The 461,373-nt window shown below is 40.2% G+C and carries 398 protein-coding genes, 5 tRNA genes, 1 other RNA gene and 5 pseudogenes (1 of these 409 only partly in view); 204 read left to right on the top strand and 205 right to left on the bottom strand.

The window, feature by feature from the left end; all coding sequences use genetic code 11:
• The 10 genes from AL038_RS18730 to AL038_RS02970 form a co-directional block, all read right to left on the bottom strand.
• Positions 1 to 1,090, bottom strand: partial view of a methyl-accepting chemotaxis protein gene (locus tag AL038_RS18730; RefSeq protein ID WP_062148830.1) — the 5' end (the start) only. The gene continues 1,115 nt to the left of window position 1, outside the view; only the first 1,090 of its 2,205 coding nucleotides appear in the window; it begins with the start codon at positions 1,088 to 1,090; its stop codon lies beyond the left edge, outside the window.
• Between the two features lie 710 nt (positions 1,091 to 1,800).
• Positions 1,801 to 3,402 carry an SUMF1/EgtB/PvdO family nonheme iron enzyme gene (locus AL038_RS03010; protein ID WP_062148827.1) on the bottom strand — a complete coding sequence of 534 codons (1,602 nt, stop codon included), beginning with the start codon at positions 3,400 to 3,402 and terminating at the stop codon, positions 1,801 to 1,803.
• Between the two features lie 30 nt (positions 3,403 to 3,432).
• Entirely contained in the window at positions 3,433 to 3,981 is a 549-nt protein-coding gene (locus AL038_RS03005) for an OmpA family protein (protein ID WP_062148824.1), read from the bottom strand.
• Positions 3,982 to 4,074: 93 nt separating this feature from the next.
• A complete protein-coding gene (locus tag AL038_RS03000) occupies positions 4,075 to 4,773 on the bottom strand; it encodes a DUF4384 domain-containing protein (protein WP_062148821.1) in 699 nt (232 codons plus the stop codon).
• Between the two features lie 16 nt (positions 4,774 to 4,789).
• Complete coding sequence (locus AL038_RS02995) at positions 4,790 to 5,962, bottom strand: DUF4384 domain-containing protein (protein WP_062148818.1); 1,173 nt, start codon at positions 5,960 to 5,962, stop codon at positions 4,790 to 4,792.
• A 20-nt stretch (positions 5,963 to 5,982) separates the two neighbouring features.
• Positions 5,983 to 6,531: a hypothetical protein gene (locus tag AL038_RS02990; RefSeq protein WP_062148815.1), complete on the bottom strand. Its 549-nt coding sequence runs from the start codon at positions 6,529 to 6,531 to the stop codon at positions 5,983 to 5,985.
• Between the two features lie 25 nt (positions 6,532 to 6,556).
• On the bottom strand, positions 6,557 to 7,384 hold the full coding sequence (locus AL038_RS02985; protein WP_062148813.1) for an RNA polymerase sigma factor sigma-70 region 4 domain-containing protein: 828 nt from the start codon (positions 7,382 to 7,384) through the stop codon (positions 6,557 to 6,559).
• Positions 7,385 to 7,474: 90 nt separating this feature from the next.
• Positions 7,475 to 8,269, bottom strand: a complete 795-nt coding sequence (locus AL038_RS02980; RefSeq protein ID WP_062148811.1) for a hypothetical protein — start codon at positions 8,267 to 8,269, stop codon at positions 7,475 to 7,477.
• A gap of 362 nt (positions 8,270 to 8,631) precedes the next feature.
• The gene (locus tag AL038_RS02975) at positions 8,632 to 10,296 is read right to left on the bottom strand and encodes an SUMF1/EgtB/PvdO family nonheme iron enzyme (RefSeq protein ID WP_062148809.1); all 1,665 of its coding nucleotides are present in this window, start codon (positions 10,294 to 10,296) and stop codon (positions 8,632 to 8,634) included.
• A gap of 24 nt (positions 10,297 to 10,320) precedes the next feature.
• Complete coding sequence (locus tag AL038_RS02970; protein WP_062148807.1) at positions 10,321 to 10,830, bottom strand: hypothetical protein; 510 nt, start codon at positions 10,828 to 10,830, stop codon at positions 10,321 to 10,323.
• Positions 10,831 to 11,177: 347 nt separating this feature from the next.
• On the opposite strand from AL038_RS02970, the gene AL038_RS18415 reads away from it, so the two are divergent.
• Positions 11,178 to 11,333, top strand: coding sequence for a transposase (locus AL038_RS18415; RefSeq protein WP_083991406.1), 156 nt, complete (start codon positions 11,178 to 11,180; stop codon positions 11,331 to 11,333).
• An 18-nt stretch (positions 11,334 to 11,351) separates the two neighbouring features.
• The gene (gene moeA, locus AL038_RS02960) at positions 11,352 to 12,602 is read left to right on the top strand and encodes a molybdopterin molybdotransferase MoeA (protein WP_062148805.1); all 1,251 of its coding nucleotides are present in this window, start codon (positions 11,352 to 11,354) and stop codon (positions 12,600 to 12,602) included.
• 314 nt (positions 12,603 to 12,916) lie between these two features.
• Here moeA (AL038_RS02960) and AL038_RS02955 read toward each other — a convergent pair whose 3' ends face one another.
• Together AL038_RS02955 and AL038_RS02950 are read right to left on the bottom strand one after the other, a co-directional pair.
• On the bottom strand, positions 12,917 to 13,456 hold the full coding sequence (locus AL038_RS02955) for an NUDIX hydrolase (protein WP_062148804.1): 540 nt from the start codon (positions 13,454 to 13,456) through the stop codon (positions 12,917 to 12,919).
• Between the two features lie 154 nt (positions 13,457 to 13,610).
• Positions 13,611 to 14,129, bottom strand: coding sequence for a DUF7931 domain-containing protein (locus tag AL038_RS02950; RefSeq protein WP_062148801.1), 519 nt, complete (start codon positions 14,127 to 14,129; stop codon positions 13,611 to 13,613).
• Between the two features lie 186 nt (positions 14,130 to 14,315).
• Here AL038_RS02950 and recC point away from each other — a divergent pair, with 186 nt between their 5' ends.
• The 6 genes from recC to AL038_RS02920 all read left to right on the top strand — a co-directional run bounded on the left by recC (position 14,316) and on the right by AL038_RS02920 (position 24,187).
• The gene (recC, locus tag AL038_RS02945; protein ID WP_062148797.1) at positions 14,316 to 17,642 is read left to right on the top strand and encodes an exodeoxyribonuclease V subunit gamma; all 3,327 of its coding nucleotides are present in this window, start codon (positions 14,316 to 14,318) and stop codon (positions 17,640 to 17,642) included.
• 57 nt (positions 17,643 to 17,699) lie between these two features.
• Positions 17,700 to 18,161, top strand: a complete 462-nt coding sequence (locus tag AL038_RS02940; protein ID WP_062148794.1) for an ankyrin repeat domain-containing protein — start codon at positions 17,700 to 17,702, stop codon at positions 18,159 to 18,161.
• Positions 18,162 to 18,373: 212 nt separating this feature from the next.
• Positions 18,374 to 19,696, top strand: coding sequence for an FMN-binding glutamate synthase family protein (locus tag AL038_RS02935; RefSeq protein WP_062148791.1), 1,323 nt, complete (start codon positions 18,374 to 18,376; stop codon positions 19,694 to 19,696).
• A 287-nt stretch (positions 19,697 to 19,983) separates the two neighbouring features.
• On the top strand, positions 19,984 to 20,685 hold the full coding sequence (zipA, locus tag AL038_RS02930) for a cell division protein ZipA (protein WP_062148787.1): 702 nt from the start codon (positions 19,984 to 19,986) through the stop codon (positions 20,683 to 20,685).
• Positions 20,686 to 20,890: 205 nt separating this feature from the next.
• Entirely contained in the window at positions 20,891 to 21,940 is a 1,050-nt protein-coding gene (locus tag AL038_RS02925; protein ID WP_062148785.1) for an MBL fold metallo-hydrolase, read from the top strand.
• A 141-nt stretch (positions 21,941 to 22,081) separates the two neighbouring features.
• On the top strand, positions 22,082 to 24,187 hold the full coding sequence (locus AL038_RS02920; protein WP_062148782.1) for a protein-disulfide reductase DsbD family protein: 2,106 nt from the start codon (positions 22,082 to 22,084) through the stop codon (positions 24,185 to 24,187).
• Between the two features lie 82 nt (positions 24,188 to 24,269).
• Here the strand turns inward: AL038_RS02920 and glmM are convergent, their stop codons facing one another.
• The 16 genes from glmM to AL038_RS02840 form a co-directional block, all read right to left on the bottom strand.
• Positions 24,270 to 25,613, bottom strand: a complete 1,344-nt coding sequence (glmM, locus tag AL038_RS02915) for a phosphoglucosamine mutase (RefSeq protein ID WP_062148779.1) — start codon at positions 25,611 to 25,613, stop codon at positions 24,270 to 24,272.
• A 70-nt stretch (positions 25,614 to 25,683) separates the two neighbouring features.
• On the bottom strand, positions 25,684 to 26,586 hold the full coding sequence (gene argB / locus AL038_RS02910) for an acetylglutamate kinase (RefSeq protein ID WP_062148776.1): 903 nt from the start codon (positions 26,584 to 26,586) through the stop codon (positions 25,684 to 25,686).
• A 238-nt stretch (positions 26,587 to 26,824) separates the two neighbouring features.
• Positions 26,825 to 27,685 carry a sulfotransferase domain-containing protein gene (locus tag AL038_RS02905; protein WP_062148773.1) on the bottom strand — a complete coding sequence of 287 codons (861 nt, stop codon included), beginning with the start codon at positions 27,683 to 27,685 and terminating at the stop codon, positions 26,825 to 26,827.
• Between the two features lie 71 nt (positions 27,686 to 27,756).
• Positions 27,757 to 29,931: an arylsulfatase gene (locus tag AL038_RS02900; RefSeq protein ID WP_062148770.1), complete on the bottom strand. Its 2,175-nt coding sequence runs from the start codon at positions 29,929 to 29,931 to the stop codon at positions 27,757 to 27,759.
• Positions 29,932 to 30,135: 204 nt separating this feature from the next.
• Positions 30,136 to 32,310, bottom strand: coding sequence for an arylsulfatase (locus AL038_RS02895; RefSeq protein WP_062148767.1), 2,175 nt, complete (start codon positions 32,308 to 32,310; stop codon positions 30,136 to 30,138).
• A 176-nt stretch (positions 32,311 to 32,486) separates the two neighbouring features.
• Positions 32,487 to 35,510, bottom strand: coding sequence for a non-ribosomal peptide synthetase (locus AL038_RS02890; RefSeq protein WP_062148764.1), 3,024 nt, complete (start codon positions 35,508 to 35,510; stop codon positions 32,487 to 32,489).
• 50 nt (positions 35,511 to 35,560) lie between these two features.
• Entirely contained in the window at positions 35,561 to 35,935 is a 375-nt protein-coding gene (locus tag AL038_RS02885) for a threonyl-tRNA synthetase editing domain-containing protein (RefSeq protein WP_145917046.1), read from the bottom strand.
• Between the two features lie 119 nt (positions 35,936 to 36,054).
• Positions 36,055 to 36,672, bottom strand: coding sequence for a class I SAM-dependent DNA methyltransferase (locus AL038_RS02880; protein WP_062148758.1), 618 nt, complete (start codon positions 36,670 to 36,672; stop codon positions 36,055 to 36,057).
• Between the two features lie 10 nt (positions 36,673 to 36,682).
• The gene (locus AL038_RS02875; RefSeq protein ID WP_062148756.1) at positions 36,683 to 38,206 is read right to left on the bottom strand and encodes a condensation domain-containing protein; all 1,524 of its coding nucleotides are present in this window, start codon (positions 38,204 to 38,206) and stop codon (positions 36,683 to 36,685) included.
• Positions 38,207 to 38,285: 79 nt separating this feature from the next.
• Entirely contained in the window at positions 38,286 to 38,870 is a 585-nt protein-coding gene (locus tag AL038_RS02870) for a chorismate--pyruvate lyase family protein (protein WP_062148753.1), read from the bottom strand.
• Between the two features lie 117 nt (positions 38,871 to 38,987).
• Positions 38,988 to 39,929 carry a DUF481 domain-containing protein gene (locus AL038_RS02865; RefSeq protein ID WP_083991404.1) on the bottom strand — a complete coding sequence of 314 codons (942 nt, stop codon included), beginning with the start codon at positions 39,927 to 39,929 and terminating at the stop codon, positions 38,988 to 38,990.
• A 4-nt stretch (positions 39,930 to 39,933) separates the two neighbouring features.
• Positions 39,934 to 40,638, bottom strand: coding sequence for a sulfotransferase family 2 domain-containing protein (locus tag AL038_RS02860; protein ID WP_062148748.1), 705 nt, complete (start codon positions 40,636 to 40,638; stop codon positions 39,934 to 39,936).
• A 75-nt stretch (positions 40,639 to 40,713) separates the two neighbouring features.
• Positions 40,714 to 41,985, bottom strand: coding sequence for a coproporphyrinogen-III oxidase family protein (locus AL038_RS02855; protein ID WP_062148745.1), 1,272 nt, complete (start codon positions 41,983 to 41,985; stop codon positions 40,714 to 40,716).
• 59 nt (positions 41,986 to 42,044) lie between these two features.
• Positions 42,045 to 42,308, bottom strand: a complete 264-nt coding sequence (locus AL038_RS02850) for an acyl carrier protein (protein WP_062148741.1) — start codon at positions 42,306 to 42,308, stop codon at positions 42,045 to 42,047.
• Between the two features lie 10 nt (positions 42,309 to 42,318).
• The gene (locus AL038_RS02845) at positions 42,319 to 43,761 is read right to left on the bottom strand and encodes a class I adenylate-forming enzyme family protein (RefSeq protein WP_062148738.1); all 1,443 of its coding nucleotides are present in this window, start codon (positions 43,759 to 43,761) and stop codon (positions 42,319 to 42,321) included.
• 35 nt (positions 43,762 to 43,796) lie between these two features.
• Complete coding sequence (locus AL038_RS02840) at positions 43,797 to 44,771, bottom strand: prohibitin family protein (protein ID WP_062148735.1); 975 nt, start codon at positions 44,769 to 44,771, stop codon at positions 43,797 to 43,799.
• 976 nt (positions 44,772 to 45,747) lie between these two features.
• On the opposite strand from AL038_RS02840, the gene AL038_RS02835 reads away from it, so the two are divergent.
• From AL038_RS02835 to AL038_RS02825, 3 genes are all read left to right on the top strand, one after another.
• Positions 45,748 to 46,266 carry a YcjF family protein gene (locus AL038_RS02835; protein ID WP_062148732.1) on the top strand — a complete coding sequence of 173 codons (519 nt, stop codon included), beginning with the start codon at positions 45,748 to 45,750 and terminating at the stop codon, positions 46,264 to 46,266.
• Positions 46,267 to 46,492: 226 nt separating this feature from the next.
• Positions 46,493 to 48,472 carry an ABC transporter substrate-binding protein gene (locus AL038_RS02830; RefSeq protein ID WP_062148729.1) on the top strand — a complete coding sequence of 660 codons (1,980 nt, stop codon included), beginning with the start codon at positions 46,493 to 46,495 and terminating at the stop codon, positions 48,470 to 48,472.
• 213 nt (positions 48,473 to 48,685) lie between these two features.
• Entirely contained in the window at positions 48,686 to 50,692 is a 2,007-nt protein-coding gene (locus AL038_RS02825; protein ID WP_062148725.1) for a heavy metal translocating P-type ATPase, read from the top strand.
• Between the two features lie 96 nt (positions 50,693 to 50,788).
• Here the strand turns inward: AL038_RS02825 and AL038_RS02820 are convergent, their stop codons facing one another.
• From AL038_RS02820 to lnt, 6 genes are all read right to left on the bottom strand, one after another.
• Positions 50,789 to 51,388 carry a chemotaxis protein CheB gene (locus tag AL038_RS02820; protein ID WP_062148722.1) on the bottom strand — a complete coding sequence of 200 codons (600 nt, stop codon included), beginning with the start codon at positions 51,386 to 51,388 and terminating at the stop codon, positions 50,789 to 50,791.
• A 3-nt stretch (positions 51,389 to 51,391) separates the two neighbouring features.
• Positions 51,392 to 52,219, bottom strand: coding sequence for a CheR family methyltransferase (locus AL038_RS02815; protein WP_062148719.1), 828 nt, complete (start codon positions 52,217 to 52,219; stop codon positions 51,392 to 51,394).
• 434 nt (positions 52,220 to 52,653) lie between these two features.
• Complete coding sequence (gene mtnA / locus AL038_RS02810; RefSeq protein WP_062148716.1) at positions 52,654 to 53,697, bottom strand: S-methyl-5-thioribose-1-phosphate isomerase; 1,044 nt, start codon at positions 53,695 to 53,697, stop codon at positions 52,654 to 52,656.
• Positions 53,698 to 53,852: 155 nt separating this feature from the next.
• On the bottom strand, positions 53,853 to 54,374 hold the full coding sequence (gene secG, locus AL038_RS02805; protein WP_066246086.1) for a preprotein translocase subunit SecG: 522 nt from the start codon (positions 54,372 to 54,374) through the stop codon (positions 53,853 to 53,855).
• A gap of 12 nt (positions 54,375 to 54,386) precedes the next feature.
• The gene (gene tpiA / locus AL038_RS02800) at positions 54,387 to 55,148 is read right to left on the bottom strand and encodes a triose-phosphate isomerase (protein WP_062148713.1); all 762 of its coding nucleotides are present in this window, start codon (positions 55,146 to 55,148) and stop codon (positions 54,387 to 54,389) included.
• Positions 55,149 to 55,262: 114 nt separating this feature from the next.
• Positions 55,263 to 56,759, bottom strand: coding sequence for an apolipoprotein N-acyltransferase (lnt, locus tag AL038_RS02795; protein WP_062148710.1), 1,497 nt, complete (start codon positions 56,757 to 56,759; stop codon positions 55,263 to 55,265).
• 104 nt (positions 56,760 to 56,863) lie between these two features.
• Between lnt and AL038_RS02790 the strand changes: the two genes are divergently transcribed.
• The gene (locus tag AL038_RS02790; protein ID WP_201800157.1) at positions 56,864 to 57,670 is read left to right on the top strand and encodes a sterol desaturase family protein; all 807 of its coding nucleotides are present in this window, start codon (positions 56,864 to 56,866) and stop codon (positions 57,668 to 57,670) included.
• Positions 57,671 to 57,768: 98 nt separating this feature from the next.
• On the opposite strand, the gene AL038_RS18410 is transcribed toward AL038_RS02790, so the two are convergent.
• Positions 57,769 to 57,921, bottom strand: a complete 153-nt coding sequence (locus AL038_RS18410) for a transposase (protein WP_236839444.1) — start codon at positions 57,919 to 57,921, stop codon at positions 57,769 to 57,771.
• 162 nt (positions 57,922 to 58,083) lie between these two features.
• Here AL038_RS18410 and AL038_RS02780 point away from each other — a divergent pair.
• From AL038_RS02780 to AL038_RS02770, 3 genes and pseudogenes are all read left to right on the top strand, one after another.
• Positions 58,084 to 58,749: pseudogene (locus tag AL038_RS02780) on the top strand (IS1 family transposase).
• Between the two features lie 512 nt (positions 58,750 to 59,261).
• The gene (locus AL038_RS02775) at positions 59,262 to 59,516 is read left to right on the top strand and encodes a DUF4212 domain-containing protein (protein WP_062148701.1); all 255 of its coding nucleotides are present in this window, start codon (positions 59,262 to 59,264) and stop codon (positions 59,514 to 59,516) included.
• 3 nt (positions 59,517 to 59,519) lie between these two features.
• Positions 59,520 to 61,676 (top strand): sodium:solute symporter family protein, encoded by a 2,157-nt coding sequence (locus AL038_RS02770; protein WP_062148698.1) that lies wholly within the window; start codon positions 59,520 to 59,522, stop codon positions 61,674 to 61,676.
• A gap of 58 nt (positions 61,677 to 61,734) precedes the next feature.
• Here AL038_RS02770 and AL038_RS02765 read toward each other — a convergent pair whose 3' ends face one another.
• The gene (locus AL038_RS02765) at positions 61,735 to 62,367 is read right to left on the bottom strand and encodes a DUF7639 domain-containing protein (protein ID WP_145917045.1); all 633 of its coding nucleotides are present in this window, start codon (positions 62,365 to 62,367) and stop codon (positions 61,735 to 61,737) included.
• Positions 62,368 to 62,574: 207 nt separating this feature from the next.
• Here AL038_RS02765 and AL038_RS02760 point away from each other — a divergent pair, with 207 nt between their 5' ends.
• Complete coding sequence (locus tag AL038_RS02760; protein WP_062148691.1) at positions 62,575 to 62,796, top strand: hypothetical protein; 222 nt, start codon at positions 62,575 to 62,577, stop codon at positions 62,794 to 62,796.
• Between the two features lie 246 nt (positions 62,797 to 63,042).
• Here AL038_RS02760 and AL038_RS02755 read toward each other — a convergent pair whose 3' ends face one another.
• Positions 63,043 to 65,076: a sodium-translocating pyrophosphatase gene (locus tag AL038_RS02755; RefSeq protein ID WP_062148678.1), complete on the bottom strand. Its 2,034-nt coding sequence runs from the start codon at positions 65,074 to 65,076 to the stop codon at positions 63,043 to 63,045.
• Positions 65,077 to 65,459: 383 nt separating this feature from the next.
• Positions 65,460 to 67,727: a CHAT domain-containing protein gene (locus AL038_RS02750; protein WP_062148675.1), complete on the bottom strand. Its 2,268-nt coding sequence runs from the start codon at positions 67,725 to 67,727 to the stop codon at positions 65,460 to 65,462.
• Positions 67,728 to 68,046: 319 nt separating this feature from the next.
• On the opposite strand from AL038_RS02750, the gene ureE reads away from it, so the two are divergent.
• Positions 68,047 to 68,478, top strand: a complete 432-nt coding sequence (gene ureE, locus AL038_RS02745) for an urease accessory protein UreE (RefSeq protein ID WP_062155308.1) — start codon at positions 68,047 to 68,049, stop codon at positions 68,476 to 68,478.
• 215 nt (positions 68,479 to 68,693) lie between these two features.
• Here ureE and AL038_RS02740 read toward each other — a convergent pair whose 3' ends face one another.
• The 3 genes from AL038_RS02740 to speD all read right to left on the bottom strand — a co-directional run bounded on the left by AL038_RS02740 (position 68,694) and on the right by speD (position 76,754).
• Positions 68,694 to 74,567 (bottom strand): alpha-2-macroglobulin family protein, encoded by a 5,874-nt coding sequence (locus AL038_RS02740; protein ID WP_062148673.1) that lies wholly within the window; start codon positions 74,565 to 74,567, stop codon positions 68,694 to 68,696.
• A gap of 374 nt (positions 74,568 to 74,941) precedes the next feature.
• Complete coding sequence (gene speE, locus AL038_RS02735; RefSeq protein ID WP_062148670.1) at positions 74,942 to 75,832, bottom strand: polyamine aminopropyltransferase; 891 nt, start codon at positions 75,830 to 75,832, stop codon at positions 74,942 to 74,944.
• 115 nt (positions 75,833 to 75,947) lie between these two features.
• Positions 75,948 to 76,754, bottom strand: coding sequence for an adenosylmethionine decarboxylase (gene speD / locus AL038_RS02730; RefSeq protein ID WP_201800156.1), 807 nt, complete (start codon positions 76,752 to 76,754; stop codon positions 75,948 to 75,950).
• 322 nt (positions 76,755 to 77,076) lie between these two features.
• Here speD and coq7 point away from each other — a divergent pair, with 322 nt between their 5' ends.
• From coq7 to AL038_RS02715, 3 genes are all read left to right on the top strand, one after another.
• Positions 77,077 to 77,718: a 2-polyprenyl-3-methyl-6-methoxy-1,4-benzoquinone monooxygenase gene (coq7, locus tag AL038_RS02725; RefSeq protein ID WP_062148664.1), complete on the top strand. Its 642-nt coding sequence runs from the start codon at positions 77,077 to 77,079 to the stop codon at positions 77,716 to 77,718.
• A gap of 6 nt (positions 77,719 to 77,724) precedes the next feature.
• On the top strand, positions 77,725 to 78,039 hold the full coding sequence (locus tag AL038_RS02720) for a hypothetical protein (RefSeq protein WP_062148661.1): 315 nt from the start codon (positions 77,725 to 77,727) through the stop codon (positions 78,037 to 78,039).
• A gap of 167 nt (positions 78,040 to 78,206) precedes the next feature.
• Positions 78,207 to 79,358: a PQQ-dependent sugar dehydrogenase gene (locus AL038_RS02715; protein ID WP_062148659.1), complete on the top strand. Its 1,152-nt coding sequence runs from the start codon at positions 78,207 to 78,209 to the stop codon at positions 79,356 to 79,358.
• Between the two features lie 302 nt (positions 79,359 to 79,660).
• On the opposite strand, the gene greA is transcribed toward AL038_RS02715, so the two are convergent.
• From greA to carA, 3 genes are all read right to left on the bottom strand, one after another.
• Entirely contained in the window at positions 79,661 to 80,137 is a 477-nt protein-coding gene (gene greA / locus AL038_RS02710) for a transcription elongation factor GreA (RefSeq protein WP_062148655.1), read from the bottom strand.
• The gene (gene carB, locus AL038_RS02705) at positions 80,134 to 83,379 is read right to left on the bottom strand and encodes a carbamoyl-phosphate synthase large subunit (RefSeq protein ID WP_062148652.1); all 3,246 of its coding nucleotides are present in this window, start codon (positions 83,377 to 83,379) and stop codon (positions 80,134 to 80,136) included. The genes greA and carB overlap by 4 nt, the downstream gene beginning before the upstream one ends.
• 147 nt (positions 83,380 to 83,526) lie before the next feature.
• Positions 83,527 to 84,651, bottom strand: coding sequence for a glutamine-hydrolyzing carbamoyl-phosphate synthase small subunit (gene carA, locus AL038_RS02700; protein WP_062148649.1), 1,125 nt, complete (start codon positions 84,649 to 84,651; stop codon positions 83,527 to 83,529).
• A 341-nt stretch (positions 84,652 to 84,992) separates the two neighbouring features.
• Between carA and AL038_RS02695 the strand changes: the two genes are divergently transcribed.
• The 3 genes from AL038_RS02695 (at position 84,993) to AL038_RS02685 (ending at position 87,221) form a co-directional block, all read left to right on the top strand.
• Entirely contained in the window at positions 84,993 to 85,262 is a 270-nt protein-coding gene (locus AL038_RS02695; protein ID WP_062148646.1) for a hypothetical protein, read from the top strand.
• Between the two features lie 113 nt (positions 85,263 to 85,375).
• The gene (argH, locus tag AL038_RS02690) at positions 85,376 to 86,755 is read left to right on the top strand and encodes an argininosuccinate lyase (protein WP_062148643.1); all 1,380 of its coding nucleotides are present in this window, start codon (positions 85,376 to 85,378) and stop codon (positions 86,753 to 86,755) included.
• A 34-nt stretch (positions 86,756 to 86,789) separates the two neighbouring features.
• Positions 86,790 to 87,221: a MaoC family dehydratase gene (locus tag AL038_RS02685; RefSeq protein WP_062148640.1), complete on the top strand. Its 432-nt coding sequence runs from the start codon at positions 86,790 to 86,792 to the stop codon at positions 87,219 to 87,221.
• 320 nt (positions 87,222 to 87,541) lie between these two features.
• On the opposite strand, the gene AL038_RS02680 is transcribed toward AL038_RS02685, so the two are convergent.
• Positions 87,542 to 88,408, bottom strand: coding sequence for a PhnD/SsuA/transferrin family substrate-binding protein (locus AL038_RS02680; RefSeq protein WP_062148636.1), 867 nt, complete (start codon positions 88,406 to 88,408; stop codon positions 87,542 to 87,544).
• 29 nt (positions 88,409 to 88,437) lie between these two features.
• Positions 88,438 to 89,034, bottom strand: coding sequence for an SLATT domain-containing protein (locus AL038_RS02675; protein WP_062148633.1), 597 nt, complete (start codon positions 89,032 to 89,034; stop codon positions 88,438 to 88,440).
• Between the two features lie 230 nt (positions 89,035 to 89,264).
• Here AL038_RS02675 and AL038_RS02670 point away from each other — a divergent pair, with 230 nt between their 5' ends.
• From AL038_RS02670 to csrA, 4 genes are all read left to right on the top strand, one after another.
• Positions 89,265 to 90,041 (top strand): substrate-binding periplasmic protein, encoded by a 777-nt coding sequence (locus AL038_RS02670; RefSeq protein ID WP_161575417.1) that lies wholly within the window; start codon positions 89,265 to 89,267, stop codon positions 90,039 to 90,041.
• Entirely contained in the window at positions 90,038 to 94,117 is a 4,080-nt protein-coding gene (locus AL038_RS02665) for a PAS domain S-box protein (RefSeq protein WP_062148628.1), read from the top strand. The genes AL038_RS02670 and AL038_RS02665 overlap by 4 nt, the downstream gene beginning before the upstream one ends.
• A 291-nt stretch (positions 94,118 to 94,408) precedes the next feature.
• On the top strand, positions 94,409 to 95,641 hold the full coding sequence (locus AL038_RS02660; RefSeq protein ID WP_062148625.1) for an aspartate kinase: 1,233 nt from the start codon (positions 94,409 to 94,411) through the stop codon (positions 95,639 to 95,641).
• Positions 95,642 to 95,889: 248 nt separating this feature from the next.
• Positions 95,890 to 96,078 (top strand): carbon storage regulator CsrA, encoded by a 189-nt coding sequence (csrA, locus tag AL038_RS02655; RefSeq protein ID WP_062148622.1) that lies wholly within the window; start codon positions 95,890 to 95,892, stop codon positions 96,076 to 96,078.
• Between the two features lie 42 nt (positions 96,079 to 96,120).
• On the opposite strand, the gene AL038_RS02650 is transcribed toward csrA, so the two are convergent.
• Positions 96,121 to 96,657 carry a DUF2062 domain-containing protein gene (locus AL038_RS02650; protein ID WP_062148619.1) on the bottom strand — a complete coding sequence of 179 codons (537 nt, stop codon included), beginning with the start codon at positions 96,655 to 96,657 and terminating at the stop codon, positions 96,121 to 96,123.
• A 79-nt stretch (positions 96,658 to 96,736) separates the two neighbouring features.
• Entirely contained in the window at positions 96,737 to 96,988 is a 252-nt protein-coding gene (locus tag AL038_RS02645) for an FmdB family zinc ribbon protein (protein ID WP_062148616.1), read from the bottom strand.
• A gap of 491 nt (positions 96,989 to 97,479) precedes the next feature.
• Here AL038_RS02645 and AL038_RS02640 point away from each other — a divergent pair.
• From AL038_RS02640 to AL038_RS02630, 3 genes are all read left to right on the top strand, one after another.
• Positions 97,480 to 98,228, top strand: a protein-coding gene (locus tag AL038_RS02640; RefSeq protein WP_201800099.1) for an IS5 family transposase whose coding sequence is annotated in 2 segments (ribosomal slippage) — positions 97,480 to 97,894 and positions 97,894 to 98,228 — 750 coding nt in all. Because the reading frame shifts where the segments join, the coding sequence is not laid out codon by codon here.
• A 123-nt stretch (positions 98,229 to 98,351) separates the two neighbouring features.
• A complete protein-coding gene (locus AL038_RS02635; protein WP_062148613.1) occupies positions 98,352 to 98,828 on the top strand; it encodes a hypothetical protein in 477 nt (158 codons plus the stop codon).
• 144 nt (positions 98,829 to 98,972) lie between these two features.
• Positions 98,973 to 100,304, top strand: a complete 1,332-nt coding sequence (locus tag AL038_RS02630; protein WP_062148610.1) for a TRZ/ATZ family hydrolase — start codon at positions 98,973 to 98,975, stop codon at positions 100,302 to 100,304.
• A gap of 72 nt (positions 100,305 to 100,376) precedes the next feature.
• On the opposite strand, the gene AL038_RS02625 is transcribed toward AL038_RS02630, so the two are convergent.
• The 4 genes from AL038_RS02625 to AL038_RS02610 are packed head-to-tail and all read right to left on the bottom strand — an operon-like array spanning position 100,377 to position 102,562.
• A complete protein-coding gene (locus tag AL038_RS02625; protein WP_062148607.1) occupies positions 100,377 to 100,826 on the bottom strand; it encodes a J domain-containing protein in 450 nt (149 codons plus the stop codon).
• A gap of 18 nt (positions 100,827 to 100,844) precedes the next feature.
• A complete protein-coding gene (locus AL038_RS02620) occupies positions 100,845 to 101,396 on the bottom strand; it encodes a hypothetical protein (protein ID WP_062148603.1) in 552 nt (183 codons plus the stop codon).
• A complete protein-coding gene (locus AL038_RS02615; protein ID WP_062148601.1) occupies positions 101,393 to 102,175 on the bottom strand; it encodes a hypothetical protein in 783 nt (260 codons plus the stop codon). The genes AL038_RS02620 and AL038_RS02615 overlap by 4 nt, the downstream gene beginning before the upstream one ends.
• Positions 102,176 to 102,199: 24 nt before the next feature.
• Positions 102,200 to 102,562, bottom strand: a complete 363-nt coding sequence (locus AL038_RS02610) for a hypothetical protein (protein ID WP_062148598.1) — start codon at positions 102,560 to 102,562, stop codon at positions 102,200 to 102,202.
• A 312-nt stretch (positions 102,563 to 102,874) separates the two neighbouring features.
• Here AL038_RS02610 and AL038_RS18405 point away from each other — a divergent pair, with 312 nt between their 5' ends.
• Positions 102,875 to 103,234 (top strand): LysM peptidoglycan-binding domain-containing protein, encoded by a 360-nt coding sequence (locus tag AL038_RS18405; protein WP_062148595.1) that lies wholly within the window; start codon positions 102,875 to 102,877, stop codon positions 103,232 to 103,234.
• A gap of 94 nt (positions 103,235 to 103,328) precedes the next feature.
• On the opposite strand, the gene neuC is transcribed toward AL038_RS18405, so the two are convergent.
• Genes neuC through xseA form a run of 5 tightly spaced genes read right to left on the bottom strand, consistent with a single transcriptional unit; the run spans position 103,329 to position 108,137 of the window.
• Positions 103,329 to 104,519 carry a UDP-N-acetylglucosamine 2-epimerase gene (neuC, locus tag AL038_RS02600; protein ID WP_062148592.1) on the bottom strand — a complete coding sequence of 397 codons (1,191 nt, stop codon included), beginning with the start codon at positions 104,517 to 104,519 and terminating at the stop codon, positions 103,329 to 103,331.
• Positions 104,506 to 105,012, bottom strand: a complete 507-nt coding sequence (locus tag AL038_RS02595) for a DUF302 domain-containing protein (RefSeq protein ID WP_062148589.1) — start codon at positions 105,010 to 105,012, stop codon at positions 104,506 to 104,508. The genes neuC and AL038_RS02595 overlap by 14 nt, the downstream gene beginning before the upstream one ends.
• A 31-nt stretch (positions 105,013 to 105,043) precedes the next feature.
• Positions 105,044 to 105,868, bottom strand: a complete 825-nt coding sequence (gene nudC / locus AL038_RS02590; RefSeq protein ID WP_062148586.1) for an NAD(+) diphosphatase — start codon at positions 105,866 to 105,868, stop codon at positions 105,044 to 105,046.
• A gap of 12 nt (positions 105,869 to 105,880) precedes the next feature.
• Positions 105,881 to 106,651 carry an NUDIX hydrolase gene (locus AL038_RS02585; protein WP_062148583.1) on the bottom strand — a complete coding sequence of 257 codons (771 nt, stop codon included), beginning with the start codon at positions 106,649 to 106,651 and terminating at the stop codon, positions 105,881 to 105,883.
• A 37-nt stretch (positions 106,652 to 106,688) separates the two neighbouring features.
• The gene (gene xseA / locus AL038_RS02580; protein ID WP_062148581.1) at positions 106,689 to 108,137 is read right to left on the bottom strand and encodes an exodeoxyribonuclease VII large subunit; all 1,449 of its coding nucleotides are present in this window, start codon (positions 108,135 to 108,137) and stop codon (positions 106,689 to 106,691) included.
• Positions 108,138 to 108,224: 87 nt separating this feature from the next.
• On the opposite strand from xseA, the gene AL038_RS02575 reads away from it, so the two are divergent.
• From AL038_RS02575 to AL038_RS02565, 3 genes are all read left to right on the top strand, one after another.
• On the top strand, positions 108,225 to 109,430 hold the full coding sequence (locus AL038_RS02575) for a type 1 periplasmic-binding domain-containing protein (RefSeq protein WP_062148578.1): 1,206 nt from the start codon (positions 108,225 to 108,227) through the stop codon (positions 109,428 to 109,430).
• Between the two features lie 201 nt (positions 109,431 to 109,631).
• Entirely contained in the window at positions 109,632 to 110,081 is a 450-nt protein-coding gene (locus AL038_RS02570; protein ID WP_236839442.1) for an Hsp20/alpha crystallin family protein, read from the top strand.
• A gap of 89 nt (positions 110,082 to 110,170) precedes the next feature.
• Positions 110,171 to 111,106 (top strand): DnaJ C-terminal domain-containing protein, encoded by a 936-nt coding sequence (locus tag AL038_RS02565; RefSeq protein ID WP_062148571.1) that lies wholly within the window; start codon positions 110,171 to 110,173, stop codon positions 111,104 to 111,106.
• A gap of 80 nt (positions 111,107 to 111,186) precedes the next feature.
• Here the strand turns inward: AL038_RS02565 and AL038_RS02560 are convergent, their stop codons facing one another.
• Positions 111,187 to 111,642, bottom strand: a complete 456-nt coding sequence (locus tag AL038_RS02560; RefSeq protein ID WP_062148568.1) for a hypothetical protein — start codon at positions 111,640 to 111,642, stop codon at positions 111,187 to 111,189.
• A 255-nt stretch (positions 111,643 to 111,897) separates the two neighbouring features.
• On the opposite strand from AL038_RS02560, the gene AL038_RS02555 reads away from it, so the two are divergent.
• On the top strand, positions 111,898 to 112,512 hold the full coding sequence (locus AL038_RS02555; RefSeq protein ID WP_062148566.1) for a hypothetical protein: 615 nt from the start codon (positions 111,898 to 111,900) through the stop codon (positions 112,510 to 112,512).
• Between the two features lie 360 nt (positions 112,513 to 112,872).
• Positions 112,873 to 113,115, top strand: coding sequence for a bacterioferritin-associated ferredoxin (locus AL038_RS02550; RefSeq protein WP_083991399.1), 243 nt, complete (start codon positions 112,873 to 112,875; stop codon positions 113,113 to 113,115).
• A gap of 42 nt (positions 113,116 to 113,157) precedes the next feature.
• Here AL038_RS02550 and AL038_RS02545 read toward each other — a convergent pair whose 3' ends face one another.
• The 3 genes from AL038_RS02545 to AL038_RS02535 form a co-directional block, all read right to left on the bottom strand.
• Positions 113,158 to 114,327: a hypothetical protein gene (locus AL038_RS02545; protein WP_062148562.1), complete on the bottom strand. Its 1,170-nt coding sequence runs from the start codon at positions 114,325 to 114,327 to the stop codon at positions 113,158 to 113,160.
• 2 nt (positions 114,328 to 114,329) lie between these two features.
• Positions 114,330 to 116,303, bottom strand: coding sequence for a response regulator (locus AL038_RS02540; RefSeq protein ID WP_062148558.1), 1,974 nt, complete (start codon positions 116,301 to 116,303; stop codon positions 114,330 to 114,332).
• Between the two features lie 223 nt (positions 116,304 to 116,526).
• Complete coding sequence (locus tag AL038_RS02535) at positions 116,527 to 117,147, bottom strand: metallophosphatase domain-containing protein (protein ID WP_062148555.1); 621 nt, start codon at positions 117,145 to 117,147, stop codon at positions 116,527 to 116,529.
• Positions 117,148 to 117,315: 168 nt separating this feature from the next.
• Here AL038_RS02535 and AL038_RS02530 point away from each other — a divergent pair, with 168 nt between their 5' ends.
• The 3 genes from AL038_RS02530 (at position 117,316) to AL038_RS02520 (ending at position 121,722) form a co-directional block, all read left to right on the top strand.
• Positions 117,316 to 118,458 carry an SGNH/GDSL hydrolase family protein gene (locus tag AL038_RS02530; protein WP_062148553.1) on the top strand — a complete coding sequence of 381 codons (1,143 nt, stop codon included), beginning with the start codon at positions 117,316 to 117,318 and terminating at the stop codon, positions 118,456 to 118,458.
• Between the two features lie 3 nt (positions 118,459 to 118,461).
• Positions 118,462 to 119,451 (top strand): YhdH/YhfP family quinone oxidoreductase, encoded by a 990-nt coding sequence (locus AL038_RS02525; protein WP_062148550.1) that lies wholly within the window; start codon positions 118,462 to 118,464, stop codon positions 119,449 to 119,451.
• Between the two features lie 204 nt (positions 119,452 to 119,655).
• The gene (locus AL038_RS02520; RefSeq protein WP_062148547.1) at positions 119,656 to 121,722 is read left to right on the top strand and encodes a response regulator; all 2,067 of its coding nucleotides are present in this window, start codon (positions 119,656 to 119,658) and stop codon (positions 121,720 to 121,722) included.
• Between the two features lie 111 nt (positions 121,723 to 121,833).
• Here the strand turns inward: AL038_RS02520 and hisD are convergent, their stop codons facing one another.
• From hisD to AL038_RS02505, 3 genes are all read right to left on the bottom strand, one after another.
• Positions 121,834 to 123,159 carry a histidinol dehydrogenase gene (hisD, locus tag AL038_RS02515; protein ID WP_062148545.1) on the bottom strand — a complete coding sequence of 442 codons (1,326 nt, stop codon included), beginning with the start codon at positions 123,157 to 123,159 and terminating at the stop codon, positions 121,834 to 121,836.
• Between the two features lie 71 nt (positions 123,160 to 123,230).
• Complete coding sequence (locus AL038_RS02510; RefSeq protein ID WP_062148542.1) at positions 123,231 to 124,526, bottom strand: hypothetical protein; 1,296 nt, start codon at positions 124,524 to 124,526, stop codon at positions 123,231 to 123,233.
• A gap of 33 nt (positions 124,527 to 124,559) precedes the next feature.
• On the bottom strand, positions 124,560 to 125,357 hold the full coding sequence (locus AL038_RS02505) for an SDR family oxidoreductase (protein ID WP_062148538.1): 798 nt from the start codon (positions 125,355 to 125,357) through the stop codon (positions 124,560 to 124,562).
• A gap of 327 nt (positions 125,358 to 125,684) precedes the next feature.
• Between AL038_RS02505 and AL038_RS02500 the strand changes: the two genes are divergently transcribed.
• Both AL038_RS02500 and AL038_RS02495 read left to right on the top strand, forming a co-directional pair.
• Positions 125,685 to 126,023 carry a c-type cytochrome gene (locus AL038_RS02500; RefSeq protein ID WP_145917044.1) on the top strand — a complete coding sequence of 113 codons (339 nt, stop codon included), beginning with the start codon at positions 125,685 to 125,687 and terminating at the stop codon, positions 126,021 to 126,023.
• Between the two features lie 9 nt (positions 126,024 to 126,032).
• Positions 126,033 to 127,334: an NAD(P)/FAD-dependent oxidoreductase gene (locus tag AL038_RS02495; protein WP_062148532.1), complete on the top strand. Its 1,302-nt coding sequence runs from the start codon at positions 126,033 to 126,035 to the stop codon at positions 127,332 to 127,334.
• A 6-nt stretch (positions 127,335 to 127,340) separates the two neighbouring features.
• Here AL038_RS02495 and AL038_RS02490 read toward each other — a convergent pair whose 3' ends face one another.
• The 4 genes from AL038_RS02490 to AL038_RS02475 all read right to left on the bottom strand — a co-directional run bounded on the left by AL038_RS02490 (position 127,341) and on the right by AL038_RS02475 (position 132,291).
• Positions 127,341 to 127,973, bottom strand: a complete 633-nt coding sequence (locus tag AL038_RS02490) for a class I SAM-dependent methyltransferase (RefSeq protein ID WP_062148529.1) — start codon at positions 127,971 to 127,973, stop codon at positions 127,341 to 127,343.
• Between the two features lie 11 nt (positions 127,974 to 127,984).
• Positions 127,985 to 128,368: a Co2+/Mg2+ efflux protein ApaG gene (gene apaG / locus AL038_RS02485; protein WP_062148526.1), complete on the bottom strand. Its 384-nt coding sequence runs from the start codon at positions 128,366 to 128,368 to the stop codon at positions 127,985 to 127,987.
• 163 nt (positions 128,369 to 128,531) lie between these two features.
• A complete protein-coding gene (locus tag AL038_RS02480; RefSeq protein WP_062148523.1) occupies positions 128,532 to 129,188 on the bottom strand; it encodes a thiopurine S-methyltransferase in 657 nt (218 codons plus the stop codon).
• Positions 129,189 to 129,243: 55 nt separating this feature from the next.
• The gene (locus AL038_RS02475; RefSeq protein WP_062148520.1) at positions 129,244 to 132,291 is read right to left on the bottom strand and encodes a PAS domain-containing protein; all 3,048 of its coding nucleotides are present in this window, start codon (positions 132,289 to 132,291) and stop codon (positions 129,244 to 129,246) included.
• A gap of 373 nt (positions 132,292 to 132,664) precedes the next feature.
• Between AL038_RS02475 and ribBA the strand changes: the two genes are divergently transcribed.
• The 4 genes from ribBA to AL038_RS02455 all read left to right on the top strand — a co-directional run bounded on the left by ribBA (position 132,665) and on the right by AL038_RS02455 (position 135,798).
• Positions 132,665 to 133,792 carry a bifunctional 3,4-dihydroxy-2-butanone-4-phosphate synthase/GTP cyclohydrolase II gene (ribBA, locus tag AL038_RS02470; RefSeq protein WP_062148514.1) on the top strand — a complete coding sequence of 376 codons (1,128 nt, stop codon included), beginning with the start codon at positions 132,665 to 132,667 and terminating at the stop codon, positions 133,790 to 133,792.
• The gene (gene ribH / locus AL038_RS02465; RefSeq protein WP_062148511.1) at positions 133,789 to 134,259 is read left to right on the top strand and encodes a 6,7-dimethyl-8-ribityllumazine synthase; all 471 of its coding nucleotides are present in this window, start codon (positions 133,789 to 133,791) and stop codon (positions 134,257 to 134,259) included. Before ribBA ends, ribH begins: the two co-directional genes overlap by 4 nt.
• 67 nt (positions 134,260 to 134,326) lie before the next feature.
• Positions 134,327 to 135,394 carry an Rpn family recombination-promoting nuclease/putative transposase gene (locus AL038_RS02460; RefSeq protein WP_062148508.1) on the top strand — a complete coding sequence of 356 codons (1,068 nt, stop codon included), beginning with the start codon at positions 134,327 to 134,329 and terminating at the stop codon, positions 135,392 to 135,394.
• Positions 135,395 to 135,450: 56 nt separating this feature from the next.
• The gene (locus AL038_RS02455; protein ID WP_062148505.1) at positions 135,451 to 135,798 is read left to right on the top strand and encodes a FliH/SctL family protein; all 348 of its coding nucleotides are present in this window, start codon (positions 135,451 to 135,453) and stop codon (positions 135,796 to 135,798) included.
• A gap of 81 nt (positions 135,799 to 135,879) precedes the next feature.
• On the opposite strand, the gene AL038_RS02450 is transcribed toward AL038_RS02455, so the two are convergent.
• The 3 genes from AL038_RS02450 to AL038_RS02440 form a co-directional block, all read right to left on the bottom strand.
• Complete coding sequence (locus tag AL038_RS02450; RefSeq protein ID WP_062148496.1) at positions 135,880 to 136,437, bottom strand: flavoprotein; 558 nt, start codon at positions 136,435 to 136,437, stop codon at positions 135,880 to 135,882.
• The gene (lpxB, locus tag AL038_RS02445; protein ID WP_062148493.1) at positions 136,421 to 137,572 is read right to left on the bottom strand and encodes a lipid-A-disaccharide synthase; all 1,152 of its coding nucleotides are present in this window, start codon (positions 137,570 to 137,572) and stop codon (positions 136,421 to 136,423) included. Before lpxB ends, AL038_RS02450 begins: the two co-directional genes overlap by 17 nt.
• Before the next feature lie 197 nt (positions 137,573 to 137,769).
• Entirely contained in the window at positions 137,770 to 139,125 is a 1,356-nt protein-coding gene (locus AL038_RS02440) for a glycerophosphodiester phosphodiesterase family protein (protein ID WP_062148491.1), read from the bottom strand.
• Positions 139,126 to 139,634: 509 nt separating this feature from the next.
• On the opposite strand from AL038_RS02440, the gene AL038_RS18915 reads away from it, so the two are divergent.
• A complete protein-coding gene (locus AL038_RS18915) occupies positions 139,635 to 139,796 on the top strand; it encodes a hypothetical protein (protein ID WP_414635099.1) in 162 nt (53 codons plus the stop codon).
• A gap of 495 nt (positions 139,797 to 140,291) precedes the next feature.
• On the top strand, positions 140,292 to 140,510 hold the full coding sequence (locus AL038_RS02435; RefSeq protein ID WP_062148489.1) for a hypothetical protein: 219 nt from the start codon (positions 140,292 to 140,294) through the stop codon (positions 140,508 to 140,510).
• 597 nt (positions 140,511 to 141,107) lie between these two features.
• Here the strand turns inward: AL038_RS02435 and AL038_RS02430 are convergent.
• From AL038_RS02430 to AL038_RS02420, 3 genes are read right to left on the bottom strand one after another with little or no spacing between them, the layout of a single operon-like run.
• Positions 141,108 to 141,326: a type II toxin-antitoxin system HicA family toxin gene (locus AL038_RS02430; RefSeq protein WP_062148485.1), complete on the bottom strand. Its 219-nt coding sequence runs from the start codon at positions 141,324 to 141,326 to the stop codon at positions 141,108 to 141,110.
• Positions 141,326 to 141,529, bottom strand: a complete 204-nt coding sequence (locus AL038_RS02425) for a type II toxin-antitoxin system HicB family antitoxin (RefSeq protein ID WP_062148482.1) — start codon at positions 141,527 to 141,529, stop codon at positions 141,326 to 141,328. Before AL038_RS02425 ends, AL038_RS02430 begins: the two co-directional genes overlap by 1 nt.
• Positions 141,530 to 141,563: 34 nt before the next feature.
• Positions 141,564 to 141,923 carry a helix-turn-helix transcriptional regulator gene (locus AL038_RS02420; protein ID WP_062148479.1) on the bottom strand — a complete coding sequence of 120 codons (360 nt, stop codon included), beginning with the start codon at positions 141,921 to 141,923 and terminating at the stop codon, positions 141,564 to 141,566.
• Positions 141,924 to 142,166: 243 nt separating this feature from the next.
• Here AL038_RS02420 and AL038_RS02415 point away from each other — a divergent pair, with 243 nt between their 5' ends.
• The 8 genes from AL038_RS02415 (at position 142,167) to AL038_RS02380 (ending at position 146,694) form a co-directional block, all read left to right on the top strand.
• The gene (locus AL038_RS02415; protein WP_062148476.1) at positions 142,167 to 142,403 is read left to right on the top strand and encodes a hypothetical protein; all 237 of its coding nucleotides are present in this window, start codon (positions 142,167 to 142,169) and stop codon (positions 142,401 to 142,403) included.
• Positions 142,404 to 142,479: 76 nt separating this feature from the next.
• A protein-coding gene (locus AL038_RS02410) for an IS5 family transposase (RefSeq protein WP_201800079.1) occupies positions 142,480 to 143,228 on the top strand; the annotation gives its coding sequence in 2 pieces (ribosomal slippage) (positions 142,480 to 142,894 and positions 142,894 to 143,228; 750 coding nt in all).
• 53 nt (positions 143,229 to 143,281) lie between these two features.
• Positions 143,282 to 143,758, top strand: a complete 477-nt coding sequence (locus AL038_RS02405) for a hypothetical protein (protein WP_062148474.1) — start codon at positions 143,282 to 143,284, stop codon at positions 143,756 to 143,758.
• Positions 143,759 to 143,786: 28 nt separating this feature from the next.
• Complete coding sequence (locus AL038_RS02400; protein WP_062148470.1) at positions 143,787 to 143,972, top strand: hypothetical protein; 186 nt, start codon at positions 143,787 to 143,789, stop codon at positions 143,970 to 143,972.
• 183 nt (positions 143,973 to 144,155) lie between these two features.
• Complete coding sequence (locus AL038_RS02395) at positions 144,156 to 144,638, top strand: hypothetical protein (RefSeq protein ID WP_062148467.1); 483 nt, start codon at positions 144,156 to 144,158, stop codon at positions 144,636 to 144,638.
• Between the two features lie 3 nt (positions 144,639 to 144,641).
• Positions 144,642 to 144,932: a hypothetical protein gene (locus tag AL038_RS02390; RefSeq protein ID WP_062148464.1), complete on the top strand. Its 291-nt coding sequence runs from the start codon at positions 144,642 to 144,644 to the stop codon at positions 144,930 to 144,932.
• Positions 144,932 to 146,164 carry a zonular occludens toxin family protein gene (locus tag AL038_RS02385; protein WP_062148461.1) on the top strand — a complete coding sequence of 411 codons (1,233 nt, stop codon included), beginning with the start codon at positions 144,932 to 144,934 and terminating at the stop codon, positions 146,162 to 146,164. Before AL038_RS02390 ends, AL038_RS02385 begins: the two co-directional genes overlap by 1 nt.
• Positions 146,161 to 146,694, top strand: coding sequence for a zonular occludens toxin domain-containing protein (locus AL038_RS02380; protein WP_062148458.1), 534 nt, complete (start codon positions 146,161 to 146,163; stop codon positions 146,692 to 146,694). The genes AL038_RS02385 and AL038_RS02380 overlap by 4 nt, the downstream gene beginning before the upstream one ends.
• Here AL038_RS02380 and AL038_RS02375 read toward each other — a convergent pair.
• From AL038_RS02375 to AL038_RS02355, 5 genes are all read right to left on the bottom strand, one after another.
• Positions 146,689 to 147,192, bottom strand: a complete 504-nt coding sequence (locus AL038_RS02375; RefSeq protein WP_062148456.1) for a hypothetical protein — start codon at positions 147,190 to 147,192, stop codon at positions 146,689 to 146,691. The genes AL038_RS02380 and AL038_RS02375 overlap by 6 nt on opposite strands.
• A 549-nt stretch (positions 147,193 to 147,741) precedes the next feature.
• Positions 147,742 to 147,945, bottom strand: a complete 204-nt coding sequence (locus AL038_RS02370) for a hypothetical protein (protein WP_062148452.1) — start codon at positions 147,943 to 147,945, stop codon at positions 147,742 to 147,744.
• 88 nt (positions 147,946 to 148,033) lie between these two features.
• On the bottom strand, positions 148,034 to 148,252 hold the full coding sequence (locus AL038_RS02365; RefSeq protein WP_062148450.1) for a type II toxin-antitoxin system HicA family toxin: 219 nt from the start codon (positions 148,250 to 148,252) through the stop codon (positions 148,034 to 148,036).
• A complete protein-coding gene (locus AL038_RS02360; protein ID WP_062148446.1) occupies positions 148,252 to 148,461 on the bottom strand; it encodes a type II toxin-antitoxin system HicB family antitoxin in 210 nt (69 codons plus the stop codon). The genes AL038_RS02365 and AL038_RS02360 overlap by 1 nt, the downstream gene beginning before the upstream one ends.
• 12 nt (positions 148,462 to 148,473) lie before the next feature.
• Entirely contained in the window at positions 148,474 to 148,860 is a 387-nt protein-coding gene (locus tag AL038_RS02355; protein WP_161575416.1) for a helix-turn-helix domain-containing protein, read from the bottom strand.
• 252 nt (positions 148,861 to 149,112) lie between these two features.
• Between AL038_RS02355 and AL038_RS02350 the strand changes: the two genes are divergently transcribed.
• The 6 genes from AL038_RS02350 to AL038_RS02325 all read left to right on the top strand — a co-directional run bounded on the left by AL038_RS02350 (position 149,113) and on the right by AL038_RS02325 (position 153,794).
• Positions 149,113 to 149,349, top strand: a complete 237-nt coding sequence (locus AL038_RS02350; protein WP_062148440.1) for a hypothetical protein — start codon at positions 149,113 to 149,115, stop codon at positions 149,347 to 149,349.
• On the top strand, positions 149,346 to 149,543 hold the full coding sequence (locus AL038_RS02345; RefSeq protein WP_062148437.1) for a hypothetical protein: 198 nt from the start codon (positions 149,346 to 149,348) through the stop codon (positions 149,541 to 149,543). The genes AL038_RS02350 and AL038_RS02345 overlap by 4 nt, the downstream gene beginning before the upstream one ends.
• A 10-nt stretch (positions 149,544 to 149,553) precedes the next feature.
• The gene (locus tag AL038_RS02340) at positions 149,554 to 149,928 is read left to right on the top strand and encodes a hypothetical protein (RefSeq protein ID WP_062148434.1); all 375 of its coding nucleotides are present in this window, start codon (positions 149,554 to 149,556) and stop codon (positions 149,926 to 149,928) included.
• Complete coding sequence (locus AL038_RS02335) at positions 149,928 to 150,083, top strand: hypothetical protein (protein WP_161575415.1); 156 nt, start codon at positions 149,928 to 149,930, stop codon at positions 150,081 to 150,083. Before AL038_RS02340 ends, AL038_RS02335 begins: the two co-directional genes overlap by 1 nt.
• Before the next feature lie 124 nt (positions 150,084 to 150,207).
• A complete protein-coding gene (locus tag AL038_RS02330) occupies positions 150,208 to 152,907 on the top strand; it encodes a phage/plasmid primase, P4 family (RefSeq protein WP_062148431.1) in 2,700 nt (899 codons plus the stop codon).
• A complete protein-coding gene (locus AL038_RS02325) occupies positions 152,904 to 153,794 on the top strand; it encodes a tyrosine-type recombinase/integrase (RefSeq protein ID WP_062148428.1) in 891 nt (296 codons plus the stop codon). Before AL038_RS02330 ends, AL038_RS02325 begins: the two co-directional genes overlap by 4 nt.
• Before the next feature lie 26 nt (positions 153,795 to 153,820).
• Here AL038_RS02325 and AL038_RS02320 read toward each other — a convergent pair.
• A tRNA-Pro gene (locus AL038_RS02320) sits at positions 153,821 to 153,897 on the bottom strand.
• Positions 153,898 to 153,922: 25 nt separating this feature from the next.
• Positions 153,923 to 154,891, bottom strand: coding sequence for an octaprenyl diphosphate synthase (ispB, locus tag AL038_RS02315; protein ID WP_062148426.1), 969 nt, complete (start codon positions 154,889 to 154,891; stop codon positions 153,923 to 153,925).
• A 49-nt stretch (positions 154,892 to 154,940) separates the two neighbouring features.
• On the opposite strand from ispB, the gene AL038_RS02310 reads away from it, so the two are divergent.
• Both AL038_RS02310 and AL038_RS02305 read left to right on the top strand, forming a co-directional pair.
• On the top strand, positions 154,941 to 155,312 hold the full coding sequence (locus tag AL038_RS02310; RefSeq protein WP_062148423.1) for a DUF423 domain-containing protein: 372 nt from the start codon (positions 154,941 to 154,943) through the stop codon (positions 155,310 to 155,312).
• A 123-nt stretch (positions 155,313 to 155,435) separates the two neighbouring features.
• Positions 155,436 to 156,845, top strand: coding sequence for a sigma-54-dependent transcriptional regulator (locus tag AL038_RS02305; protein WP_062148420.1), 1,410 nt, complete (start codon positions 155,436 to 155,438; stop codon positions 156,843 to 156,845).
• Between the two features lie 114 nt (positions 156,846 to 156,959).
• Here the strand turns inward: AL038_RS02305 and AL038_RS02300 are convergent, their stop codons facing one another.
• The 7 genes from AL038_RS02300 to AL038_RS02270 form a co-directional block, all read right to left on the bottom strand.
• Positions 156,960 to 157,196 (bottom strand): tetratricopeptide repeat protein, encoded by a 237-nt coding sequence (locus tag AL038_RS02300; RefSeq protein WP_083991397.1) that lies wholly within the window; start codon positions 157,194 to 157,196, stop codon positions 156,960 to 156,962.
• Between the two features lie 79 nt (positions 157,197 to 157,275).
• On the bottom strand, positions 157,276 to 157,608 hold the full coding sequence (locus AL038_RS02295; protein WP_062148414.1) for a DUF2325 domain-containing protein: 333 nt from the start codon (positions 157,606 to 157,608) through the stop codon (positions 157,276 to 157,278).
• A 130-nt stretch (positions 157,609 to 157,738) separates the two neighbouring features.
• Positions 157,739 to 158,242, bottom strand: coding sequence for a thioesterase family protein (locus tag AL038_RS02290; RefSeq protein ID WP_062148411.1), 504 nt, complete (start codon positions 158,240 to 158,242; stop codon positions 157,739 to 157,741).
• A 97-nt stretch (positions 158,243 to 158,339) separates the two neighbouring features.
• The gene (locus AL038_RS02285) at positions 158,340 to 159,089 is read right to left on the bottom strand and encodes a hypothetical protein (protein ID WP_062148408.1); all 750 of its coding nucleotides are present in this window, start codon (positions 159,087 to 159,089) and stop codon (positions 158,340 to 158,342) included.
• The gene (locus tag AL038_RS02280; RefSeq protein WP_062148405.1) at positions 159,089 to 160,543 is read right to left on the bottom strand and encodes a DUF945 family protein; all 1,455 of its coding nucleotides are present in this window, start codon (positions 160,541 to 160,543) and stop codon (positions 159,089 to 159,091) included. The genes AL038_RS02285 and AL038_RS02280 overlap by 1 nt, the downstream gene beginning before the upstream one ends.
• Before the next feature lie 460 nt (positions 160,544 to 161,003).
• Positions 161,004 to 162,140, bottom strand: a complete 1,137-nt coding sequence (locus AL038_RS02275; RefSeq protein WP_062148402.1) for an acyl-CoA dehydrogenase family protein — start codon at positions 162,138 to 162,140, stop codon at positions 161,004 to 161,006.
• Positions 162,141 to 162,324: 184 nt separating this feature from the next.
• A complete protein-coding gene (locus tag AL038_RS02270; protein WP_062148399.1) occupies positions 162,325 to 164,112 on the bottom strand; it encodes an acyl-CoA dehydrogenase in 1,788 nt (595 codons plus the stop codon).
• A gap of 667 nt (positions 164,113 to 164,779) precedes the next feature.
• On the opposite strand from AL038_RS02270, the pseudogene AL038_RS18400 reads away from it, so the two are divergent.
• The 3 genes and pseudogenes from AL038_RS18400 to trpA all read left to right on the top strand — a co-directional run.
• Positions 164,780 to 165,409: pseudogene (locus AL038_RS18400) on the top strand (phosphoribosylanthranilate isomerase); the annotation flags it as partial.
• A gap of 3 nt (positions 165,410 to 165,412) precedes the next feature.
• Positions 165,413 to 166,645, top strand: coding sequence for a tryptophan synthase subunit beta (gene trpB, locus AL038_RS02265; protein ID WP_062155306.1), 1,233 nt, complete (start codon positions 165,413 to 165,415; stop codon positions 166,643 to 166,645).
• A gap of 2 nt (positions 166,646 to 166,647) precedes the next feature.
• Positions 166,648 to 167,445: a tryptophan synthase subunit alpha gene (gene trpA / locus AL038_RS02260; RefSeq protein ID WP_062148396.1), complete on the top strand. Its 798-nt coding sequence runs from the start codon at positions 166,648 to 166,650 to the stop codon at positions 167,443 to 167,445.
• 199 nt (positions 167,446 to 167,644) lie between these two features.
• Here trpA and AL038_RS02255 read toward each other — a convergent pair whose 3' ends face one another.
• The 3 genes from AL038_RS02255 to AL038_RS02245 all read right to left on the bottom strand — a co-directional run bounded on the left by AL038_RS02255 (position 167,645) and on the right by AL038_RS02245 (position 171,409).
• On the bottom strand, positions 167,645 to 168,511 hold the full coding sequence (locus AL038_RS02255; protein WP_062148393.1) for an OmpA family protein: 867 nt from the start codon (positions 168,509 to 168,511) through the stop codon (positions 167,645 to 167,647).
• 27 nt (positions 168,512 to 168,538) lie between these two features.
• Positions 168,539 to 168,913 (bottom strand): DUF4398 domain-containing protein, encoded by a 375-nt coding sequence (locus AL038_RS02250; protein WP_062148390.1) that lies wholly within the window; start codon positions 168,911 to 168,913, stop codon positions 168,539 to 168,541.
• A gap of 312 nt (positions 168,914 to 169,225) precedes the next feature.
• Positions 169,226 to 171,409: a YgiQ family radical SAM protein gene (locus AL038_RS02245; RefSeq protein ID WP_062148387.1), complete on the bottom strand. Its 2,184-nt coding sequence runs from the start codon at positions 171,407 to 171,409 to the stop codon at positions 169,226 to 169,228.
• Between the two features lie 426 nt (positions 171,410 to 171,835).
• On the opposite strand from AL038_RS02245, the gene AL038_RS02240 reads away from it, so the two are divergent.
• Genes AL038_RS02240 through AL038_RS02230 form a run of 3 tightly spaced genes read left to right on the top strand, consistent with a single transcriptional unit; the run spans position 171,836 to position 173,707 of the window.
• Complete coding sequence (locus AL038_RS02240) at positions 171,836 to 172,288, top strand: outer membrane lipoprotein (protein WP_062148384.1); 453 nt, start codon at positions 171,836 to 171,838, stop codon at positions 172,286 to 172,288.
• Positions 172,288 to 173,049 (top strand): class I SAM-dependent methyltransferase, encoded by a 762-nt coding sequence (locus AL038_RS02235; protein ID WP_062148381.1) that lies wholly within the window; start codon positions 172,288 to 172,290, stop codon positions 173,047 to 173,049. Before AL038_RS02240 ends, AL038_RS02235 begins: the two co-directional genes overlap by 1 nt.
• Before the next feature lie 28 nt (positions 173,050 to 173,077).
• Positions 173,078 to 173,707: a DUF4337 domain-containing protein gene (locus tag AL038_RS02230; RefSeq protein WP_062148377.1), complete on the top strand. Its 630-nt coding sequence runs from the start codon at positions 173,078 to 173,080 to the stop codon at positions 173,705 to 173,707.
• 131 nt (positions 173,708 to 173,838) lie between these two features.
• On the opposite strand, the gene rlmD is transcribed toward AL038_RS02230, so the two are convergent.
• From rlmD to AL038_RS02190, 8 genes are all read right to left on the bottom strand, one after another.
• Positions 173,839 to 175,170, bottom strand: coding sequence for a 23S rRNA (uracil(1939)-C(5))-methyltransferase RlmD (gene rlmD / locus AL038_RS02225; RefSeq protein WP_062148374.1), 1,332 nt, complete (start codon positions 175,168 to 175,170; stop codon positions 173,839 to 173,841).
• Between the two features lie 45 nt (positions 175,171 to 175,215).
• On the bottom strand, positions 175,216 to 177,039 hold the full coding sequence (locus AL038_RS02220) for an ExeA family protein (protein ID WP_062148371.1): 1,824 nt from the start codon (positions 177,037 to 177,039) through the stop codon (positions 175,216 to 175,218).
• Between the two features lie 458 nt (positions 177,040 to 177,497).
• Positions 177,498 to 177,571, bottom strand: a tRNA-Cys gene (locus tag AL038_RS02215).
• 45 nt (positions 177,572 to 177,616) lie between these two features.
• Positions 177,617 to 177,692 (bottom strand) — tRNA-Gly (locus AL038_RS02210).
• Between the two features lie 43 nt (positions 177,693 to 177,735).
• Positions 177,736 to 178,437: a (5-formylfuran-3-yl)methyl phosphate synthase gene (locus AL038_RS02205; RefSeq protein WP_062148367.1), complete on the bottom strand. Its 702-nt coding sequence runs from the start codon at positions 178,435 to 178,437 to the stop codon at positions 177,736 to 177,738.
• Positions 178,434 to 178,997, bottom strand: a complete 564-nt coding sequence (locus tag AL038_RS02200; protein WP_062148364.1) for a DUF447 domain-containing protein — start codon at positions 178,995 to 178,997, stop codon at positions 178,434 to 178,436. Before AL038_RS02200 ends, AL038_RS02205 begins: the two co-directional genes overlap by 4 nt.
• A 90-nt stretch (positions 178,998 to 179,087) precedes the next feature.
• A complete protein-coding gene (locus AL038_RS02195; RefSeq protein WP_062148361.1) occupies positions 179,088 to 179,513 on the bottom strand; it encodes a TOBE domain-containing protein in 426 nt (141 codons plus the stop codon).
• A 44-nt stretch (positions 179,514 to 179,557) separates the two neighbouring features.
• On the bottom strand, positions 179,558 to 180,355 hold the full coding sequence (locus tag AL038_RS02190) for a TOBE domain-containing protein (RefSeq protein ID WP_062148358.1): 798 nt from the start codon (positions 180,353 to 180,355) through the stop codon (positions 179,558 to 179,560).
• Positions 180,356 to 180,892: 537 nt separating this feature from the next.
• Between AL038_RS02190 and AL038_RS02185 the strand changes: the two genes are divergently transcribed.
• The 3 genes from AL038_RS02185 (at position 180,893) to AL038_RS02175 (ending at position 185,865) form a co-directional block, all read left to right on the top strand.
• On the top strand, positions 180,893 to 182,437 hold the full coding sequence (locus AL038_RS02185; protein ID WP_083991394.1) for a cation:proton antiporter: 1,545 nt from the start codon (positions 180,893 to 180,895) through the stop codon (positions 182,435 to 182,437).
• Positions 182,438 to 182,538: 101 nt separating this feature from the next.
• On the top strand, positions 182,539 to 183,753 hold the full coding sequence (locus AL038_RS02180) for a glycosyltransferase family protein (RefSeq protein ID WP_062148352.1): 1,215 nt from the start codon (positions 182,539 to 182,541) through the stop codon (positions 183,751 to 183,753).
• Between the two features lie 114 nt (positions 183,754 to 183,867).
• Positions 183,868 to 185,865, top strand: a complete 1,998-nt coding sequence (locus AL038_RS02175; RefSeq protein WP_145917043.1) for a hypothetical protein — start codon at positions 183,868 to 183,870, stop codon at positions 185,863 to 185,865.
• Positions 185,866 to 185,912: 47 nt separating this feature from the next.
• Here the strand turns inward: AL038_RS02175 and AL038_RS02170 are convergent, their stop codons facing one another.
• The 4 genes from AL038_RS02170 to pyrE all read right to left on the bottom strand — a co-directional run bounded on the left by AL038_RS02170 (position 185,913) and on the right by pyrE (position 190,733).
• Positions 185,913 to 186,998: a S1 family peptidase gene (locus AL038_RS02170; protein ID WP_062148346.1), complete on the bottom strand. Its 1,086-nt coding sequence runs from the start codon at positions 186,996 to 186,998 to the stop codon at positions 185,913 to 185,915.
• A complete protein-coding gene (ubiA, locus tag AL038_RS02165; protein ID WP_062148343.1) occupies positions 186,998 to 187,846 on the bottom strand; it encodes a 4-hydroxybenzoate octaprenyltransferase in 849 nt (282 codons plus the stop codon). Before ubiA ends, AL038_RS02170 begins: the two co-directional genes overlap by 1 nt.
• On the bottom strand, positions 187,843 to 189,861 hold the full coding sequence (locus AL038_RS02160; protein WP_062148340.1) for an ATP-binding response regulator: 2,019 nt from the start codon (positions 189,859 to 189,861) through the stop codon (positions 187,843 to 187,845). Before AL038_RS02160 ends, ubiA begins: the two co-directional genes overlap by 4 nt.
• Before the next feature lie 224 nt (positions 189,862 to 190,085).
• Entirely contained in the window at positions 190,086 to 190,733 is a 648-nt protein-coding gene (pyrE, locus tag AL038_RS02155) for an orotate phosphoribosyltransferase (RefSeq protein WP_101539117.1), read from the bottom strand.
• 343 nt (positions 190,734 to 191,076) lie between these two features.
• Between pyrE and tkt the strand changes: the two genes are divergently transcribed.
• From tkt to AL038_RS02130, 5 genes are all read left to right on the top strand, one after another.
• Positions 191,077 to 193,068, top strand: coding sequence for a transketolase (gene tkt, locus AL038_RS02150; RefSeq protein ID WP_062148337.1), 1,992 nt, complete (start codon positions 191,077 to 191,079; stop codon positions 193,066 to 193,068).
• A gap of 161 nt (positions 193,069 to 193,229) precedes the next feature.
• Positions 193,230 to 193,685, top strand: a complete 456-nt coding sequence (locus AL038_RS02145) for a helix-turn-helix domain-containing protein (RefSeq protein ID WP_101539118.1) — start codon at positions 193,230 to 193,232, stop codon at positions 193,683 to 193,685.
• Entirely contained in the window at positions 193,685 to 194,251 is a 567-nt protein-coding gene (locus AL038_RS02140) for a PIN domain-containing protein (RefSeq protein ID WP_062148331.1), read from the top strand. Before AL038_RS02145 ends, AL038_RS02140 begins: the two co-directional genes overlap by 1 nt.
• 121 nt (positions 194,252 to 194,372) lie before the next feature.
• Positions 194,373 to 195,386 carry a type I glyceraldehyde-3-phosphate dehydrogenase gene (gap, locus tag AL038_RS02135; RefSeq protein WP_062148328.1) on the top strand — a complete coding sequence of 338 codons (1,014 nt, stop codon included), beginning with the start codon at positions 194,373 to 194,375 and terminating at the stop codon, positions 195,384 to 195,386.
• Positions 195,387 to 195,530: 144 nt separating this feature from the next.
• Positions 195,531 to 196,706 (top strand): pyridoxal phosphate-dependent aminotransferase, encoded by a 1,176-nt coding sequence (locus AL038_RS02130; RefSeq protein WP_062148325.1) that lies wholly within the window; start codon positions 195,531 to 195,533, stop codon positions 196,704 to 196,706.
• 80 nt (positions 196,707 to 196,786) lie between these two features.
• Here the strand turns inward: AL038_RS02130 and AL038_RS02125 are convergent, their stop codons facing one another.
• Positions 196,787 to 198,973, bottom strand: a complete 2,187-nt coding sequence (locus AL038_RS02125) for a pilin (RefSeq protein ID WP_062148320.1) — start codon at positions 198,971 to 198,973, stop codon at positions 196,787 to 196,789.
• A 659-nt stretch (positions 198,974 to 199,632) separates the two neighbouring features.
• On the opposite strand from AL038_RS02125, the gene AL038_RS18220 reads away from it, so the two are divergent.
• A complete protein-coding gene (locus AL038_RS18220; RefSeq protein ID WP_201800121.1) occupies positions 199,633 to 200,247 on the top strand; it encodes a putative pterin-binding protein in 615 nt (204 codons plus the stop codon).
• A gap of 37 nt (positions 200,248 to 200,284) precedes the next feature.
• The gene (locus AL038_RS02115; RefSeq protein WP_062148317.1) at positions 200,285 to 202,213 is read left to right on the top strand and encodes an EAL domain-containing protein; all 1,929 of its coding nucleotides are present in this window, start codon (positions 200,285 to 200,287) and stop codon (positions 202,211 to 202,213) included.
• A gap of 6 nt (positions 202,214 to 202,219) precedes the next feature.
• Here AL038_RS02115 and AL038_RS02110 read toward each other — a convergent pair whose 3' ends face one another.
• The 4 genes from AL038_RS02110 to AL038_RS02095 form a co-directional block, all read right to left on the bottom strand.
• Positions 202,220 to 203,125, bottom strand: a complete 906-nt coding sequence (locus tag AL038_RS02110; protein WP_083991393.1) for a WD40 repeat domain-containing protein — start codon at positions 203,123 to 203,125, stop codon at positions 202,220 to 202,222.
• A gap of 82 nt (positions 203,126 to 203,207) precedes the next feature.
• Positions 203,208 to 203,834 carry a cobalt transporter CbiM gene (cbiM, locus tag AL038_RS02105; RefSeq protein ID WP_062148311.1) on the bottom strand — a complete coding sequence of 209 codons (627 nt, stop codon included), beginning with the start codon at positions 203,832 to 203,834 and terminating at the stop codon, positions 203,208 to 203,210.
• A 3-nt stretch (positions 203,835 to 203,837) separates the two neighbouring features.
• Positions 203,838 to 204,401, bottom strand: a complete 564-nt coding sequence (locus AL038_RS02100; RefSeq protein ID WP_062148308.1) for a hypothetical protein — start codon at positions 204,399 to 204,401, stop codon at positions 203,838 to 203,840.
• Entirely contained in the window at positions 204,401 to 205,183 is a 783-nt protein-coding gene (locus tag AL038_RS02095; protein ID WP_062148305.1) for a DUF4198 domain-containing protein, read from the bottom strand. Before AL038_RS02095 ends, AL038_RS02100 begins: the two co-directional genes overlap by 1 nt.
• Before the next feature lie 285 nt (positions 205,184 to 205,468).
• Here AL038_RS02095 and AL038_RS02090 point away from each other — a divergent pair.
• A protein-coding gene (locus AL038_RS02090) for an IS5 family transposase (RefSeq protein WP_101539186.1) occupies positions 205,469 to 206,217 on the top strand; the annotation gives its coding sequence in 2 pieces (ribosomal slippage) (positions 205,469 to 205,883 and positions 205,883 to 206,217; 750 coding nt in all).
• Between the two features lie 81 nt (positions 206,218 to 206,298).
• Here the strand turns inward: AL038_RS02090 and AL038_RS02085 are convergent.
• Positions 206,299 to 207,012: a hypothetical protein gene (locus AL038_RS02085; RefSeq protein ID WP_145917042.1), complete on the bottom strand. Its 714-nt coding sequence runs from the start codon at positions 207,010 to 207,012 to the stop codon at positions 206,299 to 206,301.
• A 208-nt stretch (positions 207,013 to 207,220) separates the two neighbouring features.
• On the opposite strand from AL038_RS02085, the gene AL038_RS02080 reads away from it, so the two are divergent.
• Genes AL038_RS02080 through AL038_RS02070 form a run of 3 tightly spaced genes read left to right on the top strand, consistent with a single transcriptional unit; the run spans position 207,221 to position 210,115 of the window.
• Positions 207,221 to 208,000 (top strand): amino acid ABC transporter ATP-binding protein, encoded by a 780-nt coding sequence (locus AL038_RS02080; protein WP_474117483.1) that lies wholly within the window; start codon positions 207,221 to 207,223, stop codon positions 207,998 to 208,000.
• A 26-nt stretch (positions 208,001 to 208,026) separates the two neighbouring features.
• On the top strand, positions 208,027 to 208,707 hold the full coding sequence (locus tag AL038_RS02075) for a winged helix-turn-helix domain-containing protein (protein ID WP_062155300.1): 681 nt from the start codon (positions 208,027 to 208,029) through the stop codon (positions 208,705 to 208,707).
• Positions 208,691 to 210,115, top strand: a complete 1,425-nt coding sequence (locus AL038_RS02070) for a sensor histidine kinase (protein ID WP_062148299.1) — start codon at positions 208,691 to 208,693, stop codon at positions 210,113 to 210,115. The genes AL038_RS02075 and AL038_RS02070 overlap by 17 nt, the downstream gene beginning before the upstream one ends.
• Before the next feature lie 67 nt (positions 210,116 to 210,182).
• Here AL038_RS02070 and AL038_RS02065 read toward each other — a convergent pair whose 3' ends face one another.
• Together AL038_RS02065 and AL038_RS02060 are read right to left on the bottom strand one after the other, a co-directional pair.
• Positions 210,183 to 210,539: a phasin family protein gene (locus tag AL038_RS02065; protein WP_062148296.1), complete on the bottom strand. Its 357-nt coding sequence runs from the start codon at positions 210,537 to 210,539 to the stop codon at positions 210,183 to 210,185.
• Positions 210,540 to 210,817: 278 nt separating this feature from the next.
• Positions 210,818 to 211,623: pseudogene (locus AL038_RS02060) on the bottom strand (transposase).
• Between the two features lie 211 nt (positions 211,624 to 211,834).
• Here AL038_RS02060 and AL038_RS02055 point away from each other — a divergent pair.
• The 6 genes from AL038_RS02055 to cobT all read left to right on the top strand — a co-directional run bounded on the left by AL038_RS02055 (position 211,835) and on the right by cobT (position 218,150).
• A complete protein-coding gene (locus AL038_RS02055) occupies positions 211,835 to 212,029 on the top strand; it encodes a hypothetical protein (protein ID WP_062148291.1) in 195 nt (64 codons plus the stop codon).
• Positions 212,030 to 212,075: 46 nt separating this feature from the next.
• Positions 212,076 to 214,229 carry a SpoIIE family protein phosphatase gene (locus AL038_RS02050; protein ID WP_062148288.1) on the top strand — a complete coding sequence of 718 codons (2,154 nt, stop codon included), beginning with the start codon at positions 212,076 to 212,078 and terminating at the stop codon, positions 214,227 to 214,229.
• A gap of 89 nt (positions 214,230 to 214,318) precedes the next feature.
• Positions 214,319 to 215,587 (top strand): molybdopterin molybdotransferase MoeA, encoded by a 1,269-nt coding sequence (gene moeA, locus AL038_RS02045; protein ID WP_062148286.1) that lies wholly within the window; start codon positions 214,319 to 214,321, stop codon positions 215,585 to 215,587.
• A 277-nt stretch (positions 215,588 to 215,864) separates the two neighbouring features.
• Positions 215,865 to 216,812, top strand: coding sequence for a histone deacetylase family protein (locus AL038_RS02040; protein ID WP_062148282.1), 948 nt, complete (start codon positions 215,865 to 215,867; stop codon positions 216,810 to 216,812).
• 119 nt (positions 216,813 to 216,931) lie between these two features.
• The gene (locus AL038_RS02035) at positions 216,932 to 217,096 is read left to right on the top strand and encodes a hypothetical protein (protein ID WP_161575414.1); all 165 of its coding nucleotides are present in this window, start codon (positions 216,932 to 216,934) and stop codon (positions 217,094 to 217,096) included.
• 4 nt (positions 217,097 to 217,100) lie between these two features.
• Positions 217,101 to 218,150 (top strand): nicotinate-nucleotide--dimethylbenzimidazole phosphoribosyltransferase, encoded by a 1,050-nt coding sequence (gene cobT / locus AL038_RS02030; RefSeq protein ID WP_062155298.1) that lies wholly within the window; start codon positions 217,101 to 217,103, stop codon positions 218,148 to 218,150.
• Here cobT and AL038_RS02025 read toward each other — a convergent pair.
• A complete protein-coding gene (locus tag AL038_RS02025) occupies positions 218,147 to 218,731 on the bottom strand; it encodes a TMEM165/GDT1 family protein (protein WP_062148266.1) in 585 nt (194 codons plus the stop codon). The two genes, cobT and AL038_RS02025, sit on opposite strands and share 4 nt — an antisense overlap.
• 286 nt (positions 218,732 to 219,017) lie before the next feature.
• Here AL038_RS02025 and AL038_RS02020 point away from each other — a divergent pair, with 286 nt between their 5' ends.
• Both AL038_RS02020 and AL038_RS02015 read left to right on the top strand, forming a co-directional pair.
• Complete coding sequence (locus AL038_RS02020) at positions 219,018 to 220,514, top strand: DegQ family serine endoprotease (RefSeq protein WP_062148263.1); 1,497 nt, start codon at positions 219,018 to 219,020, stop codon at positions 220,512 to 220,514.
• Between the two features lie 64 nt (positions 220,515 to 220,578).
• A complete protein-coding gene (locus AL038_RS02015; RefSeq protein WP_062148260.1) occupies positions 220,579 to 221,559 on the top strand; it encodes a tetratricopeptide repeat protein in 981 nt (326 codons plus the stop codon).
• A 61-nt stretch (positions 221,560 to 221,620) separates the two neighbouring features.
• Here the strand turns inward: AL038_RS02015 and AL038_RS02010 are convergent, their stop codons facing one another.
• The gene (locus AL038_RS02010) at positions 221,621 to 222,166 is read right to left on the bottom strand and encodes a cob(I)yrinic acid a,c-diamide adenosyltransferase (RefSeq protein WP_062148256.1); all 546 of its coding nucleotides are present in this window, start codon (positions 222,164 to 222,166) and stop codon (positions 221,621 to 221,623) included.
• A gap of 82 nt (positions 222,167 to 222,248) precedes the next feature.
• On the opposite strand from AL038_RS02010, the gene AL038_RS02005 reads away from it, so the two are divergent.
• Positions 222,249 to 222,452, top strand: coding sequence for a hypothetical protein (locus tag AL038_RS02005; protein ID WP_062148253.1), 204 nt, complete (start codon positions 222,249 to 222,251; stop codon positions 222,450 to 222,452).
• 90 nt (positions 222,453 to 222,542) lie between these two features.
• Here AL038_RS02005 and AL038_RS02000 read toward each other — a convergent pair whose 3' ends face one another.
• The 4 genes from AL038_RS02000 to ftsE form a co-directional block, all read right to left on the bottom strand.
• Entirely contained in the window at positions 222,543 to 225,176 is a 2,634-nt protein-coding gene (locus AL038_RS02000) for a S8 family serine peptidase (protein ID WP_062148250.1), read from the bottom strand.
• Positions 225,177 to 225,265: 89 nt separating this feature from the next.
• Complete coding sequence (gene cysC / locus AL038_RS01995) at positions 225,266 to 225,880, bottom strand: adenylyl-sulfate kinase (protein WP_062148247.1); 615 nt, start codon at positions 225,878 to 225,880, stop codon at positions 225,266 to 225,268.
• A 354-nt stretch (positions 225,881 to 226,234) separates the two neighbouring features.
• Positions 226,235 to 227,125: a (2E,6E)-farnesyl diphosphate synthase gene (ispA, locus tag AL038_RS01990; protein WP_062148244.1), complete on the bottom strand. Its 891-nt coding sequence runs from the start codon at positions 227,123 to 227,125 to the stop codon at positions 226,235 to 226,237.
• Between the two features lie 186 nt (positions 227,126 to 227,311).
• On the bottom strand, positions 227,312 to 227,995 hold the full coding sequence (ftsE, locus tag AL038_RS01985; RefSeq protein ID WP_062148241.1) for a cell division ATP-binding protein FtsE: 684 nt from the start codon (positions 227,993 to 227,995) through the stop codon (positions 227,312 to 227,314).
• 210 nt (positions 227,996 to 228,205) lie between these two features.
• Here ftsE and AL038_RS01980 point away from each other — a divergent pair, with 210 nt between their 5' ends.
• On the top strand, positions 228,206 to 228,682 hold the full coding sequence (locus tag AL038_RS01980; protein WP_062148239.1) for a DUF2939 domain-containing protein: 477 nt from the start codon (positions 228,206 to 228,208) through the stop codon (positions 228,680 to 228,682).
• 53 nt (positions 228,683 to 228,735) lie between these two features.
• Here the strand turns inward: AL038_RS01980 and mtoX are convergent, their stop codons facing one another.
• Positions 228,736 to 230,118, bottom strand: coding sequence for a methanethiol oxidase (gene mtoX / locus AL038_RS01975; RefSeq protein ID WP_062148236.1), 1,383 nt, complete (start codon positions 230,116 to 230,118; stop codon positions 228,736 to 228,738).
• Between the two features lie 158 nt (positions 230,119 to 230,276).
• Complete coding sequence (locus AL038_RS01970) at positions 230,277 to 232,493, bottom strand: ATP-binding protein (RefSeq protein ID WP_062148233.1); 2,217 nt, start codon at positions 232,491 to 232,493, stop codon at positions 230,277 to 230,279.
• A 579-nt stretch (positions 232,494 to 233,072) separates the two neighbouring features.
• Here AL038_RS01970 and AL038_RS01965 point away from each other — a divergent pair.
• The 6 genes from AL038_RS01965 (at position 233,073) to ettA (ending at position 241,590) form a co-directional block, all read left to right on the top strand.
• The gene (locus tag AL038_RS01965) at positions 233,073 to 233,666 is read left to right on the top strand and encodes a slr1658 family protein (protein WP_062148230.1); all 594 of its coding nucleotides are present in this window, start codon (positions 233,073 to 233,075) and stop codon (positions 233,664 to 233,666) included.
• A gap of 51 nt (positions 233,667 to 233,717) precedes the next feature.
• Positions 233,718 to 234,062, top strand: coding sequence for a slr1659 superfamily regulator (locus AL038_RS01960; RefSeq protein WP_062148227.1), 345 nt, complete (start codon positions 233,718 to 233,720; stop codon positions 234,060 to 234,062).
• 115 nt (positions 234,063 to 234,177) lie between these two features.
• Complete coding sequence (locus AL038_RS01955) at positions 234,178 to 236,253, top strand: putative bifunctional diguanylate cyclase/phosphodiesterase (protein WP_161575413.1); 2,076 nt, start codon at positions 234,178 to 234,180, stop codon at positions 236,251 to 236,253.
• A gap of 274 nt (positions 236,254 to 236,527) precedes the next feature.
• Positions 236,528 to 237,394: a sensor histidine kinase gene (locus tag AL038_RS01950; protein WP_062148218.1), complete on the top strand. Its 867-nt coding sequence runs from the start codon at positions 236,528 to 236,530 to the stop codon at positions 237,392 to 237,394.
• A 254-nt stretch (positions 237,395 to 237,648) separates the two neighbouring features.
• Positions 237,649 to 239,835, top strand: a complete 2,187-nt coding sequence (locus AL038_RS01945; RefSeq protein ID WP_062148216.1) for a response regulator — start codon at positions 237,649 to 237,651, stop codon at positions 239,833 to 239,835.
• Positions 239,836 to 239,916: 81 nt separating this feature from the next.
• Positions 239,917 to 241,590 (top strand): energy-dependent translational throttle protein EttA, encoded by a 1,674-nt coding sequence (gene ettA, locus AL038_RS01940; RefSeq protein ID WP_062148213.1) that lies wholly within the window; start codon positions 239,917 to 239,919, stop codon positions 241,588 to 241,590.
• A gap of 66 nt (positions 241,591 to 241,656) precedes the next feature.
• On the opposite strand, the gene AL038_RS01935 is transcribed toward ettA, so the two are convergent.
• Entirely contained in the window at positions 241,657 to 242,088 is a 432-nt protein-coding gene (locus AL038_RS01935) for a TOBE domain-containing protein (RefSeq protein WP_062148210.1), read from the bottom strand.
• A gap of 71 nt (positions 242,089 to 242,159) precedes the next feature.
• On the bottom strand, positions 242,160 to 243,047 hold the full coding sequence (locus tag AL038_RS01930; RefSeq protein ID WP_145917041.1) for an SGNH/GDSL hydrolase family protein: 888 nt from the start codon (positions 243,045 to 243,047) through the stop codon (positions 242,160 to 242,162).
• A 157-nt stretch (positions 243,048 to 243,204) separates the two neighbouring features.
• Here AL038_RS01930 and AL038_RS01925 point away from each other — a divergent pair, with 157 nt between their 5' ends.
• The 4 genes from AL038_RS01925 (at position 243,205) to AL038_RS01915 (ending at position 246,079) form a co-directional block, all read left to right on the top strand.
• Positions 243,205 to 245,031 (top strand): carbamoyltransferase family protein, encoded by a 1,827-nt coding sequence (locus AL038_RS01925; RefSeq protein WP_062148202.1) that lies wholly within the window; start codon positions 243,205 to 243,207, stop codon positions 245,029 to 245,031.
• Between the two features lie 2 nt (positions 245,032 to 245,033).
• Entirely contained in the window at positions 245,034 to 245,417 is a 384-nt protein-coding gene (locus tag AL038_RS01920; RefSeq protein ID WP_062148199.1) for an SxtJ family membrane protein, read from the top strand.
• Complete coding sequence (locus AL038_RS18180) at positions 245,417 to 245,569, top strand: DUF5989 family protein (RefSeq protein ID WP_170295623.1); 153 nt, start codon at positions 245,417 to 245,419, stop codon at positions 245,567 to 245,569. The genes AL038_RS01920 and AL038_RS18180 overlap by 1 nt, the downstream gene beginning before the upstream one ends.
• A 189-nt stretch (positions 245,570 to 245,758) precedes the next feature.
• On the top strand, positions 245,759 to 246,079 hold the full coding sequence (locus AL038_RS01915; protein WP_083991391.1) for an RNA-binding protein: 321 nt from the start codon (positions 245,759 to 245,761) through the stop codon (positions 246,077 to 246,079).
• Between the two features lie 93 nt (positions 246,080 to 246,172).
• On the opposite strand, the gene AL038_RS01910 is transcribed toward AL038_RS01915, so the two are convergent.
• The 5 genes from AL038_RS01910 to AL038_RS01890 all read right to left on the bottom strand — a co-directional run bounded on the left by AL038_RS01910 (position 246,173) and on the right by AL038_RS01890 (position 250,393).
• Positions 246,173 to 247,678 carry an ABC transporter substrate-binding protein gene (locus tag AL038_RS01910; RefSeq protein ID WP_062148193.1) on the bottom strand — a complete coding sequence of 502 codons (1,506 nt, stop codon included), beginning with the start codon at positions 247,676 to 247,678 and terminating at the stop codon, positions 246,173 to 246,175.
• Positions 247,679 to 247,703: 25 nt separating this feature from the next.
• Complete coding sequence (locus AL038_RS01905; protein ID WP_062148190.1) at positions 247,704 to 248,651, bottom strand: GGDEF domain-containing protein; 948 nt, start codon at positions 248,649 to 248,651, stop codon at positions 247,704 to 247,706.
• Positions 248,652 to 248,753: 102 nt separating this feature from the next.
• Positions 248,754 to 249,212, bottom strand: coding sequence for a tRNA adenosine(34) deaminase TadA (gene tadA, locus AL038_RS01900; protein WP_236839439.1), 459 nt, complete (start codon positions 249,210 to 249,212; stop codon positions 248,754 to 248,756).
• Positions 249,212 to 249,595: a hypothetical protein gene (locus tag AL038_RS01895; RefSeq protein WP_062148188.1), complete on the bottom strand. Its 384-nt coding sequence runs from the start codon at positions 249,593 to 249,595 to the stop codon at positions 249,212 to 249,214. The genes tadA and AL038_RS01895 overlap by 1 nt, the downstream gene beginning before the upstream one ends.
• A 12-nt stretch (positions 249,596 to 249,607) precedes the next feature.
• A complete protein-coding gene (locus AL038_RS01890; RefSeq protein ID WP_101539119.1) occupies positions 249,608 to 250,393 on the bottom strand; it encodes an enoyl-CoA hydratase/isomerase family protein in 786 nt (261 codons plus the stop codon).
• Positions 250,394 to 250,776: 383 nt separating this feature from the next.
• Here AL038_RS01890 and mgtE point away from each other — a divergent pair, with 383 nt between their 5' ends.
• Positions 250,777 to 252,129: a magnesium transporter gene (gene mgtE, locus AL038_RS01885; protein WP_062148186.1), complete on the top strand. Its 1,353-nt coding sequence runs from the start codon at positions 250,777 to 250,779 to the stop codon at positions 252,127 to 252,129.
• Between the two features lie 9 nt (positions 252,130 to 252,138).
• Here the strand turns inward: mgtE and AL038_RS01880 are convergent.
• From AL038_RS01880 to AL038_RS01870, 3 genes are all read right to left on the bottom strand, one after another.
• Positions 252,139 to 252,842 (bottom strand): IS1 family transposase gene (locus AL038_RS01880; protein ID WP_414635098.1). Its coding sequence is split into 2 segments (ribosomal slippage): positions 252,139 to 252,563 and positions 252,563 to 252,842, totalling 705 coding nucleotides; the frame shifts between segments, so codons are not numbered across the junction.
• Between the two features lie 215 nt (positions 252,843 to 253,057).
• Positions 253,058 to 253,468, bottom strand: a complete 411-nt coding sequence (locus AL038_RS01875) for a GxxExxY protein (RefSeq protein ID WP_062148182.1) — start codon at positions 253,466 to 253,468, stop codon at positions 253,058 to 253,060.
• A 596-nt stretch (positions 253,469 to 254,064) separates the two neighbouring features.
• Positions 254,065 to 256,923: an SUMF1/EgtB/PvdO family nonheme iron enzyme gene (locus AL038_RS01870; protein ID WP_161575412.1), complete on the bottom strand. Its 2,859-nt coding sequence runs from the start codon at positions 256,921 to 256,923 to the stop codon at positions 254,065 to 254,067.
• 177 nt (positions 256,924 to 257,100) lie between these two features.
• Between AL038_RS01870 and AL038_RS01865 the strand changes: the two genes are divergently transcribed.
• Positions 257,101 to 257,400, top strand: a complete 300-nt coding sequence (locus AL038_RS01865; protein WP_062148180.1) for a hypothetical protein — start codon at positions 257,101 to 257,103, stop codon at positions 257,398 to 257,400.
• Between the two features lie 145 nt (positions 257,401 to 257,545).
• Here AL038_RS01865 and AL038_RS01860 read toward each other — a convergent pair whose 3' ends face one another.
• Positions 257,546 to 258,706: a glycosyltransferase family 4 protein gene (locus tag AL038_RS01860; RefSeq protein WP_062148178.1), complete on the bottom strand. Its 1,161-nt coding sequence runs from the start codon at positions 258,704 to 258,706 to the stop codon at positions 257,546 to 257,548.
• A gap of 47 nt (positions 258,707 to 258,753) precedes the next feature.
• The gene (gene mlaD, locus AL038_RS01855) at positions 258,754 to 259,236 is read right to left on the bottom strand and encodes an outer membrane lipid asymmetry maintenance protein MlaD (protein ID WP_062148176.1); all 483 of its coding nucleotides are present in this window, start codon (positions 259,234 to 259,236) and stop codon (positions 258,754 to 258,756) included.
• Positions 259,237 to 259,393: 157 nt separating this feature from the next.
• On the opposite strand from mlaD, the gene mutL reads away from it, so the two are divergent.
• Positions 259,394 to 261,193 carry a DNA mismatch repair endonuclease MutL gene (gene mutL, locus AL038_RS01850; RefSeq protein ID WP_062148173.1) on the top strand — a complete coding sequence of 600 codons (1,800 nt, stop codon included), beginning with the start codon at positions 259,394 to 259,396 and terminating at the stop codon, positions 261,191 to 261,193.
• On the opposite strand, the gene AL038_RS01845 is transcribed toward mutL, so the two are convergent.
• The 3 genes from AL038_RS01845 to ssrA all read right to left on the bottom strand — a co-directional run bounded on the left by AL038_RS01845 (position 261,173) and on the right by ssrA (position 262,634).
• Positions 261,173 to 261,748 carry a nucleotidyltransferase family protein gene (locus AL038_RS01845; RefSeq protein WP_062148170.1) on the bottom strand — a complete coding sequence of 192 codons (576 nt, stop codon included), beginning with the start codon at positions 261,746 to 261,748 and terminating at the stop codon, positions 261,173 to 261,175. The genes mutL and AL038_RS01845 overlap by 21 nt on opposite strands.
• Positions 261,749 to 262,040: 292 nt before the next feature.
• Positions 262,041 to 262,187, bottom strand: coding sequence for a hypothetical protein (locus AL038_RS01840; protein ID WP_161575411.1), 147 nt, complete (start codon positions 262,185 to 262,187; stop codon positions 262,041 to 262,043).
• A gap of 98 nt (positions 262,188 to 262,285) precedes the next feature.
• Positions 262,286 to 262,634: a transfer-messenger RNA gene (gene ssrA, locus AL038_RS01835) on the bottom strand.
• A gap of 42 nt (positions 262,635 to 262,676) precedes the next feature.
• Here ssrA and msbA point away from each other — a divergent pair.
• Positions 262,677 to 264,416, top strand: a complete 1,740-nt coding sequence (msbA, locus tag AL038_RS01830) for a lipid A export permease/ATP-binding protein MsbA (protein ID WP_062148167.1) — start codon at positions 262,677 to 262,679, stop codon at positions 264,414 to 264,416.
• Positions 264,417 to 264,452: 36 nt separating this feature from the next.
• Here the strand turns inward: msbA and serS are convergent, their stop codons facing one another.
• Together serS and AL038_RS01820 are read right to left on the bottom strand one after the other, a co-directional pair.
• Positions 264,453 to 265,730 carry a serine--tRNA ligase gene (gene serS, locus AL038_RS01825; RefSeq protein ID WP_062148164.1) on the bottom strand — a complete coding sequence of 426 codons (1,278 nt, stop codon included), beginning with the start codon at positions 265,728 to 265,730 and terminating at the stop codon, positions 264,453 to 264,455.
• A 134-nt stretch (positions 265,731 to 265,864) separates the two neighbouring features.
• Positions 265,865 to 266,443: an SPOR domain-containing protein gene (locus AL038_RS01820; RefSeq protein WP_062148161.1), complete on the bottom strand. Its 579-nt coding sequence runs from the start codon at positions 266,441 to 266,443 to the stop codon at positions 265,865 to 265,867.
• A gap of 356 nt (positions 266,444 to 266,799) precedes the next feature.
• Between AL038_RS01820 and AL038_RS01815 the strand changes: the two genes are divergently transcribed.
• Together AL038_RS01815 and AL038_RS01810 are read left to right on the top strand one after the other, a co-directional pair.
• The gene (locus AL038_RS01815; RefSeq protein WP_062148158.1) at positions 266,800 to 267,672 is read left to right on the top strand and encodes a hypothetical protein; all 873 of its coding nucleotides are present in this window, start codon (positions 266,800 to 266,802) and stop codon (positions 267,670 to 267,672) included.
• A 14-nt stretch (positions 267,673 to 267,686) separates the two neighbouring features.
• The gene (locus tag AL038_RS01810; RefSeq protein ID WP_062148155.1) at positions 267,687 to 268,133 is read left to right on the top strand and encodes a lytic transglycosylase domain-containing protein; all 447 of its coding nucleotides are present in this window, start codon (positions 267,687 to 267,689) and stop codon (positions 268,131 to 268,133) included.
• 25 nt (positions 268,134 to 268,158) lie between these two features.
• Here the strand turns inward: AL038_RS01810 and AL038_RS01805 are convergent, their stop codons facing one another.
• A complete protein-coding gene (locus AL038_RS01805) occupies positions 268,159 to 268,974 on the bottom strand; it encodes a M48 family metallopeptidase (RefSeq protein ID WP_062148152.1) in 816 nt (271 codons plus the stop codon).
• A 182-nt stretch (positions 268,975 to 269,156) separates the two neighbouring features.
• Here AL038_RS01805 and hisN point away from each other — a divergent pair, with 182 nt between their 5' ends.
• On the top strand, positions 269,157 to 269,936 hold the full coding sequence (hisN, locus tag AL038_RS01800; RefSeq protein ID WP_062148148.1) for a histidinol-phosphatase: 780 nt from the start codon (positions 269,157 to 269,159) through the stop codon (positions 269,934 to 269,936).
• A gap of 354 nt (positions 269,937 to 270,290) precedes the next feature.
• On the opposite strand, the gene AL038_RS01795 is transcribed toward hisN, so the two are convergent.
• Complete coding sequence (locus AL038_RS01795) at positions 270,291 to 271,265, bottom strand: lysylphosphatidylglycerol synthase transmembrane domain-containing protein (RefSeq protein WP_062148145.1); 975 nt, start codon at positions 271,263 to 271,265, stop codon at positions 270,291 to 270,293.
• A 266-nt stretch (positions 271,266 to 271,531) separates the two neighbouring features.
• Here AL038_RS01795 and pap point away from each other — a divergent pair, with 266 nt between their 5' ends.
• Positions 271,532 to 273,127 (top strand): polyphosphate:AMP phosphotransferase, encoded by a 1,596-nt coding sequence (gene pap, locus AL038_RS01790; protein WP_062148142.1) that lies wholly within the window; start codon positions 271,532 to 271,534, stop codon positions 273,125 to 273,127.
• Between the two features lie 69 nt (positions 273,128 to 273,196).
• Positions 273,197 to 273,706, top strand: a complete 510-nt coding sequence (locus tag AL038_RS01785; protein WP_062148139.1) for a SixA phosphatase family protein — start codon at positions 273,197 to 273,199, stop codon at positions 273,704 to 273,706.
• A 294-nt stretch (positions 273,707 to 274,000) separates the two neighbouring features.
• On the opposite strand, the gene AL038_RS01780 is transcribed toward AL038_RS01785, so the two are convergent.
• The 3 genes from AL038_RS01780 to AL038_RS01770 all read right to left on the bottom strand — a co-directional run bounded on the left by AL038_RS01780 (position 274,001) and on the right by AL038_RS01770 (position 277,694).
• Positions 274,001 to 274,855, bottom strand: a complete 855-nt coding sequence (locus AL038_RS01780; RefSeq protein ID WP_062148136.1) for a hydrogenase expression/formation protein — start codon at positions 274,853 to 274,855, stop codon at positions 274,001 to 274,003.
• Positions 274,856 to 274,885: 30 nt separating this feature from the next.
• Positions 274,886 to 276,358, bottom strand: a complete 1,473-nt coding sequence (locus tag AL038_RS01775) for a RimK family protein (RefSeq protein ID WP_062148133.1) — start codon at positions 276,356 to 276,358, stop codon at positions 274,886 to 274,888.
• Between the two features lie 229 nt (positions 276,359 to 276,587).
• Positions 276,588 to 277,694: a GNAT family N-acetyltransferase/peptidase C39 family protein gene (locus AL038_RS01770; RefSeq protein WP_062148130.1), complete on the bottom strand. Its 1,107-nt coding sequence runs from the start codon at positions 277,692 to 277,694 to the stop codon at positions 276,588 to 276,590.
• Between the two features lie 429 nt (positions 277,695 to 278,123).
• Here AL038_RS01770 and AL038_RS01765 point away from each other — a divergent pair, with 429 nt between their 5' ends.
• From AL038_RS01765 to era, 8 genes are all read left to right on the top strand, one after another.
• Positions 278,124 to 278,603, top strand: coding sequence for a SoxR reducing system RseC family protein (locus tag AL038_RS01765; RefSeq protein WP_062148127.1), 480 nt, complete (start codon positions 278,124 to 278,126; stop codon positions 278,601 to 278,603).
• Positions 278,604 to 278,644: 41 nt separating this feature from the next.
• Complete coding sequence (locus AL038_RS01760; protein WP_062148124.1) at positions 278,645 to 280,102, top strand: DegQ family serine endoprotease; 1,458 nt, start codon at positions 278,645 to 278,647, stop codon at positions 280,100 to 280,102.
• 107 nt (positions 280,103 to 280,209) lie between these two features.
• Positions 280,210 to 280,458 carry a glutaredoxin family protein gene (locus tag AL038_RS01755; RefSeq protein WP_062148121.1) on the top strand — a complete coding sequence of 83 codons (249 nt, stop codon included), beginning with the start codon at positions 280,210 to 280,212 and terminating at the stop codon, positions 280,456 to 280,458.
• Positions 280,459 to 280,627: 169 nt separating this feature from the next.
• A complete protein-coding gene (lepA, locus tag AL038_RS01750; RefSeq protein ID WP_062148116.1) occupies positions 280,628 to 282,421 on the top strand; it encodes a translation elongation factor 4 in 1,794 nt (597 codons plus the stop codon).
• Positions 282,422 to 283,291 carry a signal peptidase I gene (gene lepB, locus AL038_RS01745; RefSeq protein ID WP_062148114.1) on the top strand — a complete coding sequence of 290 codons (870 nt, stop codon included), beginning with the start codon at positions 282,422 to 282,424 and terminating at the stop codon, positions 283,289 to 283,291.
• Between the two features lie 55 nt (positions 283,292 to 283,346).
• Positions 283,347 to 283,727 carry a DUF4845 domain-containing protein gene (locus tag AL038_RS01740; RefSeq protein ID WP_062148111.1) on the top strand — a complete coding sequence of 127 codons (381 nt, stop codon included), beginning with the start codon at positions 283,347 to 283,349 and terminating at the stop codon, positions 283,725 to 283,727.
• The gene (gene rnc / locus AL038_RS01735) at positions 283,724 to 284,401 is read left to right on the top strand and encodes a ribonuclease III (RefSeq protein ID WP_062148108.1); all 678 of its coding nucleotides are present in this window, start codon (positions 283,724 to 283,726) and stop codon (positions 284,399 to 284,401) included. Before AL038_RS01740 ends, rnc begins: the two co-directional genes overlap by 4 nt.
• Positions 284,391 to 285,290: a GTPase Era gene (gene era, locus AL038_RS01730; protein ID WP_062148105.1), complete on the top strand. Its 900-nt coding sequence runs from the start codon at positions 284,391 to 284,393 to the stop codon at positions 285,288 to 285,290. Before rnc ends, era begins: the two co-directional genes overlap by 11 nt.
• A gap of 46 nt (positions 285,291 to 285,336) precedes the next feature.
• Here era and AL038_RS01725 read toward each other — a convergent pair whose 3' ends face one another.
• From AL038_RS01725 to AL038_RS01715, 3 genes are read right to left on the bottom strand one after another with little or no spacing between them, the layout of a single operon-like run.
• Positions 285,337 to 285,768: an ExbD/TolR family protein gene (locus AL038_RS01725; RefSeq protein ID WP_062148102.1), complete on the bottom strand. Its 432-nt coding sequence runs from the start codon at positions 285,766 to 285,768 to the stop codon at positions 285,337 to 285,339.
• Between the two features lies 1 nt (position 285,769).
• Positions 285,770 to 286,513, bottom strand: coding sequence for a MotA/TolQ/ExbB proton channel family protein (locus AL038_RS01720; RefSeq protein ID WP_062148100.1), 744 nt, complete (start codon positions 286,511 to 286,513; stop codon positions 285,770 to 285,772).
• Positions 286,514 to 286,519: 6 nt separating this feature from the next.
• Complete coding sequence (locus AL038_RS01715; protein WP_062148097.1) at positions 286,520 to 287,296, bottom strand: energy transducer TonB; 777 nt, start codon at positions 287,294 to 287,296, stop codon at positions 286,520 to 286,522.
• A gap of 334 nt (positions 287,297 to 287,630) precedes the next feature.
• Between AL038_RS01715 and AL038_RS01710 the strand changes: the two genes are divergently transcribed.
• Positions 287,631 to 288,379, top strand: a protein-coding gene (locus AL038_RS01710) for an IS5 family transposase (protein ID WP_201800089.1) whose coding sequence is annotated in 2 segments (ribosomal slippage) — positions 287,631 to 288,045 and positions 288,045 to 288,379 — 750 coding nt in all. Because the reading frame shifts where the segments join, the coding sequence is not laid out codon by codon here.
• Between the two features lie 14 nt (positions 288,380 to 288,393).
• Here AL038_RS01710 and AL038_RS01705 read toward each other — a convergent pair.
• A complete protein-coding gene (locus tag AL038_RS01705) occupies positions 288,394 to 290,277 on the bottom strand; it encodes an ATP-binding protein (protein ID WP_062148094.1) in 1,884 nt (627 codons plus the stop codon).
• Between the two features lie 204 nt (positions 290,278 to 290,481).
• Here AL038_RS01705 and def point away from each other — a divergent pair, with 204 nt between their 5' ends.
• From def to AL038_RS01640, 13 genes are all read left to right on the top strand, one after another.
• A complete protein-coding gene (def, locus tag AL038_RS01700; protein WP_062148091.1) occupies positions 290,482 to 290,985 on the top strand; it encodes a peptide deformylase in 504 nt (167 codons plus the stop codon).
• Between the two features lie 22 nt (positions 290,986 to 291,007).
• Positions 291,008 to 291,925: a methionyl-tRNA formyltransferase gene (fmt, locus tag AL038_RS01695; RefSeq protein ID WP_062148088.1), complete on the top strand. Its 918-nt coding sequence runs from the start codon at positions 291,008 to 291,010 to the stop codon at positions 291,923 to 291,925.
• 90 nt (positions 291,926 to 292,015) lie between these two features.
• Positions 292,016 to 295,096, top strand: a complete 3,081-nt coding sequence (locus AL038_RS01690) for a PAS domain S-box protein (protein WP_062148085.1) — start codon at positions 292,016 to 292,018, stop codon at positions 295,094 to 295,096.
• 3 nt (positions 295,097 to 295,099) lie between these two features.
• Positions 295,100 to 296,290: a hybrid sensor histidine kinase/response regulator gene (locus AL038_RS01685; RefSeq protein ID WP_062148082.1), complete on the top strand. Its 1,191-nt coding sequence runs from the start codon at positions 295,100 to 295,102 to the stop codon at positions 296,288 to 296,290.
• A gap of 150 nt (positions 296,291 to 296,440) precedes the next feature.
• Complete coding sequence (locus AL038_RS01680; protein ID WP_062148079.1) at positions 296,441 to 298,189, top strand: PHA/PHB synthase family protein; 1,749 nt, start codon at positions 296,441 to 296,443, stop codon at positions 298,187 to 298,189.
• A gap of 108 nt (positions 298,190 to 298,297) precedes the next feature.
• On the top strand, positions 298,298 to 299,893 hold the full coding sequence (locus tag AL038_RS01675; RefSeq protein WP_062148076.1) for an ABC transporter ATP-binding protein: 1,596 nt from the start codon (positions 298,298 to 298,300) through the stop codon (positions 299,891 to 299,893).
• Positions 299,894 to 299,916: 23 nt separating this feature from the next.
• Complete coding sequence (locus AL038_RS01670) at positions 299,917 to 300,522, top strand: general secretion pathway protein GspB (protein ID WP_062148074.1); 606 nt, start codon at positions 299,917 to 299,919, stop codon at positions 300,520 to 300,522.
• 105 nt (positions 300,523 to 300,627) lie between these two features.
• A complete protein-coding gene (locus AL038_RS01665; protein ID WP_062148070.1) occupies positions 300,628 to 302,391 on the top strand; it encodes an ATP-binding protein in 1,764 nt (587 codons plus the stop codon).
• A gap of 86 nt (positions 302,392 to 302,477) precedes the next feature.
• Positions 302,478 to 302,553: transfer RNA gene (locus AL038_RS01660), tRNA-Ala, on the top strand.
• A gap of 65 nt (positions 302,554 to 302,618) precedes the next feature.
• Positions 302,619 to 302,691: transfer RNA gene (locus tag AL038_RS01655), tRNA-Arg, on the top strand.
• A gap of 115 nt (positions 302,692 to 302,806) precedes the next feature.
• A complete protein-coding gene (locus tag AL038_RS01650) occupies positions 302,807 to 303,811 on the top strand; it encodes an HlyD family secretion protein (RefSeq protein ID WP_062148067.1) in 1,005 nt (334 codons plus the stop codon).
• Positions 303,812 to 303,841: 30 nt separating this feature from the next.
• Positions 303,842 to 304,798, top strand: coding sequence for an ABC transporter ATP-binding protein (locus AL038_RS01645; protein ID WP_062148065.1), 957 nt, complete (start codon positions 303,842 to 303,844; stop codon positions 304,796 to 304,798).
• On the top strand, positions 304,795 to 305,931 hold the full coding sequence (locus AL038_RS01640; protein WP_062148059.1) for an ABC transporter permease: 1,137 nt from the start codon (positions 304,795 to 304,797) through the stop codon (positions 305,929 to 305,931). Before AL038_RS01645 ends, AL038_RS01640 begins: the two co-directional genes overlap by 4 nt.
• Before the next feature lie 11 nt (positions 305,932 to 305,942).
• Here the strand turns inward: AL038_RS01640 and AL038_RS01635 are convergent, their stop codons facing one another.
• From AL038_RS01635 to AL038_RS01620, 4 genes are all read right to left on the bottom strand, one after another.
• Entirely contained in the window at positions 305,943 to 306,488 is a 546-nt protein-coding gene (locus AL038_RS01635; protein ID WP_062148056.1) for a DUF922 domain-containing Zn-dependent protease, read from the bottom strand.
• Positions 306,489 to 306,644: 156 nt separating this feature from the next.
• The gene (gene ygfZ / locus AL038_RS01630) at positions 306,645 to 307,697 is read right to left on the bottom strand and encodes a CAF17-like 4Fe-4S cluster assembly/insertion protein YgfZ (RefSeq protein WP_062148053.1); all 1,053 of its coding nucleotides are present in this window, start codon (positions 307,695 to 307,697) and stop codon (positions 306,645 to 306,647) included.
• A 75-nt stretch (positions 307,698 to 307,772) separates the two neighbouring features.
• Positions 307,773 to 310,448 (bottom strand): methyl-accepting chemotaxis protein, encoded by a 2,676-nt coding sequence (locus tag AL038_RS18395; RefSeq protein WP_062148050.1) that lies wholly within the window; start codon positions 310,446 to 310,448, stop codon positions 307,773 to 307,775.
• Positions 310,449 to 310,502: 54 nt separating this feature from the next.
• Positions 310,503 to 312,029, bottom strand: coding sequence for a metallophosphoesterase family protein (locus tag AL038_RS01620; protein WP_062148047.1), 1,527 nt, complete (start codon positions 312,027 to 312,029; stop codon positions 310,503 to 310,505).
• 142 nt (positions 312,030 to 312,171) lie between these two features.
• On the opposite strand from AL038_RS01620, the gene AL038_RS01615 reads away from it, so the two are divergent.
• Positions 312,172 to 316,461, top strand: coding sequence for a hypothetical protein (locus AL038_RS01615; protein WP_062148044.1), 4,290 nt, complete (start codon positions 312,172 to 312,174; stop codon positions 316,459 to 316,461).
• Positions 316,462 to 316,522: 61 nt separating this feature from the next.
• Here AL038_RS01615 and AL038_RS01610 read toward each other — a convergent pair whose 3' ends face one another.
• The 7 genes from AL038_RS01610 to AL038_RS01580 form a co-directional block, all read right to left on the bottom strand.
• Entirely contained in the window at positions 316,523 to 317,728 is a 1,206-nt protein-coding gene (locus AL038_RS01610) for an O-antigen ligase family protein (RefSeq protein WP_145917040.1), read from the bottom strand.
• Positions 317,729 to 317,866: 138 nt separating this feature from the next.
• Positions 317,867 to 318,763, bottom strand: a complete 897-nt coding sequence (bioC, locus tag AL038_RS01605) for a malonyl-ACP O-methyltransferase BioC (protein WP_062148040.1) — start codon at positions 318,761 to 318,763, stop codon at positions 317,867 to 317,869.
• On the bottom strand, positions 318,750 to 319,532 hold the full coding sequence (bioH, locus tag AL038_RS01600) for a pimeloyl-ACP methyl ester esterase BioH (protein ID WP_062148037.1): 783 nt from the start codon (positions 319,530 to 319,532) through the stop codon (positions 318,750 to 318,752). The genes bioC and bioH overlap by 14 nt, the downstream gene beginning before the upstream one ends.
• Before the next feature lie 273 nt (positions 319,533 to 319,805).
• Positions 319,806 to 322,790 (bottom strand): ATP-binding protein, encoded by a 2,985-nt coding sequence (locus AL038_RS01595; protein WP_062148034.1) that lies wholly within the window; start codon positions 322,788 to 322,790, stop codon positions 319,806 to 319,808.
• A 36-nt stretch (positions 322,791 to 322,826) separates the two neighbouring features.
• Positions 322,827 to 323,801, bottom strand: a complete 975-nt coding sequence (locus AL038_RS01590; RefSeq protein ID WP_062148031.1) for an ABC transporter substrate-binding protein — start codon at positions 323,799 to 323,801, stop codon at positions 322,827 to 322,829.
• A 131-nt stretch (positions 323,802 to 323,932) separates the two neighbouring features.
• Positions 323,933 to 324,898 (bottom strand): ABC transporter substrate-binding protein, encoded by a 966-nt coding sequence (locus AL038_RS01585; protein WP_083991594.1) that lies wholly within the window; start codon positions 324,896 to 324,898, stop codon positions 323,933 to 323,935.
• 80 nt (positions 324,899 to 324,978) lie between these two features.
• The gene (locus AL038_RS01580; protein WP_062148026.1) at positions 324,979 to 325,947 is read right to left on the bottom strand and encodes an ABC transporter substrate-binding protein; all 969 of its coding nucleotides are present in this window, start codon (positions 325,945 to 325,947) and stop codon (positions 324,979 to 324,981) included.
• Between the two features lie 275 nt (positions 325,948 to 326,222).
• Between AL038_RS01580 and pdxH the strand changes: the two genes are divergently transcribed.
• Together pdxH and kdsB are read left to right on the top strand one after the other, a co-directional pair.
• The gene (pdxH, locus tag AL038_RS01575; RefSeq protein WP_062148024.1) at positions 326,223 to 326,837 is read left to right on the top strand and encodes a pyridoxamine 5'-phosphate oxidase; all 615 of its coding nucleotides are present in this window, start codon (positions 326,223 to 326,225) and stop codon (positions 326,835 to 326,837) included.
• A gap of 12 nt (positions 326,838 to 326,849) precedes the next feature.
• Positions 326,850 to 327,611 (top strand): 3-deoxy-manno-octulosonate cytidylyltransferase, encoded by a 762-nt coding sequence (gene kdsB / locus AL038_RS01570; protein ID WP_062148015.1) that lies wholly within the window; start codon positions 326,850 to 326,852, stop codon positions 327,609 to 327,611.
• A gap of 147 nt (positions 327,612 to 327,758) precedes the next feature.
• On the opposite strand, the gene AL038_RS18390 is transcribed toward kdsB, so the two are convergent.
• From AL038_RS18390 to rpe, 5 genes are all read right to left on the bottom strand, one after another.
• Complete coding sequence (locus AL038_RS18390; protein ID WP_062148008.1) at positions 327,759 to 328,256, bottom strand: RpnC/YadD family protein; 498 nt, start codon at positions 328,254 to 328,256, stop codon at positions 327,759 to 327,761.
• A complete protein-coding gene (locus AL038_RS18385) occupies positions 328,219 to 328,782 on the bottom strand; it encodes an Rpn family recombination-promoting nuclease/putative transposase (RefSeq protein WP_062148005.1) in 564 nt (187 codons plus the stop codon). Before AL038_RS18385 ends, AL038_RS18390 begins: the two co-directional genes overlap by 38 nt.
• Positions 328,783 to 328,883: 101 nt before the next feature.
• Positions 328,884 to 333,308, bottom strand: coding sequence for a leucine-rich repeat domain-containing protein (locus tag AL038_RS01560; RefSeq protein WP_062148002.1), 4,425 nt, complete (start codon positions 333,306 to 333,308; stop codon positions 328,884 to 328,886).
• Positions 333,309 to 333,429: 121 nt separating this feature from the next.
• Complete coding sequence (locus AL038_RS01555; RefSeq protein WP_062148000.1) at positions 333,430 to 334,101, bottom strand: phosphoglycolate phosphatase; 672 nt, start codon at positions 334,099 to 334,101, stop codon at positions 333,430 to 333,432.
• Complete coding sequence (gene rpe, locus AL038_RS01550) at positions 334,098 to 334,772, bottom strand: ribulose-phosphate 3-epimerase (protein WP_062147997.1); 675 nt, start codon at positions 334,770 to 334,772, stop codon at positions 334,098 to 334,100. Before rpe ends, AL038_RS01555 begins: the two co-directional genes overlap by 4 nt.
• Positions 334,773 to 334,945: 173 nt before the next feature.
• Here rpe and AL038_RS01545 point away from each other — a divergent pair, with 173 nt between their 5' ends.
• Both AL038_RS01545 and AL038_RS01540 read left to right on the top strand, forming a co-directional pair.
• A complete protein-coding gene (locus AL038_RS01545) occupies positions 334,946 to 337,855 on the top strand; it encodes a tetratricopeptide repeat protein (RefSeq protein WP_083991388.1) in 2,910 nt (969 codons plus the stop codon).
• Between the two features lie 230 nt (positions 337,856 to 338,085).
• Positions 338,086 to 338,775 carry a PocR ligand-binding domain-containing protein gene (locus AL038_RS01540; RefSeq protein ID WP_062147991.1) on the top strand — a complete coding sequence of 230 codons (690 nt, stop codon included), beginning with the start codon at positions 338,086 to 338,088 and terminating at the stop codon, positions 338,773 to 338,775.
• 18 nt (positions 338,776 to 338,793) lie between these two features.
• Here the strand turns inward: AL038_RS01540 and rnhB are convergent, their stop codons facing one another.
• Positions 338,794 to 339,384, bottom strand: a complete 591-nt coding sequence (gene rnhB / locus AL038_RS01535) for a ribonuclease HII (protein ID WP_062147988.1) — start codon at positions 339,382 to 339,384, stop codon at positions 338,794 to 338,796.
• 362 nt (positions 339,385 to 339,746) lie between these two features.
• On the opposite strand from rnhB, the gene fabA reads away from it, so the two are divergent.
• The 5 genes from fabA (at position 339,747) to AL038_RS01510 (ending at position 348,176) form a co-directional block, all read left to right on the top strand.
• Positions 339,747 to 340,262 carry a 3-hydroxyacyl-[acyl-carrier-protein] dehydratase FabA gene (fabA, locus tag AL038_RS01530; protein WP_062147985.1) on the top strand — a complete coding sequence of 172 codons (516 nt, stop codon included), beginning with the start codon at positions 339,747 to 339,749 and terminating at the stop codon, positions 340,260 to 340,262.
• 18 nt (positions 340,263 to 340,280) lie between these two features.
• Positions 340,281 to 341,495 (top strand): beta-ketoacyl-ACP synthase I, encoded by a 1,215-nt coding sequence (gene fabB / locus AL038_RS01525; RefSeq protein ID WP_062147982.1) that lies wholly within the window; start codon positions 340,281 to 340,283, stop codon positions 341,493 to 341,495.
• Between the two features lie 357 nt (positions 341,496 to 341,852).
• Positions 341,853 to 343,733 (top strand): DNA topoisomerase IV subunit B, encoded by a 1,881-nt coding sequence (gene parE / locus AL038_RS01520; RefSeq protein ID WP_062147979.1) that lies wholly within the window; start codon positions 341,853 to 341,855, stop codon positions 343,731 to 343,733.
• Positions 343,734 to 343,861: 128 nt separating this feature from the next.
• On the top strand, positions 343,862 to 346,987 hold the full coding sequence (locus tag AL038_RS01515) for a mechanosensitive ion channel domain-containing protein (RefSeq protein ID WP_062147977.1): 3,126 nt from the start codon (positions 343,862 to 343,864) through the stop codon (positions 346,985 to 346,987).
• A 100-nt stretch (positions 346,988 to 347,087) separates the two neighbouring features.
• Entirely contained in the window at positions 347,088 to 348,176 is a 1,089-nt protein-coding gene (locus AL038_RS01510) for a hypothetical protein (protein WP_062147974.1), read from the top strand.
• A 14-nt stretch (positions 348,177 to 348,190) separates the two neighbouring features.
• Here the strand turns inward: AL038_RS01510 and AL038_RS01505 are convergent.
• Positions 348,191 to 348,939 (bottom strand): IS5 family transposase gene (locus AL038_RS01505; RefSeq protein ID WP_201800087.1). Its coding sequence is split into 2 segments (ribosomal slippage): positions 348,191 to 348,525 and positions 348,525 to 348,939, totalling 750 coding nucleotides; the frame shifts between segments, so codons are not numbered across the junction.
• A 75-nt stretch (positions 348,940 to 349,014) separates the two neighbouring features.
• On the opposite strand from AL038_RS01505, the gene AL038_RS01500 reads away from it, so the two are divergent.
• Positions 349,015 to 350,010 carry a hypothetical protein gene (locus tag AL038_RS01500; protein ID WP_062147971.1) on the top strand — a complete coding sequence of 332 codons (996 nt, stop codon included), beginning with the start codon at positions 349,015 to 349,017 and terminating at the stop codon, positions 350,008 to 350,010.
• A 76-nt stretch (positions 350,011 to 350,086) separates the two neighbouring features.
• Here AL038_RS01500 and AL038_RS01495 read toward each other — a convergent pair whose 3' ends face one another.
• The 5 genes from AL038_RS01495 to pyk form a co-directional block, all read right to left on the bottom strand.
• Positions 350,087 to 350,653, bottom strand: coding sequence for a hypothetical protein (locus AL038_RS01495; RefSeq protein WP_062147968.1), 567 nt, complete (start codon positions 350,651 to 350,653; stop codon positions 350,087 to 350,089).
• Positions 350,654 to 350,810: 157 nt separating this feature from the next.
• A complete protein-coding gene (gene nifE, locus AL038_RS01490; protein WP_201800120.1) occupies positions 350,811 to 352,214 on the bottom strand; it encodes a nitrogenase iron-molybdenum cofactor biosynthesis protein NifE in 1,404 nt (467 codons plus the stop codon).
• Between the two features lie 376 nt (positions 352,215 to 352,590).
• Positions 352,591 to 352,866 carry a hypothetical protein gene (locus tag AL038_RS01485; protein ID WP_062147965.1) on the bottom strand — a complete coding sequence of 92 codons (276 nt, stop codon included), beginning with the start codon at positions 352,864 to 352,866 and terminating at the stop codon, positions 352,591 to 352,593.
• Between the two features lie 453 nt (positions 352,867 to 353,319).
• Positions 353,320 to 354,384 (bottom strand): class II fructose-bisphosphate aldolase, encoded by a 1,065-nt coding sequence (fba, locus tag AL038_RS01480; protein WP_062147962.1) that lies wholly within the window; start codon positions 354,382 to 354,384, stop codon positions 353,320 to 353,322.
• Between the two features lie 184 nt (positions 354,385 to 354,568).
• Entirely contained in the window at positions 354,569 to 356,017 is a 1,449-nt protein-coding gene (gene pyk, locus AL038_RS01475; RefSeq protein ID WP_062147959.1) for a pyruvate kinase, read from the bottom strand.
• A 758-nt stretch (positions 356,018 to 356,775) separates the two neighbouring features.
• Here pyk and AL038_RS01470 point away from each other — a divergent pair.
• The 7 genes from AL038_RS01470 to AL038_RS01440 all read left to right on the top strand — a co-directional run bounded on the left by AL038_RS01470 (position 356,776) and on the right by AL038_RS01440 (position 365,820).
• A complete protein-coding gene (locus AL038_RS01470) occupies positions 356,776 to 357,303 on the top strand; it encodes an RICIN domain-containing protein (protein WP_062147957.1) in 528 nt (175 codons plus the stop codon).
• Between the two features lie 255 nt (positions 357,304 to 357,558).
• Positions 357,559 to 359,976, top strand: a complete 2,418-nt coding sequence (locus tag AL038_RS01465) for a type I restriction-modification system subunit M (RefSeq protein WP_062147954.1) — start codon at positions 357,559 to 357,561, stop codon at positions 359,974 to 359,976.
• Positions 359,967 to 361,277: a restriction endonuclease subunit S gene (locus AL038_RS01460; protein WP_062147951.1), complete on the top strand. Its 1,311-nt coding sequence runs from the start codon at positions 359,967 to 359,969 to the stop codon at positions 361,275 to 361,277. The genes AL038_RS01465 and AL038_RS01460 overlap by 10 nt, the downstream gene beginning before the upstream one ends.
• Positions 361,274 to 364,330 carry a type I restriction endonuclease subunit R gene (locus AL038_RS01455; RefSeq protein WP_062147948.1) on the top strand — a complete coding sequence of 1,019 codons (3,057 nt, stop codon included), beginning with the start codon at positions 361,274 to 361,276 and terminating at the stop codon, positions 364,328 to 364,330. Before AL038_RS01460 ends, AL038_RS01455 begins: the two co-directional genes overlap by 4 nt.
• A 1-nt stretch (position 364,331) precedes the next feature.
• Entirely contained in the window at positions 364,332 to 365,036 is a 705-nt protein-coding gene (locus AL038_RS01450; RefSeq protein ID WP_062147945.1) for a M48 family metallopeptidase, read from the top strand.
• 206 nt (positions 365,037 to 365,242) lie between these two features.
• The gene (locus AL038_RS01445) at positions 365,243 to 365,449 is read left to right on the top strand and encodes an AbrB/MazE/SpoVT family DNA-binding domain-containing protein (RefSeq protein ID WP_062147942.1); all 207 of its coding nucleotides are present in this window, start codon (positions 365,243 to 365,245) and stop codon (positions 365,447 to 365,449) included.
• Complete coding sequence (locus AL038_RS01440) at positions 365,446 to 365,820, top strand: type II toxin-antitoxin system VapC family toxin (protein WP_062147940.1); 375 nt, start codon at positions 365,446 to 365,448, stop codon at positions 365,818 to 365,820. Before AL038_RS01445 ends, AL038_RS01440 begins: the two co-directional genes overlap by 4 nt.
• A 218-nt stretch (positions 365,821 to 366,038) precedes the next feature.
• On the opposite strand, the gene AL038_RS01435 is transcribed toward AL038_RS01440, so the two are convergent.
• The gene (locus tag AL038_RS01435; RefSeq protein ID WP_201800119.1) at positions 366,039 to 366,752 is read right to left on the bottom strand and encodes a phage integrase N-terminal SAM-like domain-containing protein; all 714 of its coding nucleotides are present in this window, start codon (positions 366,750 to 366,752) and stop codon (positions 366,039 to 366,041) included.
• Between the two features lie 749 nt (positions 366,753 to 367,501).
• Here AL038_RS01435 and AL038_RS01430 point away from each other — a divergent pair.
• From AL038_RS01430 to AL038_RS18910, 3 genes are all read left to right on the top strand, one after another.
• Positions 367,502 to 368,452, top strand: coding sequence for a DNA-methyltransferase (locus tag AL038_RS01430; protein WP_062147937.1), 951 nt, complete (start codon positions 367,502 to 367,504; stop codon positions 368,450 to 368,452).
• Positions 368,433 to 369,416, top strand: a complete 984-nt coding sequence (locus tag AL038_RS01425) for an HNH endonuclease (protein ID WP_062147936.1) — start codon at positions 368,433 to 368,435, stop codon at positions 369,414 to 369,416. Before AL038_RS01430 ends, AL038_RS01425 begins: the two co-directional genes overlap by 20 nt.
• A gap of 261 nt (positions 369,417 to 369,677) precedes the next feature.
• Positions 369,678 to 370,040, top strand: coding sequence for a transposase (locus AL038_RS18910; RefSeq protein WP_083991387.1), 363 nt, complete (start codon positions 369,678 to 369,680; stop codon positions 370,038 to 370,040).
• A gap of 110 nt (positions 370,041 to 370,150) precedes the next feature.
• Here AL038_RS18910 and AL038_RS01415 read toward each other — a convergent pair whose 3' ends face one another.
• Both AL038_RS01415 and hemE read right to left on the bottom strand, forming a co-directional pair.
• The gene (locus AL038_RS01415; RefSeq protein ID WP_062147933.1) at positions 370,151 to 371,455 is read right to left on the bottom strand and encodes a peptidylprolyl isomerase; all 1,305 of its coding nucleotides are present in this window, start codon (positions 371,453 to 371,455) and stop codon (positions 370,151 to 370,153) included.
• Between the two features lie 62 nt (positions 371,456 to 371,517).
• Positions 371,518 to 372,588 carry a uroporphyrinogen decarboxylase gene (gene hemE, locus AL038_RS01410; protein ID WP_062147930.1) on the bottom strand — a complete coding sequence of 357 codons (1,071 nt, stop codon included), beginning with the start codon at positions 372,586 to 372,588 and terminating at the stop codon, positions 371,518 to 371,520.
• A 312-nt stretch (positions 372,589 to 372,900) separates the two neighbouring features.
• Between hemE and AL038_RS01405 the strand changes: the two genes are divergently transcribed.
• The 5 genes and pseudogenes from AL038_RS01405 to AL038_RS18715 all read left to right on the top strand — a co-directional run bounded on the left by AL038_RS01405 (position 372,901) and on the right by AL038_RS18715 (position 377,069).
• A complete protein-coding gene (locus tag AL038_RS01405) occupies positions 372,901 to 373,566 on the top strand; it encodes a SanA/YdcF family protein (RefSeq protein WP_062147927.1) in 666 nt (221 codons plus the stop codon).
• Between the two features lie 4 nt (positions 373,567 to 373,570).
• Positions 373,571 to 375,331 carry an adenylate/guanylate cyclase domain-containing protein gene (locus AL038_RS01400; RefSeq protein WP_062147925.1) on the top strand — a complete coding sequence of 587 codons (1,761 nt, stop codon included), beginning with the start codon at positions 373,571 to 373,573 and terminating at the stop codon, positions 375,329 to 375,331.
• A gap of 5 nt (positions 375,332 to 375,336) precedes the next feature.
• Positions 375,337 to 376,110: an ABC transporter ATP-binding protein gene (locus AL038_RS01395; protein WP_062147918.1), complete on the top strand. Its 774-nt coding sequence runs from the start codon at positions 375,337 to 375,339 to the stop codon at positions 376,108 to 376,110.
• A gap of 167 nt (positions 376,111 to 376,277) precedes the next feature.
• Positions 376,278 to 376,415 (top strand): annotated as a pseudogene (locus AL038_RS18720) (winged helix-turn-helix domain-containing protein); the annotation flags it as partial.
• A gap of 171 nt (positions 376,416 to 376,586) precedes the next feature.
• The gene (locus tag AL038_RS18715; protein WP_272898063.1) at positions 376,587 to 377,069 is read left to right on the top strand and encodes a restriction endonuclease; all 483 of its coding nucleotides are present in this window, start codon (positions 376,587 to 376,589) and stop codon (positions 377,067 to 377,069) included.
• 205 nt (positions 377,070 to 377,274) lie between these two features.
• On the opposite strand, the gene AL038_RS01385 is transcribed toward AL038_RS18715, so the two are convergent.
• On the bottom strand, positions 377,275 to 378,060 hold the full coding sequence (locus AL038_RS01385; RefSeq protein WP_062147915.1) for a transporter substrate-binding domain-containing protein: 786 nt from the start codon (positions 378,058 to 378,060) through the stop codon (positions 377,275 to 377,277).
• Between the two features lie 259 nt (positions 378,061 to 378,319).
• Between AL038_RS01385 and AL038_RS01380 the strand changes: the two genes are divergently transcribed.
• A complete protein-coding gene (locus AL038_RS01380) occupies positions 378,320 to 381,223 on the top strand; it encodes a HEAT repeat domain-containing protein (protein WP_062147912.1) in 2,904 nt (967 codons plus the stop codon).
• A gap of 20 nt (positions 381,224 to 381,243) precedes the next feature.
• Here the strand turns inward: AL038_RS01380 and AL038_RS01375 are convergent, their stop codons facing one another.
• The gene (locus AL038_RS01375; RefSeq protein ID WP_062147909.1) at positions 381,244 to 384,537 is read right to left on the bottom strand and encodes an ATP-binding protein; all 3,294 of its coding nucleotides are present in this window, start codon (positions 384,535 to 384,537) and stop codon (positions 381,244 to 381,246) included.
• Between the two features lie 325 nt (positions 384,538 to 384,862).
• Here AL038_RS01375 and AL038_RS18710 point away from each other — a divergent pair, with 325 nt between their 5' ends.
• On the top strand, positions 384,863 to 384,991 hold the full coding sequence (locus AL038_RS18710) for a hypothetical protein (RefSeq protein ID WP_272898034.1): 129 nt from the start codon (positions 384,863 to 384,865) through the stop codon (positions 384,989 to 384,991).
• Between the two features lie 131 nt (positions 384,992 to 385,122).
• On the opposite strand, the gene AL038_RS01370 is transcribed toward AL038_RS18710, so the two are convergent.
• Positions 385,123 to 385,719 (bottom strand): hypothetical protein, encoded by a 597-nt coding sequence (locus tag AL038_RS01370; protein WP_062147905.1) that lies wholly within the window; start codon positions 385,717 to 385,719, stop codon positions 385,123 to 385,125.
• Between the two features lie 355 nt (positions 385,720 to 386,074).
• Here AL038_RS01370 and AL038_RS01365 point away from each other — a divergent pair.
• Positions 386,075 to 386,762 (top strand): annotated as a pseudogene (locus AL038_RS01365) (IS1 family transposase).
• Here the strand turns inward: AL038_RS01365 and AL038_RS01360 are convergent.
• On the bottom strand, positions 386,748 to 387,077 hold the full coding sequence (locus tag AL038_RS01360) for a hypothetical protein (protein ID WP_062147897.1): 330 nt from the start codon (positions 387,075 to 387,077) through the stop codon (positions 386,748 to 386,750). The pseudogene AL038_RS01365 and the gene AL038_RS01360 overlap by 15 nt on opposite strands.
• A gap of 135 nt (positions 387,078 to 387,212) precedes the next feature.
• Positions 387,213 to 388,886, bottom strand: coding sequence for a sigma-54-dependent Fis family transcriptional regulator (locus AL038_RS01355; protein WP_062147894.1), 1,674 nt, complete (start codon positions 388,884 to 388,886; stop codon positions 387,213 to 387,215).
• Between the two features lie 507 nt (positions 388,887 to 389,393).
• Here AL038_RS01355 and AL038_RS01350 point away from each other — a divergent pair.
• From AL038_RS01350 to AL038_RS01280, 15 genes are all read left to right on the top strand, one after another.
• The gene (locus AL038_RS01350) at positions 389,394 to 389,636 is read left to right on the top strand and encodes a phenol hydroxylase subunit (RefSeq protein WP_062147892.1); all 243 of its coding nucleotides are present in this window, start codon (positions 389,394 to 389,396) and stop codon (positions 389,634 to 389,636) included.
• 97 nt (positions 389,637 to 389,733) lie between these two features.
• Positions 389,734 to 391,074: an MmoB/DmpM family protein gene (locus tag AL038_RS01345; protein ID WP_066246084.1), complete on the top strand. Its 1,341-nt coding sequence runs from the start codon at positions 389,734 to 389,736 to the stop codon at positions 391,072 to 391,074.
• Positions 391,075 to 391,141: 67 nt separating this feature from the next.
• Entirely contained in the window at positions 391,142 to 392,662 is a 1,521-nt protein-coding gene (locus tag AL038_RS01340) for an aromatic/alkene/methane monooxygenase hydroxylase/oxygenase subunit alpha (protein ID WP_062147889.1), read from the top strand.
• A 137-nt stretch (positions 392,663 to 392,799) separates the two neighbouring features.
• Positions 392,800 to 393,162 (top strand): phenol hydroxylase subunit P4, encoded by a 363-nt coding sequence (locus tag AL038_RS01335; protein ID WP_062147886.1) that lies wholly within the window; start codon positions 392,800 to 392,802, stop codon positions 393,160 to 393,162.
• A 12-nt stretch (positions 393,163 to 393,174) separates the two neighbouring features.
• Entirely contained in the window at positions 393,175 to 394,236 is a 1,062-nt protein-coding gene (locus AL038_RS01330) for an NADH:ubiquinone reductase (Na(+)-transporting) subunit F (RefSeq protein ID WP_062147883.1), read from the top strand.
• A gap of 9 nt (positions 394,237 to 394,245) precedes the next feature.
• Complete coding sequence (locus AL038_RS01325; RefSeq protein WP_201800117.1) at positions 394,246 to 394,545, top strand: 2Fe-2S iron-sulfur cluster binding domain-containing protein; 300 nt, start codon at positions 394,246 to 394,248, stop codon at positions 394,543 to 394,545.
• A 100-nt stretch (positions 394,546 to 394,645) separates the two neighbouring features.
• Positions 394,646 to 395,566 (top strand): catechol 2,3-dioxygenase, encoded by a 921-nt coding sequence (locus tag AL038_RS01320; RefSeq protein ID WP_062147877.1) that lies wholly within the window; start codon positions 394,646 to 394,648, stop codon positions 395,564 to 395,566.
• A 2-nt stretch (positions 395,567 to 395,568) separates the two neighbouring features.
• Entirely contained in the window at positions 395,569 to 395,991 is a 423-nt protein-coding gene (locus AL038_RS01315) for a GlcG/HbpS family heme-binding protein (RefSeq protein WP_062147874.1), read from the top strand.
• A gap of 14 nt (positions 395,992 to 396,005) precedes the next feature.
• Positions 396,006 to 397,454, top strand: a complete 1,449-nt coding sequence (locus AL038_RS01310; RefSeq protein ID WP_083991384.1) for a 2-hydroxymuconic semialdehyde dehydrogenase — start codon at positions 396,006 to 396,008, stop codon at positions 397,452 to 397,454.
• 15 nt (positions 397,455 to 397,469) lie between these two features.
• On the top strand, positions 397,470 to 398,252 hold the full coding sequence (dmpE, locus tag AL038_RS01305; RefSeq protein ID WP_062147869.1) for a 2-oxopent-4-enoate hydratase: 783 nt from the start codon (positions 397,470 to 397,472) through the stop codon (positions 398,250 to 398,252).
• Positions 398,253 to 398,318: 66 nt separating this feature from the next.
• Entirely contained in the window at positions 398,319 to 399,230 is a 912-nt protein-coding gene (locus AL038_RS01300; RefSeq protein WP_062147867.1) for an acetaldehyde dehydrogenase (acetylating), read from the top strand.
• An 11-nt stretch (positions 399,231 to 399,241) separates the two neighbouring features.
• Positions 399,242 to 400,270 carry a 4-hydroxy-2-oxovalerate aldolase gene (gene dmpG, locus AL038_RS01295; protein WP_062147864.1) on the top strand — a complete coding sequence of 343 codons (1,029 nt, stop codon included), beginning with the start codon at positions 399,242 to 399,244 and terminating at the stop codon, positions 400,268 to 400,270.
• Positions 400,267 to 401,055: a 2-oxo-3-hexenedioate decarboxylase gene (dmpH, locus tag AL038_RS01290; RefSeq protein WP_062147861.1), complete on the top strand. Its 789-nt coding sequence runs from the start codon at positions 400,267 to 400,269 to the stop codon at positions 401,053 to 401,055. The genes dmpG and dmpH overlap by 4 nt, the downstream gene beginning before the upstream one ends.
• A 29-nt stretch (positions 401,056 to 401,084) precedes the next feature.
• On the top strand, positions 401,085 to 401,276 hold the full coding sequence (locus tag AL038_RS01285) for a 4-oxalocrotonate tautomerase (protein WP_062147858.1): 192 nt from the start codon (positions 401,085 to 401,087) through the stop codon (positions 401,274 to 401,276).
• Positions 401,277 to 401,376: 100 nt separating this feature from the next.
• Positions 401,377 to 402,258, top strand: coding sequence for a SphA family protein (locus AL038_RS01280; protein ID WP_062147855.1), 882 nt, complete (start codon positions 401,377 to 401,379; stop codon positions 402,256 to 402,258).
• Between the two features lie 65 nt (positions 402,259 to 402,323).
• Here AL038_RS01280 and gspG read toward each other — a convergent pair whose 3' ends face one another.
• A complete protein-coding gene (gene gspG, locus AL038_RS01275) occupies positions 402,324 to 402,752 on the bottom strand; it encodes a type II secretion system major pseudopilin GspG (protein ID WP_236839436.1) in 429 nt (142 codons plus the stop codon).
• 322 nt (positions 402,753 to 403,074) lie between these two features.
• Here gspG and AL038_RS01270 point away from each other — a divergent pair, with 322 nt between their 5' ends.
• Entirely contained in the window at positions 403,075 to 403,281 is a 207-nt protein-coding gene (locus AL038_RS01270; protein ID WP_062147853.1) for a YgaP family membrane protein, read from the top strand.
• Between the two features lie 123 nt (positions 403,282 to 403,404).
• On the opposite strand, the gene AL038_RS01265 is transcribed toward AL038_RS01270, so the two are convergent.
• Positions 403,405 to 403,644 (bottom strand): hypothetical protein, encoded by a 240-nt coding sequence (locus AL038_RS01265; protein WP_145917039.1) that lies wholly within the window; start codon positions 403,642 to 403,644, stop codon positions 403,405 to 403,407.
• Positions 403,645 to 403,867: 223 nt separating this feature from the next.
• On the opposite strand from AL038_RS01265, the gene AL038_RS01260 reads away from it, so the two are divergent.
• From AL038_RS01260 to AL038_RS01235, 6 genes are all read left to right on the top strand, one after another.
• Positions 403,868 to 404,074, top strand: coding sequence for a type II toxin-antitoxin system VapB family antitoxin (locus AL038_RS01260; RefSeq protein ID WP_066246171.1), 207 nt, complete (start codon positions 403,868 to 403,870; stop codon positions 404,072 to 404,074).
• 565 nt (positions 404,075 to 404,639) lie between these two features.
• Entirely contained in the window at positions 404,640 to 405,143 is a 504-nt protein-coding gene (locus AL038_RS01255; RefSeq protein ID WP_062147845.1) for a hypothetical protein, read from the top strand.
• Entirely contained in the window at positions 405,106 to 405,267 is a 162-nt protein-coding gene (locus AL038_RS01250; RefSeq protein WP_161575410.1) for a hypothetical protein, read from the top strand. Before AL038_RS01255 ends, AL038_RS01250 begins: the two co-directional genes overlap by 38 nt.
• Before the next feature lie 360 nt (positions 405,268 to 405,627).
• Positions 405,628 to 406,011: a hypothetical protein gene (locus AL038_RS01245; RefSeq protein ID WP_062147842.1), complete on the top strand. Its 384-nt coding sequence runs from the start codon at positions 405,628 to 405,630 to the stop codon at positions 406,009 to 406,011.
• A gap of 166 nt (positions 406,012 to 406,177) precedes the next feature.
• Complete coding sequence (gene mnmG, locus AL038_RS01240) at positions 406,178 to 408,052, top strand: tRNA uridine-5-carboxymethylaminomethyl(34) synthesis enzyme MnmG (RefSeq protein WP_062147840.1); 1,875 nt, start codon at positions 406,178 to 406,180, stop codon at positions 408,050 to 408,052.
• 81 nt (positions 408,053 to 408,133) lie between these two features.
• The gene (locus AL038_RS01235; RefSeq protein ID WP_062147837.1) at positions 408,134 to 408,808 is read left to right on the top strand and encodes a Dam family site-specific DNA-(adenine-N6)-methyltransferase; all 675 of its coding nucleotides are present in this window, start codon (positions 408,134 to 408,136) and stop codon (positions 408,806 to 408,808) included.
• Here AL038_RS01235 and AL038_RS01230 read toward each other — a convergent pair.
• Positions 408,794 to 409,497, bottom strand: a protein-coding gene (locus tag AL038_RS01230) for an IS1 family transposase (protein ID WP_414635095.1) whose coding sequence is annotated in 2 segments (ribosomal slippage) — positions 408,794 to 409,218 and positions 409,218 to 409,497 — 705 coding nt in all. Because the reading frame shifts where the segments join, the coding sequence is not laid out codon by codon here. The two genes, AL038_RS01235 and AL038_RS01230, sit on opposite strands and share 15 nt — an antisense overlap.
• 94 nt (positions 409,498 to 409,591) lie before the next feature.
• Between AL038_RS01230 and AL038_RS01225 the strand changes: the two genes are divergently transcribed.
• The 6 genes from AL038_RS01225 (at position 409,592) to AL038_RS01200 (ending at position 413,444) form a co-directional block, all read left to right on the top strand.
• On the top strand, positions 409,592 to 409,837 hold the full coding sequence (locus tag AL038_RS01225; protein ID WP_062147820.1) for a hypothetical protein: 246 nt from the start codon (positions 409,592 to 409,594) through the stop codon (positions 409,835 to 409,837).
• The gene (locus tag AL038_RS01220; RefSeq protein WP_062147817.1) at positions 409,818 to 410,243 is read left to right on the top strand and encodes a hypothetical protein; all 426 of its coding nucleotides are present in this window, start codon (positions 409,818 to 409,820) and stop codon (positions 410,241 to 410,243) included. The genes AL038_RS01225 and AL038_RS01220 overlap by 20 nt, the downstream gene beginning before the upstream one ends.
• 49 nt (positions 410,244 to 410,292) lie before the next feature.
• Complete coding sequence (locus AL038_RS18380; protein ID WP_062147814.1) at positions 410,293 to 410,658, top strand: IS630 transposase-related protein; 366 nt, start codon at positions 410,293 to 410,295, stop codon at positions 410,656 to 410,658.
• Entirely contained in the window at positions 410,645 to 411,115 is a 471-nt protein-coding gene (locus AL038_RS18375) for an IS630 family transposase (protein WP_106405021.1), read from the top strand. Before AL038_RS18380 ends, AL038_RS18375 begins: the two co-directional genes overlap by 14 nt.
• Before the next feature lie 23 nt (positions 411,116 to 411,138).
• Positions 411,139 to 411,336 carry an HNH endonuclease signature motif containing protein gene (locus AL038_RS18905; RefSeq protein WP_414635106.1) on the top strand — a complete coding sequence of 66 codons (198 nt, stop codon included), beginning with the start codon at positions 411,139 to 411,141 and terminating at the stop codon, positions 411,334 to 411,336.
• A gap of 587 nt (positions 411,337 to 411,923) precedes the next feature.
• Positions 411,924 to 413,444, top strand: a complete 1,521-nt coding sequence (locus tag AL038_RS01200; protein WP_272898033.1) for a DegT/DnrJ/EryC1/StrS family aminotransferase — start codon at positions 411,924 to 411,926, stop codon at positions 413,442 to 413,444.
• Between the two features lie 84 nt (positions 413,445 to 413,528).
• Here AL038_RS01200 and AL038_RS01195 read toward each other — a convergent pair.
• A protein-coding gene (locus tag AL038_RS01195) for an IS5 family transposase (RefSeq protein ID WP_101539186.1) occupies positions 413,529 to 414,277 on the bottom strand; the annotation gives its coding sequence in 2 pieces (ribosomal slippage) (positions 413,529 to 413,863 and positions 413,863 to 414,277; 750 coding nt in all).
• A gap of 59 nt (positions 414,278 to 414,336) precedes the next feature.
• Here AL038_RS01195 and AL038_RS01190 point away from each other — a divergent pair.
• Positions 414,337 to 415,068: a HisA/HisF-related TIM barrel protein gene (locus tag AL038_RS01190; protein WP_062147811.1), complete on the top strand. Its 732-nt coding sequence runs from the start codon at positions 414,337 to 414,339 to the stop codon at positions 415,066 to 415,068.
• A 30-nt stretch (positions 415,069 to 415,098) separates the two neighbouring features.
• Positions 415,099 to 417,228: a DNA helicase II gene (gene uvrD / locus AL038_RS01185; protein WP_062147808.1), complete on the top strand. Its 2,130-nt coding sequence runs from the start codon at positions 415,099 to 415,101 to the stop codon at positions 417,226 to 417,228.
• Positions 417,229 to 417,391: 163 nt separating this feature from the next.
• On the opposite strand, the gene AL038_RS01180 is transcribed toward uvrD, so the two are convergent.
• The 11 genes from AL038_RS01180 to wrbA all read right to left on the bottom strand — a co-directional run bounded on the left by AL038_RS01180 (position 417,392) and on the right by wrbA (position 428,350).
• Positions 417,392 to 418,627, bottom strand: coding sequence for an ABC transporter permease (locus AL038_RS01180; RefSeq protein WP_062147805.1), 1,236 nt, complete (start codon positions 418,625 to 418,627; stop codon positions 417,392 to 417,394).
• Complete coding sequence (locus AL038_RS01175; protein ID WP_062147801.1) at positions 418,624 to 419,316, bottom strand: ABC transporter ATP-binding protein; 693 nt, start codon at positions 419,314 to 419,316, stop codon at positions 418,624 to 418,626. Before AL038_RS01175 ends, AL038_RS01180 begins: the two co-directional genes overlap by 4 nt.
• Complete coding sequence (locus AL038_RS01170) at positions 419,317 to 420,783, bottom strand: efflux RND transporter periplasmic adaptor subunit (RefSeq protein ID WP_062147797.1); 1,467 nt, start codon at positions 420,781 to 420,783, stop codon at positions 419,317 to 419,319.
• 408 nt (positions 420,784 to 421,191) lie between these two features.
• A complete protein-coding gene (gene cybH, locus AL038_RS01165) occupies positions 421,192 to 421,896 on the bottom strand; it encodes a Ni/Fe-hydrogenase, b-type cytochrome subunit (protein ID WP_062147794.1) in 705 nt (234 codons plus the stop codon).
• Between the two features lie 11 nt (positions 421,897 to 421,907).
• On the bottom strand, positions 421,908 to 423,698 hold the full coding sequence (locus tag AL038_RS01160; protein ID WP_062147791.1) for a nickel-dependent hydrogenase large subunit: 1,791 nt from the start codon (positions 423,696 to 423,698) through the stop codon (positions 421,908 to 421,910).
• Positions 423,698 to 424,837: a hydrogenase small subunit gene (locus tag AL038_RS01155; RefSeq protein WP_062147788.1), complete on the bottom strand. Its 1,140-nt coding sequence runs from the start codon at positions 424,835 to 424,837 to the stop codon at positions 423,698 to 423,700. Before AL038_RS01155 ends, AL038_RS01160 begins: the two co-directional genes overlap by 1 nt.
• A gap of 457 nt (positions 424,838 to 425,294) precedes the next feature.
• Positions 425,295 to 425,471, bottom strand: a complete 177-nt coding sequence (locus AL038_RS01150) for a hypothetical protein (protein WP_161575409.1) — start codon at positions 425,469 to 425,471, stop codon at positions 425,295 to 425,297.
• A gap of 154 nt (positions 425,472 to 425,625) precedes the next feature.
• A complete protein-coding gene (locus tag AL038_RS01145) occupies positions 425,626 to 426,330 on the bottom strand; it encodes a YiaD family glycine zipper/OmpA-like lipoprotein (protein WP_062147786.1) in 705 nt (234 codons plus the stop codon).
• 127 nt (positions 426,331 to 426,457) lie between these two features.
• A complete protein-coding gene (gene tsaE, locus AL038_RS01140; protein WP_062147783.1) occupies positions 426,458 to 426,916 on the bottom strand; it encodes a tRNA (adenosine(37)-N6)-threonylcarbamoyltransferase complex ATPase subunit type 1 TsaE in 459 nt (152 codons plus the stop codon).
• Between the two features lie 26 nt (positions 426,917 to 426,942).
• A complete protein-coding gene (locus tag AL038_RS01135; RefSeq protein ID WP_062147780.1) occupies positions 426,943 to 427,704 on the bottom strand; it encodes a sulfite exporter TauE/SafE family protein in 762 nt (253 codons plus the stop codon).
• A 49-nt stretch (positions 427,705 to 427,753) separates the two neighbouring features.
• Positions 427,754 to 428,350, bottom strand: a complete 597-nt coding sequence (gene wrbA, locus AL038_RS01130; RefSeq protein WP_062147777.1) for an NAD(P)H:quinone oxidoreductase — start codon at positions 428,348 to 428,350, stop codon at positions 427,754 to 427,756.
• Positions 428,351 to 428,736: 386 nt separating this feature from the next.
• Between wrbA and AL038_RS01125 the strand changes: the two genes are divergently transcribed.
• The 9 genes from AL038_RS01125 to AL038_RS01085 all read left to right on the top strand — a co-directional run bounded on the left by AL038_RS01125 (position 428,737) and on the right by AL038_RS01085 (position 441,598).
• A complete protein-coding gene (locus AL038_RS01125) occupies positions 428,737 to 429,369 on the top strand; it encodes a DUF4398 domain-containing protein (RefSeq protein WP_062147775.1) in 633 nt (210 codons plus the stop codon).
• 246 nt (positions 429,370 to 429,615) lie between these two features.
• Entirely contained in the window at positions 429,616 to 430,176 is a 561-nt protein-coding gene (locus AL038_RS01120; protein WP_062147772.1) for a TOL_0243 family YfiR-like periplasmic protein, read from the top strand.
• A gap of 6 nt (positions 430,177 to 430,182) precedes the next feature.
• Entirely contained in the window at positions 430,183 to 435,048 is a 4,866-nt protein-coding gene (locus tag AL038_RS01115; RefSeq protein WP_062147769.1) for a sensor histidine kinase, YfiR-like protein-associated, read from the top strand.
• Positions 435,049 to 435,056: 8 nt separating this feature from the next.
• Positions 435,057 to 436,955: a response regulator gene (locus AL038_RS01110; protein ID WP_083991381.1), complete on the top strand. Its 1,899-nt coding sequence runs from the start codon at positions 435,057 to 435,059 to the stop codon at positions 436,953 to 436,955.
• A gap of 28 nt (positions 436,956 to 436,983) precedes the next feature.
• On the top strand, positions 436,984 to 437,661 hold the full coding sequence (ccmB, locus tag AL038_RS01105; RefSeq protein WP_062147765.1) for a heme exporter protein CcmB: 678 nt from the start codon (positions 436,984 to 436,986) through the stop codon (positions 437,659 to 437,661).
• 412 nt (positions 437,662 to 438,073) lie between these two features.
• Entirely contained in the window at positions 438,074 to 438,682 is a 609-nt protein-coding gene (locus tag AL038_RS01100; protein WP_145917037.1) for a hypothetical protein, read from the top strand.
• 15 nt (positions 438,683 to 438,697) lie between these two features.
• On the top strand, positions 438,698 to 439,291 hold the full coding sequence (locus tag AL038_RS01095) for a hypothetical protein (protein ID WP_145917036.1): 594 nt from the start codon (positions 438,698 to 438,700) through the stop codon (positions 439,289 to 439,291).
• Positions 439,292 to 439,301: 10 nt separating this feature from the next.
• Positions 439,302 to 439,895 carry a hypothetical protein gene (locus tag AL038_RS01090; protein WP_062147756.1) on the top strand — a complete coding sequence of 198 codons (594 nt, stop codon included), beginning with the start codon at positions 439,302 to 439,304 and terminating at the stop codon, positions 439,893 to 439,895.
• 419 nt (positions 439,896 to 440,314) lie between these two features.
• Positions 440,315 to 441,598 (top strand): dihydroorotase, encoded by a 1,284-nt coding sequence (locus AL038_RS01085; RefSeq protein WP_201800116.1) that lies wholly within the window; start codon positions 440,315 to 440,317, stop codon positions 441,596 to 441,598.
• A gap of 72 nt (positions 441,599 to 441,670) precedes the next feature.
• Here the strand turns inward: AL038_RS01085 and AL038_RS01080 are convergent, their stop codons facing one another.
• From AL038_RS01080 to AL038_RS01020, 14 genes are all read right to left on the bottom strand, one after another.
• Positions 441,671 to 442,033, bottom strand: coding sequence for a dihydrofolate reductase family protein (locus AL038_RS01080; protein ID WP_201800115.1), 363 nt, complete (start codon positions 442,031 to 442,033; stop codon positions 441,671 to 441,673).
• A 38-nt stretch (positions 442,034 to 442,071) separates the two neighbouring features.
• Entirely contained in the window at positions 442,072 to 442,203 is a 132-nt protein-coding gene (locus AL038_RS18705) for a dihydrofolate reductase family protein (protein WP_272898032.1), read from the bottom strand.
• A 42-nt stretch (positions 442,204 to 442,245) separates the two neighbouring features.
• The gene (waaF, locus tag AL038_RS01075; RefSeq protein ID WP_062147753.1) at positions 442,246 to 443,256 is read right to left on the bottom strand and encodes a lipopolysaccharide heptosyltransferase II; all 1,011 of its coding nucleotides are present in this window, start codon (positions 443,254 to 443,256) and stop codon (positions 442,246 to 442,248) included.
• A 3-nt stretch (positions 443,257 to 443,259) separates the two neighbouring features.
• Positions 443,260 to 443,469 (bottom strand): zinc-finger domain-containing protein, encoded by a 210-nt coding sequence (locus AL038_RS01070; RefSeq protein WP_062147750.1) that lies wholly within the window; start codon positions 443,467 to 443,469, stop codon positions 443,260 to 443,262.
• Between the two features lie 32 nt (positions 443,470 to 443,501).
• Positions 443,502 to 444,425, bottom strand: a complete 924-nt coding sequence (locus AL038_RS01065) for a branched-chain amino acid transaminase (protein ID WP_062147746.1) — start codon at positions 444,423 to 444,425, stop codon at positions 443,502 to 443,504.
• A gap of 137 nt (positions 444,426 to 444,562) precedes the next feature.
• Positions 444,563 to 446,389, bottom strand: a complete 1,827-nt coding sequence (locus AL038_RS01060; protein ID WP_062147743.1) for a GAF domain-containing protein — start codon at positions 446,387 to 446,389, stop codon at positions 444,563 to 444,565.
• Positions 446,390 to 446,608: 219 nt separating this feature from the next.
• Positions 446,609 to 447,241, bottom strand: a complete 633-nt coding sequence (gene mepK / locus AL038_RS01055; RefSeq protein WP_062147740.1) for a peptidoglycan L,D-endopeptidase MepK — start codon at positions 447,239 to 447,241, stop codon at positions 446,609 to 446,611.
• Positions 447,242 to 447,651: 410 nt separating this feature from the next.
• Positions 447,652 to 449,406, bottom strand: a complete 1,755-nt coding sequence (locus AL038_RS01050; protein WP_062147737.1) for a L,D-transpeptidase family protein — start codon at positions 449,404 to 449,406, stop codon at positions 447,652 to 447,654.
• 221 nt (positions 449,407 to 449,627) lie between these two features.
• Positions 449,628 to 451,844: a 3-hydroxybutyrate oligomer hydrolase family protein gene (locus AL038_RS01045; protein ID WP_062147734.1), complete on the bottom strand. Its 2,217-nt coding sequence runs from the start codon at positions 451,842 to 451,844 to the stop codon at positions 449,628 to 449,630.
• 258 nt (positions 451,845 to 452,102) lie between these two features.
• On the bottom strand, positions 452,103 to 453,851 hold the full coding sequence (locus tag AL038_RS01040; protein ID WP_062147730.1) for a putative bifunctional diguanylate cyclase/phosphodiesterase: 1,749 nt from the start codon (positions 453,849 to 453,851) through the stop codon (positions 452,103 to 452,105).
• 50 nt (positions 453,852 to 453,901) lie between these two features.
• Complete coding sequence (locus AL038_RS01035) at positions 453,902 to 454,285, bottom strand: response regulator (RefSeq protein ID WP_101539230.1); 384 nt, start codon at positions 454,283 to 454,285, stop codon at positions 453,902 to 453,904.
• A 654-nt stretch (positions 454,286 to 454,939) separates the two neighbouring features.
• A complete protein-coding gene (locus tag AL038_RS01030; protein ID WP_062147725.1) occupies positions 454,940 to 456,298 on the bottom strand; it encodes a TRAP transporter large permease in 1,359 nt (452 codons plus the stop codon).
• 6 nt (positions 456,299 to 456,304) lie between these two features.
• Positions 456,305 to 456,901 carry a TRAP transporter small permease subunit gene (locus AL038_RS01025; RefSeq protein ID WP_062147722.1) on the bottom strand — a complete coding sequence of 199 codons (597 nt, stop codon included), beginning with the start codon at positions 456,899 to 456,901 and terminating at the stop codon, positions 456,305 to 456,307.
• 91 nt (positions 456,902 to 456,992) lie between these two features.
• Complete coding sequence (locus AL038_RS01020; RefSeq protein ID WP_062147719.1) at positions 456,993 to 458,060, bottom strand: TRAP transporter substrate-binding protein; 1,068 nt, start codon at positions 458,058 to 458,060, stop codon at positions 456,993 to 456,995.
• A 412-nt stretch (positions 458,061 to 458,472) separates the two neighbouring features.
• Between AL038_RS01020 and AL038_RS01015 the strand changes: the two genes are divergently transcribed.
• Together AL038_RS01015 and AL038_RS01010 are read left to right on the top strand one after the other, a co-directional pair.
• Complete coding sequence (locus tag AL038_RS01015) at positions 458,473 to 458,979, top strand: DUF4381 domain-containing protein (RefSeq protein WP_066246169.1); 507 nt, start codon at positions 458,473 to 458,475, stop codon at positions 458,977 to 458,979.
• Between the two features lie 301 nt (positions 458,980 to 459,280).
• On the top strand, positions 459,281 to 461,194 hold the full coding sequence (locus tag AL038_RS01010) for an LTA synthase family protein (protein ID WP_062147713.1): 1,914 nt from the start codon (positions 459,281 to 459,283) through the stop codon (positions 461,192 to 461,194).
• Positions 461,195 to 461,373 lie beyond the last annotated feature (179 nt).

Raw genomic sequence — 461,373 nt, 5'->3', positions numbered from 1 at the left:
GCGTAACAATATATTCAATATGCAAAGTTTCTAAATTAAATTTTGCCCGTTGACTAGTTGTCAATACAGTAAATAAATCGCGCTGTTGTTGCGGACTCTTATATAAAACATCAATCGATTGATTTAACAACGTATCAGCCCGCAACTGCACCAATTCTTGATGACAACAGGTTTCCATCTGCTTAAATAAATTATGCGCAGATTTATTGAGATAAATAATTGTAAACTGGCTATCCATGATTAAAACGCTCGTTGTACTACTATCAACGGCTTGCTTAATCCGCAACGCCTCCTCCATGATTAACTTATCTTTTTGTATGCGTTCACGCAGTTGTGTCTGCATAATACTAAAAGCTTGTAATAACTTACCAATTTCATCAAATTGATGAATTTTAATGACATTATCCAATTTACCACGCGTAATAGCTTCTATTGCCTGTACTGCTTGATGTAGTGGAATAGTAATAGAACGAGCAATGCTAAATGCCGTCCAAAACCCTACCAACGTAACACTACACATGACAACTAAAACCCAAATAGATACTTGGTTTGCTTCATGATTAGCATTTTCCAAAAAATTGACTGCTTTATTACTGGCAAAAGTAATAATTTTTTTAACATTTTCTAGCATAACTGAAAAGCTATGTGCGCCATCCCCCTCTCGTATCGCCAATACTCTTTCTGCTGGGGGTAATAAATAGATTTTTTCCCGTAATTTTACCCAATCAATAAATTCTGTCCGTAATGCTGCAATATCAGACTGCTCACCCAAATAACGGTCATCTAAAATATCTAATAATGTTAATACATTACTATCAATAGCGGTATTATCGTCAATTAGCTGTTTTATTTTTTCGGCATCCTCCCCTGCAATAGTAATATCTTTCATATTATTACGAATACGCCAAATTTCGGTATGAATTTCTAAAATGGACTTAGAGACGGTGTAAGGATGGTTATATAGCTTGGTTGTTAAACCAGAAACAACCTGCAATTGAAGAATGGCAGAAATACCTACCATCAACATAAAAAGAATCATCGCACCAAATCCAAACCACAAACGGGTGCTTACCTTAATTGTCGTAAACATGAAAACAATTCCTAGAAGATAAAAGTATGTACAAAAAACATATTTTTTATAAAAAAACGATTTTTCTACAAAAAAGCAAATTCTCTACCTATATTTACCATCTTATGGTTGAGTTATAGCGAGAAATTACCCCGACTATTATAATCTTTCTATCGTTCATTTATGTAGGAAAGAAGGCTGTTTTGAAGTGCTAACCAACAAGAAATAATACAATCATTCATAATCAATGAGTTTTCGTATAATGCGCTTAAAACCACCCACTTGTTTAGCTGATTACGACACTCAGAACCCACTTTAAAAGCCTGTTAGGTCTGGCGGGGAGTTGGGGAAAATTGCCAAATTATTAGGCGAAAAAATGCTAATAACGCGAGTACGGCGAGTTTCTTTTAAAAAGACAATAGCTTGAATGTTGTAGGGTGGAATAGCGAAGCGTATTCCACCTTGAAATTCTGCAAAAACTGAGCAAAAACAGATTATAAATCGTATGGTGGAATACGCTTCGCTATTCCACCCTACATTTTTTTAGTTGAAAAATTCTAAAAGGTTTTCGCCACTCGCCGAACTAGCGTTAATAATTTGTAATTGGGCTGTGTTTATTCGGCAAAAAAACAAAAAATATCGCGATCCCCCGCAAGGGGGACTTAGAAAAAAGATTAACATCCTTAAAGATTAAAAGGGTAAAAGATTAAAAGCATAAAGGGTAAAGAATCCTAGGGGGAAATAACAACAAGACGGAAGCCTACATAGTTGCCCTTAATCGTAGGTGCGTAGTCGGCACGGTTAGCAGAGCGGGCGTTATCGGAATAGTAGCTCCAAGAGCCACCACGCAACGTCTTGTCTTTATTGGAATTTTTAGATAAAACTAGCTCACTCCCATCGTATCCATTACTGGTATAATCCGAGCATGTCCATTCCCATACATTCCCTGCCATATCATATAGTCCGTATTGATTTGAGCGTTTTTGCCCTACTGCATGAGTCTGATTACCCGAATTATCCCCATACCACGCATAGTTTTCAAGTTGACTTTCGTCATCCCCAAAATACCATTTACCCAAACTCCCTCCCCTTGCCGCATATTCCCATTCCGCCTCCGTTGGTAATCTATAGGTTTTTCCCGTTTTCTGACTTAACCACTCTGTATAAGCTACTGCATCATTCCAGCTTACACATGCTACGGGATGATTTTCTTCTTGCTTAAATCCTAGCCATTTCCAATTGTATTCTTTTTTCTTTTCCCAACTACTCCCTGTCCATCCATAACAACCATCTCCTTTTTCCGCTTCCGTTTTATATCCGCTCTCTGCTATAAATGTTCTAAATTCCCCCACCGTTACTTCATATTTCCCCATATAAAATGGCTTATCTATCTTTACTTTATGCACAGGCTTTTCATCAGGACTCCCATCATTAGAACCCATCATAAAACTTCCTGCGGGTATCAGCACTAATTCCATGCCTAAACTGTTTGTGATTGTTTTTGGTAATGGTTGCGGTAATTGCTCAGGTATCGCGGGTGCAGGACTAATCGTTAATGTCTCACAATTGGCTAAACAAAAACGTATCGGCGGTGCTTCTACTACAGGCGTTTGTTTTTCGCCAAACTCCTCTACCATTTGCAACCCTACTTCGTTAAAAAACTCCGTAATATTCTTATTAATTAATGCATTATTCTGTAAGCCACGAATAAAATACTTTGTATAAGCACTATTACGGCTCTTATCATTACCTAATGCAACCTGCAAAGGCTGTGTTGCATAATTAATAACAAACCGTTCATATTTTCCCAAACTTACCAAACCATCATTAAAAAAACCTTTTTGTTCACGGCGAAACCGCTCAGGAATATTACGGCAAGCATCTAATACCACAATATTGATGCCACCACGATTACGCTCTCGTAAACTTCGTATTACAAACTGCACATCAACAGATTTCTCTTGCAATGCTGTTTCTGTTCTAACAGATTCATCAAAACTACCCACTAAAAAATTAGTCATTCGCCTATCGATATTTTCCCCACTAAATCCATGCCCTGAAAAGAAAAATAAAGCCACATCCCCATTTTGTAATGATGAGGCAAAGTTTTGTATCTCTTGGTTTATTTGACGTTTATCAACATCGACTAATTTTGTAACGCGAAACCCCACGTTTTTTAATGCAACACTGACATCTTCCGCATCATTAACAGGGTTAGTTAATTGCCATCCGTCAGAATAATTACCAATCCCAATGACTAAAGCATATTTATCAACTGCTTGTACAATAGGACTTGTTAGTATTAATAGACTCAATAACCCATAACGAATCATACAATTAGCCTCCTATTAACCGAATTAAAATCATTGTTTCACAAATTCTACTCGCCGATTCCAAGCACGTTCTTCATCGGATTGATGTGTTACAGTACCCTTTAAGGGTTGGGATTTACCCAAACCCTGCACCGATAAACGCCGTCTATTAATACCCTGTTTATTAACTAAATATGACAATACCTGATTCGCTCGTTGCTCTGATAGCCACAGATTGTAACTATCTGAACCGATATTATCCGTATGTCCTTGAATAATAAATTTTGAATCAGATAAAACTTGAATAGCTTTCCCAAACTCATCCAACAACGCATAAAAGTCAGGTGATAAATCACTAGAATCAAACTCAAACAATACCGCTACTTTATCGTGAGCAATATGAATACCCTTTGAAACATCGCCAAATCCCTTAGCCTCCCAACCATCATTCGATTCAAAGCCTGCACACACACCTTGTTGTAACAACTGTAAAATTTCCTCTGTTGTTTTAGGAAAACAGACCCCATTTTGCAATTCTGCTGCTTTTACACTGTGTATCATTAAGAAACTGCTGAATAAAATAAATCTAAAAAAATTCATCTGCATATCTCCTTAATGGCTATTAGAAAAAACATAAAAAAAGATGAATAAAAAAAGATTTATTCATCTTCAAAATGGAAAAAAATTAAACACTTAACGGGGTAAGTGATTAATCACAAAAGTATCTCGACAAGCACTGTCTAAGGCTTGACATTGCACGGTATAACCTTCTGCAACAGAGGTTTTTTTCTGAGTAATAACACCATTACCAGCAGCAATATTGTTATCATTACCGATTATAATCCCTTTAGGTACTAACGCATTAATTTTATCGTTTGTAATTGGGCTGTTATCAGAGCCTTGCGTTAAAGACAGCGCAGACGAAGACACAACAGTATTAATCATCTCCTGACCCGTTTTGTCGTCTAAGAAAAAATGTTTATTTTCAGCGGGCAATGTCAATGTTTGACCTGCTTGCAGGTAGTTCTTATAACCAGACATGGATATTAATTCATTAGTCTCACCATGGCTATCCGAATGATACAAATAGACAAAAACGTTCTTGTTAGCCTGTACATAAACTGTAAACTTATCTCCTGACCGTAAGTTGCTCTGATCTCGCAATACAAATTGTTTACCTGTACCGTTTTCATTACTGTACTTATAACCAACAACCACATCATCAGAAGTCATCACCCCGTTACCATTAGCGTTACTATGGACTGTTTGATCAAACTTCATAGAAAGTCTAGCATCCTCTCGGATGTCCAGTCCCTTTCTTTCATCACTTGCCTGTAAGTGAACACTAACCCCTAATAACGCAATATAAACAAGCTTTTTCAGTATTTTCACTGCCTTTCTCCCAACATCAATGATAAAAAGTCAAAATATTGTATTTTTCCAACTTGCTAATAACTTGCTGTTGAAGCAACAATCCGTCTTTGACCCTCCCTTGCTTTACAAATAGTTGCGATTGTTGAAAAAGTGGATAAATATCTATATCCAACTGCTTAGAAAAAATTAAATAAAATTTTTCAGTACCATGTGTATCATCAACAACAAAAGAGTGATTCTCAGCAGGTAAAACGAGATTTTTCCCACTTTCTATTAAATTAAACTGTTCTGACTTCGTAAAAAATTCGGTTAAATTTCCTTTACTATCCAAATAGTATAAATATAAATAACCTTGTTCTAATGAAAAGAAATGCAATTTAATCTCATCACTTTCATTCAAAATTTCCCCTGAATTTAATGTATATTCAGTGGTGTGTTCGTCAGCACTTTTACGATATGTAAAGTTAAAATTGAAAACCCGTGGAATAGGCTTAAATGGAGAATCAGATGGAGGAACAGGTGGAGGAATAGAACAATTAACAAAATAGCATTGCTTATACCAAACCAATAAAGCACTTACTAATAAAAGCACTGAAGTAACGATTAAAGATTGTTTTTGCCAACCTATTGAGCTTGTGGTAGCTTTTTTCTGTTCCCACAAAAATTGAACATCACTTAAGTTAGAAATACCGTGAATTTGCCAACCTTTCTGTTTTAGCGTTGTGAGTGCTTCTTTATCACTGTCAGTAAAATCTTCTTTATTCGCAGTAGGATAAACAAATACAGGATTTCTAGGCTTATTCTTTTGTGCATAATCTGCTAAAAAAGCAAGTTTTTTCGAAAAATCTCCCACCTCTAATACCATTAAATCATGTGAATCTACAGCACCAGTTGCGACAATAAAATATGCTGCTTTAGCGTTTAAACGTACCATTTTATCGGCTATTGCAATGGCTAATTGCCAACTATTGCCTGTAACGACTGTTCTGTTTTCGAACCTTGGAGTAATAGACTGATGTGCTTGTTGCCCACCTTCAACAGCACGCACGCCTATTAACAATTGTCCAATCTCAGATTTTCGATTACACGTGCTCGGATGCGTAGTAAGCCAAATTGAAGCTTCTACTTCATGAGCAGTTATAATTGCCTCAACTAATTCAACTTGTTGCTGTTCAACCATTGGAATCCATACGCTAAATTCTTTCATAATGGTCTATCCCTTTTGTTTTAAAGTGGTTCTAACTTTAATTCAACTTCCTTTAATAACGCTAAAGGTGATTCTTGCCGTTGCCAGAATGTCTCAATAATGCCATTGTTATCAGGATATCCTTTAAGCCAAATATCACCGTGTTGGTCGACTAATTTAACGCCGTATGTTCTTTTCAAACAGTCAGATTTTAGTTCTAACACAATTGACCAACTTGTTCCCGCTATATCGTGTGGAATTAAAGACAAGGTATGTGTGTTCGTTTCTATGTCTTCTCTTTTAACAAGTGCTGTTGTTGCCGCTTTTGTAACAATTAACGCGGGTTGTACTTGATACTGCTCCCATTCCATATAGGCTTTTAAACGCTGTAACTGTTGCAGTTGTATCAAACGATAACGGGTTGCTGGTGAAGTAAATAATACTTTCTGTTCTTCCTTAGTAAACTGTTTTTTACCTGTAATAACAGCAATTAACTGTTCATCCGTAAAACGTGATGTATCCGTTATGTCGGTTTGAGTTGCTAAGAAAGTTTGTAAAAGTTTTTTTAGCTGTTCTGCATTCGGTTTCATTTTAAATATCCGTCATTCGTAGATGTTATAAAGAGCTAAAACAATCAATTAGTTTTGCTTGAGCACGTTTAAAACGTAAACGGCGTGTCTCACGACTAATGTTATACTCTGCGCATAACTCTTGTTCTGTCTTGTTTTCAATCTCTTTCTTCAATTCAATTTCTACTGCAATACGTTCATCATCTGTTAAAGGTTCGGGACATTGAGTGCATTCCAAACAAGTTTGAAAGCTATCCCAGTCGACAAAACTGTTGTATATGTCTGGTGCATATTGCTGTAATAAAAATGCTTCACTGGCAATATCCTCATTAATATCAATATGTGGTTGCATAGCCCAAATGGTTTCTTCTAACAACTGTTCGCTATACCGTTCACCTAATTCTTTAAATAACTCACTGGCGAGCTTTGCAGGGTCTTTCTTTAAGCGTTGAAAATTGTCGCGTTCTCTTTCAAGTCGTTTGACGGCTTTTTCTACAAGCTCACGCCGTTCATTCTGCGTTTGTCCTTCGTTTCTCACATCATAAGCATATTGCGAAAAACATTGACCTAAAATAGCAAGGCACTGATTTTTAACAAACTCATCTTGCCATTGCCATTTAATGCGTAAAGTGGGTAAAGCGTGATACAAGCGACGGCTAAAACTTTTTGTTAAAAACTCTTGGGTAAAAAAGCTGATAGGGTTTTCTTTTTGTGTCAGTTGCGGAAAAATGCACTCTGTTAACCATTTTTGTAGCGTTTCGCTAACTACTGACTGTTCACAATCTGCTTGCAGGCATATTAAACGCTCAATCAGCTCCTCCCCATGTATCGTGATGCACAGCTTTCTTAGTTGAGATGATTCAAAAGGATTCATAGTTTTTCCTTTGCTGGTCAGTGGTATAGTTGTAACTTTCCCCTTTCAGTTTTAAAAGGGGAAAGTCATCCTTCAGGGTAAGTAAACTATTTATTTACCTGATTGTAAAAAGTTTTCAAGCTCAATGCTTACACTTCCAACTGCCCCAATCGTGCTGTGTTGTCCTGCATCCTCGACCAGTTCTTTAGTCGTTCTGATTAAGTTGTAACTGTCAGCAGGTTCTTGAAAGCCATCTAAAGCGATGTTAGTAACTTTCTCAGCTTCGCCAATCAGCTTGCTTAATTCATTGCCCGCAGTTGCCGCTTGAACAATGGCGATTTGTGGCGCGATTTGGTTGATAGCCATTTCAACTTGATGAATTTGCAAACGGGTTGAAATAAGACGTTCTGTTAATTGTTTGTGAGTTGTATCTGCTTTAGCGAGCACAGACTCCTTGCCCATTTTTTCTTGCATCAACACTTCTAGTTGTGTTTTGAAAGAATTGACATCGGGATAAGTGCGACCATAGAACTTGATACCGCTCACAACTTCAGAAGGACCGACGATGGTTGCTTGTTGATAAATGGTTTTGCCTTCATTTAACAATGCAGCGGTTTTTGCGAGTTCTTCACGTGTTTGTTGAATGTATTCCGCGAGGGGTTGCACTGCGGCACGCATTTCTTTAACAACGGTTTGCAATTGTACTTTCTGTTGTTCTAATTTCTCTTGTGAGAAACGTAAATAGCCAACAGGGTCGCTACGTTTAGCTTCATCTGACCACTCGGTAGCAGTATTTTTAACGTAAGTACGTAGTTCTGCGGTCACAGCGGGTGCATATTCATTCGCACTGATGTAGCCAATGATAAGCAAAAACAGCAGAACGGCAGTTGTTTGTAAGAGTTTCATGATAGTATCTCCGAGCCAAAATTGAGAGAATGGATTTAAGAAGGTTTCCTACCCCTTCATTTTATTTATTGGCACCGTGTTATCTGAAATTTGCCAATGTCGTTAAAATGTTTTTTAGAGGTAAGAATCTAACCCGTTTTAAAGACCTGTTAGGTCTCTATGAACTGAGCTACCTTCTTATTTTTATATTGGCGGGGAGTTGGTGAAAATTGCCAAATTATTAGGCGAAAAAATGCTAATAATTTGTAGTTGATGTGTGTTTATTTGGCAAAAAACGAAAAATATCGCGTTCTCCCCTTGTGAGGGAACTATCTTGAAAAAATTAAAGGGTAAAAAACTAAAAGCGTAAAACGTAAGGAATCTTAGGGGAATAGACGAACAACACGAAAACCTAAATCGTTGTTCCTATCTAAAGGTGTGTAATAAAAACGGTTAGCATAATGGGTGAAAGTAGAGTTGAAATACCACGAACCACCACGCAGTGATTTGTTTTCATTTTTATTTTTTGAGCAAGCTAACTCTAACTTATTTTTATCTTCATACTCGCCATAATCCGAGCATGTCCATTCCCATACATTCCCCAACATATCATATAGTCCATATTCATTCGGGCGTTTTTGCCCTACTCCATGGGTTTGTTTACCCGAATTATCTTCATACCACGCATAGTATGTAAGTTGACTTTCATCATTCCCAAAATGCCACTTACCCGAACCCTCTCCTCTCGCTACATATTCCCATTCCGCCTCCGTTGGTAATCTATAAACCTTCTTCGTTTTTTGACTTAACCACTTGGTATAAGCCACCGCATCATTCCAGCTTACACATACCACAGGGTGATTTTCTTCTTGCTTAAATCCCACTTGTTTCCAATTGTATTCTCCTTCCTGTTCCAAATAACTCTTCATCCAACTGTAACAATCATTTTCTGTCTTATATCCTTTCTCTGCTATAAATGCTCTAAATTCTCCTACCGTTACTTCATATTTCCCCATATAAAACGGCTTGTCTATCTTTACTTCATGCATGGGATATTCATCAGCCTTCCCTTCATTAGAACCCATCATAAAGCTCCCTGCGGGTATCAGCACTAATTCCATCCCTAGACTGTTTGTGATTGTTTTTGGTAATCGCTCAGGTATCACAGGTGCAGGAGTGGCAGGTATAGGAACAGGAAAACACTCCCCTAAACAAAATGAACCATTTAATATTCCCTCAACACTCGGCACTTGCCGTTTCTCACTGGGTAATGTTGAATTTGAACTTAAAACACCACTAATAGTCTCGCCAATTATTTTATAAATATCCTGATTACTATTTCTTTTTAATGAAGATAATAAAAATTCGGTAAATCGACTATTCCGCTCTTTCTCATTTTCGAAAGAAGAATAACTATGTAACGTCGCATAAACCACCAATAACCCTAAATTAGGTGTCATCGGACGAAACTCTTCCCCGCCTGAATAACCTTTATTGCCTGATAACTCCAATCTGTCTCGACAAGTATCCAAAATTATTAGGCGATTTTTTAAAGGGGTATTTTCTAACCGTTCTTTCAATAAATGTGCGTTAACTGCATTGTATTTAATAAAAGCAGGATTACTCGCTTGATATTTATTCCCTATTGGTAATAAATAATTAGCACTTTCTGAAGGACGATTAACATCTTTTAGATAAATACCATGCCCCGAGTAATAAAACCATGCCTCTGCATCAGGATTTTTCTGCAAGACAGCGATAAATTTATCAATTGCACCATCCATCTGTTGCTTATTCGCATCAATTAAAGGGCGATTTTGTCCTTTATCATCAACCAATATAAAACCAAACTGCTGTAACAACGCCGCCATATCTGTAGCATCATTTCGTGGATTATTTAATGTCCCTAAATCATTAATGCCTAACTGCTTAGGCGGATAAGCACTGTTACCGATAATTAACGCAAATCGTAATCCCGCAGATGCTAACGACGCATACAATAAAAGCCCACAAATACTGAATAAACGCCATAAATCACGTGATTTCATTGCTACCTCTCTGCCATTAACTCATTAAGCCGACAAGAATTTGTCTTTCAAAGATGACCTTTCTCGAACCATCTCATCTTTTAACTCATCAATCCGTTGATGCCGTTCGCAATATTCAATTAACGCCATAATTAAAGTCGATTTTGATTCATAGCGTCTGTCTAAATCAATCTGTAGAGAAAAACGAATCTTCTGTATTTCCTCCTCGCTAAAAAATTGATAAAGCTGGTCATATAGCATTTTCCGTAAACTACTAGGATTTTTAGCGGGTTGGGATTGAGTTGTTGGGGTTATGGTGGCATTGTGATAATGCACAGTCGTGTTATCACCTGTAGTGATAAGACCAACATGTGAATTTTGCACATTAACCGAGTGATTATTGCTTGGGGTTTGTCTGTCTGCTATCTGGTTTTTTAATTCTTCTATCTGATGTTTTAGGCTAAATTTACGAGCGGGGTCGGTTTCTAAAACATAAGCATGTTCTAACGCGGTTAATTTTTTCTGCATAAGGATTAATACACTATCATTACTCATATTTTTTCCTTTTATGAAAATGTTTAAAATCAGTATTCATCTTAGTTAAACGCAGATGAATCAGAAAAATTAATTTTTCGCTTGCGTGTCATAAAAAAGACAATACTATTAAGCGTCGAGAATAAGAAAATAAGAGACAGTTTCCCGTCTATTTTACCCACCAAAGGCGATAAAATAACAATGCTTACAAAACTTAGCAATTGCAAAGTGTATGACTCCATACAACAAAAAATGAACAAGCAACCCGTTTTGAGATAAGCGAAAGTAGGATTCATAGCGCATTAAAACGTCTTGGGATTAAAAAAACACTGTAACATCCCAAAGCACGGCAAACCTTCCAAGACAAAATAACACTTTATAAACAAGCTAATAAACTAATTATTTTTATTATTATGATGGATAACGCCACTTTCCATAAACGTAGCGATATTCAGCAGGCTATTTTAGCGGCTGAATATCTCTTAAAGTTACCGCCTTATTCTCCTGATTTAAATCCTACATAATCAACGAGTTTTCGTATAATGAGCTTAAAACCACCTACTTGTTTAGATGATTACGATACTGAGGCGATTACCGTTGATGAAGCCTTAATCCGCATTCAACAGACATTACAACCCATTCAGGGAATTGAACAAATACCCATTCGTAATGCACTAGGTCGAGTTTTAGCCGATGCCATTTACTCGCCTATCAATGTTCCCGCTTACCCCAATTCGGCAATGGATGGTTATGCTGTGCGTGGCACAGATTTGCCTGTTGTTGGTGTTTCTCGTTTACAGGTTATTGGTCATGCTTTTGCGGGACACCCGTTTACACAAGCGGTACAGGCTGGACAATGTGTTCGTATTTTCACGGGTGGCGTGTTGCCTGAAGGCACTGATACGGTGATTATGCAGGAGCATGTCAATGTAGATAATGATTATATTCAACTTTATACGGGCGAAAATCGTGCAGGACAGTTTGTCTGTCATGTCGGCGAAGATGTAAAAATCGGACAGCGTATATTCAATAAAGGGCGATTATTAACAGCGGCAGACATTGGTTTACTTGCCTCGCTGGGCGTGCCTGAGGTGCAGGTTATTCGCCGTTTACGAGTTTGTTTTTTTTCTACAGGTGATGAGTTATGCGCATTAGGCGAGCCATTACAAACAGGGCAAATTTATGATAGTAACCGCTACACCTTATATAGTTTATTAACGAAGTTAGGGTTAAATATTATTGATTTAGGAATTATCCGCGACACGCCTGAAGCTATTGAACAAGCCTTTTTACACGCGGTGCAACAAAGCGACGTTATTATTACATCGGGCGGGGTATCCGTTGGCGAGGCTGATTTTATTGTTGAAACCTTACAACGGATTGGAAAAATTAATTTCTGGAAGGTTGCCATGAAACCGGGTCGCCCCTTAACTTTTGGCAAAATTCAGCAGGCGGTATTTTTTGGATTACCGGGTAATCCTGTCTCCGTGATGGTGGGATTTTATGAGTTTATTCAACCTGCGTTATGGCAATTGATGGGAACATCTCCCCCATTGCGTTTGCGTCTCACCGTTCCTTGTATCACGCACTTAAAAAAATTAGCAGGGCGCGCAGAATTTCAACGGGGAATTTTAGAATATGACGCACAAGGGCGGTTGCAAGTGCGTTCTACAGGCAAACAAAACTCAAATATTCTCAGTTCCATGAGTCAGGCGAATTGTTTGATTGTTCTTCCTATGGAATGTACAGAAGTACCTGTGGGTAGTAACGTGGTTGTTGAGCTGCTCGGCTAACATAAACGATTAAAACAATCACTAAGCCGTTTGTAAAAATCGGTTAAGAGAAACGTTGTGTTATCCGCATTCTTCTTGCAAAGAATCTATTATGTTTAAAAAATATTATTTCTTGTTTGTAACTTCTGGGAATGCTAAGAATTTTGATTCAGACACGTTTTAAAAAGGGATAACGCCGCCTGAAGGGGTGCTTCCGTACTATGATTGTCTAAATCAGAATTTATAACCTTGAATGGATAAAAATAACGGCGTTGATAACACCGAAAATGCTGATTCAGACAATCTTGCATAATGATGATTATAAGCGATTAACATCAACTGGTTATCGGTGCAATATCCTCAACATGCACAGAAAAATTACCCGTTTTTCGCTCTTGGAAATAACGCAGTAAAGTCTGACGCACAATTGGAAATGCTAAAACATCCCAAGGAATTTCTGTTTCATCAAACAAACGCACCTCTAAACTCTCCACCCCTGCGGAAAAACTGGGTTCGGCTAAATGCGCCCGAAACATAATATAAACCTGACTAATGTGGGACAAACTAAAGACTGCATACAACGTTGGTGGTGTCACCTTCGCATGTGCTTCTTCCCATGTTTCTCGAATAGCGGCTTGTTCAACGGCTTCTTTATTCTCCATAAAACCTGCGGGTAACGTCCATAATCCATAACGGGGTTCTATTGCGCGTTTGCACAATAAAATTTTATTTTCGTGTTCAACGACGCAACCTGTCACGATTTTTGGATTCTGATAATGGATAGTTTTACACTGATTACACACAAAACGCGGAAAGTTATCACCGTCAGGAATTTTCCATTCAACCGTTGCACCACATTGACTGCAATATTTCATTCTCTCACCTACAAAAAAGTGGTCATGCTTAAAAATATATCCCTATCACATCTTATCTACATGAGGATTCAGCCAGCGTAATGTATGTTAGGTAACTGTTTTTACACCGTAACACACTCATTTAAAGTTCTGGCTGAAAATTCCCCGCAAACACTTACAAAACCAAACGCCGCATATTAGGGTCAATAGTAGCCTCTTCCCAAATGAGATTAAATAAGGGAAGCAAACGATGAATCGTGTTAGCATCATTAAAATTAACAATACTTTTATGACTATCTGCATGAGGACGATGAATAATTCCCACCTCGTCCGCAATTAAAAAATTTTCTGTTAATGTTAAATACTTACCCTCTGGCTTGCGGAACTGTACATAACTTGCTAATTGCTTACCCAATGCAAATACACGGTGTTCTGTTTGAAGAATCTTTGCTGTATCCTGAATTAAAATACGAATTCGGGTATGACGACTTTTTAAAGCTAACCGTTCAAAGGCATCAAAACAGGCATCTGTATCATAAATGGCGGGGTCAAAATAACGGGTGAAAATATCCAACTGCCGCTCTGTTTGCTGAATCATCGCAACCGTCGCCTGTGCATTCTCCTCCTCATTAACACAAACAAAACTTTCACTTGTTTCACCCAGCACACACGTGGTCAACTGTTTCATATCCATTATGCAAGCACCCCCAATAGTCAGCATCGTTTCTTTTAAATATAACAGATTGAATTAAAAAACAAGGCAATCTATTATTGTCTCAATAATTTAGACATACAAACCCCAAAACCATTGCGCAACATCACCTGTTTTACGCACCTAAATAACACAATTCATTAATTTTACGAGAACTAAACCGCACTTATGCTCCACATTTACACCAGCAACCAACTTGAATGCCTTCGGGACGAATTAGTTCATCTACTACAAACGCCGCTAGAAAATCCCCTAGAAAAAGAAACAATTATAGTACAAAGTAAAGGAATGGAACGCTGGTTATCAATGCAACTAGCCGAACAGACAGGCGTATGGGCTAATGCAGATTTCCCCTTTCCTGACAAAATGTTATGGCGTATTTTTCGCCGTGCGATTCGTGAATTGCCTGATGTCTCCAAATTTGAACGTGGGGTTATGACATGGACATTATTAACTATTTTGCCCGATTTACTCACTAAACCAGAATTCAGCGAATTAAACCACTATTTACAAGGGGAAATCCATAGTTTAAAAGCCTATCAACTCGCCAATCGAATTGCAGATACGTTTGACCAATACGTTGTTTTTCGTCCGCTCATGATTGCCGACTGGGAAAATGGCAAATTATCGCCACATTGGACAAAAAACGACCCCACAGAACCGTGGCAAGCCATACTATGGCGGGCTTTAATCGCTAAACATGGTAAACAACACCGTGCTGCTGTACGCGCCAGTTTTTTTCAACAGCTTAATTCACAACTCAGTACCCGCTTGCCTAAACGCCTTGCTATTTTTGGAATTGCTGCCCTTCCGCCTTTTTTTCTGGATGTATTAGTCCAACTCGGGGCGTTTTTAGAGGTGCATATTTTTTTATTAAACCCTTGTCGAGAATATTGGGGGCATATTGTTTCTGATACAGAAATTGCCAGAAAAACCGTGTTATTTCGTGGAAAAGTAGTTGCACCCGAAAGTCTATATTTAGAAAAAGGCAATAGTTTACTGGCTTCTTGGGGACGACTTGGACGAGAGTTTATTGATTCTTTAAATGATTATTACTATGAAAATTATGATAAATTTATTGACCCTGTAGAAAATAACCCATGCCCAACATTATTAGCTTATTTACAATCAGATATTTTAAATTTAGTTGATAGGGGCGAAATTCAACAAATCACACACCAAAAAATTACCCTAGAAAAATTAGATAGTTCACTACAAATTCACGCTTGCCATAGTTTAATGCGAGAAGTAGAAATTTTACATGACCGACTGTTAGCCCTATTTGAAGCAGATAATACGTTACAGGCACGTGATATTCTCGTCATGATGCCCGATATTGAAGCCTATACGCCCTATATTCAAGCTGTTTTTGCCACCGCGCCTACAGAGCGGTATATCCCTTATAGTTTGGCAGATAGACAGCTACGCGGCGAAAGTGCTTTAGTTGACAGCTTTTTAGCAATTCTTGAATTACAGCATAGCCGTTTTAGCAGTAGCGATGTACTACGGTTATTAGAAACGCCTACGATACAAGCACGTTTTAGCCTAGAAGAAAATGATGTAGAACGCATACGCAACTGGATTGAAAAAACAGGGATTCGTTGGGGAATTGATGGCTATAACCGTGCTTCTTTAGAACTACCTGATTTAGCAGAAAATACATGGCGCGCAGGGTTAGACCGTTTATTATTAGGCTATGCGCTACCCAAATTGCCGATGGCAACACTTGATGCACAAGAATGCCTATTTGCAGGTATCTTACCGTATGATGAAGTTGAAGGCAGTGACGCTTTAATTTTAGGAAAACTACTTGATTTTAGTGAAAAATTATTTACGGCTATTGACGGTTTAAAACAAGCTCGGCTAGCAGACGATTGGGTAGTTTTTTTAAATAATGTCTTAGATACTTTTCTGCAAACAAATGATGATAATGAAGCTGAAGCACAAGCTATCCGTAATAGTTTAGAAAAACTGCGCGATAGCACACAATTAGCAGAGTTTAATCAAGTAATTAGCTTTGAAGTTGTTTTTGCATTTTTACATAATTTACTGAATGTTGAGCCACAAGCCACGCATTTTTTAACAGGGCAAGTCACTTTTTGCGCCATGCTACCGATGCGTAGTATTCCTTTTAAAGTTGTGTGTTTATTAGGAATGAATGATAAAGATTTTCCACGCTTGGACAAACCATTAAGTTTTGATTTACTGGTAAAAAATCCTCAACGAGGCGACCGTTCTCGACGTGGTAATGACCGTTATTTATTTTTAGAAGCCTTGCTATCAGCAAGAAGCTGTTTTTACGTCAGTTATATTGGAAAAAGTGCCTACGATAATACAGAAATGCCGCCGTCGGTCTTAGTCAGTGAATTATTGGATTATTTAGATAAAGCCTTTATTCCACCCGTCATAGAACCTGTTTTATCACAACAATTAGTTATTCATCATCCCTTACAAGGATTTAGTCCGCGCTATTTTTCTACGGAAAATCCTTTTTTATTCAGCTATGCACAAGCCTATTGCGACGCAAGCCATGTATTGCAACAAGCACATCAAGAACCAATGGCATTTATTAAGCAATGGTTGCCATCTCCGCCTGATGAATTATTGGATATTAGCCTGCGTGATTTTGTTGAGTTTTTTATCCATCCAACGAAGTTTTTATTACGAAAACGCTTAGGTATCTATTTAGAAACAGGGATTGGTGGATTAGCCGAAGTTGAACCGTTTCAGCTAACAGGTTTAGAGGGATATAGCTTTAATCAATCGTTGATAGAGCGCACCTTAGCAGGGCAAGCCTTAGAGGATTATTTTCCTATCGCAAAAGCGGGTGGACAGTTGCCACATGGTGAAATAGGCGATTGTGTTTATCAGCAATTAACTGATGAAATTAACAATTTTGCGCATAAAGTGAAAGGCTTTACGGAGAAAAATCAACGAATAGCACCTGTTTTTATCGATTTAAAAGTAGGACGATTACGGATTACAGGCAATATTGACCATTTATGGAGTCAACATTTAATTCATTATCGTTATGCAACGTTGAAGGCAAAAGACCATTTGCGCATTTGGATTGCACATCTTTGTTTAAATACGCTAGCAGATAAGAAAACACCAAAAAGTAGCCATTTATTGGGTAAAACAGATATTTATCATTATGCACCATTGAGTAATGCCTTTATTTTACTAGAAGAATTGGCAGAGCTGTATTATCAAGGTTTACAAAACCCCTTACATTTCTTTCCTGAAAGCGCGTTTTCTTTTGTAGAAAAAGGAAGAAAAGTAGAGCCTTTTAACGAAAGTGAGGGGTTTAAAGCGGCTCATGGGAAATGGAAAGGCAGTGATTATTCTAAAGATAATCAACCACAAGGGGAAAAAGAAGACGACTATTATCAATTGTGTTTTCGGGGTAAACAACACAATCCATTAGACAGCGCATTTGCTGATGTTGCTAAACGAATTTATCTCCCTTTAATGCAAATAATGACAAAAGCTTAAGATGATTTAGTACAGCTATTTTATTGTTTTATCTATTATTAATGAGGATTTTTGACGATGGTTTTACAAACAACAACCCTTGAATGGCTCGCACAAAATGCGTATGACGCAAATGATTGGACGACAGTGGACGAACATGGCAATAATGCTTTAGCAAAAGCAATTATGCGTGATGAATCTGCCGTTGCTTATGATTTATTAGCGTTAAATGCCATTGATTTAAACCATAAAAATAATGATGGGAATAATGCCTTATGGTTTGCCTGTTTTCGCAACAATATTTCCATGATAGATGCCTTAGTCAAAGCGGGCGTTGAGATTAATAACCAAAATGCAACAGGGGTGAGCTGTTTGATGTATGCCTCATCCGCCAGCAAAACAGACGTTGTTAAATCTTTGTTGGCACACGGTGCGGATTATCGCTTAAAAAACCAAGATGATTCTACTGCGTTAGATTTTGTAGGCAATGTGGAAATTTTACGGTTGTTAAAACCCTTATTTGCTGTAAATAAGGGATAAAATGCCTGTAAAATACGGATACTACCGCATCAAGCGATATTATCCGTTTAAAGTCTGTCTGAATCAGAATGTTCAGGCTTAACAAATAAGTCTGCTGGTTTGATAACGCATGTTGATTCAGACAATCTTTTGGCGCGCTATCTATCGGCACGCTTCATGATTGTTTTTATCACCCACTAAAATAACTATTTTTCACCAAAGAGATGAGGCTTATGGCTGTTAATCCCCGTTATTTACGCGAATCGGCTACTTTTTCTCAAACCATTTTGGCGGATATTCATCGTGCCGCTGAACAAGGCACTTATAGCATTCGAGGATTAGGGGCAAAACGTCCATTACCCTCTTTTGATGACTTGGTTTTTTTGGGGGCCTCTATGTCCCGTTATCCGTTAGAGGCCTATAGAGAACGTTGTGATACTCACATCACATTAGGTACACGTCATGCGACAAAACCGATTCAGTTAGCCATTCCTATCACCCTTGCAAGCATGAGCTTTGGCGCGTTAGGCGCAAATGCAAAACAAGCCATAGGATTAGCCGCTAGCGCAATGGGAACAAGTACAACAACGGGCGAAGGTGGGATGATTGCAGAAGAACGCGCCGCCTCAACAACGCTGATTTATCAAATTTCGCCCTCGCGTTATGGGATTAATCCTGATGATTTACGGCGTGCTGATGCGATTGAAATCGTTGTCGACCAAGGTTCTAAACCCGGTGGGGGTGGCATTTTATTAGGACAGAAAAATACAGAGCGTGTCGCAACCATGCGGGATTTACCCGTTGGTATTGATCAGCATAGTGCATGTCGACATCCTGATTGGACAGGGTCTGATGATTTAGAAATTAAGATTTTAGAATTGCGCGAAATCACCGATTGGGAAAAGCCAATTTATATCAAAATTGGTGCAACACGGGTGAAATATGATGTTGCTTTAGCGGTTAAAGCGGGTGCAGATGTGATTGTGTTAGACGGAATGCAGGCAGGGACGGGGGCAACACAACAGGTTTTTTTAGAAAACGTTGGTATTCCAACACTACCCGCTGTACGCCAAGCCGTTGAAACATTGCAAGCGTTGGATATGCACCGTAAAGTACAATTAATTATTTCTGGCGGTATTCGTAACGGTGCTGATGTCGCTAAAGCGATTGCCTTAGGTGCAGATGCGGTGTCGATTGGAACAAGTGCGTTAATCGCCCTAGGTTGCAATAAACCTGTATATTTAGAAGATTATCAGGCAATGGGAACAGAAGCAGGCTATTGTCATCATTGCCATACAGGACATTGTCCTGTTGGAATTACAACCCATCGTCCTGAATTAGAAGCCCGCTTAGACCCGCAACGTGGCGCAAAACACTTGCAAAACTATCTCACAACCATGGTGCTAGACATGCAAACCCTCGCACGCGCTTGTGGAAAGACGCATGTATTAAATTTAGAACCTGAAGATATGGTCGCGTTGACACTAGAAGCCGCTGCAATGGCTAAAGTTCCTCTTGCAGGTACAGATTGGATTCCGGGAGTAAGCCCGTTTTAATACGTTTTGCTAAATCAAAATATTATTTATTAACTAATGGATTAGGATTAGAAAGCGGTAGAAACAGAAAACACCACTTTGTTAATTCTGACAGCTCTCTTTTAATCTATCCCAATTAAAAATAATTGTTTGTCCTCATTCCCCAATTTGGCTATTACCCTCATTCTTAGGCAAGTTTTATGCAGTTAGTCAAACCTAAAACAAAATGTGTAAAATAAGAGAATTTTGACTAAATGACCTTGACCCAATATGGGCTTGCCATCGCGTAAAGGTAAACCACAAACATCATGATAAATTATGATATGTTAATGAATAATTGGCTTATTATTGTAGGCATCATTGTTTTTTTGGCAGGACTAATAGGTCTTTTCTTATACCTTCGCCATAAAAATAAATCAGGGTATCATGCAGAAAAAAACATTTTTGCATCCGCCGAATCGGCTTTATTTGATGATTCTGATATAAACACACCGCATTCAACAACCACGCATAATGAAGCTACTGGATTATTTCAGGATGGCTTTGAAACAGAACAGCAGGCAGAAGCCGATTCCGCCACACCAACACAACCATCAGAATTAATTATTGTATTGTTTGTGATTGCGCAACATGAAATCGGTTTTTCAGGCACTGATATTTTTGAAGTGTTGCAGGATTTAGGGCTGGTACACGGTAAAAAACGGATTTTTCATCACTATGGCTTAGGCGAGTCAAAAACACAGCATCCTATTTTTAGCATTGCCAATATTATGGAACCCGGTGTTTTTAATCCAGAAGAAGCTGATACTTTTCATAGTCAAGGACTTGCGCTATTTATGCAATTGCCCGGCCCTTTTGGCGGACGTGTCGCGTTTGAACTGATGATGAATACAGCACAACGAATTGCCGATACCTTAAGTGGTATTGTTGAAAATGACCGACATCAACCTGTAGATGCGTCGGTTATTAATGAATTGCGCCAGAAAATTAATCAGTTTGAACAACGTTAAATACCCATTTGAAAATAGTTGCCATATTGAGTCAACCGCCTTGTTGCAAAGTTATTATTTCCTTTCATGAATCCTGAGTGATATGATTAATAAAGTGTAATGTTATGTTTGTGCGAGCGCGTTGTTAATCATTCCTTTGTGGTGATTTTTCCTTATAAAACAATTTCTTGTTATTTATGTTTAAGCCTAAAATAAATACTAACTCATGAAAATTACAGCCATTGGTGTGAACGCGGCATTCTCAACTGGAGAATACGAACACGGTTTATCCGTTCAGGATGTGCGAGAGTTGATTTTAGAATTAAAAGGAACTCGTACATTACAAACGCTGTCAGATGCTGAGCTGACCGCACACTTGACACAACGTAGTAAATGTTATTACAACCCTAAATGGCACTCAAACTTCCTATTAGAATTTGATATGCCAAGCAAACGTGGTACTGCACCTTATCGTTTATTAATTGATATGGGTGGCGATGCTCGCCATGCGCTAAAAGCTTTAAATATTAGCTCTAATCAAATTGACGGTGTTTATATTTCTCACCCACACAATGACCATATTGGCGGGATGGAATGTATTGCGCTTACAACCTTATTTAATCCAAACTACACCCAGCAAAAGAAAGCATGGCTAGGCGGGATGTTTATCGCAGATAAGCTATTTCATGAACAAACTTTATGGGCAAATCCGCCAGCCAATGCAAAACCCGATTTATTTATTCATAAAAAAGTGCTTGAACCATTAAGACGAGCCGTAGGGCCCGGTTTAGATACCGTGCAGGGCGTGCCGAATGTAAATTTAGAGACTTATTTTGATATTCATCTTGTGGGCAAACAAGAGGATGGCAGAACAGCTACCCATACTTTTCAAGATGGGGAAGACTCATGGGTGATGACACCCGTGTTTGCGATGCACGTTTTTTCCAGCTCAGAAGAAATGCCCAGTTATGGCATTAGCCTACAACATTCTAGCGGCTATAACGTATTGATGCCGACAGATATTCAATTTATGATTCCCCCACAATTAGAAATGCACTATCGCAAAGCCGACCGTATTTATATGGATTGCGAAACAAGTGCATTTCCCTCTGGTGTGCATCCACATATTTCTGATTTAATTAAACATCTTGACCCAGAAATTCAGAAAAAATGCTTATTATATCATTATGATAATTACCCAATAATTCCTGAAAAAATGTTTTTTGGCATCCTTTCAGCGGGGGATTCACATAGCTATCCACCGCCTAAAAAATAAGCCACTCTAAACACCTTTCTGCTGAAGCCCCCTTTTTCTTAAAGGGGGAAAATCACGAATTCCCTTCCCAATCTTCCATTATTGTTTACTCATCATCTATGGCAAAATGCAAACAGTCTTAACCCTGTTTGGATATAACGCATGAAAATTCGCTATTTGCTACTGTTATTATTACTATTTATTACGCCAAATAGTTTTGCTACCCCTATCAGAGGGGAACATATTGAAGTTGAACTGATTGCTGAAGTCACTTCAGGAAAAGCGGGCGATAGTTTTTGGCTGGCTTTACGTTTGCAACCTGATGTTAATTGGCATACTTATTGGCGCAATTCGGGTGATTCAGGGATGCCGCCCAGTGTTAAATGGCAAGTACCTGATGGCGTACAAGTGGGTGAATTCCAATGGGCATATCCACAACGTATTCCTTTTGCACATCTGATGAATTTTGGATACAGCGCGGAAAATTATCTACTTGCACAAGTCACCATTCCCGCACAATACACCGCCACCACATTAGCAATTCAAGCCAAAGCCCGTTGGTTAGTCTGTGAAACTATCTGTGTACCGGGTGATGCAAATTTAACCCTAAGCTTACCTATCAGCACAGCAACACCCACACCCGATGCACGCTGGCAAACTGCTTTTGCTAATACTCGCGCCGCGTTACCCATTCCCGTCGAATGGCAAGCCCGTTTTAATTTTGCTGATAATGCACTTATCATACAAATTCAAACGGATATGTTGAATAATCTACAAACTATCGCCTTTTTTCCCAACGATAAAGATTTGATTCAAAACGCCGCGCCACAAATGCTTATGCAGGAAGCCGATAATTTATTTTTACGCATTCCGCAACACCCTTTTTTTAACACTCCCCCTGCCCAACTCTCAGGCGTTTTAGTCGTTACCCAAGCAGATAAAACACAAAGTTATCAACTCGTAGCAACACCAGCACCTGTCACGCTCCCGCTCACATTTACCCAAGCCCAACGTGCAGGACAAACATACAACACCGCAAAACCAAGCAATGGTGAACAAACCACACTGCTATTAATTCTCTTATTTGCCTTGTTGGGAGGATTAATTCTTAATTTAATGCCCTGTGTTTTTCCTATCCTCGCTTTAAAAGCGGTAAGCCTTGCCGAATCGCATTATTTATCCGTGCGTAAACAACGCTTACACGGCATCATTTACACCAGCGGGGTGATTAGTGCGTTTTTACTGATTGCAGGGATTTTATTAGGGTTACGGGCTGGTGGGGCGCATATTGGCTGGGGATTTCAATTACAATCCCCACTTTTTGTAGCTATATTAGCCTACCTATTTTTTGCGATGGCGTTGAGTTTATCGGGCGTTGTGACTTTTGGCACGCGTTTAATGGGAATTGGTGATTCCCTCGCAACACAACGCGGTTATCGTGGCTCATTTTTTACAGGTGTTTTAGCGGTTGTTGTCGCTAGCCCCTGTTCCGCACCCTTTATGGGAACGGCGGTTGGTTTCGCGCTGTTACAATCCCCAACGACAGCACTGGCTATTTTTTCCGCCTTGGGTTTAGGCATGGCGTTACCGTTTTTATTACTAACTTTTTTACCACAATGGGCGCGATTTTTACCCCGTGCAGGCGCGTGGATGGACACGTTTAAACAGTTTATGGCGTTTCCACTCTATTTAACGGTTGTCTGGTTATTATGGATTTTAGGGCGACAAACCAGCGTCAACGGTATGGCGATTGTATTAATCGGCTTAGTATTGCTTGCATTCGCGCTTTGGGTTTGGGGACACAATCCATACGTAAAACACAACTGGCGCATTTTACATGCTTGTTTGAGCCTATTAGCGGGGGGAATTGCATTAGGTTTATTAAGTAGTGCGTTTTTAAACCCCGTTATGGGCAATCATAACGCGCCAGAAACAACCGCCTCATTGGCGTACAGCGCGGAAAAATTGGCACAATTACGGGCTGAAGGCAAAGCCGTTTTTGTTAATTTAACCGCTGATTGGTGCATTACTTGTTTGGTTAATGAACAAGTTGCCTTAAACACACAAGCGGTACAACAAGCCTTTGTTAATAAGAACATTTATTATTTAAAGGGTGATTGGACAAATGAAAATCCAGAAATCACGGCTTTATTAAACCAGTTTCAACGCAGTGGCGTTCCGCTTTATTTGTATTACGCAGCAAATGCCGCTGAGCCAATTGTTTTACCTCAATTACTTACGCCTTCTATTGTACTCAATGCACTGTAAAGTTTGTCTGAAGCAGAATTTTCAGAACCCTAACTGTAATGATTTTTAATCCTGCTAATTCTGATTCAGACAACCAAGCAACTTATACCTGTGCGCGAATAACATCAGCCAAATCTTCTACAACGGTTTTAACCTGTTGTAAATCTGCACCTTCTACCATAACACGAATTAACGGTTCTGTTCCCGAAGGACGCAATAGAACCCGTCCTTGTTGGGCTAACTGTTGTTCTGCTGACTGTAATGCTTGTTTTACAATAGGCAATTGTAATATTTTTGGACCATTTTGGATGGGGATATTAATCATCAGTTGCGGTAATTTCTGCATTCCCTGCTTTAATTCATGCACGCTTAACCCTGTTTGCCGACTGATTTCCAATACTTGCAACGCGGTAATAATGCCATCGCCCGTTGTTGTGCGGTCTAAACAAATCACATGCCCTGATGATTCCCCACCCAAACAACCGCCAACTTGTTGCAACAGTTCTAAGACATAACGGTCACCAACCGCAGCCCGATGAAAATTAATGCCCTTGTCTAATAAAGCCTTTTCTAAACCAAAATTACTCATCAATGTGCCAACAACCGCACCTTGTAACTGTCCTGCCTGATGACGTGCATTAGCAATAATAAATAATAATTCATCACCATCAACAATTTCGCCACGATGGTCAACCATAATCACGCGGTCGCCATCACCATCTAAGGCGATGCCTAAATCTGCTTGGCGTTCTAATACCATTTCCCGCAATTTTTGAGGCTGGGTTGCACCAACCCCCTCGTTAATATTTAAACCATTGGGTTGCACGCCAATGCTGGTAACACTTGCCCCTAACTCTTCAAAAACCGCTGGTGCAATGTTATAAGTTGCCCCATGTGCGCAATCAACAATTAACTTAACCCCTTTTAAATCCGTATCATATAAAATTGTACGCTTACAAAATTCAATATAACGTCCTCGAGCATCATTAATCCGTTCTGCTTTACCAAACTTATCCGCCGTTGCCATACGCATGGGTTTATCTAATTCAGCTTCTATGGCAAGTTCAACATCATCAGGTAATTTTGTACCACGACTGGAAAAAAATTTTATCCCATTATCTTGAAAAGGATTATGTGAAGCACTGATAACAATACCCGCTTGTGCATGAAAAGTGCGTGTTAAATAAGCAATACCGGGGGTTGGCATCGGTCCTAATAAACCCACATCCATACCCGCTGCCGATAGCCCCGCTTCTAGTGCAGATTCAAACATATAGCCAGAAATTCGGGTGTCTTTACCAATAATGATTTTATTACGCCCTTTACCATTTGCTAACACTCGCCCAACTGCCCAACCCAGTTTTAACACAAAATCAGGGGTGATTGGATACTCTCCTACGGTTCCTCGAATACCATCCGTGCCAAAGTATTTACGTTCTTGTTTCATTATGAATAACCTAGACAAAATAATGTAACGGCGAATTTCTTCGCCGTGTCTCTACGCTTCGGATGTGACTTTAACGCGCCTTACCACGAATGAGTGTTCCTACACCTTCATTGGTAAAAATTTCTAGTAATACAGCATGTTCTACTCGTCCATCAACAATATGTGCAGTCTTAACACCTGCATGTACGGCTTCTAAGGCACAACGGACTTTAGGCAACATACCGCCAGAAATCGTGCCATCTTCAATCAAGCCTTGTACGGTTGCAGAATCTAATCCTGTTAATACGTTACCTGCCTTATCTAACACACCCGCTGTATTGGTTAATAACATCAGGTTTTCAGCCCCTAATACTTCGGCTAATTTACCCGCTACTAAATCGGCATTAATATTATAGGATTGACCATCATCGCCGACTCCAATAGGTGCAATAACAGGGATAAAATCGCCATGAATTAAATGGGTTAAAATACCGGTGTCAAAACTGGCAACTTCCCCCACATGACCAATATCAATGATTTCAGGGGCATTCATTTCAGGATTGGTGCGCGTAAAAGTGAGTTTGCGTGCGTGAATTAATTCTGCATCTTTACCCGTTAAACCAACCGCCTTTCCCCCTTGACGATTGATAAGCGTCACGATGTCTTTATTCACTAATCCACCCAAAACCATTTGGACGACATCCATCGTTTCATTATCAGTAATCCGCATTCCTTGAAAGAATTCGCTTTGTTTTCCCAAGCGTTTTAATAAATCTCCAATTTGTGGACCACCACCATGTACAACAATAGGATTCATCCCAACCCGTTTTAATAACACAATGTCACGCGCAAAACTTTGTTTTAACGTTTCATCCACCATTGCATTACCGCCATATTTCACCACTAAGGTTTTATCTTGATAGCGGTTGATATACGGTAATGCTTCAATCAACACATGGGCAACAGATTTTGCAGTTGTAGTGGTAAGCGACATAAATAGTTTAAATCCAAGTTGAGAGAAAAAATGTGACTTATTCTATCGTGAATAATAAGGGGATGCGTAGCGTTATGACGTGGGGTAAAGACGAATCCGCCATTCACAAAAGTCATACGAATACCACTGTTTTAAGCAATGTTATCCGTTTTAAAGCGTGTTTGAATTATAACTTTTGGAATTATCCGAACTTTCAGAATTTAAAAGCTGAAAAACAGCGACTTTTGCTATCCCAAACTTAGGTGACATATCCAATTGTTTTACATAAAGGTTCACAATATTCTATAACCCGTTGTAAATTTTCAGCGGGTATGGTTTCGCGCCAACTGTCAATTTTACCGATACGAAAAGTACGTGAATTTGCATCATAAATACGATGTAAATTACGTCGGACTTCAGAAGTCAATGGTATTTCTAAATGCTGAGCAATGCGTTCTACAGTTGCCTGCTGTTGACTGGCTTCCCCGCCCCCTTGCTCGCCCACTAAATCTTCAAAACGCACCAATAAACAATTGGGGTCTGTCTGCCAAGCAGTAATAGAATGAAAAACCTGCGTAAAGGGTAGAATCGTTACATTTGCCTGTGGTGCATGTCCCCCTTGTAAGATAAATTCTAATCGTTCTGTAAAGGAGAGCGGTTGAAAATCATCCTCTAAAAAATGCGCGCCCATGTCCGTTTGTCGCGCAGATAGTACAAAGGGTAAAAAAGAAGCCAATACCGCGCGTGGATCACGAATGATGGCAACATGTTTATAACCAACCGATTTTAATAAAGGCGATAAGGCAGGGTGGTAGGGAATATGTCCTTGAATATAATGTTGGTTTGGAATGCTTTTTAACCAATAACAAAGTGTGGGTTGATTGACGGGATACGGCGTAAATACACCAATATCAATATGTACTTGGGTATCTGCGGGTTTTTTTGTGGCATTTTTGGCTTGGCGATAAACCAATAATTTTGGAATGCGAATGCCCAACCATTCCCGCAAGGTGAGACTATAACTTTTATGTAGTGCATACTCTTGATAACCAAGTAGTTGTATCGTTTTTGTGAGTAAATGAGTACCACTTTTAGGGAGAGAGTTGACAAGAATTCGCATAGTAATTGAGGAAACCGTATTAGTGGTAAAAGCTAATACGGTTTGTTGGCATAAGAAATATTAAAGAGGAATTAACTACCTACTGTAATAGTAATCGGTTTTTCACTCTTCACCATTGTTCCATCAGACAATTGATAACCTAAGAGAATATCAACTTTACCAGGTAAAGACAGTACCCCTTGATAAATGGGTACAGGTACCCGTTTGGTTAAAGCACTGACGCTAAAGAAAGGTAAAATAGAGGTATCATCCCATAAAGTGGCTGAGCCATCTTGTTTAAACATCAGTTTTACGGGTGTTCCTTCAGGTGGGGTATAGGTTACTTGGACGAAAATATTAGCAGGTAAACCGATATGTTCTTTTGCAGGTTGAATGCTGGCTTCAACCTCAACTAAATCGGTGGTTTTTGGGGTAGTTTTTTGGTTAAAGTAGAGGTAATTAACCGCTGTTCCCCCCGTAACACGGGCATCACTTAAAATAGTGCTGTTAATAAGACCGCCTAAATCCCCATTGATAATTTTGCCACTGATTTCAATCACACTGTTTTGTTCAGCATATTGCCGATAGACTTTTAACAATTCAGCAAATTTTTCAGGCTCTTTGGTGGAGAGGTTATTACGTTCAAAGGGGTCAATAGTAAGGTTAAATAAATACCAGTTTTCATCCCAACGATTTTGCTCAGGTATCCATTTTTGCGAGAGTTTCCAATTGCCTTTCCGCACACCCTTCGCGCTGTCTAATTCCCATGCTAACCAACGTTCGGGGTCACTAACGACTTGTCCAGAAAATAAACCCGCCATGGATATGCCTTGCATAGGTGTATTGGGACGGTCTTTATAAACATACGGATATTGCGCACCTGCCATGTCCAAAATCGTGGCAGAAATATCCATGACAGAGGTTAAACCGCTGTATTTTACCCCTGAAATCTTGCTTTGAGGGTAATGTACAAAGGCGGCAGTCCGTACACCACCATCAAATGTATCACGTTTATATTGATTTAACGGCGTGTTCATCACCATTCCCCACCCGGGACTTGAACCAATTAGGGACTTGATATTCCCTATATTTTCATAACTATTGTCGAAATTCTTCGCAACATAGGCTTTATAGGCAGGACCACCTGCTGCGGAAAATGCCCCCCCATTATCTGAATGGACGAAAATCACTGTATTGTCATATTCACCAATATCTTTCAGGTGTTGTACAACGCGCCCGATGTTTTGGTCTAATATGTCTAACATTGCCGCATAAATCGCCATCCGCTTGGTTTCATAGCGTTTTTGTTCGTCAGTTAAACTATCCCATGCAGGAACATTCTCAGGGCGGGCGGGAAGTTGTAAATTATCCGTCCAAAAGCCCAGTTGTTTTTGACGGGTAAAGCGTTCTTCACGAATAACATCCCAACCACGTTCATAATAAGCCAGATATTTTGCAGTCACATCTGCGGGCGCTTGGTAGGGGTCATGTGGTGTGATGTAAGATAAATTGAGATAAAACGGTTTACTTTTATCCCGACTATCTAAAATTTCTAGCGTTTTATCGGTGTAATACGTTGTTGCATAGGCATTTGGTGGAAAGTCTTTAAATTCTACCCCATTTTGATTATAGGGGCTTTCTAAGCCTAAATTCGCGTAGTAATTTGCGTCAAATGTGGTAACTAATTTGCCTTGGGCATCGGATAAAAAGTAAGTATCACCACCGGGTAACAACACAAAGGTTTGGTCTATGCCCCGCTTACTGGGGTAATATTCAGGTTCTTCACCTAAATCCCACTTACCGACCATCATATTGTGGTAGCCAGTATTTTGTAAAACTTCAGTAAATGGCAGAACATATTCAGGTAATAAACCCTCATACCCTGCAAGATTGTGCCCTTGTCTATCACGTTGTTCTGGACGCACCCATGTTGGCATATTGCCCACACCAGATTGATGATAGTCCTTCCCTGTAAATAGCATGGCTCTTGATGGTGTGGAAGTCGGTGCTGCGTAGAAATTATTGAGAATAATACCTGTATTTGCCAATTGGTCTAAATTTGGTGTAGGAATTTCACTACCAAATGAACCTAAATCAGAAAACCCCATATCATCTAACACGATAGTGATAAAGTTGGGTTTGCCCGTTGTACTCGCCCGTGGTAAAACATCTGCAATGGCTTGTTGTAAAGGATTAGCACATAACAGCGTTGATACCGTGCAGGCACCAATAACTGCCTTCTTGAAATGAATAGAAAGTCGTCCCATTATGATTAGTTCTTGAATAAGATTATTTAAGGGTTGTGAAACTTATGTACTTACTATTTTTCACATAAGTTTTATATGAGGTTAGTCAAACACGTTTATCTGTGTCTAACTTTTATGTAGTGAGTGCATGTAGCCACATGTCACTCACTTAAAAAATGCGCGCCTAGTCAAAGGGTAAAAAAGAAACCAATACCGAAAGAGGAATTAACTACCTACTGTAATAGTAATCGGTTTTTCACTCTTCACCATTGTTCCATCAGATAATTGATAACCTAAGAGAATATCAACTTTACCAGGTAAAGACAGTATCCCTTGATAAATGGGTACAGGTACCCGTTTGGTTAAAGCACTGACGCTAAAGAAAGGTAAAATAGAGGCATCATCCCATAAAGTGGCTGAGCCGTCTTGTTTAAACATCAGTTTTACGGGTGTTCCTTCAGGTGGGGTATAGGTTACTTGGACGAAAATATTAGCAGGTAAGCCGATATGTTCTTTTGCAGGTTGAATGCTGGCTTCAACCTCAACTAAATCGGTGGTTTTTGGGGTAGTTTTTTGGTTAAAGTAGAGGTAATTAACCGCTGTTCCCCCCGTGATACGGGCATCACTTAAAATAGTGCTGTTAATAAGACCACCTAAATCCCCATTGATAATTTTGCCGCTGATTTCAATTACACTGTTTTGTTCAGCATATTGCCGATAGACTTTTAACAATTCAGCAAATTTTTCAGGCTCTTTGGTGGAGAGGTTATTACGTTCAAAGGGGTCAATAGTAAGGTTAAATAAATACCAGTTTTCATCCCAACGATTTTGCTCAGGTATCCATTTCTGCGAGAGTTTCCAATTGCCTTTCCGCACACCCTTCGCGCTGTCTAATTCCCATGCTAACCAACGTTCGGGGTCACTAACGACTTGTCCAGAAAATAAACCCGCCATGGATATGCCTTGCATAGGTGTATTGGGACGGTCTTTATAAACATACGGATATTGCGCACCTGCCATGTCCAAAATCGTGGCAGAAATATCCATGACAGAGGTTAAACCGCTGTATTTTACCCCTGAAATCTTGCTTTGAGGGTAATGTACAAAGGCAGCAGTCCGTACACCACCATCAAATGTATCACCTTTATATTGATTTAATGGCGTGTTCATCACCATTCCCCACCCAGGGCTTGAACCAATTAGGGACTTGATATTCCCTATATTTTCATAACTATTGTCGAAATTCTTCGCAACATAGGCTTGGTAGGCAGGGCTACCCGCTGCGGAAAATGGTCCCCCATTATCTGAATGGACGAAAATCACGGTATTGTCATATTCACCAATATCTTTCAGGTGTTGTACAACGCGCCCGATGTTTTGGTCTAATATGTCTAACATTGCTGCATAAATCGCCATCCGCTTGGTTTCATAGCGTTTTTGTTCGTCAGTTAAACTATCCCATGCAGGAACATTCTCAGGGCGGGCGGGAAGTTGTAAATTATCCGTCCAAAAGCCCAGTTGTTTTTGACGGGTAAAGCGTTCTTCACGAATAACATCCCAACCACGTTCATAATAAGCCAGATATTTTGCAGTCACATCTGCGGGCGCTTGGTAGGGGTCATGTGGTGTGATGTAAGATAAATTGAGATAAAACGGTTTACTTTTATCCCGACTATCTAAAATTTCTAGCGTTTTATCGGTGTAATACGTTGTTGCATAGGCATTTGGTGGAAAGTCTTTAAATTCTACCCCATTTTGATTATAGGGGCTTTCTAAGCCTAAATTCGCGTAGTAATTTGCGTCAAATGTGGTAACTAATTTGCCTTGGGCATCGGATAAAAAGTAAGTATCACCACCGGGTAACAACACAAAGGTTTGGTCTATGCCCCGCTTACTGGGGTAATATTCAGGTTCTTCACCTAAATCCCACTTACCGACCATCATATTGTGATAGCCAGTATTTTGTAAAACTTCAGTAAATGGCAGAACATATTCAGGTAATAAACCCTCATACCCTGCGAGATTGTGCCCTTGTCTATCACGTTGTTCTGGACGCACCCATGTTGGCATATTGCCCACACCAGATTGATGATGGTCCTTCCCTGTAAATAGCATGGCCCTTGATGGTGTGGAAGTCGGTGCTGCGTAGAAATTATTGAGAATAATACCTGTATTTGCCAATTGGTCTAAATTTGGTGTAGGAATTTCACTACCAAATGAACCTAAATCAGAAAACCCCATATCATCTAACACGATAGTGATAAAGTTGGGTTTGCCCGTTGTACTCGCCCGTGGTAAAACATCTGCAATGGCTTGTTGTAAAGGATTAGCACATAACAGCGTTGATACCGTGCAAGCACCAATAACTGCCTTCTTGAAATGAATAGAAAGTTGTCCCATTATAATTAGCTCTTGAATAAGATTATTTAAGGGTTGTGAAACTTATGTACTTACTATTTTTCACATAAGTTTTATATGAGGTTAGTCAAACACGTTTATCTGTGTCTAACTTTTATGTAGTGAGTGCATGTAGCCGCATGTCACTCACTTTTTACACACTTGGTCATCCAAGTACGTTATATTTCACCCGTTTCCCATGCAGTGTCTTGCACGGTTGTTTGATGAAGGGGTTGTTGAGGAAGATATGCAACGAACTCAGCAATTGTTGGTGCATTAAACAAATCAGCTAAACGAAAATCCTGTTTAAATTGCGTTTGTAGTTTTAAAAACAACAGCATTGCGTTTAGCGAATCTCCCCCCAAAGCAAAAAAATTATCATGAATCCCAACCGATTCTAATCCCAACACATCAGCCCAAGTATCAGCCAACACTTGTTCTACTGCATTACGTGGTCTTGCCGTTTCTGTCAGCGTGACAGGATAGTGTACGGGCAACTTTGCAAGCGATTGTCTATCCACTTTCCCTGTGGGGGTTAATGGGAAATCGGCAAGCATCACAAATGCTGATGGCATCATATAATGGGGCAATTTAGCCCGTAAGAAACGGCGCAAGTCGCCCGCTAACTGACGATGTTGTTTAGCTTGTGCAGGATTATTGGTATAAAGCGACCATAATTTATCCATAACCAGCGGTCGCTCAAAAATGGCTGGCACAGCATTCATTGTTTGGTGCGTAAATACCACATCAAAGTGTCCTTGCACCCCACTATTTAACCAACTAATTTCAACATGATAAGGTATTTTTTTAGTTAAGTGCCATAAGTCAGCGGGATTAATTCCTTGTTGCACTTGCTGACTAACAAAGGTATGTAATTCTGCAACTGTTTGATGAGGTTGCGCATATTCTTGTAACCATTGCCATTGTTGTAATGGGGTATGTAATCGAGCATTCGTAATACCGCGAATACCAAAGAGAGGGGGGGCTTCTTGAGTCAGTAATTTTTCTATTTCAGCAAGACTTAAAGGCTGTTCTTCCCATGTCAACCAGTGCGGAATCGCTCGTGGTAATAATGCTTCTCCAACATGTAACAATACATCATAACGAAATTGGGTTGATTCATTTAAATGTCGCCCATCCCTAGGCATTACTTGAACATGTTGGATTTGTGGGTAGGCATTTTGTAATACAATGAAAAAACTTGGAGAAACAGACAATTCTTTTTTTTGTACTTTACTTTGCTGAATTTTTTGTAATAAGCGTTCTGGTGTTAATTGAGCATCGGCTTGATAGGCTTGTAACGAGGCGTGATAAATTTCTTGTAAGTTATAATTAACCACATCACCAATGATTAACGCCCCACCTGCTCTTAACAGCTTTAATGCACCCGTCACTACCGTTAATAAATAATCAGTATCAGGAAAACTTTGAATAACCGAGTTAATAAGAATAACGTCTTGCGACGCAGGGGCTAAATCGGTGAAATTATCCGCAGAACGGTGTAAAAGTGTGACATTTTCCAAACCACCAATTGTCCGCCTGAGTTTTTCTACATAAGCAATTGCAGTTGCAGAATAATCCGCGCCAATATAAGACTGACAATGGGGAGCAATACGGGTGAGCAACAGCCCCGCACCGCAACCGATTTCTAATACGTGTTGTGGTTTTAATGCCAGTACACGCGCAACAATTTGTTCAATACTTTCCAACATTTCTGCTTCACTAAAGGCTTCTCCTGTATAACTGCTGTTCCAACCTGTCAGCGTCATTTTTTGTACATCAACATCGTTATATTGCTGATAAGTTTGCTCATTCAGTGCTTGCCAAGTGCTTAAATACTCACTGGATTGGATTGTTTGCGGTACAACATAGGCAACCAAGCGTTTATCCATCTCTTGATGCGCATTAACGACAACACTGGCTTGTTGTACCAGCGGGTGTTGCGCTAAAACTGATTCGATTTCATCTAATTCAACCCGAAAACCCCGCACTTTTACCTGATTGTCAATACGACCTAAAAACTCAATATTGCCATCGGCTAAATAACGTCCCATATCACCCGTTTTATACAAGCGTGTATCTGTTTGAGCAAAAGGGTCAGGAATAAAGCGTTCTGCGGTGAGTTCAGGACGATTCAAATAACCACGCGCAACGTTTAAGCCACCCACATACATTTCCCCAATCTCACCCATAGGCACAGGTTGGCATTGTTCATCTAACATATAAACGTGTGTATTAGGAATGGGGCAACCAATGGAAGGCGGGCTATTAGGGTCTGTACACTGCATTAAAGTTGCACAAACAGTGGTTTCTGATAAACCATAGCCATTAAAAAATAAACGATTTTTTCCCCAACGTTCAACCAGTGCTGAGGGACATACTTCCCCAACGACTAATAACATTTTTAAATCAGGAAGTTCAAGTATTGGTAACGTATTTAAAACCGACGGCGTAATTTGTAAATGTGTAATGGCTTGGTCACGTAATCGATAGGCAAAATCAGTTCCTAACATCACTGCTTTTGAAGGAAGTAAATATAAAGTTGCACCATTACATAAGGTTAAAAATAATTCGTAAGTCGCACCATCAGAATTTGCAGAGAAAAATTGTAAAACTCGACTATCCGCATCTAATTGCAAAATAGCAGGTGTAACGGTCACTAAATTACATAAACCACGATGCGTTAATAATACCCCTTTAGGTTTGCCTGTTGAACCCGATGTATAAATAATATAAGACAAATTATCAGGCTGTACGGTAACATCAGGCGGTGTATTGGGTAGTTGACGAATCGCCGAGGCTTCATGGTCTATATAAACTAAAGTGCTTTGATGGACAGGCAATAATGGTGCAACACTTTCATCCGTCAATAATAGCATTGCATTTACATCGACTAACATGAAGGCTAAACGCTCGCTAGGCGTTTCTGGGTCTAATAATAAATAAGCCCCCCCTGCTTTCAACACTGCCAAGACACAAACGACCATTTCTAATGAACGCTCAACGCAAATACCAACGATGGTATCGGCAACAACCCCTTTTTGTTGTAAATAATGTGCGAGTTGGTTTGCTTGTTGGTCTAAGGCAATATAACTTAACTGTTGTTCGGCAAAGACAACGGCAGTTGCATGAGGTCTATAACGCACTTGTTCTGCAAATAATTCATGCACACATAATGCAAGATTTGATGAGTGATTATTCATGAGTGGTTTATATCCTGACAACATTGTTACAAATGGGTTGTTAGTAAACGTTAGAAAGAACGAAACTTAATATTATCGTTACTAATTTTTAAATCAATCATCAAACCCTTTTCCACACCAAACTCAGAAATCACCAAATTATATTGGTGCTGCAATTCTATAGATAATCCTTTCAACACTATTTTTGCCCTATCAGGTTCCATCAATTGATGAGACAAATGGGCAAATGGTGCTAATACCAGATTACGGGTATCAAATTCTTTAGAAATCTTGTGTACAGACTTCAATAAACGTTTAAATTGTTTATCTCCATCAGGAGGTTCAAACGTTACCAGTACAATTAAACAATCAGAAGCATATTCAGTTTCATTCTGAGCTGGCTTTTCAGCTTTATACTCACGTCCATTCATGAATAGGGCTTTCAAACGTTTTTCTCCTAAATCAGTTAAAACAAATTTATAATAATAGTTAAGTTGATTTCTTTTTTCGTAGCGAAATTACTATTTCCTGAATTTCAATATAGCTTACCCCACACACAACGCACTTATTCAACCTGATAAACCCATATTTGAATATAAACAGTTACGTTTTCCGTGCTAACACTGGGAAAAGGGTCAGTTATTTCAACGCGCTTCCATTGGTTCTGTCGTTCTAAATCCGTTATTTTTTCTTTAAAATCACTGCTTTCATAAAATTCTGGGCGCAACGTGAAAAGAATATACCCACCAGAACGTGTGATGCGAATAAATTCGTCTAACGTACGGCTGGGCGCGTGAGAACGAACAAATGTACCAATACAAATAATCGCATCAAAGGTATTATCCGCAAAAGTAAGGGGTTCACCTAAGGTTTGTTGCGATAAGGCTTGATAACACTGTTTTGCTTCTGCTTCCGCTAACATACCCGCTGAAATATCCAACCCTTCTAATCCAATAAATCCTTTCGTATTTAAATATTGTCCGACCAACCCAGTGCCACAACCAGCATCTAAAATACACGCTTGTTTATCCACATACTTCATTAATAAATCAGCGGTTTGTTCACGTCCAACATAATCTTGAGATTGTTGGTCATACGTTTTTGCCAATGCGTCATAACGCGCGGCTAATGTTTGACTATTTTGTTCAATAAATAAAGGGTTTACAGTAGTAGATGTTGTCATGAAAATACGCTCACAGAGAACGGGATTGAAAAGAGGATAAATCACTTAACTTTTTCTGAGGATTACGCATTAAATCCATTAATAACTGTAAAAAATCTTCATGTAGTTGGGCAATAACTGCTGGTTCGAATAAGGCAGTGCGATATTGCCATGACCATTTTAAGTAATTACCAGTCGGTGTTTTTTCTTCCCATGCCACAAGCCCCATTGCCAAACGCATGTGGGTTTCTGCGTGTTCAATAGATTGAATCTGCAAATCGGGTAAGGTAACTTGTTGTTGTAGAGACATCAGTAAAAAACTGACTAATACTTGAAATAACGGCTTTTTTGGGCGTTCTGTGGGGGACAAATGGTAACTGATTTGTTCAAAAGGGACAGATTGATGTTCTAAAGTGTGTAACATTGATTGCTTAGTCGTTTGAATTAACTCTAAAAATGAATCGGATTTTTTGACATCAATGCGTAATGCTAGCATTCCCCCAATTCTTCCAAACAACGGTTCAAATTGTTGTTGTTGACGCATTGCCATAGGCACTGCAAATACAACAGCATCATCATCACTATAACGCTGAAACAATGCCCCTAATGTGGCAATAATCAATGTAAACAAAGTTGTTTCTGTTTGTTGGCAAAGCTTTTTTAACTGTTGAGTGAGTTGTGGTGATAACTCATAAGAATAAATATGCGTTTGATAGTCACTGGCTGAATAGTTTGCAATAACAGGCAGTTTTAGGGTGGGTAGTGAATTTGCTAACCAGTGTTGCCAATATTGTATAGTTAAGGCTAATAACTCAGGCTGGATTAATTGTTGCTGTTGCCATTGGGCATAATCAGCATATTGTGCTGTTAATTTTGGTAAGGTTATTGGTTTATTGCTATGAAAGTGTTGGTAAAAATTGACTATTTCTTGTAAAAGAAGATGGCTAGACCAATCATCAAAAATAATATGATGAATACAAAAAAATAAAATAGCTTCATCATCAGCAAGGATAAACAAGCGCACTCGTAACGGAACAGTATTTGCCAAATCGAAGGGAATATCTAATTCTGCTTTAATGAGCTTTTCAAGGTTTTGCATTGATGAATCAACAGGTTGTAGCTCGATAATCTGCATATCGAGTACGCCCGTTGAATAAATAACCTGTTGTAATTTATTATCTATCTTTTGTAATACGGTGCGGAGCAATTCATGCCGTTGTATGATGGCGTATAAACTTTTCTCTAACGCAATACAATCAATTTTACCGTGTAAACGTAAGGAATAAGACAAGTTATGAAAGGTATCACTCAGATCATTCTGTTGATACGTCCAAAAACGTAATTGAGGAAAAGAAGGGAGCGCGTAGCGTGGTTGTGTAGCTTGCGCACGTAATAATTGAATTAGTTCAGTTTTATGTTCACGGATTTGTTGTAATAATGCAGGCGATAATGCACCTTTAGGAGCATCATAAAGCAACCGCTCGCCTTCTAACCTCAAGGTAATCTGTTGCTGTTGTAAAGTTTGTAGCAGGTCTTGGCTATTATTTGTATTCATTATATTTTTTATAAAACAGTAGCTTATAATTTTTATTGATGGATATAATAGGTTATTTATTGCAAACGACCCAACTGCTTTATAAATAAAATTGCTGTGGGAATTTTTCTGTAATCATCATAATTGCTAGACGTTGAGAGAAAACACGATAAGTACGTGATAACAAAGTGTCCGTTGTTACAACTTTAAAGAAATCGGCCAATTCTCCTGCTGGTTCTGCCGTAAAGGTTAATTTCTCTTTAAATGTTTCCAAGCGATGAGCCAGCCACAACTTACCTATAGGTGTTTTACTGCCAAGTAGTTGTTCCCTAAACGATGCTTCTAAACGGTCTGGCACGATAACCGATTCAGCATATAACCAGTTTTTTCCTGTTTCTTTGCCTTGTAATAAGATGTCGCGCTTGATAATTTTTTGCCCGATATTTATTTCTAATGCAGGAATAGCTTCTGTGCTATCTAACATCGTTTCAGCAAGTTTAATAACAATAATTGGCTCTTGTAAGTAGGCTTCGAGTAATTCGGTTAATGTGCCATCCGTTATCAATAATATCCGTTGAAAAGGGCTTAACTTTGTGAGTGTTAGCGCATCTTGCATGATAGTGACCCGTTCACTATAAGCAGAGGGTAAATAGCGTTCAGGATTATCCCAGTCTTCAGCACACATTCCCAGTGACTCCATTGAGCTATTTGAGTGATAGTTATCTGAAAACCTGCTAGTTTTTGCAACTTAGCAGGTCTATTTCACTATTTTATTAGGATTTCTATTTCTGACAAAAATATATTAAAAACTAAATTTAATGCCTGCCGCCAAAATAGTGTCTGTCGTTTCAATATCACCTGAACTTAACCCTTTTTCTTTACGACTGGTTAAGTAGTTATCTAAATTAGTAATAAACAGGTTTTTCTCGTAATTAACCGTATAGGAGGTTGTAAAGGAGAAATGCTTGCTGAGTTTAAAACTTAGCTCTGATTCTAAATTCCACAGGTAAAACTCTGTATCCTTAAGATACTGTACGTAGCTTGCGGTATTTGAGAAGTTAATAGTATCGGTTATATCCCAATCTAAGTAAGAGAATAAGTTAACGCCATCAGAAGAATAATCAGCTACATCAGGAAAGTCTGAATATTTTTTGATTTTTTGGATGGCACTGTTCATAAATGACATATCAGAGTCATTATAAAACAAAGCAATATTCCATCTAAACGTCGGTTGAGTGAACGCGGAATAACGTAAACCACCATAATATGTTTCGCGTTTATCTAGGTACTTCGTTGTGTTTTTCTCTTGTGCATAGCCGACTGCCGCTTCTAGGTTATCTAACAGTGCATAGCGAAAACCTTGGCGAAAATAGTAATCGTGAGTAAGAATGTTAGTTTCTGTGAGATTGACCGTTGTATCACGCTTATTTAAATCATAGGTTGTTTCTGAGGTAAATAGTTGCTTTCTCAGAATAAAATTTAGTTTTGCCTTATGACTTTCTGCATCAAGATTGCCACCTTGTTTAGAATAGGCGTAAGACAAATCTACATGGTATAACCACGTATCGGGTAAAGACTCTACTTTTAAGGGATTTTTAACCCACCATTTGCCCAGTTTTTCCCCGTTAGATATCCATGCCGTTTCTCCTGCAACAGGGGTTGTCACGTCTTCTGCGGCGTAAACCTGATTTAATAGACTGATAGTACAGAAGGATATACTAAGTAGATATTTTATATTTTTCATAAGGTTATAGGCTAACTATTTCAATTGAGAGTGGTTGAATAGGTGAGCAAATCCCGTCAAATTGATAGCCAAATAAAGCAATGTCTTCTGCAAAGTGGTCTGCAACCAATTGACGTGTATAAGGGGTATAGTAAGTTTTATAATCAATACGATTACTTTGATTTAAATGTGGCAATACGGTATTTGTTAATTGTAATGCTTGGCAAATTTGTTGAAAATCGTGGGTAAGTGTTTCATAACGTCCTATATAATCAACCAGTAAATTGCCTTTTTCATCAGTTAATACTTCTTTTTGCAATTTGGTTGCCCCTTTAGGAAAGGGTTTTTTTGTTTGGATAACCCATTCTAAATAAGTCTCAAAATTGGGAAAAGATTTAACGAGTTCATAACGTGGGTTAGTCGTTTCTTTGAGTAAAAAATGATACATAGACACTTGCCAATCCCACGGATTACGGACAAAAGCAAATTTATAAAATTGTTTAAATTGTACAGGTAAGGCTTTTTTTGCGTCGCAAGCTCTAGCGTGTAGCAACATCGTTTCCCACATGGTGTAAAGCGGATTTACTTGTCCATTAAGGATTTTAGTGGGTCGTTTTATTTTAAAAATGTCAGGCTCTTGCACATACGCTTTAAGTGCTTCTCGAATACTAATTCCTGCTACTTTCGCAACGTGGAAAAAAATAAATTGGTGTGTATTGGAGATTAACATCGTGCTAACTTATTATAGTGTAAGTAATTAGTTGGAGATGATAAAGGGGAAAGGCTTACCATCTCCCTAAGTAAACTAATACATCTCGGCTAATCGTTTACCAAGACTCTTGCCAACATAATCACCGTGTAGAATACCCTTAGGGGTTAATACAATTTCATTTTCAGAAACAGTTATATACCCATCATTTTTTAACGTTTCAATTTCAGCACCACAGAGGCTGTTCAATTTAAAACCATGCTTTTTCTGGAAAGCAGATAAATCTAAATGAATCAATTTAATGCCTAACACAACATCACGAATCATTTGGTCCAAAGCGGTTAAATGATGTCCACGATTAATGGGTAATTCGCCTGCTTCAAGCATTTCAATATATTTATCAGCATCGTTACTGTTCTGATAAACCCAATCACCTAAACGTCCAAACGCAGACGTACCAAAGGAAAAACAGTCGTCACCTCGCCAAATACTAGGCGCGTGTACGTGGGTATAACGTCCTTCTTTAGTGAACGTGAAGAAACTCCATGGACGATACTCCGCCGCCTCAAACTTATCTAAGGCATATTGCATGAATGAGAGTTCTTGTTCATCTGAAGGAAGTTGTAGCGTGTCGTTGCGCACTTCAATAAAGTATTGTGTGTTAGTGTACAGTTCCATCTTATACACCGTGATGCTGTGTACACCCGTTTCTAAAGCACGATTAACGCTGTATTCCCATGTTTCGGGTTTTTCACCCGCTAGACCGCTCATTAAATCGATATTAACAACAGCCCCCGTGCTTTTAGCAAATTCAATGGCACGTAAGACCTTAGCTTCTGTATCTTGACGGTTAGACAGTTTGATGATGTCGTCTGATAGTGATTGCACGCCCAAACTAATACGGTTAACACCTAATTCTTTTAAAATTTCCGCCTTTTTTTCTGTGAGGGTGACAGGTTCACCTTCAACGGTAAATTCAGCATTATCTAAATTAAAATGTTGCCGTAAAGTGTCTGTAATTTGTTTTAAATTGTCACCCGCCAATAAGGTTGGCGTGCCGCCCCCAAAATAAACGGAATTAATGGGACGTTTATTTAAACCAAAACGCTCATTTGCAAGCGTAATTTCACGACATAAAGCATCAACATATCTATCCACTTCAGACTTGCGGCTACCCGTAATTGTCCGATAGTAACAATAAGAACAACGTTGCGCACAAAAAGGGCTATGGACATACAGATTTAGGGGTCTATCACTCTGCATTTCATCAACATCCAACTTTTTCCAATGTAAAAAGTTAGGATAATTGGTAATGAATCCTTTACGAGAAGGTTCCCAATATGGATTCTCTTTTCTGGTGTTAATCATAAAAAACGCCCTTTACATGACAGTTATAACAGGCTTAAAACAATACGGTTTATATTGTTTTAGTGTACAGTTAATTTGTTAGAAACAAATTGAGCGACGGTATCAAGATTTTTAAAATAATCCATGTTCAATTCATCTTCACCAAACTTAATTCCAAAACCGTCTTCAATCAGGCTGATAAACTCCATAATAGCGATTGAATCTAGTCCTAAGCCACCTTCAAACAAGGATATTTGTGCGTCAACTTCTTCCAGACGTAAATTGACATCTAAACGATTTGCAATAATTTCGCGCAGTTGTTCAATAATTTTTTCATTTTCCATAAACTATCACCTATTTATTCATATTAAGGATTGTAGAAAATTGTAGATTTTTTGAGCCTGCTTCTCTGGTCAGGGCTTGCCTATCTACTTTACCACTGGGTAAAGCGGGCATCTCATGTATAACCACAATTTCATCAGGCACCGCATACGGTGGCAATATAGTAAAACAGGCTTCACGGATTTGTGATGAATGCCATGTGTCATCAGTTGTAGTACAGTAAGCACAAATTGCTTGTCCTTGTGTACTTTCCATATCAAGAGGCACAATAACCGCCTTTTCTATACCTGTCAGGGTTTCCATTGCCTTTTCTATTTCTGCAAATACAATCAAGAAACCGCGTCGATTGATACTATGGTCACAACGACCCCAAACGACAAGATAATCTTCTGGTAATAGACTTGCTAAATCACCCGTTTTAAACCATACAGACGCATTTACAGAAAACGCCTGCCCTTTTTCATTAATATAACGGGTAAACCCCTGTAAATATTGCAAACATAACTCACCAATTTCCACTTCTTTTTGTAAGGTCTTATCGGCTAAGAGTACGGCAACCGTTGGCATTAATTGTAAATGACCACTTGCACGTTTATCGAGTGTATCAGTTAAAACTGAGGTTGCAACAGCCCCCATTTCTGTACTGCCATATAAATTAACCAATAAGCCAAATTTTTCGCTAAACTCACTAAATAATGCACTCGGCATCTTATCACCCGCGCTGACAATCAAACGATAATTTCGTGAGGATTGACAACCTTTTAACAAGAGCTTACACAATGTAGGGGTTAAGAAAACCACAGTAGGCTGAAAGCGTTTATCCGTAGCTAAATACCGAAAAATATTTGTTTTATCTTGTAATTCTATGCAAGCTCCTGCTAGCACAGCGGGTAAGAAACCTGCACCTAAACCATACATGTGAAAAATAGGGACGGGGAGAAAAACTTTATCTAAAGCAGTTAGTTGAAATCGTTCAACACAATGACATGCATTTTGGAGTAATGCTGTATGTGTATGTTCGACAATTTTTGCCATTCCCATACTGCCTGATGTACGTAAATACAATCTTCCCTCGGGTAACGATGGCAAGGTAGCATCATAATCAGGATTTATAGTAATAGTAATGAACTGCTCGGGTGAACAAGCAAGACTCTCAGCCGTTGGCTGAATCAACAGGTGATAATGACAGAAGGCGGGCAACACAGAACGTTGTGCCGTTGGTGGAAAAAGAAAAAAGCTATAATTCCTATCCAATAAATACAATAATATCAGCGCACTAACGGTGGAATTGACAAACTCAACGGCGATACCTGTCTGTGGATAAATCTGTTTTTGTTGAAAAAAACCATCGAGATGTGCAAAAAATGCAGGGATTTCATTATATGTACAAGTGACGTTTCCGTCACTGAGCGTATTTTCCAGTATTGGCAGTTTAAAAATGCGCTGAAATCCCATTTAACAATCCTCTTGGTCTTAAAGGTATGATGAGATTACTTCTTAACGTCATCACTAGATTTTGCATCCGTTGCAACCGATGGTGTTTTATCATCCAACCCTAAAATTAAGGGAAGTCCATTATCTCCCTTACCGATAACAACCACTTTAGCATTATCTGACTTGGCTAAGTCCAATGTTGCTTGAATGCCGTGCCACTCTAAAATTTGTTGATTGAGCGTTTCTGAAACAATTTTCTGGAAATCACGCATTCCTGTTGCTTCAATACGTTTCCGTTCTGCCTCTTGCTCTTCACGTTTTAAAATAAAATCGTAAGCAAGATATTGTTGCTCATTGACTAATTTAGCATCAACAGCCGATTTGACTGCTGGCGGCAAGGCAACAGTTCTAATAATAATTTCGTCAATAATGACAAATTTTTGCCCAACTTCTTCAATGGCTTGCGCTATAATCTCATTCAAAACGCCTGCTTTATTGGTATAAACATCTTCAGGGGTTAATTTACCAATGCGTTTACGCAACACAGATTCAATTTGAGGCAGAATAATTTTATTTGGATAATCAGGACCCACTTCTTTGTGTAAAACACCAATTAATTCATAAATAGGACGAAAACGAATAGCAAGGCGTAAAGTAATTGGTAAACCACGATTTGTTAATACTTCAAAATCATGTAAAAGAATCTGTACACGCACATTATAAATAGTCATGGTATTAAAAGGATTAATAACTTGTAACCCTTCAGGATACACATAGTTTGTAACAGTGCCAGACGTAAACAAGCGATATAAAACCCCCGCCTCTCCAGAATGGACAACCACAAAAATACGCGTCCAAACAAGGACGATTAAACCAATTATAACCAAGGGAAAAACTATAAAATATAATATATTATCATATACCCAATCAGCCAATCTCGTTATAAAACGGCGAGAGGGTTTTGGGGACGCAACAATTGTTTGTTCTATCACTGTGGAGTCATTATTGACTGATAAGGTATCAGTTGTCATATTCCATCCTAATCAAAAACGCCATTCGCTCGTTCATATATGAATTCATTGGTTAATATAAAACTTGGATGTGACTTATCCAGTTTGATAGTTACAAACTACGCGTTAATATGTCAGATTTGGACGACTACTTTAAATTAAGAATAAACTATTTCATAGCTGATTTTATTTCAACTGTGGGTAATTCGACCATTTTATAATATTATTATTCAATAAGTCATTCGAAAATTACTAATAAAAGCATAGACACCCAAAAAAGATAGGTTTATTATAAATAATATCTAACCAAGATGCGAAGACTTTAACATTATGCACAGTATTACTCTTATCTATATTTTAGTTTGCATGGTCATTGGAATCATTGGCAGAAGGCGTAAACTGGGTTTCTGGGGTTATTTTTTTGGTAGTATTTTGTTATCCCCCTTATTGGGTGTACTTCTTTTATTTGCCTCTGATAGTAAGAAAGTTGCTTAAACATACTGAATGGTATTTCATACTAAAAAAAATCAATTTTTTTAGTATATTGTGTAGCTGTGTTTATAATGTCATTAAATGTTCGCTTTTATATTTTTGTTGTCTTAAAGTATGCGCACTATAATTTGTAATATACAGATAGTATTGTAAATATTAAGCTGATACAACTGTGTATTTTGTTATGAGATTATTTATCGTATTTTTAATATAAAACGTTTATAGGTAGGGTATTTTTATAAAATATGTCAATGTACAATTTTCTTTATTAAATGAATTTTTCGCTCGTTAATTCTTATTTTTTATGAAACCATAAGCTGTTTTGAGGTTTTCCCCCAACATGCAGAATGAGAAAGCTCTGAAAACAAGGATTTAAATATACTAAGGGATTTATAGCAGTTCTAGCATATAAATAGGCTGTATTATGAACTGGTTAAAAACGTTTATGAGGAGGCGTTCCTCTCCTCTGTCTTATGACATCAACTCAATAAGTGGAGAAAAACAGATGACAAGCACTGCAACACAAGAAGAAGTAATCGTTGCCCCTTCAACAGTTTTAGAAAAAACAGAACAAGCTAACTTATTGGTACGTAATTATGCACTAGGCAGTGCTGTTGTTGGCATTGTACCTTTACCTTTAGTTGATATTGCTGGTATTACGGCCGTTCAGTTAAAGATGTTACATGGTTTAGCGGGTATTTATGAAGTCGAATTTACACAAGAGATTGCCCGCTCAGCAGTAAGCAGCCTGTTAGGTGGTTTAACCTCTGTTTATTTAGCCCCCTCAATTGCCCTCAGTGTTGCTAAATTCATCCCTATAGTCGGTCAAGGATTAGCATACGCCACGTTACCTGTTCTGAGTGGTGCAGCTACTTATGCCATTGGTAAGGTATTTATTCAACATTTTGAAGCAGGTGGCACATTCTTAACTTTTGACCCTGCAAAAGTGCGTGATTACTTTGCCCAACAATTTCAAGAAGGCAAATTAGTAGCCAGTAAACAAAAAAAGCAAGACACCGTGTAAAAATACTGTCGTTTCAGTGATTTCTCTAGTGACATAACGCATTTTTTGATTCCAATTTTGTATATAAGCAACTCAGCAAGTATAGGTATATCAACCTGTTGTTGATATACCGCTCCTTTTCGTCTCGCTTTATTTCCTCTTGACTACTATGCACAAATTTCTCAGTTGTCTGCTGTTATTCTTGTTAATAAGCGCGTGTACCTCTCAAGAGGATGATGGAAATTCAGTGTTAGTTGGCGTTTCATGGTCATCTGGACAAACGGATTTCATAGCGGGCGTTATGCTTGCGGTTAATGAGATTAATGCATCAGGGGGAATTTTAGGCGGTAAAAAACTAAAAATTATTGTTGATGAACGAGAGGTTAGTGCTTCTCCTGCGGAATATTCTGCGTTAGCTCGCACAATTGCAGTTGATTTTGCAAGTAAAGGTGTTATTGCTGTTATAGGACATCGATTTTCTGGTCTAGCAATTCCTGCCTCAAATATTTACGAACAAAATAAAATTATTTTTATAGCCCCCACCGCCAGCAATCTGGCATTAACCCGTTTTGGGTTTAAATATGTTTTCCGTTTATTCCCTAATAATGACCAAATGGGGCAACAACTGGCTTTATATGCACGTAAACGTGGCTATGAGAGAGTTGCCTTACTTTATGATCGACGTGATTATTCTCGTGAGTTCTCGGGTGGCTTTGAACGAGCTGCTGCGAACTATGATATGCGTATTACTTTTCGCCAGTCCTTTTTTGCTAATGTAACAGACAGTGATTTGATTCGTATTATTGTTAATCTAAAGAAAAATAAAGATGTAGATGCTATTTTATTGGTTACAACAGATACATTAGCCGCACGGTTGTACGAAAAAGCACGCCAACAAGGAATTCAACAACCGTTTATTGGTAGCGATTCGATGGATTCTGACGTTTTTTGGAAAGTGGTTAGACGTTGGGAAGGCGATTTAGAATCCAAAGATAAAACGGTTGTACCCAGTATCTATAATCATAATAGTTATTTAACACAACAGTTTATTGAAAAATTTGTTGCAACTTATCAACAAACACCTGATAGATTTGCAGCACTAGGCTATGACAGCATTAAGGTTTTAACCCATGCAATTGGGTCTGTTGAATCTATTGAGCCTGTTGATATTGCAGATGGTTTACGTTACTTAATGTCTCCCTGCCAAGGTGCAACGGGTAAACATGCGTATTTTGAAAATGGTGACTTAGACGGTAAACGCTTGTACATGAAGTTCGTATATAAAGATGACTTTCAATATGTTGCGCCATTTAATATTACCAGTTTTTCTGCTATGCAACATTACATGAATGCACAAGCAGGTGAATGTGCCAATTTGGATAAAGATAGTGATGGTATCCTCGATTATTTAGATGCCTGCCCAAATAACTCCGCATTAGAAATTAGTAAGGGCGTTTATCCTGATGGTGAGAAAAGAGGCTGTCCTCTTGATACTGACGCAGATAAAGTACCTGACTTTGAAGATATGTGTCCACAAGATACACCTGAAACAGTTGCACAAGGTGTTGGTTTAGACGGATGTTTACCCCCACCACCATTGCCTGAAATAACAGAAGAAACCGCTTCACCAACAACAACAACACCAGAAATAACGCTTGAACCCGCAGATGCTGATAAAGATGGTATCAATGATGTTGATGATAAGTGTGTAAATACCTCTTCAGGTTCAGTTGTCAATGCTGAAGGATGTTCTGCCGAACAACAAATTAATCCTGCTGTTGTGCAAACTACGGATACAGATATGGATGGTGTACTCGATGGAACCGACCAATGTGCTGAAACACCTGCGAATATTGTTGTGAATGAGCAGGGATGTCCTGAACAAAAAACTGAGAAGCTAGTATTAGCAGGTAACAAATATCTTAAAACAAGTGTACGACAACCAACGGCTACGGCTTATAAAGAAGCTATCCAGTTTGTACAACAATGGTCACCTGATTTAATTCAACTTATTGAAGTAGTTAGCTATACAGACCCAAAAGGTAATGCACTTACCAATCAACGTCTATCAGAAGAACGTGCAAAACAAGTTGCTGAGAATCTGATTGGGGCAGGATTGCCACCCGAAAAGGTGCGATTTGTTGGCAAGGGACAAGAGAACAGTGCAGATACCACTATCACAACGCGACGTTTAGAAATTACGCTGGAACGGTTTGTTGCTAAGTAGTGGTTTCATCTTTTGTAGAAACCTATTTTGAATGCCCAATACTCAACATCATGATTAACAGTAAAGGACATGGATTAAAGAGAATGCTTCCCGTTATATGGGGGACTTTTTCTTATCCTTACTGCATTAGCACTATCTCACTTTTTCAAACAATTAAATTTTCACGTGAACAAGACAAGATTGGATAACGTTTTTTGTGAGGAGAACCATTAAATGCTACACCTTGCGTTAATAGGGGGTAGTTTGTTATACGCAGGCTACAAATCCTACAAAGAGCGTACCGACAAACGAAAAACCGCCATAACGGTTATTGACCCGACAGATAACACCCCTGAACAATCGTTAGCTACGACAGAATCCGTTTTAGATGAAGAGTTAAAAGATGCGAAGCATTATTTAACCGTCTCAACAGGAGCATTAGGATTATCCGTATTGGGTACAGTTTACCCTGTGTTGAATGCTGTTGTTGTCCCTCTTGTGTTATATACAACGGTTCCCCTGTTTCAAGCAGCACTCAAAGGCCTGTTTGAAGAACATCGGCTACGGGCGAGCGTTGTTGATTCTATCGCCGTGATTGGCACACTAAGTACACGATATTATGTTGCTAGTTCATTGGCAGTTTCTCTATTTTTTTTAGCCCAACGCTTGTTATTGGCAACAGAGGATAATTCTAAAAAACAATTAATTAGCGTTTTTGGACAACAACCGCGCTCCGTCTGGTTATTACGTGAGGCAGTAGAAGTAGAAATTCCCTTCGAGTCTTTGCGAATAGGCGATGTTATTGTTTTAAACGCGGGTGAGATGATTCCTATTGATGGCTACATCACTGAAGGTATTGCCTCTATTGACCAACATGCACTAACAGGCGAAGCCCAACCCGTTGAACGTACTGTAGGGGATGCAGTAATGGCTGCAACACTGGTTGTTGCAGGCAAAATTTGTGTGATGGTGGAAAAAGCGGGACAACAAACAGTAGCTGCACAAATTGGCGAAGTACTAAAACGAACAGCTAATTACCGCACATCACTAGAGTTTAAAAGCACACTCTTAGCTGATCAGATGGCATTACCCACCCTCTTTCTGGGAGGGGTAGCGTTTGCCAGTTTAGGCGTTATCAGTGCAACGGCTACAGTAAGTTGTAACTTCTCAGAAATTATTCGGATTTCATCCCCAATAGGCATGTTAAACTTTCTAAAAATCGCGTCAGAACAAGGTATATTGTTTAAAGACGGACGATCATTAGAATTATTACACCAAATAGATACCGTTGTCTTTGATAAAACAGGGACTTTAACACTAGAACAACCACATGTTGGTTTCGTCCATTGTTGGGGGAATGCAACAGAAAATGAAATTTTGCGCTTAGCAGCGGCGGCAGAACATAAGCAAACACATCCTGTTGCTAAGGCAATTTTACAAGCAGCACATGATAGAGACTTAACCCTCCCCCCCATTGATAATGCGCGTTATGACATAGGCTATGGAATTAAAGTCAATATTGCACATCGTTGCGTGCGAGTTGGCAGCAGTCGGTTTATATCAAATGAAGGACTTATCTTAACAACGGAAATGGAAGCCGCTCAACATCATTGTCATGACAATGGTTATTCATTGGTTTATGTTGCAGTTGACGACTCCGTCATCGGTACAATAGAACTACACGCAACCCTGCGACCAGAAATAAAAACCGTTATTCAAGGGTTAAAGAAACGAGGTTTACAGTTATATATTCTATCGGGTGATCATGAAAAGCCCACGCAAAAACTAGCCCAAGAAGTCGGGATAACCAACTATTTTGCTAATACCCTACCTGAAGGCAAAGCACAGTTAATTGAACATTTACAAGCAACTGGAAAATCAGTATGTTTTATTGGCGATGGGATTAATGACGTAATAGCCTTGAAAAAAGCGACCGTTTCCATTTCTTTAAAAGGGGCAACGAGCATCGCAACCGATACGGCGGGTATTGTGTTGATGAACCAAAATTTAAGCCAATTATGTTATTTATTTGAACTATCTGATGGTTTAAATAAAAACATGCAAAATAGCTTTGCGGCGGCGTTGATTCCCGGGGCGGTTGGGTTAGGCGGTGTATTCTTGTTCCATTTTGGCATTTATAGCACAATTTTATTATATATTAGTAGTATGGCGGCAGGTGGGGCGAATGCTATGCTACCATTGCTAACATATAAAGACAAAGACGCTACGCTTGATGATTGATTATAAAAAATAATGTGCAATAACAATAATTGACGTAAAAATAAATACAACCAGTGGCATTTTTATCAAAGTCTTAAAAAACTTCCTGTTTTTAATCTACGCCTGACTAATTATTTGCAATAAATACGAGCCTATATGCTCTATGGGCAATACCTTGTCCACTTTTGTAGCGGCAATTGCTGCTTGTGGCATGGCTTTAGCCTCAGCCGTTTCAGGTGATTGGACAATAACATACCCCCCCATATTCTTGATTTTTCTCACGCCAAGACTGCCATCACTATTCGCACCCGTCAAAATAATACCAATTAATCTATCCCGATATGCATAAGACGCAGTTTCAAATAAAACATCTACTGACGGACGGGAAAAATTAACAGGTGAATCAATACTTAATGACAAAGTTTTATTTTCTTCTACAAGTAAATGATAATTAGGCGGTGCGATATAAATAACACCACTCATGATAGTTTCTTTTTCATCCGCTTGTTTTACCCGCAACGAGGTGCAATTACTGAGAATATTAACGATATAACTATCTGATTCAGGATGTAAATGCTGGACTATAAGAATAGGAAGAGAAAAATTACTAGGCAACACTCTAAGTACCGCAGAAAGTGCTTTAATCCCACCTGCGGAAGAGCCGATGACAACAGCTTGAAATCGGGGTTTATCTATTTTATGGATGCGATTTATCATTATTTATAAATTATTTTTTAGGTAAATTTTTTCTTCTTTAACAATATCATCAAACGCATTCGTATAAGCGGATAAACGAATCGTTTCTTTTGAACCTAAACATAAAACGCCCCCTGCACATAAACTTTCATGAAAAAGCCGAAAAACTCGATTTTGCAAATCACGGTCAAAATAAATCATTACATTACGACACATAATTAAATTCATTTCACCAAAAACACCATCTGTTGCCAAATTATGGTCTGAAAATAAAATATTTTCTTTTAGGCTCTTATCCATCACAACATGATCATAGTGTGCTGCATAATAATCTGAAAAAGATTCTGTTCCCCCCGCTTTTTGATAATTTGCCGTATATTGCTTTAAACGACTCATGGAAAAGATGCCTTGTTTGGCTTGGCGTAACACAACTTCATTCATATCTGTTGCATAGATTTGGGTACGTTCATATAGACCTTCTTCTTTTAACAGAATCGCCATTGAATAAACTTCTTCTCCCGTTGAACAACCCGCGTGCCAAATTTTAAGAAACGGAAATTTTTGTAAGTGTGGAATAACATTTTTACGAATAGCTTGATAAAAATCAGGATCACGAAACATTTCTGTCACGTTGATTGATAAATCTAGCAGTAAATTACTAAAAAAATCTTCATCGTATAGCAAACGATGTTGCATAGCAGAGATACTGGAAAGTTTATCTTTAAGTAAACGATGTTCGATACGCCGTTTTAAAGAAGCTTTGGCATAATTACGAAAATCATAACCATACTTTAAATAGATAGCTTGTAAAAGTAGTTGTATTTCAATATTTTGAATATCAATATCATCCATTTTTTTATTACCTCACTTTCCTAAAAATTCATTTTACACTTGCATCATGCCATAATTCTTTGGCAAAAAATCTGGATTAACAATATAGTGGTTAATAAATTGTTTGGAAAGACAATATTATCGTTTAAAAAAGATTAGAAAAAATGGCGGGTGATTTTGAGCGAATTATTTTAGTCGAAAATAAATAAAGTTGATTCTTACACAATACGGAAAGCGTTTTAGCAAGGCTAGAATCAACCGTTTTATCATGGTGATTTTTGCACATACAATAAAGGGTAAATCAATTTAGTTGCATCAAATAAGTAAGAACAAATGAAACAGGGGACGTTTTTTCATCCTGTATTTTTCTCACGACAATAACTTAATCAAGTAGTTGATTAATAATTTATTCAGCACCAATCAAATTTACCCTTATTGTTTAGCATCAAGAGGATTTAAGCGATAAATAGCTTTTGCATTTTTTCTGTGGTCGGTTTTTCTACCGCCCCTTTTTCTGTCACAATCACATCAATCAATTCCGCCGGTGTAACATCAAAAACAGGATTCCATGCCTGCGCACCAGTTGCCGCAATAGCTTGTCCATTCATCATTAAAACTTCTGCCTGTGAACGGGATTCAATCACAATTTGGCTACCATCGCTAAGTTGCGCATCTAACGTAGAACTGGGTGCAACTACCATAAATTTTACACCGTGATAACGTGCTAACACAGCTAAACTATACGTTCCAATTTTATTAGCAACATCACCATTAGCAGTAATTCTATCCGCCCCCACAATCACCCAAGATATATTACCTTGACGCATTAATGTAGCCGCAGCTCCTTCAACAATCAGCGTAACAGGAATATTATCTTGTACCAATTCCCAAGCGGTTAGTCGCGCACCTTGTAGCCAAGGACGAGTTTCATCCGCATAAACATGCGTAATTTTTCCACCCGCATAGCCATTACGAATAACACCTAACGCCGTTCCATATCCACCCGTCGCCAATGACCCCGTATTACAATGCGTTAATACACAACTTTTTTCTGGTAAAAAACCTGCCCCCAATTCCCCCATAAAATAGTTTGCGGCAATATCTTCTGCTTGAATTTTCTGCGCAGCCGCCAGTAAAACAGATTCAGGATTACCTGTTATTTGCGAAAATAAGGCTTGCATCCGTTGTAATGCCCAGCACAAATTAACGGCGGTAGGACGCGAATTTGCGAGAATCTCCATGTCTTTTGCAATTGTTACCATCCAATTATCAGGAGATTGCTGATAAGCGGCACGGGCGGCCAATACAACACCATAAGCTGCCGTAATCCCAATAGCAGGCGCACCACGAACAACCATATCATGGATTGCTTTTGCCGTATCTTGTGCATTATCTAGGGAAATTAATTGATGTTCTTGAGGGAGTTTTCGTTGGTCAATTAGATATAACTGGTTGTCCTGCCAAATCACGGCGCGGAGCGTATCGTAATGTTGAGTCATAGCGGTGTGTCGTGTGGTGAGTTGAAGAAAATACACGCTACTTTAGCAAAAACGAGCGTAAATAGAATGACAATGAGAGGGTATTACACAAAACACAAATGACGGGCATTATCGTTCCCAATTCTTTACAAAAATTAAGAACGATAATGAATGATTTATTGATTAGCTGGTGGTGCGGGAGGCGTTGCAGGCTGCGTTGCTTCTACAGGTGGTGTAACCTGAGTCGCAGGTGCTGCTGGGGTTGTGGTCACTTCAACGGCTGGCGCAACGGGTGTGCCTGTAGGCGTGGTTGTTACCTCAATATTTGGGGTTACGGCTGTACTGCCAGCGGGTTGTGGCGGTAAATCACCCCCAACAGGAACAGTAATCGTGTTACTGGTAGGACTAGGCACACCAACAGGCGCAACAGGTTGAATCATCTCCGTCACACTTTGATTTTTTGTCTTGTCATGGCTCACAACATAAACTAAAACCAAACTTAAAACGAAAAAGGCAGTTGCTAACCCAGCGGTTAAGCGGGTTAAAAACGAACCTGAGCCTTGGCTACCAAAAACAGTAGAGGATGCACCGCTCCCAAACGCCGCGCCTGCATCTGCACCCTTACCATGTTGAATTAACACTAAACCAATTAAACCAAGACAAACAAAAACATAGAGAACAATTAATACAGCGTGCATAATCGTGGATACCTAAACTGAGTGAGCCGCTTGGCATATTGCAAGAAAATCATCTGCTTTTAAAGATGCGCCACCAATTAAACCGCCATCAATATCAGGCATGGCAAATAATTCAGTGGCATTGTTTGCTTTAACACTACCGCCATATAAAATTTGGACTGTTTGCGCAACCGCTGTACCTTGTGGTTGTTTAGCAAGATGTTGACGAATGAACGTATGAACGGCTTGTGCTTGTTCAGCACTTGCAGTTTTTCCTGTTCCAATCGCCCACACAGGCTCATAAGCAATCACGGATTTGCTAAACGCACCAACACCCGCAACAGTAAGAACTGCATTCAGTTGACGTTCAACAACTTTTTCTGTATCCCCAGATTCCCGTTCGGTTAAAGATTCACCAACGCATAAAATGGGAATAAGCCCTGCCCGTTGTGCAACCACAAATTTTTCTGCAACACCCTCATCAGTTTCTGCGTATAACGTGCGTCGTTCAGAATGACCAACTAATACATAAGTACACGCTAAATCAACCAACATAGCGGCAGACACTTCGCCCGTAAACGCGCCATCTGATTCGTGAGAGACATTTTGCGCGCCATAACGAATAGCCGTATTTTTTAACAGTTCTTTAACTTGCAAAAGATAAGGAAAGGGTGGACAAACAGCGATTTCTGCTTGAATATGAGTAACACCTTGCTTGAGATTCTCCAACAATTGCTGATTAGCCTGCATTGAACCATTCATTTTCCAGTTACCAGCTACCAGTTTTTGTCGCATTCCCCAAGCCCTCATATTATTGAAGCGGTTTATTGAAGTGAATCGGGAATCGTACCCATTTTTACTAGAAAAAGCAATGTTTCTACCGCGCGCAAAATCGCTGTTTCTTAGCCATTAAACAGACAGTCGTTTGTTTCGCCATTGCAGCCCTAAGCCCAGTAATAAACAACAACTCACAAAGATAACAATCAAACTATCCCCCCAACGGACATAAGGCGTTATCCCCTGATAAGCACGCACTTCTGCACGAAGCACATAGATTTTAAATTGAGGTGCTATTGCCGTTACTTTACCTTGAGGGTCAATAACAGCCGTCATACCTGTATTGGTTGCCCGCAACAAATACCGCCCAGCCTCTAATGCACGCATTCTGGCAATTTCCAAATGTTGATGCGGCGCGATAGAATCCCCAAACCATGCATCATTACTCACATTAACCAATAAAGTCGCTTCAGGTAATCCTGTTCGTACCCGCTCCCCAAACACATCCTCATAACAAATAGATATCCCAATGGATTGTTGTACAGCAGATAAATTCTTTTGATAAGCCTCACCTGCGGAAAACTCAGATAATGGTGCGTTTAAAAAGTCCAAAATTACACCAATAAAACGACTGAGTGGAATATATTCCCCAAAAGGGACAAGATGATGTTTATGATAAAACTGCACAGTAGCAGCACTAACATTCGTCACACTATTAAAATAACGTCCATCTGCTGTGGAATAAGGCACACCAACAATAAAATCTACCTGATGCGCATTGTGCTGCGTTTTCATCCAATCGAATAACGGTTGCATGTGTTCATAAAACCAAGGAATTGCTGTTTCAGGCCAAATGATTAAATTCGCATCCAAATTTTGCTGGCTCAATTCGGCATACCGACGCACACTTTCCTCACGTTTACCCTCTAACCACTTAAACTCCTGAGGAATATTCCCCTGAATTAAAGCAACTTTAATCGGATTATCAATGGCATGTGTCCACGTTTGCTGCGTTAAAAACCACGCACCGACCCACATAACAACCAATACAGTCACCGTAACTAAACGCCAACGCTGAAATAATCCCGTTGCAAGCAACAAACTTGCAGACAACATAACGACGAAACTCACCCCATAAACACCCAATAATGGCGCAAATCCACTTAAGGGCGAATCTATCTGACTATACCCAATACTTAACCAAGGAAAACCAGATAAAAACCAACTTCTTACCCACTCTAAAAAGACCCAACTAGCGGGCAAAATAAATACCCACTTAAAATAACTATCCTGCGGAAAAAATCGCGTGATAAACAAACCTAATCCCGCTGGAAACAACGACAACACAACAACAAAGCCCCCTGTAAGCAATAACGCTGCAAACAAAGGCATCCCACCAAAACTATAAAAACTCACATTAACCCACGAAACACCCACACCAAACAGACCAATACCATATAAAAACCCCCGCCAACCCGCCCGTTTAGGCGATACGGCTTGCCAGACACACAACAAAATAAAAGGCGATAAAATAGCCAATGGATACCATGAAAATGGCGCGAAGGCGAGAGGCAACAAAGCCCCTGCAAATAAAGCGAGAAAATCGCCGAAATAACGTGATGTCAACATAAAGTGAATAATGGGCTATTTAAGAAAGTGTGGTTATTATAAGGGATATTCATGGAATTCTTATTGCGAACTACATAGAGAAAAAGCGTATGAACGTATGGCTCATTCAACATGAAAGCATTTTACGCCTGAGTTGTTTTTTAAGTATTTTCGCCTGCATGACAATATGGGAAAGCCTTGCACCCTATCGTGTTTTATCCGCCTCCAAACCTATTCGTTGGTTAAATAATATCGCCCTAGTCTTACTCAATACGCTATTACTACGCTTACTTTTACCACTTACTGCGGTTAATTTAGCGTTACTAATAGAAACCCAAAAATGGGGGCTACTACAACAACTCACGCTTCCCATAGGACTTATGACGATTATCGCACTCATTTTGTTAGATTTAGCCATTTACTGGCAACACCGCCTATTCCATCAAATCCCCCTCCTTTGGCGATTACACCGTATGCACCATGCAGATATTGATATAGATGTAACAACAGGTACACGTTTTCATCCCGTAGAAATTATCTTGTCCATGCTAATTAAATTTCTCATCATTTTAATTTTCGGCATCCCCGCGATTGCAGTGTTACTGTTTGAAGTTATTTTGAACGGCATGGCAATGTTTAACCACAGCAATATCAAACTTAATAAAACAGGGGACAAACACTTACGCCTGCTATTCGTCACACCCGATATGCACCGCGTACACCACTCAATCAATGAAATAGAAATGAATCGAAATTTTGGATTTAACTTAGCGATATGGGACAGGATTTTTAACAGCTATCAAGCCCAACCAACAGCGGGACATCAAGGAATGACGATAGGATTGGATAAATTTAGAGAGGCGAAGTATTTAACCTTGCCTTATTTGTTGTGGTTGCCGATAGAACCAATAAATCAGAAAACACTTGATTAAGTATAGTAACCGTACTATAAAAAGATTAAATATAATGATATGAAATAAAGCGCATCGATAGAACAATGTTGTCGTTTACGAAGAGCTTTCACCTGAGTTCATTTATGTTCAATGGGATTTAAATCGGGCGAATAAGGGGGTAGCCCAGCCGTATGAATGTCGCTTCGTTTATGAGAAGTCGCATTATCTATCACAATGACAGAATTCTGGGGGAGTTTAGGGAGTAATTCTTGGGTTATCCAAGCAAACATCGGAATTAATCGCCCCAGAAACTAAAGAGACCGTTAATAAACAAAAATTGAGCAAAGCCCCGATGACAGGAGTGCGTTCTTTAGCATTCCAATGATGTGGGTAGTGCTAAACAGGTAAGGTTGTTAGGAAATAAAGAACATCCCTGAAAAAGAGAATGCAAAATGCCAGATTGTCCCGAATGTCAAAGTCATCATGTGATTAAGAATGGAAAAACACATTTTGGCAAACAAAACTACAAATGTCGTGGGTGTGGTCGCCAATTTGTAGAAAATGCCAACCCAAAGCGAATCAGCCAAGAGACTTGGGAACAGGTAGAGCGATTGTTAAAAGAAAAACTCTCCCTTGCAGGCATCTCACGAGTGACAGGCATTTCAGGGACATGGCTACAACGTTATGTGAACCGATTATATGAAAAGCAAAAGCTAGAACCGATGGTTAAAAAAAAGGCGCGTTGCAATTAGAGTGCGATGAGATGTGGTCATTCGTGGGTAAGCGTCGTGAATTAGATAAAGAAACAAGAGAAGTGGTGGGGTTTGCGGTTGGAAAACGAGATAAGAGTGGAGCGTCAGCATTATGGGAATCCCTTCCAGGCGTTTATCGTCAATGTGCAGTGTGAGGCGTATAAAGGGGTATTACCCAGTAAACGTCACCGAGCGGTAGGGAAGGAGACAGGTTTAACTAATCATATAGAACGATTTAATAACACATTGAGACAGCGAGTCAGTCGCTTAGTTCGCAAAACGTTATCCTTCTCTAAGAAATTGCAAAATCACGTGGGAGCTATCATTTTTTTCATTAATCATTACAACTTATCCTTACTTGTTTAGCACTACCAATCTTTTTATAGTACGGTTACTATATTTTTAAAACTTGGGCAATTCTGCAAATTCTGATTTAGACAAATGAATTACAAACGATAAAAATAAATTATGAACAAGCGCAGAATCACTTATTGATATTCCATCCTTATGGTTTTTACCGTATATTAATAGGTCTAAATGATAAGTCCGAAGTGACCAACCACTATTTTATAGTGATAATAAAGAGTTATCATTTATCCGTTACACGGAAGGTAGGCAAAATACACAATTACATTAGCCATAATAAAAAATCGTTGTTTTTAAGTGTCGTCGTTACACCGAAAAACAGCGAAACTACCTAGATTCACAAAGGAGACTCCTCATGCTAACCCTTACACAACACCGCATTATATCTTAAGGTTTTTGTGTATTCCCCCCTTATGTAGCCTCACAAAAATACCTGTATTGCTCTGTAATCTTAGGCAAATCAATTAAAAATGCGTAAACAGGTGTATTTGTGCATTTCTTGGAGAGTGGAGATGAATATTACTGAAAAACAAACTGAATACTGGCACAAAAATCTGCTATGGACAGGCATCTTATTGTTAATATGGTTTATTGCCACGTTTATCGTTATTTTCTTTGCTAAGGATTTAAATAGACTTACCTTTTTTAATTTTCCCGTTGGCTTTTATATGACTGCCCAAGGCTCCCTGTTTCTCTATGTCTTGATAATTTGGTTTTATGCTTGGAAGATGAATAAGCTAGATAATCAATATGATGTGGCGGAGTAACTCATGAAAAATGCGAGCTTTGCGGCACAATTAACACGCTATTACGCCTTTTATACAGGCGGTTTTATCTTATTCGTTATCGCACTTGCAATTGCCGAACGATACGGCATGTCAAACCTCTATATTGGTTACACTTTTATGGGGGCTACGATTCTTTTATATGCGGGCATTGGCATTATGAGCCGCACGGCTAATGTTGCCGAATTTTATGTTGCTGGGCGAAAAGTACCCGCTATTTTTAATGGCATGGCAACCGCTTCAGATTGGATGAGTGCGGCTTCTTTTATTGGGTTAGCAGGAACACTGTACTTAACAGGATTTGATGGAAACGCTTTTTTATTAGGTTGGACAGGGGGTTATGTTCTAGTTGCCTTATTTTTAGCTCCTTATTTGCGTAAATTTGGACAGTTTACAATTCCTGACTTTTTGAGTGCGCGTTATGGTGGCAACATCGCACGTTCTATCGGTGTTTTTGCCGCTATTTTAACGTCTTTTATCTACGTAGTTGCGCAGATTTATGGGGTTGGCTTAATTACCGCCCGATTATTACAAATTACATTTGAAGTTGGTGTTTTTGTGGGCTTAGCGGGTATTCTGGTTTGTTCTTTTCTGGGCGGGATGCGAGCGGTCACTTGGACACAGGTTGCACAATTTATTATTTTGATTCTGGCTTACATGATACCTGTCGTCATTCTTGCCTATCATCATACGGGGATTCCTATCCCCCAAGCTGTTTATGGTACGGTTTTAGAAAAAGTTTCTGTCCGAGAAAAAGAATTAATCATGGATGATAAAGAACAAGAAGCCCGTTCTTTATTTAAGAAACAGCAAGAAGAGGCGGAAGCTAATCTACGGGGTTTTCCCAGCTCATACCTGTCAGCTAAGCAAAAGTTAGAACAAGAATTAGTCCGTTTACAAAATCCACGTGGTACAACAACCGAGATTCAAATTGCAGAAGAACGTATCCGCATTTTACAAAATAAACCCGATACTCCCCCCTCAGTAATTCAATCAGCAGAACAACGCCTTGCAAGTTTACAAGCCGTAGCAGGAACAGAAAAGCAAGTTGAAGAAGTGACAGCAAAACTCGCTAGCTATCCGAAAAGTCCTGAAGAGGCTAAAGCTCTTTGGACACAACAAGCCACAGAAGGCAAGGCAGGCGCAGCTCCTATTCGTCCTCATGCAGAACCTTTTTATGGCACAACGGATAAGGCACGTAATACAGCTAAAATCAATTTTCTCGCACTGGTCTTTTGTTTAATGGTAGGTACAGCGGCGTTACCGCATATTTTGATGCGGTATTACACAACACCAAATGTTCAAGAGGCGCGAAATTCCGTTTTTTGGACATTGTTTTTTATTTTTTTACTTTATGTTACCGCACCTGCTTTAGCTGTCTTGGTAAAGTATGAGATTTATCAAAATGTTATCGGTTCAACGATTGCGGAGTTACCTAACTGGGTTAGTTATTGGAGTAAGGTAGATAACCTTATCCATATTACTGATATTAATAGAGATGGTATATTGCAATTGGCGGAATTTTCTATTGGTGCTGATGTTATTGTATTAGCAACGCCTGAAATTGCGGGTTTGCCCTATGTTATTTCTGGTTTAGTAGCGGCGGGTGGTTTAGCGGCTGCTTTATCAACCGCAGATGGTTTATTGTTGACGATTGCTAACGCGTTGTCTCATGACGTTTATTACAATATGGTCAATCCTAATGCGTCAACCAGTCGCCGTATTTTTGTTTCTAAAGCCTTGTTATTGGTTGTTGCAGGCTTTGCCGCTTATATTGCTTCTTTAAAACCTGCGGGGATTTTATTTATGGTTGCTTGGGCGTTTTCGCTGGCGGCTGCCTCGTTTTTTCCTGCATTAATGCTGGGCATTTTTTGGAAACGGGCGAATAAATATGGGGCTGTTGCGGGTATGTTGGTTGGTTTAGGTCTAACGCTTTATTATTTGATTAGTGTGCGTTTTTATGGAATGCCTTTATGGTATGGCATCAGTGATGCGGCAGCGGGAACGTTTGGTATTCCTGCGGGTATTGTGACGATTATTGTTGTTAGTCTGTTAACGCCAGAACCTGATAAGAAAACTCAAGAATTGGTGGAGCATGTACGTTATCCAAACTTGCGTAATATCGTAACGCAGATTGATTAATAAGAGAAAATGCTAAGAAAAAGGTGCAATAATATTGCACCTTTTGTGCAGTTACTGATTACCATTCAATAGCCGTTTTTAACGTGGAACGGTTTTCTGTTTGAGCAGTTTCATCTGGTTGCGATAATAATAACCGTTTTAATACAGCTTGTTCTTTATTGTTATCCGCTATAAATTTACGGAAATAACTAGGAACACTGATATAAGCCTGTTTTAAACTAACTAAGTTTTCTTGGGATGGGTTCTTGATATAGGCTTGAACAGCCTCTTCACACGTTTCATGCGCAGCTTTCCCCCCGTTTAGTTGACCAATGACATCCACAACTTCAAGCAGAATATCATTGCTTTCCATCACGGCATTTGTTTCTTCATTGAGAGGAAGAAAGCTAATAACTTCATTCTGCCGTAAATACGTTTTTAGCGTACTTACATGATGTGCAACAATCCCTGTTTGCAGTTGTATCCAGATTGTCCCATCACTAAAAACCCATAATGGGGTAGGAATATAATGTTCTTTGTAATTTTGCTTTTCATACACAATGCAGAATGCACCTGTCCGTGCCTGTCCCGTTTCATTTAATACGCCATAAAACCAGTTAAAATTACGTATCCGCTGTATGGGTAGGTCAACACTCTTTTCTTTTCGCCATTCTTGCCATTTCGTTTTTAGCAACTGCAATACTTGCATCATAATGCCCTCTGACTGATGAATCATACCCGTTAGGAAAACGCTAAGAATCTTCCCCAAATATCTTGTGGAATATACGAGATACCTTATCAATATAGCGAATTAATTAAAACAATCAATAAGTAATATACTATATCTTTAATAAGGTTATTATTTTGGGGGATTTATTAGAATTGATATAGTAACCGTGTTTTAAAAAGAGAATAAGGAATGACCTATTCAACAGATTGCCGTAAAAAAGTATTGCTCGTTACCAAGTTTCACTTGGTAATGCCTATTCGCCAAGCTCTGCTTGGCGGGTACTTGAACGCCCCACGCTTAAATCCGCTTGTACTCGGCAAGCGGAGCTTGCAAGGCAGGCATTACCAAGCAGAGCTTGGTAACGAGCAAATTGTTCTATTGATGCGCTCTTTTTACGGATATTCTATTTAATCTTTTTATAGTACTGTTGCTATATTTGTTACTTGCTTTAAATAAACGGTAGTGCCAAACAAATAAGGATTTGTTGTTTTGAATACCCAATCCTAAATAAATAACGGATAGCATTAGTTGACGCGATGGTATCCGTTAATTATTTGAATCTGCTATTTTTCAAAAATTAAATAATAATGAGAGAACACCCAGAAAATGCACTGCTTTAAGGGGCAATTGCTTGCCCCAAGGCATACAAGTAGTCTGTTATAAGAAAGGAACAAGGAGTAAGGCTACAATATTAATGATTTTAATCAATGGATTAATGGCGGGGCCTGCCGTATCTTTGTACGGGTCGCCAACAGTATCGCCCGTTACGGCTGCCTTGTGTGCTTCTGACCCTTTGCCGCCATGATGCCCATCTTCAATGTACTTTTTCGCGTTATCCCATGCACCACCGCCTGTTGTCATAGAAATGGCTACAAATAAGCCTGTTACGATAGTTCCCATTAATAATCCACCTAAGGCTTGCGGTCCTAATAACAGACCTACCAAAATAGGGGCTAAAACGGGTAGTAGGGAGGGAATTATCATTTCTTTAATGGCTGAAGTGGTTAGCATATCCACTGCTTTGGAATAATCAGGTTTTGCCGTTTTTTCCATAATCCCTTTGATGTCGCGGAATTGACGGCGAACTTCGATAACAACGCTACCTGCCGCCCGTCCAACGGCTTCCATAGCCATTGCACCAAACAAGTAAGGAATCATCCCACCAATAAATAAACCGATAATGACTAAAGGATTACTTAAGTCAAAAGTTATATGTTCACCGCCTGCTCCTGCCAATTTATGTTGGAAATCTGCAAACAAGACTAATGAAGCTAAGCCAGCCGAGCCTATGGCGTAACCTTTAGTAACGGCTTTAGTCGTATTGCCAACAGCATCCAATGGGTCGGTAATATTGCGCACTTCTTTGCCCAATTCTGCCATTTCGGCAATTCCACCTGCATTGTCTGTAATAGGTCCATAAGCATCTAGGGCAACAATAATACCTGTCATAGACAGCATGGCCGTTGCGGCAATAGCGATACCAAATAAACCTGCTAACGCATACGCTACAAAAATACTTAAACAAACGGCTAATACGGGAAGTGCTGTAGATTTCATGGAAATCCCCAGTCCCGCAATCATATTGGTTGCATGTCCTGTGGTGGAGGCTTGGGCAATATGTTGCACAGGGGAAAATTCTGTGCCTGTATAATATTCAGTAATCCAGACCATTAAAGCGGTCAGTACTAAACCAACGAGTGACGCAAAATAAAGTTTAATGCCAATATCCCACCCCATAAAAATTAAAGTGATTGGCAAAAAGAGAACCGCAGAAATTCCCGCCGAGGCAATCAATCCGCGATAAAGCGCGTTCATGATTTTCTCGCCGGGACGATTAATCTTAACGAAATAAGTTCCTGCAATAGAAGCCAGAATAGAAATGCCCCCTAAGACTAAAGGGAGAATCATAGACATTAACGCAAGATCAGCAGAGGTACTTGCGTAGGTAATGCCACCAACCAACATCGTTGCTATTAAGGTCACTGCATAGGTTTCAAATAAATCTGCTGCCATGCCTGCGCAATCCCCGACATTATCCCCGACATTATCCGCAATAACGGCTGGATTGCGTGGGTCATCTTCAGGAATGCCCGCTTCAACTTTACCCACTAAATCTGCGCCAACATCTGCGCCTTTTGTAAAAATACCACCGCCTAACCGAGCAAAAATAGAAATCAGTGATGCACCAAATCCTAAGCCTATCAGTGGCGATAAATCTATGGGTTGGTTTGTATCCGTAAGAAAATAGAGGAGGGAAAAATAGAAAACCACGCCTAGCAATCCTAGACCCACTACTAACATGCCTGTAATCGCACCGCCCCGAAACGCCAGTTCTAACGCCGCGTTTAATCCTTCATGAGCCGCTTGTGCTGTACGAACATTTGCCCGCACAGAAACATTCATACCAATATAACCTGTTGCAGCAGATAACAGCGCGCCTAACAAAAAACCAAAGGCGATAAAACCATCTAATAAAACCCATAAAATAAGAAAAATAATTGAACCAACGATGCCTATCGTGGTGTACTGCCGATTTAAATAGGCTTGTGCGCCTTCTTGAATAGCGGTTGCAATTTCTTGCATTCGCTCGTTGCCTGCGGGTTTTGCCAAAATCCACTTGATGGAGACAGCGCCATAAATCAGCGCACCACCCGCGCACAATAGCGCGAATAACAGCCCTAGAATAACCATGCAACACTCTCCTAATTGGTTGGTAAATTTACAAAGAACAACGGCGGCTTGAGAAATAAGTTATTTCGTGTTTATCCTTTAACAAGCCATTTTGGATAAGCTTTATTATTCGTCATTTTGTACAGAAAATAGATAATAACCGCTTTATGATAGGTTAAAAATACACCAAGACTTTTTCAATAAATCTTGTCTGAATCAGAATTTACTGCATTGATAGGTATAAAGGTAACGCTTTTAATAATTCTGAAAATCTGCTTAAGAAGGCGAGAGGGATTTAATCTGTTATCAAGTTCCCTTTTTACTTTACCATTAATAGGCTAAACGCCCAAATGCTGAAAACAATAGCCTATTCTCTCTCGCTTTATTTATCACTATTTTTAACATTACAACCAATTCCCAATTAATAAAAATGCCGCCCAAAATGCAGGATGTTGATAATTTGCTTGTTTTAACATAAATAACTGTGCATTTTGCAAGGCTTTTGCCTTAGAAATATTGTCTTTTTGTAATTGTCGATAAAATTCAGCAATCAATTGTGTTGTTGCTTGGTCATCAATCGACCATAACGTTGCTAATGCACTACGCGCCCCTGCTTTTAGCGCAATACTTGCTAATCCTAATGCAGCTTGGTCATCACCTACGGCGGTTTGACAAGCACTTAAGGTTAATAATTCCATAGGCTCATTACGAATATCGCTTAAACGAATCAGTTTTTCTAACCGATTCATGTCTAATCTACCGTCATAAGTCAGTAAAAATGTTTTTTGCGGGTCGCTGTCAAATTGTCCGTGTGAAGCGATATGTACAACGTTATAAGGTATGTTATTTAACGCGCTGGAAAAATTGGTAACGGTAAAATCACGATTGAGCAAAACACTGGACTGACTACCGTATAAATTTTTTAATATATCAATCTCTTGACGAATATTAGCCAGTGCAGGATAGCCTTGTACCCCCTCAGATAAACCACTCAGTAAGATATTTAATTGTTTTTTATTAATTGGTTTTGAGTCGGTTAATGTTAAACCGGGGCTTGTCACAACGGCATAACGTTCAACAAGAAACTGTTTGCCGTCATGTAAAGCGGCTAGAGGGATTGTGCGTAAAACACCATCGGGAATAATAACCAATGTATCAATTGCTTGCGCTTGTAATTCGGCTTCTAACGGTTGAATCAGCCAATGATACAATTGTTGGGCATAGGGTAGATAATCGCGTGTATTGCGGGTTTCTAGCTCAAAACGAAATTCGTTGACTTCATCTTTTAAGGCGGTATGACTAAATGGTAACGTAAATTGTTGAATACCATTTGGTAAACTTAATAGCATTTCAATTCGGTTATTTAACAAAATGGGATAAATAACCGCCGTGTGTGGAATCCCTACATCTAACAGCCATGGTTTAGATTGAGAACCTGTTACACACTCATCTTGAAAATAATCTTGTAGTTCTGCCGTTTTTAGCTTCTCTATCGTATCACGGGCTTCATCTAACCAAATTTTCTTATCATCTGCGGTTTTAGCTGTTTGGAGTAGTAAATCAGCAAGTTCGAAATACAGCGGGCTGATGGTATCGCGGAAAGATTGCGAAGTATTACGGTAGCCAACGGCAAGCTCTTGCCGTATTGGTTGTAATTGAGCAATAGCATGACGATAAGCAGGGATTGCATCACTGATTAGATTTTGTTTAGCAAAGATACGCCCCAGTTGCCACTGCCAACGATAACGTATTTCAGGCGTATTGGTTTGTTGGGCGAAGAAAATGGCTTGTTGCGTGAGTTGTTGCGCTTCAAGAAACCGTTTTTCATTTTCGTATAAATGCCCTAAATAGCCCTTAGCATAAGAGCGTAAGCGGTTATTTTTGAGTTGTTCTGCTATGGTTAAAGCGGTATTTAAGCTGTTGTAGGCTAAACTTGTGCCATCTGCGGTTTTTTGGTCTTGTAAAACACGTTGGGTTAATTCGCCAATACTAATAAAAGCAAAGGCTTTAGCATATTGGTCTGGTAACTTATAAAGCTGGGTGCTGGCTTGTGTGAGTGAATCAATGGATTCTTTTTCTTGTCCATTTTTCCAGTAGGCATTTGCCCGATTGATAAGAATCCGAATAGATAAAATTGGTTCGTCGGTTTGTTGGGCAAGTTGTAGGCTTTGCGAATAAATATCAGTCGCTTCACTATAATAAGCTTCAACAGTTAAGACATTGGCGTGATTATTTAGCACCGCAGCACGCAGTAAAGCAGGGGCATTACTGGGTAAGTTGAATAAGCTACGGTCGGCATAATCGCGTGCTAACAATTCTTGGCGAGTGGCAAGGGCTAAATCGCTTAAACCAACGTAAAGTGCGGTTAGACGGGCTTTATCATTATTAGCCAAGGTTAATGCGCGTTGCAACGCATCCATTGCTTTTTTGCTCAGTCCCATCGCTTGATAAGCACTGGCTAGTTGGCTTAATAGATTGATTTGTTCGGCAGGCAAGTATTTTTCGCTGTCTAAAAGTGATTGCCATTGCTGCACGGCTTGTTCAAAATTCCCCTGTTGCAGAAATAATTGGGCATTTTGTTCGCGTTGTTGAACTGTCCCTTGTATTTCAGCAGAAATTGCAGAAACGCTATAACACAATAAAAGGACTAAATAATAAGCGTTATATTTCATAAGATGAATAAAATCCGTTACAAAGCGCGGCGATTTCTTAAAAGATGAAGTGATAAAATACTATTTTTTGCTTAGCAAAGTATTAAGCAAATTTGCAAGTTGCAGGGATGAAATCTTTTTAATCTTGAAAAGCTTGAATAAATAGGAACATTATTAAAATAAACCCTCGTGAATTCCTCACATAATAAGGATACTTGCTATATCCCATTGCACGAAAGATTTCTTTTATTTGCAAGGGATTGAAGGAAAATTTTTTAATCCTTATTTAACACCACCCAAATCTGTACTTAACCGTTTTTCGACAGGAAATTTCCGTACCATGTTAAAAGTGTTTGAACGCCTTACCCATCCACAACCTGCAACAGTTACCTTAAGTTTATCATTTGATTCACGGCAAAAAAGTCGTTTTTGCACGCAGTTAGCGGATGGAACGGCTGCTTTATTAGATTTACCGCGTGGTTATATTTTGCGTGGTGGTGATTGTCTTAAAGCAGAAGACGGACGGATTATTCTGGTTCAAGCGGCTTTAGAAACGGTAACACATGTGCAAATTGTTGATCCTTTATTATTAGCGCGCATTTGTTATCACTTGGGCAATCGTCATATTGCGTTACAAATTGATGCTCAATGGGTACGTTATCAACCAGATCATGTGTTAGACGAGATGTTACAACATTTTGGTTTATCTATTAGTACATTAGATGCGCCATTTGAGCCAGAAGGTGGTGCGTATCAACATGTACACGCATAAAAAATACGAGCAACTTGCTAGATATACAATGTTTTAGGATTAATAGACAAGCAGATTTAAACAATTTACGTTTCTTAATTCTTTATCTTTAAATTCAGTTAGCTTTGTGAAAGCTCGATTCAAAGCGTCTTTATTTCAAACATAAAAAAAGCACAGTGCTTAAACCACTGTGCTTTTTTGTTAAACAACGAATATAAGTGCTATCGGGTTAATGTTTATTTTCCTGCATCAGCAGCAGCATCACGCACCACTTTTAATTTTGCAGGCATACTTTTTCCATAAACATCAGGGTCATACATTTCTTCTGAATGTGATGGCATCACCACAAAATCACCCGGTGCAATGGCTTGTGCAACATAGGAAAGGTGATAATTACCCGGTGGTAAATAGTCCGAGTAGAAAATCGCCGCATTATGCCGTAGTTCTTGGTGGTAAAAACTCCAGAAAGAGATGGCATATTCTTGCCAGTCAGTGAAGCGATACCAAAGAGAGCCACCTGCATAAGTGCCTTCTGCTTCGTCTGCGGCAACCGTTGAGGCAGTGGCTAAATCCCGATTGACCGGTTCTAACCCACCCGGTACAGGGTCATCAACCACAACAAAGTGACGCGCAGCAGGTAAGGACAGGTATAAATCAACACGAACTAATTCACCCGTTTTTAATTCCATGGGGCTGGTGAGTAGTGTCCATTTATTATCGCGTTTAACGTGGTATTCACGATTCAGTTCAATACCTGCATTGACCGCTGTGGATTTTTCTTCTTTCGTGGCGTATTGCATCCGCACCGCGTAGTACACTCGCCCATCCCCTTGTTTTTCTATCTTAACTGAGGCTTTCCGTCCGGGGTCTTGTTCCGTAATAGGTCGTTCGAACGTTGCCGGCGGATTTTTTACATCATCAAAGTGAACGTCAGTTGTTGTGGGTGTAGCGGCAAGCGACATAGGTTTGTCATCCATGAATGTCCGTACAATCATTGCAGGTTTATCTTTTTCATAGATACGCGCATAGGCAGTTAAGGCATTCATGCAAAACATATTTTCTTGAGTATTTTCCCAATATCCTGTGTATTTGCGACTTTGTGAAATGTGGCGCACCAGTTTATAAGGAATATCACTGACTAACGCATTGCCTTGCATCACTTCGTCATAGTTGACTAACACGTTAAGAATGGAGCATTCCGTGCGTAAACTAGAACTTAACAGTTGGTTATAGCCATCATCAAGGGTTTCTTGGAAGGTAATTTTTCCACCTGTTTGATTCAGTTGCGAGAGAATCGCATTTACCGCTTCCATCCGAACTTTATTAGTTCCCGGTATGGCTAACGCCGCATCTAGGAATTGGCTTTTACCAAATAAGTCCATTTCTTTAAGGCTGCGTTGATAGCGGTTTATGTCATCACGAACAACTTTTCCTTGTTTGGCGAGTGCCGCAAGCGCGACTGCACGTACGCTGGATGCCATGCCTTGTGAGTAAAAATCGGGCATCACATCTTTACGTAACATCGTTAGCAGATATTCATGCAGTTTATTTTCAACTTGCGCGGGAACGTTATAACCACTTACCCGTAACCAGTTGAATGCTAACGCAGTGTATGCACTGAGATAAGGACTTACATATTTATCTTGGGCGATGTAGTAAGTCATTCCCCCGTTTGGTGCTTGATAGTCTGCGGCAATGTCTAATGTTGCTTGTGGCAGAACATCTGCGTTACTCCATAATAAGTCATTGGGTAAATAGGCTTTTAGATTGGTATAGTGCGCCGCCATTGTCCCTTTGCTGAGTTTTTGTTCCCAGCAAGCGTAGGGATAGTCGCGCATATATTCAAATGCCCCTTTGATGTCACTGATAACGGTTGGGGAAGCAACAACACTGACTTTTCCAACATTGCCATAAATATCCGCAGGGAATAAAAGGGATTCTGTGACACTCGCCTCTGTTGTTGTGCCATAACTTGCTGCTGTGTCAAATGAGCGACGTGGAAAAACGTGCAAGGTTTGTGTAAGTCCGTCTTTATCCGTCGCATCTCCCGCAGACGCGGTAAATTGAATTTCACCCACATCCGTTGTGCTAATGGGTAACCAGACGTTGTAGCGTTTGTAAGGTTCTGTTTTTAGCTTGAGTGTAACGCTTGCTTTGTCTGCACCTGCAGTTTTTTGCACAGGTCCTGTTGCACTTAAAGATATGTCTAACTCACGGGCTTTATCTGTACGATTCATAACCGTGAATCCTGCCTCAAAAGTATCGCCTGCAGTCACTTGGTTTGGTAAAGCAGGACGAACTTCAATGGGTAAATTCACTTTAAAATTTGCATCTCCCAAGCCTAAACGGTCGTTTGGTGTTACGGCTAATGCAAGTATGCGCCAACCCGTGAGATTATCAGGGACGGTAAATTGAACTTGTGCATTACCCTCAGCATCTGTGGGAACAGAAGGATTCCAATAGGTAACAAATTTGAAGAGTGAGCGCAAGTTAGGCCCCATTCCGCCATCGCCACCCGGTGTCGCACCTTTTTTCTCAAACTTTTGCCGTCCGACTAAGCGCATGAGTGAGCTGTAGTTGCTCATGTCTAAATCGCTTAAATCATAAAAGCCTTTGTAAGGGTCAAAGTAGCTTCGTCCGCCTTGAATTAAATCAAAGACTGATTCGTCTAAAACGACAATGGCTAATTCTATCGGTTGGGCTTTTACATCGCTTTGTTTTGCATGTGCATGTAGTTTAACGGTGACTTGTTCGCGGGGTTTATAAACAGGTTTATCCGTTTGAATATCAACGACTAGCTCTTTATAAGGTTCGCTAACCAGCGTTTTGACATATCCCATGCGGAAGGTGGGTTTACCTAAATCAACTTGTTCACCATCTATGGGTTTGTCCACACGCGGTGAGACGACAGTCACGGACACAAAGAAACCCGGTGTGTAATCGGCTTCTACAGGAATACTGATAACTTCTACACTGTTATGTAATGTTACCAGCCAGCTTTTGATGGTTCCTAAGCGTTCCACTGTAACCAATGCCGTTGCATTAGGGAACGGATTTTTAACCAGATATTTTGCTGTTTCGCCAACTTTATAACTTTCTTGTTCAGGGACGATTTCTAAACCATTACCGGGTTCCATTTGCCAAACAACTTCACCCGCGCCCGTTGCCCACTGATTAACGGTGGTTTTGTGTTCACGGTCTTTAGTGTCTTTAATTGTGGCAATGAGACGGTAAACGCCAGCATTTGGTGGGGTAAACCGACAAGCAACAGGTTCTGTTGTTGCGGCTAGTTCGCAACGATTGGTTTCTACCCAAACGGTTTCGTATTGGGTTAAATAGGCATTACCTGCACCTTTTACCCGTGCGGCTTTAGTATCTTGTCGCTCAATAGTCACTAATACAGGCGCGCCCGCGATGGGGTTGCCACGTTCATCAACGACAAGGGTATTAATAATATTTTCTTTACCCGAATTCAGTAGCCATCCTTCGGTTTTTAAACCAACAAATCTATCCCGTCCAACATAAACAGCGGTACTACTGCTTGCAACGTCTTTGCCCCGATCATCACGCACGGCACTTTCAATATGTAATGTGCCATATAACACTTTGGTATCTTTTAGCGGGATTTGGGTTTGTAGTTCCCCTTTTTCATTCACTTTACTTTCTGTTTGGAAAAGTGTTTCATCGTTGACTTCGTCTAAGTAAGTATCAAATTGAAACCCTTTAGCAACGGGGCTTGCAGGTACAAAATAGCCTTGACTTAAAGTGGCAACAACTTGGGTTTGTGCGTCACCATACGCACCGCCTGCGTGTAGCATGGCTTGTGTGTCAACCGTAATCGTATCGCCTAGATGGAATAAATCACCATTCAAATTCGTTTTGACACGAAAAGATGAGGGAGTAAAGTCGCTGACCAGCACCCGCATGGGTGACCATGTATTACCTGTGTAATAATCTGCACTGAGTTCAAAACGATACCAACCCACTGCGCCCGTTTTGGGTACGGTAAGCTCGCCTTGATATGCACCAAAATCGGAGAGTTGAATATCAGATACTTCTTGTACAACTTTACCCGTTGGGTCATAAACTTCTAATTTATAAGTTCCTTTAGGAGCAGGCTCTAGTTTGTTATTGCCTTGATTACGGACATAAAGTTTGTATTGAATCGTATCACCTGCCTTATAAACCCCTTGAGCGGTCATCCCCCATGCACGAATATAGGCATATTGTTGGCGTGGGTAGGAATAAACAGAGTAGTCAGATGATAACTGATACATTTCTACAACATAATTATTGTCTAACGGTAAGACGGCAAAATCTTCTCCTTTTTGAACATGTACAAAAAAGCGTTGTTCTGTAGGGTCATAGACATAATTATGCTTTAATTCAGGGTCTAGTTTTTCACGGCCGTCAAACTGTGCAATACCATCTTCATTCGTTGTTACTGTCGCTAGCGAATCGGGTAATTTATCTTTAGCAACATAATTGTCTAAATATAAACTAACTTGCGCATCTGCAACGGGTTTACCTGTCGCAAAATCAGTTACCCAAACTAACGTATTGTAATGTCCAAGTTTAACTTGGACATGATACGGGGTAACTTGGCTGAAAAACCAGTTGCTCCATTCATTTCCACCCTCATGAGTATCTGGTGTAGTAATGTAATGTCCTTGAACAATGCCCGATTTACCATTGAGCAATTGCCGTACACCCACAGGCATTTTAACGGCAATATTCTTAAGGGCGGGTAAGGGGGTGACTTTTTCTTGAATTGCTGACCAACCTTGTGCTGTCAATACATTATATTTAATGGCAACTTTTTGTAGATTGGTAACATACATCGGTAATTCACTGTCCGTAATACCACTTTCTAAGACAGAATGTTCATACTCGAAAACAAAATTAGGGGCGCGATTGTCCGTCGCAAACTGCGTGTTGACCGCAACAGGTAGCGTGCGACCAAATTCATCTTTAAACGTATTAGGATTAAGAATAGCTACCTTATAAGTTTCATAAGCTTTTAATAATTCGGGTAGCCAAACTCTATAAGTATTCCCTTTTGTGTGACTATCATTTAGCTGACTATGGTCAGAGACTTTATCCCAAGGGTCATAATCAGTACGACCACCTGCTAAATCGGGTGTCAGAAGTAAGTTTTGTTTAACGGTTGCATTACTAACAGGGCTAGAAAAAGTCAGGGCTACTTGGCGTAATGGGTTGCAACGGTTATTTTTATTTAAAGGGTCACCAACGGCAATAAAGACCTCTTCACCATTTAATGCAGGACAAGATACGCCTAAAAAACGGAATTCGGGATACGTATCAAAATTAGTAACAACCTGATTTTCAATTCCCTTCTCAGAACCACCAGTTCCAGAAACCAAGCCTTCTGTTACCCACAGCTCGTGTGTCGTGTCTAAACCCAGTAATTGTTTGGGAACAACAATCCAAGCACGCGCACTGTCAGGAATCGTGCTAGGTTCACCCTTTTCTGCTTCTTGTTCATCATAATCATATTGTTCTTTCCCGATAGGTAAGACATCCAGCGCAACTCGTTGACCATTTGGCTTGCGAATGTGCAGACTGCTTTCTACAGAGGCTTTAGTCACCGCTTGGTTAAAACTGACACGTATTTGCGGCGTACCCGGCCCTTTCCATGTGTTAAAAGAAGCATAAGAAACACGCGGACGCTGCGTAATAAACTCATGTTTAATGGCTTGCGCAATCGTGCGTCCATCTTCTGTTTTAATACCGGGTTCCATCACAACTCGATAACGGGTTGCCGATTTTAAACGGTCTTCATCCCGCAACTGGCAGGCTAAAGCTGATGTATCTACCCATCGCCACTCACATTTTACTTCAGGTTGAATACTAATCGGAATTTCAGCGGCTGTGCGTTCCATTTTACCGATAGGAACAACAGGTTGATTAAATTGGAAAACAATTTGCCGCTCTGCCTCTACATCTTCACCTGTAGGGGTAATACGACTGATGGCTAGGGGATTAGATGACTGGTTGAATTTAGCAGAATCAAACACCGCCCATGAAGGCGAGGCGGTTAATAAACTATTCAAAACAACCAGCAGAATGAATAAACGCTTGCTATTCATATATTATTGCTCTCGTTGTTGGTATGCGTTTTTTAAGAAGCATTATCATACGCTTATCTTAATGACTTTTTACACCATAAAAACTGATTAAAACGTTCCTTAATTCACTTCAACTAATTAAGGAATCTCATGATATTGTACGCTTGAATCGTTGACTTGAGATATAAGGTATATTGCTATAGCACATTTAACGTTTTGTTAAAAAATAATAAATTTCTCTTTAACGCTTGATAGACCGCTTGTAAATTAACACTGTTGAGATGACGATTAGAGGGGGTTACAAAGCATTTAAAAAGATGTCTCCGTAAACCACGAGCGGACAAAACCACCACCGTTTATGGAGACTTAGGAAAAAAACAAGCAATAACAGACTTCTATTCGCTCCAGTTTTTCTGTTCACACCCCGCTGGTAGTGTCGCTAGCGCAAAGTTGGGTAAATAAAATGCGCCATTGTGTAATTTAGTATTGTAATGCTTAGTTTTTAACCCTTTAGCTTGGGCATGTTTTGGGTCAAAATCGTTTAATGGATGATAGCGTTTAGAAGCAAAACCAAATGTCCAATATCCGCCGGGATAAGTTAAACAATAGCCTTGATACATAAACAAATGCTGGAAAACTTTTTGCATTTCACTATAAGTTTTTTCCACAATCATGGGTGACAATAACGGGCTATCTGTTTGATTTGTCATAATACCATCGGGTTTTAGGGCGTTATACACATCGCGGTAAAAATCGGCTTGAAACAAGCCTTCTGCAAAACCTATCGGGTCGGAGGAATCAATCATAATCACATCAAAGTAATTTTGATTATTGCGAATATAAGCAACCCCATCTTCTGCCAATACTTTTACACGTGGATTATCAAACTCACTGCCAATGGTTGGAAAATATTCACGCGCAGTGTTAATGACATCAATATCAATTTCTACCAAAACCGCTTCTTTAACCGTAGGATGTTTCACGATTTCGCGGATTGTACCACCATCGCCACCCCCAATGACTAAAACCCGTTCAGGATTCGGATGTACATTAAGCGGTACATGCGCCATCATCTCATGATAGATAAATTCGTCACGTTCCGTTACCATGATAATATCATCTAATAACAGCAATTTACCAAAAGTTTGTGTTTGATAAACAGTGATTTTTTGGTAAGCCGATTGCTTTTCGAACAGCTTATTTTCTAACGCCAGTCCTAACGCCCAGCCACGGCTGCGTTCTAAGTACCAACCATTATAAAAATCATGAGTAATATCAACGGACATAATATTCCTTTTGGGAGAGCAAGCCCCAGAAAATGAAGGTCGAGTTTTGCAGTGAATAGAGTTTGTTGCTCTATAACACGAAAACTCGACCTATTTGATGACGAAAAGGTGAAAACTAAGCGTGAAAAATATTTTTACCGTAGAAAATTTCTGTCATTTCTTGGTGCAACAGCGTAGTCACACGCCGACGCTCGGTTTCACTCCAGTTTTCGTCTTTCATACCAAAGAGATAGTCACTGAGTTTGACATCTTTTAAGAGCATTTTAGTATGAAAAAGATTTTCTTGATAAACGTTAATATCAACCGTTTGATAACGTTGTAAAATATCTGGCGCAATAAATTCCTGAATGGAATAAATTTTATGGTCGATAAAATGTTTTCTGCCACGAACATCACGGGTAAATCCACGCACGCGATAGTCAACAGATACAACATCAGAATCAAACGCATGTAACAGATAATTCAATGCTTTTAAGGGGGAAATATGCCCACAAGTAGCAATGTCAATATCAACACGAAAGGTGGACACACCCGTTTTAGAACTGCCTTCTGGATAAGTATGTGCGGCCAGATGGCTTTTATCTAAATGTGCGACTAAAAAGGGGTTATTGCTTTTTAGCTTGGTTTGTTCAGGCCGTTTTAACGTTGCGGGACAAGAAACGGGTTCTTCAGCAATCAAAAAAGTTGCACTTGCGCCCATAGGGTCATAATCTTGAGTAGATACGCTGAGAACATGCGCGCCAATAATATTGCAAACATCAGAAAGAATGGTTTCTAACTTTTGCGCGCTACACATTTCGTTTGTGTATGCGAGAAATTCTTCTCGCTCGGCAGGTCGCTGAGTGTAACAAATATCATAAATGTTAAAACTCAGACTTTTGGTCAGGTTATTAAAACCATGCAGTGCAATTTTGTCTTCCATCACGAAATACCTCCCCATCAAAAAAGCAGAAGACAGCCATTATAACGATAAGAACTTATTACAATAATACTCTCTCCATTTTAAGTCAGTCTTGGTAAAGACCTGATGACAGGGGGGATTTATAGAGTCTTGTAATAAATTCCTGAGAAAGGCTAAAAACTTTTTATTATATCGTTATAACTGAAATGTTCAATCGTATATTTTTAATACGCCATAGTTGCCCTCGGTGTAGAATTAAACAGCGGGTAGTCATTGTTTGAAACAGAATTTTCAGACAAAATTTAACCTTTTAATATTTTTTAAATCAAGCGAGTAACCCAGCATGAAACCACAACTTTCTCAACTAGATAAATTGATTAGTAGCTTTGATAGAGGATTACGGACGATTTTTGCTGAACCACAGGGAACAAATCGTAAAAATCCAGCCAAAAATATTGAAGATAATAGTTTGAGTGATGCCGATAAACAGTTATCTATTCGCCTGATGCGGGTTAATCATGCAGGGGAAGTTGCTGCACAAGCCCTGTATCAGGGGCAGGCTTTAACAGCGCATGATTCGCGGGTTCGTGACAGTATGCACCAGTCAGCTATTGAGGAAAATGACCATCTATTGTGGTGTGAAAAGCGGATTCAGGCATTAGGCGGACGGACGAGCGTGTTGAATCCTGTGTGGTACACGGGGTCATTTGCGATGGGTGCGTTAGCGGGTTTTGTGGGGGATAAATGGAGTTTAGGGTTTGTTGCAGAAACGGAAAAACAGGTGATTGCGCATTTAGAAACGCATTTGCAAACACTGCCCATAGAAGATCAAAAAAGTCGGGCTATTTTAGAGCAGATGAAACAGGATGAAGCGCATCACGCAACCATTGCATTAGAGGCAGGCGGCGTTCCATTGCCTATGCCTGTACAGATTGCAATGCAAGCAACGGCAAAAATCATGACGACAACCGCATATTGGATATAAAGGGCAATGTTTAAATTTATCAGTATCGTTTTTTTATTATATTGTCTTAGCGCATGTGGTATTTCGCAGGCGGTTTATGGTGTGCCTGAGAAACAGTGGGAAACGATGAGCGAAACAGAACGCCAAATAACCATTGAACGCTTTAACCGTCAGGAAGCGATTAATGCAGAAACCCGCGTTCAGGCAGAGGCAACACGTAAAGCCGTAGAGAAAGCTCGAGCTGATGCGCAAGCCTTTGAGCAACAATGTCTAGAAACTCATGAGAAAACGGCCGAAGAGTGTCATGTAATAACTCGCACGCGTTTTGAACGGATTTTTTAAGGCTTCTGTGTAAAATAATTATCTGAATCAGGACTTACAGGATTATCTGAGTTATTTAGAATTGAAAGATTTGTCAAATTGCAAAATTTAACCACTGCTTAATGCCCGTCATCAACAAGTAAATGATGGGCTGATTATTTTATCTATATTTACCCCGAGGTTAAAATATGCGTTATTCAGTTTATAGTTTATTCTCCCTCCTCTTTTTTGCCCAAATTAGCCACGCGACTAGTCCAGAATTACTGATTAAACAATTACAAATTCCCGCTGATTTTCAATTATCTATTTATGCAGAAGTGCCTGAAGCCCGTTCTTTAGCCGTTGATGAGAAAACGGGTACAGTTTATGTCGGTTCACGTAGCGGGAATACTATTCACGCCATTTTAGATGTAAATAAAGACTTTAAAAGTGATGTAGTTATTCCCTTACTCACCGATTTAAATTCACCAAACGGCGTTGCAGTGCATCCTCAAACGGGTGATTTATACATTGTTGAACAACACCAAATTAGACAAATTTCCGCAAACCAATTAACAGCCCTCAGTCCTCAATCACATTTAAAATCTAACATTATTTTTAATGCCTTACCCGATAAGCGTTGGCATGGGTGGCGATATGCGAAATTTAGCCCGACAGGTTATCTTTATGTTGCCGTTGGCGCGCCCTGCAATATTTGTGATGTGCAGGGAATAGAAGGCACGATTATTCGTTTAGACGTAAGCACGAGCAATGCGCAAATGGCGGTTTTTGCACGGGGTATCCGTAATTCTGTTGGATTTGATTTTCATCCGATAAGTGGAGAGTTGTATTTTACGGATAATGGCGCAGATAATTTGGGCGATTTGATACCCCCTTGCGAATTAAATCACGCCCCACAAGCGGGTTTACACTTTGGTTATCCTTATGTTTGGGGTGTAAATAACACGCCCTATCCTGATTCAAAAAAACGTCAACCACCCATGCCAAGCACGATGACCGCGCCGATTGTTGCGTTTGATGCACATGCAGCACCATTAGGTATTCACTTTATTCGGGGTAAAAATTACCCAAAAAACTATCAAACCAGTGCATTGGTTGCACAACATGGTTCATGGAATCGTAATCCTGCCGATCCTGCGGGGTATAAAGTTGTGCGGGTGCAATTTGATGAACAAGGCAAGGTTATCAATACACAAGATTTTATAACAGGATGGTTAGACTCAGAGAAAAAAGCATGGGGCAGACCTGTGGACATCGCCCAATTAGCCGATGGTTCGTTATTAATCTCTGATGACCGCGCGGGGTTAATCTATCGTCTGCAATATGTGGGGAAAAATTAGCCTATAGGATAATTTTTTTAAAAATGGATAAATTTCTTTAACGCCCCACGCTTAAGTCCGCTTGTACTCAGCAAGCGGAGCTTGGTAATGAGCAAATTGTTCTATTGATGAGTTCTTTTTATTGATATTCTATTTAATCTTTTTATAGTGCTGTTGCTATATATGCTTGTTTAGACTGTGAATAAATACCAAAACAAAACCCCCATTTACATTAAGCAAATGGGGGTTTTTTATCACCCAAACTATTCAGAGCGCGCAAAGTATTAAGGGCGCGTCAGTTATGCTGAACGCGCCCTTAAGAGCTAAATATATTTTACCGCAACAATTTCATACTCTTTCTTCCCGCTAGGTGCTTGCACAATGGCAACATCACCTTCTATTTTACCAATTAAAGCGCGGGCGATTGGAGAACTGATTGAAATACGGCTGGCTTTAATGTCCGCTTCATCATCACCGACAATTTGGTAACTCACTTCTTCATCCGTTTCAATATTTAACAAATCAACGGTTGACCCAAAAACGATTTTGCCACCCGCATTTAATTTGGTGACATCGATAATTTCTGCATTAGACAATTTTCCCTCTAACTCAGCAATTCGTCCTTCTATGAAACTTTGTTGCTCACGTGCGGCATGATATTCGGCATTTTCTTTTAAATCGCCTAATGCTCGCGCTTCTGCAATGGCTTGTATCACGTTAGGACGTGCGACTGATTTTAGCGCCTGTAATTCATCGCGCAGTTTTTGTGCGCCCTGAACAGTCATGGGTGACTTATTCATATCACTGTACCTTGTTTAAGTTCCTTATGTAAATCTTGTAAACGATTCACTTCTCCTGATTGGTTGACTTTTAACGCCAGCACCATTGCTCTTGCGCCTGCCATTGTCGTCGTGTAGGTGACTTTGTGTTGCAAGGCGGTACGACGAATTGTAAACGAATCGGATATGGCTTGTTTACCCTCTGTTGTGTTGATAATCAGGCTGATTTCTTCGTTTTTAATACTATCCACAATGTGGGGTCGGCCTTCAATTACCTTATTTACAACGGTGCAGGACACGCCAGCATCGCGAAGTGCTTTGGCTGTCCCACGTGTCGCTACAATTTCAAACCCTAATGCTAATAAATCCCGACTGACATCAACCGCAGACTGTTTGTCTGTCTCTCTCACGCTGATAAAAGCTCGTCCTGAACGGGGTAAGTTCAGACCTGCTGCCAATTGGGATTTTGCAAAGGCTTCACCAAAACTGCGCCCAACTCCCATTACTTCGCCTGTTGATTTCATTTCAGGCCCAAGTAATGGGTCAACGCCTGCGAATTTTACAAACGGGAAAACCGCTTCTTTCACAGAGTAATAGGATGGAATACATTCTTGAGTAAAACCTTGATCAGCCAGTTTACGACCTACCATACAACGCGCGGCGATTCTTGCTAATGGTAAACCTGTGGCTTTTGAGACAAACGGTACGGTGCGAGAAGCGCGTGGATTGACTTCTAACACGTATATGGTTTGGTTTTGAATAGCGAACTGCGCGTTGACTAATCCTATCACATTTAGGGCTTTTGCCATACTGATCATTTGGACGCGCAATTGGTCTTGTAGCATGGGTGATAAGCCATAAGGGGGCAAGGAACATGCGGAGTCACCAGAGTGTACACCCGCTTCTTCAATATGTTCCATGATGCCGCCAATCAGTACATGTTCCCCATCACAAACCGCATCAACATCAACTTCTATCGCTTCATCTAAAAAGCGGTCAAGCAATACAGGTGAGTCGTTAGAAACGGAAACGGCTGTTTGCATGTAGCGTTTTAAATCATCAGGATGATAAACGATTTCCATCGCTCGTCCCCCTAATACATAGGAGGGTCGCACAACAAGGGGATAACCAATTTCATCTGCTAGTTTTAACGCAACTTCTGGTGTACGCGCTGTACGGTTGGGCGGTTGGCGGAGGTTGAGTTGATTGACCAGTTGTTGAAAACGTTCACGGTCTTCAGCTAAATCAATGGATTCTGGGGTTGTGCCTACAATGGGCGCGCCTGCCGCTTCTAGGGGTTTCGCCAGTTTTAAGGGGGTTTGTCCGCCGTATTGAACAATGATGCCTTTGGGGTTTTCGACGGCAATAATTTCTAAAACATCTTCTAAGGTCAAGGGTTCAAAATACAAGCGGTCAGAGGTGTCATAGTCCGTAGAAACGGTTTCAGGATTGCAGTTGACCATGATGGTTTCGTAGCCATCGGCTCGTAAGGCAAGTGAGGCTTGCACGCAACAGTAGTCGAATTCAATTCCTTGTCCGATGCGGTTAGGCCCGCCACCAAGTACCATGATTTTTTCCCGCTGGGTCGGATTGCTTTCGCATTCTTCTTCATAGGTTGAATACATGTAGGCGGTGGTCGCGGCAAATTCAGCAGCGCAGGAGTCCACACGTTTGTACACAGGACGAACATTGTTGTTGTGGCGTAATTCGCGTATGTCCCGTTCAGATGTACCCGTTAGAACCGCAAGACGTTTGTCAGAAAAGCCTTTACGTTTGAGTTCGCGCAGGCGTTCTGCGGTTAGGCAATCGAAACCTTCGGCTTTAACTTCTGCCTCTTCTTCAATTAAATCGGCAATTTGAGTTAGAAACCATGGGTCTATAGCGGTAAATTCGTGTACATCTTCTAGTGTCCAGCCTGCACGGAATGCATCGGCGACATACCACAGGCGTTCAGGCCCTGCTTCTTGCAGTTCGTGGCGCAATACGTCTTTGCTGGCGTTAGAATCGGGTTCTAGTTGTGGGTCTAAATGTTCATCTAATCCACACATGCCTGTTTCTAAGCCACGTAAGGCTTTTTGTAGCGATTCTTGGAAAGTCCGTCCAATCGCCATCACTTCGCCCACAGATTTCATCTGGGTTGTGAGCAGGGCTTCAGCTTGGGGGAATTTTTCAAAGGTGAAACGGGGGACTTTGGTGACAACATAGTCGATGGTTGGTTCAAAAGAGGCAGGTGTTGCACCACCTGTGATTTCGTTAGCCAGTTCGTCTAAGGTGTAGCCAACAGCGAGTTTTGCGGCAACACGGGCTATGGGAAAGCCTGTGGCTTTGGATGCTAACGCGGAGGAGCGGGACACGCGCGGATTCATTTCAATAATAATCATGCGTCCATCGGACGGGTTAATGGCGAATTGTACATTAGAACCGCCTGTATCCACGCCAATTTCACGCAACACGGCAAGCGATGCGTCGCGCATGATTTGATATTCTTTATCTGTCAGGGTTTGAATAGGTGCAACGGTGATGGAGTCGCCTGTGTGAATTCCCATGGGGTCTAGGTTTTCTATGGAGCAGACGATAATGCAATTGTCTTTGCTATCGCGCACCACTTCCATTTCGTATTCTTTCCAACCCAGTGCAGATTCTTCAATCAAAAGTTGATGCACAGGGGATAAATCAAAACCCCGTTCACAAATGGTAACGAATTCTTCACGGTTATAAGCAATCCCGCCCCCGCTGCCGCCAAGGGTGAATGAAGGACGAATAACGGTAGGAAAACCAACGGTGATTTGCGCGCTAAAGGCTTCTTCCATCGTATGGGCAACGGTAGAACGCGGGGTGTCTAAGCCAATTTTTTTCATGGCATCACGGAATTTTTCACGGTCTTCCGCTTTGTCGATGGCTTCTTCTTTCGCGCCTATCATTTCGACATTAAATTTTGTTAATACACCTTGTTTAGAGAGGTCTAACGCGCAGTTGAGTGCTGTTTGTCCGCCCATTGTGGGTAAAAGTGCATCAGGACGTTCTTTTTCAATGATTTTAGCAACGGTTTGCCATTCTATGGGTTCAATATACGTTGCGTCCGCCATATCAGGGTCAGTCATAATCGTCGCGGGATTGGAGTTGACCAGAATCACGCGATACCCTTCTTCTCTCAGGGCTTTGCAGGCTTGCGCGCCTGAGTAGTCGAACTCGCAGGCTTGCCCGATGATAATAGGGCCTGCGCCAATAATCAGAATACTGTTTATGTCGGTACGTTTTGGCATAACTTAAGGAATGTGCGTCTGAGTGGAATACGGAGGATGGGTAACGACTGTAGGTGCGAATTGATTCGCACGGGAGCTTAACCCTTTGAGTCGTGCGAATAATTCCATCTTTTCAAGTAGGGTGCGAATCAGTTCGCACCTACAGAATTAGTACGGTTGCTTCATTAATTCTATGAATTGGTCAAACAAGGGGGACACGTCGCGTGGACCGGGACTTGCTTCTGGATGTCCTTGAAAACTAAACGCGGGTAAATCTGTCCGACAAATTCCTTGTAAGCTGCCATCGAATAAGGAGCGGTGTGTCGCTTTAACCGTTGCAGGTAAGCTAGATTCTTCAACGGCAAAACCATGATTTTGGCTGGTAATCATCACCATTTTGCTGTTTAAATCTTGTACAGGATGATTCGCGCCATGATGTCCGAACTTCATTTTAATGGTTTTCGCGCCGCTGGCTAAGCCTAGCAGTTGATGTCCCAAGCAAATACCAAACACAGGGATTTTAGTTTGCAAAATTTCCTGAATGGCTGTGATAGCATAATCACAAGGTTCTGGGTCTCCCGGTCCGTTGGATAAGAACACACCATCAGGATTATAGGCTAAAACCGCTTGTGCTGTTGTTTTTGCAGGGACAACCGTAATACGACAGCCACGCTCTGCTAACATGCGCAGAATGTTGCGTTTTATTCCGTAGTCGTAAGCGACAACATGCCATTGTTTGGCAATAGGAGGGGTGGATTCGCCTAAGTGCCATTCACCTTCTTCCCACGAATAGGTTTGCGTGGTGGTCACTTCTTGGGCTAAATCCATGCCCTTAAGTCCTGCAAACTGACGTGCGGCTTGAATCGCTGTATCGGGATTAATATTATCCCCTGCAACCAAACAGCCGTTTTGCGCCCCTTTTTCACGTAAAATACGGGTTAGGCGACGGGTATCAATGCCTGCAATGGCGACAACTTTGTGGCGATTTAAATAACTATCTAATGTTTCTGTTGCGCGCCAATTGCTCACGGTAAGAGATAAATCACGAATAACCAAGCCTGCAGCAAATACTTTCGTAGATTCTTCATCTTCCGCATTTACCCCAGTATTCCCAATGTGCGGGTAAGTTAAGGTAACAATTTGTTTATAATACGAGGGGTCAGTCAGAATTTCCTGATAACCAGTGATAGCGGTATTAAACACCACTTCACCCACACTTTGCCCTGTGCAACCAATGGATTCACCGTAAAACAGACTGCCGTCTGCCAGTGCTAATAGAGCCGGATGTTTCAAAACACACTCCGCGATACTGATTTAAAGAGGGATTAGTTAAGGAATAACGCATACACTATACAAAAGTTTGGGTATTTTACGGGTATGTAGATAAACCAGCAAGCACGAATCTGTTACAGTTTCACAATCAATGAATTTACAATTCTCTGTTATCACTGCTTTATTAAAAATGGCGTGACCGGTGACTATTTGCGTGGAAAGGCAACTTTTAACCCTCAATCGCTTAAGATACAATCTCTCGGGTATTGCTAAACTTAATGACTATAACCAGTCGTCACAATAACCACTGTAGTGATATAGGTTTTTCTTGGTATCGGTTTATTAAATGAAATGGGGACAATATGAAAAAATTATGGTACAGCATCGGGCTTGCAGGGCTTTTTTTTAGTATCAATGTCATTGCAAACTCACCCACAGATATTAATTTTGCAGCAAAGAAGAAAACAACCTTCGGCACAGAATATGTGGTTTACAATGTCCGCTGTTCAGACGGGACAACACGCCAAATCAGTTCATGGAATAATCGTAAAGAATGGTGCGTTGGGACAAGCAATAATGATTGCTCTAACAGTCAACTCAAAGCAGCACAAATGGCGTGCGAAAGTAAATAATCTTGTATTGGCTAAGTGTGTTCAGACATGCTTAGTCAATCGCAATATTTGCTACCCATCTGACAATCTATTAGTCTATAAAGCCCTTTCCATTCCCGCATTTCAAATACATCATGACAACCATTGAAAAACCTTGGAGTGGACGCTTTACTGCGCCAACCGACGCGTTTGTAGAAGCCTTTACCGCCTCTGTGACGTTTGACCAACGCTTGTATGCCTATGATATTATGGGTTCTATCGCTCATGCAACCATGCTTGCCCGTGTAGGGGTACTCACGCAAACAGAATGTGAGCAAATTATCAGTGGGTTACAAAGTATTCAACAAGAAATAGAAAGTGGACAACTGCAATGGTCAATTGCGCTTGAAGATGTTCACATGAATATAGAAACCCGTTTAACCCAAAAAATCGGCATAGTCGGGAAAAAATTACATACAGGACGTTCACGTAACGACCAAGTTGCAACAGATGTTCGTCTGTACTTACGCCATGAAATCGATACTATTCTGGCAGAACTCAATCGCCTGTTGCATGCCCTCATCAGTGTTGCCGAGCGAGAAGTTGAAACCATTTTACCGGGGTTCACCCATTTACAAAGCGCGCAACCTATTACTTTTGGACACCATTTATTAGCATGGTGTGAAATGTTACTGCGTGACAAAACCCGATTACAAGATTGTCGCAAACGGATGAATACCCTGCCATTAGGAGCGGCTGCCCTTGCGGGAACAAGCTATCCATTAGACCGTCACTACACAGCGGCGTTATTAGGGTTTGAAGCGGTTGCTGAAAATTCACTGGATGCCGTGAGCGACCGTGATTTTGCAATTGAATTCACCAGTGCGGCAACGCTCATTATGATGCACCTCTCGCGTTTTTCCGAAGAATTGGTGCTGTGGTCATCTGCGCAATTTAACTTTATTGAACTCAGCGACGCATTCTGCACGGGTTCATCCATCATGCCGCAAAAGAAAAACCCTGATGTACCCGAATTAGTACGTGGTAAAACAGGGCGTGTGTATGGTGCATTAATCAGCTTACTAACACTCATGAAATCCCAACCATTAGCTTATAACAAAGATAATCAAGAAGATAAAGAACCACTTTTTGATACTGTTGACACGCTAAAAGGGAGTTTAAAAGTCTATGCGGACATGATACCTGCCATGCAAGTAAATCGTGACATCATGCGCAAAGCCGCCTTACAAGGATTTACCACGGCAACAGATTTAGCCGATTACCTAGTCCGCAAAGGTATCCCTTTCCGTGATGCGCATGAAATTGTTGGCAAAGCTGTTCGCTATGGTGTTGAAAATAATATTCACCTAGAAGCGGTTAGCTTAGAAACTTATAAACAATTTTCTGCATTGATAGAACAAGATGTTTACAATGTGCTGAGTTTAGAAGGTTCCGTTGCCGCACGTAATATTTTTGGCGGTACCGCCCCGCAACAAGTCAGAGCCGCGATACAACGCCTTAAAGCCAAGCTATAACCCCCTCAACATCCATCTTACAAGGAACTTATCAATGAGTGATTTACACGGTTACTATATTGAAGACATTGAAGTAGGCATGAAAGCCAGTTACGCCAAAACTGTCACAGAAACTGATGTTGTCTTATTTGCGGGTATTTCAGGCGACAACAATCCTGTGCATATTAACCAAGAATTCGCCGAACAAACACCTTTTAAATCCCGTATTGCACACGGCATGTTAAGTGTTGGCTTTATTTCCATGGTGTTAGGGACAAGACTCCCCGGACCTGGTGCAATTTACATCAGCCAAACTGTAAAATTTAAAGCACCCGTGCATATTGGTGATACGGTACACGCAGAAGTGACCGTGAAAGAAGTGATTAAAGAGAAAAGACGGGTTATTTTAGAAACAATTTGTCGGGTGAAGGAAACCGTTGTTATTGACGGTGAAGCCATGGTAATGGTTGATTCTAAAGCAAGTTAGTTTCGCTACTGAAATTTAAGACCTGACAGACTTTTAAAACCTGTCAGGTCTTATTTTTTGAGAATACCAAGCAAATTACGATAAACTCACTTTTATACGGATACTATAGCTAACGCACTTTAAAATGATTATTGTAGGGTGGAATAGGCGCAAGCCGTATTCCACAACAGTGCAAGCTTTCTGCATAAACTCAGCTATTTTTGGCGTTTTATGGTGGAATACGCTACGCTATTCCACCCTACATTAAGCTGCTTTTTAAGTTGCGTTAGCTATACCACTTTAATCCGTGTTATCCCTTTATATTCTTGCCAATTCCATATTTATTTCAACTGTTTCGCGCTTTCTAAAATTAGTCGTAGTGAATCATAATCACTATCTGTTGCTGGCACAAATCCTGTGATGTTAGCCCCTATAGTACTCAATACTTTTTTCCCTTCAGGCTGTTGATTTAAAGTATATAAAGCCTGTTGCAACTGACTAATTAAAGCAGGTTCTAACGTCCGACGACTAACCAATAAATGTGAAGAAACAGGGGGTGAAACCGCTAAGATTCTAAGTCCTTTTTCCTTATTTTCATCAAATACATCCGCAGGTAATGCCCCCGCATCATATTCGCCCAATAATACGCCATACATCACATTTCTATGATTATCTAAAAAATCATATCCGCCCAAGTTTTCCAACGAAATACCCGCACTTTTTAAAACATAGTAAGGTACTTTTGTACCCAGATTAGAATTTTTCTCGCCAAAAGCCACTTTTTTACCAATTAATTGTTTAAGCGTTTGAATGGGACTATTTTCTACTGTGAATAAAACACTATAAAGTGCAGGTTGATGATTAATCGTGTAACGTGCGAGTAATGGCGCAGTATGTTGATATTTATCAACCATTTCAATGTATAAACTCCCACTCATAAACGCTAAATCTAACTTATCTTCACCAACCAATTGTAAATGCGCTTGATAACTATTAGTTGTGATGGTAATCGGTAAACCTATTGTTTTAGAAAGATAATCAGCAAGTGGTGTGTATTTATTCAACGAATCAGTCGCTGACAGGTAGGACAAGGGAAAACCCAATGTCAGTGCGCTAACGTTCTCTTGTGCATAACTCACCGTACAATAAAATAGACCTAGAATAATCAGACTGTAGCGCGGTAACTGTTTGTAAATAGTAAATAACATTTATCTCACCATAGAAGTTATACTACATTTTAATGAGGAGGAGATTCAGGTTCTTTTTTATTGGCTAATTGCGCAGACAAGGCTTGTAGTGTTTGCCAAGCACTTGGTTCTTTTGTTAATTCTGCTTGCTGTTTACGTAAATAACGTGCAGAATTGCGCTCCCAAATATCTTGTGGGATTTCAGGTGAACTCTCAGCCAATCTGTCCATATTTTCCCGTATTTTATTTAAAAACTTCATTGCTTCATCAGACGAGCAAGAACGGAAAAACAAAAATTGCTCGATTTCCCGTGCAACCGCACCATATTGCGTCCCGCCTAAATGATGTCGTTCCGCGCGTTCTTCAAACCGTAAAAATGTTTGCATACCTGATAAACCAGCGGCTAATACACTAATAACGCCTACGATAAGGCGTAGATAAGTGCTTGTACTGTCTTCGTTTAAAGAAGCAAATACAGATGTTCCCACAATGGTAGAAAAAATGATACTTGGAATCCCTAAGAAATAATGTAACTTCCGCAAATAATTTGCCGTCGCAAAATGGCTGTATTGCGCCATTTGTGCCCGACTTCGCCATTGTTGAAGTAATTCATCAATACTTTTCCAATGCGTTTCTGTCATGTCCATAGATAAATTCCAGACGGTTATGGTCAAAGGTGTTATGTGATTTTAACGCAATCATCAACATGTATTTCTTTAACACAAGCACTAATACAAAAAATAATGTTTAAAAATAATTAGTTATTTGTTTTAGTAATCAAATAGCATGGTATTAAATCTGCATAATAACCGTATATATTTTTAGCTAAATTTATAATAAAGCCTAGTTTTACATGGGATACGGGGATATGTTTTTTATGCGCCTGAACCTTATTACAAAAATTCTCCACAATTATCTGTTATATCTTCTCTTACTCAGTGCTAGTGCTGCTGTGTCTGCCCATGAGTTGACGTTAAAAATGGATGTTATTTACGTAAAACCGTGGGGATATTATTTGGATAATTCATTAGAAACATCAAAGATGATGGGGATTTTAGTAGAAATAAGCGATTTACTGACGCAAGAAACAGGGATTCACTTTAAAAAACGATTAGTACCCTATGCGCGTGTTTGGGACAACTTGGCGCGGGGTGATACGGATATGAGTATTTTAATTTACACCCCCAGTAAAAGCATGACCGTAAATTATGCAGGGCTTTTATTCAATTTTAATTCCATTGTCATTGCAAAAAAAGGGGTTTATTTGCAGACGTATGAAGATTTACGGCATTTACGTATTGGTGTATTGCGTGGTGAACAGTTATCTGCGCGTTTTAATGGGGATAGTCAATTAAATAAAATTGAGGTTCGTAGCTACGAAATAATGATAAATATGTTACGTAATGAGCGATTAGACGCATTAGCTGGTAATAGTGTGTCTTTACTGTATTTAACACGACAGGCAGATGTTGCATCATTACTAGGTAATCAGTTGGTATTACAAACAATACCCATGATGATTCAATTTTCTAAAAAATTTAATAATCCGCTGGTTTTGCAGCAAATAGAAATGACAGCAAAGACATTGTATAAAGATAATGTATTTGAAAATATTGTCGATGGTTGGGGGATATTCGCTTGGAGAATGGAATGAAAAGGATGTTTTCATGGCAAATGCAAAGCCTCGCCTTAAAACAGTCCATTATTACCTTATTGGTTGCAATTTTGGTAGGAATCTTTATCAGTATTAGTTTAATTGTTTGGGATTTTATCAATACCCGTCAAGCAATTTACTCAACAGGAGAACAACTGTTAAAGATTGTCCAAAAATCAGCCACTCAGGCTTGCTATACCCTTGACAGTGTACTTGCTGAAGAGATTTTAGAGGGGTTAATGCAATTTGATGCGGTTCATCATGCTGAATTGCAAACCGAACATGCAGAAAAGCTGGCAGAAAGACAACATTCGGCTGTCCAACATCTCAAGAATAATCCAATATCAGCATTTTTGTTTGGGGATGAAATTCTATTTTCTTTGCCGCTCATTCATCATGACAAGTATTCGCAACAAGATGAAATTGTTGGTTATTTAAAACTAACTTTTAATGGGGGTATCGCAGGCAATGATTTTTTAAACCGTGCTAAAGCGGAAATGCTCATTGGTTGTTTACGCAGTTTACTATTGGTTATTCTTTTATTGTTGGTTTCGCGCCATCTTGTTACTCGTCCATTAACACAGATGGTTTCTGTTTTAAAACAGATTGACCCTCATCAAACAAATGATTTTATACCTTACTTAACCGTTAATCCCCTGCATAAACAGGATGAAATCGGACAATTGACCGCCACGATTAATGTCTTGTTTGCTGAGGTGGCGCATCGTACAAACCAACTACTTGAAAGTGAAGAATATTATCGTTTGACCTTGGTTGCACTCAATGATGGCATTTGGGATTGGAATTTGGTGAGTAATGCGGTTGTGTGGAATGCACGCTGTTATGAGATGTTGGATTATCCTGCAAGTGCTTTTCCTGTGTCATTAGATGTTTGGGTATCGCTTTTACATGCTGATGATTTGCCTCAAACGCTGACTTTCATACAGCAAAAAATTAAAAATGGTGAACCTTTTCATATAGAGTTTCGTTTAAGAAAACGGACGGGTGATTGGCTTTGGGTAGAGGGACGCGGATGTGTTGTGCAATGGAAGCAGGGAAAGGCTATCCGTATGATTGGCACACATACCGATATTTCTGTTCGTAAACAGGCTGAAATGGCATTACGAGACAGTGAGTCTTATAACAAAATCTTATTTGCCGATTCGCGTATCCCGTTAATTGTGTTAGAGGTAGAAACAGAAAAAATTATTGATTGTAATCAAGCAGCCATTGATATTTATGGCTTTACACAACGCGATGAGGTTTTAGGAAAAACCCCTTTAGCGGTTTCCGCGCTGGTTCAAGCGGATGGTGTTTATTCTGCGGATGTCGTGCATACCCATTTGCAACACTGTCTGACGCATGGGTCACATGTTTTTGAGTGGCGACATCAACGCCCAACAGGTGAATTGTGGGATGCAGAAGTCTATTTAATGTTATTTCAACATGATGGAAAAACGCTTGTCCAGTTTAGTTTGCAAGATATTACCCAGCGTAAACAAACCACAGAAGCCTTACGCCTGAGTGAAACCCGTTACCGTTCAATTGCACAAAATTTTCCCAATGGTGCGGTTGTTCTTTTTGATAAAAATTTACGGTATGTCTTAGCTGACGGCATGGGATTAGCTGAGGCGGGATTATGTAAAGTGGAATTAGAGGGTAAAACTCCCCGCGAAATTTTTGCTACACATCTGGCTGATTTATTAGAACCACTTTACAAAAGAGTATTGCAAGGAGAAAGCATTGTTCAAGAAACGCCTTGGAATGAATTTGTTTATATAGCTTCTTATACACCGCTTCGTGATGCAGCGGGACAAGTTATTAATGGCATGGTAGTTACCCAAAATATCACGCAACGCAAAAAAGCCGAGCAATTGTTGGAAGGGGTATTAAACAGTGCGATGAACGGTATTATGGCGTTTAAGAGTGTACGAAATGCCATGGGCAATATCATTGATTTTGAAATTATTCTAGCCAATGACATGGCAGAAAGGATGATTCAGACAAATACCCATTCGTTAATAGGGCAACGATTGCTTAATATCATGCCTCACAGTTTAGTTAATGGTTTATTTGCCAAATATGTTGCCGTTGTGGAAACCGAGTTTTTATTAGACAAAGAGCTGTTTTTTAATTATCTAGGCAATTATCCATCATGGTATCACCTGATTGCTGTTAAGCTAAGCGATGGATTTACAATTACTTTTCAAAACATTAATGCCCGTAAACAAACCGAAGAGACACTGCATAAAACAACACGTCAATTAGAAAGTATTTTGTATTATAGTCCTACCCCGATTAGTATTTTAGATGCACAAGGACGGTACTTATTAATTAATCATGCAATGGAAGCATTATGGGAAAAAACACCTGCCCAACTGGTCAATCGCTCTGTTTTGGGGATGCTTCCGCCCAAGATGTCACAAGATTTTGCTGACAAAATAAATACCGTCATTCAAAGCAAACAATCTTTGTTTGTTGAAGATTGCTTAACCTTCTCGGGAAGAGAACGATATTTTGCGACAACCTTATTTCCAATAGAAACAGATAATGAATCATTGGTTGGTTCTATTTCGTTAGACATCACCGAAAATAAACAGGTAGAAAAAGTCTTAAAACAAGCGAAAGAAGCCGCCGAAAATGCCAATCAAACTAAGAGTGCTTTTTTAGCCAGTATGAGCCATGAATTACGTACTCCCCTTAATGGTGTTTTAGGCTATGCTCAACTGCTTATGCGTGATAATACCTTGACGGAAAACCAAAAACACTTCATCCACATCATGCAAAAAAGCGGGGAATATTTACTAACGCTAGTTAATGATGTGTTGGATTTATCCAAAATTGAAGCGGGTAAATTAGAACTGATACCGACAGATTTTTGTCTTACAGACTTTATTAATGAAATTGTTATGCTATTTTCACAACATTTACAGCAAAAAGGCATTAATTTTGTCTATCAACAAATTCCACCACCAACCTCATTACCCACTGATAAACAAGGAACATATCCCATGCTTGTCCATGCGGATGAAACCCGTTTGCGTCAAGTTTTGCTCAATTTACTCAGCAATGCGACAAAATTCACGTTTGAAGGCTATGTCTCATTTAAAACGATTTATCATGACAATAACATCCGCTTTGAAGTAGAAGACACAGGCATCGGTATTCCAAGAGACAAACTAGAATCCATTTTTATGCCGTTTGAACAAGTTCGTAATGCACAAACGAATAATATAGAAGGAACAGGACTAGGACTATCTATTAGCCGTAAACTGGTTGAAATGATGGGCGGTCAATTACAAGTACAAAGCGTTGTCGGACAGGGCAGTGTATTTTGGTTTGAAATTGCACTGACGGTTAAAGAATATAAACAGATAGACAATACAGTACCCGTCATACAACAAGCTATTGGTTACACAGGTAGAAGACGCAATATACTGATTGTTGATGATACTAACAGCAACCGTGAATTTCTGGTTTGTCTTTTAAACAATTTAGGATTTAATACAGTAGAAGCCAATGACGGGCTTGAAGCCCTAACCAGTGTACAAGCCCACTCGTTTGATATTATGTTGATAGACCTAAAAATGCCTTATTTAGATGGTGAAAGCTGTGTGCGCCAACTACGACGACAAAAAAATAATGCAGGATTAATTATTATCGGTCTTTCCGCAACGGTATTCACAGATACCCGTGAAAACTTTATGGCGGCTGGTTGTAACGACTTTTTAGAAAAACCCATTAACGTGAATAAATTATTAGAAAAAATCCAATTTTACACACAAGTTGACTGGATTTATGACCAAACACATACCGATAAAATTGTTTCGCATTATTACAAAGAAACCGCGACACACTTATTACCACTAGCCGACTTGGATGAATTGTGGCGACTAGCCAGTATTGGAAAAGTAAAAGGTTTTTTAGAGAAAGCCGAACAATTAGCAACAACTTACACAGATGCTAGTGCTTTTCTAACACATTTAACGGCCCTTGCGCGTAACTTTGAACTGGAACAACTTAAGTATTTATTAGAAGAAATACGCAATAAGCACAAAGAAGAGAAAAACGGATAGCACTGCTAAAACGTGAACGCACTCATTCAGTCATCCTCTTTTACACCACCATCAATGCACTCTACATTTTACACAAATTTTATATTGCATTACAAACAGATAGCATCAATTCAAAGGATGCTATCTGTATTACTTTTATAAAGCGTCTATCAACCACTGTTTAGCCAATTTTTTCAAAAACCATTCTCGCACCCTTAAAAAATTTTCTTAATGCCTAACTTTCACTCTCAAATGAAATAGTGTTTAATGACGTTTTACCGTGATGTTTCAGGAGATAATTAAAAACAAATTATGGCTCTCATTGTACAAAAATATGGCGGCACGTCGGTTGGTTCAATTGAACGCATCCAACATGTTGCTGATAAAGTGATTGCAGCCCGTCAACAGGGACATGATATTGTCGTTGTAGTCTCTGCGATGAGTGGCGAAACTAATCGTTTAGTCGCTTTAGCAAAAGGCATCAGCGACCCGCCTAAACCCCGTGAATATGACGCATTATTAGCAACAGGTGAACAAGTCACGATAGGCTTGTTAGCCATTGCACTAGAAGCGAAAGGCTGTCCTGCTCGTTCTTACACAGGCGGACAAGTGCGAATTTTAACCGATAACGCCTTTACCAAAGCCCGCATTTTAGAAATTGACGACCAAACCATGCGCCGCGACTTAGCACAAGGAACTGTTGTTGTAGTTGCTGGGTTTCAAGGAGTAGATGCAGACGGTAATATTACAACGCTAGGACGGGGTGGTTCAGACACAACAGCCGTCGCATTAGCCGCTGCCTTAAAAGCGGATGAATGCCAGATTTATACGGATGTGGATGGGGTTTATACCACCGACCCACGTGTTGTACCCACTGCACGGCGGTTGGATAAAATTAGCTTTGAAGAAATGTTGGAAATGGCAAGTTCAGGCTCGAAAGTGTTACAAATTCGGTCTGTTGAATTTGCAGGTAAATACAACGTTCCGCTTCGAGTCTTATCGTCATTTGAGGAAAACAGTAAAGGTACGTTAATCGCGCCAGAGGATGCTTCAATGGAACAAGTTTTAATTTCAGGTATCGCTTTTAACCGTGATGAAGCCAAACTAACCATTTTAGGCGTGCCAGACAAACCGGGCATTGCTTATCAAGTGTTAGGCGGTATTGCTGAGGCGAACATTGAAGTCGATATGATAGTGCAAAATATTCGCACGGGTAGCGATACAACAGATTTAACGTTTACTGTTCATCGTAATGACTACAAAAAAGCCTTTGGTATTCTGCAAGATATTGCCAAACAACTCCAAGCGCAAGACGTTCAAGGTGATGATAAAATCGCCAAAATCGCACTGGTTGGAATTGGGATGCGTTCTCATGCAGGGGTTGCTAGCCAAATGTTTAAGACGCTTGCCGAAGAGCGGATTAATATTCAACTGATTTCCACCTCAGAAATTAAAATTTCTGTCGTGATTGACGAAAAATATTTAGAATTAGCGGTACGTGTTTTACATCAGGCATTTGATTTAGAAAAAATTCCTACATTGTAGGCATCTCGTGCGTTATTTTTATAAAAGATAACGCACGGTTTGTAATACCCCATTATCATAAAAAGATGGCTATACTAAACATCGATAAGTCACACTCAAAGTGTTACTTAACTATATCTATAAGTAATCACTTGTATAATAATGATAAAGCAATAACAATAATTAGGTAACACGAAGGAAGGAGAGGTTACAGGAATGTAGGATGTAACCTGACACCGTATGGAATAGCTTGGAACAGGAGAAAATCTATGCTGATTTTGACAAGGCGTGTTGGGGAATCACTGATGATAGGGGATAATGTCACAGTGACGGTGTTAGGTGTGAAAGGCAATCAGGTACGCATTGGCGTTAATGCTCCCAAAGAAGTCGCCGTTCACCGCGAGGAGATTTATCAACGCATTCAACAAGAGAAAGCGAACACTGACGATTCGCATTAACGCATCATTAGCGTGATGTGTTGTGTTTTTCCCATCAGCTCATCACGTTATTCTTAATGGTATTGCTAAACGACGTGCTTTGCGCTTTTGCCATGCGCGGACAACATAATAACGCCATAACCCTTGCGTGATGACATATCCTAACAGTGCAAATAGACAGGATAATATCAACGAACCAAGATACAAGGGTATCCAAATATTATCTAGTGCATCAATGAACCAGTCCATTGACATTTCAAACGTTTCATATTCAGTTGCCCCGCCTAACAAATAATTCCCCAAACGATAAGCAAAATAAAAAACAGGTGGCATTGTTAAAGGATTAGTAATCCATACCAGACTAACCGCCAATGGTAAATTAACGCGAAACCAAACGGCGAAGATTGCAGCAGGTAACATCTGTAAAGGCATGGGAATAAAAGCAGCGAATAATCCTACTGCCATACCGCCTGACAAAGAATGGCGGTTTAAATGCCACAAATTTCCATCCTGTAACCATGTTCCCAAAAATTGTAATTTTGGATTTGTTCTCACATGATGCGCTTGTGGTAACCAACGTTTAAAAAGGTGTTTCGCCATTATTATCAGTAAACCATGTGTAAGAAAGCCTATTGCAAGCCCATGTAACTCGCGTTAAGAGCCTGCATTCTGATTAGCACTACTCGCTGCTAGTGCTGGTGGTGGGTTTGCTAGCTGCTGAGGGTGTGTTGCTATCAGTCTTTTTTTTATCCCCTTTAAAGTCTGTTACATACCAACCTGTTCCCTTTAATTGAAAACCAGACGCAGAAATTAATTTAACCAAGGTTTTCTGATGACAAGCAGGACAGACTTCTAAAGGGGATTCACTCATTTTTTGCAAAACTTCTAACTCATGACTGCAACTGTCACAACGATATTCATAAATAGGCATTTTTCTTCTCCGACATCAACAAACAATACAGTGAACGCATTTCATAAATCGTTCTATAAAATAGGTTTGAATATTAAAAATACAAGTTTTATGCCTGATTTTGGCATGTTTAATTAAATTTTACGGATATTTACAGAAATATACAAATTTATACCTTATCATTTGTGTTGCAACGTTTCATCGCATCAAATCAAGAAAGATAAAAATATTGTGGTAGTGCTAAAAAACAAATAAAGGATAAATACAATTTTTGTCTAAATCAGAACTGTTAGCGTTGAGCAGGATAAAAAACAACGGTATTGATAATTCTGTTAATTCTGAGAATTCTGATTCGGACAGCTTCGCATTAAGAAAAAGACTTATCCTTATCGCTTTAACATGGCTGGAACTTTTTCAGTTTACATTTTTTCTTTTGGTTTTAGGGCGTGTCATCAAATAGTAAAAAATGTTATATTATAATCATATACCCAGATATCGCCAAGGATAAAACAATGAGTCGTCGCTATGCCTTAACCGATGAACAATGGTCAAAACTAGAACCGCTACTCCCTGGGCGTAAAGGACATGTCGGGATGACGGCTAAAGATAACCGCTTGTTTATTGATGCTGTTCTATTCCGTTATCGCAGTGGCATTCCTTGGCGCGACCTCCCCGAACGCTTTGGTGATTTCCGTGTCGTCCATACCCGCTTCAGTCGTTGGTCTAAGAAAGGTGTCTGGGAACGTGTTTTCAAGATACTAAGTGCCGATGCCGATAATGAATATGCCATGATAGACAGCACAATAGTTAGAGCGCATCAACATAGTAGTGGTGGTGGCGCAGATGAAGCCATTGGACGTAGCGCAGGGGGTTTAAGTACCAAGATTAACTCCGTTGTTGACGCACTGGGCAATCCGACCCTTTTTTTTTGACTGCGGGACAGGCAAGCGACCTTGAGGGGGCTGATGCTCTTATTCCTCAGATAAAGGCAAACGCTTTATTGGCTGATAAGGCTTATGATGCAGATGAACGGGTTAGAGATGTTTTAAAACAGCAAGGCATAGAACCTGTGATTCCGTTCAGGAAAAATCGTTTAAATCCACCTTATTATGATAAAGTCCTTTATAAGGCACGTTATTTAATCGAGCATTTCTTTGGTAAATTAAAGCAATACCGCGCTATAGCTACACGATATGATAAACGCGCTAGGAATTTCTTAAGTGGGGTTTATTTGGCTTCTACCTTGATTCTTTTAGCTTGAACCTTTAACCCTTCTTATTTGATGACAGGCTCTATTGATAGCGACCAAATTATCCTGTTTTTTAGGATTAAACCATTTTAAAATCAGTAATTCTTATTTGCCCGTTGGTTAGGAGTTTTAGTAATGTATTATCCTATTACTGTTATTTTACTGCTTGTTCCTATTGCATTTTTAACCACTTGTTCACCGCCTAATGGCGATAAGCAAGTTAAGGCTGTCGAGACGAATGCGTCGGTTGTTCAACAGGCAACGTCTCAAACAACCGTTTCACATGTCAATCGGATGCAGAAAAATATCAATATTAAACAACTTGATATTGTGACATTAGACACTTATCCCATGCGAGTTAATGCGATTGCTCAGATTGAATTACCGAACAATTGTTTACTTGTCAGTGATATTACAGAAGAAATACAGAATGATACATTTAACCTAACCTTACTGCCTACCCCGCAAAATGGGGTTAATTGTCAAGAACAACCACAACTCATTGAACAAATTATCTCCCTAAATATACAAGGGCTTAAATCGGGTGTTTATACGGTTAACCTCAATGAAGCTTCAGCGGAATTTATATTAATGGTGGATAGTGTTTTATAAAAAGCTAATCATTTAATGATGTTGAATAAGTATAGCGAGTGCTTTTATGGTAAAGTTCAGTCAATTTTTATCCCTTTAGCATTATCTGCGCTTGAGAATTCTGATTTAGACTATCCTTTCACTTAACTCAAAATAAACTTTATTATGCAATCAGTTGATACTTTAATTTATGCCGGTTGGGTGATTCCCGTTGAGCCTGAAGGCGTGGTCTATGAACAATACGCTATCGCTATTGATGATGGCAAAATTGTGGAAATTTTACCCAATGAAGAAGCAACCAGCCGATATTTGGGGCGCGTCACGCATCGTTTAGCAACGCATGTGGTCATACCGGGCTTGATTAACGCACATACCCATGCAGCAATGACTTTACTGCGTGGATTTGCTGATGATTTACCCTTGCACGAATGGCTAACAACACGAATTTGGCCGGCTGAAAGAGCCTTTATGAGTCCTGAATTTGTTGCTGATGGTACGCGACTTGCGATTGCAGAAATGTTACGCGGTGGGGTGACATGCTTCAACGATATGTATTTTCTGCCAGAAGTAGCAGGCGATGTGGTAAACGAAGCAGGAATAAGGGCAACACTGGGCTTAATTTTATTAGATTTTCCAACCATACAAGCGCAAACACCTGATGAATATTTGCAAAAAGGGCATGAAGTACACGCCATTTATAAAAACCATCACTTGATTCGCACCGCCATTGCTCCGCACGCGCCTTATACCGTCTCAGATACACCCATGCAGCAAGGGGCGGAAATGGCGGATTCATTGAATATTCCTATTCATATCCATGTACATGAAACAAAAGATGAAGTTGACCAAGCCTTTATCAATCATAAAGAGCGTCCATTAGCCCGATTAGCACGTTTAGGCGTGGTTTCTTCACGGCTAGTAGCCGTTCATGCAACACAATTGACTGATGAAGAAATTAATTTGTTAGCAGAGCATCAGGCTACTGTCGTTCATTGTCCCGAGTCAAATATGAAGCTGGCAAGTGGTTTTTGTCCCGTGCAAAAATTATTAAATGCGGGTGTTAATGTTGCCTTAGGCACTGATGGTACAGCGAGTAATGATGATTTGGACATGTTGGGCGAAATGCGGACAGCCGCATTATTAGCAAAAGCGGTTAGCCATGATGCACGTAGTGTTTCAGCAGCCCAAGCCTTAACCATGGCAACCTTGAACGGCGCAAAAGCGTTAGGAATTGAGGAAATAACAGGGTCGTTAGTGGTGGGTAAATCGGCGGATTTGGTTGCTATTAATATGAGCGAACTAGAAACCCAACCTATTTATAATGCCTTGTCTCACTTGGTTTATACCGTTAGTCGGGATAAAGTAACGGATGTGTGGGTTGCAGGTCGGCAATTATTAAAATCGCGTGTGCTAATTTCTTTAAATGTTCATGATATTCAGGTAAAAACGCATGAATGGCATGAAAAAATTGCTTTGTTTGCACAACAAATGGAATAAGTACGCATTTATCGATGATTAATAACGGATAATATCATCAAAAATGGTGGCATCCGTTTTAGATAAATCTATTTATTTGTCATACCCATCCCCGCGAATCCAGACAAATCGTCCAATTGCAACCAGTCCACCAATACAAACCAATAATACTGCGATAAAGGGAATATAGTTTTCTAAAATATCAGCCATTTTTTGCGTTAGGTTAATAGCTGCCCCCGCTTGCGCACTCGTATCGGCAATATGATGGAGAACTTGTAAAGGGACATAATAGATAAACCCTGCCATTAAAAGATAACCAATGAGTGGAAGAAGCGCGTACAGCAGATGATTACGCTGTTTAATCAAGCGAATACGTCGGTCAAACGTATTCAGTTCTGCATCGTGCATATCTCGCTGTTTAGGCTCTTTTAAAATAGCATAGGCTTGCGTGATTTCTGCCGCTTTTGCTTGCGCGGCGCGTTTAATTTGGTCGGGACTCGCATCACGCGGCACACCGAGTATTTGATAGTAGTTTTTTATCATTATGTGAGGGGGGATTTATTAATCAATCAACGTCCTAAGTTTACGGGAAATCATTTTAATCAAAAAGATACGTATATAGCGAACGGTCATTTCACCCAACCATAACATAAACACAATACTTGCAATGAATGAAACAGAAGCGATGCCGAGATTAAAACCAACCCAAAAAGGATGGCTGACGTGTTTGTTGTACAGTAAAAGCCAGACGAGCAAATCATGATAATGTGTCGTAAAAACAGCTAGCCATGTTACACCACCTAATAAATTTCCCAAAATGACCAGTAACCGCTTGCTAGTCGTTTGATAAATATTTAGCTGCTGTAAAAATGCAGCCACTGATTGCGTATGGCGTTCTGCATAATTATCTAATAAGGCTATCCATTCAGGATTTTGCGGATAAGCTTCGGGGGATGGAACAATACACAGTACATCACCATCAAGATGAATGATTGTCCGAAAAGACCCTGAGTAGTTTTGCCCCTGTATTCCTTTTGATATAAAAGGGGTTTCTACCACAACCACACTTTCTTTTATAAACCCGCGCAGTGTATCCAGCAACTGATTTTTCATTTGAGTATTTTACTAACCAAACCGCCCGCAAATTCCCCAACCGTTTTTACGAGATTTGACCAAAATTGAACGGAGGTCAAAATTGACTCGTTATGTAATTTCAAAATCGTTGGATTGGGATGTTGAATCAGATATTCAGAAATACGTGTTGTTATATCCCCTTCAACCTGAATAACTGTTTGTAAAACAATTCGCTCTGTACCAATTTCCCAGATTTTACGAATAAAACTAATTTGTGAAGGTGATAAATCTAAATCTGCCAATGTGTCATCCTGCATCCGCTGACGTTCAATATCATTATTCCAAATATTGGTTTTTTCACGAAAATCGGAGTCTGTCCGTGCCATTTCTTTAATTTTATCTAAATCAATGTTTTCCTCTGCTTTATGCGCGAGACTAATAAACATGGACACTAACTGTTCTGATTGGATTTTAATTCGGTTGAGAATGGTTAAATTCTCTTTTAAGGGTTGTATTTGTTCAACAGGCTGGTTTTTAAGTCGCTCTAATTCTAACTCAACCAGTTGTCCCGCCCGTTTTGCTCGCTCGCGCAATTCTAAAAATGCCATAATGCCTGCGCAACTCCACTCGCTCAGTTCAGGAACGGGAGAATAGCCAAAATCGCGCATTGTACTATTGTAATCATACGCAATTTCCCATAAGGCCTCGCGGCGAGAATTAGGCAACTTACACCCTAACATGTTGGTTTTAACGATAGTATTAATTTCTAATGTTAAAACGTTTTGTGCTAGGGTTTTAAACGAAAATTTTTCTGCCATTACAATGCCTCTCCTGCTGGCAGATTAGCCTACTGCACTTTCTTTATTGTCAGCGTGCAGTGCGGGTGTTTCATCTTGTTGACGAGCAAGGGTTGCGATTAATCCAACTAACTCTTTTAGTGCGCGAATATTGCCCTGAATAATATCCTGTCCTTTTAATTCCCGTTCGCAGTGAAACTGCATTACTTCGTTTAAGGGTGCGATTAAAAAATCATCGTGCATGATGGTTGTAATATCACCTCCTAATAAATCGATTTGTGACACGATGGAACGGGCGTTCTCTTCTGCATGAATCCGTCCATCAACTTCTGTATAAGTGCCAACAACGGTGCGAATTTTTAACGTTACTAAGTTTTCCAAAGCGTCACTGATTGTTTTTAAATCCATTGCTTACTCCTAATATTATTAGTAAAAATGCTATCACAAACAATCTTTGTCTTTTTTTTAAAACACATTGATTCACTGAAAATTCTATTTTATACAAACATCCATTGAATATATAGCTAACGTGCCTCACAATCACAGACTGAGGAAAATATTTTGTTGCATACCTAGCGAGTTGTGGTAAGAAGTTGTATCATTTTCGCACAGTTTATGTTTAAGGCTATCCCGTCTTGTGTTACCTTACCTCATAAAAGAATTGTTTGTTATATTTTTCTTTCCTACCTTGCTACTTGACCTCACATGGGAAAACTCACTATGTTATTAGAAAATCACTTGAAAAGTCTTGCTGTTGTTTGTGGACTTTCATTAGCGTTTTTAGGCGGTTGTTCTTCAACTAAGGAAGCTGATGTTCCTCCAGCACCTGCCAAAACCGAAATTCCTGCGCCCGTTGCTGAAACACCTGCACCCGTTGTTGAACAACCCAGTATGCCACCTGTTGTTGAAGAGCCTGCACCTGTTGAAACTGTGTCTGAAACACACACAGTTGTTAAAGGTGATACCGTTTATAGCATTGCTAAACGTTATGGTCGTACAGTCACTGAAGTAGCGCGTTGGAACGGTATTAAATCTCCGTACACAATTAAGATTGGTCAAACATTGAAAGTTGCGCCCTAGTTTTAACTTAGGGTTATAAATATAAAGGTCGATTTCCTCATAAGGGAGTCGACCTTTACTTTTTTTAGAATATGTTTTGTAAGGCTTCTTTTTCTTAAAAAGCGATGTCGTAAAATCTCTTGATGATAAGCTGTTCTAACCCGATTGTTTTTAAAAGGTGTTTAATACGCATACTCGCATCGCCCATGCCATACAATGAAGAAATTGATGGCAGTTTTTGTTGAAAATCAGGGGAAATGGCTTGCATGATGGCCGTTTGAATTGCCTGTTTATCTGTCGCGCAATCAATAATAGATTCTGCTTTCAGTCGCCCTTGTTGCCGTTCGCCAATATTGACTGTCGCTTTATGTAATGCAGGGGCTTCTATTAAACCACTAGATGAATTACCTATAATCACATCCACTTGTTTCATTGTACTCAAATATTTTAATTGTCCTAATGAGGGACTAAGATAAACCCGTGAATGATTATTTTGTGCATAATTTTCTAATAGTTGGTTAATTTCCCGTCCGCCTTGGTCTGCATTTGCTTTAGTGATAATAATTTTTGCATCAGGAAAACTATCCAATGCCTCTAATAATGCACAAACCGCTGGTGTAGGATTTTGTTGGCTCAGTGTTATCGGATGATAAGTGACTAAAAAATTAAGTGTTCCCAATGCAAAACCCAGTTCTGTTTCTAAAGAAGCTTTATCTAACAAGGATAAGTGTTTGATATTATCAACGGCTAATGCGCCAACATTAAACACTCGTTCAGGTTGCTCGCCCAATTGTATGACACGTTGACGATAAACCTCTGCTGCAACAAAATGCAATTGAGCCATTTTAGTAATACTATGGCGTATCGCCTCATCAATCGCGCCTTCAGTAAGCTCACCACCATGCAAATGTGCTAAGGGAATGTTTAACGTCATTGCCGTTTGGGCTACAGCAAATATTTCAAACCTATCGCCTAGTATGACAATAATATCCGGTCGTAAGCGTTCTAAAACATCGGCTAACCCAATGATACCTAAGCCAATCGCCTTAGCAACCCCTACTTTTGTATCACTGGATAGCAACATCTCTACTTTTGCATCAATGTAAAAGCCATCATTTTCAATCTGTTTGTAGGTGAGTCCAAACTCTGGTGCAAGGTGCATTCCTGTTACAATGATTTGCAAGTTAATATCAGGGTCTGCTTGTAAGGATTTTAACAACCAATATAACAAGCCATATTCCGCACGACTGCCTGTTGCAACGGCAATATTACGTTTGGATATGTGTTGTTTATTATAATTCCCCATTTGCCCCTGCCTGCATGATATTCATTAAGTCATCCCGAACTTTTTGCGCTTTAGTTAATAATTCAGGAGAAAGTTTAGAAAAACTCATTAATAAATCCAAATTCATCATAATTAGCCACGCTTTACCATTATCATCCTCAATCGCAGCAATTCGACAAGGCATGTAAGCGACAAAACCGATGTTAAAGTCGAGCATGTCGTGGGCAACATCAATATTGCAGAATTGAAAAATTTCTACTCGGCGTACTTTTTTATAACCTTGTGCTTCAAATTCTTTCCACATGGGCTGATGAGCAACCAGTTTCATATTGAGTGAATTCGCACGTAATTTCATTGATTCTATAGCTGCATTCATATCTACACCATCAGCCAGTGGCATTTTGACAATGGTTTGTTCCAATGTCATGGCGGGCATGGTTGTAGGTGTTTGTGGTGTTTCTGTTGCAAAAACGCTTTGTGTCAAGATACAGAGAAGAATGAATAAGTAACGCATAAAAAATCCTTTAATTAATATAATGTTATTATCAACGGTGTTCTGCCAAAAAATCTTCAATTAAATGGCGAGCAATACTCATTGGTGAGGGGAGTTTGGGTAATCTTGCGGTTGCTTGAAACCATTGTGCATCTTCTAATTCATCTTGATCAAGGGTGATTTCACCACTGACATAATCAGCCGTAAACGCAATCATCAATGAATGAGGGAACGGCCATGGTTGACTACCAAAATAATGTAAATTATCAACTTGAATACCAACTTCCTCTTGTACTTCTCGAATGACAGTTTCTTCTAAGGTTTCGCCTGCTTCAACAAAGCCTGCTTGCACGCTGTACATGTCGGGCGCGAAGTGAGCAGAGCGGGAAAGTAAGATTTCATCACCCCGTGTAATGCGCATAATCACCGCTGGGGAAATACGCGGATAGCTAACCAGTGCGCAACTCGGACAGCGTTTCGCGCGTTCTGTCGGTAAGGCTTGCATAGCATGTCCACAACGTCCGCAAAATTGATGGTCTCTGTCCCATTGTAAGATTTGAATCGCACGTCCTGCGAGGGTAAATAAATCGTGGCTTAGTTCTAGGGTTAACGCACGTAAACTAATAAAGTTAAATCCAGTGGGCGGATTGCCTTGTTCAACAGTTTCTACGCTATAACAAGGATGTTTTCCCCAAGTACCTAAAAAATGTTGGCGAATCATGGGCAAGCCTGATTCAGAAAAGGTTTGCCAACGTGGAACGCGAATATCTTGATCTTGTTCTAATACCAATAAGCGGTCACGGCGAAAAACAAACCAAAGTGCAACGGTTTGCTGTTCAGGTGGGGTTACACTTGGGGTAAAAAGTTGATTTTTCATAGCCAAATATCCTTAGCGTTTACGTTCTTGCGCCCATGCAATACTACGTGGAAAAAACATGCGGTCATGTTTGTGTTGAATAAATTGATATAACTGCGCAGGACGATTTGAACCTGTCCGCATTCTACCTTTAATCGGTTTGACGATGCCCGCTCTGTCCACCCGCTGACGAAAAGAACTTTTATTTAATTTTTCTTGCATAATAATTTCATAAACCCGTTGCAATTCACTTAAGGTAAATTCTTTGGGCAATAAATGGACAGCAATATCGGTGTAATCCAATTTTGAACGTAAACGGGTTATCGCATCGTGTAAAATATCTTCGTGGTCAAAGGCTAAGGGGATATCTACACGATGTCCAGTGATAGTATGCCATTGTGCCGCCATTGCATCTGTGCCTGCACGTAAACTAACCTCGTTAATGGCAACTAACGCGAAATAAGTAACACTCACCGTCCAACCGCGTGGGTCACGATTACGTCCACCATAGGTATGTAATTGTTCTAAATATTGTCGTTGCGCCCCTAATTGCGGATTAACCCCGGTTTCTTCAGCTAATTCGCGTAATGCCGCCGTTTCTAAACTTTCATCTTGTTCAACACGCAAAGCTCCCCCCGGTAACGCCCAGCAATCTTTATACGGCGCAATCCCTCGTTTTATCAATAATACTTTTAATGTGTTGTCTTCCACTGTAAAAATAGCAATATCTACCATCACAGTTGGTTTTTTATAGCTTTCTAAGGTGTCGTAACTTTCATCAGTATTCACAATAGGATTTTGCATAAGACTCGTTATTAGGTTAAATAAGGCGATAAAAGGGCTATTGTTTAGGTTGCTTAACGATTTGACTGTGTACTGTTCCGTCCTTAAATTCTAGCCAGACATCTGTTGTCTGCTCGGCTTGTGTTTTCTGCGTCACTATCGTTTGTTTTGCATCCCGCACTAATACATAACCACGTTGTAGAATTTTTTTAGGGTCGCCAAGTAAGACTTGTTCCATCCATTGTTTGGTTATAGTGCGTGCTTGTTGTAATTGTTGTTGACTTGCCCGCTTTACATCTTGCCATAAGTAATTTGTTTGTTGATGCTGTCTATTCAACGCATTGAGGGCGTATTCTCTCACCTGTGTGTAGGCTTGTTGATTGCGCAATTGCGCACGATTAAGAATTGCGCGGGATTCTCTGAGTATGGTTTGCCAATCCTGTTGCGCCTGATGCGCATTTTGCGTCATGGTGGTGAGTATCTGTGCAATGGTTAAGCTTGGGGTGTGACACACTTGATTAGCAATCTCATCTAATAAGGTTTTATCCCGTTCGTGTCCAATTCCAATAATAACGGGTAACGGCGCGGTGCAAATGGCTTTTGCAATTGCATACTCGTTTAATTGGAGTAAATCCGCTGTCGCACCGCCACCGCGTAATATCACCAATGCGTCAAACGGTTTTTTTAAATGCGCTTTAGCAACATCAGCAATCGCATCAGGAATTTCTTGCTGTGCATTTTTCCCTTGAAAACTCGCACTATAGTACTGAAACGTGCATAACCCCAATGCGGTTAATTTATCCGCCTGACTGCGAAAATCACCTAAGCCTGCCGCCTGTGGCGGTGCAATGACGGCAATATGAGAAAATTCTGTTGCATGAGCAAGCTGTTTATTTTGATTAAAAATGCCTTCTTGCGTCAATTGCGCCCGAATTCGCTGTAATTTTGCCGCCATTTCACCCACTGTAAATCGCGGGTCTATCTCTATAATATTTAATGATAAACCATAAACAGGATGCAACTCGACCGTTGCTTGTAATAACACGTTAATGCCCGCAGCAAATGCTAATCCTGTTTGTTGTTCAAAGCGGGTTAATAAAATATCTGCTCGCTCACGCCATAAACTTGCGCGGACTTTAGCAATTTCTCGTCCTTCTGCATCATGGTCAGACAACTCCATATAAACGTGTTGGCGACGATGTACCGCGACAACTTCAGCCCGTAACCAATAGGCTTGCGTATGCGTTTGCTCAATTGTTTTACGGAGTTGACACAATAATTCATATAAAGTAACTCCTGTTGCAGGCACAATATCGTTATTTTGTGACAATTCAGCAAATAAATCAGCAACCTGTTCCGCAGGTAACCAACGGCGAAAAGGTTCTATTTCTATTCCAACAGGAATAAACCATTTTTTCAAATCCCCATCAAAACGCGCACCCAATTGTTTGACGGCTTCTTTTTCAGAAAAAGGACAATTTAAATAAATAGGCTGTTCACAACGCATTATTTTCAGTTATTGTAAAAGGGTAGAATGGCGATACAGCTTACACAATAGACACTATCTACTAAACCACAAGGAGATTTTGCAAATATGCCTATGCAACTGCGTTTTTTTTTATTTTTTACTGGGTTACTAACAGCATTAACTGTTTTTGCCGATGATACAGCTAATGTTGCCGCCAACACCGCGCAACTGATGCGAATTGGCTATTTAGAACAAACAACTGATGCGCGTTATAGTACACGCCACACGGAAGAGCAATTACAATTTCAACCATGGGGTCGTCCGTATGCGGGTGCTGTCGTTGCAGTTAAAGACAGTCGTTTTCCCTTACAAGCCATTAATATTCGTCTCGTATTAGAAAAAGCCAGTGGTAGTGATATTGAAGAACTCATGACGGCACTTAATCAACAGTACGATACAGGGATTCGTTTTTTCTTGCTGGACTTGCCTAGTGATACCTTGGCACAACTTGGTCAACGGACAAAAGATAAAAATATTTTACTATTTAATATCAGTGCATTAAACATGAATTTGCGTAACGAAGATTGTCAAGCACATGTATTGCACATAGCCCCCAGTTGGGAAATGTTGACGGATGCGTTAGCACAATATTTAATTTCCCGTAAATGGCGGAATATTTTAGAGTTAAAAGGCACAAATCCTGATGATTTACAATTGCATGATGCCTTTACTCGTTCAGCTAAACGTTTTGGTTTAAAAATTGTAGAAGTCCGTGATTATATGTTAGGACGTGACCCCCGCGACCGTGAACAAAATAATGTCGCGCTACTCACCTCTAATGTTGACTATGATGCCTTATTCATTGCGGATGGCACTGGCGATTTTGCTCGTTCAGTCCCTTATCAGACCCAAACACCGCGTTTAGTTGTTGGGGCAGCGGGTCTAGTCCCTAATTGGTGGCATTGGTCATGGGAACGTAATGGCGCGCCCCAAGTCAATGGTCGTTTTTTAAAAGAAGCGCAACGACATGGCACAGGTTATGACTGGTCAGCATGGATAAGTATTAAAATCATTGCTGAAGCCGTCTTGCGGAAAACGACAACCGATTTTGTCACCCTACGTGATTATATTCGCGGTGATGAAATTATGATTGACAGTGTCAAAGGTGGACGCTCTAGTTTTCGCAAGTGGAACAATCAGCTACGCCAAGCAATCTTTTTAACCGCAGATAACTGGGTTGTTACCACTGCCCCTTTATCTGGATTTATGCACCCAACAAATAATTTAGATATGCTGGGTTTTGACGAAAAAGAAAATCGCTGCCACTTTTAAGCAAATAAGCCCATTTATGAGCTGGTCATGTTGCATGGACTAGAATTGACAGGATTGATTTATTATTACGCCAATATACTGTTAATTATATTAATTTTAGATATTGTGCTTTAGTGCAAATTTTCTCTTGAAATTTTTATAATCACCCTTATCTTTTTAGCAAACAATTCATTAAGTGCTTTTTAACCAAACAGGAGAATCATGATGAAAATTGCACGCTATGAACCTTGGGGTGGTTTAAATCAACTGATGAAAGACCTCGAACAATACTATGGGCGATCTGTTCCTAATAGTGATGAGGATACCACTGTTGCAACAAGTGCATGGGTACCTGCCGTTGATATCAAGGAAGAAGAAAAGGCGTTTGTTATTCACGCAGACATTCCGGGTGTTGACCCACAAAACATCGAAATTACGATGGAAAATGGTGTTTTAACTATTAAGGGTGAGCGTTCCGCAGAAACAACAGATGAACGCAAGTATTACAAGCGGATAGAACGCATACGGGGTACTTTTTATCGGCGATTTGGTTTGCCTGATACGGCAGATGCAGAGAAAATCAGCGCAGTGGGTAAACATGGGGTGTTAGAAATTACCATTCCTAAACGGGAGATTGCCCAACCACGCAAGATTAATGTTAATATCAGTTAAGGCTGTATAAATAACAAAACCCCATGGCGCGTTAAACGTGTTGTGGGGTTTTTGTCATTGGTGCTTGTGATGCTAGAGGTGCATAATTTATGGAATATAAAGATTATTATCAAACATTAGGGGTATCGCGTACTGCCAGTGCAGAAGATATTAAAAAGGCTTATCGTCGTTTGGTACGTAAATATCACCCTGATGTTAGTAAAGAAAAAGATGCTGAACAAAAAATTAAGGAAATTAATGAAGCACATGAAGTATTGCAAGATGCTGACAAACGAGCTGCCTATGACCAGTTAGGTGCGCAATGGAAAGCAGGGCAAGAATTTAATCCACCACCTGATTGGAATTTTACAGGTGGGTTTGGGGGAAATAGTAGTACTGTTGATTTTGGTGATTTTTTTGAAAATATTTTTAATACCCGCAATGCGAAACGCGGCCGTACACAAAGTCATTTTCGTATGCAGGGGGAAGACCAGCACGCGCAATTGTCTATCACCCTAGAAGAAGCTTATCAGGGAACGACACGTTCTGTGCAAATTCAAATACCTGAAATGGATGCACAAGGACATACACAAAATAAAACACGCACTTTAAACGTTAAAGTGCCTGTAGGCATAAGTTCGGGGCAAAAAATTCGTTTAGCAGGACAAGGTTCTGCGGGCATGGGTGGTGGAACAAATGGCGATTTGTATTTAGAAATCAATTTACAACCCCATGCTATTTATCGAGTTGAAGGACATGATATTTATCTTACGTTACCCATCACACCATGGGAAGCGGCTTTAGGGGCAACGGTTGCCGTGCCTACATTGGGGGGGAATGTTGATCTAAAAATCCCGATGGATTCTCAATCAGGGCAAAAATTGCGCTTGCGTGGGAGAGGGTTAGCAGGTAAACCAGCAGGTGACCAATATGTTGTATTACAAATTGTTACACCACGCGCAGAAACGGAGCAAGCACGCCAGTTTTATCAAAAAATGGCAGAAACGTTTCCTTTTGACCCCAGAAAAGACTTATTAGGTGCGTAAATGTAAAATCCAAAGCGCAGGCTTTGGATTTTATTATGTTGTCTTTCAACAAAAAGCTTGTTGAGTTTCAGCAGCCATGGTTAATGTTTGCGTTTGTGGCTGTCGTCCTCTTCGTAATATTCGACTTCAAAATCATCATCGTCATCGTCAAAATCCTCTTCAAGTTCAGGTTCTTCTGCTTCTTGTTCAATCCACGAGGATAATTCATCCATCACATCTATGACGATTTGTTCTATCTCGGGAAATTCGTCTTCATCATCCCAATCAAAACAACCATCAGAAAGTAACCAGAGTAATTGTAATTCGGTGATGGTGAGTGTTTGCACCATTTGGCGGCAAACATCGGTGATTAAGCTACTAAAATGCACCGCATCTTCACGCTGTACTTCTTGAGTAAATGCCTCCCATACATTGTCATAAGCACTGCCAACATCCTGTAACTGTTTGGTTGGAATGGCTTTAAGTACGTCAACGGCTTGTCTGACTAATTCAAGATATTTTTCCTGAATAATTTGTCTGGTTCTGTGTTCAAACATAACTTTCTCCGTTAGGTTGTTAGCCAGTGATGCAATAACGTAGGGGATAGCACAATAAACATATCTTGTCTAACAACTTACACTGTCCTGACTTTGAAAAACGGCAATTATTGCCTATTTACATCTCTATATTCTACGCATATTCCATGCTTTACACACCCATTATAAAGTGAATCTGGAAAACGGGCGCAAAAAATGCTTGACAGATAGTTAAGCGTGTTAGAAAGCCATTTACGTTATAGAGGAGGTTTTATCATGGATACGCTCGTTCTACACCCAACCAGTACTGCACAGTGGCATGCCTTAGTCAATGAGGCAGAATCTATGTGTCATGCACGTCTTGGTGAGGAATTAGAAAGCTATTTAGTTTTTTTATTAATGCGTTATGTGAATGCAGCCGATATCGCAAATAGTGTACTTGCGGTAGAGTATTTGCAAACAGCAGAAATGACTGGGAAATTACGCGCTGACCAACTGCGTGATGTAGGGGATAAATGTTTGCTGTATTCAGGGCTTTTTCCAGGGAGAGCGCAACGGCGACGGGTGAACATTAGCTATTATGTTGATTTAGGTGTTTCCGCCTACGGCGTTTTGGCAGATTCATTAGCTGATATGCGAGCGACACTTTACGAGGCCTTATCTGCACGTTTTGTTGCCTTAATGGATGTTTTACAAGCAACTCGTGAAGTGAATACACATAAACCCTGTTTGCAACCCCTAGATGCAATGGATTTATGGAGTGATACGAACAGCCCTCATGCCCTTGCGACGCTTGCTTTATATAGCAATGGTTTTCCTGTTAAAACAACGCAACCACAACCAGATTCTACACTTTATGCTCGATTTAAAAACAAACCACATACGCACTAATGCTGTATCGCCCACATAGTTTTTACATAATATGTGGGTTTTTTCTTGTCTATCGATTATCTATTTCCCCCATTTTTTCAACATACCCCAGTAGCACACAGCGGTATATAACTTGCACTTCTAAACTAGTCACGCTTTATTCAATAACAGTTATTGTTCAGATAACCAGTTTTAATTTAAATAAACAATAAGTTAAGTTGTATTGTTTTTATTGTGTGTTGTGAGTAATGTTGGATTTGCAACAAAAAACACCCTGTTTCGGGCTTTAATACAAACAAAGTTGACAATGATTCTCATTTAGACCTATACTTGCAAACAGGTAGAATACTCAACTTACATCTTGTAAATAGGTGCTTAATTATGTATGTCTGTTTATGTTATGGTGTTACTGATACTCACATTCGTGAAGCTGTTACAGCGCAGGGTGTTTGCAGTATGCGTCAGCTCCGCCAAACATTGGGCGTAGCAGGACAGTGTGGGCAATGTGGTAAGCACGCGCATTGTATTTTAAAAGAATGTTTACAAGAACTCCCTGATTACAAACATACAGCGCGGGATTTGCCCGTTTTACAACGTGGGTTGATATCAGAAGCTACCTTGTAGTGGAGAAGGGGGAATAATCCCCTTTGAAATGAATTGCCCGTTTTACTGTCTAACCGCCTCTGCTGGAACGAACTTTTGTTCGATTTGCTGAATGCGTTGCGATATGTCTGTTCCTAACATATTGAGTTGTTGCTCAAATACTGTTTGATACGTTGAGACGAGTGCTGTTTTTAGCTCTTCGCGTTGGTTGATAATTGCTTGCCGAATTTCCGCTTCAAATGCTGTTCTGTTGAGTGCTTCATCCAACTGAATAAACGCCTCGTCCACCAACAACCATGTTGCAATACCCGCAACGGCTCCACAAGCCACTGCCACAGGTCCTAACGGGCTACAAATAGCAGCACTGCCAATGGCTGCTGTTCCTGCGCCGCCGCCTTTTACTGCCGCCTTTGCCATCAATTTTGTCAACAATACGCTAGCTGTTTTAAATAAACTCGTTCCCGCCACTTTCGCTACCGTTTTTTTCACAACCAACGCGCCTAAGCCTTTTACAGCAACAACGCCAATGGCTGTTCCTGCTAATCCGCTCACCACTTGTTTACCAATATCAACCGAAGTAATGGCAAGATGTTTGTCTAATACACTGATTAAATTTAGATTATGCTCTGTATCATTAATAATAACGTTGGTGTTTTTCGCTTGTGGTGTCAATTCGTTTTGTGTCAGAAAGTTAGATAACGTTTGTTTTAAGCTCTCGCTGGTTTCTTGTAATTGCTGGGTCAAGTGTTGATCAAATAACTGCTGTTTTGTGTCTAACAAACTGTTTAAATGCGCTGAAGCAAAAATGGTTTCTTGCATTTTGTCCGCAAGATATTCCCCCATATCTCCCGTAACCGCGCTCAAATAACGGGAATATTCACCCGTTAAGGAATAATACCAATCGGTAAATCGTGGAATATTTTGCAATGCGGGTTCAAAGGCGTTGTCGATTTCTTGCTGAATATAAAGTTGTAAAGCGGTATTTTTTTGTTGTCGTTGAGTGTCTATTTCAGACTGTATGACAGGGGATAATTTTCCAATTTTACTAACGGGTAGCGTTTTTCCATTAATGATAGTGGTTAGCAACGGTGGTTTGTCCGCTGTTTTTTGTTCCGCCAATTGTTTACTACCGCGTATGCTCGCAAAAATAGCAAATAACCCGAGTACAATGAGAATACCGAAAAATCCTAGCCAAAAAAAATTTTTCTTTGAGAAAATGGCGGGGTTAGACATTGTTAGCTCACAGGCGGTGGTATGAGTAATATATTTTCTAATCGTTTAATAACTTCCGAATTATCAAGCGGTTTACGTAAAAAATCATCAACCCCCATATTAACCAGTTTATTCAAAATGGTTTCATCTGTCAGGGTACTCATCATGATGAGACTGATATCTTTAGTCACTGGATTTTGCTTTAACCGATTTACATAATCCGTACTATTTAATTCACAGTCGGTTAAATCACAAAAGATAAGATGTGGAACTTCTTGTTCTGCAAGTGTAAATCCCTCTTCTTTATTAGTGCTTTCTAACACCCGAATAGAAAATTGTTGTAGCAAGTTTTTTAACGTAGCCCGTTCATTGTCTATTTGGTCTATGACTAATACAGTTGGTGTAATCAGGGGTAAATTAATAAAAAAAGTAGTTCCCTTACCCAGTTCTGATTCAACCGTTAATCCGCCATTATGTGCCAACATAATATCTTGGCTAAAAGGTAAACCAAAGCCTGTTCCTTTTTCACCTGCAGTGCCTGTGGTTGAAGTTTTTTCTTCGATTTTAAAGAGTTTAGGAAGATTTTCCGCAGGAATACCAATGCCTGTATCTTGCACACCGATAGTTGAAGGACGGTCAGCGGGAACAAAAAATCGTACGATATCGCCCTTTTTACAAAACTTGATGGAGTTAGAAGCCAAGTTTTGCATCACTTCACCTAACAGTGCGATATCTGCAAATAAGCGTACATCGTCAGGCACGTCATTAACCAGTTCTACGCCTTTTTGTTTGGCAAGATAACTTAAATTATTAATGGTTTTTTCAACTTTTTGTCGCGCATTTAAAAACTTGGGTTTTGGCGTTAATTTGCCCGTTTTTAAACGGCTAATATTTAAAACATCTTCAATTAAGTGTATAGCAGATTTACCAATTTCTAATAACCGTCGTACAATATCCTGATGATCTTCATTTAAGGGGGCTTCGTCATCGGTATAAAGATATTCTAAGGCGGAAATAATACCCGCTAGTGGTGAGCGTAAATCATGCGCAACTAACGATACAAATTTATCTTTTAATTCATTTGCTTGTTCGGCTTGCTCTTTGGCTTTACGGAGTTGGGCATTTGCACCTGTTAATTCAACGGTGCGTTTTTCAACCAATTCTTCTAAGTGGTTACGGTATTGAGCTAATTCATTTTCTACTGATTTTCGTTCAGTAATATCTTGCGTTGTCCCATTCATTAAAATAGCAATCCCCTGTTCATTAAACATGATTTCACCTTGTTCATGAACAATACGGACTTTCCCATCAGGCATTAAAATTCGGTGGTCAAAACTCAGGGTATTTCCCGTTTTAACTGCGGCATCTATCTGGCTAGAAAACAAGGCGTGGTCTTCAGGATACACCTGTTTTAATAAGGATTCTATGCTGGGTTTAACGGTCGTTGCATTTTCTGTATGGGTGCTAAGTCCTAAGATGCGATAGATTTCATCTGACCAAAGCATTGTATTTTCAGCAAGATTCCATTCCCAATTACCTAAATGTGCAATGGCTTGCGCATGTGCCAAACTGGCTTGGCTTTTACCCACATTTGCCATTGCTTGGCTTGCCCGTAAGGCATAGCGCACACGATGCCCCAATAGCGGATAGGTGATGGGTTTGGTAATAAAATCGGTTGCCCCTGCCTCGTATGCTTGGTTGATAGATTCCATATCGTCTAAACCTGTGACCATGAGGATAGGAATGTGTTCCCCGCCTGGTATTTTGCGAATTTCTGCACAAGTTCTGTAACCATCCATACCGGGCATCATGACATCAAGCAGGATAATATCAGGCTTTTTTTCTCTAAAAATTTGGAGTGCTGGCAGTCCATCACCTGCTTCTTCAACGTGGAAACCCGCTTTTTTAAGCGTATGTCGCATTAAGAGTCGCATTGTTGCGTCATCGTCAACAATTAATACTAACGGGGTATTTTCTTCAGAAGCAGTAATTATCATGAGTTTATTTCTTTAGCGGTCAAGAAAATGTCATTATATAACAATCGGACATTTGGAATAGGCGATAAATAACCGATAGGCAAAACAGGTTAATTGTGATAATCATGCTGGTATTAACCTGAGTTCAGCGTATTTTTTAAATAATTATCTTATTGTATTTATACAGAAATACTTTTATTTTTCAATGAAGGCGGTTTAATTTACCATAACTAAATTATCGATTTTAGATTTCTATCACAATGGGTAAATTACGGGGGGAATAACGGAGGTTACAACTCGCCGCATTAACATAAGCTGTTTGTTTATCTTGATAATAGCCATAACATTCATGAATATGTCCGAAAACATGTAATTGAAGTTGTAACTGGCGCACTACGGTGCGTAATGCTTCGCAGCCAACATGTTCCCCTGTTGCAACCATATCACCAATTCCATAAGGGGGGGTATGTGTTACAAGAATATTTGTATCCGTTGGAATTAGCTGCCATTTTTCTGCAAGTGCTTGTCCACGACTGAGATTAAATGCCATGTTTAAAAAACGGGGTTGCCATGCTGACCCATAGATTTTTAACCCTTCAATTTCTATGCTTTCATCATGTAGGTAAATACCGTGTTTTATAAGTGCAACCGCTTCTTGAGGGCGTTGGTAAAATGCCCAATCATGATTACCCGCAGTAAATATTTTATAACGATGTGGCAATGTGCTTAAAAAAGCGTCAAATTCACGAATTTCTGCAAACGTACCATGCTCTGAAATATCACCTGCATGAATTAATATATCTCCCTCGGGGAGTTTAATATCATGGTGAAAGCCGTGAGTATCACTAATCAGTACAATTTTCATAAGTTAGGAATAAGGGTTATTTTTTGGTGGCTTGCACGCCTATTTTATGGACAAAATTAGTATGAACGTGCATTTTACCTTCTCTATACTTTAAAACTGAAAAGGTTTAATTCAGTCCTTTTTATGACATAGATTAGGACTGCCAATTTTTAATTATTGAGGATAATTATGCGATATTTTACAAGTTTCTTACTGATTGTTCTTGCGTTACAAACAACCATTAGTCTTGCACAGCCGTATAAAGCAATTTATGTCTTTGGCGATAGTTTGTCAGATACAGGACGGATTTACCAACTAACGGGTGGAAAAATACCTACTTCCCCGCCATACAGTGCAGGACGTTTTTCTAATGGGCAAGTATGGGTTGAATACTTAGCAGAAAAACTGCAATTATCATACAACGCAAGTACTAACTTTGCATGGGGTGGCGCGGAAACAGGCAGTTCAGCCCTGCCACAAGGCTTGCAATTACAAGTGAGTAATTATCTACGCACCTCGCCACAAGCAGATACAACGGGGCTTTATTTTGTTTGGGCGGGCAGTAATGATTTTTTTTCTGTCGGTAGCAACGCTACAGATGATGATATTCAACAGATTGCAACTAATATGCGTACTGCGGTTGAAAAATTACATAATGCAGGCGCACGTTATATTGTTGTTATTAATGTACCCGATTTAGGGCTAACGCCTGCAGGTCAGGCAGAAAATACAACGGGAAAATTTACCGATATTATTGTTCGTTACAATGCAGAACTTTACGCACAACTTGAAGCATTAGGTTATCCTATTGCTTATGTAGATATTTTTACCACATTACGTAATTTAATCACAACGCCTGACAATGCAGGGTTAAGTAATCTCACTACTGAATGCTTACAAGAAGATACGCTACAAGTATGTGATGCACCTGATACTTATCTGTTTTGGGACAGAAAACATCCGACAACAATTGTACATAATATTATTGCAGAACAAGTTGTTAAAAGCATTCAACAATCTAGTTATGCACTAGACACGGGGGTGTTGCATCTTCCCCTTGTTTCTATTAGCAATGATAATGGGGAAATCAGTCGCTTTAACGTTGATTTACAAGCACTCAGCGACCGCCAAGCCTTAACCTTTGCAGTAACACAACTAACACCCATAATCAACAACACAACATTAGCAAGTACATCAACCTATTCAGCGACAACAGGAACAGTCACCATTCCCGCAGTTTACGTCAATGACGCGCTGTGCAATGCTGTTTTAACTGCCGTACCAGACCCGACATTAATCACGTTTACAGTAACAACAGTGAGTTGTGAATAAACCATGCAACCATTTAAAGCCTTTAGAATTTTTAATGAAAATAACGTTATTTCTGCCCGCTTTACCACGTTAGACATAGACGATACCAGTGCAGGCGAGGTTATCATCAAAAGTGCCTACTCTGATATTAATTACAAAGATGCACTTGCTGCCACGGGAAAAGGAAAAATTTTAAAATCTTTTCCTTTAAACGGTGGCATTGATGTTGCGGGCACTGTGGTACAAAGTACCAACACAGCCTTACAGGTTGGCGATGCCGTTCTTGTGACAGGTTGCGGTTTAGGGGAAAATCGAGACGGCGGATATGCTGAATATGTACGTGTCCCTGCGGAATTTGTTGTGCCATTACCTGTTGGGCTGAGTTTACGCACAGCGATGGCGATTGGTACGGCAGGTTTTACAGCAGCACTGGCGATTCAACGTATGCAAGACAACGGGCAAACACCTGATAAAGGGACAATTTTGGTTACAGGCGCAACAGGCGGGGTAGGGAGTTTAGCCATTAGCATGTTGGCAAAATTAGGTTATCACGTCACCGCCTTAACCAGTAAAACGGAACAAGCCGACTATTTACACCAACTAGGCGCGTCAGAAATCCTGTTTAGCCAACAAGTGGACTATGGTACTCGTCCACTAGAAAAAGGCTTATGGGCAGGTGCAATTGACAACCTAGGTGGGCAAACACTCACATGGCTAACCCGTACATTAAAACCGCGCGGCAATATTGCGCTGATTGGGCTTGCTAGCAGTATTGATGTCAATACGACCGTTATGCCGTTTATTCTTCGTGGAATTAATTTATTAGGCATCAATTGTGATGAAATCCCACGCGCACTACGCCTACAACTATGGCAACGATTAGCAACAGACTTACATCCTCAACAGCTAGATAAAATTATCACACATGAAGTTGATTTTACACAACTTCAAACCGTTTTTAATGAATATATTGAAAATCGTATGACAGGCAGAACACTGATAAAAATATATTAAACTCAGTGAGCTATTTTTTAAACGATTCTTTTATTTCCTCGTAACGGAGGGAGAAGGAAGATTTTAAGGGTTTTAAATCCCTTCTCTGTTTAAGCTAACAACAAAATAACAGGCGTTATTTGAAATTGTTAATCCTAATTCAGACCGTCTCATATTAGCACTACTCATTCAATGTTATTTTGCATTTTAATCAAGGATTTATTTATGAATAGCAATAAACCAATTGTTTTAGTGGTGGATGATACGCTAACTAACCTTGCTTTTTTAAACCAAGTTTTACAACAGAATGGTTTTACTGTCTTATTAGCAAAAACAGGTAAATCTGCGTTAACCATTGCCCAAGAAACACCGCCCGATTTAATTTTATTAGATGTCACCATGCCCGAATGGGACGGTTATGAAACCTGTCGTCGTTTAAAAGCTGACGCACGTTTAACAACTATTCCCGTTCTATTTCTCTCCGCGTTGACCCAAGCAGAAAATCGTCTGCAAGCCTTTGAAGTGGGCGGCGTTGATTATGTTAATAAACCTTTTCAAGAACAAGAATTACTGGCGCGTGTCCGCACACATGTTGCGCTACATCGGCTACAAGAAAAATTAGAACAAGAGATTGCTTGTCGTGATACACAATTACTTATTTATGCTAATGATTTAGAAAAAAAAGTCGCGGAACGCACCGATGAATTAAATAAAGCTAAAGAACAGGCAGAAGCGGCAAATTTATCGAAAAGCCAATTTCTTGCCAATATGAGCCATGAATTGCGGACACCCATGAATGCGATTATCGGCTATAGCGAAATTTTACTAGAAGATGCTTTAGACGAAGGATTAGAAAATTTCGCGCCTGATTTACAAAAAATTCGCTCTTCTGCCAAGCACCTACTAGGATTAATCAATGATATTTTAGATTTATCCAAAATTGAATCAGGCAAAATGGAACTTTCTTTAGAACGGTTTACAATTGAAACCTTAGTTAAGGAAGTAGTTGATACTATTAAGCCTTTATTAGAGCAAAATCATAATCGTCTGGAATTAAAAATTGCGGATAAGGTAGATAATATTTATGCCGATATTGTTAAAACACGCCAGATTTTATTTAATTTACTCAGTAATGCAACAAAATTTACTGAAAATGGCGTTATCTCCCTCAAAGTAGAGCGACAAACGGCACAGCCTAGTGATTGGCTTATGTTACAAGTTAGCGATAACGGCATAGGCATGACAGCAGAACAACAACGCAAGTTATTTAAACCCTTTAGCCAAGCGGATGCATCCACCACCCGTCGTTATGGTGGCACAGGGCTTGGGTTAGCAATTACCAAAGAATTTATTGAAATGATGGGCGGTGGCATTCATGTTGAAAGCACCTTTGGTCAGGGCAGTGTTTTTACTACTCATCTCCCTGTAGAAGTACAACTAGATGTACCTTCTATGCCAAAAAAGAATTTAGAAGCAGTTCAACAGCTATTAGCCAATAGTGGCATTATCTTGGTCATTGATGATGATTTATTGGTAAGAGAACTATTACAAAGCTATTTAACCCGCTTAAATTACAGTGTTGCAACGGCTGAAGATGGTGATGAAGGGCTAAAATTAGCCAGAAAATTACGCCCAGATGCAATTTTACTGGATGTGAAAATGCCCGAGCTGGATGGTTGGAATGTACTGTCTGCCCTTAAAAATGACCCCTTATTAGCTGAAATCCCTGTTTTTATGATTTCTATGGAAGATGAACAACCGAAAGGCATTGCATTAGGGGCGACGGACTACTTAATGAAGCCTGTGGGTCGTCAACAACTTTCATCTATTTTACAAAAATATCATATTGGTGCAGGAACGCATTCTGTAATGATTGTAGAAGATGAAATTACCACCCGTGAACGCATGGCAGAAATGTTAAAACAAGAAGGCTGGCGGGTATATAAGGCGGAAAACGGACGGGTTGCATTAGAGCAATTGGCATACAAAAAACCAAATTTAATTTTGTTAGATTTATTAATGCCTGAGATGGATGGATTTGAATTTATTTCTTATTTTCGGGAAAAAATTGAATGGCGTGATATTCCTGTGGTTGTCTTAACCGCAACAAAGTTAAGTGCTGAAGACCAAGCTAATTTAAATGGCTATGTAGAAACGATTATTAAAAAAGAAAGCTATGGCGGTGATGTGTTACTAGACCAAATTCATACCTTATTGAGTAACACCAAATCGCCGCATAAAACCGTCTCTTTTGGTGATAAATTAACCGAAAGACCTTATTTAGTTAGATAAAAAACCAGCTAAATCAGGATTATCAGAATAATTAGACCTGAATAAAAGTAGTACAGATACCACTGCGTTAAGCGGTGGTATCCATGATTCATCTTTACTGTCGCAAAAAAGCTATTTATCCATTCCTTCTAACATACCTTGCAACACTCGATATTCTGCTGAACGAGCATGTGCCGTTAAGCCCTCACCCTGTGCAAGTGTTGTGGCGATTTGCCCTAATTTGTGCGCGCCTTCTTCTGAACAGAAAATAATAGAAGACCGCTTTTGAAAATCATAAACCCCTAAAGGGGAAGAAAAACGCGCCGTGCGCGATGTGGGTAAAACATGATTAGGTCCTGCACAATAATCGCCTAATGCCTCTGCGGTATAGCGACCCATGAAAATCGCGCCTGCATGACGGATTTTTTTCACTAATTCTTGCGGTTCTGCAACAGACAGTTCTAAATGCTCAGGGGCTACAAAATTAGCGACTTCAGCAGCTTCAGCCAAATCTTTGACTTGAATCAATGCGCCGCGATTTTGGATAGACGTGCGAATAATATCGGCGCGTGGCATTTGCGCGAGTAAATTATTCATGCTGTCTTGTACCGCATCTAAAAAAGCGGCATCAGGACTCAGTAAGATAGATTGTGCTTGCTCATCGTGTTCGGCTTGAGAAAATAAATCCATCGCAATCCAATCAGGGTCAGTTTGTCCATCACAAATAATAAGAATTTCTGAAGGGCCTGCAATCATATCAATGCCAACTGTACCAAATACCATGCTTTTTGCCGTTGCAACGTAAATGTTACCAGGGCCTACGATTTTATCTACTTTGGGTATTGTCATTGTGCCATAAGCTAAGGCGGCGACTGCTTGCGCCCCACCAATGCTATATACCCTATCAACCCCTGCAATCGCGGCTGCCGCTAATACCATATTATTCATAATATTATCTGGCGTTGGCACAACCATAATAATTTCTTTTACCCCTGCGACTTTAGCAGGTAGTGCATTCATTAATACAGATGAGGGATAAGCCGCTTTCCCCCCCGGTACATAAATCCCAACCCGTTCTAAAGGCGTGATTTGTTGCCCTAAAACAGTGCCATCGGGTTCGGTATAGTGCCATGAATCTTGGAGTTGACGTTGATGATAAGCACGAATCCGCTCGGCTGCTTTTTCTAGGGCTTTACGCTGGTTTTTTTCTAAGGTTGTGAGGGATTGTTGTAAGCGTATATCGGGTACGCGCAAATCTTCAATATGTTGTATCGCGCGTCGGTCAAACCGATTTGTATATTCAACAAGGGCAACATCTCCACGCAGACGAACATCGTGAATAATATCGCGCACTGTTTGGATAACCACTCCATCAGACACAGTTTCCCACGCTAATAAAGTATTCAGTTGTGACCAAAAAGTGTTATCGGTGGTATTTAAACGGCTAATTGATAGCATAATAGTCCAATTTATAGTTAGTTGTTAATGTTTAGCTGTTTAATAACAACAAAATAGCTGCTATTTATCGACTATGCAGACAGTCCATTTAAACGCCCCCATGCAATCGCATAATCATTAATGTCTTTTACCCATGATTTTAAAGGGGCTTCAGACCAATCTAAGGGGTGCATCGGAACTGTCCCAGTACGTCCTTCAGGATCATCTAGTTCACAGTGGGGGATGTGCATCGGTGCGGCACACCATGCGCGTAAAGGATTACGTACCACAGGATTACCCGCTACTTTTCCCATTCCTGTTGCTTCTACCGTATTGAGATAGCGTGATTTACCGTGGCGAATTTCATTATTAGTTGTTGTCGTTGGGTCTAAAATAAAGGCATCCACCCCGCTTGGGCCGGGAGTTACTATCATGTAGTCGGGATGGGTTTCTGCTGAGGTGCGACAGATAAACCCGCTACGGTGTGGCATTCGTTTTGTAAATCGCGGTTCAACCCACAAGCTAATGCTAACATCTGCTTTTGTCAGGCGAATTTCACCCCCCAAAAATAAAGCACCAATCGGGTCGTCATAACATCGCCAGCCCAATGTTTCAAACGTTTGTAATAGCTTTACCCCACACCAACGTTGATAAAGATAGGGGGTATCCGCAACCTCTACCATTCCATTGAGTAAATTATATAAAAATCCAGGTAAAAACTCGGAAGGATGTAACAGTTGTTGTGCATAACGGCGTAAGTACAACCATGATGCGGAACGCGGATAGGGAGATGGCAAATTTGGCGATGGCATAAAACGAATTTGCACTGTCCGTAAGAGTAATGTCCGCGCACTATTGAGTTTTACTTCTGCGTCAGTCAAGCGAGAGCGCATATTTAATAAGGTAGCGCGGTCGTTTTGTGCGTAGGCGGAATCCCCTTTTTGTGTTAGCAATGAGTTTTCAATATATTTAGTCGTGCGCGTTTCTAAATTTTTTAAAGCAGATTGTTGTAACTCTAATAAATATAATAACCAACGTAATGGACGCATATCCATTTCGGCAATAGATAAGGTTGTTAGCCACCGTGATGGCAATAAACGTTTTTGTGTATCTTGTTGATAGTCACTCGCACGAGGGGAAAACGTCCCATATTTCGGCACAGGGGTATAATGAACAGTTACTTTGCGGGTTGTATCTGTTGTTTGCAACTCACTGACCAGCTTTGGCACTAAACCTGTTAGGAAATCAATAGATTTTAGCAACGCCGCCGTACTAGCAACCGTCCCCAACCCTGCTGAAATTTGTTGTCCTGTGTGTAATCCGGGATCAAGCAACTCCACAGAGAACTCTTTTAAATCATCAACTAATTGTTGAATAAAATGATTCATAATGCCCGTCTAAGAAAATAAATCAGCCGACAGCTAACGTAAACCCGCAATAGCACCACCATCTACTGCAATGGCACTTCCTGTAATATAAGAAGCACAATCAGAACAGAGAAAACCCACTAAGTTGGCTAACTCACGTGGCTGACCGTAACGCCCTGCGGGAATCGCTTCAAAATCGCGTCCCATTTCCTCATTTAAATGCCGATGGTGTTGTTCCGCACGCAGGCGGACTAAGTCCATGATTCTATCTGTATTAATTCTACCGGGCATCACACAATTCACGGTAATATTATCTTTTGCAACTTCAGTGGCTAAACTTTTGGAGTACGCATGAAGCCCGCTGCGAGCAACATTAGACAAGGCTAGATTAGGTAAGGGTTGTACAGCGGCAGAAGACGTAATATAAACAATGCGCCCCCATTTACGGTTTTGCATATTTGGCAATACCAATGCCGATAAACGAATCATGGCTAGTAAATTATTTTCTATCGCTTTTGCGTAGTCGTTGCTATCAAACTCCGTTGCTGTACCGGGAATAGGTCCACCCGAACTGCAAACTAAAATATCTATTTTGCCTAATTTTTCCTGCACATTGGTTAGCAAAATATCCAATTGTTGCGGGCTAGTATAATCAGCAACCATGCCATAAACCTGTTGGTCAGTTGTTGCTTGTGCGGTTAACGTGCTCACGGCTTTATCAACTTTTTCTTGTGTCCGTGAACAAATGGCAACTTTTACACCTTCTTGCAACAAAACTTGAGCCGTTGAAAACCCTAATCCTGTAGAAGAACCAACAACCAGCGCGACTTTATGGCGAATACCAAAATCCATAGCCTCTACTCCTTTGCGTTTTTAAAGTAATGGTGGGGGAGTCTGCATAATTGAAAACAGCATAGCAAGCCATACGCCACAACTCCAGTATAGAAAGTTGCACAAACCTGTTCGTTAGTCGTCAGCATAGGGTGCATTAACATTGCGTAATAGGCTGTTTTTATTCTATAGCTTGACAAAATAAAGACGCATTACCGTATAAAAAAATGCGCTTAATACATCCTGCATTCTCCGCAGTCAATCCCCTCGGTTTTAATCTCCTTCTAATTTATTCTGAATACCAAAATAACCAAATATTCTTGGTAAACACGGCGTTATTTTTATCTAATGAATACTTCAATTATTTGTTTAGGGAGTGTTCTGCAAATGTCTATCGGCAAACAGATGATATTCAGCATGGGTTTATTTTTATTTACCCCTGCATTACTGGCTGTACCCAGTTCTTTAGAAATTCAGGCAAATACTTGTAATGTTTGTCATGGTGAAGAGGGGCTGAGTCAGGGGAGCGTACCAAGTTTAAAGGCTAAACCGATTGCTTATTTAGAGCAGGTTTTACTGGCATTTAAAGCCGATAAACAAGTGGGGACGATTATGAATCGAGTGGCTAAGGGCTTTACTGATGAAGAACTAACCGCCATTGCACATTATTATGCTGAATTAAAATAAGGAACTATCATGAAACCATTGAACAGAAGAGCTTTTTTATCCTTAGCGGGTGGCATAAGTGGTTTAGCTATCGCGGGTTGTGCCAACGCGGATAATAAAGTCGCTCAGGCGAGCGGTAAAAAGGTGGTTGTGGTTGGGGGTGGTTTTGCAGGGGCAACGGTTGCTAAGTATTTACGGAAGTTTGATGCAAGTGTGCAAGTTACACTGATTGATGAAAATCCACAATATATCACTTGTCCTGCAAGTAATTGGGTGATTGGTGGGTTTCGTGAGTTATCTACGCTTACATGGGATAGAGGTGCGTTACACAGTCGTCATGGTGTGACATTGGTACAAGACCTTGTGACGACGATAGACCCCGACGCAAAAAGCGTGACGACGAAAAAAGGGGATAAGTTTGTTTATGACCGTTTAATTGTCGCACCCGGTATTGCGATTAAATGGAATGGGTTAGAAGGGTATGATGAGGCAGCGGCTGAGTTGCTTCCTCATGCGTGGAAAGCAGGTGCGCAAACAACTTTATTGCGTAAGCAGTTAGAAGCGTTACCTGATGGGGGCAAGGTTTTTATGGTATGTCCTGCAAACCCATTTCGTTGCCCTCCCGGTCCTTATGAGCGCGCAAGTTTAATTGCACATTATTTAAAAACGAATAAGCCTAAGTCTAAATTGGTTTTATTTGATGCTAAGGATAATTTTTCTAAACAGGGGTTATTTGAAAAAGCATGGGCGAATTTGTATGGTTATGGTACTGCACAGAGTTTAATTGAATGGGTTCCTGCATCTAAGGATGGCAAAATTGTGCAGGTGGATGTGAAAAATAAGACGCTCATCAGTGAGTTTGGAGAAAAGCATAAGGGGGATGTTATTAATGTAATTCCCCCTCAGCAAGCGGGAATAATTGCTCAAACGGCTGGGTTGAGTAATGAAACGGGTTGGTGTGCTGTTGATGCGCAGACGTGGGAATCAAAGAAATATCCGTTTATTCATTTGATTGGTGATGCAAGTATCGCGGGTGCAATGCCAAAATCGGGTTCGTCTGCAAATTCTCAGGCGAAGTTTTGTGCGGCGGCGGTTATTGCGTTGTTAAATGAGGTTGCTCCGCCTAAACCTACGTGGTTAAACGTGTGTTATAGCCTTGTAAATCCTGAGTATGCTATTTCTGTGACCTCAGTTTATGCGTTAGATGCAGAACAGAAAGTTGCAGAAATTAAGGCTTCTGCTGGCGTGAGTAAACCTGAGTCAAACAAGCAGTTAGAAGCCTTATATACGGAAAATTGGTATCAGAATATTGTTAAAGATTCTTTTCTGTAGTTTGTTTTATTCGTTGGTTGAAATATCGTTATGAACAACTGTTTTTTCTAGGACTATATAGCGAAACCATCCATTTAATAGGGCGGGTTTGTCGCTAAGTAATGTTACTTCTACGGGACGTTGTAAGGATTCGAAAACAACATCGGTACGGGTTGCTATTTTGCTGATGAGGGGATTGATAAGACGGCGAATGGGGGCGTGTTGTCCTGCGCGTAAAAATTTATCAAGGATGATTATTTTGCCCCCTGCTTTGACGACACGCATTGCTTCGTTTAAAGCGCGTTGTGGTTCAGGTACAACGGACAGAATAAGGTGCATGATAATTTGGTCATAACAGGCGTTTGGATAGGGCAGTTGCATAACATCGCCTTGATGTAATTTCGTAGAAAGGCGAGGTGTTAGACGTTGGTGAGCGCGTTTTAACATGGCAGGGGTTAAATCGATACCAACATAATTTGCGCCAAGGGGTAAATGAGGAAAATCTAAGCCACTGCCCACACCACATAATAAAATTGTTTGGGCGGTTACGTCATTCAATTGCGTTAGGCTTTGATGACGTGTCGCCCGCGTTGGAGAGTCCACAATTGCATCGTAAATCGGTGCAAGTAAAGTGTAGCTGTATTTTAGCGTGTGACTCATGGGTATAAGGCTTAGTGTAAGGTGCGAGGTTGTGCCAAACTGAAGGGGTTAATGGGTGCGTCAAACTGTTCGCCACTATCTGCAACCATTTGGTAGCTCCCTTCCATACTACCAACAGGGGTTTCTATCATCGCAGCACTGGTGTAACGAAACCCTTCTCCCGGGCGTAAATAGGGTTGTTCGCCGACAACGCCTTCTCCGCGAACGTCTTGCACTTTACCGTTTGCATCGGTAATAACCCAGTGACGGGTTACTAAACGGGCAGGAACTTTGCCCATATTGCGAATGGTGACGGTGTAAGCAAATACGTAACGGGCAATTTCTGGGTCAGATTGTTCATCAATATAGTGTGTTTCTACATCAATTATGATGTTATGTAATTGCGATGTAAGCATAATATTGTAACTCCCTATGGTGTTTGATAATAATATAGCAGGGGATTTAAGCGATTATCATGTAAGCACTATTGTATTTATGTTGCTTATTTTGGGTTTTTGGTCGTAACAGGAATCTTGGTTTAAACAAGGTTTGTGTTTATTGCTGTTTTATGAGTACTGCCTATTTTTTACGCAATAGATACACGCTTTCTTGCATTTGCGTCACACCCAATTTTTGAAAGCGGGGGTTTTCGTTGAGGATATCGGTGTGGGCAACTTGTTCAATGGTAAAATGTTGTTGATAAAGTTGTGTGACTTCATCGGCATGAACTGCAAAAGGAGGGCCTTGCATTTCTGCTTGGGAATATTCAAACGTGACTAAAAGTATTTGGGTGTTTGTTGGGAACAATGTTGCAAGTTGTTGTGCATAGTCATTACGCATTTCTGGTGGCAGGGCGACGAGAGAAGCGCGGTCATAAATAGCGGTGCATGTTTGTAGTTCTGTGGGGGTGAGGTGAAAAAAATCACCACATAAAATTTCTATTTCATCCATTGCCCAACGATTAAAGGTTTTATAGGTTGTTACCGTGGGGGTGAGATTGTTTTCTGTAAAGAAATCGCGCACGGCAACTTTACTTAATTCTATTCCTAATACTCGATAACCTTGTTCTAATAACCAGAGCATATCCAAACTTTTACCGCATAAGGGTACAAAAACAGATGCCCCTTTAGGCAGATTTAAGGCTTGCCAGTAGGTTTGTAGATGGGTATTAATCTCGGTTTGATGAAAACCAATTTGATTTCTTTCCCAACGTTTGTGCCAAAATTCAGCGTTCATATTTGTTTCCTGTTCGGGTGTTATCGCCTAGTTCTGCTGTTTAAAAAGAGCTGTGCTAACCATCAAGATAATTAACAATCCATAAAATGTGGACTTCTTTTTCTTGCTTCACACGGTGGGCGTTGAGTTTGACTTTAAAAATGTGTCCATCATGATGAAACGCATGGTGCGTTTCTTCATAAAAACTGCCATGTGCGCCTGTGTAAAAGCTGAAGTAGTGTCGTGCCACAAAACTCCCACGGCTATCAGAAGGCATAATCTGTTTAATGCTCATTTTTAAGAGTTCTTCAGTTGTGTAGCCAAATAAGTCACAGAACCCTTGATTGACATAAACGATTTTTTCTAGCGAGTTAGTCGCGCATACGGCACTATCAATACTGTTGAGGGCCGCAATTAATAAGCCGTCATTAATCCCCATACTTTGTTCAATTTTTTTGCGAAAAGTCACATCTTCGCCCGTTATCCATTTTGCCCAGCCTGACATAGGAAACTGATTAGAAACGTCTTTCCATGCAATGGTTTTCAGTTTGCTGTCTTTGCAAGTCATATCGTTTTGCCAATAAGGCGAGATATATTGCAAGGGTTTAGTGCGGTAGCTGCGGTATTCGGGTTGTGGATAGAGCATGGCTAATGCACTTGGGTTGCCGACAATGTCTTCAGCAGGAAATCCTGTTACTTGTTCACATTGGCGATTCCACAAGACAATTTGCCCTTTTTCATCAAATGCCATGAGCATAATGGGGATATTTTCCACTAATGAGCGTAAACGACTTTCATTATCGGCTAGTTGTTTTAAAATCTTTTGCCGTTCAGTAACATCCTCACCTGTTCCCCATACGGGAAATCCCGGAATTTTAATTTTACTGTTGACTGACCAAACAATATTTTTATCGCTACCATCTTTACAGCGCACAACCCATTCACCCCGTCTATAGCCGGGGTCTTCTTTTGCAACTCGTTGTACTGCATCTAGCATTTTTTGTCGATATTGGGGGTCGGGGTAAAGTTTTTCTAAGCCGCGCGCGTTGCCTATCATTTCCTTAGCACTATACCCAGTTACTTGTTCGCATTCTTGATTCCAGAGTAAAAAATTGCCCTTAGTGTCTAGGGCATCAACCATTGTGGGTAGGTGTTCAATCACAAACTTTAAATGTACTTCACTTTGTTTTAGACGTTCTTCGCTGGTTTTAAGAATATGCAGTGCTTCTTCTCGCTCTGAAACATCTTCACCAATGCTCCACACAGCAAAACCGGGAATTTTAATCTTGCTATTGACTGCCCATGAAATGGTTTTTTGTATGCCATCATGACAAACGACTGTCCATTCACTGTAATGTATCCCCGGATTTTGTTCTAAAATAAACTGAAAATGCGCAAGCATTTTTTGCCGATAATCCGCATCAGGGTAAAGCAATGTTAAGGCATCAGGGTTGCCAATGATTTCTGCGGCTGAATAACCTGTAATGCGTTCACATTCTCGATTCCATAACACAAACTGGTTTTCCGCATTCACGGCATTAACCATAATCGGCAGATTTTCAATAACAAATTTTAAATGTGCTTCGCTTTCACGCAAAGATTCTTCGCTGCGTTGTAATTGTTGTAACGCTTTTTCCCGCTCGGTCACGTCTTCGCCAATTCCCCACACGGCGAACCCCGGAATTTTAATTTTACTGTTGATAGACCACGCAATGATTTTCTGAGTCCCATCTTTACAAGTCATCTGCCATTCACGGCGACGATAACCCGGATTGGTGTGTAAAACATTACTCAACGCTTCTACTAGCTTTTGTCGGTCATCTACATTGGGGTAAATTTTTTCTAATGCTTGCGGGTTGTGAAGCATTTCGTTGGCGGTATAGCCTGTAATCCGCTCACATTCTCGATTCCAGAGGACAAAATTATATTTTTCGTCCATTGCATCAACCATAATCGGCAAGTTTTCTACAATCATGCGCAAATGCGCTTCACTGTTTTGTAAACTCCGCACCATTTGTTTACGCTGCGTGATATCGGAAGTAAGGGTAACAACAAACGGTTTATTGTATTGTGTCAGCCGACTAACTGTAATTTCCATATCAAAATGATGCCCGTCTTTGTGCCGCCCTTCCCACTCATCATGTGCTAAAAATTGGCTACCGCTAACTGCATCTTGATAAAGTTTTTGTACTTCTTTGTGCAAGCTGTTTGGAAATACGGCTAATAAAGATTGTCCCAATAACTCATTCGGGTGGTAGCCAAACATCTCACAATAAGCAGGATTGACTCTAACAAACCGTCCATTTTTATCCGTTAAACCAATCCCAATTTCGGCAACCTCAAAAATAGCGGTCAATAAAGACTGGTTTTCTCGCAAGGCTTGCTCGACTTTTAAACGTTCCGTAATATCAACAGCAAACCATACGACACCGTCAATATTGCCGTTCGCATTGCGATAGGGAAACTTATCAATCTGTAATGTTCCATTAAGTGTTTCTTGCAAAATACCGCGCTTTGCTTGCCCTGACACCACAATATCCAAATCATCTGCATGATGATGGTCGACATCCTCAGGCATAAGCGTATCCATTGATATACCACTTAATTTATCTGTTGTGGTTTTCCAAAAACGGGCGGCTTGCTGATTAGCACGGATAATCCGATTTTCTTTATCTTTATGCACAATTAATAAAGGCGCGACATCAAACAACGAAGCATATTGATTATCTATCGTATTTGTTGCTGACATAGGCTGGGCTATTTCTTGGCGGGCAACTTCTTCTGTGGTTTCTATGCCGACCGCGTAAAAAGAAAACTCTTTTAAACAGGCGGTAATATGCCAAAGATAAGCCCGATAATAACCTGATTTTTGCAAAATTCGATTAGTAAAAACGGCAGATTCTGCACCTGTAATTAATTTATCTATATAATTTTTAGTAATACTTTTATCTTCTGGATGAATCAAATCCAGATAAAGAAATTCACTTAGCTCTTTGGTTGAATAATGCAGTTCAGTTTCCCAGGCGAGATTGAACTGTCTCAGTCCACCATCAAATCCAATAACACATAACAAGGTTTTACACGTCGTAAAAAAATTGGCGTGATGAAATTCTTTATTTGGCATCGGCTATATCTCGTTGTAACGACCAGATTAAAACAATCAATAAATATGATAACCTAAAAATAAAAATCATTTTTAGAAAAGATAGAATAAATCATGCGTTACTAACTAATTAATACTTATTTTTGTTTCTTATTTGGAAATAAATGCGAATTTAATCGCCGCATTCAAAACACAGTAAACTTCTTGCAGAAGTATAAAGATAAGTTCTATCCCTATTCTAACGACCACATCATTTATTATTGAGTAACATGCCCCAAACATACTGGGGGAATAAATTCGCACCGACCTAGCATTGTCAATGCTATAATTGCGATTTAAATAAATTTCCCTCCCCTCCTCCTTTAGTAGTCGTTTGACTCCACCTACAGTTAATATGTCCTTAAATACCATAGAAGAACTCATAGACGATATTCGTCAAGGAAAAATGGTCATCCTCATGGATGATGAAGATCGTGAGAATGAAGGCGATCTAATTATGGCGGCTGAAAAAGTTCGTGCTGAAGACATTAATTTTATGGCACGCTATGGACGTGGTCTCATTTGCTTACCACTCACTGAAGAACGCTGTAAGCAACTACAACTCCCCTTAATGGTCAGTGACAACCGCACGCCACACGGTACTAACTTTACCGTTTCTATTGAAGCTGCACACGGTGTGACAACAGGCATTTCTGCGGCAGACCGTGCAGTAACGATTCAAGCGGCTGTTGCACCCCATGCAACCCCTACCGACCTTGTACAACCCGGTCATATATTTCCCCTCATGGCGCAACCGGGAGGCGTATTACGACGCGCAGGACATACCGAAGCAGGTTGCGATTTAGCCCGTTTAGCAGGATTAGAACCCGCTTCCGTACTGGTAGAAATCTTAAATGAAGATGGGTCAATGGCACGTCGTCCAGACCTCGAATTATTTGCAAAACAACATAATCTGAAAATTGGTACAGTTGCTGCCTTAATTCAATTTCGCCTTGCTAACGAAAAAACCGTCGAAAAAGTTGCCCATTGTCGTTTACCCACAGAGTTTGGCGAATTTCAATTAGAAGCCTACCAAGACTCCATTGATGGCACACTCCATTTTGCACTGGTTAAAGGAACACCCAAAGCAGAAGAGCCAACACTCGTGCGGGTACATATCACCAATATCCTCTGCGATTTAACCTTTAGCACCCAAAAAGAATGTGGCTGGCCTTTACGCGACGCGCTTCAACGGATTGCAGCGGAAGAAACAGGTATAGTTGTTATCCTGCAACAAACCACTAATGCAAAAAGTATTATCAAAGCCATTCAAGACAATCACAAACGCGAATTAGGCGAAAACCTACCCGCCCAACCATCAACCGATGATTTACGAACCTATGGTTTAGGCGCGCAAATTCTGGCAGATTTAGGTGTACGAAAAATGCGCGTTCTTAGCGCACCCAAAAAAATGCACGGTATTTCAGGGTTTGGATTACAAATTGTTGACTATATTAATCAAGAAGGAACAAGCCACTCATGACAGCCTACACCTTATTAGAAGGCGATTTCACAGCATGTAATGCCCGCTATGCAATTGCTGTGGGGCGTTTTAACGCATTTATTGTGGACAGTTTACTAGAAGGCGCATTAGATGTTTTAAAACGGCATGGGGTTGACGCAACAAATATCACCGTAGCCAAAGTCCCCGGTGCGTATGAAATTCCACTGATTGTGCAACGTCTAGCGGCAAGTAAAAAATACGATGCCATTATTGCCCTTGGTGCAGTCATTCGCGGGGGTACACCTCATTTTGACTACGTTGCGGGTGAATGTACCAAAGGTATTGCAACCGTTGCATTACAACACGACATTCCCATTGCTTTTGGTGTTTTAACAGTTGATAGTATTGAACAAGCTATTGAACGAGCTGGTACTAAGGCAGGAAACAAAGGTGCAGAAGCCGCCTTGTCCGCATTAGAAATGGTAAGTTTATTAAAACAACTGTAGTGCTACCGTTAAAATCCATCTAAATTCTGCAAACTCCCCCAAAAACGGGGGAGAACCTCTTGACACCATGCCCGACCATGACCCCAGTTACAAACGTTTTTTCTCCCACCCCGAAATGGTTAAAGACCTTTTACAAGGCTTTGTCCATGAAACATGGGTTGCTGAATTAGACTTCACCACACTAGAAAAAGTCAGCGGACAATTTATCAGCGACGATTTACGCAGTCGGGATAATGACGTGATTTGGCGTATTCGTTGGCAAAACAAATGGCTCTACGTTTACATTCTCCTCGAATTCCAATCCAGTGTAGATAACTACATGGCAATTCGTCTGATGGTTTATATTGGCTTACTTTATCAAGACCTTATTAAAGCAGGTCTGACCACAGACAAACTCCCCCCTGTATTACCCATCGTTCTGTACAACGGTAATCGTCGCTGGACTGCGCCAGTCAATGTGCAAGACCTGATAGAACCCTCCCCCTTACAAAACTATCAACCCCAGCTACACTATTTACTAATTGATGAGGGAGCTTATAGCACCACTGAATTATCCCGTTTACACAACCTTGTTGCCGCCTTATTTCGGATAGAAAAAGCACGGAATAAAGAAGAAGTTATAGCGGTATTAGAAGCCTTGTTACAATGGCTTAAAGAACCTGAACAAATGGGGATAAGACAAGCTTTTGCCGTGTGGTTGAATCGGGTCTATTTACCGCATCATTTACCCAATACAGAATTACCGAAGCTAATAGATTTACAGGAGATAAATGTCATGTTAGCGGAACGTGTAGCAATATGGTATGAAGAAGGCGTTCAGAAAGGAATGCAGGCTGGGATGCAAGAAGGTCTTCTAAAGGGAATTCAACAAGGTAGAGAAGAAGGCAGAGAACAAGGCAGAGAAGAAGGCAGAGAACAAGGTAGAGAACAAGGATTGATGGAAGGTCAAGCGACAGGCATTAAAAATGCGATGCTGGCTGTTTTAACCATGCGGTTTGGTAAAGTCTCTCCCGTTTTGCAACAAGCCATTAATGATGTTCATGAAATAACACAGCTAGAAGATTTAATGCGACAAGCTGTTATTATTGATTCCTTAACAACTTTTCAGCAACTTATACACTCGACAAATCACTAAACTACTTACCCAATACAGAATTACCGAAGCTAATAGATTTACAGGAGATAAATGTCATGTTAGCGGAACGTGTAGCAATATGGTATGAAGAAGGCGTTCAGAAAGGAATGCAAGCTGGAATGCAGGCTGGGATGCAAGAAGGTCTTCTAAAGGGAATTCAACAAGGTAGAGAAGAAGGCAGAGAACAAGGTAGAGAACAAGGGTTGATGGAAGGTCAAGCGACAGGCATTAAAAATGCGATGCTGGCTGTTTTAACCATGCGATTTGGTAAAGTCTCTCCCGTTTTGCAACAAGCCATTAATGATATTCATGAAATAACACAGTTAGAAGATTTAATGCGACAAGCTGTTATTATTGATTCCTTAACAACTTTTCAGCAACTTATACACTCGACAAATCATTGACATCTCACCTATTGAGGATAACACCGCTTGAAACTGTGTTATCCCTTATTTATTCTGCTTAAGTTTTTACAAAAAACCGCTTCACAATTCTCCCTCGCGCACCTTAATCACTCGTTCCAAATCTGCCAAACTCTTCACTACCGTTGTTCTTTCAAATTCACACAACCGCTCAGTATTTTCTAAATCAATTTTACGTGGATACACTTTTACAATACGGTCAGGTGCTGGGGTTTCCATCACAGGCTCAGTATCACAAGCAAAAACAATTGAGGGAATCAAGCACTTGCCCGCCTGTGCAAAAATGTTCGTGACTAATGTATCAGAAATACCAACGACACATTTAGCCACCGTGTTCGATGTAGCGGGCGCAATGATTAACGTGTGGTAATCTCCCCGATAAAATAAGCCTACGGGCGGTGCGCTAGCGGCAGTATCGCGGAAAATACGCACGCCCTGCTGTTCCTGCCACGCATGGATATGGTGTTCTAGCTCATAAATGCGAAAGACTTCATACGCCGCTTTACTGAAGAAAAAATCAACATTTTGTAATTGATTTGCAAGGGTTAAACACTCGGTTAAATAATGACCTGAGCCAGTAAAAGCCCAAGCAAAACGTGGTTTTTCAGGTTTCGTTGACATAAAGATTACACAGTAAATTAACAATGGCTTGCGCGGCTTGCTCGCTGGCGTTACAACGCAATTGTTGGTGGATTTGGGTATAACGTTGTTGTAGGGCATACACCTCGGCGGGATGTTCTAACCAACCACTAACCGCCTGTCCTAAATTGGCAGGTGTTACCGCATATTGTAAAAATTCAGGGGCTAAGGCTTCATCAGCCAATAAATTCGCCATTGCAAAATACGGCACTTTTACCAATGGCTTAAATAAAAAATAAGTTAAAAATGCAACTTTATACGCAACAACCATCGGGCGTTTACTTAATAGTGTTTCCAAGGTTGCCGTACCCGATGCGGTTAGCACCACATCCGCCGCTGCCATAGCCTCACGGGCGTTGCCGTCGATTAACGTAATGGATAAATGCGGGGCAGTTTGAGTGATTTGTGTCATGACTAGCTGTTGTAAATGTGCATTAGCTATCGGCAAAATAAAATGTAAATCAGGATAATATTGTTGTAACCACTGCGCCGTTTGCAAGAAGATAGTCCCCAACTTTTGCACTTCCCCCTGACGGCTACCGGGTAATAAAGCAATATAGGCACTTGCTTTAGGCAGTTTTAACCATTCACGCGCTGCTTGTTGATTGACTTTTAAAGGCATTTCATCGGCAAGAGGATGTCCAACAAATTGCACATTAACAGGATAAGGACGATAAAAATCGACTTCAAAAGGGAAAATGGATAAGACTAAATCACAGGATTTAATCACTTTTTTCACCCGATAACGTCGCCATGCCCATACCGTTGGGCTGACATAATGCACAGTGGGAATACGCGCTTGTTTTAAATCATATTCTAAGCGGAGATTAAAATCAGGGGCATCGATACCGATAAAAACATCAGGCGGATTGTTTAACCAAGTTTCACGTAACTGGTTGTAACAGCGTTTAATACTACGATAATGTTTGAGGACTTCCACCAAACCCATTACGGATAAGGTTTCTAGCGGGAAATAACTGTGTAAGCCCGCGCTTATCATCTGTTCTCCGCCTATGCCCTCAAACTGCGCATCGGGATAATGCACTTGTAACGCCCTGATTAATCCCGCGCCAAGAATGTCCCCCGACATTTCCCCCGCGACCATTGCAATACGCATGTTTCTTCCATCATGGCTATTCGTGAGGCTGTGAATTTATCACTTTTGCAGACAAGCGGACAATGGGAGATTATGAAGAATACAGCGCGGAGGAAAAACAAATACCCCCCTTTAGAAAAAGGGAGGCAAGGGGATTTTTGCGGATATTTTAAAATATAATCGTTCTAAAACCCTGCTTTTTCAGAGCAGGGCGATTTCTATAAACCCATACAATTTGCGTAATAAGTGACGGTTGCGGGCCAATCGGAGAAAATACCACGAATACCGACTTGTTTGGCTAAAACATCCAGAAATACCATCATATCACCATCATTATTAATCACATTATTGATAGATTGATAATACCAACCACCGCCCGTTTTTAACGGACCAGAGCGTTCTAATGTCCATGTGATAATGTCTAAACCCAACGCTTTAGCTTTTTTTGCATAGTCAGAGGGAATAATCTGTTGATTACTGTCTGTTGTTACCAACATCCAAGTGGGTGGAGCAACAATTTTTACACCTTGTGCAACTAATTCAGGCAAACGAGCCGTTGAGGCATCTACGCCGTCCATTGTTTCCAACTCGTCCAAAAAGACCGCCTGTTGTCCAAAATCAGGTTCGTTTTTTATCCAATATAAAATATCTGCTAAATTAAAAGATTGCGGAAAAACTTGGCTAGCAGGTACACCCGCTGCCTTATATTCATCAATCAATTGCTGTGCGTATTGAGATTGCGTATAAGTGCCTTCAAACGGCATGGTTACGCTCGCACTTTTTAATTCAGGAGTCATTTTTACCCCTAATTGTTTAAATAATGCAATGCTCTCCGCGTGAGTCATGACAGTGCCACACGTCGCGTATGAATCTGTGCGCCAGTCGGGAGTACCGCCTAAATATTCTGCAACCGTTGTTGCTTTAGGATTGCTCGCATCCATTTTGCCACACAAGGATTTAAACTCTTCTAACGTTATATCGCTGGTACAACATGTTGCGCTGGCAGGCGTGCCATTCGCTACATCCGCAGGGGTGAAAGGAACGGAACATTTAGCCGCCAACGGTGTCGCTAATATATTGGTTGTGGTGTGTAAATCACATTGAGAATGACGACACACTAATTGTTTATCTTTGGTAAATGTCGCATCACACTCGATAATACCTGCACCCATTCGTGCAGCCGCAACGTAGGATTCTTTTGTATGTTCAGGGAACTGCATCGCAGCCCCACGATGACCGATAGAAAACTCAGTTTTCTTTAACGGGGTTTCATTGCATTGTTGCAATTTAATTTTTAACGCGCTGGCCTCCATGTCCTCAATTAAATAGAAGGGACGCACACCCACTTGAATATTACGCGGTGCGGTTTCGCTTAAAAGCGTTGCGTTTGTCACCGTAAAATTCAAATCGGTGAGATTTTGCATATCAATGGAGAATAACGTACCTGATACATCACCAACCACTTGTAATTTAGGGATATGTACAGCCCCTGTTTCTGTGTTATATAACACTTCATTGTCAGCCAATAGCAAATGACTGAATAAACTTAACGCGAATAGTAAAGTTACTCTCATGAATAGTTCCTCGAGATTAAAAAAATTTAAATAAAATCGTTATTGATTTTATAAATTCTTTGTGTCTATTCGGTGACAAGCACGGGTTAATTTTGCTATTGAAATAATTGAAAATTTTTTATAGTCTGAGGTGTTGAGTCGCTATAGCTTTGACGAACGGCTTAACAGAGGGAATAAAAATAAGGTTTTGGATTTTTCTATTTGAAGACCGAAAAAACGATGTTTATTCGCTATAATCGGTGGAAGTGTTGTGTGGATTTTTTCTTGTTCTGTGGGTTTATTAAAAAACTGAATAATCTAACAGGGAATGCTGACACCTAACTTTTAATGAGGAACATTGCAAGGAATCGTGATTTAGAGGAAAAAACCGATTTTTAAAGTACGTTTTGAATTGAACACGACTGAGCAATTTTCCATAAAATGAGAGGAAATCCTTTAAAATCAAGAAGAGAGTTCTACTTTTCGAGGTATCGAAAAAGCGGAGATTTATGAAAAATGGTTGCTTGTAAATGATTGATTTAATACATAAAAAATCTATGCAAAAAGTGTGCAAAAGAGTTCTACTTTTTGAACGAATTTTTAGTGAAAAATATGGCTTGCAACTCAGCGAAAAATATGTGATTATTTTAACCATCGGGGTTGCAGCCTTACTCGCCAATGCAGGCGATTGAAACCGATATACAAAACCCACTACATCAGCATCTTGTTGCAGCCTTACTCGCCAATGCAGGCGATTGAAACATGGTGTTTTGTTCTTCAAGGAATTGTTCCATGTTGCAGCCTTACTCGCCAATGCAGGCGATTGAAACGCCCCCCAAGTCTTCAATCAATGATGGGTAGTTGCAGCCTTACTCGCCAATGCAGGCGATTGAAATGAAAAACCTCAGTACACTTAAAAAGTGCTGAGGTTTTTTTTATGCCTATTGCTTTATTCCCTATTGGCAACTACAGGGAATTTGTCCGCTGTTTCCGTGATTATCAGAAGACATATTAAAAGAATTAAAGCTGCGCAAAAAAGATGAACAACCCAGAAAAATAAGTGTTTCCAATTGGATACACGCTACACGGTTTTTTGAGGAATGAAAACCTGCCGAACAAATCCGCGCGTTCGCGCTGGGCGCAAATCGCGCGGACTTGCTCAGCAGGTTTGAAGAAAAGATTACAATTTGCTTGGTACAATCCGTGATGCCTCATCTTTAGATATTCCCAATATCGTACCCGGTGAATGTTCTCTACTTCCCAAGTTTTCCATTCCTTTAGGTTCTAGCACTTACACCCCAGATTTTTCAGAACAATCGTATTGCGACTTTTTCACCGCATTAGCCAGTTTTTTTATTTTTATGGTGGTTCTCTCGGCTATTTTTATCACCTTAACCAAAGGCTAGAAAATGCAAGAATTGATAGATTTTCTTTATGCTGGACTCGTCGCCATTTTTGCGGGTCTAGGTGATTTGCTTTTATCTATCTATTTTAGTTTGATGTTGTTTTTAATTGATATTTTGTGGGATTCCTAAGTATTCTACAATCATTTCTAACACCTCATCGGCTTTATCTGCTGGGACTGTGCGTAGATATTCATCAAACTACTGAATTGCAACATTGTTTTATAAAACAATGACCTGCTTTTTGCAATTTCCTTTGTGTTGACTTTATCTATCAGCCACAACAGAACCTTGTTTGAAGAAAACTATTTAAACGGGTTTCTAATACAAGTTAGTTTATTAACATAAGCTACTATTTCATCTATGTCTTTTCAGCTTTATCTATAATCGCCTGTTTTTCTGCAACCGTCTTTTACTTCGTTTGATTCAATTAACTCAACGTGTTATTTCATGATGTAAATACCCATGAACATAATGGTCATCATGGCAATAAATAAGACTTTTTCTTTCATGCAGTTTCTCCTGTGTAGTTAAGCGGTTTTCCGTTCACGCTCAATTGCCGTTATTTGCCTTTAGGTTTCCGACAGATTTCAAATACAATCAAGCTTTGATAAATTCATCAACGGTTATATCAGCAACACGAATTAATCCGCGCAATGTTCCTCGTGCAACTTCAGGATGATTAGGAACAACTAATAATGCTGGGTGTCCTTCCTTATTCATCATGATATGGCTACCCGTTTGCCGTCTAATAATCCATCCTAACCGTTGAAATTTTTTAATAACCTCTGAAGCACTTAATGCAGGAACAGGGGGCATTAGGCAACCTCTACTTGGCAAACTTTGCGCTGGCTGTGCATGTTCAATTCTTGTTTGACTTCAAGATACAGCTTAATCGCATCCTTGATATTGTTTAAAGCCTCCTCTTGCGTTTTACCTTGGCTAAAACATCCTAATAACTCAAGACATTCAGCAACCCATATACCATCTTCATCTGGTTCAAAAACAACGGTGTAATACATAAAACTATCCTCTTTTTAAGTATATAAAGTGAATTTAAGCCGTTTTCCGTTCGAGTTGGTCAATTCTTTTTTTCATTTCAGCAAACCGTTTTTCATCTTCAATAACCGCATAAACTTTTTGTTTCTGGCTATCGTCAAGATTTTCTATCATCTCAATTATGGCTTGGGTTTTAGGCTTGTTCACATTTGTGAGTTCTTTTCCCGTCAATAACCAGTCCAAAGATACATTGTCACGTTTAGATATTTCTACACAAATTTTATAAGGTACAGTGTCACGAGTACGCCAATTAGATATGGTGCTTGTACCTATATTAAGTTTTCTAGCTAGTTCAGCATCATTTTTTACATTATGTAGTTGATATAAACGCTCAAGTACTTCAGTTGTATCGCTCATGATAAAAAAACTCACTTTTGTGTTGACAGATTCCCCATGTATGAGCAATCTATACCTGTAAGCGTAATAATTACACTTACACAAGATTATATAGCTAGATTAGTTAATTAGCTAAAAGAAGCTATGTAAGTGTAATGATTACACTTACAGTGCTGATTTAAGTTAAACCAATAGCTTACAAAAAAGCGGGAATGTAAGCGTAACGATTACACTTACACCTAAATTATACGTAGGAAATACCCTATGAACAAAGAATCGATGCTTGAACAACTGCGCGATGAGTTTGGCACGATACAAGAAGCCGCCGAATACTTTCACACATCGCGGGTATTACTCTATCAAAGCATAGACGGAAAGGGAGCGCGCGCGGTTCGGGTAGCCCTAGCAAAATACTTTAATGCTTACCCTTCTGATATATGGCAAGACGGAACAGATACACGGGTACTAGACGACTATCAAATGACGGAGACAAGACAATGATAACTAGAGCGTGTCATCAAATAGTAAAAAGTGTTATATTATAGGTATATACCCAGATATCGCCAAGGATAAAACAATGAGTCGTCGCTATGCCTTAACCGATGAACAATGGTCAAAACTAGAACCGCTACTCCCTGGGCGTAAAGGACATGTCGGGATGACGGCTAAAGATAACCGCTTGTTTATTGATGCTGTTCTATTCCGTTATCGCAGTGGCATTCCTTGGCGCGACCTTCCCGAACGCTTTGGTGATTTCCGTGTTGTCCATACCCGCTTCAGTCGTTGGTCTCAGAAAGGTGTCTGGGAACGTGTTTTCAAGATACTAAGTGCCGATGCTGATAACGAATATGCCATGATAGACAGCACTATAGTTAGAGCGCATCAACATAGTAGTGGTGGTGGCGCGGATGAAGCCATTGGACGTAGCGCAGGGGGTTTAAGTACCAAGATTAACTCCGTTGTTGACGCACTGGGCAATCCGACCCTTTTTTTTTGACTGCGGGACAGGCAAGCGACCTTGAAGGGGCTGATGCTCTTATTCCTCAGATAAAGGCAAACGCTTTATTGGCTGATAAGGCTTATGATGCTGATGAACGGGTTAGAGATGTTTTAAAACAGAAAAGCATAGAACCTGTGATTCCGTACAGGAAAAATCGTTTAAATCCACCTGATTATGATAAAGCTCTTTATAAGGCACGTTATTTAATCGAGCATTTCTTTGGTAAATTAAAGCAATATCGTGCAATAGCTACACGATATGATAAACGCGCTAGGAATTTCTTAAGTGGGGTTTATTTGGCTTCTACCTTGATTCTTTTAGCTTGAACCTTTAACCCTTCTTATTTGATGACAGGCTCTAACCATTAGGAAATTGAAATATGTTTAATCCACAAACAGGTGAAATTGTTGCCGATGGTCAGTATTTATTAGGTGAGTTGCGCAAAGTCATCGCTAAAGAAGATTTTACAGATAGAGAAACAAAAGAAGTTAGACCGGGGGGCTATGAAATTGAAATATTATGCGAAGTTCCCAATGCTAGAGATTTGCTAATTATTGCCAAGTGTCCGAATCCTGAAGACTTTACGCCCTTACTGAAAAGACGAGTTTTAGTATCCGTAAAAGCGTCCGCTTTCCAGTTTGGCGACCGTGACGCACAAGTATCTTATACCGTTCAAGCAAGCGTTAAACCGATAGCCTTAGATACCTTAATCGGTTCATCTATTCATGCACATCAACACGCCACGCCTGCGGTTGTGCCTGAAAAAATCCCGACCGTTACCGAAAAACCAGTTGAAACAACTGAAAAAGTTGATTCTGTTGTACCGAAAAAAACTTTTATGGGTTCGACGGTATAGTAACCGTATTTTAAAAAGAGAATAAGAAATGACCTATTCAACAGATTTCCGTAAAAAAGTATTGCTCGTTACCAAGCTCTGCTTGGTAATGCCTATTCGCCAAGCTCTGCTTGGCGGGTACTTGAACGCCCCCCGCTTAAGTCCGCTTGTACTCGGCAAGCGGAGCTTGCAAGGCAGGCATTACCAAGCAGAGCTTGGTAACGAGCAAATTTGATAAGTTCTTTTTACTGAATTCTATTTAATCTTTTTATAGTACTGTTGCTATAGTTTTACTGATACAACGGGGAAAGTTACTTGTGTAGATAAGGATGGCTCAACAGCGCAAGCGAACCCTTGCCCAACAGGTAATTGGATATCTGACCCAACAGGGAAGCTGGTTTGTTTTGATAAGAATGGCGTGGCAACTGATGCTAATGCTAATACTGCACCTATGACCTACGCACAAGGTGAAGCCATTATCGGAGGTGTTAAGGGCGTTGGTGATGCTGTAAAGGGAGTTAGTGACGGCATTAAAGGGGTTGGTGATGCCATAAAAGGCGTTAGTGACGGCATTAAAGACGTTGGCGATAAACTAGACGGTATAGGTAACAAACTTAGTGCTAATGCGCCCGCTATTAACTTAAAAATTCCAGAAGGCAACCCAAGACAAGAGCTTACAGATTTACTTGGTACAATTCGCAATGCCTCATCTTTAGATATTCCCAATATCGTACCCGGTCAATGTTCTCTACTTCCCAAGTTTTCCATTCCTTTAGGTTCTAGCACTTACACCCTAGATTTTTCAGAACAAACGTATTGCGATTTTTTCACCGTATTAGCCAGTTTTTTTATTTTTATGGTGGTTCTCTCGGCTATTTTTATCACCTTAACCAAAGGCTAGAAAATGCAAGAATTGATAGATTTTCTTTATGCTGGACTCGTCGCCATTTTTGCGGGTATAGGTGATTTGCTTTTATATGTCTATTTTAGTTTGATGTTGTTTTTAGTTGATATTTTTTGGAAAATGGGACAAGACATTATTGCTTTTTACGATGTGATGGGAAAAATTGACACTCTTTTTTCTAATTTAAACCCCGGTCTTGTCAATGCTTTCGCATTCTTCAAGGTTAAAGAGTGCGTTCATTTGCTAGCCACTGCCCGTATAACCCGCTACCTCTTCTCGTTTATTTCTTAATGTCTATTTTACTTTTTCACGGCGTACCGGGTAGCTTTAAAACCACGTGGGCGGTTTATGAGGGCTTAATTCCCGCTTGGAAAGCAGGCAAGCGCATTATTACCAATGTTCGGGGTTTAACCCAAGAACGTTGTATAGCTATGCTGGGGGAAACAGGTGCAGAAGTCATTAACGAAACCTCAGAAACTGAAGAAGGGTTAAAACAATGGCAACGTTTTTTCCATCATGCACCCAAAGAAGTTCTATTTATTATTGATGAAGTGCAAACACTTTACCCGACAACCATCGGCAAACGTGATTGGGCAAAGTTTGACTATACAGGAACAGAAGACTGGAGACCGCGCGGGGTTTTAGAAGCCTTCCAAAAGCATCGGCATCTTAACTGGGATTTTTATTTCACCAGCCAAGATATGCGCCAAATACACTTAGATATCCGTATGATTATCGAGGGCTGTTGGCGACATACCAACCAAGGCACTGTTGGTGTGAGTGGTTACGTACTGAGGGAATACCACACCCCAAGCCATCCGCGCGTAGTTACCCGTAAAGAAATGGTGTCCGCTAAAAGCGTCGGTAAAGTGGCCTGGCCACTATACGACTCCACCGCAACGGGTCAAACATCAGACACAATTGTTAATGCGAGTATTTTCAAGAGTATTAAACTGTGGATTCTTTTTATTCTGATTGCGGGCGGTTTAATTTACGTTGTGAATGGGATTTTAACTTGGTCATCCAGACATGAAAAAAATAATTCTGATTCTGCTGAAAATTCTACTCGTCCCGCTGAAGTTTCTGGCCATGACGCTACTTCGCTTAATAAGTCTGGTGGTTCTTCTGTGGCTTATAGCAAGGCTCGGGTTGTTCTTCCTCTCAGACCCTACGAGGGTTACAACTTCTACGTACTCGGGGGGTATGCCGTACTCGGTGGAACGCTTGAATACATAGACGACAAGGGACTTAAAAAAACCATCGTTAAAAAACAGATAAAAGCGAAGTTTCTTTTATATTCTGATGATTTGCATTCTAATCTAACGATTGATTATGAGGACTTATATAACGTGGGTTATCGCTTTCAAATTGATGGACGCTGTGCCATGCGCTTGTACTTCGGGGGCGTAGAAAAAGAGAATTTTATTCAACACATTGCTTGCTATCAGGAGATAGAACCAGATAAGGCTAAACCGCCTTTAATGAGCAATGTTAATTTTCCTAGTTTTGGTGCAACAAAATGACAGCTATTATTGAAGGTTCTGAACGGGTTAATTATGTCTTTGATGTGTTGTTAAAAGACTTAGCCAAAACACCGCGCCCTGTCTATCTTTTAAACTTTGAATTTCCAACACGACTTTTTGAAACTTACCCTAAAGTTGTTCTTGTCGATGCTGAAACTTTTGAACTTTATCCTCTTTCATATCTTTTGCCGCTTAATGCGGTTTTCATTGTTAATGACGCACAACGGTTTTTCTCACCACAAGACAAGGACTATCCTCAATTCCTAAAATACTTTCGGTTTCACCGTCATTATGGACACGATTTTTATTTTGTAACGCAGTCAGCCCAATTATTAGAGCCGCCTATTCGTCAATATCCTCAATACTGTCATATGAAGCCCAGTATGTCGCTGAAGGGGATTTTTGTATTAGATAGGTTACTGTTTAAATTCCTTGAAATACTAGATTTTTTTGTAAAACCTTTTATGCTGGCTTTTCTCCTTTTCCTGTTGTTTTTGTCAGTTTATGATTACTTTTTTTGTCCACTATAACGCCACATCTTCACCGTCGTATAGTAAAACGCTTTCCAGTTCTGCCAATAACTTCCGTGCATGTTCCCAACGGGGCGAGGTTGGATGTAATTTTGTCTTAAAGGTTGCTAACACGGCGGTTAAACCGTTCAATTTTGCTTCCGCACTCTCCAGTGACCGCTTGCAGGTTTCCAGCTCGCTTTGCAGTTCCCCTGCTTTCGCTTCTACGGTTTCAAGTTCCGCGTCCTTCTCTTTTAACTCGCTTTCCAGCTTCACAAGCTGAACGTTCTCAATAAGGCTTAATTGTCCTGTGGGTTCTACAGGAATAACATCATCATTTTTCACAAGGGTTAATTGCACGGGTTTGCGTTGGCGTGGGATTCCTAAGTGTTTTGCAATCATTTCCATTACCTCATCGGCTTTATCTGCGGGGACTGTGCGTAGATATTCCTCTATTTCAGCAACACGAGAAACAGGGATTCTAAGGGTTTTAGTGGCTTCACGATTGTAGGCTTTCATGTTGGAAACTCCACGCTATTAGTTGATTTCAATAACATTATAGCGTTTTTTAAGCCCTTTTTCAATCGAAAGATTACATTAAACTACTGAATTGCAACATTATTTTATAAAGCGATGGCCTGCTTTTTGCAATTTCCTTTGTGTGTAAAAAAAGGCAATCTGTTCAGTTGTGCGTAGCACTCCTTAAGTCTTAACTAACAACAAACTTCCTCCCTTATTTTATTTTCTCGTCTGCACTTCCTCCGCGTGGTTAAGCTCGTCAAGGCTAGGACTACTTAACGCCTATTAACCAATGAAGTTTTTTATACAAGTCAAATTTTTTTTTGTCAGACTCTCTCGAGCGCGCGCGCTTTTTTACCTACACAAAAAAAAGTCAGTGGCAGGCAAAAAAAAATTTTACTTTTATCAAAAATTTCATATCTTTTAAGCGTTAAGTAGTCCTAGCCTTGACGAACAGCTTAACAGCGGAGGAAGTGCAGACGAGAAAATGAAATAAGGCCTTGTGTTGACTTTATTTATCAGCCACAACAAAACCTTGTTTGAAGAAGACTATTTGAACGGGTTTCTAATACAAGTGTATTTCTTTACCAATGCAACAGCTTCATCAATTTCTTTTTCAGTCTTATCTATGAACGCCTGTTTTTCGGCAACTGTCTTTTTTACTTCGTCTAACTCAACTTGTTGTTTCATGATATAAACACCCATTACGCAGATAATGACTATCATGATAATAAACAACGTCTTTTCTTTCATGCTGTTTCTCCTGTGTAGTTAAGCCGTTTTCCGTTCACGCTCAATTGCCGTTGTTTGCCTTTAGGTTTCCGACAGATTTCAAATACAATCAAGCTTTGATAAACTCTTCAACCGTTAAACCAGCAACACGAATTAAAGCTCTTAAAGTTCCTTTTTTTACGGGGTCATGATTAGGGATAGACAAAGTAACTAAACTCCCCTCTTTCGTCATAATAATATGACTACCTGCTTGCCTATCTACTTGCCAGCCGAATTTCTTAAAAATCCTAACAATCTCTAAACCCGTTATTGAAGGCAGTTTGGGCATTACGCAGCAACCTCTATTTCATAGGTTTCCACTGTTAAAGGCATTCCTCTTGCCTTACGAACATCTAAACAAAGTGTAATCGCTTCCTGAATGTTCTCTAAAGCCTCTGCTTTAGTTTCCCCTTCGCTAATACATCCCGGAATAGCAGGACATTCCACAATCCATCCACCATCTTCATCATCGGGATACATGGTAATTATTAATCGCATTTTTTCACCTCTTTAAGCGGTTTTCCGTTCGCTCATTAGTTGGTTTAGTTGACTAATTTGTTTCTTCATTTCCTGAAACTGTTTTGCATCCTCAATAACCGCGTAAATTTTTTGTTTCTGGCTATCGTCAAGATTTTCTATCATCTCAACTATGGCTTTGGTTCTAGGAGCTGGTTTAGTTTCACTCTCGAACATTTCACCCATTCCAGTCAGTAGCCAATTTAGATTAATACCGAAATGAGTATTCAGTTTGATAAAAAGCTCTGGGCTTATTTTTCGATTCTCCTCATAAATATAATTTTGCAATGTTCTATAAGGAATATCACATTTCTCACTTAACTCCTTAAGAGAAATTCCTTTAAATTCAACAAACTTTTTTAATCTTTCTGAGATACTCATTTTTATACCTAATTCAGTATTCTTGTATTGACATACACTCATTTCAGTATTAATCTATACCTGTAAGTGTAAGCAATAACACTTACATTAAATTATACAGCTAAATTAAGCGATTACATTATTTAACTTAATGTAAGTGTAAGCACTTACACTTACAGAATTTTTACCCGATAAAACAGTAAGTTGTTAAAAGTAGCAAGATGTAAGTGTAGTCGATAACACTCACACTCAATTATACGTAGGAAATGCCCTATGGACAAAATAATGATGTTGGAAGAACTGCGGGGGGAATTTGGCACGATTGAAGAGGCGGCACAACATTTTCAAACATCGCGTGAAATTCTCTATCAAAGTTTGAACGGAAAGGGAGCGCGCGCGGTTCGGGTAGCACTTGCTAAATACTTTAAAGTTTACCCTTCTCAGATTTGGCAAGACGAAACGAAGGCGAGATTACTAGACGACTATCAAATGACGGAGACAAGACAATGATAACTAAGCAAGTACAAACACTAATGCAGATAACAGGGCTTTCATTGCAAGGCTTAGTGCAGAGTGGTTTAGTTGATGAGGTTGTTATTGAGTACAAGGTTACTTTTAACGGCTTGAATAAACTAGATGAGTTTTTACGTTCTCAACATTCTAAATCTTCTAAACGTTCTAAACGTTTAGCCACTGCAAAGTAGAGAATTAACCATGCAACAACAACCCGTATTAACAGAGAAAGCAAGCGCACTCTGCAACCGCTTACAACAAACACCGCAAGAACTGACCAAACAAGGGCTATTAAAACGACTTGGCGTAACCCCGCACTACAGAGTTACGTTACTGGGTAGCCAAACGTTAAAACAGCTAAAACAACGTAACATGAGTATCACAAAAAGTGATGTAAGCACCTCCGAACAGAAGTGCTTAGACAACACACTGACTGAACCAGAACACCAATGCTTAGAAGAACTACAAGCATGTGACACAGACATACAAATTTTAATAGATGCAGGATTTTTAGAAGAAAAAAATGGGCGTTTATACCCAACAGAAGAAGGCTTTCAACGTTTTGGAGGTGTGTAATGACTCAACCAGATAACTGCTTATGGTGTGATAAAGAATTACCAGAACAACTTGAAGTTGACAGTGACGGGTTTGAAATATGCCCATTTTGTGGTGGAACGTGCAGCCTCTCACTACAAGACGACGACGACGACTTAGAAACTGCCGAATACTGAAAAAAAACCCTAAGCAATGAGAACAACATCACTTAGGGCAGAAATTCAAACCACAACAAAAAAACCGCGTTCTGCACCAACACTACGCGGTTTTTTTTTTAAACCAACACTAAAGGATAGTGTCATGAACGATTATATACCAAAATACTTAAAACAACGCGCCCAATGGGTCAACTGGGCATACAAAACCCGCGAAAATGGCAAACAAAGCAAAATCCCCTATATGCCCAATGGCACACCCGCCAAAACAACCGACCCCTTAAGCCTAAGCACTTATGAAGCTGTACAAAACACAACAGGGTTTAACGGCATAGGCTTTGTACTGCGAGAAGGTGACAACCTCACTGGCATAGATTTGGACCACTGCATTCAAGACGGCAAAATTGAAGCATGGGCTTTGGCCGTACTAGCGCTATTCAACAACACCTATATTGAATACTCCCCCTCAAAACAAGGCTTGCACATCTGGGTCTTTGGCAAGCCAACACGTTGCGGTAAAGGTACAACCGAAAAACGCATAGAAATATACGACTACACCAGCCCGCGCTACTTAACCGTAACAGGTCAAGCGTACAACCAAGACATTACCAATATTGCACACCTGCAACCCCAACTCGACCAACTACACAAACAGTATTTCAAACAAGCTGATGACAAAACCCCCGCTTTCACCCCAACAGACTGCGCGCGCTTGCCTGACATACTTACCCTGACAAAAAACGATATTAAATTCAATGCACTTTATAAAGGAGATTTCACAGGCTACCCCAGTCAATCAGAAGCCGACTATGCTTTGTGTTTAAAATTAGCGTTTTACACCCAAAACAACGCCCAAGAAATCGACCGCTTATTCCGTTCATCAGGACTGTACCGCGAAAAGTGGGACAAAAAGAACGGTGCTTTAACCTACGGACAAAAAACTATCCAAAACGTCCTAGCCAAATCAAGCAACACAATACAACACAAGCCAAATAACACAGGTGATTTTGTGCAACCTGTTCAGACTGAACAAACCAGCAAGCCCACAAAAACCCATGAAAGCCTACCCGCCCAATCCCAACTGGGCGAATACCTAGCCGACAAACTAAAAAATTTAGCCTTTGATGATGTCCGTGAAGACTGGGTTATCTACAAAGATAACCACTGGCAAACCATCACCAACAGAGAAGCCCTACGCTACATTAACACCCACATCAAGCGTGAAGTGGGAGAACTAGGCTATTCAAGTGCTTTCCTAAATAGCGTTACTTCCTTTATTCAAATACTATCCAGTCATTCCGATTGGAACACCATAAAAGAAGCCATTCCCTTCAAAAACGGCATACTCAGACTCACAGACAGAAAACTAATTGCACACTCCCCCCAACACCGCAACACATGGATAATTCCCTACGACTACAACCCACTTGCAACCTGCGAACCCATTACCCAATGGCTAAACGAATGCGTCAACAACAAACCTGACCAAGTGCAGTTACTCCGTGCTTATATGAACGCCATTTTAACGGGGCGTGTTGACCTGCAACGCTACCTAGAACTCATTGGCTCGGGTGGAACAGGAAAAGGCACATTCATAAGACTCTGTGAAATGATGATGGGTGCAGACAATTGTCATTCTACAGAACTCAAACACCTAGAAAATAACCGCTTTGAAACCGCTAACCTCTACGGCAAACGACTCATTACCGTTACCGACTCACAAGGCTATGCAGGCGATGTAAGCGTTTTTAAGGCTTGTACGGGGGGCGATTCAGTTCGTTATGAAGAGAAGAACAAGCAGGGTGGTAGAGGCTTTAAATTAGAAGCCTTATTTATATTGGCCGCTAATGAACCCATAGCCAGCAAAGACTACACCAGCGGCATTAGTCGCCGTCGTATTACAGTTACTTTTAACAACCAAGTAGCGAGCACAAAACGCCGAGATTTAACCACTGAATTTTCCCCCCACATCGGCGGGCTTATCAACTGGCTGTTAGACATGCCCACAGAACACGTTACCGCCCTAGTTCGAGATACCAGCCAAACCGTCCCTAGTCTTGCTATTACCGAATACGAAAACCTACTAGCCGTCAACCCACTCGCCCAATGGCTAGACGAAAACATCGTTTACATCCCAGACACACAAACCTTTATAGGCAACTGTGAGCGAGAAGACGGCAAAATAATTAATATGGAAACTAAGCTTTATCCCAACTACGTTCACTACTCAGAATCTAGTGGCAATAGACCGCTTTCACTTGTTCGTTTTGTCTCTCTATTGCTTGAGCTTTGCCGTTCACAACTGGGGTTAAGCGACATAGAAAGGATTGTAACCCGTGAAGGTAGAGTTATCACAAATCTTGCTGTTAAGTGTGGCACAAATGACGCACATGAATCCCCTCTTTCGGCAAAATTTAAAACTTCGAAAAACCCCAAAAACCCTTCACTATTAAGCACCATGCGGGTTTCAACCCTTAACCAACCCTTCACAACCCTTAACATTAAGCACGGCGCGGGTTTTCAAGAACACAAACACCCTGTGTTATTAAATCCTGATAAAGATAGTAAGGAAATGGTGAAGGGTTATGAAGGTGTTGCGTTGTCGGAAATCCGCACCGTGCTTAATGGTGAAGGGTTTGAAGGGTTTTCTAAAAACTCTACCTATATTGCAAAACTTTTACAAGATTTGTGGTATTCCTGCAACAGCGAAAACTCCATTAACTTACTAGATGAGGCAAGACTACCAGAAGCGTTTTACAAACAATTTACCCAAGTTCTAAGCACCCACAAAAACCTAACTGCGGTTCATATAGCCTCCATCGTGCAACGGATGCTAACGATATGACCGAAATACTTTTCACTAAAGCCCTAGAAGACTACCTAAACGAAACAAAAAGCAGAGTATCGCACCCGATAGACCTATCGCGGAGCAAACACCTGATGAACCACTTTCAAGGGCTAACCGTACAAGACATAAAACGTACCCACGTACGCCAATACGTCAAACAACGCAAACAAGCCAACATGAAACCCCACACCATAAACGGAGAACTGCGCCTAATTAGTGGTGTTATAAACCAACTCAACTACGACAACGACTGGAACTTACCCAACCCCACCCTAGGGTGCAGAGAAAAAAAACCGAGGGGGCGGAAAAGATGGGCAACCGAAGCCGAGGCAAAACACCTAATCCAAGCCGCAAGCGAATCAAAAAACCGCCTACTACTCCCCTTCATACAACTAGCCCTATCGACAGGCATGAGAAAGGGAGAAATTCTCAATCTTCGCTGGGCGCAAATAGACTGGGAAGCAAAAACCATATACCTAAACCAGACAAAAAATGGAGACCCTGCGGCAATACCCCTAAACCGATACGCCCTACACATCCTAAACCAACTAAAACAATACCGAGTGCGTAGCAGTACATGGCTATTCAGTCACCCCAACGGCGAAAGACTCCAAAACATCAAAACCAGCTTTGGCACGGCTTGCCGAAAAGCCAAGATAGAAGGGTTGACGATACACGACTTAAGAAGAACGGTAGGGAGTTGGTTAATCAATGGAGGAGAAAGACTAGAAATTGTCCAAGACGTGCTAAGACACCGAGATATAGGCACAACGCGAGAATACTACGCACATCTGGAAAAAAGCAAGGCAAGAGAGGCACTTGAAAAGTTGGATAATACAAAAATCTATATATTAGAGGACACTAATATACGCAAAAACGAATAAGCCTTTATAAGCTATTGATTTTAATATGGTCGGAGTGAAAGGATTCGAACCTTCGACCCTTACTTCCCGAAAGTAATGCTCTACCAGGCTGAGCTACACTCCGACTTTGTTGTATTGTTTGCAGTTTTTTAGTAACTGCGATTGACTGAGAAATGTGCGAGAGAATGAAGCGCGTCTAGGTAGGGGGTTGACGGCAAACCATTTAAGGCTTCTAGGGCTTTTTGCATTTCTTGTATTGCAGACTGTTTAGTATATTCTATCGCGTTTGTTGATTCAATAGCTGTTAGGACTTGTTTGATGTTGTCGCGTCCGCCGTGGCGGATGGTTTCTTGGAGCATGGCTTTTTCTTCGGGAGTACCATGTTTCATTGCATAAATGAGTGGTAGGGTGGGTTTGCCTTCGGCGAGGTCGTCGCCAACGTTTTTGCCCATTTCTTCAGCGGTTGAGCTGTAGTCGAGTACGTCATCGATGATTTGAAAGGCTGTTCCTAAGTGCATTCCATAGCGTGCTATTGCGTCTTCGTTTGTTGGCGGTTGTTGGCTGATTATTGCGCCTAGTTGTACAGCAGCTTCAAAGAGTTTTGCGGTTTTAGAGCGGATGACGGTTAGGTAATCGGTTTCTGTTACATCGGGTTCGTGACAGTTGAGGAGTTGCATCACTTCGCCTTCGGCAATGATATTTGTCGCATTAGAGAGAATTTCCATGATGCGCATGTTTTTGACTTCTACCATCATTTGAAAGGCGCGAGTGTAGAGAAAATCGCCAACTAAAACACTGGCTTCGTTACCCCAGACGGCATTTGCTGTTTGTTTGCCACGTCGGAGTTCTGAGGCATCGACTACATCGTCGTGTAATAACGTTGCGGTGTGAATGAATTCTATAACTGCAGCGAGTTTGATATGGTCTGTACCTTGGTAACCAAACGCATTTGCACTGAGAATGAGAAGAACGGGGCGTAGGCGTTTTCCACCACTATTGATGATGTAGTTGCCTAATTGGTTGATGAGTATAACCTCTGAACTAAGTCGTTTTTGAATCAGGGTGTTGACAGCTTGCATGTCGTTTTTGATAAGCGTTTGGATAGCAGTAATATCCATCATAATTAAATTTTTTTATTGAGTTAGTGAAACACAGGTGTGTAAGTTTATGGGTAAATCTTTTGTTATTCTGGGCAGTTTAAACGCTTTTTTGGCGGTTAGTTTGGGCGCATTTGGCGCACATGGTTTAAAGCCTGTGATGAGTGCGGAGATGTTTGCGGTGTATCAAACGGGTGTTAATTATCATCTATTTCATGCACTGGGGTTGTTAATTATTAGTGTATTAGTGCAGTTATGGACTTCATCTCGTTGGGTTGTCATGGCAGGTTGGTTTTTGTTGGCGGGTATTATACTGTTTTCAGGTAGTTTGTATGTACTCAGTCTAACAGGTGTGCATTATTTTGGCGTTGTGACTCCAATTGGGGGGAGTGCATTTTTAGTGGGTTGGTTATTGCTTTTGTGGGCGGGAATTAAGGCATAAAGCAGGTTGTTTTCTTGTGGGTAAATCAAGTGAATAGGGCTTGTGTCATATTTATGACATGTGTCAGAATAACACACAGAGCTTTGCACCTTGAGCCGAAAAATAACTAAAGGATTTTGGATTATGGCTGATTTACCCAGCTTGTTATTAGTAGATGATGATCAAGCAATTACTGAGTCTTTTGCGTTTGTATTACGTGATAGTTTTATGGTAAGTGCTGTTTCTACGCGTGAGGAAGCAAAACGCTTTCTTTATACTGCGCCTGTTTTACCCAATCTTGCGTTGATAGATTTAGGCTTACCGCCAACACCGCATGGACCAGAAGAGGGGTTTTCGTTGGTTTCGGATTTGTTGGCGTTTAATCCTAGTATGAAAATTCTTATTTTATCAGGTCAGGATACGCAGGATAATGTCCGTCATGCTTTAACGTTGGGTGCGGTGGATTTTATTCCTAAACCTTGTGACATTGAGTTGTTGAAAACCCGTTTAAAGCATCAAGTGATGATTTTTGATGCAGAGCAATATGTTGCAACGCCCGTGGAAAAGCGTGAATGTCATTTGATTGGACAAAGCAGTGCAATGAATATGCTTCGTTCACAAATTCAGCAATTTGCTAATTCGCCTTTTTCTGTTTTAATTCAAGGGGAATCAGGTTCTGGTAAGGAGTTGGTTGCCCAATGTTTGCACACACAAAGTTGTCGGGCGGTTTTGCCTTGTCTTACGCTCAATTGTGCAGCGTTTACCTCGGAACTTTTAGAAGCTCAATTGTTTGGACATGCTAAAGGTGCATTTACGGGTGCAGGCACTGCTCGGGCGGGATTTTTTGAAGAGGCTGGCGATGGTAGTTTGATTTTAGATGAAATTGGTGAAATGCCTTTATCGTTACAGTCTAAGTTGTTACGTGTTTTAGAGAATGGTGAGTATTATCGTATTGGTGAAACTAAAGTCCGTCAGTCTAACGCTCGCATTATTGCTGCGAGTAATCGGGACTTACGCGAGGAAGTGCAAGCAGGACATTTTCGCGCCGACTTGTATCATCGTTTAAGTGTCTTAACCATTCGCGTTCCGCCTTTGCGTGAGCGTGGCGATGACCGTTTAACATTATTAGAGCATTTTCAGCAGTTTTATAAGGAAATGGGAACACTTTTCCAGTTGGACAATAACGCGAAACAGGCATGGATGGCGTATAGTTTTCCCGGTAATATTCGTGAGTTACGCAATATTGTGATACGGATTGGGGCAAAATATCCTAATCAAGCGATTAGTCGTTCTTTGTTAGAGATGGAGTTGGAAACGGATATTAATCGTCAAGAATTGGCGGATATTGATTCTGAAGAGGCGATTTTACGCCAAATTAATCAGGGAAATTTTTCACTGGATGATGTGTTGTTAGATTGGGAACGGCGATATATTAATGCGGCATTGACAACTAGTCAGGGTAATTTAAGCAAAGCTGCGCGAGTGTTGGGGATTAATCGCACGACGTTGTATAGCAAAATGCAACGCATGGGAAAAACGACCCCTAGTGCATAGCTATAAAAAAGCCATTCACTAAAACTAAAGTGTGAATGGCTAGAAAAGTCTTGTTAAATTAGTCGTTGGTTTTGGTATGTTTGCGACAACACTCATCTCAATTTTTATAATTCGTCATTGTAATGCACGTTTTTGTGTGCGCTGAATTTGGCGGAGTAATACTAAGCTATAATGGGCTTTAGGGTGTCCTTGACGGGCTGCTTTACTTAACCAGAATAATGCCCTATCAAAGTTTTGTTGGGTTGCTTCCCCTTCTGAATACATTAGCCCTAATTGGTATTGTGCTTCTGCATTTCCTTGTTCAGCTTGCCAATAAGTTTTTGAAAAATCAGTTTTCTCTAGGTTCATCATTACCACACCACCATTATGTACGCTGTCGTTTTTTAAGCTAAATGAAAATTATTATCATTCAAACTCAAAAAAAAGACAATCATTGTTTTGTACAAGGACAGTGTGTAGCACTACATCCATGTTGTGGAATATAACCACATTTATCTAAGCAGCGGGCTAAATCGCAAACGCTACGTTTGCAGGCAATAAAAGGAATTTGTTGGTCTTTTGCTTGTTGACGAAAATTACGCATGACATTGTGTCCTACAAAGTCAGTGAAAAGAATCATCAAATCCGCCTTTGTCCAATAAGTATTGGAGCATTTTTGTGCTTTAGGACATCGTCCTGTAATGTGGCGATATTCTGATAAGCCTCTTTCTTTTAAGACATTTTCAATATTTCCTAAGCGGTCTGCGCCGACTAAAATAACCATTAATTTCACCCCAGTAAATTGTTATGTTTTTAAATGATAATGATTCTCATTAGCATTGTAAAGAGGGGATGATTGTTTTATCTTATTTTAGTATCGCGTTTTTATTGATTTTATTATAATTAATAACGGTTTATATTGTTTTAAACCATTGTTGTATCGCCGTTGGAAAATTGGGACTGGTTGGGTCATAGCCTAGTAATTCTAAAAGATAACCCGGTGCAATACTGCCGCTGCGACCGCGTACAATGGCTTTAACTTGTCCAATTGCAACGATTTTTTTATCTTGTTGAAAACGGTGTTCTAAGTAAAGACATTGATTGTCCCAGCACAATAAACGGGTGGATAGTTCGTATTTTTGTAGCACTTTGAGGGGGTAAAAATAATGTAAATTAATTGCTACTATGTTAAAAAGCCATCGTTGACGACGTGTCAAAACCCGTAAGCCCATGCGAGTAATTAAGTCGGTATAACCCAATTCCATCATGCTTAAATAGCGATTAGTTTGCAGATTACCGTGTAGGTCTATATCTGTCGGTAACACACGCAGGTGTAGGATAGACTCATCTAACGGGGTAAGTGATTCTCCCCGCCAAGTCTTTAATAAAACCAGCAAAAGGCGAAAATACAGATTCATACACTGCTCGCATGATGAATAAAGTGGGCGTTATAGTAGATTTTGCTTGAAATGATGTTATCTGTTAAGACAATTTTTCAAGGCGTTTGTAAAGCGTTTATACTGAGTCTATCACAGTCGTATGAATTGCTTGAATGGGATATTCATCAATTAATGCGTGTATTGCGCGTGCGCGTGTGGGTGAAACAATCGCTTGTATGCTAATATTTTCTGGTGCTTGTGTGGTCAGATAATGACGAATTAACGCGACAATATGTCCTGCATAACACCCCACTAAATCATCTTCATGGGCTAAACGACTCACAACACCCCAATCATCTAATAAAGGCATTGCGGCAATAACACCATCAGGCATAGCGGGCAGGAAAATTTGTGAGGGACGCGGTTTGAAGGGAAACGCAGCTTCTGCCGTTAAAAAACAAACCATAGTTTGTGCTTGTTGTTGCACACGTAAGCGATTAACGAGAAAAACCAGCGATGCAATATAGTTATTTTCTGCGATTAATAAAGTGATAGGTGATTGAAAAACAATAAATGGCTTGTGTAACAGGGTTGCTACATATTGCGTTCCTATTTGATATAAGGCGGCATTTGCAGAACATAAAACATCTAACGTCTGTTGAGCAGGATTAACACGCATCACAGGCAATATATTATCCAGCTTTATGAATAGTAAGTAATTATTTTCTAAGAGCGGAATTTCTGGCGGAATCGCCAAGCATAACAGCACGTAACCATTCGCCTGTGGCGTATTGGCAAGAATTGTGACGGGAAACAAAGGGGAAGAAAACGCTTCCCCTTGACTGCTCTCTGTCTGAGAGCAGTGTAACGGCTTACTATTCAACATTACATGGGTAAAGGCATTTCTTTACCGTTGACCATTAACTTGCCTGCTTTTAAGGTTGCATTCAGTTTAAACTGTTCACCCGTAGGGACTAATAAACCTTGTTTCACAACATCTTCAATTTGTTGGTCAATCATGGTTTGCATTTGTTTTTCTTGCTCTTCGGTCATTTCTTCGCCCGAGCCCATTTGCATCCACATGAGTTGTTCGATGAGACCTTTATCAATCACAAAATCAGCTTGACCAGACAGCGCGTTTAACATAGCGGCACTGTCATCCATCTTCAGGGGTTTGCTACCGTCTAAACTGATGGAGAAACCACCATCTAATTGACCTTCTTCAGTTTTTAGGTTTAGCTTAGTCATGGCAATTTCAGGAGATTTCGCCATTAACTTGGGTAAGGCTTGCATCAATGAACCCATCATTGCCATGCCCATCATGGATTCATCCATTTTGCCTGCCATTTGTTGCTTGCGCATCTCGGAGGCGGTTTTTTGGATTTCTAGCAATGCAGCGATATCTAACTTACGAAGTTCGATATTAGATAGAAAGCTCAGGTCTATTTCTTCTTGGCTGGCAAAGAATTTGTCTAAGGAGAAATTCAGCGTGTAATTAGCAACTTCTTTTTCTTCTTGGGTGTCAAATTTGACGGATAGGTTGTTGAGCTTAAACTGGGATTCTTCAGCCTTATTATCAACATTCACATCGGCAATGCTAAAACTGCCTTTACCCAGTTCTAAACCACTTGTGCCTTTTCCGCCTGTAAAATCAACCAGAATTTTATTAAAGACGAACTGCACATCTTTATCGCCACCTTCCAACGAAGGAAGATTGAAGTTTAACTTAGTGGGATATAAATCCGCATCTAAATCAGCCGAAAATGTAGTTTTTGCAAGGGTGGCTTTAAACGTATCTTCGATATCGATGGTTGCGCCAGCAAGTTCAAACGCTTGTGACATGGTGCTAAAGTCTTCAGGGAATTTTACTTGTCCTGTTAAACCTTGCCAATCAATAACGCCTTTCTCGCCTTTTTTAGTGCCTTCATACTTATAAGCAGGCACGGAAACATCGCTGACACCTTGACCATCTGCACCAACATTGGTTTTAACGGTAATAGGAGGTAAACCCTTTAACGTTTTCGCCAATTCGCTACTGAAAATAGGTTTAATTTCCGTTGTCATTTCCAGCGGTTTGCCCTTGGCTAATTGGGCAATTAAATCCTGCTTTAATGCCCCCAAAAGTGCCAATGGGTCAGAATCTACTTTAGCAGTCGGTTGTGCTTTACCACCAACAGTATGTGTAACAGAAAATCCTTGTAAATCAGATTCAGACTTCGTTTCTTTTGCAACTTCTTTTGCAGGTTCTTCAGTTTTTTTCTTGTCTGCATAGACGGGGAGGGAAAGTGTTACAGAACCCGCTAAAACAGTAATTATACTGAGGTGAAGTAATTTCTTCATGTCAACATCCTTTATAATATGATTATGATTCGATGGAAGGATTTACACGACAATTCGTTGAATAAATCACATTTGACAACTGTAATACGAACAAATGTAAGAACAACATCTTAAGATGGTTTAAGTCATCATTAACCGTCATTCTATGTGTCCACTTAACGAGCAATATTTACACCACCCGCCTGTTGAACAATCATGACAAGCATTGTCCACTATAATAGGATAACTTTACAACCACTAAACGCCTTTTCTTGCTTTTTTATAAATAAAAACAATTGATTGACAAATACAAACCTGTAGTCGAGTAGGTGGTTAATTCTTTTTACATAACCAATTATTATTAATCGGCTTTTCTCGCAGGCATTTACTTTAATATTTATCCCCTATCAAGGCTTGCGTTTATTATAGGCAGTGCAAAAAAAGAGAGCTATTGGGGAAGTTGCTTATGGTTAGTAACCCGCTATTCATCTGCTAATAAGCGGCTGATGACCATTCGCTGAATATCACTTGTTCCTTCATAAATTTGAGCAACACGCACATCTCGATAAATGCGTTCCACAGGAAAATCACTTAAATATCCATAACCGCCATGAATTTGAATGGCTTGTGAACATACTTTTTCCGCCATTTCCGATGCGAATAATTTTGCCATACAGGCTTCTTTTAAACAGGGTAAATTTTGGTCACGTAAACTGGCCGCTTGCCAAATTAACAATCGTGCCGCCTCAATTTGGGTTGCCATATCGGCTAGACGAAAGGCAACTGCTTGATGTTGGATAATTGCCTTACCAAAAGTTTGTCGGTCTTTTGCATATTGTAAAGCAGCTTGATACGCTGCCCGTGCCATCCCAACCGATTGCGATGCAATACCGATACGTCCGCCTTCTAAATTTCCCAATGCAATTTTATAACCTTCACCCTCTTTACCTAATAAATACTCGGTTGATAAGCGCACATTATCCAAAATAATCTGTGCGGTATCCGACGCATGTTGACCTAATTTTTCTTCCAAACGGGCGACGATATAGCCTTGTGTATCAGTTGGTACAATAAACGCGCTAATTCCTTTTTTTCCCGCACTTGGGTCAGTCACTGCAAATACAATGGCTAAATCGGCTTGTTTTCCAGAGGTTATAAATTGCTTTACCCCATTTAATACATATTCATCCCCCTCACGCACAGCGCGTGTTCGTAAATCCGCCGCGTCCGACCCTGCTTGTGGTTCTGTTAGGCAAAACGCACCTAATAATTCTCCACGTGCCATCGGTTTTAAAAAACGATTTTTTTGTGCATCAGTTCCATACTTTAACAGTGGCATACACGCGAGCGAATTAACCACGCTAATAATGGTTGAACATGCACCATCACCCGCAGCAATTTCTTCAATCGCGAGTGCAAAAGAGACATAATCCGCTCCCACACCACCCCATTCTTCAGGGATAATAATGCCAAAAAACCCCAATTTTCCCATTTCATTAATAGCTTGTTTAGGAAAGTGATGTTCTTTATCCCATTGTGCCGCATACGGGGCGAGTTGTTCTTGTGCAAATTCCCGTGCCATTTCGCGAATCATGCGTTGTTCTTGTGTTAATTGCATGTGGGTTTCCTTTGGTGAAAAATTACGCAGATACTTACAAAATTTATATAAAAAATTGATATTATTACTATTTTGCAAGCAGTTTATTATTGTTTTGCGTGTGTCTGAATTAAATTTTTTAGAACGGATATCACCACATTAAGCGGTGTTATCCGTTTATTTAATTAGCGTTTAAATATGGATATTAAAACTGTTCTTCTTGTAAGGCTAAGGTACTTACCGCGCCATTCATTACACTATAAGCCAATCCACTGGCTTGCATTAACACATGTTCTGCATAAAACCGAGCCGTGATTAATTTAGCTTCATAAAAATGGGGGTCTTGTCCTTTTTGTAATTGGGCTTGCGCGATTAATGCGGCTTTTGCCATCTGCCAACCCCCTGTAACAATTCCAAATAAACGTAGATAAGGAACAGCAACGGCTGAAGGTTGTTTAGGATTTTGCGCGTAATTGGCTAATATCCATTCGGTTGCTTCGGTTAAAGCATGAATACTATCGGTAAATGCACGATGAATGGCAGCACAATCATCGCCTACGGCGTTAGCGAGTTCTGTTGCAACACCGCTCATTTCAGCAAGCAATACTTTTGCGGTCGCACCATTTTCACGGGCAATTTTTCGTCCAACTAAATCGCTGGCTTGGATGCCTGTTGTCCCTTCATAAATGGTGGTAATCCGTGCATCACGGAAATGTTGCGCCGCACCTGTTTCTTCAATAAAACCCATTCCACCATGAACTTGCACTCCTGTAGAAGTAATTTCAATGGAGGCTTCTGTACACCAGCCTTTAACGATTGGGGTTAATAAATCAACCAGTGCCATTGCGGCCTGCTGTTTGGTCGTGTCTGATTCAGCAAGGGCTTTATCCATATATGCGGCGGTTACATAAGCGACAGCACGCATGGCTTCAATTTGCGATTTCATCGACATCAACATACGGCGCACATCAGGATGTTTGATAATCGCTACCCGTTCCCCGCCTTTTACGCCCATTTCACGCCCTTGAGTACGTTCTTTAGCATAACGTAGGGCTTGTTGATAAGCGCGCTCTGCAATCGCAACCCCTTCTAATCCAACGGATAAACGCGCATGGTTCATCATGGTAAACATATATTCTAAACCACGATTTTCTTCACCAACTAAATAGCCGACTGCTCCCGCTTTGTCGCCAAAAACCATAACGGCAGTAGGGCTTGCGTGAATACCAAGTTTGTGTTCAATCGAGGTGCAATAGACATCATTGCGCTCGCCTAAACTGCCATCTGCTTTCACCAAGAATTTTGGCACAACAAATAAAGAGATACCTTTTACGCCTTCAGGTGCATCAGGGGTACGTGCAAGGGTTAAGTGAATGATATTGTCTGCCATATCATGCTCACCCCAAGTAATAAAGATTTTTTGCCCACTGATGAGATAATGGTCGCCATTAGGCACGGCTTTCGCTCGCACAGCACTTAAATCAGACCCCGCTTGTGGTTCTGTTAAATTCATTGTGCCTGTCCATGTGCCTTCAATTAATTTGGCTAAATAAACCGCTTTTAATGCGTCACTACCATGATGCGCAATGGCTTCAATCGCGCCTTGAGTCAACATTGGGCATAAACCGAAGGACATATTAGCGGCATGCCACATTTCGCTAACGGCGGTACTGACTAAAGCGGGTAAACCTTGCCCGCCAAAATCGGGATTACTGTGTAAACCATTCCAACCGCTTTCCACAAATTGCGTATAGGCTTCTTTAAAGCCCGTTGCCGTCGTGATAACCCCAGCTTTTAAAGTGTTACCTTGAATATCACCACTATAATTTAAAGGGGCAAGCACTTCAGAGGCAAGTTTATTGGCTTCGTCAAGAATAGAGGTGACTAATTCAGCCGTCGCATCTTCATAAATGGGATAGGTATTAATCGTTGATAAATCAGCTAATTCATTGATAACAAATTGCATATCACGAATAGGGGCGATATAGGTCATAATAAATCCTTTATTGCATTATTGGTTGTTATTTGTAAATGCGAATAAATTCGCACTGACTTGCGAGTGGTCTATTGTTGGTGGTGCTAAATAAGGATAAGTCATTTTCCTAATGAGAGATTGTCTGAATCAGGATTTTCAGGACTAATGGAATTTACCGCATTCTAAATGCTATCGCGCTTACGCCTATTAACACTGAAAACCCTAATTTAGATAACTATTATATTTATCCTTTTTTGTTTAGCACTCCCTAACGCTTTCCGTTTACGGAAAGGGAATGCTACAACGCCAAAAATTGTCGTTTATAATGATTACCCACACCGATTTTACTACTGTTGTTTTAAAATTAAGAGCGTTATATCGTCAAATACGTCGAATAGTTTTTTATCTCTTAATACGGAACATTTTGTTAATCCTGTAAATTCTGATTAAGATAAACGTTAAAAAGAAAAAATGGACAACATCACTCGAAACGATGGTATCCGTGCTATCTTTCAACGCATTAACCCATATAGGCTATGTTCAATAATATCTGAATGAATTTGTCTTCACAAAATGGTGATATAATTACGCGATACCCGTTTGATAACACTATAAACGAATATTAAAGTTATTAAACGCCATAAGTTATTCTCGTTGCCCTTAATATCAATATCGACTTTTTCCCATGACAACTGCTACGCCCTGTTCTGCCCGTGTGCGGGTAAAAATTTGTGGGATTACGCGCCCACAAGATGCTATTAGTGCGGCACTGCTTGGTGCGGACGCGATTGGTCTAGTGTTTTATCCCAAAAGTCCGCGCAACGTCTCTATTCAACAAGCCCAACGTATTCTGCAAACACTCCCTTCTTTTGTTACCGTTGTTGGCCTATTTGTCAACGCAGACGCTAAATGGGTACAGGAAGTTATACACAACGTTCATATAGACGTGTTGCAATTTCACGGTGAAGAATCGCCCAGCGAATGTGAATCCTACAACAAGCCCTATATCAAAGCGATACGTATGCAAGCAGATACCGACCTACACACTATCGCGACACGCTACGCGAGTGCGCAAGCGTTACTGGTTGATAGCTATGTAGAAGGTGTACAAGGCGGAACAGGCATTGCGTTTGATTGGCGACGGATTCCACGTAACTTATCCAAACCTGTGATATTGGCAGGGGGATTAACGATTAATAATATTCATCAAGCTCTTACCGTTTCTCATCCCTATGCGGTTGATGTCAGTGGTGGGGTAGAATCTTCCAAAGGTATTAAGTCGGCAGAAAAAATCGCCGCATTTATTCGAGGTGTATCCATGTCAGCGGCTACCGTTAGCGCGTTAGAAAATTTAGAATCAACCTTATTACCTGATGCACAAGGACATTTTGGAAAATATGGTGGACGATTTGTTGCAGAAACACTCATGCAACCCTTAGAAGAATTACGGATTGCATACGAAAAATATATGCAAGACCCTGAATTTCTAGCTGAATTAAATAGTGATTTACAACATTATGTGGGCAGACCCTCGCCGTTATACCACGCCAAACGCTGGTCAGAACGTTTAGGCGGCGCGCAGATTTATTTAAAACGCGAGGACTTAAACCACACAGGCGCGCACAAAATTAACAGTGCGTTAGGACAAGCCATTCTTGCCAAACGCATGGGTAAAACCCGCATTATCGCTGAAACAGGCGCAGGACAACACGGTGTTGCTACTGCCACAGTTGCCGCCCGTTTTGGAATGGAATGCGTGGTTTATATGGGCGAGGAAGATATTAAACGTCAAACGGTAAATGTGTATCGGATGCGTTTACTCGGTGCAGAAGTGCGTGCCGTTTCTTCAGGCTCAAAAACCCTAAAAGATGCATTAAATGAAGCCATGCGCGACTGGGTGACTAATGTAGATAATACTTTCTACATTATTGGTACAGTTGCAGGGCCACATCCTTACCCAATGATGGTGCGCGATTTTCAAACGATTATCGGACGTGAAGCCCGCCAACAGATTAAAATTCAAGCAGGACGGCTACCTGATGCAATTTGTGCGTGTGTTGGTGGTGGTTCAAATGCGATGGGTTTGTTTTACCCCTTTATTCACGATAAAAACGTGAAAATTTATGGTGTAGAAGCGGGGGGTGATGGTATCGAAACAGGACGGCATTCAGCTTCTTTAACAGCGGGTAAACCGGGCGTTTTACACGGTAATCGCACTTACTTAATGAGTGATGAAAACGGCTTAGTCATAGAAACGCATTCAGTTTCTGCGGGTTTAGATTATCCCGGTGTAGGACCTGAACACGCGTGGCTAAAAGACACAGGGCGTGCGCAATATGTCACGATTACCGACAGCGAAGCGATTGCCGCTTTTCACGATTTAACCCGTACTGAGGGGATTATTCCCGCTTTAGAATCCAGTCATGCTTTGGCATTTTGTAACAAACTCGCGCCCACCTTGAATAAAGACCAGATTATTGTGGTCAATCTTTCAGGACGTGGTGACAAAGACATTAACACCATCGCCACGTTGGAAGGGATTAAAATCTAGTTATGAATCGTTTACAAACTTGTTTTGCAACGTTAAAAACACAACACCGTGCTGCACTCATTCCGTTTATTACCGCAGGTGACCCACAACCCAGTATAACAGTGCCTCTCATGCACAAATTGGTTGAGGCAGGCGCGGATGTGATTGAATTAGGGATTCCTTTTTCTGACCCTATGGCGGATGGTCCTGTGATTCAACGGGCAAGTGAGCGGGCAATTCTTGCAGGCACACATTTATGTGATGTGTTGACGATGGTCGAAACTTTTCGTCAGCAGGATAAAAAAACACCTGTTGTATTAATGGGATATTTAAATCCAATTGAAATTATGGGGTATGAAAAATTCGCCCAGCGTGCAGAACAAGCTGGCGTGGATGGTGTCTTAACGGTTGATTTACCGCCCGAAGAATCAACAGACTTAGGGCAAGCATTGCGTAATCACCATCTTGCACCTATTTTTTTGCTTTCACCCACGAGTACAGAAGAGCGGGTAAAACGCATTTGTACCCAAGCAAGTGGCTATTTGTATTACGTGTCGCTGAAAGGGGTAACGGGTAGCGCGAATTTGGATACTGACGCAGTACAAGCGAAAATTACTAATATACGCAAATATACACAATTACCTATTGGCGTTGGTTTTGGTATTCGTGATGCAGAAACGGCAGGGAAAATTGCAAAAATCAGCGAGGCGGTAATTGTTGGCAGTGCTTTAGTACAACGCATTGAAACGACTGCACCAGAGCAATTATTAACGGTATTACCTGCATTTTTGCGGGAGTTAAGAATAGGAATGGATAGTTAAGTAGGATGATATAGCACCGTTAACACGGCTTTATATTGGTATTAGCTGTTTTTAGTGTGCTAAACAATGAAGGGAATTAGGTTCTAGTTAGAGCCTAATTCCCTTTTCTTTTTCAATCGTTTGCATCTGTAACTATTTTCAAAGACCTAATAGGGTTTAAAACTTATTAGGTCTTATGTATTTCACAGATAAAAAACGATTAGCGTAACACTTCGCCCGCGTTAAGAATGGTAATTTCTACACGACGATTTTGCTGACGACCCCCAGCAGAATCATTGCTTGCAATGGGTCGTGCTTTACCAAAACCACGCGCTAAAATGCGGTTAGAAGCAACGCCACGTTGAATCAAGGCAAAACGCACAGAATCTGCACGACGCTCTGATAACGTCATATTATATTGGTCACTTCCAACGCTATCGGTATGTCCTTCAACTAAAATATTTCTATCCGCATTTTGCTGAAGGAATAATGCAATTTTATCAATATTGCCTAATGCACCCGGCATTAATTCGGCTTTATTCGTCTCAAACAATACATCACCCAGCGTTAAAACTAACCCTCTATCCGTTTGTTTGCCTTTTAACTCAGCTAATTGCGCTTGTAACGCACGGGTTCTTTCCATCTCCGCTTCTAATCGTTTTCTCGCGGCTTCGGCTTCTTTCGCTTTTGCTTCAGCGTCTAAACGGGCTTTCTCTGCTTCTCGTTCGCGTGAAGAAATCACAACATCGCTTTTTGAGGAGGATAATTTATCGACTTCTGCCTTTGCCAGTTTAGCTTCACCAACGGCTAATGCGATTTCTGATTGACGCTTTGCTAAATAAGCCAATTGCTTCATATCCAATGCGTTATCAGCATTTTCTGCTTTTTGCAAGGCTTTTTCAGCATCATAGAGTTCTAATTGGGCTAATTTTGCTGCATCACTATTAGACTTAGCTTGTGTATAAGCATTACGGGCATCAGCCATAATACTGTCTTTTTCTGCAACACCACCGCAACCACTGAGTGCAAGAATAGTGGCAGCAACCAAAGGTTTTACAAAAGAGGGGGAACGACTGCATTTCAGCATGGGAATTCTCCTAGTTAGCTCAAACAGTTAGCGGGTAGCACGTTCAACTTCACGTTGTAAGGTTTCAATGCTTTTTTGCATTTCAACAGCGGCTTTGCGTGAGGAAGCCGCATCTGCTTTAGCTTCAGCTAATTTTGCATCCATTAGGGATTGGTCTGCTAGACGTTCCGCTAATTCATAATCTTTTTGTTGAACAGCCGTTTTTGCTTGCTCTAACTTGTCTTGTGCTTGACGCAGTTCAACATAATCACGAGCATCTTTTGTTTGTGCGTTAAGAATAAATGCTTCAGTCGTTGCCATTTTTTCAGTGGGTGGCTGTTTAGAAGCGCAACCACCAAAGAGAATAAAACTGCCAATCATTATAGGCATTCCTACCCAATGACGTAATTTTTTTGTTGTCATCGCGTGATTCCTTTAGATTCTGGTTAAAAAACAAGAATAATGGAGATTAAAAAACATGAGGTCTGATGTAGCTTATATTGTAACAATATCAGTTATGGGTGTGGATAGTTTTTTCAAGGTTGTGTGGGTTGAAGCACGGCGAGAGGCGTTTACTTCCCTTTTTAGAGAACTATCAAGATAATGCTATACAAGATACGCTTAGTTAAGATTAGTACAACAAACATCGTTGTTTGAATCAGAATAATCAGAATTAAAAGACTTTAATTTTTTCTTGTTTTTTAATTCTGAAAATCCTGATTCAGGCAGGCTTTATTACTTACGTCCTTTCGGTTTACCTTTTCCTATTGGGTTACTTCGTGCAGCGTGCGGGGTTTTCTTGGGTAAATTTGGAGCATTACGAATATGTTGCGTTGTAAATGCTGTAGGTTTACGAATGCCTTCACTTAATTCTCCTGTTCCTGCGGGCTGGTAATTGGGAATTAAATGTTGTTTACCGTTGCCAATTAAATCTGCACGCCCCATACGACGCAGGGCATCACGAAGTAATATCCAGTTATTGGGGTCGTGATAACGTAAAAAGGCTTTATGTAATCGTCGCGCTTTAATGCCTTTAGGAATGGCGACTGTTTCGCTATCACGGCGCACGGCTTTTAATGGGTTTTTGCCTGTGTGATACATCGCGGTTGCCATTGCCATTGGTGAGGGTAAAAAGGCTTGAACTTGGTCGGCACGAAAACCATTGCGTTTTAACCAGAGCGCAAGGTTTAACATGTCTTCATCGGTTGTTCCCGGGTGAGCAGCGATAAAATAGGGGATTAAATATTGTTCTTTCCCTGCTTCTTTAGAAAATTTGTCAAAGAGGCGTTTAAACTTATCATACGTTCCCATCCCCGGTTTCATCATTTTGCTTAAAGGGGCTGATTCGGTATGTTCAGGGGCAATTTTTAGATAACCACCAACGTGATGTGTCACTAATTCCTTAACATATTCAGGTGATTCTACGGCTAGGTCATAGCGTAACCCTGACGAAATCACAATTTTTTTAATCCCTTTTAAACTCCGCGCCCGCCGATAGAGTTTAATTAAGGGGGCGTGGTCAGTGTTCAAATTTGCACAAATTTCAGGATAAACACAGGATAAGCGACGACAAGCAGATTCAATGGTTTTACTTTTGCAGTGCAACCGATACATATTTGCCGTTGGCCCGCCTAAATCAGAAATAACCCCAGTAAAACCAGTTACCGTATCTCGAATCGTTTCAATTTCTTGAATAATAGAGTCTTCTGAACGATTTTGAATAATTCGTCCTTCATGTTCCGTAATGGAACAAAAAGTACAACCGCCAAAACAGCCGCGTGTGATAATGATAGAGAAACGTATCATTTCATAAGCAGGAATATTCGCACCCTGATAGCTAGGATGGGGTAAACGGGCGTAAGGTAATTCGAAAACATAATCCATTTCGGCTGTTGTGAGCGGAATAGGTGGCGGATTAACCCATATATCACGGTCGCCATGTTCTTGAATTAAAACGCGGGCATTGCTGGGATTAGATTCTAAATGTAATAAACGCGATGTATGGGCATAAAAAACAGGGTCACCGCTGACTTTAGCAAATGAAGGTAAACGAATGGCGGTTTTTTGGCGGTCGGTTTTACGCGAAGAAATCGGCTGAAAAGTCAGTGGTTTGGTTTGGCTTTCTGGTGTAATGTTTGCGGGGGTTGGCGTTATTTCATCATAAGGATTGATAGGGGCTTCAATCCGTGTCGCGCTGGGCGTGTCGATACTGGTGGAGTCTATCACTGTCCAACCGTCAGGCACACCACGGCGTATAAAGACCGTACCGCGTAAATCAGTGATGTCGCTAATCGCTTTACCCGCTGCCAATTGATGCGCTAGCTCAACTAAAGCTCTTTCTGCATTGCCGTACAATAAGATATCGGCTTTAGCATCAATTAAAATTGAGCGGCGAACCTTGTCCGACCAATAGTCGTAATGCGCAATACGGCGCAAACTGGCTTCAATCCCGCCTAACACGATAGGGACTTCTTTAAAGGCTTCACGACAACGTTGTGCATAAATTAAAACCGCACGGTCAGGGCGTTTGCCCGCTTCACCATGGGGTGTATAAGCATCATCGCTACGAATGCGTTTATCAGATGTGTAGCGATTCACCATTGAATCCATATTGCCCGCAGTCACGCCAAAAAATAAGTTGGGTTTACCCAATACACTAAATGCGTCCGCACTTTGCCAATCAGGTTGCGCGATAATACCAACACGAAAACCTTGGTCTTCTAACAATCGCCCAATAATAGCCATCCCAAAACTTGGATGGTCAACATACGCATCTCCCGTCACAATGATAATGTCGCAAGCATCCCAGCCCAGCACCTCCATTTCTGCGCGGGACGTTGGCAAAAATGGTGCTTTTCCAAAACGATGCGCCCAATATTTACGGTAAGCAGTGAGGGGAGTTGGGAGAGGCAAAGACATAATTAAAACCCGAGTAAAATACTAAGAGAATAAGTAGTGTAGCAAATTTTTCTATGGAAAGAAAAAAGTGCGCTAGGATAGCAGAAAATTTAACAACCGTGCTGAAAGAACAAGGTATAGCGGCAAAACTTAACTTTTCCCTAATCTTATCCGTAAACAGCGGGGAATTTTTTCATCTGTTATGTTGTTTTGCCTTATCAAATAATATTAATGTGATGACGCTCTCTATAATAAATTCTCGTGTGCGTTGTGCAATAAATCGCTGTTATAAGCAGTCTCATGACGTAACCTTTTTTCTAAAAAACGCATCAGGATCATATCGGATTAAAAACAGATGAATAATTGCTAAACTTATAATAAGGCTATATCGCTTCTTTTTTTAGAAAAAAATTGTAAATAATGCTATACAGCAAGGACTTATGATTTATGCGTATCTTACTTTTTTTCATATTTCTGTTTTTGAGTTTAACCCTGACTGCCTGTGCAACCAGCCGTTCTGGGTCAGTTTATACCCGTGACCAAGCCCGCCAAGTACAACAGGTAGAACTTGGCACAGTTGCTGCCGTTCGTTCTGTACTCATTGAAGGAACAAAAACACCTATAGGTTCAATTGGTGGTGCTGCGGTTGGAGCAATTGCAGGCAGTGCTGTCGGTGGCGGACGGGGAAGTGATATTGCTGCCGTTGTCGGTGGGATTGGTGGCTGGCTTTTAGGCTCTGCGGCGGAAGAAGGGGTAACCCGTCAAGACGGTTTGGAAATTACTGTGCGTTTAGACAGTGGTAGAACAATTGCGGTTGTGCAAGCGGCTGATGAAGTCTTTAAAACGGGTGAGCGGGTTCGCTTAGTATCTGGTGATGAAGAATCCCGCGTTGTGCATTAATGACAATTGCTATTTTTCCTAGTAAGTTAGAACTTTCAACAACTGCCGCCCAATTTGCGGCAGTTTTTCGTTTACCCTTGCTCAATGAATTACCTGATAATCCAAATCTTATTCTACATTTAACCGAAAACTACTTGGAATTACGGGATTTTACGAGTAAAGAAAAAGGCGTTTATGTTGATTTTGTGGGTGGGCGGTTGGGTTATCGTCGTCAACATGGTGGTGGTAAAAATCAACCCTTAGGGCGTGCGGTTGGACTTAAAAAAGGTATATTGCCTCGCATTGTTGATGCAACCGCAGGATTAGGACGAGATGCGTTTATTCTTGCTTGTTTGGGTTGTCAGGTAACGATGGTTGAACGTTCTCCCGTTATTGCCGCTTTATTATATGATGGTTTGAAACGAGCCAGACAGAATACAGAAATAATTGATATTATTGAAAATATCAGTTTGATTCATCAAGAAGCTTGTGCTTATTTAACTTCTTTAGGGGCAGAAGAAAAACCTGATATTATTTATCTTGACCCGATGTATCCACATCGAGATAAAAGTGCATTAGTTAAGAAAGAAATGCGGATATTCCGCCATTTAGTAGGGAACGATGATGATGCGGATGATTTATTACAAACGGCACTCATGGTTGCAAAGCAACGGGTTGTCGTTAAACGTCCACGCCATGCAGTATTTTTAGCCAATAAACAGCCGACCGTTTCCATAGAAAGTCCTAACACACGTTTTGACGTGTATGTCGTTACTATTTAATATAATTTTTGAGAAGAGCGTTATCATCATGGATATTGAATTACCTGAAGTAAATAATGAAGATAGATTTGAAAAGCGGATAGGAATCGTTTTAACATTTTTTGCGGCTTTATTAGCTGTTAATGATGTTGGTGGTGACCGTTTTGGCACAGACGAGTTATTAGCACACAGTGAAATGGTTTCGGCTTATCAATGGTATAGCGGTAAAAGTATTAAAGAAGACATGGTTGAAGGACGACGTGATTTGTTGTTAATGTTGGTTGAATCAGGTGCAATTGCGCCAACCCATGCCGATGCTGTGCAGAAAACAGCGGATGCGTTGAAAACGGATATTGAACGTTATAAAAAGGAAAAAAAGGAAATTCTTTTTGGCTCTAGTGTTGTTGGGGAAGCGAATTGGGTACAAGAAGTTGAGGGGCAGTTAGGACAAGTCACTGGGGCAAAGCAGTGGGAAAGTCAAACAAAAACATTGAATTTAGCGGGTGATAAATTTGATGCCGCAACGCTCTTTTTGCAATTATGCTTAGTGATGGGCGCATTGAGTTTGTTGTTAAAAGCACCCAAGCTAAAGCATTTTTTCTTCAGTGTGATGGTTACTTTTGGGTTAATAGGCGGTGTCTTTTCTGCGTGGGCATTTTCTATTGCCTTGACTGTATAGCCTTTATTTCTGTCTGTTGTGTAGAAAATGGGCAGTATTATGCCCATTTTTTAGTTGAGTTTAATATTTTAACTATTTAATAAAGCAAGAATTTTTCGCTGTACGCTATATGCAATAGTATTTTATCTTTTTCAACGTACAAACAGTGCGATTGACTCAACATGTGCTGTATGTGGAAACATATCCATTACGCCCGCTTTTACCAAACGAAACCCCTTTGTATTTACCAGTTCACCCGCATCACGTGCTAATGTTGCAGGATTACAAGATACATAAACGATACGTTGTGTGTTGGTCATGGGTAGCTGTTGAATGATTTCTAATGCACCGCTACGGGGTGGATCAAGCAAGATTTTTTCATAATCGGCTTGCATCCAAGGTTGTTGCAAAGTTTTATCTGCTAAGTTGGCTGCATAGTAGTGAACATTATGAATATTCTGTTGATGGGCATTGGCTTCTGCCCGCAAAAGCAAATCATTATCCCCTTCTACACCAATAACTTGCATTGCTCGTCGCGCCAGCGGTAATGTAAAATTACCCAAGCCACAAAATAAATCCAGTACTGTTTCATTTGCCTGCGGGGCTAACCATTCAATGGCTTGCGGAATCATTTGCTGGTTAATACCTGTATTAACTTGTGTAAAGTCATACGGCGCAAAGGTGAATGATAAAGATTCTGTCGGCAATTGATAATGTAAACTGGTCAGTGGCAAATCAGGGGGGTATAGTGGCGTAACGCTATGAATTTTCCCTGGTTGTAGGTAAAAATAAAAGTCGTGCGCTTTTGCAAAGTCAATAAGTTTTTGTTGGTCATCATCACTGAGTGCGGTTAAGTTGCGAATAATGATGGCTGCGTGAGTGTCATCAATAGCGACTTCAAATTGAGCAATTTGTTCTTTTGCTTCTAATTGTTCAATTAAATCCCGTAATGCACTAATCTTTGCGCCAACAAGTGGATGTAATACATCGCAATGACGAATATCTGTTAAAAATCCGCTGTGATGTTCTCTAAAACCAACAAAAACCAGTTGTTTTGCCCGAACAAACTTTACACCCAAGCGGGCTTTACGCCGATATCCCCATACATCAGCACGTAATGGTGGCACAATTTCTTCAGGTTCAACTTTACCAATATGTTGAAAATGTTCTAATAATGTTGCTTGTTTGTGTTGAATTTGTGCCAGTGGTTCTAAGTGTTGCAGATTACATCCGCCACAAACGCCAAAGTGTTGACAACGGGGGCTTACTCGTTGTGGTGAGGCTTCTAAGACTTCTACGACAGTACCTTCGTCATAACGGCTTTGTCGGGAAAGATAACGAAACATTACCTTTTCCGCAGGTAATGCACCAAAGATAAAAACGGTTTTGCCTTCTACATGTGCAACACCACGTCCATCATGGGAAAGATTTTCAATTGTCGCAATAACGGGTTCTTGAGGAATATTTTTTCTACGGCGGGTCATGGATGCGCTTCAGGTAGGGGGTGCATAGAAATGCACCTGTTTTAATTATTCTGTTACTGTAACGGCTGGTTGTGTATCTGTTTTGAGAGAAAGTAATGGTTTTTCATTAAGCAAGGCATTTATTTTTAAATAAGAAGATTCGCCAACAACACCATCTGCATATAAGCCGTATTTTTTCTGAAAAGTAATTACTTGTTGTTTAAGTGCATTATCAAATGTTGGTGATACTGTTTTCATGTCAACAGGTGTATTTAAGACTCGATTTAAGCGTTCTCGTAGCCATAAAACATCATTCCCTGACATGCCTTTTTTTAGCACGACCATCGGTAAACGGGGTGGTTTCCACAGTAGGAGTAATTGCCCAGCCCAGTGAGCATCAATTTTTTTTGTTGTATAGTCAAATAGCTGCCCGTTAAAATTTAGGGTGGCCGTTTCTTGGTCTAAACGGGTAATAACGACATGATGTTGTTTACCATCTTCTGCGGTTAATTCAATAACAGCAGGGCTATTTAAACGGCGTAAATCATCCCATCCACCTGTTTTGTAAAAACATGCCCAACCTTGAGTTGCTGCTTTATCACAAGCAGTTGTCCCTGTTAATTGTTCATAGTTCATGCCCCATAAGGCAAATAAGGTATTAAACGCTGATTTTGTGTCGCTTGCTACCGCTGGATTTTTTAACACACTGGACAATTCAGGTGATGTTGTTGATGCAGGTAACGGTAAAGGAGGGGCTGGCGTTGTTGTTGGTACAGATGTCGTTGTGGTCGTGATTGGAATGCTGGCATCAACGGCTCGATGATCGGGGGATAGCGTTGTTATTGCGGGTAACGGTGTTGTCCGTGTGGTTACAACAGGGGGGGTTGTGGATATGTTGATTGTTGATGTTGGCGTAGCATTATTGGACGGAACATTATTATTTTTTTGTTCATTTGACGCGGTATTATGCAAAAAAGGCAGTGAAATGGAAGGAAGTTGCATTGCTCCCCAGACACTTAAACCTAATAATAAGGTCACTGCTAATCCCCATCCTATCCAACGCATGGATAAATAAGGGTTAAATTGTTCCCCGCGAACTTCTCGGACAGCTTGACGTACAACACCTATATCTACAATGGTTTTACTATTAACATAACCACCCAGTAGCGAGCGGTCACAAATAATATTGATTAACCGTGGAATTCCACCTGTTCTTTGGTAGATATAATGAACAGCAGGGCGATTAAACAAAGGGCGGCGTGCGCCACTAATCGCCAACCGATGATTAATATAGGCTTGAGTATCTTTGAGCGAGAGCGGTAATAGATGATAGCGTGCAGTAATTCGTTGGGCTAACTGACGGAGATTATTACGTTTTAAGATTTGATTGAGTTCGGGTTGTCCAACCAAAACAATTTGTAAAAGTTTTTGGCTATTCGTTTCTAGGTTAGTTAAGAGGCGAACTTGTTCTAATACATCAGGACTTAAGTTTTGAGCTTCATCTAAAATTAAAATTGTCTTACGTCCGACTGCATGTGCCGTAAGTAAGTAATTATTTAACGTATCGATAAAATTTTTGAGGGAAAAAGAACGATCGTAATTGAGGCGTAACTCATCAAAGAGAGAAGCTAACAATTCTAGCGGAGAAACACGCGGATTTAATAATAAGGCAACATCGACGTTTTTTGGCAGTTGTTCGATTAAACAACGACAAATCGTCGTTTTTCCTGTACCAACTTCACCCGTTAAGAGGGTAAAACCTGCATTTTCATTCACGCCATAAAGCAAATGCGCTAATGCCTCACGATGACGCTCACTAAGATATAAATAATGGGGGTCAGGCGTTAGAGAAAAAGGCGTTGCAGTTAAACCGAAATGGGTGGTGTACATGAGGAGCAATCAACAATGAACTAATCAATCAACAAGCTGTTCCATACGTCTTTTGGAAAACGTCGTTCCAGTCAATTGAATAATTGTTACTGTGGAAATGGTGCCCGGGGCCGGACTCGAACCGGCACGGTGGGTTCAGCCAACCGAGGGATTTTCTTACCCGCTATAGCTTTCGCTACCGTTCATCACGTTTGGGGTCTGGACTCTATCTTTACCTTTTACAAAACACCGAGGCATTTTACAGTCAGGTAGGAGCCGTATAGTCTCTACACTTTCCCTTTTCAGGGCTTAGCTCGGTATTGCCATTTGACAGGTTTCACCGAATTAGACTCCATTCACTTAAAGATTTCGCTCTAAGTGCTCAAATTGTTTAAGTCCCTTGCGTCTACCAATTTCGCCACCCGGGCGAGGCACTCTGATAAGAATATTACTAATTACATCTACTGCATTACAACACGTGGAGGCTGATGACGGAATCGAACCGACGTACACGGCTTTGCAGGCCGCTGCATCACCACTCTGCCAATCAGCCTAAAAATCGCTTTGACGGTTCAGTATTTAGATTGAATCTCTAAATTGGAGCGGGAAACGAGACTCGAACTCGCGACCCTAACCTTGGCAAGGTTATGCTCTACCAACTGAGCTATTCCCGCATCGTCATAAGAAGCCAACATTATAGCAGTTCTATTTAGTCTGTCAAGCAACTTTCAATTCTTTTTTGCAATTGTGTATTGCTTCACGAATTTGTTTCACTGCACCAATCTGTAAAACGGATTGTCTTTGTTGTGCTACACACAATGCACCGCGAAACCCTAAGTAGAAGGGTGATAATAGCATTAGCTGTGAAATTTGTGCAAGCCCTATTGAACCCGCTAATCCATTTATTAAGCCAAGTATTTGGGCTTTCTGAATAAAAACTTTAAGCGTTTGTTGATTGAGATGTTGCGTTAAATTACCTGCTTGTTTATTCGCCGTATCTAGCATGACTCCTGCAAATCCTGCCCGTGCAAAATGACAAAGACTGTTTAAATCAGGTTGTTGATCAGCAAATAAAACAGCAATGAGTTTCCCACCTTGTTGTGTAAGCGGTTGTAATATTTCAATACAGTCTAAAGATATTTGTTTGCCCCAAAAACCAATTTTTACGTAATCTACGCCATAACACATAGTTTGTTGCACGGCTTGATAGAGAATATCAGGTTGCATGGGCAAATCGCCCACCGTCGCGCTGGTTGGAACACGTTGTTGTACGAATTTTACAATAGATTGAATAGTAGGTGCAGGCAAAGCACCCAATGCGCCCGCTAACGGATTTTTTAAATCAATAATGTCCGCGCCACCTTGTAACGCACAATCGGCTTCTTCCACATTCATTACACTGGCTAATAATCGCGTCATTTAGAGATTTCCTGTTGATAAGCCTTGTATTTATCCATTAACCATTGCCATGCCTCGCGTTCACGTTCCCCTGCTGTTTTTTCTACAGCAATTTGCAAATGGTCTAATTCTTTTTGGATTGTCGCTAAGGGTAAGAATTGGAGTCGACTAATAAGAATCGCGGCTTCAATAACTGCCGATTGGGCACGATTAAAACCACGAAAAGGGGCATGTGTTGCATTATGTAAAATTTTGCAATGAAAACGAGGACGTATAGCATCTGCTTCTACAACGGTAACTTGTACTTCTGCATGACTTAATGCCGCAGTTAAAACATGTCCTTGAATAGACTGTGCAGGATAACTTGACCACTCGCGCCGTCCCGTTAAACAACCCGCAAAAATGCGTACGTCATCACAAAAATTTATCACTGCTTGCGCGTTTCGCTCTAAGTTTTCTAAGGTTCGACAAGGGCGAAAGGGGGCGATAATGAGGGAATCTGCCTGCCAATGAATACCCAGTGGGGCTGGGTGCGCACTGCCATCCGCATTACAAGTGGTAATAATAGTTTCATAAATCATAACGTTGATGTGCCAAACCACAAATGCAACAAAAGGAACTGCCCATTTTAGGCTAGTCCCTTTAGTTGCGACAACGTTTATTTTGTCGGTTTATTCTACAGCAAGGATAACGCTGCTAGATTTGAAAATTGCACATACTGCGCCACCGTCTTTCAGACCTAAATCGCTTAATGCATCTTCGGTAATTACAGATTTCAGCGTATTGCCACCCGCTAATGTAATGCTAACGACCGTATTAACAGCACCTTTTTCAATGCTCGACACTTTACCTGTCAGGTGGTTTCTGGCACTGAATTTCAGTTTGGTATCGGCACTAACGAGAATAACTTGGGGTGCTTTAATCAAAGCAATGGCGGATTGACCTTCTTTCAAGCCTAAGCGTTCTAAACTGCTGAGAGTAATAGAAGCAACAACTTCCAAATCGCCTGCTAATTTTAAAGCGACTTCGGCATTCACTGCCCCTTTAGCAATCTTTGCGACAGTTCCCGTAAATTGATTTCTTGCGCTTGTGTACATTTTTTTATTCCCTTGCAAAAGTTTAAAAGAAAACAATGATAAAACTACTCTTCCACAGCAATAATAACGCTACTGGATTTGAATATTGCACAAATAGGCTCACCTTCTTTAACACCTAAATCAACCAATGCCTCTTCAGTGATAACTGCTTTCAACGTGTTACCACCTGCTAAGTCAATTGTTACTGCAATATTTACCGCCCCTTTTTCAATATTAGACACCTTGCCACATAAGTGATTACGCGCACTAAACTTTAATGTTGTATCCGCTCTGACCAACACAACTTGCGGTGATTTCACTAATGCAATGGCAGTTTGTCCGTTTTTCAATCCTAACTGTCTGACGCTATCTAATGTAATAGCAGCGACAATTTCCAAATTACCCTTTAATCTTAAGGTAACTTCGGCATTAACAACGCCTTCTGTAATATTGGCAACCGTGCCTGCAAACTGATTTCTCGCGCTAGTTTGCATATTTAAGCGACGCATAAATTGATAAAGTTGATCGAAATTTTCAATTTTCTGGTTCAGTTGCTCTAAAAACTGTTGATGTTCCGCTTCAAACTCATGAAAAGCCTTAATAAGCTGACGTGCATAATCGGTTAATTGCGACCCGCCGCCCCCTTTTCCACCCGCAACACGGATAATCAACACTTCTGGCGCAAGATTATTCATTAAATCAATAGAATCCCACGCCCCTTTATAACTCATCCCTACCGCTTTTGCTGCCTTAGAAATGGACCCGTATTCACCAATTTTTTCCAATAACTGAATACGACCAGGCCCTGCAAAACTGCGGTCTTCACGGTATAACCAAATGAAACCCTGAATTTTTGTTGTCACTTAATCAACTCCGTTACTGTTGTGTTAAATATACTACTCTCATTATAAAAAATCAATAATATCTATTTTAAATAAATTACTTGTTATATTTAACAGTAATATCAATAAAAATCAATATTATAAACAAAGAATGTATGAAAAATATAAAATAAATATAAAATAAGTAATAGCGTTATTAAATTTATAACTGATTGTTTAATTTTAATTAAACTATAAAAATCATTTATTTCAAAAATACGCTATTAAATTAATAATAACGAATGAATTTTAATTTTTTAAAAAATAGTAGTATTTTAACAAAAACGCTATTTTTACAAGAATAGCGGTAACGCCTGTTATATCCACTATTGCATAACGCTATTACTGTAAGGTAATACCAACTGTTTTAAAAAACCATAATGTATAAGCAGTGTATCTTCCTATTAATACAAGACTATCAAAAATAACCACTGATTATTAACATGAGTAGGTGATATTCAACCAAATTCACCCTAGAATTAATGGGCTTTTTTATTCCTAAAAATCGAGAAAATTTAAATGAAGAGATTGTATTCGTATCTGCTTGTTTTCGTATTGGCTGTTTGCGCTAGTCTATTAATTAGTGGTCATAACGTGTCGTTTTCTGATGTTTCTGCAATCGCGGTCAATACCGTACAAGCAGCGGATGTCGCGGAAACACATGGAAATAGTGACAGTTCGGGACACCAAGACCCTTTTGTACCCATTTTAGTCCTGATTGGCGTTATTATTATCGCGTCCACGTTGGGACGTTGGGCGGCGGGTAAATTTAATCAACCCTCTGTCCTTGGTGAATTAATTATTGGTGTCTTAATTGGCAATATTGGATATTGGGTAGGGGCAGATTTCTTCACTCTACTCATGCACTTAAATAGTGTTAATGAAATTACATCGCTTGTTTGGAATTCAGGTGGCACTGTTAGTGAAGCCATTCATAAAGTCTTTTCAACTGATGCCTTAAAAGAAGGACAAATCGGCGCGCAATTTACTGAAATACTAACAAAAACAAGCAACGCAACCCACATGCTTAGTATGCTCAGTGCTATTTGGATTTTTTCTAACTTAGGCGTGGTTTTATTGCTTTTTATGGTGGGTTTAGAATCTACCGTAGAAGACATGCTAAAAGTGGGGGTTCGCGCGTCTCTTGTGGCAGTATTAGGCGTTATTGCACCTTCTTTCTTGGGATTTATTATTGGCGAATTAATTCTGACAGACACACCGACAACGGTTCATTTATTTATTGGCGCAACATTAGCGGCAACCAGTGTTGGGATTACAGCACGGGTTTTTAAAGACCTGAAAATGATGCATATTCCCGAAGCAAAAATTATTCTTGGTGCAGCCGTTATTGACGACGTATTAGGCTTAGTCGTCTTAGCGATTGTTATCGGTATTGTTGCAACAGGTGAAATACATCTGGGTGAAGTTGCGTGGATTGTCATCATGTCCACCTTATTTTTAGGGATTTCGCTAATTTATGGGGAACGCTTATTCCACTGGATTATTGTTAAAACCAGTCATTTTGAACAAGATGAAGATGCAACTAAACTGCTTTACCCCTTAACCCTTGCGTTCTTCATGGCTTGGTTAGCTAATTTAATCGGCTTAGCTGCGATTGTTGGCGCGTTCGCTGCGGGTTTGCTGATTAAAGAAGAGTTTTTCCAACACAAAAACCAATTCTCAGAAAAAACCATTCACGCGCTTATTTATCCTTTAGAAAAACTATTTGCGCCTATTTTCTTTGTTTTAATGGGGATGCAAGTAGATTTAAGCACATTCCTTAAATTTGACACACTGCTGTTAGCAACAGGGCTTACCATTGCGGCAATTGTCGGTAAATTAGTGTCAGGTTTGGTCGCGGGAAAAGTGGATAAATTATCTATCGGAATTGGTATGATACCGCGTGGTGAAGTAGGGTTAATTTTCGCAAGTATTGGTAAAGGGATGGGAATTATGAATGATTCAGTTTTCTCAGCCGTTGTTATTATGATTATTGTGACTACATTAATCACCCCTATCGGTCTGAAATGGTCACTTGCGCGCCATCAACAGCCCGCACAATAAATTCCGCACTGTAAAAAGTTGCTAAATTGCAAAACGACGGATACTATCAATAACACCCTGATAGTATCCGTTTATATTTATCCACTAACGACAGATTGCTCATGCGTGGCAGTAAAATTCTCGTTATTAGCTATTACTTTACGCCCCAATTACACACAGGGGCATTTCGTAATATGCAGTTTCTAAGACATTTTCGAGATAATGGTCTCAATGCCGTTATTTTAACCAATGCCCTCACGACTACGCCCACAAAAATATTACAAGCTCCTGAGCGTTATGCAGAATTTCCTGTATTTCGTATCAGTACAACGCCCGTATATTCGCTATGGAAATTACTTTTACGCGCTTTTAAAAAGCTATTGAACACAAAAGACTTTATTAATGAGTCCTATCATGCTACTGACATTAACCCTGAGTGGTTACAAACCGCATACAAAAAAGCAATTGAATTAATTAAAGAATATCACTGTGATACTATTTATATTGCCGCGCCTCCTTTTGGCACGCTCCTCTTAGGATACTGGTTAAAGAAAGCAACAGGTTGTCATTTAATTATTGATTTACAAGAAGAACATACAGATTCAACACCGCTACAAGCGCAACTAGAACATCGTTGCCTAACTGAATGTGATGCGCTTATTGTCAACTCATGGAGTTATTGGACGCATTACAGCCAAAAGCTAAATAAAGAAAAAGTTTTTTTAATTTTTGATGGCTATGATGATATTTTTCGTTTATCTAATGAATCTTCTCAACATATTGTTTTTACTTTGTTTTATATGGGGACATGGGATGCATTGCGCTCCCCCCAAAAATTGCTTGCAAGTTTACAACGTTGCCAATTTCCTTGGCGGTTGATTTCTGTTGGTAGCACTAATCACATTCTTAACGAACAAGCCTTAAGATATCATGTACATGAGCATCTAACTTGTGTCCCCAGTTTAGCAAGAGAAGAGCTTTTACCCTATTTACAGCAAGCACACCTTTTATTTATCACACGAGAATTACCCAATGGTGCGCAATGGGATAAACAGATTTCAAACAAAATCTTCAATTATCTTGCGACAGGTAAACCCATATTGGCACAAGTGCCATTAGGCGATACTTATGATTTTCTACAAAAATATGCCCGACAAACCGCATTAATACTGCCTGACGAAATAGATGGGTTATATAACAGCTTACAAAGCTATTACCACTATTGGCAGGCGGGTAATTTACACAAAGATAACAATCCCGATTTTCTACAATTATTTGATGGTAAAACAATTACGCGTAAATTATCCACCGTTTTTCAAATGCTACAACAAGGCTAACTCCTTTGTTTCACTAAAGTTTTATTAGAAAAATAGGTAGGCATGCAAGTGTATAACCGATTATCCAGAATATTAATTCTAAGCTTATGTTTTTTTACAGGTAATGTGTTTGCAGTGACTAATTTTAAAGTCACCATTGGCAATATCAGTGCGTCCACATGGCAAGCGCAAAATCTTTCCCTTGAATTAAAATTGTCGGCAACCGAAAAAAATATAGCAATCACAGCACAAGCCCGCCAATTCAGCCCGCCAACATTTAAACAGCCCTTAGAAAACCTAATTTTTCTTTGCAATAAAATGCTTTACTCGCCCGAACAAATCGCCTGTTCTAAAGCAACACTCACTATTCCGCGTTTATTAGACAGTCCAACAACACTGGTTTTTAGTTATTTACCCAATCCCTTAAAAATAGAAATAACGCTTAATCAATTACTAAATGCAGGTAATCTCAATGCACAACTGCTTTATCAAATTGATAATTGGAAAGCAAGTTTAATGCTAAAAAACCTTAACTTAGGACTGCTAACGGAGAAGATTAACCCTTTTATTGCATTACCATTAGACTTAGCTTTAGAAGGCATTGCCACTGTTAATGCGACATTTTTAGGCGCGAATCAACTGCAAAAAGCCGAGATAAAAACCACGCTTAACACGTTTAAGTTTACGGAAAATACAGGCTCAAAAGTAGGTGAAAAACTTGCTGTAGATTGGACAGTTAGCGCGGAACCCAGCACGGCCAAGCAACAACAAGAATCAGGTTTAGCAATACAATCCACGCTCAAAATGCGCACGGGTGAACTGTATATCCAACCTGTTTATCTCAGTTTTCAAGAAAAACCCTTGAATATTGACAGTGAATTACTCTGGTTTCCATCGCGGTTAATTATAAAACGGTTGCAATATGCACATGAAGGGATTGGAACTGTCATTGCGACAGGTGATATAGACCTAGCAAATGGATTTAATATTAATGCTTTATCCGCACGCCTGCCATTAACAACACTTTTACCCATCTATACCCATTATGTGCAACCCATTTTTGAGGGGAATTTATTGGCAAAATTGACGGTTGAAGGTGCGTTATCACTAAACCTTTTATTAAGCAAAGATAGATTAAAAATTAGTGGTGGTTTAAGTAATATCGTGCTTGAGGATATAGAGAAAAAATTTGGTTTACGCCGTTTAGTTGGTACATTTGAATGGGATAGCAAAACAGCGGATAAACCCACAAATGTTAAATGGGATAGTGCTTATGTTTTATCAGATATTACAATGGGTTCAGCACAACTTTATGCTAATTTAGGGGGTGAAAAAATTCAATTATTAGCCCCGTTAAAACAACCTATTTTAGATGGCGTGTTTCGCGTAGATAGCTTTGATTTAACAGGAGGATTTGGTGAAAAAATGTATTGGGAGTTAAAAGGTCTATTACAGCCCATATCTATGCAAGCTATTAGTAAAGTCTTAAAACTGCCGTTATTAAATGGTTATTTGGGTGGCACAATTCCTTCTATTCGTTATCAGCAGGGCGTTATTACTATTGGCGGTGTACTACAACTAAATATTTTTGATGGTAAAATCTTGGTTCAGCGCATGACCTTAGAATCACTTTCCACCGCACCTGTTTTAAAAGCAGATGTAGAAATCAATAAAATTAATTTAAAAACCCTAACAGATATTACAGAATTTGGTGCGATTCAAGGGTTATTATCGGGTTATGTGCGTAATTTGTATTTGGTTAATTGGCAACCAGTGACCTTTGATGCTTATGTTGGTACACCAGAAGAGCAAAGCATGACGCGCAAAATTAGTCAAAAAGCCGTTAATAACTTATCCAATTTGGGCGGGGGGGGTGCAATTGATGCGTTGTCGCGTGGTGTATTAAGTATTTTTGAGAACTTTTCCTATGAAAAATTAGGCTTAGGTTGTCGGTTACAAAATGGCACTTGCACCATGTGGGGGGCAGAAACTGCACCAAATGGTTATTACATTGTAAAAGGAGGCGGACTGCCACGTATTGATGTTGTTGGCTATAACGAGCGGGTTAATTGGTTAGTATTGTTGGCTCGTTTAGCGTCCATTACGAAAACCAGCGCGCCTGTCATTAAATAAGCATTTTCTGGGTGCGTGCTTTAACCTTAAGCTTGTATTGGCCAATCTCAAAAATTATGCGTTGTTTCTATATTAGAAAAAACACTCGTGCAATTACCACGATAAGCACTGACTGCAACATAATAAGCATCATTCGGCTGTAAAGCAGTTATAAAATAACGTTGTTGACCCAACGCTATGCTTGCAATGTGGTTTAAAGTTTGGTCGTTCATTGGGTTGGAATAAGGCGCAAAATAAAGATAATAACCATCAACATTTTCAACGGCATCCCAGTAAGCGGTAGCAATTCCATCTGCATAAGTCACATGTATCGTTGGTGCGATAACTGATTGAGTGCAAATATGACTTTGAATAAAACTTAAATAGGTTGTTGTGCGGGTATAAACCCCATAATAATTTGCTAATCCACACCCTTGCCCAAAACTCACTAGCGCGATTTGTTGCCAACCTGTTGCGGTATTCACGACCAATCCCCCGCCACTGTCCCCTAGACAAGCATCTGCCCCTCCCTGAGCATAGCCCGCACAAAGAAGCGTATCATCAAGCGTACCATTATAAGAACGGGGTTCATTGCAAATATTAAGGCTTACAATCGGAACATCTGCTTTTTTTAATATTTCTGAATAGTTAGGCGAACTATGTTGGGTTGGTTGTCCCCAACCTAAGACGGTTGCCATTACCCCTGCTTCATCTAATGAGGTATAGGTGTCTGCTAAACGAACAGGAGTAATTGTTGTTATCGGTGTTTCTAGCTTGAGTAAGGCCATATCTGCATAAGGGATGTAATCATCAAAATTATGTTGTGGATGCAGAATAATGGAGCTGATTTTTCTGGGTGTTTGAGTAATTGCGGTAACGGTGAGATTATTTTCTGCAATAGAAACCATTAGCTCACTAGCACGATAGATAATTTTTGTGTTTTCGTCATACGTACAATGTGCCGCCGTCAATATCCATTCAGGGGCTATTAATGTCCCTTCACAATAAAAAGGACGGCTATCTTTCGCTAAACTAATCAATACTGCCCAAGGAAACTCGGGTTGTGTCACCGTTGAACCGCCAATAATGCGGAGTTGTGCGTGAACAGGGAGGGAAAAGCAGAAGGCGATAAGCCAGAAAAATAGACGATGCATTACCAATAGTCCGCAACAATGCCAAAAAAAATAACCAATCCAACCCAGTGATTATGAAGAAAAGCCTGTAAACAGCGCGAGGGGTCGCGGTCTTTGATTAAATAGTGCTGATAGATAAATAAGCCCATCGCGACTGTCAGCCCCAAGAAAAAAAATAACCCGCGTTCACATAAATAACCTGTCAAAGATAACAAGCACAAAGTCAGTAACTGTAAACCTGCAACGATTATTTTATCCCAACGTCCAAATAATATGGCACTGGATTTCACGCCTATTTTTAAATCATCGGCTTTATCTGCCATCGCATACAGCGTGTCGTAAGCCACTGTCCAACTTAAATTGGCTAAAAATAATAACCACGCACTATAAGGCAATTCATTGAGTTGGGCAGTAAATGCCATAGGAATGCCCCAACCAAATGCAATGCCTAAGAAAACTTGGGGCAAATAAGTGTAGCGTTTTGTAAAAGGATATAAGCTTGCAAAAAAAACTGCACCAACAGAGAGTAAAATTGTCTTAGTGTTTAAAAATAAAACTAATAAAAAAGCGATTAGGCAAAGCGTTATGAATAATAAAAGTGCCTCTCGACTACTGATTCGTCCTGCTGTCAGTGGACGGTCACGCGTGCGTTGTACATGTAAGTCTATATGCCTATCTGCAAAGTCATTAATCACGCAACCTGCTGAACGCATTAACACAACACCAGTGATAAAAATAAGAACAATTAAGCCATCAGGTTGCCCTTGTCCTGCTATCCACACAGCCCATAACGTTGCCCAAAGTAGTAAATAAATACCAATAGGGCGGTGTAAGCGCATGAGAATAGTGTATTCACGTAAACGATTCATAATTGATGATTGAAATCTAACAGTTGCTTGATGGCTTCATGTAAGTTTTTTAAGGTCATTGGTTTACTTAAATAAAGGGTTGCACCTGCAACTAAACAGCGTTCTTTATCACCAGACATGGCCAATGCCGTTGTTGCAATAATGGGTGTATTGACAAAATCATTTTGTTGACGCAGACAACGAATGGCAGTAATACCATCCATATCAGGCATTTGAATATCCATTAAAATTAGGCTAGGGTGATACTTTTCTGCTTTTTCAAGTGCTTCAATACCATTTCTGGCAATGATAACTTGATAACCATGGCTACTTAAATATTCAGCCATGACTAACACATTATTTGAATTATCATCCGCTAATAAAATGGTTGTCAGTTGATTAACCTCTGATGAGGGTAATGTTTTGGAATGGCTTGGTAATGCGGATGTTACGGCAGGCGGTGAGATTAAATTGGTAGTTGTGCTGTCCCAATGTAAGGAAAAACTAAAACGACTGCCTTTTCCCTCTTCACTTTCAACTGCTACGTTACCATCATGCAAGGCGGCTAACCGCGCAACCATTGCTAAACCCAGTCCCGTTCCTTCATATTGACGATTTAATGACGCATCTAATTGAATAAATGGTTTAAATAAGCGGTTCAACTGTGCTTTTTTTACACCAATACCCGTATCCCAAACGGCAAAGGTGATGGTTTGTTGTTGTTCGTCGCCCAATACTTCTAAGCCAATTTTCCCCCCCTCGGGGGTAAATTTAACCGCGTTAGTTAATAAATTAATTAGCATTTGTTTTAAACGGCGTTCATCCGCATAGACAAAGCGGACTTGCGGGTCACGGTAAAAAGAAATATGCAATTGTTTTTTATGTGCTTGTTGTCGAATAATTTGTAAACTAATTTGGCAAATATTTTCTACTACAATCGTATTACGTTGTAATTCAAATAAACCCGTTTCAATCTTAGAAATATCTAAAACATCATTGATTAAACTTAATAAATGTTGCCCACTATTTAAAATTACTTGTAGATAATGTAATTGTTTTTCATTTAACGATCCAAAAATACCTTCTTGTAATGACTCAGCTAAACCCAATATAGAATTCAATGGAGTACGTAACTCATGGCTCATATTTGCTAAAAACTCATCTTTTAAATGAACGGCTGATTCTAAAGCAATATTTAATGCTTCCAGTTCTTCTGAGCGTTGACGTAAAGATTCTTCCATTTGTTTACGGGCGGTAATATCAATAATAATGCCTAATCTATATTGCATTTTTCCTTGTTCGTCTTTAACTGCTTTTGTTACAATACTTCCCCATATAATTTCTCCATCTTTAGTAATATAGCGTTTCTCAAAATAACGTGGTTTATCGGTTAAGGGTTGTTGATGAATCATTAATTGTTTTTCAACATCATCCTTGTATGTGAACTCTACCCCATTTTTGCCCAATAATTCGGCTTCAGTGTAGTTTAACATTGTGCAAAATGCTTGATTAACTTTAATAAAATTACCATCTTCACTGGTCAGTACAATACCCGCAGGGGAAATTTCAACAATTTCTCGAAATCGTTTTTCACTTTTTCTTAAGGCTTTTTCGGTTTGCTGATATTTAGCCAATAAAGGCTGTGCCGCATGGTCAAATTGTAAAGGAGAGCGCAGAGAACCTGGGAAGGTATTGGTTAATGTGAGTAATAAGTCTGCACCAAATGGTTGTCCTGACGTAATGGTGATGTCCAAATATCCCTGTATGTGTGTTCCAACAAACCGTTTTATGTGCCATTCCGTCCGTTGATGATTTGCAACTTCAAGCATTTTGTGGCGTTCTGTTTCCAAATTAGGCAATAATGACAATAACGAATGGTCAACTAATAATGACTCTTCCTTGTTGATAAAATTAGCAAACACAAGGTTGCAGGCTTGAATAATAAATTGTGTGTCCAACAATGCATATCCTATGCGTTGCTTTTCTAAAAGATGAGCAGTCAGCGCGGGAATATTCAATATACGACGAGAAAGCATCTGTTTAACCTTCAGGTAAGTAGCAAAGATAATGCGAACTTGGCGAAAACTAGACCGTTTCGAATCCTAGTTATATAAATAACGCATTATTTATAATGGATTTATTTATTTTTAAAGAGATAACGATATCAACTCGTATGCAAATTTCTGGGGCGTGCTAACGCAACGGAAATCTTTTGTTTGGCACGACCCATTTATCATATTCTAATGCTGAAAATCCCGTGCTACATCACACCATACATTGCTCGATAGGCTGCAATTGCGGTAACTGTTTCTATATTATTAGATTGTTCTTGTAAATATTCGAGCAAATCGCTTAACGTTACAATACTTAAAACTTGCGTATTATAACGTTGCTCTACTTCTTGAATCGCTGACAATGCGGTTTGTCCTCGCTCTTGACGGTTTAGTGAAATCACTACCCCCGCTAATTGCGCGCCTGCCGTTTGAATAATTTGCATTGATTCCCGAATCGCGGTGCCTGCACTGATGACATCATCAATTAATAACACACGCCCCTGCAACGGTGCGCCAACAATTGTTCCACCCTCTCCATGGTCTTTCGCTTCTTTCCGATTAAAGGCAAAAGGTAAATCACGTTGATAATGGTCAGCAAGGGCAATACTGGTAGCGACAACCAATGGAATCCCTTTATAGGCAGGTCCAAAGAGCATATCGAATTCTAAACCCGATTGTTGGATGGTTGCCGCATAATAACGCCCTAATCGTGCCATGGCACTGCCCGTATTAAATAACCCCGCATTAAAAAAATAGGGGCTTTGTCGTCCTGATTTCAGCGTAAAATTGCCAAAACGTAACACTTCACGCTGTATTGCAAAGTCTAAAAATTCTCGTTGGTAGCTTTGTATCATTTGGGAAATAGAAAATAGGTGAGTAAAATATCAAAGCGAATTTGTTTGCACGATTTTTGTGTGTCCGCTTTACGCGCCATACTATGCTTAAGTATTGAAAGGTACATCCTTATTCTAAAGCGATTTTTAGATACTACGCGCTAGAATAATACGAAAGCATAAGAGTAATGAGCCAATTATTCCACAAAATCTATGTTTAAATTTTCTCCGATAACCATGTTTTTGCCAATTCATAAAAATATTTTATATATTGATGATTTATCATAAATAAGAGAGAATGCACCGCAAATGATTTTAAAAAATGTTGTTTTAACCTTAAGTCCCATCCAAGGGGGGGAAATACATGCCTACACGTAGAGAGCTAGCCAACGCCATTCGCATTTTAAGTATGGATGCCGTACAAAAAGCCAATTCAGGACATCCCGGTGCGCCCATGGGCATGGCAGATATTGCCGAAGTCTTGTGGAATGACTATCTGCAACATAATCCACTGAATCCACAATGGTCTAACCGTGACCGCTTTGTTTTATCTAACGGTCATGGCTCTATGCTGTTGTATTCTCTACTGCATTTATCAGGCTATGATTTACCCCTTGATGAAATTAAACGCTTTCGTCAATTACACTCAAAAACCCCGGGACACCCTGAATATGGCTATACCGTAGGTGTAGAAACCACCACAGGCCCGTTAGGACAAGGGATTACTAACGCAATCGGTATGGCAATTGCCGAAAAAACCTTAGCCGCACAATTTAATCGTGATGGATTCCCCATTGTTGACCACTACACCTATACCTTTTTAGGCGATGGTTGCATGATGGAAGGCATTTCACATGAAGCCTGCTCTCTTGCAGGCACATTAGGACTTGGCAAACTCATTGCTTTTTATGATGATAATGGCATTTCTATTGATGGCGAAGTTGAAGGCTGGTTCACTGACGACACCCCCAAACGCTTTGAAGCCTATCACTGGCATGTTATCCGCCACGTTGATGGACACGACGCAACAGCCATAAAACAAGCCGTCGAACAAGCCCGCGCAGTCACTGATAAACCCAGCTTAATTTGCTGTAAAACCATCATCGGCTACGGCTCACCCAATAAACAAGGGAAAGAAGAATGTCACGGCGCGCCCTTAGGCGACAAAGAAATTGCCTTAGCCCGTGAACAATTAGGCTGGACAGCTCCTGCGTTTGAAATACCCGCCGAAATCTATGCCAGTTGGGACGCAAAAGCAAAAGGCACAACAACTGAAAAAGCATGGCAAGCCTTATTCCAAGCCTATCAACAAGCCCATCCTGAATTAGCCCAAGAATTTACACGGCGTATGGCAAAACAACTGCCCAGCCAATGGGCAAACAAATCTGCCGAATTTGTTGCAACCGTTAATCAAAAAGCCGAAACGATTGCATCACGTAAAGCCTCACAAAATTCAATTGGGGCTTACGCTCCCCTTTTACCCGAATTAATCGGCGGTTCTGCTGACCTCGCGGCTTCTAACTTAACCTTATGGTCTGGTAGTCAAGGCATTAAAGAACACCACGACGGCAATTATATTTATTACGGCGTGCGTGAATTTGCCATGGCAGCAATTGCCAACGGTATCAGCCTACACGGTGGCTTTATCCCCTACTGCTCCACCTTTTTAATGTTTTCTGAATATGCCCGTAACGCTTTGCGCATGGCAGCATTGATGAAAGCGCGTAATATTTTCGTCTTTACTCATGATTCCATTGGCTTAGGCGAAGATGGCCCAACGCATCAATGCGTAGAACAAACCGCAACCCTGCGTATGATTCCACGCATGTCCGTGTGGCGACCCTGCGATGCAGTAGAATCGGCGATAGCATGGAAATTAGCCATTGAGCGCGAACACGCACCCAGTTGTTTAATTTTTTCACGGCAAAATTTACCGCATCAAGCCCGCACCGCTGAACAATTACAAGCGGTTGAACGGGGTGCTTATACACTATTAGACTGCACAGGCACGCCCGAAGCCATCATTATCGCCACAGGTTCAGAAATCGGCATTGCGATGGATGCAGGCAAACAATTGCAAGCGAAAGGAAAAGCGGTGCGTGTGGTTTCTATGCCATCAACCGATACTTTTGACCAACAAAGCCCTGAATATCGTGAATCTGTTTTACCTGCAAGCGTAAGCAAACGGGTAGCGGTTGAAGCGGGTGTAACCGCAGGTTGGTTTAAATACGTTGGTTTAGCTGGCAAAGTGATTGGCTTAGACACTTTCGGCGAATCCGCGCCTGGTGGTGAGTTAATGAAATATTTTGGCTTTACCACTGAGAATGTGATGCAAACAGTGGAATCGCTTTTATAATCTGAAATGATTTTAGACCCTGCTGGTTTTTACCAGTAGGGTTTTAAGTCTGTTGTCGCCAATTGTCTCTCAAGACAATCTTGCCAGATAAAAAATGGATTGAAACCTCATGTTTTTCGTTTATTTCGTTTATACTATAAAAAACATAAGCGAGGAAAACAATGATGAGTGCAATTAATTTGGTAAAGCTACCGACCTATCAAGAAAGTGAACAAGCGAAAAGTAGTAGCCGTGTGTTGGCAAAATATATTGCTAATGGTCGATTACAACTCAGCATTAAAGCTGATGATTCACAAGAAGAATTAATTTTACCCAATTACGCAATCGACTTACTGCTTAATGTGTTGACTGAAATGGCGAAAGGTAATGCAATCACCCTAATGCCTATTCATGCTGAATTGACGACTCAAGAAGCCGCTGAATTATTAAACGTCAGTCGTCCCCATTTAGTCAGCCTATTAGAAAAAGGAGAAATCCCTTTTCATAAAATTGGTTCACATCGTCGTGTTCTAGCAAAGGATATCATTGAATACAAAAAAAATTTAAGAACCAATCGCTTACAAGCACTTAATGAATTAACTACCCTCTCCCAAACACTCGGCATGGGATATGAGTGATGGCAAGTTTCTCAGTCATTTGCGATGCTTGTGTTTTATACCCTGCACCGTTGCGGGATTTACTCATGCGATTAGCATTAGCCGATTTATTCAAAGCCCATTGGACAGATAAAATTCACGAAGAATGGATAAATGCGCTGCTACGACAAAATAAATATAAACGAGATGAATTAGAAAAAGTTCGCGATTTAATGGACAAACATATAAAAGATGCAAAAGTAGATGGTTATGAAACATTAATAAATGGCTTATCTTTACCTGATGAAAATGATAGGCACGTTTTAGCGGCTGCTATCAAAATAAATGCAGATGCAATTATTACATTTAATACAAAGGATTTTCCTTCAGATGTTTTAAATCAATATGCAATTGAGGTTATTCACCCTGATGATTTTATTTTTTATCAACTTGAATTAAACTCCGCTTTATGTTTTCAAGCCATTAAAGAACAACGACAAACCCTTAAAAATCCACCTAAAACGGCTGAAGAGTTTTTACGTATTTTACAAAAACAATCTTTACAACAAACGGTTTCAAAATTGGCAGAATATATAAATTTTATTTAAATAACTTACTTAATGCCTTTCTTGGAAAGAAAGCATCTATGTTAAAACCATTTTTACCCTATTTAGACACCCCCCAAAAAAAGCTACAATGAACACTTTTTTCTCACAGGGAGAGAATTCAATGACAATTAAAGTTGCAATCAATGGCTATGGTCGTATTGGACGTAACGTGTTACGGGCATTGTACGAAGCTGGACGGACGAACGAGATTAAAATCGTTGCCGTTAACGACTTAGGCGATGCTGAAACTAATGCGCACTTAACCCGCTACGATACCGCACACGGTCGTTTTAATGGCACTGTCGCAGTTGAAGGCGAGTACATGGTCATTAACGGCGACAAAATCCGCGTGTTTGCCGAGCGCGACCCCAGCAAATTGCCTTGGGCAGAATTAGGCGTTGATGTGGTTTATGAATGCACCGGCTTATTTACCAGCAAAGCCAAAGCCAGTGCGCATTTAGCGGGTGGTGCGAAAAAAGTCATTATTTCTGCTCCCGGTGAAAAAGATGTTGATGCAACCGTCGTTTATGGGGTTAATCATTCTATTCTCAAAGCCAGTGACACCGTCATTTCTAACGCTTCTTGCACAACCAACTGTCTCGCGCCCTTAGTCAAACCTTTACATGATAAAATCGGCGTGTTACATGGCTTAATGACCACTATTCATGCTTACACGAATGACCAAGTGTTGACGGATGTATTCCATAAAGATTTACGTCGCGCCCGTTCTGCCACCATGTCCATGATTCCAACGAAAACGGGTGCTGCTGCTGCTGTTGGGTTAGTCTTACCTGAATTAAATGGTAAGTTAGATGGCTTCTCCATTCGTGTTCCCACGATTAACGTTTCGGTTGTCGATTTAACCTTTGTGGCTAAACGCGCCACGACTAAAGAAGAAATCACGCAGATTTTAACAGAAGCCGCTCAAAATGAGCTGAAGGGCGTTTTAGCGATTAATCACGCGCCCTTAGTTTCTGTGGATTTCAATCATAATCCTGTTTCTTCTACTTATGATGCAACACAAACTAAAGTTATTGACGGTACTTTAGTAAAAGTGTTGTCTTGGTATGATAATGAATGGGGCTTCTCTAACCGTATGTTAGACACAACCCTTGTGTTAATGAGTGCGAAGTAATTGAATAAATAAGGGCGTATGGACGCGCCCTTATTGTTGTATTTAACAAGTGTTCGTCTTCTAGCGAGATAGCAATTGAAAAAACCTTGTTGAAAAAAGATAATTATCATCCCGTTTTTTCTTAATTCAGGTGTTTCAAGCAAAATGCAATTATCTGACCGAGTACAAGCAATCAAACCCTCACCCACGTTAGCCGTTACCAAACGCGCTAATGAAATGAAAGCCGCAGGACACGATATTGTCGGCTTAGGCGCAGGTGAACCTGATTTTGATACCCCTCAACATATTAAAGATGCTGCTATCGTCGCATTAAATAAGGGATTGACTAAATACACGGCGGTTGATGGTACACCTTCTTTAAAGAAAGCCATTGTTGATAAATTCGCGCGTGAAAATGGTTTAACTTATACCGCAAAGCAGGTTTTAGTCTCTTGTGGTGGTAAGCAGAGTTTTTATAACCTTGCACAAGCGATGTTAAATGATGGCGATGAAGTCATTATTCCCGCACCTTATTGGGTTTCTTATCCTGACATGGTGATTTTAGCGGGTGGAAAGCCTGTGATTGTGAGCGCGGGTATTGAGCAACATTTTAAAATTACCCCTGCACAGTTAGAAGCCGCGATTACGCCGAAAACCCAGTTATTTGTGATTAATAGTCCGTCTAATCCCACAGGTTCACATTACACGCCTGATGAATTAAGCGCGTTAGCGGAAGTGTTACGCAAACATCCGCACGTATTCATTGCTACTGATGATATGTATGAACATATTTTGTGGGAACATTTGCCCTTTAAGAATATTCTCAATGTCGCCCCTGATTTGTATGAGCGTACCATTGTTTTAAATGGGGTTTCTAAAGCCTATTCTATGACGGGTTGGCGAATTGGGTATGCAGCGGGTCCTGTGAAGTTGATTGAAGCGATGACGAATATTCAATCGCAATCAACCTCTAATCCGACCTCTATTTCTCAATATGCGGCTGAAGCGGGCATTAATGGCGATACAACGTTTATTCAGGAAATGGTTAAAGTCTTTAAAGAACGTCATGATTTCGTGTTAGCGGAATTATTGAAAATTGAAGGGGTTCAATGTGAAGCCTCTCAAGGCACTTTCTACATTTTCCCCAGTTTTCAAGGTGTCATTGCGCGTAAAGGCATGAAGAATGATTTAGAACTCAGTGAGTTTTTAATCGAAAAAGCAGGCGTTGCGTTAGTTCCCGGTTCTGCTTTTGGAGCGGAGGGTTATGTGCGTTTATCTTTCGCAACGAGTATGGATAATCTGAAAAAAGCGTTGGAAAGAATGCAAGCTGCGTTAAAATAAGCGCGATTGGTTGAAACTAAAAAACCTAGTAGATAGTAATGTCTGCTAGGTTTTTTTGTGTCTGCAAAAGGGTTAATGGATTATTGCGCGTCTGTTTCTAGCTGGCAGGATTCAGGCAATTCGCTGGGTTCTATACCCTCTGCGTGACATGTCCATAAAGATTTTTCGACATCATAGAGTAAAAATATCGCGCCTGTAATACCCGAATCTTCTTTAAAATACACGCCATAACCGCTGCCGTTTTCTAACAACTCAATATTTTTTACATATTGCCCTTCAGTGACAATGCCGATTTCTGCCGTCGTTGGCAATTTGCCTAAGCTGAAATAGCCATCTTCTGCGGCAACTCTGACTCTGCTAGATAAATCCATCGCTTCCATGATTGGGCTAGAAAGATTAGCGGTGGGTGGTGTTTCTTCATGTTGTGTTTCTTCATGCGGTATTTCTTCAGGCACGACTTCACCTAATGCTTCTTCTGCACGGTGAACATATTCTTGATAAGCAGGAATAGCGATTGCCGCTAAAACGCCTACAATGGCAACACTGCTGCTGTTCATTGCTAGCACAAACTCAAAAGGATTATTTTCAAAGGTGAGTTCCATGCCTACCAGTGAATCACTTATATCAACTTGAATTGCATACGTACCTTCATGCGGTAAGTTTAAATTTAAGGCACTTGGCAAAGCAAATAAATCTACAGGGGTTTTTGCTACATCACCTATTAAATTAAGCAGTTGCAAATAAGTATAATAAACATAGCGCGGTGTGTTTTTAATACTGCCTGACAACGATAAAACGCTATTATCTGTCGTTAAGCGATGTTCTCCAGCTAACCATGCTTGCAATGTTGTCTGTGTGTCATGCTGTTTGCGATCTTGTAATGCTTGCGGTACTTCTGCCAGAATCAAAAAGTTATTTTCTTCTACCCAATAATAATGGGTGTTGATGTAACTGACTAAAGAAAGTGCCAGCCCTTCTACAGATTTATCTGTATTGGGAGAAAAAGCACCCGTCGCCCAGTTCAGCATATTTGGCATACTTAAATGATGATATGTTTTGCCATTGATTTCACGGGTTTCATAACTGAGTTGGTATTTTTCGACTAAATGGCTGAGTACTTTTTGCCAGTTTTCGGGGTTGCGAATCCGAATAGCTGCAAATTCTCCAACGTCATCTACAAAAAAAACGACTTCAGGACCGAATGAACCCAATACCATCTCTAAATCAAGCCCAGAATTTTCTTGAAAAGATTTTTTAGCCTCAGTCAATTCGGCTAATCCGTCTTCATTTTTTTGTGCCTGCCAGTATTTTTCTAACCCCTGCCAAATTTCTAATGCAGGCACGTTGATGGTTGCCGCGAGCGTTGCTTTACCCGCTAATTCAATCGGAAATTCATTATGAACATCGGGGAAATATTCCCGATAACCTGCTTTTGGCATATCAGCAAAAATACCAAATCGTCCTTTTCCATTACTGACTCCCCAACCTATTGCAAATGAACGCATAGCCAATAAGCCCCATTCTTCATAAATGGTTAATTCTTCAGGGGGTAGCATGGATTGTAATAAGGGCATGAGTTTTTTGGTATCCGTCCAGTAGAAAAAACCTTGACCACTGGTATCTATGCGATTTTCTAAGGCATACATCGGATGATTAGCACTGGGTTGTAATTGAGCCAGTTGTTTTTTTAATGCGTCTGTATTGACAGCAACCCCTGTGCCTGCAAATAGGGTAAGCTGTTGACTATTCTTGTCAAAATAGGATGCAATAGAAAATGGATTCGCAACCATGACACCATAACCGCTGTCGGATAAAGGGGTGATGATTTTTAAGTCGGGCATTTTATCTGCCAAGCCTTTAAAAACGGCATTCACTTCTTCTGTAGAAGCCATACTTAATTTGGTTGTCAGTAAGACTTTAGCTTGCTCTGGGGATGCGCCTGTTGGTAGGAGAAAGACAATTTCTATGGGGGAATGTATCCGCGTGAGCAGGGCTTCTATAGCGGTATCGTCACTAAAAGAGCGGATAATGTTTTGATACAAGCCCGCTTGTAGGGCAAGTATTTGTTGAACATGGGTATCATTTTTCAGTGCGTCGTTTAATACACTGCCTTTAGGGGCAGAGAGAAACCCCCACAGATGCGGAATGCGAATATAAGCAATGGTATCAATGGGTAATGTTTCACGCAGTGTTGCAGGTTCAGAAATAGTTGTCGCATGGCTAAACGGTAGCCAGAGGCACAAGACAAGAAAATATAATTTTTTCATCGTTATTACCTACTTGTTAAATATTATGGGGGTAAAACAGGTTTATTATGGATGAAAATGCGTTTGTTTTCATTGAAGGTTTATGCCGTGAAGAAAATATATTGCGGAGTACCTTATTTATAAAACGCATATCTTTATGATAAAAATGAAGTTAATAATGTATTTATTAGGTTCGTATTGCTTGTTTGAAGGTTAAATCCTGACTTTTTTGATTAAAAACGGCTTATGTTAAAACGCACAACCAATCTTTGCGTTTATTCTTAATAATCTAATGCAATTTATCAATTAGTTAGATAAGTATTAATCATTCTTTAAAGAAATCTATTGAAAAATGATTCAATATGAATCATTGGGAATATCGACATGCGCGATTGGTTTACCTTTATTATTTAACGAACATTTAAGGATAAAATAAACCACTATAAGGTATCTCGCTGATTGATAAAATGTAAGGACAATTTAGTATGTTAATTGCAAATGACTGATGACATTACCACATTATCAAATAGTTTAATAAACCCCATCAACAGCGTAATGTATCAATAAATAGTATATTTATATCAATATAATATTACGTTTATAATCAATATGTTACAATGTTTAAAGTCAATTTTATAGCAATAAATATCGTTATGTTTATCAGGTAGGGAGTTAGACAGATGCATTTTTTTGGTAAAATTTTTGCTGTACCGCTATTCATAGGCTGTTTTGTGATTTTATCATCCTTCGTTTTTGCAGAAGAAAATCGTCTATCGAGTGCATCCACAGTGGAGTCTGTTTCGGCAACACCCTCTACCGTAGCAAATAATCGTCTAACAATGGCTGACCATTTAGAAAAGCCAACAGGACGGGTTATTTTAACCATTAAAGGTCAAATTAAACTGACAAATAGTGATGACGGGTCGGCGCGTTTTGACCGTGAAATGCTAACGAAATTGCCACAAAAAACAATAAAAACAACCGAACTGTGGTCAGATGGAATGCAAATATTTGAAGGTGTATTGCTGGTTGATTTGTTGAAATACGTAGGCGCAACAGGCGGTTCTATTATTGCTAACGCGCTGGATGGTTACGATACAAATCCTATTTTAATCAGCGATTTAGAAAAATACTCTGTCTTAGTTGCAATTAAAAACAATGGGCAATACATGCGTATCCGCGACAAAGGACCTGTGCGCTTAGTTTATCCTGTAGATGATTTTCCCGAGTTGCAAAAAGACCCTAGTACCCAATATAAACTCATTTGGCATTTGCGGACATTGATTGTACGTTAATTTTTTAAATAGCATTGCCGCAATTAAGGACTAAGGCATGAAACATAAAAAGATTCGCTGGTCACATTTTTCAGTCATGCTGATTTTTGGACTCAGTATTTTTATTGCGAGCATTTATGCGGGATTTAGTTATTTATTAGAAACGAGCAGAGCAACAGCAACTGACCAAGCATACGATTACTTTGCTTTATTACAAGCTAATCAAGAATTTGAACGCTTGCAACATCGTTTAGAAATTGCAAGCGTTGACCCTAGCACCGCAACCGCCGAAGGTGAGGACTTACCCTTATTAGAACAATTAGGCATTGCATGGGTAAAACTTAATCGTTTAATAGAAGGGAAAAATGCAACGCGATTGCGTCAAGATGAGGCCTTATTAGCCTTTAAAGAAAAAGCCGACCGTTTTTTAGAACAATTAGAACTAACCTTAGATAAAGACCTGAATTCCCCACTGTATCAACCGATTCCTGATTATGTTGCATTACAAAAATTAGCCCGACCTTTGGTTGAAGAATTTAAACCATTGGTTGACCAGAAATCGCGTTTATTAAAGTTGCAAGAACAACTTGCTGCGGGACAGGCTTCATTAAAATATTATTTTGGCGGGATTTTACTCAGTGGGATTTTGGTCTTATTGATGTATGGCTATGCCCTAAAACGCACCATATCTATGGCGAAAGAAATGGCTTATCAAGCCAGCCATGATTTACTCACCCGATTATTCAACCGTTCAGAAATAGAACAACGTGTTGAAGAATTATTAACTGCCGCCCGCTTAAATGACGAACACCATTCCTTATGTTACATGGACTTAGATAATTTTAAGATTATCAATGATACTTGTGGACATGAAGCAGGCGACGAATTACTCAAACAATTAAGCCCTGTTTTGCAATCTAATATTCGCCCACAAGATATGTTAGCCCGTTTAGGCGGGGATGAATTTGCAGTTATTTTATATGATTGTGAAATGCCTATTGCCGAACAAATTGCTGAACGGTTACGTGAAACCGTACAAGATTTTAAATTTAGCTGGGCAGGACAAACTTTTGATGTCACTATCAGTATTGGTGCTGTTTCTATTAATAAAAATAGTGATATTACTTCTGCAATCCTGAGTGATGCAGATGCTGCCTGCTTTTTAGCAAAAGAACGTGGACGCAATCGGATTTATTTAGGACAAAGCCATACATTAGAAAGCCATAAAACGCAGATGGCGTGGGTTTCTCGAATTTCACAAGCCTTTAAGGAAAATCGTTTCCGCTTGTATCATCAACCCATTGTGCCTATTCAAGCCAATCACGTTGAAAAAACACATTATGAAGTTTTAGTCAGAATGTTGGACGAAGAGGGCAAAATTATTCCACCGGGTATTTTTCTGCCTGCCGCTGAACGTTACAACCAGATGGTTAGGCTAGACCGCTGGATTATTAGAACTTTATTTGAACATTTGACCAGCCATCCTGAAGAATTAGATGCCTTAGAAATTTGTTCGGTTAATTTATCGGGTTTATCCATTGGCGATAGGAATTTTACAGGCTTTATTGTTGAACAATTTGAAAGTTTTGGAATGCCTACACACAAAGTCTGTTTTGAAATTACAGAAACGGCAGCGATTACCAATATTAAAGAAGCCTCAAAATTTATTCGTTATTTCAAGGAAATGGGTTGTCGTTTTTCATTAGACGATTTCGGCAGTGGCATGTCCTCTTTTGCCTATTTGAAAGGAATGCCTGTTGATTACTTAAAAATTGATGGGGGATTTGTGAAAGATATGATTAGCGATCACATTGACCGTGCTATGGTTGATTCAATCCATCGTGTTGGACATGTTTTAGGCTTAAAAACGATTGCGGAATATGTGGAGAACGACCAAATTTTGGCATTGTTGCGTGATATAGGCGTAGATTATGCGCAAGGTTACGGGATAGGCAAACCGCAACCCTTAACGCATCGTAATACCTGAAAATAATTAATTTACCAACTCTAAAAAATAGAGTAATCCATTGTTATCACCCAAGACAATCCGTTTTCCGTCAGGGGTGATTGCACAACAGTTTAATTTTTCTTCCATCACCAAATTGCCTAGCAGTTCGCCTTGTCGCCAGTCCCACACTTTTAACGAATTATCCCACGCAAGCGAGATAAGCACAGACCCTTCAGGACTCAACGTAATTGCGTCGATATAATTTTCATGCGCAGCAATACTGTTAATTTCTTTACCCGTATTAAGTTCCCAAACTTTAATCGTATTGTCCCAACTGGCTGAAATAACATGTTGTCCGTCGGTCGTTATGGTTACTGCAATCACCCAATAGTGATGTCCTGTCAATGTCAAAATTTCTGTACCACTGGCAATATCCCAAATTTTGAGCGAATTATCACGGGCAGCAGAAATAACCTTAGAGCCATCAGGTGTTACCGCGACTGCCATAACCCATGCCTCATGCCCAATTAGACGATGCACAGGTTCTAAACGGGCTAAATCCCAGATTACAATTACATTATCACGCCCACCCGACACTAGATAAGAGCCATCGGGTGTAATGGCGATAGTATGAATACGGTCTGTATGTTCGCGTAATATATGGCTTTCTATGCCTAAGCCTAAATCCCAAATTCGTATGGTTTTATCTTCTGAGGCTGAAATAGCTTTTGAACCATCAGGCGTAACAATGACATCTGTGACACGTTTACTATGTCCAAATAAAGTTAAAATGTCTAAACCGCTCTCAATTTCCCAAATTTTTAATGTTCGATCATTTGATGCAGAAATAACATATTTGCCACTGGGGGTAACTGTGACGCGATTAATGGCTTCAGCATGTTCGCCCTGTGCAGGACGCAGTGCAAGAAAGGAGGGTGTTGTTCTCATCATGAATATTTTTTATTGGGCTAATCCTTATCCTTGTTATAAGATTGGAAAGCGAAAATAAAAGGTTTTTTTAGGCTTATTGTTGTTAGGCGGCTTCTGTTAAATAACGTGACATGTCCAATAAGTCAGGCTGAACACGGTATAAAAACACCATGACAACCCCTGTAATAACGCCTTCGACTAGCATTACGGGAATGTGTGACACCATAACCCAAATAATTAATAAATTAAAGGCTTGTGTATCGCTTAAATATAAAGCACTTGCCATAATTAACACACCTAATGCGACTGCAAACACGGCCGCCGCACTGCCTCGCCACAAGACACTTTTAGCACTAGCCTGTTGTAGTTGTTGCCCAAACAGGTAGTAACAGACAACCGCAGGCACACTCATAATTAGCGTATTAATTCCTAATGTTGTTAATCCCCCAAAACCAAAAAAAATTGTTTGTAGTAATAAAGCGACGAAAATTGCGGGAAATGCCGCCCAACCTAATAATAAACCACATAAACCTAACATTACTAAGTGTACGCTGGTTACACCAACAGGAATATGAATCAAACTGGCGATAAAAAAAACGGCTGATAAAACCGCCGCTAAGGGAATACGTGCCTGTTCTAAGTGACGTAGCCCTATCGCAATCCCCCCCATTGCTAATAAGCTACTTCCGACTAACACGGGTAATGATAAAACCCCTTCCGCAATGTGCATTTCTCACTCCTTTTTCACACGCCGACCTTGTAAAAAAAACCATAATCCCGCAATACCAACGATATAACCAATACCACCCAATATGTCGTGCAAGCGCACTTTTTCTTCATATTTTTCTAATTGTTCACGCAAGGGACGAACTTGTTGATAAACAGCTTGTTCTACCAATAGTTGAATGGGTTGTTCAACTAAATTCGTTTTAACATTTTGTTTAGTTGCCTTATTTTCAGTAGTAATGCTCACATCATCCGCTTGAATGGCATAACTGGCTTGATGCCCATCACCTGTGTTAATACTGAGTTGTACAGCTTGTTTTTGCGTTAATACATAGCTGAATCGTCCCTGTGTGTCAGTCAGGCTTTCACCCAAGACGACCCCTGAATTATCTTTAACGATGACAGGCATATTTTGTACAGCCGCCCCGCCTGAAAAATAGGCATAACCATTAATTGTTGAACCTTCTACTGTCGCAAAGAGCTTTACTTTATGCGCATACGCGACATTGCTTATTGTCCAACAAATAATAATTAGACTTAAGTAGTAACCTGTTTTTATGGTGATTTTCACTATTGCATGTCCACAGTATGCACCCATATTAACCCGCCCAATTCAACGGCTACAGGCTTACCATCAGGATTTAGCATGGTTGTATCACCTTCAACCAAAGCGGCAAACGCCCACCAGCCTGCTTTAGGCATAGCATAACTAAACTCACCTTGTGCATTTGTCTTAAGTACTTGTGTAACAAAGGGGTCAGCGGGAATAACAACGGTATTATGTTCATTCCAATATTCCACTTCTATTTTTGCATACGGCACGGCTTGCCCGTTCTTTTTCACAATTCCGCGAAAAATATTGCCTGTCCACAATCCATAAGGACGGACAAGCGGTTCAATTTCTATAGGAAACCCAACTAATTTATCCCAACCCGTTTCTGCACCGAAAGCAGATACAACAACCTTTGTGTAATGCACAATAAATTTATTTTCTGCCGCTTCCCAATAAGGTGCAGGTTCTACATAAAAAATATGGTCGGCAGGGCGTGTGAGTAAATACTTGGCAGAATAGGTATTTTTATCTTGTTGTTTAACCAGCGTTAAGGTTGGTAATAAATTTATTTTCTCGTCTTGAACAAGCACGCCAAATTGCTTGGGTTCACCCATATTCATCACAGGGCTTTGTTCCATTGGATGGGTAAATACTAGCGTTAAAATAATATTTTTCTCATCTTCTGCATTAACAATATCTTGTGAAGGCAGTAAGGTTTGAAAATGCGCATGTGCCATTAGCGGAAAAAAACTGACTAACCCACTTAGTAATAAGCCAATAAAGAGAGATAACCGTTGCATAAAAATTTCCCATCGTGATTTATTGCGTATTAAAAATATTAAATTCGTAATACTGACTAATCATAATCGGAAAATAACAAGATATCAATTTCAACATACGCTTAAATGTGTACGATAAACTACCGTGCTGAAAGGGAAATCGCCACTAAAAAATATCTGAATTGGGATTACCCGCGTTTAAAAATATTAATTTTTTTATAATTTTGCAAATGCTAGAGCGTGTCATCAAATAGTAAAAAGTGTTATATTATAAATATATACCCAGATATCGCCAAGGATAAAACAATGAGTCGTCGCTATGCCTTAACCGATGAACAATGGTCAAAACTAGAACCGCTACTCCCTGGACGTAAAGGACATGTCGGGATGACGGCTAAAGATAACCGCTTGTTTATTGATGCTGTTCTATTCCGTTATCGCAGTGGCATTCCTTGGCGCGACCTCCCCGAACGCTTTGGTGATTTCCGTGTCGTCCATACCCGCTTCAGTCGTTGGTCTAAAAAAGGTGTCTGGGAACGTGTTTTCAAGATACTAAGTGCCGATGCCGATAATGAATATGCCATGATAGACAGCACAATAGTTAGAGCGCATCAACATAGTAGTGGTGGTGGTGCAGATGAAGCCATTGGACGTAGCGCAGGGGGTTTAAGTACCAAGATTAACTCCGTTGTTGACGCACTGGGCAATCCGACCCTTTTTTTTTGACTGCGGGACAGGCAAGCGACCTTGAAGGGGCTGATGCTCTTATTCCTCAGATAAAGGCAAACGCTTTATTGGCTGATAAGGCTTATGATGCTGATGAACGGGTTAGAGATGTTTTAAAACAGAAAAGCATAGAACCTGTGATTCCGTTCAGGAAAAATCGTTTAAATCCACCTGATTATGATAAAGCTCTTTATAAGGCACGTTATTTAATCGAGCATTTCTTCGGTAAATTAAAGCAATACCGCGCCATAGCTACACGATATGATAAACGCGCTAGGAATTTCTTAAGTGGGGTTTATTTGGCTTCTACCTTGATTCTTTTGGCTTGAACCTTTAACCCTTCTTATTTGATGACAGGCTCTAGTAATTTACAGATAATTCAGTGGATTTTGATTCAAATATTTTTAACTTTACGGACAACAGTTTATATTTCCCTTAAAAGCACGTAATTCCGTTTGCGGGGTAAAAAGGGTTGTAGTGGGTAATACTTGTACTGCGGCCATGCGTCGGCGTGGGTGCATTTCATTCATGCTTGTTCCTGTAAATCCAATAATAACCAACTCGCCCCCGCGCTCGGCAATAATCATTGTGTGATGTGGGTCTGATTCCCCTGATTTAAACGCAAATACCCAATCACCTACAGCTAGTTGGCGTGGATTGCGAATCGGACGGGTATAAACGGTTCGATAAATACTTTTTGAGGAAATACTTCCCTCACCAATAAATGTATCTGTTTGATTAGGTTCTAAGGGTCTGCTTAACATCCGTAAATAGCTAGGAATAACCGCACAAATTAAATTAATAGGCGCGCGCCCAAAACGACGTTGAGCTTGTTGATAGGTTGCTTGGAAATATAAATTTCTATGGTCAAACACTATCCATGAATCATGTTCAGCCCCAATATCCCGAGGTTCAATATAGCCATAACCCAGCGGTAAACGGTCGTATTCACCAATGTTTAAATGATTAATAAAATCCCGTAACGCATTGTTAAAATTCTGTTGCGTAGCAGTCAGTTTCTGCCCATTAGCAATGTTTGACACAACAACAGGTGTTGATGTTTCTGTACAAGCGGATAACAACACGCCTAATATAAATACTGAGTAATATAAGATATTCATCATTATCTCGTTTTTAACTAAGGTAGTCCCCACGATGAACATAGAAATATGTTCAATAACTTATGCTTGTCTTGATTTATCAGAATTAGGCTCAATTCCTATCTTAATCTGTTAACCCCTATTCAATCAGGGCTGAAAATAGTATCCGCGTGAATAAATTCGCACAATTACAAGCTATTAATATAACCTGTTAATTTACAAGGTATTGACTATGAATTCTACCCCTGCAACAGAATCCACTCTCGTTTCTTCCATTACAGATAATGTAATGGTTGCTATGCACCATGTCCATAAATGGTATGGGGATTTTCATGTATTAAAAGATATTAATTTGACTGTCAGGCAGGGAGAACGCATTGTTATTTGCGGTCCTTCGGGTTGTGGCAAGTCGACAACTATTCGTTGTTTAAATCGCTTAGAAAAACATCAGGAAGGACAGATTTTTGTTGGCAATATTGAATTAACCGATGATCTGAAACATATTGAACAAACGCGTAAAGAAATTGGTATGGTTTTTCAACAATTTAATTTATTTCCGCATTTGTCTGTTTTAGAAAATTGTTGTCTTGCACCTATGTGGGTATTAAAAAAACCGCGCAAAGTTGCAGAAGAAATTGCCATGCGTTTTTTAGAACGGGTAAGAATTACAGACCAAGCCCTAAAATATCCGGGCCAATTGTCTGGCGGACAACAACAACGGGTTGCGATTGCACGTAGCTTATGTATGAACCCTAAAATTATGTTGTTTGATGAGCCTACATCAGCCTTAGACCCTGAAATGATTAAGGAAGTATTAGACGTAATGATTGAACTGGCACAAGATGGCATGACCATGATTTGTGTAACGCATGAAATGGGATTTGCAAAAACCGTTGCCAATCGCGTCATATTTATGGATGCGGGAGAAATTATTGAAGAAAATGAACCTAATGCTTTTTTCAATAATCCACAGTCTGAACGCTCTAAACTGTTCTTAAGTCAAATTTTATAACCTATCACGCCGTGTTTAAAAATATCATGCGAATTTTAGTCATAGAAGACGATAAAGAAGTTGCTGCCTACCTCATCAAAGGCCTAAAAGAAAGTGCTTATACGGTTGACCACGCAGAAACAGGAAAAGACGGTTTATTTTTTGCGGCGAGCGAAACATACGATGCGATGATTATCGACCGCATGTTACCTATGGTAGATGGACTAACCATTATTCAAACCTTACGCGCCGCCAATAACCAAACACCAACCCTCATATTAAGTGCCTTAGCGGATGTGGATGACCGAGTGAAAGGATTAAAAGCAGGTGGCGATGACTATTTAACCAAACCATTTGCGTTCAGTGAACTACTTGCCCGTTTAGAAGCCCTACTTCGACGGGTAGTACACAACACGACAGAAACGACACTAATCGTTGGCGATTTAAGCATAGACTTACTCACCCGCACCGCAAAACGTGCCGAACAAGAAATCAGTCTGCAACCGCGTGAATTTAGACTATTAGAATATCTCATGCGCCATGCAGGACAAGTTATTACCCGCACTATGTTACTAGAAAACGTTTGGGATTATCACTTTGACCCTCAAACCAATGTGATTGATGTCCATATCAGCCGCTTACGCCAAAAAATTGACAAAGATTTTACTAAACCCTTATTACATACCATTCGCGGTGCAGGTTACATGATACGTGAAACAACTGATTAAACTTTTAAACACCTCAACATTCCGTGTAACATTGATTTACATGGGATTATTTGGCATGTCTGCCCTATTACTGATGGGGTTTATTTACTGGGCAACCGTGAGTTATATTGCTACACAAACGGATGAAACCATTGAAGCAGATGTCATCGGCTTAAACGACCAATACCGTCGTAGCGGTTTAGTCGGTTTAGTCACACTTTTACAAGACCGAATTATACGTAATCCCAATATGTCCTCTATTTATGCAGTTATTCGCAAAGACGGCTCGGTCATTGTTGGGAATTTAAATCGAGTTCCCCCTATCCCACCCGACGTTAACGAATGGATTACATTTGAATTTTCACAATGGTGGAATGGCAAACCAGAGATTTACAAAGCCCGCGCCCGCTTCTTTTTCATCGGTGATAACTACCATCTTCTCATTGGGCGAGACATCCGTGCGTTAGAATTTACCCAACACCTAATCACCAATGCCCTGCTGTGGGGACTGGCCATTACATTAGCACTCGCATTATTTGGCGGATTAATGATGAGTTGGAGCAGTGTTCGCCGTTTAGAATCCATCAACAACAGCATCCGTCGCATCATGCACGGCGACTTATCCCAACGCATTCCCAATCGAGGAACACAAGATGATTTTGACCAATTAGCAGAAAACCTAAATGCAATGCTTGCCCAACTGGAAAAACTCATGAATGGCATACGTCAAGTAACCGATAATGTTGCACACGACCTACGCACACCATTAACCAGATTACGCAACCGTTTAGAAGAATTACGAGAAACCGCATTAAACGACAACCAAGACCAATTAGTAGAAAAAAATATTGCCGAAGCAGATAAATTACTACACACTTTTAATGCACTACTTCGTATTGGACGCTTAGAATCGGGCTGTCACCGCTCAGAACTCATCATGATAGATTTAAGCCAACTATTACTAGATGCTATAGAGTTTTATGAAGTGCTAGCCACAGAAAAACAACAAACCTTAACCACACACGTTGCCCCCGCCCTAATGATTGAAGGCGACCGTGACTTACTCTTTCAAGCCATTGTTAATCTATTAGACAACGCAATTAAATACACACCAGAAAATGGATATATTGATATTGCACTGCAACAAACAGATGACAATCTACTTTTTAGCGTTACAGACACAGGGCAAGGGATACCTGACGGATATAAAGAAAAAGTCCTAGAACGCTTTTTCCGTATGGAAAATAGTCGTAGCACGGCGGGCAATGGCTTAGGATTGAGTTTAGTCGCTGCAGTTGTTAGTTATCATCAAGCCCAGATGGTACTGGAAGATAACACCCCTACAGGATTGCGCGTGGTATTAACGCTACCGCAAAAAAAACGCGACGGCAGACCGTCGCGCCACCCTAACGTCCTTGTTACGGTGTAAAAAGGTTTTACATTGAGGAGAGGTAAAGCGATAACGCCCTTAAGGCGTTATTTACAACAAATACAACTTAAGCAGCTTTCGCTAAAGGATTGAAAGCGGAAACACTCTTGATACTGCCTTCAACTAAAGAAGCAATTTGTGATTTGCTATCTACTAAAATTTCAACGGTAACACGAGCGTTGTTTAACACTTTCTTGTTCAATTCTTGGGTGGCTTCAGCTTGAATGGCAAACACATCTTGCACACGCTTGACTTCGCCTAATGCTTGAATTTGCTTAACGCTGTTATCAGCATAAATGCTCATGACATCCATTTGTTGACGTAATAAAGCGGTCACTAAATTGGTGTTGATGTCAGCTAATTTTTGCACGATGGCGACATTGGATTTGTTCAGGTCAACCCATTTTTTCATTTGTTCTTTCATGATGCACTCCATTAAGGATTCAGGGGGAATTAACGGTTAGAGTTAAAAAACTTTTATATTCGAGATGTATAAGAAGGTTCGTTATGTCCTTTACTTATCCTACCCCGCTTGAGACATATAGTAGCTAATTTTATTGTGCATTGCAACAAAAATGTTGCGACGCACAAAAATATTTTTGACCTAACAAAAACCTCCCCTAAAAAACTTTACTATTCAGTATGGTACGTACAATATCGCATCAAGCAATCGTATCCGTAACCTGAGTTCGGGATAAGCGATTAGAGCAAAGGAGTCAAATCCTTTCTGGCAATATTCAAAGAAGGCAGTTTATCCTGATAAGAATAAGCGACCAAACTTGCGACAACGTTAATCATATAATGGGTTAATGAACGATGCCGCGAGTGTTCCAAGTCAAAAATATTTTTCAACTGGTCATTAATCGTTTCGATGACACAACGCTTACGTAACAAAAGCTTATCGAAAGCGGCGAGTACTCGGGGTTTCATGTTTTTCTTCAAGGTAGTCATCAATTCTACGTCATCTAAAACCAATAGCTCAGCTAGCTTTTTAGAGAGATAGCCACGGTCTCCAAAGACTTTACCGATAAAGTCTTTCAGCATACTCGGAACAGGTTTTCTATCATCGACTAAGAGATGGAGTTTGAAGCCATAAAACCATCCTGTTGAAGATTTGCCTCTTTGTGCCTCATCCTTGAAGGTTTGGTAGCGTGGAATCCGTAGGTTATCGCAAACTCGTAAAGATGTTGAATCAATAAAGGCAATCCCCTTCCCTGTGGCACAACGGCTTTTCATGAAGAAAGTCAGAGGAATCAAGATGTCAGGTAACAGCTCAATGAAACGATTGCAGGAGACAAGGACAGATGTTGATGACGGGTATAAAACCATTTGAAGGTTCTGTAACCTGAGGAGTGGTATAAAACGATAAGGGTGATGATTTCAGAAGGGCTTAAACTTCGAGTTCTGCGTCTTGTTTTGCAGCCATCGTTGAGTTGAGTTTTTTCCCATTCAGGAATAAATGCGTTGCAGAAATCATCCACTTCACAAAACAATCGTGTTAAATTCATGGTAGGCAAGCTCGTTGAGAAATATGGAGTGTAGAGATTTTATATTTTCTCAGATTCTATCGGGCTTGCCTTCCTTATTCCGAACTCAGGTTAATTTACCTTCAGTAATTACGTTGCATCAACTGCTTAACATGCCATTATCTCGCGTGCTACCCTACGTCTAAAATACCCTGTCATTATATGCAAAAAATAACTTTAAAGAAGAAAAATTATGTTATATCTCAGTGAGATTTTGCTTAAACATCAGGCATTGGATAATTTTGATGCATTGATTGATGTTGTAAAAATGGAAATGCAACAGACAAATGAACGTTTTTTCCGTTTTGATGTAAAACCCCCTTTCTCTGATACACCCAATAACTGGGAAACTCACCTAGAAAATATCTTTTATTTAAAACAAGTTTAACCTGTAACAACTTACTCTTAACTATAAAACTTATAAGGGGTTTCATGTGTTATTCTTAAAAAAGATTATTTCACAGCATTCTTTAAGCCATCGCACGATGTTAAGCATGGCAGGACGTATTGCGTTAGTTGTTATTGGTGTAACCTTATTAAGTTATTGGCATTTTATTTCTAGTTTAGAAACGCAGACATTGGCACAATTAGAAAAATATGTTGCAGAACGTGGACAACGAGAAAGTAGTATTTTTCAATTAGCTGAGGATAATCATAAAACACTCAAACAAGCGTTATTACAACAATTAGCTGATTTTGGAGAAACTGACCCTAAAGCTGAATTTGACGCATTATTTGAACAATGGACAGATGGAACAACCCGTAATCGCCTACAAGGACAACCGATTGAGCATTTTGATAAAGACCGTTATCCATCAACATTTATCGGAAAACAGGTGGTGATTGATGCAGATATTCGTCGTCGTGTTCTCGCATTTTATATTTTAACGAAACAATATGGACGAGCATGGTTAAACCGTTTTGTCGATACATACATCATGGCACCTGAAAATATAGAGGTTATTTATTGGGCGGATGTCGCATGGGGTTTGGATACTACGGCAGATATTGATATTCCTAAAGAAGAGTTTTTCTATATTTCTGATAAAGAACATAACCCTGAGCGTAAACCTGTATGGACAGGTGTTTTTGAAGACCCCGTACCAAAATTATGGATGGTATCGTTAGAAACGCCTGTAGATGATGAACAAGGGCGACATATTGCAACATTAGGACATGATATTATTTTAAATGAGTTATTGGATAGAATTGTCAATAATCATTTGCAAGGGACGCAAAACATATTGTTTCGGGAAGATGGGCGATTAATCGCACATCCTGAATTTACTGAGGCTATTAAAGCAAAAGGCGGTATATTTGATATTCAGATGGATGGAAATGCACATTTACAGCGGATTTTTAAGTTAGCTAAAAATCGTAATGTAGATACGTTAATTATAAACAATCCTGATGATAATGAATATTTGGCAGTGACACAATTAGCCTCAACTGATTGGTATTTCGTTATTATTTACCCGAAAGAATTATTGGCAAATTTAGCTTTTCATACAGTTACAATTATTTTTTTATTAGGACTTTTATCTTTATTGATTGAAGTTTTAATTTTATTTTATATTTTACGTTTAAATATCGCTAAACCATTGCAAACATTTGTAACTGCCACAGAAAAAATTGCAGATGGTCATTTTAGTGCTGTACGTGAGTTGGATACACGACGTTCAGATGAGTTAGGAACTTTAGCAAAGGCATTGAATATAATGTCTTATAAATTAGAAGATAATTTTAATATTATGGAAAAAACAGTGCAGGAGCGCACGCAAGCATTGGCAACAGCAAATAATGCAATTCTTCAGCTAAATAAGCAGTTAGAAAAAGAAAATTTACGGATGGGAGCAGAACTGGCCGTTACCCGTAAATTACAACAGATGGTACTACCCAGAGAAAAGGAATTAAAAAATATTAAGGGTTTAGAAATATCGGGTTATATGGAGCCTGCCTCTGAAGTTGGCGGGGATTATTATGATGTTTTACAACAAAATGGACGGGTTAAAATCAGTATTGGGGATGTGACAGGGCATGGTTTAGAAAGCGGGGTATTAATGTTAATGGTACAAACGGCAGTGCGTACCTTGTTAATGAGTGATGTGACTGACCCGCATATTTTTCTGAATACTTTAAATAGAATAATATATAGTAATATCAAGCGAATGTGTTCTGATAAAAATTTGACTTTATCGCTCATTGACTATGAAGATGGTGTAATGAAGTTGAGTGGGCAGCATGAGGAGGTATTGGTGGTGCGTAAAAATACAGATGTAGAGCGCATCGATACGATTAACTTAGGTTTTATGCTGGGCTTAGAGCCTGATATTAGTGCGTTTGTCGAACAGCGTGAGGTTGATATTCAATTGGGTGATGGTATTGTCCTTTATACGGATGGTATTACAGAAGCCTTTAATGCAAAAAGAGAAGCTTACGGATTAGAACGTTTGTGTCGCATTATTAGTCAATCGTGGTCGTTATCCACAACAGAAATTCGTGATCAGGTAATTAATGATGTTAAAAAACATATTGGTACAACACATATATCAGATGACATAACTTTATTAGTTATTAAAAAAATCTAAATATATAGCAGGTTAGAATAAATATCTTTATAAGTAGTATTATAGATATATTTGTAAGAAAATATTATTAATAATAAAGGTATTACACTATGAGTATGGAAAAATTTGTCCCCACGCCCAACTGTACCGACATATTTGAACCTGATTCGCTGAGTATTGAGCAAGCCTTAGCACAAATTCAAATGCAACTCATGCCTGTTAAAGAGACTGAAAAAGTCGCATTACGGACAGGATTAGGACGTATCCTCGCAGAAACCATTATTTCACCCGTCAATATTCCCGCTTACACCAATTCAGCCATGGATGGTTATGCTCTTCATCATGCAGATTTACCCGCAACAGGTACGCAAACCCTGCAAGTAATAGGTACTGCGATGGCAGGACAGCCTTTTATACACAAAGTAGAACAAGGTCAATGTGTGCGTATTATGACAGGGGCAATTTTACCGACGGGAACGGATACGGTATTGATGCAAGAGCATGTGCAACGTGAAGGCGAATTTATTCAGTTTTTTGCAGGCGAACAGGCAGGACAAAATATTCGGCATGTTGGAGAAGATATTCGTTGTGGCGAACCCGTATTAGTGGAAGGTAAACGCTTGTTACCACCCGAACTTGGGTTGTTGGCTTCTTTAGGCATTGCTGAAATTACCGTAAAACGCCGATTACGGGTTGCTTTTTTCTCCACAGGGGATGAGTTGCGCTCAATTGGTGAGACATTAGAAATAGGACAGATTTATGACAGCAATCGTTACACCCTTTATGGCATGTTGCAGCGTTTAGAGCTTGATGTACTAGATATGGGTGTTGTAAAAGATGATAAGCAAGCACTAACCCATGCTTTTACCACTGCCGCCGCAATGGCTGATGTTGTGATTACTTCTGGTGGTGTGTCTGTTGGCGAGGCTGATTTTACAAAAGAAGTGTTATCCGATTTGGGGGCGATTAACTTTTGGAAAATTGCGATGAAGCCCGGTCGTCCGTTTGCTTTTGGACGGCTACAACAAGCGGCATTTTTCGGCTTACCCGGTAATCCTGTTGCGGTAATGGTCACGTTTTACCAACTTGTGCAACCCGCTCTCCACTACATGATGAGTGGACTCACCACATCTTATGTGAGTTTACAAGCTAAATGTTCAGTAGCGTATAAGAAAAAACCGGGACGGGCAGAATTTCCACGCGGACTATTAGCCAAAGATGCGACAGGTGAATGGACAGTTAGTGTGGCAGGACAACAAGGCTCTGGCATTTTAAGTTCAATGAGTATTGGTAATTGCTTTATTTTATTATCAATTGAGCAAGGCAATATCGATATTGGTGAGTGGGTAACTGTGCAACCTTTTCAAGGGATGCTATAACGCCCTATCATTTGGCTTTTTAGCAAATGATGCACCAGTTACAAATTCTTTCTCTATTAGTTTGACATAAAACGAGCAGGCATTTCATCCAGAAAGGTATAAAATAGGACGATTCTTAATGATTTTGCCTTTGTGAATGATTAAGAATAGTTATGCAATACTACCCGCATTACAAACAAGAACACACTGATAATACTAAAAAGTTCTTAACAATGATTGCGCATAAGCGCGTTTAGCAAAAACGAGTATGTACTAAATCAGGAGGAGTCAGACCCCTATGACAATCGCTTATATTTATCATCCCGATTGCTTATTGCATGACATGGGGGAGGGACACCCGGAATGTCCAGCCAGAATTGAAGCTATTGAAGACCAATTAAAAGCCTCTCATCTTTTCGATTTTCTTCGTCATTATGAAGCACCACTTGCTACAGTTGCACAATTAGCCCGTGTTCATGATAAAAACTATATTTCGCGCGTCTTATCCTATTCAAAATTAGAAGCCTATGTGGATGCAGAAGCCCCTCATGCGTATCTTGACCCTGATACGCTGATAACCCCAAAAACACCACAAGCAGCCTTACGTTCATCAGGTGCAGCCATTATGGCGACAGATTTAGTGATGACAGGTAAAACTAAAGCTGCATTTTGTTGTGTGCGTCCACCGGGACATCATGCGCTGCGTGGTGAATCGATGGGTTTTTGCTTTTTTGACAACGTTGCGGTAGGGGCTGCACACGCAATTGCAGAATATGGATTGCAACGAGTGGCTATTGTGGATTTTGATGTGCATCATGGCAATGGAACAGAGGATATTGTTAAAGATAATCCAAATATTTTATTTTGCTCAACTTTTCAACATCCCTTTTATCCATACTGTGGCACAGAAGAAACGGCATCCAATATCATCAATGCACCATTAGCCGCAGGCAGTGATGGCGAAAAATTTCGTGCAGCCGTCTCTGAGCATTGGTTACCCGCGCTACACAAGTTTATGCCACAAATGATTTTTATTTCGGCTGGGTTTGACGCGCACTATGATGATGATATGTCGAGCTTACGCCTAGTAGAACGGGATTATGCGTGGGTTACGCAAGAGTTATTGCACATTGCGGACAAATACGGTGAAGGTCGTGTCGTTTCAACGCTAGAAGGTGGTTATGAATTACATTCGCTAGGAAGAAGCGTAACCGCCCATTTACGGGTTTTAATGCGGATGAATTAAACGTTATTTAATCTACTAAGTTACTTAAATAAAAATTGCAAAACGATGCTATTTTTGCTTTTTTAGGTAACACACAAGATTTTCTGCAAAAATGTAAAGTATCTGAATTACGACTCACAATGTTTTCAGAAACATTTGCAACGGTGTTGAATGCGTTAGGTGCTTATTTTTGCACCATAACGCATTTTAATTTTAAAGGCTTGCATCAACACAACGCAGACACGCCACCGCTATCAATTTCGCAAGAAGTTTACCAAATAAGAACCCTCATAAATGACCAATAGTAACATGGCTACATTTCCTCGCTTTATTATTCCACCGATTAATCAAAGTAATACTGACACACTACGCCATAAAATTGATGAAAAAACTAAGCCACGTGGTGCATTAGGACAATTAGAAACCCTTGCGTTACAAATAGGCTGTATTCAGAACAGCTTAACGCCGCAATTACATCAACCAACCTTAATTGTTTTTGCAGGCGACCACGGCATTAGCGCGGAAAATGTCAGCCCCTATCCACAATCAGTCACCTATCAAATGGTTCTAAATTTTTTGGCAGGGGGCGCGGCAATCAATGTGTTTGCAAAACAACATCAACTTGATTTACAGATAGTGGATGCGGGCGTTAATTACACATTTAACACGCCTTCTAAACTCATCAACGCAAAAATAGCCTATGGGACAAAAAACTTTTTATATGAACCTGCTATGACGTTTCAACAGTGTCACCTAGCCATCGAACAAGGTGCAACAATAGTACGCCAACAACATATCCAAAGATGCAATATGATAGGTTTTGGCGAAATGGGCATTGCAAATACGGCAAGTGCATCCGTATTAATGCACTTACTCACCAATATCCCTTTAATTGATTGTGTTGGTCGTGGGACAGGCTTAAATGATGCGGGCTTAGCGCGTAAATACAACGTACTGCAAAAAGCCATTGCAACACAACAAATGGTCAGCAATAACCCGTTGCAGATATTGGCAACCTTCGGTGGTTTTGAAATAGCAATGCTAGTTGGCGCGTATTGTCAGGCGGCAGCCTGTGGCATGGTTATTTTAGTGGATGGCTTTATTGCAACAGTCGCGTTATTGGTCGCCATTAAACAATACCCATTTTTGCTAAACTACTGCATTTTTAGCCATTGTTCCCACGAAAAAGGGCATCGTTTGCTACTAGAATATTTACATGTTGACCCATTATTACAGCTAAATATGCGACTAGGCGAAGGCTCAGGCGCGGCCATCGCCTATCCATTATTACAATCTGCGGTATTATTTTTAAATGAAATGGCTTCTTTTACAGAAGCAAAGGTTAGTAACCTTATTTAAGTAAAGGCTTGTACAAGCGCGAAAACAGCGACAATAAGAAAAAATACACCACTGACACGATGTAATAACACCAAAGGAATGCGTTGCAACAAGGTTTGTCCCGCCCAAACGCCCAATGCAGAAGTTAAAAACAAGGCAATGGTTGCACCAACCCATACAGCAACAGGCGTTGCTGTTGTACTAATACCTGTAACAGCTAACTGAGTTTTATCACCTAATTCCGCAACAAAAATCAATAAAAACGAGGTAATAAATACATTATGTTGCCCTTTTTCCCCTAAAGTTTCATCCTCTTCAGCCTCTTCTTTGGTCAGTAACGACTTAACCCCAAAAAAAGTAAATAAAACGGCAACAACCAATGCAACGACTTGTTCAGGCAACCATTGGGTAACAACTGCTCCAAAAAGAACCGCCAATAAATTTAATACCATAAATGCGGTGGTTGCCCCAAACAAAACAGGTAAAGGCTTATGTTTTGCCGCTAATAACATACACATAATTTGTGTTTTATCGCCAATTTCTGCCAGACCAACGATTAATAAAGTCGCGCCCGCCATAGACAGCCAATTTAAAATATCCATTTGTAGCAAAGTATCCAAAAAATTAAACAGAAAGGGGAGACATTTTAACGGATGACACCTGAAGTACAAATAAAAAGATATGAATTAAATCCTCTAATCCCCTTTTCCAAAATGGGGATTTTTCTCATCTTGACCACTTTATTATTATTGGTTTGCTTTCTAGTGGATTAATAAACCTTAATTTCTTCGCAATCCTTTCGTAAGGTACACATTCATAGAATGATAGATGTCAAAAATGCTTATTTTAAGCGTTATACCGATTTTTTATCCTAAATGAGAGGAAAGTATGCGTTACTCATCCTTACGCCGCAATACACTGGCATTATTTATCGTTGCCGCATTAGGCAGTACCGTTCCTTATGCGACGACGACATTGGCGGATACACAGAATTTAAGTAATTTGCAAACCATGCCCGCAAGTTTTGCGGATTTAGTAGAAAAAGTGCAACCTGCCGTTGTCAGCATTGCGGTTGAAAGCAAACTGGCTACCTCACGGTTTAGTACAGAAATACCTGAGTTTCCTAAAGGTTCACCCTTTGAAGAGTTTTTTCGGCGGTTTCAAGAAGAACAATCAACAAATCCACAAGGACGCTCTCCAGAGAAAACCGTCACGGGATTAGGGTCTGGATTTGTTATCGCACCCGATGGGAAAGTTGTGACGAACTATCATGTGATTAAAGATGCGGACGGAATCACCGTTACTTTACATGATGAAAGTAAATACACAGCAACCGTTATCGGTTTTGATGAAAAAACTGACCTTGCTTTATTGCAGATAGATGCAAAGAAAACATTACCTTATGTGAGTTTTGGCGATTCGAATAAAACCCGTGTCGGTGATTGGGTGATTGCGGTCGGAAATCCTTTCGGATTAGGCGATACATTTACCGCAGGTATTTTGTCTGCCCGTGGGCGTGATATTAATTCAGGTCCTTATGACGACTTTTTGCAATTTGATGCTCCTATTAACCGTGGCAATTCAGGCGGCCCTTTATTTAATAATCAGGGTGATGTGGTTGGTATTAATACCGCTATTTATTCCCCAACGGGGGGCAGTGTCGGAATAGGTTTTGCCATTCCTGCGAATACGGCGAGTACCATTATTCAACAGTTACGCGAAACAGGCAGTGTCAGCCGTGGCTGGCTTGGGGTACAAATCCAACCACTAACGGATGAAATTGCTGAAAGTTTAGGTTTAAGTGATACAAAAGGCGCGTTAGTAGCCGATTTATTACCTGAAAGTCCCGCACGCAAAGCAGGTGTACAAGTTGGTGATGTTGTTACCGCTGTTGATGATAAAATTATCAATCAATTTAAAGAACTACCCCGTTTTATTGCCAGTGGTAAAGCAGGTGAAGTTGTAAAGCTCACCATTTGGCGCGGGAATAAATCGCAAACTGTTGCGGTGACATTAAGTAATATGCCAACAGATACCCAAGTAGCGGGTAATGCGTTTAAATTAGATAAATCTGGAACAGTCACGCATAATGAGTTAGGCTTAAAACTGACCAGTTTGACAGAAAAAATGCGTAAACAACATGAAGTTGCAGAAACTACGCAGGGAGTTTTAATTGTTGATGTTGCGAATAACAGTCCTGCCGCTGATGTGGGTTTACAGGCGGGTGATGTCATTGTAATGGTAGGACAAATGAAAGTTTCCGCTCCTGCGGAAGTTATTGAAAGAATTGGTGAAGCCATACAAGCCAAACGTCAATCGTTGCTGTTATTGATTGACCGACAAGGTGACCAACGCTTTATTACGGTAAAGTTGCAACAAACTTGATATTTTTGCAATAACTGCCTTAATGGTAAAAAGGATTATTTCACTATTCCATTGAGGCATTATCTTGAAAGGCTTAAAAATCTTTAGTTTATGGTTAGTTCCTTGTTTTGTGTTAGCAAACACTGGCGAGGAATTAACCGCCTTAGCACGTCAAGCCGTTAACCAACAAGCCTACACGAGGGCAGAAACCTATTATCAACAAGCACTGAATCTTTATGCTCAACAAGCTGATAGCCAAGCACAACAAATTGAGGTGTTGTTGCAACTTGCCGTTTTAGCCTATCAACAAGGGCAATATACGCAAGCAACACCTTTATTAAAACAAGGCTTAACTTTGTGTGAAACAACGATTTCTGATACGGATAATTGTTTGTCTATTCTGCACAATTTAGGCGCGGCGTATCAGGCACAAGATGATTTTTCTGCCGCAGAACCCTTTTATAGCCGTTTATTATCCGCACAAGAAGCAAGATATGGTGTGCAATCTGTTGAATTGGTTTCAACATTAAGTGCTTTAGCCGTTCTGTATTATCAGCAAGGACGTTACCCCGAAGCGCGCACGGCTTATCAACACGCAATACAATTACAAATAAAACAAGGTGATACTCGTGCATTACTGCCATTATTGGAGGCATTAGCCGAGTTGCAATTTACACGCTTTCATGATTTAAACGCAGCAAAAACATTGTATGAACAGATTTTATTGTTGCGTGATTCTCAGCAGGGGAGCCTTGAATTAGCCGATGTTTTAAATTTATTAGGCTTGATTCATTTTCAACAAGCGGACTATTCGCGTGCTGAATTGTTTTATCAACGGGCATTAGCCTTGCGCGAAAAATTATTAGGCGCGGAACATCCTGATGTTGCGGTGAGTTTGAATAATTTAGCTAAGTTGTACATGATGCAAGCAAATTATATTCAGGCAAAACCTTTGTATGAACGGGCCATTCAAATTTTAGAAAAACAAGCGATTCCAAATAATCCGATTTTACGCAAGGTGCAGGAAAATTTAGCCCTCTTAATCACGCAAATAAACAAGAAATAGTTTGCATGGCTGTTTCTCTAAGTTCGCACAAGCTATTTTATGGCTACTCTTTTTGTGCTAGTTATCGTTCTCGTTGCCACAATACTTCTGTTCCGCCATTGATTCTTGACAAAACTCTAGCTAATACAAAGAGTAAATCGGATAAACGATTTAGATATTTTAAACCTTCGGGGTTAATCTTTACTTCACGGATTAAACTGACAACCCGTCTTTCTGCGCGTCGGCAAACTGTGCGGGCGAAATGACAGGTAGCAGTCGCCGCCGTGCCACTCGGGAGGATAAAGTTTTTTAGTGGCGGTAAATCTGCATTAAATTCATCAAGAATATTTTCTAAACGGGTAACATGGGCAGCGGTGATAATTTGATAGTTAGGCATACATAATTCGCCGCCCAAATCAAATAAGTCATGTTGAATATTGATTAAACAGTCATTAATTTTTATTGGTAATTCGTGCGCCAATAACATACCAATAACGCTGTTTAATTCGTCCACCGTACCGTAGGCTTCTACCCATAGCGAGTCTTTATCGATTCGTGTCCCATCGCCTAAGCCTGTTTCGCCTGCATCACCTGTACGGGTGTAAATTTTTGATAATCGATAGCCCATCTTGATTGTCTCCGCACATCATTATTTGTTAAGTGGAATTTATGGCTGGTATAGTAACCGTATTTTAAAAAGAGAATAAGAAATGACCTATTCAACAGATTTCCGTAAAAAAGTATTGCTCGTTACCAAGTTTCACTTGGTAATGCCTATTCGCCAAGCTCCGCTTGGCGGGTACTTGAACGCCCCACGCTTGAGTCCGCTTGTACTCGGCAAGCAGAGCTTGGTAACGAGCAAAATGGAATTTATGGCTGGTAGCTTGCTGAATGATGATGATTTATTGCATTGAAAGATAAAAAATTGATAGTGCTAAAGAAACAGAGGGCTAACCGTTTCATCAATGGTTAGCCCTTTTTTATGATTACCAACAGATTGTAGATTATTCAGCTACTTCACGATAATCTTTTAATAACGCATAACCTTGTTGTGGAACGACAATATTGTTATCAATCTCTACGTTATCGGTCACATTGCTAAGACTTGCGGCGATAATGTTGAATTCAATATTAAAGCCCGTTGCAAAGTCTAATTGACTACGATTGCCTGTCACATCAAATTCTGTAGGATTAGTACGGGTTAGATAAGCACCGCAGGCTTCACCGGGTTCACAAATAAAACCATCGTTATCAATATCCGCCCCTGCCACAATAATGTAGTTATCGGATTGTACGTTAGTAAATCGGTAAGTATAAACACCACCCGAGATATTGACGCGGTCTTCTTTTATCGTTGTCAAGGTGTCTGGGTCTATTAATAACACATAGTGATGTCCTGCTGTCGCGCTCGTGGATGCACTTTGGCTGGCAACCTGCATAATCACAGGAATACTAAGTGTATTTGTGCTACTTTTAACGGTAATCGTTGCAGAATAAGTCCCCGCAGATAATCCTGAACGACTGATAGTAACGGTATAGTTGCCTAATCCACTGCTATCTACACTAGAACGGGCAACGGATAAAAAGCCGCCTGAGTCATTACTGATGCTGGAAACGGTTAATGCGCGTGTTCCACCATTGCTTAGGGTTAAGGTGGTGGATGATTCGCTTAGCCCAAAGTTTAGGGAACGCGGGCTAGCAACCAATTCAGCACTAACTTCTGTACTGCCGTTGTTAGCGGCGGCAAGTGCGGCAGAAACCGCTTTTTGGGCGTTGATAAGTCCATAACCAAAGCTATCATCCCGTCCAACAGTGCCTATGTCATCCGTTATCTTGCCAGTACTGATTAAGGTATCCAGACTTTGTGGGGTTAAACCAGAATTAGCGGCTTTCATGAGTGCAATAACCCCAGAGACATGCGGGGATGCCATAGAAGTACCACTAGAGTAGCCGTAGGAATATTGAATGTTGTTACTGCCTGAGCGGTCATCCCCAACGGTGCTAAGTATCATATCGGGATTTCCATCCCCATCTACGTCAGAAGTGCTATCACCACCGGGCGCGGCAAGGTCTATTGTTGAGCCATAATTGGAATAAGAGGCAAGACGTTTGTTAATATCTACCGCACTAACTGAGATAACCCCCGTTAAGGCGGCAGGATAACTCGGTGAGCTGGTTGATTCATTACCCGCAGCAGCGACCACAATTACGCCTGCATTTCGTGCAGCAGTCACGGCTTGTTGAAAGCCTGAAGAAATACGTCGTCCCCCTAAACTGAGATTCATAATATCTGCGCGTTTTTGTGGCACTGTGCCTGAATCGTTGGATAATCCCGCCGCATAACGAACTGCTTGTTCTGCATCATATTCTTTACCAACTCCCCCACGTCCTAAGACCCGTAATGGCATAATGCGAGTTTGCCAACCAACTCCCGAAACCCCTGTGCCGTTGTTGGTATTAGCCGCAATCGTGCCTGCAACATGACTGCCATGAAAGCTACTACCGCCCGTAATGCTATCACCTACATCGTTTGGATTAGAATCAATGCCATCGCCATCTCCTGCAACGGTACGGTCAGCAATAAAATCATAGCCTTGAGTGATTTTGTCGCGCAATTCAGGGTGATTAACCAGCACACCCGTATCAATGACCGCAACAATCACGTTACTACTCCCTGTGGTAATGTCCCATGCTTGTGACAGATTAATCATGTCATAGTGCCATTGTAGGTTGTAGTAGGTATCGTTTGGAACGCGATAACTTTGTAGATAATAATTAGGGGTCGCTTCACTAACATTGGCTTGGCGGCGTAATTCTTTAATCCGCATTAAGGTTGCGTACTTATTGCGTGCTTCATCATCAGCAAATGACATATCGGTACTGTTGGCTTGTACTGATAAGCTATCAGGCTCAAAGCTAAATAACATGCGCCGACTCGCATCTGTATTTTCGGTGTATGCCCCTAAGCGATATAAGGTACTTTGCGCTTGTAACCCATTTTCTTCATCCAGTTTAACAATCGCTTCTCCTGTCGCAAAATCATCACTTAATATCAGCGCGTTTGTTTCTGCACTGGCTGGCACGATGGTGCTTAAATTTTGGCTAATATTCAGGATATAGGGTGATGCACCTGCATTCGCGACCACTTGAATGTAATAACGTCCATTTGCACGGACTTTTAAACTTTCGGTTTTTGTCGCCTCACCTAATGAAGCATCATAAACTTGTCCATTAACATCCAACAGATACAAATCTAAATCGTTACTGCTAACGTCGGATTCGCCAATAAACAAGTTAATAACCTGCCCTGTGCGTAAATCAACTTGATAAGTATCAATCGTATCGCCGCTAGTTTTACTACGCCCTGCACTGCCTGCACCTGCAACATTGACATATCCGCCTAAAATCACAGGGTTAGTAATGCTTTGCGCTGTTTGTACAGTATTATTAGAAACTGCCGTTGGTGCATTTACATCATTGACATCACTATCATTTGCAGTATTCGCACTAACCGTAATCCGCCCTGTTATGGTGTAACCTGTGGTAGTGCTTGAAGTACTAGAAGCCGTGTCTTCATTACAAGCACTGATGTTAAATAGAATACATGAGAAAAAAAGATAAATTATTTTCCGTTTCATAAATAAACCAACTATTAGAGAAAAAGTTCTGTTCAGTGTAGCGCAAACACTCTAAAAATAGACATCGTATTCAACAAAACTGCCTATTTTTAGGTATCTTGATAAACACCACGTTGTTTTAAAAACTGTAAAACTTGTTCAACACATATATCTAATGGTTGCGTTGCCGTGTTCACAACCAACTCGGGCTGTTCTGGTTGTTCATAAGGCGAAGAAATACCCGTAAAATCCTTGATTTCTCCCTGTCTAGCACGACGATATAAACCTTTTACGTCCCGTTCTTCACAAATAGTGATAGGACAATCACAATAAATTTCGACAAAATCCTTGCCTAACAAAGAACGTGCGCGATCGCGGTCAGTACGAAAGGGCGAAATAAAAGCGGTTAAAACAATCACGCCTGCTTCAACAAACAATTTTGAAACCTCACCAACACGCCGAATATTTTCAACGCGACTTTCCGCAGAAAACCCTAAATCCCTACATAATCCATGTCTGACATTATCGCCATCTAAAACAAAAGTGTGATACCCCAATTGATACAATTTCTCTTCAACCGCATGTGCTAACGTGGATTTGCCAGCACCTGATAACCCTGTAAACCAAAGGACTGTGCTGTGATGTTTATTCAATGTTGCACGACGTTGACGAGTGACAGTTGCCGCGTGCCACACAATATTTATGTGTTTATTTGAGTCATTCATGAAAAACCCCTTGTTAAATTTATTTTTTACAGGATGTTACACTGTTTAACCGTTAGCCATTTCTAATATGAAAGGTTTTCATTATAACGATTTGAGGGATTAATCTATATTTTCGCGGGAAAATTTATTGCGGTTATTTGCAAAAATCAAAAAGGCGTTAGTAAGTTTTATTTTTTTAATTTTTGCGCGAGATTTATAAAGCAGAGACTGGGGATAACTAGTTATTTAGTTTTTTGTGCTTAACTGTTTTTATGCCGTAACTATAGATAGTTATCTTATATTTTTCTGGAATCAAAATTTTCAGGATTAACAAAATTGCCATGCCGAAAATTTTGTTAATCCCAATTTAGATAATTAATACGCGCGTTTAATAATGTATTCAGCTAATTCACGCAGAGGCTCGGCTTGATTATCAAAGTCGTGCAATGCTTGAATTGCTTGCGCAACTAAATCAGTTGCCATCTGTTTTGCACCTTGTAAACCAACGATACTGGGATAAGTTGGCTTATTGAGTGCGTTATCTGCACCTTGTTTCTTGCCTAATGTTTCAGTGCTGGCTTCCACATCAAGTATATCATCTTGTATTTGAAAGGCTAAACCGATACATTTTGCATAACGGTCTAGTTGCTCAAACCTATTTTCTGTAAAATCTGCACTGGCTAATGCCCCTAGTTTTACACTTGCACGTATTAATGCCCCTGTTTTATGAATGTGCATATTTTCTAATTCTGCTACATTTAAAGTGTTGCCAACGGCTTCCATATCAATCATTTGCCCACCAACCATCCCGCGTGAACCACTTGCAAGACTTAATGTTTCTATCATTGCTAAACGCTGTGTTGGGGTAAGGCTTGCTGAGGGGTCTTGTGTCAATAAATGAAACGCATGGGCTTGTAAGGCATCTCCTGCCAAAATGGCGGTTGCTTCGTCAAAGGCCTTATGACATGTCGGTTTGCCACGACGTAAATCATCGTCATCCATTGCGGGTAAATCATCATGTACAAGCGAATAGGCGTGAATACATTCAACAGCGCAAGCAGGAATATCTAAAATATCAGGATTAACATTTAAGGCTTTTCCTGTGAGATAAACTAAGAGCGGACGCACACGTTTACCGCCATTTAATACGGCATAGTGCATTGCTTCATGTAAGCGGGTAGGTAGAATTGTGGCTGGAGGTAAGTGTTGAATTAAGGCTTGATTAATTCGCTGTTGATATAAAGACATCATTTCTTGTAACGCCATAGAATCACTCTTATATTTTTGTTAGCGAGGCAGGGTTTTCTGCACAATAATGCAGATATATTGGTTATTTTGATTTCGGATAGTGCTTGTATTTATTCTTAAATCTTTTTGATAAAAAAATAAACTGTAAACAGACTACTTGTAACGCCACTGATAGCGATAGTAACTAAAGCCTGTCTAAATCGATTATGTTCGTTTGTTAGGGGTTGGTTTTAAATCGCTAATTAACGCGCCCTCTTGTAAAACTAAGGTGCGACATCCCATGCGTTTAATCAATCCTAATGCGTGAGAAGCGATTAAAACTGTTACTCCTACTTGATTAAATTGTGAGAATAAATCCATTGTTTCTTCTGCTAAGGCAGGGTCAAGATTACCTGTTGGTTCGTCTGCTAGTAAGATTGAGGGTTTATTAACCACTGCACGGGCAATACCGACACGTTGCTGTTGTCCGCCAGATAAAGTAATCGGGTAGCTTTTTTCATAATTTAATAATCCAACTTTATCCAATGCTGCACGCACACGTCGGCGAATTTCTTGGTGGCGAAAACCACCAATAACGAGCGGTAACGCTATATTATCAAATACGGTGCGGTCAAATAATAGTCGGTGTTCCTGAAACGTCATGCCTATATCACGGCGTAAAAAGGGAATGCGATTATCTGCTAACCGTCCTAGATGTTGTCCATTAACAATGACTTGACCGCCTGTACTACGTTCAATCAGGGCGATGAGGCGTAGTAACGTGCTTTTGCCCGCACCTGAATGTCCTGTTAAAAAAGCCATTTCGCCTTTATCTAAATGAAAACTAACTTTTTTTAAGGCTTCATAGCCCGTTGCATATCGTTTATGGACTTCAGAAAATGTAATCATGGTTATGGATATAACGCCAAATAGAGAACAAACAGTATAGCGTTTAACAGAGAAAATGGGATAATTGACTGAGATTGTGTATTTTTACACTTAAATCATAAGCACTTAATTTTGGATATTTTAAATTAGGGTACAATGCGACGTTATGATGCAATGCCGTATTAAGCGGGTTGTTTTGATTTTCTTTTCATTTCAATAATAGGAATAACGATGAGATTCTTAAGTTTTTTATTTTTTTTAGCCGTGGTTGCCTTCGTCGGTATGCCGTATTACACGGTGTACAAACTTGATAATGCGTTAACCGCTAATAGTCAGACTGATTTGAGTAATATGGTTGATTTAGAAGCCGTAAAAAAGACGTACCAACAAACGGCAACAACATCACTTGGAATAGAAAAGCTGGCAAATCAATCTATTGAGACAGGAAGCCCATTAGGCAACTTGGTTGTCGAACAGTTAAAGCAGTTAGGACAAAACGCGCTACAGGAAACGGTTGATTTAAATTGGGTGCGTAATCATTTGTTGGAAGCAACAACAAATCAGAAAATCATGAGTACCATGAATTTTGCGTTTTTTGAATCTCCTACACGTTTTGTCGTGCGGATTCGTGAATTGGGTAATAACCCTGTATTTGTGGTGATGACCTTACAAGATTGGTCATGGCGGATTACGGGATTGTATTTCTAAATAGTGTTTTAATCCTAGTAGGTTATTTAAACCTACTAGGCTGTTTTTCCTAGTTACTTAATAACGGTTTGTGCAATATTTGCCGTAGATTGTTGGCGATATTCAGGATACAAACTGTATGCCCCAAAACGCATTTGATGCGCCCGTCCTAATTTTTCTTTGTAAAAATCGACTGTCCATTGGTGGGCTAACTCTTTGCCATCCCATTGATACAGTTTTACATATTGCTCATCATCTTCGCCTTTCTTATCCCAATTGGCTAATAGCGAGCTGCTAAAGTAAATCCGTTTCCCATCCCAGCTAGAAGAGACCATATTGATTTGTTTGCCGATAACCTTTTCATAAATCTGTTTGGGATTATGCGGGTCGCTGATGTCAAACGCACGGGCTTTACCGTCCATAAACGTATCAACCCATAAAATTTTATCATCTGCACTGATAGAAATATCTACAGGTAAGGGGACTTTGCTAGGCTCACCGATGTCTGCAACCGCTTTTGCTTGCCACGTATGAGTGGTTTGGTCTTCATAAATCAGCCAAATTTTAGAGGTCAATGCCGTTGTGGTATAGGCATAGTAATTTTGCGCACCCCATGCAAAGCGAATTTCTAATGGTGCGCCGGGTACGTCTAGTATTTGTTTGGGTTGCCGTGTGTGTGAATCCCAAACAACAACGGTATTGCCAAAATGTTTCATGGCTTCAGGGTCTGCCAACATTTTGCCAAAGTCCATCATGTAATTTGACCAACCTGTGAATGAGGAGGTCAACGTTACATTACGGCTAATCAATGAGCGTAAGTCATAGTTATAACCATCTGCATATTCGCCCATTTTTTGAGCGTTGCGCAGATTTTCATTTGTTGGCATCCAATGTGTTGTAATAAATTCGCCTTCATTGCTGTATTCGGCAAATCCTGTGCGCCCACTGTGGTCTTTATTATTAGATAGTGCCGTAATAAGCATCCGTCCCGGATAGGCATAAAATGTGTGAGGCCCCACCAGCCCTCCCGTTTTTTCTACAAAGTTATCAATAACCTTGTGTAAACGTGGTTTTGCTGGGTCGGTATGTACGTCAAAAATAAAAATTTTGCTGGTGTCTAAGCCACCTGTCCATAAATATTGACGGTCATCGGTAAAATCAGAGTGATGCGCTTCATTACGCCCCCCCACAGAAAGACTATGAATAACTTTACCGTAGTTAGGGGATTTAGGATTAACATCGAGTGTGACTAACTTATCTTGTTCATCACCCATGCCAACGACACCTAATGTCCAAACATAAACAAAATCTTCTTGTCCAACAATCTTTGCCATGTAAGGTGATAAGCAGGTTTCATCCGCCTGTGCAGGTGGTGATGCAAGAAAAGTACTTATACTGAGGCTGATAGCCGTCAGTGTTATTAGCAGTATTTTACGTTGAAATACAGGAATATACATTACTTATTTCTCCTTGTGTGGGTGGTATCAACAATGAACGTCACTCAAAAACAAGTTACGTTACTGTGATTTTTATTATGAAAACAATATTTTTTTGTTATTTTAGTCGGTCATCATGGTTATAAGTAGTGAAGAATCCATACACTTGTTCATCCTCATTATGATTTTTGATTTAAATAAGGAGCAAGTAAATGACAGATTTCCTCAACCTGAAAGTTGTTTGTCAGCCCTTTAATTTTTTCTATAAAAATAGAAACTTGTGGGTCATTTTTATCAATACGTTCTAACTGTTTATTTATACCATTAATATCCCCCATCATGGCTAAATCATACAGAATATCCAATTGCGATGTAGGTAAATAGGGGATAAGAATTTCATTGTCACTTTCATATTGCATAGACCCTTTGGTTGCATCGCTCGCATAAATCCATGTTAGGTTAAGTAATTGCTGCAACGCGGATAAAAGTTCTTCTTGTTGAATAGGTTTTGTAATAAAGCGGTTGCAACCTGCAATGCGGCTTTCTTCTTGATGATGCTCAAATACACCTGATGAGGTAGCAATAACTGGAATATCACATAGATTTGAAAAAGAGCGTAAATGTCTAGTAAATTCAAACCCATCCATCAATGGCATGACTAAATCTGTTAGGATTAAATCGGGACGAATTTGTAAGGCTTGGGTTAAGCCTTCTTGCCCGTTGCTAGCCTCAAGGAGGGTAAAGCCTAATGGATTAAGTAAATTGTTTAAAATGGTACGATTTTTTTCTTTATCATCTATAATCAATAAAATATGTCGTTTACCTTCATAAGCAACTATTGCACCTTGTTTTCTTACTTCATCTTTTTTAAACTCAACCGCTATGGGTAATGTAACTGCAAACCAGAAAATACTCCCTTTACTCATTGTACTTTCCAGATGAATTTGTCCTCCCATGCGTTCGACAAGGCGTTTTGTAATAGATAATCCTAAGCCTGTTCCTGCAACTTTGCGAGTTACCTCACCTAATTGTTGAAAAGGAATAAAAATATTTTCTATATCATGTGGATGAATGCCAATACCTGTATCTTCAATTTGAAAACGGACTTTGTCTTCATATTCGCCGACTTTAAAAGTAACCCCGCCGCGTTCTGTAAATTTAATGGCATTACTCAATAAGTTAATCAAAATCTGTCTTAAACGAATCGCATCACCATGAACACCTAGTGATAATGTCGTCACAGGTTCATACAAAAAACTAATTCCTTTTTCTTTTGCACGAATTTGAAATAAATTCACTAATTCATATAAAAACTCGTGTAAGTTAAAATCAATTGGGTATAAATCTAGTTGATTTGCCTCAATTTTTGAAAGGTCTAAAATGTCATTAATGAGTGTGAGTAAGTATTCACCACTGCTATGAATGATATGAATACCTTCTATTTGTGGCTCAGTTAAATTTTTATCGCGTTGTAAAATTTGTGTATAACCTAAAATTCCATTAAGGGGTGTCCGTAATTCATGACTCATGTTTGCAAGAAAAGAACTTTTAGCACGATTGGCAGATTCTGCGGCAAGTCTTGCTTTTTCTGCGGCTTCTTTTGCTTCTAACAAGGCGGTTTCGGTTGTGTAACGATGTTGAATTTCATTAATCAATTGCTGATTGGTTGCTGTCAATTTTGTTACCATCGATAAGATTCCTTGTAAAATCATACCGATTTCATCATGACTGACTTTTGGGGCAGGCGTGTTTAAATCACCGCGTTCAATAGTTTTAAGGTATTGTAAAATAGCCTGTATTTTCTTAGTTGTTCCTCGTGTAGAAAGGTAAGATAATAATAAAACACCTGCAAAAATTAAAAAGCTGGTAATAACAACAAAATTTAAATAAATAGCTCTATCTTCAAATAGTTCTGCTTCTGTGATGGTGATAACAATAATCCAATCCCATTCGGCAAAGGTTTGAAATACCCCATAATACGGCTTATCTTTGTTACGATAATGTAAAACGCCTTGTTTATCCGCAATGAGTTGTTTTATATAAGGCGTGTCAAATTGACTACCAACAGGTAAATCAGGATGAAATACCACTGTGCCGTTTGAATTAAGAATATAAAAGTATCCTGTATCACCAACCCGAAAATATTTGTAACGGTCTAAAATTTCTTGTTGCACTTGTTGTACAGAGACAACATTCTCTGGCGATGTTGCATTTATTGAGCGTGTATAAGCAGAGTTTATATCCTGTTGAATAATAAAAAGGTCTTTTGCGATTAGCTTTTCGTTTAGTTCATAAATAATTTTATTAATGATGATATACCCCATAAAAATAATAGGGATACCTAATAACGTCAGCATGGTAAACATAAAGATGACAATTTTTTTTTGTATTTTCACAGGTTATCTCAAATTTTCTGATTAGTTGAGTGCTTACTTGGGTTTTACCATTATAAACCGTTACAAATCGTTATAACGGAAATATAAAACCATTTTCTACACAAAATAGCCGTACCAAATAAGGATAAAAATTATAATTTTTAATGAATTATATCAGCTCTCTATTTATTTAGAGAGGATTAGAGAGTTGTGATCTTTCGCCATATTTGAGTGGCTAAAGCAGTTTTAATTCTAACTTAGATTATTAATAAATAGGTGAGTTTTACGATAACATGCAAATTACCTAGCGCATTGTCAGTTTTATGTTTGATAGTGCCACAGTGACATAAAGCGGTTGGTGCGATGGTTTTATTGTTACGAAAAATATTTCCTGATAGTGTAGATTATTTGCCAAAAATCCAGAAATCAGTTATTTCATTCGTTTATTATGTCGGTGTGTAAGTTATATTCAGTGTAGGTGCATTTAAGTGCGTTAGGAAAATTAATAGACTATAAAGGTCTTTGTCATGAAAAATTGTTAGCATTTGCTAGCAGTCGTCAACAAAGGAATTCTGTGGTTTGATGGAGGTTAATTGAACGATGTCACAATTATTTGGTGATTTTAGCGATTTGGAGGAACATGCCGAATATTTAGTTATTGGCTTTTCCCCTACATCTATCCCTTTAAAACAACGCTGGCGAAATAATGGATTATCTGCTGATTTTATTGCAGATTATTTACAGACTTTTTTTGTCGGTGACCCAGAAAAGCGGGCAGCAAATAACAATAGCTATATTCCTGCAAAAAGCAAAAACGCAGTGAAATATATTGCTAATGAGTTATTGGAAAATGCCATGAAATTCAATAATGAAACAGCAAGTTTCCCGACAAAAATTGCTTTTCATCTGTTTAGTAGTAGATTGATTTTTCAAGTAGTTAATAGTGTGAACCCTGATGATGTTGAGCGATTTCAAGGTTTTATTAAACAATTGCTTAATGAAGACCCTCAGGAGTTATACATTCAACAAATGGAAGCGAATGCTAGTTCAGAAAACAGTAAAGGGCATTCTGGTTTAGGTTTCTTAAGTATGATTTGTGACTATTCTGCTAAATTAAGTTGGAAATTCGACGTTGTAGATGAAAACCCGCCAATTACCATTGTTACAACGCGAGTTGCATTAGACGTGTCTTAAGCCTGTTAGGGTTGAATTACGTTTTGTGGAATAACACTGTAGAGAAAAGTTATGCAAATAAAAACAGATGATTATGATATTGCTTTTGATACTGTAACGAATGTTATCACTTGTAAAGGGTCTTTATTATTGAGCGGTAGTGATGAATACGCGCCATTGCTTGATTTGATGAATAATGCGACTGAACAACCCATTGAGATGTTGACCCTAGACGTGAGAGCATTAGAATTTTTAAACAGTTCAGGGATTAATACGATGACAAAATTCGTTATTAATGTGCGAAATAAAAAGAGTTTACAGCTAACTGTTGTCGGCTACGAGCAAGTTCCTTGGCAAGTGCGGTTATTAAAGAATTTGCAACGTTTAATGCCCACACTGGTTTTGCAACTTGAGTAACTTGTTTATTGTTGTCATACAACTGATTAAGAAAGAATAACTTTTTAGTTTTGCGTGCTGACGACGATTAGATTTTTAAAGGCTGTTTGATGAGCAGTTTATCAAGGCTAATGAGATGCAAAATAAAACTAAATCAACTTTACTCTTAGAATTGAGGGAACTACATCAGCGTTTACGCAAGTTAGAAACAGAAAAAGATGACTTGCGTATTTCCCTTGAAACCAGCACCGAACATGGTGACCTCATTGAATACGAGCTTCTCAATCGCCTAGCAATATTTCGCCAACAGTTTGAGGCGTTAGAACAAGAAAAAAAAGATTTAGAACTTTCTTTACAAGTCGTCACTGAAACAACAGATTTATTTCAAAACGAATTGTTAGATGCACGTGATACGTTAGAAATTGAAGTACGACGACGTACAAGTGAGTTAGCTGAAAACAATCTAAAACTGCAAGCTGAAATTGCTGAACGCGAGCGCGCAGAAGCACAATTAAAACTCGCCGCCAGTGTCTTTCAAGCCAGTCGTGAGGGGATTGTTATTACAGATGCTAATTGTCATATTATTTTGATAAATGAAGCCTTTACAAAGTTGACGGGATATACAGAGTTTGAATGTTTAGGACGCAATCCCAATTTATTAAAATCGGGATTGCACGAGGAGTTTTTTTATCAAAACATGTGGGAGGCTATTGATACGCTGGGACACTGGGGGGGGGAGATTTGGAATCGTCGGAAAAATGTAGAGGTATTTTCTTGCTGGCTCAGTATCAGTGCGGTTAAAAGTGAAGGTCAACAAGTAACGCATTATATTGGGATTATGACGGATAACACCCATCAACGCTTATCTGAGCAGCGTATTTATCAATTATCTCATTATGATGCATTAACAACCCTACCCAACAGGGCTTTATTTCAAGACCGTTTGCAAGTTGCAATTAAGCGTGCGCATCGGGAAAATTACCGCCTCGCTCTCTTGTTCATTGATTTAGATAATTTTAAAGATGTAAATACTGCGTTTAGTCATCCTACAGGTGACCAATTATTACAAAATGTAGCACATCGTTTGTTAGCTTGTGTAAATGATGATAATGATGCGGTTGCACGTTTAGGCGGGGATGAATTTGTTGTTTTACTGGATAATCTAAAAAACGAACAAACTATATTGCAAAATGCAGCCGATATGGCAGATAGGTTGTTGCGCCAGTTGCAACGCCCTTTTTTATTAGAAGGTTTTGAAATCTTTATCAGTGCAACTATTGGTATTAGCTTATATCCCGAAGATGGCGATGATATTGACGAATTATTAAAACATGCAGATAACGCCATGTTTGAGGCAAAACAACAGGGGCGTAATAACTATCACTTTTACAGTAAACCCATGAATGTTGAAGCGCGTAAACGCTTAACTATGCAAAATGGTTTACGTCGTGCCTTAGAAAATGATGAGTTTTATTTGTGTTATCAACCGCAATTAGATGCAAAAACCCGTAGAGTTATCGGGGCAGAAGCCTTGATTCGTTGGCAACATCCACAGCTAGGCTTGATTTCACCAAATGATTTTATCCCGCTTGCGGAATCAACAGGGCTTATTATTCCTATTGGTGAATGGGCGTTGCGGATTGCGTGTGAACAGAATAAACGCTGGCAAAATGAAGGTTTACCGCCCATTCGGGTTGCGGTTAATTTATCTGTGCGACAGTTTTATCATCAAGGCTTATTGAGTAGCATTAATGCGGCGTTACAACAAAGCCATTTAGACCCACGTTGGCTAGAGCTAGAAATCACAGAAACCTTAGCCATGACCAGTGCAGACAAAACTCTAAAGAAAATCCAAGCCTTGCAAGATTTAGGGATTTCAATGGCAATTGATGATTTTGGAACGGGTTATTCTTCACTTAATTATCTGAAACAATTTTCATTAGATATTTTAAAGATTGATAAATCATTTATTGGAGATATTCATTCCACCAGTGGTAAAGCATTAATTTCAACCATTATTAATATGGCACATAGTTTGGGGATGCACGTAACGGCTGAAGGCGTGGAAACATTGGAACAGTTAGAAGAATTAGAGACCATGGCGTGTGAATATATACAGGGCTTTATATTCTACAAGCCTTTATTAAAAGAAGACATGCAACAATTATTAATACGAGAAAATAGCAAAATCGTTAATACGTTAAGTCAGTGAGTAGTAAAATAGCAAGCAATAAATGAGGATGAAAAGAACACTTTCCCCGTTGATAAAGCGGGATTTATCTTGAAAAAGCGTTAAATATTCTCGCCGCTAAGAAAGAGGAAATCTTTTTCATCCCCATTCTTGACTATGCTAATTTTCTTGTAAACACAGTATGAATAAGGTACTGCTGTTGTGTGACTGATTTCAAACAAAATAGATTAAGTGACCAATTTCCTTTTTATACTAATGGGTAAGCCAGTTAAAATATTGGCAGGATGTGTGAATAATGATTCCATCAACAGACCGCTTAGTGAAATCAGTAGAAACTAACCAATTACAAGAAGAAATAAAACGTCTGCAACAAGAGAAAACTGATTTAGAAATATCCTTAGAAACCAGCATTCAATTAGCGGATTTATTTGCACAACAACTTTTAACCCGTTCAACAGAACTAGAACAACGGAATTTAGAAGTTGCCGCTTTTGCCCGTACCGTTGCGCACGATTTAAAAAATCCGCTAGGCGGCATGATGGGTGTAATAACCCTACTGCAAACAGAATGTATTGTTAATCAGCCAATAAGTAACGATTTTGTATTACGACTACAATGGCTAGACCAAGGCGCGCGGCAACTACATGGGATTATTCAAGATTTATTATTGCTCGCCGGTGTTTCGCAGAAAGGGAAAGTTGAAACCTACCCGTTAGATATGACAAATATCGTAAGGCATGTTATCAGAGAACGCCTACCACATTTGCTAGAAGAATATAAAGGCACTATTGAACTGCCTCCGCAATGGGAACTTGCTAGCGGTTACGCGCCTTGGGTTGAGGGAATTTGGGCAAATTATTTAAGTAATGGTCTAAAATATGGCGGGAGACCTCCACATTTAATCTTAGGGTCTGATAAAACAGCGAATGGTGAACTTCGTTTTTGGGTTAAAGACAATGGCAAAGGCGTTCCAGCAGAATTACAAGAGCGATTATTTACCCCTTTTACACGCTTACCTAACCGTAACTGGGTTGAAGGAACAGGACTGGGTTTATCTATCGTACAACAAATCGTGACTAAGCTAGGAGGATGTGTTGGTATGGAAGACCAAGAAATAGGGAGTTTGTTTTATTTCACATTGCCCGCTGCAACGCTAATCTAAGTGACGGAGAATAAATCTTGATAAAAAACCTAATTTTCTACTGTTTAACTGAAAAGTAATCACACTTCCTTACCATACCCCTGATAAAGGGAACGGTTTGGCTTAATATGTGACATAAAATACACATAATTTAGTTCAGACATATATTTTTGGGAGTTAGCTTTTACCATGAAGCGCTTTAAAAAACTAACTCAATCGTCCACTTAATTTAATGATGTTACCCTCATTTCATAATCTGCGCGTAACTCCCACAAATGATGTTATCTGAAACCGAATTAGTCCTTGCGTTGCGTCAAGAAATTGCAGAGCTTAATCAACAACTATTGAAATTAGCGCAGGAAAAACAAGATTTAGAAATTTCGTTAGAAACTACAACTGATCATGCGGACGAATTTGAACGCCAATTATTAGATGTCCGCAACTCACTGGAAACACAAGTGACAGAAAGGACGCATGAACTCGCTGAAAACAACGCCCGCTTACAACGGGAAATACAAGAACGCAAACGCATAGAAGCGGTACAACGCAACAGCCTATTGTTTTTGCAGACGCTACTAAATAGCATTTCTAACCCTATATTTTTTAAAAATATAGAAGGAATGTATTTAGGTTGTAATCGAGCCTTTGAACAATGTTTAGGGCTGTCTGAAGCACAAATCGTTGGACATACCGCCAGTGATTTATACTCACCTGAAATAGCTGAAGAATTTCAACAAAGAGAAACAGAATTATTCGCCTCAACAGAAGGTAAACACTCTTACGAAACTATTATGCACTTTGCCGATGGTGAAGCACATAACGTATTGCTAAATCAAACAACCTTTCGTAGTAGTGACGGGGTTGTTGCTGGATTAGTTGGCATTATCATCGATATCACCTCGCATAAACGGGCTGAGGAAGCCCTGCGCCTTGCGAAAGAAGCGGCTGAAGAAGCAAACAAAGCTAAAAGTGCATTTTTAGCCAATATGAGCCATGAGCTACGTACCCCGCTCAATGCTATTATTGGATATAGTGAAATATTACAAGAAGATATGCCAGACTTGGGTTGTGGCGAATTAGTCCCTGACGTACAAAAAATTTACGCGGCAGGTAAACATTTATTAGGCTTAATCAATGATGTCTTAGATATTTCTAAAATTGAAGCAGGAAAAATGGATGTTTACACAGAAACATTTGATTTAACACTGGTTATCTCAGAAGTTGTTTCTACCATTGAACCCCTTATTCAAACCAAATCGAACAAACTGGATTTATGCTGTGATGCGGCTGAAATCTTGGGCGATATGCACGCGGATTTAACCAAAGTTCGCCAAATGCTATTTAATCTCTTAAGTAATGCCGCCAAATTTACCGAACACGGTACAATAACACTAACCGTTCGTCGCCAAACCGAAGAAAAAGACTGGATTATATTTGCTGTCACTGACCAAGGTATCGGCATGACACCAGAGCAAATTAGTAAATTATTCCAACCATTTACCCAAGCAGACTCATCAACCACCCGCAAATATGGCGGTACAGGCTTAGGCTTAACCATTACCAAACGTTTTGCTGAAATGATGGGCGGTGATATTCACGTAAAAAGCGAATACGGCATTGGTAGCACATTCACCATCAAACTACCCGCCTATGTTGTCAAAGAAGCCAATCGCATATTAGCTGGCACAAACGACGACGTAAACTCGACCAAGGGTGATACGATTTTAGTTATTGATGATGATTCTGTGGTACGTGAATTATTGCAAAACTTCTTATGCAAATTAGGCTACCAAGTGGTTACTGCGAGTACAGGAGAACAAGGTCTAAAACTTGCCAAAGAACTCAAACCACATGCTATCACCCTAGATGTCATGATGCCCGGTATGGACGGCTGGATGGTACTCACCGCCATCAAAAAAGATGTTGAACTGATTAACATTCCCGTCATCATCGTTTCGCTTATTGAAGATAAAAGTATTGGCTACGCTTTGGGGGCGAGTGAATACCTCACCAAACCCATTAATCGGGACGAACTAAGCCATGTACTGCGTAAGTACCTAGATAAAGATGAAAAATCACAACATATTATGCTGGTAGAAGATGACCCCGTCACCCGCGAGATGATAGGAAGTGTCTTGAAAAAAACAGGTTGGGATATACAAACCGCAGAAAATGGACGAATCGCGCTAGAATACCTCCCTTTCAAGCAACCCGATTTAATCATTACCGACCTAATGATGCCAGAAATGGACGGCTTTGAATTCGTTGCTAAACTGCGCGAAAATCCCGCGTGGCGTGCCATTCCTGTTGTCGTGCTAACCGCAAAAGATATTACCCAAGAAGACCGCTTACTACTCAATCATCGTGTTGAAAAAATCTTTCAAAAAAGTAATTACCAAATAGAAGAACTACTAACCGAATTAAGTGACTGTTTAGCCCGTTTAGACACAAAACGCAGCTAAGTTAATCAGTACAAACAAATTTGTACTGATACAGCCCTCAATTATTAACTGCTTAAATTTACCCCGATAACTAGGATTACAATGGCTCAGTATATTTACACCATGAACCGTGTGGGAAAAGTTGTTCCTCCCAAACGTGAAATTTTAAAAGATATCTCCCTCTCCTTTTTCCCCGGTGCGAAAATTGGAATTTTAGGATTAAATGGCTCAGGTAAATCCACACTTCTGCGCATTATGGCAGGTGAAGATAATGATTACATTGGTGAAGCGCGTCCCCAAACAGGCATTCGTATTGGCTATCTTGCCCAAGAACCCCGTTTAAATCCCGATAAAGACGTTCGTGGCAACGTTGAAGAAGGTGTAGGTGAAGTCAAAGCGTTATTAAACCGCTTTGATGAAGTCAGCATGAAATTTGCCGAACCCATGAGCGACGACGAAATGAACGCCCTACTCGAAGAACAAGGACGTTTACAAGATGCCATTGATGCGCTTGGCGGCTGGGAAATTGAACGCACGCTTGAAATTGCCGCCGATGCCCTGCGTTTGCCTGCATGGGATGCCGAGATTAACAAATTGTCAGGCGGGGAAAAACGCCGTGTTGCCCTCTGTCGTTTACTCCTTTCTGCCCCCGACATGTTGTTACTAGACGAACCGACTAACCATTTAGATGCAGAATCCGTTGCATGGTTAGAACGCTTTCTCCAAGACTACAAAGGCACAGTCATTGCCATCACTCACGACCGCTACTTCTTAGACAATGTTGCAGGCTGGATTTTAGAACTTGACCGTGGACACGGCATCCCTTGGGAAGGGAACTACTCCTCATGGTTAGAACAAAAAGATAAACGCCTTGCTGTTGAAGAAAAACAAGAATCTGCGCGCCAAAAAGCCATTAAACAAGAATTAGAATGGGTACGCAGCAACCCCAAAGGTCGCCATGCCAAAAGCAAGGCCCGTCTAGCCCGTTTTGACGACCTAATGAATCAAGACGTACAACAACGCAATGCCACCCAAGAAATTTACATTCCGCCCGGCCCTCGCTTAGGTGATTTAGTGATTGAAGCTAACAACTTATCTAAACGCTTTGGCGACCGTGTTTTAGTGGAAAACTTAAGTTTTAACCTACCCAAAGGGGGAATTGTTGGCATTATTGGCGCAAATGGTGCGGGAAAAACAACCCTATTTCGCATGTTAGTTGGGCAAGAAAAACCTGATGCAGGGGAATTGCGCGTTGGTTCAACGGTAGAAATCGCCCATGTTGACCAAAGCCGTGATGAACTAGAAGGCAATAAAACCGTTTGGGAATTCGTTTCTGATGGCTTAGACAACATCATTGTTGGCAAATACGAAACCCCTTCGCGAGCCTACGTTGGACGTTTCAACTTTAAAGGGACAGACCAACAGAAATTTATTAAAGACCTCTCGGGTGGAGAACGCAACCGCGTTCACCTAGCAAAACTACTAAAAAGTGGTGGCAACCTCCTATTACTGGACGAACCAACCAACGATTTAGATATTGAAACCCTGCGAGCCTTAGAAGATGCGCTACTTAACTTCCCCGGTTGCGCCGTTGTTATTTCCCATGACCGCTGGTTTTTAGACCGCATCGCAACCCACATATTAGCCTTTGAAGGCAATAGTGAAGTGGTTTGGTTTGAAGGCAACTATGCGGATTACGAAGAAGACAAACATCGTCGTTTAGGCACCGATGCGGACAATCCTCATCGGATTAAATACAAAAAACTAGCAACCTAGTTTTCTATTACGGATACCATCAGCTCACGGCGATGGTATCCATCCTTGCGTTTCTTGGGTACTACATTAAGCCCGTTTTTTGCCTAAAATCACACTACCCGCTTTAAATACCGCATACACTTTGTCGCCCACTTTTAAACCCATTTCCTCTACTGCTTCTTGAGAAACAAAGGCTTTCAATGTAAATTGCTCCAGCAAACTCAACACAATTTCTGCACTAATTCGCGCACTTTGTACCGCTACAACCGTACCTAACAACTGATTACGTGCGCTAAGCAACATATCATCTTCGGCTGACATCAACATTAAATTGGAATATTTCACAAAAGCGGAAACTTCAACCCCTTCAGCTAACCCCAAATGACCGACACTGGCTTGAGTAATCTGTGCAACAATTTCAAACCCCTCAGCAATTTTTACCCCTACTTCTGCATCAACTTGCCCTTGTTTAACATAACTGACTTTTCCAACGAATTTATTTCTTGCACTAATTTGCATAATATTCTCCTACCCTTGTGTTGTTACCATGTTCTAAACAGTGAAAAAATTACCAATATGGATAACACCAATTATTTCACCCGTTCCTGAACCAATTTTAATAAAACCTCACTGACCTGCTGATTAACCCATTCATTAGGATGTGCATCTACTTGATTAACAACTAACTCACGAGGGGTTTTTCCTTTAAATAAATAACTCAAATCTATGGGTTGTGTCCCTAACGTGGTTAGCCAACTGGCTACTTTTTGCAAGATAGGCTGACTATTATCTAAAGAAATTAAATTTGGGAATAAGACAGGAATTAAGATAATTTGATGTTGTTTCGCATAATCAACAATATTTTTCAATTCTTGCTGATGTAATGCCCATACCTCAGAATCAGCATAATAACTTTGCATCCGTGTCCAATAAATTGACTCAGGTTCACTGTAATGAGAACGATACCACTGCCAATAGAAATAATTGGCCAAGTAAGAATTATCAACTAATCCCTGTAAATAAGTGGGAACAGATTGAATTAACTGTGGATGGCTTAAGCGATTAATAACACTAGGTTGTGTTGCCGCTTGACGAATATCATCGATAAAATAAGCTAAAATAATGACATTTGGTTGATATGGATAGTTAATAATCCCTTGATATTCTTCAGAAGTACTCCAACCTACTTGGGCAATATTTGCGACTAACCAACCTTTTCCTAATTTTTCCCGTAATAAATTAGAAAAACGCTGTTGATAATTCTTAATTCCTTGACCTGCAACGAATGAATCACCAACAACAAAAATCAATCTATTGCTTTTCACTTCTTCTGGGCTATAATCGTCATCCCGATAACCTAATGCATTAATCGGTTGCCAATAAGTACTAAACCAGCGTTTATTTGCCAGCGTAAAACTAAAACTGTCTGAACGCACAACTAGCAGATAAGCCCCAATTTCTAAAAAGAAAAGTAGCATTATCCCCGTAAAAAAAGAGACCGTTACATTCACTAAAAAATTTTTTAGTTTTGATGGTTTTTTCCAAATTTTCCTAAAAACGAATGATAGTAGCAAAATGGCTATTATCAGACCTAAAAAAATCAAGCCATAAATAGCTAAAGGGTTTGAAATCGACATGAATACTCTCGGTATTTCAGCATATTATCACGATAGTGCTGCAACATTAATCATGGATGGAAAAATTATTGCGGCGGCGCAAGAGGAAAGGTTTACTCGTAACAAGAATGAAGCTGATTTCCCGCATCATGCCGTTAAATATTGCTTGGAAGCGGGTAACGTTTCGTTGGGCAGTATAGATTATGTTGTCTTTTATGACAAGCCGTTACTGAAGTTTGAGCGATTATTAGAGACCTATTTGACCTATGCACCACAAGGGTTTACTTCATTTTTACGTGCTATGCCTGTTTGGCTAAAAGAAAAGCTATATTTAAAAACCCTCCTAAAAAAAGAATTATCTAAATTTAGCCCTGATAAATCAAAATTACCGCATTTATTGTTTAATGAGCATCATCAATCCCATGCTGCTGCCGCGTTTTTTCCTTCTCCTTTTCAAGAGGCCAGTATTCTATGTATTGATGGTGTAGGTGAATGGGCGACAACATCCATCTGGCAAGGTAAAGATAATCGTTTAATTTCACAATGGGAAACCCATTTCCCGCACTCTTTAGGCTTGTTGTATTCTGCTTTTACCTACTACACAGGATTTAAAGTAAATTCGGGAGAATATAAATTAATGGGGCTTGCACCGTATGGGCAACCGCGTTATGTACAAACCATTTTAGATAATTTAATTGATTTAAAAGCAGATGGTACGTTTAAGCTCAATATGGATTATTTTAATTATCATGTTGGCTTGACTATGACAAATACTAATTTTAATCAACTATTTGGTGGAAAACCGCGCGAACCAGAAAGTCAGTTAACACAGCGTGAGATGGATTTAGCCCGTTCGATTCAAGTTGTTTTAGAAGATGCTGTTTTACGTTTAGCACGAACTGTTCGGCGCGAATTGCCTTCAGAGAATTTATGTTTAGCAGGTGGTGTTGCGTTAAATTGTGTAGCAAATGGGAAAATTCTAAAAGAAGGCATTTTTAAAAATATATGGATTCAGCCCGCAGCAGGAGATGCAGGCAGTGCATTGGGCGCGGCGTTAAGTTGTTGGCATGAATATTTGGATAATCCCCGAGTTGCTAGTAAAACTGATGCGATGCAAGGGAGTTATTTAGGTCCTCAGTTTTCTAATGCGGCTGTTCAAGCATACTTGGAGTCTGTTGGTGCGGTTTATGCGGTTATTGAAGATAATATTTTATTGCCACAACTAGCTGAATTATTAGCGCAAGAGGCCGTTATTGGTTGGTTTCAAGGACGGATGGAATTTGGTCCTAGAGCATTAGGCGGACGTTCTATTTTAGGCGACCCGCGTAGTGTTAAAATGCAGTCGGTAATGAATTTAAAAATTAAATATCGTGAATCTTTTCGTCCCTTTGCCCCTTCTGTATTGGCTGAAAAAGCAGGGGATTATTTTGAATTGGCTACAGAAAGTCCTTATATGTTGTTAGTTGCTGATGTTAAACCCGCATTGCGATTGCCAGAGCGGGCAGAAGATGCAGGATTATTTGGGATTGAGCGGGTTAATTTGTCTCGTTCTACATTGCCCGCTATTACGCACTTGGACTATTCTGCTCGGGTGCAAACGGTGCATTGTGATACAAATCCACGTTATTATGCGTTATTACAAGCATTTGAAGCACTAACAGGTTGTGCTGTGTTGGTGAATACGTCATTCAACGTGCGGGGTGAGCCAATCGTTGCAACACCGCAACAAGCCTATGAATGCTTTATGAAAACTGAAATGGATTATTTGGTTATAGAAAATTGTTTTTTGCAAAAAACAAAACAGCCACAACATAATGTTAAGCAAGTAACCGTTAATTTGGATTGAAAATGATGAATATAGTTCCATTAGATAGACGACAGTTACGGGATTTTGGGTTTGTATTGGGTGGCGGTATTATTGGCGTGTTTGGGATATTCTTGCCTTGGTTGTATCACTCAGCTTTTAGCTTATGGGTATGGTTATTAGGCGGTGGTTTTATTCTAATTGGGTTAGGATTACCTGATATTCTCAGACCTGTTTATTTTGGGTGGGAGCGTTTAGGATTAGTATTGGGTTGGATAAACACTCGTTTGATTCTGGGTATTTTATTCTTTTTTGTTATTACCCCATTAGGATGGTTAATGCGTGTTTTAGGCAAGGGTTTATCTGTTCATTTGCATCGTATTGACAAGCCTCCGCGCTTACCTAATCACATGGAGCGTCCTTTTTAATGTTGGATTTATTTAAAGACCTTTATTTGTTCATGCAAGAACGGAAAAAGTTTTGGTTAATCCCCATTATTTTAATTTTAGTGATATTGGGTGGTTTATTAGTATTAACACAAGGCTCTGTTTTTACACCTTTTATTTATGCGTTATTTTAGGCAATTGTTCAGGGTTAATTATTTTGGTAGTAATAAAATGTCAGGGTGAGAAAGATTCCCTCTTTTTTCGAAGGAGGAAGTATTCTTTATTATCTATCCACATTTTTTAGTGTTATTGGGTATTCAAAGTAATAAATTCTGACTTGTTTAGCGTTACCATTAATTTTTATAAAAACAGTATTGATATGTATGAGTACCAAAGGAGAGAAATGGTTTTTTATCCATTACTTGGTGAAAATACTTATGCAACCTACGATGAATTTGATTATTAGCAATTTTCCGCCCTCCGTCACTCCTAAAGAAATTGAAGACATATTTAAGCATCATGGTGCAGAAACGGAAGTGGAACTTTATCGGGAAGGAAACCCTAATAGTGTGCTTGCTATTGTGAAAATTAAAGGCGCAAATCTCGCCGTGACCAGTCGTATCGCACGACGTTTAAAGGGGCAGTTGTGGAAAGGGCGCACTTTATATTCATACGCCCCGTTGTTTTTAAAGGGCGATATTTGACGGTAGTAATTTTTATGTTTGTGCTTCTCGTGCTAAAGCATAGCGGTAGGCATTGCCTACCCTCTGCACTGTTTCATTGCTTATATCTTGCTTTCATTCAGGTTTAACCATCATCTGCGTGGTTATTAAACTGTCAAAATTTCCATCAGGACTTAAGTGGTAGCCTGTAATACTTTGTCGTGTGACTAACGTAATATTCTCATACCATAAAGGTATATAGGGCAATTCAGCGTGTAAACGGGTTTGGATTTGGCGATAATAGTGTGCTTGCATGTCTAAATCAGGTGTTTGTTCTGCCTGTTCAATCAGATGGTCAACTTCCGTATCATGTAAACGTCCACGATTTGCACCATTTGGCGGTAGTGAATTGGAATGAAACGCATAGCGAAAAATATCAGGCATTTTAATTCCTATCCAAGAAAGGCTAAACATTTGAAAACGACCTGCTTTTATATCGCCATAAAATGTTCCCCAATCATACGTGCGTAGTGACACGATAATGCCTACTTCTGCAAGTTGTTGTTGAATCACGGTAGCAATGCGAATGCGAAAAGGATTGCTTGAGGTTTTATAAGTAATATATAACGGATTTTCCGCGTTATATCCTGCTTGTTGCAGTAATTCGCGGGCTTTTTGGGGATTATACGGATAGGGTTCTAAATCAGGATTGCCTGCCCAATGTTGCGGGTCAAGGATACTTGTTGCAAGACGTGCTGCATCGCCAAGCATGTAATGTATGATGGTTTCTCTATTCAGCGCGTAAGCAATTGCTTGGCGAATTAGTAGGTTATGCGTAGTTGGGTCAGCCAGATTAAACCCCAAATACGCAAAACTTGTCCCGCGTCCAAAAGTTACTGTTACCCCTGTTTGTTGTTGTAGCCAGCGAATTAATTCGGGGGGTAAATCGTCTTGTAAAATATCCAGTTCGCCACGACGCAATTTTAAAGCACGAACGGTTGGATTTTTCACTTCTAAAAATTGTATTTCTTGTTTATCTTCAATTCTTTCAATGTGTAATTCGCTGTTTTGTGACCATGTCAGGAAACGAAACTCACCACTGCCTATCGGTTGTTTATTAAAGGGGTGTTGTTGTTGAATTAATCCCGCAGGGACGATACCTAAGCCTAAACGTCCAATAAATAAAGGGTCTGGTTTACTCAGTTGAAAATCTATTGTATCTGCATTAACGACGATAATTTGTTGAATATTTATTAGTGAACCACGATGTGGTGATGCGTTACGGGATTCAAGAATAAAATCATAGGTTGCCTTTACATCGTCTGCATTTAAATGTTGTCCATGATGAAACATACGTCCTTGCTCACCTAAATGAAAACGGTAGGTTGTAGCATTCAGTTGTTCCCATGTAGCTAAATCGGGTATGGGCTTAAATTGTGCGTCAAAATCAATTAACGCATGGTATAACAAGCGATTAATTCGACTGCTGGCTGCATCGGTTGCAAAACGGGGGTCTAAAGTCACGGGGGCTTGGGCTAATCCAAAGTGAATAACTTTTTGTTTATCCACTGGTTGACAGGCGGTTAGTGTGCCAATAAACAGGAGTAAATAACAATAGCGAAGGCGGGGGAAAAGGGTCATTGTGGCAGTGGTTAGGTAACTTAACTTATGGCGTTAATTTATATTGAATAACCTGATTACGCCCGCTATTTTTGGCGGCATATAGCATTAAGTCCGCGCGGTGAATCAATTCTTCGCTGGTAAGTAGGTGGCTTTGGTTCATGCTGGCAATACCACCGCTTAATGTGACCATACAGGCTTGTTCTACGGGGGTTTTAAATGGATATTGTTGGCAATGTTGACGAATGCGTTCTGCAAGAACATACGCACCGTCTATATTTGTATGGGGCAGTAAGATAATAAATTCTTCCCCCCCATAGCGACTAGCAATATCAATATCACGACGAATGGAATGGTTTAATAAATTAGCTACTTCGCGCAATACATAATCACCATGTATATGTCCGTAAGTGTCGTTAATGCGTTTAAAATGGTCGATGTCAAACAAGATTAGTGAAATATCGCTACCATGCCGTTGTAAACGCACAATTTCTTCATGTAAACGAATATCAAAATAACGGCGGGTATAAAGTTCGGTTAGGCTATCTATTGTTGCTAGTTGAAATAAACGGGCTTTTTCCATAGCTGCAGCAATTAAGGTGCGTAACATCCCTAATGTTTGCAAACGATAATCAGGTTGGGTAATGCCCGTATCTTGGGCTAACACGGCAACACCAATCACTGTATTGTTTTCTTCACTTAATAAGGGCAAGCATAAGCATTCAAAGCCCGCTTGTTGGTCGGTATAACAGGGAAAAGGAAGGTTATCATCCAGCAACATGCCATGAAAGGTGCTAGAAGTGCGTTGTTGTAGAATTTCGATTAATGGCGTGCCTTTAAAATCCACTACTTTACCCGTAGGCAAAAATTCCCCCCGATTAAATCCTCCTGCTAACACGCCCATATTGTCAGCTTGCAGGGTAAACAACGCCACTCGCTCGCTCTGTCCTAAGCCTGCTAGTGTATCTAAGACGTGTTTGATTAATAATTCCATTTCAGCATGTTCTCTTAAGTCGTAAGACAGATATAAACCCGTTATTAGTCCTTTTTAGGTTGGCGACTGTCTGAAAAGCCTGATTCAGACAATTTTCTTGTCTTATCGTTTTTGACGGAAAAATGCTTTTAATTGTGTTCCACAAACATCCGCTAATACACCCCCCAGACAATCTACTTGATGGTTGTGACGTGTATCACGTAACACATCAAAACGACTACCCGCCGCACCTGTTTTGGGGTCATACGCACCAAACACCACGCGCTTAACCCTTGCGTGTAAAATCGCCCCTGCACACATTACACAAGGTTCTAATGTGACATATAACGTAGTGTCTAATAAACGATAATTGGCAATTTGTTCAGCGGCATGGCGCAGTGCAATAATTTCTGCATGGGCGGTAGGGTCATGACGGCTAATGGGTTGATTCCAACCTTCGGCAATACACTGTCCATCTTTGACTAACACCGCACCGATAGGCACTTCACCCTGACTGGCAGCATAGTCAGCAAGGCGAAGTGCTTCACGCATCCATAATTCGTCAGGAGATAACACCATCATTAATGAGTAAAATCATGTCGTGCCGTAGAAATACTGATGGTAAAGCCTGCAATGACATCAAACATAGACATCATCGTTAAAATTAAAAAAGTGGAATTACCCGCTTGCTTATAAACAATAAATTCAATTAAAAAAGCCACAAATACTAACATAGAAAACATGTGTTCAATAATGGATGCATCTGTACTACGGGTAGATTTAAAAATCTCAAAGTATAAAAAAATGACCCCTAACATAATCAAACTATCACTTAACGTAGGTTTCCATTCCGCGCCCGACATTAACTTGGCTGTTAATAAAGGCTGGCTTAAATCAACACCTGTAAAAAATAACGCATTGCAGATAATAAAAAGAATAAAATAAAATGGTAAGTATCTAATCATGAAATATTTATCCTATTTCCAATAAGGGGGACGTTTTTCTAAAAAGGCGGTTAATCCTTCTTGTCCTTCATCAGAGACCCGAATCATGGCAATTAATTCCGCCGTTAATGCAATCATGGCATCATCAATTGCACCATGAGAAACTGCGCGAATCAACTCTTTTGCCGCTGACATTGCTTGTGGTCCATTTTGTAAAAAACGATTAACTACTTCATCTCCCGCTGTGTCTAACTTATCGGCGGGGACAATCTCACTCACTAATCCCAATTGTTTTGCTGTCGTAACAGAAAAGACTTCGCCTGTTAAAAAATAACGGCGTGCTGCGCGTACACCAATGGCTTCTACAACGTAAGGGGAAATAACCGCAGGAATTAAACCCAATTTAACCTCGGACAAACAAAAAGAAGCCTGTTCGCTCGCAATCACAAAGTCACAACAAGCAACCAAGCCAACCCCCCCCCCAACCGTAGCCCCTTGCACAATCGCAACGGTAGGAATGGAAACTTGATTAAGCGTTTTCATCAAGGTTGCCAATGCCATTGCATCATGCACATTTTCCTCTTTAGAATAGCTCACCATTTGTTGCATCCACCGCAAATCCGCGCCCGCCGAAAAATTCTTACCATTGGCTTTTAACACAATTACGCGCACATCTGGATTGTCTTCTAACTGCAACAATGTACCTGTGATATACGTAATCAATGTTTCATCAAACGCATTATGTACTTCAGGGCGATTAACTGTTAGCACAGCAACGCCCCGTTCATCAATATGGGTGATTAAGTTACTCTCAGTCATTGTTGCAAACTCTTAGTTTTAATTAAATGATGCCAATGTGGATAAGTACACGAATAATGGATAGGGATAAACGGGGTTAATCTCCCCCTCATTTATACGAATAAATTCGCACCCACAACACATTACGCGAGTCTTCGCTATTTACGCATTGTAAACGGTTTGTTAAAAGTTGTGTGAATAAAACGTGTTGAGTCTAACCTGATTGATTACAATTCACACGAGATTTTCCCCTATCCTGATTTTCCCGCATTGCGAAATATTCATTCACACGCATAATAAAACGGATAACAACCGCATTTTATCTAAAACGCATCCCATAAAAACTGCGTCATCTTGAAATGACAGACTTTACTTAACCTACCAATTTTTAGCCGTAGGACGCTATGGAAACATTACCAAAAACAACGCCCGTAACCCTAGAAGAACTCTATAACGCATGGCAAAAAGCCTCATTTGACGAGCTTAATGAGTTATTAGCAGAAGCACATCCGAGCGATATTGCCCGCTTTTTAGAATCTCTCCCTACAAAACAACGTGTTGTTGTGTGGAAATCGACCGAGTTTGACCGTGCTGAAGTACTGTCTTATATGCACGATGCAGAACGCGCCGAACTCATTCATCGGATGGGTGCGGAAGAAGTCGCCGCCGCAACCACTGAAATGGACACCGATGATGCAGTCGACCTGCTCCAAAGTTTATCAGAACAACGGGTAGAGCAAGTATTAATGGCGATGGATGAAGAACATCGTCAACAGCTCTCTAAAGTATTGTTTTATGATGAAAACAGTGCAGGCGGTTTAATGAACGTCGACACCTTAACGGTTAGAGGGGATTTATCATTAAAAGTCATTTTGCGCTATTTACGTCGTCATGTAGAACTACCTGATAAAACTGATGCTTTATTTGTCGTTAATGCCGATAATCACTATCGTGGAATGCTGTTTTTAGCCGACATTGTGACCAATGACCCTGATTTATTGGTTGAAGACATTATGTCCACGCAAATCATGCCTATTCCTGTCAATATGCCTTCGCAAGCAGTCGCATTACTGTTTGAACAACATGGTTTTATCTCCGTACCCGTTATAGACCAAGATACAACGCTGATAGGACGGATTACGGTAGATGATATTTTAGATGTAATCCGCGAAGAATCCGACCGCACCTTATTACACCGCGCGGGTTTAGATGAAGAAGATGATATGTTTGCCTCTACCCTTAGCACCGCATGGGCGCGTGCAGTCTGGTTAGGCATTAACCTACTTACGGCTTTTTTAGCTTCCTATGTCATAGGACAATTTGAAGGTGCATTATCACAAATTGTGGCACTTGCCGTGCTTATGCCAATTGTTGCCAGCATGGGTGGGATTGCAGGCACGCAAACACTAACGGTGATGATTCGCGGGATGGCATTAGGTAAAGTGAGTAATGCCAATGCTTTTTGGCTATTAAAGAAAGAAGTTGCTGTAGGTGTATTAAATGGGCTGGTTTGGGCGGTTGTTGTAGGCGTTGTAGCCATGATATGGTTTGGAAGTTTTAAACTGGGTTTGGTGATTGGTGCGGCTATTGTTATTAATCTATTTTTCGCTGCTTTCTCGGGTATGTTATTACCCTTGATTTTAAAAAAATTATCAATAGACCCTGCACTGGCAGGTGGGGTTATTTTAACCACTGTAACGGATATTGTTGGTTTTGCTGCTTTTTTAGGGTTAGCAACCATGTGGTTATTAAAATAATGGGTAGTGCTAAAGAAGCAGTGATTTGTTATAATCATTAATGAAAAAAATAGTAGCCCCAATGTGATTTTCTATTTTCTTGGAGAAAGATAAGGTTTTCCTCACTAAACGACTGACACGCTGTCTTAACGTATTATTAAATCGCTCTATATGATTGGTCAGCCCCGTCTCCTTCCCTACTGCTTGATGCCGTTTACTCGGAAGAACTTTCTGGTACGCTTCCCAGAAGTCGGTGTAACAGACTGCACATTGCCGATATACCGCTGGGAGTGAATCCCAGAGTGCTTGCGCTCCCTCAACATCTCGCTTCCCAAAGGCAATCCCGACAACCTCTCGTGAGTCTCTATCCAACGCTAACCATACCCACACTTTCTGGCGACGCTGCCCAACAAATGACCACATCTCATCGCATTCTAAGCGCAACTGTCCTTTTTTTTAACGGCTTGTTCTAGTCTTTGTTGCGCATACAAACCATTGACATAATGTTGTAGCCATGTGCCTGAGATTCCCGTAACACGGGCTATTCCTCTCAGTGAAAGTTTTTCTTTTAATAGCTTGTCCACCTGTGCCCAAGTCTCTTGGCTTATGTATTTCTTGGTGGGTTGTTCTACAAATCGTCGTCCGCATTCGCGACATTTGTAGTTTTGTGTCCCTGTGCGGGTTTTTCCGTATTTCACGATGTGTGTCGCTTTACAGCTTGGGCAGGTTAGCATTTTAGGGACTCTTCTCTTTCTTCTGTTTTCTTATTTTAATATCACTTTCTCTTTAGCACTACCAAATAATGAAGTGTTGCTATATAGTTACGTAGGGTGGCACACCCCACTAGATTTAAAAGTTAATATTCTTTTTGTCTGAACCACAATTCGCATAATTAACACAATTATCCCAATTAATACAAAAAGATAAAAATAATTGTCTTTAAATTGTGTTAATTATGGAAATTGAGTGAATTGCGGTTCAGACATTTTTTATTATGTACTTTTTTAAATTCTAAACTTTTTGCACCAAAATTAATTAATAAGCCGATAGGAACTTGATAGGCTTCTAAATAGTTCATTGCTTGTGCAAGATGAACATCTTCGAGTTTTATAATTGCTTTGAGTTCAACCATGATTTGATTTTCTACAAAGAAATCAACGCGCCGAGTGCCTACTTCGATATTGTCATAATAAATTTTCATTTCATATTCACGGGAAAAGATTAACCCTTGTTTTTGCATTTCTATGGTTAAACAACGTTGATAAATGACTTCTTGGAAACCGTTTCCCATTATTTTATGTACTTCCATTGCACAACCGATAATTTTATAAGTCAGCGGGTCGTAGTTGGGATTAAGCATAAGTTATAGTATCCGTGATTGTTTGATTGTTTGATTGTCTGAACCATAATTCGCATAATTAACACAATTACCTTAATTAATACAAAAAGATAAAAATAATTGTCTTTAAATTATGTTAATTATGGAAATTGAGTGAATTGCGGTTCAGACTGTCTGAACCACAATTCGCATAATTAACACAATTACCTTAATTAATACAAAAAGATAAAAATAATTGCCTTTAAATTGTGTTAATTATGGAAATTAAGTAAATTGCGGTTCAGACTGTCTGAACCACAATTTGCATAATTAACACAATTACCTTAATTAATACAAAAAGATAAAAATAATTGCCTTTAAATTGTGTTAATTATGGAAATTAAGTAAATTGCGGTTCAGACTGTCTGAACCACAATTCGCATAATTAACATAATTACCTCAACTAATACAAGAAGATAAAAACAATTGTGTTTAAATTGTGTTAATTATGGAAATTGTGTGAATTGCGGTTCAGACAAAAAATATCGCGATCCCCCGCAAGGGGGGACTCAGAAAAAAGATTAACATCCTTAAAGATTAAAAGGGTAAAAGATTAAAAGCATAAAGAGTAAAGAATCCTAGGGGGAAATAAGAACAACACGGAAGCCTATAATGAGGTTCAAATACGAAGGTTCGTAGTAGTAACGGTTAGCAGAACGGGTGAAATCGGCATTGTAGTTCCAAGAGCCACCACGCAACGTCTTGTTTTTACTAGTATTTTCTGATAAAGCCAGCTCATTTCCATCATATCCACTTGTATAATCCGAGTGTGTCCATTCCCATACATTTCCCGACATATCACACAGCCCAAACGGATTTGTATGCGCGTTCACTTTTTCATCCACAGGGTGCGTTGTTTCCCCTGAATTTTCACCATACCAACAACGGTTGCCGTCCATATTACCGCCCCACCAATAAGCTGTTGTTGTCCCCGCTCGACACGCATATTCCCATTCCGCTTCGCTTGGTAAACGTATCGTTTTCCCTGATAATTTTGAGAGCTTTTCGCAGAACGCTATACAATTTTCCCAACGCACACGCTCAACTGGCAAATTGTCTCCTTTCCAATTCGATGGATTATTTCCCATCACTGCTTGCCATTGCGCTTGCGTCACTGGATATTTTCCCATGTAAAACGCTTTTTCTATCTTGACTTTATGCACAGGTTTTTCATCACTAGACCCATTATTCGAACCCATTATAAACTCGCCCGCTGGTACATATACCATCACTAATTCCGTACCATTTACATCAAAGGTTTTCTCATAAACCGTAAACTCCCCTGACTGACCTTCTTTCACCGTTGAAAAAGTACGAGCAATACCTTTTTCCCGTCGAATCCGTTCTTGCTCCTCTTGCTCTTTCCGCTCCCGTTCCAGACGCTCCTGCTTCTCAGCTTCCTGCCGAATTCGCGCTTCTTCCGCTAATCGTGCTTGTTCCCGCTGTTTCCGTTCCACTTCACTGTTATAACGCTTCCAAGAAGCCTGCACCACGCGCAAATCATGCCCTGCCTGCGGATGCTGTGGATTCAACTGCAAACATTTTTCAAAATCTTCAATCGCTAATGGATAATAAACTTCAGGTTCATTCGCGCCTAATTCATCATAAGCCCGTCCACATTGATAATAGGCTTCTGCTGATTGCGTATCTAACTCAAGCACCTGTGAAAAATCTTCAACTGCTTGCGGATATAACCCTAACAAATGTTGTGCAAGTCCACGCTGAAAATAAGCATCTATAAACTGAGGATTTATTTCAATCACCTGCGAAAAATCAATAACTGCCTGCGCTTCTTTAGCAATCGCTAAGGCTTGCAAACCGCGCTGATAACAAATCGTCACAATATCAAAATACTGATTTTCTCCAATGGCTTGAAAACACGCATTAACCCGTTGAAAATAAGCAACATCATTTGCCATCACAACCGTTTGCACACTGTCACCATGACGTAACTGCACAAACGCACTTAATGCGCATTCTAACTGCCGTTTTGCACTATTTTTGTCATCCAACACTGCCAAACTTTCAGCCAATTCTAAATACAACTCAGGCATCCAAGCAGGCTCTTGCTGGGCTAATTGCGCATATAAACGTTCGTAAAAATCCACAATAATCGACGCAATCTCTTGTAACGATTCGCTTGGAATTTCTACATTTAAACCCGAATCATTCGCGGACAATAATTGAGGTAACTGCGCCAACAAACTCGGTAACAACGGCGGACGACGCTTCTCGACTGGCACATGCAACAAATAATACTCATCTGCCAACAACCCTGAAAAAATACATTGATAAGCAATTAACAACGCAATCAAGGTATTATAATCTTTCTCAATCACAAAATACGGGCGGTCAATATCGGTTAAATCAATCCCTTCCTCAAGACAAACCCGCTCCCGTTCCATAATCTTCACATTATTCAAATACTGTTCAACCCGCGCTTTACCATACAACTCTTCTATCTGTTGCGGGGTTTTACCCTGCTGTTTTTCTTGCCATTCCAATGTCCGAACTTTCACCAAATCGAACAAAGTTTCACGCCAATTCAAAGACAAAGCCGTGTTATAACGCGGTTTATCCCAATTCATCCCCCAAAACGCATAATTTAACGTAAAGGTATAGCCTTCTAAACTGGATTCTAAAATTAACACCGCCTCCGTTTTTAACTCGGTAAACACTTGTAATGCGGCTGCATCACCATACAAAGTCTTGCTCATCCACGCGCCACTGACCAAACCAACGGGACGTTGTTGCTCGTTATAACGCTGAAAAAACGCCCGCAATTTTGTCGCTAAATGCGTTTCCATCGGCGGTAACAAGCGCGTTGGGTCTTTTTCCTCCACTGTCGAGGCATGAGCCACCCGCTCCGCCCGCAAACGTGGTGGAGAAATAAACACATGCAACGGAGAAATAAACTCAGAACTGCTTAACAACTGGTCAGCTGTAACACAAATCGGCAAATTTTGTAAACGTCGTTGCTCGCGAATATTGCCTAATGCCGTTTCACGGTCAAACAAACGCAATTCCCGCGCAAGTTGCACATCAATTTCTTTAAGTCGTAATTGTGTTGCTTTCTGCTCAGTAATCACCCAACGTTGCATATTTGCGCGGAATTCTTCAACTTTTAAACTATGTTCACGACTTAATTGATTTTCGTGCGCTTGAAAATCTTGTCGTAATTCTTCTAATTCGCGCATCATCGCTCGATTACGCTCACCTTCTTGCAACGTTAATAAACGTTGTGCTTCCTGCTGTTCTGCTTGAAAGTCTAAATTGCTTTGATGTTGCCATGCTCGCAACTGCATTTCAGCTTTCTGCAAGGCTTGACGTTCTTCATGTAATTGCTGATTTTGCGCTTGACGACTGGCTTCTAAATAAAACTGTGTTTCTTGATTTTTATCGGCAACATATGCTTGTGGCGTAAAAATGGACTTCATACCACCCCAAAGCTTTTGAAAAAATTTTTTTTTAATCCCATCTGGAGAAGGAAGATATAGCGTCATATAAAACCCCTTGTTATTGAGCGTAGTAGCTACATATCATAATTGTAAAACTTGCTGAATCAAGTCATTTACTATCTGGTTTTATCATTTAATTATTTTGGGAGGTTTACGATGAATAGCGACCCCTATACAACCATTGACCAAGACGGCTGGATTTATTCTCATCACGATGGTAACACGACTCATGTTGCTGATATTCATAATGGTAATGTGACCAATACCCATAATGATTTACTGGGACACGCAGGCACAGATGGCAATGTTTATGATGCACATAATCATGTTATTGGTTGCGTGGATACACAAGGACAAGTATTTGATAGTGCAGGGCATCATGTGAGTGATACAACGCTAGGTTCAGCAGGTGCTGCCGCTTATTTGCTCTGCGTTTATAATGGGAATGTATCGTAGTGTCTGAACCACAATTCACACAACAACTGTGATATACGATTGGATTTAGTAAATGCGTGGGTTTTGCGTTTTTGTTGGTATTTATCTTTAAATTAAGGCTAGTGGGGCAATGCCCCACCTTACACGATTCAAACTTCCCAACAGCCTAACTGGTTGCATAGTTAATTGCTTGGGCAAGCTGTAATTTTTTGTTGGCAACAAAGGCGTGTTGATAACTTGCTAACATGCCATTCATCATCTGTGTAAACGTCCAATATTGATGAGCTTGTTGATAGGCATTTGCACAAATATACTCGCGCAATTCTGCATCCCGCAATAAGCGCATGGTACTCTCTGCCAGTGCAGTAGCGGAATTAGCAGGGCAAAGCAACCCTGTTTTTTCAGGTTCAATCATTTCAACTAATCCGCCTGTTAATGTTGCAACAACTGCCGTTTTCGTTAAAAAGGCTTGCGAGACTAGCCGCGTTTGGGCTTCTGTTGCAATGGAAGCAATAACAACTATGTCACAAATACTTAAATAATCTTCAATATTTACCCGATAACCTAAAAAATGTATGTGCTGTTTATTGGGCAGATTGGCAACCGTTGCTAATACTTGTTGTTTATAAGTTTGTGAGCTGTTAGTCGCCTCACCAATTTGTAAAAAGGTAACATTATTAAAGTGGTTTGCGATTTCATTACAGGCATGGACAAAAATCAGTTGTCCTTTATCCTCACGAATCATGCCGATATTTGCAATCACCCAGTGGTCAGCAGGAATACCCAACATGGCACGTAAGGCTTGATTTTTTTCGCGTAAACAGGGATGAAAGCGTTTCTCATCAACCCCTGCAACAGCAACATCAATCGCTTGAGCCGATTTTAAGCCTAGAGAAATCAATTGCGCTTTAATCGTTTGCGCTGTTACAACGACGCGATCATTACCATATCGCCACACCAGATAATGCGCGAAACTATTCCGTAATTGATTCGTAATGTGGCGCGAGCGCACAACGGTGATACCTGTGAGCCATTTTATCCAACATACTTGATAACTGTCTTTTTGACTGTGTGTATCAATAATATCAATTTGATGATTACGTAAAAACCAATACAATCGCCACAAAATAGGCAAGCTAAACGCATTATGAATATCTAAGGGAAAACAGGCTAATCCTGCTCGTCGAGCCTCGCGTAAAATGGCCGAATGGCTATGTGCAATCAGCCAAACGGTATGCCCTTGCAGACGTAACCAGAGCATTTGCTCAATAATACGGAGCTCTTGTCCACCCCAGTGCAGACTACTTTCTATATGAGCAATACGCATATAACCATGATTAATTTTAATAATTGTGTTACTAACACTGTAACATCTTATTTTTTCTCATTTCCATCAACGCCACTAGCAGCACTGCGGTATAAGAATTGTCCGATTAATTGTTCTAGCACCATTGCCGATTGTGTTAGATAAATTTCGCTTTTATCTGTTAAAAACACGGTATCGCCACCGGGTTCTAGCCCGATATACTGCTCCCCTAATAAGCCTGAAGTGAAAATACTCGCCGAAGTATCCGCAGGCAATTTATCGAACTTTGGTTCTAGGCGCAGGGTTGCAACTGCTTTATAAGTGTTATTATCAAACTGAATATCTGTAACGCGCCCAATCGTCACACCGCTGATTTTAACAGGGGCTTTGACTTTTAAACCGCCAATATTTTGAAACTTTGCCGTCACCAAATATCCCGCATCACTGTACAACGCGCCTAAATTACTCACTTTTACAGTCAATAATAATAAGGCGAGAAATCCTAGTGTAACGAATATACCAACCCAAATTTCTAATGTTCTTGAATACATAGCCTGTTCCTAAAAACATGTGTAGTTTTAAGTGTGACATTATACTGTACTTTAACCATGCCACTAAACGCTAATGGAGAGTGCTTATTCAGAAAGGATAAACGAGTTCATCTAAAAAAACAGTTATCATCCACTTATCAAATTTTGTACAACTGCTATGAATACACCTAATTTATCTGATATTCCTCCTATTTGTTTATTGCCTTTACAAGTCGCCAACCAAATCGCTGCGGGTGAGGTCATTGAACGTCCTGCCTCGGTGGTGAAAGAATTATTAGAAAATAGTTTAGATGCAGGCGCAGACCAGATTGAAATTGATATTGAAAAAGGTGGAATAGGACTTATTCGGATTCGAGACAATGGTTGTGGCATCCGTGAAGCAGAATTACCGCTAGCGGTTAGTCGACACGCTACCAATAAAATTAAAGAATTAACCGATTTAGAAAAACTACATAGTTTAGGTTTTCGCGGCGAAGCACTGGCTAGTATTGCCTCTGTGTCGCATTTTGTCATTCACTCCCATTTTTACAACGCAGAAAACGGCTATAGCTTACTGCTCAATACCTTAAGTGATGAGGTAATTATTGAACCTGTTGCCCATCCTATAGGCACAACCGTAGAAGTACGCGAATTATTTTATAACACGCCTGCACGGCGCAAATTTCTCCGTGCAGAAAAAACGGAATTCGGACACATTCAAGAAATCGTCAAACGCCTTGCTTTAAGCCGTTTTAATGTCAGCTTTAACCTACGACATCAGGGTAAAACAACCGTAAGCCTAAAAAAAACGGATGATGAAACCAGTCGTTTACTCCGTATTGGTAGCTTATGCGGTACAGAATTTATGCAAACGGCCCTAACGGTTAGTAATGAAAACAGTGCAATGCGTTTGTCAGGCTGGATAAGCCCACCAAGCCATGCACGTGGACAAGCTGACCAACAATATTTTTTCGTCAACGGTCGCATTGTACGTGATAAATTGGTCAACCATGCCGTGCGCCAAGCCTACAGCGACGTACTTTATGGCGGTCGTCATCCTTGCTATGTTCTTTATTTAGACATAGACCCCAGCGAAGTCGACGTAAACGTTCATCCCACTAAACACGAAGTTCGTTTCGTACAAAGTGGTTGGGTACATCACCTGCTTGTGAGCAGTTTGCAACAAACCTTAGAACAAACTCGCCCACAAGCTACAGTTAATATTGCAGATAACATCGATAAACCGCTTATATCCGCCCCCAAAGTGTCGCCCACAACAAGCCCTTATCCTTCTTACCAACCCGCTTTATTAATGTCCACACCGCTTGCAGTGCAAGAAAATCAACAGCTTTACCATGCGCTAAGCCAAGCCATTCCAACAACTGAACAACCCATTCCCCCGTTAGGTTACGCCCGCACTCAACTACATGGTATTTTTATTATTGCCGAAAATGCACAAGGTTTAATTCTGGTTGATATGCACGCCGCACACGAGCGCATTACCTATGAACGCATGAAAACTGCATGGGAAACGCATCGCTTAACCGCACAATATTTACTGATGCCCGTTATGGTTAGCGTGAGCGAGACGGAAGCCGACCAAGCAGAAACTTTTATCGAGACGTTCACCCGCTTAGGTTTTGAAATCACCCGTTCAGGGCGCGAAAGTCTCTTAGTCCGCCAAGTTCCACAACTTCTTATTCATGCCGATATTCCCCTGCTTATACAACAAGTTTTAGGCGATTTAATCCGTTTTGGCAGTAGCGCGATTTTAGAAACCCATATCAACGAAATTTTTGCCACGATGGCATGTCATAATGCTGTGCGCGCCAATCGCCAACTGAGTTTAAGTGAAATGAATGCCTTATTACGCGATATGGAAGCCACTGAACGCAGTAACCAGTGTAATCATGGCAGACCTACATGGATACAATTGAGTTTAAAAGAATTAGATAGCTTATTTCTGCGCGGTCGGTAAATCGGCGGGCGTATCAATATCTTGTAAAATTCCCGCATCGTCACAAACCACCCGCACCAATGCCGCATGATGCGCTTCAATAATGGTTCGCGCCCCATTATCTCCCGTCAACTGGCATAATTGCGGATAAAATTGCCGTGCAAACCCCACAGGATGCCCACGTTTTCCCTGATAAAACGGCGCAATCAATGCTGCACCTTGCGCTAATCCTGCTGTTAGTTGTTGTAAGGTTTGCACCTGAATAAACGGCATATCCGCCAACGCAACCAACCACGCCTCAGCTCCTGCACTTGCCCGCACCCCACACGCTAAACTATGTCCCATCCCTAATCGCGCCTCAGAACAGGGTAAACAGTGATAACCCGCCGCGCTTACTACGGTTTGTAAAGCAATATCTTCAGGGCGGACTACAATGATTAATTGTTTAACAACGGATTGTAACAATCGTGCTGTCATAAGAATTAACGGTGTTTGCTGTGCAACAGGATGCAATAATTTAGGGCTGCCAAAGCGTTGGCTATTACCAGCGGCGAGAAGGATACAGGTAGGGGACATGGAGAATATAAACCTCTTGCGAAAGTAGCACGGATACCACCACCATTTGGCGGTATTATCCATTGTTTATCTTTCTTAACATACTTTTGCAAGAAGTCTAATCATTTTTAGGTAGAAAATTTCTTTATTTTTAAATCCACGTTGCCGATGACTCAGACAAGCAGACAAAAGCGGTGTATAACACCGGTCACTTGATATAGTAACCGTATTTTAAAAAGAGAATAAGAAATGACCTATTCAACAGATTTCCGTAAAAAAGTATTGCTCGTTACCAAGTTTCACTTAGTAATGCCTATTCGCCAAGCTCTGCTTGGCTGATACTTGAACGCCCCCCGCTTAAGTCCGCTTGTACTCGGCAAGCGGAGCTTGCAAGGCGGGCATTACCAAGCAGAGCTTGGTAACGAGCAAATTGTTCTATTGATGCGCTCTTTTTACTCATATTCTATTTAATCTTTTTATAGTACTGTTGCTATATACCCTATTCTTAAACGATGGGCAATAAAAAACCCCAACCGAAACCGATTGGGGTTAGAAACTTGGTGGAGGCGGCGAGAATCGAACTCGCGTCCGTAAATCCTCCGCCCTTGGGCCTACATGTTTAGCCAGTCTTCAATTTAACCTTCAACTCTCCGACGGGCAGGAAAGTTTAAAGGTGAGTCCAAGTAAAGTTTAATGAATCCACCCTAGACGCATGAATTCACGATCCTACTAAAGTGACTGTCATTCCAAACGCGCAGGCTCATTCGGGTGACAGTTTAGCTGCCTAAGCAGCTAAAGCGTAGTTGTCTTCGTTCGCAACTAGAAAGTTTGCAGAGTATTTACGAGGTATCTGCCCCTCGACATGCCCCTTAGGTTTTGTAACCCACGTCGAAACCAAGTCGCCCCCAAGTGATAGAATAGTATAGAACCATTAACCCGAATTTACCAGATGAATAGCTCAACTTTATATTTACGCTTGTTACGTTATGTAAAACCACATAGTCGTTTATTCGCCATTGCCATTGTGAGCATGGTTGTGATGGCATTAACCGAGCCTGCTTTACCTGCACTATTACAGCCTTTGTTAGATGAAGGTTTTGTACAACAAAATCCTGATATTATAAAAATCATCCCGCTTTTATTGTTACTTGTCATGCTCATTAAGGGCATAGCGATGATTATTAGTACAACTTGTTTAGCTAAAGTTGCTACGCAGGTTGTTACAGACTTACGACAAGCCATGTTTGAGAAAATTTTATCTTTACCAACCACTGCATTTGACAATATTTCTGCGGGGATTTTACTGTCTAAAGTCACTTATGATGTAAGCCGTGTTATGGCCGCCTCAACAGAATCATTAGTGGTTATTATTCGTGACAGTTTAACCGTGTTAGGTTTATTGGCGTGGATGTTTTATTTAAATTGGAAATTAACCTTGATTGTTTTTTTAGTCGCGCCCGTTGTTGTTGTAACCATGCGAATTGTGAGTAAACGCCTGCGTGGTATGAATATTCTGACACAGGATGCAATGGGCAATATGACGCGCATTTTAGAAGAAACTATCAGCGGACATAAATTAGTTAAAATTTTTGGTGGGCAACCCTATGAAAAAAATCGTTTTAGTCTTGCTTGTACAGCAGTCTTAAATGCAACCGTAAAATCACAAACGATTTCCGCCATCAGCATTGCTATTGTGCAAATGCTCACCGCCATTGTCTTAGCACTTATTATCTATATTGCGGCACAAGAAGCACAATCTGCGGCGATTACCGTTGGTGGTTTTGTCTCTTTATTTACCGCAATGGGCATGATGTTTACACCGATTAAACATCTTACTAAGGTTAATGAACAGCTACAACAAGGGCTTGCAGCAGCCCAAAGTATTTTCACATTGATAGACCAAGCATCGGAACAGGACAGTGGCACACAGGTTTTACCGCGCTTAGTGGGTAAGATTGATTTTCAACAATTAAATTTCACTTATCAAGAAAATACCTCAAACGCTTTGCATGATTTATCACTAACAATTAATGCTGGGGAAACAATTGCTTTAGTGGGTGCATCGGGTAGTGGAAAAACAACATTAGCAAATTTAATCCCGCGTTTTTATACCATTACACAGGGACAAATTTTATTAGATGGACTTAATATCAATGAGTTGCCTTTAGCTAACTTGCGAGAAAATATTGCATTGGTGAGTCAAGAAGTCGTGTTATTTAATGACACGGTTGCGGCGAATATTGCTTATGGTGCAATGGCAAATACACCGCGTGAAAAAATCATTGCAGCAGCAAAAGCAGCACATGCTATGGAATTTATCGAGAAAATGCCCAACGGGTTAGAAACAATTATCGGTGAACGTGGCGTGAAATTATCGGGTGGACAACGGCAACGGTTGGCAATTGCACGGGCTTTACTAAAAGACGCACCTATATTGATTTTTGACGAGGCAACTTCTGCCTTAGACACACAATCAGAACGCCATGTACAGGATTCTTTAGATTATTTAAAACGAGGGCGTACCACCATTATTATTGCGCACCGTTTATCCACCATCGCTCAGGCTGACCGTATTATTGTGATGGATAAAGGACGCATTGTTGAAATGGGAACACACGCACAATTGTTAGTGTTGCAAGGGACTTATGCGATGTTATATCGGGTACAGGAGCAAATAGACGTTCTATAGGGGCGAAGCGAATCACCCCTTTAAGATGATAAACAACTAACGGGGGTCAATATATTGCACATTGCCCATGTAAGGCTGTAAAACTGTGGGGATGTAAATTCGACCGCCTTCCGATTGATAGTTTTCCATAATGGCAACCAATGTGCGACCCACCGCCAGTCCAGACCCGTTTAATGTATTTAATAAAGCGGGTTTTTTGGTTTTTGGGTCACGCCAGCGCGCTTTCATCCGCCGTGCTTGAAAGGCTTCAAAATTACTGCAGGAAGATATTTCACGGTAACGTTGTTGACCGGGTAACCATACTTCTAAATCGTATGTTTTTGCAGAGGAAAATCCCATGTCACCTGTGCATAAACTCATGACACGATAAGGTAATTCTAGGCGTTGCAAGACAGTTTCTGCGTGTCCTGTCAGTTCCTCTAGGGCTTGATAGGACATCTCAGGGCGAACTAATTGCACTAATTCTACTTTTTCAAATTGATGCTGGCGTATCATGCCACGCGTGTCTTTGCCGTATGCACCCGCTTCACTGCGAAAACAGGGGGTGTGACATACATATTTTATGGGCAAAGCATCTTCTTCCGTAATGGTGTCGCGGGCAATATTAGTTACGGGAACTTCTGCCGTTGGAATTAAATAGTAGTTTTGTTCGGGAATATGAAATAAGTCTGCTGAAAATTTAGGAAGTTGCCCCGTACCTAATAAACTTTCACTGTTGACCATATACGGCACATTCACTTCTGTATAGCCATGTTCTTCCGTATGTAGGTTTAACATAAATTGAATCAATGCCCGATGTAAACGGGCTAATGAACCGCGTAATAAGGCAAAACGTGTTCCTGTAATTTTTACCGCTGTTTCAAAATCTAACAGGGTATTCATCGCCCCTAAATCAACATGGTCTTTAGGCGAAAAAAGGAAGGTTTTTGGCGTTCCCCAACGGCGCATTTCTACGTTTTGTTCTTCGCTCGTACCAATAGGAACGCTGCTATGTGGTAGGTTTGGGATTCCAAGCAAAATATCATTCAATTGGGTTTGAATTGCGTCCAGTTGAATTTCTTTACTTTTTAGCTGTTCATTGATGCGGTTAACGCTTTCCATTAACGCGCTAACATCTTCACCTTTTGCTTTTGCTTTTCCAATGTCTTTAGAACGGATATTGCGTTCATTTTGCAATTGTTCGGTTTCTGTTTGACATTGTTTGCGCGTTTTTTCTAATTCTACCAGTTGGATTTCATCAACGATAAATCCACGGGTAGCCAATTGACGAACAACATCGGTTAAATTATTTCGAATTAACTGGGGATCAAGCATGTTTGATTCTCAAAAAATGATCAATTATCACGTCTATTGTCACTGCGCGGACAACAGAGGTGATAACTGGTTGACAAGCAGGGGATAATTTATTGTATTTAATACACTCAAGTGCGCAGTTGAGAAGTAGTATGTTACTCAACTTGTTTAATTTGCCCTCTGATACTCAAGGGACGGTCGCGCAATTGACGCAATTGCTGTTCTGCAACCCGCCGACTTTCCTGCGGAAGTAATCGCACAGTGTACCAATCGCCCACTTTAGCAACTTCTGCCTCTAAACTTTTTTCCCGCAGTTTATTAACCAAAGCAAGCGCGCGGGCTTCTTCTCTAAAGCTTGCGGCTTGAACATAATAAAAGCCTGTTTTTGGGAGTTCAGCGGAAATGGTTTCTGTCGCTTGGGCGGCTTGTTGGCTGTCTTCTTTTGTGATGGGATTACCATCTAAGCCCAGAAAAACAAAATGCGTAGGCAATGTCCGTGAATTGGTCGTTACCGTTGCACTGGTGGGTTGCCCCGTATTATTGGCGGTTACAACTTCATCAGGTAAGGCTGCATGCAAACGATAAGTACCTTCTATATCACTTACCCCAACACTTAAGACTACTTTTAAGAAGAAATAAATAATCAGCATGAGCAGAAATAATACAATTCCTCCAACAATTCGCTGTTTAGGATCATAAGCATCAGTGATAAGACGGCGGTTTTGTATTGTCATAATCGTCAATGAATTGTGAGCGTTAGAATCTGTTCCCAGTATATTATAGACAACAACTTTTAGAAATGAAGGTTATTACATCTATCTGAATACAGGGATGACAACAGCTCAAAGCGGTTGAAATATCACCCTATTTAGAAACAGCCATAAGGTTAGCACGACACAATTATTAATATACATAAACTTGATAACATGATGAAATCTTATTGTAATTTTAAATAAATGTGTTCATAGCATGTCAGACTTGTGTGTGCATAAACAGCAAGATAAGCATCTGCTGGCTTATTACAATATCATTTTTTCTATGATATAAACTTGTACTATTTTAAGTATCTTTAATTATCACGATATTAACTATGATGAAACATATAATTTTCTGTAGCCTTTTTTTTATTAATATCAATATAGTTGTCTATGCAGAACCCGCAACAGGGTTTAAAAAACAGGCAACTTCTAGTGTGTCAGAAAGCTTCGAAGAAACCGTGCGTGTGCGAAAGTTACACAATCAACGGTTTGATTTTTCGCGTTTTTTTAATGAAGATGTCAATGTCGGCGTAACAGAAATCCTGCTCGAACAAACATTTGAACGGGTTGAACGTGAAGACATGGAAGCCATTGCATCTTCTAGCGTTAAAGTCAGTGCTTTTACATCAGTTAAAGACCAATACGAACACCTGTTATGGAGTTTCGAAGACGAAGCAGAAGAAGGCATGTTATGGGACGATTATTATAAAACGGTCAAATATGGCTGTTGCGCACAAGAAACAACCTATAAATTATTTGATTTACAAACAGGTAAGTTAATCACTATTTTCACGGGTGAATTAGCCAAAGTAGATATTTTAGACGTAGAAAATAGCAGTAGTGCGCGTCTCATCGCTTATTTATCCAGTGCTGCCAGTATTGGTTTTGACGAAAATGCCAAAGATGCCATTAGTACATTAACCCTCAACTCCAAAAAGGGGGTAGAAGATAAAGTTATTTTACTATCTGATAATGATGAATATTCTGCTAATACACCTAAAGTTCATTTACTCACAGAAAAGCAAGAAGAAACGCAATTAGTTTTAGAAGCCGTGACAAATGGACAGAATAAATTGGTTCCCGTTTACACCGTACAACTGCGTTTTATTGATGGACAAACCCTTCTAATTCCCGTGAAACAGGATAAATTTGACATAGACAATATAAAAGGTACAGCAAAAATAAAGGTTGTTCGTGAGGAATAAAGTCAGGTTGTCGTATGGCACACTTTAAAACACTCGCTACGACCTTCTTGATATTGTTGCTATATTTCGTTGCAACGATTGATATTCCAACAACAGTACTCGCCGACCAAATCGCTAAAAAACATGGTATTGACCCGAAATTGTTTCGGGCAGTTATCACTCAAGAATCTAATTGGAATCCGCTAGCTGTCTCATCTAAGGGGGCGGTAGGCTTAACACAACTTATGCCGTCTGCCGCACAAGATTGCGGCTTAACGGACATAGAGCGTTATTATCCTTATCAAAATCTTGATTGTGGTGCATGGCATCTTGCGCGAAACTATCAGGAATTTCAAAGTATTAAAAAAGCCCTTTGTGCCTATAACGCGGGGGCAAATCGGGTGCGCCGTTTAGGGGCATGTCCACCCTTTCGTGAAACAGAACAATATGTAAACAATATTATGGCAATATGGCAACGATAATGATTTAAGCACTTATTTCAATAAATTACTGTTTACTTTTATTTCCGCAATATTGTTCCCGTATTTTCAAGGCTTCTGGCATCCACTGGGTGAACTGTTGAATACGAGTATCATGGCTAGGGTGGGTGGACATGAATTCTGTAGGACTTTTACCACCGCTTGCCTGTGCCATGCGTTCCCATAGCTTCGGGGCTTCTCGTGGGTCAAAACAAGCTTTTGCCGCATAAATTAAGCCCATGTAATCCGCTTCTGATTCATGTTCACGCGAAAAAGGTAACATGACCCCATATTGTGCACCGACACCCAACGCCCCCATAATCATTTGTCGTTTACCTACATCCATATCACCTAATGAGGTGCTAACAGCCAACATGCCTAAATTTTTAAGTTTTTGATATGCCATTCGTTCTGCACCATGACGAGCGATAGCATGAGCAATTTCATGTCCCATGATAATTGCTAATCCATTAGCATTTTCTGCAATGGGTATAATCCCTGTATAAACAGCAACTTTTCCACCGGGCAGCGCGAAAGCATTGGCTTGTGGGGAATTAATCACATTAAATTCCCATTCAAATCCGGGGTCATCTGCAACAACGGCTAGACGTTTGCCAATTGTACGAATGTTATCAACCAATTTGCCCGAGGGGATAACTTTTTCTTTATGCAAAATATCGCTATAAGCCTTTGCACCTAAAGTCATTTCATCTGCACGACTCATATCAACTAATTGAGAACGTCCTGTTAAAGGAACGGTTTCTTGATGAGAAAAATAAAAATAAACGGCATAAACAAAAAATAAAACCAGTGGCAGTGCAAAAAAACCAGTTTTTTCAAACATGATAATTATTCCTATGACTTTATAAAGAAAAAATCCTACAACGATGCGTATCATATCCGCGTAAAATAAGGCGTGGATAATGTTTGTGACCTGTTTAAACAGGGTCTTTTGTTTAAAATAATAGCGACTGATAATACTTTTAAAGGTCTCTTTTTGCCTTTTTACTCACCTGTATCCAAAATATGAAAACGTTAATTAATGCACAATTGTTTGATTTTATAAATCAAATGGCAACTGTCAGCGGTACAATTATTAAAAGTTATTTTCGCACACATTTAACAGTTGACGATAAACCCGATACTAGCCCCGTAACGTTAGCTGATAGAGCAGTCGAGCAAGCCTTGCGGGAGATGATTGAAAAAGCCTATCCAAATGATGGTATTTATGGTGAAGAATTTGGCGTGAAAAATAGAGAGGCAGCATTTACATGGGTTATAGACCCTATTGATGGGACAAAGTCTTTTATTACAGGTAAGCCATTGTTTGGTACGCTAATCGCGCTTGCTTATGAAGGTAAACCTATTTTAGGCTTGTTAGACCAACCGATTTTACGCGAGCGATGGATTGGTGGCGCAGGGTTGCCTACGACATTAAACGGGCATCCTGTGCATGTACGTGCTTGTGCAGACGTGAAAAAAGCAGCGTTATATGCGACAACCCCTGCTATGTTTGAAGGGGAAGATTTTACGTCGTTTGGACGGGTGCGCGAGTCGGTTAAAATGACGGTTTATGGCGGTGATTGTTACGCTTATGCTTTGTTAGCAACGGGTTTTGTCGATTTGGTCGTAGAGTCTTCATTAAAACCGTATGATTATTGCGCCTTAGCCCCAATTGTTGAAAACGCTGGCGGGGTTATGACAGATTGGCAAGGACAGGCTTTATCGTTGGAATCTGACGGGCGGGTTATTGCTGCGGGTGATGAATATACGCATAAACAAGCATTGGCTTTATTACAAGCATAGTATTTTTATAAATAATCAGCATGTTACGGTATATAAACCTATACCTGACGCATTCTACGCGGGTTTGTAAATAAGAAATAGACCTATAGCTAACGCAACTTAGAAAGCAGCTTAATGTAGGGTGGAATAGCGTAGCGTATTCCACCATAAAACGCCACAAATAGCTGAGTTTATGCAGAAAGCTTGCACTATTGTGGAATACGGCTTGCGCCTATTCCACCCTACAATAATCATTTTAAAGTGCGTTAGCTATACTAGATTTTTAAAACCTAGTGGGTCTTTATCAAACAAGTGTCGGGTGCATTACAATACGAAAAGAAGTCTCTACTGTATCCTACGCGCTATCAAACCATATTAATGATTAGACACCGTTTGTGGGTCTTTAGATAAGTGAAAGCCACAGTATAAAGTTACTAATCCGCCCTGTATGCCTAATACAGCAAATTGAATAAGTTGTAACACAACGGAATAAGCAACAGCGGTGCTGCTATCAATATCATAAAGTTTTAAAGCAAGAATCGCAGCAACTTGATAAATCCCAATATATCCCGGTGCAGAGGGTAACGACGCACCCAACATAATAAATACGCCAACCGTAATCGCCGCACTATAAGGGAGTGTCCAACCAAATGCCGTCATGATTTGCCAAAGAATATAATAATCGCCTAAAAAAATAATTAAGGTTATAGGTACGACCGCAAGCGCGTACGGGGCTTGACGAAAATCTATAATCCCTTGTAATCCATGACTATACCAATGTAATAATCGTGTTTGCCAATGTTTTTGAAAATGCCATTTTTTTGCATAAATCAGTAGTTTATCCGCCATAAACAGTAAGATGGACAGGATAAGCACGCAGATAATAAAAACCCCTACCGCACCAACGCCAACACTGGCATCAATTTGACTGCCATGTAACCAGATAACAAATAACATAAAAATACCAACCATCATCATATCCAACATACGGTCTATTACTGAACTAGACAGGGCTTTCCCAAAGGGTAATCCAATAAAGTGATGAATGGCTAAAACCCGCAATACTTCCCCCGCTCGCAAGGGATAAATCATATTGCCTAAAAATCCAATTGCCGCCGCTTGCCAAAAGGCTTTAAATTGTTGTAAGCCTGTATTGGCAATTAATAACCAACGGAAAGCACGGAGTAGCACAATGCATAAAATCCCCAATATGGCAAATAAGAGGTGGTTAAAGGAAAGTTGTGTTAGTGCTGTCAAAAATAATTGCCAATCTAGGCGTGCAAGAACAAAAATCAGTAATAATAAACTGAATAATGTCCCTACAATAATAAGCTTATGTTTTTTGTTCATTTAACTCTCAGTGTATAAATCAGACAGTGGTAACAGTCAGATTGTAATTTATCATTATTATCGGATAGCAGAATGTTTAATAACACTTAACAAACGTCAATATTTACTTACCCGTTGTAAAGAATATCATTACAATAGCCCTGACGCATAAAGCGTGGAACGGGTAGAATAAAAAAGTCTGTACAAGCCGTTGTGTGAAGTAACCATAATAAATAGCTGTTTACATAATAACGTACAATGATTGTTAAACTTGATAGAGGGAAATTATGTTTGAAGCCGTTGAATTAGGTCGTAAAACGAGTAAAGAAGAATACAAAACCCTATTGCCTGAACTGCGTGCAGGTTTATTACAAGCCCAGTTTGCGTTAAGTAAAACCAATGCACCCGTTATTATCATTATTTCAGGGGTTAACGCCGCAGGACGGGGAGAAACGGTTAATGCACTCAATGAATGGTTAGATACACGTGGATTAGAAACCATTTCACTAGACATGCTCACGGATGAAGAATTAGAACGTCCTTATGGATGGCGATTCTGGCGTAACTTACCTGCGCGTGGACGCATAGGCATTTTCTTTGGTGGATGGTATGCCGATGCAATTAATGAATACGCGCTTGGTAATATAGAAACCAGTTTATTTGATGAAAGTCTTGTTGCGATTCGTCGATTTGAAAATATGTTGGTTGAAGACGGCGCAATTATCCTCAAGTTTTGGTTGCATCTGTCGAAAAAAGACCAGAATAAACGCTTAAAGAAGTTGGAAAAAGACCCTAATAGTATTCGTAGCGTCTCAGGGAATGATTGGGAGTTAGCGGATTTATATGATAATTTTGCACATGCCGCTGAACGTGCCATTCGCCACACAGATTCGGGGGCTGCACCATGGACATTAGTAGAAGCGACAGATGAACGATATCGCAATTCAATGGTTGCAAGAACCTTATTGGAAATATTACAAAAATTTCTTAATAGCCATGAAAAAGCGCGATTAGCCGAAGACATTGCAACGCTACAATCCGCCAGTCAAACACAAATTGATGATGACCAGATAGCCCCTTGTAATCCACTGGTTGCACAACTCAATACACCACTAACTGTCTTAGACAGGGTCGATTTAAACCAGACAATAACCAACAAAAAATATAATGAAGAGTTACGCCACTATCAAGGCAAATTACACCGTTTAAGTTGGTTAGCAAATAAAGAAAAACTCTCAACAGTCATTGTTTTTGAAGGCTGGGATGCCGCAGGCAAAGGCGGTGCAATTCGTCGCATTACTCAACCATTAGACGCACGTTTATATCGGGTTATTTCTACCGCAGCACCAACGGATGAGGAACGAGCGCATCATTATCTTTGGCGGTTTTGGCGACATGTTCCCCGTGCAGGACGTTTTACACTCTATGACCGCTCATGGTACGGACGTGTATTAGTTGAACGTGTAGAAGGCTTTGCGCAAGAACATGAATGGAAGCGTGCTTATTTAGAAATTAATAGTTTTGAAGAGCAATTAGTTAATGCTTATGTACAACAAGGGGATGACCGTCAAGGATATGGCGGTGGCATTGTGCTGAAATTCTGGCTACACATTAGTAAAGAAGAGCAGCTACGCCGTTTTGAAGAACGTGAATCGGTTGCTTATAAACGCCATAAAATTACCAGTGAAGATTGGCGCAATCGAGAAAAATGGGATGCTTATGCGTTAGCTGTTAATGATATGGTCTCACGGACAAGTACAGATTATGCCCCTTGGACGTTAATTCCTGCGAATGATAAACAACTGGCGCGTCTTGAAGTGTTGAAAACCGTCTGTGAACGTCTTGAAAAAGCCTTAGACAGCAGAAAACGATTTAAAAAATAGACTGTTAATAGGCTGTTTAGGTGAATATTTTCTATTGCTAACCGTCTGTAGTCTTTAAAGGATTAAATTATGAACGTTTTATTAGTCCGTCATGCCATTGCTGAAGACCGTGATGTTTTTGCTATGACAGGCAATACAGACGATTTACGTCCCTTAACGCTTAAAGGGATTAGTAAAATGCGCCAAAATGCGTTAGGAATTAGAACACAACTTTCAACTATTCAGCATATTTTCAGCAGTCCTTTTATGCGTGCTGTGCAAACGGCTGACATCTTATCTGAACTTTATCCAGATGCACATCGCCATATTTTACCTACACTTGCCCCGAATAGTTCTATTCATGATATTTTAACGGCTATACAGGCAGAGGCTAACACGCATCATACTATCGCACTTGTCGGGCATGAACCTGATTTGGGCGAATTGGCTACATGGTTACTGACCAAACATGTCTATAATTGGCTCTCTCTTAAAAAAGGCGGAGCCTGTTTGCTAAGTTTTGAAAATAAAGTGGATGTGGGAGAGGCGCAATTGTGTTGGATGCTAACCCCCAATCAGTTGCGCACATTCCCAATGTAACCTGAGTTCGGGATAAGAAATAGGGAAAAATTAATAAATTTAATTGGTTTATCTCGTTCCCACGCTGGAGCGTGGGAACGAGAATTTCTTATCCCGAACTCAGGTTAATGTAATAATAACTTGCATAAAAGTAGCGGTGTTATATCGCATTGTCTGAATTAGGAAAATGACTCATCGTTACCTTTTTATTTTTGGTATTACGCTTATTTTTAAGTTCCGAAAATTTGGATAATTCTGAGAATTCTGATTCAGACAGGCTTTTAAGTATCGCTAGATTTGCAGCTTACGGTTGTTTTATAACCAATTTAAATAATCCCGCATAATACCTTGCAAGCGTTTTTCGCTGTCTTCTAAATCTTCTTTTGCTGCCTTTGCAACTTGGGGAATATCAACAATTTCAATGGTATTTAAAATTAAATTATCCATTGAATTATAATAGCGTACCCACCAAACATAGCGAATCGCGGTGCTAGTAATCCGACAGTTACCATATCCTTTTGATAAAATTGTTGTTGTCCCCGTTCCTAGGCAATTTATCATAAAAGTTTGGTCTTCTTCGCTGATAGGTAACAGGCTAAGATTAATCACATGTGCAGGCTGGTTTGGTGCGCAGGTTTGTTGTTTAGCATCTACTTCAACCAAAATTGCGGGTGCATTCATCAGATTAGTGGGTACATCCCCTAATGTAAGCCGTGTTTGTCCTTCTTCATGAATAATGTCGCGTAATAAGTTGGGAACTTCGCCTATATCCAATTGTTGATGAACGATTTTTCCTTGTTCATCTAGGCGTTGTAAATGCCAAATCCCTGCCATGACGGATTCTTGAATATTAACAATGGATTTACCTGTACATTTAATTTTAACTTCGCCATCACCCAGCACTTGCCCAATAAAATTGAGATTTTTGGCATCTAACTCACCTAATTCTATGGTGTTTGCTGTTTGTGTTAGATTAAATGCTTGTACCATCTCATAAAGTTTTTGCAGGGTCGTTTTTGCCCCCGTCATTTCTGCCGTTAGCGTTTCGGGTTCTGGCAGGCGTGGCGGGCGGTAGGTGTGCATTTCCGTCGGCATGGATAAGTAATTCAATGCTTCATCTTCAGCAACAGGCTGGCTGCCTATGCCCACATTCAGCGGATAATATGACATTGGTTTTATCTCGGTTTTTAAAGGCGATGATTAACGTTGTTGTTTTTTACGAATACGGCGGATAAATTCTTTAAGAATAGTGTGATAAATCTTGTCTTTACTAACGGCATTTTCCACCCCTTCATCTAAATTGGGGTTGTCATTGATTTCAATTACAACTATCCCTTTATCAGTTTGTTTTAAATCAACACCATAAAATCCATTGCCGATTTGGTTGGCGGCTTTAACTGCCGTTTTTATCACTTTCTTTGGGGTGTCTTCAATAGCAAAAGTGCGGAAGTTGCCATAATTAAACTCACCGTTTTTATCATGTTTGACAATTTGCCAGTGCGCTTCTGACATGAAGTATTGACAGGCAAAAATGGCTTTACGGTTCAAGATACCAATACGCCAGTCGAAAGTAGTATAGAGATATTCTTGGGCAAGCAAAATATCTGAATCTTTAAACAGTCTATTGGTCATTTCTAAGACTTCTTCTGCGTTTTCTGCTTTAAATACACCCCGCGAGAAAGAGCCATCGGGAATTTTTAAAACCACGGGATAAGGGATTTCATTTTCCAGTAGATGTAAATTATCCTTATGTAAAATAAAAGTTTTTGGTATTGGTGTACCACTAGCCTTGAGTAGTTCGGCTAAATAGACTTTGTTGGTACAACGTAAAATAGAATCGGGGTCGTCAATGACTACTAGGTTTTCACTTTCGGCTTTTTTTGCAAAGCGGTAGGTGTAATGTTCAATATTAGTCGTTTCACGGATAAACAGGGCATCATATTCCGCTAAACGGGCGTAATCTTTCTTTTTGATAAGGTCAACATCGATACCCAATTCATTACCAATGGTGATGAATTTTTCTAGGGTTTCTGCATCTGAGGGGGGCAGTTTTTCATTGGGGTCATAGAGAATGGCTAGGTCATAACGGGTGGTGTGTTTGGTTTTCTCGCTATTATCATATTCTCGACGGGTGTAAACATTCAGGGCTTCAATAAAAAGAGGGTATTGGTCTAGCGGTAACGCATTTAGTTGAATGGGTTTAATCGATGAGATATGCCATGAACCTGAATAGCTAAACTCTACTTTCATTAAGGGACAACTAAAAGTTGCAAATATCTGTCGTGCAATTTTCTTCAAGTCAGATTTATCACAAAACCCAAATAAAATATAAGTTTCTAGCACTGTTGGCATGTTGCCATTGTGTTTGCCTAAACATTTATGCAGAAAATCATCTAGGCTATCAGTGTCTAGGCTATAAATCGCTTTACTGCTTAAATCACGCAGGGTGCGCACGCTAGGAATGATTTTGTGGTGGCGTGCTTCAGCAAGGAGCGAGCAATAGTAGCCGCGACTTAAATAACGATAGCTACGACATAAATTAATGACACGCACGTTTTTGAGTGAGAAATAATAAGGCTGAGAAATATAATCTTTAACGGAGACAATTTGCATTTCAGGAAAAGATGAATGCCAATCTGTTGTGTTTTCAACAACCACAAGGTGGGGGGGCATATTAATTGTTTAACCTCAATGAATACATGATGGAATAACAAAATAATAAGAGGATGGGTTTTAATCTGCACGATAAAACGGTGAGATAACACATTAAATTTTGGTTAGTAATCGTGAGCAAATGGTCAGCATTATTGTGTTGTAAGGGAATTTGTAGTGTCACAAAAAAAGGCAAGTTTTGGGTACTTGCAAACATTTTTAGCTGTCACAATAATTCGCTGGGCGAGCATTAGGCGGTCTTTTTTCTAAGAAATAACACGGCTTTCTGAGCTGATTTGCCGTACCGCGCCATGCGTTCAAAGTCTTTACGCAAAATCGGCATGTTGATAGAGTCCATGATACTTTCATCAGCGGCATCGTCAACAAGTGGGTCATGTGCATAAATGTATTTGTCATCAAATCCTGTAATAACAACCCAATGCGGGAACTTTTCTCGATAAATACGGTATGAACTAATTAAAACAAGGGGAATTGCGCCTACATCAAATTTTGCCTTAATGCCAGCAACGTTTAAATTACCATAGACAAGATTGATGGGTAAGCGACTAATTTCATCTAAAAAATCCGCTTCTACTAAACGCATAACTGATTTTTTTTCAGGATTACGTACAGAATCAATGAACATTGCATCAGTTGCTGCTTTGTCACTGACATAAATCTCCACGTCATAACCACGATGATGTGCAGAAAGTGCCAAGCCATAAGGACCACAGCCACCATGTCCTGATGTCATAAAGATGGTGGTTGCTTCACGCCAAATACGCAATTCTAAACGACGATTTAATTCCAAACTATTGTCCAACGCCCGCATTGCCATCATGAGTGCTGAGGGACCACAGGTAAACTCTAGCGTTTGTTGATAAAACGGAACGCTGACCATTTCACGGGCGATATGAGGAGCAAGGAATTTTTCAAATCGCAACGCGCGCATGTGGTCTTCGTAGTAGTCGGAAACTTCATCGAAGTATTTATAACCATTTTTTTTAACCAATCCTTGCATGATGATATTATCACCGCGCGTTTCTAGGCGTAATGAAACACAATCATGTGCTAACGCAATTTCTTCAGCGGTGGCAAACAGTGTTTTAGCAATGCCGCGTTGTTGGTAGGCTGGACGAATGGCTAGTGAATATAATCGCGCCATTGAAGTACCACGACTAAGCAATAACATTGTATAACCACGAATAACTCCTTGTTCTTCTTCTACTATGGTGTGTGCGTGGGCTTTGCTGAGTAGGTAGCGAAAATTACGGCGAGATAAGCGGTCAGTGTTAAAACATTCGTTTTCAATCACTAACAGTGCATCAATATCGTCTAGGTGAGCAGGACGAATCATAGTAGCGCAACCTCTTTGCAGTATTGTTATCGTCTAAATCCGATTGCACTATAGCAAATTAACCGTCAGGCAAGAAATGTGAGGACATGTTAAACAAGTAAGGATTTTGTGATAGGCGCATCGTTGAATAACGTGATTGGAGACTGTCTGAATAAATATTTTTAGGATTATCAGGTAATCAGCGTTATTAAGTGTCATTGTTTTTATCTTGGCTAATGTTGAAAAGTCTAATTTAGGTGATTATTGCGTTTATCCTTTTATTTACGTTTAGCATCATTATGGCTTGGTGTGGCGTTGGCTGTTAAGAACCTTAATTTACAAAATGCCTATAAAGTTATCGTTAATGCTACTATTAAACAAAGAGACTACAATCTTCAGATATTTTAGGTTGGTGTGCAAAGTCGCGTTATTAGTTTAAGGGTGAATTTTATGTTAGAAGAAGAAGGGGTTGTGGTTGAAGCAACTGAACAATTTGTTTGGGTGCGGACGCAACGGACAAGTGGTTGTTCGCATTGTACGGTGAATAGCTGTGGAACAGGCAGTTTGGATGGCTTGTTTGGACAGAAGGTTAATGAGGTCAAAGTCATTAATAATTTATCTGCTAAGTTGGGGGATAAAGTGGTGATTGGTTTGGAAGAACAAGCCTTAGTCCGTGGTTCGTTACTCCTTTATATTTTACCGCTTTTGTTTTTATTCGCTGTTGCCGTTAGCTATGAAAATATCGCGGCTTCTGTTGGTTTACCCAGTGGCGATGGATGGACAGCATTAGCGGGTTTGGTTGGTTTGGCGGGTGGTTTGGGTGTTGCGCGTTATCTTTCGGCTCTTTTGTCTGAAGATAGTCGTTATCAGCCTATTTTATTAAAAATCGCCACACCTACGTTGTATTATCAACCTAATTTTAACAAGTAACGGTTTTTAACTGTTTACCATAAGCACCGTTGGGAGCGAATATGCGGAAGATTTTTGTTTATCCTTTGTTAGTAGCGGGTTTAACAATTGGACTATTCAGTGGTATTTTACAGGCGCGCAGCTTGCCTGAATTTACAGAATTAGTGGAAAAATATGGTCCTGCTGTTGTCAATATCAGTACAACGGCCAAAAAAGAACCAAATACGAGCAAAGAGAAAAAACTCCCCCAAGTAATTCCGAACTTGCCTGAAGATGGCCCTTTTAATGAGTTTTTTCGCCGTTTTTTTGAAGATGAAGAGAATGCACCTTATCTTAATGAAATTCCATCAACCTCGTTAGGCTCGGGTTTTATTATTTCGGCTGATGGTTACATTGTCACCAATAACCATGTCATAGAAGATTCAGATGAAATTATTGTTCGTTTAACTGACCGTCGGGAATTTACTGCGGAGTTGATTGGCGCAGACCAACGAACAGATTTAGCCTTACTCAAATTGAACGCAACAGATTTGCCCTTTGTAAAATTAGGCAGTTCAAATGATTTAAAAGTGGGCGAGTGGGTGTTGGCCATTGGTTCACCCTTTGGTTTTGAATATTCTGCAACGGCAGGTATTGTGAGTGCGAAAGGACGTAGCTTGCCGTCAGATAGTTATGTTCCGTTTATTCAAACAGATGTCGCTATCAACCCGGGTAATTCAGGCGGCCCTTTATTTAATCTTGATGGGGAAGTGGTGGGGATTAACTCACAAATCTATAGCCGTACAGGCGGATTTATGGGGTTATCTTTTGCTATTCCTGTTGATGTGATGAAAAATATTATTGACCAATTGCGTGAAAGTGGCAAGGTTTCTCGGGGTTGGTTAGGTGTTTTAATTCAGGATGTTACTCGTGAACTGGCTGAGTCTTTCGGGATGCAGAAACCACAAGGTGCATTAGTGGCAAAAGTGTTGCCAAATAGCCCCGCGGCAACGGCTGGTTTTCAGGTTGGCGATATTATTATCGAGTTTAATGGCAAGAAAATTGACCATTCTTCTGATTTACCGCCCATTGTTGGCATTACCCCGTTAGATACAGTGGCGACAACCAAAATTATCCGTGCGGGTAAAGAACAGAGTTTACAAGTCACCATTGCCGAATTACCACCAGAAGAAGATTTACAAAAAAACATCACAGGACAGGCAAAATCTAGTCGTAATAAATTAGGCTTAACCTTAGAAAACCTTGATGATAATCAACGTAAAGAAATAGACCTTGCTGAAGGGGGTGTATTGGTTAAGGCGGTAGAAGGTGTTGCTGAAGAAGCGGGTGTGCGTGCAGATGATATTGTCTTGATGATGGCGAATACCATGATAAAAGATGTCGCACAGAGCGAAGAAATTATTGCCAGTTTACAACCGGGGCAAGCAGTCCCCATTCTGATTAAACGGGGTGGCTCACAACTGTTCCTCGCGCTAAAAATGCCAAAGGAAGAGAAAAAAGAAGGTAGTAAAAAGGAATAAAATAAGTCGCTTATTACAGTGACTACTATTTTACGCTTACACAAGACCTAGCAGGTTTTAAAAACTTGCTAGGTCTTTTTAACTGAGAAACGCAAATACTTTTTGTTATGCACGCACCCCTATTGCTAACGGTTTATACCCGTGCAGGTTGTCATCTTTGTACAGACATGCAACGAGAGTTAGTTGTTTTACAACAACGTTATCCTTTCACGATAGAACTCATCGATATTGATAACGATGTGACCTTGAAACAACGGTATAATACGCGTGTGCCTGTACTTGCTGTTGGGGAAACGGAACTTTGTTACTACTTCCTAGAAGAAGAGTCCTTAGAGGCATATTTCAGGGAATTGTGAAATCCGTTAGAATACAGCGTATTTTCTGGTGTAAAAATCAAGAATACTGATATAACCGTTTCATAATAGTTGTGATAGCACAATTGTTATTGTATTTTCTTCTAAAAATCGCACCGCGTTATAGCGCATGTGATTTTTAGCTTATTACCGCTCAAACACGTTGTTTTACATGAAAAACATCCGAAATTTTTCTATTATTGCCCATATTGACCATGGTAAATCCACACTCGCCGACCGTTTTATTCAAACTTGTGGTGGTCTTGCTGACCGAGAAATGGAAGAGCAAGTGCTGGATTCTATGGATTTAGAACGCGAACGCGGCATTACGATTAAAGCACACAGCGTAACCTTGCACTACAAATCACAAGATGGACAAACCTATCAATTAAATTTTATTGATACGCCGGGACATGTCGATTTTTCCTATGAAGTTTCCCGCTCTTTAGCCGCTTGTGAAGGGGCTTTATTGGTTGTAGATGCTGCACAAGGCGTTGAAGCACAAAGTGTTGCAAACTGTTACACCGCTATCGAACAAGGCTTAGAAGTCCTACCTGTCTTGAATAAAATTGATTTACCCTCAGCCGAACCAGAACGGGTTATTCAACAAATTGAAGAAATTATCGGTATTGAAGCAAAAAATGCCGTGCGCGTCAGTGCTAAAACAGGGGTAGGGATTGTCGATTTACTCGAGGAATTATTAAAGCGTATTCCACCACCACAGGGGAGTGTCGATGCGCCATTGCAAGCCTTAATCATAGATTCATGGTTTGATAATTATTTAGGTGTAGTCTCTTTAGTGCGTGTTGTAGATGGACGCTTAACTAAAGGACAAAAAATTATGGCAATGTCTAATGGCCGACGTTGCCAAGTGGAAAAAGTGGGGGTTTTCACACCTAAACCACTAGATTGCGAATTTTTAAGTGCTGGAGAAGTCGGCTTTGTCGTTGCGGGGATTAAAGAAATTGATGGCGCACCTGTTGGCGACACCCTAACGGGTATCGAGCAACCTGTCACTGTCCCATTACCCGGTTTTAAACCCATTCAACCGCGTGTTTTTGCGGGTATGTATCCGATTGATGCCTCTGATTATGAAGCATTTCGTGAAGCATTATCTAAATTAAGATTGAATGATGCAGCACTGCATTATGAACCAGAAACTTCATTGGCATTGGGTTTTGGGTTTCGCTGTGGTTTTTTAGGCATGTTGCACATGGAAATTGTGCAAGAACGGTTAGAAAGAGAGTATGAGTTAGACCTCATCACAACCGCACCAACCGTTATTTATGAAGTGGTGACGACAAAAGGCGATATTGTCATGATTGATAATCCCGCTAAATTGCCCTTACAAAATTATGTAGCAGAAATGCGAGAACCTATTGTGGAAGTCAATATGCTCTTACCACAAGAGTTTTTAGGCAATGTTATCAGTCTATGTATTGAAAAACGTGGTGTGCAAAATAAGCTGTTATATACTGGTTCACAAGTTTCCCTTGGGTATGAATTGCCCATGAGCGAAATGGTATTAGATTTTTTTGACCGCTTAAAATCCGTTAGCCGTGGTTATGCTTCTCTTGATTATCACTTCCTCCGTTTTCAGGAAGCGAATTTGGTAAAATTAGACGTGTTAATCAATGGGGAAAAAGTTGATGCGCTTTCTATTGTCGTTCACCGTGACCAAAGTGTTTCACGAGGACGTGACCTTGTAGAAAGAATGAAAGATGTGATTCCTCGCCAAATGTTTGATGTAGCTATACAAGCAGCGATTGGCTCACAGATTATTGCGCGACAAACCGTCAAAGCCTTACGAAAAAATGTGTTAGCAAAGTGCTATGGTGGTGACATTAGTCGTAAACGTAAACTATTAGAAAAACAGAAAGAAGGGAAGAAACGCATGAAACAAGTAGGGTCTGTTTCGATTCCACAAGATGCCTTCTTAGCTGTTTTACACGTTGGAAAAAAATAAATGAATTGGGATTTAGCTGCTTATTTAGTGATATTGGTTGCAGTTAGTACGGTAATATGGCTATATGATGTATTACTGCTCGCGCCTAAACGTAAAGCTGCGTTGGCACGCTTATCAGAAAATGCCAGTGAGCGGGATTATCAAGATGTTGGGCAAATCCCTTTTTTCGTGGATTTAGCACGTTCACTACTACCTGTTTTTATCATTGTGCTTGTCTTACGTTCTTTTCTGGTTGAACCGTTTAGAATTCCATCAGGCTCTATGATGCCTACCTTGTTGGTTGGTGATTTTATTCTGGTGAATAAATATACCTATGGTATCCGCTTACCTGTCCTAAACTGGAAAATATTAAACATTAACGAACCACGACGTGGTGATGTGGTTGTGTTTCGTTACCCAGAAAACCCTACCATTCCGTATATCAAACGGGTAGTCGGTGTTCCCGGTGATAAGATTGAATATCATCATATTAACAAGATGTTGTATGTTAATGGTGAGCCTATTTTACAAGTTCCATTAGGTGCTTATATTGGTATGGGTTCTAGTGCTGATATGACACAACAAAAAGCGGAAGAATTAACAGAACACTTGTTTGACAAAAAGCATTCTATTTTAATCATCCCCGAAAAAAGAACGCCTATTCCACAAACAATCAGCAGTTGGAATATTGAAAAAAATCAGTATTTTGTGCTGGGAGATAATCGGGATAATAGTTTAGATAGCCGTTTTTGGGGCATTGTGCCAGAAGAAAACTTGATAGGTAAGGCTTTTTTTATTTGGATGAGTTGGGATACAAAACTACCTAATTGTCAGCTTTTCTCTCCAACCAGTTGTATTAATTGGGGAAGAATTGGCAACAGTTTGGATTAGGTTTTTACGAAATGAAATACCCTGAAACCCAGTCGTTATATGAGGAGTGAAGTGCATGAAGATAAATAAGCATCAACAACAAGGCATGGGGATGTGGAGTCTGTTATTTTTATTAGCCGTCTTAGGTACTATCGCATGGGTTGGCTTAAAATTGGTTCCTTTGTATTTGGAAGGTAAAAAAATAACCATGGCGTTAGAAAGTGTTCGCTCACAACCTGATTTTGCCAGTATCACAAAACCTGAGTTTTTTAAACAAGTTACTAAGCGATTGGAAATTGATGGCATTAACCGCCTTTACAACAAAGAAGTACAAGATGCGGTAATTTTTGAACGGGTACCGAAAGGGATGCGGATTACCGTGCCTTATCAAGCTCGAGAACCTCTTTTTGACAAGTTTTATTTTTTATACGACTACGAACATACCATTGAACCTTGAAGACGGACTATTCAGCTTTATATAAAGTCTTAAACTATCTGTTTAGACAAGAAACTTACCTGACTATGGCACTGACACACCGTAGTGCAAGTAGTCAAAATAACGAGCGTCTGGAGTTTCTGGGCGACTCGTTACTCAACTACATCGCCGCCGAAGCCTTATTTGAACGTTTTCCAACAGCCAGTGAGGGAGAGTTAACCCGTTCACGTGCAACACTCGTTAGAGAAGAAACCCTTGCAGAAATTGCGCAACAGATGAATCTGGGCGATTATTTGCAATTAGGGGGGGGAGAATTAAAAAGTGGTGGTTGGCGCAGACCTTCTATTTTAGCAGACGCACTGGAAGCAGTTTTTGGTGCTGTGTACTTAGATAGTGATATGAATACTTGTCGACAGGTTGTTTTACGGCTATTACAGACACGGTTAGACAACCTATCGCCACACAAAATCAACAAAGACCCTAAAACGTGTTTACAAGAATATTTACAGGCACAACAACGACCGTTGCCTATTTATCGTGTACTCACTATACAGGGTGATCCACCTACCCAACATTTTGAAGTGGAATGTATGATTGATGGATTAGCAGTTCCCGCGTATGGCACAGGTGATAGTCGGCGGCGGGCAGAACAAGCGGCAGCACACAAGGCACTTAATATTTTACATGGAAACTGACAATTATCGTTGTGGGTATGTAGCAATCGTTGGTCGCCCTAATGTAGGGAAATCAACTTTATTAAATCACTTACTTGCACAAAAAATTAGCATTACTTCGCGTAAACCTCAAACGACACGCCATCGTTTGTTGGGCATTAAAACAGAAGAAAATGCGCAAATCGTTTATGTTGATACGCCCGGTATTCATCAGGATAAGCATACGGCGATGAATCGTTATTTAAATCGCACGGCATTAGGCAGTTTAGATGGCGTGGATTTGATTGTTTGGTTGGTGGAGGCGTTGGTATGGACAGAAGAAGACGCACATGTCTTGAATATTTTGGAAAGTACGACATTACCCGTTATTCTTGGCGTGAATAAAGTTGATAAGGTGGCAAATAAGGAATCATTATTACCTTATTTAGAAGAAATTACGCAAAAGCGCGACTTTTTAGAGGTTTTTCCTTTATCAGCATTGCGGGGCGTTAATTTAACCGAATTAGAAGAAAAAATTATCGTACAATTGCCATTAAGTCCTCCCTTATTTCCTGCAGACCAAGTTACTGATCGGAGCGAACGTTTTTTCGTAGCAGAAATGATACGTGAAAAATTGGTTCGACGTTTAGGGGCTGAATTACCTTATCGATTGAGTGTGCAGATTGAACACTTTGCCGAAGAAGAGAAACTTACCCATATTAGCGCGATTATTTGGGTTGAACGAGAAGGACAAAAAGCGATTGTTATTGGTAAACAAGGGCATGTTTTGAAAAAAGTGGGAGAAGAAGCACGCAAAGATATCGAGGTGATGTTAGCGCAGAAAGTCTTCTTGCAACTGTGGGTTAAGGTCAAACAAGGCTGGCATGATGATGATCGTGCTTTGCGTCAATTAGGTTACTCTGACGATTAGTAACGGTTCTAACATGGGGCGAGTTGATTCGCCCTCATCTGGTGTGTTAAGGCGTAGTTGTCTGGTTAGGTTCGGTCACAAAGCCAACTTGGTTTAAACCTGCTTCATGAATGGCGGATAATAACAGCGCAATTTTTTCATACGGTGTGCTTTTATCGGCTTGTAATTGCAGCGAAGGTTCTGGTGTTTGTAAGGCCGCTTTGTGCAAATACTGCGTTAATTGTTCAATATTAACTTTCTCTTTTTCCCAAAATAAATCCCCTGCCGCATCAAAAGTAATGGCAACCATCTTGGGCTGTTCCTTAACAGGCTCAGTGCTTGCCTTAGGAAGTTCTAGTTGGAATGCGTGCGGTGTTAGCAATGGCGCGGTTACAATGAATAAAATCAATAAGACCAGCATCACATCAACTAAGGGAATAATATTAATTTCCGCCATCGTTTTATCTTCACTTTGATCATCAAAATTACCAAATGCCATTTTATGCTGCCTCTTGTAAAGTTAATGGTTGTGGTGGTAATGCGCCTAATTGCTGCATGACCTTATCGCCTGTATTTAAATAGGCATATAAATCATGCGCAAAAGCATCTAACTCGCTAAAATAGGCTTGATAACCGCGTACTAGGGCGTTATAGCCTAAAACCGCTGGAATCGCAACGGCTAAACCAATGGCGGTCATAATCAAGGCTTCTCCAACAGGTGCGGCAACCGTTTCTAAGGAAGCTGAACCCGCAGAACTAATTTGCATTAAAGCACCATAAATACCTAAAACAGTTCCTAATAAACCAATAAATGGCGCGGTACTGGCAATACTTGCCAAAATACTCAAGCCAGCTTTTAACGATTCAGTTTCCTTATTAATAATCCGCCGCATTGCCCGTGTAATAAACTCGCTGTGCGAACAAATCAAGTTTGCACGATTAGGGGCGATTCTTTCATGATGTACTGCAGCTTGAATACCGTGCAATGTCAGACGCGAGAAAGGATCGTGTGTGATTTCTTGACGTAATATTTTATTTAATGCTTGTAAAGAATCAACTTTTTCAAACTGTCGGCGAAAACGACGGGTGCGTGCTTTGATAAATATTAACGTAATCGTTTTACTAAATAGTAAGTACCATGAAAGTAATGACATAAACAGTAAAATCACGCCGATTGTTAGTGCTAACGGATTTTCCGCGACATGTAGTAAAAAACCATCAATACCAAAGTGTGATGTTTGCATTATAAATTACCCCTCTAGTTGAAAATTAATAGGCACGATAACCCACGCACTGACAGCTTCTGTCCCGCGTTTAGCAGGCACAAATCGCCATTGTTTTACTGTTACTAATGCTGCTTGGTCTAATTGCTCATAACCGCTAGAAATAGCAACTTCCAGTTTTTCAGCTCGCCCCTCAGCATTGACATTAACACGCAATCTGACTTTCCCTTGTTCACCACGTCGTTTAGATAATAAGGGGTAAACAGGCGCAGGATTATTTAAATAAGCCGCATTGAAAACAGGTTGGCTTGTCGGTGTTGATGTCGTTGGTGTATCTGTTTTTGTTTTAGTAGGTGTGCTAACAGAAGGTGTTGCTGTTTTGGGTATCTCTTTAGCAGGAGAATTAGCCACTTGTACAGGTATTTCAATCGTTTTTTCAATGGGTGGTGTGGGGGGGGTAACTTCTACAGGTTTTGGGGTAATTTTTCTTGGTTTTTCAATTTTTTTAACACGACGCGGTTTTTCTATGATTTTTTTTTCAGGTGTACGTGGTTTTTCAACAACTTTCTCTATAACAGGCGTTGGTATAGTGGGCTGTGGTGGCGTTACAACAGCTTCGGGTTTTGGAACAGGTTGTTCTTGAACAAGCGTTGTTAAACTCACTTGCATGATTGTTGGAGGAGTAGGCGGTATTACTGTTGCCGCAACGCCATGCGCCCATAATTGCCATATTGCGAGTATATGCAACAGAATGACCGTTCCAATTAGTAAACTACTTTTTGCCATATCACTCGCGTATTTCATACCTGTATCTCTATAACAACTTAATATGATTAATAAGTTTTTAGTGTGAAACCATTAATCTTTGAAGATAATAGTTACCTGATAACTTAGGTATTAATAATAATCATTATCATCTTTTTTGTAAAGCCAAATGAATAAATATCTTTAATGCTTTTTAATAAATGGATTAGCGATATAGCCGTTCTATTTCATCAATAAGTGTTGGGAAAGTTTGTAATGTTGCTGACAAGGCTTGAATTTCAAACATTGCGGCTTGCGATGCTAGGGCGTGTCATCAAATAGTAAAAAATGTTATATTATAATCATATACCCAGATATCGCCAAGGATAAAACAATGAGTCGTCGCTATGCCTTAACCGATGAACAATGGTCAAAACTAGAACCGCTACTCCCTGGGCGTAAAGGACATGTCGGGATGACGGCTAAAGATAACCGCTTGTTTATTGATGCTGTTCTATTCCGTTATCGCAGTGGCATTCCTTGGCGCGACCTCCCCGAACGCTTTGGTGATTTCCGTGTCGTCCATACCCGCTTCAGTCGTTGGTCTAAGAAAGGTGTCTGGGAACGTGTTTTCAAGATACTAAGTGCCGATGCCGATAATGAATATGCCATGATAGACAGCACAATAGTTAGAGCGCATCAACATAGTAGTGGTGGTGGCGCAGATGAAGCCATTGGACGTAGCGCAGGGGGTTTAAGTACCAAGATTAACTCCGTTGTTGACGCACTGGGCAATCCGACCCTTTTTTTTTGACTGCGGGACAGGCAAGCGACCTTGAAGGGGCTGATGCTCTTATTCCTCAGATAAAGGCAAACGCTTTATTGGCTGATAAGGCTTATGATGCAGATGAACGGGTTAGAGATGTTTTAAAACAGCAAGGCATAGAACCTGTGATTCCGTTCAGGAAAAATCGTTTAAATCCACCTGATTATGATAAAGCTCTTTATAAGGCACGTTATTTAATCGAGCATTTCTTTGGTAAATTAAAGCAATATCGTGCAATAGCTACACGATATGATAAACGCGCTAGGAATTTCTTAAGTGGGGTTTATTTGGCTTCTACCTTGATTCTTTTAGCTTGAACCTTTAACCCTTCTTATTTGATGACAGGCTCTAAGGATTTACCCCATTCAATCAAGGCAATATATGCGTATTGTTGCCCTAATTGTTGCATTCTATTTGCAAACTCCTCAATATTATTAATGATTAACGTGTTATTGATTTCATCCCATTCCACTTTAGCTTCTCGTAATGTTTGGAGCAAGGCGGACAAATTCGGAGAGGCTGATGGTAAATTGGTTTCTGATGATTGAGATACTGATGTAGCAGGTAGGTCGTTTTTTTTGGGTATCCGCGTGTTTAAAGTGTAAGGAAGTAATTTGATAAGTTCCAGTAATAACATATTTTTATGCAATGGTTTTTTCAAAAAGCCGTCATATAATGTTTGTAGCGTCAATTCCTCATTTTCAACCACTGAAATGGTTACAGCAATAATGGGAATACCTGCACAACGTGCGTCTTCTTTTAAAATACGGGCTGCACTATGTCCATCCATTATTGGCATAACAATATCCATTAAAATTAAATCGGGTTGGTAACGGCGGGCTTGTTCAATGGCCTCCTGACCGTTATTGGCTTCTAAAAAATGAACTTGCGTCTCTTTTAAAAAAATCTTGATTAAATCCCGATTAAATTTAACATCATCCACCAATAAAATCCGCTGATTATCGAAACAAATTGTATTTATATCAATGGTTTTTTTATTTTCTATTTCAACAGCTAACGATTTATGTACTAATGCAACTGTCAAATGTTCAATAGCGACAGTAAAAACACTGCCTTGATTAACGTTACTACTTGCCCAAATGCGTCCCCCCATCATCTCAACTAATCGCTTAGTAATCGTTAAACCTAATCCAGAACCACCATATTGTGGATTTTGTTCTGTATATTGTTCAAAAACCGCAAAAATATTTTCCAACTGCGTTGATGGAATTCCGATGCCTGTATCTTCTACAGAAAATAACAACGTTACTGTCGTTTTTTGCGCATCACTTAGAAAGTCGGCACAACCTATTTTGATTTTAATGTATCCATGATGCGTAAATTTAACCGCATTCCCAACCAAATTGAGTAAAATCTGGCGTAAACGAACCTCATCTAACATTAAATAAGGCGGTAAAGCAGGTGAAGGTTCAATAATGAGTTCTAAACCTTTATCCTTAATTTTTTCGGAAAAAATATTACCTATATCATAAAAAACGGTCAATGGATTCAACATGGTATATTCCAATACCATTCTACCCGCTTCAACTTTTGACAAATCCAAAATATCATTCAATAAACGCATTAACGAATGACCACTTGCCTGAATAGCCGCCAAATATTCTTTGTGGTGTAAGTCCTGTGTTTGCCCATGTAATAACTCGGCGAACCCAAGAATAACATTTAAGGGGGTACGAATTTCATGGCTCATATTTGCTAAAAAAGCACTACGACTGCGATTGGCTTTCTCTGCTTCTAAACGTGCTTGTTCTGCTGATTCTAAGGCTTTTTCTAAACTATCCTCGATTTGTTTACGCTCTGTAATATCACGGATAATTGCAACAAATCGACCATCTTCACTATCAATTTGAATAAACTGGATAAAAACTTCAACAGGAATAAGAAACCCTTGCTTATGCTGATAACAAGTTTCAAACTTCAAGGTTGGTTGCTGTCCCTCTAATAACAATTTAATTTGTGCATCAAACTTTTCATGCTTAATAAGCGGCTGAATCTCCAAAACCGTTTTTTGTAATAATTCTGTTTGACTATACCCTAATAATTTTACAGCACCTTGATTAACATAAAAAAGTAAAAAGCTATGCAAATGAAACATAAAAACACAATCTAACGTCATATCTAACGTTGTTTTAAAATGATCAAGTGCATTTATTAATTCTATAGAATCTTTTTTCACTAAAGGTGTTTGTGTCATAACTGTGCTATTATCTGATAATGTTAGTTTTTACTGAAAAAAATTTCTTCTAATCACTAATAAACAACCATCAATAACCTGTTTAAAAATAATGCTCACACATAATTAATTATCAATGCAATTTATTAATAGGTTAGCTAGTTAAAATAACAAACCTCCCTTATATTTATAACAAATTACGACGTAACAAGGCATCTTAAATTTATGGCATTACTTGAAATACTCCATTTTCCCGACCCCCGTTTACGCAACAAGGCAAAACCTGTACAACAGATTAATCCTGAAGTTCGACAGATAATCAATGACATGTTTGAAACAATGTATCATGCGCGTGGGATAGGCTTAGCGGCAACACAGGTAAACATTACCCAACAGATTGTTGTTATCGATATTTCGGAAGAAAAAAATCAACCTTTATGCCTGATTAATCCAAAAATTACCCACCAATCAGGTGTAGAAGTCACAGAAGAAGGCTGTTTATCCGTTCCTAGTGTTTATGATGAAGTAGAACGGGCTGAATTTGTGACCGTAACAGCACTAAATGCCGCTGGCGACCCCTTCGAGCTTTCTGCGGGTGGCATACTTGCTGTGTGTATTCAACACGAACTTGACCATTTAGAAGGGAAATTATTTGTTGATTACCTCTCCAGCCTAAAACGCCAACGTATTCGTAAAAAACTGGAAAAACAAGAACGTAAAACAGCTTAACCACGCGAAATAGTCATCACTCATGTCCATTAAAAAAATTATTTTTGCAGGCACGCCCCAGTTTTCCGTTCCCTGCTTACAAGCACTGCTTGACTCTCAGCACACGGTTTGCGCTGTTTATACCCAACCAGACCGACCCGCAGGACGCGGACGACAATTACAAGCCAGCCCCGTTAAGCAACTAGCACTTGCTCATCAAATTCCTATTTACCAACCCCCAACCCTTAAAACAACTGCGGCACAGACTGAATTACATACCCTACAAGCTGACCTGATGATTGTCGTTGCCTATGGTTTATTACTTCCTATGGCGGTATTAGATGCTTTTCGCTTTGGTTGCATCAATGTCCATGCGTCCTTACTACCGCGTTGGCGTGGTGCTGCCCCTATTCAGCGAGCCTTATTAGCAGGAGATGTTGAAACGGGTATTACCCTGATGCAAATGGATATAGGCCTAGATACAGGCGCGATGCTCGCAACAAAACACTGTCCGATAGAACCAACAGATACAGGACAAACCTTACACGATAAACTTTCTTTATTAGGAGCTACTATTCTAAGCCAGTCTATTGATAATATAGAAAATTTAGAAAGAAAAAATCAAGACTCAAGCCAAGCCACTTATGCCCACAAGTTAGACAAAGCAGAAGCTCAATTAGATTGGACAAAATCCGCCCTAGAACTAGAACGCGCAGTCCGCGCCTATAACCCCTTTCCAATGGCACAAACCACACTTGCAGGTTACACCCTGCGAATTGGTGAAGCACAGGCACTGCCTGCGGAAACGGCAACCGCTGGCGATATTTTGCGTATTAATAAACAAGGTATTGATATTGCGACGGGTGCAGGCGTATTACGCCTTTTAAAAGTGCAAAAATCGGGTGGAAAAATGCTGTCCGTTGCCGATTTTCTCAATGGACATAAGCAACTACTCACTTAACAACTACCCCATCACTTACATTAAAAGCCATTGGTTAGCCTGTCCAATAAAGACTAATATAAAAATAATGCTTTAAAATAAGAGGCTATTATGAGTAACTCAAGTTGCCTAGAAATAAGTCTATTAAATTCAATAACAGATGGCGTATTTCTACTAGAAGCAAACGGCATTATTCTTTTCACTAATCTTATTGGCGCACAATGGTTTAACAAAATACCGGAAGAAATGATTGGACGATGTATTTGGCATTTTCTGCCCACCAATGTCGCCAAATACCGTCAAACAGTCATGCGCACCGTTATTCAAACACAACAACCAAAAACACTCATCGATAAAACGGCTGCTTATTGGTACGAAGGGCGGTATTTTCCTGTTATGAACTCGACACAAACGCGAGTTGATTACATTGCTGTTTATTATAGAGATATTACAAATTTTAAAACAAAAGCCATAGAACATGAAACTTATTGCCCTATCGCCGAAAATCCACATTTTGCCAGTGTCGCTGATTGGCAAACCAAACAACATTTTGGTCATATTCTACAATATAATCCAGCGGTTATTTATACTTTCAACGCGGTGGGTAATCCATTAAATACATTTATAACTTATTTTGTTAGCCAAAATGTAATAAACCTGACGGGTCATGCTGCTATTATCTTTCTGAGTGAGCCTAATTTTTGGTTTAACAATATACACCCTGAAGATAAATCTATTATTTTAGAAAAATTGCAGACGGTTAAAGAAAATTGCTCTTTTGAATATGAATACCGTTTTTTACATGCAAATGGTGTCTATATTTGGATACAAGATGTCATGTATCTTATTTATAATAAAGCAGATAATACTGTACAACTATCTGGCTCGTGGCTAAATATTACTAAACGAAAACTCACTGAACAAGCCTTTAACGAAAGCGAAGCACGCTTTAAAGGCATTTTTGACAATACGGCTGTTGGCATTGCCGTATTAGATAATCACACAGGGCGTTTTCTCATGGTCAACGACAAACTTGCCTCTCTACTGGGCTACACCATTGAAGAACTTTCCTTTTTTACACTCTTCAACCTTTGCCACCCCGAAGACCAACAAGCCAGCCAAAATAAATTACAAGCCCTATCGCAGAAACAAATCCCCCAATTTTACTCAGAAAAACGCTATGTTAAACAAAATGGAGTGATATTTTGGGGGGCAACTTGGGTATCGCCACTCATCAACAAGACAGGCGATATCTTCGCTGTTGTTTGCATTATATTTGACTTAACCGATAGAAAAGAAACCGAATTAGCCTTAAAAGACAGTGAAGAAATGTTTCGTCAAGCAAGTGCCTCTTCACAAGACGCTATTATTATAGTCAATGGTGATAATCATATTATTTATTGGAATCAATCAGCTGAAAAGATATTTGCTTATAAAGCAGAAGAGGTACTGGGTAAAGGCTTACATGAAAAAATTTTACCCAAACGCTCTTGGACAGATCATCAAACTAAATTCCCCCAATTTAAGCAGACAGGAACAGATAATTTTCTTGGAAGAATCAGTGAAGTAACGGCTGTCCGCAAAAATGGAGAAGCGTTTCCTGTAGAAATATCAGTTGTTCCTCTTAAACTCAAAGGACAATGGCACGCGGTTGGAACTGTCCGCGATATTACCCGCAGGAAACAGGCAGAAATACGTTTAAAAACAGCCCTAAATGATTTACAACACTCTATCAATGAAGCAGAACAAGCCCGCCTTACGGCTGAGTCCGCTAATCAGGCAAAAAGCACTTTTCTTGCGAATATGAGCCATGAACTGCGTACCCCGCTTAATGGTATTTTGGGGTATGCACAAATTCTTTTGCGCGATGCCAATCTAAACGAACAACAAACTGAACAAACCAACGTTATTCTGCGGAGCGGTCAACACTTACTTAACCTCATCAATGATATTTTAGATTTATCTAAGATTGAGTCAGGTAAGTTTGAACTTAATCCTCACGAACTCAATTTACCCAACTTTCTACATGATATTATTAGTATTTTTAAACTACGTGCTGAACAAAAAGGTTTAGCTTTCACATATAGAAAAATCCCACCTCCTTCAACACTCATTAATGAAAAAAATCAGGGGTTTCCTAATATTATTGTTGCTGATGAAAAACGTTTACGACAAATACTTTTAAATTTACTCAGTAACGCAGTGAAATATACTGAACGTGGTAATGTTAGTTTGAATGTGATTTTTCATAATGAAACCATGCGTTTTGAAGTAGAAGATACTGGTATGGGCATTTCAGAAGATATGCTTTGCAAAATTTTTATTCCTTTTCAACAAATTAATCAACATGTTTTACAACACAACGTAGAAGGAACAGGCTTAGGTCTTTCTATTACACAAAAATTAGTCGAGTTAATGGGTAGCACTTTATATGTACAAAGTATTGTTGGTAAAGGTAGTATTTTCTGGTTTGAGTTAAAACTAACGGTTGTGCAATACACAGAAAAATTGCAAAACAATTCCCAAACAACAGAGAAAAGAAGACCCGCTAGTTTTAAGGGGAAAAAATATAAATTTTTGGTTGTTGATGATATAGATATTAATCGTTATGTTTTATTGCATTTATTGAGTAATTTAGATGTAGAAATTGAAGAAGCTGAAAATGGACAAATTGCGGTAGATAAAAATAATATTTTTCAAGCGGATGTTATCATCATGGATTTAAAAATGCCTGTTATGGATGGACTAACAGCAACTTACCTTATTCGTCAACAAAAAACGCTTAAACAACCCTTTATTATCGCACTGTCCGCAAGCGCGTTTAAGGAAGATGAACAACAAAGTTTAACCGTTGGGTGTAATGCTTTTTTAGCAAAACCCGTCGATGCGGAGAAGTTTTTTTCTATTTTAGAAAAAAATAGCTTTATTGAATGGAAAAATGAAGATGATAGTCGTTACTTAACAAATAGTAATACATTTATTCAATTTTTGGCAAAATTACCTAAAAGTAAATTATGCTTATTTTATAAATTGGCAAAAGCAGGTAATGTTAATGGAATTATTCTATTAGCTAATACGACAAAACAAGAAAATGTAGAATATACTGCTTTTATGGAAGAACTTATTGGACTGGCAAAAAATTTCAAGTTAAAACAACTTAAAAATATTTTTAAAGATATTTTGGGAGAATAGTGCATGGTAGCAGACAATGGCGTAAGAGCAACGTTACTCATCGTTGATGATACCTCAGAAAATATTCATGTTTTGTTTGACTTTCTACAAGCAACAAACAAGTTTGATATTCTTGTTGCGGAAGATGGCGAGAGTGCGTTAGAAAGTGTGCAAGAAACCAAACCCGATTTAATTTTGCTCGACGTTATGATGCCAAAAATGGATGGTTTTGAAACTTGTCGCCGTCTAAAAAATAACCCTGAAACAGTAGATATTCCCATTATTTTTATTACCGCACTATCTGACCTTCCTGATAAGGTACATGGGTTTTTTCTGGGTGCTGTAGATTATATTACTAAGCCTTTTCAACAAGAAGAGGTTTTAGCACGCATTAATACGCATATAACAATTCAGCAATTAAGAGCAAAATTAGCTATACAAAATGAGCATTTAATGTATCTTAATCAAGAGAAAAATGAATTATTGGGTATTGCAGCGCATGACTTAAAAAATCCATTATTTGCTATTCAAACACTCACGGATAAATTAAGAACAGATTTTCATAAACTATCTGTTGATAAAACGATGTATTATCTTGATACAATTAATATTGGCACAAAACAGATGTTTGATATAATAAGCAATTTGTTGGATGTTAATGCGATTGAATCGGGACAGCATTTAATTTGTATGCAAGAAGTGGATGTATTACCAATAGTCATAAAAATAATTGATAATTATAAAGAACGTGCAGACAATAAAAGACTAACCATTGATTTTAATGTACAAGAAACCAGTTATTGGGCTATGGTGGATAAAAACGCATTAAATCAAGTTTTAGATAATTTGTTATCTAACGCAGTAAAATATTCGCCATTGGGTAAATTAATTCGTATTCACCTATTCCAACGTAATAAACAAATTTGTTGTGAAATCCAAGACCAAGGGCAAGGAATTGATGAAGAAGACCAACAAATTTTGTTTCGCAAGTTTAGCCGCCTCAAACCCCGTCCTACCGCTCAGGAAACCTCGAATGGCCTAGGTTTATTCATTGTTAAAAAATTAATGGAACTGATGAATGGTGATGTTTGGTGTCAAAGTACGGTAGGAATAGGCTCTATATTCGGAATTGCTTTTCAGGCTTGTCATGCCAAAAATGAACAGACTGCTGTGCGAAAGGTTGACCAACCACTTTGTAATGAGGCGCGCTGGTAGTCGGAAAAACCAGATTACCTGAATAAGGGATAACAACTGTTTATAACTGCATTTTTGTGAATTAATCGCCCGAAACGTTTTTTTACCCATTTTATATAACAGTGTAATACACTATGGTCTGCATCAATTTCATTAGGAGGGTACTATCACATGACGACTCAACAACTTTATCAAACACCAAAAGAATTACTGGAAAAGTTTAACAAGTTGACCAACGAATGGATGGAAGGGTTTGGCACAAACCAATCCCAAGAAATGTTGAAGCAATTTACGAATGCGTGGAATGCCATTGCGTCACAATCGGCTCAAGACCCGCAAAAGTGGATGGATATTATTACACAATATCAACAAGCTCAGATGCAACTGTGGATGAACGTGATGGGCGCACCCATGGGGGGAGAACGCAAGGCAGTCGCAACACCTGACCCAACAGATCGCCGTTTTTCTGCAAAAGAATGGGAAGAAAACCCCGTTTTTGATTATTTAAAACAGTCTTATTTGTTAGCCTCGAATTTGCTGATGCAATCTGCGGAACGGGCGCAGTTAGATGATGATAATAAGCGTAAGCTACAGTTTTATACTAAGTATTTTATTGATGCGATGTCGCCTACAAATTTTGCAACGACCAACCCCGAAGTTATTAAACAAGTCGTTGAAACCAAGGGACAAAGCTTGTTAGATGGATTGAAGAATTTACTGGGTGATTTAGAAAAAGGTCGTATCAGTATGACCGACGAATCTGCCTTTAAGTTAGGGAAAAACATTGCTGTTACACAAGGTGCTGTCGTGTATGAAAGCGACATCATGCAAGTGGTGCAATATAAGCCTACCACTGAAACAGTGTTAGATAAGCCGATTGTTATTGTTCCTCCTTGTATTAACAAATTTTACATTTTAGATTTACAACCCGATAATTCTTTTATTAAATATGCTGTTGACCAAGGCAATAATGTATTTGTCATTTCATGGATGAACCCTGATGAAAAGCTCAGTCAATTGGCTTGGGACGATTATGTTGACAAAGGGGTTTTAAAAGCCTTTGATGTTGCAAAAGAAGTAACAGGTGCAAAGAAAATCAATGCTGTTTCTTGGTGTGTTGGCGGCACTATTTTAGCGACTGCATTAGCGGTGTTACATGCCCGTAAAAAACAAGCTATTGTCAATTCAGCAACCTTCTTCACCACCATGTTAGATTTTTCTGACCCCGGTGAGTTAGGTGTATTCATTGATGAAATGCAATTTATGCAACGGGAATCGCAGCTAAAACATAAGGGGTATTTGTCTGGTAAAGATTTAGCTACCGCGTTCTCTATGTTACGGGCAAATGATTTGATTTGGTCGTATGTTGTGAATAACTATTTGAAAGGGCAAACACCCGCCCCCTTTGATATTCTTTATTGGAATAGCGACCCAACCAATCTGCCTGCAAAAATGTACACTTATTATTTACGGAACATGTATTTAGATAATAAGTTGATAGAGCCAGATGCGTTGACACTATGTAACGCACCAATCAACCTGCGTAACATTAAAACACCAAGCTATTTCTTATCCACGATAGATGACCATATCGCGCCGTGGAAAACCACATTTACCGCAACGGAATTGTTTTCAGGTCCGTTAGAGTTTGTTTTAGGGGCAAGTGGACACATTGCAGGCGTGATTAATCCCGCCAGTAAAAATAAACGTAATTACTGGATGGGTGGCGAAAAGGGTAAAGGAGCTGCTCATTGGTTGGACACAGCTCAATCACAAAAAGGCAGTTGGTGGAATCATTGGAGCCAATGGTTAAAAGCACAAGGGGGAGAGCAAGTTCCAGCCCCTAAAGAGTTAGGCAGTAAGGATTATGCTGTTATCGAACCCGCTCCCGGTCGGTATGTAGCAAAACGGGTAGATTAAGTTTTGTCTGACTTTTAGATAAATTAAGACCTTCTCTGTGTCTAACATAGAGAGGGTCTTAGATTGTTATGATGTCTCTTATACGTTGCGATAGAATTTTAAACAAATATGAATGTTTTTCCCCTACTGACTATTGAACGCCTCAGCCTTACTTTTACGCATCAACAAACCACTGTTGTGCAAAATGTGAGCTTTGATATTCATACAGGTGAAAAAATGGCGTTAGTGGGTGAATCAGGTTCGGGGAAATCTGTGACAGCAATGTCAATTCTCCGCTTGCTAGATAAAGAGCAGGTGCGTTATCCAACAGGAAAAATTAACTTTCAAGGCAAGGATTTATTAAAATTCAGTGATGCTCAGATGCGACAAATTCGTGGCAAGGAAATTGCTATGATTTTTCAAGAGCCTATGACAGCTTTAAATCCTGTTTATCCCATAGGACAACAATTAGTTGAACCGTTATTAATTCATCAACGCATTAAAAAAGCAGATGCTAAACGGCGGATGCTAGAGTTATTAGAATTAACAGGGATTACTGAGCCACACCGTTGTTTTAATGCTTATCCACATCAGCTATCAGGTGGACAACGGCAACGAGTTATGATTGCAATGGCGTTATCCTGTCAACCGAAATTATTAATTGCCGATGAGCCAACAACTGCGTTAGATGTCACTATTCAGTTACAAATTATCGAATTACTGAATAATATGCAAAAAACGTTTGGAATGGCAGTTTTATTAATTACGCATGATTTAAATATGGTCAAACGTTTTGCCGATCGTATTTGTGTAATGCAAACAGGTAAACTGGTTGAACAGGCAAGTACAGCAGACTTGTTTGAACGTCCACAACATGAATATACGCAACATTTATTAAATAGCCAGCCTGAAAATTTACAAGCACCTTATGATTATATTAATCGTTCAGAACCTCTTTTAGATTGTGAAGCCATTAGTTGTCATTTTTTCTTAAATAAAACAGGATTTTTTAGCCCTAGGCAAAAATTTATTGCTGTAGATAATGTTGATTTACATTTATATCCGGGAGAAACCTTAGGGATTGTGGGTGAGTCAGGTTCGGGTAAAACCACTTTAGGGCTTTGTATGCTACGCTTGCAAACAGCAGAGGGACAAATTAAGTTTAATAAACAACGCTTAGATACCTTATCACAGCAGAAATTACGCCCTTTACGACAACATTTTCAAGTAGTGTTTCAAGACCCTTATTCCTCTTTATCACCTCGCATGACTGTTGAACAGATTATTGGTGAAGGTTTAGAAATTCACAGTCCACAGTTAGACCGACAACAACGACGTGAAAAAGTTATTGCTGTTTTAGAGGAAGTTGGTTTAAGTAAGGAAATGCTATGGCGTTACCCGCATGAATTTTCGGGTGGACAACGCCAACGTATTGCAATTGCAAGGGTTATTATTTTAGAACCACGTTTAGTGTTGTTAGACGAACCCACGAGCGCGTTAGATGTCTCTGTGCAAAAACAAGTTTTAACGTTGCTAAGTGATTTACAAAAAAAACATAATATTAGTTATCTTTTCATCAGCCATGATTTAAAAGTTATTCGCGCAATGGCACACCGTGTTATTGTGATGAAACAAGGACGATTTGTAGAACAAGGGAAAACCGAAACCTTGTTTAATAATCCACAACATCCTTACACCCAACTTTTATTACAGGCGAGTTTATAACGCTTTCGCATTAGAAATTAACAATGTCGTACATATTAGATGCCTTAAAAAAAGCAGAACGAGAACGCGGTTTGGGTAAAATTCCAAGCCTAGACAGTACCTATCCGCCTTTATTTACGCCACCAGCCGAATATTCGCGTTGGTTATTATTTGCAGGGATAGGGGTTATAGGATTGATAAGCGCGAGTTTGGTCTGGCATGGGATGAAAACATCACCTGTTATAGACGCACAAACGACCGTTAATATGCCTGTTGTTCGCTTGCCAACGGATACGCCAAGCCCATTAGCACAGCAAGCGCAGGTTTCATTACTCACAAAAACGATACCCACTGCACAGCCATCACCGCCAGTTGTGTATAATCCGTTACCATCTGTCGCGCCTAAACCAGAGACTGCAACATTACCCGCATTATCTGAAATACCTGCTTATCTACAACAAAAACTGCCTGCATTAACCATTAATGCGCATGTTTACGCGACGGAGGCACAACAACGATTTGTGTTGATTAATGGACGACGCTATCGTGAGGGTATGTCGATTCAGGAAGGAATGACTGTGGAATCTATTCGTTCAAATGATGTAGTGATTAATTATCAACAAAAGCGGTTTCGTTTATCAGTTCGTTAAAACAACCGTTGGGAGTTCTAACTGACCGTGCCTAACGTTTCATTGGGTATAAATTATCTGTAAATTACAAGAAAAATTAAGGGTTTTAATACGGAATAACTCACCATGCACTCATTATTAGAACGCCAATTGCGTAGAGCGGGGTTTACCCCAGATGATTTACCCACAGACCCCACCGTATGGCGCGAGTTTCTCAGTCGGATTGAACGTTCCTATGCAAATGCCGACCATGAACGTGAATTACTGAAACGTCATCCGACAGAATCGACTGAAAACGTTGTTGCAAATACTATTGCGAACCCAATGAACATTGAACAAATGCCTTTGTTACATAACATGGCGTTTTCACTTAGCAGTGGGTTATGTATTTTTGACATACAAGGACAGCCATTATTTATCAATCCAGCAGCACAACACTATTTTGAAATTCAAGATACATCAACGCCTACAGCGAAAATTTTGGAATACTTTGAACTTCATGATATTTCAATCAATAAGCCTTTTGTTGTAGATGACCTGTTAAAACGCTTGGCAAAAGGGCACGCATTTTATGACCATAATGCCTGTTTACAACAAACCCATCGTAAACTACCTGTTTCTTGTGTATTTGACCCAATTATTGTTGACCAAGAGATTAAACAATTTACCCTATTATTTGAAGATATTAGTGATTTAAAAAATATAGAAACTGAACTTATCACCGCTAAAGAATCCGCCGAAAAAGCCAGTCAGGCTAAATCTCAATTTTTATCCAGTATGAGCCATGAATTGCGCACCCCCATGAATGCAATCCTAGGCTATGGTGAACTGCTCAAAGACGACCTAAATACACCATTAAACGAATTAGATGACGACTATATTGTTGATATGCGCCAATATGTGAGCAATATATTACAAGCAGGTTGGCACTTATTAGAGCTAATTAACAAAGTATTAGATTTAACGCGCATTGAAGCAGGTAAATTAGAAATATCTATTCAAGAGGTTGAATTAATTGACCTAATTAAAGAGTGTGTCGACCTCATACTACCACTTGCTGAAAAACGTAGTATCAAAATTACTAATGAAACCATTTCATTACCGCCACATTTCGCGCTTGTTGACAGAGGACGTTTAAAACAAGTATTGATTAATTTATTATCTAATGCTGTTAAATATAATAAAGAACAAGGAATTATTACCATTCAATTAATACAACCTAAGGTTGAATGTGTTCAACTCACCATCATCGATACAGGTATTGGTCTAACCGCAGAACAAAAAGACAAGATATTTGAACCTTTTACCCGAGTGAGTGGCTTGAATTTGATTGAAGGCACGGGGATTGGTTTAACGATTACCAAACGTCTATTAGAAATGATGGACGCACGCATCAATGTAGAAAGTGAATCAGGCGTGGGCAGTCGTTTCCAAGTAGAACTCCCAACAGGACAAATCGATAATATGGGTTTAGACGCGGCCCAAACCCACCGTAAACACCTATTACTCTATGTAGAAGACAGCCGAACAAATGTAAGCCTTGTCGCTCAAATCCTCAAAGCCCGTCCCGATATCGCCCTAATGTCTGCACAGACAGGAGAAATGGGTTTAGAACTTGCACACTTGCACCACCCAGATATTATCCTGCTAGATATTAACCTCCCCGGTATGGATGGTTTTGAAGTGCTAGAAAACTTACGTCAAACGACGGATACACAATATATTCCCGTGCTGGCATTGAGTGCGAATGATACCGCGCACAATTTAGAACGTAGTCGTCAAGTTGGTTTTTTGAGCTATATCATCAAACCATTAGACATAAAAAAATTCCTAACGGCGATAGACCAAGCACTAGAAACATCCAAAGAAACCAAAAAAATTACATTATAAAAATCTGTGTTCAGCGATAAACCTGATAAGAGAAAATGCTTGCGTCACTATCAGCGAAAATATATAATTCGCATTCTGCTTTGTTTGGGGTTGTAGCTCAGCTGGGAGAGCGTCGCGTTCGCAATGCGAAGGTCGGGAGTTCGATCCTCCTCAACTCCACCATATCTTGATTTATTCTAAAAATACCAATCTGCAAGCCAAATCTATTTCCACCGACTTTTTTTAATGCCTTGGTAGCTCAGTGGATAGAGCACTCCCCTCCTAAGGGAGTGGTCGCGGGTTCGATTCCCGCTCAGGGCGCATAACGCCACGCTGTCTTATAATCACTAAATAAACCGCGCATTACGATAAAGTTTCTTCTTTCCTATTTTTGTCGGTGATTTCTTCCAAAATACATCACAGCTTAATGGTTATAATGAATACTTCAATCTTTATACTCAGTTTCTACCTCCTCAATCTTACCTTACCCGCTACTTTACAAACAGGGTGGGATACGCTCACTAACAAGCATACCGATACAACCCGCTGGCAAGGTTATGTAGAAGGTGAGTTTATTTGGTTATCGCCTGTCATCGCGGGACAACTCGCACAGGTCAACGTAGAAAAAGGTGTACAAGTCAATGCAGGAGATATTCTTTTTAGTTTAGTTGCAGAACCCGACAATTTAGCACTTCAAGAAGCCGAACAAAAACAACAAACCGCGCAAGCCCGTTTAGCGGATGCACAAAAAGGCTCACGTCCAGCAGAATTAGCTGAAATACAAGCCCGCATCGCCCAAACCAAAGCGGATGTAAATCTTGCGCAAATTGAATTAAAACGTACCGAAAAACTGTTTCAAAAACAAGCTATTCAACAAGAAAGTATAGATGTTAGCCGTGCCACAGTACAACGACAAAACGCCCGTTTAAGCGAATTACAAACGCAACTAGAGATTGCACAACTGGGTGGTCGGACAGATGCACTACAAGCACTACAGACGGAAGTCGTTGCAGCCCAAGCTATTGTTGCCCAAGCCCGTTGGCGCGTTGAACAAAAACGCATAACCGCCCCAACAGCAGGACAAATTACTGATGTCTTTCATTATGCAGGTGAATGGGTTGCATCGGGTAATCCCGTTCTTGCACTACTGCCGCCAACACATATAAAACTTCGTTTTTTCATACCCGAAACCGATTTAGGACAAATGCAACTCGGTAAAATAGTTAATTTTCACTGTGACAGTTGCACAAAAAACCTCACTGCCACCATTAGCTATATTGCAACACAAGCAGAATACACCCCGCCCATCATTTATAGCCAAGAAACCCGTGTAAAATTAGTTTACATGCTAGAAGCCCGTCCCTCGGCAGAAATTGCGCCATCCCTACACACAGGACAACCCGTAACAGTATGGTTATCTGAATCGGATAAACCCCATTAATTAAACGTACTGCAAAGAGGTTTTATTCACATGTCAGCACTTATTAATTTACGGGCAACAGAAACAGCGGATTTTGTTATTAAGGTAGAACAATTAAGTAAAACATTTGGTACGCGCTGTGTGGTTAATAACTTAGCTTTGCGTATTAAACGCGGCGAAATTTATGGTTTTTTAGGCCCAAATGGCAGTGGTAAGACCACGACAATGCGGATGCTATGCGGTTTATTAACCCCAGACACGGGAAAAGGTATTTGTTTAAATTATGATATTTTGCGTGACTCCAATAAAATTAAACAAAAAGTGGGGTATATGACGCAAAAATTCAGTTTATATGAAGACTTAACGATTAGAGAAAATTTAGATTTTGTTGCACGACTATATCACCTTCCACATCGCCAAGAACGTGTGTGGGCAAGTTTAGAACAATTAGGATTAAGTACCCGAGCAAATCAATTAGCGGGTGTATTATCAGGTGGTTGGAAACAACGCCTTGCACTCGCTGCCTGTTTATTGCACGAACCCCAATTACTGCTCTTAGATGAACCTACCGCAGGCGTTGACCCCGCTGCCCGTCGTGATTTTTGGGAACAAATTCACCACCTATCTGCAACAGGGATGACTACCCTAGTTAGCACACACTACATGGATGAAGCAGAACGTTGTCATCGTTTAGCCTATATTGCTTATGGTAACTTATTGGCAGATGGCACGGTTCAAGAAGTGTTAGACGGGTCAGGACTCACGACATGGGTAGTCTGTGGAATAGATTTATGGCAACTACAATCACAGTTAAAACAACTACCTGCGGTTGAACAAGCGGTCGCTTTTGGTAATCAACTACATGTGAGCGGACGCGATATCGATGCACTAAATACCAGTTTACAAAGCTATCAACAAGATACACGCTATCAATGGACATTAGCACATCCCAGTTTAGAGGATGTATTCATCAGTTTGATGCAAACCGCACAGGATACCAGTTTATGAATACACGCTTTACCCTGCATCGCTGGTGGGCCATTGTAGTCAAAGAATTTATTCAAATGCGTAGAGACCGTCTCACTTTTGGAATGATTATAGGTATTCCACTGTTACAACTTACTTTATTCGGTTTTGCCATTAATTCTGACCCCAAAAGTTTACCAACAGCCATATTACAAGCTGACCACAGCCCACATGCACGTACTTTATTAAATGCCATTCGCTATAGTGGATATTTTCAAGTGGTTAGCACACCAGAGACCGAGGCTGAGTTAGCAACATTATTACGTCAGGGTGAGATTCAATTTGCACTGATTATTCCGCCTAATTTTTCCCGTGATTTAGTCCGTGGTGAACGCCCTGTTGTCTTACTACAAGCAGATGCAACAGACCCCGCTGCTACCAGCAACGCACTAGCCGCCTTAACTGCGATTGTGCAAACAAGTTTAGACCGTGATTTTCAAGGTGCATTAGGCTTTTTACACAGCCAATCACCCGCAGTAGAGCTACGCACACACCGTTTATATAACCCAGAAGGTATCACACAATACAATATTGTCCCCGGATTAATGGGGGTAGTACTGACCATGACAATGGTGATGATTACCGCGTTAGCGATTACCCGAGAACGAGAACGTGGCACGATGGAAAACCTATTGGCAATGCCCGTGCGTCCATTAGAAGTGATGATGGGAAAAATCGTGCCGTATATTATGATTGGTTATATTCAAGTCGCTCTAATTCTGCTTGCAGCACGGCTACTGTTTAATGTACCAATGTTAGGCAGTATATGGTTGTTGCTGATAGTCAGCATGATTTTTATTGCAGCCAACTTAGCCGTAGGCATTACCTACTCAACAATTGCGCGAAATCAATTACAAGCCATGCAAATGGCATTTTTCTTTTTTCTGCCATCGCTTTTATTATCAGGGTTTATGTTTCCGTTTCGTGGAATGCCAAATTGGGCGCAAATCATTGGAGAATGTTTGCCATTAACACATTTTTTGCGTTTGGTGCGTGGGATTTTATTAAAAGGCAATGGCATTGCAGACAGCATTCCGCATTTAATTCCCATCGTTATTTTTACCTTAGTGGTGATTATGATAGGCACGTTAAAATATCGGGAAACATTGGATTAAATAGCGTCATTTTACGGAAAAAACGCCCCGTTATTCAAACCATGATTTGTATCAATATCATATTGTTTCTCATCTACAATATATTCATCCACAATTTTGTGGGCTAACGCATTCGCTGCTTTTTCCAATATCGTACAATTTTTATAACTATTCATATTCAAGAGTGCCGCTTCAATTTCTTTTGCGGCATTCACGCCGAAATCTCGATGCCCATTTTCATGGTCAATTAACGCATGGTAATAACGATTCCATCGGTTTTTAGCATCTTGATTAGCAATCGTATGTTCTGCCAATTTAGGCAATGTAAATTTAACTGAAACGGTACTTTTAACCTTCGTTATTGTGCAAGTATTCGGTTGTTTATCCCAGAAAAAACGCCACTTTACATGCCATGCGGTATAGGCATCATAACGCCCCTCTCGTTTAGCATTCATATCCGCTCGGATTGCGCGAGCATCTTTACCATCTACAACATAGTATTCTGTTTCAGTATCAACCACAGGCGTTGCTTGCACACTACTCGCAGTTAGTAATAGTAAAACAATAAAGATTTTCATGATATTTCAACCATTTTACACAGGCAGAAACAAAGCATTATTTAAGTAAATCACTGATAAAAACAGCGCGGATACCACCGCCTAACGCGATGTTATCCGTTTTTAAAAAGTTATCTCAATTCTGATAATTCTGATTCAAGCAAGATTTTTAAGTTTCTACGCTGCCATCGTTGCCGTTGGGTCATAGGGTAATTCTAATAAATCTAACACTGTGCCATTTGTTTGCTGTAAATACACAGGGTTACTATCTGCTTGTTCAATATTTAATACCGCAAGCCCAACATAGCCACCTTCGGGATGAGCTTGAATATTCACTAATTTACCAATACTCTGAGTATCTGCTGTGCCATATAAATTATCGCCCGCTTGAGGTGTGGTTGAGGAATTGGCAATTTTAACCAAGTAAAGACGTTGTTTAAGTGTCGCAAGATATTGCATACGGGCAACAATTTCTTGTCCTGCATAACAACCTTTTTTAAAGTTTATCCCACCAATTGCCTGATAATTCAACATCTGTGGAATAAACTCGTCACTTAAAACAGTCGCAATTTGTGGGATACCTGCAAGAATGTCAAGCAACTGCCATGCGTGTGTACCAACAGGTTTCGCGTGTTTTTGTAGTGCTTGCCATGTTTGGCTTTGTGTTGTTAAGTCACTGATAACAATATAGCGTGGGATTTGTCCCGCGATGCGGACAATCGTTGTTTGCTCTTGGGTGATACTGGCATTTGTTTCTTCAGGAACAGAGAAACCGAGCGCGTTTGCGAGCAGTTGCTGGCTGTTTTTACCAACAACGCCAATAGGTGGGAGTTGGTCAGATACATCCGTAAATTGGACATCCGAACGTAACACAAACATTTTCAAGCGTTTTTGAACTGCGTCTAAGACTTCATGAGGTAATAGAATTAAATAAGTATTATCACGTTTAATTAATTGAAAAGTATAGAGTACACGCCCTTTAGCATTACACCATGCACTCCGTTGGCTACGTTGTCCATTAACTTGGCGCACATCGTTGGTGAATTGTCCTTGTAAAAATTTTTCCGCATCGTTGCCTGTTACTTGGAGTAACCCTAATGTGGATAAATCTAAAATACAATCTGATTGTAAAACAGCTTGTTGTTCCACAGCAGCTTGTCCAAAGTCTAGAACCGTGCGGGCTTCAATATGCGCGCCTGCTTGTTGTAAAAATTGTGTCCATTGTTCCATGATAGCGTAATATCTGTTGTCGTGAGGGTAGAAAAGAGGTATTAGGATTTCCTAACGATATGTTCTAGTTAAGGGTTAAAAGTCTTCCCATTCTCCACCTGTGGTATCAGGTGTTTTTTTGTATTTTTCGGTTTTATTCTGAACCTTTTCTAAAAAATGGCTGGCTTTATCAACGGCTTTTGGTTTCGTGGGTTCAGTTTTCTGTGTGCTATTGCGTTGTATTGTACGGTTTGTTTGAAAAAAGGCGACTTGTTGCCGTAATCGTTGGGCTTGTTCGGTCATGGATTCACTAGCAGAGGCAGATTCTTCAACAAGTGCAGCGTTTTGTTGGGTCATCTCGTCCATTTGGCTAATAGCTTTATTAACTTGATGAATACCTGATGATTGTTCCTGACTAGCGGCCGCAATTTCGGCAATAATATCACTGACTTTTTTGACTGCAGTGACGATTTCTTGCAAGGTATTACCCGATTCATTGACTAATTGTGTACCTTCTTTGACTTTTTCTACACTGTCGCGTATGAGGTTTTTGATTTCTTTAGCTGCATTCGCGCTACGCTGGGCTAAGTTGCGTACTTCAGTTGCGACGACTGCGAAACCACGTCCTTGTTCGCCCGCGCGAGCAGCTTCAACAGCAGCATTAAGGGCAAGAAGGTTGGTTTGAAAGGCTATTTCATCAATAACGCTGATAATATCAGCTACACGTCGACTACTTTCGCTGATAGCACTCATGGCTTGAACGGCTGACCCTACAACACCACGTCCTTGAGCAGCGCGTTCACGGGCAGTGCTGGCAAGTTGGGTGGCTTGGCGGGCATTGTCCGCATTTTGTTGCACCGTGCTGGTCATTTCTTCCATGCTAGCAGCGGTTTCTTCTAGCGAGGCGGCTTGTTCTTCAGTCCGTTGGCTTAAACTAATATTACCTGTAGATATTTCTTCAGAGGCGGTACTGACTGTATCTGCACTTTCTTTAATAAAAGTAATAATTTCAGTTAGTTTATCAACAGTGCTGTTTGCATCGTTTTTGAGTTGTTCTAGTGAGCCAAGATAGTTACGGTCAATTTTTTGGGTTAAATCGCCTTTTGCTAATGCCGCAAACATACGCATGGTATCTTCAACCGCAAGTTGGTTGTAGTTCATGATTTGGTTAACGCCTTCACTAAAAGACTTAAAAAACCCTGTTTTTCCTGCTAGTCCAACCCGTTTTTCAAAATCGCCTTGAGAGGCTGCATGAATAACGTTGTTTATTTCTTGTTCTGTTGCCACTTCTACTGTGCGGTCTTGGAGTTCTTTAACATAGCCAACACGTTCACCTTGTGGGCTTATTACGGGCGTGACAATGTATTCAATCACAAGGCTGGTTAAATCCAGTCGGGAATGTTCACTTCTTTGAAGATTTTGGAGGATGCGGCGGTGAGCTTGTGAATCTTTATGCAGGCTGTCAATAGTTTGTCCGCAAAGATTTGTGGTGTTGAGTTGTGGTAATTCTTGACGGAATTTATCTTGTTCACGTTGAAATAGGGTTTGTACTGCTTTGTTAGCATAAATAATTTTAAAGTGGCTGTCGGCAATGATAACGTTGGTCGTAACGCTATCTAGGGCTTGATTAATCCGTAGTGCTTCGTCAGCAATACGTTTATCTTCTTCTATACGCTCACGTAATTGTTGTTGCATGAGTTGCATAGAACCAAATAATCCTTCGCGTCTTTTACCCGAGTTGAAGGCTAAATCACCATTCGCAATACGTTCAGCCATGCTTGCTACTTCGGCAGGTTCACCCCCTAATTGTCGAGTAATACTACGCGTAATACCAAAACCAAAACCTAAGCTAATAATAATTGCGCCAAGCAAGGTGCTACCCGTACTAATAACTGTTTGCTGTACCGTTGCTTGTGCTGTTTGTTTGGCCGATTCAAAATCAGCCGTAATATCATTAATAATATTTTCAACGTTATCACGGACATCTGCGCCATAAATACGTAATTGTTTAGTCGCATCTACTTCATAGGCATAACCTGCTTTAATTTGATTAAAGCTTTCCATATATTTTTGAATGGCTTTTTCTATCTCTGCAATAATGGGACTATTGCCAGTCTGCTTTAAGGTAGCAATTTCCGTTTGTACCGCTTGATGGCTTTCCTCAAATTTGTCTATCCATGCATTATCGCCTTTTTCCAGAAATTTAGACGCATTCAACCGCACTGAAAGCCATGATTGTTGAATTGCACTTGTTTGATAAATCTGATTAATATCCTGTGCTTTAAAATTTTCTGTAACTAGTTGATGTAACTCATTTTCTATAAAAACACCTTGTGCTAGAATAACCTGCTCTATGTTCTGTTGGCGTTGTTTATAAACATCAACTAATTGCATAAGTAAGGCTTGATACTGTTCTACACTTTTTTGTACTTGTTCTATACGTGGGCGTGTTTTCAATAAGTTTTTTTCATTAGCGGTTTTAATCAGTTGGTAGAACTTTTCTATTTCTGCCGTATATAGCTTTAAATCTGCATCGTTTTTGGAATTGACATAACGACTAGTGTAAAGTCGGACAACTAAAATCTGATTCATCAGCTCGTTGGTAAAATGTAATTCTTGTGCCAAGTTATCTGTTAACGTCACCACAGTGCCATTAACTTTATTCAGTTGTACAAGTGTGATTGAACCAATCATAAGCATCAGCACTAGCGCAACAAAGTATCCTACTAAAATCTTTGTACCTACTTTTAATCGATTAAAAAAGTGCAACATGACCTTATCCTTTTTGACATTTATCTACTATTTACCGTGAAAAAGATGAAAAAGTTACATAATACCGTGTAACATTTTTAATAAGGTTTCAGGGAAACCCTCATTTTGCATATCTTGCAGTGTTATTTCAATTGGATAGGCTAAATTGTGATAATGAATTTTATGCGTTTCTTGATCATAAATCGCAAATTGCGCACCCACTTGTCCATTACGCGGTTGTCCAATAGAGCCGGGACAAACTAAAGCGTAATCAAAAGGTGTTAAATCAATCTGTTGCCCTTTATATAAACTATCCACAAAACCCGCTTTACGTGCATAAGTAACGGGTTGATGCGTATGACCATGAAAACACAATGGGATACTTTTTCTTTCTAAGGTATCCAAATTATCCTCATAAGTCATTTCATAAACATAAGCATTAAAAAAGGTTGGATCAAGCGGTGCGCCATGTAAAGCAAGCCATTTTTCATCATGTAAAATTGGCGGTAAGTCAGCCAGCCAAGCCCTTTGTTCTGCTGTTATACGATGTGTTGCCCATTCTAAAGCCCAACTTGCGCTATTAGAAAATCCTTTTTTAAAGTTGCCTGTTGCTAATCCATGATCATGATTACCCTTCACAATATGAAAACCAGCCTCACGAATACAATCAATACACTCACTTGGATGCGGTCCGTATCCTACAATATCACCTAATACTACACCTTGTTTAATGCTACGGTTTTTCAAATAAGCAAGCACTGTTTGCAATGCAGGGAAATTTGCATGAATATCCGCTAATAAAGCAAAATAACGTGTTTTAGTCAGATGCACATGTGTTGCATCATGTCGCTCGTCTAATGCCCGAATAAAGCTTTCTAATGCGATACGCTGTGTTTCAGCAGGAATAAAAACATCTTCCAACTGTTCAGCCAGCACAGTCAAATACTGTTTATCCTTAAAATGTTCTAAAATGAGTGCGCGGACAGAATGGGCGAACACAACAGCAGTATCACTGTTTAACCACTGTAACTTACGAAAATAAACCCCCATCACCTGAGCGCAAGCAATAAAACGATCCCATGTATAAAAATCATCATCTAAATAATACAATTGACCATCAGTCGTTACACCAAAATTAGATAAGCCCTCATCTAATCTAATGCCAGTATTTTTTGCCAAACGTAAATAATGCTCGAATAACATCGCTAAATACTGTAAACGTAACTTAATATCGACGGATTCTTGAGTAAACAAATCATGAATGGGATGCAAGCGTGGACAAATATTACCAATTAGAGCAATAGATTGTTCAGATTCTTCAGCAACAAACCATGTTTTATGCGGATGATGTACCTGATAAGTTTGCTCTTTAACCAATGCTTGTGTTGCCCACTTTAACGCGGCACGTCCATCTAAACGGATTTCCCCGCGAATTTTAAGCGCGTTTTGTGTATCAACATATAATTTAGTACTAGGCTTACCTGTAAATAAATTTCCGTGTAACAACGCTTGCTGTTGAGTACTTAATAAATTGATAATAGTTTGTTCGTTATAAACAACATTTTCTCCAACTGCACCAACAATGGTGACTTTATAAGTCATGATAACCTCTTAAATCTTTCCAAAATTACGACAAAACCAAGAAGAATTTATGTGATTTTGTGCTAAGTTGCGCTTGTTTTTTCATCTAAATTCTTTGTAACATGATGATAGATTCCAGCACAGTCTAAGGACTATAAAGAGCATGGCAATTATTGATAAAGAACACGATGTTATCGTTTTTCGCATGGTATATGACGGGCTACCATTATCTGGGAAAACCACCAGTCTATATTCACTTGCGAATGTGCTGGGAAGAACCAACACGATTTATACACCGCAAGCAGATGCAGGACAAACTCATTATTTTGAATGGATTGACTACATAGGTGGTTTTTTCAGAGGGCATGGTATTGCTTGTCAAATTATCACCGTCCCAAGTGATCCTGCATTACAAGCACATCGCCAATTTTTACTCAATATGGCGGATGTTGTTATTTTTATCATTGACATCAGCGATGTTGACACGCTTGAAGAATCCCTTCACCGTTTTCGAGCATTACACGCCTCACTGCCCCATGATGGGGAAGATGCGGTAAAATTTATTATTCAAGCGAATAAACATCTTGATAAAGAAGCATTTTCGCTAGAAGACATACAAACACTATTCAGCGACTATTCTGATATTAAACTGGTTGAAACCATTGCAAAAAGTGGTAAGGGCATTCGTGATACTTTTGTACTGGCTGTGCGCTACGCGGTAGAACGTGCGGAAGCCCTGATGATGAAAGGTAAACTCCGTGTAGATCGTCCAGATGTTAGCACAGGACAAGAGTTATTTGCATTATTGCAAAGTCATGTTCCTAACATGATTACAGCCACTCCTTCAGCAAATGTCATTCCAGAAACCATAGAATTAACAAGTGATTTAGAACAAACTGATTTACCAGTAGAAGATTCTAATATTGTTGAATCTTTAGCAGAAACAGACGAATTAAATCTTGAAGCTTTATCGCCTGAAGAATTAGCTTTACTCGCAGAAGATTCTGATGTTGTTGAATCACCAGCAGAAATAGCTGAGTCTGAACCTGACGAATTAAATCTTGAAGCTTTATCACCCGAAGAATTGGCTTTGCTCGCAGAAGATTCTGATATTGTTGAACCTTTAGCAGAAATAGCCGAATCCGAACCTGACGAATTAAATCTTGAAGCTTTATCGCCTGAAGAATTAGCTTTACTCGCAGAAGATTCTGATATTGTTGAACCTTTAGCAGAAATAGCCGAATCCGAACCTGACGAATTAAATCTTGAAGCTTTATCGCCTGAAGAATTAGCTTTACTCGCAGAAGATTCTGATATTGTTGAACCTTTAGCAGAAATAGCAGAATCTGAACCTGACGAATTAAATCTTGAAGCTTTATCGCCTGAAGAATTGGCTTTGCTCGCAGAAGATTCCGATATTGTTGAATCACCAGCAGAAATAGCTGAGTCTGAACCCGACGAATTAAATCTTGAAGCCTTATCGCCTGAAGAATTAGCTTTACTTGCAGAAGATTCTGATGTTGTTGAACCTTTAGCAGAAATAGCCGAATCCGAACCTGACGAATTAAATCTTGAAGCTTTATCGCCTGAAGAATTGGCTTTACTCGCAGAAGATTCTGATATTGTTGAACCTTTGGCAGAAATAACCGAATCCGAACCCGATGAATTAAATCTTGAAGCTTTATCGCCTGAAGAATTGGCTTTACTCGCAGAAGATTCTGATATTGTTGAACCTTTGGCAGAAATAACCGAATCCGAACCCGATGAATTAAATCTTGAAGCTTTATCGCCTGAAGAATTGGCTTTGCTCGCAGAAGATTCTGATATTGTTGAATCACCAGCAGAAATAACCGAATCCGAACCTGACGAATTAAGTCTTGAAGCTTTATCGCCTGAAGAATTGGCTTTGCTCGCAGAAGATTCTGATATTGTTGAACCTTTAGCAGAAATAGCAGAATCCGAACCTGACGAATTAAATCTTGAAGCTTTATCGCCTGAAGAATTGGCTTTGCTCGCAGAAGATTCTGATGTTGTTGAATCACCAGTAGAAATAACTGAGTTTGAACCCGACGAATTAAATCTTGAAGCTTTATCGCCTGAAGAATTGGCTTTGCTCGCAGAAGATTCTGATGTTGTTGAACCTTTAGCAGAAATAGCCGAATCCGAACCTGACGAATTAAATCTTGAAGCTTTATCGCCTGAAGAATTGGCTTTACTCGCAGAAGATTCTGATATTGTTGAACCTTTGGCAGAAATAGCCGAATCCGAACCTGACGAATTAAATCTTGAAGCTTTATCGCCTGAAGAATTGGCTTTACTCGCAGAAGATTCTGATATTGTTGAACCTTTGGCAGAAATAGCCGAATCCGAACCCGACGAATTAAATCTTGAAGCTTTATCGCCTGAAGAATTGGCTTTGCTCGCAGAAGATTCTGATGTTGTTGAACCTTTAGCAGAAATAGCCGAATCTGAACCTGACGAATTAAATCTTGAAGCTTTATCGCCTGAAGAATTGGCTTTGCTCGCAGAAGATTCTGATGTTGTTGAACCTTTAGCAGAAATAGCCGAATCTGAACCTGACGAATTAAATCTTGAAGCTTTATCGCCTGAAGAATTAGCTTTACTCGCAGAAGATTCTGATGTTGTTGAATCACCAGCAGAAATAGCTGAATCCGAGCCTGACGAATTAAATCTTGAAGCTTTATCGCCTGAAGAATTGGCGTTGCTCGCAGAAGATTCTGATGTTGTTGAATCACCAGCAGAAATAGCAGAATCCGAACCTGACGAATTAAATCTCGAAGCTTTATCGCCTGAAGAATTGGCTTTACTCGCAGAAGATTCTGATATTATTGAACCTTTGGCAGAAATAACCGAATCCGAACCTGACGAATTAAATCTTGAAGCTTTATCGCCTGAAGAATTGGCTTTACTTGCAGAAGATTCCGATATTGTTGAATCACCAGCAGAAATAGCCGAATCTGAACCCGATGAATTAAATCTTGAAGCTTTATCGCCTGAAGAATTAGCTTTGCTCGCAGAAGATTCTGATGTTGTTGAATCACCAGTAGAAATAACCGAATCCGAACCTGACGAATTAAATCTTGAAGCTTTATCGCCTGAAGAGTTGGCTTTACTCGCAGAAGATTCTGATGTTGTTGAACCTTTAGCAGAAATAGCTGAATCTGAACCTGACGAATTAAATCTTGAAGCTTTATCGCCTGAAGAATTGGCTTTACTCGCAGAAGATTCTGATATTGTTGAACCTTTAGCAGAAATAGCCGAATCCGAACCCGACGAATTAAATCTTGAAGCTTTATCGCCTGAAGAATTGGCTTTGCTCGCAGAAGATTCTGATGTTGTTGAACCTTTAGCAGAAATAGCTGAATCCGAACCTGACGAATTAAATCTTGAAGCTTTATCACCCGAAGAATTGGCTTTACTCGCAGAAGATTCTGATATTGTTGAATTATCAACAAAAAAAGAAGAAGAGATTTCTTTATTTGCAGATGCACCTGAGTTATTAGCATCAAATGAAGAAACGCCATTACCGATTGATAATATTGATAATGCATTGTTGACTGAAAAGCAGGATGCAGTAGAGGAAAATCTGCTTGAACAAACCTTGTTATCTGCGCCTGAGTTATTGAACGAGGAACTAGAAACATTCACTCAATCGCCAATATTGCCTACAGAAGAAGCACCTGTTAAAACTGTTGTACCGCCAAAATTAAGAACCAGTAAACGCTTGCCACCTTTTCCTGATGAAGAAACTTCTTCTAAATGGATTTGGCCACCACTTGCAGGACGGCAGATGATAAGCGAAGTGTTGAAAAATCCTTTACGTCCACATTTACAAGCAAATGATTTATGGAGTATTAGTGGTAAAAATGGCTGGCGGTGTTTCTCTAAATCGTCATGGCAGTTTGCCAGCGAAGCAGAAGCCCGTACTGCATTCCGTCAACAAATTGCATTACATATTCACTGTAGCCCTATTTTGTCTGATAACCGTTGTATTGCTGTTGTAGAGGATACGCACAATACATGGCGATTATGGCAAATATTACATATTAATAATACGTTAGAAGAGCAATTGAATAGCGCGCTACAAACAACAAATCCTGCTGTTTTTGCAACGGAGTTATTTAGATGTGCCGTTGAATATATTGATGTTTATAGTGATTGTATGCAGTATTGTTCATCTATTCAGCCCATTTTGGAAAATTTAGGGAAAGAATCACATCAGATTATTTATACTGGCGTTTTAGATGTTAATCATGATACTCATCAAAGACATACGCCTGTTGAAGCATTAACATATACTTTCGCACCATTGGTTGCGGATGTTACACAACAAGCTGATGTAGATTTAATCGCCGTTTTGAAAGAACTACAAGATATTCAGGCATTTGAATATGAAGGGCTGTTGAATACATTGACTGAATTATTCTTATAGCAGGATAAATTGTTATTTATCATGGAGGCATGTCGGATGATATGCCTCCATTTTTTATGATTTATGCGTTAGTACGTGGCAGGGTTGAATAAAATAAGCCGACGAAATAGGCGAAGAGATGCCCTTCTGTCATGTCAAAAAGAAACGAATTTGCTAAACAACCTACTGACATCATTATGATTAATCCTTGTGCCATGTAAACGTAACGCGAGGGTGTGAGTCGGTAACTATTGCGCCAGAGTATGTAAAATAGGGCAAGAAAAAATAGTACACCCACTATTCCTAGTTGTACGGCAATCATAAGATATTCATTATGCAAGTTTTCGGTTGGTGTTGAGTGCATATTTTCGGTATAACGTGAATATTCTGTGGGGACGCTACCTGTTCCCGTGCCAAATAGGGGATGTTCTTTAAACAAGGCAAAGCCATTTTTGTTGAACTCTACCCGTAGTCCCATTGAGGTAATTTTTGCGCCTGATTCATGTGTGTGTAGCTCTTGTAACATGAGTCCCAGCCGTTCTTGAATCGGTGTAGAGCTGAAATAAACCCCTGTGCAAAGTAGCAGAATAGGCATAACACTTAGCAATATTCCTCGCCAGCGTGCAACTTGATAGATAAAAAGTAGAATCAAGCACAGTAGGACAATATAGCCTGTACGTCCATATAGCATGAATAAGACGTTAAAAATGGCAAGTCCTGCACCCAATATACATAACCAGCGAAAACGCGGATATTGCCAGCCATAAACAGCGAGAAAGTAGGCCGCTAAGGACATCATCAGCCCTTGTGAAATATGGTTTTTAAAAATAAACGCATTTTCTGGTGTGCCTTTCGCTATTTGAATACCCGTTCCCCACATGATGTAAGATAAAATCAGTGTATAAGCCATAACGAGCATAAATGCCCATAAACTGCCTTCACGTGTATCTTCATCTTGAAATAGTAAAATAAATAATGGGATATAAGCAAGCTCTCTATATTTACCCAAAACAAACCACGTTTCTTTAACGTCTGTTGTTCCGTAGCTTAATCCAATGATAAATAGTAAAAATAGTAGCATTGAAATTTGTGCAACGGGATGTGTGCATAAGAGGGTGAAATAACGGCTACGATTTTCTTTTTCTATTAATAATAGGATAAAAGCAGCCGCGAGAAAAATGTTGGTTAATCCTGTTGATACGGCAAGGGCAATGCCTAGTAACACTGTGCATAAACGGCGTACATCCGTTATGTTGTTAAAGGAGAAAGTGATATTTCTGAAGTTCAAGGTGATACCCTTGTATTGTGGATTAAATAGTTTGACGGCTTTTAATTTTGGTCATTATAAAACCATTCGCAGAATAGCTTTTTTCAAGATGCTTGTCATGGAATATGTAATTCTTCATCTATCTGATAGTATTGGCTTTCAATCTGTTGGCTTGGGGCGTTGGATTTGTGAAATGGGAATTTTTACTATACCGTCCGTTGATTTTATTTGTGGTGTTTTACGTCCACCTGCATGTCCATAAACGACCTCATACGTTGCGGTGAGTCCTTGGGGTGTTCGATGCTGTTCATAGTGGCTTAACATAGATTGAAATTTATGTTTTCCTGTCAATCCTTGACGTTTACCTGTCATCACTGTGTGCGCACCAATTGCTCTTAGTTCCCGCATCAGGGTGACAACATCAGCGTAATAATAACGATGCCAATCAACATCCATAACGGGATTATGTAGCCCGGCACGGAGTAATGCATCGCCTAATTCGTGCATGTCTGTGAAGTGATTAATATGGTTTGTATCGTCAACGCTTGCCCAGCTTTGGCGCAATTCTTTTAAGGTATCTAAACCGAGTGTAGAAAATAATAAAACACCATCAGGTTTTAAAACGCGAGCAAACTCAGCAAATACGCCCGCAAAATCAGGACACCATTGCAACATTAAGCTGGATACGACTAAATCAACACTCGCTGATGCGATGGGCAGATGTAGGGCATTTGCGGCAATAAAATGTTGATGACGAGGACGAAAAAAGGGGATAGACCATGGAGCTTTTTGTTGTGCATATTGCAACATGGGCATAGCAATATCTAGTGCGTAAAGTTGTGCATTTGGGTAGTGTTGGCTTAATGCACGGGTTAAACGTCCACTACCTGCACCAATGTCGGCAATAACGGTGGGTTGTATTTTTAATTCCACTGTACGAGCAACTAGCTGTTCACAAACTTCTTTTTGTAATTGTGCAAACTGTTCATAAGTTTGTGCGGCTTGTCCAAATGAACGGGCAATGGCACGTAAGTTTAATAAATCAGGTGAGTCCATGGTGTGAGAAAAAATCAGACAGGTGATGTAAAAAAAGCTCAGGATGAGATAAGAAAGGAATATGGGCGGCAGAGGGAATATAAACGGTTTCTAACGGTCGCCAAATCTGTTGACATGCCTCGCCGACAGCAACGGGAACTAGCGTATCATGTTCGCCTAAGCACAACCAAGCAGGGCAGGTAATTTGTGCGAGCGTATCTCGTAAATCTACGGTGCGTAATAATTGTAATCCACCTTGTAAAGCAGCGGGTTGTGGATAGCCCCCCGTTTGAAATAGTTGATATAAATGTCGTAGTTGTGTGCGGGCAGTATCGCTATTTTTAACTTGTAAAGACAGAAAACGTTTAAGTGTGCCTACTGCATCTGCTTGTAAGTTTTGTTCAAACGTTTGTAATATTGTATTTGTCATCGCACATTTCCAATCGTCTGCAATGCTAAAGCGAGGGGATGTTGCAACCAGTGCAAGTGCTTTAACAGCCGTAGGATAACGATTTGCGATTGCCATTGAGAATAATCCCCCTAAAGACCATCCTACCCAAACGGCTTGTTGTGGTAAATTATCAACCAATATCTGACATAATGTGGTTAATTCATAATCACATAGTGGACTTTGTCCATGTCCCGGTAAATCAACTAGATAAACCCGCCATGTTTTTGCCAATTCATTCGCAATACTGTCCCAAATGGTGTGATTAAATCCCCAACCATGTAATAAAATTAAGGGGTTTCCTTGTCCTTGCTGTTTAATATACAGGGGATTAATGTGCATAAATTAAGTAACCTATAGATGATGTAGGATATATAAGTGATAGTGTTATACACCCGCTTTAATTTTTTGTCCGAATCAACATTTTCCGAATTTCCAGAATTGACAAAACTAAAAAAATCCAACTCAACAAATGGTTACTATGCAATGTGTTTGTCTGATATGACTAGAAAATAAAAAAAGGGCGAATAAATTCGCCCTTAGATAAAAACTTACTCATGCTAAATAATGCAATCATTGTTTAAAAAGTCAAGATTTTCAGTCTTACCCAAACAGTTACGCTGGTTGTAAAAATGGCTCAATCATCGTCAAAATTTCCTCATCTTCAAACTCTTTTGCGAGCCGTTTTACTTGGTCCATAAAGGGTTTTAAATGCGGACTTTCGCTAAGTAGGGTATCGGCGTAATCGATGATTCCTTGTATATCCCCTTGTAATACTAATTCGTGTAAATTTTCAGCATCTGCAACCGATAATTCTACCAATCCCACATTACCATTATTTGCTTCTGTATTAACATGTTCATTAGGTTTTGCATTGATATTGTTGTAGCTTTGCTCGTAAATCCAAACAAGATTTAGATATTGTTGTAAACAGGCAAATAAATCATCTGCTCTAATTGGTTTGGGTAAAAAGGCAGTACATCCGTTGTCTAAACTGGCTTGTTGTTCATGTTCGAAAACACTGGCAGAAACCGCAATGACAGGTAATGATTCTAATGGAAATTGTTTGCGAATTTGTCTTGTAAATTCAAACCCATCCATAACAGGCATTACTAAATCCGTTAAGACAATATCAGGCGTTTGCACCGCCATTTGCGCCAATCCTTCTTTACCATTACAGGCTTCTACGACAATAAACCCTAGTGCAGTGAGTAATCTACGCAGCACAGAACGATTTTCTTCTCGATCATCTATTACTAAAATTCTACGTGGTGCGCCTTCAAACCCGACAATCATTGGTTGTTCTATTTCTTTCGGTTTAACCAAATCGCTGGTAGGTAAGCTAATAGACACCATAAACGTGCTTCCCTTACCGAATGTACTTTCTACCGATAACGTACCATCCATCAGTTCCACAAGCCGTTTTGTGATAGATAAGCCTAAACCTGTTCCCTCTGCCTTATTTGCAATATCACCAACTTGATGGAAAGGTAAAAAGATTTTTTCTAATGATTCCGCATCAATTCCTGTTCCTGTATCTTCTACACAAAAAAGCATACGTTCTGCGTTTGCATCATAACTGACTTTAAGTGTAACGCCGCCATGACGGGTAAACTTTACTGCATTTCCCAGTAGATTAATCACAATTTGCCGTAACCGTTTTTCATCACCACGAATTCCTTGCGGTAAGGCTGTCATCGGTTCGTAAACAAAACTAATCCCCTTTTGATGCGCACGAACTTCAAATAATTCAACAATATCTGTGATAAAGCTAGAGAAATGAAAATCTAGTAAATACAATTCTGCTCTGTCGGCTTCAATTTTTGACAAGTCTAAGATGTCATTGATAAGTGTTAGTAAATATTCCCCGCTACGTTGTACAACCCGTACACCTTCCAACTGATCTTCGGTTAAACGGCGGTCACGTCCTAAAATTTGTGCATAGCCTAAGATGCCATTCAGCGGTGTGCGGAGTTCATGACTCATATTCGCCAAGAAAGTGCTTTTTGCTCTATTTGCCATTTCTGCGGCTTCTTTTGCTTCAGACAATTGTATTTCAGCTACTTTACGTTCGGTAATGTCCTCAACCATTCCCAACACACCAAAAATGCCATTACTCGTATCATGTAAAGGGATGTAGTTAATATCAAAATATCCCAATACACCTTCTGGACTCGTATAAGTATCTATTATATTAAGTGCCGTATCGTTTACTAAAACAAACTTTTCCCTATCAATCGTTTTATGTGCTTGTTCTTTCCAAGGCATTGCAGAATCATCCAACCCAACTATTTGTGCAGATTCTTGAAAACCAGAGCGTATCGTAAAGTTTTGATTACAGCCCAAATACTTACCTTGTTTATCCTTCCAAAATAGATATTGTGGAATATTATCAATAACAACTCTTAAAAACTCCTGTTGTTCACGAAGTTTTTCTTCTGCTTGTTTTTGCGTTGTTAAATCAACGTGCGTACCAATAAAACGATAGGGAACACCCTCTTCATTACGCAATGCAATCCCACGCGTCAGAATCCAGATATAACCGCGCTCTTTATGTAGCATCCGCAATGTCACTTCATAATTAGGCAATTTGCCTGCGAGATAATCTTCAATGACTCGATTAATCATCTCTACATCATCTGGATGAGTTAATCGTTTAAAATCATCAAGCGTATCATTAATTTCCTCTGCCTCATAACCTAACATTGCTTTCCAACGGGGTGAGTAATACACCTGATTAGTACATAAATCTAAGTCCCATAAACCATCACTTGTGCCCGTCATTGCCAAGTCAAAACGTTCTTGGCTCACCTTCAAATCAGCGGTTGCCTGAGAGATTTTATCCAACATGTGATTAATACCCTGTTGAATAATACCAACCTCATCATTACTGAGATCACTGATTCTTGCCGTTATATCACCTTTTTCTACTTTTCTTAAAGTAACTAGGGTCGTTTGCAATTTATGACTAATACGTCGTGTGAATAAATAAGACAGTAAAAGTAATGTTAGTAAAGCAATAACACTTGTTACTATAACCACATACAAGTAATGATAACGTTCTGCAAACAGGGTTGTTTCTGGAATGGATAACATAACAACCCATTGCCATTCGGGGACAACTGTAAAAAATGTATAAAAGGTATAACGTGTTTTATGGTTGGTTATGTGTTTTAAAACACCCCGCTTACTCCCCAACATTTCATCAAACTGGGCATCTGTGAATACTAATGTTTCATCACCCAAAATGACATTTCGCGTTTTTGAATCAAAAATATACAATTTTCCCTGTCTGGTTTCATCATTTGCTAACGCTGCTAGTAATCTATCTTTAGCCGTTGTGACATAAAAATCGAGTCCTGAAACACCTGCATCAGCTAATACCTTATAGGCATCGGCGATTTTTTCTTGAATGACATCAATGTCCTTAAAAAACAGTTTTTCACTGGTTGAGTAAGTGACTTTATCAATCGTAAAATAACCCGCCAAAAATAAAGGCAAACCAAGCCCAAGCAACATCATAAACATAAACAAAATGATTTTGACTTGGGTATGCAACGCATTTGCATTGCCCAGATAAGAGAAAACAAATTTACTCATAACGGCTAATCCATTCTTAATCACAAAGATAAAGTCCTAATGAATGATTTCTGCGGTTTTTAGTAAAGCGGGGTTAAAAGGAATACGTAATTTGTTTCCCAATTTTAAATTAATATACAGTTTGCCACGTTTATTTTGCACAATGGGAATATCCGAAGGCTTTGCCCCTGCAAGGATTTTTAATGCCGTTTCTGTTGTCCATTCACCTTGTTCTTCAGCAACCTTACCCAGTGCAATGAGACAATAATCAGCATTCCAAGTTAAATCCGAGCCACTGGGTATCTTAGTGTTTTCCACAACGAAATGGCTAAAATCTGCTTTATTTAAATCTAACCCTTTAATACCACTTACATTATCAATAATCATCATGTCAACTTCTGTTTGTAGTTGAATAAACTTTTCTTTTAACTCTTCAATGTTATTCACAAAATAAGCATGTTCATAATGAATATTAAATAACTTCTCTTCATACTCAACATTTTTGCGCGCAACAGGGCTATTTTCTGCTAAATAACCAATTCTATCGCCTGTTGCGTATTGTCTAATATGCTGAATTATCTGCCCTATTAAAGCAATTTCAACCATTCCCGTAACATTACGATACGGTAACTCGTAGATGCTTGCATCCCAATTTACCCCACAGAAAACAAATGGTAAATCAGCATCCTTATAATATGGCATTACTACATATTTCATTGCATTATCATCACAAGCAATAACAACATCTGGTTTAAACGTGGCAATTTTATCACGTACCTGCACAGCCATCTTTTGAATAAACGCCTCGTCTGAATTGCGTTTAGTATCCATGTAAAAGGTGTCCAAAACCACATGCGGTGCTTGCATCGCCAAAGTCTGCCGAATTCCATTAAGAACGCCCTGACTCCACTCATACTCAGGATGATAAGAATCAATATATAAAATCTTCTTATCAGTACTAACATCAGCATAATTGGTAATAGGCATTACTATTAGAGAAATAACAAATATTGCTAGTAATTTTTTTAACATACTCCCTCCACTTTGCATCTTGGTAAAAACAAGTGACTAATTGCAGATTGAGTGTTTAATTATAAGCTTTATTTGTGAATAACCCTTAAAAAATGACGGTTTCTAGTTACTTCTGTTTAGCTGTTTGATTTTTACTTAATTATCTCGGCCATTTTTAACAATGCAGGGCTGAAGGGAATATGCAGTTTATTGCCCAGTTTTAAATTAATATACAATTTGCCACGTTTATTTTGCACAATAGGAATATCTGATGGCTTTGCCCCCGCAAGGATTTTTAATGCGGTTTCTGTCGCCCATTCCCCTTGCTCTTCAGGAATTTTACCCAGTACAATTAAACAATAATCGGCATTCCATACTAAATCCGTACCAGAGGGGATTTTAATATTTTCCACGACAAATGTGCTTAACTCATCCTTGTTTAAACCCTTTAGATTATTGATATTATCAATAATCAGCATATCAACTTCTGTTTGTAGTTGAATAAATTTTTCCTTAAATTCTTCAACTGATTTAACAAAATAAACTTTATTATAATGAATATTGAACAGTTTCTCTGTGTATTTCGTATTCTTACGAGAAGTTGCGTCTTCCGCTAAATAACCAATTTTATCACCTTTAGCGTATTGTTTGAGGTGTTGAACGATTTCGCCCATTAAAGAGATTTCCAACATGCCCGTTGCGTTACGATAAGGTAGTCCGTAAATACTGGCATCCCAATTCACACCACAAAAAACAACGGGTAAATCAACATCTTTATAGTAAGGAACTAGCAAATATTTAACTGCGTTATCGTCACAAGTGATAACAACATCAGGTTTAAAACGGTCAATTTCTGCACGTGCATTGTTAACAGCTGCTAAAATGGAGCTTTCATCAGGATGCTGTTTCGTGTCCATGTGGAAAGTATGCAGCGTAACCGTTGGGGCTTGAGCCGCTAATGTCTGTTGAATCCCCTGTAAAATACCATTACTCCATTCAAAGTCCTTATTGTAAGAATCAACAAATAAAATTTTCTTACCAACTTCTTCTGTCGCCTGACCAATAATAGGTATTATTATCAAGCAAATAACTATTGCCTTCAGTAAAATTTTTAGCATACCTGCTCCATACAATGTCCAATGAAAAAGATAAATATCCATCCATTATCTTGTGTAATTTTAAAAAGTAAGGCTTATAACTAACGGAAAAGTTCAGCCACTTTTAATAACGCGGGATTAAACGCAATTTTTAACTTATTGCCCAATTTCAAATTAATATGCAATTGACCCTGTTTATTTTGCGTAATGGGGATTTCTGATGGTTTTTCCCCCGCAAGGATTTTCAAAGCGGTTTCCGCAGCCCACTCACCTTGTTCCTCAGGAATTTTACCAATGGCTACCAAACTGTAAGGAATATTCCATGTCACATCTGTCCCCAATGGAATTTTTATATTTTGATAAACAAAATCCGCAACTTCAGTCTCATTCCAACCACGGACATTACTCATGTTTGTCATAAGTATCATGTCAACTTCATCTTGTAACTGAAGAAACTTTTCTTTCCATTCACCAATTGTGCTTACTTTGTAAACTTTATCATATTGTATATGAAACATTTTTTTGTATTGGTCTATGTTTTTTTGTGAGGAAATTGTTTCTTCAGCTAAAATCCCCAATTTTTTCCCTTTTGCGTATTGTTCCAAATGGGCAACAATTTGAGGAATTAAGGAAACCTCAACCATTCCTGTTGTATTTTGATAGGGTAAACCATAGATACTGGCATCCCAATTAATACCACAAAAAACAATAGGTAAAGAAGTATTCTTATAATAAGGCATAACCACGTTTTTCATTGCACTGTCATCACAGGCAATAACAACATCTGGCTGGAAATTCGTAATTTCATCGCGTATCTTAGCAACAACTGCTTGAATTAAATCTAATTCACTGTGTCGATTGGAATCCATATAAATCGTTTTTAAAGTTGCCGTAGGCATCTTTTTTGCCAACACATTACGAACGCCGTTGACAACCCCATCACTCCATTCATATCCTTCATAATAGGAATCAATGTACAAGATTTTTTTTGTAGCATTATTTTCCGCATAACTCATAAACGGCATGATTATCAATGCAGTAAAAAATAAATATCGAATGAATTTTGACATATTGGTTTCCTGACAGGCGATGTAGATTCTATGACAGTTTTTAGCGTAATTAAGCAAACACCATACCTGAATAAGGAGCTAGGAGAAAAGTATTTATAATCACGCAGACATTTTCTTATGAGAGAATTACATTTATTCGTTAATGATTTTTCTAAATCCAATCAAATAAGTCGCGCTATTTTTTTGATTTAAAATGTATTTTTTATAAATTGGAAAATAAATCAATGCGCAATATAATCAACATAAAATTTTTACCACAAAGGCAATAAGTATCTATGAGTACCTCAGAGGGTTTACGCAAAAGTGATATGCACCCGAATCCTTATACCCAGTTTGGGTTATGGTTTAAGGATGCAGAACAAGCACATCCGATTAATCCTAATGCAATGACTGTTGTCACAGCGACAACTGATGCAATTCCTTATGCACGGACGATTTTATTAAAAGGCTTTGATGAACAAGGATTTGTTTTTTTCACTAATTATGAAAGTCCTAAAGCATTGCAATTAGAAGCAAATCCGCGTGCTACTCTATTGTTTTATTGGGCAAATTTAGAACGACAAGTTAATATTATGGGTATTGTCGAAAAAGTTTCTGATGATGAATCAGATGTTTATTATCATTCTCGTCCCCTGCTTAGTCGGATTGGTGCATGGGCATCTAAGCAGAGTCAAGAAATCCCTAATCGTGAGTGGTTAGATGAGCGGGTTGCCGCCTTAAACGCACTGTATCAAGAGCAAGACCCACCACGCCCGCCACATTGGGGGGGATATCGTGTAAAGCCATTGCGTATGGAGTTTTGGCAACAACGCCCTAGTCGGTTGCACGATAGATTTAAATACACACAATTAGTTGATGGCACATGGCAAATTGTTCGGCTTTCGCCTTAGGTGAGTAAAAATATGTCTTTTTCTGTCATTATCCCCGCGCGTTATGCCTCCTCACGCTTACCTGCGAAAGCCCTAGCTGATATTGCAGGGAAACCGATGATTTGGTACGTCTATCAAAATGCGTTACAAAGCGGCGCAGCACGGGTTGTGATTGCAACAGATGATGCACGTATAGCGGATGTTGCCCATGCTTTCGGCGCGACTGTGTGTATGACTGCAAATACGCATCAGTCAGGCACAGATCGTGTGGCAGAGGCCGCGCGGTTGTTGGGATTGGTGGGGGAAGACGTATTGGTAAATGTGCAGGGAGACGAGCCGCTATTGCCTGCCAGTTTAATTCGTCAAGTGGCTGAAACGTTAATCAATCAACCTATTGCAAACATGGCAACGGCTTGCGAATCGATAACTGAATGGGCGAGCGTGTTTAATCCAAATATTGTTAAAGTAGTGTTAGATAAACAAAATTTTGCTTTATATTTTAGTCGTGCGCCGATTCCGTTTTGGCGCGATGGATTTCCGCTTAATTCAGCCGTTCCAATTACTGCGCATTATTATCGTCATATTGGAATTTATGCTTATCGTGCCGCTTATTTACAAGATTACACACAGTTGCCTGTATGTGCGTTAGAACAGGTGGAAGCATTGGAACAGTTGCGGGTTTTGTTTAATGGCGGAAAAATTTGTGTAACACAGGCGTTGTGTTCAATCGGTATTGGTGTGGATACTGAGGAAGATTTGCAAAAAGTACGCTTGTTTTTTACGAATAGAAAATAAAGGTCATTTATCGGATGTGGTGAGTCTGTGAATCACATCCGATATTGAAGAGTAGAATTGTTTGATTTATGAAAAAACGCAATTGCCTTTTCGTTACATTCACTTAACCATGCGCCTATCTGTTGATAATATACTTATAACCAGTAATTAATGTACTTCCACTTCCTGCCAAAATTCCGCTAGAGAGGTTGTCTGAAACAATTTTAGTGATAAGTAGGTTAATCTTTCATCACTGAGCTGTAACAGTCTGGCTCTTTGCATATCTGTTAATTGACCATAATGTGCTTCTAATAGAGTTATTAACAGTTCTGCTTTGCCTTCCATTTTACCTTCCATCTTGCCCTCTATTTTACCCTCCATCTTGCCTTCTATTTTACCTTCCATCTTACCTTTTAAGATACCCTCCTCAATTCCCTCTATTTTTCCCAACACAAAAGCCTGTTGTCGTTCTTTATCCATTGCGTGTTCTAACATGGTTTTTGCCTCTAACTTGTCATGATAGATGGTTTCTAATACTTGATAATCTTCTAAATTACGTCGGTTGTGTACAACTAATTGTACAAACCAGTTGAGAAATAATGAAGCCGCTTCTTTGTCTGTTTTCTCCTCAAATAAGTTTAGAACTTGTTCTTTGAGTAGTGCCATATCTGTCGGATAGGTTTCTGCGAGAAATAGGGTTGAAACTAAGTTGCGAATATTCATTTTCAGCAATTTTAAAATAGCGGAATTCTGGAGTATAGGCTTTTAATAAGTGCGGATGTTCCAGAATATCATGCAGATTCTCGGCGGCAGTCCAGCGTTTATCGCCACTGTAAAGGACGATAGGAAAAATGGGCGGGAGTTTTTTCTGTTTAGGGCGAGTTTCTGCGAAATCTAACCAGAAGCTACAGACGTAGTGTAGAACACGGAGAGCCATAAACCAAACGACGGAGGATTGGAATTCTAACAGGACATAAATATAGGCTTCTTGTTGTTTGAATTTAACTTTATAAATTAAGTCACTTTCAGTTTCTTTGTAGTGGTCAGTAATGAAAGATTTTTCAAGGCGTTCACAGGTGTCGAAATCAATGTGTTGTACCCAAGGTTCAGGGACGAAGGATTCTAGGAGTTGGCGAAAGAAGACTTTATTGGAGAAGAGTCTTTTATAACCTTTGTCGTGTAGTGTTGGCATTTTATCTGTACTTTAGGATTGAACAGACTATCTGTTTTATTAAACAATTAGCTTTCTCTTATAGACTTTAAATAGAGTCTATAAGAGCTGAATTGTTTGATTTATTGAAAAAAATCGCTTAGTTCTCCGCCATGTTCACCTAGCCACTCGCCTACATTTTTTGCGATAGGGACTAAATCAGTACGAACCGCACCAATTAATTTTCCGCTTTTCTTCACCAGTTTAAACACACGGTCTAATGCACTACCGACTTCTTCTTTATCAGGTTCTGGTTTTTTTACTTCATTTTCAGCCGTTGTTAAAAGTTTCTCAACTTTGGCTTTGTCTTCACCTAACTCTATCTTTAAAAGAATTTCGCGCAAAGATTTTAAATCTGCTTGCATGCCTTGATTTAGCGTGTTGTGGGTTTCTGTGTGATAAATTGTTGCATTATCGCCCACCACGTTGCCATTGCCCGACACATTAATCGAGCGGTTATCGTTATTCTTTACAATATCTCTGTCTGCTTGGTTAAAACTCACATCTCCCGCCACACTACCAATAGAAATATTGCTAAAACTTGTTTTTCCAGTTTCTTCTTTCATGTTTAATATCCCCTCAAGCACACTACCAATAGAAATATTGCTAAAACTTGTTTTTCCAGTTTCTTCTTTCATGTTTAATATCCCCTCAAGTAAATCCCGAGCGTCAAGCATTTGTCGACAACTACGTTTTTGACATTGAATCTTGGCATGGTCAACCGCAAAGTCTTTGAGCGTTTTAAAGTTAAAATAATAAGGTTCTGCACAGCTACAAGGTAATTCTACTTCATAAATTAGATGTTTATGATAACTTTCATGAATCTTATCCAATTCAAGCATTACTTCGGTTAGTAAATCCCGTCGATTTCTGCCCGCAACGCGGATACTAATTTCACGGTTTCCATATTTTTCAATTATTTCCGCCTGTGTTTCTTGTTTTTTTAATACAACGCCGCTACGCCAGACTAAAGTTTGTTTTTCAGCAATAACTTTATGTAAAATAACAATTAATTGGCTTAGCATCCCTTTAGGCATGAATGTATAATTTTTGTAATACACTGTTACTGTGTTTTGTGTATCAAACTGATAATCGGGTTGTGTTTCGCCGAGTAATTGCGGGGCAATGTAGGTTTTTTGGCAATAAGTCAGTGGATAACATAATTTAAAATTGAGCATTAATTGCAATAAATCATCGTGCATCCCCTCATATTGCGATTCGTGCCAAATCTGGTCTAAATCATCTTTAGTAAATTTGCCATAGTTATTTTGTACGGTTTTGTTATCAAGAACGTGATAAACCGCTTGGGTTGCCCATGCAGGATTGAGAAATAGCGTTTTCCTTAGAAGGGGATCTTGTTGAAAATGTAAAATTACCCCTAACTCGTGCAGGGTTTCGCTCAGTTGCAATTTATCGCCACTATTTTTAAAGCCGTACCGTTCGCAAATAGCCAAATACTCTTGTAAGAAAATATAGTTTCCAGTTTTACTGAGTTTTTCTAATTCTGCACGGACATCTAGCCATGTTTTAGGCAATGGCATACCAATATGACGTAGTTGTTTTAAATGATGTTCTAAACCTTCTAAGAAACGGGAAAAGTCTTTGCTGTTAGTTTTTAAATTGGTGGCGTAGCTGTCTTTAAAATTCGCAAATTGTGCTTTTAAGGCGGGTTCGTTAATTTCTCGCTGGCGGTCGTCTTTTTCATTTTTAATCAATAAAATAGGACTGCTATCGCTAAGTGTCTCAACCACATTGAGCCAATAATAAAAATCAGTGTCTTCTCTGCGATTATCCGCGACTAATAGGTATAAAGCGCGTTTAGTGAGGAAAAATTGATGCGTGGCGTGGTAAATTTCTTGCCCACCAAAATCCCAAATGTTGACACGATATTGATGTTCTTGATTATAAGCAAAGTACCATGTCATCACATCGATGCCTTCTGTACTACCAACATGACTATCAGGAACTTGATAGGTTTTATCTTTAATTTTGTTGGCTAACGTTGTTTTTCCCGCCCCGCCTTCACCAACTATCAATAATTTAGCTTCGTATAAGTAATCTTGTTCGCCTTGGGCTAATTGACGTAAGTAATTACGAACACGAAAAAGGTTGGCATCTCCTTCCCGCCCTAACTCTAATTGTTCAATCGGCGGATAAGTGAGAACAGTACCTTCTAATTGCAAGGCTTCTAATTTTTGTAGAAAAAATAGATTATCAGGTAACTCGTGTAATGATTGATTGTGGCTTAAATCTAAAGTAGAGAGATTCGCCAGCGTTTCTAGCCCTGACAGACTCGTTAATTGGTTATAACTCAAATTTAAAGCAGAGAGATTCACCAGCGTTCCTAGCCCTGACAGACTCGTTAATTGGTTATAACTCAAATCCAAAGAAGAGAGATTCCCCAGCGTTTCTAGTCCTGACAGACTCGTTAATTGGTTAGAACGCAAATCTAAAGCAGAGAGATTCGCCAGTGTTTCTAGCCCTAACAGACTCGTTAATTGGTTAGAACGCAAATCTAAAGCAGAGAGATTCGCCAGTGTTTCTAGCCCTAACAGACTCGTTAATTGGTTAGAACGCAAATCTAAAGCAGAGAGATTCGCCAGTGTTTCTAGCCCTGACAGACTCGTTAATTGATTATCTCTTAAATATAAAGAAGAGAGATTCGCCAGCATTTCTAGCCCTGACAGACTCGTTAATGGGTTTTCACTTAAATCTAAAGTAGAGAGATACGCCAGCGTTTCCAGCCCTGACAGACTCGTTAAGTCGTTATTACTCAAATTTAAAAAGGAGAGATTCGCCAACGTTTCTAGCCCTGACAGACTCGCTAATTGGTTTTCACTTAAATCTAAAGAAGAGAGATACGCCAGCGTTTTTAGCCCTGACAGACTCGTTAAGTCGTTATTACTCAAATTTAAAAAGGAGAGATTCGCCAGCGTTTCTAGCCCTGACAGACTCGTTAATTGGTTTCTACTTAAATTTAAAAAGGAGAGATTCGCCAGCGTTTCTAGCCCTGACAGACTCGTTAATTGGTTTCTACTTAAATTTAAAGAAGAGAGATTCCCCAACGTTTCTAGCCCTGACAAACTCGTTAATTGGTTTCCACTCAAATATAAAGTAGAGAGGTTCCCCAGCGTTTCCAGCCCTGACAGACTCGTTAAGTCGTTATTACTCAAATTTAAAAAGGAGAGATTCGCCAGCGTTTCTAGCCCTGACAGACTCGTTAATTGGTTATAACTTAAATCTAAAGAAGAGAGATTCGCCAGCGTTTCTAGCCCTGACAGACTTATTAAGTCGTTTCTACTCAAATCTAAAGAAGAGAGATTCGCCAGCGTTTCTAGCCCTGACAGACTCGTTAAGTCGTTTCTACTCAAATCTAAAGAAGAGAGATACCCCAGCATTTCTAGCCCTGACAGACTCGTTAATTCGTTAAAACTCAAATCTAAAGCAGAGAGATTCGTCAGCGTTTCTAGCCCTGACAGACTCGTTAATTTGTTATGACTCAAATGTAAAGAAGAGAGATTCGCCAGCGTTTCTAGCCCTGACAGACTCGTTAATTGGTTAAAACTTAAATCTAAAGTAGAGAGATTCGCCAGCGTTTCTAGCCCTGACAGACTCGTTAATGGGTTTCCACTCAAATCTAAAGAAGAGAGATACACCAGCGTTTCTAGCCCTGACAGACTCGTTAATTGGTTAAAACTTAAATCTAAAGTAGAGAGATTCGCCAGCGTTTCTAGCCCTGACAGACTCGTTAATCGGTTAGAACGCAAATCTAAAGCAGAGAGATTCGCCAGCGTTTCTAGCCCTGACAGACTCGTTAATTGGTTTCCACGCAAATCTAAAGCAGAGAGATTCGCCAGCGTTTCTAGCCCTGACAGACTCGTTAATTGGTTTCCACGCAAATCTAAAGCAGAGAGATTCCTCAGCGTTTCTAGCCCTAACAGACTCGTTAATCGGTTATCACGCAAATCTAAAGTAGAGAGATTCCTCAGCGTTTCTAGCCCTGACAGATTTTGTAGTTTGTTATTACTTAAATTCAATTCTGTCAGATTAACCAATTTAAAAACCCAGTCAGGAATTTGGGTTAAACGATGGTTACGAATTTCTAACGCAATTAAATTCGGACATGCAAAAATCCCAGTGGGCGGGTCATAAGAAAATAAGGTGAGTTTTAAACCAAGAATATTTTTGGCGGGAATATTTAAACGCTGAAAATCAGCATAATGCACAACTAAACCAGCAATATCTGCAACTCGACTTAAGGGATTACCGCGTAAATCTAAGCGTTTTAACTGGGTTAGTTGTTTAATCTCGTCGGGAACGATTTGAATAGCGTTATCACATAAATCTAAATGTTCTAAGTGTGTTAGGGTAAAAACTTCAGGCGGAATATGAAGCAGACGAAAGTTGTTAAACTTGTCTCCCTCTTTTAAGCTCAACGTTTTTTCTTGCTGAGCGCGACAGGCCTCTATTTTTTTTAAAAGGAAAGTAGGCGTTTTTGGGATAGGCATGATTTTTTAGAAGCCGTTAAATTTTAACGAAATATTCTAATACACCTAAATATCAATGTCATCAAACTACTAACATAACTATGTAGGCACAAATCAATTTGCACCTACAAAAATACTGTATTTAATTAAATGATAATGTTGTTAATTCTACCAAGGAATCCAACACACTATCAGGATTGGCTGTGCGGATGTCTTGCCCGTGATTGTAACCGTAACTAACACAAATCACGCTAAAACCCGCAGCACGCGCGGCTAAAACATCATTGATTGAATCACCAATAAATAAGCTATCAGCAGGCAACACGCCAAAAAACTGCGCGGCATGTAATAAGGGGAGTGGGTCGGGTTTTTTTGCGGGCAAGGTATCACCACTGACAACTAATGGAAAAAAACGTTTAATATCTAGCTTTTCCAACAGGGGCAAGGTAAATTGCTCGGGTTTATTCGTGATACAGCCTAAATGAAAACCTTGTTGCTGTAACCATAGTAAACCTTCCATAACACCATCATATAATTTGCTATGTTCACCATTATTTTGTGCATAAGCTGTTACGAATAAAGGAAACGCTTTGGCAAATAAATCGGCATCGGGTTCAGCATGAAAATCATTTGTCAATGCGCGTTTTACCAAGCGTTCTGCACCATTTCCCACCCAATGACGAACTTTTTCCTCACCACACAGCGGTAATTCCAATTCCGCCATCATTGCATCAACCGCGTTGGCTAAATCCGCCATGCTGTCGACCAACGTACCATCTAAATCACATAAAACTAATGCGGGTCTTTGCATCATCTTTTCACCTGTGCTAATTCTGCACGGAATTTTGCGAGGGTTGCTGGATAGTCAGGGGTGTTAAAAATCGCCGAACCTGCAACAAAGGTATCTGCGCCTGCTTCGGCAATCTGGCGAATATTATCCGCCTTCACGCCGCCATCAACTTCTAGTCGTATAGATAAGCCACTGTTATCAATCAACTGTCTGGCTTCACGTAATTTATTTAAGGTGTTGGGAATAAAAGATTGTCCACCAAAGCCGGGATTAACTGACATTAATAAAATCATATCAACTTTATCCAGTACATGGCGTAAATAATCTAATGGAGTCGCGGGGTTAAAAACTAAACCTGATTTACAACCACAATCACGAATCAGTTGTAAAGAACGGTCTATGTGTTCGCTGGCTTCGGGGTGAAAGGTGATGTATGTCGCGCCCGCTTTGGCAAAATCGGGAATAATGCGGTCAACTGGTTTGACCATTAAATGCACATCAATTGGTGCAGTAATTCCATGTTTCCGTAAGGCTTCACACACTAAAGGGCCTATCGTTAAATTGGGAACATAGTGATTATCCATGACATCAAAGTGCACAATGTCTGCACCAGCACTTAACACATTTCGTACTTCCTCACCCAAACGCGCGAAATCTGCTGATAGAATTGAAGGAGCAATATAATAATCTTGCATATTTTTTTCATCCTCGATTGTAGAAGGCATTTATTAAACGTGGTCTTTCTTTGTTAGTGAACACTCTTTGCAGGGTAATAATAAGGTCATGCTAAACGACAAAAGATAAATCCAAAAATATCTGATGCAGATTGTCTTTAGTCTGGCATAGCTATTCACTTAAATAGGTTAATATGATGCTAAAAAAAATCTTACCTTATTGTTTTTATTCTCTTCTCTGTGTAGCAGTTTCCATTCATGCGACAACACCGCGAGAAGCACATCAACAAGTTTATACCGAGGGGCGCACCGCAGAACTCGCGGGAGACACAGAAACCGCGTTGTCACGGTATCGGCAAGCCTTAGAAATGAGCCGTCAAGACTGGGCGGAGGATAGTGCGGCTATTTTGCAAAGTATGGGCGATGTGTATAAAAGCAAAGCACGCTTCGCTGAGGCACAACAAGCCTATCAAGAATCATTGGATATTCGGGAAAAACGCTTGGGCGCGGAACATGGCGCGGTTGCGGTTAGTTTAAACAACTTAGCGGGCGTTTATTATGAATTAGGCGATTATGCTCAGGCGGAGACTTTGTATAAACGTGCATTAGCCATTGATGAAAAAGACGCAGGTGCAAACAGTCAAAAAGTGGCTATACGCTTGAATAATCTTGCTGAATTATATAGAAATTTAGGAAATTTTACTGAGGCTGAACCCCTCTTGCAACGGGCGTTAAGCATTGATAAAGCGGTTTCAGGTGCGCAACATCCGCGCGTAGCGATTCGCCTGAATAATCTTGCTGAATTATACCGACAAAAAGGGGATTACGCCCAAGCAGAAACGTTATTACAGCAAGCCTTGCAAATTGATGAAAAAGCTGTGAAAGCTAAAGAATTAGACCCCATGAATTTGGGCATTCGTTACAATAATTTAGGACAGCTATATCGCACTATTGGCGATTATCAACGGGCAAAGCCTTTGTATGAAAAAGCCCTAGCCATTTGGGAAAAAACCCCCGGTAAAGAACATCCCATTGTGGCTGCAGGGCTAAATAATTTAGGCTGGTTAGCCTATAACTTAAAAGATTACGTTCAGGCAGAAAAACTGTTACAACGCTCGTTAGCCATCACTGAAAAAGTGTATAAAGCTGACCACCCTGATATTGCACGTAATTTTAACAATTTAGGTCTGTTATACGCGACGGAGGGCGATTATGCCAAAGCGCAATTATTTTACGCCAAAGCCTTAATTATTTGGGAAAAAATCTATGGTAAAGACCATGCAACCGTTGCGACAACACTCACCAACCAAGCCAAGGCAAATATTGCACAAAATGATTTCTTTACTGCGGAAAATCAATTACAACGCGCATTAGGCATTGCATTAAGCAGCGAACAACCCTTGTTGTTGTGGAAAGTTTTAGACATCTTAAGCCGTCTATATGCCGCACAAAAACAATATGATACAGCGATTTTTATTGGTAAACAGGCGGTTAATACCTTGCAAGAATTGCGTGTCAATGTCGCCAAAATGGATAAAGAATTGCAACGTAGCTTTCTGCTGGACAAAGAAGATGTTTATCGTCATTTAGCGGGGCTATTAACTGACCAAGGACGATTATCAGAAGCACAACAAGTTTTAATGATGTTGAAAGAAGAAGAATATTTTGATTTTATCCGCCGTGACAGTGGCACAACCGATGTTCGCACATTACAAGCAAATTACAACACAACAGAACAACCTTGGATTACGAAAGGCACGGAATTAAATCGCCAAATTAGCAGTATTGCAGAGGCAATTCGTACCTTACGCCAAAAAATCATCCTTACGCCAGAAGAGCAACAACAGCTACAAGACTTGCAACGCGAATCAGATGCAACATTTAAACAACTAAACCAGTATTTAAATGATATTAAACAAAGTTTTGCGGAACAAGAACAACGTCGCCAACAAGCAGGACAAAGCGCGGAAGCCAGCAATATTTGCACGACACAATCCGACTTTCCCCAAAATCAAAAAGACTTAACAACGTTAGTCGCGCTCCAAAAAACCTTACGTGAACTCAGTAATGATGCGGTATTAATTCACTATTTAATAACCAGTGATAAACTCCGCATGATTTTAACTACTGCCGACCAACAATTTTGTCGGGATACTGTCATTAATGCAACTGAACTAAACGATAAGATTTTAAGTTTTCGTAATGCGTTACAAGATATACGTCGTCCACCCTTAGCCCTAGCAAGCGCGTTATATAAAATCCTCATTGCCCCTATTGCAGAAGATTTACAAAGGGTTGGAGCAAAAACCCTCATGCTTTCTTTAGATGGACGCTTACGGTATATCCCTTTTGCTGCGCTATATGATGGACAACATTATCTCGCTGAAAATTATGCCGTTGCACTACTCATTGAAGTTGGACGCGATAAAATTAACATTCAACCACATGATAATTGGACACTAGCAGGTTTAGGACTGACTAAAGGCATACGCAACTTTAACCCGTTACCTGCTGTCCGCAAAGAGTTAGAAACCATTGTTAAACAAGTGGGTAAAAAAGAGGGCATTATTCCGGGAATTATCCGTTTAAACGAAGCGTTTAATGCTAAAACCCTACATGAAGTATTACAACAAACGACTTATTCAGTCCTACACATTGCCAGCCATTTTGTTTTTAAAACAGGCACAGACCAAGATTCTTTTTTACTTATCGGTGATGGAAGTGAATTAACATTAGCCGCTATTCGTGATGGCTATCACTTTGATAATATAGATTTACTGACACTTTCAGCCTGTGAAACAGCAGTGGGTGATTTTAGCAACGGGCGTGAAGTAGAAGGGTTTGCCGCACTTGCGCAACGACAAGGTGCAAAAAGTGTTATCGCAACATTATGGCCTGTGGACGATGAAAGTACAGGTGCATTTATGCAACATTTATATAAAACACACGCAGAACAAAAAGGAATAACCAAAGGGGCTGCTTTGCAAGCAACACAACAAGCCTTTATTAATGCCCGTAAAGCAGGGCAAACAGAGGGTTATCCTGCCTATTATGAACATCCTTACTATTGGGCACCTTTTATAATGATGGGAAATTGGCTTTAAAATATCCGCTTAATTTTTTTAGCCAAACCACTGGTAAAAACAGGCGGTATTATCCGTTTAAGACTTGTCTGACTTCATAGCACAACCTTATTTTTTTCAATTAAACTTAATTTATATCATGTATTGTTTGTTAGCTGTAACCTGTTAAAAACCACTCAGGGCTTGCTCAAACAATACCTAAGCCTGTCCTTGCTTTTGCAAGGGAAATAACACCACCGAGGAAAAAATCAATGAATAACATTCATGCCGTTAAATTATCCGCGCTAACCAGTAGCCCGTTTTTAAGAGTGTTCAGTACGGATAAATTGCAGATATTACAAGACCAATTTACGAGCAAAACAGGGGTTGCTTCTCTTATTATCTATCCTGATGGCTTACCAATTACCAAACCCAGTAATTTCTCTAAACTCTGCCAACTAATCCGTAGCACCGAAAAAGGCAATGCAAATTGCATGAAATCTGATGCGATGATTGGTAAATCGGATAATAAATCCCCCATTATTCAACCCTGTTTAAGCGGTGGGTTGTGGGATTCTGGTGCAAGTATTTACATGAATAACAACCATGTTGCGAGTTGGTTAATTGGACAAGTATTTAACGAAGCACAAGTACAAAAACTCGATAAAATGATGTTGTATGCACACACAATTGGTGCAAACACTGAGGAATTTAGCTATGCCATTTCTTTTGCGACCGTCATGAGTCAGAACAAATTCACCTGCTTAAGCAATATATTGTTTGTCTTCTCCAAACAACTGTCTGCCTTTATGTCAGGCGATGGAGAACGCAGTTTACGCGAAAATCATCAAGCTCTGACGGCTTTGATAGAACAACAACCCAGTTTGTCTGGCTTATATGACGTTTGGGAACAGATGGTTATGTTTTACGAACAGGGCAATGTAAATCGCCAAATCGCTTAAGTACAACTTATTTGATACTTATGCTTTTTCTAAACAAGCCTTGACGGGCGCAAAAGACCGACGATGAATAGGAGTTACACCATAGTGTTGTAAAGCACTGATATGTGCTTTTGTTGGATAACCTTTATGTTGGGCAAAACCATAATCAGGATAAATTTTATCCCACTCCACCATTTCATTATCGCGCACAACTTTTGCCAAAATAGAAGCGGCACTAATGGCGGGAATGGTTTTATCCCCCTGTACAATTGCTTGCGTTGGATAAGCCAATCGTGGACATTTATTACCGTCCACCAACACTAGTTCGGGAACAATAGATAATTGTTCAACCGCCCGCTGCATCGCTAATAAACTGGCTTGTAAAATATTAATGCTGTCAATTTCAGATACTTCTGCGCGCCCCAATGCCCATGCAAGTGCTTGTTCCCGAATAAGCTCGGCTAACTGCTCTCGTCGTTTTTCACTTAATGTTTTAGAATCGGCTAACCCAAGGATGGGTTTATCAGGATTCAAAATCACCACCGCCGCAACCACCGCTCCCGCTAAAGGCCCGCGCCCCACCTCATCAACCCCTGCAATCAACTGTTTCACTACTTGTTTATCCTGCATGTCTTTCCCATTAAGTTATCAATAATTAAAAATTAAAGTCTGTCGAAATTAAAATATTCAGGATTACCAAAATTGACGGAATTAAACCGTATTATTTTCCTATAGAATTAAAAATTATAATAAAAACAAAAATACTGATTCAGACAAAAATAATATGTGGCACTATCGCTGATAAACGCTTAAAAAGAAAATCTACTCATGAAAGTAGAAAAAACGCGATTTTAGCCTGAGTTTCCCCTAAAATACACAACCTTTTAGCAATAATCTCTGCTATCTAAGCGAATTAATGCTAAATTAGCACGTTTTAATTACCCGATATTCCAGTGGAATCATCGAAAATTTGGTGACTGATAGGAAATCTCATGGAACAAAAAAACAGCTATATTTATGAAGAACTATTGCAATGTGCGCGAGGGGAAATGTTTGGACCGGGTAACGCACAACTCCCATTGCCTCCCATGCTGATGTTTGATCGAATAGTCACCATTACTGAAGACGGCGGTTTATTTGGTAAAGGACACATCATTGCTGAACTGGATATACGCCCCAATTTATGGTTTTTTGACTGTCATTTTATCGGTGACCCCGTTATGCCGGGTTGTTTAGGACTCGATGCCATGTGGCAATTAATCGGCTTTTATCTGGGTTGGCTCGGAGGGCCCGGTCGCGGTCGCGCATTAGGTGCCGGCGAGGTCAAGTTTACAGGACAAGTCACCCCAAAAAATAAACTTATCACCTACCGAATTGATATTAAACGCACCATCATGCGTAAACTCGTTATGGGAATTGGTGATGCTGTTATGTTGGTTGATGGTAGAGAAATTTACAACGCAAAAGACTTGCGCGTCGGTTTGTTTACTTCTACCGATAATTTCTAAAATAAAAGGAGAATCATAGTGAGACGTGTTGTGGTGACAGGGCTGGGAATTGTTTGCAGTATTGGCAACAATAAACAGGAAGTACTCACCTCCCTGCGTGAAGGACGTTCTGGCATTAGTTTTTCCCAAGAATATGCCGATCTTGGCTTTCGTTCCCAAGTTCATGGCGCGATCAATTTAGACTTAGATGCACAAATTGATAGAAAAATAAAAAGATTTATGGGAGATGCCGCTGCCTTTAATTATATAGCGATGCGTGAAGCTATTGAAGATGCAGGGTTAGCAGAAACAGACGTATCCAATGAACGCACGGGAATTATTACAGGCTCCGGTGGAGCATCACCTGCTAATCAAGTATTAGCAACGGATTTACTCCGTAGTAAAGGATTACGCAAAGTAGGCCCTTACATGGTCACGCGGACGATGGCAAATACAACATCCGCCTGCTTAGCAACCCCTTTTAAAATTAAAGGAGTCAACTATTCCATCAGCTCTGCCTGTGCAACTAGCGCGCATTGCATCGGTAACGGTTGCGAACTTATTCAACTTGGAAAGCAAGATATTGTATTCGCAGGGGGCGGGGAAGAAGTTCACTGGAGTCTAACGCTATTGTTTGATGCAATGGGCGCGTTATCCTCCAAATATAACGACACCCCACAAACGGCTTCACGCCCGTATGATGCAAACCGCGATGGTTTTGTTGCCTCTGGTGGTGGTGGTATTGTCGTTTTAGAAGAACTGAATCATGCACTTGCACGCGGTGCTAAAATTTATGGTGAAGTTGTCGGTTATGGTGCAACCTCTGATGGTTACGACATGGTACAACCCTCTGGTGAGGGTGCTGTCCGTTGTATTCGTCAAGCCCTTGCAACCACACAAGGCAACATTGACTACATCAACGCACATGGTACCAGTACACCCGTTGGCGATATTCGAGAACTAGAAGCGATTAAAACCGTTTTTGGTAACGAAGCTCCACCCGTTAGCTCAACAAAATCCCTAACAGGACACGCGCTGGGGGCAGCAGGGGTTAACGAAGCGATTTACAGTTTACTGATGATGGAACACAACTTTATCAGTGCCTCAGCCAATATTACCGAATTAGACGCAGGGGCAGCAGGTGTGCCAATTGTTCGCAACTATCAAGAAGCGACACTTAACACCGTTATGTCCAATAGCTTTGGCTTTGGCGGCACCAATGCAACGCTTGTTTTCCAACGCTTTGCTGGATAATAAAGGCAGTTTTAGTAAAAAGGTAGGGTGCATAAACGACAGCGTCATGCACCTGAACGACTTCAATCCGTGGATAATGGTAAAAACCTTATCCACTTCACTACATAAAATAATCACAATAAATAACATTTGCTTAACAAATAGTAAAACTCAAGCACGCATAAAGTCCATTTAAAACCTTACATAAAAATAGAGATAAATCCTTAATCTATAAAACCCAACAAGTTAATTGACATAAATTTTTTTGCAACAACTTAACAGAAAATACAAAAATTTACTTAATCATTAAAAGACTTATCCACGCGACAAATTTACCCGCTCCCCGCTAAAAAAAACCTTCTCACGTTAGGAATCCGCATGAGCCACACTTACGATGCCGCCGATATAGAAGTATTGACGGGACTAGACCCTGTGCGTCGCCGTCCAGGAATGTACACTGACACCAGCCGCCCAAATCACCTTGCCCAAGAAGTTATCGATAACAGCGTTGACGAAGCCCTTGCAGGACATGCCAAACACATAGAAGTCATCCTCCACCGCGATAACTCCCTCAGTGTCAGCGATGATGGGCGCGGAATGCCTGTTGATATTCATCCTGACGAAGGCGTTTCAGGCGTTGAATTAATACTGACGCGATTACACGCGGGGGGGAAATTTTCCAACAAAAACTACCAGTTTTCTGGTGGATTACATGGTGTTGGTGTCTCTGTTGTCAATGCGCTATCCAGCTTCCTAGAAGTCACGATTAAACGCAATGGACAACGTTATCGCATGAACTTTGCCAACGGTGAAAAAACCGATGATTTAAACATTATTGGGCATTGTGAAAAACGCAGCACAGGAACAACCGTGCGTTTTTTACCTAATCCCAACTACTTTGACACCGCAACTTTTTCGCTAACCCATTTAATTCACGTATTGCGAGCAAAAGCCGTACTTTGTCCCCGCTTAACCGTCAGTTTTGAAGACGAAAATACGGGAGAAAAACAAACATGGTGCTATGCAGATGGTCTAACAACCTATTTACTAGACCATTTACAACAAGCAGACTGTTTACCAGAAACCCCCTTTACAGGACGGTTTACAGGAACGACAGAAGCCGTTGAATGGGCATTAACATGGCAAGCGGAAGAAATCCCATCACTGACTGAAAGCTATGTCAACTTAATTCCCACCGCACAAGGTGGAACACATGTTAATGGTTTACGCAGTGGTTTATTAGAAGCCCTGCGCGAATTTTGCGACTATCGCAACCTACTCCCGCGTGGAGTCAAACTGGCGGCAGAAGATGTATGGAATTGTTGTGCTTACGTTTTATCTTTAAAAATCAGTGAACCACAATTTTCAGGACAAACCAAAGAACGCCTTGCCTCGCGTGCTTGCGCAAGCTTTGTGATGGGCGTAGTGCGCGACACATTAAGCGTGTGGTTAAATCAACACGTGGAAACAGGCGAAAAAATCGCCGAGTTAGTTATCAGCCATGCGCAAAAACGCCTAAAAGCAGAAAAAAAAGTCGTCCGCAAAAAAGCCACAAACGGCCCAGCATTACCTGGAAAACTTGCCGATTGCAGCCTACAAGATACAACCCGCACAGAATTATTTTTAGTGGAAGGTGATTCTGCGGGTGGCTCTGCTAAACAAGCACGAGATAGAACTTTTCAAGCGGTTATGCCCTTGCGCGGTAAAATTTTAAATACGTGGGAAGTTGACTCTGCTGAAGTTTTAGCCTCACAAGAGGTGCATGACATCGCCGTTGCAATTGGTGTTGACCCCGGAAGCCCTGATTTAGCGGATTTACGTTATGGCAAAGTCTGTATTTTAGCGGATGCCGATTCAGACGGCGCGCATATTGCGACACTGCTTTGTGCTTTATTTGTTAAACATTTCCGTCCCTTAGTAGTGGCGGGGCATGTTTATATCGCAATGCCGCCCTTGTATCGTATCGATATCGGTAATCATATTTACTACGCCTTGAATGATGAAGAAAAAGAAGGAATTTCAAACCGCATCGTGGCTGAAAAGAAAAAAGGCAAAATTAACGTACAACGTTTTAAAGGCTTGGGCGAAATGAATCCGTTGCAACTGCGCGAAACAACGATGGCAGTGGATACGCGCCGTTTAGTGCAATTAACACTAGACGAACTGGAAACCGATAAAATGCTAGATATGTTGTTGGCGAAAAAACGGGCAACCGATAGACGTGGATGGCTAGAAACCAGAGGAATGATAGAACCTTAAGAAATAACTTAAAAACTCAACTCATTATAATCCTCCCTTTTAACAAAGAGGGAGAGAAAACAAGAAATTTAACCTAACTATATTTTGCTCCGTATTTATAACATGCTCTATTTTAGGAGTATTTTTCAATGTATCGGTTTTTATTGACCCTTTTTATTTTTTATACGCTCATCATTCAATACAGTATTGCCGAACCGCAAACCACCGTTGCCAGCCCGCCCGAAACGGCAACGCAGAAAAACCAGAATTTTCCACCTGTTCTTAATGCCGCAGGGTTAGAAGAACGCAAACAAGTTATCAAAGATAATTGGACAGCGTTGCAATATAGTCGTGACGCTATCACCGTTTTAACCAAACAACTTGAAAATAAAATCCGTGAGCTAGATGCCTCAAAAATTACATCGGCACTGCTAGAAAATGCAGAAATCGATAGAGATGCCGCCGCTATTGAATTAGAAAAGATACTCCAAGAATATAAAACCACAGAAACAACTATTTCTAATCAAAAAAACGCCAGCCATGAAGTAACAATGCAATTGGCAGAATTGCAAAAAACACCGCTAACTGCACCTGAAGAAATTGCACAACAACAGCAAAAAATCACCGCTTTAAAAAATCAACTAACTTCACTACAAGCAACAACAACCGTTGAAGAAGCCTTTTTGCAAGTGATGCAAGAACGCCTGAATATTGCGCAAGAACGCTTAAACCTGCTCACAGAATGGCACAATGCACTCGACAAAGCCTATCAAGAACGACAAAAAGCCAGTTTAGAAACCCAACTACAACAAGATAAACAACGTTATCAAGCATTGGCTGTTACGCTGCGCCAACAATTGACTAAAAAACAGGAATTAGACTCGTTTAAACAGTATTTTGCTTTAGAAGCCAAAATTCAAGAAGCGGATGAAATGACGCAATATGTAGCCCATAACTTTCGGCTACATTTATTGCAAAAAAACTTAATTGAATTTACACAATATCTAGCACAACGTTTAACAGAGCATGAACCTGAAGTTGTAGAAAAAAATTTAGAAAATATGTTGTTAGACACGGGAAAGATTATAGATGAATTAAAAACCGTACAACATTTTTTAGAAAATCGGGGGAATTTATTACAACAGCAATTAGAATTAATACGCAAACGTAACGAGACACTAAGCGGTGAAATTTTAAGAGATAATCAAGAAGCAGAAAAAATTATCAACACGTTAAATGAAAAATTACAACAACAAAGCATTGAAGTCTCAATCCTGTTGCAAGCGACTGATAATTTAGTCACAAAGTTGACAACAAGTTATCAAGATAGCGTGACACGTTTATTGTTAAGACAACGGAATTTACCTGATTCACAAGAAGAATGGCAACGTTTAGGAACAGATATTAGTCATGTACCTAATTTGTTGTTACAAGAGTATCAACTAACTTTACAGGGATTTCATAGAACTTTTGAACAAACGCCCTTGCATCGTTGGGGATTGCTGAGTGTTGGGGTGATTATTTGGCTCGTTTTATTTATTTGGATTCGACAAGCCCTCTTTCGTTTATTTGCACAATTAAATGAAGTTAATAACCGTTCTTTTGCGGCGAGTTTATTTCTTACAGGCTTACGTTTACTGCATTTAAATGCCATAGGCATTGCAGTCATTGGGGTATTTTGTTTGTTATTATGGCTTACACAACCGACTAAAAATACTATCTTAGTGAGCCTAAGTTTTGTTTTTTTATGGTTAGGCATCAAATTTCCTATTAATCTGCTATGGCTGCTTTTTTCTAGCAAAATACTCACCAAAACGCCGAATCGTTCACGTAGTTATCGTCAATTACGTTTATTTATTATCCTGATTGCTGTTTTTTCAATGATAACGGGATTAGGACATATTTTACCTATTGCAACAGTCACTCGTGATTTGTTAGATACTTGTTTTATGCTGTTCTTATCGTGGACATTAATTCCCATTATGCACATTCGCAACCTATTGCTTACAACCTTAGAAAAGGTGATGAAAGGCTATTGGTTGTTGGTCTTGCGTTTTGTGAGTTTATTAGTGCCATTAGCTGTGTTGGCGGTGTCAATTTTAGGCTTGTTGGGATATTTAAATTTAGGCTGGTACGTTGCTGAACATTTAACCGTGTCCTTATTGGTATTAATCGGATGGTTGACGATACGCGGTTTATTAATTGACCTGACTAATATTTTAAAAAATATGGCGTTAAAGCATAGTGAATTTGGCTTGTTATGGACGCAAGATATTATTCCATTAGTGCAGAAAATAACTTTTATCCTTTTATTTTTCATTGTGTTATTAGTGTTATTTTGGGCGAATGGGTGGTATAACGATTTTGCCGTGCGCAATAGTTTAGAAACCTTTTTAACATACCCTTTGTTTAAGATTGGTGAAACAAAAATTACCGTTAGTATTATCACGGTTTCCCTGATAACTCTTTGGTTTGTATTTTGGTTTGGTGGCTGGGCTAGACGTATTACATATCGCTGGATTTATATCAATGTTAATGATTTGGGTGTTAGACATAGTTTATCGGTCTTCACACAATATATGGTTATTTTAGTTGGATTATTAATTGTTTTTCAGATTATTGGCATTGATTTAACCACATTAACCATTTTTGCAGGTGCATTAGGGGTTGGATTAGGTTTTGGGTTACAAACGATTTTTAATAACTTTATCAGTGGCATTATTTTGTTGGTTGAACGGCCATTAAAAACAGGTGATTTGGTTAATATTGGCGATAAATATGAGGGGGAAGTTGCTAATATCGGTATTCGTTCACTGGTGGTGAGAAAATGGGATAATCAGGAAGTGATTGTGCCTAATGCGGATATTATTACTAATTCATTTACAAACTGGACGCATTCCGATGATATTGTACGTTTTACCCTGCGCTTACGTATTAGTTATGACAGCGACCCCTATCACGTCATCAAAATATTAACCAAGGTTTTACAAGACAGCCCTGATATTGTCACCGCGCCCCCTGTATCCCAAGTTAATTTATGGGAGTTTGGTGATTCGTGGATGGTTTTTCGCGTGGATTATCACATTAATGTTAGAACAAATAGTGTGTTACAAAGTCGTAATCGGTTGACTTTACACATTTGGGATGCGTTAAAAGCCGCTGACATTCGGATGTCTTATCCACAACATGAGTTGTATGTAAAAAACTTATTAGTGGACAAAGCAGATGCACAAGAACTATTTGATAATAAATCAGATTATCAGGGGATGAGTTAAATAAAAGCGGTGTATTAGGTCATTCAGTTAGTCACTGCATTTCTGAACAGGTAACGTATAATGCGTTTTATTTTTTCCTTCCCTGTGTTAAAGGATTGTTATGGCGTTTTGGAGTCAATTTTGGACACACACCGCGTGGGGTGTTTGTCTTAGTTTATTATGGTTTACCTTGCCCGGATGGGGAGTTGCACGTTTATTAGGTTTTGCGCGTCATCCCGCACCGTTATCAACGCTACTTATCGCGCCTGCGTTAGGATTGTGTACTTATGGCAGTTTTTCTTTATTAATTAATGCAATTTTTCCTTATCATTTTATTACGTTAATATTTTCATGGCTTGGGTTTCAGCTACTGGTCTGGGGGTGGATGTGGCGATATCCCGTGTCCACAACAGAAGCGTTTTGCCCGATTACCAATAAGTACGCGATAGGCTTATTGTTGGGGGCGGGGGTTTGGTCGCTATTACCTACCCTGCAAATTGTGCCTTTTTTTCGGCACGATGGTTTATACGTGTTAGAAATGATTTTTGATCATGCCAAAGTAGCCTTGGTTGATAGCATTGCGCGTGAGGGTTTATTACCAGTAAATCCGTATTACGCACCTGATGGCGAAACAATTCCGCTTATTTATTATTACACTTGGCATTTTCTCGCGTCCCAACTCAAAATGCTGAGTGCCATAAATGGCTGGTCGGCTGAAGTTGCTTTTAACTGGTTTACAGGGTTTGCAGTCATTGGGTTTTTGAGTGGTCTAGCCATTCGCATCAGTCAAAAAGTAATGGCTGGTTTTTTTGTGTTACTGTTGGGTATCTGCGCACAACCATTCGTTTTAACGGATTTTTTCGGCGAGTGGATTGCAGGAAAACTTCTTTTACCAGACCACCCCGCAGAGGTCTTGTGGCTACAAATGGCATGGGTTCCACAACATGTGTTATCTGCGCTCGCTGTTTTAATGGGTTTATTTTTAATGGCGCGGTTATTAACCAAAACAACCTTGCAACCTGTGTATGCCGCCATATTAGGGCTTACTGTTGCAACGGGATTTGGTGCGTCAACATGGGTAGGTGGCATTGGATTAGCCTTTGCTAGTCCTATATTATTATTAGCAATTTTATTACTCCGCTTACCTTTTGTACAATATCTAACCCTTATCAAAAACAGTTTGATTGCCTTAGAGCCTGTCATCAAATAAGAAGGGTTAAAGGTTCAAGCCAAAAGAATCAAGGTAGAAGCCAAATAAACCCCACTTAAGAAATTCCTAGCGCGTTTATCATATCGTGTAGCTATGGCGCGGTATTGCTTTAATTTACCGAAGAAATGCTCGATTAAATAACGTGCCTTATAAAGGACTTTATCATAGTCAGGTGGATTTAAACGATTTTTCCTGAACGGAATCACAGGTTCTATGCTTTTCTGTTTTAAAACATCTCTAACCCGTTCATCAGCATCATAAGCCTTATCAGCCAATAAAGCGTTTGCCTTTATCTGAGGAATAAGAGCATCAGCCCCTTCAAGGTCGCTTGCCTGTCCCGCAGTCAAAAAAAAAGGGTCGGATTGCCCAGTGCGTCAACAACGGAGTTAATCTTGGTACTTAAACCCCCTGCGCTACGTCCAATGGCTTCATCTGCACCACCACCACTACTATGTTGATGCGCTCTAACTATTGTGCTGTCTATCATGGCATATTCATTATCGGCATCGGCACTTAGTATCTTGAAAACACGTTCCCAGACACCTTTTTTAGACCAACGACTGAAGCGGGTATGGACGACACGGAAATCACCAAAGCGTTCGGGGAGGTCGCGCCAAGGAATGCCACTGCGATAACGGAATAGAACAGCATCAATAAACAAGCGGTTATCTTTAGCCGTCATCCCGACATGTCCTTTACGCCCAGGGAGTAGCGGTTCTAGTTTTGACCATTGTTCATCGGTTAAGGCATAGCGACGACTCATTGTTTTATCCTTGGCGATATCTGGGTATATATTTATAATATAACACTTTTTACTATTTGATGACACGCTCTAGGTATGACAACCCTTTTTTCTTTGCCCTTATTAATTTCTCAAGTATCAGGCCCTTCGCTGGCAGAATCACAATTACCTTTTGGGTTTGAAATTTACAATTCCACCGCGCTCGCCTCACGTGAGGTATTTAAAGGACAACTCATTCATATTATTGCTTTCTGGGTGCAATATTTACCCTTGAGTTTAGGTATTAGTTATCTATTAGGGATTTTTGGCCTGTTTGCCTATCGTGGGCAGAATGAAGAAGCAAGAAATTTCCACTACTTATCTGTTGCAGGCACAATAGGCTTTTTACTCGTTACATTATTTATAAAAAGCACATTTTGGAATAATAGTTTTGGCTGGCGTGCGGTTTTACCACCGCTGATGTTATTACTAATTTGGGCAGGGGTTGCGGCGAGCTTGCCATATACGGCCGTTTTAACCCATTGGCGAGAAAAAGCTTTGTTTGTCCGTTGGCGGCGCGCTATCCCTGTGATTTTAACCTGCGGCATAACAATCGGGATTTTAGCGACTATTCGAATAATGCATTTGCCGTTGCATTTTCAAAACGCAACGCCAGAAGAAATTAGCTTACATCAGGGATTTCTCAAACAATATCAAGCATGGGAAACCGTCCGCACCTTAACCCAACCTAGCGATATTGTGCAATCTAATCCTGATGGGTATCTCGCGCTAACACCATGGCCAGCAACACTACCCTATGCTTTATTTGCTGACCGTAAAATAGCCTACGCCAATATAGAATATGCAACGGTGTTTGCTTATCGTTATGATGCTGAAAAAAATAAACAGCAATATCAGATTATTCGCAGTGCTTTCGCCGCACCAGTAGAAGCAAAAACCTTACTCACCCTGCGAGACCAATACAATATAAAAGCCCTGTTAGTCGACCAACATGATTCCATCTGGCAATCACCTTATATTGAACAATCAGGTGTTTATCAGCTAGCGTATCAAAATGATGACTATAAAGTTTATTTGGCTAATAAACCCTAGTTATTTAAATGCTAACGGACAACACCACTCAAAAGCGATGTTGTCCGTTATTTGAGAGGATACGACGTACACGCGCTTATATCGCGCCGCGTAACTCTTTATGCACAACAACAGTCCGTGCTAAGGCTTCTTCTAAAGAAACTTTGACATTTTTGGGTTTTAAAGTTTTGGATTCATCCGCTACTTTAACCACTTTATCGCCAGCCCCTAAGCCTTTAAAGTCCCCTTTTTCTAACCCAAGCATTTCATTAAACTCATTCCACACAACCCCTTCAACTAAGGGATATAAGTAGGCAAGATGACCTTCAATTTCAACAACTAACTTTTCTTTGATATTTTCCACAAAGAAAAACAAAGGAATACCCGCCGCACATTGTGCGAGATACTTTTCACAAAACAAGGAGATGCTTTCTAATTTCTGCAAGTGTCCCGCGAAAAACTCAATTTTTTCGCCTTTTGCTGTTAACACTACTTGTTTAATTACTGCCTCAGGCGTTCCGCGTGTTCCGTGAATGGTTAATTTGCCTTCTTGCAGAATCAAATCACCCCGATAAACCAATGTATCAGAGCTTTCTGCTTTTTCACAGATAGAAACCTGCCATGTTAAATTTTGTGCCTGAATATTTTCTAGAAAATTACTCATAAATAGACCTTAAGTGGGTGTGAATAATCAATAATTATTAACATCATTCATCTGCGGTACAACTACATCTTATATTATAATACTTGGGCTAATCAGTAAAAATAAAAAAAGACCTTCCCACTCAAGTAATTGAGTAGGAAAGTTAAATGTCTACTGACTAAGCAATAGACGGTTGCAAGGGGGTTTTCCAAGGGGCGGGCTGACGAACGGCCGACCAAATAGGACTTTCAATAGTCAATGCTAATTGGCGCACGAGTTCTAACATGCCTTCATAACCTTCATAACCAAACTCGCGTTCTTGGTTAATATCCAAGAAGGGAATTTTAGCTTTTAGCGCAGTGTACATATTTCGACCACCCGCAATCAGAATATCTGCCTTGTATTCCTTAAAGACATTCAGTAACGCACGCGGGTTGCCATCATCAATCATTTTGGCATCCTTGCCCATAATTTCCTTGATCCGTTCCTTATCTTCTTCCGTAGATTTTTTTGTGCCTGTAGCAACAACGACCATGCCTAAATCCTGCAAAGCAGACACCACAGACCATGATTTAACACCACCCGTATAAAGCAACACTCGCTTACCTTTTAAGCGTTCCCGCCAAGGGATAAGTGCCGCACGGATACGTGTTTCTTCACGCACGATTAACTTTTCAGTGCGTTCAATCAAGTCTGGGTCATTAATGACACGCGCAAAATCACGGAGGGCTTGAGAAGTATCCGTAATGCCGTAAAAACTACCCTCAAACCAAGGAATTTTGTACTGATCTTCGAGTTTACGTGCCACATTTAACATGGCCTTAGAACAGACCATCATCGTCACTTCGGCGCGGTGCATGGTTTGCACTTCTCTATAACGCGCATCGCCTGATAAGGTACAGAGAACCCGTAAACCCAATTCATCTAAGAGGGGCAAAACATGCCAAAACTCGCCCGCAATATTATATTCACCGACCAAATTAACGCTGTGAACTTTCATACCAGCGTTTTCTGTACAGGTTGGCAGGGGGTCAGGTTCGCGTGTACCGACCACGTATTTGACCATCGCCTCGCCACCGATACGATTACCTAAATTCTTTGTGCCATAAAAACCAGCAGAATCAACAGGTACAACAGGTGTACCCCACCGTTCCTGAGCAGATTTACACACAGCCTCAATATCATCACCAATCAACGCGGGAACACAAGTGTTATACACAAATACCGCTGAAGGATTATGTTCTTCAACAGCTTGTTTAATCGCATGAAATAGGCGTTTTTCTGCCCGTCCCATAATAATATCGTTTTCGGTTAAATCGGTTGTCATGCCTAAACGATACAATGTTGAACCAGATGAACGTGTACCGCGATTGTCCCAAGAACTGCCCGCACAGGCGATAGGACCATGAACGATATGAGCAACATCCGCAATGGGTAACAAAGCGATTTGTGCGCCGTCAAACGCGCAACCACCCGCCGTTGAACCCGGCTTAGGACGTGCGCAGCCTGATTTTTCTTTCTTATTGTGCGTACATGCTGGCTCATTGAGCAATTCAGCAATATCTTTCGCCTTCATGGTCATGGGCTAACCCCGTTTATGTCGTTTGATGTATTGGTACACTAGAGTTTAGCAAAGGCTATGCCATTTAAAGTTAAGTTATTAATCAACAAATTAACTATTATCAGGATTGTAAGGAAGATAACAATTTATACGGTTTTAAAGCGGGGAAGAGTGAAATATAACTAACATTATTAATAGATTAATAATTTTGTCAGTTTTTGTCGTTTTTTTAGGCGATGGCGGTTAGTTGGGCTACGTTTTCTTGTTTTCATATTAAATTAAAAACGAAGAAAACATATAGCAACAGTACTATAAAAAGATTAAATAGAATATCAGTAAAAAGAGCGCATCAATAGAACAATTTGCTCGTTATTACTTCTGAATTTATGCGCATAGTTTATTGTCCATTCAATGTATTTTTATTTCCTTCCACATCATTAGCATCCATTTTTGATGCACCAGTTGCGCGTAAGGTATTCCCATCCCCTTTAATTTTATTTTTACTAATGCTTGTTACAGGTGTTTGTTCTGCCTTAATACGGGCTTTTACCCCTGTTTTATTTGCACTAAAATCTGCTAAGCCTAAACGGTCTTTTAAAAAATAAAGGGCAATACCCCCTAATATCACTAGACCACTAACAATAATCAACACAATTAATACATTTTCGCTCATGATAATTCCTTAATTTTAAAAACTATAGCAACAGTACTATAACCTGAGTTTTGCTTGGTAACGAGCAAAAGAATTCTCAAATGAATTTTATTCCTCAGCGCGTTGTGATAAATCATGAAAAGCAATAATTTGTGTCAGTAATCGATTTGTATCGACGAGTTCAGCAATCCACGCCGCTGGAGCGACGCGGTAGGCATTCCCACGCTAGAGCGTGGGAACGAGGAAAACGTAGGGTGGAATAGCGTAGCGTATTCCACCATAAAACGCCACAAATAGCTGAGTTTATGCAGAAAGCTTGCACTGTTGTGGAATACGGCTTGCGCCTATTCCACCCTACAATAATCATTTTAAAGTGCGTTAGCTATAATTAAATACACTACCGTTTTAACAAAAAAACCTTCTAGGCTTTTAATGCCTAGAAGGTTTCAGCACTACAATAAATCAATTTCTATCTTATTGAATTTTTGGTGCTAATGTACCATTTTGATATAGACTTACCATCTTTTCTAATGATAATGGTTTGACTTTGTCCGCCATCCCTGCACAACCAAAGGCTTCAAAGCGCGCTTTGCAAATCTCTTTCATGGCTTTTGTGGTTGCCTTAAAGAATTTGCGAGGGTCAAACTCTTTAGGGTTGTCGTGCATGGTTTTACGCATCGCGCCCGTCGATGCCATGCGTAAGTCAGTATCAATATTAATTTTCCGCACGCCGTGTTTAATCCCTTCGACGATTTCCGCAACAGGTACGCCATAGGTTTGTCCCATGTCGCCACCATATTTGTTGATGATTTCTAACCAATCTTGTGGCACAGAAGATGAGCCGTGCATCACAAGATGTGTATTCGGTAAACGGGCATGAATTTCTTTAACGCGGGCAATGGCTAAAATATCACCCGTAGGTGGACGGCTAAATTTATACGCGCCGTGACTTGTCCCAATCGCAATCGCTAACGCATCTACGCCTGTTTTTTTCACAAAATCAACAGCTTGTTCTGGGTCGGTTAAAAGTTGGTCATGCGATAAAATCCCTTCTGCACCAACACCATCTTCTTTTCCAGCCGTGCCACTTTCTAATGACCCTAAACAGCCTAATTCCCCTTCTACAGAAACACCCGCCGCATGGGCAATTTCTACCACGCGCCGTGTTACATCAACGTTATAGTCATAGCTTGCTGGGGTTTTCATATCCGCAAGTAATGAGCCGTCCATCATGACGGAGCTGAAACCACTTTGCATAGAACGAATGCAAACAGCAGGCTCTGCGCCATGGTCTTGGTGCATGACAACGGGAATATGGGGATACATTTCTAACGCGGCGAGTACTAAATGCCGCAAAAAGGGTTCGCCTGCGTAAGAGCGCGCGCCTGCGGAGGCTTGTAAAATAACAGGACTATTAGCTTCATCAGCCGCTTGCATAATGGCTTGAATCTGCTCCATATTATTTACATTAAAAGCAGGCAAACCATAACTATGTTCTGCTGCATGGTCAAGTAGTTGTCTTAGGGATATTAACGCCATTCTGCGTTCTCCTCTCAGTTTGTGGTAAAGCGTCAAAAGGGGAAATTATACCGTTGCTTGGCAAAATTACCCCTATTTAGCGTATTTTTTATAATGAGTCAGTTTTGATTATTTTAGTCGTGATGTAGCGGGATTTATTTAATGTATTTTCAGGATAAATCCCCCTCAACCCTAATTTTCGCAATTAGACATTGATTAGCGTTTTTTCGTCTCCGACACAAATAACTTTCATCAAATTTGTCCCGCCAGAGATACCGCGTAAATCTCCTTTAGTAATAATAACTAAATCGCCATCACTAACCGCCCCGCTGGATTGTAAGCGGTTTAATACCGCATGATTGACTTCAACAATGTCAAATGCCGCTAAATCTAAATGTACGGGGTAAACCCCGCGATAAAGCGTTACCTTTTGGCATGTTTCTAAATGGCGAGAAAACGCATAAATTGGAATGCCAGAACTAATCCGTGACATCCACAAAGGTGTTGAACCTGATTCTGTTAGGGAAACAATGGCTTTTACGTCTAAATGGTTGGCTGTGTACATGGTCGCCATCGCAATGGCTTCATCAATGCGCCCAAAATGTAAGGCTAAACGGTGGTCAGATACGCGAGTCATCGGCTGTTTTTCGGCTTCCTGACACACCCGATCCATTGCAATAACCGCTTTATCAGGATATTTACCTGATGCGGTTTCAGCGGAGAGCATAACGGCATCCGTCCCATCAAACACGGCGTTAGCAACATCAGAGACTTCAGCACGGGTTGGAATGGGATTTTCAATCATGGATTCCATCATCTGTGTAGCGGTGATGACGACTTTATTTAAATCACGGGTTTTTTTAATCAGCATTTTTTGCACTGCAGGCAGTGCCGCATCGCCAATTTCTACGCCTAAATCCCCGCGTGCTACCATGATAACATCCGCCGCACGGATGATTTCTTCATAATTTGTAACAGCTTCTGCACGTTCAATTTTCGCAACAATACCCGCTTTACTGCCTGCTGCTTGTAATAAACGTCGTGCTTCATGCACATTTTCTGCACTGCGCGGAAAAGAAATGGCTAAATAATCCACGCCCATTTTAGCCGCAGCAATTAAATCAGTGCGGTCTTTATGGGTGAGGGTTTCGGCGGACAATCCGCCACCTAAGCGATTAATTCCTTTGTTATTAGATAACGTTCCCCCCACTTGCACACGGCAGAAAATTAGCGTTTGCTCGACTTTTTCCACCCCTAAAACAATCCGTCCATCATCAAGCAGTAGGGTGTCATTTGCCCGTACATCACGCGGTAGTTGTTTATAGGTTAGACCGACGCGCTCTTGTGTTCCCGCATCGCTAGGACACGCCGCATCAAGAATAAAGTTGTCGCCTTCACTCAGGGTGATGCGCCCTGTTTGAAACTTTTCAATGCGGATTTTAGGCCCTTGTAAATCCGCCATAACGGCGACATGTCGCCCTAATGCTCGCGCACATTGTCGCACGGCATCAAAGCGTTGTTGGTGGTTTTCAACCGTTCCATGGGAGAAGTTTAAACGGACAATATCGACACCTGCTTGAATAATCTTTTCTAACATTGCAGGCGCGTCAGTAGCAGGACCTAAGGTCGCGATGATTTTAGTACGGCGTGGCATAAGCCTTTCCTTTGGTGAATCGTTATTTTTATAAATATAGTTTATAGGTTTTTAGGGAATTATAAAATTAAGTATTTTTATTGATGATATTAGAAAATATCGTCTGCTTGTTATAATCCTCAATGAAAACAATAGTAGCTCCGATGTGATTTTCTATCTTTTTGGAAAAAGATAAAGGAGGGACGGCGCAATCTTCAAAAAATTTGCCTTGCGGGTCGGAGGCGTTTATCGAGCAAATCCGATTATCGCGTCGATGCCACGTACCGCTATCAACGCGGCGAATTAAACACAGAAATTCGTTAATCGAATTTTTACCGTTATTTTTAAATGAAAACGCGGATAATCTGGAAGGGGTTGTTCGCGTTTTTGTTTGGGTGGGGTTTTTAAAAAGATGATTTTGTGTAAAGGATATTCTCGCGAATCAAGGTTTGTAACCTTAACCCAATGTTTTGCTAACTTTAAGGTTATGAAACGTTCAGGTGCAGGTTACAAACCTGCACCTGCTTGGTGTTGACATATTCAAAATGATGGTGTGGAATCAACTTTAAACTGAAAAAAATTTTTGGCTTTCCTTATCACTAGAAATAGTGGCTTAGACCATTTTATTTGGACTAGATACACGGAAAGAACAAAAAATTGCGAGGTTTGGGGTGCTTAATTGGGGTGCCTAATTTGTACTTTAGGCTTTGTTGCCAATGATCCACGATAATAACGTGGAAACTACAAAGCGTATCTCTAAATAAAAAGGAGTTTTTCTGATGAAAATGTTATTGAAACTAACTGTCCCTGCAATCATTGCAATAAGCAGCAATGCCTTAGCGGCTGATTCCAGTTTCCCAGACGGTTATTTCAAGCTCACAACTCAGTTCCGCGAGGGTAAGAATGAATGTCTTGAAGGCAACCAAGTGAACGGCTCAATGAATGGTGCGGCGTTTATGGACAAATGTCAGAACGTATCTGGTCAGTTGTGGAAAGCAACCCCAGCCGAGAATGGATACTTCAAACTCACCACCCAATTCCGTGAGAGCAACAACGAATGCCTTGAAGGCAATCAAGTCAAGGGCTCAATGAATGGCGCGGCGTTTATGGACAAATGTCAGAACGTATCTGGTCAGTTGTGGAAAGCAACCCCAGCCGAGAATGGATACTTCAAACTCACCACCCAATTCCGTGAGAGCAACAACGAATGCCTTGAAGGCAATCAAGTCAAGGGCTCAATGAATGGCGCGGCGTTTATGGACAAATGTCAGAACGTATCTGGTCAATTGTGGAAGTTTCAGCAGTAAATTCTGTATTATTTCCGTACACGCGAATCAAGGTCTGTAACCTTAACCTAATGTTTTGCTAACTTTAAGGTTATGAAACGTTCAGGTGCAGGTTTGTAACCTGCACCTGCTTGGGGAAGAAAACCGCCAAATCTACCTCGAATGGCTGGAGGAATACTGCCGCCGCCATGAAATCGAGATACTCGCCTATTGTCTGTTGTCTAATGACCAACCACATTCACCTTGTCGCCGTTCCCGCGAAAAACATAAAAACCTATGACAATCAAAAAATCTGAACTCTATTCTTCTCTTTGGGCAAGCTGCGATGAACTGCGTGGCGGTATGGATGCCAGTCAATACAAAGATTATGTGCTGGTGATGTTGTTTATTAAATACGTCAGCGATAAATACGCGGGGCAACCGTTTGCGCCTGTCATCATTCCAGAAGGTGCGAGTTTTAAGGATATGGTGGCGTTGAAGGGGAAGGCTTCCATTGGTGATGATATTAATAAGAAAATCATCGCGCCGTTGGCAGAGAAAAATAAACTCGCCAGTATGCCTGATTTCAACGACCCTGAAAAATTGGGTTCTGGCAAAGATATGGTTGAACGTCTGAGCAATCTTATCGCTATTTTTGAAAATAAAGCCTTAGATTTTAGTAAAAACCGTGCGGATGGGGATGATATTCTTGGCGATGCTTATGAGTATTTGATGCGCCATTTTGCGACTGAGAGCGGCAAGAGTAAGGGACAATTTTATACGCCGTCAGAAGTCAGTCATGTTATGTCGAGAATTATCGGCATTGGTGAAGCAAACACCAGCGGCGATACTACAGTTTATGACCCCACTTGTGGCTCTGGTTCTTTGTTGTTAAAAGTCGCCGATGCGGCAAAAACCCCCGTGTCTTTATACGGTCAAGAAAAAGATGCGGCTACCAGTGCGTTGGCGCGTATGAATATGATTTTACATAACAATCCTACTGCGGTGATTGAGCGGGAAAATACTTTATCCACACCTAAGTTTATGAATGAAGGCAGCCTGAAAATTTTTGATTTCGTGGTTGCGAATCCGCCGTTTAGTGATAAACGCTGGAGTACGGGGGTTAATACTGAGCAAGACCCGCATCAGCGTTTTATATATGGTGTGCCGCCTGATAAAAATGGCGATTATGCCTATTTGTTGCACATTATTCGCTCGTTAAAAAATCGCGGTAAAGGCGCGTGTATTCTGCCGCATGGGGTGTTATTTCGCGGTAATGCTGAGGCGGTTATTCGTGAGAATATTGTACGCAAGGGCTTGATTAAGGGCATTATTGGCTTGCCTGCTAATTTGTTTTATGGCACGGGTATTCCTGCGTGCATTATTGTGATTGATAAGGAAAACGCAGAGCATCGTAAAGGTATTTTTATGATTGATGCGGGTAAGGGCTTTGTTAAAGATGGCAATAAAAACCGTCTGCGTGAGCGCGATATTCATAAAATCGTGGATGTGTTTAATAAGCAAATGGATATTGATGGCTACAGTAGAATGGTCGCGTTCAATGAGATTGAAAAAAATGAGTTTAATTTAAATATTCCGCGTTATATTGACAGCAGTGAAGCAGAGGATTTACAGGATATTGCAGCGCATTTATTGGGCGATATTCCCAAGGCGGATATTGAGGCATTGCATAGTTATTGGGCGGTTTGTCCCGCGCTTAAATCCGCGTTATTTGCGCCTGCGAAACGGTGCGCGGATTATTTGAGTTTGCAAGTCGCTAAGGATGAGATTAAAACCCGCATTTATCAGCATCCTGAATTTACCAGTTATATGAACAACATGCGTCAAGTGTTTCAATTATGGGAACAGCGCAGCACTGCCGACTTAAAAGCATTGCAAGCGGGCTATCATCCTAAAGAAATCATTCGCACACTGAGTGAAGCCTTGTTGACGGCTTACGCGGATAAGGCATTGATTGACCAGTATGCGGTTTATCAGCATTTAATGAGTTATTGGTTTGAAGTGATGCAAGATGATGCGTATTTGATTGCGGCGGACGGTTGGCAGGCGACGATTGACCGCATTCTTGAGGAAAAGAAGAATAAAGACGGCAACGTTACCAAAACCATTGATAAAGGTTGGGCGTGTGATTTAATCCCTAAATCATTGGTCATTAAGCATTATTTTTCTGAGCAACAGCAAGCGATTGACGCGTTGAATGCTGAACTGGAAACCGTGCAAAGTCAGAAGACTGAACTGGAGGAAGAACACGGCGGTGAGGAGGGTTTTTTTGCAGAATTGGATAGAATCAATAAGGGCAGTATTACGGCGCGACTCAAGGAAATTAAAGGCGATGCAGAAGCCAAACCAGAGCAGGAAATTCTCAAGCAGTATTTGCACCTTTTGGACAGTGAAGCCGATAATAAGAAAGCGGTTAAAGTCATGGAGAATCAATTGGATGTTGATTTGTTAGACTTTTATCCGACGCTTACCGAAGAACAGATTAAGCAGTTGGTGGTGGATGATAAATGGATGGCGCGGATTGACCAAGATGTTCATTCTGAAATGGATCGCATTAGTCAGCATCTCACGCAGCGCATCAAGGCATTGGCGGAACGGTATGAAATCCCCTTATCGCAACAAACCGAGAAAGTGGCAGAATTAGAGCAAACAGTAACGGCGCATTTGGAAAAAATGGGGTTTGTATGGCACTGAAAGCGGGATATAAACAGACTGAGGTTGGGGTGATTCCTGTGGATTGGGAGGTTAGTGAACTTAAGGATATAATTTTGGATATGCTTCAAGGTGTTAATACCGCAATCGATAAACCAGAATATGTAAATAGTGGTAGTGGAATCCCAATTCTTAAGGCGAATAATATTATTGATAAAGAAGTGAGATTTAATGGAGCAGATCACATTTCTAAAAAAACTTTCTCCACATATAGTGACAGATATAAGTTAAAGAAAAATGATTTTTTATTCTCTAATATAGGCGCTCGTTTAGGTACAGGTTCACTGTTATCAGTGGAAACAGAATGCAGCTTTGCATGGAATGTAATGAGAATTATTCCAAATACAAATAAAATTATTCCAAGCTACTTATCTTCAGTAGTTAATTCCCCAAAGATTTCTCAAAACATAAAAGATAATCAGTCTGGGTCAGGAATGGGTTTTGTACCAAAGAGTGTTATGAGGAAGATTAAAATACCTCTTCCAAATATGCTGGAAGAACAAACCGCCATAGCCAATGTTTTAAGCGATGCCGATGCCTTGATTCAATCGCTCACCCGCCTCATCGCCAAAAAACGCCAGATAAAACAAGGTGCGATGCAAACCCTGCTCAACCCCTATGAAAATGGTCGCTTAAAAGCGGGGTGGGCGACTATAACGTATGACGAAGCATTTAACTTTCTATCAACTGCATCCTTTTCCAGAAGCGAATTAAGTAACAGTGGAGAATATGGATATATTCATTATGGAGACATTCATACGCTATGGGATGGATTTGTGGATTTCAAAAAGAATGAAGTGTCAGGCATTGCTGAGAATAAAGCTAAAAATTATGTTGTTATCAAAGATGGCGATTTAATAATGGCTGATGCTTCAGAGGATTACAAGGGAATTGGTAAGAGTGTAGAAATAAAAGGAGTTGGAATTAAAAAAGTAATTTCTGGTTTGCACACATTTTTACTGAGAGATTCTAAAAACGTTTTCGTTGATGGGTTTAGAGGTTATATCCATTCGACAAAATATGTAAAAGAGCAGCTTGATCGTCTTGCGACAGGATTAAAAGTATATGGTATTTCTAAAACTAATTTAAAATTAATTAAAATACCTTTGCCGCCAAAAGAAGAACAAACCCGAATCGCCACAATCCTATCCGACATGGACACCGAAATAAACGCCCTAGAAAGTAAACTCAACAAATACCAACAAATCAAACAAGGCATGATGCAAAACCTGCTCACGGGACAAATTCGACTGGTATCGCCTGAAACGGAAACAAACCCATGACCACCGTTGACAAACCCGAACGCGCCACCCAAAACCGCGTGATAAAACTATTTTCCGAACAACTGGGCTACACCTATCTCGGCAACTTACAAAGCAAACCCGATAACCGCAACATCGAACCGCCGCAACTGAGCAAATACCTATCCGCCAACGGTTACAGCCAAGCCCACATCAACAAAGCCTTAGACAAATTACAAACCACCGCCAACAACCACGCCCAAAATTTATACAACAATAACAAAGCAGTCTATCAACTACTGCGTTATGGCGTGGCGGTGAAAATAGCCGCAGGCGAACCCACCGACACCGTGCATATAATCAACTGGCAACACCCCGAAGCCAACGATTTTTATATTGCTGAAGAAGTCACAATATACGACGGCGAAAAAACCAAACGCCCCGACATCGTGCTATATATAAACGGTATCGCCATCGCCGTGTTAGAACTAAAAAACAGCCGCGTATCCCTTGGTGAAGGCATCCGCCAAAGTTTAAACAACCAAAAATCAAGCGTTATCGGCGCATTTTTTAGCACCATACAATTCATATTTGCTGGGAACGACTCCGAAGGCTTGAAATACGGCACAATTGGCACACCCGAAAAATTTTTTCTCAACTGGAAAGAAGACGAACAAGACAACACCGATTACAAACTAGACAAATATTTACGCAAAATCTGCAACAAATCCCGCCTAATTGAATTAATCCACGACTTTATCTTATTTGATGGCAACAAGAAAAAACTCCCGCGTGTACATCAATATTTCGGTATCAAAGCCGCGCAGAAATATATCCAGCGCAAACAAGGCGGTATTATCTGGCACACCCAAGGCAGCGGCAAAAGTATCGTCATGGTATTACTGGCAAAATGGATACTAGAAAACAATCCCCGCGCCCGTGTCGTGGTTATCACTGACCGCGATGAACTCGACAAACAAATCAAACAAGTATTTGAAGAAGCAGGGGAAAAAATACACCGCAGCCATAGCGGACGCGATTTGATGAAACAACTAGGACAACAAACCCCGCGCCTGTTGTGTTCCCTAGTGCATAAATTCGGCAATAAAGAGGTGGATAATTTTGAAGCCTTTATCGAACAATTAAAAAGCCAGCCCAGCCCTGCCGTCGGTGAATTATTTGTATTTGTGGACGAATGCCATCGCACCCAAAGCGGCAAATTGCACCGCACCATGAAGGCATTACTACCCAACGCGGTATTTATCGGCTTCACTGGCACGCCTTTATTAAAACAAGACAAAGCCACCAGCTTAGAAGTGTTTGGCAACTATATCCATACTTACAAATTTAAAGAAGCAGTGGAAGATAAAGTGGTGCTTGATTTAGTCTATGAAGCCCGCGACATTGACCAACGCCTGAATTCACCACAAGAAATTGATGCGTGGTTTACCGCCAAAACCAGCGGATTAAATGAGTATCAGCAAGCGGCATTGAAAAAGAAATGGGGCACAATGCAAAAAGTCCTCAGCTCTGAATCACGCTTGGGCAAAATAGTGGCTGATATAGTGAGCGATTTCAGCAGTAAAGCAAGATTAAGTTCTGAGTCGGGCAATGCGATTTTAGTCGCCTCCAGTATTTTTGACGCTTGCCACTATTACAACTTATTTCAAGACACGGCATTAACAGGCAAATGCGCGCTAGTGACTTCTTACAACCCGCAAAATACCGATATAAGCGATGAAGAAACGGGGGCGAATACCGAAACCAAAAAGCAATTTATTTATAACACTTACACCAATTTGCTCAAAGCAATACAAGCCAAATCAGGCAAGAGCAAAGCCGAAACCTATGAAAATGAAGTCAAACAGCAATTTATCCATGAACCCGCCAAAATGAAACTATTGATTGTGGTGGATAAACTGCTGACGGGATTCGATGCGCCCAGTTGCAGCTATTTGTATATTGATAAATCAATGCAAGATCACGGCTTATTTCAAGCCATTTGCCGCGTCAACCGCTTAGACACTGAAGACAAGCTGATAGGTTGCATCGTTGATTACAAGAATTTGCTCGAAAATCTAACGGGCGCGATTCAAGTCTATACCAAAGAATTAGATTATGATGATTTTGAAGCTAAAGATTGCGATATTTTGCTCAAAAATCGCCTTAAAGAAGGACGTGAACGGCTGGACAATGCGCTAGAAGCCATCGAATTAATCTGTGAACCCGTGCCACAACCAAAAAATGACTTAGATTATATCCATTACTTCTGCGGTAACACCGACATCGCTACGGATTTGAAACAGCGCGAAGTGCTACGCATGACCTTATATCAAACCACCGTCAGCTTTATCCGTGCGTATGCCAATATTGCCGACGACATGGAAGGTGCAGGTTATCGCGCTGATGAAATTAAATATATTACAAATCGCCTCAATCATTACCACAAACTACGCGAAATCATCCGCAAAGCCAGCGGTGAAGTGCTTGACCTCAAAGCCTATGAAGCCGACATGCAGAATTTAATTGATTTGTATATTCAAGCAGAAGATTCCGTAGTCATTTCCCCTTTCGCCAATCTGCCCATTTTAGAGATTATCCAAAAAATCGGCATCGAGAAGGCTATCAATACCCTGCCTGATGGGATTAAAGACAATCAAGACGCGGCGGCGGAAACCATTGAAAACAATGTGCGTAGCAAAATTATCAAAGACCAATTACTTGATCCCGCGTATTTTGAAAAAATGTCATTGCTGTTAGCGGAAATTATTTTACAGCGCAAACAAAAAGCTATTGATTATCAACGCTATTTACAAGAAATGGCTAATTTAGCAAATCAAGTCTCTAGCGGAACAATGAATAACATGCCGCCATTGCTCAATACTCAAGCCAAACGTGCGCTATACAACAATCTTGGGCAAAATGAAGCACTGGCTTTACAGATTGATACCGCCATTTTAGAAAGTAAAAGCGACGGCTGGCGCGGTAATCAGGCTAAGGAGAACGGGATTAAGCGGGCGATTTATAAAATCCTTAATGATTTAAAAGAAGTCGAGCGTATTTTTGCCATCATCGAACAACAGCGTGATTATTAAGATGAGACTGAACGATTTAGAGATAGAAGTGATTCAAAAAGACATCAAAAACGTACATTTAAGCGTCTATCCACCCAACGGCAGGGTTAAAGTTGCCGCGCCTGAAACCATGTCGCTGGAAATAATCCGAGCTTTTGTCATTTCCAAACTGGCTTGGATTAAAAAACAACAACAAAAATTCCGCGCCCAAGAACGCGAGTCGCCCAGAGAATACCTTGAACGCGAGAGTCATTATTTTTGGGGAAAAAGATATTTACTAAAAGTCGTTGAACAAAATGCCGTGCCAATGGTGCGCTTAAATCATTCAGCCATTGTGCTGCAAGTGAAACCCAACACGGATGCAAGCAAAAGAGGGCGTATTTTAGAGGACTGGTATCGCGCCCAACTCAAAGCGGCTTTATTGCCCCTATTCCAAGACTGGGAAGCAAAAATTGGTGTCACCGCAACCCGCGTGATAGTGCAAAAAATGAAAACCCAATGGGGAAGCTGCACCCCAGCATCGGGTATCATCCGCATTAACCTTGAATTAGTCAAAAAACCCCGTGATTGTCTGGAATATATTATCGTGCATGAACTCGTCCACCTGCTTGAGCCAAGCCATAATCGGCGTTTTAGCGCATTGATGAATCACTATTTGCCAAAATGGAAATCACTGCGAGAGGAATTAAATAGATTGCCAGTTAGGCATGAGATTTGGGATTACTGATTGAATCAATGTAATTAAAACCAAACTTAAGTCAGCGTGTATAAGCGAAGCGTCATACACCTTTGAGCCTTAAACTCGTAAGTCGTATATGTAAGGCGGCGGGTTTTGCAAATCCGTCCCTTACGTTTCTTTTGGTCACGGGAAATGGGAATGTGTTTTCCGGTTCGGGAAGTATAAACGTCGATAAAAAATAAAGGAGCAAAACCATGCAAACCGTCACTGTATCACCTAAATTCCAAGTCATTATTCCCGCAGACATCCGCCGTAACTTGAACTTACAGGTAGGTCAGAAAATGCAAATTGTCCAATGCGGCGAACGCATCGAATTGCTTCCGGTCAAACCCGTGAAAACCATGCGGGGATTTCTGCGCGGCATTGATACCGATGTGCCGCGCGAGGCGGATCGCGTATGAACGTGGTTGATTCCTCCGCCTGGCTGGAATATTTCGCTGACGGGTCGAACGCGGATTTTTTCAGTGCTGCGGTCGAAAATACGGAAGACCTCGTTGTCCCGGTCATCACGCTGTACGAAGTGTTCAAGCGCGTTTTACAGCAACGCGATGAAAATGCAGCCATGCAGGCCGTGGCCTTGATGCAGCAGGGACAGGTGGTCGAACTCAGCGCCGCATTGGCATTGAGTGCGGCGCAGTTATCTCATGAACTCAAACTGCCGATGGCGGACAGCTTGATACTGGCAACCGCACGCCGGTACGGTGCGACTTTATGGACGCAGGACAATGATTTCGAGGGGATTGAAGGTGTGCGGTATATTACCAAGGGGTAGCAAACATGACGGATAAACACGTCAATCAACAAGTCCAAGGGTTAAGACGGAATTGCTGCAACAGCAGGCAGAATGGCTTAGTGAGTTTGGAGCGTTACAGGAGGACGCATGTTTTATGCCTGCTTAAGTTAGTGCCATTAGGTAGCGTCCCCTTTTTCACAAATCATCCAACGGACTCACCACCCCCTCGCCGCCCTGTTGCAAAATATGCGTATAAATCATCGTCGTTTGCACATCCTTATGCCCCAGCAACGACTGAATCGTGATTCCCGCGCCGCATTCGGATACTTGCGCTCCAGCGCATAGGGCAAATACACCGGGCCCAAGCCCGCCGCCAAATCCTGTTCATGCAGCAATTTGACTCGCTCCAAGTGGTTGTTCAACAGTGCTTCTAAATTGGCGGGAAAGGGCGTAACGCGGTCTTTCTCGCCCTTGCCGTTGCGCACCGTGATTTGCTTGTAGCCATAGTCGATGTCCTGCACCCGTAGCCGTACCGCCTCGGTAATCCGCAGGCCGCTGCCATACAACAACTTCACAATCAACCCCGCCGTCCCCTCCACAAACGCCAACACTCGCTTGACCTCCTCCCGCGTCAACACTTCCGGTATACGCGGCTCCTTGCGCGAGCGTGCCGCTTCGACATTTTCCAATGGTCGCTCTAACACCCGCTTATACAAAAATACCAGCGCATTAAACGCCTGATTCTGCGTTGCAGCCGCCACATTCGCCTGCACCGCCAGATAAGTCAGATAATCCTCGACTTTTTTCTCCGGCTCAACAAATAAAGTCTCCCGCGCCTGCATGTGATGAAAGCGCACAAAACGCGCAATCCAATCACAATACGCCCGTTCAGTATGAATGGAATAATGTAAACGTCGCATCAAATCGCGGGTTTCTGAAAGTAGTGTTTTATCTGATTGAGTTGTTGACATAGTACAAAGGCAGTGATAGCATCCTAGAGAATATCCTGTTAATTATGCGTGATTGCTTGTTTAATATCAAATTATCAGGTTAAGTTGGCAGGATAAATCGGATAACAGGTAAGTATGCCTGAATTTTACGCCAATACCCCGTGTTATCGGGGCAAAAATGCAGGGCAATGGGTATCAGGTCAAGCTTGCCTGATTTATCTTTTAATATCGGAGAGTATCAGGTCAGATTGACTTGATACTAATAAGTTATAGCAGGCTGTTCGGTTGCAGTTTCTGGCGCATCCGGTTTTTGGCCTGTTTCTGCGGCCATGCGGTGTTTCGGGCGCTTTGTTTCCGGTATCCGGTATAACTTGGTGCTCAACCCGACGCTGCGCCGTCGGACTTTTTTGGCTTTTCAGGCTGGCTCCGTGCAGGCGCAGCGCGGGTTAGCTTAGGCGTTATAAATGGCTAGGAAAACCGGCTTTTTGACTGGCTCGGACTTCGTGTTGGTTTTGGCATCCGTGTTTCAGACTTCGCGGTTTTGGGCTTGACGGTGTTTCCGGCTTCGCGTTTCTGGCATCTTTTATAACTTGGCACTCAAGGCCGACCACCCGCCGTCGGGCTTTTTTGGTTTTGTTTTGGGTTAAGTGGCGGCGGGTGTCGGCTTAGCTTGGCGTTATGCGTTGTAACTGAGCATGGGTACGCCGACAACACAGAAGGGCGGTTACAAAATTGAACGCTGATGTATCTATCGTGAGAAAATACACCCCATGAAAACACAAGCACTAAAGTTGTATTACAAGACCCCGCTAGGCCAAGCATATCTAGGGGACAGTCTCGCGTTTTTGCCGCAAGTTGCTAGTGAATCAGTTGATTTAATTCTTACGTCGCCTCCGTTCGCATTGAAACGAAAGAAAGAATACGGGAACGAGGACGAAGATAAATATGTTGATTGGTTTATGGGCTTCGCGGGGCAGTTACACCGCATCCTTAAGCCTGAAGGCTCATTTGTACTAGATTTAGGCGGAGCCTATATGCCCGGCTTTCCTGTTCGCAGCATCTACCAGTTTGAACTGTTAGTGAGATTGGTCAAAGAAGCGGGCTTCTATCTTGCTCAAGAGTTCTACCATTACAACCCCGCACGACTTCCTGCACCCGCTGAATGGGTGAATGTTCGGCGCATCCGAGTAAAAGACAGTGTGAATGTTGTTTGGTGGTTATCAAAATCACAAAACCCAAAAGCCGATAACCGCAAGGTGTTGAAGCCCTACAGCGACAGCATGAAGAGCTTATTAAAAAACGGCTATACCGCAAAACTACGACCAAGCGGGCATGATATTTCGGACAAATTCAGCCGTGATAATGGTGGGGCGATTCCACCAAATTTGCTTGAACTCGCAAACACTGACAGTAACAGCGCGTATCAAAAAAAGTGCAGGGCAGCGGGATTAAAAGTACATCCAGCCCGCTTCCCTGCGGGTTTTGCGGATTTTTTTATCAAGTTTCTTACCGACGAAGGTGATCTGGTGTTTGATTTATTTGCCGGGTCCAATACTACAGGGCTTGTTGCCGAAACTCTTGGGCGGCGCTGGCTTGCGTCGGAGCTTTCTGAAGAATACTTGGAAGGGAGCGCGTTTCGATTTGATTCCTTCGAGCTTGAACACATGGTTTCTGTAAAGAAGAAAATACTGGTTGCCAATAGTGTCAACACTCAAGCCTAAGCAACTATTTGAACAGGTCTTGCGCGCCGTTGATGAAAGCGGATGGCAAGCCCTTATTCTCGACTCTCGAAAACCGTTTTGTCTACGCCTATTCCGTGGAGATGAAAAAGGGTTTGATGTTCGCGTTTATCTCTGGAATTGCACGCACGGTGGGGGTGCCGCGCGTGCGAAAGATGAATACCGCGTACAGCTTACTGGGGTGGTGCCTAGCGCAGTAGCTGGTGAAGTCACGCTCTTGCTTGGGTGGCATTCTGACTATGAAGTATTCGTAGGCTTCGACATAAAGAAACATGACGGTCAAGCCTCACAATCCCCGTCAATTCAGGTGAAGGAAAAAACCTTACAAAACGCGCATACTCGCGCCTTCGCTATTTATCATCGCCAGAATGGTGAAATAGCAGTCGCATTTCGCCCCGAATTTCTAGCAGAATACGCATTGAATTCAGCATCTCTGCATCTTACGGGTAAGGCTGCCGCTGATATGTCACTGCTGAATAACTTAGACACTTTGACTGAATCGCAAATTGTGGCAGTGCAGAGTCAAGAACGACAAATTGTGTTGTCTCAGATCGCTCGTAAATTCCGAGCAACCGATTTTCGGAAACGGGTTCTTGGTGCTTATGAGCATCGTTGTGCCATCTGCGGAGTTCAGTTAGAACTTATTGACGCCGCCCACATTATTCCAGTTGCGGCACCTACAAGCACCGATGAAACAAAGAATGGAATTGCACTGTGCAAGCTACATCATACGGCCTTTGACCGTAATTTAATTTCCTTTAACGAACGATACGAAATCGAAGTAAGTGATTCTGAAGTATCCCGCTTAACTGCTACAAATCTTGTGGGTGGGCTGAAAGAATTTAAGCAGCATCTGCGAACCGCAATAATTCTACCTAATGATCAGTGTGACTACCCGCCGCCACAGTACATTGCAGAAGCCCGAAAGGTGCGTAGTTGGGCGTAGCCAAAACGCGTAACAAATCGTTCCAGCGGACGCGCAAAAAGCCGCGCGCCGCTGAACTCAAACGTTAGCCACTTAAATTGAAATGCTGCTTTAGGCTTATGAAAAAGATAGGGATAATTGGCGGTTTAGGTGTAGAAACTGGCTGTATATTTTATACATCTATCAATAATAAAATTTATAGACTACACAAAATTCAGCCAGAAATAATCATCGGTAAAGGGGACGCTACCCTTTTCTAGGCAATTCTTGTAAACCCCCTCCATGCCAAGACTCGCACGCACCGTTTTTGCGGGCATTTCCCATCACATCACCCAGCGTGGCAACCGTCGGGAGAATGTGTTTTTCGCGGAAGAAAACCGCCAAATCTACCTCGAATGGCTGGAGGAATACTGCCGCCGCCATGAAGTCGAGATACTCGCCTATTGTCTAATGACCAACCACATTCACCTTGTCGCCGTTCCCGCGCAGGACGACGGTTTGCAGTGTGCGTTGAAACCCTTGCACATGCGCTATGCCCAACACATCAACCGACAACGGAAGTGGTCGGGGCATCTGTGGAGGCGTTTATCAAGCAATTGGAGCAATTTGCTGGGCGAGTTTTGCGATTTCGTTTGGACGGCCTAGAAAAGGGTAGCGTCCTCTTATTCTTCCCTTATTCTTACTTATAAAAAAAGCCGACAATATTGTAAAAATTGTCAGCCTTGTTTAAAAATCACGCTATTTTTGCGTTGGACTTAGCTTTTTTCTGCAACACCATCAGCTAGGCGGTATTCGACGTAGGCTTCATCGCGCAGTTGACGCAACCATGTTTGTAATTCCTCGCCAATTTTTCGTTGACGAATTTGTTCTGTGGCTTTCATTCGTGAGGCTTGTTCGGTGTTATCTTGTTGACGGCGTTCTAATACTTCAACGATATGCCAACCAAATGCGGTTTTAAAAGGCTCACTGATTTTATCCGTGGGTAAGCGCGTTACCATTTGTTCAAATTCTGGCACCATGTCACCGGGATTAATCCAGTCTAATTCACCGCCATTGCTGGCTGAGGAGTAATCTTCGGAGTAGGCTTTGGCTAAATCTGCAAATTTTTCACCGCGTTCAATCCGTTCTTTAATCCCTTCTAAACGGGCTTGGGCTTCAAAATCGGATACTACTTCACTGGTTTTAATCAGTATGTGACGGGCGCGACTTTGTGTAACGATGTTTTGTGCAGATTGTCCCCGTTTATCAACTAATTTAATGATGTGAAAACCACTAGAATTGCGAATTAAGTTGCTGACTTCACCTGTTTGTAACTGGCTGAGTGCGTCGGCAAAAATATTGGGGATTTCGCCCAGTCGTCGCCAGCCTAAATCGCCACCTTCTAAGGCTTGGGGGCTGTCTGACATTGCAACAGCGGTTTTTTGAAAGTCTGCACCTGCCTGTAGTTGTGCAAGAATTTCTTCTGCCCGTTTTTGTTTGGTTGCAATGGCTTCTGGAGAGGCTGCTTCTGGCACTGCAATAAGGATGTGAAAAATACGGAATTCGGTTGCGGATTTGCTGGTGTCTTGTTTGGCTTGCGCCATTAAAAACGCATCAATTTCACGCGGGGAAACATTAATTTTATTGATGACTTGGCGTTGTTGTAGCCGTTGAATAATCATGCGATTACGAATATCTTCACGAAATTGATTAAACCCTAATCCTTCTTGTTCTAATACTGTTCGCATTTTTTGTAAATCTAGGTTGTTTTGTGCAGCAACTTTGCGCATGGTTTCATTTAGCGCGTTATCATCTACATTGATGCCTGTCCGCGCGGCAAATTGGAGTTGAATTTTCCCCATGATGAGACTTTCTAATACTTGCCGTTCTAGTTCTTGGCGTGACGGGGCTTGGATTTTTTGTTCTGTGAGTTTTGCTTCTGTGGTACGGACTTCATCTTGTAAGGCGACGGAAGTAATTACTTCGTCATTAACGACAGCCACAATATAGTCCAGTAGTTGGGTTTCAGCTTGCACGCTTAGGCTATAACAAAGTAGCAACCCTGCAAATAATTTTTTCATTGTTGTCCTCAAAAGAATGAGATGTTGTTCATTTTAGCCGTATTTAAATGGGTATTTTTTGGTTAAGCAATATGATAGGCAGGGCTTAACTCATTGACTGCTTGAATAAATGCGCTGACATTTTCGGTATTTATTTGGGGGTGTATGCCATGCCCTAAATTAAAAATATGTCCTGTACCGTTACCATAACTGGCTAAAATATCAGCAACTTCTTCACGAATACGTGCGGGGGATGCGTAGAGTACGCAAGGGTCCATATTGCCTTGTAATGCGACTTGTTGACCTATGCGTTGGCGAGCGTGTCCTATCGGTAATTGCCAGTCTAAACCAACTGCATCACAGCCTGTTGCGGCAATTTGTTCTAACCATTCGTTCCCGCCTTTGGTAAAAAGAATAATCGGGATACGTTGTCCGTTGTGTTCTCGTTGTAAGCCTGTAACGATTTGTTGCATGTATTGTAAGGAAAAAGCCTCATAATCACGTGTCGTTAATACACCGCCCCAAGTGTCAAATATCATAACAGCTTGCGCACCTGCTGCAATTTGGGCATTTAGGTAGAGAATAACGGATTGGGCAAGTTTATTAAGTAGTAAGTGTAAACTGTGGGGTTGGTCGAATAATAACCCTTTAATATAGCGGAATGTTTTGGTAGAACCCCCTTCTACCATGTAGGTAGCAAGTGTCCAAGGACTGCCTGAAAAACCAATGAGTGGCACGCGCCCATTCAGTTCTTGACGAATCAGTGCAACCGCATCAATTACATAGCGTAAATCTTGATGGGGGTCAGGAATGCCCAATGCTTCAATGGCGGCATGGTTACGCAATGGATGATTAAAAACAGGGCCTTCCCCCTCGCTGAAATACAAGCCGAGTCCCATTGCATCTGGAATTGTTAAAATATCCGAGAATAAAATGGCTGCATCCAGTGGATAACGGTCTAGGGGTTGTAACGTGACTTCGCACGCAAGTTCTGGCGTTTTACACAGGGTCATAAAATCGCCTGCTTTGGCGCGAGTAGCACGATATTCAGGCAGGTAACGCCCTGCTTGTCGCATCATCCAAACAGGCGTTTTATCGACGGGTTGGCGAAGTAGCGCACGTAAAAAACAATCATTTTTTAAAAAAGATGTCATGGAAATCTATGAGCTTGTTTAACAGAAAAGGAACTGTTGATTATAGCTGATTCGAGAAAGGGGCTATATTCTCTACAGCGAATTTCTTTAGCAAATGCTAGATGCGGACGAAAAATTAACAGCAACAGCATAAATACCACGCACTCAAGCGAGATTTTCCGCATTCTTAATAAGTGTATTAAATTGCCTATTCTTAATTTTTCCTTGAAAATACGATTACCTATTCAGATTGCATGATTGTGTAGCTCTTTTATGGTTATATTAAATAAAACATTTTCTCAATTCAGAAAAAATCCGCGTCTTAAGAGATTTATGCAGAAATTATATATTGCCTGCCGCTATAGTTGTCTGGTCGGATTTATCTGTTTAGTTTTTTTAATCTTTAGTGTTGTCAGCGTCTATTATTGGGTGTCACTACAAACCCAAGACCGTGTATATAGTGATATTCAAACCGTTCCTACAAAATCATTAGCCTTATTATTGGGAACAAGTAAATATGTCGCAAATGGGCGAACTAACTTATATTTTCGTTATAGAATTGAGGCAACAGCACAACTCTATCATGCAGGTAAAATTCGACATATTATTGTCAGTGGTGATAATCGAAAAGCTTCTTACAACGAACCCCTAGATATGCAAAAAGCCTTATTAGAAGCGGGGATTCCTGTACAGGCAATTACACTAGATTATGCAGGATTTCGTACACTAGACTCCGTTGTTCGCGCCCACGAGGTTTTTTCGCAAAACGACTTTATTATTGTTTCTCAAGCCTTTCATAATCAACGTGCGTTATTTATCAGTGATTTTTATGGGATTCAAGCCATAGGGTTTAACGCAAAAGATGTTCCGCTATCCCTAGACCCCAAAACCCCTGTACGCGAATATTTAGCGCGCTTTAAAGCCGTACTAGATTTATATATTCTCAACACACAACCCCGTTTTTTAGGGGATAAAATTCATATTGCGCTTGAGCCTTAATTCCATGTTGCGTCTATTTCCCTTTAAATTAACAAGAAAAACACAAAAATTTTTACGGGACGCAATTTATATTTTATTATTTGCAGTTTTATATTATGTCATTAGCGGATTAAGTGTTTTATTAGGCAGCACAACGGGGGAAGTAACCGCTATTTGGCCTGTTGCAGGGTTAAGTTTTGCCGTTTTATTTATTTGGGGCTATCGTTTTCTTATCAGCATTTTACTCGGTGAGCTTAACTTACTATTTTTAGAACCTATAAAACATGAACAACTCTGGATAGCGACAGGGAATGTCATTTCACTTTTTTTGGCTGTTTGGTTTATAAACCGCTACGCCAAAAATAAAGACTTATTTGGACATACGGGCAATGTCATTTATTTTCTATTCTTCGCCGTCTTATTGAGCAGCCTTATCAGTGCTAGTGTGGGTACTGCCAGTTTATATGCGTATGACATTATTGATGCGGGTTCACTACTGGGAAATTGGTGGACATGGTGGCTTGCAGACATTGTTGGCGTGTTGGTTGTCGCCCCCTTAATCGTTACATGGCACCAAGAATGGCATATACACTGGAATAGAGCGCAGCTTATTGAAGCTATTTCACTTTTTCTAAGTTTAAGTTTGACAGCATGGCTCATTTTTGGACAACCGCTCAGTGAGAGCGTGCGCGCCTATCCAATGGCATTTCTCATGATGCCCTTTATTATCTGGGCAATCTTCCGCTTTGGACAACGCGAGACCATGATGGTGATTTTTATGCTCTCCATCATTGCCATTTTTGGCACTATCATGCGAGTTGGCCCGTTTGTGTTACCCTCCGTTTATCAATCACTACTCCTCTTACAAGCCTTTATTGGCGTTATCTGTTTAACAACCCTCTTTTTAATGGCACTTATCAGCGAGCGGACAAAATTAGAAGCCAGCATGTCGCGTTTTGTGCCACACGAATTTTTAAGTTTTCTTAACAAAAAAAGCATCGTAGATGTCAATTTAGGCGACCATACCGAGCGAGAAATGAGCGTATTATTTTCTGATATTCGCGGGTTTACCTCACTCTCCGAAGCCATGACACCCCAACAAAACTTTAATTTCATCAATGCCTATCTCAGTCGGATGGAACCCATTATTAGCGAACATCGGGGGTTTATCGATAAATACATTGGTGATGCTATCATGGCATTGTTTCCAAAAAACGTGGACCATGCCGTGCAAGCCGCCATTGGTATGCTACAAGCCCTTAATGACTATAACGAAACCCGTGGCAGACCGGGCAGACCTAAACTACGCATCGGTATTGGTATTCATACAGGATTACTCATGCTAGGCACGGTTGGCGGACAAAGTCGCATGGATGGAACCGTGATTTCTGACGCGGTTAATCTTGCTTCACGCACCGAAAGCCTGACAAAAACTTACGGCGTTTGTCTTCTCATTACCGAACAAACCTATCAAAAATTAGAAAACCCGAAAAATTATAAAATTCGTTTACTTGATAGAGTTATCGTAAAAGGCAAAACCAATCTTGTTACCCTCTATGAAATTTATGATGCTGATTTACCACTGATGATAGAACTCAAAAATAAAACCCTAACCCAATTTGAACAAGCCTGTTTATCCTATCACCAAGCCAATATTAGCGTTGCAAAACAACTTTTTGAAAATGTATTACTGATTAATCCCCAAGACGATGCAGCAACCGTTTATTTAGAACGCTGTCACGCCCACCTAAGAAACCCCTGTTCAAACAACCCAACGACATCCTAATCCTAATGCCCTTACCTGCTATAGAAATCACCCATCTTTCTACCCAATTTGGCAAAATGGTTATTCATGAGGATGTAAACATGACCATTCAACAACAAGAAATTGTTGCCATTATTGGCGGTAGTGGAACAGGAAAATCGACCATTTTGCGGGAAATTATCCTGTTAGAAAGACCTATTTCAGGATCTATAAAAGTCTTAGGACGCGAAGTATTAGGCTTAAGTGATAGACAAGCCCAATGGCTACGGCGCGAATGTGGCATGATGTTTCAAAATGGCGCGTTATTTAGCTCACTCACCGTTGCAGAAAACGTTGCAATCCCCCTACAAGAACACACACAACTAAGCAAAACCACCATTGCTGAATTAGTTGCCTATAAAATAGCCCTTGTCGGCTTACCACCAACAGCGGGCAATAAATACCCCAGTCAATTAAGCGGTGGCATGATTAAACGCGCGGCTGTTGCACGGGCATTAGCCCTAGACCCTAAAATTCTCTTTTTAGACGAACCAACCGCAGGACTAGACCCCGTTGGTGCGGATTCGTTAGACGATATGATTTTACAATTGCGCGAATTATTAGGACTGACCATTGTCATCGTAACGCACGATTTAGATACTTTATGGAAAGTAACGGATAGAATTGCTGTCCTTGCAGATAAAAAAGTATTAGCCGTTGAACCCATACGCGATTTATTAAAGATTGACCACGCATGGCTGAAAGAGTATTTTCACGGCGTGCGCGGACGAGTTACTGCGTATGCGCATGAACCTGTATAAGTTAAATTTATTAAAACGTAATACACAACTAGGTAAATAAAACCAATATGATTCCCGACTATCAAACATTGATGCTTCCCTTTTTACAACAAATTGCCGATGGACAAGAACATAAATACAGAGACCTTGTAGAGGTATTAGCAACCCAGTTTTAACTCACTGATAATGAAAGAAAAGAATTGCTAACAAGCGGTAATCAACCGATTTTTGATAATCGCGTGAGTTGGACAAAAACTTATTTAAAAAAAGCACAACTGTTAGATTCTCCTAAACGTGCAACGGTCATAATCACACAACAAGGGCTTGATGTACTTGCAAAAAATCCTAGCAAAATTGATAAAAAATATTTAACCCAACTTCCTTCCTTTGTTGAACTTCAAAATAATCAAGATAGTAGTAAAGAGGAACTGCTCAAACAAGATGTTTCTACACAAACACCCGAAGAACATTTAGATATTGCTTATCAGCAAATAAGAATGTCATTGGCAACCGAATTATTAAACAGAATCATTGAACTGTCGCCCGCTTTTTTTGAACGATTAGTCGTCGAACTACTCGTTAAAATGGGCTACGGTGGTTCAATTAAAGATGCGGGAAAAACCATTGGGCGCACTGGTGATGAAGGTATTGACGGCATGATAAAAGAGGACAAGTTAGGGTTGGGAATTATTTATCTCCAAGCCAAACGTTGGCAACCAAACAACACCGTTGGGCGACCAGAATTACAGAAGTTTGTGGGGGCTTTAGCAGGGCAAGGGGCAAAAAAAGGCGTTTTTATCACCACCTCACGCTTTACAAAAGATGCTATTGATTATGTTCCAAAAAATGACACCAGAATTGTGTTAATTGATGGCGAACAACTCGCACAACTCATGATAGATTACAATCTAGGCTGCACAACACAACAAACATATGAACTCAAGAAAATTGACAGTGATTATTTTGATGAGGCGTGGTAGGTAACACGGATAACATCGCATGAATTGCTTGGTGTTATCCGTTTTAAAAATGTTGGGGTCAGCACTTTCAGGATTATCAGAATTAAAAGACAAGAAAGATAATGCTTTTAAATTCTGATAATACTTAAAATTTAATGAATTTTGATGCAGACAGATAGAGACAATAAACCCGTTATAAACGAATTTATTGTTACTTTTCAAAAATCTAATAAATGCTAAATGGAAAATAATTAGCGTTCATTTTCTCATACGTTCCATCGCGTAATATATCCGCTAAAGCAGCGTTAAATTGTTTTACCAATGCACTGTCTTCTTTACGAAATGCAATACCGATTTTATCGCCAAAATCAATAAATTCATCCGTAAACGCATAATCCTTCGCTTGTGCAGTTTTTAACCACGCATAACCAAGTAATTTATCGGTTAATACCGCATCTACTTCTTTGTTTAACAAGCTATTCCAAGCATCATTCTGGGTTTCAAACTGTTTTACCTGTAACACGCCAAAATTAGCGGCGGCTTCTAAATATCGCGTACTAACGGTTCCTTTTTGTACAGCAATTATTTTCCCTTTTAATTCCTTGTTATAATGAATATTGCTAGCGACAGGTACAATAAAGGCCAGACGGTTTGACTGATAAGGGTCGCTAAAAGCTAAGAACAATTGACGGTCTGCTGTAATCGACATGCTATTTACAATCACATCATATTGTTTTGTTAATAATCCAGAAACGATTTTATCCCAATTCTGCGTAGTCATTGTGCATTTTATCTTCACACGGTCACACAATGTATTTATCAAATCAATATCAAAACCAACGATTTCCCCTTTCTCATTGCGCATATTAAAGGGGGGATAACTCGCTTCTGTTACCACAACAAGATGTTCACGAACAACAGGGGCAGGAGGCACTGAAATGAACGTTTGATATAAACCAACACCCCCAATAATAATAAGTAATACAATGATTATTTTGTAAATAGTTTTCATAATAAGGCTCAGTGTAAAAAGTAGAAAAATGAAAAACTTTAATCCTAACGGGTATAACTTGGTAAAATTGACGGCAGTGCTAAACAATGTCAGATAAAGATAAGAATTGTTTAAATCAGATAATTGTGGATTAGCTTACATTTTCAATCTGTTATACATCCATGCTACTTAATTAAAAAATGCTGAGCCATTCTGATGTATTTAGAACAATCAAATTTACCTTGTCATTCTTTTTTTACTAAATGGGTTACACATATCCATGCTTAAAAACTCATTGGCAAATGCGTTAAATATTCGGGGAGGTGAAGGCTTGCCCTTGATGTTGCTATTGGTGCATTCCTTTTTTAAAGGCATTTCAACCGTTTTTTTTGAAACAACAGCCAATACCCTTTTTTTAAAAGAATTTGACTCTCAATATTTGCCTTATGTTTATATGGCAACAGCCGTGTTGTCTATTTCTTTCGGTATCATCTACTCCAAATTAGAAGCACAGCTTTCACCTGATAAATTATTAACTTATACAATTAGTCTTTTATGGGTGATGCTATTATTTTTCTATTTATCCCTGTCCTTATTTGGAGAAATACAAGCTGTCGCGCCCTTTTTTGCCATCACAATGATGATATGGAAAGGCGTGCATTGGATATTGCTCACCTTAGAATTTTGGGCATTAGCGGGACTCATGTTTAATGTGCGACAAGGGAAACGTCTATTCGGACTCACTTCTACAGGGGATATTATCGCCATCATCCTTGGCGGTGCATCAGTTTCTTTTCTTGTCAAATGGATAGGAACAACGAATTTACTCTTAATTTCCCTCATTGGCGTTACAGGTTCATTATTGATTTTGCGCTATATTACCCATGTTTTTCCTAAGAATTTTATTATAACGGTGGAAAAAGATAATAATGGCGAAGAAATATCACGTAAACCCCTCAGTGAGTTAATTAAAGAACCTTATGTAATCCTATTTTTTATTATTTCTGCCATTTCATCAATGGGTTATTACTTCGTTGATTTTATTTTTTATGACACGGTTGGCGCGCATTACACCCACGAAGAAGAATTGGCAGGTTTCTTTGGTTTATTCTTCGCCTTACTCGGATTTATAAACTTTATTAGCAGTGCATTACTATCAGGGCGATTACTCACTCGTTACGGTTTAACCGTCGGTTTATTATCTTTGCCCGTTATTGTATTCATCACAACGGGTTTATCCGTGTCAGTTGGGATATTAAATGGCACAGTGGGTGCGTTTTTATGGCTTGTTACCCTAATGAAATTATTTGACGAAGTCTTACGCACCGCCTTTGAATCCCCTACTTTTCGCATTCTCTATCAACCCTTTCCCGTTGCAGAACGCCTGCGTATTCAAGGCGTGCGAGAATCCATTGTTGAACCGACGGCAGTAGGGGTTGCAGGGATTTTATTATTAGTGTGTAACCTCGTTTTTCAACTGTCTGCACTACATCTTGCCATGCTGTTTTTAATACCACTCAGTGCATGGATTTTAGTCGCGTTTTTATTACGTAAAAATTACACTAAAGTATTAATGAATGCACTGAGTAATCGTAAACTCAATGGCTTATCCTTATCTTTAGAAGATGGTTCAAGTGTTGCGGTGTTACAAAAAGGGCTAGAAAGTCCTTTAGCGGGTGAAGTTATTTACTGCTTAAATACTTTAGAAGAGATGGAACATAATAATATAAATAGCTTTTTTATCAAGCTATTAGAGCATTCACAAGCGGAAGTACGTATTCACGCCCTGCGAAAAATTGAACAGTACAACGTAACGGAAGCCGTTAAAATAGTAAATCAACATTTGTTAATAGAAACCAATGCAACCGCCTTAGGCACAGCTATTCGCACTTTTTGCGCTATTAGCGATGCAGAAGCCTTTGAACACGTTGCAACTTATACCAATGTGAGTAATCCAAATATTAAAAAAGGCGCGATTGTCGGATTACTCAAAAATGGGGGAATTGATGGCGTACTTGCCGCAGGTGAAACCTTGAATGCACTCCTTATTTCACCCCATGCACATGAACGTTGTTTAGCGGCTGATATTTTAGGCGATGTTGGCATTACTAGTTTTTATCGCCCGCTTATCAAATTATTACACGATAATGATGTTTGTGTCCGTCGTGCAGCCCTATCTGCCTGTAGTAAATTAAAAAATCCTAAACTTTTACCGCTGGTATTAGAAAATCTTTCTCACACAGATGTTCGTGAGACAGCCGCCGCGACACTCGTTGCATTTGGTGATGCGGCATTACCTGTGTTAGAACAAGGATTACACCGGCAAGAAAATAATTATCCAATTCAAATTAGACTATTAAAAGTTTGCGCCCGTATCGGTAGTCACGCAACAATAACCTTATTAAAATCATTGCTCCAGTCTCCGCCACGTCGGGAAGTATATTGCCAGTTGTTAAAATCATTGGTTGCTTCTGGTTATCGGGTACAAACGGCGAGCGAGGAAAAACAAATTGAACACTTTATCGAGCGGGAAGTACGACAAATTACGTTATGGTTAGCCAGTATTCAAGACATGGGCATAGACAGCATAACGGCATTATTGGTGCAAAGTCTGCACAACGAGATTCAAAAAAGCCAAGAGCTTATTTTTTTCCTCCTCGCTTTTTTACATCCTGCAAAATCCATTTTTCAAGCGCAACGGGAATTACTTGATGACTCTACCGAAAAACGGGCCTACGCTTTAGAAGCCTTAGATAATATTATCAGCCATGATATTAAAATCCTTATTTTTCCGTTATTAGACAATCTCAGTCCTGCCCAACGCCTTGCCCGTTTAACAACATTATTTCCTCAAACACGTAAAAACCGCGAAACACGGTTGCGTGAAATGTTAGACAGTACCTACGTTTCTACAACCGCATGGACAAAAGCCTGCACGCTTTTTGTGGTTGGCAAATCGCCCAGCACAACGTTACAAGCGGCTGTTTTAACTGTGTTAGAACAAGCAACTGACCCCTTAGTTCGTGAAACCGCTATTTGGGCATTAGCACACTTAAAACCTGCTGATTTACAGGTAAAATTAAGACCTTATATGAAAGATACATCACCGCATATTATTGAATTAATTCAAAGTTTGTTACATCCTGAATTATCTATTTCGCTTACGCATTCTTCACCGATTTAACAAATCAGACGAGAAACAAGCTATTTTTCGCGTAATTCTTCTACACCTTCCCAATCATCAGGAATACCTTCAGTTTTATAATAATGACAACGGTCTAAGTAGAATCCTGCAACTTTATCCGCAGGATTTAACGTTGCAATATGTTCAAATAATTGCGCCGACTCGATAAAAGATTTATCAAAAAAGTATTGAATCGCCTTGTCAAATTTATCCGTACACATAATTTTTAATTGTCGAGTGGTCGCGTCAGGTTCGGCATCTAACACTTCAATGACTTGTACGGGTTCACGTTTACCTTTGACACGCAATTTACCAACAAACCGATAATGATGATTTTCAGGATGTTCCAAACTGTCTAACAGTTGTTTACTGATGGCTAGCGATATATTGTAAATCCGCGTTAATCCCTCCATCCGCGAGGCAAGATTGACCGCATCAGAAATAACCGTCCCTTCCATGCGTTTTTCCTCGCCAATTGTTCCCAGCATCAAATTGCCGATGTGAATACCAATACCAATGCGGATAATCGGTCTGCCCGGTCTGCCGCGTGTCAGATTATATTTTGCCAATGCCGCTAACATACTAATTGCCGCTTGTAGGGCATCGTCTGCCTTATCGGGGAATAAAGCCATTACGGTATCACCAATATATTTATCAATAAAACCATTATATTGGCGTATAACAGGACTGACTTGTTGTAGGTAAGCATTGAGAAAACTAAAGTTATCTTGTGGACTCATCGCCTCAGACAGACTGGTAAAAGAACGAATATCCGCAAACAAAACAGACATCCGTTTCTGTACGTGGTCACCCAGTCGCACCTCTATGATGCTGTCTTTTTCTAGTAACTTAAGGAATTCTAAAGGAACAAAATGGCTATAAGCAATATTAATACGCGCAAGATTAATGTGGGTTTTAATACGACTGAGCAATTCTACTTTTGAAAAAGGCTTGGTAATATAGTCGTTTGCACCCACTTCTAACCCTTCTACAAGGTCATTTTCTTGGCTGCGGGCGGTCAACATGATAACGGGCAATTGTGTGGCGGGGTATTGCGTCCGAATAATGCGACAAACGTCAAAACCTGACATTCTAGGCATCATAATATCCAGTAATACTAGCGTAAATTCCTCGCCCGCCCATAGGTGGTCTAAAGCCTCATGTCCATCCATTGCCCTGACGGTTTGATAATTGGCTAAAGCCAGTTGATTTTCTAATACTTTTAAATTAACAGGGTCATCATCAACAACTAAAATGCGGAATGGTTTATTAGAACTGGCATTATTAGTTTCTGCCGCGAGTGTGGCGGGCAATGGCAGGTTAATCGCTTGATTTTCTGCTAATAATAGTTCAAACGGTTGTGGTAATAATTTTTCACTTTGTTCTGTCAACACAACGGGGATTGGGGCTTCAAATAAAATACGTTCCCGACTGGTTGCTGGTAGGGTAAAACTAAAGCGACTGCCTTTACTCACGGTGGATTGTAGCCGAACTTCTCCCCCATGTAATTCAACCAGTTTTTTAGTAATAGATAATCCTAACCCCGCACCGCCGTATTCTCTGGAAATAGACGTATCGGCTTGTTCAAATGCGTTGAAAATATGCTCGATTTTATTTTCTGGAATACCAATACCTGTATCCGCAACAGAAATCATTAAAAATCTATCATTAAATGAACTGCTAAATATTTCTATTCGTCCAAATTCAGTAAATTTAATCGCATTCGTGACCAAATTCAGCAAAATTTGTTGTAATCGCTCTTCATCTGCCATGGCTAAAATATCATCTGCAATGTGGTTAATCAGCGTGATATTTTTTTGACCAACTAAGGGACGCGCAATATTTAAGACAATATCCGTTACGATACGAATATCTACAGGCTTAAGATTTAATACCAATTCACGATGTTTAAGTTGTGCAAAATCAAGTAAATCATTGACTAAACTAGAAAGACGTTTACCACTCAGCGCAATGAGTAATAAGTTATGACGTGCGTCATCGGTTAATGTGCCTGATACGCCATCAAGCATAGATTCCGTAATACCGATGATTCCATTGATAGGTGTACGCAATTCATGTGAGGTATTAGATAAAAATTCATCTTTCATCTTATCTAATTTTTGTAATTCTGTATTCTGTTGTTTTATTTGGTTAATAAAGACTAACATGCTATTAACCATTAAAGTAATGCTATCTTTAAGTATTTTTAATTCATTATTCGCTTTTATGGTAATAAGATGTTCTAAGTTTCCTAGCGCAATAATATTGATACTATTGATAATTTCCTTAATTGGATGGGTAATATAATTAGCAATGAGATAAGTAAAAATAATGCTAAGAATAATACTGCTAATGATTAATATATAATAAATATTATTTAGTTGTTCAAGGCTATCATCAATAATTTTACGATTATGTGTTATTTCTATAATTTTACTGTTATCAGCTAACAAAACGTTTTGTTCATCACTTAAATTAACGAATAAATAATGCCTATTTTTATAATTTTCTTGTTCAAGCAAATATTGCGGTGGTGTCCGTGTTTGTGTCATCAACGCAATGATTTTTTTAGTTTTACTATCTAAGGGAGTCTCATCATTAAGTAAAGATTCATATAAGTTAAAAATACGAATTGACTGAATAGTGTTATTCAACAAACGGAGTCGACTTGTTACCTTAGATATATCAAAAGTATCAATAATATGCGGATATTTTTGCGTACTGGCATAAATGCCCAAAAACTGATGGTTAAGGGTAGGATAATAAGCTAATTTTCCCACTCGTTGACGGTTATAATCATAAATAGGGCGGCTATATAAAGGCGTTTGCTGACGATAGGCGGTTTTTAACATCTCTAATAAAGCAGGCAAGCGTTGATAGTCTGCCCCTAATAACCGTAAATGACTGCTATGCGTTACGATGCCTTGTTCATTAACGATAAAAAAATCATTTTCCTCACCAAATTGTTTTTTTAAACTATTCCAATCAATTTTATCTGCATCACCATCTTGTTGATTAAAAGCTGTTTCTAATAAAGGAATATACGTTTGAATTTGTTCTGTTAAAACATCATCGACAACTTTTTGATTAATAGTTAATAAACGGACGGCATTGCTGACATTGTTTTCAGCTTGTTGTTGTAAATGGCTATACATTTGTTCTAAATAGCTTTTTGTTTCCAGAAAGTGTATTGTTGACACGAGAAACAAAAGGACTAATACCATCCCTAAAAATGCACCCGTTAGGCTGTAACGCAAGGGAATATAAAAAGGTGTGTTAGCTTGTGTATTCTGAAAAAGACTTGTCAATGCCATATTTTTTCTCATTATGAAAACAACTAAACCTATATTATTCCAATAATTCAGTATAATAGCACGTTTACCCTAAAATAGGCTTATCAATGGATAACCTTGATGAATGCTTATAATGTGCCATGCTTGTCATAATGAGGAATAACAAGAGACTAATCCTTGCGGAAAATGTTTTTAAACCATTTATTACAAATGAAATAGTAGTTTTTTTGTAATTCAAAAATAATGCCTAATTGAATAAATAACTAATCTGATAGTTAATAGACTAAATCATAGATATCTATGGTTAATTCATTTTTTAAGATAACGGAGAGCGGGGGGTAAATGAATGATGGAAGTATCCATGCTAGTGATGTCAGGTACGACGTTGAATGTCAGTTTCAAGGGTGTTGGTACAAATGCGGTTAAGAGTATCACTACACGGGTTTTGACGGAAATTGAAGTTGCTAACCAATAGAAATGGTTACATTAAGACATTAAATTTAATAAAGCTGTGTAGAAAACCTCGATTTAACTCGGGGTTTTTTATGATGGTTGCTCACATGGTAATACACCCGACACTTGCTGGATGATAGATAAAGGTTGGTATTACAACTTATTATCTCGTGTCAATTCAAACGAACCTGTAAAATCTTTGCGTTCTGAACCAGAACCGTTTGTTTTAAACACTAAAACATCGCTCACACTGTATTCATAAATCCCTGCAACTAAATCATAAACAGGTAACGGAATCACTTTTTCAAAAGACACAATGGATGCTCCACAAGTATAATCCATAGGCTGCGGATATGTAACGCCCAATATAATGATTTCAAAACGATTTCCATTTAGACGTTGTGAAACTTGTCCTAACTTACCACAATCATCAGTAAAAAAACCATTTACTTTAAGAAAGACTTGAATAGGAAAGGAATCCGTCATAACCAATTCAACAGTGTCTACATACGGTCTAGGGAATGTCTCTGTTATTTGCAGGCTTTGTAACTGAAATTGGCTTTGTTCTACATCCAACTTCAAAATGACATCTTGATATTCATTCGCTTTATCTAATGTATCAATACGCGGAATCACTAGAAAACCGTTTTGATAAGTTGGATATTGATTGGCTATTGATGTTTCGGCAACAGCTGTGACATTTATTGATGCTAATATAACACCTAGAAAAAGTGATTTAATCGAACACATCTTTAAATTTCTCCAAAAAATATAAAAGTGTACCTTTCATATCTTAGTTTAACCTGGGTTCGGTAAAAAAATTGAGAAGAACATTGCAATACGTAAGTTGTCATCAATCTCAAGTCTAACACGTAACGTCTAAGAAGGCTTATTGACCCGCCAAGTGCAGACAATAAGCCCCCACCACAATAATATTGATCATAAACCCAAAAACACTGCGGTGACAGGTATGCTCAATTGGTATTTCCCTCTTCTAACAGCATTTGCTCTCATAAAGATATAAATCATATATAAAATCGCCGGTAGTGCTAAAGAGAAAGTGATATTAAAATAAGAAAACAGAAGAAAGAGAAGAGTCCCTAAAATGCTAACCTGCCCAAGCTGTAAAGCGACACACATTGTGAAATACGGAAAAACCCGCACAGGGACACAAAACTACAAATGTCGCGAATGCGGACGACGATTTGTAGAACAACCCACCAAGAAATACATAAGCCAATGGACAAGCTATTAAAAGAAAAACTTTCACTGAGAGGAATAGCCCGTGTTACAGGAATCTCAGGCACATGGCTACAACATTATGTCAATGGTTTGTATGCGCAACAAAGACTAGAACAAGCCGTTAAAAAAAAGGACAGTTGCGCTTAGAATGCGATGAGATGTGGTCATTTGTTGGGCAGCGTCGCCAGAAAGTGTGGGTATGGTTAGCGTTGGATAGAGACTCACGAGAGGTTGTCGGGATTGCCTTTGGAAAGCGAGATGCGGAGGGAGCGCAAGCACTCTGGGACTCACTCCCAGCGGTATATCGGCAATGTGCAGTCTGTTACACAGACTTCTGGGAAGCGTACCAGAAAGTTCTACCGAGTAAACGGCATAAAGCGGTAGGGAAGGAGACGGGACTGACCAATCATATAGAGCGATTTAACAATACGTTAAGACAGCGTGTCAGTCGTTTAGTGAGGAAAACCTTATCTTTCTCCAAGAAGATAGAAAATCACATCGGGGCTACTATTTTTTTCATTAATGATTATAACAAATCACGGCTTCTTTAGCACTACCCTATATGCTTCTTTAGCGGACATTTTTATGTGTGCCGCATTAATTGTATCAAAAATAGCAACCACTTCCCCATTAATACCTAGCTCTTTTGATAAGGCTGCCTTATCTTGTTTTGAACTATGCTTCCCAAAAGGAACTTTCCCGCGATTAGCTTTAATTGGGGGGGAAATTAAGGAGGGAGTCATCCCTAAAGATGGTTGGAAAACTACAATATACGAATCTTCAACAAAACCTGCAGATACAGATGCAGAGAATATTAAAGCTGATATCATTATTAGTCCTACCGTTTGTTGTTTTAATAATGTCATATCAACACCTAAGTTAATGAAAGAAAATATAAAAAATTACATCTCTAAACTTTAAGAGGAAACAAGAATAAAAAAACCCGCCTCCCCTTTATGAGAGGCATAAAAAATGTTTTTTTATTCTTAATTTATAATAGGTTACTGTGTTTTACGACCAGTATAGTGCATTTTCTTCAGTCGATAGGCCAATGTTGGGCGTGTCATACCCAATAAACGCGCGGCTTTAGACAAACACGCATCCGTTTTTTCTAAGGCTCGTTGAATCAGTTGCTGCTCTAACTCTTCAAAATTTAATGGTTTTTCCAATAACTTATCCAACACATCATTAAAATTCGTGGTCGTTGTAGAATTGGATAAATGTCCATTTTGGCTGATTTTCATGCCTACATTGTTTAAATCGGGTGATTCAGGTAAAGACGCAAATAAATGTTGTACCTCAATCATGCTGTGATTATCTGCAAGAATAATCCCTCGTTCTACCGCATTTTCTAGTTCTCGAATATTTCCAAGCCAACCGTATTCTAAGAGTGCAGCCATTGCTTTATCTGTAACGCCTTTAACTTTTTTTGCGTGTAACACATTGTATCGCTCAAAGAAATACCTAACAAGCAAGGGAATATCTTCTTTACGCTCACGCAAAGGCGGAATAGTAATTGGGTAAACATTTAAACGATAAAATAAATCACTGCGAAAACGACCTTGTTTAACCGCATTTTTTAGATCCTCATTCGTCGCCGCAATGATGCGCACATCCACACGACGGACTTGTTCACCCCCCACACGTTCAACCTCACCTTCTTGTAACACACGTAATAGCTTTGCTTGCGCACAGGAAGATAATTCAACAACTTCGTCTAAAAATAATGTCCCGCCATCCGCCCGTTCAAATCGCCCTTGACGGGATTGATTTGCGCCTGTAAACGCACCTTTTTCTACACCAAATAATTCTGCTTCGATTAAGTCATTAGGAATTGCTGCGCAGTTAATGGCAATAAATGGTGCATTAGCGCGCGAGCTTTGTTGGTGCAAGGTACGGGCAAATAATTCTTTGCCTACGCCTGTTTCTCCCAGTAATAAAACCGTGACATTACTGTGTGCGGCTTTACTCACCATCTCGCAAACATGTTTAAATCCTTGCGAACAGCCAATTAAATTCGACGGTGTTTGACTGATAGATTCTTGTAAATACGTAACTTGCGATTGTAAATCCAAAATCTGTTCAAAAATCAAGTCAGGTTCAAAATACTTGATTAACTTTTCCCAATCATCCCAGTCTTTCAGTGGCTTACCAATATTAATGCAGTGTTTATCACCCGTTGCCGAACACATACTTTCTTTAAATACCACCAGTTTGCCCATGATGCCAGACACATAGCCACAAGCATAACCCAGTTGTATCCAACACACGGGTTCTGTACTAATACCAAAGGCTTGACGATGCACTTCACTTTCAAACGAATTTTTCCAGAGAAATTCGCCATAAAAATGCCCTTTTGCAATATCAATATCCATATATAAAGGGCTGGCTTCGACAATCCCTTCTATTGAATGCAACTGTGGACCTAAAACCAATAAATCAGTATCTGTCAATTCTGGATGTAAACGGCGAATAGTTTGCGCATCTTGTGAACCCGATGCATAGCCCATGCGTAACAATAAACCTTTCGCCCGTTCCATACCGAGTGCAGAAATCAATTCATTACGCAATGCCCCCATTGATTGGGCATGAACTAAGAGCATTCTTTGTTGGTCTAGCCAAATTCGTCCTCCTGCTTTTTCGAACAAGATATGTTCAATTAAATTGACCCCCATTTTTTCCTCCTTAACAAAATTAATGGTGATTAAAAATAAAATGCAGTATTTATTTTTTTGAAATTACTACATTTTTTATGGGGGACTGGCGAGCATTAAGCCTACTTTTATTATGTTAATTACTTTATCACTGTACACGGCTAAATTGGAGATGGTAAGCCATTCAAACCATTTTGCCTAATAAACACCTTTAAGATGAAAAAATATAATCTCACGGAATAGTTTTTTTAACCAAATCATCAATTGCTTTTTTCCCTTTCACCATTTGATAAAAAAAGTTTTTATCATCTGATTCTAAAAAGATTAATTCAGCCCTTTTTTTTCTTTACTTCCCTGTTAATGGTTTTTTTAAGCATTTCATCAATTCCTAATATTCTCTAATTGTTATTTAATGAATTGATTTATATTAAAAATATTGGATGGCATTCTCCGTGCTATAAGGGAAAACAATAAAAAAATTTTTCGGTCATCGTCACGAAAAATAGTACCCAAAGGAGAGAATCAACCATGTTAGAAACCGCAATAACGCGCTATGTGCGGGTTACAGGGACAAAAGCCGAGCGTTTTGTCGAATTCGATTTCGCTATTGGTGACCCTGACGTGTACGTCGAGTTAATTCTCCCTTTTATCCAGTTTAGACAATTTTGTGAACAGCAAGCTATTGTTTTTATGACAGATGAGCAGGCTTCACAAGTAGATTTAGACCGTTTGAAATGGCGTTACAGTCAACACGGGGACAGCGAGCATTAGCCTATCCCTCTCTTCAGCTTGGAATCCACGTGATGCGTGGGTTTCCAGCCTTTTTTAATCCAATAATAAAAAGTTGAGTTCTGGAGGATGTTTTGTCATGCAGATTGATATTCGAACAAATACGCTCACCCCACAACGTAATACGTTTGACCATATTGTGCGACGTTTTGGCGATAAACCTGCCTCACGTTATCAAGAAGCCAGTTATGACGTGCAGGCAACAACCAATTTTCACTATCGCCCGCTGTGGTCAACAACTCATCAATTAAACGATAAAAAACATACTGCTATTGTGATGCGGGATTGGTACGATTTTAAAGACCCACGTCAATTCTATTACGGCACTTATGTTTTAACACGGGCGAGTATGCAAGATACCGCCGAAAAAAATTTTGAATTTGTTGAAAAACGCCAGTTACTTAATACGCTGCCACCCACCTTAGAACAAAAAATCCGCGAATTAATTTTGCCCCTGCGTCATTTGGAGTGGGGAGCAAACATGAATAACTGTTTTATCAGTTCTTATTGTTTTGGCACTGTCACTATGCAAGCCAGTATTTTCCAAGCAATGGATAGATTTGGCATGGCGCAGTATATTTCCCGCATTGGTTTATTACTTGATGGAAATACAGGGGAATCTTTAGAAAATGCCAAAACCATTTGGTTAAAAACCCCCATTTGGCAGGAAGTTCGCCATTATATTGAAGATAGCTTCGTTTTAACCGATTGGTTCGAATTGCTGTTAGTGCAAAATTTTGTTTTAGATGGATTAATCCATCCTCTGTTATACAAACATTTTGAGACTGATATTGCTCAAAATGGCGGTGGTGCTGTACTTGCCATGCTCACCGAATTTATGACGGAGTGGTATGAAGAGAATACCGCATGGGTCGACATGATGTTGAAAACCGCAGCGGGAGAATCGGCTGAAAATAAAGCCTTATTGGAAAAATGGTTAGCTAACTGGCTAGCACGTGGCTTGACCGCAGTTAAACCTTTAGCAATTCATGCTTTAGGTAATAAAGCAGATGCTGCACTAGAAGAATGCCAGCAAACCCTCCTCGCTCGCGCAAATAAAGCGGGTTTAAACGTCCAAACAACGCAACACAATCCAACAGCACACACAACAACGGCTGAAACGCCTTTTATTCAAACGATTAACCATAATGCGTCCAAAGTTTACATTGTGTTACAACTCAATGATGAATCCCGTTCGATTGTCCAAGCCATTGAAATAGATAATCCACATGCAGTAGTTCAATATTTTCCTGCAATGGTCAGAATCGAAGCGGCAAACCGTTTGGCTGTGCGTCGGCAAACCGTGAGCGAGAAAATGGGTAAAGAATGGAATTTACAAGCGATTCATTTACACCTGATTACCATCGGTGGGAACTTAGATGAAGGCGATGATGCCTTTATTTTGGAATGGCGAATGTAAGTGCGCCATTCTTCATATTGCCTCTCTAACCAACTATTGATAAAGATTAATTTCTAAGGAGTTTGTGATGGCACAAGCCCAAGTAAAACCTGCGAAAAAACTGAATTTCAAAAGTAAATATCATCTACTTACCCGTGATTTAGGTTGGGAAACAACCTATCAGCCCATGGATAAAGTCTTTCCACAAGATACGTTTGAAGGTATCAAAATCACTAACTGGGACAATTGGGAAGACCCATTCCGTCTAACCATGGATGCTTATTGGAAATATCAAGCAGAAAAAGAACGGCGTTTATATGCAATTCTCGACGCATTTGCGCAAAACAATGGGCAACTGAACATCAGCGATGCGCGTTATGTCAATGCGGTAAAACTCTTTTTAACGGGTATATCCCCCTCTGAATATCAAGCCGCACAAGGCTTTCTCTCTGTTGGTCGGCATTTTCGCGGGGTTGGGGCGCGAGTGGCTTGTCAAATGCAAGCTATTGATGAATTAAGACATTTGCAAACCCAAGTCCATGCCATGAGCCATTACAATAAATATTTTGATGGCTTAAACGATTGGAGTCACATGTATGACCGTGTGTGGTATCTCTCTGTTCCTAAATCTTATTTTGAAGATGCGCGCTCCGCAGGGCCATTTGAATTTGTCACCGCAATTTCTTTCTCTTTTGAATACGTTTTAACCAACCTGCTGTTTGTGCCGTTTATGTCAGGTGCAGCATTTAATGGTGATATGGCAACCGTTACATTCGGCTTTTCTGCCCAATCGGATGAAGCCCGCCACATGACATTAGGGCTTGAAGTTATTAAATTTTTACTTGAACAACATGAAGACAATGTACCCATTGTACAGGGCTGGATTGATAAATGGTTCTGGCGGGGTTATCGCCTGCTGACACTGGTCGCCATGATGATGGATTACATGCTACCTAAACGGGTAATGAGTTGGAAAGAAGCATGGGAAGTGTATTTTGAAGATGCGGGTGGTGCTTTGTTTAAAGACCTCGCTCGCTACGGCATACGGATGCCGAAATATTGGGAAGTCTCTGTTAAAGAAAAAGACCATTTAAGTCATATCGCATGGTCAACTTTTTACAACTATGGTGCAGCGGCGGCTTTTCATACATGGATGCCTAACCCTGATGAAATGGCATGGCTTGCCGAAAAATATCCCGATAGTTTCGACCGCTACTATCGCCCACGTTACGAACATTGGCAACAATTACAAGAACAAGGTAATCGCTTTTATAACAAAGTATTGCCGCAACTTTGTCAAATTTGTCAAATTCCAATGGTATTCACCGAACCCGACGACCCGACACAAACCTGCTACCGCACAGCCGAGTACAACGGTGAGCATTATCATTTCTGTTCCGATGGTTGCCACGATATTTTCTGCAATGAACCTGAAAAATACGTGCAAGCATGGTTGCCTGTAAACCAGATTTATCAAGGCAATTGTGGCGGTGGCACATTAGAAGAAGTTTTGCAGTATTACCACCTGAATAACGGGGTCGATAATTTGGATTATATCGGCTCACCCGACCAAGCGCGCTGGGAACAATGGCAACGCGAAAAGAAATAAGCTAATCCAGTAAATCCATTTATTTCAATTAACTAAAAAATCTAATTCGGTTAGACAGCCCGCTTATTGCCCACGGTTTTGCAGAAATTTGCAGAGAAAGGGGGGTTGTCTCAATCTTAAGCCCCAAGGAGACACTTATGCCTGTTGTTGCTATCAGCCCTGATTATCGTGGAGAAGTCCGCGACAAAGTCGACAATTATCATGGTAACTACATTATTTATATCGGTTGGGACCAACACTTGATGTTTTGCGCGCCCTTCGCCTTCTTGCTCTCGCCACAAGTCAGCTTTCAAGAAGTTATTAACAACGTCCTACCAACTGCCATACAAAGCCACCCTGATTTTTCACAAATTCAATGGGATAAAACTGAATGGCTACATGATGGTAAACCGTTCATTCCAAGTTGGAATAAATCCTTATTAGAAAATGGCTTACACCATAAATCTAGTTTACGTTTACGCACACCAGCATTACAAGGTTTAAACGGTAGCGGTAGCTAAAGGGTTCACAGTATGTCTTATCAAATCACGATTGAACCTCTCGGCGAAACGATAACCGCTGATGACGGACAAACCATTTTAGACGCTTGTTTACGGGCGGGGGTGTGGTTGCCTTATGCTTGCGGGCATGGCATCTGCTCTACTTGTAAAATCAAAGTATTAGATGGCGTAGTCGACCATGGCGATGCCTCCAGTTTTGCCCTGATGGATTTTGAACGTGCAGATAACAAATGTTTAGCGTGTTGCGCACGTCCTGAATCCGATTTAGTCATTGAAGCCGATATCGACGAAGAACCTGATGCAGAAAATTTACCCGTTGCCGATTTTATCGGTACAGTCACCCGCATTACCGATTTAACCCCAAGAATTAAAGGTATTTTTCTACACCTCAATCAACCACTGGTTTTTCAAGCAGGGCAATACGTCAACCTGTATTTACCTCATCTCAGCCAAGCACGCGCATTTTCGCTGGCGAATTCGCCCAGTTTAACGCAAGACATTGAATTAAATGTGTCTTTAATCCCAGATGGCAAAGCAACGACTTATCTACATCAACAGCTAAAAGTTGGCGATAGCTTAAGACTATCTGCACCTTACGGACGGTTTTTTGTACGTCGCTCACGGGCTAAACCACTATTGTTTATTGCAGGCGGTTCAGGATTATCCAGCCCTAAATCCATGATTTTAAGTTTATTGGAACAAGGCGAAACCCATCCAATCACCCTTGTGCAGGGGGCAAGACAAGTTGAAGAACTGTATTACGCTGACTTATTTAGAGAATTAGCCAGTAAATATCAAAACTTCACCTATATTCCCACACTTTCCCATGCTAATGAAGACCAAACATGGACAGGTTTGCATGGTTTTGCCCACGAAGCAGCTCATGCACATTTTAACGGTCGCTTTACAGGTATGACTGCGTATCTTTGTGGCCCGCCCGCCATGATAGATGCCTGTATTACCACCTTAATGCAAGGACGTTTATTTGAAAAAGATATTTTCATGGAGCGTTTTTTCAACTATGCCGACACGCAACAAGCGGACAAACGCAGTCCCTTGTTTAAAAGCATATAAGGAATCGTCATGACACACACTATTTTCATTAAAAACAATGCAGAACAATTTCCCTGCCAAGCACATAAAACCATTTTACAAGCAATGGAGGGGTTAGGACGTAAAGGTATCCCTATTGGTTGTCGCGGGGGCGGTTGTGGAATTTGCAAAGTCCACGTAAATGCAGGGCATTACCACACACAGACCATGAGTCGAGAACATGTTAGCGAGTTAGAACAAAAAAACGGCTACGCGCTGGCCTGCCGTTTATATGCAGACAGTGCCTTAGATATTAGCGTTGTCGGCAAGCTGAAAAAACAATTTAGTTAAGTACCCAACACCCATAAAAAATTTTAACCAACGGATTTTTATTAGAAACGGTTAAAAACAATTTAAATCATCATCAAGTAATGACTGGAGGATACATAGCATGGCAATGAACGGTGTTTTACGTCCGGGTTTTGTCCAATTACGCGTCTTGGACATGCAAGAATCTTTGCACCACTACTGCAACCTGCTTGGATTAGAAGAAGTTTCGCGGGAAGCGGATGGTCGTATCTATTTAAAAGTTGCTGACGAATTTGACCATCACAGTATTATTTTGCGCGAGGCAGACAAAGCAGGCATCGATATGATGGCGTTTAAAGTTGCTAGCGATAGCGATTTAGACCGTTTCGCGCAACGAATTATCGACTATGGTATGACTTATAGCGACATCCCTGCTGGCGAACAGCCCCATGTGGGCAGACGCATAAGCTTTATCATTCCCTCAGGACATCGCATTGAACTCTATGCCGAAATGGCAATTTCTACCGCTGGTCCACAAATTCAAAATCCTAATATATGGTTAGAACCACCACGCGGAATGCGTACCCAACGTTTTGACCACACCTTACTCTATGGACCACATATTGATAAAGTCCTAGATTTCTTTGTTAATGTTCTGGACTTTAACTTAACAGAAAAAGTTGAGTTGCCCGATGGTTTATTGGCCATTTGGCTCACCTGCTCCACCAAAGCCCACGATATTGCCTTCGTCAAACACCCAGAACCTGATAAATTACATCATGTTTCTTTCTATTTAGAATCTTGGCACGATGTTGGACACGCTGCCGATATTATTTCCCGCTACAACATTTCCTTAGACATAGGCCCCACCCGTCACGGTATTACACGCGGACAAACCATTTATTTCTTTGACCCATCAGGCAATCGCAACGAAGTCTTTGCAGGCGGTTACACCTACTACCCTGATAATCCTGTACGTATTTGGGATGAAAGCGAACTCGGTAAAGCCATTTTTTACTACGAAAAAGCCTTAAACGAACGCTTTTTAGGTGTGGTGACCTAGTTATGACGGCTGTGATTCAACAAGCCACGCTTGACTGGACAAGTGCGAATCTCGCTGTACAAGCCGCCGTTGCGAAAGCTGAAACATTACAAGTACGGATTAATGTTGCAGTGGTCGATAACGGCGGGCACTTACTGGCCTTTTTACGGATGCCCAATGCGTTTATTCACTCCATCGACATCGCCATCGATAAAGCCTACAGCGCGGTTAGTTTTGGATTTCCAACGGCTAACTGGAACGAAATTCTACAACAAGCCCCACTCGGATTTCGCGAAGGCATTATTTTACGCCCACGTTTAGTCGTGTTTGCGGGTGGATTACCGATTGACTATCAAGGACAAATCGTCGGCGGGATTGGCGTTTCAGGCGCGTCAGAAGAACAAGATGTTTTATGCGCACAAGCAGGATTAGACGCACTTCACTAACGGAAGGAATAATAATGAAAGAAATCAAACATTTTATTAATGGCGAGTTTATCAGCTCGACCAATGGAAAAACTTTTCCTGATATTAACCCTGCAACAGGCGAAGTCATTGCCCAAGTATGCGAAGGCGGTGCAAAAGAAGTCGACTTAGCCGTACAAGCGGCAAAACAAGCCTTTAAAACATGGGGCAAAATGCCACAAGCCAAGCGTAGTGCCTTATTGCTCAAACTCGCAGAAGGCATTCGCGCCCGTGCAGATGACTTTATTCAAGCAGAAATTGCCGATACAGGAAAACCGATTAGCCTCGCCTCACATATCGATATCCCGCGCGGTTCTGCGAATTTCGAGCAATTTGCAGAACATTTTAAATATGTTGCAACCGAATGTTACGAAATGGAAGGCGCATTAAATTACGCGCTACGTGTCCCTGTTGGCGTGATTGGAGTGATTTCTCCTTGGAATTTCCCTTTATTACTCATGACATGGAAAGTTGCGCCTGCTTTAGCCGCAGGTAATTGTGTTGTGGTTAAACCCTCAGAAGAAACCCCCGCAACCGCCAGTTTATTGGGTGAGGTTTGCAACGCTGTCGGTATTCCTGCTGGTGTTTACAACGTCGTGCAAGGTTTTGGTAAAGACTCCGCAGGCGAAGCATTAAGCGAACATCCCGACGTGCGAGCGATTACCTTTACAGGAGAAACCACGACAGGCAAAGCGATTATGCGTAAAGCGGCCGATAGTCTAAAAAAACTCTCCTTCGAACTGGGCGGGAAAAATCCCAACCTCATTTTTGCCGATGCAGATTTAGAAGAAGCCTTAAATACAACCATGCGCTCATCCTTTGCCAATCAAGGACAAGTCTGTTTGTGCGGCTCACGGGTGTATGCCGAACGGTCAATTTTTGACAAAGTTGTTGCTGGTTTAGTAAAGCGTGCAACGGAAACCGTCAAAGTTGGTGACCCTTTAAACCCCCAAACAACTTTAGGCTCGCTCATTTCACAAGGTCATTGGGAACGCGTGATGAGTTACATCGACTCTGCAAAAGCCGATGGCGCAACGATTCATTGTGGGGGCAAACGTCCTGCGGATTTACCCGCAAAATTTACAAAAGGCGCGTTTTTAGAACCAACGGTTATCACGGGTTTAGACCGTCATTGCAAAGCGCAAAAAGAAGAAATTTTTGGCCCTGTGATTACAGTTACTCCATTTGATACTGAAGCAGAAGCCATTGAATTAGCAAATGATACCCAATACGGATTGTCCGCAACGGTTTGGACAAGCCAATTACAACGGGCGCATACCGTTGCCGCAGCAATGGAAGCGGGCATTTTATGGGTGAATACATGGTTTTTACGCGATTTACGCACCCCTTTTGGTGGCATGAAAAACTCAGGTATTGGGCGTGAAGGTGGCGTGCATTCATTAGAATTTTACAGCGAATTGAAAAACGTCTGCATCAAACTGTAAATACAAGGAATTATCATGGATTTAGAAAGAATTCAACGCTATGGCGATGCGTTATACCAAGCCTTGTGTACATGCCAACCCATTGCCCCGCTCACGGATACCGCGCCCGATTTGAGCATAGAAGAAGCGTATCACATTCAATTGCATATCATCGAACAGCGTAAAGCGAAAGGCGAGCGTGTCATCGGTAAAAAAATCGGGCTAACCAGTAAAGCAATTCAAACCATGTTAAACGTCAATCAACCCGATTTTGGGCATTTGATGAGTGGCATGGTCTATAGCGATGGCGATGAGATTCCCGTTAAAACCTTATTACAACCTAAAGCTGAAGGTGAAATTGCTTTTATTCTCAAACGTGATTTAAACGGGCCGGGTATCACCAATGCGGATGTTTTAGCCGCGACAGAATGCGTAATGCCTTGTTTTGAGATTGTCGATTCACGGGTAAAAGACTGGAAAATCAAGATACAAGATACCATTGCCGACAACGCATCCTCTGGGGTATTTGTCTTAGGCGGGACAGCGATTAGTCCGCACAAATTAGATTTAAGCCTATGTGGCATGGTGTTAGAAAAAAACGGCGAAGTGTTACACACCGGCGCAGGGGCAGCCGCCTTAGGTTCTCCCGTTAATTGCGTAACGTGGTTAGCCAACACCTTAGGACGTTTAGGGATTCCGTTAAAAGCGGGAGAGGTGATTTTATCAGGCGCGTTAGCGGCGATGGTGAGCGCGCAAGCAGGCGATAACATGCGTGTCAGTATTGGCGGTTTAGGCAGTACAACTATTAGATTTTGTTAAAAATTAATAAGTAACTGCTCTTTTCGCCATCGCAATGGTTTTAACATATCCAAAGGAGACAAGCCCATGAAAAAAATTAATTGTGCCCTCATCGGTTCGGGCAATATTGGCACTGATTTACTGTACAAACTCTTTAGAAGTCCCGTTTTAAATCCCGTGTGGATGGTCGGTATAGACCCACAATCGGACGGTTTAGCACGGGCAAAAAACCAAGGTTTAAAAGTCACTTATGAAGGCATTAATGGCTTATTGCCTCACATGCAAGACGATAATATTCAAATTGTTTTTGATGCGACTTCTGCCTACGCACATGCAGAAAATAATCGTTTAATCCAAGAACAAGGGGCGTTAATGATTGACTTAACCCCCGCTGCAATTGGTCCTTATTGCGTGCCGCCTGTCAACTTAAAAGCCCACATTGGTCAACAAGAAACCAATGTCAACATGGTGACTTGTGGCGGACAAGCAACCATTCCAATGGTTGCCGCCGTTAGCCAAGTACAAGCCGTGAGCTATGCGGAAATTGTCGCCACCGTTGCATCGCGCTCCGCAGGGCCAGGAACGCGCAAAAATATCGATGAATTTACCCGTACTACATCCAAAGCAATCGAAAAAGTCGGTGGAGCAAAAAAAGGTAAAGCTATCATCATTTTAAATCCTGCTGACCCCCCATTGATGATGCGCGACACAGTGCACTGTTTAACTGAAAACAAACCCGACCAAGCCGCGATTATTGAATCAGTACATAACATGTTGAAAGAAGTTCAAAAATATGTACCGGGTTATCGCCTAAAAAATGGTCCTGTCTTTGATGGACATCGCGTATCGATTTATTTAGAAGTTCAAGGGTTAGGCGATTATCTGCCGAAATATGCAGGCAATTTGGACATTATGACCGCAGCCGCCGCCCGTACCGCAGAAATGTTTGCCGAAGAAATCATTAACGGTTCGCTGGTTCTATCCCCTGTCGCGGCTTAAGGAGTATTTTTATGAATTTACAAGGCATTGAAATTAAACTACATGACATGTCATTACGCGATGGAATGCACTCAGTACGTCATCAATTTAGCACTGAAGACATGCAACGGTTGGCAATGGCATTAGATGATGCTCGTGTTCCCTTGATTGAAGTCACGCATGGCGATGGGCTAGGCGGTTCCTCCGTCAACTATGGTTTTGGCAAACATACCGACGAAGAATATTTGCGGGCTGTCATCCCACTCTTACGTTATAGCAAAGTATCCGCGCTGTTATTACCGGGAATTGGCACGGTTGAAGATTTAAAAATGGCAGTGGATTGTGGTGTACATACCATTCGTGTTGCAACCCATTGTTCTGAAGCGGATGTTAGTGAGCAACACATTACAATGGCACGTAAAATGGGGCTAGACGTGGTCGGTTTTTTAATGATGAGCCACATGCTTACCCCCGAACAATTAGTGACGCAAGCGCAATTAATGGAATCTTTTGGCGCGAACTGCATTTACGTCACCGACTCCGCAGGCTACATGCTACCCGATGATGTTACAGCCCGTTTAGGCGCGGTGCGCAATGCGTTAAACCCCCATACAGAATTAGGCTTTCATGGACATCATAACTTAGCAATGGGGATTGCGAATTCTTTGGCAGCCGTGGAAGCAGGCGCACGACGGATTGACGGTTCAGTCGCAGGCTTTGGCGCGGGAGCTGGTAACACCCCATTAGAAGTATTTACTGCCGTTTGCGACCGTATGGGGGTTATAACAGGCGTGGACTTAGACAAAATTATGAATGTTGCCGAAGATATCGCCCTTCCCATGATGCAAACCCCCACCCGTATCGACCGCGATTCGCTAACCATGGGTTATGCAGGTGTGTATTCCTCTTTCTTACTCCATGCCAAACGTGCCGAACAACAATATGGTGTTTCATCACGGCAAATTTTAATTGAACTCGGTAAGCGCAAAACCGTTGGGGGACAAGAAGATATGATTGAGGATGTTGCGTTAGAAATTAAAAAAGGGAGTTTAGCGGCATGAATTTAACGCCTGACATTATCGCCCAATTAGCAGAACACCTAGAAAACGCCGAATTAAACGCGCAAGCCGTACACAAAATTACGGACGATTATCCAAATATGAGTTGGGAAGATGCTTATGCGATTCAATGGGAAATCCGCCGTCGAAAATTAGCCCGTGGGCATAAAATTGTCGGTCTCAAAATGGGGCTGACTTCTCAAGCCAAAATGAAGCAAATGGGGGTAGTCAATCCCGTTTATGGTTTTCTCGCAGACTATTTCAGTTGTCCTGATAGCAGCGAGATAGACACTCGACAATTGATACACCCCAAAGTAGAAGCCGAAATTGCCTTTGTTACCAAAGCACCGTTACAAGGGCCGGGTTGCCACATTGGGCATGTCATGGCGGCTACCGATTTTGTCTTACCTGCTTTAGAAGTTATCGACTCACGCTATGAAAACTTCAAATTTGATTTAAAAAGTGTGATTGCAGATAACTCCTCCTCCTCCCGTTTCGTCACGGGCGGGCGCGGGCGTGTGATTGATGAATTAGACCTACGGACGCTAGGCGTGGTCATGGAAAAAAATGGACAAGTGGTAGAACTCGGCGCGGGAGCAGCCGTTTTAGGACACCCAGCCGCCAGTGTTGCTTTATTAGCCAATATGTTGGGAGAACGGGGCGAATCCATCCCCGCAGGCACCTTTATCATGACGGGGGGAATTACCGCCGCAATTCCTGTGCAAGCGGGCGATACGATAACCGTACGCTGTCAAGACTTAGGCAGTATCTCAACCCGATTTATTTAATTTACTCAACCTATTATGAGGCTCATGCCATGCCATTAATGCACATTTATATTTTAGAAGGTCGTAGTGATGAGAAAAAAGCACAATTGATTAAAGAAGTCACACGTGTTGCTTCAGAAACCTTAGAAGTACCTGCTGACCGTGTGCGTGTAGTCCTCCAAGAAGTACCAAAAAATCATTGGGGTATTGGTGGTGAAACAGCGGCAAGTTTAGGGCGATGATACACAGAAACTCGTGACTATTTTTAGTGACGAGTTTCTACAACTTATGGCTCATTAAATCTTATAAAAATTAATAAATTCTCCCACCAAAGGAAATATTATGAATAACAGACATCGCATTGCTGTTTTGCTCTATGCTTTGCTTTTACACGTGCCTACCGTTTTTGCAGAACACTATGTTAATGGTGTCGAGGGCTTAAAAGCGGCAAGCGTTCCCCCCGCAGGTTTTTATTATCGACTCTACAACGTGTTTTATAACGCCGATAGCTTGATGGATGGCAGTAGCAATGAATTACCTGTTGATTTTGATGTCAGTGTTTACGCTATGGCAAATCGATTTATTTGGATAACTGAGCAAAAAATACTCGGTGCAGATTACGGAATGAATGTGATTCTACCGCTAATCAATACAGATATAAGCATTGGTGCGTTAGGCGTTGATGACAGTGATTTCGCCCTTGGCGATGTATTACTAGAACCCATCATTTTAAGCTGGCACGAAAGTGCTTTTGATGCAGTTACCGCCGCAGGTGTTTATATTCCTAGCGGAAATTATGATGTCAACCAACCTGCTTCAGCGAGCAAGGGGTATTGGACAGGCTTACTCACCGCAGGCGTTACTTACTATGCTGACCCTGAAAAAACATGGTCAGCTTCAATATTATCGCGCTATGAGTTTCATGGAAAACAAGATGATACAAATATCACCGCAGGCGATGATTTTCACTTTGAATGGGGTGTTGGCAAAACGATTGAAGGCTGGGATGTTGGATTAGTAGGTTACAATCAATGGCAAGTGACTGAAGACAGTGGCGAAGGGGCAAGCACAACTAAAGACCGTATCGGCGCGATAGGGGCAGAAGTGGGTACATTTATCCCTTCATTAAAAACAGCTATATCTTTCCGTGCGTTACAAGAATATCAGGCTAAAGACCGCTCTGAAGGGTCTTTAATCACCTTGACGTTAACCAAAATTTTTTAAAAACTAAAGGGTTGGCAGTTTTTAAAACACTACCAACCCTTCTGTAAAAAGCGGTCACTCAATTGTTATGACGATTTCCAATTATTAATATCCTCATTCGGGCAACCTTGCCCACCCTCTACACCATCACCGCCAAGAGAATATAAATCATAATCGCCCCCTTTCGTACCGGGAAATTTATATTGATAAGGATGCTCCCAAGGGTCTGTTGGTACATTTTGTTGTTTTAAATAAGGACCACTCCAACGATTACTACTCACTGTATTCGTTAGTAAACCCTCTAAAGCACGAGGATATTTACCTGTATCTAAACGATGTTGGTCTAAGGCAACTTCAATATTTTTTAATTGTGCCTTCGCTTGATTACATTTTGCTTGTTCGAACCCGCCAAAAATCTTTGGTCCTACCAATCCTGCTAATAACCCAATGATTGCCATCACAATCAAAATTTCGATTAAAGTAAATCCTTGTTGTTTTACAATCGGTTTAATCACAATTACACTCCAAATAAATATTTAACAAAAACACGTGGTCTATCACCCGCAATGGCTATTATTGTAGTGGAATAACCGCACCACGCCAAAAACATTATTTAAGCACTTTTTATTATTTACTTGATATTTTTGACAAAAACAGAGAGTTAGTTCATAAATCCGCTTAATTAAATTAATTTAACTATCAAATAGATAATCAAATATCAGCAATTGCTAATTTTTCTTTTTACATAAAACCATTGAATTCCGTCAAACAGAATATTATAAATAACTAATATTTGAACGCATTTTTTACATCCCTAAGACATTTCAAGGAGTGGTTATGATACATGCTAACGTTGGTTCAGTTGACAAAATCATTAGAATTATTGCGGGAGTAGCAATTCTGGCGGCGGGTTTCTTTTTTCAAAGTTGGTGGGGACTAATCGGTATTGTTCCCCTTGCAACAGCACTAATTGGCGTATGTCCTGCTTATATGCCTTTTGGGCTTTCTACGTGCAAGGTTGATTTACCTGCTAAACCTGAATAATTTAAATATGCTAATACATTAAACAGCGCGAAAATTATCTAGGTTCTGAACATAATTGATTCAGATAATTAGGGTAGATAACGATAACTTGTTATCTGCCCTTGTTTGTTTTTAAAAAATAATTTAAACGCCAGTTGGTTCATTATAAAGTTCTTCGCGTTTAAACTCTGGTGGTGCGGTAAAGGTGACTTTAGCACTGCGTTTATTTTCGATGCTTCCCAACTCTAAATTTATGCCTTGTGTACGCAATTTAGCCGTTTTTTGGTAATTGAGCTGATGAGGTGCTTCTTGCGGAAAAATCTCAAACAGTTGAGAGAGGCTTATCTTGCCGCACAAGCAGTGGGCACAATTAAGAAATTTCATATCCAGCAATTGGATAATAAGAAATATGACATTCAGCCGATTGATTAATGTCTGAACCACAATTCACGCAATTTACACAATGACCACAAAATAATTATCTTTAATAATCATGGCAATTATGTGAATTGTGGTTCAGACAAAAATCTCAAAATGACTCATTCCAGTATGAAGTTGACATTATGCTAAAATTAACATGAACTAAGAGATAACGGGAAAAATGGCAATGAACACACTTTTGCATATAGATGAGCAATTGATACAGCAGGCTTTGCAATTGACGGGTTTGCATAATCCGCAATCGGTTGTTGAAATGGCTTTGAAAGAATTGGTGACACGTAGAAAAACGGATAAATTAAGTCAAGCCTTTGGGCAATATTGCTGGGATGGCGATTTAGAAATGATGCGGAATGACAGTCATGTTATTGATTGATAGCTCGGTATAGATAGATTTCTTCAATGGCAAGACGACTACACAAACTTTATATTTACGAGACGATGCGGAGCGCGACCAAATTTTATTGGGCGATTTGATTTTGTGCGAGGTTTTACAAGGTTTTAAAAACGAGAAAGACCATAAAGCGGTGTGTGAATTATTATTAAGTTTTGCTTATCAAAATATGGTAGGACAACAAATAGCTCTCCAATCTGTAGATTATTTCCGCTATTTGCGTTAGCAAGGTGTTACGGTACGTAAAACAATTGATGTTCTCATTGCGACCTTTTGTATTGTGAATGAACATGAGTTGTTACATGCTGACCGCGATTTTGACATGATAGAAAAATATCTTCCTTTAAAAGTTAAACATCCCTAATTCATGCTCTGAACCACAATTCACGCAATTTACACAATGACCACAAAATAATTATCTTTAGTAATTGTGTTAATTATGGCAATTATGTGAATTGTGGTTCAGACAAAAAAGTCCCCAAATCCCCTTCCAACTCAAATTATTTTATGATGCAATGAGCATGATAAACTCAACTTAAGGGAAAATATGCCGATAGTTTGTGATTGGGAACTTCAAGAGTTTTCTTATGGAAATATCAATTCTCAACGTGTCGATTTTAGGATAGATGATCATCTGTTTTCCATATTTTTCACCCCTGTTGAATCTTTTGCTGATGAAGTGCTTCTTGCGGAAAAATCTCAAACAGTGGGCTTTAAAATTCCTAAAAATAGTTATGATGTGAAGTTTGACCGCATCGAAAATCATCAAACAGGTAATTTTTATGAAAAGCCTGCTGCAGAATATTCTTATTTTGATTATCAAAAAGTGCGTAGATTGGGGGCGGGATTATGCAAATTATTAGAGTTTCATTATTCAATTTCGCGGGCTGAAGCTTATTTTGGAACGGCGGCTGATTCTCAGCTTAAACGTTATTATGACCGTCTTGTTAAACTTTACGCACATCAACTACACTTTGATGTAATCCCTAATCTTGGAGAAGAAGGACTCGATTATGCAATCAAAACACCCAGATACCAAAGCCAAAGCTAAGAAAATAGAAGGTATGAAAAAGTTGAGAGAGGCTTATCTTGCCGCACAAGCAGCGGGCACAATTAAGAAATTTCATATCCAGCAATTGGATGATAAGAAATATGACATTCAGCCGATTGATTAATGTCTGAACCACAATTCACGCAATTTACACAATGACCACAAAATAATTATCTTTAATAATTGTGTTAATCATGGCAATTATGTGAATTGCGGTTCAGACAAAAAAATCCCCAAATCTCCTTCCAACTCAAAGTATTTCATGATTTAATGAACCCCATTACCAGGCAGTTTTTGGTAATTTTGGGAAACGTTCACAAGGTGTGAATATTTCCTCTCGTTCCCAAGTGCCACTTGGGAATGCTGTCTTGACCGCGTTGCGGTCTGGATTTACACAGGATGCAGCGCATCCAAAAATGTATTTCCAAGCGACGCTTGGGAACAAGAAAACGCTCACTATTCTAGGCTGGAAGGATATACTTCAATGAAAATTAAAATTGACGATACACTTGTGGAAGCAACATCATTATTTGATGGAAAATGGAATAAACAATTTAATTTTGAAAAACTGCAAAAAAAAGACAGAGTATACAAATTAGAACTACAGGATAATCCGAATTTGAGCCCTGAACCTGGTACTTATAGTGATTTATCAGTTGATGAATTATGTAAAATGACATTTTCATTGGGCAATCCTGACGGATATATTTTCTGCGAAAACGGTAAAAAACATAGGGTTTACTACGAACATGTATTATTTCTTATGGGGTATGGTGCATCGATTGATGGAAGTCCTGTTATAAGTTTTAGCGCACGTCATTTGGGAGATGATACCCTGCCATTCTTTACAATTAGTATTATTAAATAGCCCCTTTTGCATAGCTTGGGTTAGTAACAGCTAACCCAACGAATAGATAATTACGCTCTCCCCGCTCCCTCAACCCCCACCCCCCTGTGACAAAATCAGAACAAAACGCTAAAATACTAAAAAACACCGAAAATTACCCGCGTTTTATCCCTGATGATTAAGCACTATGAAATATCCCGAGCACTTTGATGTCATCGTAATTGGTGGCGGACACGCAGGCACAGAAGCCGCACTCGCAGCAGCACGTATGGGCACAAAAACCCTCCTGCTCACCCACAATGTAGAAACCCTCGGCGCAATGTCCTGCAACCCCGCCATCGGCGGCATCGGCAAAGGACACCTTGTCAAAGAAATCGACGCACTCGGGGGCATCATGGGACGCGCCGCCGATGTCAGCGGCATTCAATTCCGCACCCTGAACGCCAGCAAAGGCCCCGCCGTCCGCGCCACCCGCGCCCAAATCGACCGCCAACTGTATAAAGTCGCCGTGCGCCGCGCCATCGAAAGCCAAACCAACTTACAACTGTTTCAACAAGCCGTTGATGACTTAATCGTCGAAGACAACCGCGTCATCGGCGCAGTCACCCAATCAGGCATTCAATTTTACGCACACAGCGTCATCCTCACCGCAGGCACATTCTTAGCAGGCTTAATCCACATCGGCCTAAGCAATTACCAAGCAGGACGCGCAGGCGACCCGCCCGCTATCGCGCTCGCTCATCGTTTACGGGAATTACCGCTACGCGTTGACCGCTTAAAAACAGGCACGCCCCCACGTATCGACAGCCGTAGCATCAACTTTACCGAACTCGTCCCGCAACACGGCGACACGCCAACCCCTGTTTTTTCCTTCATGGGCGACATTAGCCACCATCCGCGCCAAGTGCCTTGTTACATCACGCACACCAATGAAAGAACCCATGAGATTATTCGTTCAGGGCTAGACCGTTCACCGCTTTACACAGGCGTGATTGAAGGCGTAGGCCCGCGCTATTGCCCATCGATTGAAGACAAAATTATGCGTTTTGCGGATAAATCTTCACATCAAATTTTCTTAGAACCTGAAGGCTTAGATACCTTTGAAATTTATCCGAATGGAATTTCTACCAGTTTACCGTTTGATATTCAGCTCGGACTTGTGCGCTCAATGAAAGGCTGTGAAAACGCCCACATCACCCGCGCAGGCTACGCGATTGAATACGACTTTTTTGACCCGCGTGATTTAAAACCCAGCTTAGAAACCAAAGCGATAGAAGGTTTATTCTTTGCAGGACAAATTAACGGCACAACAGGCTATGAAGAAGCCGCCGCACAAGGTTTAATGGCCGGTTTAAACGCAGGTTTGTTAGTACAAGATAAACCCGCATGGACACCACGCCGTGATGAAGCCTACATGGGCGTATTAGTTGATGACTTAATTACCCGAGGGACTAACGAACCTTACCGCATGTTCACCAGTCGTGCCGAATATCGCTTGTTATTACGCGAAGATAACGCTGATTTACGCTTAACTGCAAAGGGACGCGAATTAGGCTTAATTGATGATGAACAATGGCAAGCTTTTGAAACAAAACAGGAAGCCATTATTCAAGAACAACAACGTTTAGCAGGCATTTGGATACGTCCTGACCCACAATTAGCTGAACAACTGGGAACGGAATTACGTCGAGAAGTGAATTGTATGGATTTACTGCGCCGTCCAGAAATTACTTATGAGAAACTGCGCCAACTGTCCCAACTTGCGCCCGCTGTTGCAGACCAAAAAGTTGCAGAACAGGTGGAAATTCAAGCGAAATATAGCGGTTATATTGAACGCCAAGAAACCGAAATAGCCCGCTCACGTCGTTATGAGGAAGCGCAATTATCGCCTGATTTGGACTATAGCAAGGTGTTAGGCTTATCTGCGGAAGTCCGCCAAAAACTCACCCAACACCGCCCAACCAGCGTCGGTCAAGCCTCGCGCATTCCCGGCATTACGCCTGCGGCGATTTCTTTATTATTGGTGCATATTAAACGTCAACAGGTGAGGTGGTCGGCTTAAAAAATTAAAGCGATTACTATTCTGATAACTTATGGATATTATTATTTAAAATAAGAAATATCCATAACCTAAAGGCATAAAATGAAATTACCACATCCGATACCTTATCAAGGTAGTAAACGCAGTCTAGCAATACATATTTTGCAATACTTTCCTAGCCATATTAGCCGACTTATAGAACCCTTTGCAGGTTCTGCTGCTATTACCATCGCCTCAGCTTTCTATTCGAAAGCAACCAATTTTGTTGTTAATGATATTAATGAACCACTAACACAACTCTTGAATCAAATTATTAATAATCCAAGTTTAATGATAAAACTGTATCAGGATATTTGGCAGGGGCAACATGGTGGTAATAAAGAAGCGTATTACTATGAAATAAGAAATAAATTTAATGAAACGAAAAAACCCGAATATTTACTTTTTTTATTGGCAAAATGTGTAAAAGCGGCTGTTCGTTATAATGCACAAGGTGATTTTAATCAAAGTCCTGATAAAAGACGGCTTGGACGAAATCCTCAAGTAATGAAAGACGATATTTTAAATGTCTCACAATTACTTAAAAATAGAGTTAGTATTTTTTCAGAGGATTACACGAATATTCTTAGTAGGGTAACTACTGACGATTTAGTCTATATGGATCCGCCTTATCAAGGGACAGGTCTGAATGGCGGTTTTAACTATGCAGGCAATATTGAATTTAATAAATTCATGACCTCACTGTTAGAACTTAAGGTAGTGCTAAAGAAGCAGTGATTTGTTATAATCATTAATGAAAAAAATAGTAGCCCCAATGTGATTTTCTATTTTCTTGGAGAAAGATAAGGTTTTCCTCACTAAACGACTGACACGCTGTCTTAACGTATTATTAAATCGCTCTATATGATTGGTCAGCCCCGTCTCCTTCCCTACTGCTTGATGCCGTTTACTCGGAAGAACTTTCTGGTACGCTTCCCAGAAGTCGGTGTAACAGACTGCACATTGCCGATATACCGCTGGGAGTGAATTCCAGAGTGCTTGCGCTCCCTCAACATCTCGCTTCCCAAAGGCAATCCCGACAACCTCTCGTGAGTCTCTATCCAACGCTAACCATACCCACACTTTCTGGCGACGCTGCCCAACAAATGACCACATCTCATCGCATTCTAAGCGCAACTGTCCTTTTTTTTAACGGCTTGTTCTAGTCTTTGTTGCGCATACAAACCATTGACATAATGTTGTAGCCATGTGCCTGAGATTCCTGTAACACGGGCTATTCCTCTCAGTGAAAGTTTTTCTTTTAATAGCTTGTCCACCTGTGCCCACGTCTCTTGGCTTATGTATTTCTTGGTGGGTTGTTCTACAAATCGTCGTCCGCATTCGCGACATTTGTAGTTTTGTGTCCCTGTGCGGGTTTTTCCGTATTTCACAATGTGTGTCGCTTTACAGCTTGGGCAGGTTAGCATTTTAGGGACTCTTCTTCTTTCTTCTGTTTTCTTATTTTAATATCACTTTCTCTTTAGCACTACCGAACTTAATAATAAAAATATTTCTTATATTTTGAGCTTTGATGGTCGAACAGGTCATAAGACTTATGGCAGTCCACTGCCTGAGCATTTAAATCTAAAAAAAATAGAAATTTATGCAGGACGTTCTTCACAAGCAACGTTACTTAACCGTGAGGAATTTACTTATGAGGTGATTTATCTTTCACCCGCATTGCTTGAAAAAATTGATTTGCAGAAAATAACAAGAATGCAAACCCACCAAACAGAACTTTTCGCACATGAGCAATCAAACGGCTAACTATCCAAAAACTTTTTTAGTTCATATTGAATCAATAACAAATAAAAGAGCAAAAATTGTTATTAACCATATTATGAAACATGGTTTTATTACCACGGAAGATTTGGAAATTACTTATGGTTATAGCCATCCACCAAGAGCTGCAAGAGATGTCAGAGAAGCAGGAGTGCCTTTAGAAACATTTAAGGTTAAATCTAGTAGTGGTAAATCAATCGCTGCTTATAAATTTGGTGATATTACACAATATCAAGCAAATAGAGTTGATGGGCGAAAAGTGTTTTCAAAAACATTCAAACAAGAACTTTATGCTTTGACTGAGGGTAAATGTTATATCTGCAATGGCATGTTTGAGTTGATGGGCGAAAAGTGTTTTCAAAAACATTCAAACAAGAACTTTATGCTTTGACTGAGGGTAAATGTTATATAGTAACCGTATTTTAAAAAGAGAATAAGAAATGACCTATTCAACAGATTTCCGTAAAAAAGTATTAAAAGTGAAACAAGAAGAAAATCTCACCCTAGCAGCGGTAGCGAAACGCTTTCAAATAGCCATCGCAAGCGTCGTCAGGTGGAGCAAAGTCTTGGAAGCCAAAGGGACACGTAACAGACCAACTAAAATAGACATGGAAGCCCTAAAACAAGATGTGGCGTTATATCCCGATGCTTACCATTATGAACGCGCGGCCCGTTTTGGGATTACGGAAGGCGGGATTCGCCATGCGTTAAAACGTCTAGGGATTAGCCGTAAAAAAAACACTCAAACATCCCAAAGCCAACCCCGAAGCACGGCAAGTCTTTCAAAACAAAATGAACCGTTATAAACAATCCGATAGGCAAATTGTTTTCATCGATGAAAGTGGTTTTGCTCATGATATGCCACGCCGTTTTGGTTATGCACCTATCGGCAAACGTTGCTCTGGCACGCAAGACTGGAATGCAAAGGGACGCACTAATGTCATCGGGGCTTTGCTCAATTTTTGTTTATTAACCGTCTCTTTAGTTTCTGGGGCGATTAATTCCGATGTCTTTTTCGCTTGGATAACCCAAGACTTACTTCCTAAACTCCCTCAGAATTCTGTGATTGTGATGGATAACGCCACTTTTCATAAACGTAGCGACATTCAGCAGGCTATTTTAGACGCTGGGCATCTCTTGGAATATTTACCGCCTTATTCGCCTGATTTAAATCCTATTGAGCATAAATGGGCTCAAGCTAAGACTCTCCGTAAACAACAACATTGTTCTATTGATGAGCTCTTTTTACTGAATTCTATTTAATCTTTTTATAGTGCGGTTGCTATATCTGCAATGGCATGTTTGAAGCGAGATACTTGCAAGTTGACCACCGAGTTCCTTATGAAGTTAGTGGAAATATTGTAGATAAGCAGGATATTGAGCATTTTATGCCCTTATGTGGCTCATGTAATAGGGCAAAATCATGGAGCTGTGAACACTGTGATAATTGGAAAACTGAAAAAAGTCCCTCACTTTGTATGTAATGCTATTGGGGAAACCCTATAAATTACAATCATATTGCGTTAAACCCTGTTAAGCGACTTGATTTATATTGGACAGGAAATGAAGTGAATGATTATGAAATCATAAAAAAGCTAGCAGATCAGAATAAAACGGAATTATCTACTTTTGTAAAACAGATTATTGCTGAAAATATAAAAAAATGAAGATATTTAATGCATTATAAATTTTAATATTGAGGTCATTTGTGATAGTTAAAAATGCGGTAACGCAAAACAAGTACCAATTAATAAAAGAAATTGCCTAAAGAAGAAAACTCAAAATGCCAGACTGTTCCGCATGTCAAAGCACCTAGGTAATCAAGAGAAGTCATCATTCATGGTAAGTGTTATGAGAAAGTAGTTCGTAAAACTTTATCATGCGCTAAGAAATCGCAAGATCACATTACAGCTACTATTTTTTTCATTCCTTGTTTGGCACTACCGTATTTTTTATCTCAAGACTTCAAACGAGTTCTATAAACCATAATACGTATCTCCACATATTTTGGAGTAAAATATGCCCTAAACATATTACCTGTTATTTTTGTGCGGTAAGTCAAGGTATAACTATGAATTTAAACATTGTATTGGACAATGATGTCATCCTTGCATTACTGTCCCCCAGTGCAAATGATATTAAACACTGCTTTAATCGCCTGCAAAAAACGTCAACTTCAATCCGCTTTTGGATTCCCTGCTGCTCACTCGCCGTAATAGAGCCACAAACGGTTAATCTACAACCGTTACATAATTTGCTAGACAATGGAGTGCAATTATTATCTTCATTAGCAACGCATTGGCAAGAAATTCCCCCCGAACATCCACAAAAAATTCAGGCACTTATTAGTCTCGATGCCGCCATGTTGACGGGAAAAACCGTTGTTTGGACAAATCAGGAAAACTTCGCCACCTTACATTCTGATATACATTGGGGTGACCATGAGTTTATTTATGGTATTTTAGCAGAATATGGTTATGATGAAACCTTACCTTTCAGTGGTTTAGATAGTCAACAATTACGCATTCGTACTCAGTTAGAAAGAAATTTATTTGCCGTTTTAAAACATGGGCAATATACCCGTGGCGCAGAAATAGAGATATTAGAACAACGGTTAGCCAATTATGTCGGCAGAAAACATTGTATTGCACTGGCTAGTGGCACAGACGCGCTGCTTGCGGCACTTTTAGCCTTAAATATCAAACCACATGATGAAGTTATTACCAGTGTTTTTGGGTTTATCGCTGTTGCGGAAATAATCAGTCTGCTAGGTGCAAAGCCTGTATTTGTTGATATAGACCCCGATACTTATACGTTAAATCCTGCATTGTTAGAATCGGCTATTACATTAAAAACTAAAGCGATTATTCCCCAAAATATTTATGGTCAATGTGCTGATTTTGATGAGATTAATGCTATTGCAACCCGTCACAAGTTGCCTGTGATTGAAGATGGGTTACAAAGTTTTGGCGCGACGTATCGCGGTAAACGCTCGGGTAATTTATCAACCCTTGCCTGCACCAGTTTTTTTGTTAATCAATCACTCAGTGCTTATGGCGATGCAGGGGCTTGTTTTACCAATGATGATGTACTTGCTGAACGTTTACGCCAATTAATCCGACATGGACAAGAAAAACGTTATTATCACACCCGCATCGGAATTAATGGGCGAATAGATGTATTGCAAGCCTCTATTTTATTAGCAAAACTGGAAATTTTGACGGAAGAAGTGCAAGCCCGTATTCGAATCGGCGCAGCTCTTACCGCAGGATTAAAAGGCTGTGTTAAAACACCACTTGTAAGACCACAAAATACTAGCGTTTATAGCCCGTATGTAATTCAAGTATTACAACGGGAAGTGTTACAAAAAGAACTACAAAAACAAGGTATTCCCAGTAAAATCCATTATTATCCACCATTACATCTTCAACCCGTCTTTGCACACTTAGGTTTAACCAAAGGACAATTTCCAATGGCTGAAACCGTTGCTGATAAAGTATTAAGCCTGCCTTTACATCCTTATTTAAGTGAAGAAACGCAAGATAGAATTATTGATGAGGTGAAACAGGCCACGAAAAAACGGGGTGGATAACAAAAACATATCATCAAATAACAAATATGGATGGTTAAAGGGACACACGCTAGAGCCTGTCATCAAATAAGAAGGGTTAAAGGTTCAAGCCAAAAGAATCAAGGTAGAAGCCAAATAAACCCCACTTAAGAAATTCCTAGCGCGTTTATCATATCGTGTAGCTATGGCGCGGTATTGCTTTAATTTACCGAAGAAATGCTCGATTAAATAACGTGCCTTATAAAGAGCTTTATCATAATCAGGTGGATTTAAACGATTTTTCCTGAACGGAATCACAGGTTCTATGCTTTTCTGTTTTAAAACATCTCTAACCCGTTCATCAGCATCATAAGCCTTATCAGCCAATAAAGCGTTTGCCTTTATCTGAGGAATAAGAGCATCAGCCCCTTCAAGGTCGCTTGCCTGTCCCGCAGTCAAAAAAAAAGGGTCGGATTGCCCAGTGCGTCAACAACGGAGTTAATCTTGGTACTTAAACCCCCTGCGCTACGTCCAATGGCTTCATCTGCACCACCACCACTACTATGTTGATGCGCTCTAACTATTGTGCTGTCTATCATGGCATATTCATTATCGGCATCGGCACTTAGTATCTTGAAAACACGTTCCCAGACACCTTTTTTAGACCAACGACTGAAGCGGGTATGGACGACACGGAAATCACCAAAGCGTTCGGGGAGGTCGCGCCAAGGAATGCCACTGCGATAACGGAATAGAACAGCATCAATAAACAAGCGGTTATCTTTAGCCGTCATCCCGACATGTCCTTTACGTCCAGGGAGTAGCGGTTCTAGTTTTGACCATTGTTCATCGGTTAAGGCATAGCGACGACTCATTGTTTTATCCTTGGCGATATCTGGGTATATATTTATAATATAACACTTTTTACTATTTGATGACACGCTCTAGCCAAATTATGCAAATTATTCCTGTTATTGACTTATTAGACGGTATCGTCGTTCACGCCCGCGCAGGTGAACGCGCTCATTACCATGCGATTCAATCACCACTCGCTACATCTGCCGAACCCATTGCTATTGTAGCGGGGCTACTACAGTTTTATCCCTTTACAAACTTGTATATAGCCGATTTAAATGCGATTCAACAACGCGGTGATAATCTTGCCAGTTTACGCCAATTACATCAGCATTTTCCCCATTTAAATTATTGGGTTGATAGTGGTATTCGCCATGTACAACATTACCAAAGTTGGCAAACGGCCGCACTTGGTACGGCTATTATTGGTAGTGAAAATCAAACCGATTTAACCCATTATCAATCTTTATTAGATACCGCGACGGCTGAAGGTTTTATCTTATCCCTAGATTTTCATCATGACCAATTTTTAGGCTTACCTGCGTTATGGACACATCCTAAGCTTTGGGCAAGTCGGTTGATTCTGATGAATTTAAATAAAGTTGGCGTTGCACAAGGTGTTGATGAAACCCGTTTACGCATACTTCAACAACAGCTTCCGCCAACAAGCCAACTATATGCAGCGGGTGGGGTACGGAATATTGACGATTTACACCGTTTACAACAACTCGATGTTGCAGGCGTACTCATTGCAACAGCTATTCATCAAGGCACTATTTGCCCTGCCGATATTGATGCGCTTGCACAATAACGACGGTTTACCTCAATCTAACAGATTCTTATGGAAGATATTTCCCACATTATTGACCCACTCAATGCCGTTCAACGCGAAGCCGTTGCAGCCCCCGCCGAGCATTTACTTATTCTAGCTGGGGCAGGCAGTGGAAAAACCCGTGTTTTAGTGCATCGTATCGCGTGGATTTTAGAAACCCAACAAGCAAGCCCCCACAATATCCTTGCCGTTACATTTACCAATAAAGCAGCAAGTGAAATGCAAACCCGCATTAATCAACTGCTACAAACGACAACCCTAGGCTTATGGGTGGGTACATTTCACGGAATTTGTCACCGCTTACTCCGTATGCACTGGCAAGAGGCGCGCTTACCCAGCACCTTTCAGATTTTAGACAGTGACGACCAACAACGGGTTATAAAACGGATTCTCACAACGTTTGCCCTAGATGATAAAATCTGGACACCCAAGCAAGTACAACAATTTATTAATAATTGTAAAGAACAGGGATTACGTTCACAACATATCATTGCAGAGGGTTATGACCTTTGGTTAAAACAAATGTTATCCCTTTATCAAACCTATGAAGAATATTGTCAAAAAAATGGGCTGGTTGATTTTGCAGAACTTCTCCTCCGTACTTATGAAACTCTAAGAGATAACACGGCATTACGAGCGACCTATCAAACCCGTTTTCGTCATGTGTTAGTTGACGAATTTCAAGACACAAATGATATTCAATATAAGCTGTTACGAATATTAGTAGGACAACATAGCTATTTATTTGCCGTTGGTGATGATGACCAGTCTATTTATGGATGGCGTGGGGCAAAAATTGAAAATATTCAAAACCTCAGCAAAGATTATCCAGCCATACACATGATTCGCCTAGAACAAAATTACCGCTCTACAGGCACTATTCTATCTGTCGCTAATAACCTAATTGCTAACAATAAAAAACGGTTAGGGAAAAATTTATGGACAGATGGCGAAGCGGGTGAACCTGTTTATCTCTATAGTGCTTACAGCGAAATAGACGAAGCACAATTTATTGTCGGTAAAATCGCCGATTGGGTGAAAAAATGGCAAGAAGTAGCGATTTTATACCGCACTTCTGCACAATCACGGGTATTTGAAGAAGCGTTGATACAAAAAAATATTCCTTACCGAATTTTTGGCGGATTACGTTTTTATGAACGGGCAGAAATTAAAGATGTTTTAGCCTATTTGCGCTTATTACATCATCGGCAAAATGACACCGCTTTTGAACGGATTATCAATTTACCAAAACGGGGAATTGGTGATAAAACCCTAGAAAATCTCCGCGCAATCGCTCGCCAACATCAATGTGCTTTGTGGGAAGCCGTTCATCATGCAATAAATGCCCAATTATTAACTAAACGCGCCGCAACGCCGCTATTAGAATTTGTCACGTTTATTGACAAACTGAGTGAACAACTGCTTGACTGTTCACTCAGTGAAAAAGTGCAACAGATTATTCAACAAATGGGATTAATCGCCCATTATCAAAAAGATGACCCGATTGATGCACAACGTCGTCAAGAGAATTTAGATGAATTGCTCCGCGCTACCCAACAATTTGAAACACAGAATAAAGAAGAGTTTGATATTGTAAGTGCTTTTCTTGCCCAAGCGGCTTTAGAAGCGGGTGAGGGACAAGGAAGTAAATTTGACGATTGCGTGCAACTTATGACGCTACATTCTGCAAAAGGGCTAGAATTTTCGCTGGTTTTTTTATGCGGGCTAGAAGAAGGGCTTTTTCCACATCAAAATAGTCTTGATGAAGGTAATTTAGAAGAAGAACGACGCTTATGCTATGTCGGCATTACCCGTGCGCGTCAAACATTATACTTATCTCACAGTGAAACCCGTGCGCAGTATGGACAGCGTAATAATGCCGAACAATCACGCTTTATTCGCGAAATTCCCAGCGAATTGTTGCAGGAAATCCGTCTTAAGAGTGCCTATTCTAATCATAGCGGTGTACAACCCAGTATTACATTACAAGTAGGTGATAATGTTAGTCATCCCACTTATGGCAATGGTGTGATTATCGAGCAGGAGGGACAAGGCGAATTAACCCGTTTTCAAGTACGCTTTGCCAAAGGTGCGACAAAATGGCTGTTATTGGCTTATACCCGCTTGGAAAAGTGTTAGATTTTTATCTGAACCACAACTCACTGAATTATCAGAATTAAAAGACAGGCAAAAAACACAGGGATAGCACCGCTTCCGCCATGCTATCCCTATTGCTTTATTCATCTTGTCTTTTAAACGCTGACAGCGCTATTAATTCTAAAAGTCCTGACTCAGATGGTTTTTATTCATAACGCAATGCGTCAATTGGATTCATACGGGCAGCCCGTTGGGCGGGGAAAAACCCAAAGAAAACCCCGACAAAAGCGGCTGACCCCAATGCGGATAAGGAAATCATAGGGTCTATGCTAATCGGAAATTGTCCCATTTGTGCCACAGCAAATGAACCTGCGGCACCAATACTCAGTCCAATTAATCCACCAACCACGCATAACGTAATGGATTCCACTAAAAATTGATTGCGGATGTCTTTACGTCTTGCCCCTAATGCGATGCGTAATCCAATTTCACGGGTGCGTTCGGTCACTGAGACGAGCATGATATTCATAATCCCAATCCCTCCCACAATGAGCGAAATCGCCGCCGTAGAAGCGAGCAATAAACTTAATGTATTTTGCGTTGCACTGCGGGCTTGAATAAATTCGGCAAGATTGCGTACTGAAAAACTGTCTTTTTCCCCTGTTTTTACGCCCCGCCGTACCCGTAATAAATCTTCTACATCACGTTGTACTTCGCTAACAACAGCATTATCAGAAACTTGTAACGCCATATCTTGCACATAGTCGCGGACGACATTATTCCCGCCAAATAAGCGGTTACGTGCAGTCGCAGTCGGGACAAAAATCACATCATCGTTATCCCTGCCCATAGAAGACTGTCCTTTTTCACCTAACACACCAATCACTTGAAAAGGCGTATTTTTAATGCGAATCACTGAGCCTACAGGTGACGCATCACCGAATAAATTTTCAATAACCGTATGTCCTAATAACGCAACTTTAGCCCCTGAGCGAATTTCTGACGCAATAAAATTGCGTCCGTCCACAATGCTCCAACCACGTACAGCAAGATATTCTTCATTTACGCCATAAACGGTTGTTGTCCAGTTTAAGCCCATAGCAATAATGGCGGCAGACCCTCTGACCGTGCCAGAAGCTGCAATGACATCAGGAATTTGTTCACGAATCGCTACAACGTCCGATTCTGAAAAAGGTCGCCCTGTGCCTGCACCTGATTGTCGTCCGCCCCCCATGTCCAAAGAACTAGGCATAACCATCAGTAAGTTACTGCCTAATTCTTGAATACGTTTTTCTACTTCTCGTTTTGCCCCTGTGCTGATAGAAACCATGATAATGACAGACGCAACGCCAATAATAATGCCTAACATGGCTAAAATACTGCGTAAAGCGTTTAAACGCAGGGCAAGAAAAGCAACTCGAACCGCTGTCCAAATACTCATGCGTGTTTGTCCTCTAAGAGTAAACCATCACGAAACATTAAACGTCGTTTAGCGTGGTCAGCAATATCAGGTTCATGCGTGACGAGAATAACCGTAATGCCCATTTGGTTGAGTTGTCCAAAAATTGCCATCACTTCTTCAGAGGTTTTTGTGTCTAACGCACCCGTTGGTTCATCTGCTAATAAAATACGCGGTTCATTAACCAATGCGCGCGCAATGGCAACCCGTTGTTGTTGTCCACCAGAGAGTTGTGAGGGTTGATGATCCATGCGTTGTCCTAGTCCAACCAGTTCTAAACATTGTTTCGCGCGCTCATGACGATTTGGGCGTGCTTTTCGGGAATAGAGCATGGGCAACTCCACATTTTCTAGGGCGGAAGTGCGAGCCAATAAATTAAATTGTTGGAAAACGAAGCCAATGACTTCATTACGAAAATAAGCCAGCTCATCCGATGATAAACTGCCTATATTACGCCCATCAATTTCTAATTCCCCGCTACTGGGTTTGTCTAATGCGCCGAGTAAATTCATAAAAGTAGATTTACCCGAGCCTGATGCACCCATAACAGCAACGTATTCACCCGCATAAATATCTAGGCTGATACCCCGCAAGGCTTGTAAAAGGTTGTCACCCATTTGATAGGTTTTGCACAGTTGTTGACAGCGGATTAAAGGGGAAGGAGTACACATTTATTTTTTTGCCTGTACTTTGGTAATCACTTTGTCACCGACCTTTAAATCATTGCCGAGTATTTCCGTTTTTTGGTCATCATTCACCCCTTGTTCAACATGATAAGAGCGGATTGAGCCATCACTTTTCTGTACCCAAACATCACCAAAATGGCGATTTTTCAAACCTTCTTGTAACGTTTGTAAACGGCTGAATTGTTCACTGGTTAAGACTGTACGCAAGGCCTGCATGGATCGCCCTGCATTCAATGATGGCGATGCGTTGCTGCCGAAGGGGTCTGGTGGTGCGGGCATATTTTGTCCGCTATTACTCCCTGTTTTATCTTTGGTTTCTTCAATCGCTACGCGGGCTTTTTCTAGTTGTTCTGCGGTTAAACCCATGTCTTTTTCTAATAAATTTAAAAGTTTTTCTTGTCTATCAGATAGTTTCTTCGTGTCATCACTTGTATTAATCCGTGCTTTAAATTCGTTGCTGGGGCGAAAACGTAATGCGTCATTAGAGATGACTAAGACATTACGGCGTTCACCCGTGACAATTTCAACATTAGCGGTCATGCCCGGTAATAGGTTTTTTTGTGGATTTTCCGCAGAGATAACAACGGTATAAGTAACAACATTGTCTAATTCGGTAGCGGCAAGGCGAATTTGTTCAATAACGCCTCGAAAACGCTGTTCGGGGTATGCGTCCACTGTGAAAAAAACGGGTGCATCAACCGAAACCCGTCCAATGTCCGCCTCATCAACCTGTGCGTCAATTTGAACTTGGCGTAAATCTTGGGCGATGGTGAATAATTCGGGTGCGGATAAACTGGCCGCAACGGTTTGTCCAATATCAACACTGCGTTTAACAACGATGCCGTTAATGGGGGAACGAATATAAGTACGGGCTAAATCAATTTCAGCACTTTCTAGTGATGCTTTACTTTGTTGAACATTTGCTTGGGCATTTTCCAGTTGTGCGCGTGTAATTTCTATTTCTGCGGCAGCAACTTGATAAGCAGCGCGGGCAGTATCTAAAGCTGATTCAGAAACAGAACCTTTAGCTTGTAATGATTTATTGCGTTGATATTCGCGTTCAGTATTCGCTGCGGTTACTTTGGTTCGTTCTAACGTTGCTTGTTGTACTTTAACAGTTGATTCAGCAACATTTAATGCTGCTTTTGCTTGATTAACACGGGTTTTGTAGGTGCTGTCGTCTAAACGCGCAATAATTTGGTCTTTTTTAACTTCACTATTAAAATCTGCTTTTATTTCAGTTAATTGTCCTGATAGTTGTGAGCCGACAGATACTGTAATTAATGCACGTACAGAACCAGAAGTAGAAACCACTTGGCGAATATCGCCTAATGTCACTTCACTGGTTTGGATAGTAAAGGCTTGTTTCGGGGTTTCTTGTTTTTGTGTTTTAAACCAGATGAATCCTGCAATAACGGCAATACTGAGAAAACCCCAGACAAGTTTTTTCATAACAAATACTCCAGCAGACTTTTTATGTAGGTGACATGGAGCTTGTACGTATTGTTTGTGCGGTTTCCGTCGTTAGTAGAAAAATATAAAGACAGTCCGTATTAAAACCATTGAAAGAGTGGGTTTAAATTGGCAATAAAATTCAGTTAATTGTTTCGAAAATTAAACGGATTAAAATGCAATTATTAAATTGCCTGTAGTGGTAATAACTTATTAATTTATAAAAAATTTTATATGTTTTATAAATTAATTTTAATGGGAAGTTGGTGGATAACTTTTAATACTTGGGCGGGAGCAATTTGTGGACAGCAGTGATACTGTTAGAGGGCGTATAAATATAAGCTGTTATTTATAGTAAATAATAGTTAAAAAGACTGATAACGAATTACCAGTCTTTTTCTTGATAACTTAATCTCGTGAGTCTTTAAACATCCGATAACCGCTAATCATGGTACTGACCAGACTTTGACGTGACATGATGTCTTCACGAATGGCCGCATAAATATGAATCATTACAAAAATTAACACTGCCCACATACCCAGTTGATGGAATGTGTGGACATCTTGGCTTTGTCCAAATAATGGAATCACCCAGCCAAATAGCACATCTTGCCAACTGCCCGCGCCTGTTCCTTCTGCGTATAACGCAAAGCCTGTCAACATCATGAAAGGTGAACCTAAGGTGATGAAGAAAAACATGGCAAGTTGGGCAAGCGGATTGTGTCCAACGTATTTTTTCGGTTCTTTTGCCAGAAAAAAATACCAACGCAATTCATAAATCACCTCAGACCACCATGTTAAATTGAATATCGGCAGGATAAACAATTGGCGGGAGTGGTGATTGCCAAAAAATGCCCAGTAAATTCGTGCAAAAAAGCCAATCGTGAAAATATACGCTGTCGCAAAATGGGTGAAGCGAATATAACCCATTACAAAATGCTCGCTTGCTTCCCCACCGATAGAGGGTAAGGGATGAGAGATTAAATAGCCTGTTATCATTAAGATTGTGATACACAAAGCATTTAACCAATGCCATAAACGCACAGGGGTTTCATAGACGTAAATGGATTGTACGTAACGAAACTTTCCTTTTGTTTCAACGGATGTTGTCATATAAACCTCCGCTATAACACCTTTACTTTTGCCAATTCTTGCCCGTCAGGGGAAATGACGTGGGTAGAGCAGGCTAAACAAGGGTCAAAGCTGTGTAAAGTCCGTAAAATTTCTAATGGTTGGTCAGCAACCGCAACAGGCGTATCTAGTAATGAAGCTTCATACGCGCCGATTTGTCCTTGTGGGTCACGTGGGGATGCGTTCCATGTGGTTGGTACAACGGCTTGATAGTTAGCAATTTTGCCATTTTCCACGACAACCCAATGTCCTAACGCACCACGCGGGGCTTCGCCATAACCAACGCCCTTCACTTTGCCCCATAAATTGGGGTCCCATTTTTCCATATTGGCTGTGTTGGAATCACCCGCTTTGATGTTGGCAACGAGTTTGTCAAACTGGCGACGCATTTCATGTGAGGCCCAAGAGGCTTCTAAACCCCGTGCGGCTGTCCGTCCTAATGTGGAAAATAAGGCAGTAATGGGTAAGCCTAAATCACTCAGGAGTTTGTCAACGGGTTCTTTAAACTCGGGCATATTTTTGGCGTAGCCGATGATATAGCGGGCTAAAGGTCCGACTTCCATTGCATGACCTTTCCAACGCGGGGACTTAATCCATGAATATTTGGCGGATTCATCGATTTGTTCAATATTGGTTTTTGTGCCTTTGGATTTGCTACCGAGTTCAAATTTAGGTTCAGTCACGCCATCCCAAGGGTGTAAGCCTTTGCTTTCATCAGCGTAGGCATACCATGAGTGGCTGACAAATTCTTGAATTTGGCTAGGGTCGCGTAGGTCAACATCGTAAACCGTGGATAAATCACCATTCAGAATTGCGCCAGCAGGCATTAATAGGCTCTTGTTGGTGTAGTCGTTGGCAATATCAGGAAATTCGCCGTAAGACATAACGTTTTTACCTGATAATCCACCGCCATATAACCAGTCTTTGTAGAACATGCCGATGGCTTTAATATCAGGTACATAAACCTTATCAATAAAATCAATTGTTTGGTCTATAATGCTGCTGACTAAGTTTAGGCGTTCCATGTTAATCGCCCCGACTGCGCCTGTATTGTCTAAATTAATTGCGCAGGGCATCCCGCCGACTAACCAGTTAGGATGGGGATTTTTTCCACCAAAAACGGTGTGAATTTTTACAATTTCTTTTTGAAAATCTAAGGCTTCTAAATAGTGCGCGACGGCCATTAAATTGGCTTCGGGCGGTAATTTATATGCAGGATTCCCCCAGTAGCCATTCATGAAAGGACCTAATTGTCCTGATTCAACAAAGGCTTTTAAACGGGTTTGAATATCTAAGAAATAACCGGGAGAGGATAAGGCCCAACTAGAAATGCTTTGGGCTAACTCGGAGGTTTTTTTCGGGTCAGCTTGTAAGGCACTGACGACATCAACCCAATCTAGCGCATGTAAGTGATAGAAATGAACTAAGTGGTCATGTGCGTATAAGCAGAGTTGCATTAAGTTACGAATAGTATTCGCATTTTCAGGGATTTTAATCCCAGCGGCATCTTCTACCGCGCGCACGGAAACAAGGGCGTGTGTGCCTGTACAAACCCCACAAATCCGCTCGCAAAATGCCCATGCATCGCGCGGGTCACGTCCTTTTAAAATAACTTCTAATCCGCGCCACATGGTTCCTGTAGAAACCGCGTTACGAATCACATTGTTTTCGTCTAAATTCACTTCGCAACGCATGTGACCTTCAATACGGGTCACTGGGTCGACAACAACGCGCTTGCCGCTATCGTCTAAAGAAAATCCATTTGGTGTTGTCACCACAGCCATTATTGCTCACTCCTTTCTACGGGTTCTATTTCTGCTTGCTGACCGCCTTTACGGGCGCGTTGAATCGCAGTTGCCGCGATATGGGCAACAATTGCACCACCAACCACGCCTGCTGCTGCCATACCTACTTTGTCTGCCGTCGCTTCTACGCCGATGTGTTCGCCCATTTTTGCAGCACCATCAATGTAATGTCCTACATCGGTGACACGGTCGTAGAATGAGCCTTTATCCCAAAAGCCATCTTCAGAACAGCCAATACAGCCATGTCCTGAGCCAATCGGGAAGGAAACGCCTTCATTCCAGCGCACGGTAGAACAGGCGTTGTAAGTGGTTGGCCCTTTACAGCCGACTTTGTACAAACAGTAGCCTTTACGGGCGTTTTCATCGTCCCATGCTTCTACGTATTGACCAGCGTCAAAGTGGGGGCGACGGTAGCATTTATCATGAATCCGTTGTCCATAGAACATTTTAGGACGACCTTGACGGTCTAATTCTGGCAGACGACCAAAGGTCAGCATGTAGGTAATCACGCCCGTCATGACTTCAGCAATCGGTGGACAGCCCGGAATTTTAATAACGGGTTTATCTAAAATAACTTTATGTACGGGGGTTGCTTGGGTTGGATTGGGTTTTGCCGCTTGAACACAGCCCCAAGATGCGCAAGAACCCCATGCAATAACGGCTTTCGCGCCTTCTGCGGCACGTTTTAGTTGTTCGACAAAGGGTTTACCGCCAATAATGCAGTACATACCATCTTCATTTAGCGGGGGATTTCCTTCTACAGCAAGAATGTAATTACCTTTATATTTTGCAATGGTTTCTTCCAAACAGGCTTCTGCTTGGTGTCCTGCGGAGGCCATGAGAGTATCGTCATAATCTAGCGATAGCATGGATAACACCACATCCTTAGCAAGCGGATGGGCGGAGCGAATAAACGATTCTGAGCAACACGTGCATTCTAAACCGTGTAGCCAAATAACGGGCGTGCGCGGTTTTGTTTCCATCGCGTGCGCGATTTGTCCAATGTATTCGGGTCCTAGCCCTAGTGCTGCCGCCGTTAAACTGCAAAACTTGAGGAAGCTCCGCCGAGTGATGCCTTGTCGCCGCATCACCTCGTAATAGGTATCAATTGTGGACATGGTGGTTTTCCTAATAGATGTTTTTGAAATTGCTATGTACTAACCATTTTTCGTCAATCTATAAGACGGGAATGAATTCACATAATAAAACGCTAACTATAAAGAAGTTTAACCTAGTTAATCAATCTTAATTTTTTTAATAAAAAAATGGTTATTTTTTATTTTGTTATGTCACTTTAGTTTATTTTAATAGTTGATTTAAATGATAGGGTATTTTTTGTGTCTTGAAATAATTATTAGTATTACTAATTGAAAGTTAGTATTTTTTTTATTAAAACAAGTCTATTTTTTCTTTTTATACAAAAAATGATTAATTTGCATGGGTAATATGCACAATGAAAAAAATAGGTAGCGTCTAACAACTGTTTTTCGTCCTTAAATGTTGTTGGTTTTGATAATTCTGTGCATTCTGGTGTGGGTTATAAGCAACAGTACTATAAAAAGATTAAATAGAATATCAGTAAAAAGAGCGCATCAATAGAACAATTTGCTCGTTACCAAGCTCTGCTTGGTAATGCCTGCCTTGCAAGCTCCGCTTGCCGAGTACAAGCGGACTTAAGCGTGGGACGTTCAAGTACCCGCCAAGCAGAGCTTGGCGAATAGGCATTACCAAGTGAAACTTGGTAACGAGCAATAGACAGCGTCTAACAACTGTTTTTCGTCTTTAAATGTTGTTGGTTTTGATAATTCTGTGCATTCTGGTGTGGGTTATATTGCATAAAAAAACGGATAACTTCATATAATATAAAGTTATCCGTAATAAAATGATTATTACTTTCGGTTTGCTATTATTGCGGTTGTAACAATTGAGGTTGTTGACCTTGTGATTGTTGTTGTAGTTGTTCAGCACGTTTTTGGTCAACAGAAATTTTGATTTCTACACGACGATTTTGTGCTTTACCCGCAGCGGTTGAATTGGAGGCAATCGGCATAGATTCACCGTAACCCATAGAACTTAAACTAGAAATACCGATATTTTTTCTCCGTAAGAATAGTTCTACTGCACCCGCACGACGTTCAGACAGGTCTTTGTTATATGCGTCTGTGCCATCACTGTCGGTATGACCTTCAATAGTAACGATGTTTTCAGGATATTTGGAGAATACTTGCGCCAGTTCGTCAAGTTTGATGGATTCGCTTGCCTTGATGTCGGATTTATCCCAGTCGAATAAAATCTTCATGCGGGCTTCAATTTTTTGTTGTTCTTTGTCGTAGTTGACGGTTTCAACACCGGGTACTTTTTCTAGTTCTTCGGTTTGTTGACTCATGCGTTGTCCGATAAACGCACCTAACATAGTGCCAGCAACTGCGCCAATAATCGCGCCTTCTTTTTTGTTACCTGATTGGTGTCCAATCACACCGCCTAATACACCGCCTGCAACTGCGCCAATCCCAGCACCTGCGCCAACAGTCTTGGTTTGGCTACTTGCGCCACATCCTGAAAGAATGAGCGCGGAAACCATTGCGGCAACCATGATATGTGTCAATTTCATAAAAACCTCTTGTGATAATAAATAGGGGTAAAACGGCCATTGTAATCGGTTTTACTTAGGGGTAAATCCATACATAAGAAAAGCACTATAGGCAATATTGCTGACGATTTGTTTATATTCAATGTGTTTATGTCAGTTGGGCTAAGGTGATTTTTCCTGCGGGGGTTTGTGCGGTAATGTTAAGTTCACGGCTGGTTATTGTGCGGTAATGCAATTCTATGACCAAATCGGGCGTACCGAGTAAAGCACCGCCCCGTTCTGCCCATTCAAAGACGCAAACAGCGGTTTCTGCTAAATAATCTCTGATACCCATGTATTCTAATTCTTCTGGGTCTGTCAGGCGGTAGAGGTCAAAGTGATAGAGTTGGTGTGTCGGTAATTTGTAGGGTTCTACAAGGGTGTAGGTAGGGCTTTTGACGATGCCTTGATGTCCTAACGCATTGATAAAGCCGCGCACAAAGGTTGTTTTTCCCGCTCCAAGTTCGCCAATCAGGTGTATGGTTAGTTGTGGTGGACAAATTAACGCCAGTTTTTTGCCCCATTGCGCCATCGTTTGGGCCGAGTCTATCAGTTGTGTGGTAAACATGCGGGCGGTTGCCTTTTTAAGGAAGATTAGCGAAGAAAATAATAAAAAGTCAGCCCCGTCCCAACAAGGACAATAAAGCGTTTTAAATAAAGGGGCGGAAGGCGACGGGCGAGGCTAACACCTGCATATCCACCAATAATAGAGCCTGCCATCATTATTAGGGTATGTGACCAGCTCACTGCGTTTGCAAGTATGAAGGTGATAACGGCAACGCTATAAATAACAGCGGATAGGATGTTTTTTAAGGCGTTTAGGGTGTGTAAGTCGTCTTGACGACTGATTGCAAGCGTTCCCAGTAGCATAATGCCCAAACCTGCACCAAAAAACCCGCCATATATTGCAGTCATTAGTTGTAATGTTTTATCAAATAGTTGGCGTTGCAAGCGAGAGCTTGTCGAGTGGTGTGAGTGGTGTAAGACTTTTCTGAGTCTGTCACTGAATGCGAATAGGAGCGTTGCTAATAAGATAAGGTAGGGAATTAAATTTACAAATAAAGCCTCTTCAATGCTTAGGAGTAATACGCCCCCAATAACGCCCCCACATAAGGCGATGGAGAGTAAAGGAATGAGGTTTAATGTGGGTTGTCGGAGTTCGTGGTGATATGCCCAAGCACTCGCAATGCTCGCAGGGCAGAGCGCGACGACGTTGCTAGCATTGGCGATAACAGGTGGTACGCCTATCGCTAATAAAACGGGAAAAGTGAAAAATGTGCCTCCCCCTGCAATGCTATTTAATGCACCAGCCATTAATGCCGCTATGACCAACAGTAGGCTATCGAGTAGTGTCATTGTTAAATTTATCTTGTTTGAACATTCTGATGCAGACAATCTTTATTTGTTATTTGCGGTTTAAAGCGATTGCGGTTTGTGCCAAACGCTTGCCTAGCGCACGACATAAACGGTGTTCCGCTTCGCTTAAACTGTTCTGTTGTTCAACCCCTGCGAAATGGCTCGCCCCATAAGGCGTTCCCCCACTGCGGGTATTGAGTAAATCCGCTTCAGTATAAGGAATACCCATAATCAGCATTCCATGATGCAGTAGTGGCAAAAACATGGAGGTTAGCGTTGTTTCTTGCCCACCATGCAAACTGCTACTGGAAGTAAAGACGCATGCAGGTTTGCCAACTAATGCACCCGCTAGCCATAAACGACTGGTCTGGTCAAGAAAATATTTCATTGGGGCTGCCATGTTACCAAAATAACAAGGACTACCTAAAGCCAATCCATCACAAGCCTGTAATTCTTCTAGGCTTACATACGGTGCGCCCTTGTCTGGAACAGTAGGTGCGCTTGCCTCACAAACAGTGGATACAGGCGGTACAGTGCGGAGCATTGCTTGACAGTTAGGGACTTCTTCAACACCGCGTGCAATTTTTTGTGCCATTTGTGCCACATGTCCGTGGCGGCTGTAATACAAAATGAGGATTTCTAACATAAGAAAAATCTAATTCCTTTGATAGCATAAAGTAAATTCATAACAATTGGTTTGTTGCAAATAATTGGTATCGTAGTAAAAAACCAACAGCGTGGCGTATATAACATATTTTTGTCGTATATTTCCCAACTTTTGAACATCCGAAATTTTATTTTTCAAGGCGATTTATCGCATTTTTCATTTAATCCGTAGTTTTCTTGACAGTCAATTATACACTGGTAATAATTTTAGCCAAAAAGACTTATAGTTATCTTATTATACATTTCATTATTTTTAATTTATTACTCTGCCATATCCCTGAAAATACCTTGTCATTACATTAAGATTTTCAAATAAACACGGGATAAATTATTATATTCTCTTTTCTTAACCAGTGGAGTTTATTCATGCGAACCGTACCCCAGTCACTTGGTACTTTAATGCTCTTTTTATTGACAATGGGGGGTTGTGCGAGTGTACCTATTCAAGAAATGAGTGATGCTCGTCAAGCCTTAAAGGCGGCGCAAGATATACAAGCAGAGCGTTATGCACTTTATAAACTAGAAGCAGCAAAAGAAAGTTTGTTAGAAGCAGAACAAAATTTAGAAAGTGGGAATATGAATCAAGCGCGTTATGCAGCGGTTCGAGCAAAAGAACAAGCCGTTGGGGCGCATAATGTCACAATTGCCTTAGATCGGGCTGGGGAAATGTGGGAGCGATTAGTTAATTTAGGCTTACAACCTGCGCACATAGAAATTATTTTACAAAAGGCAAAGGCTAGCGCACAAGAAGGTGCAATTGATGACAGTCTCTCTTTAGTAGAAATTTTTTCCCGCGAAGGACGTGATTATTTAAATCTATTTTACCTTGAACAAGCTAATTTACTCATCGTGGCAGTACGTAATCATCAAACTCAATTAAATAGTGATCAATTAGCAACCCTACAAGCAGCCGAATTAGCTTATCAGGCGGGTAGAGGAGAAGAAGCAATTAATTTAATTAGAAACCTTCACAATCGTTTACAGTATTCAACGCCATAACTGATTAACAGGATTGTGCATTTTTTGAGTGTGCCAACAGCGTGCTATTTTGTCCTCAAACTGTGACAAATTACTATGCTAATAAATTGTTTATAAATAAAATTCACCTGATAATTTATAATCTAACTATTTTATTGGTCAATAAACTAAAAGAATCCAGTACAATAGACAGGTTTATAGCGTGACTACACTCTCTCATCACGTTCATCACGTCAGCCACCAATTAATTGCCCACTGAGAAATGTCGTGATTTCAAAGTTATCATTTCAACTACAGCTCTTGTTTTTTCTATTAGGAAGTTGTTTACCTTATGCCTGTTTTGCTACGCCAACTGTTGCAACTGAATATCAGGTAAAAGCAGCTTTTTTATATAATTTTGCTAATTTCATCAGTTGGCCTTCTACCGCATTTACTGACAGCACACAAACTTTTCAAGTTTGTATTTTTGGCACTGACCCTTTTGAAGAAGTGTTAGATAATCTTTTAAAAAACCAAAATGCCAAAGATAGAAAAATAAAGGCAGTACGCTTATTAAACACAGCGACAATTAATAACTGTCATATCTTATTTATCGGTCAATCAGCCCAGATTCAACTAGAAGACTTATTGGCGTTGTTAGACTCTTATTCCGTCTTAACAGTCAGCGATATACCCGATTTTGTTTTGCGAGGTGGCATGATAGAGTTTTTCACAGTAGATAATAAAATTCGGTTAGCCATAAATCCCGATAAACTCGAAGCAGCAGGAATGAAAGCGGATGCTAACTTGCTTCGTCTTTCCAAAATCATGCGTCCTTTACGAGATTAATGTCTAATGCGAGCGTTTGCTAACTTATCCATTCGTCATAAATTAGTCTTCATCACAATGTTGACTAATGTGGTCGCATTGCTCGTTGCCTCAACCTTTTTTGCGATGAACGAGGTCAACTCTCTACGCACAGCCATGATACGTGATTACACCGTATTGGCTAAAGTATTAGGCGCAAATAGCGCAGCTCCACTTATTTTTCTTGCACCTGAAGCGGCAAAAGACTCTTTAGCCTCATTAAGTTTTGAGCCAAATGTCACGGCCGCAGTGATTTATGACCAAAGCGGAGCAGTCTTTGCGACGTATCAACGCAACGAGTCAATTTCCTTTGACCCGCCCCCTGTTGAAGCAACTAATTACCAATTTAAATCAAATCATCTGGATATATTTGAAGATATTGTTTTTAAAAATAAAACTATCGGCGCGTTATATATTCAATCAGATTTAGGGCGTATTAATAGCTTATTGCTTGAATACGCTGTGATTATCTTAATCATTTTATTAATTTGTTCTTTACTCGCATTCGGTGTTTCTACCTTTTTACAGCCCTTAATTTCCCGTCCAATATTACACCTTGTGGAAACAACCAGCGTTGTTGGTCGACAAGGGGATTATAGTATTCGCGCACGTGCTTACAGTAATGACGAATTGGGCTTATTAGTAAAAGGGTTTAACAATATGTTGGCGCAAATTCAAAAACGCGACCAAATGTTAGCTAAACACCGTGAACATTTAGAAGAACAAGTAAACTTACGAACGGCAGAACTATCCTTAACAAATAAGGAGCTGGAAAAAACCGTTCAAGACTTACAAGAAGCAAAAGAAGTTGCAGAAGCAGCCAGTCAAACCAAAAGTGAATTTTTGGCAAATATGAGTCATGAAATCCGCACTCCCATGAATGCTGTCATTGGTATGGCGGGTTTATTACAAGAAACCCCATTAAGTGCGCAACAACGCGATTTTGTCGAAACTATTCGCACCAGTAGTGATACATTACTCTGCTTAATCAATGATATTTTAGATTTTTCTAAAATTGATGCAGGTAAGTTAGAATTAGAAGAAAATTTATTTAATCTACGTGAATGTGTTGAATCTGCACTGGATTTAGTCGCACCACGCGCCGCCGAGAAAAACTTAGAACTCACGGCGTTTTTTGACCATGAGGCACAACAAATACCTGATTACTTATGCGGTGATTTAACCCGCTTACGTCAGGTTTTAGTCAACTTATTAACCAATGCAGTAAAATTTACCGAACAAGGTGAAGTTGTCGTTATGGTTTCTGCTCGGCTTTTACCCGCGCAACAAGCAGACAATCAAATTGAATTATATTTTGCCGTTAAAGATACAGGCATCGGTATCCCGTCTGATCGCATAGACCGTTTATTCTTATCTTTCAGTCAAGTTGATGCGTCTATGACACGCAAATATGGCGGTACAGGATTAGGGTTGGCTATCTCTAAACACCTATGCGAATTAATGAAAGGTAAAATTTGGATAGATAGTGAAATTGGCAAAGGATCAACTTTTTACTTTACAATTACCACTACCATTGGAGAAAACCCAAACACCACCATACCCAGTATCCCGATTGAATTAGTTGGTAAACATTTGCTGATTGTTGATGACAATGCGACTAATTTACGTATTTTAAAACTCCAAACCCAACAATGGGGAATGGCTGCAGAAGAAGCCTTTTCAGGGAAAGAAGCCTTAAATCGCCTACAACAATCCACAATACCCTTTGACCTCGTGATTTTAGACATGCAAATGCCTGAAATGGACGGGTTGACATTAACAAAAGAAATCAGAAAAACATATAATATTAAAGAACTACCCATTATTATGTTGACTTCATTGGGCAGACATCATGCAGATATTAGCCCTCATCTGTTTTCTGCCTATTTAACTAAACCTGTTAAAGCCGCTCAATTACTCACGGTTATAAAATCTGTTTTTAGCCCGCAATCGCTAGATCCTTCTCAACACATTGAATTATCTTCTCCTGACCAAGACATGGCGAAGAAACATCCTTTACGTATTTTATTAGCAGAGGATAATCTTACAAATCAAAAAGTTGCTATTCACTTACTTCGTCGTCTCGGCTACTCTGTTGATATTGCTAGTAATGGTAAAGAAGCCGTAGAGGCCGTTGCGCGCCAACATTATGATACTATCTTAATGGACGTACAAATGCCTGAAATGGACGGGTTTGAAGCAACAGAACAAATTCGTGAACGCTGGCAACATTTTGAACAACGTCCTTACATTGTTGCAATGACGGCTCATGCTTTACAGGGATATCGGGAAAAATGCCTAGCGGCAGGCATGGATGATTATGTAACTAAACCCATTCGTCGCGAAGAACTCGTTGCTGCATTATGGCGTAGTCCTTCACGGTTACAATTACAATCTGTAGAACCCCCATTACTCACGGTTTCTACACCAACTACACCAGTAAAAACGTCTCAGCAACCTACTGTAATTAATAATACACCGACAATAATGACTGATATGAATCAACTTTCTTTGCTGAAGGAACAACTCCAAACGGCATTATCCAGTTTAATTGGTGATGATGAACCTGAATTAATCCGAGAATTAATGACCACCTATTTAGATGGGGGAGAAAGCTTAATCGAGCAATTATACAGCGCGATAGCCGATTCAAGTGCAGTTGACATGGCATTGCTTGCACAAGTGACGCATAGCCTTAAATCAAGTAGTGCTAGTTTGGGGGTTTTAGAACTAGCCGATTCTTGCAAAGAGGTTGAATATCAATGTCGACAAGGGGATAGCACTGATATTGTATTAAAAACACAGAAAGTTATCAGTGAGTATCATCAGGTTAAACAAGCAATACAAAGCTTGTTAGGCTTAGAAATCAGTCCGCCACTTCCACCCTTTTCACATGGCACACCGACGACTGAAACATCTGCGTTAGTGACAACAACTGATTTAGACACGCTAAAAACACAAATTACTGAGGCATTAACCCTATTAGTTGGTGATGAACAAGCGTTATTACTAGAACTCGTTGAAACCTATCTACATGATAGTCAAGAATTAGTTAAGAATATGCAAACTTATCCCAGTGCTACCATGGATTTACAAACGGTTGAACGGGCAAGTCACAGCTTAAAATCCAGTAGTGCAAGCCTTGGTGCTGTTGCACTCGCAGAATTATGTCGTCAAGTTGAAAGCCAAACCCGCCAAGGGCAAACTCAAGGGCTAACGGAAAAAATCCAACAATTAGCAGCAGAATATCAACAAGTGCATCAAGTACTTGAACATTTTTTTTTGTCCATCACCTCGCCCATAAAGACAACACAATCTGTTAACTTAATTGAGGAAAAACAGACTAGTGAGCAACTAGCACATATCGTTTTACAAACATTAACTACCATTATTGGCGACAATGAACATGCACTGCTGCTGGAACTGATTACAAGCTATCTTGAAGAATCCGACGTTGCCATTCAACTGTTGCAGCAAGCAGTTGAACAAAAAGATACTGTCAGTATTACCAGATTAATTCATAGTTTTAAGGCAAACAGTAGCAATCTTGGACTGCACAAATTAGCCAACGCTTGCCAACAATTAGAACACTATAAAAGTAATCAACAAATTGACTTATTAGCAAATGGGTTACAAACACTATTAGAAGCCTATTATCAGGCTAAACAAGCACTAGAAATATTAATAACACCGCCTGCTCCTGTTATCCCTGCTACAAGCAACACCATTGCTTGCGAAGACAATCAACCCACCTTTACAGTAAGCACCCCCGACCCAGCCCAGGTAAAGATTTTAGTTGTAGATGACCAACCCTATGATTCTTTACTAGTTAGTGCCTATTTACGGGAAGAGGGCTACAATGTGCTGGTTGCTAGCACAGGGCAAGAAGCAATTGAATTAGTTATTAATCAATCACCTAACATCGTTTTGTCCGACGTAATGATGCCAGAAATGAATGGATTTGAAGTTTGCCAACAAATAAAATCCCGTCATGAAAGCATCTTAACCCCCGTTGTTTTACTCACCGCACTAGAAGGACGAACAGAACGAATTAAAGGCATTCAAGCAGGGGCAGATGAATTCATTTCCAAACCCATTAACCGAGAAGAGCTACTTGCCCGTATTCGCTCACTATTACGCTATCAATATGCCAGAACCCAACTAGAAGAAGCACAAAAATTACAACTCAAAAGTGTTTTTAAACGCTATGTTTCTCCAAAACTGGTCGACGAAATTCTTGCAACCCCCGAAAAGGCAGAAATTGTACTAGCTAATCAACAAAACCGTTTAGATGGTGTGATTATGTTTGCCGATTTGCGTGGTTTCACCACCATGTCCGAAGTATTACAACCCATTCATGTTGTAAGTTTATTAAACGAATTTTTTACCATGCTGACAGAAATTGGCTATCAATATGACGGCACTATTTTTAACATGGCAGGTGATTGTTTATTAATCGGTTTTGGCGTACCGTTTAACCAAATAGATGCACCACAACGGGCGATTCATGCCGCGTTAGACATGCAACACGCTTTTGTTGCACTCCGTGACGCATGGCATCAACAACATCAAGTAACCGTTGGATTAGGCATTGGAATTAATAAAGGAGAAATTATTGTCGGCAACGTAGGCTCACCCAACTATATGAATTATACTGTAATTGGGGACACAGTGAATGTTGCATCACGCCTTGTAAACTTAGCCAGTCGTGGAGAAATTATTCTTTCACACAGTATTTTTAATGCGATAGAAGATATGTCGCTAACATATCCTGTTGAATCCCTCGCGCCTGTACAATTGAAAGGCAAATCGCAACTTCAACAGATTTACCGTATCGTTTGCTCTGCTGTGTGACTTAAATAATGCTAAAAATACCGTCGCAAAAACCACCCGCCTCTGAACACACCACGAGTCTGACCCCTATACATAAAGGGATGATTGTCTGTCTTATACTTTTGTTACTGATAATAGCGAATAGCTTTTTAGTATTGCAACACATTCAACGCGATTTTCAAGAATCCATTTCACAACAAACGATTCAACAAAAAAACCTTACTGCTTTATACCAAGCAATCCAACGGCGTTTTATTTATTTACAACAACTAGCCTTAATTAATAACCCCGCTACTCGCCAAAATATTTACTACCAACTCAAACAACAACAAGAAATTATTTTAGATAAGCAACAACAACTCACAGAATTACCCTTATTTTCTCAAGTACATCAACCATTAGAAGATATATCCCACATAAATACACAACTGATTGCACAATATCGACAATTTATAGATACAACACTCACCGATTTACCCTTTAATAAAGAACGTTTTTTAAGCGACAATATTTATCCTCTTGAAACACAATTGGAACAATACCTGACACAACTGATAGAAACGCAACAAAATAGCACCCCGCAAGCAATTAAAAATTCTGATTATCAATGGTTTATATGGATAGGTATTGGCGCAATATTCTGTACCTTACTCCTCTTTTTTACCTTAGGGATACTCATTGGACGCTATTTAAAAAACCTGCAAAAACAACTAAATTGGGTGAGTGAAACCGCAGAATCTGCAAATCAAGCGAAAACCAATTTTTTGACAAATATCAGCCATGAAATTCGTACACCACTCAACGCAGTTGTCGGTGTAACACATCTATTACGTAAAACAGAACTAACCCATAATCAACAAGAACTCATAGAAACAATTCAACGGAGCAGTCAGGAATTTTTACAGCTTATTGATAATATATTAGATTTTTCAAAAATAGACACGGGACAATTAACCTTAGAAGAAGAAGTATTTGAGCTGCAACAAGCCATAGATAAAATTCTACGCCGCATTGCGCCAAAAGCCCTTTCTAAAAATATTCAACTGACACTCATGTTAGATCGTAATGTCCCCTTAGCTGTTTTTGGCGACATGATTCGTTTTCAACAGATTCTCGGTCATCTAATGGATAATGCCGTTAAATTTACAGAAAAAGGCGAGATTATTCTCACCGTTACCCGTCACTTATTAAATGACAACAAAATCGAACTATTCTGCACGGTTAAAGATACAGGGGTTGGTATTCCCATAGAACAACTTGATAGCTTATTTAAATCATTCAGCCAATTAGATACCTCTGTTACCCGCCGTCATGGAGGAACAGGGCTAGGGCTTGCAATTTGTCAACAACTCTGTCAACTGATGGGCGGTACTATTTGGGTTGAAAGCCAAGTTAATCATGGTTCTAACTTCAGTTTTACTGTGACTTTTACCTTACCCCCTCATGTAGCAATAGAAGAAGCCCCTTTTTGTCCACCAACCACCTCCACCCCCCTACGTATTCTGGTTGTAGAAGATAATGAAACCAGCCGTAAAGTTGCCGCGTTACTATTTAACAGCATGGGCTATGAAGTTGATTTAGCAAATGATGGGCAAGAAGCCATCAAAGCGGTTAATCGTCACGTATATGATATTGTTTTTATGGATATTCAAATGCCAGAAATGGACGGTATTGAAGCAACCCGCCGTATTCATGAAGCATGGCCAATTGATCAACGTCCCTACATCATTGCAATGACGGCTCATGCGTTACGCGGTGACCGCGAAAAATGCTTGGCTGCGGGGATGAATGATTACATTGCAAAACCTGTACGCCCGCCTGAATTGCTTGCCGTTATTAACCGTTGGCAATCCTCACTAAATGCGCAAACACATAACAATCCATGGATTAAAATTGTCGTGACCGATACGATGGATAGTTTATCTTAAACAGCCCTTCTCAAAAAAATTAAAAATCATGTCACATCAATTTACTGCTTTCACCGTACTATTAAAACGGGATTTAATGCTTGCTTACCGGCATCGTGCTGAGTTAAGTAACCCACTGCTTTTTTTCTTAATTGTTGTAAGCCTATTTCCGCTAGGCATTTCACCAGACCCCAACGTATTACAAAATATTGCACCCGGTGTTATCTGGGTAGCGACCTTATTGGCGGCGATGTTATCACTGGATAATCTTTTTCGGTCTGATTTTGATGATGGTAGCTTAGAACAAATCGCCCTGAGTGCGCATAATTTACCCCTGCTTGTATTAGCAAAAACACTGGCGCATTGGCTGGTTACAGGATTGCCTTTATTGCTGGTTTCCCCATTATTAGGCATTTTTATGTTTTTACCGACAGAAGCTATAGGAATCTTGTTATTAACCCTACTGTTAGGAACACCTATTCTTAGTTTAGTTGGAGGAATTGGGGTTGCTCTAACAGTTGGTTTGCGACGCGGCGGCTTATTACTGTCTTTGTTAGTCTTACCTTTATTTATTCCTGTTCTCATCTTTGCCGCTAGTGCAGTGAACGCGGCGACCAGTGGCTTGCCTGTAACGGGACAACTCTACTTTTTAGGTGCATTACTCACCCTTGCACTTACCCTATCACCCTTTGCAATGGCTGCCGCGTTGCGAATCAGTTTAAATTAGACATTAATCAAAAATAGGTGACAGTGGGCAATGCCCCACTACCCTTAAATACACGAGAGAAACATTAATAAAAACAATTGTAAAAATCTTTACATTAAAAAATAATGTGTTACTATAATAGCTATAAAAATAAAAACATTATGTGCGTTATGACTATCCTCAACCTAAGATTAAGAGAGGTCTTTAATGAAATATTGTTTTGGTATTTGCCTGATGCTCACTGGTTTATTATAGTCATCTAGCAGTGGCTTCCTACACCTACAATGTCTTTTCTACTGTTCCAGGTAGTAACGCAATGTATGGGACATATACATACAGTTTTGATATAAACAACCCCATAAGACTACGCATACTTACCCATAGCTTTTCAGAGGCCGCCTATACGAACGCAGGCACTGCAATAATTAACGCGGTGAGTGCCTCAACATCCCCGTCAGTGACTGTGCAATTTCAAATTGATTCTATTACGAATCTAGCCCCACCTTATAACAATACAGTCATCTTTTATGAAATGAATACGGGGGAAAGCCAGTATTCAGCGGCGGCAATGGGTATCAATGCGATTGGTCAGACATGTTTTAACAATGTAACGCTAACACCAGATGTAACCTACTCCTATTTTGTTTCTGTACAGCTTGCAAACAATATCCAGCCATCTCAAAATTGTGAATATCAAACAATTAGTAGTGGATTAGTTATGTTCAATACAATAGCTTGGAATAGTATTTTCAGTGCTGGTGGTTCAAGAGACCCACAAAATTTTGGTTATCCCCGCGTTCAAAATAGTTCTTTATTATGGTTGCCACCTTTACCCGAACAGACACATTGGATTTTGCATGAATTTACCCACTTATTGGGATTGGGTCATATTCTGCGAGATAAATATGGTGTGTTTCTTCTCCCTACTCCAGATTCGTGTGCTTCCGTGATGACGGACACGCTTTTTGGTAATTGTTCATCACTTCCAGCCCCTACGAATTACACGGCAGATGACCTGAATTTATTAAATAAACTCTATTAAGCAGAGGCTATCATTATGAAGAAGAACAAATATCTCGTATTGCTACTGGTAGGCTTGTATATCGTATTGATGAGCAATATCACGGCGGCAACGGTGGAGTTTAACTATCCTAACTCATTAGAAGAGTTAGTAAATACTTCTGATATTATTGTCGTTGGCAAGTTGCAAAAAGTGCTTTCTAACAAAAAGTTCTATGGCTACCAAGAAAGTGCTGCAGAACTGGAGAGAGTTGCGCAACAAACTTCATTGCCATTAGAGCTTTTCAGAACAGAACTGTTCGTAAAAGTTGACCGATTACTAAAAACAGACAAAACAGTTGACAGTGAAAACCTAATTGTCGGGTTAATTACCCCAGAAATCACAACCGATTTAAATTCGTTAAATGCAAGCATGGAACGAAATGCAGACAACATTGAAACACAAATATTCTTTCTGCGTAAGAACCCTGATGCAACCTATGGATTTAATACGGCTATGGGTGCTTTACATCTTGACAAGGCACAAGAGAAAGTCCTTTTAAAAGTTCAAGATAAGGTATTGTTACCATTTGGTTTAGATATTCGCTTGGGCGATTTTGAAAGTCTGATTAAATCTTTAATCAAGGACTAAGAGGAATATTATGCGTTACTATCACCACTTTTTTACGGTACTACTGACACTCCTGTTTAGTCTATCGATGGTTGCTCATGCAGAAACCGTCGTTGAAGAGGGACAGGCTACCACGACTGAAGCGACAACGATATCACCAAGTGGTTTGTTTTCAGGTGTTTATATACGAGATGATTTTCGTTATAAAGATGCTCCCATCACATATCTTTCCGTCCATGTTAACGGTAGTAGTGTGATGATAATTGATGTTAACCAGCACTTACACTTTTTAAGAAATGTGGGGTATATCACTCAGCAAGAGTATGAAAACAACATTCAGGTTTCTGCTGAAGATAGAGTTTTTTATGGACAGCATTATGGCATTCATCCTGTAGAACCGACGACTGATAATAATCCATTTAAAACTCTCCATTATGTTTATGCTCCTGGCATGGATCCGTTACTTCTTTCTAAGCCTGATGATACATGGTGGGTACCTTTTTTTCGAGCTACTTTTAGAGCATTGGAAAATAAATCCACTGGTGAAAAGAAATATACGATGGGGTTAGATCGAGATGTTGGAGGTATCTACTTCGACTATGGCAATTTCACCAAAATCTTTTAGTTTTTCCCCTTGTTCCCACTGCCTCGGTGGGAACAAGGGAAACGGTGTAATACCCTGACAGGCAAAACAACATACCCACGAAGTCAGCCAACTCAACAGCCGTGAATACGAAATATTAGTAACCAATCAGTCGCTATTCCATCTAAGAATTTGCCCAATGCTACTTAAAAACCCAGCTTAACCGTAGAATTGGTGCGCCAAAGCTCCCCTGCTTGCGTTTTCTCTATCATCTTGAAGTCAAAGGTACAAATAAAATTAGACCGCAAAAAAATTAAGCACGCGCTTGAACGATTACTTGAGTTTTTTAACTTTAGTAATTCAGTAAATTCTGGTTCAGACAGGCTTTAATAAAGACGCTTACGCCTGAAAAAAACAAAACTGTTAAAATAGCGGGAAATTCAGGCGAGGAATATAACAACATGACAATGAAATTCAGTCTTAAAGGCGGGCGCGTTATTGACCCTGCAACGCAACTTGACCAAGTTATTGATATACATATTGCTAATAAAAAAATTATTGCTATCGGTGATGCACCCGCGCATTTTTCTGCCGATTGGGATATTGATGTCAGTCATCATATAGTTTGTCCCGGACTGATAGATTTAAGTGTGCGTTTACGCGAACCCGGTGCAGAACATAAAGGCACAATTATCAGTGAAACCCGTGCTGCTGCGTGTAATGGTATTACAACGTTATGTTGTCCGCCTGATACAAATCCTGTCATCGACACGCCCGCTGTTGCAGAATTATTGCAAAAACGGGCAGAAGAGGCGGGCATGACAAAAGTATTACCACTAGCAGCACTGACACAAGGGTTAGCAGGACAACATCTTGCCAGTATGGGCGATTTAAAAGAGGCGGGGTGTATTGGTGTTAGTAATGCAACGTCTCCGATTGAAAATACAGAGGTTTTACGCCATGCAATGGAATACGCCGCCAATGTGGATATGACGATTTTTCTCCATGCGCAAGATGCGTGGTTAGGGCGGGCGGGTTGTGTGCATGAGGGTGCATATAGTGTGCGTTTAGGATTGGCGGGTATTCCTGAAGAATCTGAAGTTATTGATGTTGCACGTAATTTATTATTGATTGAATTAACAGGTGTAAAAGCACATTTTTGTCGTTTAACCAGTGGACGTTCTGTTGCGATGATTGCAGATGCCCGCTCACGTGGTTTGCCTGTCACTGCGGATGTGAGCGCGCATCATTTGTTTTTGACCGATTTGGATATAGGGGAATATAACAGTCAGTGTCATGTTCATCCGCCATTACGTTCTGAGCGTGACAAAATCGGTTTGCGCCAAGGGTTGTTAAATGGTGCGATTCAGGCGGTTTGTTCTGACCATCAACCACATGAGGCTGACGCAAAATTAACGCCCTTTGCACTGACAGCGGCAGGTATTTCAGGGCTTGATAGTTTATTACCACTTTGTTTGCAATTAGCGACGGAATTAAAAGTGGATTTATCCACTATGTTGAGTTGGCTAACAACACAACCTGCACATATTTTGGGTATTTCTGCGGGTTCGTTGGCAATAAACAGTCCTGCGGATATTTGTGTGATTAATCCGCATTTAGAATGGACATTAACTGAGGATACGATGCAAAGTATCGGACGTAATTCGCCATTTTTGGGCTGGACATTCATGGGGAAAGTTGTGCATACGGTTATTGATGGCCGTTTAGTAAGTACCGTTTGTTAAGTTGTCATTTTCCATTCGTTTGTTCTCGTTCTCACTGAGATGGTGAGAACGAGAAAAATTATTCGTCCGTCGTCAGCGATTGGTGCATGTGTAGTGGAGTTGTACCAGTCCTTTCTCAAATTGTTTTGTAGAAATAAGTTCTAATTTTTGTTCTGGTCGCCCGTCTTTAAAAAGTTTCGTACCATTACCTACCAAAATCGGAATGAGGGAAATGATAAACTCATCTATCAGATTTTCCTTTAAAAGTTCGTTTACAAGTTCAGCACCACCATCAATAAAAATGTTTTTTCCAGATTCACTTTTTAACTTTATAATCAGGTCTTTCAGTTGCCCTGTATAAAAAGTTGTTTTGCCAATAGTCGGTTTTGCTGTCCGTGTTAGGATGAAAGTATGTTTATCGGCGTGAGGAAATTCGTAACCTGAGTCATTATCCATTCATACGTTTTTCTGCCAAGCAAGACGGTATCTACTGATTACACAAAATCCGCATATCCATAATCTTCATTGTCTTGTTGGACGATGGATAAAAAACTTAAATCATCATTTGGTTTAGCTATATAGCCATCTAAACTTGTTGCAATATAGAGGATTACTTTTCTGTTCATTGTCATCTAGTTGGTTATTTAATAAGGTTTTTTCTTTGCTTATTATAAAGTTGCACGTAAAATTTGAATGACACGCTCAGGTTTTAAATCTTGTAAACAGCGGGTGTCTCCTAGAGGACAAACTCTTTTAAAACAGGGGCTACAAGGTAATCCTAAATATAAAATTTGGGCGGCGGGGTGTAATGGCGGGGTCATGTTGGGGTCTGATGAGCCATAGAGGGCAATCAAGGGCTTATCTAACGCTGCCGCGACGTGCATTAAACCTGAGTCGTTACTGATAACGGTATCGGCTAACGCCATAATGTCCACAGCTTCGGCTAGATTGGTTAAGCCACATAAATTTTTGCAGTTATCTGACTTTAGCGTATTGATTATTTCTTGACCAATAGGTGCGTCTTTTTGTGACCCTAACAGCCAAACTTGTCCCCCTTGTTGGATAAAATAATCTGCAATATCTGCAAAATAGGTGGGTGGCCAGCGTTTAGCAATACCATATTCTGCACCGGGACAAAGCACTAATAGTGGTGCATGTTTGGTTAGACCTAAGCGGTGCAAAACGGTATTTGCAGGGTGGGGATATAGTTGTGGGCGGGGGTATGTTGTAACGGGGGTATTAGCAGGTAATGCTAAAGCGATAAATTGTTCAACTGTTTTAGGATATTGTCGTTTATCTTTGCGGCGGGCATCTGTCAATATTCCGTATCGCCATTCGCCTAAAAAACCAATACGTTGCGGTATCTTTGCCCAAAAGGGAATTAAGGCAGATTTCCATGAGTTAGGTAATATGATGGCGCGTTGATAGTGTCCGTTTAGTGCGCGCCCTAATTGACGACGCGCCCGCCATGCAAATTGTCCGTGTGCAATATCATGTTCTATAACGGTTCGTACTTCTGGCATACGTTGTAATAAGCCTGCACTCCAGCGGGGGGTAAGAACATCTATTGCGCTAGTGGGGGCTTGTGTATGGAGTAGTTTGAATAGGCTTTGTGCCATCACCATATCGCCGACCCATGAGGGGGCGACGATGAGGGTAGCGGATGTTGATTCGGACATTATTTAGTGGTGTGCGTGTTTTTCCCCAACATAGACGAATACCGCACCACAGTAGGGGCATTTGGCTTTTCCTGAGTCTGTAACGGGTAAGAATACGCGCGGGTGGGAATTCCACAAGCTCATGGCTGGTGTGGGGCAGTGTAACGGTAAGTCTTTTTCTGTGACTTGGTATTCATTTTTATCGTTGGGCGTTGCATCGGCATGACGACTCATAAAGCACAATCCTTTTGGTAAAAAATTAGCCATTATTGAACGGGAGTTAACCATTCTTGGTGTTGCCCATGACGACCATGAACGACATCAAAGAATAATTTTTGTAATTTTTCGGTGATAACGCCACGCTTGCCTGTTCCAATAGGGCGGTTATCTAATTCTCGAATTGGGGTAACTTCTGCCGCAGTTCCTGTGAAAAAGGCTTCGTCAGCAATATATATTTCGTCACGGGTGATGGGTTTTTCTTTGATGGTTAAGCCCAATTCGTTTGCTAAGGTAAAGATTGTATCGCGGGTGATGCCGTTTAACGCAGATGTTAAATCGGGGGTGTAAATAATGCCATCACGCACGACAAAGATATTTTCGCCACTGCCTTCAGCAACATAACCTTGTGCATCTAGTAGCAGTGCTTCATCGTAACCACAGCTTAATGCTTCTTGTAATGCTAGCATAGAATTCATGTAGTTACCGACGGCTTTTGCACGACACATGGTCACGTTAATGTGATGACGGGTATAAGAGGAGGTGCGAATGCGAATGCCCTTTTCCATCCCATCTGTGCCTAAATATGCACCCCATGTCCATGCAGCAATGGCAATATGAACTTTTAGATTATCCGCGCGTAATCCCATACCTTCAGAGCCATAGAAACAAAGGGGGCGAATGTAGGCAGATTCTAATTTATTTTCGCGCACAACATCAATAATGGCTTGATTAATCGTCGCTTGTTCGTAGGTCATGGGCATAGCGAGGATGTGTGCCGATTCGAATAAACGGCGGGTATGTTCTTTTAAACGAAATATGGCGGTGCCTTGTTCGGTTTTGTAAGCACGAATGCCTTCAAATACGCCCATACCATAGTGTAGGGTATGCGTTAAAACATGGACTTGTGCATCGCGCCAAGGGACTAATTGACCATCAAACCAGATGACTCCATCACGGTCAGCCATCGACATGAGTAATTCTCCTCGTTATTTTTTAAGACAGGATGGTGAAATCTGTTCATTTTACGCTATGTCAAGCAGAAATCCTATGTCTTACGTTGTGTAGAATGGGGATGTTTAGCTGGTGTGTTGACGAGGTTTTGTAGTAGTTAGATTTTTGATAAATCGCGCATTTTTTGGTTAGTATCGGTGGTGTTTAATGCGATACCGATGCTAGGAATAACTTGTTTTAAAAATTCGACATGGTCGTTGTTGAGAATTTTGAATGTTCCTAGTTCAACAATACCTTTTAATTCATTTTCGTACAAAATAGGAAAAACCAGTAAAACGCGGGGGGTTGTATTGCCTAATCCTGAGCGAATTATCATGTAATCTTCGGGTATGTCCGTCATGATAATCGGGCGACATTCTAAGGCGACTTGTCCGATAATACCTTCGCCTAAAATAAATTCATTAGCAATGGTTTTACGTTGGTTGTAGGCGTAGCTAGCAAGGAGTTTTAGGGTGGTTGGTTGTTTAGCGGGTATGACTCCGTAAAGTGTTCCTACTTGCATTTCTAAATAGCGTGTTAGAAATACGATTACTTTTTTTGCAAGCATGTATTTGTCTTGTTCGCCACTCATACATTCGTTTAAACGGGTTTGTCCTGTTTTTAGCCAGTCTTGTAATCTATTTTTTTCATTAGCTTGATGTAACATAGCGGTCATATTAGACAAGGCTAAACCCAGTTGGTCATTATCAGACAGGAGTTCTATTTGGCGGTGATAATCGCCTATCGCAATGGCATTGGTTTGTTGAATTATACGGTATAAACCTGTTTGTAATCGTCTGGTTGCATCTAGTAGCTCACTGATTTCATCTTGACTTGTGTATTGATAATCTTGTTTTTGGTTAAGTTGTCCTTGTGCTAGGTGTTGCAGATAAATATTGAGTTGTTGTAGTGGCTTGGTTAAGCGTCGTGTTAGTGGTATTAAGATGAGCATCGTCCCAATAATAATAGTCACGCCTAACGCGATGATGGAGCGGGTTACATAGTGTTCAGTTGCCATTAGACGACTTTCAGGAATGTCTATTGTAATAAGCCATGATGTATTGCTAAACCCAATCCGAAAAGGCATACCATAGGTAAGAAAAGTGTGTTGTCCTAGTGTCCGCTGACTAAAGAAGCTTTGGGCTTTAGAAATACCCGTTAGAATTTGTTCGTCATAGTACAAGGCGTTTGCAGGTTGTCCAATGTGGGTTTTATCATGGCTGATGGCAATTGTTCCATCTTCAGCATAGACCTCTAGTAAAGTATCTGTTGCATCAGTCAAATGTACAGTTGCGATATAGTTTAGGCTGGATACTAATAAATCAGCACCTGCTACACCAATAAACCTTTTTTGCTTATCAAACAAAGGGACAAGAAAAGAAATCAGTGATACATCTTGGTTTTTTACTGTGGTTAAATAAGGGCTTAAGATTTCTTCTTGTTCCGTACTTTTGAGCGTTTGATATGCGTCGAGCAATCTGTTTTTAGCGAATTCAACCGTTCCTACGCCCATTTGGGTACGTGTCCAATAAGGTGCAAATCGTCCTGTTGTGTCATATTGTTCTGTGTTTTTATAAGTAGAATCTAATCCATCAAAAGCATTTGGCTCAAAGATGAGATAGACCGCGAAGATGGTCGGATTTTTTTCAATGTAGTTCTTAAGTTGGGTATTTAATACTTGACGTGTAACAACGACCTCTGTCGGATTTGCCGTTATTTCAACCAGACGAGCAATGGCTCTTACTTCGCTGAGAGGGGTTTCTAATTCTGCTTTAACAAACGTTGCATATTGGTAGGTAATTGCTTCGAGATATTGTTGTGTGTGTTGTATTACACTTGTTTGAAATTGTTGTTGAATAAATAATAAAATTAATACAACGCCTAACGTAACCAGTGTTAGCGTGGGTAGGATGAGTTTGCTAGCGATTTTCAGTTGACGGAACATGATAAGTTAAATACGAAAATCGCTCCGTAAGAAGAAACAAGGTAATGAAATTGAAAAATAGGGTAGCACGTATAAATCCATAGATACGCTTTGCTAACCTAGTTTTCAAGGTTAAATCATTTCCGCAAATTGATAATTGAAAATCCTGACTTTCAATTGTCAATTTAATGGTACAGCCATACGATTATCTGAAATAAAAGCACAAATAAGGAATAATCCCTATTCTTTCTTACCCCATGAGCGCACATTTCCTACGTCAACATGTACAAAATTAGACCCTGAGTAATATCCGACTCCTCCACGTTGCATAAGAACGGCCGTTTGATAAATTTGGTCAATACTTTTGTCGGGCAGACGAATATCAGCCGCTTTACCAATCATGTGTAAGCTGTTCTTTGCAACACCGGAGTTTTTCCGTTTGCCACGCAACATTGCATTCGTGTCTGGCGAGCGGAAACCAGAAATCAATTGTAGGGGTTCGGGGGTTGAAAGTACCTGTTGTAGGTCATAGAACAGGTCTAACAAGTTAGGGTCTATGACATGCACTTCATCCGTGCGATGGTCACGAAATAATTGGTTAATACGGTCTAAAGCAGATTTAACATAAGAACCATTTGACCAGTAAACCAATTCTAACTCTTCGTTAGTGTTGAGGTTAGAAAATGCGAGTTTTTTGTTTTTAACGACTAGTGGTTGTGCTTTATCCCAAATGGCATTAAAAGTATCCACGTCAGATGTTTTGTGTTTATCTTGGCTGGCATAAACGAAATTGGGTAAGGTTAGCAGACCTGTTCCTGCTATGAGAGTGTTATATAAAAATTGACGGCGCGTCGTTTTTTTACTAAACGTCATATATTAGTTTCCCCTTTAGTCGCTAAAAATTGGCACGCAAAGTACCTCGACTATGTTATCTGTCGTGTGTAACCGTAATTCTTGACTAAACGTCAAAAAATGACGTATTATATTCAGCAATAATTGCCGTGATAGATGTATCTATTCGTCCAACCATTAGTTAGCTGAACAATAGATACTCGAAGACAAGTGATATATCAACCAATAAATTCTCATCTAATTCCCTTACTGTTTATAGCAAGGGTTTGAGTAAGGAAATTTACTGATTGTTTTTATCACGTTGACACAAACAAATCATATAGCATTGGTCAGTACCTTTGCTATATGATTGTCAATTCATCTCGCCTTCCTTGCGACGCAATACCGCTCATCCTAATACAACCGCTTTTATTTGTACAATGACAGTCTGGTTACTTTTTTGCAACCAGTTGTAATTTCGTCAATGCTTGTTGTACTCGCGTATCATGTTGGTAAATATCTTCACGGAATTGCATCGCCCCTTCGTCATCAATCCATGCTGTCCAATACATTAAATAAACAGGTAGCGGTTTATCCAAATTAACAATCCGATGTTTTCCCGTTTGAATTGCCTTTTGAATACTTTCTTTATTCCATGTTGTATTACCCAACACATATTCTGCAAGGCTTAAAGGTTGTTCAACACGAATACATCCTGAACTTAATGCACGGTCAGGACGACTAAACAAACTCCGTTTCGGTGTGTCATGGAGATAAATCGAAAAGCGATTAGGAAACATAAATTTAATCTTACCTAAAGCATTTCCATCTCCCGGATTTTGTCGCAATTGATAAGGGAAATTAGACGAGCTAACTTGTGACCAGTCTATGGACTGTCCATTTAATTCTGTTCCCTTTACAAAAACCCGCATACCTTGACGCGATAAATAAGAGGAGTCTTTGCGCAATTTTGGCAAAATATCTTTTACAGCAATACTATAAGGAACACCCCAATGCGGATTTAACACCAAATAAGTCATGTTTTCAGTAAAAATAGGCGTATTGCGATCTATTCGTCCAACCATGACTTTCATATCATAAACAGGTTTACCTTGATCATACGCGGTTAATTTATAGTCTGGAATATTCACAGAAATATAGCGTTCACCAAAGTTACGTGGAACCCAACGCCAGCGTTCCATATTTAACTTAATCTGTTCAATACGTTCTGTCAGTGACACATTAAGCACTTTGCGCGTCGTATCGCCTAACACACCATCATCTACCAAACCATGACGCGCTTGAAAATATTTTAGGGCAGTTACTAACTTAGTGTCATACAACTCTTCATTAGTCACTTTTACGTCATCCGCTAATTCACCACTAAAACGTAACCGTTGTCGTAATAGCTTAATTTGTGGGTTACTCTCACCCGGTTGAATTTTTTTACCCATCGGTAAATTAATCCAATCCCCTGCTGTCTTTAAATAATCGTCATATACTTTTAACGCAGTGCGTAAACGTGTGTATTCAACATGCGGCGGAGGTAAGGTTGCTAAAAACTGCGCCATTGGTTGTTGTGCGGCTAATGCCGTTTCTAATTCCCCAATAGCATCCCATGCAACAGTCGGAGCAATATACCATTCCCGATTAACTGTTATGGGATTAATCCGCCCATCATGTACCTGTGTGCCATACAATAAAAAAGCCTCACTACACAACAACTCTAATTCCGCAATGTTTTCTAAGGTCTGAGGATATTGTGCAACCAAAGCCTGCAATAATGATACCGAATAAGTTTCAGGATTTAAGCCCTCTAATTCGGCTTGTGCCAACGTCTTTAATAAAGCTGTTCCATTTGCTGTAAGTGCTTGAGTATCTGTCCAAATGGGGCTGTAAGCACGACGATCATAAAGCTGTTTTTGCTGCATTTGGGTTTGCAGCGTCTTACTGATGGTTTGCACAGTAATAACAGATGACTGATTTAAACGCTGAAATATCTTCTCCGCTAAGGGAGTTTCTGGTCGCGAAGGAACAAACTCAGGTACAACAGGCGGAGACTCTTGCACAGGTTCAACAATGGGTATCGTCATGGCGGGCGTGTCCACAGACTCCATTGCATAACCTGCCGTCATTCCCATCCACAAAAATAAGCTGAGATGCCCTGCGGCTAACAAAGATGAACGAAAACGGAAAACAGTTTGCATAATTAATAACCTGATTCTTAAGGGCAATAACGGGTATATAAAACCCTTTTATATGTTACTCTCAATATAACGTAAATAACTTATATAAATTCTAGTAACGCATATAAAACAAGACAAATTCACCAGATGTTTTTTCTCATATCAAGTAAACATCAAGCATAATTTTTTAAAATAAAACTACACTTGCGGACAATTAAGCACTTCCATCACGCCGTAAAAGACTACAAATCACCAGCGCAATCAGGAATATTAAGTGTTTGTCCATCAAAGGTAATTTGACAATCAACAATCCCATTATCCATTTTGGGGAGATTGCTTGCGGTAATTTTATTACCTGTTGTACTGGGTAGCGTTGTTGGAATAACTTGGCTTTGAGGCAATAACGCCCGATTGTGCAAATACCCATAAAGTCGATCTAGTCCGTTATTAAAATAATACAATAAGGGAATCTGCGTATTTAGCTCATAATCTTCATTAAAAGCATCAAAGTGATTGGCATTAGTTACTTCAACATAAACTAAATGGCTGTTATCCCCTTCAACCTGTTTATTCAATCCATAATAAGAACGGGATGTAAAATTAACATGTGCTAAGGCATCATCTTGACCATGCACAATAATGGCGGGTTTGCCTCGTAAATTGCCACTGACAATCGTTTCACGTAATCCTTGCTGCACACGATTTGCATTATTTAGTGCAGTTCCTGTTAAAGCAGTTCCTTCGCTGGCTAAAACGCCTGTTGTCCCTGTGAATAAGCGACGTAAACACAACGCACCCTGCAAATACTCATCAGAAACACCATTCAGATTAATCGTTTCACGGTAAGGAATACCTTTGCCATTATTACCAAAATTATTCACCAATTCCGTGCCACTGCTAGGAGGAAAACCACTACTTGTTTGATAATCATCCGCTAAATCTACCGAAAATTTTGCCCGAACCACACCCGTATCAGGGTTTGTACCTGCATAACTATAATCACACAGGTTTTCTGTGACACTAAAACGACCGTAAGCATTGGCATATAACACAGATAAGCCTGCATAAACAGAAGAATCCCAATAAATATCACTGATAGCACTGGCACTGGCTAAAATGCCATAATCGATTAACCGCTGACGGGCTTCGGCGATTTGTGCATTCAACGTCGTGCTACTTAATAATCCCTCTGCAAATAACGCACTACAACGCCCACGTACCCCAGCAACCGATGTATTCACGCTTGCGCAAGGTTGATAAATATTCTGATATGTCAATACATCAAACAAACTTCTACCGTGTGTACTATTGAAGTAACTGATTCTACCGTGTTTAATCGTAAAGCCATTAGCATTTACTAATTTTTTTGGACTCATTGCGGGTGACATAACAACAACACCATCAATTAATCCATCGGTATCCTGCTCCGCCGCTTGTAGAACTGCAGCCCCGCCCATTGAAGTACCTGCTGCAATAATTAAGGTGTTATCTGCGGTAAGACTGCTACCTGCTGTACTACTGCCATAATTTTCCTCAAGATTTAAAACATACAAGGCAAATTCAATGGCATTTAATATATTCGTTCCCCATTGCGCTTCGGGGTTTTTTTGTGAATGCGCCGCTTTATAAGCAATACGGAAAGGCGATGCGGAACTATAAGCGGCTAAATCCAATTGTTCAGACCCTTTTGCTACAAAATTGGGTTTAGTTTTTATATCGCTTACTGATTCATTAGCTAAGCGTCGAACACCATCTACTAAAAACACGGTATTGGTATTCAAATCATGCTCGCCAACCCCTGCCCCTTTATCCGTATAAACGACCGCACAATTGTTTTTCAATCCCCATTCGCCCGCTAAACCAACAGCACTATAAATGCCACGAAAAGTGGGCGAAGCCGTTGCAATAATACAAGGGTCTTTAACCTGAAAAGTAGTGGGAATATGCACCATTAAACTAACATTTTTTCCTTCACTATCATCTATATACACTAAGTATTCTTTACCCGCAACCGTACCATCCTCACTACTGGGTGTTGCAAACGCAGTCGGAACGGTTGCACCGTATAAGGTGCCATAACCTGAGGTTGTGCGCATATCATGCGTGGCTTGATATTGACGAACAATCGTATCCCGTCGAACTTCTGTTGCCGTAGGATTGACAGTATCTGTGACAGCAAGCGGATTTCTATTGCGTAATCCTGACACCCCCACGCCTGCGGTTAATAAATCGTCACTAAAACCATCATACGTTTTAAGAATTAACTTGCTTTCTTCTGTTGGGGAGGGAGTTGTTGTGGAACTACCACTATCACCACCACCGCCACCCAAACTTGCAATTCCTGCCGCTGCTGCTAAGCCCAATATCACGCCAAGAGTAGCATTACCATCAACACAACCACTTAATAAGGCTAGAGATAGTAATAGAGCTGTTGGTTTTAATAACAATAATTTACGCATGAGATTATCTGAATGTGTCGTGTCAGGCAGAATGGGGTCGATATATAATTGACCATGAATTAAGGCGGTTTATATGTGGATATAAAAAGCTACAAAGAAATAAAAAACCCGCAATCTAGCGGGTCTTAATTGCAGAAATATTAACACTATTTTATCTAAATTGTCATGATTATCTCTAACTCTTTTTGTGATAATTGACGCAACGGTAATGTGAATAAACTAACAACAAATATGAATTTTTAACCAATAGATGTTAAATCATGACCGTGTAGAAATAGTTTGAAAAATACTGCCACCTGTGAGGATTTTTTCAATCTGTTTGGCAGGAACAGGAGGGCTAAATAAATAACCTTGTGCCATTTCGCATTTATGAAAATGTAAAAAAGCGAGTTGTTCCACTTCTTCCACGCCTTCAGCAATAATTGATAAATTCAGACTATGTGCCATAGCGATAATTGCCGTTGTAATCGCGGCATCATCCTTATCTACGCAAATATCTTTGATAAAAGAACGGTCTATTTTTAATGTATTCACTGGAAAACGTTTTAAATAATTTAATGCCGAGTAACCCGTTCCAAAATCATCAATCGCAATTTTTACACCCATTTCTTGTAATTCTTTAAGCATTTTATAGCAGTTGCGCACACTGTCATCACCAATAAATAAACTTTCCGTCACTTCTACTTCTAATAATTCGGCTGGGAAACGGGTATATTCCAAAATTTCTTTAATTTTAGCCAATAAACCAGGTTGTTGAAATTGCCGACTGGAAATATTGACGGCAATACGCACAGGGGGTAAGCCTTGCTCTAACCACTCTTTTCCCTGTTTACAAGCTGTCTGTAATACCCACTCACCAATCGGTACGATTAAACCCATTTCTTCGGCAATGGGGATAAATCTATCAGGTGATATCATTCCACCCAATGTAGTATTTTCCCAACGCAATAAAGCTTCTAACCCTGCAACTCGTTTACTTATCAATTCAATTTGCGGTTGATAATATAAACATAATTCCTCACGTTCTAACACCTTACGCAATTGATTTTCAAAAACTAAGCGTTTTACCGCCGCTTCGTTCATTTCTATTTTAAAAAACTGATAATTATTTTTACCCTGTAGCTTTGCCCGCGACATTGCAATATTGGCATTACGGAGTAAATTTTGTGTATCTTCACCATCACTGGGGTAAATACTAATCCCAACACTTGCAGTGATAACAATTTCATGTTGTTTAGCCAATGAAATGGGCTGACGAATCGACTCTAATAAATCTTGTGCAACATGGCTGGCTTCTTTGATGGCGTTTTGTGTGGTTTGTAATATCAGTAGAAATTCATCCCCTGCCATTCGGGCGGTAATCGTGCCTTTTGGTAGGGATAAGTGACGTAAACGATGGGCAATTTCTTTTAACAGTAGGTCACCAAAATTATGCCCTAAAGATTCGTTGATGATTTGCACGCCATCCAAATCTAAGGACATTAGTGCAAACGTTGTTTTGCTATGACTTGCATTTTCAATGGATTGGCGAAGATGTTCGAGAACTAAATTGCGATTCGGTAATCCCGTTAAAACATCATAATTGGCTAAATAAACCAGTTGTTCTTCGGTTTCTATCAGACGACGATAACGATTTAAACGGGTAATTGTTCGCACCCGTGCGCGTAATTCTGCACGGTCAAACGGTTTACTCATAAAATCATCAGCACCTACTTCAAGACCCCGTAAACGCGATTCTCGGTCGTCTAGTGCCGTAATCATCACAATGGGCAACTCTGCAAGTTTTGGGTTGGTACGTAACCGTTGACACACCTCAAAACCATCCATACCGGGCATCATGACATCTAACAACATCAAGTCTGGAATAATCTCTTCCGCTTTACGTAAAGACTCCTCACCGCTTTCTGCAAAAATGAGGTTATAACCTTCTGATTCTAAAAGCACTTCAACGGTGTAGCGTGAAACGATTTCATCATCAACAATGAGTACTGTGCTTTTATCCGCCATAATGAACGCAAATAGTGAAAAATAAGAGGGCGTAAGTGAATTACTGAAAATTAGGCAGTAATAATTAATTTTTGTACGCGTGCATGTAAATCAGCACGGTTAAACGGTTTACAAATAACATCATTCGCACCAACATCCAAACAACGTTGTTTAGCGGTTGGGTCATCCCATGCGGTAATCATCATAATGGGTGTCTGGGCGAGCGTGGGGTTTGCACGCAATCGTCGACACACTTCAAAGCCATTCATCCCCGGCATCATTACATCTAATATAACAAGGGCAGGATGTATAGATTCTGCTTTTTCTAACCCCTGCGCCCCATTTTCTGCAAAAAATAATTGGTACTCATCTGATTCCAACAAGGCTTCTAAGCTGGAACGTGACACAATTTCGTCGTCAACAATGAGAAGAGTTATTTTCTCTTGATTTTGCATAACGCTGGTTTCCATAGAATTATTAGTTTTTATCTTATCGGAAAGTCATACAGTTAAGTAGGGTTTTGCGCTATTCCCCAACTGTTATAACGCAAGGCTCAACAGTTTGAAAAAGTAGGTAGAAAAACTATCCACTTTTTCTCTGCTTTCAAATCAGTTTTACATTTTATCAATTATCAGACCACGTAAGAAAACAGATGTGATTAATACGCCCTAACGTGGGTAAATAAAAGAGGGATTTCATCTACTAGGGGTTTAACCCCATTAAGGATGTCCAATAATATTACTTTAATTCTATACAATTATTTTTAAATTACTTCTCTAAACAAACACAAGATAGCTTGATAACTGCTTATTTGGAACGCTCACGATTTAGTCACCTGTCTGATAGTGACCCAGTACAATAACAGTTACGCTATAAAATACGTTAAAACTGACATAATACATGTATGACTGCGATTCTCTAAGATAACACACACCCTTCTGCTCATTGCGTAAGTTCTATATTTTATATAATTTATGCTGAATCCATGCCAAAGTTAGAAACTAATCAACATTCACAGTCACATGCCACAAAAAAGGGCAACCATTCAGTGGGTTGCCCATCTTATTATTTAATACGTTACAAAAATGGGTAATACACGCTTTACCGATTTACCCATACGCAACACTTGGTAACCATAAAACCAAATCTTTCCAAAGATAAGTAATCATTAGCCCTACAAGTTGCAAGATAATAAAAGGCACAACACCACGATAAACATGTCCTATTCGAATTTCTGGTGGTGCAACCCCTTTAAGATAAAACAGTGCAAAACCAACAGGAGGCGTTAAAAATGATGTTTGCAAACAAACGGCAAACACAACCGTAAACCAAACTAAATCAAAGCCTAGCTCTACAACGACTGGTGCAACCAGTGGTAAGACAATTAATGTAATCTCTACCCAATCTAAGAAAAACCCTAAGATAAAGACAACACATAAAATGGCAATAACAACCCCATCAGGTCCAAAGGGGAGTGATTTTAAACCACTAGCAACTAACTCATCGCCACCTAATCCTCTCAATACCAAAGAATAAGCTGTTGCGCCAACAAAAATAGCAAAGATAAAAGCCGTCGTTTTAGTTGTTTCAATAGAGACATCTTTCAACATCCGAAAATTCAAGCGACCTTTAAATAAAGCCAATAATGCTGCACCAAATGCACCCACACCAGACGCTTCTGTTGGTGTTGCAATTCCCATAAAAATACTACCCAACACAGCCAAAATTAGCAGTGCTGGCGGCAACACAGCAATGAGTGCTAACACAACTACTTTTAAAGTAACAGGTTCAGCATTTTCAGGCAAAGGCGCAAGTTCTGGTTTAAGATAAGAAATAACCAAAATATACAGAATAAACAATACACCTAACAAAATACCCGGTAATAATGCACCTAAAAATAAATCACCTGCGGGTAAAGACAAACGGTCAGCCATTAATACCAACATAATACTGGGCGGAATTAAAATGCCCAACGTGCCAACCGCGCAAATCGTACCACAAGCTAATTCTTTACTATAACGCTGTTCCAACATGGGCGGCAGTGCGAGCAATGTTAATAAGGTAACTGACGCGCCAATAATTCCCGTTGAGGCTGCCAACAATAAACCAATTAACGCGACGGTTATCGCATATCCACCTCGCACACGCCCGAATAATTTAACCAAATTACTCATTAACTGCTCTGCCATGCCTGAACGGTCTAACATCAACCCCATAAAAACAAACATAGGTAGGGCAACCAATACCCAGTTGTTCATAATGTCCCAAATACGTTCAACAACTAACGAGGTTTCTGCCCAACTTTCAATAATAAAGACATTTACATCATAATTTGCACTAATAAAAATTGAGATTGCACTGAAAACAACCGCTAACCCCCCTAAAATCCATGCAACGGGAAACCCTGTAAATAACAATAGGATAAAGGATAAAAACATGGAAAGTGCAAGAATTTGGTCTAATTCCATGATGGTTTACCCCTGACGAATTGGTTTAGGCAAGCCAAATAACAAACTTGTACAACGTAACAAGCGCGAAATGGCAGCAATGGCTAATAAAATAAAACCTATTAGTAAAACAGATTTAATTAGCCAACGATAAGGTAATCCCCCCGGTGCCTGTGATACTTCATTGATTTTATAAGCATCATAAACAAAAGGTGTTGCGTAAATAATGACTAACGCGATAAATGGCAACAAAAAGAAAAAAATTCCCAATAATTCAATCCATGTTTGAAGCTTTAAGCTCAGTCGGTCATGTAGGATATCAATGCGAACATGTGAATCGGATTGATAACAATAAGATAATCCAAAAATAAATCCAATGGAGTAAAAATGCCATTGAATTTCTTCCAATTCAATACGCCCTTGCCCAAAAGCGTAACGCATAGTGACATTAAAAATAATCACCAGCATCAATGGCAACCAAACCCATGAAATAATCTCGCCTAAACGACGAATAAAACCGTCCAATTTTAGGGAGATAATATTACTTGGTAAGGTCGTATGATGAACAATATGGGAAAAATGAATAGACCCCTCACTAGGGGTGGGGTCGACAGATGGGTTCATAAGCCTCTCCTTGTCAGATAGGTATTAAGGAAAAAAGGGAATATTGCAGTCTCACATTCCCTTTTTTAGTCTTTCCTTAATGGTCGTGAGTTTAAAAATCACGTGGTAAATACGCCAAACCCTTCCAAATTTTGTAAGTTTCCATAAAGGCTTTCTGGCTTTCCATCACCTTTTTAAAATCAGCATCTTTTGAGGCTTCTTCAGCCATTACTTGCTGGGTTACTTTTTGTAGTTCACGCAATATAGGTTCTGGTAGCTTACTCGCAGTCACCCCTTTCTCTTGCAACGTTTTAATTACACCACCTTGTATGGCTTCCCCTTTAGCCGTAGAACGTGCGACGGCTGCGGTACATGCCATATCAATCATGGTTTTATTCGCTTCACTGAGTTTGCCCCACTCATCCTTATTCACCAGTAAGTAGCTAGCCGTAAAGGCTTGATGCCATCCGGGGAAGTAATTGTATTTAACAATCTTGTCAAATCCCAATTTTTGGTCAATGGCAGGCATAGAAAATTCGGTCGCATCAATCGCCCCTTTTTCTAGGGCTTGGAAAATTTCTCCCCCCGGTAACATGGTAACGGACGCACCAACTTGTTGAATAACACGCCCGCCAATGCCTGCAAAACGAATTTTTAAGCCTTTTAAATCATCTAAGACATTAATCGGATTACGAAACCAACCCGCTGTTTCAGGGCCAATAATGCTACACAAAATAGGATGTACATTTTGCTTGCCATACACCTCTTCGCCTAATTGTCGACCACCGCTTTCATACCACCATGCGGTATATTCCCAAGGCTCCATACCAAAAGGAACGGCTGCAAACAAAGGCGAGGCAGGAATTTTGCCTTGGTCATAGCCTATCCACGTATAGCCCGCAGGCACTTTATTATTTTTTACTGCATCCGTAATTTCAAACGGCGGAACGAGTTTACCCGGTTCTGATACACGCAATTCAATATCACCGCCACTGGCTTTCATCAAGCTATCAGCGACATAAGTGATAGGATCACCTAAACCCGGTAAGTCAGAAGCAAACGCAACAGGTACACGCCAGCGCACTTTTTCGGCTGCCGTGGTGAGTGAACTAAAACAACTACCAAAAGTAAAGGTTGCCGCGATTGCGGTTACAAGTAATTGATGGCGTACAAAACGCATGTTTTTCTCCTTGTGTGGTGGGGTATAAATAGTTATTAACTATTTAAGCTTTTGGTAATACACAACAAATCAATATTCACAAAATTTTCAAATGGATAAGATTAAAAAATGAAAATTTTGATTCAGATAAGTCTTGCATTTACCTAATTTTTATTTGGCACACCGTTTGTTCTGTTATAAAGCCATTTTTTATAATATTTTAAGCATAACACACTACGTTTTATTTACAGATAGGTTAATTTAATTATCAATATTTATAAATAGTTAAATGTAAAACTATTCTTCCAAATATTGCTAATTGAGACAAAACTATAGGTATAAAATTATAGACAGTAAAATTATTGATATAAGTCGCATTGCCCTTATTGATAGTAGCGGTGCAATGTTGCCCGTTTACCTATATTTTTTTGTTATGAATCCCACTCCTGAATTGGCATTACGTGATATTCATTTACCCGACCCTGTCAGTTGGTTTCCACCTGCTTTAGGCTGGTGGTTGTTATTAATCATCGTGCCACTACTGATAGGGCTAGTATTTTGGGTATGGCGTTATCGTCAAAGAATACAAACCAGTCCGCAAAAAAACGCGCTAACCCGTCTGCAACAATTAGAACAGCAATATCAAACGCATCAAAATACACAGCAGTTAGTAATTGAATTATCGCGTTTATTACGGCGTGCGTGCTTAAGTTATTATAATCGTCAACAAGTTGCTGGTTTAACAGGTGAAGCATGGCTACAGTTTTTAGATAAACCTTTGGTCAATCAACCCTTTTCACAAGGCATTGGGCGAGCATTATCGGAGATGCCTTATCAGGCAACAGCAAATGTTGATGCACCTGCGCTAATTACACTCTGTCGTGAATGGTTAAAAAAGCTGCCCGCTCAATCATCACAATTGAATCACCCACAAAAATAACGTAGATACCACCGCCTCAAGCGGTGTTATCTGTTATTACTTTCCCATAAAGTTAGCACCAGAAAAATGAGGTTTTGTTTCCATCAGAGCAAAATAACTTGTTAAACACTGCTTGAGTAGAATGAACGGTTTAAATCAGATTAATTAAGTTAATTTAATGATTAATGATTGTTGTAACTAACTAGTTATTAAATAATAATTTTTCTGATTTGCTAGGTTAGCGTTTTACACATTATTCATAGAGATTTAAGTAAAACGTGAAATACTAGCGCGACATCTTTTACGTTCATGAGTATTTTCTGTGAGAAATTTATTCAACAGTCGCTATAACTTTATCCCGTTTTTAATAGTCATTTATCTGATTTTATCCACATTATTGCGTGTTACCTTGTGGGTTAAATTTGGAACAGATGCAGATGTAACACCGTATGCCTTGCCACTTATCTTATTAGCAGGATTGGTTAATGATGGCGTTGTTTTAACTTATTTACTTTTACCATTATCACTGTTTTTACTAGTTATTCCTAATCGTTGGTTTCAAGGAAAATCAGGGAAAATACTCAGCCTGATACTTCTGTTTCTCTATGCCTACAGCTTTGTTTATCTGGTTGAAGCCGAGTTTTTCTTTTTTGAAGAATTTAATGCGCGCTTTAATCTGGTTGCGGTAGATTATCTAATTTATCCACATGAAGTATTTATTAATATTTGGGAGTCATACCCTGTTCCCGCTGTTTTGGCATTTAACTTCTTATTAGTTCTCGCCTTGCTTTACGCAGGTTGGCAAAAGCTATCTCCGTTTTTAGCGCAAAAAGTAACTGTAAAACAGCGGTTTGCTTTTCTTGGGCTACATTTATCCTGTATCGGGGTTTTTGCATACAGCGTTTCGACGAATAGCCTTGCTTTCTCAGAAAATCGGGTTGCAAATGAAATAACCGTCAATGGGGTTAGTAGCTTTTTTCAAGCCTTATCAACCAATGAGTTAGATTACCATCTTTACTATCGCACGGGTGACACGACAGCATTATTCGATACCCTTACGAACAGCTTAAAAGTCGGTGGTGGCGAATTTACACATCTAGCAGAGCGACATATAGACCGACATTTTCCCGCCAATCCACAAGGATTAGGTAAATTAAATGTCGTTGTTGTTGTTGAAGAATCATTTGGTTCAGAGTTTGTTAGTTGTTTAGGCGATGATCGTAAACTCACCCCTTATTTTGACCAATTAGCACAACAAGGGATGTTATTTAATCACGCTTATGCAACAGGTACACGTACAGTGCGTGGTTTAGAAGCAATTACCTTGTCATTTCCGCCAATTCCTAGCGAATCGGTTTTAAAACGCCCTAATAATGAAGATATGCCCAATTGGGGAACCGTTATGCAAGCGCAAGGTTATCAAAGTAGCTTTTTATACGGTGGTTATGGCTATTTTGACAATATGAATTATTTCTATAGCCACAATGGGTTTGCGGTGCAAGACCGCAGCGATATGCCCCCTCCACATTTTGCCAATATTTGGGGGGTGAGTGATGAGGATTTATTCAATCATGCGTTGAATTATTACGACCAACAAACGGCTAAAAAACAACCCTTTTTCTCTATAATTATGACAACGTCTAATCATAAACCATTTACTTTTCCTGAAGGTATTCCACAAATTCCCGCGACAGGTGGCGGGCGTGATGCGGGTATTCGTTATGCAGATTACGCGCTAGGAAAGTTTATAGAAGCGGCACGTCAAAAAGAGTGGTTTAATCAAACTGTGTTTATAGTGGTTGCTGACCACGGAGCGCGGGTGTATGGCAAGGCAGATATTCCATTGCGGACTTATCAAATCCCTTTATTAATTTTCGCGCCTAACCATATACAACCAACCGTTGTAGAACGTCCCATCGGGCAAATGGATATTGCACCAACAGTATTAGGATTACTGGGGTTGGAATATGAAGCCCCTTTCTTTGGGCAAAATGTGTTTAATCTCCCTCCTGAACAGCCCAGTATTTTACTGTTTAATCATAATCATGCAGTCGCTTTAAAACAGGGTGATATTTTATCTTTATTAGATTTAAACGGTAAAACAAACCAAGTCACTTATGACGCAACGCATGAGCGGTTTACACCGTTACAGCAAGTTGATAAAAATCAACTGGATTTAACCACTGCGTATTATCAACTCGCGGTCGAACAATTCCAGCATCATCAGAAACATTAAACAGAAATACCAATGTTTCCTGTGTAAAAAAATAGATATAGCAAACGTGCCATAAAGTGATTTAAATTTAGGGTTAGCAATCCTGTGAGGACTGCTAACCCTCTGTATTTTTTTATAGTGCGTTTACTATACCATTGCTTAAACCGATGGTATCTATTCATATAACTAATGAATTTTAA

The sequence above is a fragment of the Beggiatoa leptomitoformis genome (genome assembly GCF_001305575.3).
Taxonomy (GTDB): Bacteria; Pseudomonadota; Gammaproteobacteria; order Beggiatoales; family Beggiatoaceae; genus Beggiatoa; species Beggiatoa leptomitoformis.
The sequence above is the reverse complement of the archived record's forward strand: the minus strand, read 5'-3'. Positions and strand labels throughout refer to the sequence as shown.

Coding starts and splice junctions, on each gene's coding strand:
- AL038_RS02570 (WP_236839442.1), top strand. CDS start 109,632: ATGATGAAAATTGCACGCTATGAACCTTGGGGTGGTTTAAATCAACTG.
- AL038_RS01405 (WP_062147927.1), top strand. CDS start 372,901: ATGCAGAAATTATATATTGCCTGCCGCTATAGTTGTCTGGTCGGATTT.
- mnmG (WP_062147840.1), top strand. CDS start 406,178: ATGAAATATCCCGAGCACTTTGATGTCATCGTAATTGGTGGCGGACAC.
- tadA (WP_236839439.1), bottom strand. CDS start 249,212: ATGATGGTGTTATCTCCTGACGAATTATGGATGCGTGAAGCACTTCGC.
- AL038_RS01925 (WP_062148202.1), top strand. CDS start 243,205: ATGAATACTCTCGGTATTTCAGCATATTATCACGATAGTGCTGCAACA.
- AL038_RS01950 (WP_062148218.1), top strand. CDS start 236,528: ATGATTCCATCAACAGACCGCTTAGTGAAATCAGTAGAAACTAACCAA.
- AL038_RS02025 (WP_062148266.1), bottom strand. CDS start 218,731: ATGGATATTTTAAATTGGCTGTCTATGGCGGGCGCGACTTTATTAATC.
- AL038_RS01545 (WP_083991388.1), top strand. CDS start 334,946: ATGATGCTAAAAAAAATCTTACCTTATTGTTTTTATTCTCTTCTCTGT.
- bioC (WP_062148040.1), bottom strand. CDS start 318,763: ATGGACTCACCTGATTTATTAAACTTACGTGCCATTGCCCGTTCATTT.
- argH (WP_062148643.1), top strand. CDS start 85,376: ATGACAACCATTGAAAAACCTTGGAGTGGACGCTTTACTGCGCCAACC.
- AL038_RS01795 (WP_062148145.1), bottom strand. CDS start 271,265: ATGAACAAAAAACATAAGCTTATTATTGTAGGGACATTATTCAGTTTA.
- AL038_RS01740 (WP_062148111.1), top strand. CDS start 283,347: ATGAAGATAAATAAGCATCAACAACAAGGCATGGGGATGTGGAGTCTG.
- AL038_RS02900 (WP_062148770.1), bottom strand. CDS start 29,931: ATGGGACGACTTTCTATTCATTTCAAGAAGGCAGTTATTGGTGCCTGC.
- dmpH (WP_062147861.1), top strand. CDS start 400,267: ATGAATTTAACGCCTGACATTATCGCCCAATTAGCAGAACACCTAGAA.
- AL038_RS01255 (WP_062147845.1), top strand. CDS start 404,640: ATGCCGATAGTTTGTGATTGGGAACTTCAAGAGTTTTCTTATGGAAAT.
- AL038_RS01445 (WP_062147942.1), top strand. CDS start 365,243: ATGCAAACCGTCACTGTATCACCTAAATTCCAAGTCATTATTCCCGCA.
- AL038_RS02890 (WP_062148764.1), bottom strand. CDS start 35,510: ATGAATAATCACTCATCAAATCTTGCATTATGTGTGCATGAATTATTT.
- AL038_RS02065 (WP_062148296.1), bottom strand. CDS start 210,539: ATGAAAGAACAAATGAAAAAATGGGTTGACCTGAACAAATCCAATGTC.
- AL038_RS02330 (WP_062148431.1), top strand. CDS start 150,208: ATGAACGATTATATACCAAAATACTTAAAACAACGCGCCCAATGGGTC.
- AL038_RS02620 (WP_062148603.1), bottom strand. CDS start 101,396: ATGAAAAATCAGTTGCTGGATACACTGCGCGGGTTTATAAAAGAAAGT.
- AL038_RS01595 (WP_062148034.1), bottom strand. CDS start 322,790: ATGAGTAAATTTGTTTTCTCTTATCTGGGCAATGCAAATGCGTTGCAT.
- AL038_RS01635 (WP_062148056.1), bottom strand. CDS start 306,488: ATGAAAATCTTTATTGTTTTACTATTACTAACTGCGAGTAGTGTGCAA.
- coq7 (WP_062148664.1), top strand. CDS start 77,077: ATGAAACCACAACTTTCTCAACTAGATAAATTGATTAGTAGCTTTGAT.
- AL038_RS01320 (WP_062147877.1), top strand. CDS start 394,646: ATGGCAATGAACGGTGTTTTACGTCCGGGTTTTGTCCAATTACGCGTC.
- AL038_RS02695 (WP_062148646.1), top strand. CDS start 84,993: ATGAAAAAATTATGGTACAGCATCGGGCTTGCAGGGCTTTTTTTTAGT.
- AL038_RS01370 (WP_062147905.1), bottom strand. CDS start 385,719: ATGTGTTCGATTAAATCACTTTTTCTAGGTGTTATATTAGCATCAATA.
- AL038_RS01340 (WP_062147889.1), top strand. CDS start 391,142: ATGGCACAAGCCCAAGTAAAACCTGCGAAAAAACTGAATTTCAAAAGT.
- AL038_RS02975 (WP_062148809.1), bottom strand. CDS start 10,296: ATGAAATCACGTGATTTATGGCGTTTATTCAGTATTTGTGGGCTTTTA.
- AL038_RS01375 (WP_062147909.1), bottom strand. CDS start 384,537: ATGGCATTGACAAGTCTTTTTCAGAATACACAAGCTAACACACCTTTT.
- AL038_RS02775 (WP_062148701.1), top strand. CDS start 59,262: ATGAATATTACTGAAAAACAAACTGAATACTGGCACAAAAATCTGCTA.
- AL038_RS02295 (WP_062148414.1), bottom strand. CDS start 157,608: ATGGTTATTTTAGTCGGCGCAGACCGCTTAGGAAATATTGAAAATGTC.
- AL038_RS01085 (WP_201800116.1), top strand. CDS start 440,315: ATGACAATGAAATTCAGTCTTAAAGGCGGGCGCGTTATTGACCCTGCA.
- AL038_RS01300 (WP_062147867.1), top strand. CDS start 398,319: ATGAAAAAAATTAATTGTGCCCTCATCGGTTCGGGCAATATTGGCACT.
- AL038_RS01690 (WP_062148085.1), top strand. CDS start 292,016: ATGAGTAACTCAAGTTGCCTAGAAATAAGTCTATTAAATTCAATAACA.
- AL038_RS18180 (WP_170295623.1), top strand. CDS start 245,417: ATGTTGGATTTATTTAAAGACCTTTATTTGTTCATGCAAGAACGGAAA.
- AL038_RS01590 (WP_062148031.1), bottom strand. CDS start 323,801: ATGTTAAAAAAATTACTAGCAATATTTGTTATTTCTCTAATAGTAATG.
- AL038_RS01675 (WP_062148076.1), top strand. CDS start 298,298: ATGAATGTTTTTCCCCTACTGACTATTGAACGCCTCAGCCTTACTTTT.
- AL038_RS01645 (WP_062148065.1), top strand. CDS start 303,842: ATGTCAGCACTTATTAATTTACGGGCAACAGAAACAGCGGATTTTGTT.
- nifE (WP_201800120.1), bottom strand. CDS start 352,214: ATGACCATGAAGGCGAAAGATATTGCTGAATTGCTCAATGAGCCAGCA.
- AL038_RS02670 (WP_161575417.1), top strand. CDS start 89,265: ATGCGCCTGAACCTTATTACAAAAATTCTCCACAATTATCTGTTATAT.
- AL038_RS02335 (WP_161575415.1), top strand. CDS start 149,928: ATGACTCAACCAGATAACTGCTTATGGTGTGATAAAGAATTACCAGAA.
- AL038_RS02920 (WP_062148782.1), top strand. CDS start 22,082: ATGAAAATTCGCTATTTGCTACTGTTATTATTACTATTTATTACGCCA.
- AL038_RS02040 (WP_062148282.1), top strand. CDS start 215,865: ATGACAATCGCTTATATTTATCATCCCGATTGCTTATTGCATGACATG.
- trpB (WP_062155306.1), top strand. CDS start 165,413: ATGTCAGCGGCTACCGTTAGCGCGTTAGAAAATTTAGAATCAACCTTA.
- AL038_RS02310 (WP_062148423.1), top strand. CDS start 154,941: ATGGGTAAATCTTTTGTTATTCTGGGCAGTTTAAACGCTTTTTTGGCG.
- ispB (WP_062148426.1), bottom strand. CDS start 154,891: ATGGATATTACTGCTATCCAAACGCTTATCAAAAACGACATGCAAGCT.
- AL038_RS01615 (WP_062148044.1), top strand. CDS start 312,172: ATGGCAATTATTGATAAAGAACACGATGTTATCGTTTTTCGCATGGTA.
- AL038_RS01145 (WP_062147786.1), bottom strand. CDS start 426,330: ATGAAATTGACACATATCATGGTTGCCGCAATGGTTTCCGCGCTCATT.
- AL038_RS01015 (WP_066246169.1), top strand. CDS start 458,473: ATGAATCCCACTCCTGAATTGGCATTACGTGATATTCATTTACCCGAC.
- hisN (WP_062148148.1), top strand. CDS start 269,157: ATGAAAACGTTAATTAATGCACAATTGTTTGATTTTATAAATCAAATG.
- AL038_RS02245 (WP_062148387.1), bottom strand. CDS start 171,409: ATGTCTTTGCCTCTCCCAACTCCCCTCACTGCTTACCGTAAATATTGG.
- AL038_RS18385 (WP_062148005.1), bottom strand. CDS start 328,782: ATGCCAACACTACACGACAAAGGTTATAAAAGACTCTTCTCCAATAAA.
- AL038_RS02845 (WP_062148738.1), bottom strand. CDS start 43,761: ATGGGATTTCAGCGCATTTTTAAACTGCCAATACTGGAAAATACGCTC.
- AL038_RS02085 (WP_145917042.1), bottom strand. CDS start 207,012: ATGATGAATATCTTATATTACTCAGTATTTATATTAGGCGTGTTGTTA.
- AL038_RS02950 (WP_062148801.1), bottom strand. CDS start 14,129: ATGGATATGAAACAGTTGACCACGTGTGTGCTGGGTGAAACAAGTGAA.
- neuC (WP_062148592.1), bottom strand. CDS start 104,519: ATGGGGAATTATAATAAACAACACATATCCAAACGTAATATTGCCGTT.
- AL038_RS01845 (WP_062148170.1), bottom strand. CDS start 261,748: ATGTCCCCTACCTGTATCCTTCTCGCCGCTGGTAATAGCCAACGCTTT.
- AL038_RS01065 (WP_062147746.1), bottom strand. CDS start 444,425: ATGTCGATGGCTGACCGTGATGGAGTCATCTGGTTTGATGGTCAATTA.
- AL038_RS02480 (WP_062148523.1), bottom strand. CDS start 129,188: ATGAACGCTGAATTTTGGCACAAACGTTGGGAAAGAAATCAAATTGGT.
- AL038_RS02595 (WP_062148589.1), bottom strand. CDS start 105,012: ATGCGTTACTTATTCATTCTTCTCTGTATCTTGACACAAAGCGTTTTT.
- AL038_RS01720 (WP_062148100.1), bottom strand. CDS start 286,513: ATGCAAACATCACACTTTGGTATTGATGGTTTTTTACTACATGTCGCG.
- def (WP_062148091.1), top strand. CDS start 290,482: ATGGCATTACTTGAAATACTCCATTTTCCCGACCCCCGTTTACGCAAC.
- rnhB (WP_062147988.1), bottom strand. CDS start 339,384: ATGCAGGATAAACAAGTAGTGAAACAGTTGATTGCAGGGGTTGATGAG.
- AL038_RS01025 (WP_062147722.1), bottom strand. CDS start 456,901: ATGAACCCATCTGTCGACCCCACCCCTAGTGAGGGGTCTATTCATTTT.
- AL038_RS18395 (WP_062148050.1), bottom strand. CDS start 310,448: ATGTTGCACTTTTTTAATCGATTAAAAGTAGGTACAAAGATTTTAGTA.
- AL038_RS02095 (WP_062148305.1), bottom strand. CDS start 205,183: ATGCAACGGTTATCTCTCTTTATTGGCTTATTACTAAGTGGGTTAGTC.
- AL038_RS01115 (WP_062147769.1), top strand. CDS start 430,183: ATGCGAGCGTTTGCTAACTTATCCATTCGTCATAAATTAGTCTTCATC.
- ureE (WP_062155308.1), top strand. CDS start 68,047: ATGTTAAAAGTGTTTGAACGCCTTACCCATCCACAACCTGCAACAGTT.
- AL038_RS01020 (WP_062147719.1), bottom strand. CDS start 458,060: ATGCGTTTTGTACGCCATCAATTACTTGTAACCGCAATCGCGGCAACC.
- ettA (WP_062148213.1), top strand. CDS start 239,917: ATGGCTCAGTATATTTACACCATGAACCGTGTGGGAAAAGTTGTTCCT.
- AL038_RS18705 (WP_272898032.1), bottom strand. CDS start 442,203: ATGAACAGAAAAGTAATCCTCTATATTGCAACAAGTTTAGATGGCTAT.
- AL038_RS02425 (WP_062148482.1), bottom strand. CDS start 141,529: ATGTATTACACCGTTGTTTTTGAACCAGATGAAGATGGTATATGGGTT.
- AL038_RS02550 (WP_083991399.1), top strand. CDS start 112,873: ATGTATGTCTGTTTATGTTATGGTGTTACTGATACTCACATTCGTGAA.
- AL038_RS01080 (WP_201800115.1), bottom strand. CDS start 442,033: ATGGATAATGACTCAGGTTACGAATTTCCTCACGCCGATAAACATACT.
- AL038_RS02365 (WP_062148450.1), bottom strand. CDS start 148,252: ATGCCCAAACTGCCTTCAATAACGGGTTTAGAGATTGTTAGGATTTTT.
- AL038_RS01815 (WP_062148158.1), top strand. CDS start 266,800: ATGATGAAACATATAATTTTCTGTAGCCTTTTTTTTATTAATATCAAT.
- ribBA (WP_062148514.1), top strand. CDS start 132,665: ATGTCCTTAAATACCATAGAAGAACTCATAGACGATATTCGTCAAGGA.
- AL038_RS02935 (WP_062148791.1), top strand. CDS start 18,374: ATGGCTGTTAATCCCCGTTATTTACGCGAATCGGCTACTTTTTCTCAA.
- AL038_RS02715 (WP_062148659.1), top strand. CDS start 78,207: ATGCGTTATTCAGTTTATAGTTTATTCTCCCTCCTCTTTTTTGCCCAA.
- AL038_RS02440 (WP_062148491.1), bottom strand. CDS start 139,125: ATGAGAGTAACTTTACTATTCGCGTTAAGTTTATTCAGTCATTTGCTA.
- lepA (WP_062148116.1), top strand. CDS start 280,628: ATGAAAAACATCCGAAATTTTTCTATTATTGCCCATATTGACCATGGT.
- AL038_RS02565 (WP_062148571.1), top strand. CDS start 110,171: ATGGAATATAAAGATTATTATCAAACATTAGGGGTATCGCGTACTGCC.
- mgtE (WP_062148186.1), top strand. CDS start 250,777: ATGGAAACATTACCAAAAACAACGCCCGTAACCCTAGAAGAACTCTAT.
- AL038_RS02000 (WP_062148250.1), bottom strand. CDS start 225,176: ATGAAACGGAAAATAATTTATCTTTTTTTCTCATGTATTCTATTTAAC.
- AL038_RS01780 (WP_062148136.1), bottom strand. CDS start 274,855: ATGTCATATTATCCGCTGAATGTGGGCATAGGCAGCCAGCCTGTTGCT.
- AL038_RS18715 (WP_272898063.1), top strand. CDS start 376,587: ATGTCATTGGCAACCGAATTATTAAACAGAATCATTGAACTGTCGCCC.
- AL038_RS02075 (WP_062155300.1), top strand. CDS start 208,027: ATGCGAATTTTAGTCATAGAAGACGATAAAGAAGTTGCTGCCTACCTC.
- AL038_RS01540 (WP_062147991.1), top strand. CDS start 338,086: ATGAATAACATTCATGCCGTTAAATTATCCGCGCTAACCAGTAGCCCG.
- AL038_RS02820 (WP_062148722.1), bottom strand. CDS start 51,388: ATGATAAATCGCATCCATAAAATAGATAAACCCCGATTTCAAGCTGTT.
- AL038_RS02305 (WP_062148420.1), top strand. CDS start 155,436: ATGGCTGATTTACCCAGCTTGTTATTAGTAGATGATGATCAAGCAATT.
- AL038_RS01325 (WP_201800117.1), top strand. CDS start 394,246: ATGACACACACTATTTTCATTAAAAACAATGCAGAACAATTTCCCTGC.
- AL038_RS02510 (WP_062148542.1), bottom strand. CDS start 124,526: ATGAATCATTTTATTCAACAATTAGTTGATGATTTAAAAGAGTTCTCT.
- AL038_RS02390 (WP_062148464.1), top strand. CDS start 144,642: ATGCAAGAATTGATAGATTTTCTTTATGCTGGACTCGTCGCCATTTTT.
- dmpE (WP_062147869.1), top strand. CDS start 397,470: ATGGATTTAGAAAGAATTCAACGCTATGGCGATGCGTTATACCAAGCC.
- AL038_RS01200 (WP_272898033.1), top strand. CDS start 411,924: ATGAATTTAAACATTGTATTGGACAATGATGTCATCCTTGCATTACTG.
- csrA (WP_062148622.1), top strand. CDS start 95,890: ATGCTGATTTTGACAAGGCGTGTTGGGGAATCACTGATGATAGGGGAT.
- ftsE (WP_062148241.1), bottom strand. CDS start 227,995: ATGATTACATTTTCTGAAGTCCATAAACGATATGCAACGGGCTATGAA.
- AL038_RS02205 (WP_062148367.1), bottom strand. CDS start 178,437: ATGACGCGATTATTAGCCAGTGTAATGAATGTGGAAGAAGCCGATTGT.
- AL038_RS02980 (WP_062148811.1), bottom strand. CDS start 8,269: ATGAAACTCTTACAAACAACTGCCGTTCTGCTGTTTTTGCTTATCATT.
- AL038_RS01330 (WP_062147883.1), top strand. CDS start 393,175: ATGTCTTATCAAATCACGATTGAACCTCTCGGCGAAACGATAACCGCT.
- AL038_RS02895 (WP_062148767.1), bottom strand. CDS start 32,310: ATGGGACAACTTTCTATTCATTTCAAGAAGGCAGTTATTGGTGCTTGC.
- cysC (WP_062148247.1), bottom strand. CDS start 225,880: ATGAATGACTCAAATAAACACATAAATATTGTGTGGCACGCGGCAACT.
- AL038_RS02940 (WP_062148794.1), top strand. CDS start 17,700: ATGGTTTTACAAACAACAACCCTTGAATGGCTCGCACAAAATGCGTAT.
- AL038_RS01435 (WP_201800119.1), bottom strand. CDS start 366,752: ATGTCAACAACTCAATCAGATAAAACACTACTTTCAGAAACCCGCGAT.
- AL038_RS01895 (WP_062148188.1), bottom strand. CDS start 249,595: ATGATTAGATACTTACCATTTTATTTTATTCTTTTTATTATCTGCAAT.
- AL038_RS02325 (WP_062148428.1), top strand. CDS start 152,904: ATGACCGAAATACTTTTCACTAAAGCCCTAGAAGACTACCTAAACGAA.
- AL038_RS01920 (WP_062148199.1), top strand. CDS start 245,034: ATGATGAATATAGTTCCATTAGATAGACGACAGTTACGGGATTTTGGG.
- AL038_RS02415 (WP_062148476.1), top strand. CDS start 142,167: ATGAACAAAGAATCGATGCTTGAACAACTGCGCGATGAGTTTGGCACG.
- tpiA (WP_062148713.1), bottom strand. CDS start 55,148: ATGCGACAAAAACTGGTAGCTGGTAACTGGAAAATGAATGGTTCAATG.
- AL038_RS02285 (WP_062148408.1), bottom strand. CDS start 159,089: ATGTTGAATAGTAAGCCGTTACACTGCTCTCAGACAGAGAGCAGTCAA.
- tsaE (WP_062147783.1), bottom strand. CDS start 426,916: ATGTTTACCACACAACTGATAGACTCGGCCCAAACGATGGCGCAATGG.
- apaG (WP_062148526.1), bottom strand. CDS start 128,368: ATGCTTACATCGCAATTACATAACATCATAATTGATGTAGAAACACAC.
- AL038_RS01440 (WP_062147940.1), top strand. CDS start 365,446: ATGAACGTGGTTGATTCCTCCGCCTGGCTGGAATATTTCGCTGACGGG.
- AL038_RS01760 (WP_062148124.1), top strand. CDS start 278,645: ATGCGGAAGATTTTTGTTTATCCTTTGTTAGTAGCGGGTTTAACAATT.
- AL038_RS01840 (WP_161575411.1), bottom strand. CDS start 262,187: ATGAGTAAAAAGAGCGCATCAATAGAACAATTTGCTCGTTACCAAGCT.
- AL038_RS01045 (WP_062147734.1), bottom strand. CDS start 451,844: ATGCGTAAATTATTGTTATTAAAACCAACAGCTCTATTACTATCTCTA.
- AL038_RS01170 (WP_062147797.1), bottom strand. CDS start 420,783: ATGAAAAAACTTGTCTGGGGTTTTCTCAGTATTGCCGTTATTGCAGGA.
- moeA (WP_062148805.1), top strand. CDS start 11,352: ATGAGCTTAAAACCACCTACTTGTTTAGATGATTACGATACTGAGGCG.
- AL038_RS02990 (WP_062148815.1), bottom strand. CDS start 6,531: ATGAAACCGAATGCAGAACAGCTAAAAAAACTTTTACAAACTTTCTTA.
- AL038_RS01380 (WP_062147912.1), top strand. CDS start 378,320: ATGCTTAAAAACTCATTGGCAAATGCGTTAAATATTCGGGGAGGTGAA.
- dmpG (WP_062147864.1), top strand. CDS start 399,242: ATGAATTTACAAGGCATTGAAATTAAACTACATGACATGTCATTACGC.
- AL038_RS01510 (WP_062147974.1), top strand. CDS start 347,088: ATGGCGTTTTGGAGTCAATTTTGGACACACACCGCGTGGGGTGTTTGT.
- AL038_RS02375 (WP_062148456.1), bottom strand. CDS start 147,192: ATGAAAGCCTACAATCGTGAAGCCACTAAAACCCTTAGAATCCCTGTT.
- mlaD (WP_062148176.1), bottom strand. CDS start 259,236: ATGTATTCAAGAACATTAGAAATTTGGGTTGGTATATTCGTTACACTA.
- AL038_RS01685 (WP_062148082.1), top strand. CDS start 295,100: ATGGTAGCAGACAATGGCGTAAGAGCAACGTTACTCATCGTTGATGAT.
- AL038_RS02530 (WP_062148553.1), top strand. CDS start 117,316: ATGCGATATTTTACAAGTTTCTTACTGATTGTTCTTGCGTTACAAACA.
- AL038_RS02760 (WP_062148691.1), top strand. CDS start 62,575: ATGACCTATTCAACAGATTGCCGTAAAAAAGTATTGCTCGTTACCAAG.
- kdsB (WP_062148015.1), top strand. CDS start 326,850: ATGTCTTTTTCTGTCATTATCCCCGCGCGTTATGCCTCCTCACGCTTA.
- AL038_RS02495 (WP_062148532.1), top strand. CDS start 126,033: ATGAAACCATTGAACAGAAGAGCTTTTTTATCCTTAGCGGGTGGCATA.
- tkt (WP_062148337.1), top strand. CDS start 191,077: ATGCCTACACGTAGAGAGCTAGCCAACGCCATTCGCATTTTAAGTATG.
- era (WP_062148105.1), top strand. CDS start 284,391: ATGGAAACTGACAATTATCGTTGTGGGTATGTAGCAATCGTTGGTCGC.
- AL038_RS01315 (WP_062147874.1), top strand. CDS start 395,569: ATGACGGCTGTGATTCAACAAGCCACGCTTGACTGGACAAGTGCGAAT.
- AL038_RS01560 (WP_062148002.1), bottom strand. CDS start 333,308: ATGCCTATCCCAAAAACGCCTACTTTCCTTTTAAAAAAAATAGAGGCC.
- AL038_RS02110 (WP_083991393.1), bottom strand. CDS start 203,125: ATGATGAGAACAACACCCTCCTTTCTTGCACTGCGTCCTGCACAGGGC.
- AL038_RS02850 (WP_062148741.1), bottom strand. CDS start 42,308: ATGGAAAATGAAAAAATTATTGAACAACTGCGCGAAATTATTGCAAAT.
- carB (WP_062148652.1), bottom strand. CDS start 83,379: ATGCCAAAACGTACCGACATAAACAGTATTCTGATTATTGGCGCAGGC.
- AL038_RS02230 (WP_062148377.1), top strand. CDS start 173,078: ATGGATATTGAATTACCTGAAGTAAATAATGAAGATAGATTTGAAAAG.
- AL038_RS02235 (WP_062148381.1), top strand. CDS start 172,288: ATGACAATTGCTATTTTTCCTAGTAAGTTAGAACTTTCAACAACTGCC.
- AL038_RS02130 (WP_062148325.1), top strand. CDS start 195,531: ATGCAATTATCTGACCGAGTACAAGCAATCAAACCCTCACCCACGTTA.
- pyk (WP_062147959.1), bottom strand. CDS start 356,017: ATGCCACGCCGTACTAAAATCATCGCGACCTTAGGTCCTGCTACTGAC.
- glmM (WP_062148779.1), bottom strand. CDS start 25,613: ATGAAACAAGAACGTAAATACTTTGGCACGGATGGTATTCGAGGAACC.
- AL038_RS02615 (WP_062148601.1), bottom strand. CDS start 102,175: ATGGCAGAAAAATTTTCGTTTAAAACCCTAGCACAAAACGTTTTAACA.
- AL038_RS01870 (WP_161575412.1), bottom strand. CDS start 256,923: ATGAAGTCCATTTTTACGCCACAAGCATATGTTGCCGATAAAAATCAA.
- AL038_RS02575 (WP_062148578.1), top strand. CDS start 108,225: ATGCCTATGCAACTGCGTTTTTTTTTATTTTTTACTGGGTTACTAACA.
- AL038_RS02610 (WP_062148598.1), bottom strand. CDS start 102,562: ATGGATTTAAAAACAATCAGTGACGCTTTGGAAAACTTAGTAACGTTA.
- parE (WP_062147979.1), top strand. CDS start 341,853: ATGAGCCACACTTACGATGCCGCCGATATAGAAGTATTGACGGGACTA.
- ygfZ (WP_062148053.1), bottom strand. CDS start 307,697: ATGGAACAATGGACACAATTTTTACAACAAGCAGGCGCGCATATTGAA.
- AL038_RS02995 (WP_062148818.1), bottom strand. CDS start 5,962: ATGAAAGAATTTAGCGTATGGATTCCAATGGTTGAACAGCAACAAGTT.
- rpe (WP_062147997.1), bottom strand. CDS start 334,772: ATGCAAGATTATTATATTGCTCCTTCAATTCTATCAGCAGATTTCGCG.
- greA (WP_062148655.1), bottom strand. CDS start 80,137: ATGAATAAGTCACCCATGACTGTTCAGGGCGCACAAAAACTGCGCGAT.
- AL038_RS02400 (WP_062148470.1), top strand. CDS start 143,787: ATGACCTATTCAACAGATTTCCGTAAAAAAGTATTGCTCGTTACCAAG.
- AL038_RS02985 (WP_062148813.1), bottom strand. CDS start 7,384: ATGAATCCTTTTGAATCATCTCAACTAAGAAAGCTGTGCATCACGATA.
- AL038_RS02270 (WP_062148399.1), bottom strand. CDS start 164,112: ATGACCTATATCGCCCCTATTCGTGATATGCAATTTGTTATCAATGAA.
- AL038_RS01395 (WP_062147918.1), top strand. CDS start 375,337: ATGCCCTTACCTGCTATAGAAATCACCCATCTTTCTACCCAATTTGGC.
- AL038_RS01715 (WP_062148097.1), bottom strand. CDS start 287,296: ATGAAATACGCGAGTGATATGGCAAAAAGTAGTTTACTAATTGGAACG.
- recC (WP_062148797.1), top strand. CDS start 14,316: ATGCTCCACATTTACACCAGCAACCAACTTGAATGCCTTCGGGACGAA.
- AL038_RS02455 (WP_062148505.1), top strand. CDS start 135,451: ATGTTAGCGGAACGTGTAGCAATATGGTATGAAGAAGGCGTTCAGAAA.
- AL038_RS01355 (WP_062147894.1), bottom strand. CDS start 388,886: ATGGGGGTCAATTTAATTGAACATATCTTGTTCGAAAAAGCAGGAGGA.
- lnt (WP_062148710.1), bottom strand. CDS start 56,759: ATGTTGACATCACGTTATTTCGGCGATTTTCTCGCTTTATTTGCAGGG.
- AL038_RS03005 (WP_062148824.1), bottom strand. CDS start 3,981: ATGAATTTTTTTAGATTTATTTTATTCAGCAGTTTCTTAATGATACAC.
- AL038_RS01175 (WP_062147801.1), bottom strand. CDS start 419,316: ATGTGTACTCCTTCCCCTTTAATCCGCTGTCAACAACTGTGCAAAACC.
- AL038_RS01220 (WP_062147817.1), top strand. CDS start 409,818: ATGAGCAATCAAACGGCTAACTATCCAAAAACTTTTTTAGTTCATATT.
- moeA (WP_062148286.1), top strand. CDS start 214,319: ATGAGTATGGAAAAATTTGTCCCCACGCCCAACTGTACCGACATATTT.
- AL038_RS02675 (WP_062148633.1), bottom strand. CDS start 89,034: ATGGACATGACAGAAACGCATTGGAAAAGTATTGATGAATTACTTCAA.
- AL038_RS01915 (WP_083991391.1), top strand. CDS start 245,759: ATGAGTACCAAAGGAGAGAAATGGTTTTTTATCCATTACTTGGTGAAA.
- AL038_RS01620 (WP_062148047.1), bottom strand. CDS start 312,029: ATGACTTATAAAGTCACCATTGTTGGTGCAGTTGGAGAAAATGTTGTT.
- AL038_RS01935 (WP_062148210.1), bottom strand. CDS start 242,088: ATGCAAATTAGTGCAAGAAATAAATTCGTTGGAAAAGTCAGTTATGTT.
- AL038_RS02720 (WP_062148661.1), top strand. CDS start 77,725: ATGTTTAAATTTATCAGTATCGTTTTTTTATTATATTGTCTTAGCGCA.
- AL038_RS02815 (WP_062148719.1), bottom strand. CDS start 52,219: ATGGATGATATTGATATTCAAAATATTGAAATACAACTACTTTTACAA.
- mutL (WP_062148173.1), top strand. CDS start 259,394: ATGAATACACCTAATTTATCTGATATTCCTCCTATTTGTTTATTGCCT.
- AL038_RS02380 (WP_062148458.1), top strand. CDS start 146,161: ATGACAGCTATTATTGAAGGTTCTGAACGGGTTAATTATGTCTTTGAT.
- AL038_RS02115 (WP_062148317.1), top strand. CDS start 200,285: ATGAAACATAAAAAGATTCGCTGGTCACATTTTTCAGTCATGCTGATT.
- AL038_RS01350 (WP_062147892.1), top strand. CDS start 389,394: ATGTTAGAAACCGCAATAACGCGCTATGTGCGGGTTACAGGGACAAAA.
- AL038_RS02525 (WP_062148550.1), top strand. CDS start 118,462: ATGCAACCATTTAAAGCCTTTAGAATTTTTAATGAAAATAACGTTATT.
- AL038_RS02370 (WP_062148452.1), bottom strand. CDS start 147,945: ATGAAAGAAAAGACGTTGTTTATTATCATGATAGTCATTATCTGCGTA.
- AL038_RS01820 (WP_062148161.1), bottom strand. CDS start 266,443: ATGACAATACAAAACCGCCGTCTTATCACTGATGCTTATGATCCTAAA.
- AL038_RS02585 (WP_062148583.1), bottom strand. CDS start 106,651: ATGCAAAATCCTATTGTGAATACTGATGAAAGTTACGACACCTTAGAA.
- AL038_RS01705 (WP_062148094.1), bottom strand. CDS start 290,277: ATGACACAAACACCTTTAGTGAAAAAAGATTCTATAGAATTAATAAAT.
- AL038_RS01755 (WP_062148121.1), top strand. CDS start 280,210: ATGCACGCACCCCTATTGCTAACGGTTTATACCCGTGCAGGTTGTCAT.
- AL038_RS01860 (WP_062148178.1), bottom strand. CDS start 258,706: ATGCGTATTGCTCATATAGAAAGTAGTCTGCACTGGGGTGGACAAGAG.
- AL038_RS01725 (WP_062148102.1), bottom strand. CDS start 285,768: ATGGCATTTGGTAATTTTGATGATCAAAGTGAAGATAAAACGATGGCG.
- AL038_RS01785 (WP_062148139.1), top strand. CDS start 273,197: ATGAACGTTTTATTAGTCCGTCATGCCATTGCTGAAGACCGTGATGTT.
- ubiA (WP_062148343.1), bottom strand. CDS start 187,846: ATGAATCGTTTACGTGAATACACTATTCTCATGCGCTTACACCGCCCT.
- mepK (WP_062147740.1), bottom strand. CDS start 447,241: ATGACGTTTAGTAAAAAAACGACGCGCCGTCAATTTTTATATAACACT.
- AL038_RS02010 (WP_062148256.1), bottom strand. CDS start 222,166: ATGGGCTATCGATTATCAAAAATTTACACCCGTACAGGTGATGCAGGC.
- AL038_RS02035 (WP_161575414.1), top strand. CDS start 216,932: ATGTTTTCAGAAACATTTGCAACGGTGTTGAATGCGTTAGGTGCTTAT.
- AL038_RS18390 (WP_062148008.1), bottom strand. CDS start 328,256: ATGGCACTACTCAAAGAACAAGTTCTAAACTTATTTGAGGAGAAAACA.
- AL038_RS01515 (WP_062147977.1), top strand. CDS start 343,862: ATGTATCGGTTTTTATTGACCCTTTTTATTTTTTATACGCTCATCATT.
- AL038_RS02170 (WP_062148346.1), bottom strand. CDS start 186,998: ATGCATCGTCTATTTTTCTGGCTTATCGCCTTCTGCTTTTCCCTCCCT.
- AL038_RS02925 (WP_062148785.1), top strand. CDS start 20,891: ATGAAAATTACAGCCATTGGTGTGAACGCGGCATTCTCAACTGGAGAA.
- AL038_RS02430 (WP_062148485.1), bottom strand. CDS start 141,326: ATGCCCCCTGTTCCTGCATTAAGTGCTTCAGAGGTTATTAAAAAATTT.
- waaF (WP_062147753.1), bottom strand. CDS start 443,256: ATGTCCGAATCAACATCCGCTACCCTCATCGTCGCCCCCTCATGGGTC.
- AL038_RS02055 (WP_062148291.1), top strand. CDS start 211,835: ATGTTATATCTCAGTGAGATTTTGCTTAAACATCAGGCATTGGATAAT.
- argB (WP_062148776.1), bottom strand. CDS start 26,586: ATGTCGCTTACCACTACAACTGCAAAATCTGTTGCCCATGTGTTGATT.
- ccmB (WP_062147765.1), top strand. CDS start 436,984: ATGTCACATCAATTTACTGCTTTCACCGTACTATTAAAACGGGATTTA.
- wrbA (WP_062147777.1), bottom strand. CDS start 428,350: ATGTTAGAAATCCTCATTTTGTATTACAGCCGCCACGGACATGTGGCA.
- AL038_RS01665 (WP_062148070.1), top strand. CDS start 300,628: ATGCACTCATTATTAGAACGCCAATTGCGTAGAGCGGGGTTTACCCCA.
- AL038_RS01400 (WP_062147925.1), top strand. CDS start 373,571: ATGTTGCGTCTATTTCCCTTTAAATTAACAAGAAAAACACAAAAATTT.
- AL038_RS18380 (WP_062147814.1), top strand. CDS start 410,293: ATGACCTATTCAACAGATTTCCGTAAAAAAGTATTAAAAGTGAAACAA.
- AL038_RS01155 (WP_062147788.1), bottom strand. CDS start 424,837: ATGTCCACAATTGATACCTATTACGAGGTGATGCGGCGACAAGGCATC.
- AL038_RS18220 (WP_201800121.1), top strand. CDS start 199,633: ATGCATTTTTTTGGTAAAATTTTTGCTGTACCGCTATTCATAGGCTGT.
- AL038_RS01865 (WP_062148180.1), top strand. CDS start 257,101: ATGAATAGCGACCCCTATACAACCATTGACCAAGACGGCTGGATTTAT.
- lepB (WP_062148114.1), top strand. CDS start 282,422: ATGAATTGGGATTTAGCTGCTTATTTAGTGATATTGGTTGCAGTTAGT.
- AL038_RS18410 (WP_236839444.1), bottom strand. CDS start 57,921: ATGTTTGCTTGGATAACCCAAGAATTACTCCCTAAACTCCCCCAGAAT.
- fba (WP_062147962.1), bottom strand. CDS start 354,384: ATGGCGTTAATATCCCTAAGACAACTACTTGACCATGCAGCAGAACAT.
- AL038_RS02345 (WP_062148437.1), top strand. CDS start 149,346: ATGATAACTAAGCAAGTACAAACACTAATGCAGATAACAGGGCTTTCA.
- AL038_RS02645 (WP_062148616.1), bottom strand. CDS start 96,988: ATGCCTATTTATGAATATCGTTGTGACAGTTGCAGTCATGAGTTAGAA.
- cobT (WP_062155298.1), top strand. CDS start 217,101: ATGGCTACATTTCCTCGCTTTATTATTCCACCGATTAATCAAAGTAAT.
- pyrE (WP_101539117.1), bottom strand. CDS start 190,733: ATGATACAAAGCTACCAACGAGAATTTTTAGACTTTGCAATACAGCGT.
- trpA (WP_062148396.1), top strand. CDS start 166,648: ATGAATCGTTTACAAACTTGTTTTGCAACGTTAAAAACACAACACCGT.
- AL038_RS01770 (WP_062148130.1), bottom strand. CDS start 277,694: ATGATTCGTCCTGCTCACCTAGACGATATTGATGCACTGTTAGTGATT.
- AL038_RS01955 (WP_161575413.1), top strand. CDS start 234,178: ATGCAAAATAAAACTAAATCAACTTTACTCTTAGAATTGAGGGAACTA.
- AL038_RS02500 (WP_145917044.1), top strand. CDS start 125,685: ATGAATACTTCAATTATTTGTTTAGGGAGTGTTCTGCAAATGTCTATC.
- AL038_RS18710 (WP_272898034.1), top strand. CDS start 384,863: ATGATGGAAGTATCCATGCTAGTGATGTCAGGTACGACGTTGAATGTC.
- AL038_RS02855 (WP_062148745.1), bottom strand. CDS start 41,985: ATGATTAACACCAGAAAAGAGAATCCATATTGGGAACCTTCTCGTAAA.
- AL038_RS02505 (WP_062148538.1), bottom strand. CDS start 125,357: ATGGATTTTGGTATTCGCCATAAAGTCGCGCTGGTTGTTGGTTCTTCT.
- AL038_RS01775 (WP_062148133.1), bottom strand. CDS start 276,358: ATGCCCCCCCACCTTGTGGTTGTTGAAAACACAACAGATTGGCATTCA.
- AL038_RS01945 (WP_062148216.1), top strand. CDS start 237,649: ATGATGTTATCTGAAACCGAATTAGTCCTTGCGTTGCGTCAAGAAATT.
- AL038_RS02680 (WP_062148636.1), bottom strand. CDS start 88,408: ATGTTATTTACTATTTACAAACAGTTACCGCGCTACAGTCTGATTATT.
- pap (WP_062148142.1), top strand. CDS start 271,532: ATGTTTGAAGCCGTTGAATTAGGTCGTAAAACGAGTAAAGAAGAATAC.
- AL038_RS02860 (WP_062148748.1), bottom strand. CDS start 40,638: ATGTTAATCTCCAATACACACCAATTTATTTTTTTCCACGTTGCGAAA.
- AL038_RS02755 (WP_062148678.1), bottom strand. CDS start 65,076: ATGGTTATTCTAGGGCTGTTATTCGCGCTATTGTGCGCGGGTGGTGCG.
- hemE (WP_062147930.1), bottom strand. CDS start 372,588: ATGACATCTTTTTTAAAAAATGATTGTTTTTTACGTGCGCTACTTCGC.
- mtoX (WP_062148236.1), bottom strand. CDS start 230,118: ATGTATATTCCTGTATTTCAACGTAAAATACTGCTAATAACACTGACG.
- AL038_RS01650 (WP_062148067.1), top strand. CDS start 302,807: ATGAATACTTCAATCTTTATACTCAGTTTCTACCTCCTCAATCTTACC.
- AL038_RS02905 (WP_062148773.1), bottom strand. CDS start 27,685: ATGCGAATTCTTGTCAACTCTCTCCCTAAAAGTGGTACTCATTTACTC.
- AL038_RS02020 (WP_062148263.1), top strand. CDS start 219,018: ATGCGTTACTCATCCTTACGCCGCAATACACTGGCATTATTTATCGTT.
- AL038_RS01285 (WP_062147858.1), top strand. CDS start 401,085: ATGCCATTAATGCACATTTATATTTTAGAAGGTCGTAGTGATGAGAAA.
- AL038_RS02770 (WP_062148698.1), top strand. CDS start 59,520: ATGAAAAATGCGAGCTTTGCGGCACAATTAACACGCTATTACGCCTTT.
- AL038_RS01960 (WP_062148227.1), top strand. CDS start 233,718: ATGCAAATAAAAACAGATGATTATGATATTGCTTTTGATACTGTAACG.
- AL038_RS02520 (WP_062148547.1), top strand. CDS start 119,656: ATGAATAGCAATAAACCAATTGTTTTAGTGGTGGATGATACGCTAACT.
- AL038_RS01965 (WP_062148230.1), top strand. CDS start 233,073: ATGTCACAATTATTTGGTGATTTTAGCGATTTGGAGGAACATGCCGAA.
- AL038_RS01765 (WP_062148127.1), top strand. CDS start 278,124: ATGTTAGAAGAAGAAGGGGTTGTGGTTGAAGCAACTGAACAATTTGTT.
- AL038_RS01125 (WP_062147775.1), top strand. CDS start 428,737: ATGCGAACCGTACCCCAGTCACTTGGTACTTTAATGCTCTTTTTATTG.
- pdxH (WP_062148024.1), top strand. CDS start 326,223: ATGAGTACCTCAGAGGGTTTACGCAAAAGTGATATGCACCCGAATCCT.
- AL038_RS01310 (WP_083991384.1), top strand. CDS start 396,006: ATGAAAGAAATCAAACATTTTATTAATGGCGAGTTTATCAGCTCGACC.
- AL038_RS02275 (WP_062148402.1), bottom strand. CDS start 162,140: ATGCAATTAACACAAGAACAACGCATGATTCGCGAAATGGCACGGGAA.
- AL038_RS02650 (WP_062148619.1), bottom strand. CDS start 96,657: ATGGCGAAACACCTTTTTAAACGTTGGTTACCACAAGCGCATCATGTG.
- uvrD (WP_062147808.1), top strand. CDS start 415,099: ATGGAAGATATTTCCCACATTATTGACCCACTCAATGCCGTTCAACGC.
- AL038_RS01680 (WP_062148079.1), top strand. CDS start 296,441: ATGACGACTCAACAACTTTATCAAACACCAAAAGAATTACTGGAAAAG.
- AL038_RS01050 (WP_062147737.1), bottom strand. CDS start 449,406: ATGCAAACTGTTTTCCGTTTTCGTTCATCTTTGTTAGCCGCAGGGCAT.
- speD (WP_201800156.1), bottom strand. CDS start 76,754: ATGGAAGACAAAATTGCACTGCATGGTTTTAATAACCTGACCAAAAGT.
- AL038_RS01805 (WP_062148152.1), bottom strand. CDS start 268,974: ATGTTTGAAAAAACTGGTTTTTTTGCACTGCCACTGGTTTTATTTTTT.
- AL038_RS02825 (WP_062148725.1), top strand. CDS start 48,686: ATGCTACACCTTGCGTTAATAGGGGGTAGTTTGTTATACGCAGGCTAC.
- AL038_RS02685 (WP_062148640.1), top strand. CDS start 86,790: ATGAGTGATTTACACGGTTACTATATTGAAGACATTGAAGTAGGCATG.
- AL038_RS02220 (WP_062148371.1), bottom strand. CDS start 177,039: ATGTACACCACCCATTTCGGTTTAACTGCAACGCCTTTTTCTCTAACG.
- AL038_RS01485 (WP_062147965.1), bottom strand. CDS start 352,866: ATGAGCGAAAATGTATTAATTGTGTTGATTATTGTTAGTGGTCTAGTG.
- AL038_RS01910 (WP_062148193.1), bottom strand. CDS start 247,678: ATGACCCTTTTCCCCCGCCTTCGCTATTGTTATTTACTCCTGTTTATT.
- AL038_RS01235 (WP_062147837.1), top strand. CDS start 408,134: ATGAAATTACCACATCCGATACCTTATCAAGGTAGTAAACGCAGTCTA.
- AL038_RS02255 (WP_062148393.1), bottom strand. CDS start 168,511: ATGCTGAAATGCAGTCGTTCCCCCTCTTTTGTAAAACCTTTGGTTGCT.
- xseA (WP_062148581.1), bottom strand. CDS start 108,137: ATGCGTTGTGAACAGCCTATTTATTTAAATTGTCCTTTTTCTGAAAAA.
- AL038_RS01135 (WP_062147780.1), bottom strand. CDS start 427,704: ATGACACTACTCGATAGCCTACTGTTGGTCATAGCGGCATTAATGGCT.
- AL038_RS03010 (WP_062148827.1), bottom strand. CDS start 3,402: ATGATTCGTTATGGGTTATTGAGTCTATTAATACTAACAAGTCCTATT.
- AL038_RS01030 (WP_062147725.1), bottom strand. CDS start 456,298: ATGGAATTAGACCAAATTCTTGCACTTTCCATGTTTTTATCCTTTATC.
- AL038_RS18915 (WP_414635099.1), top strand. CDS start 139,635: ATGATTGATTTAATACATAAAAAATCTATGCAAAAAGTGTGCAAAAGA.
- bioH (WP_062148037.1), bottom strand. CDS start 319,532: ATGCACATTAATCCCCTGTATATTAAACAGCAAGGACAAGGAAACCCC.
- AL038_RS01555 (WP_062148000.1), bottom strand. CDS start 334,101: ATGATGCAAAGACCCGCATTAGTTTTATGTGATTTAGATGGTACGTTG.
- cbiM (WP_062148311.1), bottom strand. CDS start 203,834: ATGCACATTGCGGAAGGGGTTTTATCATTACCCGTGTTAGTCGGAAGT.
- AL038_RS01890 (WP_101539119.1), bottom strand. CDS start 250,393: ATGACTGAGAGTAACTTAATCACCCATATTGATGAACGGGGCGTTGCT.
- AL038_RS01280 (WP_062147855.1), top strand. CDS start 401,377: ATGAATAACAGACATCGCATTGCTGTTTTGCTCTATGCTTTGCTTTTA.
- AL038_RS01270 (WP_062147853.1), top strand. CDS start 403,075: ATGATACATGCTAACGTTGGTTCAGTTGACAAAATCATTAGAATTATT.
- AL038_RS02145 (WP_101539118.1), top strand. CDS start 193,230: ATGATGAGTGCAATTAATTTGGTAAAGCTACCGACCTATCAAGAAAGT.
- AL038_RS02535 (WP_062148555.1), bottom strand. CDS start 117,147: ATGAAAATTGTACTGATTAGTGATACTCACGGCTTTCACCATGATATT.
- AL038_RS02180 (WP_062148352.1), top strand. CDS start 182,539: ATGCGTGGCAGTAAAATTCTCGTTATTAGCTATTACTTTACGCCCCAA.
- AL038_RS02475 (WP_062148520.1), bottom strand. CDS start 132,291: ATGCCAAATAAAGAATTTCATCACGCCAATTTTTTTACGACGTGTAAA.
- AL038_RS01930 (WP_145917041.1), bottom strand. CDS start 243,047: ATGCTACTTTTCTTTTTAGAAATTGGGGCTTATCTGCTAGTTGTGCGT.
- AL038_RS01180 (WP_062147805.1), bottom strand. CDS start 418,627: ATGAGTATTTGGACAGCGGTTCGAGTTGCTTTTCTTGCCCTGCGTTTA.
- zipA (WP_062148787.1), top strand. CDS start 19,984: ATGATAAATTATGATATGTTAATGAATAATTGGCTTATTATTGTAGGC.
- AL038_RS01810 (WP_062148155.1), top strand. CDS start 267,687: ATGGCACACTTTAAAACACTCGCTACGACCTTCTTGATATTGTTGCTA.
- AL038_RS01090 (WP_062147756.1), top strand. CDS start 439,302: ATGCGTTACTATCACCACTTTTTTACGGTACTACTGACACTCCTGTTT.
- AL038_RS02420 (WP_062148479.1), bottom strand. CDS start 141,923: ATGAGCGATACAACTGAAGTACTTGAGCGTTTATATCAACTACATAAT.
- AL038_RS02835 (WP_062148732.1), top strand. CDS start 45,748: ATGACAAGCACTGCAACACAAGAAGAAGTAATCGTTGCCCCTTCAACA.
- AL038_RS01160 (WP_062147791.1), bottom strand. CDS start 423,698: ATGGCTGTGGTGACAACACCAAATGGATTTTCTTTAGACGATAGCGGC.
- AL038_RS01465 (WP_062147954.1), top strand. CDS start 357,559: ATGACAATCAAAAAATCTGAACTCTATTCTTCTCTTTGGGCAAGCTGC.
- AL038_RS02970 (WP_062148807.1), bottom strand. CDS start 10,830: ATGAGTAATGATAGTGTATTAATCCTTATGCAGAAAAAATTAACCGCG.
- AL038_RS01360 (WP_062147897.1), bottom strand. CDS start 387,077: ATGACATTATTAAAACAACAAACGGTAGGACTAATAATGATATCAGCT.
- AL038_RS02490 (WP_062148529.1), bottom strand. CDS start 127,973: ATGAGTCACACGCTAAAATACAGCTACACTTTACTTGCACCGATTTAC.
- AL038_RS01500 (WP_062147971.1), top strand. CDS start 349,015: ATGACAACCCTTTTTTCTTTGCCCTTATTAATTTCTCAAGTATCAGGC.
- AL038_RS02185 (WP_083991394.1), top strand. CDS start 180,893: ATGAAGAGATTGTATTCGTATCTGCTTGTTTTCGTATTGGCTGTTTGC.
- AL038_RS02290 (WP_062148411.1), bottom strand. CDS start 158,242: ATGAATCTGTATTTTCGCCTTTTGCTGGTTTTATTAAAGACTTGGCGG.
- AL038_RS01415 (WP_062147933.1), bottom strand. CDS start 371,455: ATGAAAAAATTATTTGCAGGGTTGCTACTTTGTTATAGCCTAAGCGTG.
- secG (WP_066246086.1), bottom strand. CDS start 54,374: ATGCACGCTGTATTAATTGTTCTCTATGTTTTTGTTTGTCTTGGTTTA.
- ribH (WP_062148511.1), top strand. CDS start 133,789: ATGACAGCCTACACCTTATTAGAAGGCGATTTCACAGCATGTAATGCC.
- AL038_RS02540 (WP_062148558.1), bottom strand. CDS start 116,303: ATGATAATTACTGCTTCTGAAGAAAATACCCCGTTAGTATTAATTGTT.
- AL038_RS01035 (WP_101539230.1), bottom strand. CDS start 454,285: ATGCAAAATCAAGAGAAAATAACTCTTCTCATTGTTGACGACGAAATT.
- mtnA (WP_062148716.1), bottom strand. CDS start 53,697: ATGACTCAACATTACGATACGCTCCGCGCCGTGATTTGGCAGGACAAC.
- AL038_RS02240 (WP_062148384.1), top strand. CDS start 171,836: ATGCGTATCTTACTTTTTTTCATATTTCTGTTTTTGAGTTTAACCCTG.
- lpxB (WP_062148493.1), bottom strand. CDS start 137,572: ATGCGTATTGCAATGGTCGCGGGGGAAATGTCGGGGGACATTCTTGGC.
- AL038_RS02385 (WP_062148461.1), top strand. CDS start 144,932: ATGTCTATTTTACTTTTTCACGGCGTACCGGGTAGCTTTAAAACCACG.
- AL038_RS02740 (WP_062148673.1), bottom strand. CDS start 74,567: ATGAATAGCAAGCGTTTATTCATTCTGCTGGTTGTTTTGAATAGTTTA.
- AL038_RS02300 (WP_083991397.1), bottom strand. CDS start 157,196: ATGATGAACCTAGAGAAAACTGATTTTTCAAAAACTTATTGGCAAGCT.
- fmt (WP_062148088.1), top strand. CDS start 291,008: ATGTCCATTAAAAAAATTATTTTTGCAGGCACGCCCCAGTTTTCCGTT.
- AL038_RS02840 (WP_062148735.1), bottom strand. CDS start 44,771: ATGACAACTGATACCTTATCAGTCAATAATGACTCCACAGTGATAGAA.
- AL038_RS01070 (WP_062147750.1), bottom strand. CDS start 443,469: ATGAGTCGTCATGCCGATGCAACGCCCAACGATAAAAATGAATACCAA.
- AL038_RS01495 (WP_062147968.1), bottom strand. CDS start 350,653: ATGAGTAATTTTCTAGAAAATATTCAGGCACAAAATTTAACATGGCAG.
- AL038_RS01245 (WP_062147842.1), top strand. CDS start 405,628: ATGAAAATTAAAATTGACGATACACTTGTGGAAGCAACATCATTATTT.
- AL038_RS01905 (WP_062148190.1), bottom strand. CDS start 248,651: ATGGAATTATTAATCAAACACGTCTTAGATACACTAGCAGGCTTAGGA.
- AL038_RS02665 (WP_062148628.1), top strand. CDS start 90,038: ATGAAAAGGATGTTTTCATGGCAAATGCAAAGCCTCGCCTTAAAACAG.
- AL038_RS01580 (WP_062148026.1), bottom strand. CDS start 325,947: ATGTCAAAATTCATTCGATATTTATTTTTTACTGCATTGATAATCATG.
- AL038_RS02460 (WP_062148508.1), top strand. CDS start 134,327: ATGCCCGACCATGACCCCAGTTACAAACGTTTTTTCTCCCACCCCGAA.
- AL038_RS02355 (WP_161575416.1), bottom strand. CDS start 148,860: ATGAGTATCTCAGAAAGATTAAAAAAGTTTGTTGAATTTAAAGGAATT.
- AL038_RS01875 (WP_062148182.1), bottom strand. CDS start 253,468: ATGCTTAATCCCAACTACGACCCGCTGACTTATAAAATTATCGGTTGT.
- AL038_RS01585 (WP_083991594.1), bottom strand. CDS start 324,898: ATGCTAAAAATTTTACTGAAGGCAATAGTTATTTGCTTGATAATAATA.
- gap (WP_062148328.1), top strand. CDS start 194,373: ATGACAATTAAAGTTGCAATCAATGGCTATGGTCGTATTGGACGTAAC.
- hisD (WP_062148545.1), bottom strand. CDS start 123,159: ATGCTATCAATTAGCCGTTTAAATACCACCGATAACACTTTTTGGTCA.
- AL038_RS18375 (WP_106405021.1), top strand. CDS start 410,645: ATGAACCGTTATAAACAATCCGATAGGCAAATTGTTTTCATCGATGAA.
- AL038_RS02875 (WP_062148756.1), bottom strand. CDS start 38,206: ATGAATACAAATAATAGCCAAGACCTGCTACAAACTTTACAACAGCAA.
- AL038_RS02405 (WP_062148474.1), top strand. CDS start 143,282: ATGTTTAATCCACAAACAGGTGAAATTGTTGCCGATGGTCAGTATTTA.
- AL038_RS01265 (WP_145917039.1), bottom strand. CDS start 403,644: ATGAAATTTCTTAATTGTGCCCACTGCTTGTGCGGCAAGATAAGCCTC.
- AL038_RS01385 (WP_062147915.1), bottom strand. CDS start 378,060: ATGAAAACTATTTACAAAATAATCATTGTATTACTTATTATTATTGGG.
- AL038_RS01460 (WP_062147951.1), top strand. CDS start 359,967: ATGGCACTGAAAGCGGGATATAAACAGACTGAGGTTGGGGTGATTCCT.
- AL038_RS18405 (WP_062148595.1), top strand. CDS start 102,875: ATGTTATTAGAAAATCACTTGAAAAGTCTTGCTGTTGTTTGTGGACTT.
- AL038_RS02955 (WP_062148804.1), bottom strand. CDS start 13,456: ATGAAATATTGCAGTCAATGTGGTGCAACGGTTGAATGGAAAATTCCT.
- AL038_RS02625 (WP_062148607.1), bottom strand. CDS start 100,826: ATGATAAAAAACTACTATCAAATACTCGGTGTGCCGCGTGATGCGAGT.
- AL038_RS01470 (WP_062147957.1), top strand. CDS start 356,776: ATGAAAATGTTATTGAAACTAACTGTCCCTGCAATCATTGCAATAAGC.
- AL038_RS02340 (WP_062148434.1), top strand. CDS start 149,554: ATGCAACAACAACCCGTATTAACAGAGAAAGCAAGCGCACTCTGCAAC.
- AL038_RS01670 (WP_062148074.1), top strand. CDS start 299,917: ATGTCGTACATATTAGATGCCTTAAAAAAAGCAGAACGAGAACGCGGT.
- AL038_RS02140 (WP_062148331.1), top strand. CDS start 193,685: ATGGCAAGTTTCTCAGTCATTTGCGATGCTTGTGTTTTATACCCTGCA.
- AL038_RS02765 (WP_145917045.1), bottom strand. CDS start 62,367: ATGATGCAAGTATTGCAGTTGCTAAAAACGAAATGGCAAGAATGGCGA.
- AL038_RS02195 (WP_062148361.1), bottom strand. CDS start 179,513: ATGTACACAAGCGCAAGAAATCAATTTACGGGAACTGTCGCAAAGATT.
- AL038_RS01450 (WP_062147945.1), top strand. CDS start 364,332: ATGAGACTGAACGATTTAGAGATAGAAGTGATTCAAAAAGACATCAAA.
- AL038_RS01095 (WP_145917036.1), top strand. CDS start 438,698: ATGAAGAAGAACAAATATCTCGTATTGCTACTGGTAGGCTTGTATATC.
- AL038_RS01335 (WP_062147886.1), top strand. CDS start 392,800: ATGCCTGTTGTTGCTATCAGCCCTGATTATCGTGGAGAAGTCCGCGAC.
- AL038_RS02160 (WP_062148340.1), bottom strand. CDS start 189,861: ATGCTTTCTCGTCGTATATTGAATATTCCCGCGCTGACTGCTCATCTT.
- AL038_RS02360 (WP_062148446.1), bottom strand. CDS start 148,461: ATGCGATTAATAATTACCATGTATCCCGATGATGAAGATGGTGGATGG.
- nudC (WP_062148586.1), bottom strand. CDS start 105,868: ATGAAAAATCAACTTTTTACCCCAAGTGTAACCCCACCTGAACAGCAA.
- AL038_RS02750 (WP_062148675.1), bottom strand. CDS start 67,727: ATGAAATATAACGCTTATTATTTAGTCCTTTTATTGTGTTATAGCGTT.
- AL038_RS02200 (WP_062148364.1), bottom strand. CDS start 178,997: ATGATTTATGAAACTATTATTACCACTTGTAATGCGGATGGCAGTGCG.
- AL038_RS01260 (WP_066246171.1), top strand. CDS start 403,868: ATGAACACACTTTTGCATATAGATGAGCAATTGATACAGCAGGCTTTG.
- AL038_RS02450 (WP_062148496.1), bottom strand. CDS start 136,437: ATGTCAACGAAACCTGAAAAACCACGTTTTGCTTGGGCTTTTACTGGC.
- AL038_RS02660 (WP_062148625.1), top strand. CDS start 94,409: ATGGCTCTCATTGTACAAAAATATGGCGGCACGTCGGTTGGTTCAATT.
- AL038_RS01040 (WP_062147730.1), bottom strand. CDS start 453,851: ATGGCGGATAAAAGCACAGTACTCATTGTTGATGATGAAATCGTTTCA.
- AL038_RS02350 (WP_062148440.1), top strand. CDS start 149,113: ATGGACAAAATAATGATGTTGGAAGAACTGCGGGGGGAATTTGGCACG.
- AL038_RS02635 (WP_062148613.1), top strand. CDS start 98,352: ATGTATTATCCTATTACTGTTATTTTACTGCTTGTTCCTATTGCATTT.
- AL038_RS01190 (WP_062147811.1), top strand. CDS start 414,337: ATGACACGCTCTAGCCAAATTATGCAAATTATTCCTGTTATTGACTTA.
- AL038_RS01060 (WP_062147743.1), bottom strand. CDS start 446,389: ATGTTCCGTCAACTGAAAATCGCTAGCAAACTCATCCTACCCACGCTA.
- AL038_RS01455 (WP_062147948.1), top strand. CDS start 361,274: ATGACCACCGTTGACAAACCCGAACGCGCCACCCAAAACCGCGTGATA.
- AL038_RS01110 (WP_083991381.1), top strand. CDS start 435,057: ATGCTAAAAATACCGTCGCAAAAACCACCCGCCTCTGAACACACCACG.
- AL038_RS02560 (WP_062148568.1), bottom strand. CDS start 111,642: ATGTTTGAACACAGAACCAGACAAATTATTCAGGAAAAATATCTTGAA.
- AL038_RS01250 (WP_161575410.1), top strand. CDS start 405,106: ATGCAATCAAAACACCCAGATACCAAAGCCAAAGCTAAGAAAATAGAA.
- AL038_RS01430 (WP_062147937.1), top strand. CDS start 367,502: ATGAAAACACAAGCACTAAAGTTGTATTACAAGACCCCGCTAGGCCAA.
- AL038_RS02080 (WP_474117483.1), top strand. CDS start 207,221: ATGAATTCTACCCCTGCAACAGAATCCACTCTCGTTTCTTCCATTACA.
- cybH (WP_062147794.1), bottom strand. CDS start 421,896: ATGACAACATCCGTTGAAACAAAAGGAAAGTTTCGTTACGTACAATCC.
- AL038_RS02865 (WP_083991404.1), bottom strand. CDS start 39,929: ATGAAAAATATAAAATATCTACTTAGTATATCCTTCTGTACTATCAGT.
- ispA (WP_062148244.1), bottom strand. CDS start 227,125: ATGGCGTTACAAGAAATGATGTCTTTATATCAACAGCGAATTAATCAA.
- AL038_RS02630 (WP_062148610.1), top strand. CDS start 98,973: ATGCAATCAGTTGATACTTTAATTTATGCCGGTTGGGTGATTCCCGTT.
- serS (WP_062148164.1), bottom strand. CDS start 265,730: ATGCTTGATCCCCAGTTAATTCGAAATAATTTAACCGATGTTGTTCGT.
- msbA (WP_062148167.1), top strand. CDS start 262,677: ATGAATAGCTCAACTTTATATTTACGCTTGTTACGTTATGTAAAACCA.
- fabA (WP_062147985.1), top strand. CDS start 339,747: ATGGAACAAAAAAACAGCTATATTTATGAAGAACTATTGCAATGTGCG.
- AL038_RS01640 (WP_062148059.1), top strand. CDS start 304,795: ATGAATACACGCTTTACCCTGCATCGCTGGTGGGCCATTGTAGTCAAA.
- AL038_RS02555 (WP_062148566.1), top strand. CDS start 111,898: ATGGATACGCTCGTTCTACACCCAACCAGTACTGCACAGTGGCATGCC.
- AL038_RS02870 (WP_062148753.1), bottom strand. CDS start 38,870: ATGTGTGCTGAAGACTGGGATAATCCTGAACGCTATTTACCCTCTGCT.
- rlmD (WP_062148374.1), bottom strand. CDS start 175,170: ATGACCCGCCGTAGAAAAAATATTCCTCAAGAACCCGTTATTGCGACA.
- AL038_RS02545 (WP_062148562.1), bottom strand. CDS start 114,327: ATGTCTAACCCCGCCATTTTCTCAAAGAAAAATTTTTTTTGGCTAGGA.
- AL038_RS02280 (WP_062148405.1), bottom strand. CDS start 160,543: ATGAAGAAATTACTTCACCTCAGTATAATTACTGTTTTAGCGGGTTCT.
- speE (WP_062148670.1), bottom strand. CDS start 75,832: ATGTCCGTTGATATTACTCATGATTTTTATAATGGTTGGTACTTAGAA.
- AL038_RS01980 (WP_062148239.1), top strand. CDS start 228,206: ATGAGATTCTTAAGTTTTTTATTTTTTTTAGCCGTGGTTGCCTTCGTC.
- AL038_RS18910 (WP_083991387.1), top strand. CDS start 369,678: ATGCCAAGACTCGCACGCACCGTTTTTGCGGGCATTTCCCATCACATC.
- AL038_RS02250 (WP_062148390.1), bottom strand. CDS start 168,913: ATGACAACAAAAAAATTACGTCATTGGGTAGGAATGCCTATAATGATT.
- AL038_RS02880 (WP_062148758.1), bottom strand. CDS start 36,672: ATGACAACATCTACTACTGTAAACCCTTTATTTATTGAACAAAATAGT.
- AL038_RS02125 (WP_062148320.1), bottom strand. CDS start 198,973: ATGAAAAAATTATATTTTCTTGTCTTGTGCCTCTGGCTACCGTTTAGC.
- AL038_RS02005 (WP_062148253.1), top strand. CDS start 222,249: ATGACCTATTCAACAGATTTCCGTAAAAAAGTATTGCTCGTTACCAAG.
- AL038_RS01345 (WP_066246084.1), top strand. CDS start 389,734: ATGCAGATTGATATTCGAACAAATACGCTCACCCCACAACGTAATACG.